This is a genomic window from Mesorhizobium sp. EU05-FHT14A09 (assembly GCF_058790995.1).
Genome location: NZ_JBYTDF010000003.1, coordinates 334,973 through 720,702 on the forward strand (window position 1 = coordinate 334,973; position 385,730 = coordinate 720,702).

Consider the following 385,730-nt stretch of genomic DNA (forward strand, 5'->3'; position numbering starts at 1 on the left):
GTGGTGCTGAAGCGCGTCGACGCCAAGATACTGGCGTCGCGCGACGGCAAGTTCACCACACGCGCGCTGTTTCCTTTCGACGGCGAGCGCAAGGTCGAATTCTATGAGCTCAGGCTTGCCGGCCGGCATGTCGAACACGCCGACGCGCACGCGCCGGGAACGGTCGAGAATGTGGTGATCGCGCAGGGCGCGCTGGAAGTACGGTCGGGGCGGGAGGCGCCGAGGCAGCTTTTCGAAGGCGACGCCATCCTGTTCGAGGCCGACGTGCCGCACAGCTATCGCAACCTGACGGATGAGGAGAGTGTCGCCTATCTCGTCATGACCTATGTCGAGACCGTCGGCTGAAAAAGAAAAGGGCCGGCAAGCCGGCCCTCGATATGCTTGTCTGCGGGCCTTGATCAGGCCATCTGGCACATCATGCCCATGCCGCCGCACATCATCATCATTGGCATGCCGTTGCCCATCATGGTCATCATGCGCTTGCAGCATTCCATGAACATGTCCTTGGACATTTCATCCATCGGCATCATTTCACAGACCATGCCGTTGGCGGTCATCTTGCAGGTCATCTTGGCCATCATCATCGGCATCATCATGCCACCCATCGGCATCATGTTGCCCATCATTGGCATCATCATGCCGTTCATGGGCATACCGCCCATCATCGGGTTCATCATCGGCATCATGCCGTTCATCATCATCGGGTTCATCTGCATTGCGGGGTTCATGTCGAGCTCCATCATCCAGCGGGACATCTGCCAACGAGATGTCTATGCGGCTGCTCTATGCCGGGCTTTTCGCGGCTGCAACGAAGCGTTGCGCGGCGCTGTCGCTTTCCTCTGCTGGCGGCGACGGCTCGTTCAAGACATTGGAAAATCGTGACGGGGAGCGGACGATTCTTGCGCGCGATTTCGATCGTTGAGCATCCGATACTGCGTTCGTGCCTGCATCGGATACGGTTGTTCCAGGATTGCTGCTTTGTTTGGAACGGTCACCAAGAAGCGCCAGCAGCGGTGGTCACGCGATGGCTGCAAGGTAACGGTCCACCGAAAGACGCATCGCCTCGCTGGCGCCGCCGATCACATTGCTTCCCCACCAAGCACCATAGATGTCGTCGTAATCGAAGGGTTCGAGCGCCGATGCAATACGCCTGACGGTCCTTGCATTAAGCGGGATCTGATTGGGATAGCTGTACATGAAGGACAGATGCCGTCGCGTCGGCACCACCTGCAGGATATCGCCGGACAGGATGGCGTTGCTGCCTTTTCGCTTCCAGTGCAGCACCTGTCCGCCGGCGAAATGGCCGCCGCAGCGGATCAGGGTCAGAGATGGGTTGAGGGAAAGCGTTTCACCTTCCCAGAAAGCGACCGACGGGTGCGGCCGCATCACCCATTGGCGGTCGTCGGCGTGGATATGGATCGGTATGCCGCCGAAGGCTTCGCTCCACTCGACCATCACCGAATAATAGTGGCAGTGCGAGATGGCGATCGCCTGCAGGCCGCCCCGGCGTTGGATCTCGGCTATCGCCTCGTCGCTGACCAGGCTGATGCAATCCCACAGCACGTTGCCGTCCGGGGTTTCCGCCAGCAAGGCACGCTGGCCGATGGCAAAGCGGGGCTCGACACCGAAGGCAAGCACACCTGTGTCGTCTTTCGTCACCACTTTGTGGGTTCTGGCGACATCGTCAAAAGTCGTCCAGGCCTGGCCCTCCCAGCGCACATATTGGCGCTCATCCTCGCAGATCGGGCAATGCTCCGGCGGCAGTTCGCTTTCAGCGAATTGCACGCCGCATTGCAGGCACATGAAGCAGGTCATGCTTCTCCTCCGCTTCTACGCCCCTCGTCTCGGCGCAATTCCGTTTCCGGTCATTGCGCCGAAGCGACATAGGTCAATTGGAGGCGATGCGAAAGAGCCAGACGATGCCGCTGCTTCAGGCAGGCTGGAAGGTCAGCGCCACGCCGTTGATGCAATAGCGCAGGCCGGTCGGCGGCGGGCCATCTTCGAAGACATGGCCGAGATGGCTGCCGCAGGTGGCGCAATGCACTTCGGTGCGCACCATGCCGTAGCTGCGGTCGACGGTGGTCTCGACCGAGCCTTCGACCGGGTCGTTGAAGCTTGGCCAGCCGGTGCCGCTTTCGAATTTCAGCTTGGCTTCGAACAGCGGGCTGTCGCAGCCGACGCATTTGAAGGTGCCGGCGCGCTTTTCATAGAGAAGCGCGCAACTCCCCGGCCGCTCCGTACCGTGGTGCCGCATCACCTGATATTGCTCCGGCGTCAGCAGCGCGCGCCATTCGGCGTCGGTGCGGGTGACGGGATAGGTATGGGTGTCCATGAATGATCTCCTTGCCTTTGCGGCTTGTTGTTCGTTGCAGAGGATGTTCGCTCAAACATAGGCATTCGTTACACGCCTGCCCAGCCACTCTCGCCGGCGATTTTGGTCAGGTCGTGCCGTTCGCTTCTTCCTGCTCGTGCCTCAGCGTAGCGATGAAGCGCCGGGTGCGCTGATGCTGCGGATTGCCGAACACTGTTTCGACGGGTCCCTTCTCGACAACGATGCCGGCCTCCAGGAAAACCACTTCGCGCGCCACCTTGGAGGCAAGCCGCAGGTCATGTGTCGCCATGACCATGGTGGTGCCTTCGGAGGCGAGCTGGCCGAGCACGTCAACGACTTCCTGGGCAAGCTCCGGGTCGAGCGCCGAGGTCGGCTCATCGCACAACAGCACGCGGGGTGAAGGGGCCAGCGCCCGGGCGATGGCGACTCGCTGCTGCTGACCGCCGGACAGGGTCGCGGGCCAGGCATCCGCCTTGTGCGCCATGCCGACCTTCTCAAGCAGGGAAAGCGCGCGTTCGTGCGCTTTTTCCTTAGGCCACTTCAACACCGTCACCAGCCCTTCCATGACGTTCTCGATCGCGGTGCGATGTGGAAACAGCTGGAAGTTCTGGAACACCATGCCGGTCTGTCGCCGCAGCCTCAGCACATCGGCGGACGAGACCTTGCCGCCGGGGTGGAAGGTCAGAGCCTCCTCGCCGACCCTCACCGTGCCGTTGGTCGGGATTTCCAGGAGGTTAATACAGCGCAGCAATGTCGACTTGCCGCCGCCTGAAGGGCCGACAAGCGCGGTGACGCTGCCCTCCTGCATGGCGACGTTGATGTCCTTCAGGACGACATTGTCGCCGAAGCGCTTTTCCAGGTTGGAGAGTTCGATCACGAGCGTGCCTCCAGGAAACCGCCATAGCGGCTGAGCCGGGCTTCGAGCCGCACCTGCAAGGCCGACAGGACCGAGCTCATCGCGAGGTAGATCAGCGCCGCCTCGATATAGAGGATCAGCGGCTCATAGGTCACGGCGACGATACGCTGCGCCGACTGGAACAGTTCCGGCAAGGTGATCGCTGCTGCCAGCGACGTATCCTTGACCAGCGAGATGAAGGTGTTGGACAGCGGTGGCACCGCGACCCGGCCGGCTTGCGGCAGAATGGTGCGGCGCATCGTCTGGCTCCAGGTCATGCCGATGGAATAGGCCGCCTCCCATTGGCCTCTCGGCACGGAGCCGATGACCGCACGGATGATTTCCGACGAATAGGCGCCGATGTTGAGCGTGAAGCCGATCAGCGCCGCCGGGAAAGCGTCGAGCACGATGCCGACGCTGGGCAATCCGTAAAAGATGAGGAACAGCTGGACCAGAAGCGGCGTGCCGCGGATGATCCACACATAAAAGCGCACGATCGCAGCCAGCGGCCAAGGCCCGAACAGGCGCAGCAACGCGGCGCCGAGTCCCACCGCCAGCCCGAAGGCGAAGGAGAGAAGGGTAAGCGGTATGGTGAAAATCAATCCGGCCCACAGGAGAGGGCCGAGCGAATCCAGCATCAATTGCAGCCAAGGTGGCACGAACGCATCTCCCTCCGGGGCCTTTCTTCAAGGCCGTCTTAAAGGCCATCATAACCAGTCGCAGAAAACACAAAAGCGGCGCGCCGCCAACGGCACGCCGCTTCGTTTGGCTGAGCCGGGTAAGATTCCCGGCTCATAAACGGATTTTATTTGGAGACGTCCTCGCCGAAATAGGTCTCGGAGATCTTCTTGTAGGTGCCGTCAGCCTTGATCTCGGCCAGCGCCTTGTTGATCGCCGCGACCAGTTCCGGGTCGCCCTTGCGCACGATGACGCCGGAATAGTCGGCGTTGGCTTCCTGCGCGACGATCTTCACCTTGGCGTCAGGCTTGTGTTTCTTGAAATCGAAGAAGGAGAGGCTGTCGTTGATGGTGCCGTCGACGCGGCCGTTGAGCACCAACTGGATCGACTGGTCGAACCCGTCGGTGCCGACCAGTTCGGCACCGTTCTTCTCAGCGATCTTGCCGAAGTTGGAGGTCAGCGACTGCGCCGACTTCTTGCCCTTCAGATCGGCGAAGTCCTTGATTTCGGTATTGTCGTCACGGACGATCAACACAGCCTTCGAGGCGATATACGGGTCGGAGAAATCGTACTTCGCCTTGCGCGCTTCGGTGATACCGACCTGGTTGATGACAGCGTCATAACGCTTGGCATCGATGCCGGCGATCAGACCATCCCATTTGCCTTCAAGGAACTCAGCCTTGACGCCCAGCCGCTTGGCGATCTCGCGGCCGATCTCGACGTCGAAACCGACCAGCGCGCCGGATGTGTCGTGGTAGGTGAAGGGAGCATAGGTGCCTTCGGTGCCGATCTTGAAGACACCTGCCTGCTTGATCTGATCGAAGTCAGCTCCGGCATGGCCTGCGGTGACGGCCAGGACCTGCAGGGTACCGGCCAGGAGCAGCGATTTCAGCCATTTCATCTTTTTGTGATCCCGTAATGTCGGCGGACAGCAAATGTCGGCCTTTGGAGAGGTGCTGGAATGTGACAGAAGCGCGTCGCGCGAATAAGGAATGAAATTTCAAAATGAAACGAAATCAGGAATTTCATTCTTTTGACTCCGCGATTGACGGGTTCACGCGGCGTGGCGCTCGATTTTGGACGCGGATGGTCAGGGAACCATTGTCCGCATGGCACGTTTGGGGAAGTCCTTCGGACGCAGGCCTTTTTGCCGGTCCGATCAGGTTCAACGGGCAGACGGGAAAGTCGCGATGCTTCAGGATAGTGCAGGGCGTATCATGGTCCGTGCGGCGATGGCCGCTCCCTACCTGGAACGCGACCAGGAACATGATCTGGCGATTCGCTGGAAAGATGGCCACGACCAGCACGCGCTGAACCAGATCGTCGTTGCCCATATGCGGCTTGTCATCGCGATGGCCGCCAAGTTCCGCTATTTCGGCCTGCCGGTGTCCGACCTGATCCAGGAAGGGCATATCGGCCTGCTCGAAGCAGCTGCCCGTTTCGACCCGGAGCGCGAGGTCCGCTTTTCCACCTATGCGAGCTGGTGGGTGCGCGCTTCCATGCAGGACTACATCCTGCGCAACTGGTCGATCGTGCGTGGCGGTACGAGTTCGGCGCAGAAAGCCCTGTTCTTCAATCTGAGGCGCCTGCGCGCCCGTCTCGGCACAGGCACGGAATCGCTCTCCAATCAGGCTCTCTATCGGGAGGTTTCGACGGCGCTGGGTGTTTCGGAAACCGATGTCGCGATCATGGATGCGCGGCTGTCCGCGCCGGACAGCTCGCTCAACGCGCCGTTGACCGATGACGGAACGGGAGCGGAGCGGGTGGATTTCCTCGTTTCGGAAGGGCCGCTGCCCGATGAAATCGTCGGCGACACCATCGACGTCGAGCGCCGCTCCGGCTGGCTCAAACAGGCGCTGGCAGCGTTGAACGAGCGCGAACTGCGCATCATCGAGCGGCGCCGGCTGGGCGACGAAAGCGCGACGCTGGAGGAACTCGGCGAGACGCTCGGCATTTCCAAGGAGCGTGTGCGGCAGATCGAGGTGCGCGCGCTGGAGAAGCTGAAGCTCGCGCTGGTCAAGCAGAACCCGGAATTCCTCGCCGCCTGATCGTCGCAGGTCTGTCCCGCGTCAAAGCACCCGCGCGATCGCCATGGTGATGACGGTGACGGCCAGCAATCCCGCAGCCAGACGTTCGCCGCGCACCGCCTGCGCAAGGATGTCGGCGGCGTCATTGCGTGCGCGCCGCGCGCGCCCGACCAGCGCGCCCTGGACGCCGGCGGCAGCAATTGCCGCGACCGCCCCTACAGCCAGAACCTGTTCCTGCGTGCCAAAATAGCCGGTGCCGTGAAACAGATGCCAAAGCAAGGCGCCTGACAGCACAGCCATTGTGGCGGCGCCCATCTGCGGCGCGAACAACGACATGGCCAGCCCGCCGTCGCCGGTGCGCGCCAGCACGAAGGTCGAGCCGGCCCAGAACACTCCCGACATCAGGTGCAGCGCCAATGCGACCATGAAAACATATTGCATGGCGGTGTCTCCATGAAGTTCATTTTCATAAACGATAGATATCTAACTATTAGATGTCAATCTGTTAGACGCCAAGCTATTCTGTGCTAGTGTCCGGCGATGTTCGAACCTCCCGTCAGACCCATCGGCCTCGACCTTGCCCAGACGGCGAAGGTCGTCAGGCGGGCATTGGACGACGCGATGATCGCCAATGGAGGATCGTTGCCGATATGGTCCGTGCTCATCTCGGTGAAGTCGCGACAATTCGGGGATCAGCGCCAGTTGGCTGAATCGGTCGGCATCCAGGGTGCGACGTTGACGCATCACCTGAACGCCATGGAGGCGGACGGACTTCTGACGCGTCGCCGCGATCCTGCCAATCGGCGCAGGCATCTGGTCGAATTGACGCCGGGCGGCGAGGCACTGTTTCTGCGCCTGCGCGAGACGGCGGTCACCTTCGACAGGCAATTGCGGGCTGGTATCGGCCAGGATGAACTCGACCGCGCCCGGGCCCTTTTCGCGCAGCTGCGCGCCAATGTCGGCGAGGAGGCTGCGGAAGCCAGGGACGCGGCCGCAGCCGACCTGTAGGCACGGCTGTTCGCCCCAAGAGCATTTTGTAGCCAAGTGGAATCACTTGGCGTTACAAAAATGCGGCGAAAACAAAAACTTAGAGCGTTTCCGCGAAAAACGGAAACGCTCTAAGAGCAAGCGGAAACGCTCCGGGATCAGCGCTATTTGTCGGTGACGATCTTGACCTTGTCGCCGGCCGAAACCGTTGCGCCGGGTCCCATCGCGTTGAGCACGCGGAACAGATCGAGCTTGCGGTCGACGCCAATCATCTGCGCCGAGAGGGTGCCGATCGTCTCGCCTGGCCGGACGGTGGCGACGCGGATACGCAGGGGCTTCAGAGCAGCCTTTTCGGCAGCGCTCAGGACTCGGAAAGTACTGCTCACCGAGCGCGCGACGGGTTCGAGCGACGAGCCGGCGGCGGGAGCAGCCGTCAGCAGCCGGTAGACCTGGCCGTTGGCGCGAATGACGACAATATCGAACTGCCAGCCATCGGCGCGGGCCTTGGCGACTGCGGCCTCGTTGCCGTTGATCGTCTCCTGACGCACGCTGGCGTCGTCCAGGCCGGCAACCCAGCCGCTGCGGATGTAGTCGGGCAGCGTGATATCCTTGTCGATCGTCACGCCGTCGAAACGCACCGCCATGTCGCCGGGGCCGGTGGCGGTGACTGCAGCCGCCGAATTGTCGATGACGAAACCTTCCGGCACGGCGAAGGAGACGCCCAGCTTGGGATGCAGGAAGGTGTTGCCGCGCACATAACCTTCCTCGGGCGTATCGCCGTAGAGAAGGCCGTCGATGCCGGCGAGATAGGAATCACGGTCGCGTGTGCCGAAGCCAGGCTGGCCGAACATCCGCGCATGGCGCTGCGCCAGATCGATGCGCTGGGGGGTGTTCGGATGGGTAGCGAGGAAGTCGAGGCTGGCGTCCGTCGCGCCACTGACCGAGCGGAAGCCGGCATAGGAGGCCATCGATTGCAGGAAGCGGCCGGCGGCATAGGGGTCGTAACCGGCTTCGCCGACCGACTTGATGCCGATGGCGTCGGCTTCCAGTTCCTGGTTGCGCGAGAACTGGGCGAGCCTCAGCTTGCCGCGGATGAGCGCCGCCTTGGCGTTGGGATTATCGCCGAGCACGTCAGAGACGACCTTGGTGGCGAGGCCTTCCTCGGCTTCCAGTTGCTGGCGCTGCAATCCGTGATTGGCGGTGACGTGGCCCATCTCATGCGCGATCACGGCAGCGATCTCGGAGGAGTCGTTGGCGAGCGCCAGCAGACCCCGCGTGATGTAGAGATATCCGCCCGGCAGTGCGAAGGCGTTGACGTTGGGCGAATTGAGAATGGTGATGCGATAGGTCTGTGTCGGGTTGGCCGACACCACGGTGAGCCGGCCGACGATCTTGGCGACCATGCGTTCCAGCTTCGGATCGGAGTATTCGCCGCCATAGGTTGCGAGGATGCGCGGGTGCTGCGCCTTGGCGAGATCGGCAAGGCGGCCATTGGCCTGTGCATTGTCGACGGTGATCGGCCTATTCGATGGCTGGAAGCCGGATTCTTCAACCGCATTCGGCATCACCGACTGGCAGGACGCGAGCGCAAACATAGCCCCTGCCAGCGCGAGCACGCGCGCCGGGGCTTTCCTGCAGCTCATATCCAGGCCGGTCGACAGGTCGGCTTCCTTTCGTCTCCACGGGGACAATCTGCGATTGTGCCGGTCCATCTGCGGTGGACCTAGCCACACACGAAGCAGATTGGCAAGCAAGGACAATGATGCCCCCAAACCGGTTTGACCGCAAATTATGTCGGCTTCCAGGCAAGACAAATGCCTGAGTCGCAAAATCCGTTCCAGATTTCCACTGGCCAGGACCAGTTAAAATATAGCGCTGGCGCGCGTTTTTCCGACATGCGGCTAAACTGCGTTCAAGGTACCGGTGTAACGCCGGAATGCCGCGGGACCATTGGCGGAAAAGAAGTTACCCGCAACGCCGGTCGCGGCAATGGTGCCGCTTTCGACGAAAGCGACGTAGGCCGCGATGCGGCGCGCGTCTTCGGGCTGATGGGTGACGAAAAGCGTGGTCATCTTCCGCTCGGCCTGAACGGCCGCGACGAGATCCAGCATCTCTTCCCGCAATGCAGGGCCAAGCGATGCGAAGGGCTCGTCGAGCAGCAGGATCGGCCGGTCGCGGACGAGCGCGCGGGCCAGCGCGACGCGCTGACGCTCGCCGCCGGAAAGTTCGCGCGGCAGGCGCTTTTCCTTGCCAGCCAGGCCGGTGCGGGCCAGCGCATCGATGATGGCCGTGTGATCTGCAGGCGCAAGGGCGAGCGAAGGCGAAATGCCAAGGCCGACATTGCGGAACACGTCGAGGTGAGCGAACAGGTTGTTCTCCTGGAAGACCATCGAAACCGGCCGTTCGGACGGCGAAGCGTTGCTGAAATCCCTGCCGTCGATCAGGACGCGGCCGGAAAGAGGCGCTTCGAAACCCGCCACCAGATTGAGCAAGGTCGATTTGCCCGAGCCGCTCGGCCCCATCACCGCGGTGATGTCGCCAGCCGGAAATTCCACGTCGAAGGAAAGGCTGACCTCGCCATAGCTGAAGGTCGTCTTGTCCAGGCGCAGTGACACACCCTGTCGAGCCGGCTTGTCGGCTGTCATGCGGAGCGTTCCTTTCCAAGCCGGTCGGCAAGCAGAACCAGCGCAAAGCAGACCAGACCCAGCAGCAGGGCCAGCCCCGCGGCGTCGATCGTACGATAGCTGCCCATGCGGGCAAGCAGAAGATATGGCAGCGTCTGCAGGGAATCCGAGCCGAACAGCGCGATCACGCCGAGATCGCCGAGCGACAAGGCCATGGCAAAGGCAAACGCCGTGGCGAGCGGACGTCGCAGCACCGGCCAGTCGATCAACCTCAGGCGGGCCCAGCCAGCGATGCCGAGCTGCGCGCAAAGCCGCTCATGCCGTTCACCGGCCGCATCATAGGCCGGACGTATGGCGCGCAGCGCGAATGGCATCGCCATGACAGCATTCACGGCAACGACCATCACCGGGGCAATCGCGAAGGCGCTGCCTATGTGGCGCAAAGCCAGGAACCAGCCGGCACCGATGACGATGGGTGGCACGACCAGCACGAAGCCAGCTCCCGTATCGGCGGCATACTCCAGCAACGATCTGCCGCCATTTCTGCCGCGCCGAGCCGCCAGCCCGTGTCTTGCCATAACCAGGGACAAGGAGAGGACCGTCGCAAGCAGGGCCGACAGGAATGCGAGCACCGCGCTGGTAACGGTGGCCAGATGCACGGCCCGTTCACCGGCGAGGCGGGCAAGATCGGATTGCAGGCCGGCAGCGATGGTCGCCATCATTGGTCCGGCGACGAACAACAGGGCAAGCACGATGAGCATCGCGTTCAGCGCCGTCTCGGCATTGCCGGTCGACAGATACCGGCGCGGCGCGACCGAAAGACCGGCCTCGGCCATGGTGTTGGCGCCGAGGCGGGACAGCAGGACCACGACCACGAAGGTCAGCAGGACCTGCAACAGCGTCAGCGCCACCGCGCGTGCGGGGTCGAAGTCGAAACGCAGTGCCTGGTAGATGGCGACTTCCAGCGTGGTCGCGCGCGGCCCGCCGCCGAGGATCAGCACGATGGTGAACGAGGTGATGCACAGCATGAAAACGAGGCCGGCGACACCAGGCAGTGCCTGCCTGATCGCCGGCCATTCGATCAACCGGAACGCGGCGCGCACGCCCATGCCGAGCTGGCTTGCCAGTCGCCATTGGTCGGCCGGAACGGTCTGCAAGGCTTCCAGGAACAGGCGCACGCAAAGCGGCAGGTTGAAGAAGACATGGGCGACAAGGATGCCGGACAGGCCGTAGATGCCGGGCCAATCCTCGCCTGCGATCTTCGTCAGAAAAGGGGCGAAATAGCCGGCGCGACCGTACAGCGCGAGAACCCCGAGCGCGGCGACGATGGCGGGCAGCGCCAGAGGCACTGCAAACAGTTGCAGAATGAGGCTGCGGCCAAAGAAAACGGGGTGACGCGACAGCGCCCGCGCGACGAACAGTGCGGGGACGACCGACAGGAATGTCGACAGCACAGCCTGCCAAAGGGTGAAGCGGACGATCCGGAAGAGATAGGAATCGAAAGCCGCCGCCGCACCCGAGAAGTCGCCGGCGCTTTCGATGACCAGGCCAAGGAACGCGCCGCCGATCAGGACGGCGACAAAGGCCAATGCGGCCACACCCGCAGCGATGCGTCTGTCGCGCAAGACGACCGGGTGTGCGGCCTGAGACAACGGATTCGCCGTTGTTGCTATTTGCTCATCACGTCGAGCCACTCATCCACCCAGGCTTTGCGGTTCTTCGCGATCTCTTCCGGGCTGAACGCCAGGGTCTTGACCGGCTTCACCAGCCTGTCGAAGGCCGGGTCGAGCGGCTTGTCCATCTTGCCGGCCGGGAACATCCAGTTGGTTTCGGGGATAACGTCCTGGAATTTCGGGCTGGTCATGAAGGCGATGAACTTTGCCGACAGCGGGTTCTTGGCGCCGGTGGTGGTGATGCCTGCGACCTCGACCTGGAGGTAGTGGCCTTCGGAGAAGGACGCAGCCTGGTAGCGGTCGGTCTTTTCGGCGACCATATGGTAGGCAGGCGAGGTGGTGTAGGATAGCACCATGGGCGCCTCGCCCTTGGTGAACAGGCCATAAGCCTCGCTCCAGCCCGGTGTGACGGTGAGCACGCGGTTCTTCAGCTTGGCCCAGGCCTCTGGCGCCTTGTCGCCATAGACCGAGCGCACCCACAGCAGCAGGCCGAGGCCCGGCGTGGACGTGCGTGGATCCTGGATGGCGATCTTCTGCGAGGCGTCACCCTCGACCAGATCCTTGAGGCTGGCCGGCGGCGTCTTCAGCTTCTCGGTGTCATAGACGACGGCGAAATAGCCATAGTCGTAAGGAACGAAAGTGTCGTCGTTCCAGCCGCCGGGCACCTCGGCGGCCGCAGTCGTGCCGTGCGGGGCGAACAGGCCGCTTGCCCTGGCATCCGCGGTCAGATTGGTATCAAGCCCCAGCACGATATCGGCCTTCGTGGCGGTGCCCTCCAGCTTGACCCTGTTGAGCAGGGCGACGCCATCCGCGACGGAGACGAAATCGACGTCGCAGCCGCAGTCCGCCTCGAACGCTTTCTTGACCTGCGGGCCCGGGCCCCACTCGGCGGTGAAGCTTTCATAGGTATAGACAGTGAGCTTGTCTTTCGCGGTAGCCGGAAGCGTCGCGGCGGCGAAAGCGAGAACGGAAATCAGGGCAGGCAGAGTTTTGCGCATCGGCGCCTCCTTCACATCGTGACAAGGGAACTGGCGCTTTGGCTAAGCGTCTAATCCCTCCGCCGGTACAAACCGGATCAGGTTCAGCGGGTTGGCTTTTCGCCTCTCAGCCAGGTCGCGAAGCCGCGATCTGGCACCCCGTTAGAGCGGCCTGAGACATAGAGCGGGCAACGGTGGCGCGCAAGCGTTAGTTTGCCGGGACAGATCCGGTCCGGTGCAGGTTCTCACGCGCACTTCCGTTTCCGCATGGGGGCTGGTAAGGGCGACGCCCATGAGCACATTCACCCTTCTGCTTGGCGGCGAGGTCATCCGGACGCCGCGGCTCGAAGCCCAGGTCGCCGGAACGCGCGTGATTGCCGCCGACTCCGGCATCCGGCATGCGGACATGCTGGGGCTGTTGCCTGAACTGTGGGTCGGCGATTTCGATTCCGCGCCGGCGCACCTGCCGCCGCATCTGGCGCAGGTGCCGCAGGAACGCTTCCCGGCCGAGAAAGATTCCACCGACGGCGAACTTGCGGTCTCGATCGCGCTCTATCTCGGTGCCACGAAGCTGAATCTGGTGGGCGCCTTCGGCGGCGCCAGGGCCGACCATGCCTTCCTGCACCTGGCGCTGGCGCTTAGCCTGGCCGAGCAGGGGATAGACGTGCTTCTGACCAGCGGTGCACAGGAAGGTGTTCCGGTTCTGCCGGGCCACACCAAGGCCTTCGACTATGCGGACGGGACGCTGTTTTCCGTGCTCGGCTTCTCGAAACTCGCCGGGCTCACCATCAAGGGCGCAAAATGGCCGCTTAATGCGGTGGAAATGCCCTTCGGTTCGTCCCTCACCATCTCCAATGCCGTGAAAGGCAGGCTCGAAGTCGCGCTCGGCAGCGGGCGCGCGCTTTTGCTTGCCCACCCTTACCCTCTTCCCGAAAGCTGACATGGCACCGCCACTTCTCAATCTGACCGATATCAAGCTGACCTTCGGCGGAACGCCGTTGCTGGATGGCGCCGAACTCGTGGCGGCTCCCGGCGACAAAATCGCGCTGGTCGGCCGCAACGGTTCAGGCAAGTCGACACTGCTCAAGATCGCTGCCGGCATGATCGAGCCGCAGGATGGCGATGTTTTCCGTCAGCCGACGGCGACCGTGCGCTACCTGCCACAGGTTCCCGACATGGACGGTTTCGCCAATGTGCGCACCTATGTCGAAGCCGGGCTGGGGCCGGCCGACGATCCGTATCGTGCGACCTATCTGATGGAGCATCTGGGTCTCACCGGTGAGGAGCGTCCCGCCGATCTTTCCGGCGGCGAGGCACGCCGCGCTGCACTCGCCCGCGTCATGGCGCCCGAACCCGACATCCTTCTGCTCGACGAACCGACCAACCATCTCGACCTCGCGGTCATCGAATGGCTGGAAGAAGAACTGGCGCGAACTTCCTCAGCCTTGATCGTCATTTCGCACGACCGTCGTTTCCTGCAGCGCATATCGCGTGCCACGGTCTGGCTCGACCGTGGCCAGACACGACGGCTGGAAAAGGGGTTCGGCCATTTCGAGGAATGGCGCGACCAGGTCCTGGAGGAAGAAGAGCGCGAGCAGCACAAGCTTGGCCGGCAGATCGTGCGCGAGGAACATTGGCTGCGTTACGGCGTAACCGCGCGGCGCAAGCGCAACATGCGCCGGCTGGGCGAATTGCAGTCGATGCGCCAGCGTTTCCACAGTCATCGCGGCGCCGAAGGCACAGCGACGCTGGTGGCCAGCGATGCAGCCGAATCCGGCAAGCTGGTGATCGAGGCCAAGAACATCGAGAAGAGCTTCGGCGATCTCACCGTGGTGAAGGATTTTTCGACCCGCATCCAGCGCGGTGACCGCGTCGGCCTGGTCGGCGCCAACGGCGCCGGCAAGACGACGCTGCTGAAGATGCTGACCGGGGAGACGAAGCCCGATGCCGGCACGGTGCGCCTGGGCGTCAATCTCGAGATCGCCGCGCTCGACCAGAAGCGCGAGGCCGCAGATCCGGCTGAGACGTTGTCGCATTACCTGACGGACGGACGCGGCGAGAACCTCGTCATCAATGGCGAGCAGCGCCATGTCGTGTCCTACATGAAGGACTTCCTGTTCAAGCCGGAGCAGGCACGCACGCCGGTGCGCGAGCTTTCCGGCGGCGAACGGGCACGGCTGCTGCTGGCCCGTGTCCTGGCGCGGCCGGCCAATCTCCTCGTGCTGGACGAGCCGACCAACGATCTCGACATGGAGACGCTGGAACTGCTGCAGGAACTGGTCGCCGGTTTTGCCGGCACCGTCATCCTGGTCAGCCACGATCGCGATTTCCTCGACCGGACGGTCACCAGCGTGATCGCGCCTGATGGCGGCGGCCGGTGGGTGGAGTATGCTGGCGGCTATTCCGACATGCTGGCGCAGCGCGGTGGCACCAAGCTCGAAGACCGCAAGGCGCGCAACGGCCAAGCCGCAGAAGCGAAGGCTGAAAAGCCGCGCGCGGAGGCAGCGAAGGAGTCGGCCAGGAAGCTCTCCTTCAAGCAGAAGTTCGCCCTGGAGAACCTGCCGAAGAAGATCGAGGCGGTCACGGCATCGATCGCCAGGCTGGAAAACAACATTGCCGATCCGGCCTTCTATGAGCGCGATGCGGTTGGCTTCCAGAAGACGATCGCGGCCCTGGACAAGGAACGGGCGACACTGGCCGCGCTTGAGGAAGAGTGGCTGGAACTGGAAATGCTGCGCGAGGAGCTGGAAGGCTGAGGCTTAGCTTCGGCCGCACGTCGGTTATTCCCGTGATCGGTAAATCCGGCATTGATCTTGGCGGGGCGGATCGTGCTACCGTTGGCAAGCGTTGATTGGCCGACGGAGGAGGAATTTCCATGGCAGAACCGACCGGATGGCGTCACATGTCGAGCGCGCCGAAGGACGGCAGCCGTGTGCTGGTCACGGTGAGGTCATCCGAACAGGGACCGGCGGAAGTCGATGTCGCCTATTGGGCACGGGCCGACCAGTTCGGCATGGAAGGGTGGCGCGCCAATGATTCCTATCCCGGCCACATGATCGAATATGCCGACCCCGAGCTGAAATGCTGGATGCCGCTGCCGAGCGCGAATGCGAACACAAGCGCCCTGGCGGACATGCCGAGGCCGTGGGAAGGCAGCGAAGAGGAACTGTACGGCTCGGGCATCTAGCCGGTCGACGCTGCATCCGACGCAGGATTTTCCACCAATATGGACTATGCTTAACGCATCGTGTCTGAACCCCGTTTCGCGTGTAACCACATTGTTCGATATATTATGAAGTCCTTTCATAAGACTGTGACGTTGGTATAGCCTGATACCAAGTTGAGAAATCCAGTTTGTATCAAGGCGTTGCAGTCATGCGTATTCTTGGGGCTGGTTGTTGCGGGCGTGGGGAGCGATCTTTCCTCTTCTTCCGCCGTGTCGCGTCAGCGATGCTGATCGCTATCCTTGTCTTCGGAACGCTGGCGACTGTTCCCGCATTTGCTGACGAGTGTTCGTCGCTGGCGCGGCAGATCCGCAGTGGCGGCAGCGGTGGTGTCAGCCCGCAGCAGGCGCAACTGCGGCGACAACTCATCGCCATCCAGGCGCTTGAGCGGCGGCGGCAGTGTTCGGGCAGAAGTTCTGGCGGTTTCTTCGACCCCTGTGGTGATCTTGCGCGCATGCGCGCCGATGTGCTGAGGCAGATCGCGGCCGTGAGCGGAGGACGCGACACATCCGTTCTGCAGGCTCGCTATGTCGCGCTCGGCTGTGCACCGGAGCGACGCGAACGGCAGGAAGCGCGCGATTCTGCCCCGGGCCCAATGTCGATCGGCAGTGCCGCGATGCTTTATTGCGTGCGGCCCTCTGACGGCTATTTCTTCCCCGCGCCGAAATCGCAGTTCGCCAGGGATGCCGACCTCAAGGACACCACCGACCAATGCCGCTTCATCTGCGATGATCCGGGCATGGAGGTGTTCGCGCTGTCCGATCCCAGTCTGGAAACCGAAGAGATGATCTCGGTCGCCGAACGCAAACCGTACAAGGATCTGCCGACGGCGTTTCGCTACCGCGACGCCGAGGCGTTCAAGGGCTGCGACCTGCGACGCTACTACAGCCGTGTCAACGAGATGCGCGCACGCACCGTAACGCCTGGCAACATGGCAAATGCCGTGATTCCGCTTCCGACGGGCAGGCCGGTACAAGACTCTCCGGCGCTGTCAGCGACGAGTGCAATGAATGCGCCAGCGCCGCTGGCTCTGGTGGAAGAGCCTGCATCCAGCCGAGCCGTGCGCGTTGTCGGACCAGCCTTCCTGCCCGATCCCTGACGGAACAGCGTTGCAGCTTGCTGCAATTGCGTCGGGCAAGTCGGTTGCTGGTGCTTGATGTCGCCGTTATTTGGTCCCACATCGGCTAGGATGAGCGGCGAAACGCAAGAGCAAGACAGAGGTCTGATGTGGGGCTTGACCCCATCGCTGATCCTGCACGTGCTCATCATCGCGCTTCTGGTCTACGGCTCGTCGCGGCTGCCGCAGCCGCCGGCGGACGATGAACCGGTCAGTGTCGTCATGGTGCCGCCGCCCGAACAAGCGAAGCCGGTCCCGCCGCCAGAAGAAACCAAGGTCGAAAAACCGCCGGAACCGAAGGTTGAGAAACCGGTCGAGCAGAAGGTCGAAAAGCCGTCCGCGCCGCCATCGTCGATCGAGGAGTTGAAACCCGTTTTCCAATACGGAGCAAAAGACACCGGTCCGAAAAAATCGCTGGACGGGAACAGTGCGCAGGAAAGAGCGGCGTCGACGACGAAGACCGAGGACCCGATGCAGCCCGGTGTCGTGAAGGACAGCGAGAACAAATCCGCGGCCGAGCCGGATCGCCCGAAACAGGAAGACACGGCAAGCAATCGCGAAGCCGAACAGGACAAGGCGGGGGATGCGAGCTCAGCGAAATCTGACCAGCAAGAGCCCAAGGGTGCCGATACACAGGACGTCGTGACCGACGGTTCAAGCGAAATCGAGCTTCCCGTGGCTGCGGCAACGCCGCAACCCAGGCCCGCGAGAGCGCCCAAGCCGGCAAGCGCCGGCACCAGAAAGTCCAACTCGGCGGATGTGGCCATCGCCTCGTCGCCGGGCTACTCCAGCCTTCCGGGTGTCAGGCGGCTTTATTCACAAGGTGCGACGGGCGATCCGTTCGCAGGAACCTCGATGGACGGAGTGCCGCGCGATCAACGGGCCGGCAAACTTTGCGCGAGCGCCTTGCAGCAGCAGCTTGTGGACGAGGGTTATGCCGTCGGATTGCTTCCGTACCGCCGGCTCAAGTCGGGCAATGTCCTGGATGTCCCTGAAGCCACTTTTCGCACGCGAACGGCATGGTACAGGGTCAGCTTCAGATGTGAGGTCGATACCAACGCGATGCGGGTGTTGTCTTTTGTTTCCCGGACCGGAGCTCTTGTTCCACAAGCTGAATGGGCAGCCCTTGATAGGTCTGTCCGCCAATAAGATCTGTGGTGTCGAGGAATCTGGTCGAAACCACCGCGGCTCGTTCCGCGGTGGCAGTTAGGGCGTTTACGTTTTTCGCGGAAACGCTCCGACTCTTGTTTTGCGCAATTCCGGACGGAAAACCGCTACGCACTTTTCCTGGAATTGCTCTAGCCTGAGGTCTTCGCCTGCCAGGCCTTGATCGCCTCGTCGAAGACCTTGTCGCCGGGCAAGCCCTTTTCCATGGTGATCAGCGCGCGCCGTCCCGATTTGTAGACGACGGGAATGTCGATCCATTCCTGGTTGCGCAGCAGGGTGAGGTTGGCGTCCTGATCAGCCTTGGTATCGTTCAGCGCGACCAGGAAATAGCCGTCGGCGATCTTCGCCGGCACGCCGATCAGCGGGCTGCCGGCCTCCTGCTCGGACGTCTTCATGGCGATGCGCAGCACATTGTCGATGCCACCGCCTTCAAAGCCCTGCGGGGTCAGGAAGATCATCTCGATGATGTGGCTGGCCGGCAGGGTCTGGTCGGCGTTGCGGCGGATGGTCATGCGCAGCTGTACGTCCTTGGCCGGCACCGTCACCTCGGCGCGGATCGCCGGCTCAGGAGGCGCATCACCGCCGGGCGATTCCTGGACGACAGACCAGACGATGTTACCGGGCTGGGCCGATCCTTCAGCCGAGCTGGTGCGTTCCTCGTAGTAGATCGCTTTCTGGCCAACCGGAATGGCAGCCGGCTGGTTGCCTGCTTCCGGCGCAGGCGGCGTCGTTCCGGCAGGTGCCGGCGTTTCCGTACCTGCAGCGGGAGGCTGTCCTGCAGCCGGTTGCGCCTGTGCCGGTGGTGTCGCGGGTGGCGGCGTGGTCAGGGCGACGATGGAGGTACCTTCGCCGACGCTGGTGCTGCCTCCGGCGCGACCTGGATCGGTCTCCTTGCCGTCAGGCAGCAGGCGCTGCGTGAGTTTCTGCGGCTCACCATTTTCCGGCGCCGGAGCGGGGGCCGGATTTGACGCGGTGTTCGGTTGTGCCGGCGCCTGTTCCGCGGGTTTTGCCGGCGCTGCCGGCTGGCTGTCGGCGGTCTCGGTCTTGTTCAGGCCGAGCATGTCCTTGAAGGCGTCCCGGTTCAGCCAGACGCCATAGCCGCCGCCGCCGAGGATCGCGAGCGCCACGACAGCCGCAATGATACGGCCGAAGCCGCGCTTCTGTTCCGGCTCTTCGATGTCATCGAAGGTTTCATCGGCGACATCGTCTTCGATCGACGGCCCGCTGAACATGGAGTCCTGGGTCGCGCGTTCGGCTTCGCGGCGGGTGTTGGCCTCGAAGGCTTGCGCCAAAGGACGATCGGTGACCGGCGGGGTCGGTTTGCCCAGGTCGAAATCGGGCTTGGTCTCGGCCTTCGGTTTGGGCCAGACGGGCTCCAGCACCGGCTTCGAGCCGGGCAGTTCCGGTTCAGATAGCGGAGCCGGCTTGGGCTGTGGTTTCGGGTCGGGCTGACGCACCTCCGGTTGCGGCCTCTGCCAGGATGGCTGTGCGGGGCGCTCTTCCACCCGAGAGGGTGCCGGCGAAACGGGCGCGGGTGGCTGCGCGACAGGTGCCGGGGTTTCGGTTCTGGTCGCGGGCCTAGCATGGCTTTGCTGGGTCCGGTTGCGGTCGATGGACGAGAAGATGTTCTCCAGTTCCGCCAGCGGATCGAGCGGCTGCGCGGTCTTGGTGTAGTCTTTCTCGACCGAGGCAATCGCATCCTCGAGCGCCTTGCGCTGACGATCGGCAACCGCCGTGGGCGGCGGCGGATTGATCGCTGCGAGTTTGCTCTCGATGGTGGCGCGCGCCTTGTCATAGACCTTGGCGCGCACGTCCGGCGTCGTCTCGCCGAGGCCGTCGAGCGTCTTTTTCAGAACCGCAACGAAATCTGCCATGCTTCAATCGAACCTGTCGTTCGTTTCCAGGACAGGCCCCGCAAATCAGCAGGCCTGTCAGGTCTTTGACAATTAATCTTCAAACGGATCGGTCACAAGTATGGTGTCGTCCCGCTCGGGGCTGGTGGAAAGCAGCGCTACCGGCGCACCGATCAGTTCTTCGATGTAGCGCACGTATTTCACCGCTTGTGCCGGCAATTCGGCCCAACTTCTCGCCCCTGCAGTTGTTTGCGACCATCCCTCCAGTGTTTCGTAGATCGGCTTAACCGCAGCTTGTGCCCGCATTGAGGCAGGCAAATAGTCAATCCGCTGGCCGTCGAGCTCATAGCCGACGCAGATCTTGATCTCCTTCAGACCATCCAGGACATCGAGCTTGGTCAGCGCGATGCCGGTGATGCCCGACGTCTTGACCGTTTGACGCACCAGCACGGCGTCGAACCAGCCGCAGCGACGCGGGCGACCGGTGTTGACACCGACCTCGCGGCCGACCGTGGCCAGATGACGACCGACCTCATCGTCGAGCTCGCACGGGAATGGTCCCTCGCCGACGCGCGTGGTGTAGGCCTTGGTGATGCCGAGCACATAGCCGATCGCGGTCGGGCCGAGGCCCGAGCCGGCTGCAGCCTGGCCGGCCACCGTGTTGGAGGAGGTGACGAAGGGATAGGTGCCGTGATCGTTGTCCAGCAGCGCACCCTGCGCGCCTTCGAACAGGATACGGGCGCCGGTCCGGCGCTTTTCATCCAGCACGCGCCAGACCTGGTCCATGAAAGGCAGGATCTCGGCGGCGACGGAGGTGAGTTCGTCATGGATCGCCTGGGCATCGATCTCGTTCAGCCCCATGCCGCGCCTGAGCGCGTTGTGGTGGGTCAGCAGACGTTCGATCTTGAGCATCAGCGTTTCCGGCTCGGCCAGGTCGATGAGCCGGATCGAGCGACGCCCGACCTTGTCTTCATAGGCCGGCCCGATGCCGCGACGGGTGGTGCCGATCTTGAGGGCGGAATTCGCGTCTTCGCGAATCGCGTCCAGTTCGCGGTGCAGCGACAGAATCAGCGGGGCATTGTCGGCGATGCGCAGGATTTCCGGGGTGATCGTCACGCCCTGGTCGCGCAGCTTCTGCAGTTCCGTGATGAAGTGATGCGGGTCGACCACGACGCCATTGCCGATGACCGAGAGCTTGCCCTGGACAAGACCCGAAGGCAGCAGCGCCAGCTTGTAGCTGACACCATCGATGACCAGCGTGTGGCCGGCGTTGTGGCCACCATGGAAGCGCACGACCACATCGGCGCGGTCGGCCAGCCAGTCCACGATCTTGCCTTTGCCTTCGTCGCCCCATTGCGAGCCGACGACCACCACATTGGCCATATCACTATCCCTTGCTCAACACCAAAAGCGGGCCTCAAAGCCCGCCACGACAGGCCCATATAGCCTCAAGCCCTTCGTTGCGCGACCCTTTCTTTGCCGTGAAAGCGCGTCCCAGGCACAAGATTTTGGCCTTTTGCATCATTTACTTGCATGCAACGGCGCCATAGGTCGGTTGTCGTCGCGCCCCAGGACGACCCGCGGAGGCTGCCGCATGCATCGCAAGGCCTATCTTCTGCTGCTTCTGACCACGCTGCTGTGGGGTGGCAACGCCGTGGCAGGGAAACTCGCAGTCGGTCATGTCTCGCCGATGACGCTGGTGTTCTTCCGCTGGGCGATGGCCGTCGTCATCCTGCTGCCGATCGGCGGCCGCGCCTTCGTGGAAGACTGGCCAGTCATCCGGCGACATCTGCTCCTGCTGCTCGTTCTCGGCGCCTGCGGTTTTTCGCTTTTCAACGTGATCTTCTATGCGGCGCTGAACTACACGACGGCGATCAATGTTTCGATCGAGCAGGCCAGCATGCCGATCCTCATCATTGTCGCGAATTTCCTGTTCTTTCGTCTCAGGATCGGCTGGCTGCAGGCGCTTGGCGTGCTGCTGACCATCGTCGGCGTCATTCTCACCGCCAGCCACGGCGACCCGACCCAGCTGCTGAAGCTCAACTTGAATTTCGGTGATGCGATCATGCTGATCGCCGTCGTGCTCTACAGCGGCTATTCCGTCGGCCTGCGGCTGAAGCCCGCCCTGCAGTGGCAGAGCCTGATGCTGGCCCTGTCGATCGCCGCCCTTCTGGTCTCGGTGCCGTTCTTCATCTGGGAAGTCGCCAGCGGCACGGCCATCTTCCCCGACACGCAAGGATGGGCAATCACGCTCTATACGGCGCTTGGCGCCTCGGTGATCTCGCAGGTCACCTACATTCGCGGCATTGAGCTGATCGGCGCCAACCGCGCGGGGCTGTTCATCAACCTCGTGCCGATCTTCGGCACCCTGCTGTCGATCCTGATCCTCGGCGAGGACTTCCACCTCTATCACGCCATCGCGCTGGCGCTGGTGTTTGGCGGCATCTGGCTGGCCGAGCACGGCAGCCGGCGTTCGCTCGTCTGATGTCGTCAGCAAGGTGCGCGACTTGCCCTTCGCCGGATATGGCCTAGGTTGATGCGCTGAGATATCTCCCGATCGGGGACGCTTTGCATGCTGGAGGAAGCCGGAGACCGGGTCGGTGCGCCTGTGGCGAAACCGGTTCTGTTTTTTCGAGGGCTGCAAGGCTGGAACCGGCGTGATCTCAGCGGCGACGTGTTTGCAGGCCTGACGCTGGCGGCGATTGCCATTCCCGAACAGATCGCGACGGCACGCCTGGGTGATTTTTCCCCGGAGGTTGGATTTTTCGCCTTCATGGCCGCCGCGCTGGCCTTTGCGCTGTTCGGTGCAAGCCGGCATCTCTCCGTGGGGGCCGACTCCACGATCACACCAATTCTTGCCGGCGGACTTGCCCTGATCGCGACCTCCGGCTCGCCTCACTATGTGGCGATGGCTGCACTGCTTGCGCTTATGGTCGGCGCCATCGTGCTCGTCGGTGGGTTGCTCAGACTGGGATGGATCGCGGATCTCCTTTCCGTGCCGGTGATGGCCGGGTTTCTTGCAGGCATAGCGGTGCACATCCTGGTGTCGCAACTGCCGGAGTTGCTGGGCCTGCCGTCGGGCAGCGGCAATGTTTTTCAGCGTCTCGCAGCGGTCAAAGCCGATCTCGGCCAGGTCAATCTGTGGAGCCTGGCGCTTGGCGCAGCGGTGTTCGCGATTGTCATGGCATGCGAGCGGATAAGCGCGCGTGTTCCAGGGGCGCTGATTGCGCTGGCGCTGACGACCTTGGCGGTGATCGCGCTCGACCTGACAGGTCGCGGTGTCGCGGTTCTGGGTAGCTTGCCAACAGGTTTGCCGGGTCTCGGCCTGCCGCAGGTGAGTTTCGAGGACATGCGCACACTGGTGCCGCTCGCCCTGCTGGTGGCGATCATCGTCATGGTTCAGACGGCGGCCACGACGCGATCCTTTGCCGGCGATTCATCGGGGCCTGCGGATGTGAACCGTGATTTCGTCGGCGTTGGGGCTGCAAGCCTGCTGTCAGGATTGGCGGGCGCCTTTCCAGTCAATGCCAGTCCGCCGCGAACGGCCATCGCGAGCGAGACAGGTGGGCGCTCGCAACTCGCCTGTCTGCTTGCCGCGGTCGTGGTGCTGCTGCTCGTGCTGTTTGGGCAAAGCCTGCTTGCCAACGTGCCGCAGGCCGCGCTTGCCAGCATTCTGTTCTTCGTGGCGATGCGTATCCTGCGCTGGCAGACATTCTTGTGCACATTGCGGCAGGCGCCGTTGGAATTCGCGCTGATCGTGATCACGGCAATTTCCATCGTTGCTCTGCCGATCGAGGTTGGCGTGGCGATCGGCATCGGACTTTCGCTGCTGCACGGTCTTTGGGGCATGACCCAGGCGGCGGCAATCGAATTTGAAAAAGTGCCCGGAACATCGATCTGGTGGCCACCAGGCGCCGAGCCAAACGGCGAACGTGTTCCGGGAGTGCTGGTGGTTGCGTTCCAGGCTCCGCTTTCCTTCGTCAATGCGGAGAGATTCAGCGAAGGCTTCCGGACCATGATTGATGCCAGCCCTGTGAAACATGTCGTCTTCGAGGCGAGCAGTGTCATCGACATCGACTTCACAGCGGCACAAGCCCTGCGCGCTGTGATCGAGCATTGCCGAAAAGCCGGCATCTCGTTTCGGATCGCTCGGCTGGAAGCGGTTCGGGCACAGCGGGCATTGGCGCGTTTCGGCATCGAGGCGATGCTAGGCCCAAACGCCATCTTCCACAGTGTCGACAACGCGATAACGAACATTGTGGCCAGCGAGCAGCTGGCGCCGCAAACCGGGGAAGGGTGAGCCATGCAACGGAACATTGTCCCAGTCCTGCATCCGGTCTCCGTTGTCGAATTGCGTCCGACGCAAATGACAGTCGGTATGCGTGAGGTGGCGCTGAAACGCAGGGAACTGCGCGCGCTGCCGGCAAGCGAGAAGGACAATTTTCTAGGCGTGCATTTCATCCCGGCGGTAATCGGTCCAAAGGAGCGCCCCTTCGTCGTCGACCATCATCATCTTGCCCGCGCCCTGCACGAAGAGGGCATCGGAAAGGTCTTGATCAGCGTGCTCGCGGATCTGTCGCGGCTGCCCAAGGAAGAATTTCTCGTTTTCCTCGACAACCGCGCCTGGATGCACCCTTTCGATGCGTCGGGCCGCCGGCGCGCTTATGAAGATTTGCCGAAATCCGTGGACAAGTTGATCGACGACCCGTACCGCAGCCTGGCCGGTGCGGTACGCCGCACTGGCGGTTTTGCCAAGGACACGGCGCCTTTCGCTGAATTCCTCTGGGCAGATTTCTTCCGCCGGCGTATCGAGCCCGGCCAACTCGCCGACAATTTCGACAAGACTGCCAAGAAGGCCACCACACTGGCGCGGCATAAGTCCGCGAGCCATCTGCCGGGCTGGTGCGGTCCCGACGATTGATCGTTGTTGCCAGGTTGAACAAAAGGGAAAGGCGCGGGCTTCTGTCCCGCGCCTTTCCCTTTCAAGGTCCTACGCAGGAACGGTCAGGCCGGGCCGACGTCGAACTGCAGGCGCTTGGCCGAATCGATCGTCTCATGTGCACGCAGCTTGGCCAGGACTTCCTCGGGGAACGGGGCGTCGAGGTAGAGCAGCGCGATGGCATCGCCACCCGGCCGGTTTCGGCCGAGCTGGAAGTTGGCGATGTTGACGCCGTTCTGGCCGCAGACCGTACCGAGCAGGCCGATGATGCCCGGGGCATCGGCGTTGGTGGTGTAGAGCATGTGCTGGCCCACTTCGGCGTCGAGGTTGATGCCCTTGATCTGGATGAAGCGTGGCTTGCCGTCGGAGAAGCAGGTGCCGGCGATCGAACGGGTCATGTGCTCGGTCTTGACGGTCAGTTTGATGTAGCCGTCGAACACGCCCGACTTGTCGCGCTTGACCTCGGCGACGATAATGCCGCGCTCCTTCACCATGATCGGCGCCGACACCATGTTGACGTCGGCCACCTGGGGCCGGATCAGGCCGGCAAGAGCCGCGCTGATCAATGCCTTGGTGTTCATCTGCGCGGTCGAGCCGTCGAACAGGATCTCCACTTCCTTGATCGGATCCTCGGTGACCTGGCCGACGAAGGCGCCAAGCACCTCGGCCAGCTTGACGAAGGGCTTCAGCCGCGGCGCTTCCTCCGCGGTGATCGAGGGCATGTTGATGGCGTTGGTGACGGCGCCCTTCACCAGATAGTCAGCCATCTGCTCGGCCACTTGCAGCGCGACGTTCTCCTGGGCTTCCGAGGTGGAGGCGCCAAGATGCGGCGTACAGACGACGTTCTCCATGTTGAAGAGCTCGTTCTGCTCCGCAGGCTCAACCTCGAACACGTCGACGCCGGCACCGGCGACCTTGCCGCTCTTCAGGCCGGCGATCAGGTCCTTTTCGACGATGAGGCCGCCACGCGCGCAGTTGATGATGCGTACGCCCGCCTTCATCTTGGCGATCGCCTCGGCGTTGATGATGTTGCGCGTCTTGTCGGTCAGCGGGGTGTGCAGGGTAATGAAGTCGGCGCGGGCGAAAAGTTCGTCCAGTTCCACCTTCTCGACACCCAGTTCTTCGGCGCGTTGTTCGGAGAGGAACGGGTCGAAGGCAACGACATGCATCTTCAGGCCGACGGCGCGGGTGGCGACGATCGAGCCGATGTTGCCGCAGCCGATCAGGCCGAGCGTCTTGCTGGTGATTTCGACGCCCATGAAGCGGTTCTTTTCCCACTTGCCGGCATGGGTGGAGGTGTTGGCTTCCGGGATCTGGCGGGCAACCGCGAACATCAGGGCGATCGCATGTTCGGCCGTGGTGATCGAATTGCCGAAGGGCGTGTTCATCACGATGATACCACGCCGCGACGCGGCCGGGATGTCGACATTGTCGACACCGATACCGGCGCGGCCGACGACCTTGAGGTTGGTCGCAGCCGCGATCAGCTTTTCGGTGACCTTGGTGGCCGAGCGGATTGCGAGACCATCATACTGGCCAATGACTTCGAGCAGCTTCTCCTTGTCCTTGCCGAGATCGGGCAGATAGTCGACTTCGACGCCGCGATCCTTGAAGATCTGGACGGCGGTGGTGGAGAGTTTGTCGGAAACGAGTACGCGGGGCGCCATTGCTGCCTCCTTGAAAGATGATCGTGAGTTCCGGAAAGGGCGGCCACTTGTTGGAGCGATCACGCCCAGGGGCCGCCACAAGTCTGCGTCAGGCAGCGGCCTTGAGCGCCGCTTTCTGGTTCGCAAAGGCCCAGTCGAGCCACGCCGTCAGCGCGACCAGATCCTTTGTCTCGACAGTGGCGCCGGCCCAGATGCGAAGGCCGGGAGGGGCGTCGCGATAGTGGCCGATGTCGAAGGCAACGCCTTCCTTGTCGAGCGCCGAGACGATGCCTTTGGCAAAGGCCGCCTGGCCGTCGGCGTCGAGTGCCGTCACCTCCGGATCGACGATCGAAAGGCAGATCGAGGTGTTCGAGCGCGTCTCAGCAACGACAGCCAGGTTGTCCAGCCATGCCGATTTCTGAACGAAAGCATCGAGCGCCGCGAAATTGGCGTCCGCCCTGGCAACCAGTGCGTCGAGGCCGCCCAGCTTCTTTGCCCAGTTCAGGGCATCGAGATAATCTTCCACGCACAGCATAGACGGCGTGTTGATGGTCTCGCCCTTGAAGACGCCTTCGATCAGCTTGCCGCCTGAGGTCAGGCGGAAAATCTTGGGCAATGGCCATGCCGGCTTGTAGGTTTCAAGCCGTTCGACGGCGCGTGGCGACAGGATCAGCATGCCGTGCGCGCCTTCGCCGCCCAGCGCCTTCTGCCAGGAGAAAGTGACGACGTCGAGCTTGGCGAAATCGAGCCGCTGGGCAAAGGCCGCCGACGTGGCGTCGCAGATGGTCAGGCCCTTGCGGTCGGCTGGAATGAAGTCGCCGTTGGGCACACGCACGCCGGATGTCGTGCCATTCCAGGTGAAGACGACGTCGCGGTCGAAATCGACCTTGGTCAGGTCCGGCAGTTCGCCGTAAGGCGCTTCGAACTTGCGCACGTCATCGAGCTTGAGCTGCTTGACGACGTCGGTAATCCAGCCGGCGCCGAAGCTTTCCCAGGCAACCATGTCGACGCCGCGTTCACCGAGCAGCGACCAGAGCGCCATTTCGACCGCGCCGGTGTCGGAGGCAGGAACGATGCCGATGCGATAGTCGGCCGGTACCTGCAGAATTTCACGGGTGAGGTCGATGGCGTCGGCCAGCTTCACCTTGCCGATCTTGGCGCGGTGCGAGCGACCCAACGCAGCGTTCTTGAGCGCCTCGACCGACCAGCCGGGACGTTTCGCGCAGGGACCTGAAGAAAAATTGGGATTGGCCGGACGCACGTCCGGCTTGGAGGGAGCAGTCATCGTGGTCTATCCTTCCAGATAGTAAGCCCCTCGGTGGGGAGGGGTGGCCCACGGACGGCGATAAGACCTCAGCCTGCCGGCGTCAAGAGCAAAGTTTTTGTCGCTTGCGGGATACCGGCCTGGGGCTGCACGAGCGACCGGCCGCAAAACAAAAAAGCAGGCCGATGGCCTGCTTTTTTAGCGGAATCCGAAGATCGGCTACCAGAGGTCGTAGCGGAAGCCAAGCTTGACCTGGTGATAGTCGAGACCCTTGCGGACGTTGAACGCGCCACCGTCGTAGGCGACATATTTGCCGCCCGGTATCGCGAAATATTCGTAGCCGACGTCGAAGGAGACGTTCTTGCTGACCTGGTAGGCCAAGCCGGCGCCAAGCGAATAGGCAAGATTGAACTTCGATTGCGAGTCGCTCTGGCCATCGTAGCCGACCGGATCGTCGCAGAAGAAGCCGCCGGCGCCGCTGGAGTTGGTGGCAACTTCCCGACAGTCCTTCTTGTTCACCGACTTTGCATAACGCGTGTAAGCGACGCCCACGCCGCCACCGATGTAAGGGGTCAGGCCGACATAGGTTCCGAGATCGACATAGGCGTTGGCCATGACGGTATAGGCCTTGTTCGATCCGAAGCTGCCGACGTTGCAATCCTGTGTGACGGCAACGGGCTGCAAGACGGTAGGATCGACGCCGACAACGACATTGGTGTGGCCGTTGCAGCCGTTTGCGACCAGGACGGTGTCGCTGAATTTGTTGCTCGGGAGGATGCCGAAGTTGAGTTCTGCGCGCAGATAGTCGTTCACATGGTAGCCGGCGCCGACGCTGCCAGTGAACTCGTTCGATTTGTAGTCAAAGTTCGAAAGGCCGCTGAAATCTTCCCGCTTCTTGAACGGATGGGAGAATGCATAGCCGATGTCGCCGCGCAGATACCATCCCGAGCCAACCTCCACGGGCTGATACTCCGGTGCCTGGTCGACATAGATCGGCGGGTCGTAGTCGGCGGCGAGCGATACCTGTGGCAGAAGCACTGCTGCGGCCAGAGCTAACGCGATACCCAATTTGAACTGCATGGATTTAAGCTCCCAAACCCGCGCCGGTCGCCCACGCGATCACGGCCCCATCTGAGAGCATTGTTAACTATAGTGGTTAAGTCACCGTTAAGGATAACGAACCGTTACTCTTTTGATTTTGTTGGGCCGGACTTTCGACCTCAGCGCTCGGTCAGCTTCAACTCGATGCGGCGGTTCTTGGATCGGGCATCGTCGGTGTCGGCGGCGTCCAGCGGCTGATATTCGCCGAAGCCCGCGGCGACCAGCCGGTTGGCGGGAACACCGTTGGCGATCAAAAACTTGACCACCGAAGTAGCGCGCGCGGACGACAATTCCCAGTTGTCCTTGAAACGACCGGTGCCGGAGAGCGGGCGGTTGTCAGTATGTCCATCGACACGAAGCACCCAGTTGATCTCCGGCGGAATTTCCTTCTGCAGTTCGATGATCGCGTCGGCCAGCTTCTTCATCTCGCCCTTGCCGGCGTCATTGATCTCTTCGGAGCCGACAGGAAACAGCACTTCGGACTGGAAGACGAAGCGGTCGCCGACGATGCGGATGTTCTCGCGGTCGGAAAGAATTTCGCGCAGGCGGCCGAAGAAATCCGAACGATAGCGGTTCAGCTCCTGCACGCGCTGGGCGAGCGCGACATTCAGGCGGCGGCCGAGATCGGCGATCTTGGTGTTGGATTCGCGGTCACGTGCCTCGGAGGCGTTCAGCGCGTCCTCGAGTGCGGCGATCTGCTTGCGCAATGCGGAAATCTGCTGATTGAGCAATTCGACCTGGCTCAGCGCGCGTTGGCTTACCTGGCGCTCGCTGTCGAGCTCGCCTTCCAGTTTGGTTGCACGCTGGCTGGCGGCATTGCCGGCGCCGGAGCCCGCATCCAGCAGTTGCTGCAGGCGGCTTTTTTCCGCTTCCATCGCGGAAAGCGATGCCTGCAGGTTGGCCAGCGAATCCTGCGCGTCCTGGCTGCTGCTCTTTTCCAGAGCCAGGAGCTGCGTCAGCTCGTTGATCTGCGCGTTGAGCCGGTTGAGCACCACATCCTTGCCGGAAATCTCGCGGCTGAGCAGGAACTGCGCCAGCACGAACACCGAAAGCAGGAACATGATGGCCAGCAGCAGTGTCGAAAGCGCATCGACGAAGCCTGGCCAGTAGTCGATGTGGCGATAGCTGCGGCGCCCCCTTGCGAGCGCCATCTAGTTGGGCTCCCGGCTTTTCAGGGCTTCGGCGATCTTTTCGAGCGTGGCGCGCATCGCCTTCTGCTCGTCGGATTGCGCTTCCACCCAGTCGCGCATGATCTGCTGTTCGGAGCGCATGTTCTTGACAAGGCCGGAGATGCCGTCGGCCAGATTGGCCATGGCAGTCGCGACGCGTGGGCTGGAGCTGTCGCTTTCGCTCATATGACGGAGGCGCTCCGAAAGCGCGCGCAACTCGTCGGAGGACTCTGAACGTGATGCCTCCGAGGCGCCGAGATCGGAGGAAAGGTCGGTGACCGTCGACAGCCAGTTCTCGAGCTCGGTGTAGAAGCGGTTCTGCGCGCGGCCGGCCTGCAGGTCGAGGAAGCCAAGCACGAGCGAGCCAGCAAGGCCGAACAGCGAGGACGAGAACGCCGTTCCCATGCCGGACAGCGGAGCCGACAGGCCCTGCTTCAGTGCATCGAGCACGGCGGCGGCGTCGCCCGAACCAGGATCGAGCGACTGGATGGTATCGCTGATCGAGCCGATCGTGTGCAGCAGGCCCCAGAAGGTGCCGAGCAGGCCGAGGAAAACCAGCAAGCCGACGAGATAGCGCGATGTATCGCGGGTTTCGTCGAGACGCGTGCCGATCGAATCGAGCATGGTGCGCATCGCACTGGTCGAAAAGGCGAGCGAGGACGAGCGGCCGATCATCGCCTTCATCGGGGCCAGCAGCACGGGTTCGGTCGTTTCGGAACCGGCCCGGAACGAATTCACCCAGCGGACTTCGCGAAACAGCCTGCCGACCTGGACGAAGGCCAGCAAGATGCCGACGACAAGCACGCCGACAATCAGGCCGTTGAGGCCGGGATTGGTGACGAAAGCTGTCTGGATCTGGCGGGAAAGGACGATCGCGATGAACGCAACGATGGCCAGAAACACCATCATTGTCAGCACGAACACCTGCGGGCTGGAAAGCTTGTGCGGGTCGTAGCTCAGCACATCCGAACCCCGGCCCGACGTAATGGATTTCAGAAAAGTCATTCGGGCCCCGTTTGCACTGTCGTCCGCCGAATAGGATTGCCGCGACTCTAAACGGAAATGTGACGAAAATGGAAGGCGCCGAAATGCGCAGTCACAGCCGGTTGATAACCAGGCTGTCCAGCATGGCCGCAAAATGCAGGCCCGCGCCGGTGACCACGAAGCCGTGCCACAGCGCATTGTGGAAGCGCAAACCCTTCCAGACGAAGAAGATGACACCCAGCGAATAGACGATGCCGCCAGCAAGCAGCAGGCCGATGGCCGTTGACGGCAGTGTCCCGACAAGCGGTTCGACCAGAACGATTCCGCTCCAGCCGATGGCTAGATAAAATACAATGGCGAGGCGGTCGAACCGGCCGGGCAGGAAGACCTTGATGGCGATGCCGGCAACCGCCGCCGTCCAGATCAAGCCGAGCATCCAGCTCGCGAGCGCGGCGTCGCCGAGCTGTGCCAGGAAAGGCGTGTAGGTTGCGGCGATCAACAGATAGATCGCGGCGTGGTCGAAGCGGCGCAGCAGCCACTTCACGCGTGATGTCACCGGCCAGAGGTTGTAGGCCATCGATACGGACAGAACCGTGAGCAGCGCCACGACGTAAAACACCGCAGCCACATATTCGCCGGGGCCGACGCGAAAAGCAGCCAGTGTCAACATGGCCGAACCCGCGGCAATCGCCAGCACGATGCCGACCGCGTGGACGATGCCGTCGGCGATCATCTCGGCGCGCGAATAGTGCCATCGCCCGATAAAGGGGGCAAAGGGGATCTCGATAGCCGCCTCGGGCCGGCCTTCGCTCATGGGTTCACCTGCATTCACTCTATCTGGGCAGTGACAGGCGAGTATTTCAAGCTTGTGTAACGGTTTCGTGGCTGCGGTGTACTTCACACATCGCTCGAAAATCGTGATCGATTTCGGGAGGTGTGCTGCCGGAAGGGGTCAGAGCGTACTTCGCGCCGACGCGTGGCGTGTCAGCGTGGGGCGATCGGCTTCTTCAGCGTCGCAAGCAAGGCGCGGTGGATCGCCTCGTTGCCGGCGACGAGGCTGCCGCTTTCCAGCATGCCCTGGCCGCCATCCGGATCGGAGACATAACCGCCCGCTTCGCGCACCATAAGGATACCGGCAGCGATATCCCAGGGCGACAGCTTGTCTTCCCAATAGCCGTCCATACGGCCCGCTGCGACATAGGCGAGATCAAGTGCTGCCGAGCCGAGGCGGCGAATGCCGGAGACCTCGGCCATGACATTGCGCAGCTCGATGAGGAAATTGCCGTGATGCCCGCGGCCGAGATGCGGCACGCCGCAACCGATGACGGTGTCGGACAGCTTGTTGCGCGCAGCGACGCGCAGCCGGCGGTCGTTCATGAAGGCGCCGCCGCCACGCTCCGCCGTGTAAAGTTCGTCCATGGCCGGATTGTAGATGACGCCGGCGACGATCTGTCCCTGGCGTTCGAGCGCGATCGAGACCGAGAAGATCGGAATGCCGTGCAGGAAGTTGGTGGTTCCGTCGAGCGGGTCGACGATCCAGCGGTGCTGGTCGTCATCGCCGCCGACCGTGCCGCGCTCCTCCATCAAGAAAGCGTAGCCCGGCCGCGCCTTGGACAGTTCGGTAAAGATGATGTCCTCGGCCTTGCGGTCGGCCTGGCTGACATAGTCGCCTGGTCCCTTCATTGAGACCTGCAGGTTCTGCACCTCGCCGAAGTCGCGCGACAGCGAGCGGCCCGCCTTCATCGCGGCCTGTACCATGACATTGAGAAGGGCGGAACGCGCCATGCTGGATAGTCCTTGGTGTGCGGGGGCCAACGGGAGCTGGCCTGACCTCAAATGCAAGCAGCCGGCTGGGCTGCCGGCCCTGGATATCAGTCCGCGCGGCGAACGTAGGTGATTTCGTTGGTGTCGACGATGATGCGCTCGCCCGACGAGATGAATGGCGGCACCAAGACGCGGACGCCGTTCTCGAGCACTGCCGGCTTGTAGGACGAAGCCGCCGTCTGGCCCTTCACGACCGGGTCTGCCTCGGTGATGGTCAAGGTGACCTGGTCCGGCAGCGCGATGCCGATCGGCTTTTCTTCGTAGAGTTCCACGGTGACGGTCATGCCGTCCTGCAGGAAGGCCGCGCGGTCGCCGACGAAATCCTTCTGCAGCTCGAGCTGCTCGTAGCTTTCGGTGTCCATGAACACCAGCATTTCGTCCTGTTCGTAGAGGAAGGAGAAGTCCTTCTGCTCCAGACGCACCTTTTCAACCGTCTCGGCGGCACGGAAACGCTCGTTGAGCTTGGTGCCGTTGATGAGGTTCTTGAGTTCGACCTGGTTGTAGGCGCCGCCCTTGCCGGGCTTCACCGCATTGGTCTTCACCGCCACCCAGAGGCCACCGTCGTGCTCGATGACGTTGCCGGGACGGATTTCGTTGCCGTTGATCTTGGCCATGGTTGATTTGATCCGGAAAGAGAGGTGCGCCGAGACGGCGATTTCGGCGCCTCCAAGACCATAATTTGCTGAAAGAGGCAAGAGAGGCGGCAAAATGCCTGCCTGTCTAGCCCGCATTTCTCACACTCGATGCGGCCTGCGCCGGTTCAAGAAACCGACAGGGCAGGAGCCGTGCGCAGCCGCGATGCGGGGCATCGCGCAAGCACGGAGACGCACTCTGTCGGCTTCTTCAACCGGCCTTCCGGGTTGCCTTTCGGCGGGCGTCTGCGGCGTCGAGTGGTTCAACCGTATGTCTCTATACGCTTTTCGCCCCTCGACGCCGTATCCACCTCGTCCAAAGAGCAATGCAGACCGCATGGAGCGTGAGAAATGCGGGCTAGAGCATTTTGTAGCCAAGTGGAATTACTTGACGTCACAAAAATGCGGCGAAAACAGAAACTTAGAACGTTCCGCGTTTCCGTGAAAAACGGAACGCTCTAAGGCAGCCGGTTGGCTTTTTGCAGCGCCTGTTTGGTCTGTTCTTCGTCCAGACCTTGCATGAAGTCGTCCATCTGGGGATCGGCAAGGCCGGCCCGGCGCGCGACGATGAACCATGCCGCGGCGGTGACCAGATCGCCGTCGACGCCGATGCCGCCCTCATAGAGTCTTGCCAGCCTGTTCTGGGCAGCGACGTTACCGCCTTCTGCGGCGCGTTTGGTCCAGTTGAAACCGGATTTGAGGTCGCGCTTGCCGCCGCGTCCGTCGATCAACCACTGGCCGAGATCGAGTTGGGCGGTGTCGTAGTTTTGCTGCGCGGCCAGCACCAGAAGCTTTCTGGCTTCGATGTCGTCCTTGGTCTTGCCGCCAGCACCGTTGGCATAGATCTGCGCCATTGCGTATTGGGCATCGGCCAGGCCGGCTTCGGCCGCCTTCTGATAATAGAGGACGGCGCGCGCCAGACCCGCATCGCCTGGATCCTGCTGTATCAGCAGTTGCGCGAGATTGAACTGCGCCAGCGGATTGCCGGCTTCGGCCGCGGCTTGCAGCAGGACCTGGGCCTTCTTTTCGTCCTTCTTGACCTGGCGTCCATCGATCAGGATCAGCGCGTATTGGAACTGCGCTTCCGGTATGCCCTGTTCCGCGGCGCGCTGGTACCATTTGGCGGCTTCGGCGGCGTTGGCTGGCATGCCCAGCCCTCGCGCCAGGATTTCAGCCACCAGTGTCTGAGCCGGCGCGTCGCCTTTGTTGGCCCGCTCAAGCGCCAGATTGTAGGCCGTCTTGTAGAGACCACGCTGATAGGCGCCGTATGCGGCATCCGGCGCCCTTCCGCCGAAACGGGCAGGGTCGATGTTGGTTGGCTCCGTCGTTGTCGCGGGCTGCGGCAGCGGGTTGGCGATCGGGCGATCGCCTTTCTTCGCGGTCGCCGATGAATCCGGCAAGGAGATCGGCTGTGGCAATTGCGGCGGCGTCGCTTCGGCTGGAACAGCCGCCTCAGGCGCCTTGGGTGTTTCCGCTCCCGGCTGAGCCGGCGTGCCCGCCGATGGTTGTGGCGATGCCGATTGCGCGGGAATGGCGGATGGTTTTTCGGCTGCCGGACCTGCGGGAGCGATTGCTGGCGTAGGAGCAACGGTCGAAGGAGTTCCTGCTTCCGGTTTGGCAACTTCCGGCTTTGACGCCCCGCTCCCCGTCTCCGGTTTGGTCGTTTCCTGCGCGCGAGGCTGCGCCTGCTTTGGCGCCTCGACGGTCTCGGCTTGCACTTGCGAAGCGGCCAGGCCGAAAGCAAAAATGCCGGCAAGGATCAGGCGCAGGCGCATCGTCAATCCTCGAAGCGCGGTGCTGCTGCGTCGAGCAGGGCGTTCGCCTTGGCGATCACGCCGGCGGGGTCGGCGCCTTCTGCGAAAACGGCTGCAGACAAAGCGACGAACTCCGCTCCGGTCGCAGCCACGGCTTCAACCGAGGCGACGTCGGAGCCAGCCATGACGATGCAGGGGATTTCGATCATTTCGGCCCACCATTGGCCGAGGGAGAGGTTGCGCGGGTGCGGCTCCGGCTTGTTGTCGAAGCCGAAGCGGCCGAAGAAGATATAGTCCGGGCGTTCCTCGCCGAGTTCCAGCGCATCGTCGCGTGTCTTGGCGCCACCGACGCCCACCATCATGCGGTTCTGCAGGCGCTCGACAGCATCGGCCAGTTCCGCCTTGCCGGCTTCGATATGAAGGCCATCGGCCTTGACCCGCCCGGCGACGCGGCTATCGCCGGCAATCACGACGGCGATGCCGGCGGCCTGTGCCGCGGGAACGATCTTTTCCGCATAAGCCTGGAAGCTGTCCTCGTCACGATCGTCCTGGGGCAGGATCAGCGACGCAATATCACCGCCGGCGAAAGCGGCGACAACACGTTCTGCGGGGGTGCCGGCTTGCGCTATGAGCACGATGCGGCAACGGTCGGGTGGTGTGGTTTCGGTCATGGCTTATCTGTTTCCGGGTTCGCCTATGCGAGGCGAAGATGGTTGGATTGCGGCATAGACGAATGCGGTGGTCTTGAACAGGCGCAGACAGGCAGCCGTCAAAGGTCGATCTTGTAGCCCAGATGGGTCTGCTTGAAGCCCAGCCGTTCGTAGAAACGATGGGCATCGTGGCGGCTGCGATCGGTGGTGAGCTGCACGATGATGCAGCCGCGCTCACGGCATTGGGCGACAGCCCATTCGATCATCTTCTGGCCAAGGCCTGCGCTCTGCCGATCCCGGATCACACGCACCGCTTCGATCTGGCCCCTCAGCGCGCCCGTGCGGGAAAGCCCGGGGATGAAGGTCAGTTGCAGCGTACCGACCACGCGATCGGCTTCGGTCATGACAGCGAGCAACTGGTTCGGGTCGATGTCGATCGCTTCGAATGCCCTCAGATAGCCTTCGGCCAAGGGTTCGCGCGTATCCTCGCGATTGCTGCCCAGCATGTCGTCGGCGAGCATGGCCACGATGGCTGCAATGTCGTTGCGTTCGGCGCGGTGAAAGGCAATCTCGACCATAAGGGGGTGTCGTCTCCGAAGTTCTGCATGCGATAGCCGCAACCCCTGTGTGCAATTCCCGGAAAGCCTGCCGGTTTTCCGTCCGGAATTGCCTATGGGCAAGCGTATCCGTGTCGACCTTTGTCGTTGGCACAGGCATGCGATGTGCCTAGAGCATTTTGTCGCCAAATGGGATCGCTTGGCGTTACAAAAATGCGCTGAAAACAAAAACCTGGAGCGTTTCCGCGTTTCCGTGAAAAACGGAAACACTCTATGGTCGCCGCGAAAGGCAATCATCATGGCGCAGAATATCTATGACCGGCCGGAGTTCTTCGCCGGATACAGCGACCTCGTCCGCTCCAGGGATGGATTGGCCGGTGCTCCGGAATGGCCGGCATTGCGGGCGATGCTGCCTGAAATTCGAGATCGCCACGTCGTCGATCTTGGCTGCGGTTTCGGCTGGTTCTGCCGCTGGGCGCACGAACAGGGCGCGGCAGGTGTCCTGGGGTTGGATGTTTCGGAGAAGATGCTCGAGCGCGCCGTTGCGACCTCGGACACTACGATCGAATACCGGCGCGCGGATCTTGAAGAACTGGATCTGCCGGCTGCGGCCTATGACGTCGCCTATTCGTCGCTGGCATTGCACTATGTTCAGGATGTCGGCCGGTTGTTCAAAACAGTCCATCGCGCCTTGGCGCCGGGCGGCGCCTTGGTGTTTTCAACGGAACATCCTGTGCTGATGGCGCCGTCGAACCCCGGCTGGTCTTTAAACGCCGAAGGCAGGAAGACGTGGCCTGTCGACCGCTATTTCATCGAAGGGCAGCGCACCACTGACTGGCTCGCCAAAGGTGTCGTCAAATATCATCGCACCATCGGCACAACGCTGAATGCCTTGATCGCCACAGGTTTTGATATCACGCATCTCGAGGAGTTCTGCCCGTCCGCCGAACAGATCGTCGCACGACCGGAATTGGCGGAAGAGCTGGAGCGGCCGATGTTCCTGCTGGTGTCGGCACGTCGCTGACGCGCCGGGTGATCTGAAAAGCGTTTCGATTCCCGGGCCGATGCGCCGGAGCATTTTGTAGCCAAGTGGGATCACTTGGCGTTACAATAATGCGGCGAAAACAAAACTTAGAGCGTTTCCGCGTTTCCGTAAAAACGGAAACGCTCTAGGTAGAGACAGCATATCCTCAGACACTTCCTCCCCGGCATGTCAGCTCTGCTCAACGACCCCTGGTTCTACGCCGTCGCCGTGCCCGCGGTCATCCTGGTGGGGCTCACCAAGGGCGGGGTCGGCGGCTTTGGCCTGATCGGCGTGCCGCTGATGGCGCTGGCGATGTCGCCGGTGCAGGCGGCGGCGATCCTGCTGCCCATTCTGGTGGTGATGGATGTTGTCTCGCTGTGGACCTGGCGTGGCCAGCACGACAGGGCAACCCTCGTCGACATGTTGCCCGGGGCACTCGTCGGCATCGGTATTGGCTGGGCCACGGCGGCATTCGTGACGGCGGATATGGTGCGCTTCATCGTAGGCGCCGTCACCATCGCCTTTGTCGGGCGCTGGCTCTATGTCACTTACCGGCACGGCAGCTCCCACATGTCGAAGCCGAACAGGCCGTTGGCCGCCTTCTGGGGCACGATTGCCGGGTTCACCAGCTTTGTCGCCCATGTCGGCGGGCCGCCGTTCCAGGTCTATACGATGCCGCTGCGGATGGACCCGAAAGTGCTGACGGCGACCGGCGTGGTGTTCTTCGCCATCGTCAATGCCATCAAGCTCATTCCCTATTTCGCGCTTGGCCAGTTCGACTCGGCCAATCTCGCCGCGTCTGCTGTCCTCATGCCGTTCGCACCGCTGTCGACCCTGGCCGGCGCCTGGCTGGTGCGGCGGATGCGGCCGGAGGTGTTCTACCCGTTCACCTACGCCACGATTGCGTTGGTGGCGGCCAAGCTGTTGTGGGACGGCATCGTCAGCCTTGTGTAGAGGATGACGACGCAATCCCACTGTGGTTCTTATTTGCCACGTGATCTTTGTCCGAAAAGTCTGCAACTTTTGCGGGATCATGTTCTAAGCAATTCCAGGAAAAGTGCGTAGCGGTTTTCCGTCCGGAATTGTGTGAAGACAAAAGGTAGAGCGTTTCCGCGTTTCCGTTAAAAACGGGAAACGCTCTACAAGTACCGGTATCGTTTCGGAGGGCGGGATGACGAACCCTTATGCGCTGGATCTCGACAAGAATCCGGCCAATCACCAACCGTTGACCCCGCTGTCTTTCCTGGAGCGGGCGGCCAAGACCTATCCCGACCATGTCGCCATCGTCCATGGCCGCCAGCGCATCACCTACCGGGATTTCTGGCGCCGTTCACTGCAGCTGGCATCCGCTCTGGCCAGAGAGGGTATCGGCAAGGGCGATACCGTGACAGCTATGCTCTCCAACACGCCGCCGATGCTGGAGGCGCATTTCGGCGTGCCGATGGTGAAAGCGGTGCTGCACTCGCTCAACACGCGCCTCGACGCTGCCGTTATCGCCTTCCAGCTCGACCATGCCGAGACCAAGGTGTTGATCGTCGACCGCGAGTTTTCCGGTGTAATGAAGGAGGCACTCGCGCTGGCCAAGGTCAAGCCGCTGGTCATCGACTATGACGATCCGGACTACGCGGCGGATGCGCCTTATCCGAAAGGGGAACGTATCGGTTCGCGGGACTACGATGAATTCGTCGCGAGCGGTGCGCCGGATTTTGCCTGGGCAATGCCCGACGACGAATGGGACGCGATTTCGCTGAACTACACATCCGGTACCACCGGCAATCCCAAGGGTGTCGTCTACCATCATCGTGGAGCCGCCCTGATGGCCTACACCAACACCATCCACGCCGGCATGGGCAAGCACGCCGTCTATCTGTGGACGCTGCCGATGTTCCACTGCAATGGCTGGTGCTTCCCCTGGACGCTGGCGGTGCAGGCGGGAACACATGTCTGCCTGCGCTGGGTGCGGGCGAAAGGCATGTACGATGCCATTGCCGATCATGGCGTCACCCACCTCTGCGGTGCGCCCGTTGTCATGGCGACGCTGATCAACGCTGCCGATGAGGACAAGCGCGAGTTTTCGCAGGCCGTCACCTTCAACACCGCGGCGGCTCCACCACCTGAAGCGGTGCTGTCGGGCATGGCGGACGCGGGTTTCTCCGTCACGCATCTCTACGGCCTGACCGAAACCTATGGACCTGCCGTCGTCAACGAATGGCATGGCGAATGGGATGCGCTGGACAAGGGCAAGCGCACCGCCAAGAAGGCGCGCCAAGGTGTACGTTACGCCGCGCTGGAAGGCCTGACGGTGATGGACCCGGCCACGATGGAAAAGATACCGGCCGACGGCGAGACCATCGGCGAGGTGATGTTCCGCGGCAACATCGTCATGAAGGGATACCTGAAAAACCCTAAAGCGACGGATGAAGCGTTCGCTGGCGGCTGGTTCCATTCGGGTGACCTCGGCGTGATGCATCCCGACGGCTACATCCAGCTCAAGGATCGGTCCAAGGACATCATCATTTCGGGCGGCGAGAATATCTCATCGATCGAGGTGGAGGATGCGCTCTACAAGCACCCGGCTGTGGCGTCCTGCGGCGTGGTCGCGCGTGCCGATGACAAATGGGGTGAAGTGCCGGTGGCCTATGTCGAGCTGAAGCCCGGCAGGTCAGCTACGGAGACCGAAATCATCGAGCATTGCCGCGGGCTGCTCGCCCGCTTCAAGGTACCGAAAGCCATCATCTTCCACGAGATCCCGAAGACTTCGACGGGAAAAATCCAGAAGTTCCGGCTGCGCGAGATGGCCAAGGCTGGCTGATGCCGGCCCTGGCGATGGTGAACGTTCCCGGCACGCTGCACATCTGAATTGCGCAAACCAAGATGTTAGAGCGTCCTTGGCGTGTCCGGAAGGGCGCGGGGTGCTCTAGCATCAGGCCTTGCGCAGGACCGGCAGGGCGATGACAGCAAACAGCAGCATTGCTGCAAAGAACAGGATCGAGCAGATGCCGACCACCGGTTCGATGGCTGTGTTCCCCGCCAGGAAGATATAGAGCGTTACCAGCAGGCCGATGCCGCTGAGGGCCGTCAGCCAGAAATGGATCGTGGCCAGCCAGGTTTCACGAGCTGCCGGAAACAGATGGTAGAAAATGGCGAAGACCGCGGATGTCAGCCAGCCGGCGACCAGCGCGTGCGCATGGACCGGCATTTCGGTGTGATCCTGTGTGATCGCCATATGCAGGCCCAGTGCCATGCCGCACAGCGCGTAGATGATGGCGAGCGCAAAGAAGTTTCGAGATACGCCTTGCATGGATTGTTCCCCCGGTTTGGTTCGCCCTGTCGCGGACGAGAGGACAAACGTTTGCGGCGGCAGCATTCGTCCCGTTCTGCGCGAGAGTGGTGCTCCAGCCGGTTGCCAGGGCAGAATAGCGCAGGAAGAGGAAAAACGAGAGTGAGCCGTTTCACTCTGGTGGGGGTCGGTGACTGTGCTGATACGGCACAACTTGGCCGGGTCGCTTAAAAAATTTCCGCCTCCGTTAAGGGTTCATTAAGCTTTACGAGCGTTTACTATGTGCATCCAGTGATCTGGATTCTTACCGAGTGGTTGGAGCCACTTTGTTTGACGCCTCCCTGTTAAACTCCTGAGAGCCGCCTCATCGCGGCTCTTTTTTTGTCTGGCGCATGCCATACATCGACCGCTTCGAAGTCGCCGTTAACCGTTTGTTAAACATGTGCTTGCCTTGCGCGAAGTCCCGGCGCATTTTCTTAGCCACTGTCTTATAGGCTTGGATACCGAACGGCATGACGTCGATTCGGCCGAAAGAATGCGAATACGGAACGGGAAATGAGCGAGCCTTCCAAGGAAAGCGCGAACACGATCAAGCTGGCCGAGCGAAGGGTTTTTTCGCAGTCGTTCAAGCCGCTCTATGACGAAGGCATGGGGCTGGTTGAACGCACGGCCGAGTATCTGGACGGGAAGGGCCGCCTCGAAGCCAAAAAGCTGTCGCGGTTGGCCGCTACCCTCTATGCCGCAGAATCGATGCGCTTGACGACACGGCTGATGCAGATCGCCTCCTGGCTGCTTCTGCAGCGCGCCGCCAATTCGGGTGAGATGACGCGCGATCAGGTCGCCTCGGAAAAATCCAAGGTGCGGCTGGATACGGCTTCCGCTCACAGCGAGGCAGCCGGCTGGAGCGAGCTGCCGGACGACTTCCTCGATCTCGTCAACCGGTCGCTGCGCCTGCAGTCGCTGGTGCGACGCATGGACGATGAAATCTACGGCAATGGCGGCACGCTTCATGCGCAACCAGCCAACCGCCGTTCGAATCCGGTTTCCGACCAGATCACGCTTCTCAAGACGGCCTTCGCTGGCGGCTGAGCGGACGCTTTCCCACGAAGCATCCATCACCGGATGGTTGTTTCTGGTTTGTTCACATTTTGCTGGCATCGCTGTGCGCGAAAGGTAGACTTCGCGCATGGCGGAAACGATTCGCATCATCGGTATCGATCCCGGGCTCAGGCGCACCGGCTGGGGCATCGTCGAGAGCCTGGGGAATTCGTTGCGCTTCGTCGCGGCCGGTACCGTGCGTTCCGACGACAAGGCGGCGCTGGCGTCGCGCTTGTGCCAGTTGCATGACGGGCTGGCAGACGTGCTGCATCAACTGATGCCGCAGGAAGCCGCCGTGGAGCAGACATTCGTCAACAAGGATGCATCGGCGACGCTCAAACTCGGCCAGGCGCGAGGCATCGCCATGCTGGTGCCGGCCCGAGCCGGCCTGCCGGTGGCCGAATATGCGCCCAACGCCGTCAAGAAGGCCGTGATCGGGGTTGGTCACGGCGACAAGAAACAGATCCATATGATGGTGAAAGTGCTGCTGCCGAAAGCCGCCTTCGACACCGACGATGCCGCCGATGCCCTGGCGATCGCCATCTGTCATGCGCATCATCGGCAGAGCATCGCCTATCGTTTGGCGGTGGCATGACGGGGCAATTTCGATGATCGGCAAGTTGAAAGGCACGGTGGACGAAATCGAAGAGGATCATTGCCTCGTCGACGTGCACGGTGTCGGTTATGTCGCCTATTGCTCCGCGCGCACGCTGTCGGCCTTGCCGGGGCCTGGGGAAGCGGTGGTGCTGCACATCGAAACCTATGTGCGCGAGGATATGATCCGTCTCTACGGTTTCCAGACCGCGCTGGAGCGTGAGTGGTTTCGCCTGTTGATGAACAATGTCCAGGGGGTTGGCGCCAAGGTGGCGCTGGCTATCCTCTCGACATTGTCTCCATCGGACCTGGCCAATGCTATCGCGCTGCGCGACATCGCCATGGTTTCGCGCGCGCCGGGCGTCGGCAAGAAAGTGGCCGAGCGCATCGTCACCGAGTTGAAGGCCAAGGCGCCGGCTTATGCTGGCGAGGCTTCGGGCACGATCGGGCTGAAGCAGGAACTGGGCGAGGGCGTGGCGGCGGCGCCAGTTGCCGATGCGGTTTCCGCGCTGACCAATCTTGGCTACTCGCGTGATATCGCGGCCAATGCCGTGGCTGCAGCCTTGAAGAACGGCGGCGACGGCGCCGATTCCGCCAAGCTGATCCGGCTCGGGCTGAAGGAACTGGCGCGGTGACACGCAGCTTGTTCGCCCCTCTCTGCCGTGCGAGGAGAGGGGCATGAATACCGACCCCCGTCTCATTTCTTCCGAAAAGCGTGGTGAGGACGCAGATCAGACGCTGCGCCCGCAGAATCTGGACGATTTTGTCGGCCAGGCGGCGGCGCGCGCGAACCTGAAGGTCTTCATCGAGGCCGCCAAGGGGCGTGGTGACGCGCTCGACCACGTCCTGTTCGTTGGTCCGCCCGGATTGGGCAAGACCACGCTGGCGCAGATCATGGCGCGCGAGATGGGCGTCAATTTCCGCTCTACTTCGGGCCCGGTCATCGCCAAGGCCGGCGACCTCGCGGCTCTGTTGACCAATCTGGAAGATCGCGACGTCCTCTTCATCGACGAGATCCATCGGCTGAGCCCGGCGGTGGAGGAAATCCTCTACCCGGCGATGGAGGATTTCCAGCTCGACCTGATCATCGGCGAAGGGCCGGCGGCGCGTTCGGTCAAGATCGACCTCGCCCGCTTCACGCTGGTGGCCGCCACGACACGGCTCGGCCTCATCACCAATCCATTGCGCGACCGTTTCGGCATCCCGGTGCGGCTGAATTTCTACACGGTCGAGGAACTGGAGCTGATCGTGCGGCGCGGTGCCCGCATCCTCAGCATGCCAATCGCCGACGACGGCGCGGTGGAGATCGCGCGTCGCGCCCGCGGCACACCGCGTATCGCCGGCCGGTTGCTGCGTCGTGTACGCGACTTCGCGTCCGTCGCCGGCGCCGAGACGGTATCGCGCAAGGTCGCCGACGAAGCGTTGTCGCGGCTGGAAGTCGATGCGCTTGGGCTCGATCAGCTCGACCGGCGCTATCTATCCATGATCGCCATGAATTTCGGCGGCGGGCCAGTCGGCATCGAAACGATCGCGGCGGGCCTTTCGGAACCGCGCGATGCGATCGAGGACATCATCGAGCCTTACCTGATCCAGCAAGGCTTCATCCAGCGCACACCACGCGGGCGCGTGCTGACGGCCAACGCCTGGAAACATCTCGGCCTGGAAATACCGAGGGATCTCGCCCAGCAGCAGATCAATCTCTTCCAGGAAGGGGACTGATCCCATGTCCGGCGCGGATGATCTGCTCGGCGGCATTTCCGGTGCCCTGACCGAATTCGGTCATCGGCTGATGGCGCGCGTGTATTATGCCGACACCGATTTCTCCGGCGTTGTCTATCATGCCCGCTATCTGGAGTTCCTGGAGCGCGGCCGCTCGGATTTCCTGCGGCTGGCCGGCGTCCACCACACCGAACTTGCCGAAGGCAAGCATGGCGAGAAGATCGTCTGGGTGGTTCGCCGCATGGAAATCGACTTCCGTTCTCCGGCCCGCATCGACGACATCCTGACGGTCGATACCCGCGCGGAAGACATTTCCGGCGCCCGCATCTCCATGGTGCAGCAACTCAAGCGCGATGCGGACGTGCTGGTCGACGCCAGGGTGGAGGCGGCGATCATCGGTGAGAACGGCCGTCCGCGCCGTTTTCCGAAGGAATGGGTGGCGGCCTTCATGCCGAAGGGCCGCTAGGCGACATCTTCACTCCATTGTGACCCGATGTTTTTGCGGTTGGCATGCTGCGCCGCACAACGATTGCTGTCCCTAACCTCTCCTTAACCATAACGGTTCATGAAGACATTGGTGAAGTTTGGAGGCGTTCGTGCCTTCGTTTTACCAATATTTGTCGTGAAAAGGCCGCGAAAGGCGCCTTTTGGGCATTTCCGGAAGCTTCGCGCGAACGGACCACAAGGGGTAGAGCGCCAGGGGCTAGCGGCGAGCCGGGCCCGGGAATTCTTAAGGAACGAACCATGGAAAACATCGCACTCGCCGATCCGGGCGCGCAATTGTCGATTTGGGGCTTGTTCATGCAGGCCGGCTGGGTGGTCAAGCTGGTCATGCTGGGTCTCATCGGCGCTTCGATCTGGACCTGGGCCATCGTCGTCGACAAGCTGATTTCCTATGCGCGCCTGCGTGTCGCGCTCAATCGCTTCGAGCAGGTGTTCTGGTCGGGTCAGTCGCTGGAAGAGCTCTACCGCAACCTTGCCGAGCGCAAGACCGTCGGCATGGGCGCCATCTTCGTGGCGGCCATGCGCGAATGGAAGAAGAGCTTCGAGAAGGGCGCCAAGTCGCCGCTCGCGCTGCAGACCCGCATCGACAAGGCGATGGATCTGGCGCTGACGCGCGAAATGGAACGCCTTGAAGGCCGTCTCGGCTTCCTTGCCACCATCGGTTCGGCAGCCCCCTTCATTGGCCTTTTTGGCACCGTGGTCGGCATCATGACCTCGTTCCAGGCTATTGCCGGTTCGAAGTCGACCAACCTTGCCGTTGTGGCGCCCGGTATCGCGGAAGCATTGCTGGCGACCGCCATCGGCCTGCTTGCCGCCATTCCTGCCGTCATCGCCTACAACAAGCTGTCGTCGGACGCCGGCAAGATCGCGGTGCGCATGGAAGGCTTCGCCGACGAGTTCTCCGCCATACTGTCGCGCCAAATCGATGAGAAAGTGGCCCAGAAGGCCGCCTGAGGAACCACGACGATGGGAATGTCAGTCAGTTCAGGCGGTTCGGGACGCGGCAGCCGCGGCCACAGGCGGCGCGGCCGCCATCACGGCCTGATGTCGGAAATCAACGTCACGCCTTTCGTCGACGTCATGCTGGTGCTGCTTATCATCTTCATGGTGGCGGCGCCTCTGATGACGGTCGGCGTGCCGATCGACCTGCCGAAAACCGCCGCCAAGGAGATGAATGCGGAAACCCAGCCGATCACCATTTCGGTGAACCAGGCCGGCGAAATCCATTTGCAGGAAACCGCGATCCCGCTCGAAGAGGTCGTGCCGAAACTCGAGGCCATCGCCAAGACCGGCTATGAGGAGCGCATCTTCATTCGCGGCGACAAGGCCGCCGACTACGGCACGGTCATGAAGGTCATGGCCCGTGTCTCGGCCGCCGGTTACAAGAACCTCGGTCTGGTCACGCTGCAGGAACAGGACAAATAACCTTGAGGGCCGGTCTCACCACATCGGTGATCCTGCATGCTGCCGTGATCGGCTTCGGCCTGTTCACGCTCAGGGCTCCGCCTGCGTTCCAGCCCATGGACGTCGAGTCGTTCCCCGTGGACATCGTCCCGGTGGAAGACGTTGCGCAGTCGGTGCAGGGCGACAAGAAGTCGACCATGCGTGACAAGCCGGCGCCAAAACCGACCGAGCGGCCCGATGTGGTTGCCAATGCTCAGAAGGTCGGTGAAAACAGCGTCGATACCGACAATCCGGTGACACCAACGCCGAAGCCAAAGCCGGTCGAGAACACGGAGTCCGCTCCAAAGGCGCCGACGCCGACCGAAAAGCCCAAGCCAGAGGACACGCCGAAGCCAAAAGAAGAGCCGAAGCCGACGCCGGCTACGGAAGTGGCGCCGGCCGAGCAGCCGAAGCAGGATGTGAAGCCTGATCCGGTCAAGCAGCCGGAACCCAAGCCGGAGCCAGTCAAGGAACCCACACCAGCGCCAAAGCCAGCCGAGCAGAAGCCTGCCGAGGCCAAGCCTGAGCCGGCCAAGCCGGACGCGGTAGCGGAGGCGATTGCATCGGAGCCAACGGAGTCCGTCGCGCTGCCCAATTCGGCACCCGCGCCCGAGGCCAAGCCGCGCCCCGAGCAGGCTCAGGCCGAAACCGCGAAGGCTCCGGATCGCAAGAATTCCGAAAAGCCGGTGAAAGAGGCGTCCTCGCGTCAGAAATCCGAGGATGATGCTTTCAACGACAAGGTTTCTGCTCTCCTCAACAAGCAGAAGCCTTCCGGTGGTGGCGCCAAGCGATCCACGCAGCAGTCGTCGCTCGGCGGCGACAGGACCAACGGCCAGAAGCTGAGCAACAGCGAAATGGGCGCTTTGCGAGATCAGCTCGGCGGCAATTGGACCATTCCGGCGGGCGCGCAGGACGCTGGCGGCCTGGTTGTGGTTATCCGGTTCAACGTGAATCAATCGGGTAAACTGGAAGGTCGTCCGACGGTTGAGACCTCTAGCGGCAACCGTTCGTTTGATGAAAGTGCGGTGCGTGCAATCCAGAAAGCCGATCAGGTGGGGCTGATACTTCCAGCAGGCAAGCAGGACATCTGGTCCGAAATTCAAGTCACTTTCAACCCGAGCGATATGGGCATGTGATGTCCAGCGCTTGGATATGAAACAGGAATTCGTGATGAAGCATCTTTTCAAGACACTCTTTCTGATCGGCGCGATGGCCACCGGCATGAGCGGTTTCGCAACGCTACCGGCGCACGCCGTTCTCGAAATCGACGTGACGAAGGGTAATGTCGAACCCATGCCGATCGCCATCACCGACTTCCAGTCATCAGGCGATCTCGGCAAGGAAATATCCAGCATCGTCGCTGCGGACCTAAAGCGTTCAGGCCTGTTTGCACCGATCGACAAGGGCGCCTTCATCGAGAAGATATCGAACCCTGACCAGACGCCGCGTTTCGAGGACTGGAAAGTCATCAACGCCCAGGCGCTGGTGACCGGCCGCGTCAACAAGGAGGCGGATGGCCGCATTCGTGCCGAGTACCGTCTGTGGGATACGTTCGCCGGCCAGCAACTGGCGGGTGAGCAGTTCTTCGCCAACGCGGCCAACCAGCGCCGTGTCGCCCATATCATCGCTGACGCGATCTATGAGCGCCTGACCGGCGAAAAGGGCTATTTCGACACCCGTGTCGTCTATATCGACGAGACCGGCGCCAAGAACGCACGCAAGAAGCGGCTTGCCATCATGGACCAGGACGGCGCCAATGCGCGCTTCCTGTCCAACGGCGCCGCGATCGTGCTGACGCCGCGTTTCTCGCCTAACCGGCAGGAAATCACCTACATGTCCTATGAAAGCGGCGTGCCGAAGGTGTACCTGCTGCAGCTGGAGACCGGCCAGCGCGAACTGGTCGGCAACTTCCCCGGCATGACGTTTGCGCCGCGCTTCTCGCCGGATGGCCAGAAGGTGATCATGAGTCTGCTGCGTGATGACGGCAATTCCAACATCTATGCACTCGATCTGAGAAGCCGCTCGACGACCCGTCTTACCGACTCGTCTGCGATCGACACCTCGCCGTCCTACTCGCCGGACGGTTCGCAGGTCGTCTTCACCTCGGATCGCGGCGGCGGCAGTGGTCGTTCGCAAATCTATGTCATGGGCGCCGACGGCTCCAACCCGCACCGCATCTCCTTCGGTGACGGCGTCTATTCGACGCCGGTGTGGTCGCCGCGCGGTGACCTGATCGCGTTCACCAAGCAGGGCGGCGGTCAGTTCCAGATCGGTGTGATGAAGACCGACGGTTCGGGCGAACGCATCCTGTCGACCGGCTTCCAGCAGGAGGGCCCGACCTGGGCGCCGAACGGTCGTGTTCTGATGTTCTTCCGCGAAAGCGGCGGCGGTCCGAAGCTCTATTCGATCGATCTGACCGGCCGCAACGAGCAGCCGATCCCGACCTCGGGCTATGGCTCCGATCCAGCCTGGTCGCCGCTTCTGGAGTGACCGATTGATCTTGAAATAGCTTGGAAAGGGGCCTCGCGGCCCCTTTTTCATGCCTCGGTCGCGTTTTGGCCGCATTTCAGGCTAGAGCCTCGACCCGAATGGTTCGAGGATCGGTGTAACCACGGCAAAGCTGGTCACGCTTCCCGGACAAGTAAAGTGCAGCGTCAAGCGTGCCGTGGTGTCGTGGTTCATCGAACCGGAAGCCGTGGCAGTGGTCGCGGACGGCGACCGCAACAGAATATTAACCGTGTTTCTTGAGCGCCGGTTAACCCAAACGTGGTTACTGGCAGATCAAAGAAATCACTTGAATGCGAAGGAGAGGCGGCATGCGCCGTATCGCAAAGCTTACCACGAACCCGGTCATGATCGCTCTGGTCGCCTCGCTGGCGATTGCAGGCTGCGCGTCGAAGAAGACTCCGAACAGCGCGGCTGATCTCGGCCTGGGCGGTGGCGCTGCCACTCCGGGTTCGGCACAGGACTTCACCGTCAATGTCGGCGACCGCATCTTCTTCGATACCGATTCCTCTTCGATCCGTGCCGACGCCCAGCAGACGCTGGGTCGCCAGGCTCAGTGGCTGAACAAATACGGCCAGTACGCCATCGTCGTCGAAGGTCACGCCGACGAGCGCGGCACCCGCGAATACAACCTGGCGCTCGGCGCACGCCGCGCCGCCGCGACCCGCGACTTCCTGATCGGCAAGGGCGTGGCTGGAAACCGCCTGAAGACGATCTCCTACGGCAAGGAACGCCCGGTTGCCGTCTGCGACGATATCTCGTGCTGGTCGCAGAACCGCCGCGCCGTCACCACGCTGTCGGGCGCCGGCTCCTGATCTGTCGCCGGCGCTGGCCGGCGATCCCGTCGATGATGAAAAAGGCGGCCGCGTGGCCGCCTTTTTCATATGTTCAAGGCTAATGGCGCATCGGTTCGGATATCTGATCGATTTTCGCCACTTCGGCGCCACCGTTCTCACCGGAACGGACATTCGGCACTCCAAATATCGGCCTGAAACAAAATTTGGCCGAAGTCTCGCGCCCTGCTAAAAGCGGATGCGTTCGGGTCGGCAATCGTTCCCAAGGCGGTGGCTGATTCCGGGCAATGATCTGTTTTGACCCTGATGGCGAGAGACCAATGCATTTTAGAACAATCCTGAGCGGGACGCTTGCAGTCCTGCTCGCGGCGAGTGTGATTGCACCCGCCAATGCCGCCGGGCCGGTGCGAACCACCGAAGACGGTTTTTCCTTCAATCTGCCGAGCTTCGGACTGCCGGGCGTTTTCGGCGGCAAGGAGAAGAAGAGCGAGCCCGTGCAACTGGCCCAGTCGGGTTCGGTTGGCCTGGAAGACCAGATCCGCCAGATGAATGGCAAGATCGAGGAACTGAACTTCCAGATCCTGCAATTGCAGGAACAGTTGCGCAAGACGCAGGAAGACAACGAATTCCGCTTCCAGCAGATCGAGCAGGGTGGCGGTGCCGCTCCGCAGAAGAAGTCTGACGCCGCCACCAGCGGCAACAGTGTGGCCCAGGCTCCCGCCTCGGCCACGCCTGCAGCGCCGGCTACTGCCGGCGCCAAGCCTTCCACGCCAGGACAATCGGCCAGCCAGACAGCGCAGCCGGGCGGAGAAAACGCGACGGGTGATCAGGTCGGCGATCTCATCATCGATTCCGGCAATGGCGAGCCCGGGACGCTCGTCACCGGCAAGCCGGCAACCTCCTTCGGTACCATCACGGTCGACAAGAACGGCAATGTCATCAGCGCAGTGCCGCCGGCAGATGTTCCGAGCTCGGGCTCAGCCTCGCAGGCTCCCGCCGAGGGCGGTGGCGTCGTCGCTTCGCTGCCGTCGACAAACAGCCCCGATGAACTCTACCGCAATTCCTATCAGTTCGTGCTTTCGGGCGACTACAACACCGCGGAGCAAGGTTTCCGCCAGCATATCCAGCGCTATCCGTCCGACGCCAAGGCAGCCGATGCCCACTACTGGCTGGGCGAATCCCTGCTCGGACAGCAGAAATACCGCGACGCGGCTGAAGTCTTCCTCGCCGCCAGCAAGGACTATTCCAAATCCAAGAAGGCCCCCGACATGCTGCTGAAGCTCGGCATCTCGCTGATCGGCCTGAAGCAGCGCGACGTCGCCTGCGCCACTTTCGCCGAGGTCGGCAAGCGTTATCCCGATGCATCCAGCGCGCTCAAGGAACGCGTCAAGCAGGAGCGGGCGCTCGCCTCGTGCTGATGCAACGAGCGGGCTCCTTGCCCGCAGCCATGATTTTCTCGCGGATCGACTTCGGCCAAGGCGCCGTGGCCGCCATTTCAGGCGGTAGCGACTCGACCGCGCTGCTTGTTCTCCTCAAGAACCATTTCGACCGTTTCCTGCCTTCCGCGCGGCTTATCGCCGTTACGGTGGATCACGCGCTGCGGTCTGCTTCCGCTGCCGAAGCGCAAGCTGTCGCCGGCCTCTGCGGGCAATTGGGTATCGTTCACCGCACCATTGCCTGGGAAGGCGTCAAACCATCGACCGGCATTCCGGCCGCCGCTCGCGAGACGCGTTACAGGCTGCTCGCCGATATCGCCCGCGATGAAGGGCTCGAGATTGTCGTGACCGGCCATACCGCCGACGACCAGGCGGAAACCGTTGCCATGCGGCAGGCGCGGGATGAAGGGCGCGGACTTGCCGGTATGGCGCCTGCGACGCTCTATGACGGGGATGTCTGGATCCTGCGCCCGCTGCTCGCGGAACGGCGTTCGACCCTGCGCGCGCTGCTGACAGCCGAGGGGCTCGGATGGATCGACGATCCGACCAACCTCGACCCGGCATTTGAGCGACCGCGCGTGCGCGCTTTGCTGGCCGAGGATCAAGCTCGCCTGGACGACCTTCTCGCAATCGCAGGCAGAGCCGCGCATGAGCGGGAAGGGCTCAGCCAGCGTGCTGCCGATCTCATCACCCGCCACGCAAGCCAGCTGGCTGGAGGTCTGCTCCGGCTGGATCCTGCATTTGCGCGCGAAGTCGACCGACCGGCTGCACTCCATGCCTTGCGCATCCTCCTTGCCACGACCGGGGGCACGTCCTTTCTGCCGGACAGCGGCCGCACCGCCGGGTTGTTTGCGACGCTGTCTGCTGGTTCGGGTCGCGCTACATTGTCGCGGACCGTCGTCGATGTGCGGCGCGTCGGAACCTTTCTCTACCGTGAAGCGCGTGATCTTCCTGCTCCCTCGATGGCGTCGAACGGAACGTACTGGGATGGACGCTATCGCATCACTTTCAGCGACGGCGCCGATGGTTGCGTGATCGCGCCACTTGGTCGCGGAACGGCGCGGCAAGCCGTTGGCCCGGTTCAAGCGGGAGCCCCGGCAAGCCTGTTTCGCGCCGCGCAAGCTGTTGAGCCCGCGCTTTGGCAAGGCGACGTTTGCCTTGGTTCTCTGAGCGAATCCGGGAGATTGCCGGGGGTGACAGCCCTTCCCGTCGTCGCGCCTTTCGCACGGTTCCTGTCCGGTTTCGACCTCGAGGTCGCGCGTGCCGTCGCGGTGCTGATCGGTGCGGCTCCGCTTCCCGCATCACCGCTGAGAGTGCCTGCCGCTTCCAAAGCGAGCGCTAATGCTTAACCGAGCCATGTTCTTATGCTTGGCAAGGGGGGGCGCTCTCCCTATGTTAGGCCTAACTTCTCAAGTATCCGCGCCCGAAACTGGGCGCCAACGGGACAATCGATGAATCCGAACTATCGTAATCTCGCGCTCTGGGCGATTATAGCGGTCCTGCTGATCGCTCTTTTCAATCTGTTCCAGACGCCGCAGACGCGTGGGGCCTCCACGGACGTTCCCTACTCGCAGTTCCTGCAGGATGTCGCATCGGGACGTGTGAAGGCTGTGACGATCTCCGGTGAGCGCATCTCGGGCACATATGCCGACAACGCCGCCGGCTTCCAGACCTACTCGCCGGGCGATCCTTCGCTGGTTTCGCGGCTCGAGGACAAGAACGTCGTCATCAATGCGCGTCCGGAAACCGATGGTTCCAACACGCTGTTCGGCTACCTGATCTCGTGGCTGCCGATGATCCTGATCCTCGGCGTGTGGATTTTCTTCATGCGCCAGATGCAGTCCGGCTCCGGCCGTGCCATGGGCTTTGGCAAATCCAAGGCGAAGCTGCTCACCGAAGCGCATGGCCGCATTACCTTCCAGGATGTTGCTGGCGTCGACGAAGCCAAGCAGGACCTGGAGGAAATCGTCGAATTCCTGCGCGATCCGCAGAAGTTCCAAAGGTTGGGCGGCAAGATTCCGCGCGGCGTGCTGCTGGTCGGCCCTCCCGGCACCGGCAAGACGCTGCTGGCCCGCTCGGTCGCAGGCGAAGCCAATGTGCCGTTCTTCACCATTTCCGGTTCGGACTTCGTCGAGATGTTCGTCGGTGTCGGCGCCAGCCGCGTCCGCGACATGTTCGAGCAGGCCAAGAAGAACGCCCCTTGCATCATCTTCATCGACGAAATCGACGCGGTCGGCCGTCATCGCGGAGCCGGCCTCGGCGGTGGCAATGACGAGCGCGAGCAGACGCTGAACCAGTTGCTGGTCGAGATGGACGGCTTCGAGGCCAATGAATCGATCATCCTGATCGCGGCCACCAACCGTCCCGACGTGCTGGATCCCGCGCTGCTGCGTCCGGGCCGCTTCGACCGTCAGGTGGTGGTGCCGAATCCGGATATCGTCGGTCGCGAGAAGATCCTCAAGGTGCACGTCCGCAACGTACCGCTGGCGCCGAATGTCGACCTGAAGACGGTCGCGCGCGGCACGCCGGGCTTCTCGGGCGCAGACCTGATGAACCTCGTCAACGAGTCGGCGCTGATGGCGGCACGGCGCAACAAGCGCCTCGTCACCATGCAGGAGTTCGAGGACGCCAAGGACAAGATCATGATGGGCGCGGAGCGCCGCTCGTCGGCCATGACCCAGGCCGAGAAGGAGCTGACCGCCTATCACGAGTCCGGCCACGCCATCCTGGCGCTTAACGTGCCGGCGGCCGATCCGCTGCACAAGGCGACGATCATCCCGCGTGGCCGCGCGCTCGGCATGGTCATGCAGCTCCCCGAGGGCGACCGCTACTCGATGAGCTACAAATACATGATCTCGCGCCTGGCCATCATGATGGGCGGCCGCGTGGCGGAAGAGTTCAAGTTCGGCAAGGAGAACATCACCTCCGGCGCCTCGTCCGACATCGAGCAGGCGACGAAGCTGGCCCGCGCTATGGTCACGCGCTGGGGATTCTCCGACAAGCTCGGTCACGTCGCTTATGGCGAGAACCAGGAAGAAGTGTTCCTCGGTCACTCCGTGGCGCGTACGCAGAATGTCTCGGAAGAGACGGCGCAGATCATCGACGCCGAAGTGCGCCGCCTGATCGATGAGGCCTATTCGACCGCCAAGACGATCCTGACCAAGAAGAAGAAGGACTGGATCGCGTTGGCCGAAGGCCTGCTCGAATACGAGACGCTCTCCGGCGACGAGATCAAGCAGTTGATCGCCGGCCAGAAGCCGTCGCGGGATCTTGGCGACGATACGCCGACCGCGCGCGGATCGGCCGTGCCGAAGGCTGGTACCGGCGGCCGCCGCAAGAAAGGCCCCGAGCCGGAAGGCGGCATGGAGCCACAGCCTTCAAACTAAGGCTGAATTGAATTGAGTGGAAACGCCGCGACCTTGTCGCGGCGTTTTCGCTTTTGGAATCCTGGCACCGGTTGCGGACGCGGCGGCAGAAGACGGCCCCTGCAATCGTGGCTATGTTGCTGGAGGCCTTCATACCGACACGGTTACCCGGCTTGAGGCCTCATGCGGAGAGGGACGCGCCATGCAGACATTCGAATGGATCATTGCCCTCCTGCTCGGCGCCGCGCTGCTTTCAGCACTGGCACGACGGCTTGGCGTGCCTTACCCGACGTTCCTCGCCGTCGGCGGCGTGCTGATCCCGTTCCTGCCAGGCGCTCCGCAATGGACGCTCGATCCGCATCTGGCGCTCGCGCTGTTCGTCGCGCCGGTGTTGGTCGATTCCGCCTATGACACCTCGCTGCGCGATCTTCGCGACAACTGGCTGCCGGTGACCGGCCTGGTGTTGATGGCAGTCGGCCTGACCACGCTCGCCGTGGCCCTTGCCGCGCGCTGGCTGGTGCCGGGCATGGCCTGGCCGGTCGCCATCGCGCTCGGCGCCATCGTCGCGCCACCCGATGCCGCCGCCGCGACTGCCGTCATGCGGCAGGTCAAGCTGCCGCATCGGCTCCTCAAGATCCTCGAAGGCGAAAGCCTGCTCAACGACGCCAGCGCGCTGTTGCTCTACAAGCTGGCCGTCCTGGCGGTGCTGGGGGGCGGGCTTTCGCTGTCGAGCGGGGCGCCGGTTTTCCTGCTGACGGTGTTCGGAAGTGTGGCGGCCGGATATCTCCTGGCGCGCGTGCTGACGCCGGCGATACGTTTCGAGGATTTCCCGACCTCGATCATCGCCCAGTTCACGGTCACCTTTGGTGTCTGGATCGCCGCGGAGGCCATCGGCCTGTCCGGCATCCTGACCATCGTCGTCTATGCAATGACAATCGCCAACACGCGTGGACCGAACATGCCGGCGCGCTTGCGGGTGCCGGTCTATGCTGTCTGGGAAGCTGTCGTCTTCATCCTCAACGCCATGGCCTTCGTGCTGATCGGCATGCAGCTCGGTCCGATCTGGGAGCGGCTGACACCCGACATGCGCGGCAACTACCTGCTGTTTGCAGGCACCATCCTTGCTGTCGTCGTTCTCACGCGCTTTGCCTGGGTCATGAGCTACAACAAGCTGATCCGCTGGCGCATCGAGCGTTATGGCTTCAACCCGCCGCGGCCAATGGCCAGGCCGACACGCGAGGGCGGCATCGTTATTTCCTGGGCCGGCATGCGTGGTATCGTCACCCTGGCCGCAGCCTTCTCGATCCCCGAGTTGCTGCGTGACGGATCGCCTTTCCCCTATCGCGATCTCATCCTGTTCACCGCCTTTGCCGTCGTCTTCGGCACGCTGGTGCTGCAAGGGCTGACATTGCGGCCGCTGATCCAGTGGCTCGGGCTTTCCGACGACGATCCGGTCGGACGAGAAGTGCGACACGGGCGCGTCGAAGCCTACAAGGCGGCAGTCGCCGCCATCGGCCAGGAGGACGGTCTCGCTGCCAAGCTGCTGCGCAAGGAATATGGTGCCATCGTCGAGCTTTGCGAGGTTGGCGGCGAGCCGCCACAGGCGGCCGGCCTGCCTGGCGGCACCTTGCGGCTCCAGGCCATAAACGCCGCGCGCGCCCGCGCGATCGAACTTCGGCGATCTTTTGTTATCGGTGACGATGCGTTTCACCTGCTGGAGGAAGAACTCGACTGGGCAGAACTCAGCGCTGCCGGTCGAAGCGCTCCTGCTTGAGCGTGCCGTCGCCTTGCCGGCCGATTCGTAGCACCATCAGGGCGACATGGGCTTCGATCTCTTCGCGCAGGCGGGCGCGGGCATCATCGTCACTCGTGATGAGATAGAGATCGACCATTGTGCTGACCATCACGCTCAAAAAGTGCAACCGCACCGGCTCGAGATGTTCTGAGCCCGGCACATAACGTGCCAGGAAAGGCACCAGCAGATGGCCGGTGATGCCGCCATGGGCGTTGGCTTGCTGGTCGGCTTCGATGGGCCGGATCGACCGCATGGCAGCGAGCAGGCCGGTGTGAGCGGGAATGGAAACGGCCGCTTCCAGATAGTGCGAGAGCAGCGCACGGGCGGCATCGGCGGCTGTGAAGCCCGCAGGCATCGTCTCCATTGTTTCCAGGCAACGGGCGACGATGCGTGCCACCGTTGCCTCGTAGGCGGCAAGCAGCAGGGCGTCACGGTCGGTAAAGTAACGGTAGATAGTCCCCACGGCGACGCCGGTTTCCGTGGCGATGCGTGTCGTCGTCACAGCTTCATGCCCGTCGGATGAAACCACGGCTTCCACGGCTTCGAGCAATCTGGTGCGTGTCTTCAACGCGCGGCGCTGGCGCGGTTCGACAGGTTTCGAGCGAGCGATCGGGCGATCCATAAGTGAAACAGTTTCATCTTTATTGACAGCTGTCCAGCACGAGCGCATTGTCTGGACAAAACGACGCTGCGCAAGGGAGAGGGCGATGCGTTCAACCAAGGTACGGGCAGCACTGTTCCTGGCATGCGGAATCTCTTGGACCGCCCCCGCTTTCGCCGCCGAAATTGCTGTTGCCGCCGGCGACGGTGCGGCTGAGAAGCTTGTCGAGGCGCTGATCTCGGCGCAGCCGGGCGATACGGTGGCAATTGGTCCCGGTCGCATCGAGTTGACGGAAGGCCTGTCGCTGGACGCCGACGACGTCACCGTCAAAGGCGCCGGCCCCGACCAGACTATTCTTTCGTTGAAAGGTCAGACCGGCTCCGGCGAGGGTCTGCTCGTCACTTCAAATCGCGTCGTCCTCGAAGATTTTGCCGTCGAGGATGCCAAGGGCGACGGCGTCAAATCCAAGGGCTCGGAACAGATCACCTTTCGCAATCTGCGCGTCGAATGGACCAACGGGCCGAACGAGAAAAACGGCTCCTACGGCGTCTATCCCGTTTCATCGAAGCATGTGCTGATCGACAAGGTGACCGTGCGAGGCGCTTCGGATGCCGGCATCTATGTCGGTCAGAGCGAGAATGTCATCGTGCGCAACTCGCGGGCCGAATACAATGTCGCCGGCATCGAGATCGAGAATTCGATGCGCGCCGACGTTTACAAGAACGTCGCGACCCACAACACAGGGGGCATCCTGGTGTTCGACCTGCCCAATCTGCCGGTGCAGGGTGGGCACGATATCCGTGTTTTCGACAATGACGTCGTGGACAATGATACGGCGAATTTCGCACCCAAGGGCAATACGGTCGCCATGGTGCCGAAAGGCACCGGTATCATGGTGATGGCCAACCGCAACGTGCATGTGTTCGGCAATCGCCTGTCCGGCAACGGCACCACCCATGTGCTGATCGGTGCCTATCCCAAGGACTATGACGACAAGAACTACATGTTCGTGCCGCGCGGTGTCTTCGTGCATGGCAACACCTATGGCGAGGGCGGCAACGCGCCCGATGGCGAGGTGGGCAAGATGATCACGGATATATCCGGCACGCCGGTGCCGGATATCGTCTGGGATGGGGTGACGAGGATCCCTGAATATCTCAGCTGGGTCTCCGCCGAGAACCAGATCTATGTCGACGAGGCCGAAGGGACCAGCTTCGTCAATCTGAAGATGCTTTCCCAACTTCTGCTGCCATGGGGCTGGTGGCCGGATACGGATATCACCGCCTACAAGGGCAGCCTGCCTGAACCGGCGGCCGTCAAGCTGCCACAGGATGGCGGGGCGTGACATTCGCCAGGTTCGCGCAATCGGCGATCTTGGTGCTGATCCTGGCGTTGGCGACGATCGCGACGATGGCCATTCCCGCCCGCGCTGTGTCCGACCCGACAATTCTGGCCGCGACGCCACCGAAGCAATTGTCCGAGTTCGGTTTCTTCGAGGACCTGCAGAAACAGACCCCGGCATCCGGCGTCGTACCGTTTCGCCTGGTGACGCCGCTGTTTTCGGATGGCGCGGAGAAGTTCCGCTTCGTCTATGTGCCGCATGGCCAGACGGCCCTGTATGACGCAGTCGAGGCTTTCGATTTTCCGGTCGGGAGCGCGCTGGTCAAGACGTTCGCCTTTCCAGCGGATTACCGGAAGCCGGGCGAGAAGCTACGCCTGGTCGAGACCCGCGTCCTGCTGCGCCGGGCGGGTGGCTGGCTGGCCTGGGCCTATCTATGGAACGATCAGCAGACGGATGCCGTGCTGAAGATTGCGGGCGCGAAAGTCGCGATCTCGACCATCGGAACCGACGGGACGCCGCTGGCCTTCGACTATTCGGTGCCGAACAAGAACCAATGCAAGGCTTGCCATGCCTTCAACGGCAAGATCACGCCGCTGGGTCCGAAGGCGCGCAACCTCAATACCGACTATGTCTATGCCGGTGGGACCGAGAACCAGCTTTCCCATTGGACCTCGGCTGGCCTGCTCTCGGGGGTGCCCGAAATGGCGGACGTTCCGGGCGTGGCAGACTGGCGCGACATGTCCGCCTCCCTTGAGAAACGTGCCCGCACATGGCTCGACGTCAATTGTGCGCACTGCCACCGTGCCGAGGGACCGGCCAGCAATACCGGGCTGTTCCTGACCTATGGCGAGACCGTTCCGGTGCGGTACGGCGTCATGAAGCGGCCGGCGGCGGCAGGTCGAGGTTCAGGCGATCGCGAGTTCGACGTCGTGCCCGGTGCACCGGATCGTTCGATCGTGACCTATCGCGTGGAAAGCACAGCGCCTGGCGTGATGATGCCGGAACTGGGCCGTCATATTGCCGACCCGGACGCGGTCAAGCTGCTATCCGACTGGATCGCATCGCTGAAGTAGTTGCGGCCAGCTCCGACAAAAAAGCACGTCGAACAAAAAATTGGAGCGTTTCCGCGAGAAACGGAAACGCTCCAAATGCTTGCGACCCTGGCATCCAGTGGATCAAGCCGGCTGCGTGCCTTTCAGCCGCTTGCTGCAAATGCTGTAGTAGCCGCCACCCTTCTGGATCCAGCGCAGTCCATTCAATGTGCCGGCCTCCTTGTTGGCGTGATACTGCTTGAGGCAGGAATGCATGCGTGCCTTCGACGGCGTTTCGTCCTTGAAATCGGCAGCAATTTCAGTCGGGAAGCTAACGCCCGCCGGCGCTTCCGCAGGATTTACAGAGGCCGCACTGGCGGATGCCTCTTTCTTGTCCAGCGTGTGGCCGCACTCGGCGGTCCGGTACTCGTCCCATCCGCGACCGTTCAGTTCGTCGTTGCGCTTGGCTTCCTGATAGCGGGCGCCGCATTCCTTGAAGGAAACGAAGGCGACCTTTTCTACGGTGGCCGTGCTTGCCGCAGCGCCGGCATCGGCTGTGTCGTCAGTGCCGCATTCCGCCTTGCGGAAAGCGGTCCAGGTCATTCCGTTGAGTGTGTCGGCGTCCTTTGCGGCCTGATACTTGGCGCTGCACTCTTTCATCGTCAGCGCGCTGGCCGGCATGACGCCGAGTGGAAACAAAATGGTCGCGGCAGTGGCCGCCAGATAAAGAACTCGCATGCAACCTCCCGAGGCGTGATGAATTTACGCGGTTTGTATACTATTTGTTCTTCTTGTGTTCCACAAGAATCTTGCCGTCGGGACAAAAAAGAATCGCGCGAGCAAAACTCACGCGATTCCTTGTACTTACCGCTGACTAGAGCGCCGCGCGTCCTTTTGGACGCGCAAAGGTCGCTCTAGCACTTTGATTTGCGCTGGAGCGCCGATCAGCTCTTCAGGCGGGCGTTGCAGAGGCTGTAGTAGCCGCCGCCCTTCTGGATCCACTTGAGGCCGCCGAGCGAGTTGTTGTCCTTGGCGGTATAGTACTGGTCGAGGCAGGTGTGCATGCGGGCCTTGCCTGGCGACTCGGACGAGTACTTCTTGGCGACTGCGCTTGGGAACCTGACACCGCTCGGAGCCTTGGCGGTCGGTGCTTCCGGCTCATTGGTGTAGGTAGCTTCGTCGGCTGCCGGCACGGAGTCATCGTCATTGGCGCCGGCGCTGCAGTTGGCCTTGCGGAAGTCGTTCCACTTCTGGCCGCCCAGCGTGCCGCCGCTCTTGGCCGCCTGGTACTTGGTCGAGCACTCGGCCATGGTCAAGCCTTTGCCGCCGGCAGCGGCGTCGGCCGCCTTGGTCGCAGCCTTGGCAGGCTTGGCCGGAGCAGTTGTGGTGTCGACCGCGGCAGAGGCGCCGGGACCGCACTGCGCCTTGCGGAAATCGTTCCACTTCAGGCCGTTCAGCGTGCCGGCCGCTTTGGCGGCCTGATACTTGGCCGAGCATTCCTTGGCGGTCAGGCCCTTTGCCGTGTCGTCGCTCGCAGCAGCGGCCTTTTTCGCTGGCTTGCTGGTGTCTTCGGCAGCGGCTTTCGCCTTCTTGGCCGGCTTGGCTTCCTCAGCTGCGCTGGCGTCGGTGCCGCACTGCGCTTTGCGGAACTGGTTCCAGGTCTGGCCAGCCAGCGTGCCGGCATCCTTGGCCGCGTTGTACTTGGTGCTGCACTCGGCCATTGTGAGTGCGCTGGCCGGCTGGGCCAGAAACAGCGTCACGACGGCGAGGCCCGTCAATGTAGCAAGTCGATTGAGCATAGCGTTCTCTCCGTTGTGCCACTCACAATCAATCCCATGCGAGCAATAGCGCGCAAGCCACGCCTGCGCTAGTGCAGTAGCCGCATCTCCTCCCGCACTTCTCCGCGAGCATTGTGACCATTGCGTCGCATTTTTGGCGGGGAAACAAATTTCTAAGATTCATGACATACTATAACACAAAGTGATGGCTTGGCACCGAGCAGTTGTGGCATTAGCAGCCTTCGGGCAAGCAGCCAGGGACCTATAGTAGATGTCGGGACGTTATTTCGGAACGGATGGTATTCGCGGTCGCGCGAACAAGTTCCCAATGACGGCGGAAATCGCCATGAAGGTTGGCATGGCCGCCGGTCTTTCCTTCCAGCGCGGCAGTCACCGTCATCGGGCTGTTCTCGGCAAGGACACCCGGCTTTCGGGCTATATGATCGAGAACGCGCTGGTGGCCGGCCTGTGCGCTTCCGGCATGGATGTGTTCCTGCTCGGCCCGATCCCGACGCCGGGCGTTGCCATGCTGGTGCGCTCGCTGCGCGCCGACATCGGCGTGATGATCTCCGCCTCGCACAATCCTTACTATGACAACGGCATCAAGCTGTTCGGTCCGGATGGTTACAAACTCTCCGACGAGATCGAGGAGCGGATCGAAAGCATGCTCGACGAAGACGTCGAGTTGGCTTTGGCCGACTCCGACAGCCTCGGCCGCGCCAAGCGCGTCGATGGCGTGCACGACCGCTACATCGAATTCGCCAAGCGCACCTTGCCGCGCGCCATGTCGCTGTCGGGCCTGCGTATTGTTGTCGATTGCGCCAACGGCGCCGGCTACAAGGTCGCGCCCTCCGCACTCTGGGAACTCGGAGCCGACGTCGTCGCCATCAATGTCGAGCCGAACGGTTTCAACATCAACAAGGAATGCGGCTCCACCCATCCGGCCGAACTGCAGAAGAAGGTGCATGAAGTCCGCGCCGACATCGGCATTGCGCTGGACGGCGATGCCGATCGCGTCGTTATCGTCGACGAGAACGGCGTTGTCGTCGATGGCGACCAGATCATGGCGCTGATCGCGGAATCCTGGCACCAGAACGGCCGCCTGGCCGGCGGCGGCGTGGTTTCCACCATCATGTCCAATCTCGGCCTCGAGCGCTTCCTGACCGGCATGAAGCTGCAGCTTCATCGCACCAAGGTCGGCGACCGCTACGTCGTAGAACACATGCGCGCGAATGGCCTCAATGTCGGCGGCGAGCAGTCCGGCCACATCGTGCTGTCTGATTTCTCGACCACGGGCGACGGCCTGGTTTCCGCTCTGCAGGTGCTCGCTTGCGTCAAGCGCCAGAACCGTCCGGTCAGCGAACTGCTCAAGAAGTTCGAGCCGGTGCCGCAATTGCTGAAGAATGTCCGTTTTTCGGGCGGCAAGCCGCTTGAGGAAGCACCGGTCAAGGCTGCGATCGAAGAGGCGCAGAACCGCCTTGGCAAGAAAGGTCGCCTAGTCATTCGTCCTTCCGGCACCGAGCCGCTCATCCGCGTCATGGCGGAAGGCGACGATCCGAAGCTCGTCGAAGAAGTCGTCAACGACATTGTCGGCGTGATCTCCGAGACGCGCAGCGCCGCCTGAAGTCAGTCCGCTTTCCATTCATTACTAGGGCGTTCCCGTTTTTCGCGGAAACGCAGAGCTGCCCTAGCTCGCAATTCCGGGCATAAAAGCGTTACTGCTGCAGGTTCGTCCCGCTGAATCACGCCACCCGCTGGGGCGGGTCGTGTGCGTTCTGGTGAAGTCTTTTCAGCGGCATTTCGAGAAAATTCTAAGCGAGTATAGTTAACTGATACGGTTAAACGCCTTTTAACCTTTGCAATTCATTATCCACATCCGAGGTCAATCATGTTCGGGCGCGATCCGTGCTCCGACGTCTCAAGGGTGACAAGGATGTACAATTTCGGAAGGAAGGCAGCCGTTGCCGGCTTGCTGCTGTCCGGCCTCGCCGCGCCGGCATTGGCGGCGGATCTGGCCGAGCCGCCGGTGGTGGAAGCGCCACCGATCGCGCAGCCGGTCTATGAAGAAGCCGATTATGGCGGCTGGTACATCCGTGGCGATCTCGGTTATCGCAAATCCAATATGAGCAGCCCGGAATACGTCCTTCCTTTCGGACAGGTCGGTACTTTCGACACGCACAAGCTGAAGGGCGGCTTCTCGATCGGCGGCGGCGTCGGTTACCAGGTCACCAAATACTTCCGCACGGATCTGACGCTGGATTACTGGTCGAAGAGCAAGTTCAACGGCAGCACGTCGGGCTACTGCGGAACGGGCCTGCCCTGTACCTCGAGCGACACCAGTTCCTATTCGGCGTTGCTTCTGCTGGCCAACGCCTATGTCGACATCGGTACCTGGCACGGCATCACGCCTTATGTCGGCGCCGGTATCGGTGGTGCGAATCTCAAGTGGAATACGCTGGTCAACAAGGATCCGGACGGCGAGTTCGAGCACGAAGGCAAGAAGAGCTGGCGTTTCGCCTATGCGCTCATGGCCGGTGCTTCCTACTGCCTGACCGACACCACCAAGCTCGATGTCGGCTACCGCTACAGCCATATCAATGGCGGCGGCATGTTCGGCTACAAGGTTGGCGGCGGCCCTGGCTTCGACAAGGGCATCAACACGCATGAAGTGCGTGCCGGCCTGCGCTACCAGTTCGGTGGCCGCTCGGACTGCGCGCCGCCTCCGCCCGTTTATGTGCCGGAACCGGAGCCGGTCTACACGAAGTAATCCCTGCCTCGACAATTTGAGAACCCGCCCGGCACAGCCGGGCGGTTTTTCGTTCCAGAGCAATTCCGGGAAAAGTGTGCAACGGTTTTCCCGGAATTGCGTAAACGCTCTGGCGAAGCGATTTGCTTGCCGATCACCACCCCAGCCACAGCGCGATCAGCGCCAGTGCGGCCGGGATGGCCTGGATGTAGAGGATCTTGCGGTTTGCCGTTGCGGCACCGTAGAGACCGGCAACCACGACACAGGCGAGGAAGAAGGTCTTCACCGCGAAGCCCGCCTCTCCAAGGTACAGCCCCCAGGCAAGGCCGGCAGCCAGGAAGCCGTTGTAGAGGCCCTGATTGGCCGCCAACACTTTCGAGGCCGCTGCGAATTCAGGGGTCAGCCCGAAAGCTTTGTGGCCGCGCGGCGTGTCCCACAGCACCATCTCCAGATAGACGATGTAGACGTGGATCAGCGCGACCACGCCGATCAATATGTTTGCGATCATTGTTCCCCCTTTGCCTCTTTATCCAGGTGATGTTCCTGCAAGCGGGCTTATCGCGCAAGCCGCCTGGATGGGGTTGCCATGGCGCGCCGCTTGATGTCTGTTCGCGCCGACCCCTTTCATAATCGCTGGTGAAGCAATGTCGTTCAAGAAACTGGATGAACTCGGCCGCAAGCTCGAGGCGCTGGAGCATGCTCAGGCCATCCTGGGCGCTGACGAAGCCACCCACATGGCTGTTGGTGGAGGCGAGAAACGCGCCGAGGCCATGGCGACGCTGGCCGGCATGTATCATCGCCAGGCCACCGCGCCGGAAGTCGCGGATTGGATTGCTGCCGCCAAGGCCGAGCGCCTCGATGAAGATCAGCAGGTGGCGCTGCGCGAGTTCGAACGCCAGCATATCAACCTGACGTGCCTGCCCGCGGAATTCGTAGAGCGGCAGACGGCGGCACGGCTGCGTTCGGAACAGCTGTGGCGGGAATTGCGCGCCAAAAACGATTGGGCCGGCTTTCGTCCGGCACTCGAAAACATCGTCGCGCTGGTACGCGAGGAGGCTGGATTGCGAGCGGCTGTCCTCAAGCTGTCGCCCTATGACGCGCTGATGGAGCAGTATGATCCCGGCAATCGCGCCGCGGACGTCACTCCGGTTTTTGCCGAACTCAAGACCTTTCTGAAAGATTTCGTGCCGGAGGCCCTGGCAGTCCAGAGTGAAAGACTGGCGGAACGGCCTTTGAAGCCATTGTCGGGAGTCTATCCGATCGACAGGCAGCGCGAACTGGGGCTGGCCATGATGGCTGCCGTCGGGTTCGACCTCAATCATGGCTCGCTTTCGGTATCGCATCATCCGTTCTGTGGCGGTGTGCCGACCGATGTGCGCATCACCACCCGCTACAAGACATCGGATTTCCTGTCGGCGCTGATGGGTGTGCTGCACGAGACCGGTCATGCGCTGTACGAACAGAATCTGCCCAAGGAGTGGTCGAACTGGCCGCTCGGCAAGGCGCGTGGCATGGCCGTGCACGAAAGCCAGAGCCTGTTCGTGGAAAAGCAGCTCGGCCGCAATCCGGCGTTCTGGCGTTGGGCCCTGCCGGTGGTCGAGAAACATCTCGGCGAAGCCTGGACGCTGGAAGATCTTCTGCCGCATGTGCATCGTGTCGAGCGCGGGCTGATCCGCGTCGATGCCGATGAAGTCACCTATCCGCTGCATGTCATTCTGCGCTTCGAACTCGAACAGGATCTGGTTGCGGGCCGGCTCGAAGTCGCGGACCTGCCCGAGGCGTGGGATGCCAAGATGCGTGACTATCTGGGTCTTTCCACCATCGACAATGCCGCCGACGGGCCGATGCAGGACGTTCACTGGCCTTCGGCAGCCTTCGGTTATTTCCCTTCCTATACGCTGGGCGCGATGATGGCCGCGCAGCAATGGGCAGCCTTGACCAAGGAGCATCCGTCTGCCGATGAGGAGATCGCTCGTGGCAATTTCGATGCGGTCAATGCCTGGCGCCGACAGCACATCTGGTCGCAGGCCTCGCGCTATTCAACGCCCGAACTGCTGGAGCGCGCCACCGGTGAAAAGCTGAACGCGGCGCATTTCATCACGCATCTGAAGCGGCGTTACGGCAGGTGACAGATTTCGTGCCGTCAGGAACAATGCTGCGTCAGCGACTTTTCAGGATCGTACTGTAGGTGACCGACCGCGATCTTCTTTCGACCGCCCAGCAGGTCGCTTCGGCCATCACCCAGGCTGTGCGTGGTGGTCATCTCGTGCCCGGCCAGCGCCTTACCGAGACCGAACTCGCGTCGCGGCACGGCGTGTCGCGGTCTTCCGTACGGGAGGCTTTTCAGCGGCTGACGGCGGACGGGCTCCTGGCCTTCGAACCCAACCGAGGGGTGACGGTGCGCCGGTTGTCGCGGAAGGAGGTCGACGACCTGTTTGCCGTTCGTGGTGCCCTGGAAGCCTTGGCCGTCGGCCTTGCTTTGCCGGTGCTGCAGGCTGCACCAGCCAGGCTGCAGGCATTGCAAGCCGAGATGGATGAGGCCGTTTCGGCAAACGACATGGCGAAATTCTCCGACGCCAACACGCGGTTTCACGCGCTGTTTCCGGACGTTGCCGGCAATGCCGTCCTGAGCGAGACGCTGACCAGGCTGGCCAACTCGCTCTATTGGCTGCAGTTCCGCATGCTGGTCGGCCGCGAGGATGTCTTTGCCAGCAATGCGGAACATCGGCGGATCGTCGAGGCCGTTGCGACTGGAGACAGGCAAACTGCGGAAACCGCGATGCGCGAGCATGTCGTCGCATCGGGGCGGCTCATCCAGAGGCTGTCCGACGATCATTTCGCATCAGCCTGAACGGTTTGACCAAGGATCGGCTTGCGCATTTCTCGATTGTCGGACAATATTGTTGGACAATCTGAGGAGTGTTGTGCGATGAAGCCTACCACGAGCTACCAGCCGATCCCGCTGCCGGACTTCCGGGAGCTGCCGGTGGAGGCGATGCGAGCCAATGCGGAAGCCTTCTACGCGGAAATGCGTGCGCGCCATACGGTGCGCGAATTCTCCACCAGGCCAGTGCCGCGCGACATCATCGAAACCTGCATCCTGGCGGCCGGCACGGCACCGAACGGCGCCAACCATCAGCCGTGGCACTTCGCGGTGATCGGTGATCCCTCGATCAAGAAACGCATCCGCGAGGCGGCCGAGATCGAGGAACGCGCCTTCTATGAGGGCAGGGCCGGGGAAGAGTGGCTGGCTGCGCTGGCACCGCTCGGCACCGACGCGGACAAGCCCTTCCTGGAGGAGGCGCCCTGGCTCATCTGCATCTTCGGCGAACGCCGCAGCCGCTCCGCCGATGGCGTCATGCGCAAGAACTACTACGTACCGGAATCGGTCTCGATCGCGACGGGCTTCCTGATCACCGCCATCCATCGCGCCGGCCTCGTCGCGCTGACGCACACGCCGAACCCGATGAGCTTCCTGAACGAGATCTGCGGCCGCGACCCGCACGACAAGCCCTACATCCTGATGGTCGTCGGCTATCCAAAGGAAGGTGCCACCATTCCGCAACATGCGGTCGAGAAGAGACCGTTGGCGGAGATCGCGACCTTTCTCTGATCCGGAGCAAATTCCAGGAAAGAGCAATGAGCGAGAGCGTTTCCAGGAAAGCGGAAACGCCCTCGACCGGCTGGAAGACGATTTTCCGGCAACTGTCTCTTTCGATCCGGCGCGTCAGGCGGCATGCTGTCGGGTCTAGAATAAAGCCGGATGCGGAGGCCGCCTTGTCGCTGACCAATCAGGACCTGATCGAACTCACGGCCTGGCGCCGCCAATTGCATCGGCATCCGGAAATCTCCAACGAAGAAGAGGCGACCGCCAGGGAAGTGGTCGCCTTTCTCGCCGATACCGGGCCTGACAAGGTGCTGACGGGACTTGGCGGGCATGGCGTCGCCATGGTCTATGACAGCGGCAAACCGGGTCCGACAGTGCTGTTCCGCTCCGAGATTGATGCATTGCCTATCGAGGAACTGTCCGGTGCGGAACATTCGTCGCTGGTGCCAGGCAAGTCTCATATGTGCGGTCATGACGGACATACCGCGATCCTGGCCGCGCTTGGCCGTCAGTTCGGACGCAGTCGCTCGCAAAAGGGACGTGTCGTCCTGATGTTCCAGCCCGCAGAAGAGACTGGCGATGGGGCAGTCGGCGTGATCGCCGATCCGCGCTTTGACGAGATCGCTCCGGACTTTTCCTTCTCGCTGCACAACCTGCCGGGCATCCCGTTTGGTGAGGTGCGGTTGAAGCCTGGCGTTGTCAACTGCGCCTCGCGTGGCATGCGTATCGTGCTGGAAGGCAAGACGGCGCATTCCTCGATGCCCGAAACCGGCACGTCGCCCATGCTGGCGATCAGCCAACTGATGCCCGCGCTGGCGAAGCTCGGCGGGGGCGCCTTCAGCGACGATGATTTCGGCATGGTCACCGTCACCCACGCGACGATGGGCGAGGCGGTGTTCGGCGTCGCTCCTGGCCGAGCGGAAGTATGGGCGACCTTGCGCACGCGGCTGGACGATCGCATGGCGGGCCTGTGTGCTTCTGGCGAGGCGCTGGTGGCACAGATCGCCGGCGAAGCCGGGCTGGTCTTCTCAATCGACTATCACGAAATCTTTGTTGCGAGCATGAATGCACCGGTGGCGGTCGAGCACCTGCACACCGCGCTCGAGCAGGAGAATGTCCCCTACAGTGAAGACAGCCTGCCAATGCGGGCATCCGAGGACTTCGGCATCTTTGGGCGCGGCGCGCCCTCGGCGATGTTCTTCCTGGGGGCCGGCGAACGTCATCCGGCCTTGCACAACCCCGACTATGATTTTCCAGACGATCTGATCCCGATCGGGTCGAGGATTTTCATGCGCGCCGCGCGCAACCTGCTGGGATAGGTGGCTATTCCGCCGCACCCACAAAGGCGCTGGCTCCGGTTTCGAACTGCAGTTTCGCGAGCCTGGCGTAGATGCCACCCTTGGCAACGAGGCTCTTGTGTGTGCCTTCCTCGACGATGCGTCCGCCGTCGATGACAAGGATGCGGTCGGCCTTGAGCACAGTCGCCAGCCGGTGCGCGATGACAAGCGTGGTGCGGCCGCGCATCAGGTGCTCGAGCGCCTCCTGCACGAGGGTTTCGCTTTCAGCGTCGAGTGCCGAAGTCGCTTCGTCGAGCAGCAGGATCGGCGCGTCGCGCAGGATGGCACGGGCAATGGCGATGCGCTGGCGCTGTCCACCGGACAGGGTGACGCCACGTTCGCCGACCGGCGTGTCGTAGCCTTTCTGCAGCTTGAGGATGAATTCCTCGGCTAGGGCTGCCTTGGCGGCAGCCTCGATTTCGGCGTTACCGGCACCCGGCCTGCCGAAGGCAATGTTGTCGCGCACGCTGGCGGCAAAGATGGTGACATCCTGCGGCACAATGGCGATGCGCTGGCGCAGCGCCAGCGGATCCGTCTCAGTCAGATCGATGCCGTCCAGCTTCACCGCGCCGGTTTCGGGATCGTAAAAACGCAGGATCAGCGAAAACACCGTACTCTTGCCGGCGCCCGACGGGCCAACGATGGCGACTGTCTCGCCGGGCTTAACCGAAAAGCTCAAGCCGTGCACGGCGGCACGGTCGGGCCTTGCCGGATAGGAGAAGGTAACATCGTCGAACTCGATCGCGCCCTTGGCCTTGGCAGGCAATGGACGCGGCTGTGCCGGAGCTTCAATGCCGGGCTTCTCGGCAAGGATCTCGGTGAGGCGTTCGGCGGCGCCCGCCGCTTGCGACAGTTCGCCCCACACTTCCGAGAGCGCGCCGAGGGCGCCGGCCGCGAAGACCGAATAGAGCAGGAACTGGCCGAGCGTCCCGGGCGACAGCGTGCCGTCGAGCACATCGCGCGAGCCGAACCACAGAACTGCGACCACCGACGAGAACACCATGAAGATGGCGAAGAAGGTGAGCAGCGCGCGGGCGAGCACGGAAGCACGGGCGGCGGCGAAGGCGGCCTCGACCGAGGCGGAAAAACGGCCGGTGACCAGCCCTTCATTGGTGAAGGCCTGCAGCGTACGCACGGCGCCGATCTGTTCGCTGGCATAGGCGGTGGCGTCGGCCAGCGTATCCTGCGCCTGTCTGGACCGACGGCGCACCGAACGGCCGAAGGCAACCAGTGGCAGAACGATGACGGGGATTGCCGCAATGACGAGGCCGGAGAGTTTCGGGCTGGTCACCACCATCATTGCCAGCGCGCCGAGACCGAGAATGACATTGCGCAGCGCCACCGACGCAGTTGCGCCTACCGCCGATTTCACCTGCGTGGTGTCGGCAGCCAGTCGTGAGACGATCTCGCCCGACTGCGAGGTGTCGAAAAAGGCGGGTGACAAAGTGGTGACGTGCGAAAATACGTCGCGGCGAATATCGGCGACGACGCGTTCGCCAAGGGTGATGACGAAATAATAGCGGCCAGCGGAGGCCAGCGCGAGCACCGCCGCCATGACCATCAGCATGCCGAAATAGCTGGCGATGAAGGCGGAATCGGAACTGGAGAAACCGTTGTCGATCATGCGCCGCACGGCAAGCGGCAGCGCCAGTGTGGTGATGGCTGCCAGCACCAGCGAAATACCGGCACCGATCACCAGGCCGCGATAGCGGGTGATATAGGGAAACACGCGCCGAAGCGGTTGGAGCGAGCGTCTACGCTCGTCGGCGCTGATAGTGTCCGCCATCGTCCCGGTTCCTGTCCGAATTGGCTCCGGCGCGGCCTTGTGATTCAATTTCGCCTGTTGTATAGGCACGCCGACCGTTTTTGAAGCCGTGGCTCCTCAATAGCTGCGGCTTCGAGTTTTAAAAAGGGGCGCATCGCCGCAGGGCCGCCGTCCCAGCTAGCCAGGACAAGAGCGATGAAGGCTGACATCCATCCCGATTACCACACCATCAAGGTCGTCATGACCAATGGCACCGAATACCAGACCCGTTCGACCTGGGGCAAGGAAGGCGATACGATGAACCTCGACATCGATCCTTCCACGCATCCGGCATGGACCGGCGGCCAGCAGACGCTGCTCGACCGCGGTGGCCGTCTGTCGAAGTTCAAGAACAAGTTCGCCAATCTCGGCATCTAAGCCGGAACGCGATATGGATACAAAAACCCGCCCTCTGGGCGGGTTTTTTGTTGCACCCCACGTGCGGGTTGCTTCGGAACGTGAACTGGCCGATCCTGCCGTCGGGGGCAGGGAGGTCATGTGACTGATACCGCTCTGCATTTCGATGATGCGCGTCGCCGGATCAAAGCCATCTTCATCGGTTCGATCGGCAATCTGGTCGAATGGTACGATTTCTACGCCTATACGGCGTTTGCGCTTTATTTCGCGCCGGCCTTCTTTCCATCGCATGACCCCGTCGTCCAGCAACTGAACGCCGCGACACTGTTTGCTGCCGGCTTCATCGTGCGGCCGCTTGGTGGATGGCTTTTCGGTCATATCGCTGACCGTTATGGGCGACGGCTTTCGCTCACCATTTCAGTGCTGATGATGTGTTTCGGTTCGCTGATCATCGCGTTTACGCCGACCTATGCGACGATCGGCTTTGCCGCGCCGGTGCTCCTGGCGCTGGCTCGCGTCATAGAAGGTCTCAGCCTCGGCGGCGAATACGGCGCGAGCGCCACCTATCTCAGCGAGGTCGCCGACCCCAACCACCGCGGCTTCTACTCCAGCTTCCAGTACGTCACGCTGATCGGCGGGCAGCTGTGCGCGATCCTGGTCCTGCTGCTCTTGCAGAATGTGTTCCTGACGCACGCGCAACTGGTCGACTGGGGCTGGCGTATTCCCTTTGTCATCGGTGCCCTGCTGGCCATCTTCTCTGCGGTGATGCGCCGGCAACTCCACGAGACCGAGGCCTTCGTGGCGACGACGTCGTCACAGAAGCGCGAAGGCTCGCTGCGTGGGCTGAGGAAGTTCCCGCGCGAAGTGGCGATCGTGGTTGGGCTCACCGCCGGCGGTACGGCCGCTTTCTACACATTCACCACCTATATGCAGACTTTCGTCAAGCAGACGGTCGGCTTTTCGGATCTAACCACGACCTACGTGATTGCCGGGTCGCTGATCTTCGCGGCGATCCTGCAGCCGATCTATGGGCTGATCTCCGACCGCATCGGGCGCAAGCCGTTGCTGATCTTCTTCGGCGTCGCCGGCACCATTTTGACGGTGCCGATCTTGACAATGCTGTCGACGACGACGTCGCCCTTCGTCGCCTTCCTGCTGATCTGCGGTGCCTGGATCTTCACCGCTGGCTACACATCGATCAACGCGGTGGTCAAAGCCGAACTGTTCCCGACTGCGGTGCGTGCCACCGGCGTCGGCGTGCCCTACGCATTGACGGTGTCGATCTTTGGCGGCACTGCACCAGCAATCGCGCTCTGGTTCAAACAGCAGGGCCACGAGCAGTGGTTCTATTATTATCTGGCGGCCGTCATCTTCGTCTCGCTGCTGGTCTATTCGACCATGCGCGACACCAAGCATGTATCCGCAATGGACGAACGCGCGGCGTCAGCTGTGGGCTAACTCGCTCAGCGCCATGCGCTTGTAAGCGGTAACCAGACGGTCGCCCTCGGCACGATCGACCGACACCGCAAGGCGCATGGTCGCTTCGCCGAGTTGCCAGATCAGGAAGGCTGAGGTTTCGAGAGCTGCCGGATCTTCATCCGGGTGCAGGCGCTTGAGAACGGCAAGCAGCATGCCGGCATTCGCGCGGCTGTGGGCGAGTTCGAGCTCGCGCAACGCCTTGTCGGCCTGCGTGCCCGACCAGATGTCCCGCATCACTGGTTCGGCGAGGAAGATGCCGTAGTAGGTATCGACCAGTTCGGAAAAGGCTTTTTCCAGGGCCTTGCCGTCTTTCACGCTGGCCAGGGCTTCGGCGATGCATGCCTCGCTTTCCTTCTGGTAGCGGTCGGCGAGGGCGCGGATGATGGCGCTCTTGTCGGGAAAGAACTGGTAGAGCGAGCCGATCGACACACCAGCCTTCTCCGCCACTTCACCCATACGCAGGGCATCGCTGCCCTTTTCCGCGATCAGCGCCGAAGCGACGGCGAGCATGCGCTCCACCCGTTCGCGGCTACGCTTCTGCGTCGGCTCGCGGCGCGGGCCCGGCGTGTCCTGGGCGATGGTCGATACGCTGTCCATGATCTCTCCTCGAATGCCACCCGGCTCGCGTCCGAAAATTCCTGCTTGACTAATCTAATATGAGGATTTATCACATTTTGCAAACGCGAGGGTTGCTCACGTTTGTGACATGGAGAGAAACATGACCAGCATGACATCAAGGCCTGTCCTGATCCTCGGCGGCACCGGCAAGACCGGCCGCAGGTTGGCCGAACGGCTTGAAGCAAAGAACATTCCGGTCCGCATCGGTTCGCGTTCGGCAAGCCCGGCCTTCGACTGGACGGACAAGGCAAGCTGGGCAGGTGCCCTCGAAGGCATCGGCGCCGTCTACATCAGCTACTATCCCGACATTGCCGTGCCCGGCGCAGCGGAAACCGTCGAGGAATTCGCCAGGCTGGCCGTGAGCCGCGGTGTACGCCGGCTGGTGCTTCTCTCCGGCCGCGGCGAACCGGAGGCGCAGCGCGCGGAAGAGATGGTGAAGGCCACCGGCGCCGACTGGACGATCCTGCGTTGCGCCTGGTTCGCACAGAATTTTTCCGAAGGTGCCTTCCTGGATGGCGTGCTGGCGGGACAGATTTCCATCCCCGCTGCCGAGATCGGGGAGCCCTTTGTCGATGTCGACGATATTGCGGACGTGGCGGCGGAAGTCCTGTCGAACGATGGCCATGTCGGTGAACTGTACGAGCTTACCGGACCGCGGCTTCTGACGTTCCGTGAAGCCGTCGCCGAGATCTCCAATGCCGCTGGCCGCGACGTGCGCTTCAGCCGCGTCTCGCCGGAAGCATTCAGGGCTGAACTCGAGGCCTATGAAACGCCGGCCGATGTCGTGTGGCTGCTCGACGAACTGTTCGGACAGGTGCTCGACGGCCGAAACGAACACGTCACCGACGGTGTCCAGCGGGCTCTTGGCCGTGGACCCAAAGACTTTTCCGACTATGTGCGCGAAACTGCCGCCACCGGCGTGTGGCATGTGAAACTCTGAGAGGGAGAGAAAGATGTTTGCTCAGATCGTAATCGCCATCACTTTCATTGCCGCGCTTGGCAGCGGCCTCATGGCGGGCCTGTTCTTCGCCTATTCCAATTCGGTCATGCCGTCGCTGGCACAAGTGCCGGTCCCGCAGGGCGTGCTGGCCATGAACACCATCAACACGGTGATCCAGAACCCGCTGTTCCTGTCCATCTTCATGGGCACGGCATTGCTGGCACTCTTCCTCGTACTGGCCGCCCTGCTCGGCTGGGGCGTCGCCCGACCAAGCTGGGTGCTGATTGGTGCTGCGCTCTATATCGTCGGCAACATCATCGTCACCATGGTCATCAACGTTCCGATGAACGATGCGCTGGCTGCAACCGCCCCCGACAGCCAGGCTGCCGCGCAGCTGTGGGCCATCCACCTCGATCGCTGGGTGTTCTGGAACCATGTACGCACCTTCGCATGCACCGGTGCGCTGGCGGCTTTCATAGCGGCGTTGATGTAAGTCGGTCACCCTTGCCGAAAAGACCCGCTGTCTCCTGTCGAGGCGGCGGGTCTTGCCGTTTGGCAGCCACGGCGTTCAGTCGGCGCCAGGCTTCTTGCGGTCCGAATGGCCGAGGTCGCGCTCGGGGTCGATCACGTCGCGCACCAGCTGCTTCAATTTGGCAGCGTCCGGGAAACCGCCGTCGCGCTTGCGCTCCCAGATCAGGTCCTCGTTGCAGGTGATGGTGAAGATGCCGCCCGTTCCCGGCACCAGGACCACTTCGCCGAGGTCCGTGGCGAAAGTCGACAGCAGTTCCTGCGCCATCCAGCCGGCCCGCAGCAGCCACTGGCACTGCGTGCAATAGGTGATGACGATGCGGGGACGAGGAGCGTCGGTCATCAAAACCTCGTGGAGCGACGACAAAGGAAAACGCCCCGGCGTGCGGGGCGTTTTTGATTCAGGCTGCGCTGAGCTTGGCCAGCGTGGCGTCGTCGACCTCGAAATTGGCGTAGACGTTCTGGACGTCGTCGTCGTCCTCGAGCGTTGCCACCAGCTTCATCAGCGACTGGGCGCGTTCCTCGTCGACCGGAATGTTGTTCTGGGGCCGCCAGATGGCTTTCACCGATTCCGCTTCGCCGAGTGCCCCTTCCAGGGCCTTGGACACTTCGCCGAGATTTTCGAAGGCGCAGTAGATGGTGTGGCTTTCCTCGTCGGTTTCGACGTCGTCCGCACCGGCTTCGATCGCCGCTTCCATCACCTTGTCGTCGCTGCCGACCTTGGCCGGGTACACGATCTCGCCGATGCGATCCCACATGAACGAGACCGAGCCGGTTTCGCCGAGTGCACCGCCGGCCTTGGTAAAGGCGGCACGCACGTTGGATGCGGAGCGGTTGCGGTTGTCGGTGAGTGCCTCGACGATAAGCGCGATGCCGCCGGGGCCGTAGCCTTCATAGCGCACTTCCTCGTAGTTCTCGGCGTCGCCGCCGGAAGCCTTGGAGATGGCGCGTGCGATGTTGTCCTTCGGCATCGACTCGGCCTTGGCATTCTGGATCGCCAGGCGCAGGCGCGGGTTCATCGCAGGATCGGGCAGTCCCTGCTTGGCGGCGACGGTGATTTCGCGGGCCAGCTTGGAAAAGATCTTCGAGCGGACCGCGTCCTGGCGGCCCTTGCGATGCATGATGTTCTTAAATTGTGAATGGCCTGCCATGGCACCCCTGTGGTCGTTTGCGGCTGTCGAACCGTCATGCGCCGTGATAGCGCGCCAAAAACGATCTGACACATTGATCGGGCAGCGGTTGCGATCCGATGCCGGGATGGCGGGCTTATAAATAAATCGGCTCAAAACGTCCAGATATGCCGGGGCCGCGCAAAGAAGCGTGATCAATACCCCGCCTTGATCTTTTCGAACTCGGCGACCATGCGCTGTTTCAGGTTCGTCGGCAGCGGTTGCTGGAACAGCGTCTTGTCGAGGAAGGCATCGAGATTGTCGAAGCCGCGCTCGCTGAGCACTTTCTTGTCGATTGCCGCCATGCCGGCGGCATTGCCATGGCCATAGCCGAAGGTCGAGACCAGGTGACTGGAAACGTTCGGCGCGTTGACGGCGCTCAGGAAGTCATAGGCTTCGTCGACATGCTGGGCATCCTTCAGGATCGCATAACCGCATACCCAGGTGGATAACCCCTCCTTGGTGTCGCGGTTCATTTCCAGCGGCACGCCCTGGCCTCTCAGCGTGACATAGGTTTCGGCCCAACCCCAGGCGAGGTCGATCTCACCGCCGGTGAAGGCCTGGTTGATCGAGGTGTCGTCGGTCCAATAGAAGCGGACATTCTTGTGCACCTGACGCAGGAAGTCGGAAGCCTCCTTGAACTGCGCATCCGTCATCTGGGTCCAATCTTTCAGGCCGATCACCAACGCGGCCAGCGCATAGGCGTCATCGACATTGTCGCCAATGGTGACGCGGCCAGTGAATTTCGGATCCGCAAAGATGCGCAGGGTCCTGGCGTCTTCGGGCGTGACCTTGTCGGTGCGATAGATCAGGGACGAAGTGCCCCAGTCGAACGGCAGCAGCCATGCCTTGCCGTCGCCGGTGGTGACCAGATCCTTCATCTTCATCAGGCCAGGGTTGATGTCCTTCCAGCCGGTGATCCTCGACGTGTCCAGCGGCTGGAGCAGGCCGGCCTCGCGCCATTTGACCACGCTCTGCGCACAAGGATGAACGACATCGGCCTTGAAGCCGGCGCGCATCTTCTCGAAGGCCTCGTCTTCGTCGCCAAAGAAGGAAAAGCTCGGCTCCGCTCCCTGCTTGGCAGCGTAGTCGGCATGCAGCAGCGGATCCTCATAGCCGGACCAGTCGAAGACGACGAGGTCACCGCCGGCAGCAATTGCCGTGGTTGCGGCAGCGGCCAAGGCCGTTGCCAGGATCATGCGGCGAAAAGTGAAGGCCATGACGCGAGAGCTCCCCGATCGCAAAACGGCACGTCCATCAACGGTAGAGCAGTTTTCGCCGGCTGACGAGGGGCGTCGCTTACCGGAACAGTTCCGGCGGATGTGCGCTGCAGAACCACTTCATGCCAGCGGATCAACGCCTACCGGCGGGTCGAGAGTTTCCAGAACCATTTCCGCGGCGATGCGGCCACTGATGATGGCGCCCTCGACATAGCCTGGGAACGAGGGCGACAGTTCCGAGCAGGCGAAGTGAATAGGCGGCAAGCCGGCACGAAGCACTGCCTCGGCGTCGTGAGCGGAAAAATCGGCGACGATATCGCTGTAGCCACCGCCGCTCCAGGGATCGCCGCTCCAGTCGCGAGCCGAGAAGTCGAGCGTGTCGCGCGCTTCGTCTCCAAGTGCGGCCGCCAGCCTATCCAGCACTTCCGCCTGCAATCCTGCCACGCCCAGTTCGCGCAAGCGCAATGCCAGCGGCCCACCGGCAAAAACCACCAGGGCCGGGTGGTCCTCGTCGGGGCTGGTGTCACAGGCAAACAGCCCGTGGAGGTCGCGCCACAGGACCATGCCGTTGCAGCCGCGATCGCGCCAGAAGGCTCGAGCATAACGAAGACGCATCTTGACGACGGCGCCGCTGCGCCAGGCACCAAGCGCCTTGGCGAGGGTTGCCGGCAGCGGTGGTGAAAAGACGATGTTGTTCGCCATCGCCGGAGGGACGGCAATGACGAGATGCCGTGCCTGCAACAGACCTTGGGGCGTGACCACGGTCACGGCATCGCCACCGTGCCGGACTTCACCTACCGGTGCCGAAAGCCGGATGCGGTCGCCAAGGTCCGCGGCCAGATCCTCGGCCAGCGCATGCATCGTCTCGCCCAGGAAATATTGCAGCTCCGAGACCTCATTGGTGATGCGACGATCGTTGTCGACAAGATACCAGACCGGGATGGCATCGGTTGGCTGACACCAAAGGCCTTCGACCGTCGAACAGAAGGCCGATTTGGCGTGCACGCCGTCTGGTTGCCGTTGCAGCCAGTCCCATACGCTGAGGTTGCGAACCGCCGGGTCAGCCGGATCGATCGCATTCATGCGATCGCGTATTGCAACGTTGGCGTCCCATAGCGCCTGGCCATCGTCTTCCGACATTTCCGGCTGCAGGGTGAAGGCGCCGTCGACCGGCGTCGTCACCAAGGTCTTGCCGTGCCGTTTCGCCAACGCCATCACTTGCGGCATGTCCTCGCACAGGAACTGCCCGCCGCTGTCGGAGTGTTCGCCGGAAGCAGTTGTCTGCATCTCGACGCGCCCGCCGACGCGCTCGCGTGCCTCCAGCACCAGCACGTCCAGTCCATCGTCGCGCAGGGCAAGCGCTGCCGAGAGACCGGCAAAACCGGCGCCGACAACGAGGACGTCGTGAACCATCAGTACCCCGCCTTGATCTTCTCGAACTCGGCGATCATCTTCTGCTTGAGTTCCGTCGGAACGGGCGACTGGAACAGCGTCTTGTCGACGAATTTGCCGACGTCGTCATAGCCTTTGTCCTGCAGCAGTTTTGCATCCACGGCAGCCATGCCCTTGGTGTTGGCCTGACCGTAGCCCCAGTCCTTCACCAGGACGTTGGCGACGTCCGGTTCGTTGATGGCGTTGAGATAATCATAAGCCTGGTCGGCGCTGCCCGGCGCATCCTTCAGGCGGACGTAACCGCAGACCCAGGTCGAAATGCCTTCCTGCGTGTCGCGCTTGGCCTTGATGGGTGAGCCAGCCAACACGGACTGTGCGGTGGCATCGTTCCAGGCCCAGGCCAGATCGATCTCGCCGCCGGTCAGCGCCTGCACGATGTTTGTGGTGTCGGTCCAGTAGAGGCGCACATTCTTGTGCACCTGGCGCAGGAAATCCGATGCCTGCTTGAACTGCTCATCGGTCATCTGGGTCCAGTCCTTGAGCCCAATGACCAGGGAGGCCAGCGCGTAGGCGTCGTCGACATTGTCGGGGATGGAGACACGACCCTGAAACTTCGGATCGGCGAGGGATTTCAGTGACTGGATGTCCTTCTCGTCGACCTTTTCGGAATTGTAGGTGAGTTGTGAATTGCCCCAATCCCAGGGCATGAACCAGGCGGTGCCGTCCTCGGAGGTGGCGAGGTTCTTCATTTTCATGATGCCCGGATTGAGGTCCTTCCAGGCGGTGATCTTCGAGGTGTCGAGCGGCTGCAGCAGGCCGGCGTCGCGCCATTTCACGACGCTTTGCGAGCAGGGATGGGCGAGGTCCGCCTTGAAGCCGGAGCGCATCTTTTCAAAGGCCTCGTCTTCGTCACCGAAGAAGGCGAAGGTCGGAGCGTCGCCATTTTTCTCGGTGTACTTCGGATGGAATTCCGGCAGCTCGTAGCCGGCCCAGTCGAAGACGATGAGATCGCTGCCGGCAGCATGCGTGGCCGCGGGGGTCATCAACGCGCCTGCCAGCGCGAATGCGGTCATCCAATGGCTGATCTTCATCTGCATTTCAGTTCCCCTTGGTTGCGCGGGCCGGTGCCCGTCTGATTGTTGTGTGGGCCGTCATTTGACGAGCAGCCCGGATTTCAAAGTCTCTGGATGCCGCTTGCCCCTCGTTTGTAGTGCCTGGGAAAAGCCGTCAGCAGGAATTCATTGGCTGCCTGCAGGGCAATTTCGCGGCTGACGTCTTCCAGTCCCATCATCAGGCGCAGCCACAGTCCTTCCAGCAGCGCGCTGAGCGTCAATGCAAGAGCCTGCGGCTCGAAGGGATAACCGGCTTCGGCTTTCAGCCGGCTGCAGAGATCAAAGAGGAGGTTCTGGTAGTCAGTGTCGCGGGCACCGGAAAGCGCCTGATAGGTGGGACGCGATTTCGCCTCACCCCAGAAGGCACACCATGCCGCGAGCTTGCGTTTGTTGCAGACGGCGCGGTCGAAATCCGCCGTGACCAGCGCCTTCAACTGATCGGCGGTGTTGTCGCCCGCCTTGTCGTAGGCGTTGCGCCAATGCGTCGAGTATTCGTCGTACATATATTGCAGTGTCGCGACGAGCAGCTTCTCCTTGCTCTCGAAATGGAAATTGACGATGCCGCGTGAGAGTTTCGCACCGTCCGCCACATCCGCCATCGTCGTCTCGGAATAACCACGCTTGGCCAGGGAATCGATCGTCGCTTCGATCAGCTGCTGGCGACGCACTTCCTTGGAGGCCTTGCGGCCACGCCGTTCCGAGACATTTTGTCGTTCCGCCTGCGCAGGTTCGTCTTCGAGATCGATTGTCTTCATCGCTAACGGTCTCCTGCGCGCCAGCCTACACCGGCTTCCGGCCGCGCAGATGAGTGCGGCGAGGCTCGCCTGAGTCAAGCACCTTCTGCATCATCGCCGGGGCGCGGATGTTCTTGTCGACATCGCCGACCGTCCCGGACGCCTGTGCCTTCCTGCCCATCGGATGGACCACCGTGATCACCTGCGATAGATGCAAAATCGTAGCGGTCCGACGTGAAAAAGCAAATGAATTTGCTGAACATTCATTCAATATGGACAAGCCAAATCCGAGCGTGGCATGATCGGCAGCAGGCTGCCAGAAGCTCTGGCGTGTCATGAATGTGGACTGCCGACGATGAGTGAACGGGACGAGACGGAAGCGGCGGAACAATGGGCGTTGGTCAACACGCCGCTCGGGCAGCCGTGGTCGGGCCGCGCGCGTTATGCCGCCGCCATGTACTTCTACAAACATGGCGAGATGAATGCCGAGACGCTCGAAGTCTATCGCATCTGCTCCAGGCTGGATGCGGAAGACCCCTTGCCGATCATTCGCGATCGCGGCGTCGGCAAGGCATGGTTGGAGCGTGTTGGGAGAAAGTAGCTCGGAGAAGGAGCTACCCGATCGATTTTTCCAGCACGCGCACCCAGTTGCGATAGGCGATCTTTTCGATCAGGCCACGGCCATAGCCGTGTTTGGCCAGCGCATCGAGAAGCCTGGGCAGGCCGGCGGCGTCGCCGATCGCAGCCGGGATCATGGCGCCATCGAAATCGGAACCCAGGCCGACGCGGTCTTCGCCGAGCGCCTTCACCAGATAGTCGACGTGGCGCACCATGACGTCCAGCGGCGTGTCGGAATTCATGCGGCCATCGTCGCGCAGGAAGCCGGTGGCGTAGTTGAGGCCGACCATGCCGTCCGTATCGCGGATGGCGCCGAGCTGCCAGTCGGTCAGGTTGCGCGAGTGCGGGCACAGCGCGTGCACGTTGGAGTGGGTGGCAACCAGCGGGGCGTCGGAAAGCTTGGCGACGTCGCGGAATCCCTTCTCGTTGAGATGGGAAAGATCGATCATGATCCCGAGTTGGTTGCAGGCCTTGACCAGCGCCTTGCCGGCATCTGTCAGGCCATCGCCGGTGTCGGGCGAGGATGGGAAGCGGAACGGCACGCCGTGGCCAAAGGCGTTGGGCCGGCTCCAGACGATACCGAGCGAGCGCAGCCCGGCGGCATGAAGCACGTCGAGCATGGCAAGGTCGGTGTCGATCGCCTCGGCGCCTTCGATGTGGAACACCGCCGCCATCGAGTTCTTGTCCATGGCGCCGCGGATATCGGCCGCGCTGCGGCAGACAGTGAGCGCCCCAACCTTTTCCAGTCTCAGCAGGATCGAAGCCATGCCAAGCGTCGTCTCGCGTGCGAATTCGCGCGGCAGTTCCGGCGGCAGCGGCTCGTTGTCGGACGGCATGGCCGGCACGCCGTCGTCCTTGGCCTTGCGCTCTTCCTGTGGCGGCGGAAAGATCGCGAACATGCCTCCGGCCAGCCCGCCCTTCCTGGCGCGTGGCAGGTCGATGTGCCAACTGGCCGGCGACCCCTCGATGAACAGCTTTTCGACATCGGTCTTGCCGGACTGGTAGAGCTTTAGCAGCGTGTCGTTGTGGCCGTCGAAGACGGGAATCAGGTCGGTCTCGGTCATTTGGGGACTTTCGGCTGTCGACGTTGGAAAGCGAGGCGCCTTGTTTACGGCGCGTCGCGGATGCACGCAAATGCCAGAGGGCGGCTTGTGCTTGTCACTGCAAGCAAGCCGTGCTGGAAGAGAGACTGGATTTCGAACCGCCGGAGCCATCCTTGACGAATACGCTATACGACGCGCTGTTTCGGCGGCACGAAGCCAATGAAGACACTTTTCTGACGTTCAAGGACGGCTCCGAGGTTTCTTACGCAGCCTTCCTGAGGCTGTCTGCGCGCATCGCGCATGCCATGGCCGATGCGGGTGTGCGACCTGGAGACCGGGTGGCGCTGCAGGCAAAAAAGTCGCTGGAGGCTCTGGCGGTCTATGCTGCCGCCGTGCGCATGGGCGCGGTGTTCCTGCCGCTCAACACCGCCTATACGGCTGCCGAGGTCGACTATTTCGTCAGCGATGCCGGTGCCAGGCTTCTGGTCTGCGACGGCGCCGGCGCATCCGCGTTGCAGCCGGTGGCTGACAAAGCTGGGGCAGCACTGCTAACCCTCAACGGTGACGGTTCCGGTACGCTCGGCGAGCGAGCCGGCGGGCAACCCGAAACCTATACACCTGCCGAGCGAGGGCCGGACGATCTCGCTGCCTTCCTCTACACGTCCGGCACGACCGGCCGCTCGAAGGGCGCAATGCTGACGCACGACAATCTGCTGTCGAATGCCGCGGCGCTGGTCGAGACCTGGCAGTTCAGCAAACAGGACGTGCTGCTTCACGCCTTGCCGATCTTCCATACGCATGGGCTGTTCGTCGCCACCAACGTCATCCTGCTTGCCGGCGGAGGAATGGTCTTCCTGCCCGGCCTCGACATCGACGACCTGATCGCAAACATGCCGCGCGTGACCACGATGATGGGCGTACCGACCTTCTACACGCGGCTGCTCGCCGATCCCCGGCTGACGCAAGAGCTGGTGCAGCACATGCGCCTGTTCGTTTCCGGCAGCGCGCCGCTTCTGGCCGAAACGCACCGGGATTTCGAGGCGCGCACCGGCAAGCGTATCCTCGAGCGCTACGGCATGACCGAGACCAACATGAACACCTCGAATCCCTACGATGGCGAGCGCCGCGCCGGCACCGTTGGCCAGTCACTGCCCGGCGTCTCGGTGCGCATCGCCGAACCCGATACAGGCGAGCCTGTCGCGGCCGGCGGCATCGGCGTGATCGAGGTGAAAGGCCGCAACGTCTTCAAAGGCTACTGGAACATGCCGGAGAAGACCGCGCAGGAATTCCGCGCTGACGGCTACTTCATCACCGGCGATCTCGCCACGCAGGATGAAGAGGGCTACGTGACCATCGTCGGCCGTGCCAAGGACCTGATCATCGCAGGTGGCTACAACATCTACCCGAAAGAGATAGAGCTTCTGCTCGACGAGATGCCCGGCGTCGAGGAATCGGCGGTGATCGGCGTGGCGCATCCCGATCTCGGCGAAGGCGTGGTCGGCATCGTGACTGCGCGCAAGGGGGCGGTGCTGGACGAGACCAGCCTGCTTGCGGGATTGGCGCCGAAGCTTGCGCGTTTCAAGCAGCCGCGTCGTCTCTTCGTGATCGATGAACTGCCGCGCAACACCATGGGCAAGGTGCAGAAGAACCTCCTGCGCCAGCAGTTCGCCGAGACGTTCACTGCGAAGGGGTAGATACGCAACGTTCCCCCTCCCCAGGAGGAGAAAGGGAAAGACGCGTATCGTTTTACGACAGCTTGTCGAGCTTGCGTTGCATGGCGGCGATCTGATCCTTCAGTTCCTGAAGGTCGTCAGACTTTTCCGCGGGCTCTGCCTTGGCAGGTTCGGGAGCGGCGTTCGCCGCGCCGCCTGCCGCAGCACCCGGGAATGGCGTGAACATGCGCATGGCGTTCTGGAACATTTCCATGTTGCGCCGGGTCTGTTCTTCCAGCGCCTTCATCGGCGTCGGCAGCTTCATCATGTCCATCGGCGTCTTGCCGAGCGCCGACTTCATCTGATCGCGGAAACGCTCCTGCTCCTTGGAGAAGGCGAGCATCGACTGCTCGAGGAAGCTCGGCACGATCATCTGCATCTGGTCGCCATAGAAGGCGATCAGCTGGCGCAGGAAGGGGATGGGCAACATGTTCTGCCCGTCCTTGTTTTCCAGTTCGAAGATGATCTGGGTCAGCACGGGGTGCGTGATGTCGTCGCCGGTCTTGGCATCCTGGACGGTGAACTCCTCACCTTTCTTGACCATTTCGGCGAGGTCTTCGAGGGTCACATAGGTACTGGTGCCCGTGTTGTAGAGCCGGCGGTTGGCGTATTTCTTGATCACCACCGGTTCGTCTTTCGCCGCCATTCAGCATCCTCCCGCGGATACCGGCATGCTGGTAAGCGGCCGGTAACGATTACTCCCTGTGTCGAGGATATGCGCAAAACCGTCACAATTCCAAGCGGTTTGTGCAGTGCGGAAGCAGACGCCGTCTTTTCGGCGCTGCAATATGCTGCGCAGCATGGCGCAATATGCTGCGCGGCACGACTTACGCCACGGCAAGGATGGCGAAACGGGACAGATTTCCAGTTTGACTCGCAGCCTGGAACCGGCAAGAAAAGTCAAACCAACGGTTGCAAACCGCTCAATTCGAGGTCTGGAGAAGAACATGTCCGCATCCAACGCCATCGTCGTCGCAAGTGCCGCGCGCACTGCCGTCGGGTCCTTCAACGGAGCCTTCGCGGCAACGCCCGCGCATGAGCTCGGCGCGGTGGTGATCCGCGAGTTGTTGTCGCGTGCGGGCGTCGAAGCAGCGGAAGTCGACGAGGTTATCCTTGGCCAGGTGCTGACCGCGGCCCAGGGCCAGAACCCGGCCCGGCAGGCATCGATCAATGCCGGCCTGCCGATCGAGACGACCGCATGGGGCCTCAACCAGGTCTGCGGCTCGGGTCTGCGCGCCATCGCCATCGGCATGCAGCAGATCACCAGCGGCGATGCCAAGGTCATCGTGGCCGGCGGCCAGGAATCGATGTCGCTGTCGGCGCATGCGCAGCATCTGCGCGCCGGTGTTAAGATGGGCGACTACAAGATGATCGACACTATGATCAAGGATGGCCTCTGGGATGCCTTCAACGGCTATCACATGGGCATCACTGCCGAGAACGTCGCCAAGCAGTTCCAGATCACCCGCGATGACCAGGACGCTTTCGCCCTTGCCTCGCAGAACAAGGCCGAGGCGGCGCAGAAGGCCGGCCGGTTCAAAGACGAGATCGTCGCCTTCACCATCAAGGGCAAGAAGGGCGACACCATCGTCGACCAGGATGAATACATCCGCCATGGCGCCACACTGGACGCCATGACCAAGCTGAAGCCGGCCTTCGACAAGGACGGCACGGTTACCGCCGCCAACGCCTCCGGTATCAACGATGGCGCCGCCGGTGCCCTGCTGATGACCGAGGCCGAAGCCGTGCGGCGCGGCATCACACCGCTCGTCCGCATCGCCTCCTGGGCCACAGCCGGTGTCGACCCGTCGGTGATGGGTACGGGCCCGATCCCGGCTTCCAAGCTTGCGCTGGAAAAGGCCGGCTGGAAGGTATCGGATCTCGATCTGGTCGAGGCCAACGAAGCCTTCGCCGCACAGGCCTGCGCCGTCAACAAGGGTCTCGGCTGGAACCCCGACATCGTCAACGTCAATGGCGGCGCCATCGCCATCGGCCATCCGATCGGCGCTTCCGGCGCGCGTATCTTCAACACGCTCGTCTTTGAGATGAAGCGCCGCGGCGCGAAGAAGGGGCTGGCCACCCTATGCATCGGCGGCGGCATGGGCGTCGCGATGTGTGTCGAGGCACTCTGATCGAACAAAAAACGGGCGGCCAAGGTGCCGCCCGTTTTGTCTCTGGAGCGTTTCTGGTTTTAACGGAAACGCTGAAACGCTCTAATTCTTTGTTTCTGCGCAATTCCGGACGGAAGACCGTTAGGCACTTTTCCTGGAATTGCTCCGCAGCCAACTCGAACGACAAGGTTCAAAGACTCGTCATAAGAGTCAGGTTCAAAAGATCCGCCATACGGGTCATTCAATGAAGGCGATGTCGAAATCGCCTGAGATGCAGCAAAGGGGAAACGCATGAGTAAAGTCGCACTCGTCACCGGTGGGTCGCGCGGTATCGGTGCCGCCATCTCGATCGGTCTGAAGAATGCCGGTTACAGCGTCGCGGCGAACTATGCCGGCAATGACGAGGCAGCAGCGAAGTTCACGGCGGAAACGGGGATCAAGACCTATAAATGGTCTGTTGCTGACTATGAGGCCTGCGCAGCCGGCGTCAGCAAGGTCGAGGCCGAGCTCGGGCCGGTTTCCGTGCTTGTCAACAACGCCGGCATCACGCGCGATGCAATGTTCCACAAGATGACGCCGCAGCAGTGGAAAGAGGTGATCGACACCAATCTGTCCGGCGTCTTCAACATGTCGCATCCGCTGTGGGGTGGCATGCGCGACCGCAAGTTCGGCCGCATCATCACCATTTCCTCCATCAACGGGCAGAAGGGCCAGGCCGGGCAGGCCAACTATTCGGCTTCGAAGGCCGGTGACATCGGTTTCACCAAGGCGCTTGCACAAGAAGGCGCGCGTGCGGGCATCACCGTCAACGTGATCTGCCCCGGTTACATCGCCACCGAAATGGTGAAGGCGATCGACGAGAAAGTGCTCAACGAACGCATCATCCCGCAGATCCCGGTCGGTCGCCTCGGTGAGCCGGAAGAGATCGCGCGATGCGTCGTGTTCCTCGCTTCCGAAGAAGCAGGTTTCATCACCGGCTCGACCATCTCGGCCAACGGCGGACAATATTTCGCCTGAGCACTCCCGCCTATCAGACGGAACGGGCCGCCTGCGGCCCGTTTTCATTTTCAGTGGGCCATCTGTGATGGCTAGTGGGTCTAAGCGACAGGTGTCGCATCGCGAGGGATCGCCGCCGTCGCAACAGCCGCGATAACCGACGCGGTGCCGGCGATGACGAACGCAGCCGACATCGATTGTGTGATGACCATGCCCGCGATGGCGGATCCGAGTGGGAAACCGGCGAGGTTCAGGCTCATGGAAATCGACATGACGCGACCAAGTTGCTGCGGGTCGGTGCGGCGCTGGCGCAAGGTCAGCAGGGCAACGTCGATTGGACCGGATACGACGCCGGCAATCATCAGGCCGATGGCCAGTCCCCCCAGTCCGAATTCTGCCGCGACCGGCCATGCAGCCAAAGCGGTGACGACCATGCCGATCGCCATGACATGCCGCTCGCGTCCGGTGGTGCGCAGATGACCCGCCATAAGTGCGCCGAGACCGCCGGCGACACCCATTGCAGCCCACAGCGCTCCGGTCACCGAACTGCTTTCCGCCATCGCATAGCGTTCGGCGACGAACACCGGCACCACCACGACGAGCACGCCCCAGGTGATCTGATAGAAAGAATAGGAGATGGCGAGACCGCTCAGGGTCGGCTGCCGCGCCACCAGTTCGATGCCTTCCACCGTCTGGCGTAGCAGAGAGGTATGGCGCGATGCCAGGCCTGGGAGACGCTGGACATAGGACAGGCAGACCGCAGCTCCCGCATAGGCAATGGCGATGATCGAGAGCGCTGTCTCGGGGCCGAACACGGCCACGGTCAAGCCGGCCAGTGCGGGGCCCACGACATCGGAGACGGCGTAGACTGCGGTATCGAGTGCGTTGGCTCGATCGAGCGCGTGCGACGGCACGAGCCGTGGCAACAGTGTCCGTGTACCGGAAGCGCCCAGGGGGCCGGCCAGCGAGAACAGGATCACCAGGACGAAGAGCACAGGCGGGCTCGCCCATCCCGCCCAGCCGGCGACGCTGACAGCGGCGATGAAAACGGCACTGGCGATGAGATCGATCCTGACTGCCGTTGTCGGGCCGACACGATCAAGCAATGCGCCGGCGATAGGGCTGATGAGCAGGCCTGGTGCAATCGCTGCAAATGTCAGCCAGCCGGCCAGCGCGGGGGAGGAGAAGCGCGCCAGCACGAACAGGACAAGGGTGAGGCCGAACATGCGGCCGGCCAGGCGCGACAAGGTCGCGGCGAGGATGAGCGGCGACAGGCCGGGGATCGACATCAAGGCGCGGTACGAATTCTGAGATTCCATGGGACTGTATCCGGATGCTGGCGGCTACCGTATTGGGGGCCCTGCGCTTCTGTAAATGGACCACCAGCCCGGTTTGCGGCAGCACGACGCCCAGAGGTTTGTGGGCGCGCCTCCGGCCAGTGCCTGTGCCGTTTCGGCACGTAAAAGTTAACGCTGGTCCGTGGCGTGACGAACAAGCGCCTGGCCAGCCTGTGATTCATCGGTGGACAAGCTGTGTACAACACCAAATGTTGTGGTGAACAAACCGGGAAACTTTACCGAAAGCCGATTCGTCGTCGATTCGTTCCGGCTTTGGTCGGATCGTTAACAAAAATCGGCGATTGGGTGCTCAATCTGGTTAATACCAGTTAAGAAAATGCTGGTTTTTCAGCGGCTTGAATAGCACTGCTCGTAAGCCGGCAAGCAGGTGGATGCCTCTTGCCGGCAAAAGTTAACGGCAGTCGCTGCCAGCGAAGGATTCGACCGGTTAGCCGATTCAGCATGTGGTGCGACTCGGCAGTATAGGGTCCATATCTAGCCGTGAACGAATCGTGAATCGAGAAGAGTCAGCGATTCGTCGCTGATTCGTTCCAGACTCGTTCTGGGCGTTAATTCAGCGGTGCAAAAGGCTGGATGCGACGATCGGGTGCGACGCTTCCATGAACATTCTGCTTTCGCTCCGGCGCTTGAATGCCTATGTGTGCGCTGTCGCCGCTGGAGCGTTTCCGTTTTTGACGGAAACGTGGAAACGCTCTAACTTTTTGGTTCTTACGTAATTCCGGACGGAAAACCGCTACGCACTTTTCCTGGAATTGCTCCAGGGGCGGCGCCGATCACGGGAAAAGGTCTTCTTTCCGGGCCGATGAACATCCATCCCAAACCCAACGAACCGCTGATCCTCTCAGGCCGCGACGTCACGGCCGTGCTTGGTCCGACCAACACAGGCAAGACGCACCTCGCCATCGAAAGAATGGTCGCGCATGAGAGCGGTGTCATAGGTCTGCCGCTGCGCCTGCTGGCGCGTGAGGTTTATGCGCGGCTGTGCGAGAAGGTCGGCGCCAACAAGGTCGCGCTGGTGACCGGCGAGGAGAAGATCCAGCCCGCCGGTGCGCGATATTCGGTCCATACGGTGGAGGCATTGCCGCGCGAAACCGATGCCGCGTTCGTGGCCATCGATGAAGTGCAACTGGCCGGCGACCTCGAGCGTGGCCACATCTTCACCGACCGCATCCTCAACCTTCGCGGCAGGCAGGAGACGCTGCTTCTGGGCGCCGCCACCATGCACGGCATCCTGCAGAAGCTGCTCCGGGGCGTGTCGGTGGTGACCCGGCCACGCCTGTCCCATCTCGCTTATGCCGGCTCCAAGAAACTCACCCGCTTGCCACGCCGCTCGGCGATCGTCGCCTTCTCGGCTGACGAGGTCTACGGCATCGCCGAGCTGATCCGCCGCCAGCAGGGTGGTGCTGCCGTGGTGCTCGGCGCGCTGTCGCCACGCACTCGCAATGCCCAGGTCGCGCTCTATCAATCCGGCGATGTCGATTATCTGGTTGCGACCGACGCCATCGGCATGGGGTTGAACCTTGATGTCGATCACGTCGCTTTCGCCCAGAACAGGAAGTTCGACGGCTATCAATACCGCAACCTCACCGCAGCGGAGCTCGGCCAGATCGCCGGCCGCGCCGGTCGGCACCTTCGCGACGGGACTTTCGGCGTCACCGGTCAGGTCGACCCGCTCGACGAAGACCTTGTCCAGAAGATCGAAGGCCATGATTTCGAGCCGGTCAAGGTGCTGCAATGGCGCACTCCGTCCTTCGATTTTTCCAACCTGGACGCATTGAAGCGCTCGATCGAGACCAATGCACCGGTGGAAGGCTTGACCCGCGCCCTGCCAGCCGTCGATGCGCAGGCGCTGGAATTCCTGTCGAAGGATGGCGAGATCCGTGCGCTTGCCATCAACCGTGAGCGCGTGGCGCTGTTGTGGGAAGCCTGCGCCTTGCCGGACTACCGCAAGATCGCGCCTGCGCAGCACGCTGACCTTATCGCCTCCATCTATATGGATCTTGCTAGGCGCGGCCATGTCGATGAGAGCTACATGGCTGAACAGGTGCGGCGCGCCGACACGACCGAGGGCGATATCGACACGCTTTCGCACCGTATCGCGCAGATCCGTACGTGGACTTTTGTATCCAATCGTCCAGGTTGGCTTGCCGATCCGACACACTGGCAAGAAAAGACACGGGAAATCGAAGACAGATTGTCCGACGCGCTACATGAGCGGTTGACGAAACGCTTTGTTGATCGCAGGACTTCCGTCCTCATGCGGCGCCTTAGAGAAAATACCATGCCCGAAGCCGAAATCAGCCCTACCGGAACCGTCCTCGTCGAGGGCCATCATGTCGGCGAACTGCAAGGGTTCCGCTTCACAGCCGACCAGGGCGCTGGCGGCGAAGATGCCAAAGCCGTGCGTTCGGCAGCTCAAAAGGCGCTGGCCTCGGAGTTCGAGGCACGCGCGGAACGTTTTGCTGCGTCGGGCAACAACGACATCGCCCTGGGTTCGGATGGCGTGCTGCGCTGGATCGGCGCGCCGATCGGGACGCTGGTGTCCGGCGAAGACGCATTGAAGCCGCGTCTGGTGCTGCTTGCCGACGAACAATTGACTGGCCCGGCTCGCGACAAGGTGGCGGCGCGCGCCGAACGTTTCGTCAACTTCCAGGTCGAGCTGCTGTTGAAGCCACTGGTCGACATGAAGAATGCCGAACAGTTGACCGGCATCGCGCGCGGCATTGCTTTCCAGCTCGTTGAGCATTTCGGGCTCATCAACCGGCGCGACATCGCAGAAGAAATGCGCACGCTTGACCAGGAAGGTCGCGCGGCGCTGCGCCGCCTCGGCGTGCGTTTCGGTGCCTATCACGTGTTCGTACCCTCGTTGATCAAGCCGGCGCCTGCTGGCCTGGTGACGCTTCTTTGGGCGCTGAAGAACGACGGCAAGGACAAGCCGGGCTTTGGCGACGTGGTCCATGCGCTGGCCTCCGGCCGGACCTCGATCGTGATCGATCCGACCTACGACAAGACCTTTTACCGGTTGGCGGGTTATCGCAATCTTGGTCGCCGCGCGGTGCGCGTCGACATTCTCGAGCGTCTCGCCGACCTGATCCGTCCAGCGACCAACTGGAAGCCGGGCCTGGGCGTCCGGCCAGACGGTGCCTATGATGGCCAGGCCTTCATGGTGACGCCGCCGATGATGTCGATCCTCGGTGCGACCGCCGACGACATGGAAGAGATCCTCAAGGGGCTCGGCTACCGCGCCGAGCCGAAGCAGGCGGCAGACGTCAAGGCGAAGCTCGAGCAGCTCGACCAGGTTGTGCGCGAGGCTGCCGAAGCGAAGGCGGCTGCCGATGCCGCCGCAAAGGCAGCGGCACAGACGGTCGAACCCGCTGCGGCCGAAGCCGTTGACGAGGCAGCGGTGGTTGACGCAGAGGCAGTTGTGGAGCCGGTTGCGGAAGCGCCCGAGGCCGAAGCAGCCGCGGAAAGCGTGGCGGATGATGCCGAAGCTGCCGTTGAGGCCGACGAGACGGAAGCGGCCGAGGTCGCTGACGAAGAGGTCGTCGCCGCCGTGGAGACGGCCAGCGAGGACCAGGCGAGCGAGCCGACGGTGAACGAAGCCGAGCCGCAGGTTGAGGCTGTCACAAGCGAAGGTGACGCGCCTGGTGGCGAAGCGAGCAAGGCGGAAGGCGAAGAGCCGAAGCCGGTCCTGCTGTGGCGGCAGGCACGTTTCGATCATCGCCGCGACAATCGCCACCACCGCGGCGGCCGCAACGCACAGGCGGTCGGCGAAAACAATCGCCAGCGTTCCGACCGCGAGGGCGCCGACCAGGGCAACAACCGCGAACGCTTCTCGCGCGATCGTTCCAAGGGGCGCGCCAATAGCGAAGGCGGACGACAGGAGCGTCCTGCCGGCAAACCGCATGGCGAGCGCCAGGATCGGCGCGACGGTCGTCCCGAGTGGAAAGGGAAGCAGGATGGTCGCCGGCCGGAAGGCAAGGGCGGCAAGCCCGCCTTCCAGGCGAAGCCGCGCGAGGAACGCCCCGTGCGCTTCGATCCGGACTCGCCCTTCGCCAAGCTGGCCGCGCTGCGCGACCAGTTGAAGAAGTAGATGGAAAGCCCGTGTCCCTCGGCTGGCGGCCTCGGTCTTTGACCCGATGGTTGCCGAGGGTCGCCAGCGCATCGACAAATGGCTGTTTTTCGCGCGTGCCGTGAAATCGCGATCGTTGGCGGCGAAGCTGGCGGTCGCTGGTCGTGTGCGCATCAACCGCGACAAAGCAGCGCAGGCATCCGATCTGGTCAAGGTCGGCGATGTTTTGACCATCACGCTCGACGGCAGGATCCTGGTCTGGAAAGTGCTGGCGCCGGGTGCCAGACGCGGCCCGGCGGAAGAAGCGCGTACGCTTTACGAGGACATGTCGCCGGCGCCGACGGCCAGCAAGGAGGCGCTGCCGGATGCCATCGTACCGTTGCGCGACACCGGCAGCGGTCGTCCGACCAAGAAGGAGAGGCGGCAAACCGATCGCCTGCGCGATGGGGATTGAGGAGCATAAAGGCCCGCTGCGGCACGGCGGTTGGAATGCAAAACCCGCCTGGGCCAATTCGTTGGAATGCACCGGTCTTGCAAGCGCTGGCCAAAGACGTTACCTGACCGGCAACAATAGATAGAAGAACGGGACTTTCCCGGAGCCGGCCATGACCTACCTCGTCACCGACAACTGCATCAAATGCAAGTACATGGATTGTGTCGAGGTCTGTCCGGTCGACTGTTTCTACGAAGGCGAGAACATGCTCGTCATCCATCCGGACGAGTGCATCGACTGCGGCGTGTGCGAGCCGGAATGCCCCGCCGACGCCATCAAGCCGGACACCGAACCGGGTCTCGACAAGTGGCTGCAGATCAACACCGAATACGCCGAGAAATGGCCCAACATCACCACCAAGAAGGATGCTCCGGCTGACGCCAAGCAGTTCGACGGTGAGACCGAGAAGTTCGAGAAATACTTCTCCGCGGAGCCGGGCGGCGGCGACTGACGGTCCAGGGCAATCCCCAGCTTTAACAGCAGGATTGTGCTAACCGTCTTGACGAGCGGGGTAGTGCTTGTCCTTCGCGAATGCAGCAAAATCTTGATTCTTGCGAGTTTTTGTGTTACACGGAAAAAACATGCCGGTGACACAACGTCGATTTATGGCGAACACGCCCCTAATCATCGAAAGGTGACTTCCTATTTCCGGACCAGAGCTCTCTGGGCCAGGCGAACGCAATTTTGCGATTGGCCGGCACAGGCTTTTTCCGGAGGATTTCGCTTGTTGTGTGGCATTCCAGGCCGGACCTGATCCGGCAGCCCCAGTTCTGCCGGCAGAGGCCTGCCGGCGTCACAACAAGGAGTTCAGGGCGTAATGGCAACGACAACCCCGCAGAAGAAGTCCGCATCCGCAGCCCGTCACGGTTTCAAGACCGGTGAGTTCATCGTGTATCCGGCGCATGGCGTCGGTCAGATCGTCTCGATCGACGAGCAAGAGGTGGCGGGCCACAAGCTGGAGCTGTTCGTCATTGACTTCCAGAAGGACAAGATGCGCCTGAAGGTGCCGGTCGCCAAGGCGACGTCGATTGGCATGCGCAAGCTTTCCGAGACCGACTATGTCGATCGCGCGCTCAAGGTCGTGCAGGGCCGTGCCCGCGTGAAGCGCACCATGTGGTCGCGCCGCGCTCAGGAATATGATGCGAAGATCAATTCCGGCGACCTGATCTCGATCTCGGAAGTCGTGCGCGACCTCTACCGCGCCGAGAACCAGCCGGAGCAGTCCTATTCCGAACGTCAGCTGTATGAAGCTGCGCTCGACCGCATGGCCCGCGAGATCGCGGCTGTGAACCGTATGTCGGAAACCGAAGCTGTCCGCCTGATCGAGGTCAACCTCAACAAGGGCCCTAAGCGGGGTGCCAAGGCTGACAACGAAGAAACCGAACAGGAAGAAGCTGCCTGATCACTTCTCTTCTCGAATTTACGAAAACCCGGCCATTCGGCCGGGTTTTTTGTTGGCCTGGTATCCAGCAAGAAACGGGTTCAGTGTTTCCGCGACAGTTGTTTTGTCGCGGTCTCCAAGCCGATCAGTGTCAGCGGGTACATGCGGCCGCCGAAGACGTCGTGGATCATGCCGATGGAGTGCGTGTAACTCCAGTGCTGCTCGCGGGTCGGGTTCAACCAGACCGCGTTCGGCCATTGGTTGAGCACACGTTGCAGCCAGGCAATGCCGGCTTCCTTGTTCCAGTGCTCGACCGCGCCACCTGGTGAGACGATTTCATAAGGGCTCATCGAGGCATCGCCGACGAAGATGACCTTGTAGTCGTGGCCGTATTTGTGGAGCACGTCGAAGGTCGGGATCTTCTCGGTGTAGCGACGACGATTGTCCTTCCAGACGTCTTCATAGACGCAGTTGTGGAAGTAGAAATATTCAAGCTGCCGGAATTCCGCACGGGCCGCCGAGAACAGCTCCTCCACCACCTTGATGTGATCGTCCATCGAGCCGCCGACATCGAAGAACATCAGCAGCTTCACCGCGTTACGCCGTTCCGGCCGGGTCTGCACGTCGAGATAGCCATGTTCGGCGGTGGCGTGAATGGTGCCCGGAAGATCGAGCTCTTCATCAGCCCCCTCGCGCACCCAGCGGCGCAGGCGTTTCAGCGCCACCTTGATGTTGCGGGTGCCGAGCTCGACAGAGTCGTCGAAATTCCTGAACTCGCGCTTGTCCCACACCTTCACGGCGCGGCGGTTGCGGCTTTCTGCCTGGCCGATGCGCACGCCCTCGGGGTTGTAGCCATAAGCACCGAAAGGCGAGGTGCCGGCGGTGCCGATCCATTTCGAACCGCCCTGGTGGCGGCCTTTCTGTTCTTCGAGCCGCTGTCTTAGCGTCTCCATCAGCTTGTCGAAGCCGCCGAGCGCTTCCACCAGCTTCTTCTCCTCCTCGGTCAGCGTCTTTTCCGCCAGCCGGCGCAACCACTCTTCAGGGAGTGCCGCAACATCGACGCCGTCTTCGCCTGATAGGGCCTCCACGCCCTTGAAGTAGTGCGAGAAGACCTGGTCGAAACGGTCGATATGGCGCTCGTCCTTCACCAGGGTGGCACGGGCGAGATAATAGAAACCCTCCACGTCATAGCTGACGAGATCCGCTTCCAGACTCTCGAGCAAAGTCAGGTACTCCCGCAGCGAGACGGGCACCTTGGCGGCCTTCAGTTCGAGGAAGAACGGGATGAACATGGCGTCACTGTGCGTCGCTGCGCGCGCGGAGGCAAGGGTGGCGGAGGCTGTCGCACGGCCACACTCATGGTAAAAATAAGATTCAGCCTTTTTTGGTAATTTCCCGTTAGCAATTGCCTTGGCGGGAGTTTTGTATCGGCACCCGTCTCCGATTCTTGTTCTTGCGTACGGGTTCTCATGCGTTTCACCACGGTGTCGGCAATTCTGCTTGCCTGCGCGGCGCTCGCCAGCTGCGCTTCCAGCTCCGGCATGGACGAAGTCCTGTCACCGGGGCCGTCCTCCGAGACGACCAGCTCGATCACCCGGCCGAACAGCCCGGTGCCGAGCGCCAGCATCAAGTCCGAATTGCGCGAGGCTCCCGCCCCGCAGATGGCGATGACAACGCCTGTCCCCGAGGTGCCAGAGGTCGAATCCTTCGCCGGGTCGCAGCCGAACATGCCGTCCATGCCACTGCCCGCCATGAAGCCGGCAATCCTGACGCCGGCGGAAAAGCCGGTGATCCGCAAGGCGGCGATCGTGCGCGCCGACGTTTATGCGCGCCGTTTCCGCGACGCCAAGCCGATCAACTTCGGCCGTGCCACCTCGCCGAGGCAGCTGGCGGTGCACGGCGTCGACGTCTCGCGCTGGCAGGGCGATATCGACTGGGCGAGGCTGCGCTCGCAGGGCGCCAACTTCGCCTACATCAAGGCGACCGACGGCGGCGACCATCTCGATCCGATGTTCAAAAAGAACTGGCGTGAGGCAAACGAAGCCGGCCTGCGGCGCGGCGCCTATCACTTCTTCTACTGGTGCCGCACTGCCGGCGAGCAGGCCGACTGGTTCATCCGCAACGTGCCCAAGGTCGCCGGTGCTCTGCCTCCGGTCATCGATGTCGAATACAACGGCGAATCCAGCTGCAAGCGGCGTCTCTCGCGCGAGAAGGTGCAGGAGAAGATGCAGGTGTTCATGGACAAGCTGGAACGGCACTATGGCCAGCGTCCGATCATCTACACTGCGCCCGATTTCTACCGCGACAATCTGCGGGGTGCATTCCTGGATTATCCGTTCTGGCTGCGCGCGGTGGCGCAGCACCCCTCCAAGGTCTATCCCGGCCGCAAGTGGGTGTTCTGGCAGTATTCGGGTTCAGGACTGTCGCATGGCGTCGCCGGCAAGATCGACCTCAACGCCTTCCATGGTTCGGAAGACGACTGGCACGATTGGGTCGCTGACAAATCCAGCTAAGGAAAGGCGGGACCCGAATGGTCCCGCCGGCTGCCAAGCTTACATCAGGTCGTATTCGATGAAACCGGTGCGCCGCGCCACGCGGTCATAGAGCTTGCGCGCGGTGGCATTGGTTTCGTGCGTCATCCAATAGACGTTGACGACGCCGACCGCCTTGGCGGCCTGCCTGACTGCGTCGATCAAAGCAGTGCCGACGCCCTTGCCACGGATTTCCGGATCGGCAAACAAATCCTGCAGATAGCAGTTGTTCGCCTCGGCCCAGCAGGAGCGGTGGTACATATAGTGAGTGAGGCCGACCGGCTTGCCGTCGACAAGAGCGATGAAACCGCGCGGTTCATAGTCGCCAGGTGTGAACAACCGCTTCCAGGTGAGCTGATAGGTCTCTTCCGGCAGCACGGTGTTGTAGAATTTGAGGTAGGCAGTCCACAGCCGATGCCATTCGGCGTGATCTGATTGTTCAAGCGGACGGACGGTGACGGTCATGGCTCGGATCCCCTTTGGTGCCCGGCCGTTTTACGTGTCGCGCTGTGCCAAAGCGATGGCACAGCGCGCGCCTTTTCGTTGTTAATCACGCCGAGCCGAGCTGTTGTGAGCCAGTCATCGTTCCGTTACCCGGCCTCGCTCCGCGAGGTTGGGTAGTCGTCACACCATCATTGTTGGATGGTCGGCATGCGAGGCTCATTCAAGTCGGCAATGAGATGCGCGGGCGTCAATGTGGGAAGCGTGCTCGCGTGATCGGACTTAGGCAGTTGCGACATCGTATAGGTCGGAATTGTGCGTTCGCGTGTTGCTGGTTCCAGCGTGGGCAGGTCGGCGGCCACAGCATAGACACTTGAACTCATCACCAGAGTGGCGATCAAGACCATCTTGTTCATCGAACTTCCTTCCACCAGTTGTTGCATCGGGAAATGACATGTCCGCTTCGCGCGGCATCTCATCCTGGAAGCCGAGTGGGGTCGATTTGGGGCCAGTTCGCGCCCTCATCGTGTCCGAGCGCTCGCCAGGCGGTCGCGTTTCTCACCCCTGGCGTCTGGCCATGAAGGCCAGGCGTTCGAACAGATGCACATCCTGCTCGTTCTTGAGCAGCGCACCGTGCAGCTTGGGCAGAGCGTTTTTCGGGTCGGCGCGCAGATCCTCCGGTGAGACATCGTCGGCAACCAGCAGGCGGATCCAGTCGAGCGCTTCGGACGTCGACGGCTTCTTCTTCAGGCCCGCCACTTCACGGATTTCGTAGAACTGCGTCAGCGCGGCGCGCACCAGGTTCTGCTTGATGCCCGGATAATGCACATCGACGATGCGATGCAGCGTGTCGACATCAGGGAAGCGGATATAGTGGAAGAAGCAGCGCCGCAGGAAGGCGTCCGGCAGTTCCTTCTCGTTGTTGGAGGTGATGATGACGATCGGGCGCACCGCGGCGCGGATGGTCTCGCCGGTTTCGTAGACGAAGAACTCCATGCGGTCGAGTTCCTGCAGCAGGTCGTTGGGGAACTCGATGTCGGCCTTGTCGATCTCATCGATCAGCAGCACGATCTTCTTGCCGGCCGCGAAGGCGTCCCACAGCTTGCCGCGCTTGATGTAGTTGTGGATGTCGTTGAAACGCGCATCGCCGAGCTGGCTGTCTCGCAGGCGCGAGACGGCATCGTATTCATAGAGGCCCTGCTGCGCCTTGGTGGTGGATTTCACGTTCCATTCGATGAGATCGAGACCAAGGCCGGCCGCGACCTGGCGGGCGAGTTCGGTCTTGCCGGTGCCCGGTTCGCCCTTGACCAGCAGCGGCCGCTCCAGCGCTATCGCGGCATTCACCGCCACCATCAGGTCCTTGTCGGCAACATAGGCCGATGTTCCTTCAAAACGCATCGAAAACTCCAATTCCATTGCCGAGACCCTAGAGCAATTCCAGCAAAAACGCGTAGCGGTTTTGCGTCCGGAATTGCGCAAAAAAGAAAGCCGGAGCATTTCCGGGTTTCCGTGGAGAGCGGAAACGCTCCGGATACGGTCGCTGACAGGGCAAATCACAGGATTGGGCTTCGTCAAAAGGCGGTATTGTAACGATATCCACTGGCAAGCCGGTCGGTGGCGCTCTATATTCGCCAGTGACGGTCTGCGTCTCGCGGCAGGAGAGACATTTCCCCGGGGCCTTATCGATCTCGAAGGGAGCTGTCCCTGACCGGACCCGTGGGTTCGGACATATGGCGCCCACCTACTTTGTAGGTTCCCGGGATCGACTTCTCCACCGGTTGCGTGGATCGTCACCTCTTTCTCCATCCCCTTCTGGCGAGCAAGGCTGCGCAAAGGTCGCCGTTGCGACAACGCGTCATGTCGTGCCATGGCATAGCCGTTGCGACCGACAGGAGCGCCTTCCCACCATGCATAAGGAACGCAAGAAACAGCTACGCAGGGACGCGCTGGCCCGCCGTGACGCCCTTGACCCGTTCTGGCGCATCGAAGCGTCGCTCGAGATGGCGGAAACCGCGCGTGACAACATTTCCTTTGAGCCCGGCGCGATCGTTTCCGGTTTCTGGCCGATGCGCTCTGAGGTCGATGTACGGCCGATGATGTTCGCGCTACGCGAACATGGCGCGCGGCTGTGCCTGCCGGCGATCCTCGACAAGACCACGATTGCCTTTCGCGAGCTGGTGCGCGGCGCGGCGCTGGTCGAAATGGGCTTCGGTACGCATGGTCCCGGCGAGGACGCTGAGGTGCTCGACCCGGATATCATGCTGATTCCGCTGGCCGCATTCGATGCCCGCGGTCATCGCATCGGTTATGGCGCCGGCTACTATGACAGGGCGATCAGCAGGCTGCATGACGCCGGCAAACAACCACGCCTGATCGGCATCGCCTTCGATTGCCAGGAAGTGAGTGAAGTGCCGGACGAGCCGCATGATGTGGTCATCCCCGAAATCCTGACAGAGGGCGGGTTGCGGCGGTTCGCGCAGCCGTTATAGATGGCGGCATGAGGCTGCTTTTTCTGGGCGATATGGTGGGCAAGACGGGCCGCACGGCAGTGTGGGAACAGCTGCCCGGACTGATCTCTGATCTCAAACTGGATTTCGTCATCGTCAATGGCGAGAATGCTGCCGGTGGCTTCGGCATTACCGAAGAGATTTTCCGCGACACGATCGCCGCCGGCGCCGATGTGGTGACAACCGGCAACCATGTCTGGGACCAGCGCGATGCCCTCAACTTCGCGCCGCGCGAAGAGCGGTTCCTGAGGCCGGCCAATTTCCCGAAAGGCACGCCTGGGCGCGGCTCGGGCGTCTACATCGCGCGTAACGGCGCACGCGTCCTGGTGGCGAACATCATGGGGCGGGTGTTCATGCATCCCGAACTCGATGACCCGTTCCAGGCCGGCGAGCGCGAACTCGCCGCCTGTCCGCTTGGCGAGCAGGCCGATGCCGTGGTGATCGATTTCCATGCCGAGGCGACCAGCGAGAAGATCTGCTTCGCGCATTTCGTCGATGGCCGTGCCTCGCTGGTTGTCGGTACCCACACGCACCAGCCGACCGCCGACCATCAGATCCTCAACGGCGGAACCGCTTATCTGACCGATGCCGGCATGTGCGGCGACTATGACTCCTCGCTCGGCATGGACAAAGAGGAGCCGCTGAACCGGTTTCTCTCGAAAGTACCGAAAGGCCGTTTCGAGGCAGCCAACGGACCTGCTACGATCTGCGGCGTCGGTGTCGACATCTCCGACCGTACGGGCCTGGCGGAACGTGTTGCGCCGTTTCGCCGCGGACCGAGACTGGAAGAAACGGTCCCGTCCTTCTGGCTGTGACATTGAAGACGGGAGCCACCGTACCTAACTGCCGCCGAACGTAGAGCGTTTCCGTTTGCTCCAGCTGCTTCAGATCGTTCAAGGGGAAGACGACCTCCATGCAGATCATCGAGTTCCTTGCGCCGTATTTCGCCTTCGTCAATGATCCGACTGCCTGGGTGGCCCTGCTGACCCTGATCGCGCTCGAGATCGTTCTCGGCATCGACAACCTGATCTTCATCTCGATCCTGACCAACAAGCTGCCGGAAGCCCAACGAGCCCGGGCGCGGCGGCTGGGTATCGGTGCCGCACTCATCATGCGGCTGCTGCTGCTTGCCACCATCTCCATCATTGTCGGGCTGACCGCGCCGGTTTTCAGCGCCTTCGGCCATGACTTCTCCTGGCGCGACCTGATCCTGATCGCCGGCGGCCTGTTCCTGGTGTGGAAGGCGACCAAGGAAATCCATCACACCGTCGACCCGCAGGATCATCAGGATTCGATGATCGGCGAGACGCTGCAGATCAGTCTCGGCGGCGCGATCGTGCAAATCCTGCTGCTCGACCTGGTTTTCTCGGTCGATTCCATCATCACGGCCGTCGGCATGACCGACGAGATCGCCATCATGTACATAGCGGTCATCGTCACGGTCCTGGTCATGCTGCTGGCGGCGGCACCGCTCGCCAACTTCATCGCCAAGAACCCGACCATCGTCATGCTGGCGCTCGGCTTCCTGCTGATGATCGGCATGACGCTGATTGCCGACGGCATGGGCTACCATGTGCCGAAGGGCTACATCTATGCCGCCATGGGTTTCTCGGCACTGGTCGAGGCGCTCAACATGCTGGCGCGGCGCAGGAAGACGAAGAAGAGCGACGGGCATTGAAGGGACATTGTCCGTCTCCAATGAGACGGACAATCTTCAGGCCGTGCCGAACATGACCTTGCGGCCGTCGGGATCCTCGACGGTGACGACGACATCGTCGATCGCAAAAGGCTCGATGGCGAGCTCCCTCAATCTGGCAACAAAGCCTTCGCGGTCATCGATCTTGAAATATAAATGGGTCAGGTTCGAGCCGGCCAGAGGGGGATGCGTGTAGGTGGCGAAGGCCGTCGCGTCATGGATCGCCAGCTGAACGCCGTCGCGGTCGATGCGCCAGTAGATGTAGCTGCCCGGCGAACCAACCTGTTCGAGCGCCAGGCCGGCGACACGTCGATAGAAATCGGCGGTTTTTGCGGGGGTCGCCGACGTCAGGAAGATTCCGCGAAAAGTCGTTTGCATGATCGCACCTATGCAGACGGCACGCCGGTCGGATGCCGGTCGCCGATCAACCCAAGCGTGATGCTCTGTTCGAGCCAGGCCTTGGCGCCCGCGAGGACAAGCGCAAAGCCGTCCGTCGAGTCCACCGCCGTCTTGACCTGCTGCTCGGCATCACCCTGGAAGTCGAAATTGCGAATGGCGACGAAAGTGGCTGTCCCGTCCAGCATCGGTTTGAAGGTCCATTCCACCGTGGTCCCCGGTTCGCCCCAGCCGACGACGATCTTCTCGTTCTTGACCAGCTGCCTGACGGCAACGGGCGATTTGAAGTCATACATGCGCCATTCCCATTCGATGGGCTCGCCTGAATCGAGCCGGGCGCTGCCGTGGGTAAACCAGAACTTCGAGGTGACGGCCGGGTCGATGAAGGCTTCATAGACTTCGGCCACCGGTTTGCGGATGAGCATTCCGGTGTTGGCGGCAGGGGCTTCACGCAGTTCCATTCGATCCTCCGTTTCAATTCGGCTCAAGCCGAGGGGTGAGGCGGTGCGGCTGGTTGGTTGTCACCAGGCGTCGGGCTCGCGCACCATGTGCACGATATTGGCCGGGTTCATGATCCAGCCGCCGCGAAACGCATCGCCGAGCGGTTCGATCGGGTCGCAGCGCACCACACCGGCTTCCGCCAGTTGTTTCAAAGCGCCGCCGGAATCGGGCGTGAACAGCTCCAGCCAGACTTCCGCCTGGCTCATCGTTGCGTCCTCGTCGATCCAGAGCTGGTTGGGGCCGAGCTTGAAACCGATTGCCGGCGCCTTCTCGGAGATTGGCGCCAGGCCAACCGTGTCGCGATAGAAGGCGATGGTCGCCTCATATTGATGGCTCGGCACTTTCATGGCGATGTTGATGCCGCCTTCGATCCTGGTTGTCATCGGGGAGTCCTTGCAGAGGGGTTCAGATTCGGTGAGACGGCGATCAGGGCAGATTGATTTGCCAGGAAACGCCGAAACGATCGTTCAGCCAGGCAAAACGCCGGCTGAAGCCATAGTTGTCGAGCGGCATCAGCATTCCGCCACCCTCGCCAAGCGCCTGCACGATGCGGGATTGCTCGTCCTCGCTGGCGCAGGTGACAAACAGCGACACTGATGGTGTGAACGTGAAAGCGTGCTGGACATAGCTGTCGCTGAACATGACCTTGAGGCCGGCGATTTCGGCGCGAGCCAGCTTGATCGAGCCCTCAGGTCCGGCCTGGCCCGCGCCGTAGCGGTCGATCTCGATGATGCGGCTGCCGGGAATGGTCTTGCAGTAAAGGGCCAGGGCTTCCTCGGCCCGACCTTCGAACATCAGGAACGGCGCTGCTGTCGCCATGGCCTGTTCTCCTCGTCCGGTGGATCAGATATTGTCGGGGTTGGCCGGCTCGCCTCTCATTTCCGAGCGATAGTAACCGTCGCGCAGATTGATGCCGTGTTCGACATAGGCCTTCATGCAGGCCAGCATCTGCGACCAGCCTTCGCAATTGATGTAGGAGCGCTTGCGGCCAGCCTCGTCTTCGCGCCAGCCTTCCTCGGCGATGGTCACGAAGGTACCGCCGTCGTCGAGCTGTTCGAAATTCATCTCGATGCGGGTTTTGTAGGCCGGTATCTCGTTCGGTCCGCTGCCGTCCCAGCGCAGCACGATGCGCTGCGGCGGCACAACCTCGTCGACCTCAACGGGGATTTCGCCCCACCAGGTCACCGTGGTGCCCGCGACCAGCGGCGCGGAAGCGCCGCGAATGGTGGTGAAATAGCCGCTGAGCTTGGTTGGATTGACGACGGCGTCGAAGACCTCGGCGACAGGTTTTCCGATGCGTCCCGAAACCCTGATTGCAATAGACATGTCCACAGCCTTCTGCTTGAAATCTTCCCTATCATGTTATAAAAACATAACATGTCAAGTGAAGCGAAAGACGATCATGTTTTCAAGGCGTTGGCGCATCCACGCCGCCGTCTTTTGCTCGACGAACTCAAAGACGGGCCGAAAACGACGGGCACCTTGTGCGAGATCTTCGCCGACATGGATCGCTGCACGGTGATGATGCACCTGAAGGTGCTGGAGGATGCCGGCCTGGTCGTCGCCCGTCGTGAAGGCCGCGAGCGCTGGAACCATCTGGATGCGCTACCGATCAAGCGCATCCACGATCGCTGGATCAGCGAATACGCCACCCATGCCGTGTCGATTCTCGACCGGCTGAAGGCTGACCTGGGGTGATTTACTCTGCCATCGCGACCAGCGCGTCGCGATCGTAAGCGAGGCGAATGGGCGCGCCGACCGGAATGTCATCAGCGCCGAAGTCGTTGGTCTCGGTTACCGACAGCGGCTTTTCCAGACCAGGGATCTCGACGATGAGATGCGTGATCTCGCCGAAATAGTGGCGCTCGACCACGGTGCCGGACACTTCATGCTTGGCGGTTGCGCTGTCCCACAACACACGCAACCGCTCCGGCCGGATGCCGAGCGTGGCGCCGTTGCCGGTGAAAGCCTTCGGCTTTTCCGTGGTGATGCGGCCGAAGCCCAGAGTGTCGACGGTGATGGAAGAGCCATTCTCCTCGACGATCTCCGCCTTCACGAAATTCATGCCGCCAAGGAAGTCGGCGACCTGGCGGTTGACCGGCCGCTGATAGATTTCCTTCGGCGAAGCGATCTGGGCGATGCGGCCCCCGAACATCACGGCGATGCGATCAGACATGGCAAGCGCTTCATACTGGTCGTGGGTGACCAGGATGAAGGTGATGCCGACCGCCTGTTGCAGGCGGCGCAGCTCCACCTGCATCTGTTCGCGCAGTTTCTTGTCCAGCGCCGACAGCGGTTCGTCGAGCAGCAATACTTTCGGCCGCATCACCAATGCGCGCGCCAGCGCCACGCGTTGCCGCTGGCCACCGGAGAGTTCGTGCGCGCCGCGTTTGCCGAGCCCATTCAGCGAAACCATGGCGAGCACTTCGTCGACGCGCCGTTTCTCTTCAGTGGGATCGAGTTTCAGCCGCTTCAGCCCGTAGGCGACGTTCTGTTCGACATTGAGATGCGGAAAGATGGCGTAGCTCTGGAACACCATGTTGGTGGGACGTCGATTGGCCGGCACGCCGACCATTTCCTGTCCGTCGACGACGATGGTGCCGCTGGTCGGATTGTCGAAGCCGGCGATCATCCTGAGCAGCGTGGTCTTGCCGCAGCCGGAGGGACCAAGCAAGGAAAAGAACTCGCCCTCGCGAATGGTGAGGCTGCAGTCGTCCAGCGCCTTGAAGGCACCGTAGCTGCGGGTGACGCTCCTGATCACGATCATCGGCCGCTCTGTGGGGTTGCGGTCGGGCATTGGCCGGTCAGGCATGCTGAAGTCCCTCGGATTGGGTGCGCCGCGCGGCACGCCGGCGCAGGATTTCGGCAATCGACAGAAGCACGAAGGAGCCGATGAGCAGCAGCGTTCCAAGCGCCAGCACGCCCGGCAGTTTGGCGGCGAAACGCAACTGACCCCAGATGTAGATCGGCAGCGTTGCATCGGTTCCAGTGAGGAAAAATGCGATGATGAAATCGTCGAGCGAGATGGTGAAGGACACCAGCAGGCTGGAAATGATGGCAGGCATGACCATCGGCAAAGTTACGCGCCGGAATGTACCGAAGGCGCTCTCGCCGAGGTCGGCCGAGGCTTCTTCCAGGCTGCGGTCGAACCCTTCGAAGCCTGAGGTCAGCACTGACATCGAATAGGGAATGCAGATCAGGACGTGGCCGAGAACGACGGTGAAAAGCGAGAGGCTCAGGCCCAGCTGCAGCATCACCAGCAGCATGGAGATGGCGACGATGACTTCCGGCAGCACCAGCGGCGCCATGATCAGGCCGTGTATCGGCCGCCGGCCGGGGAAGCGGTAGCGCGTGATGGCGCGGGCGGCAAGAATGCCGAAAGTGGTGGCGAGCACGGCGGCAGAGACGCCGACGATCAGGCTGTTCCAGGCCGCATCGATGAGCGCCGGCGTTTTTGGCAGGTCGCGGTACCATTGCAGCGTGGTGCCGGCGAGCGGGAATTTCGGCGAGGCCGAAGTGTTGATCGAGAAGATCGGCAGGAACACCACGGGCAGATAGAGGAAGCCGATATAGAGAAAGGCATAGGCGGTGAGCCAGGAAGTGCCGGTGGGCAGGAAGCGCCTGAAACCCGTCATCGCGCCAGCCTCGCGGCGGTGCGGATGAGGAAGACGGCGGCGCCAGCCATCAGGCTGACCACGACCATGGTCGTGACGGAGAGCGCTGCGCCCAGCGGCCAGTTTGCCGCCTTGCCGAACTGCGCCTGGATGGCATTGGCGATCATGACGCCATCCTTGCCGCCGACCAGCTTCGGGGTGACATAGTCGCCGACCGTCGGGATCATCACGATGAGCAGTGCCGAGATGATGCCGGGTGCCGACAGCGGCAGCGTGACGCGCAGGAAGGAACGCAAGGGGCCGTCGCCGAGATCCTTGGCTGCCTCGATCAGCGTGCGATCGACCTTCTCCAGCGATACAAAGATGGGCAGGATGGCGAAGGCCGCCCATGCATGGGTGAGCGTGATGATGACGGCGCTGGTGTTGTAGAGCAGGGCGGTCGAAGGCTCGCTGATCAGGCCGAGCCCCATCAGGCCGGAATTGAGCACGCCGTTGTAGCCAAGAATGACTTTCCACGACATCACGCGCAGCAGATAGCTGGTCCAGAAGGGGATGGTGATGAGGAAGAGCCACAGTCCCTTGTGACGGCCGCCGTGAAAGGAAATGAAATAGGCGATCGGGTAGGCCAGCACCACCGTGAGCAGTGACACGAGAAGCGACACGAACAGCGAGCGCCACAGCAGGTCGAGATAGATCGGCTCGGTCAGCGCGGTGCGGTAGTTCTGCAGTGTGAAGGTGTGGTCGATGGTGAGGTAATTCTGCGTCCAGAACGAATGGGCAAACACCACCAGGATCGGCAGCAGAAGCAGGATGAGGGCGTAAAGGAGGGTCGGGCTGATCAGGGCTAGGCCCTGAAAAGATTCGGACTGCAGAAAGGATGGCCTTCGCCTGATGCCGTCCGCGGCCAGCGGCGGCGACCCTTCCGCGGCTGCCGTCATTGCAACACTCCGGGCAGCGCTCGGGCTGTGTGAATGGTTGCAGGCCTGGATTGTCCCGCCATGCTGCCTCCCTGCCGGGCGTTCCCGCATTTTCTTGTCGAGATCCAGCCGCCCTGTGCTTGTGCACCGTCGGCGACTGTCCTCTTGCCGGCTTCCATCATCATGCGCATCCGGCGGTTGAAATCAAGCAGTATTTCTGCGATGTTGATTGAACGGCCATTCAAAATATGTGTTGGAAACCCACGTTATGCAAAGGTTTGAGTGGCACATCGAAACGGAACAGGCACGAGGCTGTGATGGCGGCGATGCGAGAGACGATAAGCAGCAAGCCGGGTGCGGAGATGCCGGACGACGCCGTCGAGTTGGCTCGGCGTCATCTCGTGCAGCCTTGGCCGGTGGCGGGCAACGTCGGTGCCGAGGCGCGGGCGCTGATCGGTGACGGCGACGGCATCTACATCACGGACAGCGACGGCAAGCGACTGATCGACGGTCCGGCCGGCATGTGGTGCACCAATGTCGGCCATCGCCGCGAGGAGCTGGCGCGCGTGATGTATGAGCAGGCGATGCAGCTCTCCTACAACACGCCCTGGTACACGATGAATGCGCCTTCGGCGGAGCTGGCGCGGCGCATCGCGGCGGCGGCGCCCGGCGACCTCAGCCATGTGTTCTTCACCACCGGGGGGTCGTCCGCGGTGGAGACGGCACTGCGTTTCATGCAGTTCTACAACAATGTGCGCGGTAGGCCGGATAAGAAGCTGATCCTGTCGCGCGGCGGAGCGTATCACGGCTCAACCTATCTGGCGGCATCTCTCAACGGCCGCCCGCGCGACCGCGACTGGATGGACGGCGCCGACGAGTTGGTGATCAAGCTGTCCTCGCCCGATCCGTTCCGCCGGCCGGCGGAAATGAATGTTGGCGATTTTGCCGATCGGCTGGTCGACGAGTTCCGCGACCGGGTGGCAACGATCGGCGCCGACAGGATCGGCGCCTTTGTCGGCGAACCCGTGCAGGCCTCCGGCGGTGTCATCGTGCCGCCGGATGGCTATCTGAGACGTATTCGTGAAATCTGCCGCGAGAACGATATCCTGTACGTCTCCGACGAGGTGGTGACGGCCTTCGGCCGGCTCGGCCATGTCTTCGCATCCGGCGATGTGTTCGGGCTTGACCCCGACATGATCACCTTCGCCAAGGGTGTCACTTCCGGCTACTTCCCGCTGGGCGGCGTCATCATGTCGGGACGGCTGCTGGAGGAACTGCGCCGCTCCAACCATCCGGATGCGATGTTCGCGCATGGGCTGACCTATACCAGCCATCCGGTCGGTTGCGCGCTGGCGTTGAAGAACCTCGACATCTTGGAAAACGAGGTGCTGGCGCACGCGCGCGCCATTGCCCCTTATTTCCAGGCGCAGTTGAGGACGCTCGAGGATCTGCCGTTGGTCGGGGAGGTGCGCGGTCTGGGGCTGATGGCCTGCGTGGACTGCGTGGCGGATCGTGAAAGCAGGAATCCGCTGCAATTGGACAAGGCGGTCGGGGCACGCATCGATGCGCATTGCCATGAGCTCGGGCTGCTGGTGCGGCCGCTGATCAATATGTGCGTGATGTCGCCACCGCTGATCATCACGCGCGAGCAGATCGACACGATAGTGGCTATCCTGCGGGAAGGCATTTCCCGGACGATGGAGGATCTGCGCCGCGAAAGGCTGTGGCAGGGCTGACGTTGGAGCGTCGCTACGCACTTTTGCCGGGATTGCTTTAGGCCGCCGGCTCGTCGACGCTGGCCGTCTTGCTCTGCCAGAGCAAGATCAGGCCGGCGAAGACGATGAGGGCCGCACCGCCGATCGTAGCCGGGCCCGGGACCTCATTGAAGGCGAGGTAGCCGATGACGGCGGCGCCCACGAGCTCGAGATAGACCAGTGGTGCCAGCACAGACGTCTCGGCGAGCCGGAAGGCGAGGATCAGCATGAAGTGGCCGATCAGCGAGAAGATGCCGAGCCCGGCGAAGAAGATGAGGTCGCTGGGAGCTGGCGTCGACCATGTGAACAGTGCCTGTGGCAGCAGGATCAGCGCACCGAAGGCGCACTGGAAAGCGAGCGTCTTCAGCGGGTCGCTTTCCACTGCGGCCTTGCGGGTGACGATCATGTAAAACGCGAAACAGAGGCCGGAGGCCAGCGCCAGCAGGATGCCCGGGTCGATCGCACTGCCCGGCTGCAGGATCACCATGGCGCCGGCGAAACCGAGCACCAGGCTGATGCCCTTCACCGGTGTCATGCGCTCCTTGAGAATGAGCACCGACAGCACCATGCCGATGATGGGGGCGATGAAGTAAGCGCTGATGGCCGTGGCCAGCGGGATGAACGTGATGGCGACGAAGTAGAGCGACATCGCCGTTACCAGCAGAATGGTGCGCAGCATGTGCGCGCCAATGCGCTCCGAGGGAAACACCTGCCGGCCATGGCGGGCGAAGGCGTAAGGCAGCACGATGATCGTCGCCACCGCATAACGGGCCCAGCCGATGAAGAGTGGCGAATAGTCAGCACTCAGATATTTCGCCAACCCGTCGACGATCTGTATCGCAAAGGCCACCGCAGCCATCAGCAAGATGCCTCGGGTCTGCGGGGATAGGCCGGGGGATGCGCTCATGCGCGGCTTCTAGCGCGAAGCCTCATGGCGTTACAGTTCAAGACATTGATCCAGAGAGGCTGAATTCACTCCCTTCCTCAGCGTGAGCGAAGAAGGGAGTGGTGGTGTCGTCTCGGCCGATGGTCCTACCAGCGTGCCTGGCCGAGCAGTTTCTCACCGAGCGGGGTCAGGTTTGCGGTCTTGGCGTTATGCTTTTCCCAATCGCGCGGGTCGCCCGGGAATGCGTCACGCTGTGGGTGGTCGAGTTCGCGCCACAGGCGGATGCGTTCCTGGCGTTCCGCCTCATTGTCCCATTCCGCCGGATGCATGGAGATGTATTGCGCCATGCGCACGCGGTTGTCGGAATGGTTGGGGCGCACGCCGTGGGCTAGCAGCGAGTTGAAGATCATCAGGTCGCCGGCTTCCATCTCGATGTTGACGGCCGACTGGCCCGTCATGTCGGGATGCATCGGGTCGCGGTCCGCAGGTTGGGTCTTCTCCCAGGCCTCGAAGTCGGAGAACAGCTTCGGCACGCATTGGAAGCCGCCGACATTGCCGTCCTGCTTCTGCAGGCTGAGTACGCCCTGCACGCCGATCGGCAGTGGACGGATCGAGGTATCCACATCCCAGTGGATGAAGCCGTTGGGATTGCCCTTGACCTTCTTCGGCGGATTCAGGTTGGCGCGGTCGATCGTCACCCAAAGATCCTCGCGGTCCCAGATATCGACAAAGGCGTCGTAGATGCGCCGCTCCATGCGATTGTCCCAGAGGTACTGGTGATTGTAGATCTCCAGCATGCCGGTGTTGTTGAGCTCCTTCATCTTGTGCTCGCGCCGTTGTGGCGCGTACCAGGTGGAAGGATCGGTCGGGTCCTTCTCGTCGAAGCGCCACAACAGATCCACCAGCCTTTTGACGTTCTCTGCCGGCACGGCCTGACGCACGATGACGTAGCCATTGGTGATCCAGTGTTGCCAATCGTCTTCCGACAGCACGCGCAGCGGCAATGTCTTGTCGATGTCCTTCAACTGGGTCGCCATCGTCGTGGTCGGGTGGTGATCCTTTACGGCTGCTGCTTGCATGGCGGTCTCTCTCCCTGGCTGGCCCCCAATGACGAGGCATAGGCAGAAGAATAGGGTCGCCAGCGAGACAGTGTTGTCCTGCACCGGCAAATTCCGATACTATTCTGGCGTCTTGAAGTATGGTGACGCTGCATGAGGCCTTATCTTGAACGCGTGCCGGCAAGCCCTGATGCCTCCTGGAGCATGCTGAACCGGCGGCTCGACGACGGCATCCCGTTCCAGTGGCATCACCACCCGGAACTCGAGCTGACCTTGACGCTGAATTCGCGCGGACACCGCTTCATCGGCGATCATGTCGGTGCCTTCGACGGCATCGATCTGGTCCTGGTCGGTTCGAACTTGCCGCACACATGGTCGTCTTCCGAAAAACTCGATCCGGCCTTGCCGCATATCGCATTGGTGGTGTGGTTCCGGCAGGAATGGATCGAAGCGCTCGCCAATGCCTCGATAGAACTTGGCGCCGTCGCGGCTCTCGTCGCCAAGGCCGGCACCGGGCTGCGCTTTTCGACGGCGTCGGCGATCGCGCTTGCCGACGACTTCAAGCAGTTGTTCGATCTGCCTGCGCCGGAGCGGCTGCTTGCCATGCTGGCCATTCTCAGCAAGCTGACGGAGGATGACCAGACAGAGCCGCTTTCCAGTGAAGCTCTGGTGCCGATGGAACGGGACGCAGGCGGAGAACGCATCGACCGGGTGCTGACCCACATCCATCAATTCTATGCGCGGGAGATCCGGCTGGAGGAACTCGCCGGCATCGCCGCGCTCAGCGTTTCGGGAACGCATAGGCTGTTTCGCCGCCACATGCGCGCGACGATTTCGGACTACATCATTCGCCTGCGCATCGGCGATGCCTGTGCTCGGCTGTCGGGGACCAGCCAGCCGATCCAGCACATTGCGAGCGCCGTCGGTTACGGCTCGCTCGCGAACTTCAACCGGCATTTCCGTCGCCTGCGCGGCATGTCGCCACGCGACTACCGCGCGCGCTTCAGGCTGTGCGGGTAGAGCTGTCACACAACTTCATCACCGCTTACCGGTCGGAGGCGGCCAGGTCCGTCACACCCGGCTGAGCAGTGCGGCGTTGAGCGCTTCCATGTCCTTTTCGGCCGGCTGGGCTTCCAGCGACAAAACCGGCAGCCGCTGGCGCAGATGGTCGTGATGCGTGCGCACGCCATATTCGAGATCGGACAGATAAAAACCGGCGAAGGCTTCCGACAGCATCGACTCGTTCGACCAGACCGAAAGCTGCACGTCCTCGGCCATGGTGTCGCGATCGATGCGGAAGGCAAGGTAGCGCGCTGCGGCCTGCTCGCGGCTTTCGTCGGCGTAGCGGTAGATGGCGCCCCGCAGCAGCGTCTCGCCTGTCGACAGTGGGAACTCCTGGTAGAACTGCACCGATTCCGGCGTCACCGAGATCACCGAATTGGGAAACAGGCTGTAGTAGATCCAGGCCTTCTTCTGTGCGTCGGGCAGGTGCTGCGGTTCCGGAGCGATGCGCACGTAGTTCTTCACGCTCCAGCGCCGGCCGGCATGCGGATTGTAGGTGGCGAAGGAGCGCGACAGGCCGTTGACGAAGGGTTCGTCGTAATAGGTCGAGCCATAGAGGTCCTGCAGCGCCGGATGCGCCATGGCGACGTGGTAGCCTTCATTGTCGACGTCGCGTACCGACTTCCAGTTGACCGGGCTTTTCTGGGTCCAGATGCCCCAGGATGGCACCATCTCGGCAGCGCGATACGGCGCAAACTCGGCCTCGATCGGCTTCAACAATTCGGCCACCGTCGGCTGGGGGGCGCCGTCGCGGAAGCGGATGAAGACGAAGCCCATCCAGATTTCCAGGTCGAGCGGCTTCAGGCCGAATTCGGTCTTGTCCAGTTCGGGGAACGAGCGGGGGCGTGCGGCGCCGCGCAGCGTGCCGTCGAGATTGTACACCCAACCGTGGAAGGGGCAGACCAATGCGTTGGCGCAATGCCCCTGGTTGTCAGCCACCACCCGGCTGCCGCGATGCCGGCACAGATTGTGGAAGCCCCGCACAACGCCGTCCTTGCCGCGCACGATCAGGGCGCGTTCACCGACCACATCCATGGTCAGATAGTCGCCGGGATTGGGTACGTCGGAGACATGGCCGGCGATCTGCCAGTGGGTTCGGAACAGGTGCTCCTTCTCCAGTTCCAGCAGCGCGTCGGAGTGGTAGGCCCAACCCGGCAAGCCGCTGCGGTCCCAATCATTGGGGATCGCCACATCGCGAAAATGTGGGTTCATCACAAGTGCTTTCTTATTGAATGTCCATTCAATAAGAGCATATTTATCATTGAAATGCAATGGTTTGTGAATTTTGATTGTTCGCAGATGCGAAGACGCGGCAGCGGTTGGACGGGAATTTTCCCGTCTTTCCCGCTACTTAATCGCTGTCCAGCGCAGGCTGTCCTGGGTGCGAAAACGGGACGGAGGTCAGGCCGCTTTCAGGGCGGCGTTCACCACTTCCCGCCTGCCAAAAAGCACAAATAGACATGTTCCCGAGGGGCCTTTGCGGTCCCCGGGACGCCTTCCTCAAGCGGCACTGATGGCGTTGGTTCTATCCTGCCTTGGCAGGCGCTTTAGGCTTCGCGGCTTTCTTGGCGGTTGGTTTCGCCTCGGCGGTCTTTGCTGCGGGTTTTGCAGCCTTGGCGGGCGCTTTCGTCACAGCAGCGACAGCCTTTGCGGAGGCTGCTGCCTTGGCGGGCGCTTTTGCTGGTTTCACCGCAGCCTTGGGCTTGGCCACCTTTTCGGGAGCCGCGACCTTGGCGGATTTCGTGCTGGCAGCACGTGCGGGCTTTCCGCCTTTGCTTTCCTCGGACTCGATCTCGCCGGCGGCCTGATGCCAATGGCGCTCATGTGCGCCATGGGGCCGACCTTCGCGCTCCCAGATCTCGTGGGCGCGCTGACGGATGCGTTCTTGCCTGTCGTCTGCCATGGACATCTCTCCTGATGTTCGACGCATACCCGCGCGACGCAGCGAACCATGCGCAGCCGCAGGTTGAACGTCTGCATATTTCCGCAAGGCGGAGGCGGTGGCAAGTGCTTGAGATCGACGGCATTTCCCGGGGCGGCAATGCAAGGCAGCTTCGCCGCCTGTCCGAGATGCATCGGCAGCCATGACAACCCCGGCCGAAGCCGGGGGTTGTCCAGCCGAGACTAGCTGTTTTTCCTGGTGATCAGCGTCAAGGTGCCGTCCTGGCCCATGCTGGTAGCGACAACCTGCGCCGATGTCGAACCCTTGGCCTTGAGGGCGGCCTTGGCTTCTGGAACGGCGTCGATGTTGCTGCGCAGCTGCTTGAGGCTGTCGTCTGTGCCTTGCGCAACCACCTGCTCGACCTCTTTCTGCGTTGCCTGGGGCAATTCGCTGACGTCGACCACATTGATGCGCTGGATCTTTGGAGCTTCGCTTGGCGCCGCCGCCGGCGGATTGGCCGGTGTTGGTGGCGTTGCCGACGATTGAGCATTCGCCGCTACGACGCCGATGAAAGAAATGCTTGCCACAAGCATCAGAGCCTTGTGCATGGGTTTCCCTTTCCGGTTGGCCCCCGCTGCCGACCAGCAGAATGCGACAATGAGTCCTGAAGCCGCCGCTCAGCGGGTCATTTCGTGACCAATTGGTGTCCTCAATAGGGTCACTCTCAAGAGTGGGACCGAATGACGAGGGAACATAAATAAAATTCGCGTGTTAACGAGCGCCGCGCCATCAAAAAGCGCCTGGGCCGTTTTACTTCGGTTTACCAATTGGGTTCACCAAACGGCAGGCGAAAGTCGCTAAACCTTACCCAGACAGGCTCACCCCCAGACGTTTCTTGATGACAGACACTGCTCGACAACAGACACAGACGGCAACGCCCAGCGTGGTGACGGCGACTATTGGCCAGAGCGGGGAAGGCGTCGGTGCGTTTTTCAGCGCACTGCGCTCACGTCTGAGGACGCGGGATCAAAGCCTCTATCCCAAGCTCTCGTTCAGCATCGGCCTGGCCATCCTGTGTGCGGCCGTGCTGGCGGCGATGATCTTGTCGCGCGCCTGGAACGATTTCGCCGAGGCGCGACAGAACCATTACGATATCCAATATTTCCGCCAGGTTCTCGATATTGCGAACGCCATCTCGGCGGAACGTGGCCCGGCCAATGATGTGATGTCAGGTGCCGGTGACGAGGCCTTGAAGCGGCTTGCCGATTTCCGCGCCCGCAGCGATGCTGCGTTGGCCGGCCTCGCGGCGGCGCCCGACGTCCCGATCCTGGTTCACGATCATCCCGTTCCGCCGGAACTGCTCGATGCTGTCACCGCAAGCCTTGCCGTGGCCAGGGCCAAGGTCGACCGGGCGGCAACCGTCCGGGGCGGGGAAGCCAGGCTCAAGGCGATGCAGGATGCCATCGAGGCGATGTTCGAGGTCTCCGACCAGTTTCGTGCGGTGACGGCATGGCGAGTGAACGAACTGATCGGCCACGACAGCGGCCTGTCTGAACCGGTGCTTATCGGCCAGATGCTGGCGGATTTGCGTGAGTATGGCGGCCGCATCGCCTCGGAAGTGATTGCGCCGATGGCGTCACGCCAACGCATTCCGCTTGAGAACATCATCGACGCGCGCCGGGATCAGGGCCGCATCTATCAGATCTGGCAGATGCTGCGCGGCCAGACCGTCCTCAATGCCATGCCGGAGCTCGCCAGGAACCAGGCTGCCATCGATACGCTGTTTTTCGGCACCGGCATGGATATGGTCGACGCCATCATCAAGCAAGGCAAGGATTCCAGCGACTATCCGATGACGGCTGTCCAGCTGACCCGATCCTTCGTGCCGACCATGAAGTCGGTGGAGGACTATCGCACGGCTTTCCTGGACAACACCGTATTGCGGGTCGCCTCGCAGCGCGATGCCGCCCTGCGGCTTCTGGTCATTGTTTCACTGGCTACGGCGATCGTGCTCGCCGTGCTGATCGGCGTGCTTCTGTCGGTGCGGCGGGATGTTTTCCGTCCACTGCTGCAGGCGCATGAAGAGGTGATCGGTCTGGCGGAGGATCGTCCGCTCGCAGCAAGGCGCGATGCCGGTGGTGCCGGTGAAATGACACGTCTTTTCGATGCAATCGACGTGCTGCAGGACCGTCTGCGCGAGCGTGCCTCGCTCACCAGCGAATTGCGGCAGCAGGCGGAAACCGATGGTTTGACCGGGGCATTGAACCGGCGCACGCTCGACTACATCGCTCAGAACGGCGGCGACGGCTCGCCGACAGACGATGCGCTTGCCCTGATCATGATCGACATAGATCATTTCAAGAGCATCAATGACAGCCATGGCCATCTCGCCGGCGACCGGGTGCTGATCGACACGGCCAGGCTGCTGAAACGCGAGGTGCCGATCGATTGTGTCGTGGCGCGTTTTGGCGGTGAAGAGTTCGCCTTGCTGCTGTCCCGTGCGGACCTTGCCCAGGCCGGCCGTCTTGCCGAGACAATCCGCGCAAAGCTGCAGAACCACCGTTTCGCGCTTTCCGATGGGCAGCAGATCGCCGTCACTGCCAGTTTCGGTGTCGCCTGCGGCCGGCGCGGGCCGCGCGACTGGCGTCACCTGGTCGAGCGCGCGGACAAGGCGCTCTACCGGGCGAAGTCGGATGGCCGCAATCGCGTGTCGATCGCGCCCACTGTGCTGAGCCGTCGATCCGGCAGCAAGGACAGCCAGCGCCTGCGGGCCTAGACTGGGTGCTGCAGTTTAGCGTCAACAATTCTAGTAAGGTTTCAAGTTCCACTGTCGAAACATAGAACTTCTTGTTCTAAAGCGTATTTATTCGAAGATTGGAATCATGAATCCTTACGTATCCATCCATTGGCTCGAGGTTGTCTTCCCGCTCTTAATGGCGATCGGTGCCATTATCGGGATATGGCGAAAGCGTCCTACGCCAGCAGATCGAATGTATATGTTTGGTTGGTTCATGCTCATGTTGGCGTTTGCAGGAGCCGTGGGCGCAAACCTTTTCTATCAGAACCTTCTGCACGCGCGGGCATGGCCGCCAGTACGTATCCATGATCAGGTAGCGGTGACGGAAAAGGGAGATGTTTTCGTCAAGATCAGGGATCCGATAATCGGTCGCGCAGATCGAGTTCAACTCTATGATTGCAATGGCCAATTCAAGGCCGCATTCCAACCTGACAACGCCGGCGGCATTTTCAAATTCGCAGTGAGTCTAGGTCAAGAGTTGAATATCTACAGTGTTCGAACCGATACGGTTGACACTTTTGCCTTGGATGGAACCTTCATTCGGAGACGGGATATCGACTACAGGGATATGCCTTTTGATTTTTTAAAATCGGGACCTTCCGTGAAAAAGGCAGGTTCGTGTGAATTTGGAATCGATCCGGCTTCATCCCGGTTCTATGTAAAAAACGGCGCCGGCATGGCGTCGCTCCAACCAGGCGATTGGATACTGGAGAGTGTCTTAAACTACTGGAATATTGGAGGTATCGCTGTCTTGGGTTTTAGTGTGATCCTGTTTTCCTTCTTTAGAAAGAGGTGCCTGAGACTTGAAGCCACTCGGTGATCTCGGGGCATAGGTCACCCAGAATGATTGCGCGATGACCCTTGACTGATGAAGCTGCCTTCTAGCTAGGCAGGCTTTCTCGACCGTTGGATGCAAGAAGGGGCAGTCGCATCCGCTTTTAGGATGTCGCGTGGCGGCGACTTGCCGCCCTGTTCTCCCACAGACCGGCCGCCAGCATGACGATGGTCGTGAGCCAGCCCATGGTCAGAAGATCGACGCCGAATGCGACCGGGAACAATGCGGCCAGTGCAACGATGGCGGCGATATGGGAAACCGGGACCGTGCCATATACGAGCTTCTTGTAGATGGCGCTGCCGGCCAGGTAGATCATCGGGCCCCCGCTCAAGATCAGGGCATAGGCTGTCTTCAGGCCATCATGCGGATGAGCAAGGACAAGGTCGTTGCCGACAGCCGTGGCGATGATCCCGCCGATCAGAACGGCATGGATGTAGTGGAAGTAGGCGCCGAGCCGGCCGGGATCTTTGGAATGGGTGATGGTTTCGGTGGCATCCTTGCTCGACGTGCCGAAATACAGCCACCACATCGCCAGCGTGCCGAGAAACGTGGCGAGCAGGGCCGACAGCACGGCGGGCTCCCACACCTCCGCGCGCCCCAGCGTCGCACCCGTCGCCAGCAGCGTTTCGCCAAGCGCCACGATGACGAACAGCTGACAACGTTCTGCCAGATGCCCGCCTTCGATCGTCCAGTCGCTCGTTCTCGAACGACCAAGCCCCGGCAGCGCGAAACCGAACATCGGCGACAGATATTCGCAGGCGATCGCGATGGTCCACAGAGCCGCGCGGGTCCAGTGTTCGGCGAGGGCGCCGGCGATCCAGAACACCGCCGCGATCAGAAGCCAGCCCAGCATGCGCCGGTAGTTGGCGGAAAGCGGGTGGTTCGCTCCGAGCTCCCAGGCGACGTAGGCCGTGCGACCGACCTGTATCGCGACATAGGCGAGCGCAAAGACCAACCCCCTGTCGCCAAAGGCTCCAGGGATGGCCGAGGCCATCACCAGCGCCGCAAGCATCACCCCAAACAGCGCCCCGCGAATGCGCGGAGTCTCGGGATCGAACCAGTTGGTGAACCAGCACGTGTACTGCCAGCCAAGCCAGACCGCGAACCAAAGGATCAGGGTCTCGACAACGCCGGTCGGTGTCAGGTTGGTCAACAGCTCATGGCTGAGCTGGGTGACGGCGAAGACATAGACCAGATCGAAGAACAGTTCCTCGAAGGTGACGCGGGCATGGTGGCCGTCACGGCGGCGCAGCAGCGGGTGATGGGCGGCAGGCAGGGTGCTGCTATCGGTCATCGAGCCAACCTCCAGATAGCAATGCCTGCGAGAATTGCCGGCACGGCAAAGACCACGAACAGGACCGGCAGTTCCTCACGGATGGAATAGCCGGCCTTTGCCACCCCAACCCACATATTGATCAGCGACATGGCCAGCCAGACCGGCAGGAAGGCCTTCGCGGCGATCGACAGGTCAGCGTCGCCAACGCTCCACAACTTGCCGAACAGCAGAAACAAGCAGAGCAGCACGATCCCGCCGCCGACAACCATAATAAGATGCAACGTCAGATCCTCTTGGTCGAGACCAGGTTTTGGTATCGTGGAGCAGGCGCCTCAGCCTTGAAGACAGCTTTTCCCCGAAAATCCGCTCGAAGCGGTTGGGCGTCAATCCAGTCCGATCGGATGTCATGGCTCAGTCGCTGGTGATCCGCATGTCGCGGATCTTTCCGTCCGCGATGGTAAAGACAAAAAGGCTGTCGCCGCTATAGGCCTTGCTTGTCCAACCTGCAGCGACGCTGACCGAACCATCGGCCTGCTGGACATTCTTGAACGTCAGCGTGCCTTTGGCGCCGATGAATTCCCGGTCGCTCCAGGCGCGGATGGCCTGCTGGCCGACAAAGCGACGACCCCAATCGTCAACGACACCATCGGGTGTGAAGAAGGACAGGAACAGCTCTGTCTCTCCGTCATTCACCGCCTTGACCAGGGCATCGATGGGGGCAGGGAGCACGGATGTGGCCATTGCCTGGACCTCCTCTTTGTTTGATTGCCGTTGCACGGGCAGGAAATGGCTGGCGGCCGGTGCCAAGACGCCTTCGGGGACCGGATGGTGAGAGGCCGCAAATGCAGCCAGTACCAATGCGATATGCATTTGCCGTCTCCCGAATTGGCCCGTCCCGACGCTGCAGGATGTGTAGGCCGGCCCCACGGCGCTACCACTATTTGGTGGTATAGCCGCCATTGACCAGGATGGTCTGGCCGGTCATCCACCAGCCCTCCGAGACCAGCATGCGGATCCATGGCACGATGTCCTGGATGTCGGTGAGGCCGGTCTTGGAGAAGTTAGACAGCGCCGCTGCCGTCTTGTGATAGGCGACCGCATCCGCACCTTCGGCCGGATAGAAGAAGGGTGTGTCCATCGGGCCCGGTCCGATCGCGGTCACCGAAATGCCGCGCTCGCCGAACTCCTTGGAAGCCGCGCGCGTGAAATGTTCCACCGGCGCCTTGGTGCCGGCATAGCTGGAATAGAAAGGCGTGAAGGCGCCGAGCAGCGAGGTCACCAGCGTGCAGATCTTGCCGTTGTCGTTGACCGTCCCGCCTGCCTCCTTGAGGAAGAAGAAGGCGGTCTTGGCATTCACCGCGCTCATCTCGTCATATTCGGCTTCCGAAATCTCGGCCATTGGCTTCTTCAGCACCTTGCCGACGGTGTTGATGGCGATATCGGGCCTGCCGACCGCCGCAACCGTATCGGCAAACAGCTTCTCAACGGCGCCTGCCGTGGTGAGGTCCGCCTGGAAGGCCACTGCCTTGGCACCTGCCGCCTTCACCGCGGCAACCGTGGCGTCGGCGTCGGCCTTGGTGGCCGCGCTGTTGTAGTGGATCGCGACGGCCCTGGCGCCATGCGCGGCAAGATCGCGCGCGATCAACCCACCCAAATTCTTCGCGCCGCCGGCGATGAGAACGGTTTTGCCGTTGATGCTGTGATCGGTCATGCGGTGGCCTCCTTGCCTCTGCGGCCGCTGTTCGCAGCCGGTTCCATGGCGAGAAGATATCGTCTAGGATTTTCCGATAAAGGTGATGAAACTGACATCATCTGTCAGAAACTCATACCAATGGCGGAGCGATCGGTGGATCGAATAGATCTGTTTCGTGTCTTCACACGTGTCGTTGAATGCTCCAGCTTCACGCGCGCGGCAGCAACACTGGGTGTACCGCGTTCGTCTGTCTCAGCCGCCATTCTCGAACTCGAAGGCCGTCTCGGCGCGCGTTTGCTTCACCGTACAACGCGGCAGGTCTCGCCCACGCAGGATGGTGCTGCCTTCTACACACGCTGCCTGCAACTGATTGCCGATGTCGAGGAAGCCGAGGGGGTGTTCAGGCACTCCGCGTCAAAACCATCGGGCAGGCTCAAGGTCGATGTACCGGGGCGGATCGGGCGGCTTATCATTGCGCCTGCCTTGCCCGAGTTCCTGGAAAGATACCCCCAGATAGATATCGACCTCGGTGTCACCGATCGTGCCGTCAATCTGATCGAGGACAGCGTCGATTGCGTGCTGCGGGTCGGTCCGCTCGCGGATTCGGGGCTCATTGCCCGCTCCATCGGCCAATTGCCGTTGATCAATGTTGCCAGTCCCGCCTATCTCGAACGTCATGGCGTGCCAGCTAGTCCCGACGATCTCAAGGATCATCTGGCGGTCAACTACACGTCTCCTTCAACCGGGCGCACCGAAGAATGGGAATGGCTGGAAAAAGGCGTCTTGCGGTCTTTGCCGATGTCCGGCCGTGTGACTGCCAACAGCGCGGAGGCCTATATCGCCTGCTGCGTCGCTGGCCTGGGATTGATCCAGATTCCTGCCTATGACGTCCGTTCTCATCTTGACGCCGGCGATCTCGTGGAGGTCTTGCAGGATTTCCCGGCCGAGCCGATGGCCATGACGATCCTGTATCCAACCCGACAGCATCTCTCCCATCGTCTTCATGTCTTTGCCGACTGGCTGGAAGAGCTGTTGCGGGATGTCGTGAGGTAGACGATCTCTCGGTGGAGATCATCTTGAATCGGCTAATTGTCGGGTCGCAGGCAAAAGTCGGCTCGCGGCGTTGCGGCCGTTCGCACATAACCGCGAGTTGGCCGAAGCGGGGCTGGGTTTCCCGAGACCCGGTCCTCGGTGATGTTGCGCATGCTGCGTCGCCAGAACGGTTTCAACCCAGAAAAAGTCTCGAGCAGTGAATGCCGGTTCAAGCATATTACTCGAGAGCCTTCATATCAACTATATGATAAATATACATTATTTTCTGCGCACGGTGCTGTCGCGTAACCTCGCGGCAACCATCAAGCAGTCGTCTGTCTGTCAAACAGCATCCCTATAAGCGCGGTCATCAAAGACCAATGGTGGTCCCCGAGGGAAATTGGAATGACGTATATTAGCCGACGTAATTTTCTGTGGACGGGAGCTGCGACGACAGCAGCCTTCGCACTTGCCGCACCATTCGTATCGCGCACCGGCTTTGCCGCGGGTTCCTCGGGCACGCTGAACATCTTTGCATGGGCTGGCTATATTTCAGACGACATGCTCGCTGCCTTCGAAAAGGCGACCGGTATCAAGCCGGTCTACACGCCTTACGGCACAAACGACGAGCTTCTCAATCAGATGCGCGCCAGCAATGGCAAGGGATATGACGTGATCTGGCCCGGCGTCGATCGTGTTCCCAATTATGTCGAACTCGGTCTCGTCCAGCCGATCGATGAGAGCAAGGTATTGTGGGACCGCGCGCTCGTGAGTGCGGTCAAGGGTTCGGAAACGCTTGGCGCGGTGGTCAAGGGCAAGCGCTACCAGGTTCCGACAGACTGGGGCACGGAAGCGATCACTTTCGACAAGAAAACCTCGCCGCTGGAATACGGCACGGCCTCTTACGGTGACATCTGGAAACCCGAAATGGCTGGCAAAGCCACGGTCCGTGGCCATTCGGGTCTCGTCGGCTTGGGCCTGTGGATGGAGTCACAAGGCAAGCTGCCGAAACCGATGCGCGACAGCTTCAAGGATGAGGCCACCATGCGCGCCAACTATGATGCCATCATGGTGGAAGCCATCGCTCGCAAGGGCAATATCGCGCAGTTCTGGTCGAACGAGAATGAAGCCCAGGGTGCGTTTCGCGCCAATGGCGTAACGATCGGCCAGACCTGGGATTCCTCGGCCGCAGGCCTTTCCAAGGAAGGTCTGCCGGTCGGTTTCGTCGCGCCTAAGGAAGGCGCGCTCACATGGATGGAGGGCGTTTCCATTCCTGTCGGCGCCGCCAATGTCGAACAGGCCTACACCTTCCTGAACTGGATCCTGACGCCGGAAGCCGGCGCTCTCTATGCCAACCACACCTCGATCAACACGACCGCGGTCGGCGCCGAAAAGTTTCTTTCGGAAGCCTCGCGGGCGTTCTTCAAGGCTGCCTATCCAGGCGACGCGCTTGAGAAATTGTGGTGGTGGCCGGTGCAGGACAATTGGTTCGTCGCGCTGCGCAACGAATACCAGGACAAGTTCCTGTCGGCCTGATCAGTCCTTTCTCATCAATCAGCGGCGGGGCGACGACTCCGCCGTTGCGTTTTAAGGATCACGCAATCATGTCCCGCTCGGTCGAATTGATCGACGTTGAAATGGCCTTCGGTGTCACCCGCACGGTCAAAAATCTTTCCATGTTTGTCGAGAGCGGCGAGTTCTTCTCCATTCTCGGCCCGTCGGGCTGCGGCAAGACGACGATCCTGCGCTTGATTGCCGGCTTCATGCAGCCGACGGCGGGGCGCATCCTGATCGGTGGCCGCGACATGGATGGGATCGGCGCCAACCAGCGGCCGACGGCCATGATTTTCCAGTCACTTGCCCTGTTTCCGCTGATGCCGGTGTGGAAGAACATCGCCTTCGGACTGGAGGTTCGTGGCATGCCCAGGGGACAGCGGCGCCGGCGTGCCGAAGAACTGCTCGAGCTGATCGCCCTCCCGGGCTATGCCGACCGCATGGTGCATGAGCTTTCGGGCGGACAGAGACAACGCGTCGCGATTGCACGGGCGCTGGCCGTAGAGCCGCAGGTCCTGCTGCTCGACGAACCGCTTTCGGCGCTCGACCTGAAATTACGCCAGCACATGCGCTCGGAATTGCGCGCGCTGCAGAAGCGCACCGGCGTAACCTTCATCTACATCACCCATGACCAGTCGGAAGCGCTCGCAATGTCGGACCGTATCGCGGTCATGAGCGATGGCGTCCTGCAGCAGGTTGCGGAACCGCGCGAACTTTATGCCAATCCGCGCACGCCGTTCGTTGCCAAATTCGTCGGCGAAGCCAATGAATTCTCCGGCACGGTCGGGCGCATTGCCGATGGATTGGCGATCGTCGAGACCGAACATGGCCTCTTTCTGGGGCGCAACAGCTCAGGGCTGAAGGCTGGTGATGCCGCGCTGGTCTATGTCCGGCCCGAGGCAATATCGCTTGGTATGGAAGCCAGCGACAACCATCTCGACGCGCTCGCCGAGCAACTGGAGTTCGAGGGGGCGACGGCCATGCTGCATGCCCGGACCGATGGCGGCAAGCGGGTCGTCGCGGCTCTGCCGCACCACCGCCTTTCAGAGATGCCGGCGGCCGGAGCGCGGGTCCGGCTCGCTTTCGGGGCCTCGCAGGCGCTGGTGCTCGCCCATGCGTGACCTTTTCCAGCGTTTCGGCCCAGGTCTTGGCAGCCTCATCGTGCTCAGCGTTGCCGTCTGGCTGCTGGGCATGGTGCTGGCACCCAACCTGATGATGCTCGACTTCTCGCTTCGCCCGAACCTGACACCGGCGCAGATCGGCGGTCCGGACGATCACTATACACTGGTGAATTTCAGTGCGCTGTTTGCCGATCCCGTGCACCGGGCCATCTTCTTCAAGACGATCTGGGCGAGTGGGCTGGTCATGCTGACGACGCTTGTCGTCACCTATCCCATGGCGTTCTGGCTCGCCAAGATCGCGACGAAGCGTTCCGTCGCCTGGGTGACCGTGGTGCTGATTGTTCCGTTCTGGATCAACGAAGTGCTGCGGGTGCTTGCCTGGTATATACTGCTTGCCTTCAACGGGCCGCTCAATGCCGTGCTCGTCGGGCTCGGTGTTCTCGATCAGCCGGTGCGCTGGTTCGGAGATACGGGCGTGCTGGCAGGCATGGTCTATGCCTACATTCTGTTCATGCTGTTTCCTGTCTACAATTCCATTTCGACACTGGATTCGGCGCAAATCGAAGCGGCGCGCAATCTTGGCGCCTCGACGATCCAGATCCATCGTCGCATCGTCGTTCCCCACGCCAAGGCCGGCATCGCGACCGGCTGCGTCTTCACCTTCATGCTGGCGTCGGGCAGCTATGTGGCTCCGGCGCTGCTTGGCGCTCCGGGAAGCCGCTGGTTCACCGAGATCATCTACAACTGGTTTTTCGAGGGCGGGAACTGGAACCGCGGTGCGGCCTACGCGCTTGTGTTGCTTGCCTTGTGCATGGCGGTCGTGATGGCCGCGCTGCGGTTGTTCAAGGTCAATCTCGCGGATGTAGCGAAATGACGGTCGCGCTCGAAAGCCGCACAGCGAAGCCGCGCAACAATTCATGGTTTCCGAAGGCGCTGGCCGCACTGCCGCGCATCGTCTTTGCCATCTACATGGCGCTTTTCTTCCTCTATCTGTTCCTGCCGCTGGCGGTGATGGGTATCGCCACGTTCAACGCGAGCAAATTTCCGACGGTCACTCCCTGGCTCGGCCTGACGTTCGACTGGTTTGCTGTCCTGTGGGCAGATCAGGCCATGTGGAAAGCACTTCGCCTGTCGCTTTTCATTGGCGTCGGCGTCATCGCGATATCGCTACCGATTGGGACGGCTGCTGCGCTGCTCCTCAACAGTCTTCAGCACTCGTCGCGCAACTTTCTCTACGCGCTCATGGTTTCGCCGCTGCTGACGCCGGGCGTGGCAATCGGCATCGCGACGCTTGTGCTGTGGCGACAGGCCGGCGTCGGCGGCGGCACGCTGCTGATCATCCTTGCTCAGGCGAGCTTCATCACGGCCTATGTCATGCTGATGGTGCTGGCCCGGCTGCAGATATTCGACAGGACCCTGGAGGAAGCTGCGATCGACCTTGGCGCTTCGCGCTTCATGGTGTTTCGCCGCATCCTGCTCCCCTACCTCAAACCGTCGCTTCTTGCTGCGACGTTCATTGCTTTCCTGCAATCCTTCGAGAACTACAACACCACCCTGTTCGTCCGCGGCACGGAAACTCCGTTGACCGTCTATATCGCGACGAAGGTCCGCACCGGTTTGACGCCGGCCGTCAACGCGCTTGGGCTTGTTCTCATCGCCCTTACGGTTGTCGCCGCGATTGCCCTCGAACTGAGCCGTCGTTCGTCAACACGGCGCCAGGAGACTTGAAACCACCCTGGAAGTGAGGAGCAATGGAGCTGCCGGGTTCCTTACGCTGCGGGCCCATCTAGCCTGAGCTCCCGTGCCACTGCCCAAGTGTCGGATGCCTTATGGCTCGAGATAAGCAGGATGCGGTCTTGCAGATGGGCGACCAGCCGCCCGACGATGCGGCGAGCCTGCTCGGCGTCGAGGTGTTCGCCAGGTTCGTCGAGGAGAATAATGGGAAGCGGGCTCAGCAAGGCGCGGGCGAGGTTGAGCCGGTGCGCTTCGCCCAGCGAAAGCATGTCCTGGGTGATCCAGCCTTCCATCCCGCCGGCGAGCCGAATGCGCTCGCCGAGTTCGACGGCGTCGAGTGCTGCCCAGCATTCGGCGTCGGTGGCGTCCGGCGCAAACAGATTCTCGCGAACCGAGTCCGACAGCACCGCGGCGTCGTGCAGCCCGAGGAAGGTGAGTTGCCTGCGCGAGAGAGCAACAAGCTCGACCCCGTCGCCAACAAGCTTGCCGCTACCATCTGCTTCCAGCCACCCGGCGACCTGTTTCAACAAAGACGTCTTGCCGCTGCCACTTGGTCCGGAAAGCACCGTCGGCCGTCCGGCTTCCAGGACGAAATCCACCGTGCCGCCGAGTGGCCTGTCGTCCGGCGCGCAGCGGGGCAGCGCCATGATCTGCAGTTTGCCCAGGCGCGGGGACGCGCTGTAGGCTGGTGTACCACCATGCTGAACGCCTGCGGACCAGGCACTCAGCGTTCCCTTCGCGGCGGCTTCCTTGACCCGGGCAAGCAGACTGCGTGAGGCGCCCTGCATGGCCTCGCCGAGAGCCAGCCAGGAGAAGGCGACAAATGCCGCGGCAAGCAAGCCATTTCCACGCTGCCCATCCAGCCATGCAGCCCCCAGGACAACCATGCTGGCGAGCGGGCCGGCCAGGCCGAGAACCGCATCTGCAATCGCCATGCCGCGCCGCGTCCGCAGCAATCGGGCGTCGGCTCGCGAAAGGGCGGCGAACGAAGTGGCCAACGTCTCCGACCAGGCGTGCTCCGCCTGAAGCGGAGCGACCGCGCCAAGTGCTGCGCCAAGCCGCCTGCCCGCCGCGCGCTTGTGGAGGCGGGCGGTATGCCAGTTCTTGGCCAGGCTCGGCAGAAGCCAATAAGCGCAGGAGGCGATGCTGAGCACAGCCGGGAAAATGATGATCAAAGCCATCGGGATCACGAAAAGCGTGGCGACGCAGGCAAAGGCAAGGCCGGCGAGAATTGCCAGCAGCGGCAGTTGGACCCTGAGCTTGGCGAAATCCAGGTTTTCGACATCGTCGATAAAGTCGGCCAGTTTGTCCCGGTCGCCGAGTTGCCAGCCCGCGCTGCGTACTTCCGACGCGGCAGCCATCGCCGAGAACAGCAGGGTGCGGCGGGATATCTGATCGAGCAGGGCTGCCTTGTGACCGACGAGACGCTCGCCATATTTGGCTGCCGTGCGCGCCATGGCGAACATGCGGATCAAGGCTGCTGGGATGTGGAAGTTGAAGGTGTAGGCCGCGCCACCCGCACCGGCCAACGCAACCGCGCCAAGGAACCAGACCGAGACACCGGTCAGAAGGACACCGGCGAACAGCGCTGTCAGTGCAAGCAGTCCGGCGAGACGCCACCACAGATGAGAATGACGCGGAATTTCATTCTTGCCCTCGGTTCGGGATGTCCTGGAACGGCTCATACCGCGGCTTCCTGCCGATGATGCTCCGGCTGATCGAGGTCGATGACCAGCGCCGCCAGCGCCTTCAATTCCGGATCATGGGTCGCCACGACCACCAGCCTGTCGGCGGCAGAATCGGTCAGTGCGGCTCGCACGAGGGCTGCGTTGTCGGTATCGAGCTTGGCGGTTGGTTCGTCGGCAAAGATCGGGCGGTCGGACAGCAGGGCGCGCGCAACGCCAATTCTCAGGCGTTGCCCACCGGAGAGGTTCTCGCCGCCAGCCCCTACTCGCGCGTTCAGCCCGCCCGGCAACAGCGTGTCGTCCAGCAGCCCGACACGCTCTGCTGCGGACAGCAGCCTCGCCGGATGGCGTTCGGCCCGATTCCAGGAAAGCGCATCGGCGAGTGTGCCTGCCGGCACGGCAATGTCGGTCGAGATCCAGTCGACGCCAGTGGCGAATGCGGGATCCGATCCACCAGGGGTTTCGACGCCCGCAAGCCGGCGCAGCAATGTCGATTTGCCAGCGCCGCTCTCGCCGACGACGGCCACCAGACCGCTCGCAGGCAGGTGGTCGAGGCGATTGCAGGCGAATTTGCTCGCCTGCTCAAGAGTACGCTGTTCGGCCAGGAAGCCGTCCATCGCCACGGCCGCCGCGTTGCCCTCTGCCTTGGCGTGATACTGTTCCGCATAGCGGCGGAACGGAGCGAAGAATTCCGGTGCCAGCATGAGGATGAAAAGGCTCTGCCACAGCTGCATGCCGGAGAAACCGGGGATCTCGGCCAGCTTCAGATGGCCGAGGCCAAGGAAGACCGCCAGAATGGCGATCGACAACGATGAAAAGAAATCGATGACGCCGGCATTGAGGAAAGCCACTTTCAGCATGTTCATGGTGCTGTCAGCGTAGGCTGCCATCCGGGTTTCGAGCTTTCCGCGTTCGCGATCCACGCCATGCGCGGAAAGGATGGTCGGCAAAGTGCGGATACGATCGTCGAATTGTGTCGCGAGCTGTCCGAACGCGCGTTCCTGTTTTTCCGCCCTGGCGTGAATGGTGTCGCCGATCAGGACGAAGAAAACGATCATGAGCGGCGTGGCAAAAAGCAGCGCCAGCGCCGCCTGCCAGGACACCGCGACGATTGCGCACACCACCAGAACCGGAACGATGCCCAACATGAGCGCCGCGGCACGATGGCCGACGACAAGGGCCGCCAGCGCTTCCGGATAGCGCTGGAGCCCCGCGATCAGTGCGCCCGCGGGCAGGGCCTGCACAGTTCGGGCCGGCATCACGGCGAGCTTCTCCCGGGCAGTTTCGCGCAAGCCGTCCGCCACGAGAAACTCCGCGATCGCCTGCCGGCGATCGGCAAGAAAACCGACCAGTGCGGCAAGAAGCAGCACGCTCAAGCCAATAGCGACCGCCGGGACAGAGACCGATCCTGCTTCGATCATGACGCCGGCAAAGACCGCCAGCGCACCTGCGAAACCCAGGCGCAGCACGGTGCGCAGGATTTGCAGCAAAAGCGTGATACGCAGCCCGCCAACGGCCAGCGAACGCGCCCGAGCCAGCATGCCGGCTGTCTGGCCATTGAAGCGGACGCGGTTCGAGGCTGGGCTCATCTGCCTTGCTGCGGTCTGAGTGGCGTTTATCGGTGCTTGCGTCGAAGAGGCACAAGGCAAGCTATTGTAATCAGCATTTTATGCTCGTCTTATAGTGGGAGTCGTGACGCCTATAGGGGACGCCTGATGACCGATCCGCTACTCGTCGAATTGTCGCGCCTGCAGTTCGCGCTGACCGCGATGTATCACTTCCTGTTCGTGCCGCTGACCCTCGGTCTTTCCATCATGATCGCAATGATGGAGACGGTCTATGTCATGACCGAGCGCACCATCTGGCGTGACATGACCAAGTTCTGGGGCGTGCTGTTCGGCATCAACTTCGCCCTCGGCGTGGCGACAGGCATCACGATGGAGTTCCAGTTTGGAATGAACTGGGCCTTCTATTCGCATTATGTCGGCGATGTGTTCGGAGCGCCGCTCGCCATCGAAGGGCTGATGGCGTTTTTCCTTGAAGCAACATTCGTCGGCTTGTTCTTCTTCGGCTGGGACAGGCTTTCCGCGCGCGCGCATCTTGCCGTTACCTGGCTCGTCGCCCTTGCCACCAATTTCTCCGCGCTGTGGATCCTGATCGCCAATGCGTGGATGCAAAACCCGGTCGGAGCCGCTTTCAATCCCGATACCATGCGCATGGAAGTCACCGACTTCATCGCGGTGCTGTTCAATCCGGTCGCGCAGGCCAAGTTCGTCCATACGGTTTCGGCCGGTTACGTTTGCGGCGCGACCTTCGTGCTTGGCATTTCGGCCTTCTACATGCTGCGCGGACGCCATATCGAACTGGCCAAGCGTTCGTTCGTGATTGCCGCCGCTTTCGGCACGGCGTCGGCTCTTTCCGTGATCGTGCTCGGCGACGAGAGCGGCTATGAAATCACCGACAACCAGAAGATGAAGCTGGCCGCCATGGAGGCGATGTGGGAAACCGAGCCGGCGCCGGCTTCCTTCACGGCCATCGGCATTCCCGACATGCAGGACAAGACCACGCATTTCGCGATCCGGATTCCGTGGGTGATGGGACTGATCGGCACGCGTTCGATCGACAAGCAGATTCCCGGCATATTCGAACTGGTCGGACGCGCCGAAAAGCGCATCCGCGACGGCATTCCCGCCTATGATGCGCTGGAGCAGTTGAAGGCTGATCACGGCAACGCCGCTGCCCGTGCGCGCTTCGACGAAACCAAGGCCGACCTCGGTTATGCGCTGCTCCTGAAGCGCTATGTCGCCGATCCGCGCCAGGCGAGCGAGGAGCAGATCAAGCAGGCGGCGTGGGACACAGTGCCCACCGTGCCGGCGATCTTCTTCACTTTCCGCATCATGGTGGCGTGTGGTTTCCTGCTGCTCGCCGTGTTCCTCACCTCGCTCTGGTACACGATGCGCGAGGCGCCGGCGCCGCGCTGGTTGTTCCGCATGGCGCTCTTTGCCATGCCGCTTCCCTGGATCGCCGTCGAGGTTGGTTGGTTCGTGGCTGAATTCGGCCGCCAGCCCTGGGTCATCGAAGGTGTGTTGCCGACGTTCCTTGCAACTTCCCAGCTCGGCATCAGCGACCTCATCATCACCATCCTCGGCTTCACGCTCGTCTACGGCACGCTCGCCGTCATCGAAGTCCGGCTCATGCTGGCCGCGATCGCCAAGGGGCCGGCAACCGAACATGTCGAGACCTCCGGCAGCGCCACACTTGTGGCCGCGAATTAGGTCCAGGAAGGAACACGGATATGATCGAGTTTCTTTTCGACTACACCACACTTCGCCTGATCTGGTGGGTTCTGCTGGGTGTCCTGCTGATCGGCTTCGCGGTGACCGATGGTTTCGACATGGGGGTTGGCATCCTGCTGCCTTTCGTGGCCAAGACCGATATCGAGCGCCGGGTTGCCATCAACACCGTCGGGCCGGTCTGGGAAGGCAACCAGGTCTGGTTCATCCTCGGCGGCGGCGCGATCTTCGCGGCGTGGCCCGCGCTCTACGCGATGAGCTTCTCGGGTTTCTACCTGGCGATGTTCCTTGTGCTGTTCGCGCTGATCCTGCGGCCGGTCGGCTTCAAGTACCGCTCCAAGCGCGACAGCCAGCGCTGGCGCAACAATTGGGACTGGGCGCTGTTCATCGGCGGCGCCGTGCCTGCCCTGATCTTCGGCGTCGCGGTCGGCAATGTCCTGCAAGGGGTGCCTTTCCATTTCACGGACGACCTGCGCCCGATCTATGAAGGCAACCTGTTTGGCCTGCTCAATCCGCTGGCGATCTTCTGCGGGCTGGTGTCGGTGGCGATGCTGGTCATGCACGGCGCCGCGTGGCTCGCCTTCAAGGCTGACGGCGTGGTTGCCGAGCGAGCCGCAGCCGTCGGGCCAAAGGCGGCATTGGTGGCGGCGATCCTGTTCGCACTGGGTGGCGTCTTCATCTCGCTGGGCTGGTTCGGCGGCTATGAGGTGACCAGTCCGATCGTGTGGGACGGACCGTCCAATCCGCTGCGCAAGACGGTTGCCGAAAATGCCGGCGCATGGCTGCACAATTTCCAGGGTATGCCGCTGCTGTGGCTGGTGCCGCTGCTCGGGGTGCTGTTGCCGCTGGCAGCAGCAGCCGGCTTCCGCGCACGCAAGGCCGGCCTGACCTTCTTCACCTCGCAGCTTTCGATCGTCTGCATCATCGCAACGGTTGGTCTGGCGATGTTCCCGATCATCCTGCCGTCGAGCACCAATCCCGGCCATTCGCTCGCCGTGTTCGACGCCTCGTCCAGCCGTGCGACGCTGCGCAACATGCTGTTCGCCACCGCGATCTTCCTGCCGCTTATCCTGATCTACACGGCCTGGGTTTACCGGGTGCTGTGGGGCAAGGTCAGCGAGAAGGATATCCACGACGCGGATCACGCCTACTGAGGAGAGAAAGCCATGTGGTACTTTGCCTGGATACTCGGCCTCGGCCTGGCCGCCACGGTCGGCATTCTGAATGCCCTGTGGTACGAGCTGCGCGTCCTGCGCGACCAGCCGCAGGAGAGGACGCAGAAGCAGCCCACGCCTTAGTGGGTGTGAGCAGAGTGCAGGATTGCGGCGCTATGCGGCGAGGTGGCTTGCTGCGGATTTGAAGCTATCACCAACCAACTATATGATTTTGTTGGTGATCCCGACAGGAATCGAACCTGTGACCTACAGATTAGGAATCTGCCGCTCTATCCTACTGAGCTACGGGACCACGCGGGCGCACACATAGCCGTTTCACGCCGCTTCGCCAAGTGCCGAGCGGGTCAAATCGAAAGGTGTGCGCTTCAGGATGGGATAGGGCCGACGGTGATGGCAGCCGTGCTCAGTCGATTTCGTGCGCGATATTCCTCGCTGCCTTCTTAGGCGCCGCGCCTCTCCCTCCTTGCGAAGGGAGAGGAAGACGCGGGCCGTCAGGCCGCCAGCGCCTTTTCGGCGAGTTTCACCCAGTAGCTGACGCCGTGCGGAATGACCTCGTCGTTGAAGTCATAGGCAGGGTGGTGCAGGCCGGCGCTGTCGCCATTTCCGATGAAGATGAAGGCGCCGGGACGGGCTTCCAGCATGTAGGAGAAATCCTCGCCGCCCATCACCGGCTGGATCGCGCGCTGCACCTGAGCGTCGCCGGCAACGTCGGCGGCGATATCGCCGGAAAAGACGGTTTCGTCGGGATGGTTGAAGGTGACCGGGTAATTGGCGTCGTAGTCGACCTCGATGGTCGTGTCGTGGGCGGCGGCAAGGCCGGTGCAGAGCTGCCGGATGCGCTGCTCGGCCTTCTTGGCGACGTCCTTTTTCAGCGAACGCACCGTTCCGGCGATCTCGGCGGTTTCCGGGATGACGTTATAGGCATCGCCGGCATGGAACTTGGTGACCGAGACGACGACCGATTCGACCGGGTCGGTGTTGCGCGAGGCGATGGTCTGCAAGGCGCCGACCAACTGGCTGGCGATGACGATGGGGTCGATGGTGCCGTGCGGCATCGCCGCATGGCCGCCACGGCCCTTGATGGTGATGGTGAACTCGGCGGTCGCCGCCATGATCGGACCCGGACGGATGGCGAACTGGCCAACGGGAAGGCCGGGCATGTTGTGCATGCCGAACACCTTGGCGATGCCGAAACGATCCATCATGCCATCCTTGACCATTTCGTTGCCACCGCCGCCGCCTTCCTCTGCGGGCTGGAAGATCACGGCGACAGAGCCTGCGAAATTGCGCGTCTCTGCGAGGTATTTGGCCGCGCCCAGCAGCATGGCGGTGTGGCCGTCATGGCCGCAGGCGTGCATCTTGCCCGGTGTCTGCGAGGCATAAGGCTTGCCGGTGACCTCGGTGATGGGCAAAGCGTCCATGTCGGCGCGCAGGCCGACGGTGGAGCCGTTGCCCTTGCTGCCGCGAATGACGCCGACCACGCCGGTCTTGCCGATGCCGGTCACGACCTCGTCACAGCCGAACTCTTTCAGCTTCTCGGTGACGAAAGCCGCGGTTTCGAACACGTCGAAATTCAGTTCCGGCTTCTGGTGGATGTGACGACGCCAGCCGGCGACCTCTTCCTGCAGTTCGGCGGCGCGGTTCAGAATGGGCATAGGTCTCAAACTCGCTGTTGGTCCGGTCTTAACCCGGCGTGGACAGAATTGTGATCGCGCTATGCTTTGCCTTGGTGATGTCACATAGGCTAGATAGCAGCGCGGCATTGCGGCCAGGAGGTGGCCGAATGACGAAACCTGGCGATCCGTGGGCAAATCTTACGGAGACCAGGGTGATGACGGCAAGAGCGATTTCGGAACGGATGATGAGGCCAAGGCATTTGCTCAAGATTCTGGCGGCAGGCGCGGTGTTTGGCGGCGTCATCGCGGTGCAGCAGGCTGAGGCCAATCCGGCCGTGCTGTTCGACCTCGACAATGGCCGCATCCTGGAGCACCAGGACGCCTTCAAGCGCTGGTATCCGGCCTCGCTGACCAAGCTGATGACCGCCTATGTCGCCTTCCAGGCGATCGCCGAGGGCGAAGCGGCACTCAATTCACCGATCCGCATGACCAAGCTGGCCAGCAGCCAGCCGCCGTCGAAAATGGGTTTCAAGCCCGGTTCGGTGCTGCGGCTCGATACCGCCGTCAAGATCATGATCACCAAGTCGGCCAATGACGTCGCCATGGCGATCGGCGAAAACATCGGCGGCTCGCAGGAGGACTTTGCCGAGCGCATGAATGCCACCGCGGCCCGTCTCGGCATGACCGGCACGCATTTCGTCAATCCCAATGGTCTGTTCTCGCCCGATCAGTACACGACCGCACGCGACATCGCCTTGCTGGTGACGGCGCTGCGTCGCGATTTCCCGCAGTACCAGCCGTGGTTCTCGATCGAGGGACTGTCGCTCGGCAAGAAGAAGATCCCCAATTATAACCTGCTGGTCGGCCGTTATGCGGGTGCTACCGGTATGAAGACCGGTTTCGTCTGCCCGTCTGGCTTCAACATGGTGGGCACGGCAACGCGTAATGGCCGTACGCTGGCTGCCGTGGTGCTGGGCGAGAAATCGGCGATCGCGCGCGCCGATGCGGCCGCGAAGCTGCTCGACCAGGGTTTCGGCACGTCGATGACGACGTCCTTCAGCCTCGCTTCCCTGCAGCCCTATGGCGATACGCTGGCGGTCAACGACATGCAGGAAGAGGTTTGCAAGAAGCAGCCGAAGGAAGCACAGTCCGAAGCCGCCCCGGCCCCCGACGAAAAGGCGCCGAAATCGCCCTGGCGCGAAAAGCTCGTCAATCCCAAGCTGGTAGCGGTCAGCCTCGGCGGTGCGACGGGACCGGTGCCGCGGGCGATGATCGGGCGTGTCGAAATCGCCGATACGGCACCCGAAGCCGGTAAGGCAGCCAATGTGCCAGTGCCAGTGCCAGCCTGGCGGCCGGACCGGCCTGCTCCGGCTTTCGTGGCTCCGGTCGCGGCCGGCATGCAGGGCGATCAGCTGGTCAAGACTGCCAACTAGCGCAATTCCAGCAGAAGCGCGCTGCGGTGTTGCGTCTGTGCGCAAAACAAAGAGCCAGAATGTTCCCGCGAGGACGTTTCGGACGGGATCGAGTGCTGAAACAAGGAGTTAGGGCGGTCCGCATGTTCCATATGCGGAAGGTCCCAGCAGCGAGGCAGATGTCATGAGCGGCGCGAATTTTCCCATTCCCGTTACGGTGGTTACGGGGTTTCTGGGCGCTGGCAAGACCACGCTGCTCAATCGCCTGCTGAAAGACCCTGCGCTCACCGATACCGCCGTCATCATCAACGAATATGGTGAGGTGGCCATCGACCACCTCCTGGTCGAACAGGCCTCGGACGGCATCATCCAGCTTTCCGACGGCTGCCTGTGCTGCACGGTGCGTGGCGAACTGGTCGACACGCTGGCCGACCTCGTCGATCGCCTGCAGACAGGCCGTATCGAAAAACTGGCACGCGTGGTCATCGAAACGACGGGCCTGGCTGACCCGGCGCCTGTGCTGCAGTCGATCATGGCGCATCCGGCGTTGGTGCAGGCCTTTCGTCTCGACGGCGTCGTTGCGCTGGTCGATGTGGTCAATGGCGACAAGACACTCGATGCCCATGTCGAGGCGCTGAAGCAGGTGGCGATGGCCGACCGCCTCGTGCTTACCAAAGCCGATCTCGCCGATGCCGCTCAGGTCGCGCTGCTGACGGCGCGATTGAAGGACATCAATCCGGGTGCCCGGCTTGTCGACGTCCAGAAAGCCGATGCTGCGGCACTGTTGGATTGCGGCCTCTATGATCCGGCCACCAAGGGCGCCGATGTTGCGCGTTGGCTGGGCGAGGCGGCCGACGATCACCACCATCACCATGATGACCACGAGCATCACCACCATCATCATGATCACGACCACCATCACCACGGGCATCGCCACGATTCGCGGGTGAAGACCTTTTCGCTGGTGCATGACGGCCCGGTGGCTTTTGCGGCCATCGACATGTTTTTCGACCTGCTGCGTTCCACGCATGGCGAACAGCTGTTGCGCATGAAGGGCGTGATCGAGCTGAAAGAGGATCCGGAGCGCCCGCTGGTCGTGCATGGCGTGCAGAAGTTGCTGCATCCGCCGTCCCGGTTGCCGGCATGGCCGGATGGCCAGCGCGGCACGCGGCTGGTGCTGATCACGCTCGATATGCCTGAAGACTATGTGCGACGGCTGTTTTCGGCCTTGACCGATCGTCCGGCCATCGACACGCCGGATCGCGACGCCCTGACGAACAATCCGCTGGCGATTGCCGGGCTTTGATATTTGGGAGGTCCTGGATGGTTACACATCCAGGACGCCTCAAGCGCCGGCGCAGCCCGTCCGGGCCACTTGGCTCGCGCGCCAACGGGCGCGGCGCGCAGTCGCGCACTCCGGTCATTCAGAATGACCGTTGGCACAGAGCCGTTCCTTTGGCGCTCAAAGCGGTGGAATGTCAGGCGCCGCGTTCGACCAGGAAACGGTGCCCGCCCGGCATGGCGGCGGTCTCGACCAGGCGGTGACCACTGTCGGTGCAGAAGGCCGGGATGTCGATGACAGCGAGCGGATCCGTGGTCTCCAGCCATAACATGCCGCCGGGCTGCATATCGGCCAGCCGCTTGCGTGCCTTCAGCACCGGCAAGGGGCAGTTCAGTCCCTTGAGATCGTAGATTGCGGCTGTCTCGGTGGCGATTTCCTGCGACATGACCGGCTCAGCCGCCGAACATGCCGAGCAGTTTCTTCTTCATCTGCGCCAGGCGGCCTTCTTCCTCGACTGGAACAGGCTGAACCTGAGCCGTCAACGTCTCCGCCGGCTCGGAAGCCTTCTTCTTGGCGGCTTCCTTGGCGGCCAAGGCTTCAGCCTTGACACGTTCCTTTTCCGCCTTGGCGAAAGCGATCGCCGCCTTCTTTTCTTCCTCGGCCTTTTTCTTGGCGGCCTGTTCGGCTTCAAGGGCCGCCATCTTGCGGCCGGCCGGGGAATCGATGCGGCCCATGCGGGTGCTGTTTTCGGTCACCGAGCCGTCGTGGTTCATTGACGGCGGTTCGATGGTGATGCGTTCGCCGCGGGCGCGGCGCTTGGTCCAGTCGGAGACCAGATTGGCTTCCTTGATGCCGGCGATCGAGGCCTTGGGTGCCGGCGTCGAGCTGCTCATGGCGCTGGCGAAGGCTGTGTCATAGGTCTTCTGATAGGCGCCATAGGCGACCTTCAGCGGGTCCGGCGTGGTGCTGATCGGGCAGGCGCCGGTCGGATTGAACTTCTGGCCGTCAGGCGCAACCTGGTTGAAGACATAGCGCTTCTCACAGACGTCGACCTTCGGCGGCACCTTGGCGATCTCGAAATTGTCGTAGCCCACCTTCAGCATCTTCCAGAACTCGTAGTTCGGGTCGTTGCGGTAGCGCGCCATGTTGGCCGCGGTCATGCGGAACGGGTAAGCCTGGATCTGGAATTCGGTCTGGCCGCCCTTGAAGGCGTCGCGGGCGAAAGCGTAGATTTCTTCGATCTGCGGATCGTTCATCGAATAGCAGCCCGACGACGAACAGGCGCCGTGCACCATCAGGTTGGAGCCGGTGCGGCCGTTGGCACGATCATAGGTGTTCGGATAGCCGATGTTGAAGGAGAGATGATAACCCGACTTCGGGTTCATCTGGCCGGGACGCACGGTATAGAAACCTTCCGGTGCCTGGCGGTCACCCTCGGTGTATTTCGGTCCGAGCTTGCCGGAATAACGGCAGATCGGATAGCTGGCGATGATTTCGTAACGGCCGTTGGTTTTCTGCTTCCAGACCTCGACGACGTTCTCTTCCTTGAAGATACGCCCGACGATCGGTGACTCGCGGTTCATGCCTTTGGCGCGCATGTCGGCGAGGATCTTTTCCGGGAGCTGCTTGTTGGCGCCCTGCGGTACGAAGTCGGCAACCGACTTTTCGTTGCAGCCGGCCACTGCAAGAACGCTGATCATGAAGCCTGTGCGTGCAAGTTTCGCGAACATGGATGCGCTGTCGTCTTCCAATTGTACGCCACGGGCCTCAAGGCCCAGGCGCTACTCTGAACATCGATGGACCCTAAGCCCGTTAACCTTGAAATTTCCTTACTGCAAGCCGTGCCGTCAGTCTTCCCGACAAAGTGACTGAACCGAAAGCGACGGCAATTTTGTGGCGGAAAACAGGTTCCTCGCCACATTTTAGAGCCTCAACGCAGCCGCAACGTCGGGGGCAATGGCTGCCGTTCTGGTCAGCCCGTCAGAGCGAACGTCCCATGGCGAGGTATTTTTCGCGGCGCTGTTCGCGGAAATCGACGTTGGAGCTGGCGAAATCCTGCATCGTCTTGGCGATCAGGTCGCCGGTGGCACCAATCACCTTCTCCGGCTCACGATGGGCGCCGCCAAGCGGCTCGGGAATGATGGCGTCGATGATCTTGAGTTCGAGCAGGTCCTGCGCGGTGATCTTCATATTCGTCGCCGCATCCTTGGAGCGTGTGGTGTCGCGCCACAGGATGGAGGCTGCACCTTCCGGCGAAATCACCGAATAGATCGCGTGTTCGAGCATGTAGACACGGTTTGCCGTCGCGATCGCGATGGCGCCGCCCGAACCGCCTTCGCCGATGACAACCGAGATCGACGGCACTTTCAGCGCCAGGCCGGCAGACGTGGACCGAGCGATCGCCTCGGCCTGGCCGCGTTCCTCTGCGTCGACGCCCGGGAAGGCGCCGGCCGTGTCGACCAGGGTGACCAGCGGTATCTTGAACCGATCGGCCATCTCCATCACGCGCACCGCCTTGCGATAGCCTTCGGGGCGGGCCGAACCGAAATTGTGCTTCAGGCGGCTGGCGGTGTCGGAGCCTTTTTCCTGACCGATGACAGCGACCGATTCTCCGCGGAATCGGGCGAAACCGCAAACGATGGCCTGATCTTCGCCGAAAGCGCGATCGCCGGCCAGCGGCGTGAAGTCGGTGAACAGGCCGCTGATGTAGCTGAGGCAGTGCGGGCGGTCGGGATGGCGCGCGACCTGCACCTTCTGCCAGGGTGTCAACGCCTTGTAGGCGTCGCGCAACGCTTCGCGCGCCCGCTTTTCCAGCCGCGTGATCTCGTCGGCGACATCGACGGCCTCGCCGCTCTCCGCAAGCTTTTTCAGTTCGAGGATCTTGCCCTCAAGGTCCTGAACCGGTTTTTCGAAGTCGAGATAATTGTACATTCGTGAGGGGACCGCTGCGCCGGAAAACAGAAAGACAGGAAGCCGTAACGGCAGTGCCGAGCTATGAAACGTCGCCCTCACATAGCGACACCGGGCCTAGTCGGCAAGCGGATGGTGATCGTTGACCAGCCGAACGAGCCTTTCCTCCAGCACATGCGTGTAGATCTGCGTGGTCGAAATGTCGGCATGGCCGAGCAACTGCTGCACGGCGCGCAGGTCCGCGCCATTCTGCAGGAGATGACTGGCGAAGGCATGGCGCAGGACGTGCGGCGATATTTTCGAAGTGGCGATGCCGGCGCGGGCCGCGAGGCCCTTCAGGTCACGTGCAAAGACTTGGCGGGGCAGGTGGCCGCTGTCGGACGAGGATGGAAACAGGAACGCGCTTTCGGCAAAGGTGGGCACCTTGGCACGCGCTGCCAGCCAGACCGTCATGGCGGTGCGCGCCTTGGCAGAAAGCGGCACCATGCGCTCCTTGTTGCCTTTGCCGCGCACCATGAAGAAGCGGTCGTCGCGCTGCGCCACCGTCACTGGAAGGCCGACCAGTTCCGAGACGCGCAACCCCGTCGCGTAGAGCACCTCCACCAGCGCATGCAGCCTGAGCGCAGCGAGAGGATCGCTGCCTGCCGGTGGTTCGCCCGCTTCGGCAGCAGCGCGGTCGAGCAGGCGGCCGGCTTCGGCCTCTCCCATCGTCTTTGGCAGCGGGCGGCCTTTTTTCGGGCTGTCCAGCGTGCCGGTGGGGTCGTCCTGGCGCAGGCCCTCGGCATAGAGGAACTTGAAGAATTGGCGCAGCGCCGAGAGCTTGCGCGCCTGCGAGGTCGGCGCGAAGCCTTGCGCGGCAATGCCGTCTAGATAGCCGCGGATGTCGCCCGAGGCGGCATTGGCCAGGCCTCCCTTGACCGCTGCGGCAGCGTCCTCCAGATCGCGGCGATAGCTGGCCAACGTGTTTTCGGCAGCACCCCGTTCGGCGCTCATCATCTCCAGGAAAGCTTCGATGCGGGCGGCACTGCTCATGGCGCAGGCTCTTTTGCTGACCAAAGCATGTCGCGCAAAAGTGTGGAGCGGTTTTGCGATAACGACATGCGTGAAACAAAGGACCTAACGCGCAAGGAACGGATCTGGAAGATCGCGACGCGCATTAGTTTTTCTTCGGGTTGAGCTTTTCGGCCGGAATGCGCACCGAAAGCTCTGACTGCTTGGGCGAAACGAACATCACCAGCGCGAACATCGCGCCATAGGTGAGGCCGGCCAAGATCGCCAGGGTCACGACGAGGCGGAGCAGGGTCGGCATGGGTTCGGTTGGCGCCTTGATTCTATGATGTTGCCGGAGACGTCCCGTTATGGGACGGCGATTCCGCCATTTCAAGGGCGGTTCGCGACCTGCGCCGCTTGACGCAAAGGGGCTTTTCATGTCGATACGCCGGCAATGAACCCGCAAGCCGCCAATCCGCAGGACGAAAGCCGTGTCGCGCTGATCGAGCGGCTCGGCATCCGTTCCATCGTGTTCGTCGGATTGATGGGCGCCGGCAAGACGGCAATCGGCCGCAAGACGGCAGGCGCACTCGGGCTCACCTTCATCGATAGCGATCAGGAGATCGAGGATGTGTCGCGCATGACCATCCCGGAACTGTTCGAACGTTATGGCGAGACGGAGTTTCGCGCGCTCGAGCAGCGGGTCATTCTTCGCCTGCTGGAACAGGGGCCACAGGTGCTCTCCACCGGCGGTGGCGCTTTCATGAACGAGCAGACGCGCGAGGCGATCGCGGCGCATGGCATTTCGGTATGGCTGAAGGCCGATCTCGACCTTTTGATGGAGCGGGTTTCCAAGAAGCAGAACCGCCCGCTCCTGAAGACCGCCAACCCGCGCGCGACGCTGCAGAAATTGATGGATGACCGTTATCCGACTTACGCGCTGGCCGATATTACCGTGCCGACGCGCGACGAACGCAAGGAAGTGATCGCCGAGGAAGTGATCGCGGCGCTGTGCGGTCATTTCGGCATCCAGAAGACGGTTGCCGCCGACGAGGGACAAGCATGAGCAAGACCGTCACCGTCGAAGTCGGGTTGGGTGACCGTGCATATGAGATCCTGATTGGTCCTGGCCTGCTCGCGCGTGCCGGAGAAACCGTGTCAGCGCGCCTGCCGGGCACGCGTGTGGCGATCATCACCGATGAGAATGTCGCGGCAAGCCATCTCGAGGCGCTGAAGAGCGGGTTGGAGAGCGGTGGCGTTGCCGTTGCTGCCACCGTTACGCTGCCCGCTGGCGAAAAGACCAAGAGCTTCGACCATCTGCAGGAGGTCGTCGACGCAGTGCTTGGCGCCAGGCTGGAACGCCGCGATGCGGTGCTGGCGTTTGGCGGTGGCGTCATTGGGGATCTGGCTGGTTTCGCTGCGGGCATCACAAGGCGTGGCATGGATTTCGTGCAGGTTCCGACCTCGTTGCTGGCCCAGGTCGATTCCTCGGTCGGTGGCAAGACCGGCATCAACAGCGCGCGTGGCAAGAATCTGATCGGCGTCTTCCATCAACCGAAGCTGGTTCTGGCCGACAGCGATGTGCTCGACACGCTGCCGATCCGCGAATTCCGCGCCGGCTACGCCGAACTCGCAAAATATGGTCTGATCGACCGACCCGCCTTCTTCGCATGGCTGGAAAAGAACTGGCGGGAGGTCTTTGACGGCGGCGACGCCCGCATCGAGGCGATTGCCGAAGCCTGCCGCGCCAAGGCCGATGTCGTGGCGCGCGACGAGTTCGAGACGGGCGATCGCGCGCTGCTCAATCTGGGCCATACCTTCGGCCATGCGCTGGAGGCTGCAACGGCTTATGATGGCGCCAGGCTGGTGCATGGCGAAGGCGTGTCGATCGGCATGGTGCTGGCGCATCGTTTCTCCGCTCGCCTGAACCTGGCGAGCCCGGACGATGCCGCGCGCGTCGAGACGCATCTGAAGGCTGTCGGCCTGCCGACGCGCGTCGCCGACATCCCCGGCGACCTGCCGAGACCGGAAAAACTGTTCGATTACATAACCCAGGACAAGAAAGTGTCGCGCGGCGCGCTGACTTTCATCCTGACGCGTGGCATCGGGCAATCCTTCATAGCCAAGGATGTGCCTGCCTCGGAAGTCGTGGCGTTCCTGCGGGACAGCCTTGAATGACCGAGTTGGCGGGATGGATCATTGCCGGCGGGCTGGTCGTCCTCGCGCTGCTGGCCGTTCTTTTCCGAAAGCCGCTGCTCGGCTCCTTCGGCCTGCAACTGATCAGCCGGAAGCGGCGCCGCCTGACACAGCAGGAGGCCCGCGCCGTGATCTCACGGCTGCGCAGCGAGGCGAAAGCCATGAAAGAGGACCGCACCCGCGTCGAGGCGCTTCTGGCGTTGCGCGAGCTGGAAGTCTCGGACGTCATGGTTCACCGCACCAACATGCGCTCCGTCAATGCCGACAATGCGCCCGAAGCGATCGTGCGCGAAGTGCTGCAGAGCCCGCACACCAGGCTGCCGCTTTGGAAGAGTTCGCTCGACAACATCGTCGGCATCCTGCACGCCAAGGACCTGCTGCGCGCACTCAACGAGGTGGACAACGACTTCTCCAGGATCGACATCCTGAAGATCGCGGCGAAGCCGTGGTTCGTGCCGGACACCACCAGTCTCGAGGAGCAGCTCAACGCCTTCCTGCGCCGAAGGGCTCATATCGCCATCGTCGTCGACGAATATGGCGAGGTTGAAGGTTTGCTGACGCTGGAGGACATCATCGAGGAAATCGTTGGTGAAATATCCGACGAGCATGACATCGATGTCCAGGGTGTGAAGCAGGAGGCCGACGGCTCGGTGGTCGTGGAAGGCACGGTGTCGATCCGCGATCTCAATCGCGCGCTGGGCTGGGCGTTGCCGGACGAGGAGGCTACGACGATCGCTGGCCTCATCATTCACGAGGCGCAGTCGATTCCGGTGGAGAAGCAGGCCTTCACGTTCCACGGCAAGCGCTTCCTGGTCATGAAGCGCGACAAGAACCGCATCGCCAGGATCAGGATCAGGCCGGCGTCCGTGGAGATCCAGCAGCAAGAGGTCCAGAAGCTGCCGTAACGCTTGGCCAGAACAGGCGGGCGACAACGTATGCAGCCAGGGCACCGAGGCACTGTGCCACGATCCAGCCCGCGACATCTGCCAGCCGGATGCCCGCCGCCGTTGCCGTGAAAGCGCGTGCCAGTGTCATCGCTGGATTGGCGAAGGACGAGGACGCGGTGAACCAGTAGGCGGCGGCGATGTAAAGGCCGACCGCTGCAGCAGTGGCGCCGGGCTTGCGCGCTGCGCATGCGAACACGACCAGCAACAGGCCGAAGGTCGCCACGGCTTCAGAGAGCCACATGCCGAAGCTGTCGCGTGCCGTCGAAGAAAGCTGCAACACCGGCTGTTCGAACATGGCATGCGCCAGCCAGATGCCGATGACCGCGCCGATGATCTGGGCGAGGATGTAGGGGGCGCACTCCCGCCAAGCGAAATCTCCGGCAGCGGCAAGTCCCAGGCTGACGACGGGATTGATATGTGCGCCCGATACGGGTCCGAAAGCGGAGATCAGCACGAAGAGCATGCCGCCGGTCGAGGTCGAGGTGACAAAGAGGGCAAAGGCCGGATTGTCGGGCGCCAGTGTCGTGCCCATGATGGTCGAGCCGATAACCGTTGCGAGCAGCAGGGCCGTTGCCAGCGCCTCCGCTACCAATCGCGTATGAAGTGGCATGTTGCTGATCTCCCCCAGCCTGGGAATTTCCCAAGCCGAGGAGAAGACGTCTAGTCCCGGCGGACGAAGAAGTGTTTCAAAGTTTTGGATTACCAGCGCGTCTTTTCGCCAGGTGCAGCTGGCTCGATCGCCAGCGCGTGCAGGCCGGCTTTCATCTCGTCGGCAAGCAGGGCGTTGACGGCACGGTGGCGTTCGATGCGGCTCAGGCCGGAAAAAGCAGGCGAAACGATGCGGATGCGGAAATGCGTTTCGCCGGTGCCGTCGAAGGTGGCGTGGTGGTCGCTCTCGACATGGTGGTGACCGGCGTGAAGGTGGCTTTCGTTGACGACGGCCAGTCTTTCAGGCGCAAAAGCATCGGTCAGCTTTTTTTCCATCGCCGTTTGCATGGACATTGTCGTTCTCCTTCACCACATAGCCACGATCACCAGCAATTTTCGTCGCCGGCCGGCTGTCGTTTGCCCCGCTTAAGCCGCGATTCAGCGGTTAGGGCGATGATCGCCGAAATGTCAATTCTTGTATCGTCGGGCGAACAGCCCATAAATGGGGTCAGATGAAGCCCTATCCAAAATATTTCGAAAAACTCCGCATTCGTCCCGAGAAAGACGCGGAGCTGAAGTCGCGCGCCCCGACATGCCAATGGGATGGCTGCAAGGAGCCCGGTACGCATCGCGCACCGGTCGGGCGCATGGCCGAGGGGCAGTATTTCAAGTTCTGCTTCGACCATGTGCGCGAGTACAACAAGGGCTTCAATTATTTTTCGGGTGTCCCCGATTCCGAAATCGCGCGTTTCCAGAAAGAAGCGGCGACTGGGCATCGCCCGACCTGGACCATGGGCACCAATGGCGGCACCCATACCGCACCGGATTTCGCCAAGCAGCGTTCCGGCCGTGCCGGCTACCACAACCGCATGCGCGATCCCTACAACCTGTTCAACGAGCCGCGAGACCACGGCGCTCCGCGCGAACGCAAGGCAAAGCCGCTTGAGGCCAAGGCGCTGGAAACGCTTGGCCTTGACACAAAGGCGACTGGCCAAGAGATCAAGGCGCGGTATAAGGAACTCGTGAAACGCCACCATCCGGATGCGAATGGTGGCGACAGAGGTTCGGAAGACCGGTTCCGCGATGTGCTGCAAGCCTATCGCGTGCTCAAGCAGGCAGGCCTGTGTTGAGCTCAAGCTGAGCTGAGGTCGTGCCTTTTTCCAACTATCCTCGAGTTGGAAAAGGTTTTATGACCGCCCCGAACAATTTGGGTTGCCGGCGAAGCGCAACGCTTCGCCCGTGGAGACGTTGAGACGCATGAACAAGGTCGATCGCGATATCGCCAACCTGCCCGACACGACGGTGTCGGTGAAGGAAAAATTCGGCTTCGAATCCAAGATGGTCGTGCCAGCCTATTCGGTGGCCACCGAGCATGTGCCGGACATCGATCCGGACTATCTGTTCGACCAGCACACCACGATGGCGATCCTCGCCGGCTTTGCCTACAACCGACGCGTCATGGTGTCCGGCTATCACGGCACCGGCAAGTCGACGCATATCGAGCAGGTTGCAGCCCGCCTCAACTGGCCCTGCGTGCGTGTCAACCTCGACAGCCATGTCAGCCGTATCGACCTCGTCGGCAAGGACGCGATCGTCGTCAAGGAAGGCATGCAGGTCACGGAATTCCGGGACGGCATCCTGCCTTGGGCCTACCAGCACAATGTCGCGCTCTGCTTCGACGAATACGATGCCGGCCGTCCGGACGTGATGTTCGTGATCCAGCGCGTTCTGGAAAGCTCGGGCCGCCTGACCCTGCTCGACCAAAGCCGTGTCATCCGGCCGCACCCAGCCTTCCGCTTGTTTGCCACCGCCAACACGGTCGGTCTCGGCGACACCACCGGCCTCTACCACGGCACGCAGCAGATCAACCAGGCGCAGATGGACCGCTGGTCGATCGTGACCACGCTGAACTACCTGCCGCATGACAATGAAGTCGCGATCGTGCTGGCCAAGGCCAAGCACTACAAGAACGACAAGGGCAAGGACATCGTCAACAAGATGGTCCGCGTCGCCGACATGACGCGTTCAGCCTTCATCAATGGCGACCTGTCTACCGTCATGAGCCCGCGTACCGTCATCACCTGGGCCGAAAACGCCGAGATCTTCGGTAATGTCGGCATGGCGTTCCGCTTGACCTTCCTGAACAAGTGCGACGAGCTGGAGCGTTCGGTGGTGGCCGAGTTCTATCAGCGTGCTTTCGGCGAAGACCTGCCGGAGAGCTCCGCCAACGTGGTGCTTGGCTAAACAGGACGTTCCATGGCCGGCCCCGGCGACAATACGCGCAACAAGCCGAAGAACGGCTCGGACACGGATGCCTTCAAACGCGCCGTGACTGTGTGCATGCGAGCCATCTCCGGCGACAAGGATATGGAAGTCGGCTTCGCCAAAGAGCGCCCGGCGCTGGCCGGCAGTCGCGCCCGCCTGCCGGAATTGCCGAAGAAGGCATCAGCGGTCGACATCGCGGTGACGCGCGGCCTCGGCGATTCCATGGCGCTGAAACGCGCCTGCCATGATGTCCGCATCCACACCAAGCTGGCGCCAGAAGGCAAGCAGGCGCGCGCCATCTTCGATGCCGTCGAGCAGGCTCGCGTCGAGGCGATCGGCTCGCGCATGATGGCCGGCGTTGCCGACAATATCGGCACGATGCTGGAAGACAAATATGCCAAGGCCAATCTGGCCGATGTGCGCGACCGCGCCGACGCACCGCTTGAGGAAGCGTTGGCGCTGATGGTGCGCGAAAAATTGACCGGTCGCGCGGTGCCGAAGAGCGGCGAGCGTTTGGTCGATCTCTGGCGGCCGTGGGTCGAGGACAAGGCCGGCGCCGATCTCGACGGGCTGGCTGGAAAGCTGGAAGACCAGCAGGCATTCGCTCGCGTTGTCCGTGAGATGCTCGTTTCCATGGAAATGGCCGAGGAACTCGGCGACGACCAGGAAACCGAAGACACCGAGGACGACAACGAAAACCAGCCGCAGGGCGAAGAGCAGAGCGAGGAAGGCGGCGAGGACGATTCCGGCTCCGACCAGTCGCAGGCCGAAGACGCCGACGCCTCCGACGATGACGAGGATTCCGCCGAAGCCGAGGCGACGGACGCCACTTCGCAGGATCTGTCCGACGAAGAAGAGGCCGATGCCGAGACCCCCGGAGAGGCCAAGCGCAACGACAATCCGTTCGCCACGATTTCCAAGGACGTCGATTACAAGGTCTTCACCACTGCCTTCGACGAGACGGTAGGGGCGGAGGAACTGTGCGACGAGGAGGAACTCGACCGCCTGCGCGCGTTTCTGGACAAGCAGCTCGCCAATCTCCAGGGCGTGGTCGGCCGGTTGGCCAACAGGCTGCAGCGCCGTTTGATGGCGCAGCAGAACCGTTCCTGGGATTTCGATCTGGAGGAAGGCTATCTCGACCCGGCGCGTCTGGTGCGCGTCGTCATCGATCCGATGCAGCCTTTGTCCTTCAAGCAGGAACGCGACACCAAGTTCCGCGATACGGTAGTGTCGCTGGTGCTCGATAATTCAGGCTCGATGCGTGGCCGGCCGATCACCGTGGCGGCGACTTGTGCCGACATCCTGGCGCGCACGCTGGAGCGTTGTGGCGTTTCGGTGGAGATCCTTGGCTTCACGACCCGGGCCTGGAAGGGCGGGCAGGCGCGCGAGAAGTGGCTGAAGGACGGCAAGCCGCCGGCACCTGGCCGCCTCAACGACCTGCGCCACATCGTCTACAAGTCGGCTGATGCCCCCTGGCGTCGCGCGCGGCGTAACCTCGGCCTGATGATGCGCGAGGGCCTGCTCAAGGAGAATATCGACGGCGAAGCGCTGCTGTGGGCGCACAACCGGCTTATCGCCCGGCCCGAGCAGCGCAAGATCCTGATGATGATCTCCGACGGCGCGCCGGTCGACGATTCCACGCTTTCGGTCAATCCGGGCAATTATCTGGAGCGGCACCTGCGCGCGGTTATCGAGCTGATCGAAGATCGGTCGCCGGTGGAACTGCTTGCCATCGGCATCGGTCATGACGTGACGCGATATTATCGCCGCGCCGTCACCATCGTCGATGCCGAAGAACTGGCCGGCGCGATGACCGAACAGCTCGCTTCGCTGTTCGGCGAGGAGACCGCGCGCGACATGCGCCGCGGTGGTTTCAGGCGCGCTTCGTGAGCCGGAGTGCTTTTCGCGCAATAGCGCGGCTTGCGAATATGGCGTTTGCATCTGTGCTGGTTGCTACGGTTTCAGCCGTTGCCGCCGCCCGCGAACCCGTCGAGCCGGTTGAAATCAGCGTGCGGCAGATCACGCAGTTCCATATCGGCCGTGACGAAAGGAAATTCGGCCCGCTGGAATTCGTCGGCGGGCTTGAGATGACGGGCTCGTCGCGCGATTTCGGTGCACTGTCGGCGTTCCGTTTTCTCACTCCGGGCAGCGATTTCATCGGCGTGACCGATACCGGCTTCTGGTATTTCGGCTCGATCGCCCGCATGGCGCAAGGTCAGCCCTTTGCCATCTTCAACTTCACCATGCAGCAGATGGTGGATGCGGCAGGGCGACCGATCGACAAGAAATGGGAAGTCGACGCCGAAGGCCTGAACGTCACGGACGGTATCGCCACGGTCGGGTTTGAGCGCAACCATCGCGTCGCGCAATTCAAGATCGACCCCACCGGCATGAAGGCACCGTTCAAGCTGCTCGACTTCGTCGTGCCCGAGAACGAGTTGCGCAGGAATCGCGGCTTCGAGACCGTGACGCGTGCACCGGCCGAGGGCCCGCTGAAAGGCGCGCTTGTGGTGGTGTCTGAAAAGAGCCTCGACAAAAGCGGCAACATCTACGCTGCGATCATCGAAGGACCGGGCAAAGGTATCTTCACGGTCAAGCGCAATGGCGAGTTCGACATCACCGACGGCGCGTTCCTTCCCGGTGGCGATCTGCTGCTGCTGGAGCGTTCGTTCTCGATGGCCGGTGGCGTCAAGATGCGCCTGCGTCGCATCGCTGGTGCCGAGATCGCCAAGGGCAAGGTCGCCGATGGCGCCGTGCTGCTGGAGGCCGATATGGCTTACCAGATCGACAACATGGAAGGATTGGATGTCTGGCGCCGCGACGATGGCAAGTTGATCGTATCGCTTGTGTCCGACGACAATCACTCCATCCTGCAGCGCAACCTGTACTTGGAATTCATCCTCAGCGAGGAGTGAGAGGTTCTGCTGCCCGCGCCTCGGCTACGGCCTTGATGCCTTCGAGCCAGGATTTGATGCGCGCGGCAAGCTCCAGGTCGTCAATTTGCGGAGCAATCTTCTGCGCATCGAGCGTCTCGTCGCAACTCAGATGCGTGCCTGCCTCCTTCGGCGCGAACCGATAGACATGCGTCATGATCAGCCCTGGCAGGCTGGTCGTCCACGTCAGCAGACGATCTGGCGCGATCGGTCCGAATTTGGATGCCAGCTTGATTCCGCCCGTCGCCCAAATGAAGGTCTCCTCTGGGGCGGCCGGTCCGGGGATCTCGACATCGTGGATATCGCCGCGAATGCGAGGCCAGTTGGCGACATCGGCAAGCACTGACCAGACTGTATGCACTGGCGCGCCAATGTCGATGGCGCCGCTGGCCCGGACGGGTGCGTTTGGGTCGGTGCGCCCTTGCCTCGTGTAGGCAGCGTGGACTTCCTCCATCCTATCGTCGACAGGGGTTCGCGTCATTGTGAGCTCCTCCAGCTTGCAACGGACAAATGTGTCTGATCGTCACCGGTTTCCAGAGGCTGGCTCGTCGGTTCCAGTGCCAGGACGCAGAGGTATCCAAGAGGCCGGACTCGCCGTATGATCGCTCGGTGTTCGGGGAGCTCGAATGCCAGCCGACGTTACCGACCTGATCGATCGTTATTGCGCTGTCTGGAACGAAGCCGACGATGCGCGGAGGGCAACACTCCTGCACGCGGTCTGGGCCAAGGATGCGACCTATACCGATCCGCGCGCGGACACGACAGGCGCCGAAGAATTGCTGGCCCATATCGTCAGGGTGAGGGCCAGCCGGCCCGGCGCGCGGATCGAACGCACCACCGCTGTCGACATGCATCACGGCATCGCACGTTTCGGCTGGCGCGTCGTCGAGGCCGACGGCACCGAGCTGCCCGAAGGGCTCGACATTGCCGTTATCAGCCCGGACGGCAGCCATATCGACAGCATCATCGGATTCTTCGGGCCGCTGCAGGCTTCGAAGTGATAGCCGTGTCCGCCGTTAGAGCATGATCCCTAGAGCGTTTCCGTTTTTTCACGGAAACGCTCTAGGCGCGGCTGGGCGCGACGGAACCCAAGCGTTCGGGTTTCTCGAGTTCAAGGCACATGACGGTTTCGTCACCGAGGATCTGGCCTGTCTCCCGAAAGCCTTCCTGCCGATAGAATGCAGCCGCGGCGCGGTTTTCCTGAACGACGCCGAGATAAATGGCGTCGCAGCCGGGAATGGCGGACATACGTTCGACCACGGCTCGCAGGCCGGCACGACCATAGCCGCGCTTCTGGAAGCGCTGGTCGATCATCAGGCGATAGATCCACCAGTTTCCGTCGTCGGCGTCCAGCGTGTACATGGCGAAGCCGACCAGGTCGCCATCGGCGGCTGGGTCGTGCTGGTTGCCCGTAAAGATGCCGAGCGGCACGCAGGCGGGGTTCTCGTCGGCTTCTTCCAGGGATTCGGCGTTGGTCGCGACGAAATCGTTTTGGTCATCGGCAACACTGAGGGCAACAGCGGCCTGGCGCTCGGCTGCGCCGAGCGGCCTCACAACTACAGTCATTTGCTCTGATCCCGTCAGCTAGAGCGTCTCCGTTTTTCACGGAAACGCTCCAATTCATTGTTTCGACGCAATTCCGGACGCAAAACCGCTACGCACTTTTGCTAAAATTGCTCTAAAGCTTCGTCATTCGAAGACCGGGCGGAAGAAGGAACGTTCATAGCTCAGGAAACACTGGGTTTCCTCATAGTAGCGCATCGCGGCCTGGCACTCCGGATCCGTCGCAGCCTTTGTCCGGTATTCTTCATAGGCCGCCAGGCTGGGGAAGGTGAACAGGGCAAGCGCGACGTTGCTCGCACCTTCCGACGGCAGGAAATAGCCGTGGTGGTTGCCGCCGAATTTCTCGACAAGTGGAATCCACAGTCGGCCGTAGTGCTCGAATTCCTTCAGTCGTGCGGGGTTGAGGATATAGCGGAGGTAACAGGTGACCATGATTTTCCCGGCAATCTGTTGAGCGCGGAGAAAAACAGCATCGCCGATCGCCCGATAGAGCCAGCGACTTCTTTGCGATAGCCGTAGTTCGAGTGTCTCCGCTTTTTACCGAAACGCGGAAACGCTCAAAGTTTTGTTTTCGCTGCATTTTTGTAAAACCAAGTGATCCCACTTGGCTTTACAAAATGCCTTATCGCGGTTTGACGGCGAGCCAGATGGTGTGCTTGGCGCCGCGCTTGCCGTGGGCGCGTACGGTCAATGCCTCGGCCGAGAAGCCGCTCTGTTGCAGGCGGCGGGTGAAGCCGCGGTCCGGACCGGAAGACCAGACGGCCAGCACACCACCTGGCTTCAGTGCGGTGCGCGCGGCCTTGAGACCGGCGAAGCCGTAGAGCGTGTCGTTGCTGTCCTGGGTCAGCCCTTCGGGTCCGTTATCGACATCGAGCAGGATGGCATCGAATTCCAGGCGGGCAGCGTCGATCAGACGGCCGACATCGCTTTGCCTGACGATGACGCGCGCATCGTCGAGGCAGCCGTTGAAGATGTCGGACATCGGGCCCTGTGCCCAGGCAATCACCGCCGGCACAAGTTCGGCGACGGTGACCTTCGCGTCGCTGCCGATTTCAGCAAGCGCGGCACGCAGGGTGAACCCCATGCCGAGGCCGCCAACCAGGACATGGATGTGGTCGCGCTTGCCGAGTTTCTCCAGCGAGAGCCGGGCGAGCGCCTGCTCGGAGCCACTGAGACGGCTGTTCATCAGCTCGTTGGAGCCAAGCATGATGGAGAATTCGCTGCCGCGCCGTTTCAGCCGCAGTTCCTGTTTGCCGTCAGGCGTCCTGGCGGCGTCGAGTTGTTCCCACGGTATCAAGGCTGGACCGTGACCGGCTGGCTCCAGCGTGCCGCGATCAGTCGGTAGGGAATCAGCGCGACGACGGCGATGATCAGCTTCACCGACAGGTCACCCAATGCCCAGGACAGCCAGCGCATGGTTTCCACCGAGAACAGCCCGAGCAGCGGTGCATTCTCTAGCGCGAAGGCGTCGTCGGGGCCAATGAAGGCGAAGGCCGCGGAAAAGGCGATCGAGAAGAAGATCAGCGTGTCGAACACCGAGCCGACGAGAGTGCCAAAGATCGGCGCGCGCCACCAGCTCTGGCGGCGCAGCCAGTTGAACACAGTGACATCCAGAAGCTGTGCGGTCAGGAAGGCGGCTCCGGAAGCGCAGGCGATGCGCACCAGACGGGCAGCTGCCGTGTCGAACTCGATCAGGCCGGCACGGAACAGGAGCGGCGGCGCCACGATGGAGCAGGCGACGGCAGCCATGAAGCCGACAAAGACGATGCGGCGGGCCACAGCCGGGCCATAGCGGCGGTTGGCGAGATCGGTGACGAGGAAGGCAAACGGATAGGTGAAGGCGCCCCAGGTGAGGATGTCGGCGAGCGACAATACCCCGATCTGTCCCTGCATCGGAAACTGAACGAGGATGTTGGAAGCCACGACGACAATCGCCATGGCAATCACGAAAGGCAGATACTGCGAAAGGAAACGCATTTTTTTATCCTGGGTAATGGAACCAGCGGAGCGCCCGGCCGGGACGGGCGGCGCATCCTGCATTCGAGCATCGGATGGATCAGGCTAGGCCAGGGCCAGTCCGATGCTCAGGCGGTCGTCCCCCGCCCGAGCAGAAATCAGGCGGCTTCCTGGCCTGCAGTCTTCTTGGCGATCTGCTTCTTCAGCAGGCGAGCGCGCTGCGACAGTTCCTTCACATCGGCCTTGGCCAGGAAAGCGTCGAGGCCACCGCGATGCTCAACCGAACGCAGGGCGTTGGCCGAAATGCGCAGGCGAACGTTCTGGTTCAGCGCTTCAGAGATCAGCGTGACATTGACCAGGTTCGGCAGGAAGCGGCGCCGGGTCTTGTTGTTGGCGTGGCTCACATTGTTGCCGGTCTGGACGGCTTTGCCGGTGAGTTCGCAAGCGCGGGACATTTTTGCTACCTTCAGTTCATACCGGCCAAACCTTCGAGCCACGCCAGATGGCGCGCGATGCTCTCGGCGGCCTTAAGGAAAAAGTTGGCGTTCCATAGTGCCATTTCGTGTGGGCGTCAAGCGTTGTTCGGCTTAGGAACCGGCCTGTCACCAGTGGCGGCGCAGCTTACGAGCCCCGCTCCGCGGCACGCCTGCGTGACCTATCACCTGTCGAACGGTCTTTCGAGGCTTGGAGGGCGGTCCGCATCGCCATGAGGAACAAGACGATAGCGCCTAGCCCGAAGACAACATTGCCGGTCAATGCGACGGTGACGGGGATATCGAGGGATTGGGCATGCAGGAAACCGACCCAGACATAGTTCATGAGAGCGCCGCCGGCGAGGGCGGTCCTTTGAACAGGGCCCCATTGCGGAGAACGGGACCACTGTAAGATCAGCAGCAAACCGGCCAAGACGGGAACGAACCAGAGCCCGACTGCGAACCAGTTGGATGTCAATTCGGCAATGAAGTCTCGTGCTATGAGCAGGCTGGTGAGGAAAAAACTCAACAGGCCGACTGTTCGCGGCGCGGGTATCTCCGTTGCTGTGCGGACTGACGGCGCTGGCACGGCGAAGGCCGTGGCCATGAGAACGACAATGACGAGGCCTGCTGCGGCGAACTGGGGCGGTGTGGCGATGAATTTTTCCGATTCGATCTGGCTATAAGTCAGGAAGGCTGAGCCGGCGATGAAAATTCCCGCCGCGATGGCAAGGCCGAGCCGCCCGAGCCACGGACGCTCCGGTTCCGGGTCGAATGCCTCGATCAGGGCGATCGGCACGGCTATACTCCAGACGGTATGGAGCGTCAGGACATCCTGGATGAGGCTGATGCTGGTGCCGAGCGCGTCGACGCGGGTATCGCCGTAGGCAGCGGCCATGTCGATGCCGCCATAATGCGGGTTCCAGAACATCTGGTCGATCGGACCTTCCTCCAGCACCGCGTACGCGGCAGCGAGGAGGAGGATCATTGGCCAGCCTCGGCCAAGATGGCGGGAGACGTCTCGGATCAGAAGCGCGCCACATCCGTACAAAGGCGCAAGCAGAACGATGCCGCCGAGGCCTGTTATGGACTGGTTGCCAAGAAGCCACTCGCCGACGAGCGGTGCAAGCAGCACGAGCGATATGGCCAGGATGATGGGGCGACGCTTTGCGGACGGCATTTGATGAACCGAGCCTTCGAAGAGGAGGGAGCGCAGTTCTTAATAATAGAGTACGTACTCTATTATTCAAGCATGCGGAACAGGGCGGCGGCACGAACGTCCCGTTCTTCCGTAGGAGGCACCTTGAGCGGAGCGGCTACGCGGATGCTTGCTCGCGGTTGAGCCGCACATTGCCAAAGCCGGAATCGGCAACAGTGCTGCACAGATCGAACCATTCGCAGCCATGGCAGGCCTGGCGCGTCGTGCCGGCATGAAAGGCCTCGCGCATCTGTTTGATCGTCGATGCATCGAGCGAAAAGCGCTCGCCTTCGCGAATCGGGCGGCCAATCAAAGCCTCGACCGCATGGGCGGCGAGACGATCGCGTTCGGGCACGGTGTCGCGGAAACAATGGGCGTCGGTATCGCCCAGCAGCGGCCGGCAGATGTCATCCGGGCCGGCGACGAGGACCATGTCCTCGCCGCTGTTCAGTCGTTGCACCACCTGGTCGTAGCCTTTGGTGAAGGCCACGCTGTAACCCTTGCCGACATAGGTCAGCATGCACAGCAGGTGGTGAGCGCGGATGCGGACGGTCACGTCAGCTCCGCAGAAGAAGGTCTCAGAGCGAGATCTTGCCGCGGCGCACGGCTTCGATGGTCGCGGTGGCCAGAACGGCCTTCAGGATGCCGCCCAGCACGAACGGGGCGAAACCGAAGGTATAGGCCTTTTCCGCGCCGATCATGCCGGCCAGGACCAACGTGCCGAACACCAGGATGAAGGCGTTGCCGGCCAGCATGGCGACGACGTTGCGAACGAGGCGGCCTTCGGCAGTCCAGCCGCGCTCGGCCAGCCAGCCGACGAAGGCAGCGGCGATCGGGAAAGCGGCGAGATAGCCTGCGGTCGGGCCGGCGAAGTAGGCGAGACCACCAGCGCCACCAGCGAGAACCGGGAAGCCGATCGCGGCTTCACCGAGCCAGGCCAGAACGGTGACGAGGCCAAGCCGCCAGCCAAAAAGCGCGCCGACCAGCGTGACGGCGAAAGTCTGCATTGTCATCGGCACCGGGAACATCGGCACCTCGATCCAGGAGGAGGCGGCGAGGAACAGTGTGCCCAGGAAGACCGCGACCGCCTGGACGGTGAGCGAACGGCCAGCAAGGCGCAAGGGGACGAAAGTGGTGGAAGCTGCGGCGGGAGCGTTCATCGGGCCTCTCCGGGTCAAATTTTGGTTCGCCGGCTCTCCGGCGTTTTGCAGGATGCATATTTCACAGGCTGATGGTGCAACGCAACAGCATTTGCGGCGTTGAGGGATATGCCATGCATCATGCCGTCAGATGGCTGGGCTGTGCCCCATAGATTCGCCGGATTTGCCCGCTTGAGAAGCCATCAAGCAATTCCAGGAAAAATGGAAACGCTCAAGGGACATCCTGGCTGTTTCCAGAGCCGATCGTGAAAGGACCGACGTTTCGATGCCGCGCCCGACCCTTATCCTTGCTATCCTGCTTGCCGGCACCACCATGGCCACCCCCGCGGCTCATGCGCAGGAAGCCTTTCATGGCGAATACACGATTTCCTTTCTTGGCATCACAGTGGCGCGATCGAGCTTCGACAGCCGCTACGAAGGTGACAAATACACGATCGACGGCAGCGCCTCGGCAGCCGGCCTGGCACTGCTTTTCGACGACACGACCGGTACGCTGACGGCGACTGGCCGCTTTTCACGCTCGAGCATCCAGCCGCAGGCATTCCGTGCGGACTATACATCGGGCAAGAAGGTCTCGATGGTCGACATCCGCTTCTCCGGCGGGGCGGTTTCTTCCTCCAAGGTCCTGCCGCCGCCAAAACCGCGCGGCGATGACTGGCTGCCGCTCGATGCCGGGGATTTGAAAGGCGTTGCCGACCCGATCGGCGCGACGGTCATCCGTGCCGGCAGCCTGGACGAGGTCTGCGGACGCACGGTGAAGATGTATGACGGTGAGATGCGCGCCAATCTGGTGTTGACCCCGGTCGGCAAGGGCAAGATGGCGGTGAAAGGCTATCAGGGGCCGACCGTGACCTGCCGGATGACATTCCAGCCGGTGTCCGGCTATGCACAGCGGCGCAAGGCGTTGAAGTTCCTGCGCGACCGCTCCAAGATCATGGTGACGTTTGCGCCGCTCGGCCAAACCGGGATATATGCGCCTATCCATGCCACGGTCGGCACGGAGATTGGCACGATCACCGTCAAGGCGCGACGGTTCGAGGCGAAAAGCTAGGCGCGCTAAGATGCGCCACCGGAGGGGGCATGGCGCGCGCGACACTGCTTGGCTTCTCGGCCGTTGCGATGTGGGCATTGCTGGCCCTGCTCACGGACGCTTCCGGCACGATGCCGCCTTTCCAGCTTTCGGCGATCACGTTTGCCATCGGGACCTGCGTCGGCCTGGTGGCCAGGCTGTTCATGCCGGCGGCCAAGCCGGCACCGATCCCGCCGATCGTTTGGTTGATCGGCATTGCCGGGCTGTTCGGCTATCATTTCTTCTACTTCACCGCACTGCGCAACGCGCCCGCCGTCGAGGCGAGCCTGATCGCCTATCTGTGGCCACTGCTCATCGTGCTGGGCTCAGCGCTGATGCCCGGTGAAAAACTGGCCTGGAACCATGTTGCCGGCGCGCTGCTTGGTCTTGCAGGCACCTTCCTGATCGTCACCAAAGGCGGTGGGCTGGCTTTCGATCCGCGTTACGGCTTCGGCTACGCCATGGCGGCGGTCTGCGCGGTGCTGTGGTCGTCCTATTCGCTGTTGTCCCGGCGCTTTCCGTCCGTGCCGACCACCATCGTCACCTGGTTCTGCCTGGCGACGTCGGCGCTGTCGCTGGTTTGCCATCTGCTGCTTGAACAGACCGTGTGGCCCGCGAATGCCGGCCAGTGGCTGGCCGTGCTCGGCCTTGGCCTGATGCCGGTGGGAGCGGCCTTCTATGCATGGGACATCGGCGTGAAGCGCGGCAACATCCAGGTGCTGGGGGCCGCGAGTTATGCGGCCCCGCTTTTGTCCACGCTGGTGTTGATCGTTGCCGGTTTCGCGGAACCCAGTCTGCGCATCCTTGCCGCCTGCGTACTCATCACCGGCGGCGCCGTACTGGCGGCGAAGTCATTGCTTTTCAGCAGGCGCCGGGCTGTCGAGAACGGAGCTGGCGCATGATGCCCTTTCCCGGCGGTATCGAAGCAACGCCGAACGGTACGCTGATCTTTTCGATCGTGGCTGCCATGCTTTATGGCTTTACCATCGACAGGCCGTCGTCATGGAAGCGTTCAGTGGCCAAGACGCTGGCCGTGGCATTGCTGGCCGCGCTTGCCTGGCTGCAAGGAGGGCCGCTGCTGCTCGTCGTCGCGCTGGCGCTGAGTGCACTGGGCGATGCATTCCTGTCGCAGGATGGCGACAAGGCGTTTCTCGGTGGACTGGGCAGTTTCCTTGCCGCCCATATTGCTTACGTCGCCCTGTTCACCATGGCAGGCGGCGGGTTGCCTGCGCTGACGGGAACGCCCTGGCACGTCGTGGCGGCCGTCATCATGGCCGTTTTCGCGGTCGGCATGCTGCGCCTTCTGTGGCCGCACATCGGTTCGGACCTGAAGGCGCCAGTCGCCATCTATGTCGCCGCGATTTTCGCCATGGGCGTGAGCGCCCTGACCACAAACAGCATGCTGGTGATCGCCGGCGCTGTGCTGTTCATGGCATCGGATGCGCTTCTGGCCATCGATAAATTCCTGGCCGAGGCGGTAGGGCGCTATCGGCTCTGGATGCGTTATGCGGTGTGGGCGCTCTACTATCTGGCACAACTGGCGATCACGCTCGGCTTCATGCTGTCGGCCTAGAGCATGTCACGCAAAAGTGTGCGCGGCTTTGCGATAGCGACATGCGCAAAATCAAAGACTTGATGTGCAAGGAGCGAATCTGAAGATCGCGACGCGCACTAAGAGGGCTGCCAGTCCGGCGCGGCCATCTCGAACACGGCAAAATTGAAGCCCGGCGCCACGGTGCACCCAACCAGCGTCCAGTCGCCAAGGCTCGTCGCCGTCTGCCACCAGCCCGCCGGCACCACGATCTGTGGTCGCTGGCTGGCGAGAAGATCGGCACCCAGCACATGCCGGGTCACACCATGGCCTTCGCGATGCAGAGAGAGCTCCAAGGGAGCGCCGGCGTGATAGTGCCAGATTTCGGAAGCATCCTTGACCCGGTGCCAGGCCGAAACCTGGCCGCGTTCGAGCAGGAAGTAGATTGCCGTCGAATAGCCACGTCCGCCGCGCGGCGCATCGCGGAAGGTTTCGACATACCAGCCACCTTCGGGATGCGGTTGCATATCGAGAGCAGCGACGATTTCCGCCGGGGTCATGATCAGAACACGTCCTTTCGCTTGCGGATTTCGGCGAAGACCTCGGCCTCGCTGGCCTTCTCCATGCCGAGATGACGGCGGATCGCCGGATCGTGCCAGCGCAGGAACGGGTTGGTCGACAACTCTTCGCCGATCGTCGTGGGCAGGGTCGGTTTGTCGGCGGCGCGCAGCTTTTCGATCTTCGCGGCGCGCTCCTTCAGGGCCGAGTTCGTCGGGTCCACCGTCAGCGCGAAGCGCGCGTTGGACAAGGTGTATTCGTGGCCGCAATAGACTTTTGTTTCAGCTGGCAGCGCGGCAAGCTTTTTCAGCGATTCGAACATCACCGCAGGCGGTGCTTCGAAAAGGCGGCCGCAGCCGAGCGCGAACAGCGTGTCGGCGGTAAAGACAACGCCCGATTGCGGGAAATAATAGGAAACGTGGCCAGCGGTATGGCCTGGCGTGAAGATCACCTCGACGGTCTCTTCACCGAGCTTGAAGCTGTCGCCACCTTTTACGGTACGATCGATGCCGGGGATCTTGGACTTCTCGGCTTCCGGGCCGATGATTTCAAGGTTCAAACGCTGCTTCAGCGTCAGGTTGGCTTCGACATGGTCGGTGTGATGGTGGGTGGTGAGGATCGTCTTCGGAGCCCAGCCGGTACGTTTTATCGCCGCCGTGATCGAGGCTTCCTCTGGTGCGTCGACAAGGGCTACCGCGCCGCTTTTCGGTTCGCGCAACAGCACGCCGAAATTGTCCTGGCGGCACATGAACTGTTCGATTTCGATCGCCATCGCCGGTCTCCTTTGTCGTCCGCACAGATAGGGTGATCGGCCGTTCCTGTCACCCTTTAAAGATACCGACGCGACCCTACTTGTCGGAAGATAAGCTCATCGGCACCGCCGTTTGTTGACACCAGCCTCTCCGCAGATACGGTCCAGCCCATGCATTCGGATATTGTCGACCTGCGCTCCTTCTATGCCTCGCCGCTCGGACAATTGGCCGAGCGCTCGATCACCATGGCGCTCTCGTCGATCTGGGCCTCCGTGCCCAACGAAAGGCTGGTCGGGCTGGGCTATGCGCTGCCCTGGCTAGAGCGTTTCGGTGCCGACACGGAACGGGCTCTCGCCTTCATGCCAGCCACGCAAGGCGCGGTGATCTGGCCGTCCGCTGGGCCGTCGGCGACGGCATTGGTCTTCGATGAGGAGCTGCCGCTGGTCGATTCTTCCGTCGACCGCATGTTGCTGATCCATTCGCTGGAGCATACGGAAAATCCGCGCGAGACGCTGAATGAAGTCTGGCGGGTGCTGGCACCGGCCGGTCACGTCGTTGTCGTCGTGCCGAACCGGCGCGGCGTGTGGGCGCGTTTCGAACACACGCCGTTCGGCACCGGGAGGCCCTATTCGCGCGGGCAGATCGCCGAGCTTCTGCGCGAGGCGAACTTCACCCCGGCCGCATGGTCGGACGGACTTTATTTCCCGCCCTCGCAGCGCCGTTTCATGATGCGCTTCCAGTCACTTTTCGAGAGCGCCGGGCGGCGGATGTGGCCGATCTTTTCCGGGGTCATCGCCGTATCGGCACAAAAGCGACTCTACCAGGGCGTGCCAGTGGCGCAGCGTGCATCGCGCCGGGTTTTCATGCCGGTGTTTTCACCGCAAGGGGCGACTCGGCTGGGGCGGCAAATAAAAGAACCGGACGGCCTCGGGGCGCCTGGAGCACAACGGCGATGAGCGATACGTCCGGCACCGTCCAGGCCGAAATGAGCAGCCTTCGGGATCAACTGGCAACGGTGCGACAGGGACTAAGCCTTTCGCCGGGGCGCCGCGCGCTGCTGATCTTCGCTGGCGGGATTCTGGCGGTGATCCTTGCCACCGCCTATGGCCAGATCCTGCTCAACCGCTGGAACCAGCCCTTTTATGATTCGCTGCAGCGGCGCGACCTGACCGCCTTTCTCGATCAGCTGGGCGTTTTCGCGATGATCGCCGGCGGGCTGCTCGTGCTCAACATCGGCCAGCAATGGCTCAACCAGCGTTTCCGGCTGAAGCTGCGCGAAGCCATGACCACCGATCTGGTCGAGGAGTGGCTGAAGCCGAACCGTGCCTTCCGCGTCGCCAATGCGGGCGCGATCGGCGTCAATCCCGACCAGCGCATGCAGCAGGATGTCGGGCATCTTTCTGATCTGTCGACCGACCTCGGTGTCGGGCTTGTGCAGTCCTTCATCCTGTTGGTGTCGTTCGTGGGAGTGCTCTGGGCACTCTCCTCGGGGTTCGTCTTCAACGTCGGCGGACACGCCATCGCCATTCCAGGCTACATGGTCTGGGCGGCGTTTCTCTATGCCGGGATCGCGTCTTGGCTGAGCTGGCTGGTCGGGCGACCGCTGATCGGGCTGAACAGTGACCGTTACGCGCGCGAGGCGGACCTGCGCTTTTCCATGGTGCGGGTGAACGAAAACATCGATGCCATCGCGCTTTCGCATGGTGAAGCAAGCGAGAAACGGCGGCTGGCGGCGGATCTCGCAGCACTGGTCGCTTCGATCATGCGGATCTTCCGCGCGCAGATCAATCTCGGCTGGGTCACCGACACCTATGGCTGGATCACGGTGGTTGCACCGATCCTGGTGGCGGCACCGGTCTACTTCGCCGGCGACATCACCTTCGGCGGGCTGATGATGGCGGTCGGCGCTTTCAACCAGGTTCATTCCTCGCTGCGCTGGTTCGTCAACAACATCGGCGCCATCGCCGACTGGCGCGCCACGCTGATGCGTGTCGCTGATTTCCGCATGGCGCTGAAGGAGACCGACCAGCTGCACGGCAGCGAACGGCATATCCAGGTGTTCGAGACCAAGGACGGCACCATGGTGTTCGAGGACCTGATCGTCGGGGCGACATCGGGATGCTCGAGACTGGCGGAAAAATCGGTGACGATTAAACCGGGCGAACATGTTCTCGTCACGGGCGATCCGAGTGCCGGCAAGACGCTGTTCTTCCGTGCGGTGGCGGGGCTATGGCCCTGGGGAGCGGGTCGTATCGGCATGCCGGCAAATGCCGATCTCGCCTTCGTTCCGCGAACACCGTATTTTGCACCCGGAACGCTGCGGGAGGTGCTTGTCGATGGGGTGACGGGCATCGATGACGAAAGCGTCAAAAGTGTTTTGGCCGAAGCCGGCCTTGACCATCTCGCACCGTCACTCGACCGGTACGCGCGCTGGGACAGGGAACTCAGTGAGGAGGAGCAGAGGTTGGTGGCCTTTGCCCGGCTCGCCCTGCAGAAACCGGACTGGGTGGTGATCGACGAGGCGATGGATACGTTCAGCGGCACGATCGCCAAGCGCATCTTGGCCATGCTGGGCAAACATCTGCCCAACGCGGGCATCGTCAACATCGGCCGGGGCCAGCACAACTACAACTTCTTCCCACGGGCGCTCGAGATCATCAAATGCGCGGACCTGCCGGCGCTGAAACCGCCGCGGATACGGGCCGGGGCGCTTGAGCCGCCGCCGGTGATCCGCGTGCGCAAGCGCAACGGTAACGGCACCAAACGCAACGGCGTCGGGCATGATCGCGACGCCGAGAAGGCCGAGCGCGTGACTTAGAGCATGATCCCGAAACGTGGGAACCGGTTTTCGGGATCATGCTCCGACAAAAGAGATAGAGCGGGATGCCGATTCAAAGCAGTCGCATCCAGATCTAGACGAAAACCGTTCCGTGGTTGACGGGACGGTTTTCGAACAGACTACTCTGTACGGTCAGAGGCCATGCGATTGCGCGTGCGCTTCCGCGGCAACCGGTCCTGCCTTGCTTGAACCGAAAATGGCGAAAGACAGCACCGCCAGAACCCATACGCCGAGGCCGCCATAGAGCATTACCCAGCCGAAACCTTCGACCAGTGCCGAGTGGACGACGTCTGCCGGTACCGTCAGGCCAGGCTGGCTGGCATCGCTCAATGCGGTGGTGTTGCCGGCAGCGATCTTTTCGGCGATCGCACGAAGGTTGATCCCGTCGAACGTGTTCGGCAGGCCCCTCTTCAGGCCGTGGAGGATGCCTTCGACAAGGACGAAACCCATCACGGCGATGTTGATGGCGAGCGCGATCAGGCGGGCGCTGGTGTCGATGCCCGAAGCCATGCCGGCACGGCTTGCAGGCACCGAGCCGGTCGTCATGTTGGTGGCGGGCGTCGTGGTGAGGCCGAGGCCGATGCCGGCAACGAGCGCGCCGGGGAGCACGGTAAGGCCGCTCGCCGCGTCGGACGCTGAACCCAGCCACATCAGGATGAAGCCGAGGCCGATGGTGAACAGGCCGAGCGGAATGACGATGCGCGCGTTGAAGCGTGCCAGCAAATACTGGGCGATGGGCGGCATCACCAGGAAAGGCACCGTATAGGCCAGCACGGCAAGGCCGGTGCGGGTGCTGTCATAACCCAGCCCGACCGAAAAATAGATCGGCAGATAGATCATGAACGGCCAATAGCTGAAGTTCATGCCGACACAGCCGACGATCGCGCCGGAGAAGTCGCGGATCTTGAACACCGAGAAATCGAACATCGGGTGGGAATGATAATTTTCCACCAGGACGAAGGCGACGAAGCCGATGATCGTGGCGGCAGCGATCCCCAGTGCGACCGGGCTCAGGAAACCACCGAAATCGGGGGCTTGGGTGATGTAATAGGCGAGGCCGAAGACGGCGGCGCTGAGGGTCACGATACCCAGGACGTCGAGCTTCTTCGCATGCGGGTCGCGCGATTCGGTGACGCCGACATAAGTGAGGATCAGGCAGAGCACCGCCAGCGGCGCATGGACGAGGAAAACCCATTCCCAGGTGGATAAGGCAACGATGCCGCCACCGATGATTGGTCCGAAGCCGAGGCCGATGCCGGCGATCACGCCCCAGATGGCGAAGGCCTTGCCGCGTTCCTTACCATCCTGGAACTGGTGCGAAAGGATGGCGATGGAACAGATGAACATGGCGCCACCTGCCATGCCTTGCAGGAAACGCGCTGCGATGAGCAGCGAGGTGTTGGGCGCCAGGCCGCACATCAGCGAAGTCAGCCCAAAGGCCACGACCGTGATGGCAAAGACCCGCTTTCTGCCGAAGCGATCGGCGAAGGTGCCGGTTGCCATCAGCACGGTGGTGCAGGCGATGGTATAGGCGTTCATGATCCACTGCATGGCCTTGAAGTCGGCCTGCAGCACGTGCTCCAGCGTCGGCAGGATCACCGGCACGCTGGAAATCTCCAGGCCGAACATCAGGGCGGACAGACATACGGCTGCCAGGACGAGGCCGTTTCTACTGGCGGTGTGCATCAAAACCTCCGACGTCGGCGGAGGCGATATCCACGCCCGCGCCGCTCAATTGCGTTGCGAAATCCGAGTTCCAGATAGTTCCAGCTTGAACATAAGAAAATGCGATGTAAATCTATTTCAGAGATAACAAATTGGTATGCTGACAATGTTGTCACTAGACGTCGAAGCCGTGCAGGCTTTTGTCATGGTTGCCGACCTTCAGAGCTTCACCCGTGCCGCCGACGCATTGGGCACGACCCAGGCCGCGATCAGCGTGAAACTCAAGCGCCTCGAAGATAAGGTCGGCCGCAAGCTGATCGAGCGCACCCCGCGCCACGTAAGGCTTTCAGCGGAGGGGGCGGTGTTCATCCAGCCGGCGCGCGACTTTCTCGTTGCGCATGATCGCGCCGTTGCCGGCCTCTCCTCCTGTGCACGTCGTTTCGCGCTGGGCATTGCCGCTCATGTCGCGGGTCCGGAAGTCACGACATTGCTGGCGCGCCTCAACGAACATGATCCGGCGCTGACCATCGAGGTGCAGGTCGACAATTCGCGCAATCTGCTCGACGCCTTCGACCGCGGTGAGCTGGATGCCGCGATCGTCCGGCGCGAGGATGATCGGCGCGACGGCGAGGTGCTGGGACCGGAGCATTTCGGCTGGTTCGCCGCTCCCAATTTCCGTTGCCGTCCAGACGAGCCGATCCGGCTTGCCGCCTTGTCTCCGGCATGTGGCGTGCGCGACATCGGCACACATGCGCTGGACGATGCCGGCATTGCGTGGACGGAAGTGTTCCTGGGCGGCGGCTCGTCGGTGGTCATGGCGGCGGTGTCGGCAGGGCTTGCGATGGCGGTGTTCTCGGAGCGGCTTGCGCCAGTCGGCACCGTCGAAGTCAGCCGCAGGTTCAACCTGCCGCCGCTGCCGTCCTCGGAAATCGTGCTTCATTCGACGCTGACCGACCAGCGCTCGCGCGACGCGCTGCGCACCATCGCCTGCGCCTACCGCGAGCATCGTCCCGCGGCGGCGTAGGCCGCGCAGTGACCCCGATCCCCACTAGAGCGGTTCCGTTTTTAACGGAACGCTGAAATGATATAAGCTATTGTTTTCGCAGCATTCTTGTAGCCAAGTGATCCCACTTGGCTACAAAATGCGTTAGCGATCCTTGCCGATGTTTTTCAGATCGTAGGCTGTGGTCTGATAGACACGGTTGATCCAGTTGCCGAACAACAGGTGGGCGTGCGAGCGCCAGCGGTTGAGCGGCGGGCGCTTGGGATCATCATCCGGATAATATTCGTGCGGCACCGCGATCGAGACCCCCGCATTGACGTCGCGGTCGTACTCTTCCTTCAGCGATGTCGAATCATATTCGATGTGATTGAACATATAGAGCCGGTTGCAGGCTTGCTCCGAGAGCAAGCTGAGACCCGTCTCGTCCGAATCCATCAGGATTTCCAGGCCGGAATCCGCAGGAATGTCGGCCTTGCGCACTTCCGTCCAGCGCGACACCGGAATCGCAAAATCGTCAGAGAAACCGGCCAGATAGGGTGATGCAGGCGCATTGTTGCTATGCCTGAAAACGCCGAACGCCTTTTCTTCCAGCGTGTGTTTCGGAACCCGATGGAAATGCCAGGCCGCCGCCATCGCTCCCCAGCAGATGAAGAACGAGGAATGGACGTTCGTCTTCGTCCAGTCGAGGATGCGCTCGAGCTCATCCCAGTAGGTGACGTCCTCGAACGGCAGGAGTTCTATCGGCGCGCCGGTGATGATGAAGCCATCGAACTTGCGATCCTTCACCTCCTCCCAGGTCTGGTAGAAGGTGATGAGATGGTCTTCGGAGGTGTTCTTGGCCTTGTGGTTGCCGATGCGCACCAGGGTCAGTTCGACCTGCAGCGGTGTGGCGCCGATCAATCGGGCGAACTGCGTCTCCGTCCTGATCTTGTTGGGCATCAGGTTGAGCAGGCCGATCTGTAGCGGGCGGATGTCCTGGCGCAGGGCGGTCTGCTCGTCCATGATGGACACGCCCTCTTTGACCAGAACTTCGAGGGCGGGCAACTGATCGGGGATCTTGATCGGCACGTTGCGAACTCCAAAAAACAAAACCGGCATTGCAGTCGCAAAGCCGGTTTACGGATCGCAAACGGCCCTTTAGCGACTTATTTAACGTGGCTGCAAGCCGACCGGCCAAATCACCACGGATCAATATCCTGCTAATACGCCGACCAAGCGATGGCGTCAATCGATGCCCATTCGGCAGGCCAGCCTCGGTTTTCCTCGACAATCGCCGGTACGGGCGGTATTTCCGCCCTGGAGCATTTTTTGTAGCCAGGCGGAATCACGTGGCGTTGCAAAAATGCGCCCAAAACAAAAACTTAGAGCGTTTTCGCGTTTCCGCGAAAAACGGAAACGCTCGGGCCTTCGGCTCGGAGGCGCCAATCACGGACTTTTGACATGACCAAGGCAACCGATCTGCTTCGTCCGCAACCCCGCGCCGGTATCATGGATATCGAGGCTTATGTGCCGGGCAAGGGCGCGGCACACGGTGTGGCCAAGGTCCATAAACTCTCGGCCAACGAAAACCCGCTCGGACCGTCGCCGAAAGCGGTCGAAGCCGCGCAGGAGGCAGCCGCGGGCCTGGAGCGCTATCCGGACGGCCAGGCAACCAGGCTGCGTCAGGCGATTGCCGACACGCATGGGCTCAACATCGCCAACATCCAGTGCTTCAACGGTTCCGATGAGGCACTCGGCCTGCTGGCGCGGATCTACCTCGGTGACGGCGACGAGGCGATCTACACCGAGCACGGGTTTCTGGCCTATCGCATCTTCATCCTGGCAGCCGGTGCAACACCGGTGGTGGCGAAGGAAGCTGGCGAAAGCGTCGACGTCGATGCCATCCTGGCCGCCGTGACGCCGCGCACGAAGATGGTGTTCCTGGCCAATCCGAACAATCCGACCGGCACCTACATTCCTTTCGAGGAGGTACGGCGCCTGCATGCCGGCCTGCCCAGGAACGTGCTTCTGGTGCTGGATGCCGCCTATGCCGAATTCGTGCGCCGCAACGACTACGAAGCGGGCGTCGAGCTGGTCGCAGGCAATGAGAATGTCGTCATGACCCGTACCTTCTCCAAGGTGCATGGACTTGGCGGCGCACGCATTGGCTGGTCCTATGCACCGGCGCATGTCGTCGACGCGCTCGAACGCGTGCGTGATCCCTTCAATGTCAGCGCCACCGCGATCGCCGCCGGCGAAGCCGCGATCCGCGACCGAGGCCACGTCGAGCGTTCGGTGCAGCATGTCGAAACCTGGGTGTCGTGGTTGACAGAGGAATTGACCAGGCTCGGCCTGCGGGTGACCCCAAGCGTCGGCAACTTCATCCTGATCCATTTCCCGGATGACCGGAAGCACACGGCGCCGGAGGCGGATGGGTATTTGAGTGAGCGAGGCTATATTCTGCGGCGCGTTGCCGGCTACGGTTTTCCCAACGCGCTGCGGATGACGGTCGGAACCGAAGAAGCCAATCGCGGCGTGGTCGCCGCACTCGCCGAATTCCTGAAAAGCTGAAGAAATGTCCGAACCCCTGTTTGAAAAGATCGCCCTCATCGGCATCGGCCTGATCGGTTCTTCGCTGGCGCGTGTCGTGCGCCGCGAAGGTCTTGCCCGCCATATCGCCATCTCCACGCGCCGCCCGGAGACGCTGAAACGCGCCGAGGAACTGAAATTAGGCGACAGCTACACGACCGATGCGAAGGAGGCGGTACGCGACGCCGATCTCGTCATCGTTTCGGTGCCGGTGGGTGCTTCCGGAGCGGTGGCCGAGGAGATCGCGCCGGCGCTGAAGAAGGGCGCCATCCTCACCGATGTCGGTTCGACCAAGCAGTCGGTGGTGGCGCAGATGGCGCCTTTCGTGCCGGAGGGCGTGCATTTCATTCCCGGGCATCCGCTGGCCGGTACCGAGAATTCAGGTCCGGACGCCGGCTTTCCCGACCTGTTCGACAATCGCTGGTGCATCTTCACGCCGCTGCCGGACACTGATCCGCAAGCGCTGGAGAAACTGTCGGAGTTCTGGCGCCGCTGCGGCTCGAACATCGATACAATGACGCCCGAGCATCACGACATGACGCTCGCCATCGTTTCGCACCTGCCGCACATCATTGCCTACAACATCGTCGGCACCGCCGACGACCTGGCCAATGTGACGAAGTCCGAGGTCATCAAATACTCAGCCTCGGGTTTCCGCGACTTCACCCGCCTTGCCGCCTCGGACCCGACCATGTGGCGGGACGTGTGTCTGCACAACAAGGACGCCATCCTGGAGATGTTGGCGCGCTTCTCGGAAGACCTGTCGTCGTTGCAGAGGGCGATCCGCTGGGGCGACGGCGACAAGCTGTTCGACCTGTTCACCCGCACCCGCGCCATCCGTCGCTCGATCATCCAGGCCGGCCAGGACATCGATGTTCCGGACTTCGGGCGCCAGGTGGTGGAGCATCCGGGCAAGTGAGGCAGTAGGGGCAGCCAGTCGGCAATAAGACGATAATTTCTACTGCCTACTGCCTACTGCCTACAGCCTATTCTATTCCGCAGGCTTGATCATCCCCAACGGGATGAAGCCCAGTGAGGCACGGCCTTTCACCACTTTGAGCGGCATCGTCGGTTCGCTGCCGAGCATGGAGAGAGCGGCGAAGCCTTGCTGGATCTGGTTTGCCTGTTCAGGGATCGCCGTGGCAAGGATCGCTGCCACGGCCTTCGGGTTCTGCAGTTTGATGTTGAGCGTGGCATCGATCAGGCCGTCGCTGTCAACCGCGATGGGGCCCGCAAGAACGATGCGCGCTTCACCGGAGGACAGTTCAAGGTTCCTGATCTCGGCGGACTGGCCGCGCAGGCTCTTGGGTGGTGCGCTGAGCATGGCGATGCCGTTTTTCACCGTGACATCGCCCTTGCCGCTGAAGGGCGGCAGCACACGACCGCCGATGGTGTGGGCGTCGATCTCCAGATCGGTGAAGTCGTGGGTGAGAACCAGGTCCTGCCCGGTTGGGCTGGCTGCAGCGGTCAGCTGGCCGACACTGAACAGCTGGATGGGATCGGTCTCGTCGGTCGGATCGGTCTGGCCGTTGAAGCCTTCCGCTGTCAGCGAAACACGGCTGGGCAGCGGCCACCATAGCCGCCCGCTGATGTCGAGCTGATCCCAGTCGATCCACAGCGGCGGCATGTCTGGCGCAGAGGTACGCAGCGGTCCGTCGAGATTGACGTTCGGCGTCAGCGGCTGGGCAAGGCTCGCCGTGGCAATCATGCCGCCCGCGGCGGCGGCAACGTTCCTGGCGTCATCCTGGTAGGCGAGCCCATCGCAGCTGACGACGAAACGTAAGGGATAGCCGTTGACGGTCAGATTGGCGCAGTCGGCGTTGATGCCCTTGGCTGCAAGAGCGGCAACCGTGTTGACAGCGTCGCTTCTGACGCGCCCTGCCAGCCAGTACCAACCGGCGCTGTACAGGCCGAACAGCACGAGCAGGGCCAGGATCAGCCTGGGCAGCCAGCGCCGACGTTTTGGCTTGGTCTGGTCACTTGACGTCATGCTGTGGCCCTCGATAACGCAGGAAGAACCGGAATGGCGACCATTCCGGTCGAAATGATTTGGTGCGGACGGCTGTTCCGCGTAGGGCAGGAATGCGAAGAAAATGAAACGGCATTCCGCCCTGTCTCTTTGCTTGTCGCATGATCTTTATCCAAAAAGTCTGCGACGGTTTGGGATCATGCTTTAGGCTTGGCGATATGGGCGATTTTTGGGTTTTTGGCTACGGCTCGCTGATTTGGCGCCCCGGTTTCGCGCATGTCGAGACGCAAAGGGCCCGCCTGCATGGCTATCGCCGCTCGCTTTGCGTCTATTCCTTCGTGCACCGGGGCACCCGCGAACGGCCAGGCCTGGTGCTTGGCCTCGATCGTGGTGGTTCCTGTATCGGACTGGCCTTCCGGGTGCCCGGTGAATTGCGCGACGAGGTTATCGGTTACCTGCGCGAGCGTGAGCTTGTCACCAATGTCTATCTCGAACGCTGGGTGAAGGTGACGCTGGAAGACGGGCGCATGGCCGATGCGGTGACCTATGTCGCGGACCGCGGCCACGAGCAATATGCGGGCGCGCTCGAGGAAGCGGAGGCCGCCGCCGTCGTGCGTGGTGCTGTCGGCCAGTCCGGGGTCAACGAGGACTACGTCCTCAACACCCTTCAGCATCTCGAGGCTCTCGGCATTCGCGACCGTTGGCTGGAAGAGGTGGCGCGACTGATCGTCCCGTCTGAAAACGCTTCTGGCCCATTGAACCCTGCGCGCTAGTCCCTAGCTTCCTGCTGGGACCGGCGCCCCCGCCGGGCATCAGGGAGAACCCTATCTTGGATAGACGTCTGCTCGGTCGTACCGACCTCGAAATCGCGCCGCTCGTGCTGGGCGGCAACGTGTTTGGCTGGACAGTCGACGAAAAGACGTCCTTCGACCTGCTGGACCGTTTCGTCGACGGCGGGCTCAACACCATCGATACCGCGAATGTCTATTCGCGCTGGGCGCCGGGCAACAAGGGCGGCGAGTCGGAAACGATCATCGGCAAATGGATGAAGGCGCGGGGCAATCGCGGCAAGGTCATCGTCATCACCAAGGTCGGCGCGGACATGGGGCAGGGCAAGAGGGATCTCTCCGCCGTTCATATCGAACAGGCAGTTGAGGCCTCGTTGAAGCGCCTGCAGACCGATGCCATCGATCTCTATCTCTCGCACTGGCCGGACCCGACCACGCCCTATGAAGAGACGCTCGGCGCCTATCAGAAGCTTCTTGCCAAGGGCAAGGTTCGCCATATCGGCTGCTCCAACCTGGATGCCGGCCAGCTCAGGGCGGCGCTCGATGTCGCCAAGCTGCGCAGTCTGCCGCGCTATGAGGTGCTGCAGCCGGAATACAACCTCTATGACCGTGCTTCCTATGACGGTCCGCTGCGCGACCTCTGCATGGCGGAGGGGCTTGGCGTCATCACCTATTTCAGCCTCGCCAAGGGGTTCCTGTCCGGCAAGTACCGCGGCAAGGCCGATCTCGGCAAAAGCGCGGCGCGCGGCGAGGACGTGGAAGCATATCTCAACAAGCGCGGCATGCGCATCCTGACGGCGCTTGATGCTGTCGCCGAACGGCGCGCAGCCAAGCCAGCGGAAGTGGCTCTTGCCTGGGTCATTGCGCGGCCAGGGGTGACGGCGCCGATTGCCAGCGCGACCACGCCCGAGCAGATGGCAAGCCTGGTGCGTGCCGCTTCGCTGAAGCTCACGCATGCCGATATCGAGGATCTGGACAAGGCCAGCGCCTAGCCTCGAAAAGTCGCGGACTTTCCGATTGAATGCCGTCAGGCCGCCAGCGCGCGGCCGACCCTGTCGCGGATTTCAGCGAGGGTAAAAGGCTTCTGTACGACATCCAGGATGATGCCGTTCAACTCATCGGCGCGTTCACGCTGATCGGCATAACCGGTCACCAGCATGATCTTGAGCGCCGGGAAGGCTGCCGCAGCGGCCTTGGCCATTTCGATGCCGTCCATCTCCGGCATGCGAATATCCGAGACGATCAGGTCGTAATTGCCATTGGCGGCGTGGATGCTCTCCAGCCCCTGCGCTCCGTCGGCGGCAACGTCGATGTTGTAGCCTGCGCGCTCCAGCGCGCGGGCGGCGAGGGTGCGGACGGATTCATCGTCTTCGACGATCAGGAGCTTTGTCATGCGCAGAGATTTGCCCTGCAAATGTTGACGTTTCCTGAAAGTCGAGCGGCCGATACGCTCTTTTCCGAAGAGCGTATCAGGAACTCAGACGTCGCCTTTCACAACCCCGACAAAGGGCAGTTCGCGGAAGGCGTGGCCGACATCCATGCCGTAGCCGACGACGAAATAATCCGGGCAGTCGAAGCCGACATAGTCGGCGTTGAGGTCGGTCTGGCGCCGCATGCGCTTGTCCAGCAGTACGGCGACGGAACAGCTCCTGGCGCTACGCGACAGCATCAGCTCGCGGGTGAACTTGAGCGTCTTGCCGGATTCCAGGATGTCGTCGATCAGCAGCACGTCGCGACCGGCGACTTCATTGTCGATGTCGCGCAGCACGCGCACCTGGCCGCTTTCGGTTCCGGCGCCGTAGCTGGAAATGAAAATGAACTCGACCTCCGGCGACAGGCCGGCGTCGTGCATGGCACGGATCAGATCGGCGGCGAAAATGAAGGAGCCCTTCAGCACCGAGATGACGAGAAGATCGTGATAATCGTGGGCTGCGATTTCCTTGGCGAGTTCCAGATTGCGACGCGCGATTGCCGACGCCGAAAACAGAACCTCGATATCCTTGCCGCGCACAACTGGCATGAAAATCCTTTCTGGAATGCGCGGGACAGCCGCAGCCGTCGCTTATCGCGCGAAGGTGACCGAGACGGCCGTTACGCCGTTTCTAGGCACGTCGAGCCGGCTGGAAAAGGCAAATCTTTCGCCAGGCGGCAGGGTGCGGCCGGATGTCCCCAGTCCATAGCGGGTTATGCGACCGTCATTGCCGGTAACGCGGATCTCCAGCGGTGGCAATATGGCCGCCTCGGCGCCATCATTGCCGGCTTCGCCGTCGACCAGCAAAACGGGCCTGTGGCCGCTGCTGTCGACGCGCGAACTCACGCCGGAGATGCTGAGGGCGGTGGCGGTCTTGTCGTCGGAAGCGAAGAAGACGCCTTCATGAAACAGGGTGTGGCCGCCCGTGACCCAGAACGCCAGCAGGGCGATGGCAATGCCGCCGCTCCAGAACAGCGGTCCGCCGCGAGAGGTGTCGGGTCGATCAGCCGTCGCCTCACCCTTGCGCAACATGCCCATGCCGTTCAGCAATGGCGCAGGCTCAGCAGCTTCCACCGCGGCTTGCGGCGGCGTTCGATCGAACTGGAACGCAGAATCAGGGCCAAGGACGATGAAATCCGCATCGACCACGTCGGCAGCCACAGAGATGCCCTCGCGCGCCGCTGAGGCCGCGGTCATGATTTCGCCGGAAACCGGGCGTGCCGTGCCGCGATCGGCCATGCCTTTATCCTGATCGCCTCTGTTCGCCGTCTGTTTCCATTCCGTAGACAAAAATGGTTAATGCTTCCCAACCGGAAACGATTTACAGCAGCTGCCGGAGGCGAAAATTAACCGGCGGTTAACCATGCCGGTCGATGGTCGTTTGTTAGAAACGGGCGGACTGCCGCCAAACGCAATTCCAGGTCGCCGCACGTGATCCGCTTCGAAAATGTCGGCCTCCGCTACGGCATGGGTCCGGAGATTCTCCGCGACATCACCCTGCATGTTCCGGAGCGCTCCTTCCAGTTCCTCAGCGGGCCCTCCGGCGCCGGCAAGACCACCTTGCTGCGCCTGCTGTTCCTTTCGCTGAAACCGACCAGGGGGTTGATCACGGTGTTCGGCAAGGATCGCGCGCGCATCACGCGTGAGGAACTGCCGCATCTGCGCCGTCGTATCGGCGTGGTGTTCCAGGATTTCCGACTGCTGGATCACATGACGACCTACGAGAACGTGGCGCTGCCGCTGCGTGTTCGCGGCCGCGAGGAAGCGAGCTACCGCACCGACGTCGTCGAACTGCTGAAATGGGTCGGTCTCGGCGATCGTATGCATGTTCTGCCGCCGGTTCTCTCGGGCGGTGAGAAGCAGCGCGCGGCGATCGCGCGCGCGCTGATCGAGCAGCCGCAAATCCTGCTTGCCGACGAACCGACGGGCAACGTCGATCCGCAGCTGGCGCGGCGGCTGCTGCGGTTGTTCATCGAACTGAACCGTCTCGGCACCGCCGTCGTCATCGCCACCCACGATCTTGGCCTTATGGAACAGGTCGACGCTCGGCGGCTGATCCTGTCGGGAGGAAGGCTGGACATCTATGATTGAGATGGCTGCCGATCACGAAGAGGAAGAGGGCGAGATCCGTCGCGCCGAGGCGCCTCAGCGCGCACAGCGCAAGATGGCGCCGATCGTGCCGGCGCAGAACATTGCCGGCCGCGCGCTGGTGTTCGTCATTGCCATCATGACCTTCCTGTCCTGCCTCACCTTCGGGGCGGTCACGCTGGTGCGAGGCACAGCAGCGGTCTGGGAGAACCAGATTTCGCGCGAGGCGACGATCCAGATCAAACCGGTCGATGGCCTCGACATGGAAGCGACGCTTGCCAGCGCCGCCGAGATCGCCGCCAAGTTCCCGGGCGTCGAAGGGACCAGTGTCGTCGATCGCGATGCCACCGCACGCTTGCTGGCGCCATGGCTGGGCAGCGGGCTCAACATCGACGAATTGCCGGTGCCGCGTCTTGTCGTTGTCACCATCGACGAGAACAACCCACCCAATTTCACCGCCATGCGCGAGGCACTGACCAACACCATCGCCAGCGCCTCACTGGACGATCACCGCACCTGGGTGGACCGACTGGTTGCCATGGCGCGCACCACCGTGACCATCGGCATGCTCGTCCTGGTGTTGATGCTGTCGGCAACCGTGCTGACCGTGGTGTTCGCCACGCGCGGCGCCATGGCGGGCAACGGCCATATCATCGAGGTGCTGCATTTCGTCGGCGCCGAGGCGCAGTTCATCGCCCGACAGTTTCGGCAGCAGTTCCTCGTCACCGGTATGAAAGGCGCCGCAGCCGGCGGCGTGGCAGCGATCGTCGTGTTCCTGATCTTCTCCTTCTGGGCCTCGCGAAACATGGCTACGCCGCAGGCCGATCAGGCAGTCGCGCTGTTCGGCAGCTTTGCCATCGGCTGGGCGGGATATCTCGGTGTCGTCCTGATGGTGGTGGTGATCGGGGCGCTGACGGCAGCGACCTCCCACGCCACGGTGATCGCCTATCTCAGCGATCTCGACACGCGCCAGACCGACGGTGGCTGAGGGAGCGCGGCAATGACGCAGTGCGGCCCTGAAATCAGTTCGCGGGAAGGAGCTTTCTCCTACCAAAGGCCGCAATTCCGCACTAATCATGACCGGATGAAAAGCCGCGATTCCGCCGACATGGCCGAAGCCGCGCCGGACACCTTCAACGTGTCGCGCGGCCCATCCCGGCTGCGGCGCATCGTGCGCAACATCGGCTTCCTGGTCTTGTTCAGCGCCGCCTTCTATCTTCTGGGTTTCGGCTGGTTCGCCAGCCATGTCAGCCGGCTTGTGACGCCGGCCGATCCTGAGCCGGCCGACGCCATCATCGTGCTGACCGGTGGCCAGTCGCGGCTTGATGCGGCCATCGGCCTGCTGGAATCCGGCAAGGGTGCCCGGCTCCTGATCAGCGGGGTGCATCCGACGGCCAGCCGCAAACAGCTGCAGCGGGCGACGCAGGGCGACACCCAGCTGTTCTCATGCTGCATCGACATCGACCGGGCGGCGCTCGATACGATCGGCAACGCCGAAGAGAGCGCCAAATGGGTCGAAACCCATGGCTACAGCCGCATCATCCTGGTGACCAACAACTATCACATGCCGCGCAGCCTGCTGGAGATGGGCCGGCTGCTTCGCGGCGCAAAGCTGGTGCCCTATCCGGTGGTCAACAGCAATCTCGACAATGGCGGCTGGCTGATCAAGCCGGGGGCCTTCCGCGTGCTGTTTACCGAATACAACAAATATCTGCTGGCGCTCGGCCGGGTCGTGCTGCCGATCCGCCCGGCCTTCGCCAGCCACGCGGGTGACTGACGCCAAGCGCAGGTCGCCGAAAGATCATGGGTTCGGAGCAGCGCGCAATCTGCTGATTTCCGCTTCCAGGGCAGCGATGCGTTTGTCGCGCTCGCCCAGGATAGCCGCCACATCGGCTGCATCGAAACGCTGCGGGATGTGCTGGGGGCAATTCGCATCCCAGGTCGACACGGTGAACAGGATGACCTGCTCGGGGCGAGCCTTGTAGTCGGACGGCATCAGCCGGGTAAGAAGCTCGGGATCATTTTCGACGACACGCGCTTCTCCCCAGATCTTGATGCGCTGCCGCATCATGTAGTCGATGAGGAACAGGAACGCCTTGCCGTTGTCGGCGAGGTTGCCTTGGGAAATGAATTGCCGGTTGCCCGAGAAGTCGGCGAATCCGATGGTGCGATGGTCGAGCACATGCAGGAAGCCCGCCGGCCCGCCGCGATGCTGGATGTAAGGCTGGCCCTCGGCATTGGCGGTCGCGAAGAAGATGCTGGTCTGTGCCGCTATGAAGGCAGCGAGATCGGGCGTGATGTCCTGGTTCCAGCCGCGTTCTTCCGAGCGGGCATAGGCCTGCCGCGATCCCTTGCGCGCCTGGATCGCCTTCACGGTCGGGGTGAACGCGACATCGCTTGCATATGTGTTCGAGCCGGTCATCGCGCTCTCCTTGTTTTTGCTCCTGCCGAAGCCAAGCGGCGTCAACCGCGCGGGGCTGCCGGCGGCCAGTCTTCCCAAGGTGGTGTCTTTCGCTTTTCAGAAGTAGATGGTGTTATTGGAAGGCATTGTTCCGTATTTCGGGAGAATCATGGATCGACTGGATTCGATGGCGTTGTTCGTGGCCGTGGCCGAGGCCGGCAGTCTCTCGGCGGCCGGCCGCAGCCTTGGCATGCCCCTGGCGACGGTCAGCCGCAGGCTGTCCGATCTCGAAAAGCACCTTCGGACACGGCTGCTCAATCGCTCCACCCGCCGGCTCGAACTCACGGATGCGGGACGCTCCTATCTCTCTGCCTGCCGTCGCATCCTCGAGGAGATCGAAGAGGCCGAGCAGGCGGCGGCCGGAGAATACAGCCAGGCACGGGGCGAACTGGTGGTGACCGCGCCCATCGTCTTCGGTCGTCTTCACGTGCTGCCGGTGGTGGTGGATTTCCTGGCTGCTTATCCGGAGGTGGATGTCAGGCTGACGCAGTCCGACACGTTGCGTCGCCTTGTCGAGGAACATATCGACCTTGCCGTGCGCATCGGACGCCTGTCGGATTCCAGCATGATCGCCGTGAGGGTTGGCGCGATCCGGCGTGTGGCCTGCGCCAGCCCGGCCTATCTCCAGGCCCATGGCGAACCCAGGACGCTCCAGGATCTCAGCGCCCATGATTGCGTGACCGTGGAGCGCTTGGCGCTGCCGGCAGCCTGGACATTTTCCGAAGGGCAACGGGAGGTCGCCGTGCCGGTGCGATCAAGGTTGACGATCAACACGGCAGAGGCCGCCATCGATGCGGCGACCGCCGGCGTCGGCATCGCCAGGGTACTGTCCTATCAGGTCGCGGATGCCGTGCGCTCCGGCGCGTTGAGGCTGGTCCTGGAGGATTTCGAACCCGAGCCCTGGCCGGTCAGTCTCGTCCACGCCGGACGCGGCCTGCTGCCACTCAAGCTGCGCGCTTTCCTGGATTTCGCCGCACCGAGGCTGAAGGCCCGTCTGGCCGGGCTTGGCATTTAAGCAACGGCAACCCTGGCAACGCCAGCTGTTTTTCGCCAAAGCGTGCTGTCATTCCTTTTTGCCTGTTCATGGTGTAACGAACACGCGCTTTCTCATCAGGCTTTCCGAATGCTCTACATCCGCTCCCTGGCGTTCAATTTTGTGTTCTACCTCAGCCTCATCGTCCAGATGATCCTGTGGACGCCCTATTACTTCCTGTCGCCGCGTGATCGTGCCTGGTTCGTGCCGAAGTTCTGGTCACGCACCAGCATGTGGCTCCACAAGGTTATCGGTGGCACCGACAGCGAGATCACCGGCACGGAAAACCTGCCCGAGGGCTCTTTCATCCTGGCGCCGAAGCACCAGTCCTTCTGGGATACCATCGCCTTCTTTCCGTATCTCAAGGACCCGCTCTACATCCTCAAGCGGGAGCTGACCTGGATACCCTTCTTCGGCTGGTACATCATGAAAATGCGCATGATTCCGGTCGATCGCGGCAGCCGCTCGAAGGCGCTGAAGGCGGTGATCGCCGCCACCAAGGCGGAGCTGGCGCGCAATCCCCGCCAGCTCATCATCTATCCCGAAGGCACCCGCCGCGCGCCGGGCGATGAGCCGGCCTACAAATACGGCATCGTCGAACTCTACTCGCAACTCGGCGTGCCGGTCGTTCCGGTAGCCCATGTCGCCGGCCTCTACTGGCCGCGCCGCAAGTTCCTGCGCTTTCCCGGCACCATCAAGGCGCGTTTCCTGCCACCGATTCCGCCGGGCCTCGACCGGGAAGAGTTCATGCGCCGGCTGATCGGCGAGACGGAAGCGGCCTGCGACGAATTCCTGATCGAAGCAGCAAAGTCGGACAACCCGCCGCAACTGCCGCCGACCGCCGTCAAGCGGTTGGCTGAACTGGGTGTCACCGCCAAGGGCTGAAACCCGGCATTCTGCCAAGAGCGGAATGGGATTTAACCGGCATTCACTCTATCGCTTTGTCGGAGCATGATCCGAAAACGGTTCCCACTTTTCGGGATCATGCTCTTGGGGGGGCGCTTACTTGAGGTTGAGCAGGCGCTCGAGATAGCCGCGCTCGATTTCCGGGCTCAAGGCGTTGCCGAGGCGCTTGCGGATGGCTTCCAGGATTTCGCGGGCCCGCTGAGTATCGACCTTGTCGATGTTCTCGTTCGTGCTGTCTGGAGGAGCACCCTGCTCCCCAAATGGCCTGTTGAGCGGGTCCCGGCTGGCGCCGCGGGAACGCGTCCCTTGTGCGTCGCCGTCGTCACCCTGCTTCGCCTGCAACTGTTGCATCATGTCCTTGGCGCCGCGCCGCAGCGCTTCCAGGGCCTTGCCTTGCTGTTCGACCGCCGAGCCGCTTTGACCGCCGCCGAGAGACTGTTCCGCGTCGCCCATGGATCGACCGGCCTCGCCGAAGCCCTCGTTCGGCTCCAGGCCCATGCCCTCCAGGCCTTTTTTCAGCTTCTCGAGATCATTCTTGAGCTTGCCTTGGCCTTCCTGCAACTGCTTCAGCGCATCGGCGAATTCTTCCGGCGTCATCGGCTTGTCGCCACCGGCACCGTTCTGCTGGCCTTCATTGCTGTCGGGGCGCTGCTGGCCCTGCTGGCCGGGCATGTCCTGGTCGGATCCTTCCTCGCCGTTCTGCCGCCGCTGCTGGCGGTCGGTGCGGTAGGTCTCGTTCATCATCTCCTGCTGGCGACGCATGATCTCGCCGAGCTTGTCCATCTGCTGGCGCATTTCGCTGTTCTGCTGGCCCTGGTTCTGGCGGCGGGCCGTGCGCAGATTGTTCATCATGTCCTGCAGTTCGGACAGCAGTTGCTGCGCCTTGTCGCGATCGCCGGACTTCGCCAGATCCTCGATCTGGTCCATCATGCGTTTGAGGTCGTTTTCACTGAGAACGCGTGCGTCGTCGGGCAGCGGCTGCTCCTTGCCCTGCGGATTGCGCTGCGCCAGCTCGCGCGTGAAATCGGCCATCGCCTGGCGCAGCTCTTTCATGAGCTTGTCGATTTCTTCGTCGCTGGCACCGTTCTGCAGTGCGTCCTGCAAGGCTTGCTGCGCCTGGCGCAGCCGCTTCTCGGCGTTGGACAGGCTGCCATTTTCGATGCCGAGCGCCAGGTCCCACAGATAGGCGACGACGCCGCGCAACTGATCGTCGCTGTCGGCGAGCTTCAGGCGGCTGCGGGCGCTCATCAGACCCAGGTAGTTCGACATCGAATCGAACGTATCCTCGGGGCGGAGCGTGATTGCGTCCATCAGGTCGAGCACGCGCGCTTTGGCATTGGCGTCGAGTGCCAGCAACCGACGCTGTTCGATGACGGCCCGTGCCAGCGGATTGGCGAAGGGCCGCTCCGGCAAGGTCCAGGTCTTGGTTTCGCTGCGAGCGGTCTGGCCGGCGCCATCTTCTGCTTCCAGCGTTACCTTCACACTGGCGCCGGCCCAGACATGGTCGGTCAGATCCTTGGTGGTGCGTGCGCCATTGTTCTTGGCGCCGCGCCGCGGCAGCGCCAGCGGCATCTCGGGCGGACCATAGAGCGGGCGGGCGTCAGGCGCCTGCTGTTCGGCCAGCTTGAATTCCGCAAACGCCTTCGCCGGACCATAATCGTCGTCGATCTGGTAGTTGATCTCGGCAGTGCCGTTCGCGGCGCGTCGCGGCTCGCCGGCGAAGCGGATCTGCGGCGCGGTGTCCGGTGTCACGGCAAATGCCCAGCGCCCCAGTTCGTCATTGCCGGATTTCAGGACAAGTGCGCCATCCGTGATGAGCTTGCCATTGAACTGATGCGCCGCGTTCGCGGGCGTCGAATTACCCGCGGCAGCGCCTTCCGTCTTGGGTGGCGCGTCGGGTTTGATTTCGCGGCTGTTGCCGCTCGCCTCGGCGTAAACGACCGTTTCGGTGTTCGTGCCGCCGGTGATGCGCACCGTTACATCGCTGCCTTGCGGCACCGTGAAGACGCCGTCCTTGCGTGTGGCGTCGGTGCTCAGGAATATCGGTGGCTTACCGGTGTAGCCGGGTGGTGTCACCCAGGCGTCTATGCGCGGCGGAATGGCATCGCGCGTCCCGGCTGCAATGAAGGCGTCACCGATGCGACCGCCTTGCGGACCATAAGAGAAGGCCAACGCGACCACCAGCAGCAGAGCCACGACCGCGCGGACAGCCCATGGATCGAGGCGAGCCACGCCAGTTGAAGGAAGGTCGGTGCCCAGCGAACCGAGCCGGGCGGCCATGCGTTTCTGATGCTCACGCCACAGCGCCTGCGCGAAATCACCGGCCTCGCCGCCTGGCCGGTCGGTCTGCGCGCGCAGTGGATTGTGCAGCAGGGCGTTGGCTGCCTCGATACGGGTGTCGATCTCGGATGCCGTCGGCGACTTGAAAAAACGCAACGGATAAAGTGCGGCCAGCGCTGCGATCCCGAACAGGGCGACAATGCCGAAACGGATCGCGTCGGGCAGGCGCGTGAAGACCCCGAACCAGGCCGCCGAAAAAAACAGCGCGACAACAAGCAGAAACGGCAGCAGCAGCGGCCAGGCTCGTTCCACCATGATGACGACGCGCGTCGCCAGCCTGCTGGTGGCCAGCCGCGCCGCCAGGCTACGATCGGTGCCGGATGTGGGTCGCTCTGTCATCGGCTCTCCGGAAAGCCGGCCGGAATGGCGCGGCCTCACGATTCAAAATCATAGCAGCAAACACGGCAAAGGCGAGGCGGCATCACGAAAAGCCCGTTCACGTTGTCGTCGCCTCCGCCATCGGTCGTGGCCTTATCGCAACACGATGAAACTGCGATCGCAAAATTCGCCAATCATACTTGACTCAAATAGTCATATTTGTGAGGCGAGGCTGCACTCGAAAAATGGAGATAAGCATGGGGTCGCAGTCACTGGTTCGCCGGCTTGAGATTCTGGCGCTCGGAAGCGCGCTCGGGCTGCTGCCGATGTCGGTTGCAAAAGCCCAGGACGGCAACGCCACCGTGCTCGAAAAAATCACTCTCGAATCTGAGAGCGGCGACACGCTGAAACAGAATGGCTATGTCGCCAAACAGGATCGCGACGGCACCAAGGTCGACACGCCGATCGTGCAGATCCCGCAAGCGATCACCGTCATCACGCAGGACCAGATCGAGGACCAGAAACCGCGTTCATTGAACGAAGCGCTCAATTACACCGCCAGCGCCAACCCCAATGCCTATGGCTCCGACAGCCGCTACGACGCCTTTTTTCTGCGTGGCTTCCAAGCCTACTACAACGGCATGTTCCGCGATGGGCTGCGCCAATATAACGGCCCGTCGGCCTGGCTCAAAACCGAGCCCTACGGCATCGAGGGTGTCACCATCCTGAAGGGGCCTGCCTCGTCACTCTACGGCGTCAGCGGCCCGGGTGGCATCGTCAACGTCATCACCAAACGCCCCAAGGACGAGAACTTCCGCGAGATCGAAGTGCTCGGCGGCGAATACAACCGCTACCAGGGCGCATTCGACATCACCGGTCCGGCGAATGAAGACAAAAGCCTGCTCTACCGCTTCACCGGCCTTGCCCGCAAAAGCGAGACGGAACTGCCGGGCTATCCCGACGACAAGGCCTATTTCGCGCCGGCCTTCACCTTCAAGCCGGACGAGGACACCAAACTCACCATCCTTGGCGAACTGTCGCGCTCGGTGACCGGGGGAACGGCTTCCTTCTACAATCCGTCCTATGGCGTGCGTTCCGATCTCTATGAAGGCGATCCGGCCTGGAATGACTTCAGGCAGAATCAGGGGCGCATCGGCTACGAATTCGAACACCGGTTCAACGACCTGCTGACGGTGCGGCAGAACCTTCGCTACAACGCCGTCGACACCGACATGGAGTACAGCCTCCACTATGCGCCGGCGCCGAACCAGCCGCTGAAGCGCTACTGGGGTCACTATCGTGAGGACATGAAGAACTTCGTCGTCGACAACATGGCGCAGTTCACGTTCGACACGGGGCCAGTCAAACACACCGCAGTTGCGGGTCTCGACTACAGCTGGGCGCAATATGGCTCCCACAGTGCGATCTCTTATGTTTCGGCTGCGGACATCGCCGCGCAACCGGTTCCCTTCACGCGTGGCCAGGAGCTCAACCAGACCGGCGCCTATCTGCACGACCAGATGGAGTGGAACAATTTCACGCTGTTTGCATCGGGCCGCTATGACTGGGTCGACACCGCCTCGACCGATGCCGAATACAACAAGAGCAAGCAGCGCGACCGCGACTTCTCCTGGCGGCTCGGTCTGTCCTACCGCACGGACTGGGGGATCATTCCCTACGCGAACTACTCGACCTCTTTCTCGCCCAACATCGGTTACGTCTATGACCCTGTGAGCAACATCCGCCGCGTGGCGCGTGCGACCACCGCAGAGCAGATGGAGGTCGGCGTCAAATACGAGATCCCCGATACCAATGCCGTGCTCAGCGCCGCCTATTTCGACATCAGCCAGAAGGACGGCCTGGTTTATGACGGCACCTTCGACGACCAGGGCAATCAGCGCCAGCGGCAGCTGGATCTCAATTCACGCGGCATCGAGCTGGAGGCGAATGCGTCCTTCGACAACGGTTTCGGCCTGATTGCGTCCTACACGCATCTGCGCATGAAGATCGAAAAGGGCGCTGCCGGCACGATCGGCAAGGAACTGTCGGCCACGCCGAACGACGTGCTGGCGCTCTGGGGCCACTACAAGTTCGAGGCCGATGCCTTGGCCGGGCTCGGTCTCGGCGCAGGTGTCCGTTACTCCAGCGAGAGCTACGGTGACGACACCAACAGTTTCAGGAATGCCGCACGAACCTATGTCGACGCCGCATTGTCCTATGACTTCGGCCATCGCAATCCCGACATGCAGGGCCTGACGCTGCAGGTGAACGCCAAGAACCTGTTCAACAAGCAGGGCACCGTCTGCCAGGCCGGCAACTGCTATCGCGACGAGGGCCGTTCCGTGTTCGGCAGCCTGAGGTACCGGTTCTGATGCACGGTCACGTCTCAAGGAAAGCGGCGTCACCTTTCGCCGTGCTGATGGCGGTTGGCGGGCTCTATGTCGCCCAGAGCGTCATCGGCGGTGTCACCTGGATCGGTCTTCCAGCCATCATGCGCAGCGAAGGCGTGCCGCTCGACCGTATTGGTCTGGTATCGCTGATCGTGCTGCCCTGGGCATTGAAATTCCTGTGGTCGCCGGCAGTGGAGCGTTTTCGTCTGCCGGCGAACGGTCGCAATCGCACCGCCACAATCGTGTTCGCCGGGGGCCTAACGTCCGCGGCCGGCCTGTTCTCAGTCGGCGCGATCGGCCCTGCCGCTGTCCTGGCGGCGCTTGCCTTGCTGACGATCGTCGCCTTCGCGGCTTCCACGGTCGATATCGCCTGCGACGGCTATGCAGTGCAGAGCCTCGCCAAGGAGTATCATGGCTGGGGTAACGCCGCGCAGGTCGGCGGCGCCTATCTGGGGTCGGCGCTTGGCGGCGGGTTGTTTTTGATGCTCGTCGATGTGTCCGGCTGGCAGATCGGCATCTGGGTGATGGCGGCGCTGCTGCTGTTGCTCGGCCTGCCGTTCCTGTTCGCGCCGATGCCGATCCTGCCGGAGGAAGCGCGCGGACATGTCCCGTCGCTGCTTACGGCGCTCAAGCGCCCGGAAATCCGGCGCGGCCTCGCGGCGGCGGCGATCTATGTGATCGCCCAGAAGGTGGCTCTCGGCATGCTGGGACCGTTCCTGATCGACGCAGGGCTCGACCTGACCGCCGTGGGGTTGATCAATGGCATCGGCTCGATGTTTGTCGGTGTCGCGGCGGCACTTCTCGGCGGTGCTCTGGTGAAGTCCTGGGGCATGCGCAACGTGCTCGTGCTGGCACTGGTGCTGCAGGCGGCCGGCCTGTTCTTCTTTGCCTGCTACGCGCTCATCGGCGGCATCCCGCAGCCGGCGTTGATCGTCGTGGCTGTCCTCGCTTCATCGGGGGTCATGGCGCTTGGTTTCGTGGCGCTCTATGCGCAGTTCATGCGGTGGTCGGATCCGAAACAGGCTGGCGTCGATTTCACGCTGTTCCAGTGCATGGATGCGCTGGTCGGCATGGCCGGCGGCGTGATTGCCGGCTATGCCGCGCAGCATTTTGGCTACGGCATCTTCTTTGCCGCAGCGGGCGTCATCGCGCTGGCTGCCATTCCGGCGATTTCGCTGGTTTCCGACCGGCGTTGAAGCGAGGCGGAGCGATTCCAGCAAAAAGTAGGCGTTTCCGCGAAAGCGGCAACGCCTCAGTCCTCGCTTCGCACGCCTTCCTCGCCTGACGTCCCGCGGCGCCAGTAGGCGACAACCAGCTGGCGATCTTTCTTCAGGCCCCACTCCTTGCGCACGATCCGGCGCAGTTCGCGAAAATCGCCGAACTCGCAGCCAGCCCAGACAAAGACGTCTTCGCCCAGGGACGCCTGGTCGATGTTGCCGAGTGCCTTTGAGAGCAGGTTGGTGGTGCCGGGCTCGCGGCCGTGCCGGTAAAGCCAGTTGATCTTGATGTTGTCGCCTTCGGCCAGCGGCAGGATGTCGGCGGGGCTGTCGACTTCGATGAAGACGTCAGCGCGGCTTTCCGCGGCAAGGCTGTCCAGCATGCGCCCGATGGCCGGGAGTGCCGTATCGTCGCCGAAGAGGAGAAGGTTGCGCTGGTCCGATGCGTCTCCGCCGCCAGGGCCGATCAGTCCGATGACCTCGCCGAGCCGGGCATTGGCGGCGAAGGTCGCCGCAGGCGTGTTCTCGCCCTCATGCAGGACAAAGTCGACGTCGAACCAGCCGGCAACAGGGTCGATGGCGCGGATCGTGTAGACCCGCACGGTCAGCGCATCGTCTCCCGACGGCCAGACCATCAAGCCGTCGGCGCCCAGCGTCGGCCACACCGGCTTGCGGCCCTTGGGCGGCAGAAGCAGGCGCATGTGCAATCCGCCGCTGGCGAAGCGCGCGAGGTTGTCGCCGGTGAAGCGCACCCGCTGCATGTGCGTCGATATGCGGGTGGAGGACTGCACGGTGATTTCGCGGAAGAACACCGGCGTGCCGGCTTCAGCGCCGTCGCCGTTCCAGCGCAGGCCGCGCGTGCTGCCGAGATACTCGGCAATATGACCGGCTACGACCATCTTCATATAGGAGAGGCAGGTCTCGTCCTCGGCGGAGACGCGGATCGACACGCTGCGATCCGCCAGAACGGCGCTCAACGAGCCATAGTGAGTCTGGAATTCCCATTGATGCTCGACACCGGTGTCGACTGCATACTCCTCATGCTCGGCGTGGAATTTCTCCATCGCCGTGCGGATGTTGTCGTCCTCGACGAGGGTTTCTGCGGTCAGTTGGCTCATGGGTCCGTCCATTCGAATGCAGCATGTATGCCGGGCTGCAGCGATGCGCTTCAGTCCGGCATCTGTCCCAATGCCACAGTCGAGGACGGGTTTCCAGTAAACTTGATATTTTAAATCATGTTTATGATGTCGGCCGGCGTCGACAGCTGATACAGCTAGAGTTGTACCGCGGTCGTGTTGGCGCCACAGACGAGCACCGCAACCCGCTCGCCAGGGGCCGGCTGGTACTTGCCGGAGAGCATGGCGCCAAAGGCCGCTGCCCCACCTGGTTCAGCAGCGACCCGCACCGCACCCCACAGCGCCTTCTGCGCCGCCACGATGTCGTCGTCGCTGACCAGGATCGAGCGTTCGATGTGGCTCTGCGCGATCGGGAACATCAGCGAGCCGACCCGCTTCGGCGCAAGCGAGTCCGCCGCCACGCCTTCGGTCGGGGCATCGACAGGTTCGCCCGCGGCAAAGGCATTGTGCAGGGTCGGAGACCCCTCCGGCTCGATCGCGACGATGCGGACACGGCCGGCAAGCCAGGCGGCGACACCGCCGATCAGTCCACCGCCGCCGACCGCGACCAGCAGCGTGTCGATGTCCGGCAGGTCCTGTTCGATTTCGAGGCCAAGCGTGCCTTGGCCGAGCAGCGTCTCGACCTGCTCGAAAGCATGCACGGGCAGCGCACCGGTCTTGGCAACATGCGCCTCGCTGGCGGCAAGTGCGTCGGCATAGCGGTCGCCGGCGATCACCAGCTCGGCGCCGTAACTGCGAATGCGATCGGTCTTTGCCTTCGGCGACACGCTCGGCACGAAGATGGTTGCGGGAATGCCGAGGCGCATGGCGGCATAGGCAACGGCCGCACCATGATTGCCGCCCGAGGCCGCAACTACGCCGGCCTTTGGAATGTCGCGTTGCAACAGGTTGGAAAAGGCGCCGCGCGCCTTGAAGGAGCCGGAATGCTGCAGGCATTCGAGTTTTAACTGCAGCGGAAAGCCGCTGCGGCCGAAATCGACCATGTCGACCGACAACACCGGCGTGTGTCGGATATGCGGCCTGATCAGCGCCTCGGTCTGGCTGATGCGTTCGGGCGTTATCTGCGTTTCGGCTGGCATGGAGGGCTCCGACATTCTGCTGTTGACATCAATTAGTAACTTGGCAAAATGCCTAAATGCAAGAGGCTGAAGTTTTCAAGGCAATCGCCAACCCGCGCCGGCTGCAGATCCTCGACTGGCTCAAGGATCCTGTGGCCCATTTCCCGCCGCAGGTGGACGGCGATCTGGTTGAGGATGGCGTCTGTGCGCTGCTGATCGCCGACAAGCTCGGCATCACGCCGGCCACGCTCAGCGAGCATATGCGTGTGCTCTCCCAGGCGGGGCTGGTGCGCTCCAAGCGCATCAAGCAATGGATCTTCTACCAGCGTGACGAAGGCAGGATCGGCGCAGTCAAGGCCATGGTGCTGGAGAGTCTGTGAGGTTGGCTGGCGCGGCGGCGAACGATGGCGAAACCCGGACCAACGACATAAACCAGCCCCGGTTTTTATCCGCATCTCCTCCGGGCCAGTTCTCAGTCGAATCAGCGGCACACGGTCATGTGGTCGGCTTTCGAGGGAATGAATCTTGAATATCGCGGGCCAGGAGTTCGGGTTGTTCAAGCGCGGCGAAATGCCCGCCCTTCGGCATATCTGTCCATCGACGCACATTGAATACACGCTCGACCCATGAACGCGGTGGAGTCGGCAGCTCTTTCGGGAAATGTGCGAACGACATCGGCACGCTTACGTTTGAAACGCCCGGAAACGAAAAAGGCTGCAGCCGATTTTCCTTGTACATTCTAAGGGACGAGTCGACGGTGTTTCCAAACCAGTAGATCGATACATTCGTCAGCAACGCATCTGCAGATATCACCGTCTCAAGATCGCCGTCACAGTCGGACCAGCTCGCAAATTTTTCGGCTATCCAGCCCAGCAGGCCGACGGGGCTATCGGACAAGGCGAACGAAAGCGTCTGTGGCTTGGTCGCCTGCAGCAGCGAATAGCCACCCTCCACGCTTGCGAAGGTTGTGGCCCGATCCAGGAACTGCTGTTCCTCACTTGTGATGGCGGGATAATCCGCCCCCAATGGCGGTCGAAAACTTCCGGGAATGTAATTCAGGTGAATCCCTTCGACGGAGCCCGGATAGAGAGCACCAAGCCAGGCTGATACTCCCGCACCGATGTCGCCACCCTGCGCAAAATATAGCTCATAGCCAAGTTGGAGCATCAGCTTGTGCCAAAGCCCGGCAACCCGTCGGGCACTAAATCCAGTTTGCCTTGGCGCTGCTGAGAAGCCGAAGCCGGGAAGCGATGGCACCACAACGTCAAATGCATTGCACGGGTCACCTCCGTGTGAGCCCGGGTCCGTCAACAGTGGTATCACTCTTTCGAACTCTACGAAGGAGCCCGGCCAGCCGTGCGTCAATATAAGGGGCCGTGCATTCGGTCCCGCGCCCTTTTTGTGAATGAAATGGATGTCTTGCCCATCGATGTCGACTGTGAATTGGGGCAGATCGTTTAGTTGCGCTTCCCTTGCGCGCCAATCAAACGCGTCCGACCAACGTGTTGCGAGCTTTTGAACGAGTGCGAGGCTCACCCCATCCTCGTTTCCGCTCTGAAATATCGAGCCAGGCCAGCGCGCTTGGCGCACGCGTTTTTTTAGGTCATCGATCTGTTCATCGGCGATACTGATCCGGAAGGGCTTCATGCAGCAATTCCTTCAATAATGTGCCGTGGTACTTGCATCTGATAAGCCGGCTTATGAATGCGCGGCCATTATTGCATATTCGGCGATACCAAGATGACTTAGTCGCCGCTGCTGCGAAATGCCAATTTCACTGGACCGGAGCTGCTCACAAGGACAGCAGCACGCTTTTCTCCTTCTCAAGCACGCGACGAGCTGCGGGCCGTTCAATCAAACGATCTTTCAGGCCCATGAGATTGGCCAGGTCTCTGATCGGCAGCCCGAGATCGCGTCCCCAGGAGAAGAACACCAGCGCGTACGGGTCAGCGACGGTGAAATGATCGCCCATCATCCACGTACGACCTTCCATGATGCGATCCATTTCCTGAAGGTGGTTCCAATAGTTCTCCTTGCTTTTCGCCTTTACGGCCGCAAACAGGCTTGGGTCCGAAACCACCTGTTCGGGATGGTAGAACTTTGTAAACGTGGGATGGACGGCGCCGGAGAGCCAGGCGCAGGTCGCAATTGTCTGCGCTCGTTCAAGCGGATCTCTGCCGAGCAGTGCTTGATCAGGAAAAGCACTCCCGATCCAGCCGAGAATGGCGGTGGATTCCAACAGAACCTCACATGGTCGAAGCGAAGTGCCGGCACCTTTGCGCGTGGGTTGATCTCCCGGTACTCGGGCTTGAACTGTTCGCCCGTCAGGATGTTTACCTTCTTCAATTCGAAGTCAGCTCCTGCCTCCTCCAGTGCGACGTGGGAAGCCATCGAGCAGGCGTGTGGGAAGTAGTAAAGCGTCAACATGTAGGGTCGTCCTTGCTTGCATCGCATGCGGCAATCGTTGTTCGGCGCGGATCCGCCACGCTAGGCTTGGTTCGCCCTGTGATCCGCCGAGGTTCTTGCTGCATGCACAATTGCCGTGGTGACGGTTTCGGGTTGAGTCATGTAGATCGCATGACTCCCGGAGACTTCGAGCACGCGTGCGCCGGCTAACTCTGCCATCCGGCGCTGAAGACTGGGATGGACGAGCCTGTCGTCTGTGGCGACCACATACCAGCTAGGCTTCTTACGCCAGGCGGCAGCCGTGACCTTGCCCGTCATCGACGCTATGGCCCAGGGCTTGAGCGCTGCTGCCATGAAGTGGCTCGTTGCTGGAGGAAGGTCCTGGCCGAAAACTTCAGGGAATTTGGTGGTGTCAAACAGAACGTAGCCATCGCCGGTCGTCAGGAAGGGTGGTTTCGACCCGCCTGGCACATGATTGGCTGTCAATGTCTGGACTGACTCTCCCACGTCGGCGATAAAGGCTGCGACATACACCAGGCCAACGACCTTTGGGTCGTTGCCCGCCTCTGAGATGACGACACCACCGTAGGAGTGACCCACAAGGATAACGTCACCTGGTGCTGCATCGATCGCGCGCCGCGTGTTGGCGACATCATCTTCAAGCGATCGAATGGCATTCTGCACGATGACGACGCGATAACCTTCGCGGGTCAGTCGATCGTGAATTGCTCGCCAGCCTGAACCATCCACAAACGCCCCGTGCACCAGAACGATGGTTGTGCGGGGCGTGGGCTTGTCGACGTCTCTCTGCACGGACGTCATGTCGTCTTGTGAAAACTCTTTCGTAGCCACCATTCTGCTTCCTTCGCGATACAGGCGGGGTTGCGAGGCTACAGAGCACTCACCACGCCATTGCCTGCCGAAGGTTTGTCTAGCCGCCACGCCAGGTGCGCGGAACTACGCAAGTCGACAACACATTATTTCACGAATTGGAATGATCGCGCTCGCTCGGCGGTTCGCGTTGTCCTTGAGGCTATCACAAAGCCGCAATGCCGTTGCGAAGCCGCGGTGCTGCAAAGTCCAGGAACCGGCGGAGTTTGAGCGGCAACGGCGCCTTTGATGTATGGAGCAGATGGACCGGAGATGGGGCCGGTTCCATGTCTTCCAAAACGATCCGCAGCGTTCCGGCTCTTACAGCATCAGCGACGTGGTAATGCAGGAGTTGAGTCAGCCCGACCCCCTGGACAGCTGCCGCTGCCGCTGCTTCCGGCGTTGTTGTCGCCAGACGAGACGAGAGTGGCGGAATGCGTGCATCCACCGAGCCAGGAACACCAAAGTGCCACTGCGCGTACGGAATAGGCATGTTCAAGGTAATTGAGGGAAAGTGCGCCAAATCATTCAGTGTGCGCGGCTCATCCCTGTCGACAAACAAGCGGGGACTGCCACACAGGACAGTTCGAATCGATCCCACACGACTGGCGGTCATGGCGCTATCTTGAAGCTGGCCAATCCGGATTGCCACATCAACGTTCTCTTCGACCAGCGCGAGATTGGTGTCGATCAGCACCAGTCGTACATGAATTCCGGAGTAATGTTCCAGAAACTCGCTGATGATCGGCAAGACATGAAGGCGTCCGAACATCGTGGGAGCCGTTACGACCAATTCGCCGATTGGCTCAATGAACTCACCTGCTGCTTCACGCTCCGCTTGTCTCACCCTATCGAGAATCTCCCGCGCCGCGGCGACATAGACGGCGCCAGCATCAGTAAGCATGACCTTGCGGGTCGTGCGCGTGAGCAGGCGGGCGCCAAGCAGGTCTTCCAGTTCGGAAATCCGCCGGCTCAACGTTGGCAGCGATACCCGCATCGCTCGCCCGGCAGCAGAGAAGCTGCCATGTTCGACAACTTCCAGCAGCATCGACATGGCCTCAAAGCGATCCATCCGATTCTCTCAATGATTGGAATAGTCATTTCTCGCCACAACACATAGTGCGCACGTGGTCGGAACGCTAATCAAAGCCCGCGAAGCTGCTGTGGGGAGAAGATCTGGTGCCCTACGGCTTCATGGAGATAGCCCGAGCTCCCGGCGTGGAAAAGGCTCAGGCAGAGCTGGGCATGGATCACCTGTGGCAGGATAGAGGTCGTCCAGTTGGTCTGGACAGTCCCGATCCTCAGGCCGTTCAGGCCAGCCAATCCGGGATCGTATCCAGGCCGATCAGTTCTTCATAGGTCCGACGCGGCCGCACGACGGCGAAACGATCGCCGTCGACCAGCACTTCGGGCACCAGCAGGCGGGTGTTGTAGGTGCTGGACTGGGTCGCGCCATAGGCGCCGGCTGTGCCGATGGCGATGAGGTCACCGCTCGTCGGCTTTGGCAGGTCGCGATCGTGACCCAGATAGTCGCCGGTCTCGCAGACGGGGCCGACCACATCGGCGCGGATACGTGGCCCGTCGGCCGGGCCCAATCGCACCGGGCGAATGTCGTGATAGGCATCGTAGAGCGTCGGGCGGATCAGGTCGTTCATCGCCGCATCGATGATGACGAAGTTCTTGGCTTCGCCTTCCTTGAGATAGATCACCTCGGCAACCAGGATGCCGGCGTTGCCGACGATCAGGCGGCCGGGCTCGAAGATCACCTTGAGGCCCAGTCCGCCGACATGCTTCTTCACGATGCCTGCATAGGCATCCGGCAATGGCGGCGGGTTGTTGTCCGTCTTGTATGGAATGCCCAGGCCGCCACCGAGGTCGATGTGTTCGATGGCATGGCCATCGGCGCGCAGCGTCATGGCGAGCTCGGCGAGCAGCCGATAGGCATCGTCGAAAGGCTGCAGTTCGGTGATCTGGCTGCCGATATGGGTATCGATGCCGATCGCCTTGATACCCGGCAGTTCGGCCATGCGCCTGTAGACTTCACGGGCCCGCTGCCACGGTACGCCGAACTTGTTCTCGGCCTTGCCGGTCGAGATCTTCTTGTGCGTCTTGGCGTCGACGTCCGGATTGACGCGCAGCGACACCGGCGCTGTCTTTCCTGCCGCCACCGCCCGCGCCGACAGCAATTCGAGCTCCGGCTCGGATTCGACGTTGAAGCAGTGAATGCCGGCCGCAAGCGCGAAGTCCATTTCGCGCGCCGTCTTGCCGACGCCGGAAAAGACTATTTTGTCGGCCGGAATGCCGGCCGCGAGCGCCCGGCGCAGTTCGCCTTCTGAAACCACGTCGGCGCCGGCGCCGAGTTTTGCCAGCGTGCGCAGAACCGCCTGGTTGGAATTCGCCTTTGGCGAATAGCAGACCAGCGCGTCGAGTTCGGCGAAGGCTTCTGTGAAGACCCGGAAATGGCGGGTCAGCGTGGCAGTGGAATAGCAATAGAACGGCGTACCGACGCTCGCCGCGATCGCGGGTATTGCTACGTCCTCGGCATGCAGGATGCCGTCGCGATATTCGAAATGGTTCACAGGAAATTCGTCCGGAAGGCTACTGGATCAGCTTGTCGAGAATGAACGGCTTGTCCGTTTCCGGTTTCGTCGGCTCCGGCGGCAAGGGTTGCTTGGCCTTGGCGGCGTCCTTGCGTGCCTGCACGGCGGCTTCGTAGGGTGTATCGAGACCGGCGCGACGTCCGCAGGCCGTCACTGCCGTCACCGCCGCCAGAACCGTCAGCGTCACCAGTATCCTGCCTGCCGTCATCGTTGTTTCCGTCCGTGCGTTTCAAGCAGTCGCTTGTAGCGGAGTTTTTTAGGCATTGCATCCGGCATCAAGCCTTGGGGAGGCGCTTTTTCCAGTAACGGATCTGTTTGCGCACCTCTGATGGCGCGGTGCCGCCGAAGGAGGTCCGGCTCTTGACCGAGTTCTGCACGGACAGGACCGAGAAGATGTCCTGAGTGATGCCGTCGTGGATCGACCGCAGCTCTTCCAGCGTCAGTTTTTCCAGGCCGACCTTGTTGGCTTCGGCAAGCGCCACTGCTCGGCCGGTGACGTGATGTGCTTCGCGGAACGGCAGGCCGAGCGTGCGCACCAGCCAGTCGGCGAGGTCGGTGGCCGTTGCATAGCCGGAGCCGGCAGCTTTCTTCATCGCGGTCACGTTGATGGTCATGTCGCCGACCATGCCGGTCATGGCGGCAATCATCAGGTCGAGCGTCTCGGCCGCGTCGAAGACGGCTTCCTTGTCCTCCTGCATGTCCTTGGAATAGGTCAGCGGCAGGCCTTTCATGACGGTGAGCAAGCCGATGAGATGGCCGTTGACGCGACCGGTCTTGGCGCGCACGAGTTCGGCCGCATCGGGGTTCTTCTTCTGCGGCATGATCGAGGAGCCGGTGGAGAAGGAATCCGACAGGCGCACGAAGCCGAATTGCGGCGTCGACCAGATGACGATCTCCTCCGCCAGGCGCGACAGATGGGTGGCCGAGATCGCCGCCACGGACAGGAATTCCAGCGCGTAGTCGCGGTCAGAGACGCTGTCGAGCGAATTGCGGGTCGGCTCGCGGAAGCCGAGCGCCCTGGCCGTCTGATGACGGTCGATAGGGAAGCCTGTGCCGGCAAGGGCGGCCGCGCCAAGCGGACTTTCGTCCATGCGCTGGATCGCGTCGCGCACGCGCGACAGGTCACGGGCGAACATTTCGACATAGGCCAGGCAATGATGGCCGAAGGTCACCGGCTGCGCGGTCTGCAGATGTGTGAAGCCCGGCATGACCGTGGCGGCATGTTCCTCGGCCCGCACGAGGAAGGCAGCGATCAGGCCCTTCAGAGCTTCGGCCACGCGATGGAATTCATCCTTTACCCAGAGCCGGAAGTCGACGCCCACCTGGTCGTTGCGCGAGCGCGCCGTGTGCAGGCGCCCTGCGGCAGGCCCGATCAGCTCGGCCAGGCGAGCTTCGACATTCATGTGGATGTCTTCCAGCCGGGTCGAGAATTCGAACTTTCCGGCCTCGATCTCTTTCAAAATCGTGTTCAGGCCGTGAGCGATCTTCTGTTGATCGTCAGCCGAAATAATGCCTGTTTCAGCCAGCATCTCGCTGTGGGCGAGCGAACCGCGGATGTCCTGCGCGTAGAGTTTGCGGTCGAATGAGATGGAGGCGTTGATCGCTTCCATGACCGCGGCCGGGCCCGAGGCAAATCGTCCGCCCCACATCTGGTTGCTGGCCTTCTTGTCGCTCATCGCTATAACCCGTTCCCCGGAGACATTTTAGATATGGCAGACGGCAAGAAACTCTTTCCCGCCCCGCGGTTGATCCTTGCCGCGATTGTCGCCGGCGTGCTCGCCGGTGCGGTCGCGGTATATGTCAGGGAGAGCCGGTCTGGCAACAATGAGCCGGGATCGGTGGCAACCGCGTCGGCCGGCAAGGATGACACGGTCTGCACCGCCAAGGCCGAACGCGCCAAGAAGGTCGCGGCCGCAGCAACAGGCCAGGTTGCCGCGTTGTTGCCGGCCGACCCGCCGCAGTCCCTGAAGACGCTCGCCTTCAACGGCCCCGACGGTAAACCGATGACGCTGGCCGATCGCGCCGGCAAGACGGTCCTGGTCAATCTCTGGGCAACCTGGTGTGCGCCGTGCCGTGCAGAAATGCCGGCACTCGACGCGCTGCAGAAGGAGAAGGGCTCGGACAGGTTCGAGGTGATGACCATCAATGTCGACACCGGCGACGACACCAAGCCGAAGGCCTTCCTCGACGAGATCGGCGTGAAGTCGCTGGCGCATTATCGCGACGCTTCGATGGGTGTGTTCAACGACCTGAAGAAGCGTGGCCTGGCACTCGGTCTGCCGGTGACGTTGCTGGTCGACGGCGAGGGCTGTCTGATCGGTCATATGAACGGTCCCGCCGAATGGGCCGGCGACGATGCCAAGCGGTTGATGGATACAGCGCTGGCTAAATAAGCGGGCGATAAAGGAACTGATCCCAGTCAAATCAGCATCAAGCGAGAATGCGCGACATTTTCGGGTTCCGGTCAGAAGCCGAGGCGGAGATGTCGGCTAATGAATTTCGCGCAATTCGAAAGCCAGTCGCAAGCGAAACGATACTACGATAGTCGCACTCGAAACAAAAACGTTGTCGGCTCATCGTATTCGACCCATACTCCCGCCCGCGGACGTTTGCGTTCGCCAATGGATTAGGGAGAGAAACATGACGTTTCGCGGTCTTGCGGCCGGGGTCGCCGCAACTTTCGTCCTCTGCACCACCACCTCGGCCTTTGCCGTGACGCAGATCAGCTGGTGGCATGCGATGACCGGTGCCAACGCTGAAGTCGTCGACAAGATCGCCAAGGACTTCAATGCCAGCCAGAAGGACTACGAGATCGTCCCGGTGTTCAAGGGCACCTATCCGGAAGCGCTGAATGCCGGCATTGCCGCGTTCCGCGCGAAGCAGGCTCCCGATATCCTGCAGGTATTCGATGTCGGCACGGGCGTGATGATGGCCGCCGAAGGCGCGGTGAAGCCGGTGGCGGATGTGCTGACCGAGTCAGGCGTGCAGTTCGACAAGGCCCAGTATCTGCCAGGCATTGTTGCCTATTATTCGAAGCCGGACGGCACGATGCTGTCCTTCCCCTACAATTCCTCCTCGCCGATCCTGTATTACAACAAGGACATTTTCCAGAAGGCGGGGCTGGACGTGAGCAAGCCGCCGAAGACCTGGAACGAGGTCTGGGAGGCCGCAAGGAAGATCAAGTCGAGCGGTGCCGCCGCATGCGGCTATACCTCGACCTGGCTGACCTGGATCCATACCGAGAATTTCGCGGCCTGGAACAACGTCTCCTGGGCGACTCAGCAGAACGGACTTGCCGGCGGTGACGTCGAACTGAAGATCAATGCGCCGATCTACGTCAACCATTTCCAGGCGCTGGCCGATCTCGCCAAGGATGGCACCTTCAAATATGGCGGCCGCACCTCTGAAGCCAAGCAGCTCTTCCTCGCCGGTGAATGCGGCATTCTCACCGAGTCCTCCGGAGGACTCGGCGATATCGTCAAGTCGGGCATGAATTATGGCATCGGCCAATTGCCCTATGACAGCGACGCGGCCGGCGCGCCACAGAACACCACGCCGGGCGGTGCCAGCCTCTGGGTTTTCGGCGGCAAGTCCGAGGAGCAATACAAGGGCGTGGCGACCTTCTTCAGCTATCTGTCGAAGACGGAAGTGCAGGAGTTCCTGCATCAGAAATCCGGCTATCTGCCGGTGACGCTCGCCGCCTATGAGGCGACCAAGAAGTCCGGCTTCTACGAAAAGAATCCCGGCCGCGAGACGCCGATCCTGCAGATGATGGGCAAGGCACCGACCGACAATTCCAAGGGTGTACGCCTGCCCAACCTGCCGCAGGTGCGTGACATCCAGAACGAGGAATACGAGAAGATGCTGGCCGGTCAGCAGACCGCGCAGCAGGCGCTCGACAATGCGGTGTCACGGGGCAACGCCGCCATCAAGGAAGCGCTTGGGAATTAGCGTTCATTGCGAATGCTCACGCACATGATCGGCAGGCCGGAGGGAGGTGTGCCACATTGACCCCCCGTGTCGTTTTCCCGAACAGGGTGCTGCCCTACCTTTTGGTGGCACCGCAGCTCGCGATCACACTGGTGTTCTTCTATTGGCCGGCGGCACAGGCGCTCTACCAGTCTATGCTGAAGGAGGATCCTTTCGGCCTGAAATCGAAATTCGTCTGGTTCGACAATTTCAAGAGGGTGCTGGCCGATCCGAACTATCTGTATTCGATCAAGGTCACGGTGGTCTTCTCCGTGGCCACAGCAGCGGTCGCCATGACCGTGGCTCTTCTCCTTGCGGTCATGGCGGAGAAGGTGGTGCGCAGCAAAGGTTTCTATCGCACGCTTTTGATCTGGCCCTATGCAGTGGCTCCGGCCATTGCCGGTATGCTGTTTCTCTTCCTGTTCAACCCGTCGATCGGTTCGCTCGCGATCCTGCTGCGCAAGATTGGCATTGCCTGGGATCCGGTGCTCAACGGCACTGACGCGATGATCTTGCTGGTGGCCGCAGCCGCCTGGAAGCAGATCAGCTACAATTTCCTCTTCTTCGTTGCCGGGCTGCAGGCGATTCCCAAAACGCTGATCGAGGCGGCCGCGATCGACGGCGCCAGGGAGACGAAACGTTTCTGGACGATCGTCTTCCCGCTGCTGGCGCCGACCACCTTCTTCCTGTTGGTCATCAACACGACATATGCCTTTTTCGACACGTTCGGCATCGTGCACGCCGTCACCGGCGGCGGACCGGGCAAGGCAACGGAGACACTGGTCTACAAGGTCTACAATGACGGCTTCGTCAACCTGATCCTCGGATCGTCCGCCGCACAGTCGGTTATCCTGATGGTCATCGTCATCGCACTGACCGCCATTCAGTTCCGCTATGTGGAAAGGAAGGTGCATTATGGCTGAGCCGAAGGCACCCGGCAGCGGGCATGACAAGCTGATGATCGGCCAGTCGGCGAAGGGCATCTATGTCGCCCATGCCATCCTGATCTTCGGCCTGGTGATCGTTGCCTTCCCGATCTACTACACCTTCGTTGCGTCTACACACACGCTCCAGACGATCCTCAGGCCGCCGCTGCCGCTGGTGCCTGGCGGCGAGTTCTGGAACAACTACGGGGAAGCCCTGTTCGGCGGCGCCGGACGCCTGGGCGGTGTGGGCGCCGGCACGCTTCTGCTCAACACGACCGTCATGGCGCTGGGCATCGCGATCGGCAAGATCGCGATCTCGATCCTCTCTGCCTATGCCATCGTGTTCTTCCGGTTTCCGTTCCGGATGACGATCTTCTGGCTGATCTTCATCACCCTGATGCTGCCGGTCGAGGTCCGCATCCTGCCAACCTACAAGGTCATGGTCGATCTCGGTCTGATCGATACCTATGCAGGCCTGATCATTCCGCTGATCGCTTCGGCTACGGCGACGCTGCTGTTTCGCCAGTTCTTCATGACCATTCCGGGCGAGCTCGTCGAGGCCGCCCGGGTCGACGGCGCAGGCCCCTGGCGCTTCTTCTTCGATATCCTCCTGCCGCTGTCGCGTACCAACATAGCGGCGCTGTTCGTCATCCTCTTCATTTATGGCTGGACGCAATATCTGTGGCCATTGCTGGTCACCAACCGCACCGACATGACCACCATCGTCATTGCGCTGAAGAAAATGGTGTCCTTCGCCGATGCCGACACGCAGTGGCACCTGGTGATGGTGACGGCGATCCTTGCCATCGTGCCGCCGATCCTGGTCGTGGTGCTGATGCAGCGCTGGTTCGTGCGCGGTCTCGTCGATACGGAGAAATAAGAAGAGATGGCGACAGTTGACCTGAAGGACGTACGCAAGGTCTATCCCGGCGGGGTGGAGGCGGTGAAAGGCGTGTCGATCGCCATACCCGACAAGGAGCTTTGCGTGCTGGTCGGCCCGTCCGGCTGCGGCAAGTCCACGCTGCTGCGCATGATCGCCGGCCTGGAGACGATCTCTTCTGGCTCCTGTGCCATCGACGGCAAGGTGGTCAATGCGATCGGGCCAACCGAACGCGACATCGCCATGGTGTTTCAGAATTATGCGCTCTACCCGCATATGAAGGTCTACGACAACATGGCCTACGGCCTGCGCAACCGCGGCACGCCGAAGGACGAGATCGATTCGCGTGTTCGCTCGACCGCCAAGGTGCTGGAATTATCGCACCTGCTCGACCGGCGCCCGCGCGAGCTTTCCGGCGGCCAGCGCCAGCGTGTCGCCATGGGTCGCGCCATCGTGCGCAATCCGAAAGTGTTCCTGTTCGATGAGCCGCTTTCCAATCTCGACGCCAAGCTGCGCGGACAGATGCGCGTCGAGATCAAGAACCTGCAGCGGTCGCTGGGCGTCACCTCGGTCTATGTCACGCATGACCAGCTCGAGGCGATGACGCTGGCCGACATCCTGGTGGTCATGAATGCCGGGCTTGTCGAACAGATGGGCGCACCGCTCGACATCTACGAGAAACCCGCCTCGACCTTCGTTGCTTCCTTCATCGGCGCGCCGCCGATGAACCTGCTCGCCGTCACGGCCAAGCCGGACAGTGCGGCCGACACGCAGGAGAAATTCTTCGCCAATGGCGCAGGGCTGGACATTACCGCGCCGGCGCATGCCGCAACGCTCGGCTTCCGTCCGGAAGATGCCGATGTCCTTGGCGAGGGAGCGAAGACATCCGGTTCCCTCAAGCTGTCGGCCACCGTGGAGGCCGTCGAGCCGGTGGGTGCCGAAAGCTTCTTATACTGTGCGGCCGCCGGCGGCCGTATCGTGGTCAGGGTGGCGGGGCGTGCCGTCGCGAGGCCTGGCGACAGGCTCGAAGTTCTGGTCCCGACCGGGAAGCTGCATTGGTTCGACAGCGCGGGAAAGCGCGTCTAGGCAATCCCAGCAAGGATGGGCCACATTTTGCGCCAGGAGACGCTAGCGCATTTCCGAAGTAACGAAGCGCTGGGACCACATCTCCGAATGTGCACGGCGCCCGTGCGGAACTGCCGCCAAATGATAGTTTTGGCGATCTCGGCAAGCGTCATAATCCGACGCGCTGGATGCGGATCAGTCCTGCGCTGTCCTGTCCAGAGGATCAAGCAACTGTCCCGCAGACGCTATGAGTTCGCACGAGAAAGCTTTGGCTGACGCGCTCGGCAGGATGGTGTTGATGCACCGCGCCATGCTGGAAGATACTGAAATCGAACATTCGACCTATAGGGCGACGACGCTGATGGAAATGAGCGAGGCTCCAATGCAGGCCTTGGCGGCACTCCAGGCCGTCGGCTATTGATCCGCTCAGCTCAATAGCGAATGATCTCTTTCCGGCATGCTTCCGTGAAATCATACAGGATATCGAAGCGTTGAATTTTACCTCCATCGAGTTTCGATGGATCCACCTTGGGCGCTGAGTATCTGTTGATGACGAGTTCGAGCACGCCATCGGCGCTGGCGATGACCTCGCGCCCGGAAAAAAGCTTCATCTTGTTCTTTATCGAGTACAGTTTGACGAGCTTTCCGACGTCGTTGAGGCTGTTCTCCATGGCGTCACTATACGCCTTCGAGACTTCGTCAATGAACTCGCCGAAGATCCGCTCGCGGCGGGACATCTCGTTGGCTCTTCGCTGTATGCGGTTCTGGTAGCTTTGGTTGAGCCATGTTGTTGCCAGCGATGCAAAGGCACCGATGCTGGACCCGGCCAGGGCAGCCAATGCTGACAAGTAGGCGCTGTCCATCGTCTATCCTCCTGCCGGCACAACCGTTCGAGCTTGGTCGCGGCCGAAGCGGTTTTGGTACCAGCAGGCATTCTTGGTCGATGCCCCCAAATGGTAATTGTCCGCGCGGATCCCGCGCCGAAGGCGCGTCGCCTGTCCTGACGGCACGAGACGGCGCGCCGGCACCTGGACGATGCCGGCAGGCTTGTCGTTTCGGTGCTGCCTTGGCGGCGGCCCTGTTTTCAGCTGAACACGTGCGCTTTCCCAACGACGCTGATGCGCACGATGTCGCCCACGGATGGTGCATCGGCCCCAGGCTTTCTCAGGACAAGCGGCGTCGAGCCGATGGCTGCTGCCTCGGGTGGGTCAGGGCTGTTGAGCAGCTTTATCGCGACAGCGCAGGCCGCGCCGCCGAATTCGGATTCCGTTACCTCACCGAACAGCACGCCCGGCTTGGCTGCGGCAAGTTCGGCGCGCGTGGCGGCGGCGAGCTGAACCTGCTCCGGCCTCAGCATGATGCGGGCAACCTCGCGCCGCTCCTTGCCGTCAACGGCGATGCGGCCCAGCGTGGATTCGGCATAGCCATTGGCGATCTTCGCCGACAGCACGATGGCGTCGCCGAGGAATTCGGCGATCATGCGGTCCTTGGGTCGCAGATAAAGGTCGCGCGGTGTGCCGATCTGCGAGAACCGGCCTTCGCGCATGACGGCAACCTGGTCGGCAAAGGACAGCGCTTCGGCCTGGTCGTGCGTCACCAGGATGGTGGTGATGCCGGCGCTTTCCAGCATCTCCGCCACCGCCTTGCGCATCGAGGCGCGCAGGCCGGTGTCCAGCGCGGAAAAGGGCTCGTCGAGCAGCATCAGGCGAGGCTTCATCGCCATGGCGCGAGCCAGCGCCACGCGCTGCTGCTGGCCGCCGGAAAGCTGGTGCGGCCGGCGCGCGAGAACGCTTTTGTCCAGTCCGACGATGTAGGCCAGCTCGGCGATACGCTCATCGCGCCGCGTTTCCTTGCGGTCCAGACCGAAGCCGATGTTGCCGGAGATGGTCAAATGCGGAAACAGCGCGCCGTCCTGCGCCACCAGGCCGATCCCGCGCAGATGCGCGGGCACGCTGGTGCCGCCATTGGCAAGCAGCTTGCCGTCAAGCGTGATGTGACCACCGTCGGGCGCTTCGAAACCGGCGATGAGGCGCAGCAGCGTGGTCTTGCCGCAACCCGAGGGGCCAACGATGGCGGTGCGACTGCCGGCTGTGACAGCAAGGTCGATGCCGGCAACGGCGGCAACCGGGCCGTAATTCTTCGACAGCGAGGCGATTTCCAGGAAACTCATTGGCCGGCCATTCGCTTCGACTGCACATAGAGCAGCCAGGTGAGGGGCAGAGACATCAGCACCATGATCGCTGCATAGGGAGCGGCCGCGGCATAGTCGATCTCGCCACTGTAATTCCAAAAGGCCATCGCCAGTGTGCGTGTGCCGTTGGGGGCCAGCATCTGGGTCGCGGTCAGCTCGTTCATGATGCCGAGCGCAACCAGCGCCATGCCCGCCGCGGCACCCGGTGCCGACAGGCGGATGGTCGTTGCCCAGAGCGCTTTCAGCGGTGAACGGCCGAGACTGCCGGCGGCGCGTTCCAGCTCGACCGGCGCCTGCGCGATCGAGGCGCGCAGCGAGACCAGCGCGCGCGGCAGGAACATCAGCACATAGGCAAACAGGATGGTGGCGAGTGTCTGGTAAAGCGGCTGCACGACGCGCACCGCGATGGTGACGAGCGCCAGCGCAACCACAACGCCGGGCAGTGCTCCGACCACATAGTTGCAGCCCTCCAGAATGCGCTGCAGGCGCCCAGGCGCGCGGATCGACAGCCAGGCCATCGGGGTCGCTGCGATGGTGGCCAGGATGCCCCCGGCGATGGCGAGGAAGAGGGTCTGGCCAAGCGCCAGGCCGATCTCATCCAGGCGCCAGACGTCGCTGCCGCCAGCAATCAGCCAGCGGCCGATGGTCAGGAAAGGTACGCCGATCGCCAGCAGCGTGACGACGACCGGCAAGGCGAGACAAGGCAAGGTGGCGCGGCCGAGGGGCGTGCGCGGCTTCAGGCGAGCGGCACCGGAACCGACGCGGGCATAGCGCTCTTCGCCCCGCACCAGCACTTCGAGTGTCAGCAGCACCAGGCAGCAAGCGACCAGGACGCCGGCCAGCATGTTGGCGGCGGGACCGTTGAAGGTCGATTGGAACTGGTCGACGATCGCGGTGGTGAAGGTGTCGAAACGCACAAAGACATAGAGGCCGTATTCGGCAAGCAGGTGCAAGCCGACCAGCAGAGCGCCGCCGCAGAGGGCGAGGCGCAGTTGCGGCAGCACCACCCGGAAGAAAACGCGCCAGGGGCTTAAGCCCAGCGATGCGGCTGCGTCTTCCAGAGCGGGATCGAGTCGACGGAAGGCAGCCGAAACCGGCAGGTAGAGGAAGGGGAAATAGGCAATCACCGAAACCCAGACTCCGGCGAAAAGGCCGTCGAGATCCGGCCAGAAGGTGATCCAGGCATAGGAATGCACGAAGGCCGGCACTGCCAGAGGCGCCACTGCAAGCCAGGACCACAGACGTGCGCCGGGCAGGTCGCTGCGTTCGGTCAACCAGGCCAGTGCCACCGAGAGCACCGCGCAGATCGGCACGGCCAGCACGACAAGAAGGACGGTGTTGACGAGCAGTTCGCCGACGCGTGGCCGAAACACCAGTTGCGCGACGGTCGTCCAGCCGGTCTGGATGGCGATGAAGATGACGAAGGCGAGCGGCAACAATGCCAGGATGGAAATCAGGATCGCGGTCAGCGTGATCAACGGAAAGGAGCGGGCAGGGCGGCGCCGACCGGGCATGCGAGCCGCTGCGTCGCTCTGCACGATTTCGCCCGACGCCATCAAGTCACCCGTTCTGTCCCGCCGTTCGGCAGGTCTGGATGAGAGAAAGGGTGAAGGGCGGCTTGGCCATCAGGGGAGTTGGTCTCTGAAACGAAATGCTCCCGCGGGGACCGCGGGAGCGTGTTCATGCGGTCCTTATTAGGATGAATGCCGGCTAAAGCAAGCCGGCTGCCGTCATCAAATCGGTCACCTTCTTCGAGTTGAGCTTCTGCGGATCGATCTTGGGCGCCTGCAGGTCGGCCAGGGGCACGAGCTTGGCGTTGGATTCCGCGCCGTTGCCGATAGCATATTCGAAGGAAGTTCCGGTCTTGAGGATCTCCTGGCCACCCTTGCCGGCGAGCCACTTCACGAAGGCCTGGGCGTCCTTGGCGTGTTTGGATGATGCGAGCACGCCGGCTCCCGAAACCGAGACGAACGCGCCCGGATCCTGGTTCTTGAAATAGTACTGCACAACGTTCTTGCTGTTTTCGCCGGTCTTATTCTGATCGCCGAAATAGTAGTAGTGATAGATCACGCCGCCATCGACCTGGCCGGCGTTGACCGCCTTCAGCACCGTGCTGTTGCCCTTGAACGGCTTGAAGTTCTCCTTCATGGCCTTGAGCCAGGTTGCGGTCGCCTCCTCGCCCTTGAGTTCGAGCAGGGCCGAAACGATCGCCTGGAAATCAGCGCCGGATGGCGACGCACCCCAGCGGCCTTTCCAGCCTGCGTCCGCAAGATCGAGCAGCGACTTCGGCAGCTGATCTTCCTTCAGCTTGTCCTTGTTGTAGACGAAGACGGTGCTGCGCGCGGCGATACCGACCCACTTGCCGTCGGACGGGCGATACTGTTCCGGCACCAGTGCCAGCGTGTCGGCGTCGATCGGTGCAAACAGGCCGGCAGTATCGACGAGCGCCATGGCCGGCGAGTTTTCGGTCAGGAAGACGTCGGCCGGCGAGGCTGCGCCTTCCGCCACGATCTGGTTGGAGAACTCGCTGTCGCCGCCGTTGCGCAGCGTCACCTTGATGCCGGTCTCCTTGGTGAAGGCTTCCGCCCATTCCTTGGCCAGGCTTTCATGCTGGGCGTTATAGACGACAATGCCGTCGCCATCCGCAGCCATGGCCGGCAGAACGGCAACGCCTATCGATAGTGCAGCAGCACCCGCCAGCATTGAAAGAATGGACTTCATCAAGGTCTCCCTGGTTGCCTGATCCGATGTCGGAAACAGCTATCGATACATGATCGGCCTAGTCAACATTTTGTCAAATGAAACGGCTGCGGCATGTCGCCCGGCGCCTCCCGGTGTCGGAAATCGTATCGGCTAGCTCCATCATCCTGACACTTGCTGCCACGGTTCCTAAGTATTCCGCTCCCCCACGGACGGCGACAGCATCGGATTTTGGGTAGCAGAACTGCCGGTCGCCGTGGGCCGTGCCTGCCCGCCAACCCTGTCCCGCCTGCTGCTGCTCGGATCGCCAGACATTATCGTCGAACGCGAGAAAGAGACAGCCGGAAATTTCGCGCGAAGCGAATTTCACTTGAATTACAAAGAGATACTGATGGCGCGGTGATGCGTAAACCTGGCTTGGCGAAGGCTCTCGGAGGGCTTTTCCTTCCTTAGGGCGCGCTTTCGGTCAGGCAAGGCTCCAATGTGAAACGATCGTTTGTCGTGACTGCCCGTCCGCCATCGCCGTCGCTTTGGCAGGTGCCGAAAAATTCTTTTCGGTTCGCAGTAAAACGCCAGCTGATTTTCGCGAAAACCAGGATCTGATCGAGCGGAAACGACCTTGAAGTGTCGATCTTCCGTATTTTTACCACTGTCTAATAAGAGCGATTCATGTAGAAAGCGCGCTCCGCCGATCACGGTAAATTGAAGATCGCCGCGCGCATTCCCATATCGAACACGCGCCGACCGGAAACGCGGCGGGGGTTCACGTTTTACCGGATGGACGACGATGCCGAAGATGAGGTTTCACAAAGTCGCAGCCATTGTGGTGCTTGTTGGCTTTGCGGCGTGGATGGGGACTGGACACTTTTCGTCTGTGGGCAGCGCCGCTGCAGAGCAGCCCAAAGCCGAGGTCAAGCCTGAACAGGCGGAGCAGAAAGCTTCGCTGCGTATCGTCAAGGTTGTGACGCCGCCGCGCAGCGAGCATGCGCGGGCAATTCGCATTTCCGGCGTAACCGAAGCCGACAAGCGCGCCGTGCTTGCCACGCGTGTGGCCGGCATCATCAGCGAATTGCCGGTCAAGCAGGGCGATCATGTCAAGATCGGCGACATCGTGCTGATGCTCGACGCCGAAGAAAAGATCTCCGCGGTTGAGAACGCCCGCCAGTTGAAAGGTCAGCGTCAGGCCGAGCTCGATGCGGCCGAACGCCTCGCCAAGACCGGTAATCTTGCCAAGCTCCAGCTCGACAGTGCGCGTTCGGCGCTGGCGCTGGCGACATCGCAGCTCTCCGCCGCCGAGTCCGAACTCACCCGCAAGGAAGTGAAGGCGCCGTTCGATGGCGTCATCGACCGTGTCCCGGTCGAACTCGGCAGTGCTGTGCCATTGGGCGGTGAAGTGGCGACCATCCTCAGCCTCGATCCGGTGATCGCGCGCGGCGAGGTCAGCGAACGAGACCTCGGCTATCTGAAAATCGGTGACAAGGCCAATGTGCGGTTGGTCAGCGGCCAGGTTGCCGAAGGCACGGTACGCTATATCAGCCGTGATGCTTCGGCAGCGACGCGCACCTTCCGTGTCGAGATCGCCATTCCAAATGCCGATGGCGGCATCCCCGCCGGCATGACGGCCGAAATCACGCTGTCGGCCAAACCGACCGATGCGGTAATGCTGCCGCGCTCGGTGGTGACACTGGGCAAGAAGGGCGACCTGGGCATTCGAGCCGTCGACAAAGATAACAAGGTCATGTTCTTCCCGATCGATCTCGTCGATGACATGCCGGGCGGTCTCGTGCTTGGCGGTATTCCAGCGGATGCGCGCATCATCGTCGCCGGTCAGGAATTGGTGACGGAAGGCGATGTCGTGCAGCCGGTCGCGGCTGATCCGCAGGAAATCAAGAAGCTGGTTGGCGACAACGCCATCGGCGGAACGCTCTAGCTCTTTGTTTTTACGCAGTTCCGGACGGAAAACCGTCACACACTTTTTCCTGGAATTGCTCTAGCCGTCTTATCGAATCCAAATTCGGAATCTGCCCCATGGATATCGTCAAGCTTGCCATCCAGAATGCGCGGCTGACCATTTCGGTGCTGCTGTTTCTGCTGCTTGCAGGCGCCATCGCATATATGTCGGTGCCCAAGGAAGCCGAGCCCGACGTGCCGATCCCGATGATGTACGTCTCCCTGGTCTATCAGGGAATTTCGCCCGAGGATTCGGAGCGGTTGCTGCTCAGGCCGGTCGAGACCAAACTCAAAAGCCTGAAGGGGCTGAAGGAGATGCGCTCGGCCGCCTATCAGGGCGGTGGCTATGTGCTGGTCGAATTCGACCCGTCGACCAATCTCGCGCAGGCGCTGCAGGACACCCGCTCCAAGGTGCAGGATGCCAAGGCGGACCTGCCGCAGGCCGCCGAAGAGCCGACCGTCAACGAAGTCAACATTTCCGAGTTTCCGGTGCTTGTCGTCACCCTGTCCGGCAATGTGCCGGAGCGAGTGCTGGCCAAGGCCGCGCGCGAATTGCGTGACCGCATCGAGGAAGTCCCCGGCGTGCTGGAAGGCACGCTGCAAGGCTCCCGCGACGACCTCGTCGAAGTGGTCGTCGATCCGGTCAAGCTCTCTTCCTACGGACTACAGCTCGATCAGCTGATGCAGGGCGTCGGCCAGTCGAACAGTCTGGTTGCCGCCGGCAACATCGAAGGGTCGGAAGGCAAATATGCCGTCAAGGTGCCGTCGCTGATCGAAACGCCGGAAGATGTCGCCAACCTGCCGGTGGTCGCGCGCCCGAATGCGGTGGTGCAGGCCAAGGACGTCGCTTCCATCCGCTCGACCTTCAAGGATGCCGAGACCATCACGCGCCTCGACGGCAAGCCGGCGATCGCCATCGAAGTGAAGAAACGCATCGGCGCCAACATCGTCGAGACGATCGAGGGCGCCAAGAGGGTCGCCAACGAGTTCGTCAAGATCGCGCCGGCTGGCATGGAAGTCACCTATACGCAGGACAAGTCGGTTTTCGTGAAGCAGTTGCTGAACGATCTGCAGAACCATGTGCTGATTGCCGTCATCCTTGTCTTCATCGTCATCCTCTACGCACTCTCCGGTCGCGCCTCGTTGCTCATCGGCCTGGCGATTCCGTCATCCTTCCTGATCGGCATCCTGCTGCTGGCTCTGATGGGCTACACGATCAACATGATCGTGCTGTTCAGCCTGATCCTCGCGGTCGGTATGCTGGTGGACGATGCCATCATCGTCACCGAATTCGCCGAAAGGCGCATGACGGAAGGCATGCCGAAGGAAGAGGCCTTCGCGCTGGCCGCCAAGCGCATGGCCGGTCCGGTCATCGCCGCCACCATGACGCGCATCGCCGCCTTCTCGCCGCTGTTGTTCTGGCCAGGTATCATCGGCGACTTCATGAAGTACCTGCCGATCGCGCTGATCGTCACGCTGGCTGCGTCGATGCTCTATGCCCTGGTGTTCACGCCGACGCTTGGCGCGATCTTCGCCAAGGCGGAGGTCCACAGCGAGGAGGAGCGCAAGGACGGCGCCTACATGGCGGTCGTGCGTAGGGCCGTGCAGTTTCCGAAGACTGTTCTGCTGCTGACCGTACTGTTGCTGGTCGGCATTCAGGTCGGCTATTCCAAATATGGTGCCGGCGTCGAGTTCTTCCCGAATGTCGAACCGGATTACGGCCTGCTTTACGTGCATGCGCGCGGCAATCTCTCGCTCGCCGAGATGGACGCTGCAACGCGTACAGCCGAGCAAAAACTGCTTGGCTGGCCGGGCATCAAGTCGGTCTATACCCGCGTTGGCAAGACACGCGGTGGTGGTGCTGACGTTCCCGAGGATGTCGTCGGCGTCATCCAGTATGAATTCGTCGACTGGCGCGAGCGCAAGGCCGCCAACCAGATCCTCGACGACCTGCGCAAGGCAACCGCCGGCATTCCAGGTGTCGATGTTGAAGTGCGCGTGCCCGAGGCTGGCCCGCCAACCGGCAAGCCGATCCAGGTGCGTATTTCGGCTGTTGACCCGGCCGGTATCGACAAGGTGGCACGCGACGTCGCCGCGCACATCGCCAAGGTACCCAATGTCATCGATGTTACAGACGGCCTGCCGCCGCCTGGCATCGACTGGGCACTTGAGGTCGACCGCAGCAAGGCAGCGCAGTACGGCGTCAATCCAACCTCTGTCGGTACCGTCGTGCAGCTTGTTACCAACGGGCTGAAACTCAGCGAATACCGCCCTGCGGGCGCCGACAAGGCCGTCGACATCCGTCTGCGTCTGCCGGAAGACCGCCGTACGCTGTCGACGCTGGACGAATTGCGTGTTCAGACCAGCCAGGGTTCAGTGCCGATCGCCAACTTCGTCATCCGCAAGCCGGAACCAAGCGTTGGCACCCTGAACCGCATCGATGGCGCGCGCACCGTCGTGGTGCAGGCAAACGCCGCGGCGGGAGCGCAGGTCGCGGCCGTGCAGGCCGAAGTGACCAAGGTCATCGCCGACATGGGCCTGCCCGACAACTTCCGCTGGAAGCTGGCTGGTTCCAACGAAGACAGCGCGGAAGCGAGCGCCTTCCTGTCGAAAGCGTTCGGCGCCGCGATCTTCCTGATCTTCCTGGTGTTGCTGGCACAGTTCAACAAGTTCACGTCGGTCTGGCTGGTGCTGTCCTGCGTGGTCATGGCGACGATCGGCGTGTTCCTGGGGCTGATGCTGACCGGGCAACCCTTCGGCATCGTCATGTCCGGCATCGGCGTCATCGCGCTGGCAGGCGTGGTGGTGAACAACAACATCGTGCTGATCGACACCTACGACCGGCTGCGCGATGAGGGCTGGGACAAGACCGAAGCCGTGCTGCAGACCTGCCGTGAACGCGCCCGTCCGGTGGTGCTGACGGCGGTGTCGGCGATCCTCGGCGTTCTGCCGATCGCCTTCGGCCTGGGCCTCGAGATCTTCCACCACGAGACGACGATCAATGCGCCGTCGACGCAATGGTGGATCTCGCTGTCGTCGGCGATCGTGTTCGGCCTGTCCTTCGCAACGCTGCTGACGCTGGTGGTGACGCCGGCCATGCTGATGGTGTTCACCCGCGCCAAGCGTAAGCCGGGACAGCGCAGCTGGCTTGCGCGGCTGTTCCGCCGGGGCAAGGTGGTTTCGGTTGAGTATGAGTTGGGTTCAGGGGAGACCGACGCGTTGCCCAAGGCCGCCGAATAGCTCTCGGCTAGAATGAAGAAAGGCCGCCGGCGAAACCCGGCGGCCTTTTCTTTGCGCTTCGAGGGAACGGCGTCAGGCAGCTTCCTTCTCTGCCGCAAGGCTGGCGACCGGAATGCCGAGATCGGTCAGTGCCTCGGCAACAGCGCGGTCGAGCAGCGTGTGCGGGATTGGCCCGATGACATCTTCCAGGCGTTCGGACACCAGCCGGTGCGGTTCGAAGCGCAGGTATGACATCTGCAACATCGCCTTCCACATCGGCACGAAGGGTGCGCCGATCTTGAACACCCACCAGGGCAGCAAGGACGTCGTGAGCTTGCGACCCACGGCCTTTTCCATGGCAGCCTTCATCTGCAGGTCGGTGATGGCGTGGCCCGGGAAATGGAAGGCCTCATAGTAACCCAACTGATCCTGCTGGTCCGCCAGAGCGACAAAGGCAGCGGCGAGATCGGGCAGATAAGCCCATTCATGGACAATGTCGGTCGGACCGGCGGCGGTGTAGATGCCTTTTTCGATCTTCGAGGCCATGCCGAGGTCGAACCATGAGCCGGTGCCGGTGCCGCCGAAGAAATCGCCCGCTCGCAGCAGGATGGTGCGCAGGCGACCGGCTTCCGCTTCCGTGCACAACATGGTTTCCAGCGCCACCCGAATGCGCCCCTTTTCAGTCGTCGGGTTGAACGGCGTGTCCTCGGTGATGACTTCCGGCAGCGGCGAGCCGTAATTGTAGATGGTGCCGGGGAAGAGCAGGACAGCGCCGTTGGCTTCGCAGGCGGCGACCACATTCTCGGCCATTGGCAGGACACTGCTCCAGTCGGAATAGACCGGGCTCAGGCCGTGGAAGACCATATCGACGCCTGCGGTGGCGCGCACCAGTGCCTCGCGGTCGAGAGCGTTGGCGGCGATGCCGGTCGCACCGGCGAGATCGGCCGGCAGTTTGCCGCTGCGGGTGATGCCGCGAACGTGGTAGCCGGCCTGGATGAATGCCTTGCCGACAGCGCGGCCGAGCCGTCCGTTGGCGCCGAGGATTGCGATGCTGGTCATGTCAGGTCTCCTTGTCGGTGTTGCGATGTCCCTATTTTGTCCTTTCATCGACGAATGGAAATTGACTGTTTTCAGCTTTCTGATATTCATTTTTGAATGAAAGACATCGACTGGAACCTGATCAAGAGTTTCGTGGCGGTTGCCGAAACCGGCAGTCTTTCGGCCGCCGCCAGAAAGCTCTCTTCAAGCCAGCCCACGCTTGGGCGTCACATCTCAGAGCTGGAGCAGGCGCTTGATGTCACGCTGTTTCGGCGTGGCCGGCAGGGCCATGAACTGACCGAGGCGGGCGCGCTTCTGTATGAGCGCGGCCAGGCGGTTGCCGCGGAGGCCACGGCCTTTTCGCTGCTGGCCCTTGGGTCCGTCGAGGCCATCGAAGGAACGGTGCGGATCGCGGCCAGCGAGATGGTGGCGGCTTTCGTGTTGCCGGAAATGCTCGCCGCGCTTGGCCAGGAAGAACCTGGCATCGAAATCGAGGTGGCGGCTTCCAACCAGGTCGAGAACCTGCTGCGTCGCGACGCCGATATTGCCATCAGGATGGTGCGGCCGGCGCAAAACGAGCTGGTCGCGCGCAAGGTCACAGACATTGCGTTGTGCGCCTGTGCCTCAACCGCTTATCTCGAACGGCGTGGCCGGCCCGAATCCGTGGCGGACATCGTCAACCATGACATTGTCGGTTTCGATCGCGACGACGGCATCGTCCGGGGCTTTGCTGCCGCAGGCATCCAGTTGGACCGCAGCGCCTTCCGATTTCGGTGCGACAACCAGATCGTGCACTGGCAAGCGGTGCGCGCCGGCAATGGCATTGGTTTCACGCAACGTCCCCTGGTCGATCGCGACCCGGATGTGGAACCGCTGCTGCCCGATCTCGGACTGCCGTCACTGCCGGTCTGGCTTGCCATGCACCGCGACATTCGCGGGTCGCTGCGCATCCGTCGCGTCGTGGATTTCCTGCATGAGGCGCTGAAGCGCTATTCGGCCGGCTGAGGGACGAAATCGGCGGCGTGGGCGAGGTTGGACATCAGGAAAACCACCGCAAGGAAGCCGGACAGCACCACGAAGACGGCGGTAAAGCCGACATGCTCGGCAACAAAGCCGATCAGTGATGGCGCCAGCAGGATGCCGGAATAGCCCATGGTGGTAACCACGCTCATGCCCGTGCCGGATGCCATGCCGGGTTGGTTACCGCCGGCGGAGAAGGCGATCGGCACCATGTTGGCGATGCCCAGGCCGGCAAAAGCGAAGGCAGCGATGGCCAGCCATGGCCAGGGCGACAGCGCTGCCACCAAGATGCCTGAGGCGGCAATAAGCGAGCAGACACGGAGAGTCGTCACCGCGCCGAACCGATTGCGCACGCCGTCGCCGGCAAAGCGCATGGTGGCCATGGCGCCCGAGAACAACGCATAGGCAAGACCCGCGGTGGCGAGATCGGCGCCGAGTTCCTGATTCAGATAAAGTGCGGCCCAATCCAGCACCGCGCCTTCCGGCACCATGGTGATTAGCGCCATCAGGCCGATCAGATAGATGCCGGGGCTCTTTGGAAAACTGAATTTGTGGTGTTCCTCATGCGCCAGCTTCTTGGGATCACTGACCAGATAGCGGGTAGCCACGGCAAGCAGCACGATGGCAATGATGGTGACGCCGACCGCATGTGTCAGGTGGCCATAATTCTGGATGACGAGGCCGCCGACGCCACCGCCGGCGAAGCCGCCGAGGCTCCAGAAACCGTGCGAGGAAGACATGACCGCGCGCGAAAGACGCCGTTCGACCGAGACCGCATTCGCGTTCATGGCCACATCCATGCCGCCGATCAATCCACCGAACAGGAACAGCGCGACAGCCGCCAATGGCAGGCTGGGCGCCAGCGCGACCAGCAGCAGGCCGAACACGGCAACGCTTGCAAAGCCGCGGACGGCGGCACGCGAGCCATGTTTCGACATCAGGTAGCCGGACAGCGGCATGAACACCAATGCGCCGAGGCCGAACAACAGGATGAGGACACCGAGCGTGAACTTGCTGATGTCGAGCCGGGTCAGGAAAACCGGGATTTGCGGCGCCCAGCTGCCGGTCAGGAAGCCGTTGATGAAGAACATCGCCGCCACAGCCCAGCGTCCTCGCACGGCGTCTTGCAGGGAGGAAACTGCGGTCATGGCAACGGCTCAAGCAAAATTGGAACGATTCAATCGTTAGATCGATTCAAGATCGTCGTCAAGCGATTATGAGGAGGAGACGAACTCTCGGATGTGTATGCGGGTCGCGGCGGCGCCTGACGCTGCGCTTCAATGATCCTTCGGGCGATTGCTCTCGAAGGCGGCTTTCTGTGCGTCCGACGCATCGGTCTGGTGGCGTGCCTGCCATTCGCCATAGGGCATGCCGTAGACGATCTCGCGTGACTGATCTTTTGACAGGGGAACACCTTCCGCCTCAGCCGCCTCGCGGTACCAGTTGGACAGGCAGTTGCGGCAGAAGCCCGCGAGGTTCATCAGGTCGATGTTCTGCACGTCGCTGCGGTCGCGCAGGTGCTCGACCAGCCGGCGGAACGCCGCTGCCTCGAAATCGCGCTTCTGTTCGTCGCTCAGATCGGTCATGGCGGTGTCCTTGGCTTTAGAATGGCCCGGTGCGCGAGCCGAACATCTTCACCGCCTGTATATCGGGACGGCGGTTGATCGCGTCAACGATGGGGGCCAGTCGTTCGGCCCAGGCGAACGCGCCCCGGGCGTCGGCGATCAGATCCTGGCGGATCTCGATCAAGGCATGCGCGAAGCCGTTGACGATGGCGTGGCGAAACATGGTGTCGCCGCGCAACGCACCGTCATAGGGTTCGTTGTCGCCGACCACGAGATCCTCGTCCGCCGCCAGCGCGTCGATGAGCGCGCGCGGCGCGCGATCGTCGAGATCCCACAGCACACCGACATGCCAGGGTCGCGCGCGGCCTTGCATGACAGGGGTGAAGGAGTGGACCGAGAAGATGAACGGCGCGCGCCCGGATTGCCTGGCCACCGAAGCGACCACGGCGGCGACCGCATCATGGTAGGGGCGGTAGAAACGCTCGAGCCGCTTTTCGCGCTCCTCGGCCGACATCGGATAATTGCCCGGCACGACGGTGCCGTCATAGAGCTGGCGGATCAGCGTCGGGTCATCTTCGCCGCGGTTGGGATCGATCAGCAGGCGCGAGAAATTGGCGAGTACCGCCGGTACGCCAAGCAGGGAGGCAAGCTCGCGCGTCACGGCCTCGACGCCGATGTCGTAAGCGATGTGGCGCTCGAATTCTGCAGCGGGCAGCCCAAGCGCGCCATATTCCTCCGGCAGTTCGCGCCGGGCATGGTCGGCCACCAGCACGATGCCGCGGCTGCGATCGCCCTCGATCAGATCAAACGGCGCAAAAACTGTGGATCGGGTCATGGCACGGGGAAAATCAAGCGGTGGCGTGTCGGAGCGGGATGGTAACGTGATCCCATGAAGCGGAAGTCCGCGCAATGCCGTTGTTTGGTCAAGGTTTTTGCGAAAAACTTTCATCCTCCGGCATAGCATGCGCCGGCTTGCCAATTAAATCGATTGGATTCACAGTGAGGGGCGCGTTGACATGCGCCCGGACATCTTCGAAAAGGGCGCCTGATCATGCAAGTTTCACTCAGCGAGGGGTCTCGAATGGCATCCGCCAGCCGGCAGCGTAAGCGAAAGGGCTTCGCCCTCTTGCTGCCGCTGCTTGCCCTGTTCGCGGCGCCCCTGGTGATGGCTTCTCCGGCCAGGGCCGATTTCCGTGTCTGTAACGCCACCCAGAACCTGGTCGGCGTCGGCATCGGCTATCGCGCCAAGACAGGCTGGATCACCGAAGGCTGGTGGCACATCGAAGGTTCGACCTGCAAGACGCTGATCGAGGGTCCGCTGTCATCGAGGTTTTATTATCTCTATGCAGAAGATGCCGAGCGCGGCGGTCGCTGGGACGGTCCGATCTCGATGTGCGTGGCCGAAAAGGAATTCAAGATTGCCGGCGTAACCGATTGCGTCGCCCGGGGCTTTCAGCGCGCCGGATTCCAGGAATACGACACAGGCGAGCAGGCGAGCTGGATGGTCCAGCTGACCGAGCAGCCCACTGCGGATGGCGCCCCGGCCGCTCCGCCAAGCAATGGTCAGAACAATCAATGAGACGTAGCCGCAAGGTCAAGATCCTAGCCACCATCGGTCCTGCTTCCTCCGATGAAGCGATGCTGAAGAAGCTCTTCGAGGCGGGTGCGGATGTGTTCCGCATCAATATGAGCCATTCCGATCATGACCTCATGCGCACGCTTGTCGGTCGCATCCGTTCCGTCGAGGCCGCCGTCGGCCGTCCGATCGGCATCCTGGCCGATCTGCAGGGACCGAAGCTGCGCGTCGGCAAATTCGCCAATGGCAAGGAAGATCTGACCGTCGGGCAGACATTCACGCTCGACGACAATCCGGAACTCGGCGATTCCAACCGTGTTCACCTGCCGCATCCTGAAATCCTGCGCTCTGTCGCCGTCGGCGATCGGCTGCTGATCGATGACGGCAAGGTCGAGCTGAAGGCCGTGAAGGTCGATGGCCACGCCATCGTGGCAACCGTGGTGGTCGGCACCAGGATCTCCGACAAGAAGGGCGTTTCGCTGCCCGATACCGAACTGCCGGTCGGCGCCCTGACCGAAAAGGACCGCGCCGATCTCGATGCGGTGCTGGCGGCTGGTGTCGACTGGGTTGCGCTTTCCTTCATCCAGCGCCCTGAGGACCTTGCCGAGGCGCGCAAGATCGCACGCGGCCGGGCCCTGCTGCTTTCCAAGATCGAGAAGCCGCAGGCCGTGGCACGACTGGCCGAGATCATCGAACTGTCGGACGCGCTGATGGTGGCCCGCGGCGACCTCGGCGTCGAACTGCCGCTGGAAGCGGTGCCCGGTATACAGAAGCAGATCACCCGTGCGGCGCGCCGTGCCGGCAAGCCGGTGGTGGTGGCGACGCAGATGCTGGAATCGATGATCTCCTCACCGGTGCCGACCCGCGCCGAGGTATCGGACGTGGCGACCGCTGTGTTCGAAGGTGCCGATGCCATCATGCTCTCGGCCGAATCGGCCGCCGGTTCCTATCCGTGCGAAGCAGTGGCGACCATGAATCGCATCGCCGAGCGCGTCGAACGCGATCCGACCTATGCCGGTATCATCAACGCGCAGCGCTCCGAGCCGGAGGCGACCGGCGCCGACGCCATCTCGCTGGCGGCGCGCGAGATTGCCGAAACGCTGAAGCTGTCGGCGATCGTCACCTACACGGCTTCCGGCACGACGGGCCTGCGCGCGGCGCGCGAACGGCCGCAGGTGCCGATCATCGCGCTGTCGCCGATCCTGGCCACGGCGCGCCGCCTCTCGCTGCTGTGGGGCACGCATTGCGTGGTTTCGGAGGATGCGACCGATCTCGACGACATGGTCGATCGCGCCTGCCGCATTGCTTCGGAGCAGGGCTTCGGCAAGGCGGGCGACCGCATCATCATCACCGCGGGCGTGCCGCTCAGGACACCGGGCTCCACCAACATGCTGCGGATCGCCTATCTGGGTGCCGATGCCAAGCGGTGAAGTTCAGGGAGCAGGGGAATAAGGCAGTATCGAATGCGTTGCCATGCACGGTGGCCAGAATAATTCTGCTGCCCTGCTGCCCTGCTGCCCTGCTGCCCTGCTGCCCTGCTGCCCTGCTGCCCTGCTGCCCTAGATCGCTTCTCCCGCCAGCTCTTCCGACAGCTTCGAGACCTGGTCCTGCGCGTTGCGCAGCATCGGATAGAGGTCGAGCACCTTCTGCCAGGCATCCAGCGCGGCCTGCTTGCGGTCGGTCTCGGTCATGATCTGGGCGATGCCGGACAGGGCGCCGAAATGGCGCGGCTCCAGTTCCAGCGTCTGCTCGATATCGGCCATCGACTTGGCGTAGTTCTTCATCAGGAAATGCACAGTGGCGCGCCGGTTCCAACCCTCGGCATATTTGGGCTGCAGCGTCACCACCTGATCGAGGAAGTCGAGCGCGACGTCGAACTTCTTGTCCTCGATCGCTTTCTGCGACCACTGCATCATCAGGTCGACCGATGCGCTGCCGGATCTGTTCCATTCATTCCAGATACGGCCAGCGACAAGCTCGGCCGATCTGGGGCTGCGCGCGTGCTTGAGGTCCGAGAAAAGCTGGTCGACGCGCTGTTCGCGCGTCTGCGCCACCGCAGGCTTGATGGAATTGTCGGCCGCGATGGCCGACACCAGCGAGAAGGAGAGGGAGAGCGCCGTACAAACGGCAAAAAACGTCCGCATGCCCGGATTCTATCTCCGGGATGCCGGACGTTCAAACTGAATCTGAGTTCAGCATCATCACATGGCGCTTATCGACAAGCGCCACAGCAGGATCAGCCCTGACGTGCCTTGTAGCGCGGGGCGGTCTTGTTGATGATGTAGATGCGGCCCTTGCGGCGAACCAGCTGGTTGTCACGGTGACGCGCCTTGAGCGCCTTGAGCGAATTCTTGATCTTCATGGTCTTGCCCGTCGGTCTTTGTATCTCTTCGCATGACCTTGTCCGAGACGTCCCCGGGATCATGCTCTGCCCGGTTTCGGGCTGAATTTTAAAGGCGCGCCCGAAGACGCGCCCTGTTGCGATCGGCTCATACCGGGGTGCCCGGTGCATGTCAACCTCGCAGGCGGCCTTGATAGCGCTTTCAGCCGGCAAATGGGCGGATGCGGGTGAAGTGCCCCATCTTGCGTCCGGGCCTGGCTTCGGCCTTGCCATAGAGATGCAGCATCAGGTCAGGTTCTGCCAGCAGTGCCGGTACCTGATCGATGTCGTCTCCGATCAGATTCTGCATGACGCAATCCGAGTGCCTGCCGGCGTCGCCCAGCGGCAGGCCGGCGACGGCGCGGATATGCTGTTCGAACTGCGAAACGGTACAGGCGGCCTCGGTCCAATGCCCGGAATTGTGCACGCGCGGGGCCATCTCATTGGCAAGCAGGCTGCCGTCGGGAAGCACGAAGAACTCGATGCCGACCACGCCGACATAGTCGAGCGCGGTGATGATCGCCATCGCGGCCTGTTTGGCGGCATCCGCCGTCGCCATCGAGATGCCCGAGGGCACTGTCGAGGTGTGCAGAATGCCGTCGCGATGCACATTGCGAGCCGGATCGTAGACGGCGAGGGCGCCATCGGCGCCGCGCGCAGCGATGATGGAGATTTCATAGTCGAAGGGAATGAGTGCTTCCAGGATCAAGGGAACGTCGCCCATAGCCCGATAGGTCCCGTCGACGTCCTTGACGCCGCGCAGCACGCGCTGGCCCTTGCCGTCGTAGCCGAGGCGCCGGGTCTTCAGCACGCCGTTGCCATCGAAAGCATTGAGCGCGGCGGCAAGATCGCCATCATTGTCGATGGCGCGGAAGGAGGCGGTGGCGACGCCCACATCGTTCAGGAACTGTTTTTCGGTCACGCGATCCTGGGCCACCTGCAGCGCGCGCGCCGAGGGCCGCACAGGACGTGTTGCCGAGAGCGCTTCAGCGGCGGCGACCGGGACATTCTCGAACTCGTAGGTCACAACGGCGCAGGCGGCGGCAAGTTCGGCCAGCGCCGCAGGATCGTCATAGGCGGCTACGATCTGCGTGTTGGCGACCTGGGCTGCCGGGCAATCCGCTTGTGGCTCGAGGACGATGGTCCGATAGCCGAGTTTCGCGGCAGCCATTGCCAGCATGCGGCCAAGCTGGCCGCCGCCGATGATGCCGATGACGGAACCTGCGGGAAGCGGTGCGGTCACGGCTGGTCCACCGGCTCCACGGCGACCCTGGCGGTCTGGCCGGCCCGCCAGCCATCAAGCCGTTCGGCCAAAGCCTTGTCGCTGAGGGCGAGCACGGCGGCGGCAAGCAGAGCGGCGTTCGCCGCGCCGGCCTTGCCGATGGCCAGTGTGCCGACCGGGATGCCCGCTGGCATCTGCACGATGGAAAGCAGCGAATCCTGCCCCGACAGTGCTTTCGATTCCACCGGAACGCCGAACACCGGCAGCGAGGTCATCGCCGCCGTCATTCCAGGCAGATGCGCTGCGCCGCCGGCGCCGGCGATGATCACCTTGTAACCCGCCGCCTTGGCGCCGTGGGCGAATTGGTAGAGCCGGTCGGGGGTGCGGTGCGCCGAGACGATCAGCGCCTTGTGCGGGATCTCCAGCACTTCCAGCAATTCCGCGGCGTGGCGCATGGTTGCCCAGTCGGACTGGCTACCCATGATGATGGCGACATCAGCTTTGTGCTCGGCCAAGTTGCTCTCCCCGGAGGCAAAGTGGCGAGGTAGCGGAATTTGCCTTGTGGAGCAAGGATTGCGGCGGTATGTCGCGCGTTAAGTGCGTGTGTTGTGAACGGCACCTCATCCGCGAACGTAACACGGGTACTCTTTGCGTTGCTGGATGCTGCGCTCGGGGTCGATCTCGACGATACACAACGGATTGGCGGCATCGGTCGTGGCCAGAAGCTCGCCATCCGGCGCGAAGGCGAAGCCGGCGCCGCCAAATACGAGACCATCGCGCCTGCCGCTTCGGTTGGAGCTCACCACATAGCAGCCTGAAACGATCGCGGCCATCTTGCCGGCGGTCAGCCAGTTGCCAGTGGCAGTGCCTGTTGCGCGCGGGATTGCGATAAGCGTCGCGCCCTGGTGCCCGTAGCCGCGCGCATGTTCAGTGAACATCGCATCCGTGCACAGCATCACCCCGACGCCGAGGCCGGCAGCCATTGCCGCGATGAAGCCGTTCTTTCCTGGAACGTACCAGCTCTCCTCATACCAGCCGGGTTCCTGCGGGAAGTACCGTTTGCGGTGGATCGGGCGCGCCGCGCTGTTTACGATCACGACCGCCTAGCGCATGACCCCGAAAATCGGAATCGATTTTCGGAAAGGATCATGCGCCAATCAAAGTGCTAGAGCGACCTTTGCGCGTCCAAAAGGACGCGCGGCGCTCTAGTTGGCCAGCCGGCCTTCCGCGGGCACGGGTATCGAGGAAAGGATGGCCGGAATGCCGAGCGCCACGAGCGCATCGCATCCTCCGGAGTGAGCCGCGATGCTGTCCTGGGCGACCCCTGCGTCGAATTCCGGCTGGTCTGCAATCCAGCCCCCGAACGGCAGTTCGTTGGTGATCAGGAGGTCCGGCCGCGCATCGGTGACCTGGCTGGCGATCCGGCGCCATTCAGAACTTCCGAGTTCCAGGCCTTCCGGCCATTCGACGAAACCAATGCGCATCCTGCCCTCACAATGTCAGCATCGGAATCAGCGAGGTTCCCGGATTGTGGTCAAATGACCACGGTCGCTCAGGCGATGATATCGGGAATGATGCGGTCTTCGAGAGCGCTCAGCCGGTCCTTCAGCGCCAGCTTCTTTTTCTTCATGCGCTGTATCTGCAAGGGATCGCAACCCGTGGCGATCATCGCATTGATGGCCGCGTCGAAATCGGCATGTTCCTGCTTCAAGCGTGCAAACTCGAGACGAATCTCGGCCTGTTCCTGTTCCGACATATCCACCGTTCTGCTGGCTCCGGCGCCCATGCGCGCCTGATGGGCGGGGTCCGCCAGCATTCGCCAGCGGCGCGCACGCATTATCACATTTACCGACGCGGTGGAATGCTACCACATGCCATTCGACAAGGCGAAGCAATGGTGGCACACTGTCATCTGGCCGTCACGCGGGCGCCCGCGGTGGACGTCGTGCGTCGGTCGCTGGCAGGAATATGAAAGGGAGAACCATTCATGTCTCTAGCGTCCCATCTTGAAGAGCTTCAGCGGAAACACAGCGATATCGAACGCGAGATCGATGACGCGCTGTTGCATCCGTCGGTGGACGATCTTGAAATCGTGTGCCTCAAGCGACGCAAGCTGGCCATTAAGGACGAAATGGAAAAACTGAGGGGCAGACCCTCGACTCACTAAATCAGTCCCCAATCGCGCAAATGCTCCCGGCGGCGTTGAGCCGCCGGCCAGGGACCTTTTAAGTATTCTCACCTGGCATTGCTTGGGGAGATACGGGGTTTCACCCGGATCTTTCTCGCTCGCTGCCGCGTCGTGAGTGCCGGAATCTGTCTCTGCGCGTCGATTTGACAGGCCGAGATCCAGCTTGCCATTGACAAGGCTGTGTTGCTCCTCCACCTCATGCCCGGACGCATTTCTCATGAGGCGACCGGCATGACCGGGTATTTTTCCTCTCCATTTCCGCGCCGGCAGTCGGTCGGCGTCGACGTCGGCGGCGTGATCGTCGGCGGGAGTGCGCCTGTCGTCGTGCAGTCGATGACCAACACCGACACTGCTGATATCGACCAGACCGTGGCTCAGGTCGCGGCGCTTCATCGCGCCGGCTCGGAAATCGTGCGCATCACCGTCGACCGCGACGAAAGTGCCGCGGCGGTGCCGAAGATCCGCGAACGGCTGGAGCGGCTGGGCGTCAACGTGCCGCTGGTCGGCGACTTCCACTACATTGGCCACAAGCTCCTGGCCGATCATCCTGCCTGCGCCGAGGCGCTGGCGAAATACCGCATCAATCCCGGCAATGTCGGTTTCAAGGACAAGAAGGACAAGCAGTTCGCCGAGATCGTCGAGACGGCGATCCGCTACGACAAGCCGGTGCGCATCGGCGTCAACTGGGGGTCGCTCGACCAGGAATTGCTGACCCGCCTGATGGACGAGAACCAGGAAAACGGTTCGCCGCTGACTGCCAACCAGGTCATGCGCGAGGCGATCGTGCAGTCGGCTATCCTGTCGGCGGAGCTCGCCGAAGAGATCGGACTGGGCCGCGAAAAGATCATCCTGTCGGCCAAGGTCAGTGGCGTGCAGGATCTGATCGCCGTCTACACCATGCTTGCGACCCGCTCCGATCACGCGCTGCATCTCGGGCTCACCGAGGCCGGCATGGGGTCGAAAGGCATCGTCGCCTCGTCGGCGGCCATGGGCATCCTGCTGCAGCAGGGCATCGGCGATACGATCCGTATTTCGCTGACCCCGGAACCCGGCGGCGATCGCACGCGCGAGGTGCAGGTGTCGCAGGAACTGCTGCAGACCATGGGCTTCCGTCAGTTCGTGCCGATCGTGGCGGCCTGTCCCGGCTGCGGTCGAACGACGTCGACCGTTTTCCAGGAACTCGCACAGTCGATCCAGGAAGACCTTCGCAAGAACATGCCGGTCTGGCGCGAGAGATATCCCGGCGTCGAGGAACTGAAGGTCGCGGTGATGGGCTGCATCGTCAACGGGCCGGGTGAATCCAAGCACGCCGATATCGGAATTTCGTTGCCGGGTACCGGAGAGACGCCGAGTGCGCCGGTGTTCATCGACGGACGCAAGGCCGCGACCCTGCGCGGGCCCAACATCGCTGCCGATTTCGAGAAGATGGTCGCCGACTACATCGAGCAGCGCTTTGGTAGGCACGGCCAGGCGGCGGCAGAATAACAGCGATGCGGCATGCTGCCGGTCTCGCCTTTGTCCTTCTGTCGCTGTTGCTGGCGTTGTCTCCGGCAAGGGCTGATCCCCCGCACACGCATTCGGCGCAGAAACGGCTGATCGGACGTGTCTGTGACCTCATCGAAGTCCATGCGGACGAGCAGGGGCTGCCGAAGGATTTCTTCGCGCGGCTGATCTGGAAGGAAAGCCGTTTCGACCCGAACGCCGTGAGCCCGGTTGGTGCCGAAGGAATTGCCCAGTTCATGCCGGGCACCGCCAAGATGCGCGGCCTCGCCAATTCCTTCGACATCGAGCAGGCCATACCCGCGTCCGCCAAATACCTGTCGGAGCTCAAATCCGGCTTCGGCAATCTCGGACTGGCCGCGGCGGCATACAATGCCGGCGAGAACCGGGTGGCGCGCTGGCTGGGCTCGGGTGGCTTCCTGCCTCTGGAAACGGAAGAATATGTGCTCGACGTCATGGGCGAGCCGGCCGACAAGTTTTCCGACAAGACCTATGCCGGCGTGGTGCTGCCGCTCGATGCCAGGCAGCAGAATTTTTCCATTGCCTGCCGAAGGCTGCCCGTCAGCAAAGCGACGACCGTGCCGATGGCGGCGGTGCATGTGAAGCCGTGGGGCGTGCAGGTGGCGGGTAATTTCCGGCGTTCCGCTGCCGTGCGGCAATGGCAAAGGGTGCAGGCCCGCTTTCCAGCTGTGCTCGGCGCCCTCGAACCCGTCGTCAGCCGCGTGCGCACGCCGATGGGGCGGCGTGGTGTCTATGCCGTGCGCATCGGTGCTGACGATCGCAAGGCGGCCAATGCGATCTGCGATAAACTGCACAGCGTCGGCGGCTCGTGCGTGGTAATCAGGAACAGGTAGTGGCCTGCGGGCTGCCTAACCATGCGGGGCTGGGATGACCGCCAGGATCGTGCTTCTCAACGGCGTGGGCAGCGCAGGCAAGAGTTCCATTGCGAAGTCTCTGCAGACGTTGACGCGCACGCCGTTCCTGCATGTCCAGATGGACACGTTTCTGGAGATGATGCCGGAAACGCTGCAGGAACATCCCGATGGAATTTCCTACGATGTTGGCGACGACGGCGGCGAACCCGCCGTGGGCATTGCAGTCGGGCCCGTTGGCGAGCGCGTCCTTCACGGCATGCGGCACGCCGTTGCGGCGATGGCCGCTGCAGGCAACGACCTGATCGTCGACGATGTCGTGTTCGCGGATGGTGTGCATCGGCAACTGCTGTCCCGTTTCGATCTGCGTTGTGTCTGTGTTTTCGCGCCCCTGGACGTCCTTGAGCGGCGAGAGGCGGAAAGAGGCGATCGCAGGATCGGACTGGCGCGCTGGCAGTTCGGACGTGTGCATCGAGGCGTAGCCTACGATCTGAGAATAGACACCAGCACAGGGTCGCCAACGGAATGTGCTGCGCAGATCCAGGCGGCTTTCAGCCTGTGAGTTCCGCATGACCGTCGATCTTCTCTACAGCGATTCGGCCCTGGTCGACTTCTATGATCTGGTCAACACCCGCGATGTCGAACCCAAGCGTTGCCTTGCATTGGCTGGAGAGGCGCGCTCGGTGCTCGACCTCGCGTGAGATCACCCCGTTCGGCCGGCTTCGCTAGGCGGTCTTGGCCACCGTTTCGCTGAGCCAGGTGCCGATCTTGGCACCGAGCCGATCCGGCGACACCGGCTTGGCCAGGTAGTCGTCCATGCCGGCTTCGATGCATTTGTCGCGGTCGCCTTTCAAGGCATGCGCGGTCACGCCGATGATCGGCGTGCGTGTGCCGTTGGCTGCCTCGATGGTACGAATGGCCCGCGTCGCTTCATAGCCGTTCAGTTCCGGCATTGAGACATCCATCAGGATCAGCTTGGGGTTCAATGTCTTGTACATCTCCACCGCGGTGCGGCCGTTGGCGGCGATGCGGTAGCTGAGGCCAAGGCCGTTCAGGATCTGCACGAACACCATCTGGTTCACCTCATTGTCCTCGGCGATCAGGATATCGAGCGGACGGCCGGGATTGGCGATCGCTTCCGGCTTGGGCGCCGGCGCGGGCGTGCCGCGGATGACCGTGAAGGGTGGTTGCGCCGGTGCCGTGGCATGCACCGGCTCGCGGACGAAATGCGCCTTGCCTGCCTGGTTGCGCGCCTTCTGGATGACGGAGATGACGTTTCCGAGCAGCACGGCCGAGCGCGAGGGCTTGGTCAGGTGCGCCGCGATGCCGAAGTCGAGAATCAGCTTGGCGAAATCGATCTGGTCGACCGAAGTGAGCAGGATGACAGGGATCGAGGACAGCCGGCTGTCCGCGGCGATCGCCTTGGCAACGTCGGCGCCGTTCATGCCGGGCATCTGGTAGTCGAGGATGACGCAATCCACCGATGCGCCGAGCTGATGGGCGCGATCGAGGAAGGCGAGGCCGACCGCGCCGCTCTCCGCCGCCGCGCAGTCGAAACTCCAGCTGCGCAACTGCTCCAGCAGAATCTCGCGATTGACCGGATTGTCGTCGATGACCAGCACGCGCGCTCCGGTGACGTCGACCGGCACGATGTCTTCGTTGCCTGTCGCCTGATGCGCGGGAAGCGGAATGGCGAACCAGAACACCGAGCCGCGGCCGATCTCGCTTTCGACACCGATCTGGCCGCCCATCAGGTCGACCAGCCGGGCGGCGATGGCCAAGCCCAGCCCGGTGCCTTCGTGGCGCCGGGTCGAGGATGAATCCACCTGAGCGAATTTCTCGAACACGTTCTGCAGCTTGTCTGCAGGGATGCCGATGCCGGTGTCCTCGACGCGGACCTTCATCTGGACGCGATCGTCGACGACCTCGCCGGACACGTCGACCAGGACATGGCCCTTCTCGGTGAACTTCACCGCATTGCCGAGCAGGTTGGTGATGATCTGGCGGAAGCGGCCGACGTCGCCGACGACATGGTGCGGCAGACGCGGGTCGACGCGTACAATCAGCTCCAGGTTCTTTTCGGCGACACGGGCCGAAACCAGCGTGGCGACATCTTCGACCGCTTCGGCGAGGCGGAAGGGCGCCGGGTCAAGCGTCAGCTGGCCGGCATTGATCTTGGAGAAGTCGAGAATGTCGTTGATGATGGTGAGCAGGGCATTGCCCGACTTCACGATGACGTCGGTGAAGGTTTTCTGGCGCGGGTTGAGCTCGGTCTTGGCGAGCAGTTCGGCCATACCGAGCACGCCGTTCATCGGCGTGCGGATCTCGTGGCTCATATTGGCCAGGAATTCCGACTTGGCGCGGTCGGCGGCTTCTGCCTTGAACAGCGATTCCGCCGTCTCGGAAAAGGCGCGGCGAATGGCCTTTTCCATCGGCCGGAAGATCCATACGGCAACCGCGAGCAGTGCGGCGCAGAGCGACAGGCTGACCCACAAAAGCAACCGCTCGCTGCGTGTTTCCGCCATGCGGCGCTCGACGTCCATCGCGGTCCTGGCGCGCGCCAGCATGGGTTGCGCGAACAGGTCGTTCTGGTTGCGGATCTCGCGATAGTTCCAGTCACTGGCGCGTGTCGCGGCGATCATCAGGTCGAAGTTGCGCAGGATGTCGCGCGCCGACCACAGCAGATAGCCGTTCACCGAAGCGGCGTTCAGTTCGTCATGCGTCGGCTTGGACAGCTTCGGCGTGATGGAGGCAAGCTCGGCATTGAGGGCTTCCATGCCAGTCTTGAGTCGTTGCGCGTGATCCTTGGCGGATCTGGCGAGCTCGAGACGCGTCGCCGGGCTCCAGGTGCTGACGGCTGTCTCGGCAAAGCCGGTGGCGTTGTTGAGATCGCGGGCGAAGGTCACGATGTGACCACTCAGCGCGTCGATCTCGGCGCGATAGGAGCCGGCGTGATTCAGCGTGAGGATGGTGCCGGTGACGGCGACCGCCAGTATCAACAGTCCGGAAAGATAACGAATCCGGATCGACCGGATGAAGGACGAATATTCAGGCATGCGTAACCCCAACCCATACGCATTTTAACGGCCGGGATTACGCTCTATTACCATTAAGATTTCGTTCCGGGGCTGGAGCGTTTCCGTTTTTCACGGAAACGCGGAAACGCCAAGTGATTCCACTTGGCGACAAAATGCTCCAAGAGCGGTCAGTTGCTGCGGTTCGCCACGAATGCAGCGGCCGCTTTCAGCATAGAAGCCCGCTCGCCATAGGGCTCCAGCAGGGCGTGGGCCTGCTCGACCAGTCCGTTCAGCTGGTTGCGTGCCCAGGCCTGGCCATGCAGGGCAACCAGCGTGCCCTTGCCGGCGGCGGCATCCTTGCCGGTCGCCTTGCCCATGGTGCCGGCATCGGCCGTCAGGTCGAGCAGATCGTCGGCCAGCTGGAAGGCAAGACCGATGGCCGAGCCGAACTCTGCCAGCCGTTCGCGGTCGGTCGCGGAAGCTCCGGTCAGGATTGCGCCGGCCTCGCAGGCGAAACGGATCAGCGCGCCGGTTTTCATGGCCTGAAGACGAATGATGCCGGCTTCGTCCGGAGCGGATTTCTCAGCCTCGATATCGAGCATCTGGCCACCCACCATGCCGCCGGTGCCGGCGGCACGGGCCAGTGCCAGAACCAGGGCGGCGCAGCGATCGGCAGGCAGGCCGAGCGCTTCGTCCGCCAACGTATCGAAAGCCAGCGTCAGCAAGGCATCGCCGGCCAGGATCGCCGTGGCCTCATCGAAAGCCTTGTGCACGGTCGGCTGACCACGGCGCAGGTCGTCATCATCCATGGCCGGCAGGTCGTCGTGGATCAGGGAATAGCAGTGCACGCATTCGAGTGCCGCGGCCACGGCCAGCGCCGGCGCCTCGTCATGATCGGGGGCGAGCAGGGCAGCACTTTCCAGGACGAGAAAAGGCCGCAGGCGTTTGCCGCCGTTCAGGACACCATGGCGCATCGCGGCGACCAGCCGCTGCGGGCGAACGATCTCTCCGGATTGCGGCCGGCTGTCGAGCAGCGCGCGCAAGCGCGCCTCTACCTGTTCGGCACGCACAAGCAGGGCTGCTTCGAAAGGAATATCGGTGTCCATTGCCATGGCGGCGAGCGGTAGCCGACAGTCAGACGTTGCGCAAGAAGCCAAGCGCCTTTATGCGGAGGAGAGCTGTGACAGGATTGGGCGGGTGGCAGAGCCGATCATCGATCACGAGACCGAAGGGTTGGACATGGCGTCGCGACCGAGGGGCAGACGCGGTGATTACCGGCGCTGGCTTCGGCGAGCGCTGCGCATTGCCGTGGTGCTCGCCATCATCCCGGTCATTCTGACGTTCCTTTACATGCCGTCCTTCGTCCATCCGGTGTCGACGCTGATGCTGAAGGATCTCGTCACCTTCTCAGGGTACGATCGGCGCTGGGTGTCGATCGACGATGTGGCGCCGGTGCTCGCCAATTCCGTCATCATGTCGGAGGACGGGCAATTCTGCTTCCATCGGGGTGTCGATCTCGGCGAACTCAAGGGTGTCGTCGACGATGCCATGGCGGGAGAGATCACGCGTGGCGCTTCCACCATCACCATGCAGACGGTCAAGAACCTGTTCCTGTGGTCACGCCCGCTGGGCACCGTGCGCAAGGTGATCGAGCTGCCGCTCGCTGTTTATTTCGACGCGCTGATGTCGAAGCGGCGCATCATGGAAATCTATCTCAACATCGCCGAATGGGGCCCCGGCATCTACGGCATCGAGGCGGCGGCGCGGTATCATTTCGGGGTGTCGGCCAAGAATCTGTCGCGCCGGCAGGCTGCATTGCTGGCGGTTGCCTTGCCCAATCCGATCACCCGCGATCCCGGCAAGCCGGGGCCGGGTTTGAGGCGGCTGGCCTCGTTGATCGAGCGTCGCGCCTCGCGTTCCGGCGCATATGTCGGTTGTCTTGATTGAGGCGATTGCGGATAACGATCGTATCGGTTTCGGACCAGGTTCTCGCTGAACGGACGGTTGGCCACCGGCAGATGGATGAGATGGTTCTTCGAAATCACCTGAGCCGGTTCAAAAAAAGTCGCGGCGACACTGGCCAAAAGGCGATCAGCCGTGTATAGGCACGCCACTTTCTTCTAGAACTCGGCTGTACGCGGCCCTTTCACGAGGGCGTTGCGGGCCATTGACCGATCGAATGGAGCATATCCATGGCTGTGCCGAAACGAAAAACCTCCCCGTCCAAGCGCGGCATGCGCCGTTCTGCTGACGCTCTGAAGACCCCGACCTATGTCGAGGACAAGAATTCCGGCGAAATGCGCCGTCCGCACCATGTTGACCTGAAGACCGGCATGTATCGTGGCCGCCAGGTCCTGGAGCCGAAGGAAAGCTAAGCAGCTCTCCTCTACGGGACAAACAAAAAGACCGGCCTGTGGCCGGTCTTTTTGTGTTTGTGCCGTGGCGCTGGAGGGTTTCCGTATGTGTCGGAAGCGCTGCTCCCCTATTTTCACGAACTTCCGGCCAGCCGCTACGCGTTTTTCCCGGACTTGCGCGAAGGCTGCTCAGCCTGCGTCGGCGGTGAGGCCTGCCGTTTCGATGCCGGCGATGGCGGCAAGTTCGTCATTGTCGGACGTGTCGCCGGAGATGCCGACAGCACCGATCAGCGTACCCGCGCTATCGCGGATCAGGACGCCGCCGACCACAGGCAGGATCTTGCCGCCTGACAGATCCGAAACGCCTGCCGTCAGATGCGGCCGTTCCCTGGCAATCGCCTCGACACGGCGCCCGCCCATGCCGACAGAGAGTGCCGCGTAGGCTTTGCCGGAGGACATCTGCGGGCGCAGGAAGGAAGCGCCATCCTGGCGCTGGAAGGCGACGAGATGGCCGCCGGCGTCGAGGACGGATATCCCGAGCGGCTTCAGCTGCAACGCAGCTGCCTTGGCGAAGGCGCCGGCGATGATCTGGTTGGCCGTGTCGATCGGAAAACTGGTCATGATTGCGGCTCCTTCGGTCAACGGAATGGTCGGCATGACGATCGCCGATCCCGCGATCTTCCGTTTCGGGGATTTTGCGGGCAAGCCACCATCCGATTGAAACTGCTTCGCGCTGCTTCGCTGTCCCGCAATCGTCCCGCCAGGCTCAGGAGGCCTCATTGGCCTGTGCATCGACAACGGCTTGATAGGCAGCACGCAGCCTGGCGCGCACCGTGGTTTCGGCCGGTTTGGCTGCGCCGATGCCAAGATGTTCGAACCGCAGCTCGTCCATGAAATCCTGCCACAGCGACGGCCCGCCTTCCTCGAGAAGCTTCGCGCGGATGGACAAATCCTCGGTGACCGGCAGCCAGACGCGCCCCCAGGCACCCAGTTGCGCCATGATCGGCACCAGTGTGATCGACATCACGGTCAGGCTGTAGATCGCCTTCTGCTTGTGACTCGGATCATCAGCCTTGGTCAGCATACCGAGCTCGACCAACCGCTTCAGCCGGTCGGCGAGAATGTTGGAGGCGATCCCTTCCATCGAGTGGTTCAGCAATTCTCGAAAATGCCGCCTGCCGCCGAAGATCATGTCGCGCAGGATGATCAGGCTCCAGCGATCGCCGAAGACCTCCAGCGAAAGATTGATCGGGCAACCGGAACGGCGGTCGAGTGTCATGATTGCATCCTGCAGAAAAACCAGTTGCATTATAGGATCAGTCTTATTATGGTTCAACCAATTGCAAAATGCAATCAGTTGGAGGGTGCCATGCAGTCAGAGATTGTCCGCCCGGGCGGAGTGCGGATCGCAACGCAGACATTTGGTGAAGCACGCAACCCGTCCGTGCTGCTGATCATGGGGGCCATGGCCTCCATGCTGTGGTGGCCAGACGATTTCTGCGAGGCCTTGTCGCGACAAGGGCTGCATGTCGTCCGCTATGACAATCGCGACACCGGGCTTTCCACCAAGTATGAGCCGGGCAAGCCCGACTACACCTTCGCCGATATGGTCGATGACGCCGTTGCTGTGCTCGATGGTCATCGGATCGACAAGGCGCATGTCGTCGGCATGTCGATGGGTGGCATGCTCGCGCAGGTTCTGGCGCTGCGCTATCCCGCGCGCGTCGCAACGCTTTCCGTACTCAGCACCTCGCCGGTCGGTATCGACACGTCGGCGCTGCCGGGGATGAGCTCGGAATACCAGGCGCATTCAGTCAAGGGGAGCAAGGTGGATTGGTCGGACAGAGACCAGGTGATCGATTTCATGGTTGAGGACAGCCGGATGCTGGCCAGCACCGCGCATCCCTTCGACAGCGTGCGGCTGCGCGAATTCATCAGCAGCGACTACGATCGAGCCGAAGGTCTGTTGAGTGCGACCAATCATTTTATGGTGGTGGATGGAGCCGCCAACGAGAGCGTCCGGGATCTTTCAGTGCCGCTTGTCGTCATTCATGGAACGACAGATCCGGTCTTTCCGATCGAGCACGGCCGGGCTTTGGCGGCAGCCGTGGCTGGGACCCGATTGGTCGAGGTGCCGGGCGGCGGACATGAATTGCACCGCAATGACTGGCTGATCATGATCGATGCCATTGCCGCGCGCATCCGGGCAGGTTGAGCTGCTCCAAAGCAATTCCAGGAAAAGTGTGAAACGGCTTTCCGTCCGGAATTGCGTAACGGAAACGCTCTAAAGCAAAGAGCCAGAGACAACTGCGCCCCGGGTAATGCCGGCCGCAAACTTCTTGGATTGGGGTGTTTTCAATTCGACTTCACTCTTCCCAGAACTGGTCGAGCCAAAGGTTCAGTCGGAAGAAGCCACCATTGTCGACAGCATAGACCCGCCTGGTGCCTTCAGGCTTGGCGCTGACCAGGCCTGCCTCGAGCAAAACCTTGAGATGCTGGGAAACCGCAGGCCTGGAAACAGGCAGGCCCGAGGCCAATTCGTTGACTGTTTTGGGGCCTCGTCTCAATTCTTCCAGAAGATAACGCCGGTTCGGATCAGCAATGGCGACGAAAGCATCGGAAAGCATCATGCCCCATTTGTGAGGCAAGTTGCAGTAAATCTCAACAGGAAACGTTTAGGTTGTTTCAGGTTTCGTGCGGGGGTCCAATCGTACCGCTTCCGGCGTCACGGCACGGTCCGCCGGCTGGGTCTTGAAGGCCTCGCGCGCCTCGACCGGAACGGGTGCCCGGCGGCTGATGCGAAGAGCCGTATAGCCGGCAAGCGCGATATGCGCGAAGGCAGTTGCCAGGAACAGTCCCTCCGGGCGAACCGAGCCCATCAGGGCGGCCGCGAGCAACGGCCCGATCATGGTGCCGAAGCCGTAGAGCAGCAGCAGACCGCCGGAAACCTTGACGAATTCCTCGGGAGAAGCGTGGTCGTTGGCGTGGGCGACCGCGATCGAATAGAGCGTATAGGCGAAGGCGCCATAGGCTGCGGTGAAGGTGATCACCAGCGTGCTGGAGCGGAATTCGAACAGGAACATGATGAGGGCGCAGAGCGCTGCTCCGACAGCCGCCGCCGCCAGCACATAGCGGCGGTCGGTACGGTCGGAGATGCGCCCGGCGGGAATCTGCATGGCAGCGCCTGCTACCACGACAAGGCTCATCATCAGCGCGATCTGCGCCGTCGAAATGCCGATGCGCGCGCCATAGACCGCGCCGAGTGTGCCCCAGGCACCATTGGCGACGCCGATGAGAACGCAGGCAACCGCTGATACCGGCGAGTTGGAATAGAGGCCTTTCAGGTCGAGCTTCACATCTTGCAGCGGCTTGGGGTGCGAGGCGCTGGAGACAGCGGTCGGGATCAGCGAGAGGCAGAAGAAGATGCCAGTGATCATGAACAGCGAGGCGGACTTCACGTCGCCGCCGGCGACGATCATCTGCCCGCCCATGATCGAGGCGTAGGTGACCATCATGTAGAGACCAAAGACGGTACCGCGGTTTTCATTCGTCGCCTTCTCGTTAAGCCAGCTCTCGATGACCATGAAGGCACCGGCCATGGTGAAGCCGGTAAAGGCACGCAGCGCGATCCAGATGTATTCGTCGATGAGAAGGCCGGTCAGAAGGGCGATGATGGCGCCGACCGCGGCAAAGGTGCTGAAGGCGCGGACATGGCCGGCGCGGCGCACCAGGCGCGGCGCGAAGAAACAGCCGGCGACAAACCCGCCCGCCCAGGCCGTGCCCATCAGGCCGAGGGAGGCGGTCGAAAAACCTTCCACCTGGCCACGCAGCGGCAGCAGCAGGCCATGCAGGCCGGATGCGGCGAGCAGGAATGCGGTGCCGCGAAGCAGGGAGAGGATCGGACGGTAGGTTGCGAACATCAGGTCGGTCCAGTGCGCGAATCAGGCGAAGCCAGTGGAGACGATGTTTTCAGGCATTTCGGCGGCACATTGCCGCTGTTGCGACGATCAGCGGCGAAACAGCGCCTCGGCTGCGGACTTCGTCGCGCCTTTCTGCTGAAGCTCCGTCTCAAGCCTGGTGATTTCGGCGCGCAAAAGGTCGATACGCTCGGTCAGTTCGCCAACCGACAGCAAGGCAAGGTCTTGCCCTACCTCATGCTTGAGGGCCTTCTTTACGGGCTCGTCGTCGAAGATCGCCATCGTCGCTCCTCCGTTGTTTTAGCGGTTTGCCTGACCCGCCTATCCGCATACATAGGAAAAGCATACATGGGGCAGGGGGTAAAATCATCCCGCCGCAAGAGCGGAGCAGATTGGTAAGGAACATGGTGAACGCACAGAAAATCCCGGCGAAGATGACAGCGGTGGCGATATCGGCCCCTGGCGGCCCGATGGTGCTCAAGCCGGAGAAGCGCGATGTGCCGACGCCGGAAGCCGGCGAGATATTGATCCGCGTTCACGCCGCCGGCGTGAACCGGCCGGATGTGATGCAGCGCAAGGGCGCCTATCCGCCGCCGCCCGGCGCTTCCGACCTGCCGGGCCTGGAAGTGGCAGGCGAGGTGGCCGCGCTCGGTGAAGGTGCAACACGCTGGCGCATCGGCGACCAGGTCTGCGCGCTGACGCCAGGCGGTGGCTATGCCGAATATGTAAGGGTGCACGCTTCCAATGCGCTGCCTCTGCCGGCGGGCTTTACCTACACCGAGGCTGCTGCCGTTCCGGAAACCTATTTTACGGTCTGGCACAACGTGTTCGAACGCGGCGCGCTGAAACCAGGTGAAACCGTGCTCATCCATGGCGGCTCGTCTGGTATCGGCACCACGGCAATCCAGCTTGCCTCGGCGCTGGGCTCTTATGTGATCGCGACGGCCGGCAGCGCCGAGAAATGTGAAGCCTGTCTCAAACTCGGCGCCGACCGGGCCGTGAATTACCGCGAGGAGGATTACGTCAAGGCGGTCAAGGACGCGACCGGCGGCAAGGGCGCTGACGTCATCCTCGATATGGTCGGCGGCGAATATGTCGGCCGCAACTACGACGCGGCCGCTGTTGAAGGACGCATCGTGCAGATCGCCACGCAGGGCGGCGCGATCGCTTCCGCGGACTTCTCGAAGCTGATGGTGAAACGGCTTGTCCATACCGGCTCGACGCTCAGGCCGCGTACCGTCGAATTCAAGGGTGCTGTCGCAGCCGCGCTGGAAACGCAGGTCTGGCCCTTGCTGGCATCCCGTCGCGTGGCGCCGGTGATGGACATGATCTTCCCGCTCAAGGAAGCCTGGCGTGCGCATGAGCGCATGGAAGAAGGTGACAACATCGGCAAGATCGTGCTCGACGTCGGATAACAAGACTTCTCGTCTGAGATTCTCCTTGCATGAAGAAGGCAAATCGTTCGCTCGCGCCGTACCATGGTGCATCCACTGGCGCCTTGGCGGCCGTGCGGCAGATGTTTTTGTCGGTCATGGTCTTTCTGTTCGGCCTGTCCGCCTCGGTTTCATCCGCCGATACCGGGCGCGGCAAGTGGATCGATTGCGATCCGGGCAGCATCGAGACCCTGCCCGTGCCGGATCCAGGTTCAGGGCGATCCTACGACGTCGAGATCAGTCTTCCAGCCGGCTATGACCGGGATGCCTCAACCAGCTATCCTGTACTCTATCTGGCTGATGGAGGCCGGGGCACGCGCCCGGTAACCTGTCAGATCAAGGCGCTTCGCGAAAAGGGAAGCCTCGCGGAGGAGCCCATCATCGTGGGGCTGTCCTACGCCAAGGGTGAGAGCCTGGAAACAAGCCGCAACCGGGACTACACGCCGGTCGCTCGCAGCCCCGGCGATACCGCGTATGGCGGTGCCGAGGCTTATCAGCGCTATCTGCGTGAAACCGTGCTGCCTTATGTCGAGGGCCGCTTTCGCGCCGATCCCAAGCGGCGCATCTATCTCGGACATTCCTATGGCGGGCTGCTTGGCGTCCGCATCCTGTTTACCGAACCCGACCTGTTCAGGACCTACATAATCGGCAGTCCGTCACTCTGGTTTGCGGAGCACGCCATCCTGGAGCTTGAGACTGGCTATGCCAAAGCCAACAGCGATCTGAAGGCCAATGTCCTGCTTTTTGTCGGCGGGGATGAGGTCCGCCGCTACGATCCCGGGCGAAGCGGGTACACCCAGGACATGGTTGGTGACATGAGGGCGTTCGCGTCGGGGCTCGGGCAGTACGGCTTCCCGAGCCTGACAGTCCGCTCCCTGGTCGCTCCTGGCAAGGACCACCGCAAGGTCTTTCGGCCAGGTTTGATCTGGGCCATAACCGCCGTGCTTGGCGGCGGCGGTTAGTCGTTTCATAGCGAGACACACCTGCGACGAGACGATGCCGGTACGTCGGCACCTGCCGGACGCGAGCGCTGCGCGGACGGATAACGCTTCAGGCTTGCGCGGCCTTTGGTACGACCCTGTAGGCGCAGCGGCGGGCGCCCGCGAGGATATGGTCCTGCCGCTCGATCGCGGCATCCGGACCGATCACGTCTTGGAAGACAGCCAGTTCCGATCGGCAGAAATTCTGGCAGGCGAGGGCGGCGGCGCAGATCGGGCAATGGTTCTCGATCAGCGTGAAAGCGCCGTCCTCCTCGCGCCATTCGGCCATGTAGCCTTCGCGTGAGCGGATCTCAGCCAGCTTCGAAACGCGTTCCTTGAGGGTGATGATGCCTTCCATCTCGCGTCGATAGTTTGCCAGTGTTTCGCTTTCGCGGGCATCGATCAGCTTTTCAAGACCTGCCGGCCCGAAGGTGCTTTTCACGGCGCGCAGCAATTGCACAGTCAATTCGGCATGAGCGTCCGGGAAGCGGGCGTTGCCGGCTTCGGTGAGCTGCCACAACTGAACCGGCCGGCCGACACCGCGCGTTTCGGCATGCGCCTCGGCCAGGCCTTCCGCCGCCAGCCTGGCAAGTTGCTGGCGCGCGTTTTCTCCCGTCGTGCCGAGTGCTGCGCCGAGATCCGAGGCGGTCTGCGGGCCCCGTGTTTTCAACAATGTCAGCAGGCGGTCAGCAGCCGAGCGGAGCGGTCGGTTTTTTTCCAAGTCATCGCTTGACATATTCGCGGTGTGCTCAATATTTACCCAAGTCTTCTCTTTGAAAATAGTCAACGTCGAAGGCCTGCGCAAGGTCGCTTCGCTAGAGCGTTTCCGTTTGGAAACGCGGAAACACTCTAACTCTTTGTTTTTGCGCAATTCCGGAAGAAAAACCGTTGCGCGCTTTTGCTGGAATTGCTCTGGAGGATCCACTCATGTCCCAAGAACAGGAAACAGGCTGGGGTGCTTTGCTCTCCGGCCCCAATGCCGTTCGGTCGCTGGCGCTTGCCGGCGGCGTCGCGCTTCATGCCATCAACGTCTATGTCGCCACGACCATTCTGCCGTCGGTCGTGAAGGATATCGGCGGCATCGACTACTATGCCTGGAACACGACGATCTTCGTCGCCACTTCCATCCTCGGTTCCGCCCTCTCTGCCAAGCTGCTGGGTGCCGCCGGACCGCGCGGCGCTTATCTGGTCGCCGCTCTCATCTTCGCTGCCGGCACTCTGTTCTGCGGTTTCGCTCCGTCGATGCCGGCATTGCTCGCCGGCCGGGCGGTGCAGGGTTTCGGCGGCGGCTTCCTGTTCGCGTTGTCTTACGCGATGATCCGCATCGTGTTCCCGGAAACGCTGTGGCCACGCGCCATGGGCCTCATATCGGGCATGTGGGGGGTCGCGACGTTGGTCGGTCCGGCCATCGGCGGCATTTTCGCCGAATATGGCGTGTGGCGAGCGGCCTTCTGGTCGCTGGCGCCGATCGCCATCCTGTTTGCCGTGCTGGCGGTGGCCATCCTGCCGGGCCAGAACCCCGACAGGAATGAGCACACGACCGTGCCGATCCTGCAGCTGGCATTGCTGCTTGCCGCGGTGCTGGCGGTGTCGGCAGGCAGCGTGTCACCCGATCCCGTCTACAATCTCTACGGGCTGGGCGCGGCGGTCGTGCTGATTGCCTTGCTGATCGGCGTCGAAAGCCGTGCCAGCAACCGGCTCCTGCCACGTGGTTCGTTTCGCCCCTCGACGGCGCTCGGCGCGCTTTTCGCCACCATGGCCCTGCTCGGCGTCACCGTGACGGGGTCAGAGATCTTCATCCCGCTGTTCCTGCAGGTGCTCTACGAACAGACGCCGCTGATCGCCGGCTATCTCGCCGCCATCATGTCGGCGGGCTGGACGCTCGGCTCGATCTGGAGCTCGGGCGCCGAGGGCAAGGGCATCGACCGTGCCATATTCGCGGCTCCCTTGTTCAGCTTCGTCGGGATGGCGGCGCTGGCCTTGCTGTTCCCGCTCGGCAGCGGGCATGACTGGCTGTTGCTGGCGCCGATCTGCGTTGCCTTCGCTGCCATCGGCCTCGGCGTCGGCATCGCCTGGCCGCATATCCTGACGCGCATCTTCAAGGCTGCGCCGGCGGACGAGCAGGACATCACGTCGGCCTCGATCTCCACCGTCACGCTGTTTGCAACGGCGTTCGGTGCGGCGCTGGCCGGCATGGTGGCCAATCTCGGCGGCCTGCTGGACCCGGGTGGCCTGGCCGGTACGGCGAGCGCGTCGCGCTGGCTGTTCGGCCTGTTTGCGCTGGCGCCGCTCACCTGCTTCATCACCGTGCGGCAGGTGGCGCGTACATGCCCGGCGAAGGGCAATCCGGCCGCGGCGGTCGTGGAGCCGGAAGCCGCCTGAGCCTCTCCTCGATGAACTGGTTAACGCCTGGGCAGGAAACGGCCCGGGCGTTTTCTTTTCAGTAATGTTGCAATGCAGCAAAGCATTGCTGCCATGCAAAAGCGTCTGTTCAACAAATGGGCAGGAATGCCTATTTGAGCATCATACAGATGATTGTGAAACTTAGGAGGGACAGATGAACCTGATCCGCAGCTACAAGAATTGGCGCCGTTACACCCAGACCGTTCGCGAACTGAGCCGTCTCAACAACCGTGAACTGGACGATCTCGGCATCAGCCGCTCTGACATCGAAAAGGTCGCTCGCGCGGCCGTCTAAGAGCAATTCCAGGAAAAGTGCGTGGCAGTTTTCCGTCCGGAGTTGCGTAAGGACAAAGAGTTAGAGGTCGCTCACGCGGCTATCTAAGCAGAGCCGATGCCTGGCGCGATACGTTCGCGCCGCCGGTTCCGAGCCCGCTGGACCCCGTCCGGCGGGTTTTGTTTTGGCGGGATGCCTCTGTGGCCTCCACCGGCTGATTGCAATAAAAATGGCCACGGCAGCGATGCCGTGGCCATTTTTATTGCTCGGGCGTGAGATCACCCGGGGCAGGGAACTCAGGCAGCTCATCGTTTCACGCAACGATGAGCCGCTCCGTTTCAGAGCTCAATTGGTCTTGACGTTGTTGCCGAGGCTCAGGAAGAGGGTCTCGCCGGAGGAGTCGTCGACGCCGTCATTGTCGGTCACGACATAGGCGTTGCCCTGCTTGTCAATGGTGAAGCCTTCGACCTTGTCGACGACATAACCGTTGGTGGCCGACTTCAGATCGGGCAGCAGGTCGCGCACCAGCGTCTTTTCGACGACCGGCAGTTCGCCGCCGAGCTTCGCCGGCTTGAAGCCGTCGAGCGCCACGCTGTAGATCCGCTTTACCTTGGCTTCCGAGCCGATCAGGTTGTCACGCTCGATGACGTAGAGCTTGCCGTCGTGAGCCGTGATCTCCGAAAGGCCCATCCAGCCCTTTTCGGCCTTCTCCAGCGGATAGCGCACCGCGGACCATTCCTTGGCCTTCGGCTTGTAGGCGAGCAGCTTCACCTGGCCCTTCGGATCGTCCTTCCATTCGCGCTGCACGGCTGCGACCAGGGTAAGGTCGTCGCCTTCGCCAATGGTGGTGATGCCTTCGAGACCGAAGCGCGTTTCATTGGGCAGCAGCTCGGCAGGGAAAGCGATCTCCTGCTTGATTTCGCCCTTCTCGTCGACGCGGTAGATGGCGTGCGGCACCAGCTTCTCGCTGTTGCCTTCGGAGGCCAACCAGAAACCGCCCTTGCCATCCGGCGTGATGCCTTCGAGGTCGAGCTTCTGCGCTGGGTTGCCGTTGCGGGTGACGACGATCTTGCCGGTGATCTTCGCAGGCGTCTGGGTGGCGTCGATCGTGTAGATCGCCGGCTGGTTGCCATAAACGGAGTCCGAAACCGCGTAGAGCTTGCCGGCCGTTTCCGGATCCGCGGCAAGACCGGACAATGCGCCCCAGCCGAGCGGCACGCCCTTGTCGGTCAGGCCGGCACTGATCGTCGGATAGGCAGGCTTGCCTTCGGCCCGTTCGAAAACCATGACATGCGAGCGGGCGAGGCCGTCTTCGCCGAGGTCGGTTTCATTGGCCGTGACGAAAAGGTTGCGCGCCGGGATGGCGAGCAGGCCTTCCGGGCCAATGCCGGAAGGCAGGGCCTGCAGGAATTTCGGCTCGGCACCGGTGTCCTGATAGACGCCGACGAGAGAGGCGCGCTCGGCGCCGACGAACAGCAGCTTGCTGTCGCCATAGGTGCCGACTTCAACGCCTTCCGGCTCGATGCCCTTCTTGTTGCGATGCTCCGGATAGTGACCGAGATTGGCGGCCTCATATTCGAAGCTCGCGCCGGATTCGTAGAGCACCTCGCCCTTCTTCGAGAAGATGGTGAAACCGCGCGAGCCGCCTTTCCAGTCACCTTCATTGGCGGTGACGAGACGATCATTGTCCAGCCACTTCACCGCATCGGGCTCACGCTTCTGGTTTTCGACCTTGCCGGAGAAATTGAAGGCGCCATCCTTCTTGGTGTCGACGTTTTCGAGCGTCACTGCACCCGCCGAGAAATGCGAGACGACCTTGGCAGTCTTTGCGTCGACGATGACGATGTGATTGTTTTCCTGCAGCGTCAGCGCGATCTCGCCGGCCTCGTTGAAGGCGACGAATTCCGGCTCGGCGTCTTCCGGCGCGATTTCGGACAGGCCGGTGACCTCCACGGTCTTGATGCCGGCGCAATCCGGCACGCCGGCGGCAACCGGCACGATCTTGAGGTTGCCGGACGGCAGCTGTGGCAGCGCGCCTTCGTTGATTTCCTCGTCGCGTTCATTTTCGATGGCGACAGCGAGGAATTTGCCATCCTTGCTCAGTGCCACGGAATCGGGCTGGCCGCCGAGGTCGCAGCTCGCCTCGACCTTCTTCGAGGCGATGTCGATGACGGTCAGTTTGCCGGAAGGCTCGGCCTTGCTCTTGGACGTGTTGATGCCGGCCAGGACCTTGCCGCCGGCAACGGTGACGGAAGTCGGCTCGCCGTCAACCTTGACGAGGCCGCCGGCCTTTGGCGCCTTGGGATCGGTGATGTCGACAAAACCGACCGCGCCATAAGGGCTGTCGGAGTAGACCAGTGTCTTGCCGTCTTCGCTGGCACTGATGATTTCGGCCGAGGTCTTGGCTTTCTTGTCGGCATCGGCGGGCAGGTTGTCGGCAACCGCAAAAGTGGCAATGCGGTTGAAGACCTGGTCGGCATGTGCGGGCAGGGCGGCCGAGGCGGCAAGCGTCGCGGTCAACGCCAGAAGGATGGAAGAACGGGGCATCGTTGATCTCTCGCAGAGCATGGGAACCACCCTCCCATGAGCGAGCCACATTTCAGCGGCATGACGAAAACATGAAGCTTCCATGACATTCGGGGTGGATGGCGTGCCGGCGCTGTGGGGCGATTTGCAGACGATCCGTAAAAACGTTGCGATCGGGCCCGTTAACCGCTATATACGGCGCGATTTCCCTTACTGGTGGCCTCAAACCACCGCCCGCGCGGGAACGCGGGCGAACGAGAAGGATATTCTAAAATGGCCAACACGCTTCTGATGCCCAAGGCGACCGCTGTCTGGCTGGTCGACAACACCGCGCTTTCGTTCGACCAGATCGCGCAGTTCTGCTCGCTGCACCCGCTCGAGGTGAAAGCGATCGCCGATGGCGAATCCGCGCAGGGCATCAAGGGCATGGATCCGATCATGACCGGCCAGCTTTCGCGCGAAGAGATCGCGCGTGGCGAGAAGGATTCCATGCATCGCCTCAAGCTGTCGGACCCCAAGGTCCGCGTGCCGGAATCCAAGCGCAAAGGCCCGCGCTACACGCCGCTGTCCAAGCGCCAGGATCGTCCGAATGCCATTCTGTGGCTGGTCCGCAACCATCCGGAACTGAAGGACGCGCAGATTTCGCGTCTCGTCGGCACCACCAAGTCGACCATCGAGCAGATCCGTGAACGCAAGCACTGGAACTCGGCCAACCTGGCGCCGATGGACCCGGTGACGCTCGGTCTCTGCTCGCAGATCGACCTCGACCTCGAAGTGCAGCGCGCCTCGCGTGGTCGTGAGCAGATTCAGCCTGTCGGCGATACCCTGCTGCCGGCTGCGCTCACCGAGCGCCTGGTGCCTGAGATGGACAAGCCGAAGGGCGAGGACGAGGAACTCGACGCCAATGCGGTCTTCGCCAAGCTCTCCGCGTTGAAGGGCAAGACCGAAGACGAAGACGAAGAATAAGCAAAGCCCGCTGTCCATCTCCTGTTTGGGGAGATGGACGAAGCCTAGCCGGAGCGCTGCGCAGTTCGGCGCAACAACACTCCGGCACGAGGCTGAAAGTCGTTTCCGATTTTCGAATGGGCGCGATTTCAGAAAGGGGCTAGGCGCCCCTTGCGGTTGGCCCCATGCCATAGGCTTCGCTGCGCTCGACCGCGCGGTAGAAATCGGCGAGCTGCTTGCCGCGTTCCGGCTTGAAGATGCGGCCGGCAATGTCGAGCGATGCGATGCGGTCGATACGGAAGGCGCGGAAGTCATCGCGCATCTCGCACCAGGCAACCAGTGTCCAGACCTTGCCCCAGAACCACAATCCCAGCGGGCGCACATCGCGTGCGGTGCTGCGACCGGCCTCGTCATTGTAGTCGATGGTCAGCACCTGGCGCTTCTCGATCGAGCGTTCGATCAGGTCGATCGCCTCGCGGGCAGCGTCGCTCACCACCCACATCGGCGTATGGATCTCGGTGCGGGCAATGCGGTCCTTCTCCGTGTCGGGCAGGACGGCGCCGATCTTGACCAGGGCCTCGTCGGCGGCACGGGCCATGGTGGCGCCGCCAAAGGCGCGCACCATGCGGGCGCCTGCCACCAGCGCCACGATCTCGTCGCGGGTGAACATCAGCGGCGGAAGGTCGAACCCTTCCCGCATCATGTAGCCGACACCGGCCTCGCCATCGATCGGCACCCCGGTCGACTGCAGATCGGCAATGTCGCGGTAGATGGTGCGCTCGGAAACTTCGAGCCATGTGCCGAGCTTCTGCGCCGTGACGAGACGGCCGCCACGCAAATGCTGGACGATCTGGAAAAGCCTGTCGGCACGTCGCATCGTCTTGATCCTTTAAGGTTCCAGCCCCTCGCGGCTGCGCTGCTCTTCGATGAACCCCGCGTCGAAGGACAATCGCTTCGTCGTTGGTGTCTTCGAACTCAGCACCCGCCAGAAGGGTGTGATATCGGCGAGCGCGGCGCCGCGCTCGAGGTCTTCAGCTGCGGCCTCTGCCACCGTGCGCAGATGATAGCCGATGGTGACCGGGCACGTGACTTCGGCGCCGTGTTCGATTGCCAATGCCGTCCGCAACGCCCTCACATCCATCTCGACTCCTTGCGGGATCGAGCGGATGAAGTTGTCCACTTGCCTTGGCGTCGGCACGAGCATCGGCTGGCCTTCGATCACGTCACTCATCGTGCGTGGCGTTGGCTTGATGCCGTTTATACCGGGCGTGTTCAGCCTGTCGGTCCAGCTCTTGACCATCGTCCCATCCGTTCGAACGAAGGACATTCGTTCCATTCTGTCAGTATGGCATTCTGCTCCTGACAGCATATTGTCAGGAGCTTGCACCGTACTCCCGTGCAAACAGCGCGCGCATCTCGATCAGCTCGGATTGTTTGTCAGGATACAGCGCGCCGATGAATTCCTTGGCGAAGGTGCCTGGCGCCGATCCGGGAGCCGAGACGACCGTTCGGTCGGCCACTGCATGCGGCACGTCGCTGTAGCGCTCCGCGCCCGCATAGGTCGGCAGATGTTCCAAGATCCAGTCACGGCCGTTGCTGGTGTGGGCATGGTCCCTGAACAGGCCAGCGCGCGCCAGCGCCAGCGTGCCGGCACAGATGCCGCCGACGACACCGCCGCGCGCAGCCACTGCGTTGACGAGGCCGGAGACATCCGGTGCGCCGTCGCCGGTCCACACATCCGAGCCGATGACCGCGACCGCATCGAGGTCGCTGTTCTCCGTGCTGTCGATCGACCGCTGCGGCGTCAGCTGAAACCCGCTCGTCGAAGTGACAGGCTGGCCGCTCGGGGTGAGGGATATGGCTTCAGCGCCAAACCATTCGACGGCTGAGGCTGCCAAAAGCCCGTATTCCCAATCCGCAAAGCGATCGATGAAAACGAAACCGATCTTCTTGGTGTCTGGCACGTCCATCCCTCCTCAGTGCCGTCCCACGGCTTGCGCACGTCGCTCTCTCAATATGACTGGCACATACTTCCCAGTCTGTATTCCAAGTGGATCGCGCGGTGGCCGTGGTTCCTTACTTGGGTGTGACAATCTGTCAATCCAAGAGCTTGCTAAAAAAAGTCGTTAGAGCCAGGAAAAGTGCAGAACGGTTTTTTGGTCCGGAATTGCGCAACACAGGATGTCAGAGCGTTTCCGCGTTTCTGTGAAAGCGGAGCGCTCTAGTCCTCGCGGCGACGCAGGCCGCTATACATATCCGGCCAGCCGATGTCGGAGCGGATGTCGGCCGACAGGCTGTTCAACAGACGCTCGGTGCGGATCTCGTTGCGGATCGTGCGGATCTTGCCGACATAGCGATGCAGCGAATCGATGATGGCGAAACGGTTCATGACAGCCTCCTTCATTTGATGGAGACACTATCGCATACCCCTGCTGACAGCAGTCTGTCAGGAGTGCGGAGGTGGTTCAGCGGCCTATTCCGCGCGCCTTCAGCGCCTGTGCGATCTCGTCCAGAATGGCAGGATCATCGATGGTCGCCGGCATTTTCCACTCTTCTTTATCGGCGATCTTCTGCATGGTGCCGCGCAGGATTTTTCCCGAGCGCGTCTTGGGCAGCCGCTTGATGGTCACCACCGTCTTGAAGGCGGCGACCGGGCCGATACGGTCGCGCACCAGCGCCACGGCTTCCTTCTCGACCGCGCCATCCTCGCGCGCCGCGCCGGCATTGAGCACCACAAGGCCGAGCGGCACCTGGCCTTTCATCGCATCGGCTATGCCGATGACGGCGCATTCCGCGACATCGGGGTGCTCGGCCAGGACTTCCTCCATGGCGCCCGTCGACAGGCGATGGCCGGCGACGTTGATGATATCGTCGGTGCGGGCCATCACGAAAAGATAGCCGTCTTCGTCGATCAGGCCGGCGTCGGCGGTCTTGTAGTAACCAGGGAACTCGTCGAGATAGGACTGACGGAAGCGTTTGTCCGCTTGCCAGAGCGTCGGCAGACAGCCGGGCGGCAGCGGCAGCTTCAACACGACATTGCCCAGCGTGCCCGTCGACAGTTCGTGGCCGGCATCGTCGAGCACACGGATGTCGTAGCCGGGCATCGGCACGCCAGGCGAACCGTATTTCACCGGCAGCATGCCGAGGCCGACCGGGTTCTGGGTGATCGGCGCGCCGGTTTCGGTCTGCCACCAATGGTCGATGACCGGCACTTTCAGATGGCGCTCCGCCCATTTGATGGTCTCGGGATCGGCTCGTTCGCCGGCCAGGAACAGGGTGCGGAACTTCGAAAGGTCATAGCCCGGGATCAGCGCGCCTTGCGGGTCCTGGCCCTTGATGGCGCGAAAGGCGGTCGGGGCGGTGAACAGTGCCGAAACGCCGTGATCGGCGATGACACGCCAGAAGGTCCCGGCATCCGGGGTGCCGACCGGCTTGCCTTCAAACATCACCGTTGTGCAGCCGGCAAGCAGCGGAGCGTAGACGATGTAGGAATGGCCGACCACCCAGCCGACGTCGGAGGCGGCCCAGAAGACCTCGCCCGGCTTGACGCCGAACTCGTTTTCCATGGTCCATCGCAACATCACCATATGGCCGCCATTGTCGCGCACCACGCCCTTGGGCTGCCCGGTGGTGCCGGATGTATAGAGCACATAGAGCGGGTCGGTTGCGGCGACACGGACGCAGTCGACCCAGGCGCCGGCAGCGCGCTCGCGCGCGACCTGGTCGGCAAGGTCGAAATCGCGGCCGGGAGTGAGGTCGCAGCGCAGTTCCTCGCGCTGCAGCACGAGGCAGGCATCCGGCTTGTGCCGGGCCAGGTCGATGGCGCCGTCGAGCAGCGGCTTGTAGGGCACGACACGCCCGGGCTCGATGCCGCAGGACGCGGACATGATGACCTTCGGTGTCGCATCGTCGATGCGGGTGGCCAGCTCGCGTGCGGCAAAGCCGCCGAAGACCACCGAATGGATGGCGCCGAGACGGGCACAGGCGAGCATAGCGATCGCCGCCTCCGGCACCATCGGCATGTAGATGATGACGCGGTCGCCCTTGCGCACGCCGCGGTTCCAAAGCGCCGAAGCAGTCGCCACCACCTCGCGCATCAGTTCGGCATAGGTATAGCGGGTGACCTTGCCGCTGTAGGCGCTGTCATGGATCAGCGCCGGTTGATCGGCGCGGCCGCCGGTCACATGGCGGTCGACGGCATTGTAGCAGGTGTTGCAGACCGCTCCGGCGAACCAGCGGCCGTAGACGTCCTCGCGCGCATCGAAGACGCGGTCCCAGCGGCGATACCAGTCGATTGCCTCCGCCGCCTTTGCCCAGAAGGCGTCGGGATCACGTTTCCAGTCGGCATAGACCTCGTGGTAGCGGCTGGTCATGCTGTTTCCTCCCTGCCTTTCGCCCTCGCTGGAAATCTAGCGTCTGCGCAACGTCGACGTCTATCTGACTAAGGGCGGTGATGGGGTTCGCGCGGCCTTTGACAGCAGGCCTGCGTCCTGCTCAAAAAGCGGCCATGTCGAAACTGCTCGCGCTTATCATCCTCGCCATGATGGCCATCCAGGTCATCAAGCCGCTCGGCTTGCCCGGGCTGAAGCGCCGGCGTGACTGCTGGAAACTCGCGGTCGCCGCTCTCGCCGCCATTTCACTGACGGCGTTGCTCGGTCACCAGTGGTAGGTGGCAGCCGTCAGGCGCCTTCGTCGTTTCCAACCACAAAGCGCAACAGATGTTCAGCCCAGGCGCGATAACCGGCCGCCGAGGCGTGGAAGCCGTCGCTGGCGAATCCCGCCTGCGGATCGGTGATCGGCAATCTTGATGCGGGTACAGCGCCGCGCTCGTAACACAGCCGCATGCCCATGCGGTTCACTTCCTGCGCGCGGATTTCCAGGATCTTACCGAGCAGGGAGGGCATTGCCGGGGCACGCGTGAACTCCAGCACCGGCGACCACACCACGCGCGCTTCCGGCCATTTGGCGCGCAAGGCGTAAAGCAGCCCGCCGAACTCCTTCTTGAAGCGCGACACCGAGTGGAAATTCTTGGTGTCGTTGGTGCCGATGCAAAGCACGATATGGGTCCAGGCATCGGCCGAGAGATTGGGCAGCACGTGATCGCGGATCTGGCCCGACGTCGCTGAATTGAAGCCGGCGGCGCGCCAGCGCACGGCTTGCCCGGTCTGCTCGGAGATCAGCGTGGCCAGTTGCGCCGCCAGACCATCTTCGGAACGGCCGATGCCGACAGAGGCGGCGGAAGAGTCGCCCAATACCAGAAGCGAGAGGGGAGGCTTTCTGCCGGTTATCTCATGCATGACCGGACCCGAGGCCGGCAACATGCGCGTGGTTCTGCGGCGCACGCCAATGCCCTGCCAGACATAGACGGGCAGGGCAAACCAGGTAAGCAGGGCGGTGATGCGGGACATGGCAGGCTCGATGCTAGAGCAATTCCAGGAAAAGTGCGTAGCGGTTTTCCGTCCCGGAATTGCGTAAAACAAAGAGTTAAAGCGTTTCCGCGTTTCCGTGAAAAACGGAAACGCTCTAGGACACGCAAAGCCTTAGCGCAGGACAGGCGACAGATGAATAGGGACCCTGCGTGTCGTTTGTTACCGCTGCGTCAGGGCGTTGGCAGAAGATCGATCACCTGCGCGCGTCCGAATCGACGGCGTTCTAGTGGCAGCAACTGTCGTCGGCCATTTCGGTCGCTTCGTATTCGTCGTGCAGGCGAACCCAGTCGATCATGCCGTAATAGGGACCGTTTTCGTTGCGGCCCTTCGGCGTCATGTCGAGATAGTCGTAGGCCGTGATCAGCGGTTCGCCGCCGCGTGCCCGTGACGTGAAAGTCAGGAAGATGTTGCCGGCCTCGTCCTTGAAGAAAACGCTGATGCCCGGCAAGTCGCGGATGGTGATGGCACGGGTCTCGAAATTGTAGACGGTCTCGCCGGCGGCGATCTGCCTGTCGGTGAACGAGACCTGCATGTCGAAGTTGAAGTCGCTGGCGTAGGACGACACCATGTCGAACTTCCAGCCCATGCGTTTCCTGAACGGCAGCAAGTCGGCCAGCGGGGCCCGTGCCACCACCACAAGCGACACGTCGTGGTGGCGCAGGTGCTGGTTGGCGCCGTCGATGTGGTCGCACAGGAACGAGCAGCCTTCGCAGTAGTGGTTGTCGCCCGGTCCCAGCATGAAGTGATAGACGATGAGCTGGCTGTTGTTGCCGAACATGTCGGCGAGGTCTCTCGGCCCGGTCCCGGTCTCGAAGACATAGTCCTTCCGGATCCTCAGCCACGGCAGTTCGCGCCTTTCGGCGGCGATCCTGTCGCGCAGGCGTGTCAGTTCCTTCTCGCGTTTCAGATGTTCGCTGTGGGCTCGAAACCATTCGTCCTGCGGGACGATCTTGCGCTTGGACATGGATCTTCTCCTTTCCCAATAGCCCGAAGCGTTTCCATTTTCACGGAAACGCTCTAACTCCTGTTCTCACGCAATTCCGGACGGAAAACCGCTGCGCACTTTTCCTGGAATTGCTCCAAGGACGTGTGGGGACTGTCCATTTCGACATCCGCGACGAAATATTTTCAGTCGATCCGACTGTGCCACTCCGCAAAACAAAAACCCGGGCGCGAGGCCCGGGTTTCGAAACGATGTGTATCGTGCTGGAGTTGCTCAGGCTGCCTTCTTGGCGCGCGATGCTTCAAAGATGCTGTCGATCGCTGAGCCCAGCGCGGCGTTGAACTCGCTGTCGCTCTGGCCTGCCGACAGACCTTCGGTCAGGGCACGCGAGAAGCTGGCGATGATGCCGTCATTCTGCTTCAGCTTGGCGTTGGCATCGTCGCGGGAATAGCCGCCGGACAGGGCAACGACGCGCATGACGCGCGGATCGTCGACCAGGGGCTTGTAGAGATTCGGCTTGGTCGGCAGCGTCAGCTTCAGCATGACCTGCTTGCCGGCCGGCACTTCGTCGAGATGCTTGCGGATTTCCGCCAACAGGATGTCCTCGGCCTCCGCCTTGTCCGGGATCGAGATGGTGACTTCCGGCTCGATGATCGGGACGAGGCCATGTGCCAGCACCTGCTTGCCGATCTCGAACTGCTGGTCGACGACGGCGGCGATGCCCTTCGCGTTGGCCGCGTCGATCACCGACCGTTCCTTGGTGCCGAAAATGCCCTTGGCAACCGCACGCTTGAGCAGCGCGTCGAGGGTCGGCATCGGCTTCATTAGCTTGACGCCATCCTGAGCCTCGGCCAGGCCCTGGTCGATCTTCAGGAAGGGCACGACATGGCGCTTTTCCCAGAGGTACTGCGCGGTCGGCGTGCCGTCGATGTCGCGGTCCATGGTCTGTTCGAACAGGATCGCGCCCATGACCTTGTCACCGGTGAAGGCGGGCGACTTGATGATGCGCGCGCGCATCTGATGAACGAGGTCGAACATCTCGGCGTCGTTCGACCAGGCGCTTTCGTCGACGCCGTAGAGCTTGAGCGCTTTTGGCGTGGAACCACCCGACTGATCGAGCGCTGCAATGAAGCCGTCCTTGTGTGCGGCCTGCGCAGCCATGTCCTTGTTCATCTCACCACTCATCGATTGCCTCCTGATTGTCTGCCCGGGCGAATATCAGAAGAGTTTTTGCGATGGAATGCCAGCAAAAACCTTGAATCGATTGAAAGATATCACTTGCGATGTGGAAGTGTTTCAGCCCGCAAGGGGCAAGAGGAGCGCAAACGATAGAGCGGAATGCAATCGCGAGGGATCGCAACTCCGCTCTATGTCCTTGTTTTGCCGCAAGGCCTTCATCTGAAAGGTCTGTCGACTGGTTCGCCGGCTTTCAGTCCGGGATCCGTTGCTAGGCCTTGAGGACCTCGACGCCCGGCAGCGGCTTGCCTTCCATCCATTCCAGGAAAGCGCCGCCAGCGGTCGAGACATAGGTGAAGTCGTCGGCAACACCGGCATGGTTGAGCGCGGCAACCGTATCGCCGCCACCGGCCACCGAAACCAGCTTGCCGGCCTTGGTGCGGGCGGCTGCGTGCCGGGCGGCGGCAACGGTTGCCTTGTCGAAGGGCGCGATCTCGAAGGCGCCGAGCGGGCCGTTCCACACCAGCGTTGCGGCGCGATCGATCCACTGGTTGACCGCCTCGACGGTCTTTTCACCGACATCCAGGATCATGGCATCCGCCGGCACGTTGTCGATGGCCACCGTCTCGTTGGCGGCACCTGCCTTGAATTCACGCGCCACAACGCCGTCCACCGGCAGGATGATGGCGCAGCCGGCGGTGGCCGCCTCGATCATGATCTGCTTGGCGGTGCTGGCGAGATCGTGTTCGCACAGCGACTTGCCGACATCGGTGCCGCGTGCGGCCAGGAAGGTGTTGGCCATGCCGCCGCCGATGACGAGGGCATCGACTTTCTTCACCAGGTTCATGAGGAGGTCGATCTTGGTCGAGACCTTGGCGCCGCCGACGATGGCGATGACCGGCTTGACCGGCGCGCCGAGACCTTTCTCGAGAGCTTCCAGCTCGGCCTGCATGGTGCGGCCGGCATAGGCCGGCAACGCGCGGGCGAGACCTTCGGTCGAGCAATGGGCGCGATGCGCGGCCGAAAACGCGTCGTTGACATAGATGTCGCCGAGCGCGGCGAATTGTTCGGTGAGTGCCGGGTCGTTCTTTTCCTCGCCCTTGTAGAAGCGGGTGTTTTCCAGAAGCAACACGTCGCCATTCTTGAGTTCAGCCACCGCCTGCTCGGCCTTTTCGCCGACGCAGTCGGTGGCGAAGGCGACCGGGCGGCCAAGCACCTGAGCGGTTGCGGCAGCGATCGGGCGCAGCGACAGATCCGGCGACGGACCATCCTTCGGGCGGCCGAAATGGGCGAGCAGGACGACCTTTGCACCCTTGTCCGACAGTTCCTTGATGGTCGGCACGACGCGCTCGATGCGGGTGAGGTCGCCGACCTTGCCGTCGGCGACCGGTACGTTGAGGTCGACGCGCACCAGGACGCGCTTGCCGCTGACGTTGCTGAGGTTGTCGAGTGTCTTGAAGCCAGCCATGTGGTTCCCTTTGGAGCCGTTCCAGGAAAACTGTGTACCGGTTTTCCGTCCGGAATCGCATAAAAACGAGGTGTCAGAGCGTTATCGCGTCACGGTGAAAAACGGAAATGCTCTCGTGAAAAGATGCCGGACCTTACCGGCCAAAATGGGGGATGCAAGACCGCATCACGGCACGGCGGAAAATATCCCGCCAGACGCTGACGTCAGGCCGGCTGCTTGGCATCGTCGTCCTTGTGAAGGGGCGCGTCGGTGCCGGTTGCTGGTCCTCCGTTTTCTGCGACAGGTTCCGATTTCGCGGGTCTGCGCAGGCTGCGGATGAAGCCGGCTATGCGGTCGAAAAGCTCGCCGCCGCTGAGGAACACGGGCACGCGGGCCACCGGCGCGGTCGGCTCGAAGGAAAGGCCGAGGCTGGTGATGCGCCCCTTGTCGTCAACGTCGCGCACGATCAGTTCGATCGAACCCAGCGAGACACGATCGGCATATTCGACATGGCCATCCAGTCGTTCCGTTACCAGCGCTCCGATGGTCAGCTTGCGTTCTTCGTCGGTCAGTCCGGGGCCATAAGCCAGTTCGAGTTCTTCGGCCGACCGGGCGGGGTCGACGGCAAAGGCGCCGAAGAAATCCGCATCCTCGGGATCGACCACAGCGCGGCTGGCGAACAGCTTGTCGATCAGGCGCGGATAACGATCCGGCACGAAGATGTAGACGTTGTCGCCGGCCTGCAGGCGACCCATGTCCTGGAAGCGCATCGAGCGGCCGTCGCGCACCACCAGCGAGGGGCGTGCCCAGCGCGGGATACGCTCGCCGCGCGCCACCGGGCTGCCGGCGACGACGCGATAGGCGAGCAGTTCGTGATGGGCGGAACCGGGCAGTTCGAGCTCGACCTTGTCGAGCGGGCCGATGCGCGCCGGCACGATCAGGCCGAGGCGGCGTGCCAGGGGGCCAACGGTCCAGCCCTGCACCACCAGCGAGACCAGCACGATGATGAAGGCGACGTTGAAGATCATGCGGCCATGCTCAAGCCCGCCGAGCAGCGGGGTGATGGCGAGCAGGATGGAAACGGCGCCGCGCAAGCCAACCCAGGAGACGAAGGCGACCTCTGGGCGCGGCAGCCGGAAAGGCAAGAGACAGAGCCACACCGCCAGGGGGCGGGCAATGAAGATCAGGAACAGGCCAAGCAGAATGGCCGGCAGCAGGATCACGGGAAACTGCGATGGTGTCGCAAACAGGCCGAGCACCAGGAACATGATGATCTGCGCCAGCCATGACATGCCGTCCTGGAAACGCTTCAGGATGGTGACGGCGCGGATGTCGGAATTGCCAGCGACGAGGCCGGCCAGATAGACGGCAAGGAAGCCGGAGCCACCGATGGCACCCGCAGCAGCAAAGACCATCAGCGACAGGGTCAGCACGAAGATCGGCAGCAGGCCGTGGTCGAGGTTCAGCCGGTCGACGAGGCGTACGATGGCCATGCCGCCGACGATGCCGACGGCTGCCCCCAGGCCCATGTTCAGCACGAATCCCAGAGCGAGATCTGCGATCAGCACCGGCGCCTCTGGATTGGCACCTGCAGCGATGACCTCGACAAGCGTGATGGTGAGAAAGATGGCGATCGGGTCGTTGGTGCCGGATTCCACTTCGAGCGTGGAACGGACACGCTCGCGCAGATTGATTTCGCCAGCGCGCAGCAGGAAGAAGACGGCGGCCGCGTCAGTGGAGGCGACGGAGGCACCCAGGAGGAAAGATTCCAGCCAGCTCAGGTTGAGCAGGTAGAAAGCGGCGATGCCGAAGACGCCGGTGGTCAGCACGACGCCGATCGTCGCCAGGGACAACGCAGGGCCTGCCGCCTGACGCAGTATCTTGAGCGGCGTGCCGAAGCCGGAATCGAACAGGATAACGGCAAGCGCCAGCGAGCCGATGAAATAGGCAACGCTGGCGTTGTCGAAGGCGATGCCCAGGCCATCGACACCCGTGGCGAGGCCGATGCCGAGGAAGAGCAGGAGCAGGGGAGCGCCGAAACGGAAGGCGATCAAGCTCGAAAACGCGGCGGCGACCACCAGTCCGGTGCCGATCAACGTCGCGAGATAGATCGCATGCTCCATCCGGTCTTTGTCCCTCACCCTTCACTGATTTCCGCTTTACGGGAGAGTGGGGCGAAGACATGGCCGGTGCAAGGCGCGGAGGTGATTTTTTGACCTGCGCAGCGATCTTTCAGAGTCGCTCCTTGTGCATTAGGTCTTTGTTTTTACGGATGTCGTCATCGTGAAACCGCTGCGCGGCATGCCCTAACACGCTCAGACCAGTGCATTTTTCTCCGAGCGCGCATCGGCCTGGAAATCGCGGTCGATCGCTGGATTGATACGCAAGTTCAAAGTGCCGGTGCGCTCTCTGGCGCCTGATGAGCTTGCGGCGCTCCAACGAAAAACGCCCGGCAGAGCCGGGCGTTTTGGAAAAGGAAACGAAGCTCCGATCAGGCGATCGTCTTGGCCATGGCGACAGCGGTGTCGGCCATGCGGTTGGAGAAGCCCCATTCGTTGTCGTACCAGGACATGACACGCACCAGGTTGCCTTCGATGACCTTGGTCTGGTCGAGCGCGAAGGTCGAGGAGTGCGGGTCGTGGTTGAGGTCGACCGAGACGAGCGGATCCTTGGTGTAGGCGAGGATGCCTTTGAGCGAACCGTCGGCGGCTGCAACCAGGGCGGCATTGACCTCTTCGACGGTGACCGGCTTCTTGGCCACGAACTTGAAGTCGATGACCGAGACGTTCGGGGTCGGCACGCGGATCGAGACGCCGTCGAGCTTGCCCTTGAGCTCCGGCAGCACCAGGCCGACGGCCTTGGCCGCACCCGTCGAGGTCGGGATCATCGACATCGCCGCGGCGCGGGCGCGATAGAGATCCTTGTGCATGGTGTCCAGCGTCGGCTGGTCGCCGGTATAGGCGTGGATCGTCGTCATGAAGCCCTTTTCGATGCCGAAGGCGTCGTTGAGCACCTTGGCCACCGGCGCCAGGCAGTTGGTGGTGCAGGAGGCGTTGGAGATGACGATGTGATCCTTGGTGATCTTGTCGTGGTTGACGCCGTAGACAACGGTGAGGTCGGCGCCGTCGGCCGGAGCCGAGACGATCACGCGCTTGGCGCCGGCGGTCAGATGCGCCGAGGCCTTGTCCTTCGACGTGAAGATGCCGGTGCATTCGAGCGCGATGTCGACATTGAGTTCCTTCCAGGGCAGCTGGGCAGGATCCTTGACCGCGGTGACCTTGATCTTGTCGTTGCCGATGATGATCTGGTCGCCGTCGACTTTCACCTCATGCGGGAAACGGCCATGCACGCTGTCGTAGCGCAGCAGGTGGGCGTTGGTCTCGACCGGGCCGAGGTCGTTGACGGCAACGACGACGATGTCCTTGCGGCCGGACTCGTAGATGGCGCGCAAAATGTTGCGGCCGATACGGCCAAACCCATTGATGGCAACTCTGACGGTCATGTGTTTCTCCCGGGGAGCGTGAAAAGGCGGATGAAAGGTCCGCCGCCTCAATAAAGGCGGGCAGCCAAAATATCCAGCCGCCCGGCCTGTAGGCTAATCGTTTCAGTCATCTGGTGCGACGAAACGGCCCGGCGGATGGCCGCCGGGGAAGGCATTATTTGGCGTGCAGGCGGGCTTCCGCTGCCTTGGCCGCGTCCTCGGCGGTGATGCCGAAATGCTTGTAGAGCTGTTCGATCGTGCCCGAAGCGCCGAAGCCGGTCATGCCGACGAAGATGCCGTCGGTGCCGATGATCGGATCCCAGCCCTGGCGGATGCCGGCCTCGATGGCGACCTTCACCTTGGCCTTGCCGATGATCTTTGCGCGATAGGCTTCGTCCTGCTGGAAGAACAGTTCGAAGCAAGGCACCGAGACGACGCGGGTCGGATGACCGTGACCCTGCAGCAGGGCACGGGCGCCGAGCGCGATCTCGATTTCGGAACCGGTGGCGAAGATGGTGACGGCGGCTTCGCCGCCTTCTGCTGCGGCCAGCTCATAGGCGCCCTTGCCGCACAGGTTCTCCGCGACATAGTCCGTGCGCACCGCCGGCAGGTTCTGGCGGGTCAGCGCCAGGGTCGACGGCGTCTTCTCCGATTCCAGCGCCAGCTGCCAGCATTCGGCGGCTTCGGTGGCGTCGGCCGGGCGGAAGACGAGGTGGTTCGGAATGGCGCGCAGGGCCGCCAGATGCTCGACCGGCTGATGGGTCGGGCCGTCTTCGCCGAGGCCGATCGAGTCATGCGTCATAACGAAGATCGAGCGGATGCCCATCAGCGAGGCAAGGCGCATGGCCGGGCGGGCGTAGTCGGTGAAGCACATGAAGGTGCCGCCGTAGGGAATGATGCCGCCATGCAGCGTCATGCCGTTCATGGCAGCGGCCATGCCGTGTTCGCGGACACCGTAGTGCACATAGCGCTGGCCGTAGTCCGTGGCGGTGATCGCCTTGGTCTGGCTGGTCTTGGTGTTGTTGGAACCGGTCAGGTCGGCCGAGCCGCCGATGGTCTCCGGCACCGCGCCATTGATGACTTCCAGCGCCATTTCCGACGACTTGCGGGTCGCGACCTTCGGCTTGTCGACGGCCAGCTTCTTCTTGTAGTCGGCGATGACGGCGTCGAAATCCTGCGGCAGCTTGCCGGCGTTGCGGCGCTCGAATTCGGCACGCTGCTTGGCGTCGGCCTTGGCCAGGCGGCCTTCCCAATCTTCCCGCTTCTTGGCTCCGGCTTCGCCGGCGGCGCGCCAGGCGCTCAGGATGTCAGCCGGAATTTCGAAGGCCGGCGATTCCCAATTGAAGAACTTGCGTGCGCCGGCGATCTCTTCAGCGCCGAGCGGCGAGCCGTGCACCTTGTTGGTGCCTGCCTTGGTCGGTGCGCCGAAGCCGATGGTGGTCTTGGCGGCGATCAGCGTCGGCTTGTCGGAATGGCGGGCGGCTTCGACGGCGTAGGCGATCGCTTCCGGATCATGGCCGTCGACATGCACGGCGTTCCAGCCAGAGGCCTGGAACCGCGCGACCTGGTCGGTCGAGTCGGCCAGCGTGACCGGGCCGTCGATGGAGATGTTGTTGTTGTCCCAGAACACGATGAGCTTGTTCAGCTTCAGGTGGCCGGCGAGCGAGATCGCTTCCTGGGAAATGCCTTCCATGAGGCAGCCGTCGCCGGCCAGCACATAGGTGTAGTGGTCGACGAGGTCGTTGCCGAAGGCGGCATTCAGGATGCGTTCGCCGAGCGCGAAGCCGACCGAATTGGAGATACCCTGGCCGAGCGGGCCGGTGGTGGTCTCGATGCCGGTGGCATGGCCGTATTCCGGGTGGCCGGCGGTGCGGGCGCCGAGCTGGCGGAAATTCTTGATCTCTTCGATGGTCATGTCCTCGTAGCCCGTCAGATAGAGCAGCGAGTAGAGCAGCATCGAGCCGTGGCCGGCCGACAGGATGAAACGGTCGCGGTCGGGCCAGTGCGGGTTCTTGGCGTCGAACTTCAGGAAGCGTGTGAACAGCACGGTTGCAATGTCTGCAGCGCCCATCGGCAGGCCGGGATGGCCGGAATTGGCCTTCTCGACGGCATCCATGGACAGAAAGCGGATCGCATTGGCCATCCGGTCATGTTGTTCGCGCGAAACCATGGTTCCTCCAGCCGTTCAGGTTCGGAAAAGATGCCGGGACACATAGCAGGCCAGCCGATTGAGTCAATAAAACCTAAATCGATTTAATAGGCTTCTCGTCAAGGAAAATGTCGCTGTGGCCTCATCAATTCGGCGTTAGCGGGGGACAGGAGAGCCGGCTTTATTGACGCGGCCTTCACCCGCCGCCTAATGTTTCACGAATAACGCGTTCTGAACGCGAGCGATTCGGTGATGGGCACGGGCTGAGGACGAAGGCCATGACCGGGGAAACGACCCTTAGAGAAGTGATAGCGAGGCTGGGCAAGGCCATGGAAGGGCTGGAGGATGCAGTCGCCGCGAAGCTTGAAAGCGAGCGCGACTATTCCGAAGCCGAGGCTGAGGTCCAGCGCATGAACGCCGACCGTTCACGTCTGGCACAGGAACTCGACAATTCCGAAGCGCGGGCCGAACGGCTCGAGGACGCCAACAAGGAAGTGTCGCGCCGGCTGGTGACCGCGATGGAAACCATCCGCGCAGTGCTTGATAGATAGCGCAGGAGGTCCGGCATGGCGCAGGTCACTGTCACCATCGACAACAAGCAATACCGCATGGCCTGCGACGAGGGCCAGGAAGAACACCTGATCGATCTGGCGGAACGTTTCGATCGCTACGTCGCGCATCTGAAGGATTCCTTCGGCGAGATCGGCGACCAGCGGCTCACCGTCATGGCCGGCATCATGGTCATGGATGAACTGTCCGAGATACAGAAGCGCATCAAGGGCATGGAGAGCGAGGTCCTGACCTTGCGCAAGACCCGCGACGATGCGCTGACCAAGGCGGACAAGAACGACCAGGCGCTGACCGGTGCCCTTGGCTCGCTGGCGCAGCGCATGGAAGACCTCGCGGCATCGCTTGCACCGCGCAAGGCGACGGAAACCCCTTCCTAGAGCAATCTTGGGAAAAGGGCGTAGCGGTTTTGCGTCCGCGATTGCCTTGAAACAATGGGGGAGAGCGTTTCCGCTTTCGGTGACGCGGACACAGCTCCAGCTTCAGCACATTCCAAGCGGCCGGCGTATTCTCTTCCAGCGTTCCGGAATGGGGGCAAGAGGCTTCCGTCAAAAAACCGAAACGCGGAATTCTCCAACTCTCTATCCAGCGCAATTCCAGACGCAGAAAACCGCCGCACGCTGTTGCCGAAACGGCTCTGGGGCCTCGCCGGGGAAACTTTTTTCCAACTTATCCGGCGGGGTGCGGCAAAAATCACCTCCCTAACGTCATCTTTTTGGAGGAAGATGCAGCGATTGCCGGTTCGTCGCCGGCAGCCGTCATTCAACGCGTTTCAAGGGGTAGGTACGCCATGAGCCTTCGTATCAACAGCACCGCGCCGGATTTCGAAGCCGAAACCACGCAGGGTTCGATCCATTTCCATGACTGGATCGGCGACGGCTGGGCCGTGCTTTTCAGCCATCCGAAGAACTTCACGCCGGTCTGCACGACCGAACTCGGCACCATGGCCGGCCTCGAAGGCGAGTTCAGGAAACGCAACGTCAAGATCATCGGCATCTCCGTCGATCCTGTCGAAAGCCATGGCAAATGGCAGGACGACATCAAGACCGCCACCGGCCACGTCGTCGCTTATCCGCTGATCGGTGACAAGGATCTCAAGGTGGCCAAGCTCTATGAGATGCTGCCCGAAGAAGCGGGCGACAGCTCCGATGGCCGCACGCCTGCCGACAACGCCACGGTGCGCTCCGTTTACGTGATCGGGCCGGACAAGAAGGTCAAGCTGATCCTGACTTACCCGATGACCACCGGGCGCAATTTCGACGAGATCCTGCGCGTCATCGATTCCATCCAGCTCACCGCCAAGCACCAGGTGGCGACGCCGGCCAACTGGAAGCAGGGCGACGACGTCATCATCACTGCTGCCGTCTCCAACGAAGATGCGATCAAGCGTTTCGGCGCCTTCGACACCATTCTGCCTTACCTCAGGAAGACCAAGCAGCCAGGCGCTTGAAACGGTCCTGAGCCGACCGCACGCATTTTCGCGATCGGGCATTTTGCGAGACGTCTGTGCTTGACGGTTCTAGTTTCGCAGATGACCATACTCCTCATCGGTCCCGGGTTGGAAAACCATTCCGGGCAAGTGATGCGGGAAGTGCGATTTGGATGCATCCTTGGCCAGGCCGCAGGTGACTGGCTTCTATGACAAGCCGACCGGGTCCATCCAGTATGTGGTGGCGGACAGTGCGACACGGCGCTGCGCCATCATCGACCCCGTCCTCGACTTCGACGAGAAGTCGGGAGCGACCTCCACCGGCAATGCGGACAGGCTGCTCGCCTTCATCGGCGAAAGCGGGCTCGAGCTGGAATGGATCCTCGATACCCATCCGCATGCCGATCATTTTTCTGCCGCTCATTATCTGAAAGAAAAGACCGGGGCGCCGACCGCGATCGGCGAAAGGATCGTCGACGTCCAGGCCCTGTGGAAGGCGATCTACAACTGGCCGGAGTTTCGCGCCGACGGCTCGCAGTGGGACAGACTGTTCGCCGACGGTGAAATCTTCCACATCGGCTCGCTGCCGGTGCGGGTGTTGTTTTCACCTGGCCATACGCTGGCATCGATCACCTATGTCGCCGGGGATGCCGCTTTCATCCACGACACCATGTTCATGCCGGACAGCGGCACCGCCCGCGCCGATTTTCCCGGCGGCAGCGCCGTGCGGTTGTGGGGTTCGATCCAGCGCATCCTGGCGCTGCCTGACGCAACACGGCTGTTCGTCGGTCATGACTATCAGCCGGGTGGGCGCGACGCGGCCTGGGAAACGACGGTCGCCGAGCAGAAACGCGGCAACGCCCATGTCCGTGTCCCGACGACAGAGGCCGAGTTCGTGGCCTTGCGCGAGGCGCGCGACAAGACCTTGCCGATGCCACGGCTGATCCTGCATGCGCTGCAGGTCAACATCAACGGCGGCCGGCTGCCCGAGCCGGAAGCAAACGGCAAGAGATACCTGAAATTCCCGCTGGATGGGCTGTAGGGAGCCTTCGGGCAATTCCGGGAACGTGCGCAGCGGTTTTCCGCCCGAAATTGCTCTGGATCAGCGTTCGGGAATGGATCCCGACACTCTCCGTTCGCTTCGCTCCCTCCGAGGTTGAGGATGACGACCTTCATGAACCGCCGGCGCTCATTGTCATCGCTGGCGTCACCATGAATGTCGCCAACAACATCTTTGTCACCATCGACGCTGGAGATTGGCCGGGCGCTCCCCACCTCCCGTCATCCTCGACCTCGCCAGCGACCGTAAGGGAGCAGCGAGTGTCGGGGATCCATTCCAGAACGCTGGTGGAGACCCGCGCCAGCCGCACCCAGGGACGCAGGCTCGTGTCGTGTACTATGCACGGCAACCCGGAAGCGGCTCAACTCTTTGTTCTTGCACGATTCCGGACGGAAAACCGCTGCGCACCAATCGCCCCAGCCGCCCGGCGCACACTGGACAAACAAAAACGGCGCCGGTTTCCCGGCGCCGTTTTTCATCCAACTGTCCAAACCGTCAGGCAGCCGGCTGCGCGTCGATGGTGCGCAGCGCCTGGGCCTGGCGCTTGGCGGCGGCCTTGACCGCATCCTGCACCTTTTCGAAAGCGCGCACTTCGATCTGGCGCACGCGCTCGCGGGAGATGTCGAACTCGGCCGACAGTTCTTCCAGCGTCAACGGCTCCTCGGCGAGGCGGCGGGCCTCGAAGATGCGGCGTTCGCGATCGTTGAGGACCGACATGGCGCCGGCCAGCATCTGGCGGCGATTGTCCAGTTCGTCCTGCTCGATCAGCATGTCTTCCTGGCTGTCATGGTCGTCGACCAGCCAGTCCTGCCATTCGCCGCTCTCGCCCTCGGTCGCGCGGATCGGCGCGTTGAGCGAGGCATCGCCCGACAGGCGACGGTTCATCGAAACCACTTCTTCCTCGGAAACATTGAGGCGGGTGGCGATCTCGGTGATCTGGTCTGGCTTCAGGTCGCCGTCATCCAGCGCCTGGATCTTGCCCTTCACCTTGCGCAGGTTGAAGAACAGGCGCTTCTGGTTGGCGGTCGTGCCCATCTTGACCAGGCTCCACGAGCGCAGGATGTACTCCTGGATCGAAGCCTTGATCCACCACATGGCATAGGTGGCCAGCCGGAAACCACGTTCCGGCTCGAACTTCTTGACGGCCTGCATCAGGCCGACATTGCCTTCCGAGATGACTTCGCCGATCGGCAGGCCATAGCCACGATAGCCCATGGCGATCTTGGCCACGAGCCTGAGATGGCTGGTGACGAGCTTGTGGGCAGCGCCGGTGTCTTCATGCTCCTGGTACCGCTTGGCGAGCATGTACTCTTCCTGCGGCTGAAGCATCGGAAAGCGACGGATTTCTTCCAGGTAGCGGCTGAGGCCGCCTTCACCGGAAACGATACTGGGTAGTGACTGGGCCATGAATAGCGCCCTCCTCTCTTTTACGAATGTCCCCGAAACGCGGCGGACATGTGACGCGCCTGCCTGACGGCACGATCGCGTTAGACGATTTATACCGGAACAAACCCGGAAAATCCACGTATTTGTTCAAGGTGGAACAGTGTGTCACCGCTAAGTGAACAATACGAGTCAGGTTTTTTGGTGGCAGGTTCAGAGAATTCGAAAGCCGCCGATCAGATCCTCCATGTCCCCTGGCATCGGCGCCTCGAACCTCATCGTCAGATGGGTATCGGGATGGCTGAATTCAAGGAGGCGGGCATGCAATGCCTGCCGGGGGAAGGCGGTCACCTTGCCCTTCAGCGGTTCCGGCAGCCGGTTGGCCTTGGTGCGAAAGGCCTGGCCGTAGTCGGGGTCGCCGACCAGCGGGTGGCCGATATGCGCCATGTGCACACGGATCTGGTGCGTGCGGCCGGTTTCAAGGCGGCATTCGACAAGGCTGGCGGTCGCGAACTTGTCCTGCCCCTCGCCGAAGCGTTCCTCCACCGTGTAGTGGGTGACGGCATGGCGCGCATCCTCGCGATGGTCTGGCACCACGGCGCGCCGGATGCGGTCGGCGGCGCGGCCGAGCGCGGCGTCGATCGTGCCGGCCGGGCGTGGCGGGATCCCCCACACCAGCGCGACATAGGCGCGTTGCAGGTCGCCGGTGCGGCCGTGGTCGGCGAAGGCTTCCGACAGGGCGCGATGGGCATGGTCGGTCTTGGCCACCACCATGACGCCGCTGGTGTCCTTGTCGAGGCGGTGCACGATGCCTGGCCGCCGGACGCCGCCGATGCCGGACAGGCTTGCGCCGCAATGATGGATCAGCGCGTTGACCAGCGTGCCGGTCCAGTTGCCGGCGCCGGGGTGGACGACCAGGCCCGCCGGCTTGTTGATGACGATGAGCGCGTTGTCTTCATAGAGAACGTCGAGCGGAATGTTCTCGCCCAGCGGTTCCGCCGGCTCGGGTTCCGGCATCTCCACGGAGATGATGTCGCCTGCGGCCAGCTTGCGCTTGACCTCGTCGATCTGCTGGCCGGCGATGCGGACGGCCCCCTGCTTGATCAGCGCCTGGATGCGGCTGCGCGAAAGCTCCGGCGCCAGTTGTGCGGCGAGCCATTGGTCGAGGCGGTGGCCGGCGGCATCTTCGCCGGCTTCCAGCGCGATCGGCGCCGCCCCTATCATTTCTTCGGTGTCTTCGTTATCAGGTGCGGCCATCGAAACAGTTCCGGAATAGATCGCCCATGGCCCGGCCCCTTGCCGATGACGAGGAAGACAAGCCGCTCGATCCGAATGTGGACAAGCTGCGCAGGAAGCTGATCCGCTTCATGGTCGTCAATCTTGGCCTGTTGTTCTTCGCCCTTATGGTCGTGGTGGCGGCGCTTGTCTACAAATCCTACACCGCCAAGCCGACGGCGCCGATTGCCGGCGATATCCAGACGCCCGCTGGCGAGCCGCAGAGCGGGGATATTGTCCTGCCTGTTGGCGCCAGGGTGCTGTCGCAGTCGCTCTCGGGCGACCGCCTGTCGCTCGAGGCGGAACTGGCTGACGGCAGCCGCGCGATCTTCGTCTACGACATCGCCGAACGGCGCATGGTCGGCCGCTACACCTTGCGGCTGCAGTAAGCATCATGAGCGGCTTCGCCACGGAGCGCCGGGTCGCCACGGTCACGCTGGTCGTCGCCGACTATGACGAGGCGATCCGCTGGTATGTCGACCGCGCCGGGTTCACGCTGACATCCGATGTCGACCTCGGTGGCGGCAAGCGCTGGGTGACGGTCGAACCGGCCGATGGCGGCGGGGCGCGGCTGTTGCTCGCCAAGGCCGATGGGGCAGGGCAGGCGGCCAGCATCGGCAACCAGACCGGCGGTCGTGTCGCTTTTTTCCTGGAGACCGACGACTTCGCACGTGACCATGCCGCGATGCTGGCGCGCGGCGTCGAATTCCGCGAAGCACCGCGCCATGAGCCCTATGGCACGGTTGCCGTGTTTGCCGATCTCTATGGCAATCTCTGGGATCTGCTCCAGCCAAAGCGGTAGGCTGCTGCCGAAGCAGCTATCCGGAGCTCCACTGCTCCGAAACGATGCCGGCCAGACCGGGAAGGGCGTCAAAACTTGCCGTTTCAGCCTGTTGCTTTTTCAGACAGGCCAGCCTATATCGCCGGTTCTCGGCTGCGCCCATCGTCTAGCGGTCAGGACGGCGCCCTCTCACGGCGCAAACAGGGGTTCGATTCCCCTTGGGCGTACCAACCTCTTCAAAGGGTTGGCTATCCAGTATCCGTTGCAAGAACGGATGCACATTTTCCATTGATGTTGCGGCAGCTGAAGAAACCAATTTAGATCGCTGATCGGATCTGCCTGATCTCGGAGGCGTGTTTGCACAATCTGGATTTCAGTTCGTGGCACAGCGTCCTGGTGACATTCATTGGCCTGGCGCTGTTCACGCTCATCAGCATGGGCATCCGCCTTGTGATGATGATGACGATCCAGCAGCGCCGCGAACGCATGAACCGGCAGATCAACGAGCGCCTGCGCGTCCTTATCGCGGCTTACAAGACGCTGGGCGGATCCTTTACCGGCGATCTCTCCGTCGACCCGACGCACCTGCGTGATCTGAAACGACGTTCCCAATCCGCTGAAGACGCTGGAGGCGGGCTGGAGCTGACGGGCCGTGGCACAGGGTCCGAGCGGACGAGACGCATCCGCGATGCTGTCGAGGCGGCCCTGTCGGACATCTTGCTGCTTGGAACCGAAACTCAGGTTCGACTGGCCGAGCGCGCCATACGAGAGCTCATTGCCGGGCGTCCGGTAAACACCCACGATCTCGTTGTCTCGCTGCGTGACTTCATTCGCGAGGCGCTGAGCCTCGACCCTATTCCGGCCGATGTCCAGATTCCGATGCAGGGGCCGACCCGGCCTTCATCAGGCGCCAGCCGAGGCAAGGGTGATCGGGAGGGCGGAGCGGGCCGTAGTGGTGGCGGTGGAATGGGCGCGGGCGGTATGGGCGGCGGAATGGGTATGGGGGGCAGTTCACTCGACCCCGACGATCCTCATCGCCCGACCTGACCAAGAAAGAGTTCGACAGGAAGCGATTCGGCGGGATTCCTCGGCCGGACCTCAAATCCGATGTCAGGCTGTCGTCGTCCGTATCTCAAAGCCATTGTGATGGCGTGCTCAAAATTCAACCCCGCCAATGACGCCTCGGTGTCGAGTCGGTGCAGTACAATCTATACCAGAGCGAGCGCATGATTGGCGGAGCGGATAGGATATATTCAACCTTTAGTTTTGTGATGCTGCTGATGCAACCGGAATTTGATTTATTGCCGGGATTGTTGAAAGCTTAGACTTTTATATTTCTTCGCAGAAATGCAGGATGCGTGCGCTTTTTTACTTGCCGTCGGACAAAATCCATCGCAAACTTTAGAAGTTCATTATATTAGCATAAACTAAAAGGAGATGGCATGTTTCGTCGCTTTGCTGCGGCCGCTATGGCTGCGCTTCTTTCGCCTATGCTTTGTGCGCCGTCGTTCGCGAATGACACGATTACTGTGAATTGGTATAATGGGACTGGCAAGACCATCAATCTTACGTCGTTTTCGTGCCAGCCTACCGGCGCTTGTAGCTTTCCAACTCTCTATAACGGGTCGACCGGCCAGTTGAAGATCACGACATCTCCAACTGAGTTCGTTCGCAGCATGATCGCTCGTTACCGCTATTGGGACGCTAGCGGCGGTCCTGGCGGTTCTGGCATTTGGAAATCGTGCCAAGTGCAAGTGAGTGCCTATGGCCCTTCTAGCTCAAACCCTGGTCCCGGCTGCGAAGCTAACTCCTTCAGTCACTACTTCATCAAAGGAGACGGAACAGGTTCAAGCCCCACTTGTAGCTCCGGCAGCGTAACCGAGGACTACAAGACGTGCACATTCGTTTACAACGTTAATATGTACAACTGATCCGCTTCGGAACGTGAGGGGTTGGGGAATCTCGGCCTCTCACCACTCCGACCATCGCGGGACCTTGCCGTGCCCAAATCTGTCGAACCGTCCCCGTCTATAACAACCTTGCTTTCGGCGCCCGGAATTCTCCGTGCTCCTAATTGACAGCGTCAGCAAAACGTACGGAGGGCGAAGCAAGAGTGTCGCACTGAGGAATGTGACGCTTTCCATCGATCGCGGCGATTGTTGTGCTCTCACAGGCCCCTCGGGTTCGGGGAAAACAACACTTCTCAATCTTGCTGGACTTCTCGACCGTCCGACGTCTGGGTACGTCAGGATCAATGGCAAAGAGACATCAAGCCTCTCAGTCGATCAGGCTGCAATATTCCGGAATCGCACGATCGGGTATGTGTTCCAGTCCTTTCATCTGCTGCCGCACTATTCCGCACTCGACAATGTCGCGCTTCCACTCATTTATCGTGGCCTGACGAAGCGCTGCCGCAAAGACTTGGCTTCAGCGGCTCTTCAGAAGGTCGGCTTGAGCGACAGAATGATGCACCGACCTGACGAGCTGTCAGGAGGACAGCGCCAGCGGGTGGCGATCGCGCGCGCGCTTGTCAGCAATCCTTCGCTGTTGTTGGCTGATGAACCTACGGGAAGTCTCGATTCCAGTTCAGCCGATGCAATCGTCTCCCTGTTTCTGGAATTGAACGTAAAACTTGGTCTGACGATCATCATCGTAACTCATGATCCGACTGTTGCAGCACGTTGTCCGCGCCGGATCGTTATGCGCGACGGAACAGTGCTCAATGACAATTCGATCAGCTTGAAGAGCATTGGGTAGGCCTATGCCGCGCGCGAGCACCCCGGCAATTGAAATCGTTCAGGAGACGATTTGCGACTTCCGGATGGGGAAGGGGCGCGGTCTTTTGGCGCTGATTGGCATTGTGATCGGCACTGCAGCAGTAATTGCCATGCTGCACATTAGCCACAGTGCCCGCAAGGCTGCCTTGAGCCAGTTCGAGACACTGGGCACAGATCTTGTTACGGTCCAGCCATTGGCCTCAAGGGTGTTTTCCCGGCCCGAAATTGCCGTTTCAGATGTTCTTGATCTGCCAAAGCATGATTTGGGGATATCGAATGCTGCGGCAACGATCCAGACGGCAGGCACCATACGCGTCGGCCGTACGGAAGTGCAAGCGATGGTAGTTGCGGCAACCGATGATATTTATGCCTTAAGCAAAGCTGGTCTTGTCCTCGGGCGCAAGACCTCCGATCTGGATGGATTTGCGCCTTTTGCCGTGCTGGGAGCACGTCTCGCTACAGACATCGAGGTCAATAGCGGAAAGGCAATATCTGTAGGAGACCCCATCAATTTCAACGGCCGACCTTTAATTGTCATTGGAATCCTTAGAGAAATGCCCACCAACATTATGCTGGGCATTGAGTTCGACCGATCGATAATCGTACCCATCGCTGCTGCACGGCGACTTATCGGAAACCCGACTGTCACCAGCATTGTTGGGCGCCTGTCCCCGGGCGCGAGCGACGTCCACACGGCGGTTGCGGTTAAAGACTATTTTGACAGCAGATTGGTTGGCAGTTCCGTCCAAGTGACGACTGCGCGCGAAATGATCGCCAGCCTCGAGGCTCAAATGCGGATTTATGGCGTTCTGATCCTCGGCATCGGTGCAGTATCTCTGGTCGTTGGTGGGATCGGTATCATGAATGTGATGCTGATGAGCGTCATGGAGCGGAGGCAGGAAATCGGGTTGCGCCTGGCTGTGGGTGCGCGGCGGAGGGACATCATGCTGATGTTTCTTTCGGAAGCATTGATCCTCTCCGTTATCGGTAGCGCGATTGGCACGGCGTTTGGCTATCTTGCCGGTCGCATCTTTGCAGGCGGTGCCGGCTGGGTATTTGAAGCAGCGCCTCCTGCCATCCCATTGGGCGCCGGAATGGGGTTGGTGGTTGGGCTATTCTTCGGCCTTTATCCGGCAAACCGAGCGGCGCGCCTCGATCCGGTCGCTGCCCTGAGGGGCCAATGATGGGGAGGCAATGCGGCGCCTTGAGTTTGGCGCTCTGCGCCGTCCTTCTGGCGCTCGTTCCGGTGGCATTCGCCAGTTCGAAAATTCCGATTCCGACACCGCGCCCTGATCCGGATATTGCACGGACTGTTGAGAAACAGCCCACGTTGCGCCGTACAGAATTGGTTGGCACGAAGCTGACTCTCGCGGACGCCGTTTTTATCGGACTGCGCGGAAATCGTGCGATCAAAAGTGCTTACATTGATCGGGTTGCCCAGAAATTCGATCTGCGTGTCGCGGAAGACCGCTTCGTTCCCCAATTCTCAATAGAGGGCGAGATTGCTCGTCAGAGAATTGGTAACGTAACCAGCACGACGATCGACGCATCTCCAGGCGTGACGGTGCGCACAAGGACAGGCGCAATATTCGATTTCGCGTGGAACAATTCAGCGTTTCTCGGTGACGGCAACCGGACGTTCACATCGACGGCGCAGGTGGCTTTCGAACAACCCCTGCTGCGGGGGGCTGGCGCCGAGGTCAACACTGCTCCGGTAGAGCAGGCTCGACTCGGTGAACGGGTAAACAGACTTCGCCTGCGGGCAACCATATCGGAAGTGATCGGCAACATCATCTTCGCCCACAGGGATCTTCTCCTGTCGCAAGAGGAGCTGCAATTGGCCGAGGATGCCGTCGAACGGGGCGAAGAACTCCTTGCCATAAATCAGGCGTTGATTGCGGCAGGCCGTTTAGCGGTCGTCGATGCCGTGCAAACGGAAGCCGATCTCGAAAATCAGAAATTGCGTATCCTTCAGGTAAGGCGGCGGCTCGAAACCGCACAGCTTGCATTGCTCAACGTCCTTGATCTGGACCTTGGCTCGAAAGTCATCGCGATCGAATCGCTTACGCCGCGCAAAATTGACACGAACATCAGCCGGCTAATTGGCTTGGCGATCTCCGAACGCCAAGATTACCAAGGTCAGCTTTATGTCATCCAGCAGAAACGACTTGGCATCACCATCGCGCAGAACGAGCAGCTCTGGGATATCGCACTCTTTGCCAGGGGGCGTTTAGGAGGAGAGTTTGCTGGAGATGAGCGACAAAAGAACATAGCTGACGTTAAGGGAGGCCTGCGCTTCAGCTTTCCGATCAACGATTTAGCCAGGCAGCAACAACTCGTGCAGGCTGACACGGGTTACCGCCAGGCCGAGTTGCAACTCGCGGATATTCGCGCAGGCATCGAAATGCAAATTCGATCCAGCACGACCGAGGTCAATCTGCTCTGGCAACAGATCGCTGTCGCTGAGCGTTCCCATGATCTGGCTGCCCGCGCCGTCGAAATTGAAAAGCTGAAGCTGAACGCCGGCCGGTCAACCACGTTTCAGATAAGGCTGCTGGAGGACAGTTTGCGCTCCGCGGAAAACGGGCTCCTCGCTGCCCGGATGGGATATCTGAATGCCTTGACCCGACTTGACCTGCAATTGGGTACAACATTGGATACTTGGAAGATCGCCCTCAAAGACTGATGTCATGACAAACCTAGATGACTGGGAGAGCAGAAAAGGGGTGAGTCGATTCTCATCGGATAAGGCAGCGGAGGCGATGTTGTCGCCAGCCTCGGGAGGCTATTTGCGATGGCCGCGGATTTGGGCGTCTCTGGCGGCTGGAATGGTGATTATCGCCTTGTGCATTGGCATTTGGACTTGGTCGTCCTGGGACGCTCCAGCGATCGCCGATACAATTTCAAGGGAAAAAACTTTCGTGGTCCGGCCGCAATCGGTCTCGCAGCAGTTGCACGTCACCGGGACGATCGTAGCTGGTAAATCGTTTGCTATCGTTGCGCCGTTCGATGGCGTCATACGGGAAAAACGAGTCCAATTGGGCGATCACGTCACTGCGGGCGACGTGCTGGCAGTGATGGACACAAGTGACATAGCAAGCCGCTATCGTGATGCCCAATCTGCCTATCTGAAGGCTGCAATGGCGGTCGAGGCGCTGGAAAAATGGCAAGGTAGCGCCGACATGCAACGCGCGCGACGTTCGCTTGAAACGGCGCAGTCTTCGCTCAATTTGGCCGAGCGAGAAGTCGCAAAATCGAAGGCGCTGTTGGATCAGGGGATCGTATCTCGCAACGAATATGACGGATTGGCGCAGCAGCGGGATACCCAAGTCAGTGCGGTGGCGAGCGCCAGAGATGAACTCGCGGCAACGGAAGCGCGGGGCGACAATGCAAATCGACAGCTTGTGATGCTTGAGTTGGAGAATGCGGAAAGCAGGCTCAACGATCTCAAACAGCAAATGGCCGGAGCAAAGATAGCGACGGCAGTTGCTGGCATCGTGACGCGGTTGCCCCTGAACAGGGCGGGGCAATCTCAAACAGCAGTGGAGCCTGGCGCAAGCATCACACGTGGAACCGCGATGTTTGCGATCGCCGATACCGATAGATTTGTGTTCACGGGCGCCGTCGATGAGGTCGATGTCAATAGCGTGAAGATTGGTCAGGCTGTGTCGATTGCCAGTGATGCGTTTCCTTCGAAAATGATTGATGGCCGGATTGTTGGAGTCAGCGCCGAGGCCGGCGGCTTGGACGCGGGCCGAAGTGCTCCGACGTTTGATGTCCGTGCCACCTTCTCAGTAGATGATCCCTCTCTGAAGCAGGCTATTCGCATTGGAATGTCGGCTCGCATGACGGTCCAGCTCTATTCCAATCCACTTGCATTGGTCGTGCCGCCGTCCGCGATCCTCAACACGGAAACAGGTTCACAGATCCGAATACTCAAAGGAAAAGAAACCGCCTTGGTTCCAGTGTCGGTCGGCGCGACCTTCCCGCAAGGTATTGAGATCAAATCGGGACTACAGGTTGGAGATTTGATCCTGGATGCGGACTTAGGCGGATAGTGTTGTCCATCCATTTCAAGGTCGCCGTACGGGCAGCCGGCTGCTGGAAGATGCTCGGATCGCTGTCCATCGCTTCGCTGGAACTGCGATGGCGCGAGGGCGGACATCTCCAGCCTGTCAGAAACCGGCGTGGCAGGACAGATGGCCGATCACTCTTCGCGCTGCACCAGGTTTTTGAGTATTCTGGATTGACAGCTGGTGAGTGGGGCCTCGACGACAAGCAACAGTCACGACGGGCCTTCAACTATACATGCCTGAAGCATTTCACATCTGATCTGGTTGCAGCGAAGTCGAAAGTTCTTGGGTGGCAAATCCGGCTTCAATTGAAACAGATGCCGTTGGTAACGTCGTTGACAGTTCGATCGAAATGCCGCTGGCGAGGCTGAGCGGCTATTGGCTTCCGACAGGCGGCAAATCCGTAGTCGACTACCGGGACTAGAAATGCTTCGGCCTCACGGGAGCGAGCGCCCTTGAAGCCGCCACAAAAATCGGTGACTTCGTAACGCTCATCCGTCGCAATTCTCGAAACTCGCTGTGCGGGAATTTGCTCACTGTGCGGTGAAGAAGGTCAACAGCACCTTGCCCTTTTCGCCTAGAAGGCAGACGAAGCGATCAGGTGCTCCGGTTTTGCCACTACGAGCAATATAGGCTTCGCCGAGGATGACGGTTTTGACCGGCACATCTTCAACTTTGGTGTCAGCCTTGCTGACCGCGACGCTCTCCATATCGATCACGAGATCGGTGATGTCCTTGGACTTCTCTTGCAACGCCAACAAGCCGGTCGATTTGCAGGCGGTTACGGCAGGCCCGTCGGGAGTTTGAGCCTGGACGCTTCCCGCCAGCAGCGCGAAGACAACCGGTACTGCAGCCAATATCTTGATCCGCATTTCGTTCTCCAAAGGAAAAGCCCGCGTCGCCGCGGGCTCGTTGATGGGGGCGTATTTTACGATCAGGCCTTGTCGACGAGGTTCTTCACAGCGTCTTTTACCTGGCCCTTGGCAACTTGCGCCTTACCCTTGGTTTCCTGGATTTTGCCCTTGGCCTGTTCTTCGTGGTTGCCCACGGCCTTGCCGATGGCCTGGCGTGCCTTCCCGGCAACCTCGTTGGCTTTGCCTTTGACCTTGTCCGATGTGCTTCCCATAGCCGGGCTCCTTGTTGAATTCAGGCACTCGCTCAGCAAGAAAATCTGCTCACCAACAATTGGTTCCACTTTTTTCAAAGGCCGACACCTGCCACGGAGGCAGGCAAACCAACCGTTGCCTTCAGGCCGCCCGATCTCGACCGACCCAAAATCAGGTAGCCACCATAGAGCTCAGCGAGTTCGCGCGTGATGGAAAGGCCAAATCCATTGCCCGGTATGGTCTCATCGAGCCTGCGTCCGGCCTTCATCACCTCATCGAGCTTCTCAGAAGCGATCCCGGGGCCATCGTCCTCGATCTCGAGCACAACGTGCTGGTCTTGGAAGCGACCTGTCACCGCGATAGCACTGCGTGCCCATTTGAAGGCGTTGTCGAGGATATTGCCCAGCATCTCGTCCAGATCCTGCAGTTCACAGGCCACAGCGAGCGTCTCCGGTATGTCGGTGGTGACCACCAGCCGCCGATCCGCATGGACTTTCAAAAGGACGTCCTTGATGTCCTGAACATGCGGACCGACGCTGGTGCTGACATGAGATGCGCCATGCAAGGCCGCCGCCCGCGCTCTTCCCAGATGATGACGGATGCGTTCCTGCATCTCGCTCACCAGCGCGAAACGATCCCGATCCCCAGACTTGTCGCTATTGCTGAAGGACAGCGCCAGCGCCGCCAGAGGCGTATTGAGCGCGTGACCGAGGTTTGACACATGACCACGCGCCCGTTTGATGCCCTCCGCATTCTGGGCGATCAATGAATTCAGCTCACCGACCAGCCCGCGCAATTCGCGCGGCTGATATCCACCAATGGACTCGGCTCGGCCGGCGCGAACATTTTCGAGATCTTTGGTCATACGCGCCAGCGGGCGAAGTCCAACGCGCAACTGTAGGACGGTCGCGCCCCCGAGCAGCAGCCCGAGCGCCAGCATGGACAACACGATCGGAACCATTGCATCCCGCAATGGCTTGACCAGAGCGTGCGCCGGCGCTGAAGCCGTGATCGTCACCCAGACCCCATCCATCGGCACGATTTGTGTTCGCAGGTACAAGGGCTCACCGCGCGGTCCGGCGCCTTTGAAAGGCCGCGGTCGCGCGTCGTCGTCAGATGGGCCTCGATGCCAAGCATCCCACCAGCGCTCTGAACCCTGATTGACGATATCCCCGCCCTCCAGTGATTTGGAGCGATAGCGATGCCCGTCCGCAGTCGCCATCCAGTACCAGCCGTCGTTTGGCCGGTCGAATGGCGGCGCATCGCCGAGCGACAATCCCTGAGGCAATGTGCTTTGCGCTGACAAGGCCGCTGCAACCGCGCCGATCTGCGTGTCGAGCCGCTGGTCGACGCGTTCGACAAGGCTGGAGCGGTCGACGGTCATATCCTTGCGCAGCATCAGGCACTGCAGGACACGCCATTCGAGGGCGGTCAGCTTGAGCGGCAATCCATTCTTTTCGAAGGTGCCGAGCTGGGCGTCGAAGCTCAACGGCCCGCTGGTTATCAACGGCGCGGCATAGCCGGCAGCACGCCGGACCAGCGCACGAAGCCTGATGACCAACTCCTCGATGCGGAATGGTTTGGTCATGTAATCGTCGGCGCCGGCCTTGAACCCTTCTACCTTCTGCGACCAGCCGTCCCGGGCGGTCAGGATCAGCACCGGCATCACGCGCCCTGCCTTGCGCCAGGAGGTCAGCACTCCGATCCCGTCGACCTTGGGCAGGCCCAGGTCCAGCACCGCGACATCGTAAGTCTCGGTGTCGCCGAGATGCACGCCGTCCTCGCCATTGCGCGCGACGTCGACGGCAAAATTTTCCGAACGCAGCGCCTTCGAGATGCCTTCAGCCAGCACAATGTCATCTTCGACGAGGAGAACACGCATGGGTCACTTTCAACTTGCAGCACGTTCGGGGATAGGCCCCGCAACTTAACTCAACCTGAACGGCGCGGTTCAGTTTCGGTTCGACACGGCTTGCTAGAAAGCGCCATCGACAACCCAAGAAAGGAACCGCAAATGTCGAACCAAGACAATATCGACCCGGCCGGCAATGCTGACGCTAACACCTCTTCGAAGCAGCCTTCCAGGCGCCGATTGCGCAGTAAGGTGCTTGGCGGGTCGGCTTTGGTGGGCATGCTTCTGGTCGGAGCCGTTGCCGGCGCCGTTGCCATGAAACTCTCGCACCGAGATGAGCGCCAGGCCCTCCTGCCCCCTGTTGCAGTAAGCGCGATGGCCGATGATACGCTGGTCGCGGTCAAGGGTAACGTGGCGGAAATCTTCGGCAACAAGTTCATCATCGCTGACAGCTCCGGCCGCGCGCTCGTCGATGTCGGCCCAGACGGTGCCAACTCGCCGCTCGTCGCCCAGAATGAAGAGGTTACCGTCCAGGGTCGTTTCGACGACGGCTTTGTCCATGCCGGCATGGTGATCCACAAGGATGGCCGCGTCGACGAACTGCGCGCGCCGCATCCGCATGGACCCCGCCACGGCTGGAAGGATTTTGGACCGGATAGAGGCGGTCCGGAGCGGCCCGATGACGGCAAACCGCCCTTGCCAAAAGAATGACCTGAAACAAGCGCGAACCCGGTCTTCGAGCAAGTCGGGGACCGGGTTTGCCATGTTGAAGCCCGTTCGAATGCCCGTCAGCGATCGGACAGGCATGAGAACTGCTTCAACGTCCAGTTTTTTGGACGCGCAACGCTGCCGTGAGGAGCGTAAAGATTGCAGTCAGATCGAATTCGTTCGGATTCTTGCTACGCTTGCGTTCAAATGACCGGGCTAACCGTCCGACTGACCGAACAGCATCGGGGAAAGCCAGGATATCGACGCTGCTCGGTTTCCAATGGAACTGGCATGTGAAACCCGCAATCGAAGCACTATTTCCCCGGAAGCTGCATCGCTTATAAGCGTAGCGGGAGATACAATGGCATTTCGCTTCGTTCACACCGCTGACATCCATCTCGACTCGCCGCTGCGCTCTCTCGCTTTGCGCAACGCCGATCTGGCCGAGCTTGTCGGCGATGCCAGCCGCCAGGCTTTCGTCAGCACAATCGACCTCTGCCTTGCCGAGCAGGTGGATGCGCTGGTGATCGCCGGCGATCTCTACGATGGCGATCAGACGTCGATGAAAACCGCGCGCTTCCTGGCCACTCAAATGGCGCGCCTGCACGAGGCGGGCATCAGGGTGTACAAGATCCGCGGCAATCATGACGCCTTGTCGCGCATCTCGAAACAACTGGTGTTCTCTGATCTGGTCACCATTTTCGGCGGACGCGCGCAATCGGTACTGCAGACCGCCGGTGGCCTCGATGTCGTCTTTCACGGCCTGAGTTTCGCCAGCGCCAAGGCACCTGAAAGTCTGCTGCCCAAGTATCTAGCCCCACGCGAGGGCGCGATCAATGTCGGCATCATGCACACCAGCCTGGCCGGCGCGCTCGGCCACGACGTCTACGCGCCTTGCAGCGTGGCTGACCTGCACGGCCATGGTTTCGACTATTGGGCGCTTGGCCACATCCACGCACGCTCCATTCATCGCGGAGCGAGCACAATCGTGATGCCGGGCATTCCGCAAGGCAGGGACATCAACGAAGCAGGCGAAAAGTCCGCCACGCTGGTGACGATCCGCGACGACCGCTCGATCGAAATCGAGGAGAGGCTGACCAGTGTCGCTCAATTCGAGCGGTTGAGCGTGGATTTGTCGGGCGTCGTGGAATGGGCGGAAGCCGTCGCACTGATCCGCGCCGAGCTTCAACAGAAGCGCGTAGCGGTACGTTCGCACCATGCCGTGATCCGTCTCGAGCTGACCGGGGCAACGCCCTTGTCCTGGTCGCTGATCAGGGACAAGGACCTGTTGCTGGCCGAAGCCGAACAGGCTGCGGAACAGATCGGCGACACCTGGGTGGAAAAGCTGCAGTTCGATGTCGCGCTCCCCGTCCCCGAGACCCAGGAAACCTCCGCCGACCCGATCCTCGAACTGGCCGTTTCGATGCGAGCTGAAGCTGGCTCAGAGACCTTTCGCGCGGAGGCAAGATCTCTGGTTCAGAAATTGATCGCCGACCTCCCGGCCGAAAGCCGCGATTTTGCCGGCAGCGACGAAGCCGGGCTGGAACGGTTTCTGGATCGGGCGCTGGCAAGCGGAAGTGGGCTGGTAACAGCGCGCCTCAAGGGTGGTAGCCTGTCATGAGGCTTCGGCGCCTTGATCTGATCCGTTACGGCAAATTCACGGACAAGACGATCGACTTCGGCCCCAAGCCCGGTTCGGAGGCTGATCTTCACATCGTGTTCGGCCTCAACGAGGCCGGCAAATCAACCGCGCTTTCGGCCTATCTCGACCTGCTGTTCGGCATCGAGGAGCGCAGCCGCTACAACTTCCTGCACGAATACAGCGCCATGCGTGTCGGCGCGGTGCTGGAATTCGCTGGCACCGAACACGGCTTCACACGCACAAAGCAGCGCAACAACTCGCTGCTCGATGCCAGCCATCAGCCGGTGAGCGAAGTGGCGATCTCGGCGCATCTGGCTGGCCTGTCGCGCGAGGCTTACACGACGATGTTCTCGCTCGATGACGAGACATTGGAACTTGGCGGCAAGTCCATCCTGGAATCGCGCGGAGATCTCGGCAAACTGCTGTTCACGGCCAGTGCTGGCCTTGGCCATGCAAGCGACGTTCTCAACAAGCTCGAAACCGAGGCCGATGGTCTCTATCGCAAGCATGCGCAAGTCACCGAGCTGGCGTTGCTGAAGAAGCGGCTCGCCGATCTCAAGTCCAGCAAGGATGCCATCGACACCCTGGCGTCGACCTATGAGGGCCTGGAGACGGAACGTGTCGACGCCACGCAGCAATATGACCGCATCGTCCACGATCGGGCAGTGATCACAGCCCGGCTCGACGTCATCGACCGGTACAATCGCGCGCATCCGATGCTGGCAGACAGACAACGCAAGGTCGCACGCCTTGATGAACTGCCAGACATCGCTTCCCCGGTCCGCACCTGGACTGCCAGCATAACCGCGCTGATCAATGACGATGCCAGCCTGAGGACAAAGCTTGCAGCACAGGTCGAGGAACAGGAGCGGCTGACCGCAAGAATTGATGCGATCAATGTCGACGATGTCGTCTTGAACATTTCCGAGCGCATCCGCGCACTGGCCGAGAGCAAGGTGCGCTTTGCTTCGGCCGGCCTGGACCTGCCAAGCCGCAGGACGGATCTGCAGATTGTCGACAACGCGGTGGCGAGCCGCCTCGCTGCGCTGGGTCGAACATCAGACCCGGATCCGAGCGCGCTGATCTTGCCAGCCGCCACGGTTGGGGTGGTGCGCGGCATGGTCGAGCAGCGCTCGGGCATCGCTACAGCCGTTCGCTCAGCCCGTGATGAGGTCGCCGGTGCGCTCGAAGCGCTCGAGAGTGCGAGACAACGCGTCAGCGAAGAAAGAGCCGTACCGCAATCCGCCCAGGCGCGGGTGGCGACGGCCTTGTCGAAGGCTCGGGAGAGCACGCATTGGGCCGATATCCGCATCGCCGGCGAAGTGGAAGACGCCGAAACGATCCGATGGCAGACCGCGTCCGCGCAGCTGGCTCCATGGTCTGGGGATGCCATGTCACTCGCCGCTGTCGCGGTGCCCGGCTCCGAGCAGATTGCCGACTGGAAGAAGCAGGCGACCGACCTGAGCAACACCCGTGCCGTCATAACCGAGCGCCTTGCCGAGCATGAGGAAAATCACGCCTCGCTGGCAGCTCGGCTGGATAGCCTTCGTACCTCGATCGACATTGCCGACGACGCCCAGGCAAATGCGATCCGGCGTGCTCGCGACGAGGCCTGGGCCACTCACCGCGCGAAGCTCAGCGCCGAAACAGCCGACGAATTCGCCGAGGCTCTTGCGCGCGACGACAGCGCCGGTGCAGGCCGGCTGGCGAATGCGTCCGACCTCGCCGATATTCGCGCAACGATACGCGCCTTGGCGCAGGCTGAGGTGGGACTGTCGAACACGCGCCGCCAACGCGAACAGGCCGACAGCGACGCTGAGGGTCTTCTCACGGCAATCAGGGCAGCCGGCAGCGACCTGCTTGGCGGTAGCATCGATCTGGCGTCGCGGCAGTTGATCGAACGGATCGAACAGCAGACTTCGGCACGAACGGAAGCGCTCGAGGCCTCGGCTCAGATTAGGCTGGCGACCCGCAAAGCCGCGCGCGCCACCGAAATGAGCCAGCTATTGTGCCGGGAGTTGACCGCTACGCTGAACAGCGTCGGCATAGTTTCGTCGGCGCACGACACGCTTGAGACCATCATGGCCATCGCCGAGCTGTTCCTGGATCGGCAACGCAGCCTCGATGCTGGACATGCCGAAGCCCAAAAAACGGTTGCGGCCCGGGAAGAGGAGCTCGCCGGCAGGCAGCGTGCGCTGGCCTCGGCCGAGCGCCGGGAAGAGGAATGGCTTGCAGACATCACCGAAGCGCTCCAGGGGACCTGGCTCGCCAACGGGCTTGCCGCTTCCGCGGTCGGTGCGGTGCTCGATCAGTTGGCCGAACTTTCAAAGAGCCTGCAGGAGCGCGACGCACTGCAACTGCGGATAGACAAGATGGAGGCCGACAGGGCGCGTTTCCTGGCCGAGGCGACCGCTGTCGCATCTGATGTGAAGCAGCCGGAAAAGGATGATGCGGAACAGCTGGCGCTCGACCTTGCCAATCGCCTTGACCGTGCCGAGCGAGCGCGCGAGACAAAAGCCGACCTTGTCGCCGATTTGACACAACTTCAGGATCTGCGCGCCAGCCTGGATCTGGAAATCTCTGCGCATGATCGCCTGAAGAACGAGGTGCTGGCGGCGTTTGGTGTTGCCACTCTGGCTCAGGTGCTCGATCGCGACGAACAGTTGCGCGAGCGCGATGGCTTGCGCACTGCCGTGGCGGAAATCGAGGCGCGGATAATGACCGAGCTTTCGGTAGAGACGTTCGAACGGGCGCAGTCCCTGCTGAATGACATCGATTTTGATGCCCTTGCGGTCGAGAAGGCCGAATGCGAGCAACGGCGTCTCCAGCTTGAGCCAGCCCTTGAGCAGCAACTGATCCGGCAGACGCGGGCAACGGACAAGCTGAACGAGATCGGTGGCGACAGTGCGGTTGCGCGACTGGATGCGCAACGGCGCACAACGCTGTTGGAAATCGAAGACCGGGCCGTGCGCTATGTCGAGCTGAAGCTCGGCATCATGGCAGCGGGGCACGCTTTGCGCAGCTATCGTGAACGCCATCGCTCCGGGATGATGATCAGGGCCTCGGAGGCATTTTCGCTGATGACGCGCGGCCAGTATTCGAGCCTGACCACGCAGCCCACCAAAGGTGGCGGCGAGGTCCTGCTCGCCATACAGCGGGACGGGCAGTCCAAGCTCGCCGACGCCCTGTCGAAGGGAGCGCGTTTCCAGCTCTATCTGGCCCTGAGGCTCGCCGGCTATTACGAATTCGCCCAGTTCCGCCCGTCGGTTCCCTTCATTGCCGACGACATTATGGAAACCTTCGACCATGTTAGGTCTGAGGAGGTGTTCAAGCTGTTTGGAGAGATGGCGAAGGTGGGCCAAGTCATCTATCTCACGCACCACCAACATCTGTGCGATATCGCCAAAAAGATGGTGCCCGGCGCGACGGTGCATGAACTCTAGTCGTTGGGTCGGCGTCCCAAAGCAGCTGGGTAGACCGCGCGCAATCAGTACGGAGCTTCCATGCGCTCGATAACGCGACTCAACCGTCAGCTTTTGATTTGGATGGCAGCCGTCACCGGATTTGCACTCGCGCTGACGATTGCCGGGATGGTTCTTTTTTATGCGTTCGTCGAACACATCGATCCGCTGTTTTGGGAAAACGATTGGAATTCATCCTGGCCACAGCCCCTGGAATGGGCGGCCTTCATCACCCTTTGGGTGCTGGGCATGGTCTGCGCAACTGTGGCTGCGGCAAAGTTTACGCGCCGTCTGATTGGGCCTCTGGAGGCGGTCGGCTCAGCTGCACAATCCATCGCCCGCGGCGACCTGACGGCCCAAGCGGTTTTTCATGGCGCGATGTTTGATGAAACGCGGCAGCTCGTACACGATTTCAACGCGATGGCCGATCGATTGAGGCTGTCGGATGCCGAGATGCGCGCCTGGAATTCGGCAATCGCCCACGAACTCAGAACACCACTAACGATCTTGCGGGGGCGACTCCAGGGAATCTCCGATGGCGCTTTCGCGCCGGAGACAGCGGGAGGCCTCATTGCCCAGGTCGATAGCCTCACACGTATTGTCGGGGACCTCAGGGTTTTCACTCTAGCGCGCGGTGGCCGGCTGGAGCTTCAACTCGAAAATATCGACCTCGCAACTGAGGTCGCAACGGTGACCTCAGTTGTTGCATCAGAACTCAAAGATGCCGGCATCGATGTCTTGTTCGATTTGGGCAGCAGCGTACAGGTCGTGGCCGACAGTGCTCGGGTGAGACAGGCAATTCTTGCCATCCTCGACAATGCGCGGAGATATGCCTCCCCTGGTATTTTGCGGATCGAAACCCATGTGACACCAGGTGCCGGGGTAGTTCGCATCTCTGACGAAGGGCCCGGCTTGCCCCCTGGCAGCGAACGACTGGTATTCGAGCCCTTTTGGCGGGCAGATGAATCGCGTTCGCGTGCAAGAGGCGGCAGCGGCCTCGGCCTTGCGGTGGTACAGGCCATAGCGCAAGCGCATGGCGGTGAGGCGCTGGCGCGCGCAGCGACACCCAAAGGTGCTACTTTCGAGATTCATTTGCCTCGCGCTCAATCTGACCGAGCCCAGGAAAAGGTCTCTTCTGGTCCGGTTGATGTCGGGCATTGAAGAGCCCGGCCCCGTTCAACCTGGCGTTGGGCGAAGGAGGTCCGCTCTCCACAAGGTCATTGCTTTTTCAGGATGCCGGTCAAGATACAGCCTTCGATCCAAAGGGTGCTCACGCCTTTTTCAATGGTGATCTGGTAATTGCACTTCTCCAGGCTGCTGCACAGAATGCCATCCAGCGTCAGCTCGACCTCACTTGAGTATCGGTTCTTCCAGTTGTCTTTCCACCTACCGGAATGGGTGCGGCCATCCGTTTCGGTCAGTGTCAGCTTGCCGTCTTTGCGAAAGGTCAGGACGCCTCCGCGTTCATGACGCCAGCTGCCCTCGAGCGAAGAGCTGCCGCTACACCCCGTCAACATGACCGTAAGTGCGATGGGCACGATGCACTTTTTCATATCAGTGGGAACCTCGACCGAGATAGCGAATGCTCATCTGGTCAGCATCAGTCACTGCGCTGGAGTAGTTCGTCGGGAGTAAAAACCAGCTTCCGCTGGTCCCCCGCGAAACACTCGGCCTTGGTTGGGCCGCAGCTGCGATGATGGGGCGACAAGCCACCCCGCGACACTCTTCAATGCACGCGATGGTTGGCCGGGGGTGGACATTAAGTTGAGGAATGGTGGAGTTTGCTTAAAAACACCTGCGGAGCCGAGCCTCCGTGATGCTCCAGCGGCGTGTGATGCAGATACGCATCGACTGGCTGTGCCCAATCCAGTGGCAGGCCGCCCTGGGGGGCGCCGGAGCTCCCGAATTGCACCAAAACAGAAACGCCCCACATCACCATCTGCTTTCGATGCCGGGATATGCCGAGCAGCCCGACGCCGCGAACCTCCTGCCGCATCGAAAAAGATATTGACTAAATAGTTAGTAATAATAATCTGGCGGCGGGAACAAGATCGGCCAGCCGCCCGGCGAAGGACCGACTCCCAAGGGAACACATCAGGAGACCGTCCTGGCCATTCGGTTGGCCGGAAGGGCGAAATGGATCCGCCGGCTGCCGGCAGGACCTCAAAAGGAGGAATGCGCATGAACCTGAAAATGGCGGCTGCGGCGCTTGGTCTGTCGTTTCTGGCCGCAACCGGTGTCGCTCGCGCAGAAGGCGTGCTCAACATCTACAATTGGGGCAACTACACCAGTCCCGAACTGATCAAGAAGTTCGAGAAACAATACGACATCAAGGTCACCGTCACCGACTACGATTCCAACGACACCGCGCTCGCCAAGGTGCGCCAGGGCGCATCCGGCTACGACATCGTCGTCCCGTCGGCCAGTGTGATCCCGATCTGGATCAGCGAAGGGCTGCTGCTCGAAACGCGCCCCGACCAGATGGAGAACTTCAAGAATGTCGATCCGCGCTGGGTCGACGTGCCGTTCGACCCCGGCCGCAAATACACCGTGCCGTGGCAGTGGGGCAGCACCGGCATATCGGTCAACAAATCCGTCTATTCCGGCGACATCAACACCTCGGCGATCTTCCTCGACCCGCCGCCCGAGCTCGCCGGCAAGATCAATGTCGTGCCCGAGATGGGCGACATCATGTATTTCGCCATCACTTATTTCGGCGGCAAGTTCTGCACCGAAGACAAGGTGCGCGACAAGCTGGTCGAGGCCAAAGCGAAGTGGCTGTCACTGGACTACGCCGCCGTAGACGGTCTCGGTCGCGGCGACATTGCGGCCGGCGTGAACTGGAACGGCATCTCGCTGCGCCAGCGATTGCAGAACAAGGACATTATCTACGGCTACCCCAAGGAAGGCTATCCGATCTTCATGGACAATGTCGCCGTGCTGAAGGACGCCAAGAATGTCGACAACGCCAAGCTGTTCCAGAACTTCATCATGGATCCGGAAAACGCCGCGATGATCTCGGCTTTCGCCCGCTATGCCAATGGCATCAAAGGGTCCGAGAAGTTCATGCCGGCCGACATGAAGGACGCGCCGGAGGTCAACATCCCGGCCGAGTTCCTGGCGAAGGGCGAAGTGATGCCGATCTGCCCGCAGCCGGTGCTGCAGCTCTACACCAAGATCTGGACCGACATCCAGAAATAGCGCCCCCACCAGCCAGTTCCGGGCGCCGCCCGGACAGCCATCCCTGGAGCGTTTCTCACGGAAACGCGGAAACGCTCCAACTCCTTGTCTTCACGCAATTCCGGACGGAAACCGCAAACAGTTTTGCTGGAATTGCTCCCTGACCACAATCGCGATCGCCCGATCGCCGGAGACCACGCATGTCCGATCTCGACCTTTGCTACATGCCGGCCAGCAAGGCGCTGCAGCTGTTCAAGACGAAGAAACTTTCCCCGGTTGAACTGATGGAAGCCACCATCAGGCGCGCCGAGGCGACGAAATCCTCGATCAACTGCCTCACCTTCACCTATTTCGACGAAGCGCTGGACCTGGCCCGCAAGGCCGAGGCCAGATACGCCAAGGGCGCCAGGACCGGGGTCCTCGAAGGCCTGCCGATCGGCATCAAGGACGAGAGCTACATCAAGGGCAAGCCGACCTCGCATGGCTCACTGCTGACCCAGGGCGCGATCAGCGACCATACGTCCACGATCAACGAGCGCATCATCAAGGCGGGCGGCATCGTGCATGCGCGCACCGCGACGCCCGAATTCAGCTGCGCCGGCTACACTTGGTCCAGGCGCTGGGGCGTCACGCGCAATCCGTGGAACCCCGACTTCACGCCCGGCGGTTCTTCCGGCGGTTCGGGTGCGACGCTTGCCGCGGGCACATCGGCGATCGCAACCGGCTCCGACATCGCCGGGTCCATCCGCATTCCCGCTTCGGCATGTGGGCTTGTCGGCTTCAAGCCGCCCTATGGCCGCAATCCGGACGAGCCGCCCTTCAACCTCGATTTCTACTGTCACACCGGGCCGCTGGCGCGCAACGTCACCGACGCGATCCTGTTGCAGAACGTCATGACCGGGCCGAGCCCGCTCGACATCTCCACATTGCGCCCGAAGCTCAGGCTGCCGCTCGACTACAAGCCGATCAAGGGCTGGCGGATTGCCTTCTCGATGGATCTCGGCTCCTTCGAGGTGAGCCCGGACGTGCGCAAGAACACGCTGGAAGCCTGCGAGGTGTTCCGTTCGCTGGGCGCGACGGTGGAAGAGGTCGATCTCGGCTGGGGCGACGAGGTGCTGAAATCCGGCATGGCCTATCTCGAGCATATCTTCGGCGCATCGCTTGCCGGTCTGCTCAAGGAGCATGGCAACGACATGACGAGTTATGCGCGGCAATTCGCCGAGGATGGGCAGAAATCGAAGGCGACCGACTTCGTCGCAACGCTGGAGGTGGCGGGGCGGATGTACCAGTCGCTCGGGCCGCTGCTCGAAAAATATGATGTGCTGGTGTGCCCGACCAATGCGCTGCCGGCGGTGGCGGCGGAGTTCGACCACTCCAGGGACACGGTGCAGATCAACGGCAAGACGGTGAACCCGTCGCTCGGCTGGGTGATGACCACCCCGTTCAACATGCTGAGCCGGTGCCCGGTGGTTTCCATGCCCTCCGGCCGCGCGACGAACGGCGTGCCGACCGGCATCCAGATTGTCGGCCGAACCTATAGCGACGCCGATGTATTCCGTGCGGCAATGGCCTATGAAACGGCACGGGGCCAATGGTACGACGACGCTGCGGCGCGCCCGTCGCTGTGACGGCGGCCGGCCGCGAAGGGAATGAGCCGGCGTCGGGCATGGTCGCCCATCGCCGGTGCAAGGGACTGAAGCAAGATGGCACAAGGCAAAGCAGCCACGGCTGGCAGACAGGCAAACGCCGTGGTCGAGCGCCCGGCGGGCACGGGGGATCGTCGGCGTCAACGCGGCGAGGCCAGCATCCAGCGCATCATCGACGCAGCCATCGACCTGATCGCCGAGGAGGGCTTGTCCAGCCTGACCATGCAAGCCATCGCCAAACAGGCAGGGGCCTCCAATGCGCTGGTGGTCTTCCACTTCGGCAACAAGGAGAACCTGCTGCGGGCGGTGCTGCAATATCTCAGCGATCAGTATGACGCGCTGTGGACCAGCATGGTGCGCGGGCCCGGCCTGTCAGCCGTGCAGCGCGTGACGGGCGCGGTCGAATGCGGACGGCGCTTCGCGCGCCAGCATCCGAAATGGGTTTCGGTCTTCGTCATCTTCGGCAGCGACCGCAAGAGCATGCAGATCTACAAGGAGATCGGGCTGCCTGGAGACCTCGCCTATAATGCGGAAGCCAGCGAGCTGCTGGCCGAGATCGTGCGGCTCGGCAACTATGACAATGTCGACCCGAGATCGATGTCCGAAAGCCTAAACTACCTGGTCCAGGGAGCGTGGTACTGGGGTCACCTCAACCCGCCCGACCTGCAGTCCGATGTCCCGGCCAGGACGATCGCGACACTGCTACACCATGCCTTCCCGCGACATTTCGATCTGGCCTGATCGAGAGAGCGGTGGCCTGTCGTTAGGGCTATCGCATTTTGATGCAAAGGCCCCCTCTCCGTCACCGCTTCTCCGGCGGCTGAGCCGCCGTAGGCGCCACCTCTCCCCGCCTTCGGCAGGGCGAGGAACCGCAGTTCCAACGCCGGCGCTTTTCCAGCTTGGGTTCCTCGCCCCCGCAACGCGGGGGAGAGGTGGATCGGCGAAGCCGAGACGGAGAGGGGGATTCTTAAATGCGACAACCCTGGCCCGTCGTGAAGCCGATTTCGACAGGCTTCGGGCACAGGCTTGAGATTTATGCCGCGGCGGCGGTCCGCACGAAACGGGCCTTGTTTGCAAGCTGCCTGGTGGCGTCGACCGTATCCTGGGCAGCGTACCAGTAGCGGTCCTTCAGCTCGATGTTGAACAGCACGCCGTCCGGGAACTCGCATTCGCTCATCAGCCTGTCCCAGGGAATGTCGCCCCAGCCGACCGGCAGGTGGAGATCGCCGTGGCCATAGGCGACGCGCTCGCCATCGGTGAACATCCAGATGTCGTCCTGGCGGCCGAAGCTGTCATGGACATGCAGGTGGCGTGCATATGGCGACAGCGCCTTCACCTGGTCGACGAACGCGTCACGATGGCCGTCGAAATCGAGTTGCAGATAGGCATGGCTGAAGTCGAGCGTGGCCATGACGTTGGGATGGTTGATCGCGCCGAGTTCCCTGGCGAGCCGCGACGGTGAAGCGGCGAGCGCCTTGCCGTCATATCCTGCAAACAGGGTTTCGACGCAAAGGATCAAACCGTGCTGGCGGGCGATGTCGCCACTCTTGGCCAGCCATTCGCGCTGGCGCTGATAGCCGGCCTCGACGCCGTCGGCCTGCTGCATCGGCATCAGGCCGGAATGGATCACATAATGCTCGGCGCCGACCTCGGCCGCCACTTCCAGGGACGCCTGCAGTACCTCGAAATGGCGCGGCAGCCGGTAGGCTTCGTCCATGAAGTTGATGGCGAGCGGGCCGTGCACGGAGTAGACGACGTCGCGGCCGGCGCAGGCGCGCTTCAGGGCGGCGAGCTGCGGCTTCCTGATCTTGCCGCCGACGACGATGTCCATATCGTAGGTCGGCAGTTCGATTGCCTCGACACCGAGTTCCTCGATCATGTCGAGTTCTTCGGCGAAATCCGAGAGATCGTTGGCGCGTTTGTGGGCAGAGATTCCGGTGCCGGTGACGGCTGACATGGGCTTGGTCCTTCAACTGATAGGCTGGCAAGTATTGGGCTGGGTTTCGGCCGAGCGCTGCTCGACAGGCCGCTCGCGACCATGGCGTGTTTTCATGTCCGGCATCTGACCGGGACATGACACTTCCCTGACGCTGCCTGGGGAAAACCGGATATGGCCCGCTGCAATCTAGCCCACATCGAGTGTGAAAAATGCGGGCTAGGCTCGACAGAAGCCGGCAAATGTCATTGAATCGTCACCTGATCGTCATCGATGGGGATTCGGACGTTGCGTCGCATGGCTTTGCATTCGGCAGTCCTGGTCGCTTCGACGCTTCTCGCCGGCGCAGCCGGTGCGGGCGATCTCACTTCAATCGAGTTGAAGAACGAGCTGGTGGGACACGCCATCGCCTGGTGGGAGGATGGCGGCTGGCGCGGCGGTTCGCTGATCCTGGCGCCCGACGGCTCCGCCGAGATCACGATTGACAATTCGGGCGGCAATTCGGTCCAGCAAGGCGACAAGGGCCGCTGGGCACTCCGCGATGGTGAGTTGTGCACCGTGTGGAGCGAGATCCGCGACGGCGGCGAGAAGTGCTACAGCGTGCGTCGTGGCGAGCGCGGGCGCTTCGTCACCAGCGGCGGCAATGTCTTTGAAATCCGCGACGCGGGTGTCTGAATAAGCCGAGCGGGTTCGGCCGCGCTCTGTTGTGCAAATCCGGCCGCAAATCGCTGAATCCGTTTGCCGGGATGCTCTGGTGAGCTCTCCGCTTAGAAAGCGAATATGATCGCTGCCATCCCGCCCTGGTGGGGATTGTCGTCATATCATCACGAAACCACAACGAGGCTGTCATGTGATCTCTCTAGGGGAGGCGCCGTAGCGGGCGTTGCGCTCGCGCAGCAACCTTCCTGTCTGGAGAGGACGAATGAAACGATTAATCCTGCTTGCGACGACGGCCGTCGTCCTTGCCACCGGCGCCAATGCCGCCGAACGCACCAAATTCGAATTCTGGTATGGGCTCACCGGCGACCTCGGCGAAGTGGTGGCCAAGCACTGCCAGCTGTTCAACCAGTCGCAGGATAAATACGAAGCCGTCTGCACCGGGCAGGGTGGCTACGACAAGGCCGAGCAGAACACCATCGCGGCCTTCCGTTCCAAGCAGCATCCGACGATCGTGCAGATTTATGACGCCGGCACTGTGAACTTCATGCTGTCGGGCGCCATCTATCCGGCCACCAAGTTCGCCAAGGACTACAAGCTCGACATCGACTGGAAGTCCTACTTCCCCGGCATCGCCAACTACTACGCCACCTCCAGCGGCGAAATGTGGTCGTTCCCCTACAACTCCTCGACCGCCGTGTTCTACTGGAACAAGGAAGCTTTCGCGAAAATCGGCAAGACCGAAGCGCCGAAGACCTGGGCCGAATTCGGCGAAGACCTGAAGGCGATGAAGGCTGCCGGCGTTCCTTGCGGCTTTGCCTTCGACTTCGATTCCTGGATGGATCTCGAGCAGTTCTCGGCGACCAACTCCATTCCGCTGGCCACGCTGGACAACGGCTATGGCGGCCTTGGCGCCGAACTCGCCTTCAACAAGACCGCTTTCGTCGGCCACATGAAGGACTTCAAGTCCTGGCTCGACGCCGGCTATGCCAAGATCCAGACCAAGCAGATGGGCAAGGACGTCGTCCAGGCGTTTGCCGACGGCACCTGCGCCGCCACGATCACGTCGATCGCCAACCACGGCACCGTGCACAACACCCAGGCCAAGGACCTGAAGTGGGACGTTGCCATGATGCCGGTCATCGATGCTGCCAAGCGCACCAACTCGATGGTCGGCGGTGCTTCGCTGTGGGTGATGGAAGGCAAGTCGCCGGCAGAATACGAAGCTGCAGCCGCTTTCCTGAAATACGTCACCGCTCCGGACACCGGCGAGAAGTACATCGCTGAAAACACCGGCTACATTCCGGTCACCACCAAGGGCTATGAGCTCCTGAAGTCCGAAGGCTTCTACAAGGATCCGAAGCGCGTCAACCGCGACATCGCGATTGCCTCGCTGACCGCCTCCGATGTCACGCCGCTCTCGCGCGGCATCCGCCTCGGCAACTTCACCTCGATCCGCGCCGAGCTGCGCTCCGAGCTGGAAGCTGCCTTCACCGGCCAGAAGGACATGCAGACTGCCATCGATGCCGTCGTCGAGCGCGGCAACCAGATCCTGCGCCGCTACGAGCAGACCTACAAGGGCGTGGCCCTGCCGTAAGCAGCCACGGCATATCCCGGGCGCCGCACTTGCTGCGGCGCCCTTTTCATAAAAACGACTAGAGCGTTTCCGTTTTTAACGGAACCGCGGAAGCGCTCTAAGTTTTTGTTTCACTGCATTTTTGTAACGCCAAGTGATTCCATGTGGCTACAAAAATGCTCTAGGCAAGGAGCGTCCGCATGGAAAAGCGTGCCACCTTCTCCAACCTGTGGCTGGCGGCGGCCTTCATTGCTCCGCAGATGCTTCTGATCTTCGTCTTCTTCTATTGGCCGTCCGGGGAAGCACTTTACTGGTCGCTGACGCTGGAGCCGCCTTTCGGCGGCAGCAACCAGTGGGTCGGCCTGCAGAACTTCATCACCGTGTTCGAGGATGCGAAATACTGGAACTCGGTGCGTGTCTCGCTGACCTTCGCTTTCTCGGCGACCGTGCTGTCGCTGGCCATTGCCACGCTGCTCGCGCTTTTTGTCGACCGCCGGCTGCCCGGGCACCAGGTCTACAAGTTTACCTTCTTCCTGCCTTACGCGCTGGCAGCGCCTGCCGTCGGCCTGGCGTTCCGCTTCATCTTCTCGCCCGATGCCGGTTTCGTCTCGGCGATCAACCACGCCTTTCCCGGTCTCTGGAACCCGGCGCTCAACGGCTATGACGCCTTCACGCTGATCGTGCTGGCGCAAAGCTGGAAGATGGTGGGTTACAACTTCATCTTCTTCCTGGCGGCGCTGCAGTCAATCCCGCGGCCGATCTCGGAAGCCGGTGCCATGGACGGCGCCGGCGTACTGCGGCGCATGTGGGACATCCAGCTGCCGCTGATCACGCCGACGTTGTTCTTCCTGATCGTGATCAACATCACCGACAGCTTCGTCGACAGTTTCGGCATCGTCGACATCACCACGTCCGGCGGGCCGGCAAGGGCGACCGAGCTGATGGTCTACAAGATCTACACCGACGGTTTCCAGGGCAAGGACTACTCGCTCGCCGCCGCGCAATCGATCGTGCTGATGGCGCTGGTGATCGCGCTGACCTTCATCCAGTTCCGCTTCGTCGAGCGGCGCGTCCACTATCGCTGAACGGAGGTCTGGCCGTGATCGAACGTACCCCCGTTCTCGACTTCATCACCCACGCGTTGCTGATCGGCAGCCTCGTGGCGCTGCTGATCCCGTTCTGGATCATCTTCGTGGCGGCAAGCCATGACTTCCACACCGTCAACCAGGTGCCGATGCCGCTGTGGCCCGGCAGCCATTTCTTCGAGAACATGGCGACCGCCTGGGAGCGCGGCAATTTCGGCCGCGTCATGCTGAACTCGATTATCGTTGCCGGCGGCGTCACCATCGGCAAGATCGTGATCGCGGCGCTGTCGGCATTCTCGATCGTCTATTTCCGCTACAAGCTCAGGATGGTGATGTTCTGGTTGATCTTCATCACCCTGATGCTGCCGCTGGAAGTGCGCATCGTGCCCACCTACGCGGTCGCGGCCGACGCGCTGCGGCCATTCAAGGCGATCTTCGGCCTGTTCGGCATCTCGGTCGGATTGCCCGAGTGGAACCTGCTCAATTCTTATTCCGGCCTGATCCTGCCGCTGATCGCCACGGCGACCGGAACCTTCCTCTACCGTCAGTTCTTCCTTACCGTTCCTGACGAATTGACCGAAGCCGCCAAGATGGACGGGTCGGGGCCGGTCCGCTTCTTCCTCGAAGTGCTGATGCCGCTGTCCAAGACCAATATGGCCGCACTCGCCACCATCATGTTCGTCTGGTCGTGGAACCAGTATCTGTGGCCGCTTCTGGTTGTAACCGACCAGCAGAACTTCGCCACCGCCACCATGCAGCTGCAGAAGATCGTGCCGGGGCCGGTGTTCGGCGAGCCGCCGATCTGGAACGTCGCCATGGCCGCCAACCTGATCGTGCTGACCCCGCCGGTTCTGGTCACCATCTTCCTGCAGCGCTGGTTCGTGCGCGGCCTCATCTCCACCGAAAAATAAGGGACAATCTCCCATGGCCGAAATCACTCTGCGCGACGTGCGCAAATCCTACGCCAAGAACGAGGTCGTGCATGGCGTGAACCTCGATGTTGCCAGCGGCGAGCTGATCGTCATCCTCGGCCCATCCGGCTGCGGCAAGTCCACGCTGCTGCGCATGGTGGCCGGCCTGGAATCGATCACCTCCGGCGAGGTTTCCATTGCAGGGCGCCTGGTCAACAAACTGGAGCCGCGCGAGCGCGGCTGCGCCATGGTGTTCCAGAACTATGCGCTCTACCCGCACATGTCGGTGGCCAAGAACATTGGTTATTCGCTGAAGATCGCCGGGCTTCCGAAAGCCGAACGCACCGAGCGCGTCAACAAGGTGGCGGCGACGCTCGGTCTGAGCGAATTTCTCGAGCGCAAGCCGGGACAGCTTTCCGGCGGCCAGCGTCAGCGCGTGGCCATGGGCCGCGCCATGATCCGCGAACCGAAAGTGTTCCTCTATGACGAGCCGCTGTCCAATCTGGACGCGACCCTGCGCGTCGCCATGCGCGTCGAAATCCGCAAGCTGCACCAGCGGCTCGGCGCGACCACGCTTTTCGTGACGCACGATCAGGTCGAGGCGATGACCCTGGCCGACCGCATCGTGGTGATGAACAAGGGCGGCATCGAGCAGGTCGGCACGCCGAGCGAGGTCTATGGCCGGCCCGAGACCACCTATGTCGCCAATTTCATCGGCTCGCCCGGGCTCAACCTGCTGAAGGGCGCCGCGCACCCGGACGAAGGCATCATCAAACTGCCGGATGGCCAGCAGCTTGCCTATGATCGCAACCAGTGGCCGGAGATCGGCCATGGGCCGGTGATCGCCGGTTTCCGCGCGGAGGCGGTGAAGTTCGGTTCAGGACCACTGTCTGCCCGCTTCGATTTCGCCGAGGAACTCGGCATCGCCAAGCTGCTGCATGGCTCGTTCGGCGGGCAGCCCATGATCGTCCATGTCGCCACCCATGACGAACTGCAGACAGGCCAGCCTTTCTTTTTCTCGGTCGATCCGGGCGCCATTCATCTGTTCGACGCCGACAGCGGCCGACGCCTGGAAGAGGTGAGGGCACCGGCAACCCAGGCAAGGCAGGCCGCGCCGGTTCAGGTCAAAGCCTGACGAAACCGGCTTCGGCTTACCCGAGGTTTACGACATGACGCCAGAGCAATTCCGGGAAAGTGCGGATCGGTTTTCCGTCCGGAATTGCGTAAGAACAAAGAGTTAGAGTGTTTCCGCGTTTCCGTGAAAAACGGAAACGCTCTAACCTTGCTCCGATCCGATTCGCCGGAAGGAGCACTATGAGCAAGATCGTCACTTCATTTGCGCTGGTCGCCGTCTTCTCGGCCTTGCTGATGGCCCTCAGCCTTGCCGTCGCGCAACATGGCTACCCGCTCGGTGCCATCGGGGTGAAGCGGCTGGATGACATTGCCGATGCAATGACTTTCCTGCCGCTCGCCGCACTCTACTTTTTCTGCGCCATGCTGATGATGGTCCTGCCGCTACGCGCGGCGAGCATCGTCCTGCTCAATGCCGCCGACATCATCGTCTGGGCCGTGGTGGTGCTGTTCGCCAGCATCGTCGGCTCGCTGGCAGCGCGCTGGGCCTTCGGTCAAAGCAGTGCGCTGTGGGCGCTGTGGAACTGGCGCTTCCTGTTCGTCGCGGCAGTGGTGGGTTGCCATCTCGTCACGAACGAACTGAGACGCAACGTTCTCCTGCGCAGCCTGTTCCTGGTTGTCTTTGCGGCTGCAACACTTGCCTGTCTGTTCTGGTCCTTCACACTTTAGGGCAGGATCCGGTACCGCAGGACACGCAAAGGATACTCCAGTGCTTGAACGCACGCGGCGTGGTTGTCGAAATGGATTTCCCTTCCCGGGCCGATGCGCTAGCGTGAAGGCGCGGGTTTACAGGCTATTATCCATTCACGTTCATGCGATCTTATTTCGGCTAATCTAGAGAGGGCACGAGGACGGCGCGTTCCTTGTAGGGCATGGTGACTGTTGTGAGTGATGTGAAATCGAAAATTCGTGAAATTCTGGCCGCGCGCGGCGGTTTGCCCGGTGGGGTCGAGTCGCTCGGTGACCAGTCCGACCTCTACGCGGCGGGATTGTCTTCCTTCGCCTCGGTTCAGATCATGCTGGCCCTCGAAGAGGCGTTCGATCTCGAATTCCCGGATTCGCTGCTCAACCGAAAGACGTTCCAGAGCGTCGATGCGATCGCTGCCGCCGTGCAAAGCATCCTCAGCGGAGTTCCGGCGGCACAATGAACGCACCGGCCAGCACCAGTCTCGCTGAACGCGCCGGTCGCGTAGCGGCGGTTGCCGCCGCTCATGCCGACGACGTAGACATCAAGAGCCGCTTTCCACGCGAGGCTGTCGATGCCATGCGGATCGAGCGGCTGCTTTCCATTCAGATCGGCAATGAACTCGGCGGGGAGAACGCGACGATACCGGACGTCGCCGAAATCTGCTCCCTGATCGGACAATCCTGTGCTTCGGCGGCGATGGTCTTCGCCATGCACCATATCAAGCTTTCCAGCCTGGTCTCGCACGGCTCGGAAAGCGAATGGCACCGCGCCTTCATGCGCCGCGTCGCCAATGAACAATTGCTGCTGGCATCCGCCACCACTGAAGGCGGCATCGGCGGTAATCTGCGCAACAGCATCTGTGCCATCGAGGTCAAAGGGGCCGACTGCCACCTGGAGAAGGACGCCACCGTCATCTCCTACGGTGAATATGCCGACGCCATCCTGATCACTTCGCGCGCCAATGCCGAAGCCGCTTCAACCGACCAGGTGATGACGGTGTTCGCCAAGGACCAGTATACGCTGGAGCGCACCCAGGTGTGGGACACGCTCGGCATGCGCGGCACCTGCTCGGACGGTTATCTGTTCAAGGGCGATGCGCCGGCAGCGCAGATCCTGCCGAAGCCATTTGCCGAGATCGCGGCGCAATCGATGCTGGCGACTTCGCATCTGTTGTGGAGCGCGGTCTGGTACGGCATCGCCGTCAATGCGATGACGCGAGCGCAGAGCTTCGTGCGCGCGGCCGCCCGCAAGAGCCCCGGCGCACCGCCGCCTGGCGCGTTGCGGCTGGCTGAGGCATCCAGCCTGCTGCAACTTCTGAAATCGAATATCATCGCTGGCCTGCGCGAATTTGAGGCAGCAAAGGTTGATCAGGACCGGCTTTCTTCCATCGGCTTTGCGGTGGCGATGAACAACGTCAAGATCGGCTCTTCCGAGACGATCCTCACCATCATCAATCATGCCATGCTGGTGTGCGGTATCCTTGGCTACAAGAACGGGACACCCTTCAGCCTCGGCCGTCACCTGCGCGATGCGCATTCGGCGCAATTGATGATTTCCAACGACCGTATTCTCGGCAACACGTCGAACCTCCTGCTTGTGCACAAGCAGGATACGAGCCTGATGGGGTAAGCCATGGACCAGCAAAGCTCGCTTCTGGATAGGCTGTTCGAAACCGGCCTGCTGATTGAAACCGGTGTCGAAGGACTTTATGGCCGCAGTGGCCGCTTCGAGGACGTCATAACCCGCTTCGAAGCGCTGATCGACAGTATCGGCGGCGGTGACGGCGCCGAGGCGATCCGTTTTCCCCCTGGCATGAACCGTGCGTATTTCGAAGGCAGCGGTTACATGAAGAGCTTCCCGCAGCTTGCCGGCACGGTGCACTCTTTTTGCGGCAATGAACTCGACCACATGAACCTCCTGCAGTGCATGGAGGCGGGTGAAGACTGGACCAAGACCCAGGAAAGCACCGATATCGTGCTGACGCCGGCGGCCTGCTATCCGCTCTACCCGACAGTGGCCAAGCGTGGTGCGCTTCCGGAAGGCGGTGGCCTGTTCGACCTGCAGTCTTACTGTTTCCGCCACGAGCCTTCCAACGACCCGGCCCGCATGCAGCTTTTCCGCATGCGCGAATATGTGCGCATGGGCACTCCGGATCAGGTGATGGCATTCCGCAACGACTGGATGGAGCGGGGCAAGGCCCTGATGGCTTCGGTCGGCCTGCCGGTCGAGATCGATGTCGCGAACGATCCCTTCTTCGGGCGCGCCGGGCGCATGATGAAGAACAACCAGCGCGACCAGAACCTCAAGTTCGAACTGCTGATCCCGATCACCTCGACCACCAAGCCGACCGCGTGCATGAGCTTCAACTATCATCAGGATCACTTCGGCAAAGGCTGGGAAATCAACACGGCCGATGGCGAAGTCGCCCACACCGCGTGCGTCGGTTTCGGGCTGGAGCGCATCGCGCTGGCGCTGCTTCATCATCATGGCCTGGATATCGGCGATTGGCCGGCGCCAGTTCGCAAGACACTCGGGTTCTGATCTTGGCGCTGCCGACAGTCTTTGCCGGGCTCGACCCCGCCGGCTACAAACCACATGCGCTCCATCATGCGGAACGCATGTGGCCGGAAACCAATTGCTATGTCGATCTGTGGATCGAGACATTGCATGCCTTCGGCAGCGAGCCGGCGGCGATGCTGGGTTTCACGCTGACGCAGGATTTCGAGGGCGACCAGTTCACTTTCTTCAAGGTGCCATTGGAAGATCTGGAAGCGCTGTACGGTATCCGCTGCACCGAACTCGCCATCTACGACCGGGTCGAGACGCATGTCGCCGAACAACTGGCGCGCGGCCGGCTCTGCCTGGTCGAGATGGATAGTTTCTATATGCCCGACACGCATGGAGTCGGCTACCAGAACGAGCATGGCAAAACGACGGTGGCGATCAATCGTCTCGACCTTGCCAACCGCACCGTCGACTATTTCCACAACGCCGGTTTCTTCCAACTGGCAGGCGACGATTTCGACGGCTTGTTCCACATGAAGGACGAGCCAGAGGAATTGCCATTCCTGCCCTATACGGAATTCGCCAAGTTCCCTGCGCAACGGCCCGCGCACGGCCACCTGCATGCGCATGCCGAGCAACTGGCAAAACAGCACTTTGCGCGCCGGCCCGCGGACAATCCGGTGGCGGCCTTTGCCAAGGAATTTCCCGGTCAGGTCGAAAGGCTGGCCGATCGACCCTTCGATTTCTTCCACAAATATGCGTTCAATACGCTCCGGCAGCTCGGCGCGAATTTTGAGCTGGCCGCGAGCCATCTCGACTGGTTGCGTCCGGATGGATCGCTCGCTGAAGCCGCGGATAGCGCCCGGCGCATTTCCGAGGTTGCCAAAGCCGTCCAGTTCCAGGTGGCGCGTGCGGTGGCGCGACGCAAGTTCGAACCGCTGGCGGTCGCTCTCGATCCGGCTGTCGATGCCTGGGACGCGCTGATGCGTGGCCTGGCCGGCAGGCTCGGCTAGCAGCGCGCTGTGGGCGCGGATATTCCAGCGTATGGTGGCCAGGGGCGCCGTCTGGAACAGGGCTGGCGAATGGTGATCACCGCTGCGGGCGCTTGGGAAGGGCCGCCCCCGGGCGCAGGATCTCTCGAGACGATAGCAGCGCCCGTACCTGGCACCGTCGCGGGTGCGCTGGAACGAGCCGGCCAGTTTGATCGCACGCTGCCACGATCGTTGAACACGGCCGATGCCTGGTATTTTCTCGATCTGCCGGGCGAGGCGCCTGGGTCGGCTACGCTGCATTTCGACGGGCTGGCCACCATCGCGGAAATCTACTGGAACGGCGATCTGGTCCAGACTTCAAGCTCGATGTTTGTCGGGCACAAACTGGCCGTCACCTTGACCGGAAACGACAGGCTGGCGATCTGTTTTCGGGCGCTTGCGCCACATCTGGAAAAGCGAGGCCCGCGTGCGCGCTGGCGGCCGCAGATGATTACACCACCCGGCTTGCGCTTGGTGCGAACCACCGTGCTTGGCTACATGCCTGGCTGGTGCCCGGAGATCCAGGCCGCAGGGCCCTATCGCGCCATCCGGTTGGTCCGGCAGGAAACGGGCGCGCCGCAAGATGTCCGTGTCGCCGCGATATTGGATGAGGACGGGACTGGCCAGCTCGCTGTGCGTTTCAGGGCGCCCGGATTGACAGGCTCCGTCTTGCTTTGTTGCGCGGGCAGTGAAGTCGAGCTTTCGAACAAGGATGGCCATTTCGAAGGTCACCTTTCAGTTCCCAACGTTGCCGCCTGGTGGCCGCACACGCATGGCGAGCCGGTTCTGCACGATGTCGAAATCCTGTCCGGAGGCGAGCGTCGAACCATTGGCCGTACCGGTTTCCGACGCATTGCCGTCGATCGAGGATCGGATCAGCGGGACTTCGCCCTTCTCGTCAATGGCGTGCGCGTTTTCTGCCGCGGAGCGGTCTGGACCAGCGCCGACATTGTCGACCTGCCCGGCGAACGGGATCGCTACGCGCCGCTTCTCGCACTTGCGGCCGACGCGGACATGAACATGATCCGGGTTGGCGGAACCATGGTCTACGAGACGCCGGAGTTCTTCGCGCTGTGTGATGAACTTGGCATCATGGTCTGGCAGGACTTCATGTTCGCCAACTTCGACTACCCGATCGGCGATCCGGATTTCGCGACATCGGTACGCATGGAAGCCGAACAGTTCCTACATGGCATTTCGGCTTCGCCGTCGCTGGCGGTGCTGTGCGGAGGCAGCGAAATGGCGCAACAGGCGGCCATGCTCGGTCTGCCGCTGACATCGTGGTCGGGTCCTCTGACGGATGAACTGCTGCCGGCGGTTGCCGCCGCGATCAGGTCGGACGTGCCTTACGTCTCAAATAGCCCAAGTGGCGGAGTGATGCCGTTTTCCCCCAATGAAGGTGTCACCCACTATTACGGCGTCGGTGCCTACTGCCGTCCGCTCGACGATGCGCGGCGCGCCAACGTCCGCTTTGCCGCCGAAAGCCTGGCGTTCGCAAATGTGCCGGAGCAAGCCCTGCTCGACATTGCGTTGCCTGTTCCGGCGCTCCACGATCCGCGCTGGAAAGCACGGGTGCCGCGCGACCGCGGCGCATCGTGGGATTTTGAAGATATTCGCGAACACTACCTCGCGCTGCTCTATGGCGTTGATCCGGCGCGGCTGCGCCGCGAAGATCCGGCTCGTTATCTCGACCTGTCGCGTGCAGTGACAGGCGAGGTGATGGAGGCGACCTTCGCCGAATGGCGGCGGCCCGATTCCGGCTGCAACGGCGCGCTGGTCTGGACCTACCAGGACCTGCTGCCCGGCGCCGGTTGGGGCGTGGTCGATGCCAGGGGGATGCCAAAGCCGGCCTGGTACGCGTTGAAGCGCACCTTCCGGCCGACGCAGATCATGCTGACGGACGAAGGGACCAACGGCGTCGACGTGCATGTCGTCAACGATGGTGGCATGGACTGCGAGTTCACCGTCGAAGTGGCCTGTCTGCGCGACGGGGTGCAGCCTGTGGTGCGCGGCTCGCAGGCAATCTTGGTGCCTGCCCGCCAGGGTATCACTGTGCCCGCGACGCGCCTGTTCGGCGCTTTTTTTGACACGGCCTATGCTTTTCGTTTCGGCCCACCCGCGCATAATGTGACGGTTGCCCGATTGAAGGACGTCGGCGATCAAAGCCTCGTTGCGGAGGCGTTTCATTTTCCGCTCGGTCGGGCGGAGGCCCTGGCGGAAACCACCATCACAGCGGAGCTTTCCAAAGAGGGTGGACATTGGCAGCTGGCGCTGACCGCTGCTCGTCTGGCCCAATCAGTCCATATCGACGTCCCCGGCTTCATACCTTCGGACAACTGGTTCCATCTGGCGCCGGGAGAAGAGAAGCTGGTGCGGTTCTTTCCGCTTGAGAACGTGGAAAAGCCGAATGGCGAAGTCCGCGCCCTGAATGCGAGGGCTGTCGTACAGTTCTGACAGCATGCGCAGCGACCACCGCCGTGGTCGTTTTCGTGAATCCACGCTTCTTCCTGTCAATGCCGGAGCATACTTTTGCCGGACTGGCTATGAACGGGATTCGTCTGCTTTCAATGCGGCTGCCAGGATATGCTCGTACACCACCGCCTTGGCAGCTGGTGGCGAGATGTTGTGGTCGGCATCGGCAATGATCTCGAGCGAAACATTGTCATAGCGTTTCAGCCCTTCGCCATTCCTGCCGAGATAGAGGCGAAAGCGGTCGAGGCCGATGTCGGCTGCGCTGTAGATCAAGGTCAATGGCATATGTCGCTGGGCAAGGCGCTTGAACGCGGCGTGGGTGGCTTCCCTCAAGCGAGCATTTTTCGACAGCGGTGCCAGCAGCGCTGGCATCATGCCGCCGATACGCAGGGCGAGCTGCTTGCCGATACTGATCAACGCATGGCGGACATCGACCCGACCGGCGAAGAGACGTCGCACCGTGTCGATGCTGACCATGCGCCGGCCATAGTCTTCGAGCGAGCGGACGTTGTTGCGCACGGCGTCATCCACCCCTTCATCCTTGTCCCAGATGAACGTGAACGGGTTGATCGCGACGGCGGCCTTGCAGCGATCATCGGCAACAGCGCTGCGGAAGGCGAGATAGGCGCCGCTGCAGCGCCCGGCGAGCACCGCCACGCCAAGCGCCAGGCCATCGAGGAGGTCGAAAGCGGCGACGACGTCGTCGATCTGGTAGTCGGTGTACAGCATCTGTCGGGGGGCTCCGATCGCCGGCGGACTGTCGCCGACATTGGCGGCGTCGAAACGCAGGGAAGCCACGCCCTTGGCTGCCAGAAAGCGGGCCGTTTCAACGGTCGAGCGGGCCCAGCCGGCCTGGCGGTCGTAGCCGCTTCCGAGATAGATGACGGTGGCGCCTCGCCTTGGACCAAGAGGTTCGCAAAGGATACCGTAAAGGCGATCGGCGGTACCGAACCGCAGCGGAGTCTCGATGAAATCGGGACCTTCCAGACGGGCTATCGCCTGCGCGTCCGATACTTGCGCCTTTTTTGCCTTCGACCGTGCGACCGATGCGGAAACCCAGCCCACGACCTGATTGATGACCGCAGTTGGCTGCCTGGCGAGCGTCGGATTGGAAACCAGATCATCGTAGCCAAGATAGGGCAGGCGGGTGACTTCGGCACCTAGCGTTGACAGATGCGCCGAAAGCGCGACGTCCTTGTCCCGTGCCGGCCGTTCGAGCATCAATACGCGGCCGGCAGGCAGAGCGGGCAACGCTTCGAGGTTAAGTTTCTTGATCTCGGCCGCGATCTCGTCGGGCATGACAAGTCCCGCCACGGCGACGTGGCCGGCAATGCGTTGGTCCTTTCGCAAACCCAGGCCGTCGTCCACCATCTGCGACCACGCGGCCAACTCACGCAGATAGAACCGGCCGCTGACCACCGGCGCCATCAGAACGACGGCATCGACGTTTTCGAGCTTCGGAGCGACAGTGGCGGCCAGCATCGCGCCAAGGCCGTGACCGATGAGGATCAGGCGGGTGGCGCCAGAGAGGCGGTGCAATTCTTCGACGGCAGCGAGAACCGCCCCTTCCCAGACCGCGAGGCCATCAGCGAAATCCGTCCGGTCGAGCGCGTCGCCGGTACCCGGATAGTCGAAACGCAAGCTGGCGATGCCGGACAGCGCCAGTCGCTCGGCGAGATCGCGCCAGAGCTTGCGCGTGCACATCTCCTCGAAACCCCAGGGGCTCAGAAAAAGCACCGCGCTGTCGTGCTGCTTGGAGGTGGTGGCCGCTTCGGCATAGAGCCCGACAGTGCCGCAGAACGTGACCGGCCATGCCGCCGCAAGCTGCTTTTCGGCCGGGCTTGATGAGCTCGTTGAAACGGGAGCAGAAGGTGCATTCATTTCGAGGCCTGCGAGGTGTAGGTCAACAGCACGATCAGACTGAGCGACAACCGCGAGACCCACCCGATGCCCGAGAAAAGATGCGATTGCATGTGATCGATAGCGGCAACATCTTCGAACAATGCTGCTGCCAGCAGACGCTCTGCAAACGCATGGACAATCACCCCACCGGCAATGGCTATAGCCAAGCCAGGCACGGCTTGCAATGCTTGGGTGGCTAGAGATGCGGCGGAGCAGCTGGCAACAGCAGCGAAGAACAATTGGATCATGACTGGACCCGCGGCTGCCTTGCCCGCTCGTCTTGATGCGGGCCTGTGCTCTTCGGGGTGTTAGATTGCCGTGAATACCAGCCTGAAAGACAATTTCAGCGTTATGGACCCTTCACGAGGGACGGCGCAGCAGACGGCCGACCAACGTGATCACAGCGATGCCGAAGAGCCCGGCGGCGGCTTTGACGATCATGTCTTCGATGCGCCCGTGACGGCCGGGATCGATCAACTGGAGTGACTCCAACACGGCGGCGATACCCACGACGAAGAAGGCCGCGCGCGTCGTATGACGGGGAAAGCTCAGCGCCAAAGCGCTACCCAGCAACAAATAGGCCAGTGCCCGCTCCACATTGGCATCGCCGAAATGCGGCCTAAGCCCGATCGGCGAGAGGGTGGCAAAGACGATCAAGGCCAGGAGGAAGATCGACGTAAGGCGGGAAAGTAGAATCATCAGGTGTAATTAGTGTTGGCTTTCGAAAGTTTAAAGCACACCTTTTGTCGCTACCCAAGGGATGCTGCTGTTCAATAGAACTTTACCTGCCGGATGGGAATGAAGGTTCGGGCCGCCAACCTACCCTTTCCTTTCAAGCGCCGGGCAGGACCCCTTCGCGGCCGGAATGGCTCCTGCTGCCTCCAGTGCCTTCAGTTGTGGTCGATCGCCCGCTTTGGTCGGCTGGATGTTCAGGTCTTCGTTTTCTGGCCACCAGTCGCCACCGGCCCAGTAAGTCCATCCGGTCCAGCTTTCAGGGTTCCTGTCGATAAAATCGACCATGGCGGTGATGCCGTCGATACAGGTCTTGTCCGGGCCGCCGCCGAACTCTCCAAGGAAACCACGCTTGCTGTTCTTCTGCAGCCAGCCGGTGACGTCCTTGAGCGCTGTCAGTGCTTCCGCCGCGGACGAGCACGTTTTGTGCGTGCCGGAAAAGTCGCTGTCGAGATACTGGTGGACTTCATAGGCATAGTTGTCTGCTGCGTCTTCCACACCCAGCATGACCTTGCTGTTCGCTTGCTCCGGGTCATCGCCCAGCCAGCTGTGCGCGCCGGTCCAGTTGGTACCTGGCACGAGGATCAGGTTGCTGGCACCCGCCTGGCGTATCGCGGCTATGGCGGCATTGGCAGCCGAGAGCCATTGTGTGGTTGCAATGTCATATGGTTCGTTCATCAGGCCGAATTGGACCGCCGGGTCGTTGCGGTATTCGCTGGCAAGCCGTTTCCAAAAATCCGCAAAAGCGCTGTTCGGTACCGATCCCGAGCCGACGAGCTCGCCGCGGTAACGGGCGTAATTGTGGACGTCGAGGATTACGACAAGACCGGCACGCTTGAGCCTGCCGACTGCATTGGTGAGACGCGTGTGTTCTTCAGTGTCAAAGTCCTTGTTCAGTTCCGGCTGCAGATGTTCCCACCGAAACGGCAGTCTTACGGCGTTGAAGCCCTTCTGGGCGAAATAGCTGATCGTGGCGTCACTGGGATAGATGTAGTCCTTGCCGTAGACGCCGGTAACGTCTCCGAATTCGGCGCCGGCGAGGTTGACCCCTCTCAGGCAACCGGCCGAAGCCGCATTCGAAGCCAGGATCGTGGATGCGATCATGGTGGTCACAGTCTTCCAGAAGCGGGAACGGGATCGAACCATGCGGTGTCTTAGCCTGCTTTCGGCGTGATCACCACGGCTGCGCGTGGCGCTTGGCAATCGACAAGCATCCGGCTGCCTCGTGCAATGCAAAACGCGGCGTCGCGGGTCAAGTCGCTCTCAACGCCATGGCTGCCCTTTATGGAGAGAGCAGGCCCTTGCCGATGTCGGTCAGCCTAGTTGCAGGTTACGTGCACGCGTCCGTCCGCCTGCTTGGCTTCGCCACAGGCAATTGGGGACGCTGTTTGTGGCGCGGATTGGGTGTTGGGCCGGGAGACACCTGCCGTGCGCGCCAGCCGACGCTGTTTCTTCCGATGAGCAACCGGTCTCTGTGGCGCAATGGGTTCTGCGGTTGGACCGACAGGGAAGACTTCAGTGCCGCTTTCGACGGGTGGCGTCTGCACGGAGGGGTCATCGCGCAGCCAGGCGCGGCGCATATCCATGGATGGGGGAATGACGACCGTTCCGTCGTCGGTGCGCGCACAGCCACCTGCCAGCATAGGCAGGCATAGGATCATTCCAAAAACGTAAGGCCGCATCCGCATCATTTCGAGGACATCCATTACTCGTAAGGCGCATCCATCGCAACCGTCTGTCGGACAGAACCGCCTGGTCCGCGCGTCGGTTCCGATTTGTTAAGGTTAATTGCCCATTAAACCTTCTCGGGCAGATTTGGCCGCCGGCTTGGGGAAGGCGGCAAGGCTATTGGGGTGAGGGGATGGCTATGGCAGGCGCTACGATCGGAACAGGCTTGCCTCCGGCGGCAAACGGACATGACATGGTCAGCTTGGCGCACACCGATGAGGCGATTTCCCGCGAAGTCCTGCTGGAGGTGATCGAAGCCGAATCCGGTTGGTTGTGGGAGACGGATGCGGACCTGCGGTTCTCGTGGCTTTCCGAAAGCTACAAGGCCGCGACAGGCAACGAGCCCGGCACCGTCATCGGACATTTTCGCTTCGACTTCCTCGACCAGGTACAAAAAGGCAGCGAGAATGCAACTGCCCACCTGGAGAATCTACAGGCGCGCCGTCCGTTCCAGGATTTCCTCTATCAGCCCAAGGACCACAATCAGGGCTTCCGCTGGGTCTCGACCTCGGGATTTCCAAAGTTCGATGCCGATGGCCATTTCACCGGTTATCGCGGGATCGCGCGCAACGTCACCGCGATGGTCGAGGCGCTGGAAGGCACGCAAAGCCTGTCGAACCAGCATGACCAACTGCGCGAGACCCATGTCGACCACATGATGGCAGCGCTCAACGCGATGAGCGATGCGGTCTGTTATTACGATGTCGAAGACCGGCTTGTGCTCTTCAATGACGCACTGCCGACGATGTATAACGGCATCGCCGACGTCATCCACAAAGGCATCACCTTTCGCGACATCATCAATGCCGGCCTGGAGCGCGATTTCTGGGACACTGAAGACCAGGGGCACGATGAATGGCGTGACACGGTGCTGGACAAGCGCCGCAATGCGCAGGCATCGTCGTCAATCCTGCGCTTTGCCGACGGTCGCATCATCATGCATCGCGAAATGCATGGAGCTGAAGGCGGCACCATCTCGATTTGCACCGATGTAACCGAATTCGAGGCGAGCCGATCCGAAGCCGCTGCCGCTGGCGAACGTGGCCGTGAGCTCCAGTCCGATTTGCAGCGAACCATCGATTCGATGACCATGGGCGTCATCATTCTCGACGCGTCGATGAATGCCGAGATCATCAATCGCGCGTTCTATGACATCTGGAAGGTAACGCCGGAGCAAGTCTCCGTAGGGTGCCCGTTCCGGGCGCTGATGGATGTCAATCGATACAACGGGGTCTATGACATCGCTGACGAGCATTGGGAGGACTATGTCGCTTCCCGTGTCGCGGAAATCAAAATCGGCGATGTCGCTCCGCGTGAGTTTCGCCGTGCCGACGGCCACACCATGATCTATTCTGTGACGAGGCTATCCGGCGGAAAACGCCTGATCTCCTATGTCGACGTCTCGGAAGTGAAGAAGCGGGAAGCTGAAGCCGAAGAGGCACGCCGCTATCTTGAAAATGTTCTGGAGTCTCTTCCCGCCGGCGTTCTGATCTATGATCGCGACGATCATTTTGTGTTTGCCAACAGGAAGCTTCTGGATTCAATCCCGATTCTGCAGCCGGCCTGGCAAGCGGGCAAGACATTCCGGGATTCGTTGGAACTCGGACATGCCAATGGCTGCTTCCGTCTCAGCGGCGACCCAGCCATCGACGAACTTTACGAGGTCGATCCTCAGTCATGGCTGGAGGCGATGCTGGTTCGCTGCCGGCAACGCTACTCAAGTTTTGAACGCCAGAACCCGGACGGACACTGGTACCAGGCTTTCGACATGCGTGCCGAGGACGGCACCTTCATAGGCGTGCGCGTCGACATTTCCGAATTGAAGGACCGCGAACGGGCGTTGCAGGAATCGATGAGCGAGAACGAGGTGTTCCGCTCGTTGATCGACAACGTGCCGGTGTCGATCTACGCCAAGCGCTCGGACCTCAGGCTGTTCTACGTCAACGAGGGCTGGTGCGAGCTGACGGGCATCGCTCGCGCGGATGCGATCGGCCGTACCGATGTCGAGATCTTCGGCGAAGAGGGCCAGGTTTTTGTCGAAGGCGATCTGGCAGTCCTGCGCACAGGCAAGACCTACGAGGTCGAGGAAGAAATCACTGCGGCCGATGGCTCGACGCGCCATCAGTTTGCGCGCAAGAGCGCGATGATTGCATCGGATGGGTCGCTTTATCTGATCGGATCGACCACCGACATTACCGACCTGAAGGAGCGCGAGGCTGAACTGCAGGATGCTCGCCAGCGTGCCGTGTTGGCCGATCGTGCCAAGTCGGAATTCCTCGCGAACATGAGCCACGAGATTCGGACCCCGATGAATGGCGTGCTCGGTATGGCGGAGTTGCTAGCCAAGTCCGATCTTGACGCCAAGCAGAAGACCTTCACCGATATCATCGTGAAGTCAGGCAACGCGCTGCTTACCATCATCAACGACATTCTCGATTTTTCGAAAATCGACGCCGGACAGTTGGTGCTTGACCCGGCGCCGTTCAACCTGGCGGAAGCCATCGAAGATGTGGCGACACTGGTCTCCACTCGCGCCAAGGAAAAAGATCTCGAATTGATCGTGCGCGTTCAGCCCGGCCTTGACGGGCTGTTCGTCGGCGATGTCGGGCGCATCCGTCAGATCGTCACCAATCTGCTCGGCAATGCAGTGAAGTTCACCGACCATGGCCATGTCCTGATCGACGTCACAGGTGACAGGACCGCATCCGGCGCCAGATTGACCTTGTCCGTGACCGATACCGGCATCGGTATTCCGCAGGACAAACTCGCACAGGTCTTCGAAAAGTTCAGCCAGGTGGACACATCGTCGACGCGGCGCCATGAGGGAACCGGCCTTGGGTTGGCCATCACTTCGAGGCTCGTCGAACTGATGGATGGAGAAATCGGTGTCCGGAGCGTGGAAGGCAAGGGTTCAACCTTCTGGTTCACGGTAACTCTAGCGAGCGCCGAGCAGACCGAGACGCAGCGCATATTGCCGATTGATGTGACTGGCGCACGCGTGCTCGTTGTCGACGACAATGCGGTGAACCGCTCGATCCTGAGCGAACAGATGGCATCGTGGTCGTTCGACTCCTGCGCTGCCGCGAGCGGGCCAGAGGGGTTGCAGGTTCTGGCTGCTGCGGCGGCTTACGGCGTACCTGTCGATTGCGTGGTGCTCGACTACCAGATGCCCGAAATGACCGGTGCGGAAGTCGCGCGCGTCATCCGCAACACCGAGAGCCTTTCCGGCACGCCTATCATCATGCTGACTTCGGTGGATCAGACGCTGTCCAACGCCAGCTACCGCGATCTCGGCATCGCGGCACATCTCATCAAGCCTGCTCGTTCATCGATATTGCTTGAGGCCTTGGTTTCGACGATCCAGAAACACAGGGGCGGGTTGCACACGCGCACGCTGACGACGAGCGACGGTGTCGAAGGCGTGGCGGCGAGCTTGCGCACGACCAGGATCGAAACCTCGGTTCAGGCTGTTCCGGCTGCATCGCGGGTTGCCAGCAGCGACAGCGGGCTCGATATTCTCGTTGCCGAGGACAATGAGGTGAACCAACTGGTCTTCACCCAGATTCTCGCCGACACCGGCTATAGTTTTGAGATCGTCGGCAATGGCCGGCTGGCGCTTGAGGCATCGGGCCAGTTGAAACCGCGCATGATCCTGATGGACGTTTCCATGCCGGAGATGAACGGCCTTGAGGCGACCGGCGAGATTCGCAAGCGCGAAGCGGGAGACGGAACGCATATACCGATCGTCGGCGTGACGGCGCATGCGCTGAAGGGCGATCGCGAGCGTTGTCTGGAAGCGGGCATGGATGACTACCTGCCCAAACCGATCAGTCCGAAGGCCCTGCTTGAAAAGCTCGATCGCTGGCTTGGCGGTCAAACCGGAGCCCATCGCAACGTCGGATAGAAAGCCGGCGTCACGATCCCGGACAGTTTTCAGAAATTTGACGGAAAAGTCGTTTGCCGGCTCGCATGCATGGTGAGTCCATGCAAGCCTCTGATTTGCACCAGGAATCCAAGCTTTCACTAAAATGGACTCAGTGGCGCTTTGCCAGCCTGCGCCGAGCGCGTTACCGGGGTGACACGAAACTGTCATGCGACTGTAATAAACGAGCGCTATGGCCTCACCCGGCGCCGCAGGAAAGGCGTCTAGAGACCACCTTCCCTAACAGGAGCAGGCCCAATGAAAAAAGCTCTTCTAACCGCGTCGGCTGCGGCCTTCGCGCTCGCTGCATCGGCTGGCTACGCCGCCGCGCGCGACCAGATTCAGGTTGCCGGTTCGTCGACCGTGCTTCCTTATGCCAAGATCGTTGCCGAGCAGTTCGGTGAAACCTTCTCGAAGTTCAAGACCCCAGTCGTCGAATCCGGCGGTTCGGGCGCCGGCATCAAGGAATTCTGCAAGGGCGTCGGCGAAAACACCATCGACATCGCCAACTCCTCGCGCCCGATCAAGAAGGACGAACTGAAGTCCTGCCAGGACGCTGGCGTCAAGGACATCCAGGAAGTCAAGATTGGCTATGACGGCATCGTCTTCGCCACCGACGTCAAGGGTCCGGATTGGGCGCTGACCGCGGAGGACGTCTACAAGGCGCTCGCCGCCAAGGTCGTGGTCGACGGCAAGCTGGTTGCGAATCCGAACACCAAGTGGAGCCAGGTCAATCCGAAGCTCCCCGAGTGGGACATCGCTGCTTACATCCCGGGCGAAAAGCATGGCACCCGTGAAGTCTTCGAAGAGAAGCTTCTCGTTGCCGGCTGCAAGAAGCTCGGCGGCGTGGAAGCGGGCAAGGCCGGCGGCCTCGATGACAAGGCTGCGGAAGCGGCCTGCAAGGCCGTGCGCAAGGACGGCAAGGCTGTCGACATCGACGGCGACTACACCGAGACGCTCGCCCGCATCGACAGCAACAAGACCGGCGTTGGCGTGTTCGGCCTCGCTTTCTACGAAAACAACGCCGACAAGCTGAAGGTTGCTACGGTTTCCGGTATCACGCCGTCGACCGAAACCATCGCAAAGGGCGAGTATCCGGTGTCGCGTCCGCTGTTCTTCTATGTGAAGAAGGCGCATCTCGGTGTCGTTCCGGGCCTCAAGGAATATGTCGACTTCTTCCTCGCCGACCAGATGGTTGGTCCGGAAGGCCCGCTCGCCGAGTACGGCCTGGTTGCCGCTCCGGAAGCCGAGCGCAAGGCTCAGCGCGAAGCTTTCGACGCCGGCAAGTCGCTGTAATCCTCCCAGGTGTCCGGGGTGCAGGTTCGACCTGCGCCCCGGTCGCCGCTGCCGGTCGCAGACCGGTGGCCCATGTGACCTTTCAGAGGCCGCTCCATGTCATCCATGCTCGTGCTGGCAATCGTCATTGTCATCGGCATAGTCGCCTTCGTTATCGCAAGACAGCGCGCGACAGCGCAGGATGACGGCAAGATCAAGCCGCATTCCAGGGCTCACTACCATGGCTGGTGGGCGTTGCTGCTGGGTGTTCTGCCGGCGGTTCTTTTCCTCGCTGTATGGAGCATAGGCTCCTCCGTCTATCTCAACAGCCGCCTGCATGGGCAGATGCCGGCTGAAACCGGTGTGGCCAGTGAGCCACTTGCGGTGAGCCTGACCAAGAGCCTGGCCAACGGCCTGCGCAAGCTTGATGCCCAACAGGTGGCTGCTTTGCCGGCGACCTTCGCCGAATTGCAGCCGCTTCTCGGTGCCAAGGGTGTGGCGCTCGCCACCGATACGCAGGACTATATGATCCCGATCGCGGCCGAGGCCAACCGGACGACCGACTTGCTCGGCCTCATCGGCGCGGTTGTCACGATCGGTTTGGCTCTGGCCGGCTCGTTCTACGGAATCTCGCAGGTGCAACTGCGCGCTCGTGCCCGCAACAACGTCGAAAAGTTGATGCTTTGGGGCCTGCTCGGCGCCTCGACCATCGCCATTCTGACGACCATCGGCATCGTGTTGTCGATGCTGTTCCAGACCCTGAATTTCTTCAATCGTGTGCCGCCGCTGGACTTTTTCTTTGGTACTGTCTGGGATCCACGTTTCGCCGCTGCCGGCGCCGGCGCCTCCGAAGGCCAGTTCGGCCTGATCCCGCTGCTCGCAGGTACGCTCTACATCGCTTTTGTCGCATTGCTGGTTGCGGTGCCGATCGGTCTGATGTCGGCGGTCTACATGGCCGAATACGCGGCACCGAAAGTGCGCGCTGCGGTAAAGCCCGCACTTGAGCTGCTTGCCGGCATCCCGACCATCGTCTACGGCATCTTCGCACTCGTCACGCTCGGACCTTTCCTGCGCGACCTCAGCGCAGCCCTTGCCGGCGGTACCTCCTTCATCCAGGCGCAGTCGATCCTGACCGCCGGCCTGGTGATGGGCGTGATGCTGATCCCCGTGGTGTCTTCATTGTCGGACGACATTATCACTGCGGTGCCGCGCGCCATGCGCGACGGTTCGCTTGGCCTCGGCGCGACGCGTTCTGAGACCATCAAGCGCGTGATCCTGCCTGCCGCGCTGCCCGGCATTGTCGGTGCCATCCTGCTTACAGCCTCGCGCGCAATCGGCGAGACCATGATCGTGGTGCTGGCAGCGGGTGTTGCCGCCAATCTGACGCTCAATCCGTTCGAGGCAATGACCACCATCACCGTCAAGATCGTCAACCAGCTGACCGGCGATCTGGAATTCAATTCGCCGCAGACACTGGTCGCCTTCGCGCTCGGCATCACGCTGTTCGTGCTGACGCTGGTGATGAATATCGTCGCCCTCTACATCGTGCGCAAATACCGGGAGCAGTACGAATGACCGACGTCACTCTGGATACGGTCGCGACAGCCACGGCTCCTGCGCGCCGCGACATCGGCCTCAAGCGCCGCTATGCCGCCGAACGCCGCTTCCGCCTCTATGGCGTGCTTGCGATCCTTGTCGGCCTGGCTTTCCTCGTCGTCATGCTCGTGTCGATCCTGGGCAAGGGCTACACATCCTTCTGGCAGACGACGGTGTCGCTGCCGATCACCTTCGACGAGAAGGTGATCGATCCGGACAACAAGCGGGCAACGGACCCTGAAGTCCTGCTGACCGCCAACTATCCGGTGCTGGCGCAGAAGGCACTTGCCGAGAAACTCGGCATCGACGCGAAGAACAAGCCGATGATGACGAAGCTGAAGGGCTTCCTGTCCGATGGCTCTCGCGTGCAGTTGCGCGATGTGGTGGTCTCGGATCCCAAGGTCATCGGTACCACGCGCACCGTCGATATTCTTGCTGGTGCCAACCTCGATTCCGCCTTCAAGGGCCAGATCGACCTCTCGGTGCCGGAGGATCGCCGCAAGGTGTCCGACCAGCAGGTCGAGTGGATGAACAAGCTGAAGGCCGAAGGCGCCATGGCCGAGCATTTCAACACCGGCCTGTTCACCTTCGGCGCGTCCAGCCGTCCGGAAACATCGGGCCTCGGTGTCGCCATCATCGGTTCGTTCTACATGATGGTGATCGTGCTGCTGCTGGCGCTTCCGATCGGTGTTGCCGCCTCGATCTATCTTGAGGAATTCGCCAAGAAGGGCCGCTTCACCGACCTGATCGAAGTGAACATCAACAACCTGGCCGCGGTGCCCTCGATCGTGTTCGGTCTGCTCGGCCTCGCCGTCTTCGTCAATTTCCTCGGCATGCCGCGCTCCGCTGCTTTCGTCGGTGGCCTGGTGCTGACGCTGATGACGTTGCCGACCATCATCATCGCGACACGTGCCGCGCTCGCAGCCGTCCCGCCTTCGATCCGGTCGGCCGCGCTCGGCCTCGGCGCCTCGAAGATGCAGATGGTGTTCCAGCATATCCTGCCGCTGGCAGCGCCCGGCATCCTGACCGGCACGATCATCGGCCTGGCACGCGCGCTCGGTGAAACGGCGCCGCTGCTGCTGATCGGCATGGTGGCCTTCGTCGCCAATTATCCCGCAACCCCGTTCGATCCAGCGACGGCACTTCCGGTGCAGATCTACATGTGGGCCAACGAAGCCGAACGCGCGTTCGTGGAACGCATGTCCGGTGCAATCATCATCCTTCTGGTCTTCCTGATGGCCATGAACATCACAGCGATCGTGCTCAGGCGCCGCTTCGAACGGCGCTGGTAGAAAGGGAGCCTGATATGAATATCATGACGGAAAAGACCCTCGAACAGGCAGTGAGCAGCCAGATGAGCGCCCAGACCAACGAAGTCATCAAGATGCGCGGCGACAAGGTCACCGTGCACTACGGCGATAAGCAGGCGCTCTTCGACGTCAATCTCGACATCCGCCTCAACCAGGTGACGGCGCTGATCGGCCCCTCGGGCTGCGGCAAGTCAACTTTCCTGCGCTGCCTCAACCGCATGAACGATACGATCGACGCGGCCAAGGTTGGTGGCAAGATCACGCTCGACAGCGAAGACATCTACGATCCGAAAATCGATGTGGTGGAGCTGCGTGCCCGCGTCGGCATGGTGTTCCAGAAGCCCAATCCATTCCCGAAGTCGATCTATGAGAACGTCGCCTACGGGCCGCGTATCCATGGCCTTGCCAAGAACAAGGCGGATATGGATCGCATCGTGGAGTCCAGCCTGCAGAAAGCGGCGATCTGGAACGAGGTGAAGGATCGCCTCGCTGAGCCCGGCACCGGCCTTTCCGGTGGCCAGCAGCAGCGCCTATGCATCGCGCGTGCCATCGCAGTGTCGCCGGAAGTCATCCTGATGGACGAGCCGTGCTCGGCGCTCGATCCGATCGCGACCGCGAAGGTCGAGGAACTGATCGACGAACTGCGCCAGAACTATACGATCGTCATCGTGACGCACTCGATGCAGCAGGCCGCTCGCGTCTCGCAGCGCACGGCGATGTTCCATCTCGGCTATCTGGTCGAAGAGGGCGCTACCGACAAGATGTTCACCAACCCCGACGACAAGCGCACGCAGGACTACATCACCGGCCGCTTCGGCTGAGTGAGCGATTGCTGCCGAGGAAAAAAGGACACAAGATATGGGCGAACATACCGTTGCGTCGTTCGACGAAGAGCTCGGACAGATCAGCAGGCTCATCAGCGACATGGGTGAATTGGCCAGTTCGATGGTTGAAAGCTCCACCAAGGCGCTGCTCAAGTCAGACAATGGACTTGCCCAACGTGTCGTCTCGGACGACGCGATCATGGACGCGCGCCAGCGTGAGCTGGACAGCAAGGCGATCACGCTGATCGCCAAGCGCCAGCCCATGGCACAGGATCTGCGCGCCGTGGTCGGCGCCATCCGCATGGCAGGGGACCTGGAGCGCATCGGCGATCTGGCCAAGAACATTGCCAAACGTGTCGGAGCGGTCGGGCAGGGCGCCACGCCGCGCGATCTTTCGCATTCGATCGATTCCATGGCGCATCTGGTGCTCAACCAGGTAGACGGCGTCGTGGAGAAATATGCGGCGAAAGACGCAGAGGGTCTCGCCCAGCTGAGAGCAGACGATGAGAAGATCGATGTCAAATATACGTCGGTCTTTCGCGAACTGCTGACCTATATGATGGAAGATCCCCGCAACATCACGGCCTGCACGCATCTGCTGTTTTGCGCCAAGAACCTCGAGCGTATCGGCGACCACGTCACCAATATCGCCGAAAACGCCTTCTACGTGCTGACGGGCGAGCAGTTGCCGCCCAATAGGCCGAAGCTCGACGAGACGGCTGCCGCCGTTCCGGCGGCCTGATCACAGGACGGACGGCAAGATGATCGCGCCGCGCGTCATGGTGGTAGAGGACGAGGAGCCGCTGGGCGTTCTCCTCCGCTACAATCTGGAATCCGAGGGCTACCAGGTCGAAGTGGTCGCCAGAGGTGACGAAGCCGAAATCCGGCTTCAGGAAAACGTACCGGATCTGCTGGTGCTCGACTGGATGGTGCCGGCGGTCTCCGGCATCGAACTCTGTCGTCGGCTGCGCATGCGGCCGGAAACCGAGCGTCTGCCGGTCATCATGCTGACGGCGCGCGGCGAGGAGAGTGACCGTGTGCGCGGCCTCTCCACCGGTGCGGACGACTATCTGGTCAAGCCGTTCTCGATGCCGGAGTTCATGGCACGCGTGAAGGCGCTGCTGCGCCGGGCGAAGCCGGAGGTGCTGTCTTCCGTGCTCAAGGTCGGCGACATCGTGCTCGACCGCGAGTCGCACCGGGTGTATCGCAAGAAGAGCGAGATCCGCCTCGGGCCGACGGAGTTCCGGCTGCTGGAATTCATGATGCGTCACCCCGGCCGGGTCTTCTCGCGCAGCCAGCTGCTCGACAATGTCTGGGGCGAGACGATCTACATCGATGAACGCACGGTGGACGTACATGTCGGTCGCCTGCGCAAGGCGGTCAACAACGGCCGCATGCCGGATGTGATCCGTACCATCCGCGGCTCGGGCTATGCCATCCGCGAGGATTAGCGCATGACCCCGAAAGTCGGAATCGATTTTCGGAAAGGCAGGGTGGCATGCGCCGGCCGTCATGCGCCGGACAAAAGAGTTGGAGCGTCCTTTGTGCGTCCACTAGGACGCGCGGCGCTTTAGAGCGTTTCTGTTTTTACGGAAGCGCTGAAACGCTCTAATTCTTTGTTTTTGCGCAATTCCGGACGGAAAACCGCTACACACTTTTCCTGGAATTGCTTTAACCGGCGGGCTCAGGCTTCCACAAGCTGAGGCGCCGAAGCTGTCGGGCCACCAAGCGCGAAGATCTCCTGATCAATGAAGGTCAACGCGCGCATGGCGCAGCCTTCGCGGATCAGCATCTGCTCGTTCGGCTCGATGTTGAACACGATCGAATTCGAATGCTGTCCGCCGGCAGTCTGAGCAATTGCGCGCCGCAGGGCCGGCTCAATCAGGTCGAAAGCTGTCGCCCCGATACCGACAAAGGTCACAGGTGCCGGATCGATGACGGCGAAAAGCGAACCGAGGCTATAGCCGAGAGCCGTGCCTGCCCGTTCATAGGCTTCGCGTTCCGGACCATCGCCCGCCCGCGCTTTTTCAGCCAGCATCCGCATTTCGTCGTCGGGAATATCCGCGGCAGGTTCGGTGTTCTCGTCCAGTCCCCGGGCGTTTCGCCAGATCGCGTAGTTGCCGGCATAGGCTTCGACGCAGCCATGGCGACCGCAGCGACACAATGCGCCATTCGGCCGGTGGATCATGTGTCCGAACTCGCCGCCGGACGACTGGGTGCCGATGAACAATTCGCCATTGAGCACGATGCCCATGCCGATACCGTGCGAAAGCACAACGGCAATGAAGTCGTCGCGGTAACGGTCCGTGCCGCGCCAGCGAAGAGCGACAGCCATCATGTTGCAGTCATTCTCGACGATAACAGGAATGCCGAAAGCGTTTTCCAGGATATCGGCGAAAGGAATCTCTCCATGTGGGGTGATCGGCGTCCACAACATGGTGCGCGCGTGTGAATCCGCCGTACCTTGAACGGCAAAGGCGATGCGCAGCACCTGATGGTTCTTAAGACTCTGGTCGTCGAGCCGCCGCCTGACGATTTCGACGCACTCGCCGATCAGCGCCTCTCGCGGCAGAGACAGAGTGTCCAGACGGCGTGTTTCCTCGGCCAGCACCTTGCCGGAATAGTCGACGGCTGCCGCCGTCACCAGGTTAAGCGACAGAACGACCGTCAGGACGGCCGCAGCGTTTGGGTCGAGTTGCAGTCCCACCTGTGGACGGCCACGTTTCGATGCCGTCGGTTCGCTGCGGCCTTCGCGCAGGATGCCTTCCGCTATGAGGTCGGATGAAATCGTCGAGATGGTCGAATGGCTGAGGCCAGTGATGGCGGTGATTTCGGTGCGGGAAGGCTCGCCGGAGCGACGCACGGCGGCAATCACCATTGCGCGGTTCCTGCGGCGCAAATCGTCGTGACGGATCCCGACAGTCATGTTCTTGCCGTTCCTCCCCCGCCGGCTTCGCGAGCGTTGAAGCCGTTGCGTCCGGTGGCTGTTCCGGATGCGCATCCATCGTGCATAGGTCGATGCGGGAACGAATGCAAAACCCGTTTCGCTTTCATTGTTTCGACGGAGCGCTCCTCCACAGATAGTGGCAGAACATGCAGCTCTCGTCATCATTATTTCGTGCTTCGAAAAAAATACTGTCAACGGCTTGAATCCCGTTGACAGAAAGCCATACCTGCGCGATTATTTTTTCGAAGCTCGAAAAAAAGCTTCTCCAACGGCCAACGCACACAAAAAGCGCGCCTTTGGGCGCGGGGAGGAAAAAATGAGGAAATTCACGGCCGCCATTCTGGCGGGTGCCGCCATGACGCTCGCGCTTTCGGCTGTCGCCGAGGCGAAAGACAAGGTCATTGGCGTGTCCTGGTCCAATTTCCAGGAAGAGCGCTGGAAGACCGACGAAGCCGCCATGAAGAAGGCGATCGAGGCCGCCGGCGACAAGTATATTTCCGCCGACGCGCAATCGAATCCGGGCAAGCAGCTCACCGACGTCGAAAGCCTGATCTCGCAGGGCGCCAACGCGCTCGTCATCCTGGCGCAGGACACCTCCGCCATTGGTCCGGCAGTGCAGAAGGCCGTCGACGAAGGCATTCCCGTCATCGCCTACGACCGTCTTATCGAAAACAAGGACGTCTTCTACCTGACCTTCGACAACAAGGAGGTCGGTCGCCTGCAGGCGAAGGGCGTGTTCGATGTGAAGCCGGAAGGCAATTACGTCTTCATCAAAGGTTCCAGCACAGATCCGAACGCCGATTTCTTGTTTTCGGGCGCAATGGAAGTGCTGAAGGCTGCCATCGATGCCGGCAAGATCAAGAATGTCGGCGAGGCCTACACCGATGGCTGGCTGCCGGCGAATGCCCAGAAGAACATGGAGCAGTTCCTGACCGCCAACGACAACAAGGTCGATGCCGTGGTGGCCGCGAATGACGGCACTGCCGGTGGTGCGATCGCTGCTTTGGCGGCGCAAGGTCTTGCCGGTTCGGTTCCGGTCTCCGGCCAGGATGGCGACCATGCCGCGCTGAACCGCATCGCGCTCGGCACGCAGACTGTTTCGGTGTTCAAGGATGCCCGCGACCTCGGCAAGAATGCCGCTGAAATCGCGGCGCAGCTCGCCGATGGCAAGAAGACGACCGACATCGCCAAGGTCACCGACTTCACCACTCCCGGCGGCAACAGCGTCAAGTCGGTGTTCCTGACACCGGTCGCGATCACCAAGGACAATCTCAACGTCGTCATCGACGCCGGCTGGGTCTCCAAGGATGTCGTCTGCCAGGGCGTGAAGGCCGGTTCCGTCAAGGCCTGCGACTAAGCACGTCTGCTGTAACGAAGGAGACCACGGCCTGAGTGCCGTGGTCTTTTGCAACGGCTCCCACCCCGGAGCCGACAAGTCCCTGTTAAATGGCATGCCAAAGGCGCCAAAGCGGCGCATGGTTAGAGCGTTTCGGCTCTTCGCGGAAACGCTCTAACTCTTTGTTTTTACGCAATTCCGAACGCAAGACCGCCGCGCACTTTTGCTGGAATTGTTCTAGGGAGGAATATCATGACTGATACGACCTCGAATGCGCCGGTCGATCGCGCCCGCGCAGCCGAACTGACATCACTCGGACGCTTCCTCAAGGCGACCGAACTCGACACCCGCATGCTTGGCATGGTTGCAGCCCTGCTGATCATCTGGGTCGGGTTGCACCTGCTTTCCGGCGGCCTGTTCCTGACGCCGCGCAATCTCTGGAACCTGTCGGTACAGACATCTTCCGTCGCCATCATGGCGACCGGCATGGTGCTGGTCATCGTCATGCGCAACATCGACCTGTCGGTCGGTTCTGTCGAAGGCGTGATCGGCATGGTAATGGGCGTTGCCCAGGCCGAGTTCCTGATCCGGGTGATGGGCATGCAGCTCGGCAATCCGTGGCTCTGGATCATCGCACTGGCCACCGGCATCGTGGTCGGCCTGGCAATCGGCGCGCTGCAGGGCTTCATCATCGCCTATCTGGAGGTGCCTGCCTTCATCGTCACGCTTGGCGGCCTGCTGATCTGGCGTGGCGTAGCCTGGTGGATCACCAGCGGCCGAACGGTGGCGCCGATGGATGCAACTTTTCAGCTCATGGGTGGTGGGCCGGCTGGCTCGATCGGATCGACATGGAGTTGGGTGCTCGGTCTTGTGGCATGCGCCGGGGTGGTCGCGATGCTGCTCAACGGCCGCGTGCAGCGCAAGCGCTTCAAGTTTCCCCTGCGCCCGGTCTGGGCGGAAGTCTTCCTGGCTGTCGTCTCCTGCGGGATCATCCTCGGTGCTGTGAAGATCGCCAATTCTTATCCCTGGCCCGTCGGGGTGGTGAACAAATATGCCGCCGCCAACAACATCACGGTTCCCGAGGGTGGTCTTTTCATTGCGCACGGAATCGCCATCCCAGTGCTGATGGCGATTGCAGTCGGGCTCATCATGACCTTCGTCACCAATCGTACGCGTTTCGGACGCTACGTCTTCGCCATCGGCGGCAATCCGGAAGCAGCCAATCTGGCCGGTATCAACACGCGCTGGGTGACCATGAAGGTGTTCATGATCATGGGCGTGCTGGCCGCGATCGCCGCGGCCATTTCATCGGCTCGCCTGAACGCTTCGACCAACTCGCTGGGCACGCTGGATGAATTGCTGGTGATTGCCGCAGCGGTCATCGGCGGAACCTCGCTCGCCGGCGGTTCGGGAACCATCATCGGCGCGATGCTGGGTGCCTTGCTGATGCAATCGCTGCAATCGGGCATGGTTCTGCTCGGCCTCGATACGCCGTTGCAGAACATCGTCGTGGGGCTGGTGCTGGTCGTCGCCGTCTGGCTCGACACCATGTACCGCAAGCGCGTCTAGAGCAATTCCCGCAAAAGAGTCAGAGTTTTTCGCGTTTCCGAAAAACCGGAAACGCTCCAGAAAAGGGCAGGACCATGGAACAGACCCAAACTCCGCTCGTGGAAATGAAGGACATCTCCATCGCTTTCGGCGGCATTCGCGCCGTGGATGGGGCCAGTTGCGATCTCTATCCTGGTGAAGTCGTGGCGCTGCTAGGTCACAACGGCGCCGGCAAATCGACGTTCATCAAGATCCTCTCGGGCGCTTACAAGCGCGATGCCGGCCAGATCTTCATCAACGGCCAAGAGGTTGCAATTTCCAATCCCCGCGAAGCCAAGAAATATGGCATCGAGACGATCTACCAGACGCTCGCTTTGGCCGACAATGTCGATGCCGCCGCCAATCTGTTCCTTGGCCGGGAAGTGATGACCAAATACGGCACGCTTGACGATGCGGCCATGGAGGCTGAGGCCCGCAAGGTGATGGGCCGCCTCAATCCACGCTTCCAGCGCTTCAAGGAGCCCGTGGTCAAACTGTCCGGCGGTCAGCGTCAGTCGGTGGCGATTGCCCGTGCCATCCTCTTCAATGCGCGGATCCTGATCATGGACGAACCGACGGCCGCCCTTGGCCCGCAGGAAACGGCACAGGTCGGCGAACTGGTCAAACAACTCAAGGCGGAAGGACTCGGCATCTTCCTGATCAGCCACGACATCCATGATGTGTTCGACCTGGCGGATCGTGTCTGCGTGATGAAGAACGGCCAGGTTGTCGGCACTGCCCGAACCCAGGATGTCACGAAGGATGAGGTGCTGGGCATGATCATTCTGGGCAAATGCCCGCCAGGTGCCATTCCGGGGCCCGGCGCACTCAAGGAAGCGGCTTGAACGTCCGGCCAGTCCGGGACGCTTCTGCGCCATTTGTCAGCAATGCCAGCCTGGGGGCTTGTCGCTACCAGGCTAACAAAGCATACCGCTTTCGGTTTGTTTCTCCGTAGTCTAAAAGACCACGGGGGCTCGTGCGGGCTAGCGGCTGATTTTGAAAAAGTATTTCCCGACGATTGCGTTTGTTGCCGTCGCCCTGGCCAGCCTTGTCCTGGCCGGATTCGCTTATTTTGCGTCGCGCGACGCAGCCCGAATCAAATTCGAGGCTGCGGCAGACGATGCTGTCAGCCGCATGGAAAGCCGACTCGACCTGCACATGTCGTTGCTGCGGGCGACGGAGGCATTCTTCAGCGCGCGTTCCGGTGAGGTATCGCGGGCGGAATTCGAAAATTTCTACAAGACGCTCGATGTCGACGGGAATCTCGCAGGTCTGCTTGGCCTGGGTTATCTCAAGCTGGTCAGGCCGGGTGAGGAGGCCGCCGCCGAGCAGGAGATACAGCGCAACTACGGGCTCAGCCGAACGATCGCTCCGGCCGCGGGCGTTCCCTGGCATGCGCCGGTGATGCTGCTCGAGCCGGCCGAAGAGGAAAGCAAGCGCTATCTCGGTTTCGATGTCGCTGCCGATCCAGCCTCGCGAACGGCCATGGAGCAGACCATGGCCGACAACAAGCTGCACACGAGCGGCCGGCGCATGCTCGACCCGCTGTCCAGTTGGAAAGACCAGGCGCCGGCGATGGTGACCGGGTTCGTGATATTCGCCAGGCTTGGCTCGCAGGATGCGGCGCATAGCGGGGATCCCGTGGCGGGCACGAGGGGGTTCCTCTATGCGATCTTCCGAGCGCGCGACTTGTTCGACGTCATTCTCGGCAAGGCGCCGCGACTGCCCGTCAACATCGAGGCCTACGACCAGTCGATCGATGCGAACAACCTGCTGTTTCGGTCGGAAGAACCGCCGGTGCATGGCTTCGGTCTCAAGACCGTGCGCATGATCGAGGTCGCTGGCCGGCCGTGGGCTATCGTGCTGCGGCCGACTGCCGAATTCACCGAACCGTCATCCCCTTTCGTTCCGGTGGTGCTCGGACTGTTCGGCCTGCTGCTTGCGGGCACGATCGCGATGATTGCGCGCTATCAGGAGCGGGCATTCGATGCGGCGTCGCAACTTCATGAGGCCACCGAAAAGAGCCTTCTGGAGAAGGATCTGATGCTGCAGGAGATGCGGCACCGGATCAAGAATTCCATAGCCCGGGTCCTGGCTATTTCGCGCCAGACGGCGGCGCATTCGGCCGACCTCAAGGATTTCTCCAATTCGTTCTCGGCAAGGCTTCAGTCGATGGCTGCCTCGCAGGACATGCTGACACGCTCGCGTCGCCAGCAGGCCGATCTTGGCGATCTCCTGCGTGTCGAACTCAGCCAGGTGTTTGGCAAGGACCTGCCCGACGACCTGCTTTCCGGTCCGCAGGTCATGCTGGATGAGACCATGACACAGGCTCTCGGGCTTACTTTCCATGAGCTCGCCACCAACGCGTTGAAATATGGCGAAGCCGGCAATTCGGTCGGTGCGCTGAAGGTGGATTGGAGACTGGAAGGCAAGGGACGCGAGCGGACCTTGGCATTCAACTGGATTGAAACAGGAAAGACCAAGCTGGAGGCTCCGTCCAAGACCGGTTTTGGCACGCGCCTGATCGACATGAACATCACGCGCGAGTTGCGCGGGACGATCGAGCGCGAGTTCCGCGAAGACGGTTTGCGGGTAAGGGTCCGGCTTCCCTATTCAAACTGAGATGGCCGCGGGGCGGCCTTGGCCAGACAAAAAAGAGGCCGGCAAAACCGGCCTCTTTCGTCTGAGCATTTTGTAACCACCTGGCGAGCGTTTCCGTGAAAAACGGAACCGCTCCAGTACCGCGCTGATCAGTTACAGCGACGGGTGTAGATACGACCGGTGTCCGGATCGCGATACTGGCAGTAGCCATTGCGAAGGTTGCGGACCAGCAGGCCCGAACCGGCGCCGATAGCCGCGCCGATCGCTGCGCCCTTCCAGCCGCCAACGGCGCCGCCAATGAGCGCTCCGGCCCCGGTACCTACGGAAACGTCCTGTTCGGTGGTCGTGCAAGCGCTGAGGGCAAGTACACCCACCAGAGCCAAAATAGTCTTACGCATCAATTCACTCCTCTCGCTTGAAGTCCCTCGCATTGCAGCGCGGCGTCCACTTCCAAGCGGTTCTTTAGCATGGCTAGATGGATTTTGTCTGCCCCCTCAGTCGCTTGGCTCGCAAGGTGGTCTTTTTCGAGGCAGGCGCGGGTGCGAATGGGAGCTTCAGCGAGGAGTCAAGCCAACAGGATCAAGGTCACGATCAGCGCCATCGCGCCGGCGATGACAAGCAAGACAGGTGCTGGTGTCAGGTTTCGGGATTTCGTTTCCGAGGTCGCGACCTCTTCGAAGTTGCCCAGCGAAAGGCGCGCTGCGCGCTCCAAACCCTGCATGTCGCTGGTCACCGCGATATCTCCCACTCCGAATCTGCGCGCCAGTCTATTCAGACGCCGGCAAAGTATCGGAAATCATGGTGAATATCGGGTTAAGGTTTGGATCAGTCCGCGGCGAAGTTGCCGGCGGGCACCACCAGATGGTACTCGACGCGGTCATCGGAGATTTCGAACGTGGCCATTCCATCGAGCGCGGCGGGTACCACCCGCTCCAGCGCCACCGAGCCGAAACGCTTCTGTTCCGGACCGCTGCAGGAAGGGAACCGTTCGTTCCAGCGCAGCCACAAAGCCGGCGGGTTCGCATCGAGATCCGCGAGCCCGGCGGTGACGTCGACTACAGCGTCCGATTGCGAGAGCGCGCCATAGCTCATTGAGTTGACGACGAGCTCGTGCACGGCAAGGCCGATATGGAGCGCCGCGTTCGGGTTGAGGAACGGGTCGACGCCTTCGAAACGCAGGCTGCGGGAAGGATCGGCACCGTAGCGTTCCATCTGGCCTTCGATCAATTCGCGCAGCCGCGCGCCGCGCCAGTTGGAAGACGTCACCAGATCTTGTGAGGAGGAAAGCGATTGCAGCCGGCCCCGGAAGCGGGTCAGAAAATCACCGATATCGCTCGAATAGCGGCCGGTTTGGCTGGCAATGCCCTGGATGATGGCCAGCAGGTTCTTGGAGCGGTGGCTGACCTCACGCAGCAGCGTCTTGAGCGTCTGCTCACGGCGCTTCTGCTCGGTCACTTCGATCCAGGTCGACACGATGCCCTGGATGGTGCCGTCGTCGTCCAGGTCGGCGTCGAGCCAGATGTCAAACCAGCGCACACCGTCTTCATGCGGCATGCTGACCTCGATACGCCCGGATTCCCCGGTTTCCAGCACATGGCGCTGGGCGGCTTCGATCCTCTCCAACTGCGCCGGAGGCAAGCCGCCGCCTTTTTTCTTCGGTACCAGCGGAGCCAGGATGTTGCGCGTCCAGACCTTGGTCAGCGACCGATCATGGTAAGCGACATAGATGCCGGTATGGCGCAGCGCGATGTTGAAGGCGCGTCGAATCTGCGCATCGCAACCGGGAGGCAGGTCATCCTGCGCGAGTCTCTCGGTCTGGTCGACTCGTGCCGCTGTCGCGGCCTCGGCAACCACCGTCTGAATGTTTTCGTTGGCCGGCAGGCTCATAGCGCGCTTTCCGCGATATTGGCTGCGGAGCCGTTCATGCCCGTTTGAAGATACCGGCGAGCAGAGAGATCACCAGGAACGCCAGGAAGATGAAGAACAGAATCTTGGCCAGACCCGCCGATGCTCCGGCTATGCCGCCGAATCCGAGAGCGCCGGCCACGATCGCCACGACCAGAAACACCAGCGCCCAGTAAAGCATGAACCGACTCCTTTGTTAGATGCGGCAGAACGTGCTGCCGCCCTTGTTTGTTCCGCTCTGGTGCGAAAAACACGATTGGAGCCGTCTTCGTCAAGCTGCAGCCTTAGCCTGGCGGTCAAAGAAGAGCGCCTGGCTGATTAGCGCCTTGACCATATCGGGGTTGAACGGCTTGGTGACGAGGAACGTCGGTTCCGGCCTTTCCCCGGTGAGCAAGCGCTCGGGGAAGGCGGTGATGAAGATGACCGGCACGGATGCCGTCCTCAAAATGTCGTTGACGGCATCGATGCCGGAACTGCCGTCGGCGAGCTGGATGTCCGCCAGCACCATCTTCGGCCGTGCCTTGGCGAAAAGGGCCACGGCTTCGGTCTGGGTGCGGGCGATGCCGACGACGCGATGGCCGAGGCTTTCCACCATCTCCTCGATGTCCATGGCGATCAACGGCTCGTCCTCGATGATGAGGATGTCGGTAGCGACCTGGCGGGAAATCTCGTTGCTCGCCTCGACGAGCAGCTCGGTGAAGCGATCTTCGGCGATGCCGAGGACTTCGGCGCCCTCAGCCTCGCTGAAACCTTCTACAGCCACCAGCAGGAAGGCCTGGCGCGGCAGTGGTGCGAGGGCATCGAGATTGGCGACCGCGCGTTCTTCCCAGCCGGTCGGCTCCTCGCCCTTGGGAACGCGGATTGCAACGGATGTGAAGAGTTTGGCGAAAATCTTGTAGAGCGCGATGCGATCCGAGGAGCTTTCCGGGAAGATGGATGTGTCTGCGATGATCGCCTCAAGCATCGTCGCCACCATGGCATCGCCGCTGTGTTGAGAACCGGAGACAGCGCGGGCGAACCTGCGCAGATAAGGAAGATGCGGCGCGATAGTGGCGGACAAACCCATGACAAACGGCTCCCTCGGATGGCGTCTCTGTGTTGTAACAGATAGAAGTATACATATACCCGGGACAACGAACGTTTCCGCCATGAAAAAGTTCCACCATGGCGGAACCATTGTCCAGGGGAGACGTTACGAGCCAACCAAGCGAATGGATAAATGGTAGCTTGTTGGATCAAGCCGAAAACAGCTCGGGGGACTGGACAAAAGGCGAATGAAGGACACCACCAAGACTGGCGCCGGCGTGCGCCAGGCCGGTTCTGCCGACACGCTCGGCGCCAATTCTGAAATCGGCCGCAAGCTCAAACAATATTATGATGGACTCGTCTCGGACGAAGTTCCGGATCGATTTGCCCAGTTGCTCGCGCAACTGGAACAGGTCGAACCAGGGCGCAAGAAGGACTGACGCATGTCCGCATCCGAGGGCTTTCGGACCGACCTGCTCGGCGCGATTCCAAGTCTGCGCGCCTTTGCGGTGTCGCTGACGCAGAATGCCGACCGCGCCGACGACCTTGTTCAGGAAACCCTGGTCAAGGCGTGGGACAAGCAGGACAGCTTCCAACTGGGCACCAATCTCAAGGCGTGGCTTTTCACCATCCTGCGCAACGAGTTCTATTCGCAGATGCGCAAGCGTGGCCGTGAGGTCCAGGACAGCGACGGCATCATGACGGCGCGGCTGGCCATTCATCCATCCCAGCACGGGCAGCTCGATCTCAAGGACTTCCGTGCTGCGCTCGAGCAACTGCCGGAAGATCAGCGCGAAGCGATCATCCTGATCGGCGCTTCCGGCTTTTCCTACGAGGAAGCAGCGGAAATCTGCGGCTGCGCGGTCGGCACCATCAAGAGCCGCGTCAGCCGGGCTCGCACCCGGCTTCAGGAAATCCTCCAGATTTCCGGCGATGAGGATTTCGGCCCGGATGCGATCTCTTCCCAGGTGACAGGATCATCCGTCCTCTAGACCTGCCGTCTTTGTGGCTGGACGGAGGTGTCAAAACCAACTTCAATGGAACCGGCCGTTTGCGAACGGGTTGAGGTGGTGCCGGGCACGCAGGCGCGGCAAGATGCAGGGAGTTCAGCATGGCCAAGACCACGGACAAGATCAGCGCAACCGCCCGGTCCGCAGAGGACCTCGAGGCCGACATCCGCCAGTTGCAGGCCGATATCGCGACCTTGACCAAGCAACTGGCCGAAACCGGCGAGTTGGGCTTCGGCGCCGCACGCCGGGCTGCCGCCCAGGGCGCGGAACATCTGCGTGAGCGAGGCGAGGCTGCGATGGAAAAGTTGCGCGGCAACGCGCATGACATCGAGGATCAAATCGCGGCCACGGTTCGTGAAAAGCCGATGACGGCCTTGGCCGTCGCCGCCGGCGTCGGTTTCCTTTTCGCGCTTCTGTCGCGGCGCTGAGTTCCGGCGGCTCGTGAAACCGCTGGCTTCACTCCTGATAAGCCTCGTCACCGGCGAAGCGGGTACTGCCGTCAGGCATGTTCGCGGCGCGGCGGTCGCGTATGGTCTGGCTCTGCTTGCCGCATTGACCGGGGTGGGTTTCCTGCTCCTTGCAGCTTATCTCTGGGCTGCAACGCGCTTCGGCGCGATCAACGCGGCGCTTGGCTTCGGGGCAGGGTTCTTGATGCTAGCCGGTCTCGTGCTGCTGGTCTACCGCATGGCTGCCAGAAAGCGCGCGCGCCGTCGTGCCGAGCGCCGCAAGAGTGACCTGACCGCACTTGCCATCGCCGCCGGGTTTGCTGCGTTGCCGGAGCTGCTTCGCAGCAAAGAGGGGCTCGGTGTGCTGCTCGGGCCGCTTGCGGCGTTTCTCGCCTATGCCGTCTACAGGGAGAATTCCGGCAAGCCCGACCCTACGGAAGGGGACGAGAAACCCAATCCGGACTCTTCGATGCAATCCTGATACCTATCTGTGAACGGTGATGATTTCATCGTTCACAATCAGAGCACAGTCCATTCTGTCTTCGCTGTCTTTGCCCGCACCGGCCGTACGCTCATATTGGCGTCGACAGTGGCCAAGGGGCCGCGCCGGAGAGAAAGGGCAAAATCATGCTCAATCAGATCAAAGGCCTGCATCACGTCACCTCGATGGCCGCCGATGCACGCCAGAACAATGATTTCTTCACGCACAAGCTTGGCCTGCGCAGGGTCAAGAAGACGGTCAATTTCGACGCGCCGGACGTCTATCATCTCTACTATGCAGACGAGTTCGGCACGCCGGGCTCGGTGATGACCTATTTCCCGTTCCCCAATATCGGCAAAGGTCGCCAGGGTGTGGGAGAAGTCGGAACCACAGTGTTCTCCGTGCCCGAAAACACGCTGCCTTACTGGCAGCAGCGTTTTGCGGAGCAGGGTGTCACCGATGTCGCGGCCGAAGAGACGTTTGGAGAAAAACGGCTGCAATTTTCAGGGCCGGACGGCGACGGTTTTGCGCTGGTCGAAGACAAGGCCGACAGGCGCGCTCCCTGGCTCAGCGGCGGGGTTTCCAGCGATGAGGCGATCCGCGGCTTCCATTCGGTGTCGATGCGGCTGAAGGACGGCGGTGCCACGGAAGAGCTGCTCAAGTTCATGGGCTATGAAGAAATCGACCGTGCCGGCAATGTCGCCAGGCTGGCGCTGAAAAATGGCAATGGTGCCAATGTGATCGACCTCGAAACCCTGCCGGCGGCTTCGTTTGCAGGGCTGGGAGCAGGGTCGGTGCATCATGTCGCCTTCGCAGTCGACGATCGCGCCGCGCAACTCGAAGTCCGCAAGGCACTGATGGACACCGGCTATCAGGTGACGCCGGTGATCGACCGGGATTATTTCTGGGCGATCTATTTCCGCACGCCTGGCGGGGTGCTGTTCGAAGTCGCGACCAATGAACCAGGTTTCGATCGGGACGAAGACACCGCACATCTTGGCGAAGCGTTGAAGCTGCCCGCGCAGCATCAGCATCTTCGACCTTATCTCGAAAAGCACCTGCAGCCGCTGGAAGGCTGAATCCGATACCCGTCGCCAGTTGTGTGGCGGGTATCATCTAGAAAATGGACAGGAGGGTAGAATGTCGAGCAATTCCTACATCCATGAGATTCTGCCGGGCATTTCCGGCGGCTCGATGTTGTTCGTGTTCCACGGCACAGGTGGAGATGAGCGCCAATTCCTGGCGCTCGGGCGGGATCTGGTGCCTACTGCAACGATCGTATCGCCGCGCGGCGACGTGTCGGAATTCGGAGCGGCACGGTTTTTTCGCCGCACCGGCGAAGGGGTCTACGATATGGACGACCTCGCCCGAGCGACCGCCAAGATGGCCGATTTCGTTCAGGCGCATGTCGAAGCGGCACAGCCGTCGGCGGTGCTGGGACTGGGCTACTCCAATGGCGCCAATATCCTGGCGTCCTTGATGTTCGAACAGCCTGAGCTGTTCGATGCGACCGTGCTGATGCATCCGCTGATCCCGTTTGCGCCGCAGATAAGAGGCAGTCTTGCCGATCATCGCGTGCTCATCAGCGCCGGCAGGCGCGATCCGATCTGCCCTCCGAACCTCACCAGCCGGCTCGATACCTATTTGCGTGCCGCGGGTGCCGATGTCACAGTGGAATGGCACGAGGGTGGCCACGAGGTGCGGCCGAACGAAATCGAAGCAGCAAGGCGGCTCTTCTCCGCCGAACCGGTGAAGGGAGCCTAGTCATGGCCGATGAGTTGCCTCAGATCGAACTTGAGGACCACGGCTCCAAAGGCCGCTACGTGTTGCGTGGCGCCGGCGGAGCGGAAGCCGAAATGACGTTCACCAAGATTGGTGAACACAAGATCATCATCGATCATACCGAAGTCCCCGACGCCTTTCGCGGGCAAGGTGCTGGCCTGAGGCTGGTGACGCGCGCGGTCGAAGATGCACGCGCGGCGCAAAAGAAGATCATCCCGCTTTGCCCATTTGCGGCAGCGCAGTTCCGGCGGCATGCCGAATGGGCCGATGTTCTTGCCACATGAATACCTTCGCCCGGCCGTCTCAACGATTTTTGACGTGGATTTGAGGTCTCCTTCGCGTAACAACTCGTCGTGTCGATGCGAATAACGTTGGAGCGGTGCCTGTGGCGGGCATGAATGAAGCCGAGCTTGCCCGATTGATGCGGGCGGCGACCGCAGGTGACGAGAAAGCCTATGCCGAGTTCCTGCGCGGAACCGCAGCGATCGTTCGCGGCTTTGCGCGGCGCAAGATCGTGCAAGGCGGCGTTGATCCCGAGGATGTCGTGCAGGAGACTTTGCTGGCCATTCATCTCAAGCGGCATACCTGGCGTCAGGATGCGCCGATCCTGCCGTGGATCTACGCCATTGCCCGCTTCAAGCTGATCGATGCGTTCCGCCGCCGCGGTCGCCGCATTGAGGTGGCTGTCGACGATTTTGCCGAAACGCTGGCCGAGCCGCAGCAGGAGACGGTCAGCGAACGCGACATCGGCCGTGCTCTCGATGGCTTGCCTGCGGGCCAGCGTTCGGTGGTTGCCTCGATTTCAGTCGATGGCAATTCAATCGGTGAGACGGCGCAAAAACTCGGCATGAACGAAACAGCAGTGCGGGTCGCGCTGCATCGTGGACTGGCGGCCATCGCCAAGCGGTTCGGGCGAGACTGAGATGAAGACGGACGAACTGATCAAGACACTGGGCGCGGATGCGAAGACGACGGCCATGCCACTTGGCAGGATGTGGCTTGCGGTGCTGGCATTTGCTGTGGTTGTGGCCGCTGCCATGTTTTTCATGACTATCGGCATGCGCCCCGATTTCATGCAGGCCGTACGGACGATCCGCTTCCTCTTCAAATTCGTCTTCACGCTCACCCTGGCTATCACTGCTTTCCTGATGTTGCGGATGCTGGCCATGCCGGGGGCGCCGGCGAGCCGATATGGGCGCTGGCTACTTGCTGCCCCGCTCCTCATGGCAATCGCCGTCGTGCTCGAACTGCTGGTGATGCCAGCGAGCGACTGGGGCAAGCGTCTCATCGGCAACAACATGATGGTTTGCCTGGGGTTCATCCCCTTGATCGGGCTCATCCCCCTTGCGGCGATCCTGATCGCATTGAAGCAGGCAGCGCCGACAAGGCCGGCATTGTCCGGAGCTGTCGCGGGAGTGTTGGCAGGCGCGCTGGCTGCAACGTTTTACGCGGCGCACTGCAGCGACGATTCACCGCTGTTCGTCGCGACATGGTACAGTCTGGGCATTGCCGCACTGGGAGCGGCCGGAGCGTTGACGGGTCGCTTCTTCCTGCGTTGGTAAAGCGGCAGATAAAACAGAAAAATCTTATAGATGCAGGTTTTTGCGAGTTTATCTCGCTGTGGCTCCAAAGGGAGGACGGGCCCTCTATGCAATCATTGCTTAAATGAGATACTTCATAGTGGTGGTGAAGGGATGCGCCTAACTAGGTAGATAACGTTGTGACGTTTCACCAGTACGAGGGACGTGGTCCGGGCAAGTATCTTTCGGCGATTGCGCTGGGCTTGGGTTTCTGGTTGGCGGCTGCGGTGTCGATCCTGCTGTCGCGAGTGGGCGATGGTGTTGCCACTGTCTGGCTAGCTTCCGCGCTCGCCTTCGTGATGCTGGCCAGGCGCCGGTTTGCTGCCAGCTGGATCGACTACGCAGCGATCGCGCTCGCCACCATGGCCTCCAACGTCGCCTTCGGTTCATCCTGGAAAATGGGCGTCCTGTTCGCGGTGATCAACGGCGGTCACACGGCACTGTCACTCTGGTTGGTTGAGCGCTTCGCCGGTGGCCTGCCCGTGAAATCCGATCCGCCGGCGCGCATATTCTCGCTCATCCTTTTTCTGACTGCCGTGGTCACCGATGCGATCACCGGCGTGGCTTTTGCCGGGGTCACATTTTTTCTGCATGGCTGGCCGGTTGTCCCTACCGCCTGGACGTTCCTGTCCGGGAATGCGTTGGGATTCGCGCTGCTTTTGCCATTCCTGATGTATGTGTCGCGGCGCGAAAGTGCGGCCGTGATCGAACCGCGCGCCCTGTTGCGGGTCGTCCTGATGGCTGCAATCTGCGCCGGCCTGGCTTATCTGGCACTCAGCCACAGCCGCTTCCCCTTCGCGCTGGCAATGCTGCCCCTGATGGTCATCGCGCCAAGATTGGCCCATCTCGAATTGGCGCTTGTTTGCTGCTTAACCGGCGCGACATGCGTTGCCGCGGCGATGGGCGGCTTCATGCCAGGGGTCAATGGCGGCGTTGAAATGTTAAGCGACGGCTTCCAGGTCTCGGTCGCCATCATCGTTTCCACACCGTTCCTGGTCGGCCTGTTCATCAAGCAGATCAGCGAAGACCACGCACGCATCGCCGATGCCGAGACGCGCTGGAATTTTGCGCTTGCCAGTGCCGGCCAGGGCGTCTGGGACGCCGACATGCGCAACAACACCGTTCAATATTCGAGCACCTGGAAACATATGCTCGGTTATGAAGAGCACGAACTGGGCAACGATCCAGATCTATGGCTCGAGCTTGCGCATCCGGACGATGTCCCTCGCATGGTTGCCGCTGATCGCGAACATATGGCAGGGCGCACGCTCGAATATAAACTCGAGTACCGCATGCGTCACAAAAGCGGCCGCTGGATCTGGATATCGGATCACGGCAAGGCGATCGAACGCGAACCTGATGGGCGTGTGGCCCGAGCGATCGGATCCGTAACAGACATCACGGAACGCAAGGAGGCCGAGGAGCGGTTGATCGTGTCGGCGGCGCTGCTTGCCGACGAGAAGGAACGGCTGCGTGTCATGCTGCAGTCGATCGGCGATGCCGTCATCGGCACCGACGCTGAAAACCGCGTCACTTTCATGAACCCAGTCGCGGAAAAGCTGACCGGCGCCACCAGCATGGCTGCCCTCGGCAAACCGCTGGGTTTCGTCTACCGCGCTGTCGACGAGGAAACCGGGCGGCGGCTCGATGAACCGCATCTGGCTGACAACAGGCTCGAACGGTCGGAGCAGAACAACCGGGCACTGCTTGCTCGAAGCGACGGTACGCGCTTCAGCATTCGCCAGGTGGTGTCGCCGATCCTGAACGAGCTGAATGAATTCAGCGGCTCGGTCATTGTCTTCCAGGACTTTACGGATGCGCGAACATTGCAGCGGCAACTTGCCCATGCAGCGACCCACGACGCACTGACTGGTCTCGCCAACCGGCCGAGTTTCATACGCACCGTCGAGGACCTTCTCGACAAGGCGAGGCAAGATTCCTCTCGCTACCAGTTGATGTTCATCGACCTGGATCATTTCAAGCCGGTCAACGACACCAGCGGGCATGCCGCCGGTGATGCGTTGTTGCGGCAGGTGGCCTCGACGATCAAGGCGGCTCTTGCGCCGACCGATATCGTTGCCAGGTTTGGTGGCGACGAATTTTCGGTGGCCCTGATGTCGCCGTTGCTCGCCGACGCGGAAAGATCGGTTCAGGCAGTGCTCGACGCAGTGAGTGCGCTGGAATTTTCGTGGGATGGCCAGACGCACCGCGTCTCTTCCAGCATTGGCCTGACGTCGATCGCAGCGGATTCCGGAGAGGCCAACGAGATCATCGCGAGAGCCGACGCAGCCTGTTACGCCGCCAAAGCGGCTGGACGCAATTGCGCGTTCGTGGCGCTGCCTGGTTCCGCGCCGGGGGCCGCCACTCCGATGGCACGGGTGGCGACGGGAACCTGAAATTTCGAAAGCGCAATCATGCCTGCGCGCCGCGATGGACGCACAAGGCCTGCTTGTTTCGCTTTAGCGTGTAGGCACGGGATGTTCGCCGCGATAGTCGTAAAAGCCGCGGCCGGATTTCCGGCCGAGCCAACCGGCCTCGACATATTTCACCAGCAGCGGGCAGGGGCGATATTTGGAGTCCGACAGGCCGTCGTGCAGCACCTGCATGATCGACAGGCAGGTGTCGAGGCCGATGAAGTCCGCGAGCTGCAGCGGCCCCATCGGGTGGTTGGCGCCGAGTTTCATGGCGGTGTCGATGGCCTCGACGGAGCCAACGCCCTCATAGAGCGTGTAGATGGCCTCGTTGATCATCGGCAACAGGATACGATTGACGATGAAGGCCGGGAAATCCTCGGAGACGGTGATCGTCTTGTCGAGCTGTTTCACATAGGCCTTGGCCAGTTCGAAGGTGTGGTCCTCGGTCGCGATGCCGCGCACCAGTTCGACCAGTTTCATGACCGGCACGGGATTCATGAAATGAATGCCGATGAACCGCTCCGGCCGATCAGTCTGGGCGGCAAGGCGGGTGATCGAGATCGAAGACGTGTTGGTAGCGAGCACGGCTGTCGGATTGAGCTGCGGGCAAAGCTGCGCGTAGATCTTGCGCTTGACCGTTTCATCTTCGGTGGCGGCTTCGATCACAAGGTCTGCAGCGGCGAGATCCGCCATGGCAGCAGCCGAGCCGATACGTGAGACGGCGTCCTTGCGCTCTTTCTCGTCCAGCTTGCCGGAAGCGACCTGGCGGGCGAGGTTGCCGCTGATCGTGGCAATGCCCTTTTCGATACGGTCGACGGAGACATCGTAGAGCAGGACGTTGTAGCCGGCCAATGCCGAGACATGGGCGATGCCGCCCCCCATCTGGCCCGCGCCGATAATGCCGATCGTTTCGATCTTGCCGGTCATTCTTTTTATCCCGCCAACGCTTCTTCTTGATTTTGTGCAATGCAAACTAAATGGCCGGGGTAGGTTTCGTCTACCCCGGCCATCATATTTAATACCGATCCAGAAAGAGCGTCAAAGCGCCTTTTGGAGTTCCGGCAGCACCTGGAAGAGGTCGCCGACGATACCATAATCGGCCACCTGGAAGATCGGCGCTTCCTCGTCCTTGTTGATGGCGACGATGACCTTGGAGTCCTTCATGCCCGCGAGGTGCTGGATGGCACCGGAAATGCCGCAGGCGATGTAGAGGTCCGGCGCCACCACCTTGCCGGTCTGGCCAACCTGCCAGTCGTTGGGGGCGTAGCCGGCATCGACCGCAGCACGGCTGGCGCCGACGGCGGCGCCGAGCTTGTCAGCCACGGGAAGGATGACTTCCTGGAACTTCTCCGCCGAACCGAGTGCGCGGCCGCCCGAAATGATGATCTTGGCCGAAGTCAGTTCCGGACGGTCACTCTCCGACAGTTTGTTCTCGACAAAGGTCGAAAGGCCGGGATTGGCGGCGGCAGACACTGTCTCGACCGAAGCCGAGCCACCTTCCGGCGTTGCCTGGAAAGAGGCGGTACGCACAGTGATGACCTTCTTGCTGTCAGTTGCCTGCACCGTCTGGATGGCGTTGCCGGCGTAGATCGGGCGCTTGAAGGTGTCGGCCGAAACCACTTCGATGATTTCCGAGACCTGAGCAACATCGAGCAGTGCAGCGACGCGCGGCGCGACGTTCTTGCCCGACGAGGTCGCTGCAGCGACGATGGTGTCGTAATTGCCGGCCAAGGAAACGACCAGCGCGGCGGTCGGCTCGGCGAGGCGTTCGGCCAACTCTTCGGCTTCAGCCAGCAGCACCTTGCGCACGCCCTTAAGCTTGGCTGCGGCGTCGGCTGCTGCCTTGGCGCCCTTGCCGGCAACCAGGACGTCGACATCGGAGCCGATCTTGAGGGCAGCCGAGAGCGCCTTGGCGGTCTGGTCGGAAAGCGAGGTGTTGTCGTGTTCGGCGATGAGGAGGATTGCCATGTTCTTGATCCCTTTCCGCTTCGCTTAAAGCACGCCGGCTTCGTTCTTGAGCTTGTCGACAAGCTCGGCCACCGTCTTGACCTTGACACCGGCCTTGCGGCCGCCCGGTTCCTCGGTCTTGATCACCTTGAGGCGCGGCTTGATGTCGGCGCCGAAATCGGCGGCAGTCTTTTCATCCAGCGGCTTCTTCTTTGCCTTCATGATGTTGGGCAGCGAAGCATAACGCGGCTGGTTGAGGCGCAGATCCACCGTCACGATGGTCGGCATTTTCAGTTCGACCGTCTGCAGGCCGCCGTCAACTTCACGGGTGATCCTGGCCTTGTCGCCAGCCAGTTCCACCTTCGAGGCGAAAGTGCCCTGCGACCAGCCGAGAAGGGCTGCCAGCATCTGGCCGGTCTGGTTGGAATCGTCGTCGATCGCCTGCTTGCCGAGAATGACCAGGCCAGGCTGTTCGGCGTCGACGACACCTTTCAGCACCTTGGCGACACCCAGCGGCTCGACGGCTTCGTCGGCCTTGACGAGGATGGCGCGGTCGGCGCCCATGGCGAGAGCGGTGCGGAGCGTCTCCTGCGCCTGCGCGGCGCCGATCGAGACCACGACGATCTCTTCGACCTTGCCCGCTTCCTTCAGGCGGATCGCCTCTTCGACCGCGATCTCGTCAAACGGGTTCATAGCCATCTTCACATTGGCGAGTTCCACGCCCGAACCGTCCGCTTTCACACGAACCTTCACATTCGCATCGACGACCCGCTTCACGGGCACCAGGACTTTCATCTGTCTCTCACCTCTCAAAGATGCATTCGGGGCGCTATAACAGTACCGGCCCGCTCAGGGTTGTCGAATGCCGACATTTCGGACGCAAATTCTGTAGTTCGCCCGCCAGCTTCGGCCGCCTGCACGGTGGCTGACAGGGCTGCCGCAGGCGCGCGGACCGTAGTTGCGGGCGCTATCCGCGTCAATATCGGCAAAAGGTCCAAATCGGTTGAAAACCGCACTGGCGTAACCGGAAAGGCAAGGCCCTATTGTCTGCCCCAGCGTGATGCCGGCTTCACTTCCGTTGGGGTAGGCAGGGGAGGCTGTACCGTCTCCGCCGACGTTGCGGTCGGAGCGGTTTCCTCCTCGTTCTCGAGCAGTGGGACGCCGCGACTGCGCAGCACCAGCACGAGGATGGCACCGGTGACGATGCCGCCAATATGGCAGGCCCAGGAGATCTGCTGGTCGCCGCCCATCCCAAACATGACGAACTGCAAAAGCACCCACAAGATCAGCACGATGTAGGCCGGTAATCTGAGTGGAATACGGGCAAAGGCCAGAACCCATACTTTCACACGCGGATAGAGGATCAGATAGGCTGCGACGACACCGGCTATTGCCCCAGAGGCGCCGATCAGCGGCTGTTCGGAGCCTGGTGCGACAAAGCCGTGGAAGAAGGCGCCGCCGGCCGCGCAGGCGAGATAGAAGATCAGATAGCGGACGTGACCGAGCGCGTCCTCGACATTGTCACCGAAAACCCAAAGGAACAGCATGTTGCCGCCAAGGTGCCAGATATCGGCATGGAGGAAAGAGTAGCTCAGATAGCTGAGCTGTTCGGGAATGACGACGAATTGCGGCGACAGTTCCGCGATGTCATGGACCACGGAAGGGATGAAACCATAGCTGAGCGTGGCGCCCGCCGCATAGTCGTCTCCGCCGACACGCGTCACCAGATAGATCGCGACGTTGAACAGGATCAGCGCGATATTGACGTAGGCGTAGCGGATGCGGCGCAGGTGATTGGAATCGTAAAGCGGAATGAACATGCGGCCGGTTTCCGCCCCTCTTCCACTGATGCCAAATCAGCGGTTCTTGCCGGGCACCCATAGCACGTCGGCGTTTCCGTTGTCATTGACCGTGCGCGCGGCCACGAACAGGAAGTCCGACAGGCGGTTGACGTATTTGAGTGCCTCGGCGCCAACCTTTTCATCCGGGTTTTGCGCCAGAGCCACCATGACGCGTTCGGCGCGGCGGGTGATCGCCCGGGCGAGATGCAGTGCAGCCGCCGCCGGAGTGCCGCCGTTAAGGATGAAGGATTTCAGTGGCTGCAGGTCCCTGTTGAGCAGATCGATGTCCGTCTCGACACGTTCGACCTGCGAGGCAATGATGCGCAGCGGTTCGTATTCCAGCGGCTTGCCATCGTCCGGCACGGAAAGGTCGGCGCCGAGATCGAACAGATCGTTTTGAACCCGGCCAAGCATCACGTCGATCGCAGGGTGGGCAACTGCAGTGTGCAGACGTGCCAAGCCGATGCAGGCATTGGCTTCGTCGACTGTGCCGCACGCCTCTATGCGCAGATCGGATTTCAGCCGCCTTGCCCCGGTCCCGAGCCCGGTGGTGCCGGCATCGCCGGTGCGGGTGTAGATCTTGTTGAGTTTGACCATGCGTGTCCTCCCGCCCGACCGCAGGTTTATTTGCGCGTGAAGTAGACCGCGAGCATGATGAAGACCAGTGCCAGGAACTGCAGCAAAACGCGCGCCTGCATGAGTTTGTTCGATGTGACCCCGGAGCCGCCGCGCAGCATGTTGATGAGGCCGCGGATCAGCACAGCGACCACGGCCACCATGACGACGATGGCGAGGGTTTTGAAAACAGTATCCATGGCGTGTTCCGTTCAAGCGCGCTTGGCAAGGATGCGGTAGAGCATGGAGGCCGGCAACAGGCGTTTCAGCGCGACCCCGATTCTGGCCAGCATCGTTACCACATAGTGCGGCCGGGGGCGTTGCGACAGAAGCGCATGGGTCAGCACTTTGTAGACGGCTTCCGGTCCAAGTTTGTAGGGCGAACGGATTCCGCCCTGCTCAAGGCGCCGCAATTGTGCCCGATAGGCGGTGCGATGCACCGAATTCTCATGATCGATATGTTTCAGGAACCAGGGCAGGCCATTGCTTGCGAACTTCGAGGCAATTGGCCCGGGTTCGATCAATGAGACATGGACGCCGCTGCCTTCCAGTTCCTGGCGCAGGCACAGCATCAATCCTTCCAGCGCGTGTTTGGACGCGGCATAGGCACCACGAAACGGCACTGGTGTAAGGCCTAGAATCGACGAGCAATGAACGATGCGGCCATGTCCCTGGGCACGCATCACAGGCACTATGCGGCGGGTAAGATCGTGCCAGCCGAACAGATTGGCTTCGAACTGTTCACGCAAGGCTTCGACCGGCAAGTCCTCGACGGCGCCGGGTTGGGCATAGGCACCGTTGTTGTAGAGCGCGTCGAGCCGGCCGCCGCTGCGTTCGAGCACAGTCTCAACCAGGCTTCTGATCGCTTCCGGCTCGCGATAGTCGAGATAGAACGCCTCGATGCCGTCGGCTTCCAGCGTCGCAATGTCCTGCGATTTGCGGGCCGTTGCGAAGACCCGCCAGCCGTCTGCCTTCAAGGCGCGTGCGCAATGGGCGCCAATGCCTGACGAGGCGCCGGTGACGATGATCGTACGGGGCGCCTGGGATGATGTACTGGAGGATGCGGCGAGGCTTGCCATTTGCCGCAATCACTTCCCATATTCGCCGCCTGGAAACAACTGGAGGAACAGTATCGTTGCTACGCACCATCGTCGCCTTTCGCCGCGTGCTCTACGATGCGGCCGGCCATTTCAACAATGACGACGGCTGGGCGATGGCCAGCCATCTGGCGATCACCTCGCTGATGGCGCTGTTTCCGTTCCTCATCTTTGCCACCTCGCTGGCAAGTTTCCTTGGCGCGCAAGCTTTCGTAGAGACGATCGTACCACTGCTGTTCGACACCTGGCCGGAGCAGATTGCGAAGCCGATTGCGCAGGAGGTTATCAACGTACTCACGGTCCGGAGAACGGACCTTCTGACCTACGGCGTGCTGCTTGCCGGTTTCTTCGCCTCCAATGGTATCGAGGCGGTGCGCACTTCCTTGAACAGGGCCTATCGCATGACGGAGACGCGCTCGATCTTCTTTCGTCGCACGCAGAGCATCATCTTCGTGCTGATCGCTGCCGTAGGCTTCCTGGCGATCAGTCTTCTGCTGGTTTTCGCGCCGCTGATCGCACGTCTGGCGGAGGCGCATTTCCATTGGATCGGCCCCTATATGGGCACGATCACGCTATGGCGCTTCGTCATCGCCTCGGCGGTCATCGTGTTCGCGCTTTTCGCCGTGCACATCTGGCTGCCGATGGGGCGGCGCAGCATCGTGTCGATCCTCCCAGGGATTGGCTTCACGCTGGTCGGCTGGCTGGTGGGGTCGACGATCTTCGCCTCCTACCTCGACCATTTCTCGTCCTATGTGACGACCTATGCCGGCCTTGCCTCGATCATGATCGCGGTGGTCTTCCTCTACATCGTCTCCGTGATCTTCATCCTGGGCGGAGAACTCAACGCCGCCATCAGCCGCTATGCTGAAGCACGCGCCCGCGTCGGCTGAGCCGTGGCCAGCCCGACGCCGAAGGTGGTGATGGCCATGCCGACGATCTGGACCAGGTTCAGATGTTCGTCGAACAGGATCCAGGCCATGACTGCGGTCACAGCCGGAACCAGGTAGAACAGCGAGGCGACCTTCGACATCGCGCCGTCACGGATCATCACCATCAACAGGAAGATGGCACCGACCGAAAGCACCAGCACGAGCCATGCCATGGCGAAGATGAAGTCGCCATTGACGGTGAAGACGCGGGTCTCAAGGGCAAAGCTGGCAATCGCCATGACGGCCGTGCCGCCGACATATTGCCAGAAGGTCGAGGCGACGAGGTTGCCGGATGATCCGAAACGTTTCTGCCAGACGGTGCCCGCGCTCATGGCTATGACCGAAATGATGGAGGCGGTGAGGGTAGCGGCTGTGACGCCGCCGCCCAAGGCACCGATCTTCGGCCACAAGACGGTTACGACGCCGATAAAGCCGATGGCCAGGCCCGCCCAATGTCGAGGCTGGATGTCCTCGCCAAGAAGCTTGCCCGCCATGACCGCGGTGATCAGCGGCTGCAGGCCGACGATCAGAGCCGAGATGCCGGCAGGCAGGCCACGATGGATCGCCCAGAACACAGCGCCGAGATAGATGCCGTGCATCAGAATTCCAGCGATGACGGCGTGCTGGGCCTGTGTGCGGTTTGGCCAGGGCGCCCTGAGGAGCACGACCAGGACGGCGAACAGAATAGCGGCGATGGCGAAGCGGATAGCCAGAAAGGTGAACGGCTCGGCCCACGGCATCGCATAGCGGGCACCGATGAAACCCGTCGCCCACAGCACGACGAATGTGGCGGGAATGAACCGCTTGAGCTCGTGCATGGATGACCAACCGCTTTCCGATGGAGAATGTGCCGCTCTAACCCTGTAGTTGGGCCGCGCAAAGCAAAAACCGCTTACTTTTAAAGTAACGCGAATTGAAGCTGCTGTTGGAGCGTGCCTATAGGCCAAGCATGTGGCGAATGCTCTCGGGCGTCGCGCCGGCGGCCCGCAATGTGGTCAGTCCGGTATCCTTGAGGCTCTTTGAGAGCTTGCGACCGTCCGGACCAACGATCAGTCGATGGTGGAAGTAGGCTGGTTGCGGCACGTCGAGCAGTTCCTGCAGCAATCTCTGCACCGCTGTGGCCTGGAACAGATCCTTACCACGCACGACATGGGAGATGCCTTGCAAGGCATCGTCCAGCACGACGGACAGATGGTAGCTGGTCGGAGTATCGCGACGCGCCAGGATAACGTCCCCCCAGTCCTGCGGTCTTGCCGGTACATCTCGCTTTGTCGACAGGCTCGTATCTTCGAATTCCGTCCAGGACAGATCAGCACCAACCCGCAACAATGCCGCTGCGACATCGAGCCGCCAGGCGAAAGGCGTCCCCTCGGCCATGCGTGCTTTACGCTCCCTCCGGGACAGGGCCTTGTCGACCGCCGGATAGAGCGGCGCACCATCCGGGTCGCGTGGCCAGTCGCGCCCGCGCCGTTCGCGTTCGCTGATGAAAGCGCGGATGTCGCCGCGGCTCATGAAAGCGGGATAGACGAGTTCGTCGGCGATCAGTCCCTCGAGCGCCGCCCGGTATTCGTCGAAATGCTCGGACTGGCGCCGTACCTGTTCTGTCCAGCCTATGCCAAGCCATTCGAGATCGCGGTAGATGCCGGCTTCGAATTCCGGTGTGCAGCGCGTGGTGTCGATGTCCTCGATGCGCAGCAGAAGTCGCGCACCGGTATTTTCCGCCAGTTTCTGGTTGAGCAGCGCCGAATAGGCGTGGCCAAGGTGCAGGTCGCCGTTCGGACTGGGGGCGAAACGAAATGTCAGGAGTGTCATCGACCGGCAGCAATCGGGTTTTGCAAGCGTTAGCCGGATTGCTACCTTGCCGGCCTTTCCGGGACAAGGAACATGCAGCGGATCACCTCTCTCAATGACATCGGCATGGGCTTGGATGCCTTGTGTGGCATCGATCCGCGCCTGGAAACGGTGCGTGCCTTTGCCGGCGACGTGCCTTTGCGTCTTTCGGAGCCGGGCTTTGCCAGCCTTGCTTCCATCATCGTCTCGCAACAGGTGTCGCGCGCCAGCGCCGATGCCATATTCGGCCGCTTGACCAGGCTGCTGGATCCGTTGACGCCCGAGGCTATTCTTGGTGCCGGCGAGGACGTCTTTCGCGAGGCTGGACTGTCACGACCCAAGCAGCGCGGACTGCTCGCCGTCGCGGCGGCGGTCGCGAATGGACTTGACCTGCATCATCTCTGCTCACTGGAAGCTGGCGAAGCAATTGCCGAGCTCACCGCTGTTCCGGGCATCGGTCCCTGGACGGCGGAATGCTACCTGCTGTTCGCAGCAGGTCATCCCGACGTGTTCCCGGCACGCGACGTCGCGCTGCAGAGCGCGGTCGGTCACGCGCTGTCGATCGACCCTCGTCCGCCTGAGAAAAAGCTCATCGTACTGGCCGAATCATGGGCGCCCTGGAGGGGCATCGCGGCGCGACTTTTCTGGTCCTACTACAGGGAATTGAAGGGCAGGGACGCCGCTCCACCCGTTTGAGCCGTAAAAAAGCTTAAAAATCATGCTCTTTTGAGGGGTGCCCGATACGGCTTTCCGCTTCACATCCCTGTCATGTCGGGCTTACAGTATCCGCGCCGTTCGGTTCGAGAACCAAGGAGGCAAACAACGTGACGGTTGCCGTATCTCCGGATGGGCTTCCCGCACTGGTGCTGAATGCGGATTATCGTCCGCTCAGCTATTACCCGCTGTCGCTCTGGTCCTGGCAGGACGCGATCAAGGCGGTGTTCCTCGATCGCGTCAACATCGTCGCCGAATACGAACACGCAGTCTCGTCGCCGAATTTCTCCATGAAACTGCCGTCGGTCGTCAGCCTCAAGGCCTATGTGAAACCGTCGCGATACCCGGCCTTCACGCGTTTCAACGTGTTCCTGCGCGATCGCTTCCAGTGCCAGTATTGCGGGACGCCAGAGGATCTCACCTTCGACCACGTCGTCCCGCGTCATCGCGGCGGTGCGACGACGTGGGAAAATGTGGTCGCCGCCTGCTCGCCCTGCAATCTGCGCAAGGGCGGCATGATGCCCTCCCAGGCCAAGATGTGGCCGCTGCAGAAACCCTATCAGCCGACCGTGCACGATCTGCACAACAACGGCCGTCTCTTCCCACCCAACCATCTGCATGAAAGCTGGATGGACTATCTCTACTGGGATGTGGAACTGGAGCCCTGAGGCTTTCTCCGTTTACGCGCGCTTAAAAGCTCCGCGGAAGGCGACCGCCGCCAGGATCAGGCTCGCAATGGCGTTCCAGCCGGCCAGCGACAGCCCGAGGATGCGCAAGGCGGCCTTGTCGCAGGACGGCGGTACGAACTTGTCAAGCGCATCGAGCACGCCATTGCCACCGGTGTCGACCGGAGCCGCGACGTTGGTGCAATCGGTCGGGCCGGGCCACCAGCCCCATTCGACGCCGGAATGGAATACGCCGAGATAGAGGCCGTAGACCATGAGCAGGCCGCCGACGATCAGCAGGGCGCGAGTGATCCATACAGGGAATTTGAAGACAGCTGCGAGGACCGCAAGCAGCATCAGCGGTGCGCCGATATAATAGGGGATGCGCTGTTCATAGCAGAGCTTGCAGGGGATGTAGCCACCTATGTACTGGAAGGCGAGCGCAGAACCGACGGTGGCGGCCATGGCCACGGTCAGGAACGCCGCGGTAAGCATCGGAGCGCGCTGGGTGGGCGTCGTCGCTTGGGACATCTGGTTTGCTCCTGGTGTCGGCGGTTTACAGACCGTTGTTGCTACGCAATTCCGGACGGAAAACCGCCCCACACTTTTCCTGGAATTGCTCTAGAGGGCGTATTTGGCGGCGAAATACAGCAGAATGAGGATAATTGCGGCGGCCCCGGCCAACAGACCGAGACGCTTTTCGATGAAGTCGCGGATCGGTTCGCCATAACGCCGCAAGAGCCAGGCCAGCAACAGGAAGCGGCCACCGCGAGCCACGATGGCGAGCACGATGAACAGCAGAAGGTTGACGCCGATGACACCGGACAGGATCGTCACCACTTTGATCGGCGGCAGATGCGCGGCTCCCGACGTGATCAGCATCAGGATGATGAAGCCGATGCCGGACGAGGTGCGAAGGGCCTCGAACTCATCGTATTTGCCGTAGAATTCGAGCACGGGCTTGGCGACGGCTTCATAGGCGTAGTGGCCGATGAACCAGCCGGCGACGCCGCCAAGGACGGAGGCGACGGTAGCGATAAGCGCGTAGCGGTAGGCGCGATCCGGGCGCGAGAGCGCCATAGGCAGGTAGAGCACGTCGGCCGGCACGAGGAAGACCGAGCTTTCGACGAACGCAATGAAGGCGAGCCACCACTCGGCCGATTTCCGCGCCGCCAGTGACAGCGTCCAGTCGTAAAGTCCGCGAAGCATGCAGCCCCCTTCTTGGTGAGCGTCATGCTCTAGAAAGAATTTCTTGGCCACACAATGGCGAGGCCTTCACGAAAGCGAAAGGTCGCACCGCCGTGGGCTCAAGTTTCTTGCGATTTCCGTCCGCCGCTGTGCTGCGCCAGTTGACGAACCGGTGCGCGACCGTATAGTCCGCGCCCATCTGGACCGCCCGGTCCGGGGCCCCTATGGCGGAATTGGTAGACGCGCTCGACTCAAAATCGAGTTCCGCAAGGAGTGCTGGTTCGATCCCGGCTAGGGGCACCATTTTTCTATCTCACGCCAGTTCGCTTCGCTCACGGCTCCGATGGGGCGGCCTGACGGCCGACGGACTGTCGTCCTTGCGAACCCTACGGGTTCGGCGCGCCTCCTTGAGAAACGCGGCGTGCCCATCTCACGCCAGTTCGCTTCGCTCACGGCTCTGATGGAGTGACTTGACGACCGGTGGCGGGGCGTTCTTGCGAACCCCTTGGGTTCGAAGCTGCGCTGGAGGACTGCAGAATATCAATCGGGCTGATTTTCCACCCCAACGAGCCCGCTTGCCTGGGTGGGGGTTGGGGGGTGTGGCAAGCGGGCTACGGTAACACGACGTGCCTTCGCCCTACCGTAGCGCCAATGTAACCTACTCAATTGGTCTTTAGAAATGAAAAGTTTAAAAACACATATATATCAATATGTTAGATAGAACTAAAGTGCGCATGAGGCGATAGACGGCGCCTTCGGGAGAGGTCGATGCTCAGGTCCGCGTTCAACCTCGGCTGAACAAGCTCCTCACCCTGTTGCGCAGCAGCCGGGCGAAGTTGCGGGTCTCGCGGTAAAGATGCAACTGTGAGGCGGCTTGCCTTGTCGCCTTGTCGGTGTCGGGCGCCAGGCCGATCACGAAGGTGCCGACCGGTCTCCGCTCCATCCACAGACGGCTCATCACCGGATGATCATGCACCGCGCACGAATCGGTCATCACGATGTTGGGATCATCGAGGTGCTGCTTGGTCACTTCGATCATCAGCAGCGTGCCCGGCGAAAACGAGCCCAGCGTCTCGTCATAGGCGGTCTTCCACGTATAGGCGTGCCCGGCCTCCACAAAGACGATGAGGCTGGCGATGGTACGGCCATCCAGTGTCAGCGAATGGATGCGGCACATGTCCTGTTCGGCCAGGCGGTGTACCGCCTCTCGCGCGAAAGCGGCACGGAAACGATCGATGGCCATGGCGGTGCGCTCGCGTCCCTTCCAGCCGGATGCTTCCAGTGTCAGGAAATTCTCGATCGCCTGCCGGATTTCTTCCGGCCCACGTGCCACTTCGTGCTGCAGGTTGCCGGTCTCGCCAAGCCGGCGTTTGAGGCGGCGAAACTCGCGGTAGTGATGCGAGCGCAGGGATTGCTTGAGATATGCCTCGCCATCGAGCCTGCTTTGCAGGAACGGACGCTGTGTTTCGCCCGTGATCACCAATGGCAGGTTGCGCGCTTCGGCAAGCGCCCGCAGCAGGCTGGCCATCGGCCCATCGAGGCGCATATCGGGAAAAGCAAAGACCTTAGGCAGCTTCAGATGCGGCCGGGACAGCATCGAGAAGAAGTCCTCGATGACGCCGATGGGATCGTCCCGATCGACCAGGGGAGTGCCGACGGGGCCGAACGGGCTCGCCCAGGTGCGCATGATGGGTGCCGCGAGCGGGATGCCCGGCCGTTCAACCGAAAAGGGCACAAGCAGGCGCAGGCGGCTGCGATGTTCGTTGCCGTCGCGGATCACGGCCAATCGCACTTCCTTGTCTTCCAGGCGGGGCATCGCAGGCGCCAGGAAGCGCGGATTGAAGAAAACATTGGGCTCGACAGTGCGATTGCAGAGATAGTCGAGCTCTTCGACCAGGTCGAAGCCGGCTGACGCCGGATAGACGGCAAGCGTCCGCTCCGGCCGGCTTGAAGCCAGCAGCTCGATCTCGGCGAGTTCGATGGCACTGGGCGCGACGCCGGCCAGGCCGGTCATCAGCGTTCCGGCTGGACCGCCGCTTGTTTCCTCGATCAGTGGGACGGCGGCCATCAGGCGGCTCCTCTGGCGGGGATGAAGATTACCATTGTGATGCCGAGTTTTCGCCAAACCGTAAACGACAGGGCAGCAGCCTCGAATACCATGGCAAGTGCTGTGGCCAGCGCAGCACCCCAGAGATGAAAGGTCGGGATCAGCATCACATTGAGCGCAACGTTAATGGCCAGCGTCAAGGCAAAAACGGCAGCACAGATGTTCTGGTGGCCGCTCATGGTGAGCAGGCTTTCGCAGGGGCCGACGGCGGCACGCGCAACGACACCGAAGACCAGGAGGAACAACAGCGGGTAGCCGCTGGTGAATTCGGGGCCGAACAGGACCAGCATCGGCTTGCCCAAAACAAGGACCACAAGCGCCATCAGCAGCGATGGCCAGAAGGTCCAGGAAACCGTTTCTCGCGCAAAGGTGGCGAGTTTTTCCCTGTCACCATGAGTGTAGTGGGCATAGCGCTGTGCGACGCCTGCCTTGACGGCGAAATAGACGAAATGCACCAGCGCCAGCGTCTTCACCGTGGCGAAGTAGACGGCGACGTCGTCCGGTTGCAGATAGAAACCGACCATCAGCACATCGGCATTGGTCAGCAGGAAAAAGAAGCTTTCCACCAGGAAGATCGGCAGTGACACGACGATCCAGTCGCGCAGATGGATGGCTGTAGGGCCGGAAGGTACGCGGGCGTCGGTGCGTGCGGTGATCTCGACCAACTGGAAGATGGTAGTGGCATAGGTGGCCACGATCGATGCAATCAACGCGGTACTGGCATCCGCCGGCATGCCAATCAACAGCGCTATCCCCATGCAGGACAGGATCGCGAGTGGGCGGACGATGTAGACGAGAGAGAGAGCTGAAATCGTCCAGGAGTGAGCGCGGGCGATGCCCTGCAGCAGATCCGACATCGCGATCATCGGCAGGCAAAAGATGCCGAGGATGAACGGCACCACATAGTAATTCTCGAGCCATCCCGAAAAAAGCCAGACCCCTGCGATGCCGACCAGCGCGATAATGGTCGAGGCGATCAATACGAAGAGCCGGCTGGCCAGCAGAATACCGCGCAGTTCGGCGAGTTTGCCGTGTTCGCGGAACTCAGGGATGAAGCGGATGACGGAGGTGTGGAAGCCAAGGCAGGACAGGTTGCCGACGATGACCATGGTGGTCCAGACCAGCACGAGAATGCCGTATTCGAAGGAACCCATCCAGCGGGCCATCAGCACCTGGCTGACAAAGGCGATGACCGCACTGATGACACGGATGACGAAGGCAATCAGCGAGATACGCCCTGCCTGCCCGCGTTCGTCAGATGAGAAGAGGACCGCGTCGATCTTGCCGAGCAAGGGCCGCGCGCGCAGCGCCAAGCGCTGCGGCAGAAGCCGCTCGGCTGTCGTGGCTGCAGAAAAGCGCACGCGATACTCCCGGTCCTCGCCTTGACCTTACTAGGTCTCGGCATGGCAGACTGTCTATGACGGACAGCTTAAAAAACGGTTCGGGAGGCTCGATGATCCATGAAGCCGAACGCAGGGCGATGCGCAAGGCGCATTCGATCGGGCCGAAGATGATCGCCTGACTGGAAGAAATCGGCATCGAGCGGCTGGCTGATCTGAAGGGGGCGGACGCTCGCGAGATTGCCATGCGCATCGACATCGTGCTCGGGCGCAGACAGCTGAACCGGCTCGGTATCGAGGCACTGCAAAACCTTATCGCCCTGGCAGAACGCACAGCCGGAATAGTCGCCGATTGTCGAGATTTGCATCGAATTGGCAGGCATCGTCAGGAGAATGATGCCGGTAAGGCGCTTAACGGCTGCCTGGGTTCCAATAACGTCGTTTCCACACTATTTTGCCGCGCGGGTGGCAGGCGCAAGATTCGGAAGGCTTCATGTTCGGCAGCGCCCGTTCAAAGCTCAAAGCCTGGATAGTTGGTGGGATCGGCACATTCGCGGCACTCGCCGTGGGTAGCGCCCTTGGCGTGTTCGATGCGCTTGAAAAGCCCGTCGTCGTACTCGCTCCGGGCCAGCCGGTCGAGACCGGCCCATGGGAGGTCAGGCCGTTGCGTGCCTACACGGTCGACAAAGGTGTCTACGGCCTGCCGCTGAAAGCCGGCGAAAAAGCCCTGGTCTTCGAGGCTGAGATGACCAACCGGACGGCGCTTTCGAGCAAGGACTATTTCACGACGTTCCAGTCGACGGGTGGTGCCGACGATAAACCTTATGTCGTGCTGGTGCGCGACTCGACGATGTCTCCGGCGCTGCAGCCCGGACTGTCGGAGCGCATGGCCTATGTCTGGGGATTGCCGGCGGATGCAACGTTGCCCGAGCGTTTCGTGATCCGCGTAAACGGCGAAATCTACAAGCGGCAAGACAATCTCTACGGCGCGCCTGGCTGGTACAACGAACATCTCATCGGCACCGTGGTAATGCCCGTCGGTGCCGGTCCCGATACGCCGGATGCCAAGCCATGAGGCGACGTATAGCCAATATCGGGGCGCTGCTGGTCGCCGCATTGTTTTGCTACGGCATGCAGACGACCATGCCGCACTACATTGATCTGGTCGGGCCGATTCCCGTCTACGGCAAGACCCTGCAGACGGTTTCGACGCGCACATTCGACGTTACGGTCGACAAGGTGGTCTTTGCCCGCACGGTGATGTTCAATCGGTTCGGCCAGAAAAAGCTGCTCACGACCGGTGGCGTATGGGCCATTGTGACGGCAAAGCTCGATGCAAGAGATCGTTCGGCCGTGGTCGCGGCCGCGACCTGGCGAGGGCCGGATGGTCTCAATTATCGGACGAGCGAACGCGCCTCGCTTGCAGCCGGTGCCTTGCCTGTCGCCCTGGATCCCGGCGTGGCGGGCAAGACACGGCTGGTGTTCGAGCTATTGCCCTCGCAGGTCTCCAGCGCGGTGTTGCTCATTTCCGGCAAATTGGGGGGGCCTTTGGATTCTGAGGCGCGTATCGCACTTGGAACCGTTACGGCCCAGATCAACGGTTTACCGGAAGGCACGATCGAAACCTATGAACTCGGCGACACTTTCTGAGGGTTGAAGCTTGAGCACCGCGGAGCAGCAAATTGAGCAGACAGGGGATTCGCGTACGCCGGCCGAAAGGCGCTGGTGGTTGCGCAGCCTGCTGGCGCTGATCGTGCTGGTCCCCGCAGCGCTTGCGGTGATGTCGTATGACAACATCAAGGAACTGCTGCACAACAAGGATCTTTTCGCCGAGGATGTTGCCTGGGGCAGCAAAGTGCGTTTCGGTGGCAGCGATTGGCAATTGACAGATTTGCGTGCAGCGCTCGGACGCGCCGATATTCCGCCGGAAGTGGTTCCGGTGCTGGTAGACTTCACGGTGACCGTCGGGCAGACCGATCTGCAGAATTTATGGCTGAGCTGCAGGATCATGCTCATCGACAGCGCAGACCGCCGCTGGCTGCCGACGGCTGCGGTATCGTTCAGGCAGACCGACGATGCCAAGACCTGCAACTCGGCGATCTTTTCCAACGCAAAGAACGGCGATGTGCTGAAGATCCGTGAAACCTTCCTGGTGCCGAAGGACGCGACCGCTACTATCCGTCCGGCGTTGGGCGTAGCCAGCGAGCGTCCGAACTTCCTGCTGTTCCAGCGGCCACAGTAAAATGTGCCGCCTGGCTTAGCCCGGCTGGCTGGCCGCTGCCGTCGATGCCCGCTTTGGCAGGGCGAAAGCACACTCCAGTACAGCAGCGAGCAGACATATGCGCAGCGGTTCAACCAGTATGCCCGTGGAGCTGTCCTGGAACGGACTGCCGAACAGGAACGTCACGCCGTTGGCGAACACTTGCCAGCTGTCGAGCTCATGCGGACCAATCAGCCGTGTCGTGCCCAGCCAGGCCCAGGCGGCGCCCCATTCGATCAGGCGGTAGCCGACGATCAGGACGATGATCAACAGCACGCCGGAACTCAAGGTCAGGCGGACGCCGTTGGCAACCGGCAGATAGCGTGAGCGGTAGCCGCTGATGAAATGTTCGACGAAGTCGCGCAGGAATTTCGGGATCGCCTTGTAGCGTTCACCGAGACGTTCGACTCGCTGGTGGGTGCGCATCAGTTCCTTGTCGTCTCGCACATCGTAACCATAGATAAGCGCTGCCATCGCCAGCCAGATAACCGGAACCAGCATATAGAAGAACAGGCTGACCAGCGTGGCTGAGGCGCCGGCAGGAGCCATTTCGACAGGCACCGTCGGCGTTGCCATGGCGTTGCCAACTGGCGTGACGATCCCGTCGATAGCGGCCTGAAAAAAGGAGCCGAGGTTGCGGCTCATCACCCAGGAGAGAATACTGTCCTTCCAGCGGCTGATGACGTAGATACCGATGAAGATCCAGTTGGTCTCGCAGATGACCACGATGATCTGCCAGGCCGAGGATGCACCACCGCGTTTCTGCATTTCCTTGGCGAGGCGCCGGATCAGCCAGGAAATGGCGACCGAAAACAACAACCAACGCGAATCCAGCACATCCAGCACGTTTCCGGACTCGCCAAATGGCGCCAGATCAAGGGCCGCTCGCGAATATCGCCGCACCGTGTCGCCAAGAAAACCCCAGGCGGCGTAATAGGCGAAGAACGGCAGCAGTGCGACGGTGACCATTTTGGCAAGGCGGGCACTGCCGCTTCCTTCGATCTCTCCTACCGCTCCGCCGCCGGCGGCGGCCTGAGCTGCGCGTACAGCAGGCAGGGCAGGCCGCAATGTCTGGAACATGGCGACCGTAACAACCAGTTGCGTAAGAGCAACCAGCGTCAGAAGCGCCAGCCCGGCCATGTGGTTTGCAATTGCCACATGGGTTGCCAGCCGCATGAACAGGCCACTGGCAACAATTCCAAGCAGCACCAATGCGACAAGCTGTGGCCAGAAACGCCAGAGCAGGCGCAGCGTCAGCCCGACCGGCCTTGCGATTTCAGCAAGCATATCAACCTCACGGCGCCCCAGCCGCGTTTTAGCAAAGTTTCAGAGAATGTCTTCCCTGTGCAGCTGTTGCTACGGCCGCCTGCTGACAGTCCTGTGGAGAGGCTGACCCTCTCAGAGCTATGCATCCGATCCGATCTCGAAAAGCTGATTGGACCAGGGGAACAAAAGCCGGCCGATCGCCATTGAAAATACGTCGGAAGCGAAGGGAACCAGCGCGGAGGAGCCACCATGAGAATCGCATTTGGAATTGCGCTGGCCGCCCTGGCAATCGGGCAGTCGGTTGGAAAATTATCGGCCGAACCCTTGAACACGATGGCTGACGTCGGCTTGGCGTTGCAGCATTGCTGGGAGCCGCCCTCCGGCGCGGCAAAGGGGGCGGTCACGCTGCAATTCAGCTTCAAGCGCGACGGCAGCTTGATTGGTCCCCCCAAGGCGACCAGCATCCGCGTGGACGGCGATGCCGACCAGCGCAAGCAACTGGTGCAGGCAGCAACAGACGCCGTTCAGAAATGCATGCCGCTGACCTTCACGCCGAAACTGGCGGACGGCATGGCAGGGACACTCTTCACCCTGCAACTGGCATCGCCAAAGCAGCAGTAGCGCTTGAGAATCGTGCGGCGGCGCCGGCGATCAGCCGAAGGCGCCGTGGCAGTGCTTGAACTTCTTGCCTGAGCCGCAGGGGCAGGCTTCGTTCCGGCCGACCTTGCCCCAGCTTGCCGGGTTCTGCGGGTCACGCTCTTCGGCGGGAACAACGCGCGCGTCTTCGAGGACGGCGACATCTGTGCCTTCGCCGAAGTCGTTCTCGCCGGTGCTGGCGTCGATATGCTGGCCAAACATCTCCGGAGCATCCGGCAACGGGGCATCAGCTGCCTCGCGCACCAGTTCCACGCGCATCAGCTGTGCGGTAACAGCCTGGCGGAGATTGCCGAGCATGGCCTGGAACAGCTCGAAGGCCTCGCCCTTGTATTCGTTGAGCGGGTCACGCTGGGCGTAACCGCGGAAGCCGACGACCGAGCGCAGATGGTCGAGGTTGACGATGTGTTCGCGCCACAGATGGTCGAGCGTCTGCAGGACGACGGACCGCTCGACATAGTTCATCACGTCCGGGCCGAAGCGGCCGGCGCGCTCGCTGGCGGCTTCGTCCGCGGCCTTGGTGATGCGTTCGCGGATATCGTCTTCGGCGATGCCCTCTTCCTTGACCCATTCCTCGATCGGCAGGTCGAGATTGAGATACTGCTGCACCTCCGCCTTGAGACCGGCGATATTCCACTGCTCGGCATAGGCATTTTCGGGAATGGCCTTGGCAACGATCTCGTCGATGACATCGTTACGCATCTCGGCGACCGTCTCGGAAAGGCTTCCGCCGTCCATCAGATCGATGCGCTGCTCGAACACCACCTTGCGCTGGTCGTTGGAGACGTCGTCATATTTGAGGAGGTTCTTGCGGATGTCGAAGTTGCGCGCCTCGACTTTCTTCTGCGCCTTCTCCAAAGCCTTGTTGATCCAGGGATGGATAATGGCCTCGTCCTCCTTGAGGCCGAGTTTCTGCAGCATGCCGTCCATGCGCTCGGAGCCGAAGATGCGCATGAGGTCGTCCTGCAGCGACAGGAAGAACTTCGAGCGGCCAGGATCGCCCTGACGGCCGGAGCGGCCGCGCAACTGATTGTCGATGCGGCGGCTTTCATGGCGTTCGGTGGCCAGCACATAGAGCCCGCCGGCAGCGAGTGCCTTCTCCTTGAGCTGCTTGACGTCCTCGCGAATGGCGTTTTCCCGCGCTTCGCGTTCCGGACCTGCAGGCATGTCGGCCAACTCCTCGGCAATGCGCATATCTGCGTTGCCGCCAAGCTGAATATCGGTGCCACGACCTGCCATGTTGGTGGCGATGGTGATGGCGCCAGGCTTGCCGGCCTGGGCGACGATCGAAGCTTCGCGCTCGTGGTGGCGGGCGTTGAGGACTTCGAAATCCTTGAAGCCGTCCTGGCGCAGGCGTTCTGCCAGTTGCTCGGATTTCTCGATCGAGGTCGTGCCAACCAGGGTCGGCTGCCCCTTGGCGTTCGCTTCGCGGATCTCCCTGACGATCGCCTTGTATTTTTCCTCGACCGTCCGGTAGACCTCGTCATCTTCATCGATGCGGCTGACCGGCAGGTTGGTCGGAATCTCGGTGACTTCGAGATTGTAGATGTTGCCGAACTCCTCCGCCTCGGTCAGCGCTGTGCCGGTCATGCCGGCGAGCTTCCCGTACATGCGGAAGTAGTTCTGGAAGGTAACGGAAGCCAGCGTCTGGTTCTCAGGCTGGATCTGCACGTGTTCCTTGGCTTCAAGCGCCTGGTGCAGGCCTTCCGAGTAGCGACGGCCAGGCATCATGCGTCCGGTGAATTCGTCGATGATGACGATCTCGCCGTTGCGGACGATGTAATCCTTGTCGCGCTGGAACAGGCGATGCGCCTTCAATGCATTGTTGACGTGGTGGACCATGGCGACGTTCTCGACGTCGTACAGCGACTCACCCTTCAGCAGGTCAGCGCTGCGCAGCATGTTCTCGACCTTTTCGGTGCCTTCCTCGGTGAAGATCGCCGTCTTCTGCTTCTCGTCGACCTCATAGTCGGCAGGCTGCAACTGCACGATGAAGGTATCGACGGTGTTGTACATATCCGAGCGGTCCTCGAGCGGACCGGAGATGATGAGCGGGGTGCGCGCCTCGTCGACGAGGATCGAATCGACTTCGTCGACGATCGCATAGTTGTGGCCGCGCTGAACCATCTGCGCGCGCTCATACTTCATGTTGTCGCGCAGATAGTCGAAACCGAGCTCATTGTTGGTGGCATAGGTGACGTCGCAGGCATAGGCAGCGCGACGCTCCTCGTCGGACAGGCCGTGTACGATGATGCCGACGCTGAGGCCGAGGAATTTATAGACGCGGCCCATCCATTCGGCGTCGCGCGATGCGAGGTAGTCATTGACGGTAACGACATGCACGCCGTTTCCGGAAAGAGCATTGAGATAGACGGGCAAGGTGCCAACCAGCGTCTTGCCTTCGCCCGTGCGCATTTCGGCGATGCCGCCATTGTGCAGGACCATGCCGCCGATCAACTGCACGTCGAAGGGCCGCATGCCCAGCACCCTTCGGGCCGCCTCGCGGGCGGTGGCGAAGGCGGGGATCAGCAGATCGTCCAGCGATGCGCCGTTGGCGATATCCTGCCGGAATTTTTCGGTACGGGCAGTGAGCTCCGCATCGGAGAGCGCGCGCATCTCGTTTTCCATGGCATTGATCGCTTCGACCCGGGGTCGGGTCGACTTGACTCGGCGGTCGTTGGAAGAGCCGAAAATCTTACGGGCGAGACCGCCGAGACTGACCATTCAATGGTCCTTTCGCTTGCAATCCAGGGCACGAGAGCGAACGCCGAGGCGTCCTACAATCCCGCTTGAACGGAAAAACACCAAAAAGCGCCCGGAAAACGGTTCTGGACGCCAAGTGGTTGGACAGATAAGAGGGGGCACAATCGATGTCAACGCTGCGTTACTGACCCGCGGAACGCCTAATTCTGCCACATTCCGGCTGATCAAAAGACCCAATCATCCTCATCGGAGCTCTTTCGCATGACCTTGTTGTTTCGCCGCGCGTCGCTAGCCAGCCTGGGTCTGGCCATCGGCCTGTCGGCTTTAGCCGTTTCGCCGCTCGCCGCCCAGGAAACCAAACCGGCGGATGCTGCCGCGGCTCCGGCGCCCGCGCCGGTCGATCCGAACGCGGTCATCGCGACCGTTGACGGCAAGCCGATTACCGAAGCGGATCTGACGCTTGCGGAGGGCGAACTGTCGCGTCAGTTCGCACAGCTTCCCGCCGAGCAGCGCCGCGCCGCGGCGCTTTCGGCCGCCATCGAGATCAAGGTTCTCTCGGCCAAGGCCATCGCCGATGGACTCGACAAGGATCCAGAATTCCAGCGTCGTGTCGCCTTCCTCCAGCAGCGTGCCCTGCACGGCGAGCTTGTCGAGAAGGAAGTGGTCGGCAAGATCACCGACGCGGAAATCCGTGCCCGCTACGACAAGGAAATCGCCGCGCAGCCACCAGTCAACGAAGTGCATGCCCGTCACATTCTCGTGAAGACCAAGGAAGAAGCGGACGCCATCGTCAAGAAACTCGACGCCGGCGAAGACTTCCAGAAGCTCGCCAACGAGAACACCAAGGACCCGAGCGGCAAGACCAATGGCGGCGATCTCGGTTTCTTCGGCCCGGGCCAGATGGTGCCTGAGTTCGAGAAGGCGGCCATGGCGCTGGAAGTCGGCAAATACACCAAGGAGCCGGTGCAGACGCAGTTCGGCTGGCATATCATCAAGCTTGAGGACAAGCGCCAGCAGCAGCCGCCGGCTTTCGATCAGGTCAAGGACCAGGCCAAGTCGGCTGTGATCCGCGACAAGTATTTCGAGGCCGTCAAGGAAGCACGCAAGGCTGCCAAGGTCGAGATCCCTGATGAGAATCTGCGCAAGGCCGTCGAAGCGGCTGAAGGCAGTGCCGCTAAATAACTCTCGCTGATCCGGCGAAACGGTTTTCAAGGAGCGGCGCCCGCAGGGGCGCCGCTCTTTTTGTTCCTGGGGCGGAGGCAGCTCCGCTGCCTATTGATGAAAACTACCGCTTGATGCCATGGACGATGATACGGACCGCGGCGCGGATCTTCTCCTCATCTTCGTCCAGGCGTCCGGTCAAAAGACGGACCCAGGCGTAAGACGACACCATATCCGCCACCTGCAGTGGGTCGACGTCGTCGCCGACCTCGCCGCGCACCTTGGCGCGCACCGTTATCTTGCCCTGTTCGACGCGTCGACTGGCTGCATAGGCCGAGAGCGCTTTTGCGGCATCCTCATCCGACTGCGCCTCGGCAATGATGGAACGGAAAATCGAACCTGAAGGGGTGTCGCGCCAGTGCGCGAGCAGACCCGTGAGGAATGCCACCAGGTCGCCTTCCAGGCCACCCGTATCCGGGTAGTCGAGATGTTTCTGGCGCTGATACACGTCGATCAGCAGTGCCGCCTTGCTTGGCCACCAGCGATATATGGTCGGCTTGCCGGCGCGGGCACGGCGTGCCACGGCCTCGATGGAAAAGCCGGCATAGCCGTCTTCTTCGAGCACGGCTTCGGCGGCGGCGAGGATGGCTTCTGCGCTGGCGGGGTTGCGTCGGGCGCCGATCGAACGGCGGGCTTTTCCTTCGCTTGCGGTCAACGCGTCACTCCTCGGAACTTTGCCGGCGATCATATAGCAACTCTTGACGAAACGAAACGGACCGTTCTATATATGCAACGAAACGTATCGTTCTTATAGGGGTTGTCATGATGTCCGCCACTTCACCTACCGTCACTCCATCCCGGTTTTCCCGCCATCGTTTCGCATTGCTCGTGCTCGCCGGCGTCTACCCGCTCATCACCGCGATCCTCTATTTGCTGGCACCGCTGACGGAAGAGTGGGAGATCTGGCAGCGCACGCTGGTCATCGCGCCAACCATGGTGTCGACCATGATCTGGGGGCTGATACCGACTGTTCACCGTGTGTTCGGCCGCTTCATCAATCCAGTCGTACGCTGAAACCGGCGCAGCAACGCGCGTCAGAAAACGCCTTGCGAAGCCTCGCGCTATCGGGCAAACGGAGCGGGCCCTTCCCGTTTCCCCGAACCGCCGAGGTTCCCTGATGTCTGCTACGATTTCCCCGCTCGCCCCGAAGAAATACCCCAAGATGCCGGCGATCGAGGGCGTGCGCATCGCGACCGCCGAAGCAGGCATCAAATACAAGAACCGCACCGACCTTCTGGCGATGGTGTTCGATCCGGGAACTGCCGTGGCCGGCGTGTTCACCCGCTCGAAATGCCCCTCGGCGCCGGTCGACCTGTGTCGGGAGAACCTCGGCCAGGGCAAGGCTCGTGTTCTGGTGGTCAATTCCGGCAACGCCAACGCCTTTACCGGAAAGAAAGGTCGCGAGACGACATCGATGACCGCGGCTGCCGCCGCCAAGGCTGTCGGCTGCGGCGCGGACGAGGTTTTCCTGGCTTCGACCGGCGTAATCGGTGAGCCGCTCGATCCCGGCAAGTACAGCCATCTCCTGGCTGGAATGGCCAAGGACGCGCGGCCGGATCAGTGGACTGAAGCCGCCAAAGCGATCATGACCACCGACACCTATCCGAAGGTGGTGACGGCTACGGTCAAGCTGGGCGACGTCGACGTGACCCTTAACGGCATAGCCAAGGGTGCCGGCATGATCGCGCCTGACATGGCGACCATGCTGTCATTCGTGGCGACCGATGCGCCGATCGCAGCCCAGGTGCTGCAGGATCTGCTCTCCAAGGGGACAGCCAAGACCTTCAACGCGGTAACAGTCGACAGCGATACCTCCACCAGCGATACGCTGCTTTTATTCGCGACCGGAGCTGCAGCCAAGCGTGGCGCGGCGGTGGTTACCGATGCCAAGGATGCGCGTCTCGGCGCCTTCCGCCGCGCCCTGAACAAGATGCTGAAAGCGCTCGCCATCCAGGTGGTGCGAGACGGCGAGGGGGCCCGCAAGCAGATCGAAGTGACGGTGACGGGCGCGAAGTCGGCGCGATCGGCCAAGCGCATCGCGCTGTCGATCGCCAATTCGCCGCTGGTGAAAACCGCGGTCGCCGGGGAGGATGCGAACTGGGGCAGGGTCGTCATGGCGGTCGGCAAGGCCGGCGAACCGGCCGATCGCGATCGACTGGCGATCTGGTTCGGCGACAATCGGCTCGCCGTCGATGGCGAGCGCGACACAGCCTATTCGGAAGTGGCGACCTCCGCCTATATGAAGCGCGACAGCATCGTCATTCGCGCGGACATCGGCATAGGCCGTGGCAAGGCGACCGTGTGGACCTGTGATCTCACCAAGGAATATGTTGCCATCAACGGCGACTACCGGAGCTGATTTGTCCAATCCGCAGCATCCTGCCACCGTTCTGGCGAAGGTCCGCCGCTACGAAGCGGCCGGTTTTCGCGCGTGGCCCGCGGCGGCGGCACATTATGACGGCACCTGGGTGGTGCGGCTGACGGCCGGCCATCCGGCCAAGCGGCTGAATTCGATCAATCCGCTCGACCCCAACGATGTCCATCAATTGCCTGAGCGTATTGCGCGCGCAGGCCGCCGCTTCGAAGCTTATGGGCGGCCGCTCACCTTCCGCGTCTCGCCGTTGGCCGGAGCAGCCCTGTCGCGGCATCTCGATGCCGAAGGGTGGTCGCGCTTCGGCGAATCGCTGGTCATGCGCATGCCGCTCGCGAAGGCGCCTGTCGACGATGTTCTCGACCAGATTCCGCTCAAGGACATCAGCCGTTTCGTTTCCGCCACGCTGAAAGTGCATGGTGCCGATGCTTCATTAAGGCCCGGCCTGTCGGAGATCATCGGTGCGATCCAGCCGGAGGCCGGACTGTTCGCGCTGGAGCGCGGCGACGAGGCAATGGCGACGCTGATCTGCGTGCATGACGGCGACCTTGCCGGGCTGTTCGAAATTGCCACCGACAAGACTGTGCGCAGGCAGGGATATGGTCGACAGCTGGTGTTGTCAGCCTTGAAATGGGCGCGGCTGCGTGGCGCTCGCGAAGCCTGGCTGCAGGTCGAAGCTGACAACGCGCCGGCGCTGGCGCTCTACCATGGGCTCGGCTTCGAGGAAGTCTATCGTTATCACTACAGGCAGCCGGCTTCCGCATGAACCCAGAACCGTCCAAGCCGAAGCGGCTGCTTCTGGTCGTTGCCTGCGCCCTGGTCGATGCCGACGGTCGTGTGCTGATTGCGCAGCGCCCGGAAGGCAAGCAACTCGCCGGCATGTGGGAATTCCCTGGCGGCAAGGTCGAGCCGGGCGAAACGCCGGAGGATTGCTTGGTGCGCGAACTCCACGAAGAACTCGGCATCGAGACGAAGACGGCTTGCCTGGCGCCACTGACTTTCGCCAGCCACAGCTACGATGATTTTCACCTGCTGATGCCGCTCTATGTCTGCCGCCGCTTCTGGGGCACTCCGGAGCCGAAGGAAGCGCAGGCGTTGAAGTGGGTCCGCCCCAAACAGATGCGCGACTATCCGATGCCGCCGGCGGATGCGCCACTCATCCCTTTCCTCATCGATCTACTCTGACCGCCACAATTAGCGTTAACAGAGGTTTAATCCACCCGTGAAAGAGTGGTCTCCGGGCTGCGGCGAAGGTGTCGCCTTGGGGTATGGGCATGAGCATTGATCGGGACTGGGCGGATATCCGCCCGCAACGTTCGCTGGGCATGATCGGCATGGGCGTGTTGAGGGTTACGCTGCTGTTTGGATCGGCAGCGGTGGCGCTTTCCATCCTGGGGGCTTCGTTTCTCGACAGTCGGCTGGGGCAACGGTTCGCGAGTGCTACTCCCCAGGCAGGGCTCGATATGATGAGCACCGGGTCGATCAGCCGGGTGAATACCTACACGGTGCGACGCAGCGTCCTGCAGCCGAGCCCCGATGCGGTCTGCATCATTCACAACAACGGGGTCCGCTCGGGCGCCTGCTAACACTTGCCCAGCCCAGACGAATTGGCTGAGCTGCTGTCCTGATCCGTTTTTTTGCTGCGGCCTAATCTTTTCCGAAAACCGTTCATTTTTGGAATTATTGTGCGTGATCGGATTCACAGTACTTTAAGGCTGGCGCGTTAATCTTTGTAAACCGGTCAACGCTAAAGGTAGCCCAAGTGAGGAAGGCGATCATGTCACGGCTACGGCTATTCTTGTCAGATAGGAACGGCGCAACAGCGATCGAGTATGCGCTGATTGCCAGTCTGATCGCGATGGCGGTTTTCGGAGGCGTCAGCAGCACTGGGGGACAAGTGGGCGTGAAGTGGGGTAACATCGCCACCAAGGTCGTCGACGCACTGTCCCTGAACGATTGACCTGCCCACGGCGCTTCACCGTCAGGGAAATGGCAGCCTGTTCTGTTTTGTCGGATTGACGCAATTCTAAAAGGAAGCTGCGGCTTTTAGGCCGCAGCTTTACTTGCCGTCCGGGTTCTCCAGGATCTTCGCCAGAGAAACGGTCGCCGATCCAGGTTTCAAAGGCTTCTGCTGCGAGCCATCGGGTGCCCAGCCGGAAAGCCAGATGATCGAGAAGCTCGCCCTCACGCGTCCATCCGGATCGGAAAAGCGCTCCGCATAAATTTCGGCCGATCGGGCAAGCAAGATGCGGCTCATCGGACGTCGGCTGCGGTCGATCAAGCTGTTGGTCTCGCCCATCGCCTTGAGATCGTTCATGAGACCGAATGGCGTGCTGTAACGCACCGTCACCGTCTCGACATCGGCCACAGGCAACGCCAGCCCTGCTCGCTGCAACAGGGCGCCTGCATCGCGAACGTCGGCAAAAGGGATCACACGCGGGCTCGCGCCGCCATGCAGTTCGGTCTCCGCCGCCAGCAGGCTTTCGCGCAGTTCACTCAGTGTGCCGGCACCGGCCATGGCGCCGAGGAAGAGGCCGTCGGGCTTCAGAGCGCGGCGGATCTGAGCGAACATGCCCGGAATGTCGTTCATCGACTGGAGGGCAAGGAGCGAGACGATGAGGTCGACGCTGCCGGGTTCACACGGGACCGTCTCGGGAGGGGCAATCACTCCCTTGCCTCCGGCAAGAAAGGCCGAATCGGCTTCGATGCGGACGATCTCGTCCGCCTTGTCGCTCGCCGTGAGGACACCGGCTGCCTGTCCGGTCTGACAGAACAGGGTCACGGCACGGTTGAACCGGCGCTCGACCGCGGCCAGCCGGTCGGCCAGATCATCGGCTGCGCGCTGCATCAGGAAATCCGCACCAGGCGTCAGCCGGGCAAGTGCCCGGCGCTTTCGCGTCAACGAGAGGGTGGTGTCGAACAAGGGCTGCAAAGACCGGGCCTGCTTCTGCTATGCTGGTAAATCTGTGGGCATCACGTGGCCGATCCGATGGCTGATATCAAGGGGCTAGCGCAGACAGCGTTGCAATGGCCGGCGCGGATGCTGTTTCCGCCGGTTTGTGCCGGCTGCCGCCGTCACGTGTCCCAGCCCGGTGTCTTATGCGGGGATTGCTGGCCAAAGCTCCGGTTGCTTGAGCGTCCCTGGTGCCCAGTGATGGGGACGCCGTTCACGCATGACATGGGAGAGGGTTTCCTGTCTGCGGAGGCGATCGCCGATCCGCCTCCCTTCGAGCGGGCACGCGCGGCGGCTGCTTATTCGGGCGTCGCCAGGCGGATGGTGCAGGCACTGAAATACAGCGATCGCACCGACCTCGCGCCATGGATGGCGAACTGGATGGCGCGCGCCGGTGCCGAATTGCTCAATGAGGCCGACGTGATCGTGCCGGTGCCGCTGCACTGGAGGCGGTTCTTTCGACGCAAATTCAACCAGTCTGCCGAACTCGGGCGCGCTCTTGCCGCCCGATCGGAACTGCGTTTCCTGCCGCAAGCCGTGCAAAGGGTAAAGATGACCCGCCAACAGGTGGGGCTGGAGCGCGCCGACAGAGAAGAAAATGTGCGGGCGGCGTTCCAGGTGCCGCAGAAGGCCGAGATCGACATCGCAGGCCGGCGGATCCTGGTGGTCGACGACGTCTATACCACCGGCGCCACCGTGAGGGCCGTCGCCAAAGCGTTGAAAAGAAAAGGCGCCAGTGCCGTCGACGTGCTCACTTTCGCGCGGGTCCTGCCGGGGGACTTTCGGGCAGACGAGTCCGAGACTATATAGGTTTCATGACAAGCTATGGTTTTGGGCAGGATTGTTGACCCATGGTCGACGTGACGATTTATACACGCATGATGTGCGGCTACTGCGCGGCCGCAAAGCGCCTTCTCGACAGAAAAGGCGTGACTTACATCGAGCACGACGCATCTTTCTCCCCGGAGTTGCGCCAGGAGATGATCCAGCGCGCCAATGGCCGCGCCACTTTCCCGCAGATTTTCGTCGGGGATGTCCATGTCGGCGGATGTGACGATCTGCACGCGCTGGACGCCGCCGGGCGATTCGATGCGTTGCTTGACGGTGCCGTGGCGCGCTGAACGTACGGACGATCGAGAGCGAGGACGAGACGATGGGTGTTTTCAAGGCGGCCGCCATTCAGATGCGCTCCGGCATTGATCCGGAGCGCAACGCGTCCGATATGGAGCGCCTCGTGCGCGAGGCCTCGGCGAAGGGCGCCACCTATGTGCAGACGCCTGAGATGACCGGCGCGCTGGTGCGCGACAAGGATGCCAAGCAGGCAATATTCACCAGCGAGGACAAGGACGTCGTCGTCGCCAGGGCGCGGCAGCTGGCCCGCGAGCTTGGCATCTATTTCCATATCGGCTCGACCGCCATTCTGCGGCCCGACGGCAAGCTGGCCAACCGCGCCCTGCTGATCGCGCCGGACGGCCAGACGCTCGCCTCCTACGACAAGATCCACATGTTCGACGTCGATCTCGACAATGGCGAAAGCTGGCGGGAATCATCCGCCTATGAAGCCGGCACCGAGGCCGGTGTCGTCGATCTCGCCGGGACAAAGCTTGGCTTCGCCATCTGCTACGATCTGCGTTTCCCGCAGCTCTTCCGCACCGAAGCGCTGGGAGGAGCCGCCGTGTTGTCGGTGCCTGCCGCCTTCACCCGCCAGACCGGCGAAGCGCATTGGCATGTGCTGCTCAGGGCACGCGCCATCGAAAATGGCGCCTTCGTCATCGCTGCAGCGCAGGGCGGCCTTCATGAAGACGGCCGTGAAACCTATGGCCATTCGCTGATCATCGACCCGTGGGGACGTATCCTTGCCGAGGCCGATCACAACGAGCCGGCGGTGATCGTGGCGGAAATCGATCCGGCACAGTCGGCTGCGGCGCGCGCCAAGATCCCCAACCTGAAGAACGCACGCGACTTTTCGTTGCGGCAGTTCGATGCCGAGCCGGCATCGCTCAGGGGAGCCGCATCTTGATCCGCTTTTCACTGGTGTGCGAGCGGGAACACGATTTCGAGGGCTGGTTCCGCTCCAATGACGATTTCGACAAACAGAAAAAGCGCGGTTTCGTCGAATGCCCGGCCTGTGGTTCGCACAAGGTGGAAAAGGCGTTGATGGCGCCAGCGGTTTCGACCAGCCGCAAGCAGGAAAAGATGGCACTGGCCATGGGCGAGCAGCAGCGCCAGGCGATGACGCAGCTGAAGGCGCTGGCCGACAAAATGCGCGAGAACTCGGACTATGTCGGCGATAAGTTTGCCGAGGAAGCGCGCAAGATCCATTTCGGAGAGGCTGACGCGCGCGGCATCTACGGCGAGGCGACGCTCGACGAGGCCCAGAGCCTGGCCGAGGACGGGGTCGAATTCATGCCGATCCCGTCCTTCCCGGACGATCGCAACTGATCGATCACAATTTCGATAGAGCGTTGGCGGCAGATGCCGCTGATGCTCAATCGTTTGCGTCCAGCCCTTTGATCAGTTTTTCGAGCAGATCGGCCAACTGATCCTGCTCTTTCTGCGTCAACGCGGAAAGAACCCGGTGCTCGTTGGCGACGTGGGCGGTCACCGCTTCATCGATGAGGGCGCGACCTTTCTCCGTCAGCTGTACGATGACACCGCGGCGATCCTGCGGATGTGGCGTGCGCGCGATCAACTCCGCTTTCTCCAGCCGGTCGAGCCGGTTGGTCATGGCGCCCGACGTCACCATCGTCGCTTCATAGAGCGCTGTCGGCGTCAGTGCAAAAGGCGGACCTGAGCGCCGTAGCGTCGCCAGGACATCGAACTCGCCATTCTGCAAGCCAAATTGAGCAAACAGCGGATTGAGCTTGTCGCGCGCCACCACGTGGGCGGCGTAACTGAGGCGACCGAACACCGCCATAGGGCGAACATCGAGATCCGGCCTTTCCTTCCGCCATTGCGCCACGGCATTCGCTGCACGATCCATCTATCTCACCATAAAGTATCTTGACACTAAGATTCTTTCTATTAAATGGTATGCCATCGATCAACAATCGCCAAGTGGCCTTGTCCACCAGGAGATCACAATGACCCAAGTCGCCGTTCTCGTCGGCAGCCTGCGCCAGGAGTCTTTCAGCCGTAAGGTTGCGAAGGCGGTGGCGGAACTCACACCGGCACTGTCCCTCGATTTCCTCGATATCGGTGCCGTGTCCTTCTTCAACGAAGATCTGGAAGCAAACCCACCTGCCGACTGGCAGGCGCTACGGCACCGCGTATCCTCTGCCGACGCAGTGCTCTTCGTCACGGCCGAATATGTGCGTTCGGTTCCAGGGGTCCTGAAGAACGCCATCGACATCTGTGCCCGTCCGCAGGGGCAGGGCGCCCTGGGCGGCAAGCCCGCCGCGGTCATCTCGACATCGCTCGGCGCGATAGGTGGTTTCGGCGCCAATCATCATCTCAGGCAATCGCTGACCTCGCTCGACATGAAGGTGCTTGGTCAGCCTGAGGCCTACATCGGCAACACGGGTGCACTCTTTGATACCGAAGGAAGGCTGGTCGACGAGCGGGCGCGGGCCTTCCTCGCGGCCTTCGGCGAAGCGTTCGAGACGTTCATTCACCGCCTGGCCCCGCAAGCCGAACAGCGACGGGTCGCCTGAGTCCGTAAAGGATATCGTCATCATGACAACGCTAACTGAAGAAAACCGCGCGGGCGCCTCGATGAAATCGATCTGGGACTCGGCCTTTGGCCTGCTTCTGATCACCGGCACCTTGCTGGGGCTGACATTGCCTCTCGGCAAGCTGGCGACGGCCAATGCCGTGCCCGCGATGTTGTGGGCGTTCATGACCTCGTTCGGGATCGGTGCCGTGCTGCTGCTTGTCCTGTTCTACCGGCGTCATCGCCTGGTGATGACGGGCCACAAACTGCGCTACTACATCGTTGCCGCGGCCATCTCTTTCGCCATCCCGAACTTCCTGATCTTCTCGGCGATTCCGCATCTTGGTGCCGGCTACACCGGTATCATGTTCACACTTTCGCCAGTGGTCACACTCACCCTGTCCATCCTTTTCCGCGTGCGTCGTCCCAACCTGCTCGGCGTGGTCGGCATCGTGGTCGGCTTTGCCGGAGCGCTCATGGTCGCATTGACCCGCGGCGAAGCGGGCCAGCCTGCGGACATATTCTGGGTGCTGATCGGCCTGCTGATCCCGGTCTTCCTCGCCGCCGGCAACATCTACCGCACCATAGACTGGCCGGCAGGCACCGATGCGATCGAACTGGCCGTCGGCAGCCACCTTGCGGCCGCGGCGATGTTGCTTGGCGGACTGCTCGTTTCCGGTCAGGCAGGATCGTTCGGCACACTGGTCGACATACCCTGGCTGGTGCTGGCGCAAGTGGTGACGGGAGCGGCAATGTTTGCCTTCTACTTCCGGCTTCAGGCTGTTGGCGGCCCCGTCTATCTCAGCCAGATCGGATATGTCGGCGCGGCCATCGCGCTGGTCTCGGGCACGCTATTCCTTGGTGAGCACTATCAGTGGCTGACCTGGGCTGGCGCAGCCATTATCGTGGCCGGCGTGTTCGTCACGACCAAGGCGCAGCGGCAAGCGGGCTGATCTGTCAGCGAGCGTTTCCGCTTCTGCGGAAACGCTCATATTCTTTGTTTCTGAACAATTTAGGACGAAAGCCGCAGTGCATTTCTGGCGGCTCTAGCCTTTGTCGTCCTCGCCGTTGCCGATCACCTCAGCCTGTGGGTGGCGCCTGCGGTGCGTGGCTGCAGCCCGGGCTGACTGCTCATAGATGCCCGTCATCAACTCCAGCGTGCGTGCCGCGTCCTCCAGCCTGTCTGCGAGGTCGGGCACGCGCGTTACCGCATCGATCAGCAGTGCTGAGCGGATGTCGGCGTAACGCTCCGTCACGCGGTGCCCCAAGGGCGTGACTTCATAGGTGACCCCGGCACGGCCGCTGCCCTGGCGCTTGACGAGTTCGGCCTTCACCAGCTTGCGCAGACTGTACTGGATGTTGGGGATGTCATCGCGATTGGTCATCTGGGCGAGGTCGCGAATGCTCTTGGGCCGGTCGTTCATGCGGATGATGTGCAGCAGCGCGTTCTCGGGACCGCTTGCCGAGAATTCGATCACCGTCTCGAGACATTCCGCCTGCCAGCGGCCGAAAGCCTCGTAGGAGCGCATCAGCGCATATTCGATTTCGGCGACGTCGATCTCCAGCGGGGTGCGGGCCAGGTGCCAGCCACGGTCGAGAAGGTCTCTCTGCTGATTCGATGTCTTGCTTTTCATCCACGTCTCCTCGCGTTGCGACCATGCACCAGCAACATGGTTGCGTCCACGAGGTTTTATGATGGACTTTCTATTATAAAATATAACAAATGGTGAGGATACAGACATGAACATGCTCAATGGCGGCGCGGCCGCTCAGCCATTCTTTCTCGGGACCTTCGCTTCCAATTGCTCGGGTGGCATGACCGTCAGCAAAGTGCCGGAACGATGGGTCAATTCCTGGGACAACAATCTTCGGCTGGCCCGGCTACTCGACGACGCAGGCATTGACTTCATGCTGCCGATCGCGCGCTGGATCGGGTATGGCGGCGAGACCAATTTCCACGGAAACGTGCTGGAGACGATCACCTGGGCGACCGGACTGCTGGCCCTGACTCGCAACATCACCCTCTTTGCCACGACGCATACGACGGCGAACCATCCCGTGGTCGTTGCCAAGCAGCTCGCGACCATCGACCAGATCGGTGCCGGCCGCATCGGGCTCAACATCGTCGCCGGCTGGAACAAGCCGGAATACGAAGCGCTGGGCCTGACGCTGCCCGATGATCACACCACGCGCTACGGCTACGCGCAGGACTGGTTCGATATTGTCCAGGCGCTGTGGAGCCGGACCGAGGCCTTCGACTGGGACGGGGCGTATTTCAAGCTGAAGAACGTGCTTGGCGATCCCCGGCCATCGTCGCCGCTGCCGATCCTCAACGCTGCCGGTTCGGATGAGGGACGCCGTTTCGCTGTTCGCAATGCCAACTTCCTGTTCACGCCGGCGATCGACCTGGCGCGCTCGAAGGACGAGATCCAGTCGCTCAAAGGCCTGGCTCTGCAGGTCGGCCGCAAGGTCGACGTGCTGACTTTCTCGCACGTGGTGTGCCGGCCGACTGAAAAGGAGGCCATGGACTATCTCGAGCATTTCGGTCGGACCAATGCCGATTGGGCTGCGGTCGACAATCTCGTGCGTCTGCAGTTCGCGCATGCACAATCATTTCCGCATGACCTCCTCGCTCTGATCCGGGACCGCATGGCGGCCGGTCATGGCGGCTTTCCGCTTACGGGCACGCCAGAGCAGGTCGCTGACGGCATCACCGCCCTGTACGAGGCCGGCTTCCGTGGCACGACACTGTCTTTCGTCGACTATGCGGATGAGTTTCCCTACTTCCGCGACAGCGTGCTTCCTATTCTTGAACAGCGCGGTATCCGTTTGGCGCCGACCGTCGCACGTTCAGCAGCATGAGCGATGCCATGACAATGTCCCTGGAGCCGGTCGATGCCGGTGCTTTCCGTTCGGCAATGCGGCTCATCGTCGGCAATGCCAGCATCATCACCGCCGGCGTCGGCGAGGACAGATCCGGCCTCGTTGTGATTTCGGTGGTTTCACTCTCGGCCGAGCCACCCAAGATCATTGCCTGCGTGAATCGCTCCTCCTCGACCTGGCCCGTCATCGAGCGACACGGCCATTTCGCGGTCAATTCGCTGGGGCCGCAGCATCAGAAGGTTGCCGAACGCTTTTCCGGCTTCGGTGGCGCGAAGGGTGTGGACCGTTATGCCGGTGCAGAATGGACGACGCTGAAAACCGGTGCTTCGGTTCTGGTCGACGCCGTAGCGTCGTTCGATTGCAGCGTTGATGAAATGATCGATCGTGGCACGCATTCGATCATCATCGGTTCCGTCGAAGCCGTGAGCACTCAGGATGCCGGTGAAGCGCTGGTCTATTGGCGCGGCGCCTACCGGTCGCTTCGAGCTGAGATCTGACAAAGACCGAATGCGATGGTCGGTGCCAAGCGGCTCCGGCCATCGGTGCATCAGGCGGCCTTTTCGGCGAGCACCATATAGTTGACGTCCATATCCTTGGATCGCTGCCAGCGATCGGCGAGTGGATTGTATATGACACCGGAACGGTCGGTTATCGCCAGGCCCGCGCCGCTCAAAGCGCGTTCGAGCTCTTCCGGTCGCACCAGCTTGCCGAATTTGTGCGTGCCGCGCGGCAACCAGCGCAGGACATATTCGGCGCCGATGATGGCGAGGCCGAGCGCCTTGAGTGTACGGTTGATCGTGGCGACGAACATGATGCCGCCGGGCTTCACCATCTCGCCGCATTTGCCGACGAACAGGTTGATGTCGGCGACATGCTCGACCACTTCCATGTTGAGCACGACATCGAACTTCTCGCCGGCATCGGCCAAATCCTCGGCCGTGGTGGCGCGATAGTCGACAGCCACACCGGCTTCCGCCGCATGCAGCTTGGCCACTTCGATGTTGGTGGTGGAAGCGTCCGCCCCGACCACTTCGGCGCCCAAGCGTGCCATCGGCTCGCACAACAGCCCGCCACCACAACCGATGTCCAGGATGCGCAAGCCTTCGAAGGGTTTGGCCGCACGCGCGTCACGGCCGAAACGGGTGGCGATCTGGTCGCGGATATAGGCCAGCCGCACAGGATTGAACTTGTGCAGAGGTCGGAATTTTCCGTTGGGGTTCCACCATTCGGCGGCAAGAGCTGAAAAGCGCTCGACTTCTCCGGCGTCGATGGTCGACCGTCGGGGCTCTGGCATGACTTTGTCTCCTTCGGGGAGAAGGAAGTCAGCAGAAGGGGACCGAATGTCAAGGCGCGTTTTTTCGGGCGCGTCACCACATCGCGGGGGGCGCTGGCCCGGAAGCTGTTGTTTTTCAAAGCCCAGCTTCGCTCAAAGCGTTTCGGCAAGAGCCTGCAAATTTCCCATGTACTTGCCCCAGCCGGCAGCAAGGAGACGCAACGTCGGCTCCGGCACCGTCCCGTCATGGGTCACGACGAGGCGGATGAAGCCGTCATGCTCGCGCAAGGAGAAAACAACCCGGCCAGCCGGTGCCTGTGTGGTGCAATCGAATGACCACACCATGCGATGCGGAGGTGTGACCTCCAGCACCTCAACCTCCGTCCAGCCCCGCCACCCGGCAACCGCCTCGCCAGTGATGCGGAAGCGATGGCCGGCGACCGGCCTGAAATCAACGGCGAAAAACCATCGTGCAATCAGCTCCGGTTCGACAAGGCAGGCCCATACAGTTGCAAGCGAAGCGCGGATATCGCGCTCAAAGGTCAGATCGATCGGCTTCAGCATCGAGTTTCTCCGCCAGTTCGACGAGACCGTCGAGCCTATCGCTCCAGAATGCCGAAAGCTGCGCAGCCCAGTCGGTGACAGTGGCAAGCGGGGCCGGGTTCAACCGGTAGAGACGCTGCCGCCCTGCGACGCGCCGCTGCACCAGGCCAGCGCGGTTCAACACTTGCAGATGCAACGAGACATTCGCGAGCGTCGCGCCGATTTCGGCCGTGAGGTCGGCGACGGAACGCTCGCGATTTCCGATACGCTCCAACAGGCGCCGGCGTGTCGGGTCGGCTATGGCTGCAAAGACGTCACCCTGGGTCGAGGTTCGTGCCATCGATTTCTCATTCAAGTATAAACTTGAATTTCAATCTGCATCGGCGATACGATGGCCGTCAAGCCATCTCTGGCTGTCGGTGCGGGGTAGGGATCAATCAGGAGATCGTGATGATTGCCTTGAACGGAGTAGTTCCTTGTCTGACCATAGATGGCGCAAAAGACGCCATCGCGTTCTACAAAACAGCCTTTGGCGCCGAGGAGGTGAGCCGCCAGGATGCCGAGGACGGCGAGCGGCTGATGCATGCACATATCCGGGTCAATGGTTCGGATGTCATGATGTGGGACCTTTTCCCCGAATTCGGCATGTCGACCGACAAACCGCATGGCGTGACGGTGCATCTCGAAGTCGATGACGCGGACCGTTGGTGGTCACGCGCTGTCGATGCGGGCGCCACCGTAACGATGCCGCTTGACAACGTGTTCTGGGGCAGCCGCTACGGTCAGCTGCGCGACCCGTTCGGGCACAGCTGGGCAATCGGCGGACCGCTGAAGGAGTAGTTTCCGCCTGGTCTTTCGAGGCAAGGGGAACGAGCCGAAGCGCAAGAGACTTGCGCCACGCTGCCACATCGGCCGCGTGCGCCTTGCGGAGGCCTTGTGTTTTGGCTAAGGAAGCCGCGCATTTTTGCGTCCCGGCCAGCCGGGACTTTCCTGTCCATCCCTGGCCATCAGGCCTGCATTCAAAGGCTTTCCGCTCCCATGGCGCGCATCGTGATGAAGTTCGGCGGGACCTCCGTCGCCGACCTCGACCGCATCCACAATGTGGCGCGTCACGTCAAACGCGAGGTCGAGGCGGGGCATGAAGTGGCGGTCGTCGTCTCGGCGATGTCGGGCAAGACCAATGAGCTTGTCGGCTGGGTGCAAGGCATGCCTAAAACCACCGGTGCCAACAGCCCGTTCTTCGATGCGCGCGAATATGATGCCATCGTCGCTTCCGGCGAGCAGGTTACGTCCGGCCTGCTGGCGATCGCACTGCAGTCGATGGGCATCAACGCGCGATCCTGGCATGGCTGGCAGATTCCGATCAAGACCGACGGGGCGCACGGCGCGGCGCGCATCACCGACATCGACGGCTCCTTCCTGATCCAGCGTTTCAAGGAAGGCCAGGTCGCGGTGATCGCGGGCTTCCAGGGCATCGCGCCCGACAACCGCATCTCGACGCTGGGCCGTGGTGGCTCCGACACCAGCGCCGTCGCGATTGCGGCTGCCGTGAAGGCCGACCGTTGCGACATCTACACCGATGTCGACGGCGTCTACACCACCGACCCGCGCATGGAACCCAAGGCCAGGCGGCTGGATCGCATTTCCTTCGAGGAAATGCTGGAGATGGCCTCGCTTGGCTCGAAGGTCCTTCAGGTGCGCTCGGTGGAGCTCGCCATGGTACACAAGGTGCGCACTTTCGTGCGATCGTCCTTCGACGATCCCGATGCGCCCGGCATGGGGGATTTGATCAATCCGCCCGGAACGCTCATTTGCGACGAGGATGAAATCGTGGAACAGCAGGTCGTCACCGGAATTGCCTACGCCAAGGACGAAGCGCAGATCTCGCTGCGGCGCGTCGCCGACCGGCCGGGTGTGGCCGGTGGCATTTTCGGCCCGCTGGCCGAAGCCAACATCAATGTCGACATGATCGTCCAGAACATCTCGGAAGACGGCAAGTCGACCGATATGACCTTCACCGTGCCGTCCGGCGATGTCGCCAAGGCACTTGCCGTGCTGGACAAGGTCAGGCAGACCGTCGGCTTCGATGCGCTCCAGCATGACGAAGGCATGTCCAAAGTTTCCGTCATCGGTATCGGCATGCGCAGCCATGCCGGCGTCGCGGCGACTGCTTTCCGGGCACTTGCCGAAAAAAGCATCAATATCCGCGCGATCACCACTTCCGAGATCAAGATTTCGATCCTGATCGACGGTCCTTACACGGAACTGGCTGTTCGCACTTTGCATTCCGTCTACGGTCTCGATAAGCAATAAGAGACCCGAGTCGGTTTTTGCGTCGGGCCGGTGCGCTGGGAACCGCACCGGCCCAAACGCCTTTGGAGAAGCCGCGATGCGTGAGACGGCCATCGGCCCGCGCGTTTTGTTGAAACGGCTCCGCGAGCTCATGCAGGAGCCGCTGGAGCCGCAGGATCGGCTTGACCGAATCGTGCGCGACATCGCCTCCAACATGGTGGCGGAAGTCTGCTCGCTCTACGTGCTGCGTGCCGACTCCGTGCTTGAACTCTATGCCACCGAAGGTCTCAACAAGAACGCCGTCCATCTGGCGCAATTGCGCCTCGGCCAGGGCCTCGTCGGCACGATCGCGGCGAGCGCGCGCCCGCTCAATCTTTCCAACGCGCAGGAACATCCCGCCTTCGCCTATCTGCCGGAGACCGGTGAAGAGATCTACCACGCCTTCCTGGGCGTGCCGGTGCTGAGGGCTGGCCGTACGCTTGGCGTGCTCGTCGTGCAGAACCGCACCAAGCGCGTCTATCGCGAAGATGAGGTCGAGGCGCTCGAAACCACTGCCATGGTGATCGCGGAGATGGTCGCCACTGGCGATCTTGCCCGGCTGTCCCGTCCCGGCATGGAGCTCGATCTCAGCCGGCCGGTTTCGTTCACCGGCGTATCGTTCAACGAGGGTGTCGGGCTCGGTCACGTCGTGCTGCATGAGCCGCGCATCGTCGTCACCAACCTGTTCAACGAAGACAGCGAGGAAGAAGTGCGGCGGCTCGAGGAGTCGCTCGGTTCGCTCAGACTTTCCATCGACGACATGCTGGAGCGGCGCGACGTCGCTTTCGAGGGCGAGCACCGCGAGGTGCTGGAAGCCTATCGCATGTTTGCCAATGACCGCGGCTGGGTGCGCCGCCTGGAGGAGGCGATCCGCAACGGCCTGACGGCGGAAGCTGCGGTCGAGAAGGTGCAGTCGGATATGCGTGCGCGCATGATCCACATGACCGATCCTTATCTGCGCGAACGGATGAGCGACTTCGACGACCTTGCCAACAGGCTGCTGCGCCAATTGATGGGGCGTGGGCCGGAAGACGTCGCCGCTTCGCTGCCGAAGGACGCCATTATCGTCGCCCGCTCCATGGGAGCGGCTGAACTGCTCGACTATCCACGCGACAAGACGCGCGGCCTCGTGCTGGAAGAGGGCGCCGCGACCAGCCACGTTGTCATCGTCGCGCGTGCCATGGGTATTCCGGTTGCCGGCCAGGTCAAGGGCGCGGTGTCGATGTCTGAGAACGGCGATGCGATCATCGTCGACGGCGACGAGGGTGCCATTCACCTGCGCCCGCAAGCGGATCTCGAAGCGGCTTACGCCGAGAAGGTGCGGTTTCGCGCCCGCCGCCAGGAGCTCTATCGGGAGCTACGCAAGCAGCCGTCGGTGACCCGGGATGGTGTCCAGGTCGATCTTTTGATGAACGCCGGCCTTGCCGTCGACCTGCCGCAGCTGACTGAGTCAGGGGCCGCAGGCATCGGCCTGTTCCGTACCGAGTTGCAGTTCATGGTGGCGGCAACTTTCCCGCGCGCCGAAGCGCAGGAAAAACTCTACCGAGATGTGCTGGAGGCAGCACGCGGCAAGCCTGTCACCTTCCGCACCATCGACATCGGCGGCGACAAGGTGTTGCCCTATTTCAAGAACGCGACCCAGGAAGAGAACCCTGCGCTCGGCTGGCGGGCGATCCGCCTGACGCTGGATCGGCCAGGCTTGTTGCGCACGCAGATCCGCGCGCTGCTCAAGGCTGCCGGCGGACGTGAACTCAAGCTGATGCTGCCGATGGTAACGGAACTCGGCGAGATTGCGCAGACACGCGAGATCATCGAACGCGAAGTGAGGCACCTGTCGCGCTTCGCCCACCATTTGCCGACCAGCCTGAAGCTGGGCGCGATGCTGGAAGTGCCATCGCTGCTGTTCCAGCTGGACGAGCTCATGAAAGCCGTCGATTTCGTCTCGGTCGGCTCCAACGACCTGTTCCAATTCGTGATGGCGGTTGACCGTGGCAACACGCAGTTGGCCGATCGCTTCGACCCGGTCTCGATCCCGTTCCTGCGCGTGCTGAAGCAGATCGCCGATGCCGGACACCGCAACAACACGCCGGTGACGCTTTGCGGCGAACTTGCCGGCAAGCCGATCTCGGCCATGGCCCTGATCGGCCTCGGATTCCGTTCCATCTCGATGTCGCCGGCGGCGATCGGCCCGGTCAAGGCGATGCTGACCGACCTGCCGCTGGAAGAACTGGAAGCCTTCTTCGCCGACAACCTCAACCAGCCTGCCACCGGTATGCCGATCCGGGCGTTGTTGCAGGCCTTCGCGGATGACCGCGGCATCCCTCTGTAAAAAGTCTTCGATACCTCATGATCAACCTACCCCGCGACCGCATGGACCAAGTCGTCAAGCGTTTCGATATGCTCGAAGCGCAGATGGCGGCTGGGCCCGCGCCGGACGCCTATGTGAAGATGGCGGCCGAGTATTCCGACATGCAGGAGCTGGTCGCCAAGATCCGGGCGCTGCGCACGGCCGAACGCGAGCAGGACGATCTCGAGGCGATGCTCGGCGACAAGGGCACCGACAGCGAAATGCGTGCGCTGGCCGAAGCCGACCTGCCAGAGGTGGAAAGCCGCATCGAATCCCTGCAGCAGGAAATCCAGATACTGCTGTTGCCCAAGGATGCCGCAGACGAACGCAACGCCATCCTGGAAATCCGGGCCGGCACCGGCGGCGACGAGGCTGCCCTGTTCGCAGGTGACCTGTTTCGCATGTATGAGCGCTATTCCGCGTCTAAGGGCTGGCGTTTCGAAGTCGTTTCAGCCAGCGATGGCGAAGTCGGGGGATTCAAGGAAATCATCGCTTCGGTTTCCGGCAGAGGCGTGTTCGCGCATATGAAGTTCGAGTCCGGCGTGCACCGTGTGCAGCGCGTGCCGGCGACGGAAGCGCAGGGACGCATCCACACTTCGGCGGCAACGGTAGCCGTGCTGCCGGAAGCCGAGGAAGTCGACATCGAGATCAAGGCGGAAGACATCCGCATCGATACGATGCGCGCGTCCGGTTCCGGCGGCCAGCACGTCAACACCACCGATTCGGCGGTGCGTATCACGCACCTGCCCACCGGCATCATGGTGGTGCAGGCGGAGAAGTCGCAGCATCAGAACAGGGCGCGTGCCATGCAGATCCTGCGGGCGCGGCTTTACGACCTCGAGCGCGGCCGCGCCGACGAGGAGCGTTCGGAATCGCGCAAGTCGCAGGTCGGCTCCGGCGACCGTTCCGAGCGCATCCGTACCTATAACTTCCCGCAGGGACGCCTGACCGATCATCGCATCAATCTCACCCTCTACAAGCTCGACAGGGTGATGGAGGGCGAACTGGATGAGGTCGTCAACGCACTGATCGCCGACCATCAGTCGAGGCTTCTGGCGGAGATGAAGGAAGGGTGAAGCCGTGACAGGCACGACCCTCACGGAACTCTTGGTTTCAGCGCGCAAGCGGCTGGCCGATGCCGGCATAGACAGTGCAGCGTTCGACGCACGGCTTCTGGTCGAGGATATTACCGGTACGACGCGCACCGAGGCGATCACGGATCCCAACCGCATCGTCAGCAGCGGCATACAGACGGCAGTCGATACGGCGCTGGTTCGCCGAATTGCTGGCGAACCGGTGCATCGCATCCTTGGCTACCGCGAATTTCACGGGCTGCGGCTTGGCCTTTCCGCCGAAACCCTGGAGCCACGTCCCGACACCGAGACGCTGGTAGACGCGATGTTGCCGCTGCTTGCCGAGATTGTCGAACGCAAGGGCGCATGCCGTGTCATCGACCTGGGCACCGGCACCGGCGCCATCGCGCTGGCGCTACTCGCGGCGGTTCCGCAGGCTCAGGCCATCGGCGTGGACATTTCCGAAGATGCATTGGCCACCGCGGCTCGCAACGCGCGCGATCTCGGTCTTTCCGAACGTTTCGTGACCATCAGATCAGATTGGTTCGAAGCAATTTCGGGTCGATTTGATGTAATCGTCTCCAACCCTCCCTATATATCAAGCGCAGAGATCGAAACGCTGCAGAAGGAGGTGCGCAGTTTCGATCCGTTGCGGGCGCTGGATGGCGGTGTCGATGGGCTCGACGCCTATCGGGTCATTGCCAGGGAAAGCGCCGGGCATCTGGAAGCCGGCGGCATGGTCGCCGTCGAAATCGGTAGCAGCCAGAAGGCAGAGGTTACCGGTATTTTCCTGGATGCGGGATTCCTCATGAAAACAGCGTTGCGCGATCTTGCTGGAAACGATCGCGTTCTACTGTTCACAGGCAGCGGAAAAGCTTGAAGGCGCGGCGAAAAACCGCTTGGCAAGGCTAAGGAATGCAGCTAGGGTCGATTTACCGGATGAGACGAAGCAGGCAGTGCTCTTAGCGATTCGGTTCCTTCGAAATAGCTGCCTTCTTGCGAAACGACGCCCAAGCTTCGTGCGGGAATCGTCCGGTAAGTGATGTAACCGGAACAGGATGATACGTGGCGCCAACGCAATCGATGCGGGCGAGCACCGGTGAAACAGCGAAACGGCAGGCTGCATGAGCGCCGCCGTATGCGAAGATTTTCAAGTTTTTGAAGCGAAGAGACCCTTATGAGGCCACAACAGCAGAATAGACGCATGCGCGGTCGCAACAATGGCGGCGGCGGCGGCAACAACAATAACAACAACAATAACCGCAAGGGGCCAAACCCGCTCAACCGCAATTACGAGAGCAACGGTCCGGATGTGAAGATCCGCGGTTCCGCCCAGCAGATCGCCGAGAAATATGCGACTCTCGCCCGTGATGCGATGAGCTCGGGCGATCGTGTGATGGCTGAGAATTATCTCCAGCATGCCGAACACTACAACCGCATCATTGCCGCCGCTCAGGCGCAGATGCCGATCCAGAATTTCCAGCAGAACCGTGACGATTTCGACGACGAGCTCGACGAAGAGCGCGATGAGTTCGACAACAGCGGAAATGCAGGCGAGGGACAGCAGCCAGCGGGCCACGGTTCCGGTCCGCAGCCGGTGATCGAAGGTACTCCCGCCGAGGTGGCGCTGAATTCCGAGAACGGCCGCGACAACAATGGCCGTGAAAACGGTTATCGCGACAACCGTGACAACAATGGCAGCCGCCATCGTCGGGATCGCCGTGACAACAACGGCTACGGCCAGAATGCGCAGCGTGGCGACCGTGGTCCGCGCGGTGAAAACGGTAACAGGCGTGAAGAGACACCCCAGGCCGCTGCCCCGGTGGATGTAGCCCCGGTCGTCGTGGCTGAAGAACCGGCACCGGTGACTGTTGCCGAACCGGCACCGCAGTTTGAAAGCTTCAATCCGGCTCAGCTCGCCGCTCACGCCGAGGCCCGCGAAGCGGAGACCGAAGTGGCGGCGCCGCGCAAGACCACCCGGCGCCCACGCAAGCCCAAGGCCGAGGCGGTTGAAGCCGCGGCTGCGGATAAGACGGAAGCGGCCGGCGCCGACAGCTGAGCATAGCTCCTTTTGAGATCATGGACGGCGGAGAGAAATCTCCGCCGTTTTTGTTTGGCTGGGTTATAGTCGCCTGGCAGACGGCAATGGATAAATTTCTGCCTCGATCGGCATCAATGCGTCTTGAGAGACAAGGGCTTGCGTCCCATATCACGGCTGAACAGGATCCGGCTCAGACGAGCGGGTCCGTCACCAAAGCTGATCCGGTGCCGCAAAGCGGGCCGGTGACGGAAGGAGACAATGATGAACCTTGAGAAGTATTCCGAGCGCGTACGCGGCTTTATCCAGTCCGCACAGCAATATGCGCTGAACCGCAATCACCAGCAGTTCACCCCAGAACATATCCTGAAGGCGCTGATCGATGACGACGAGGGTTTTGCCGCGTCGTTGATCGAGCGTGCCGGCGGACGCCCGCGCGATGTCGAAGTTGCCGTCGATGCGGCACTCAATGCGCAGCCGAAGGTCGAGGGCGGCAATGGCCAGCTCTATATGGCGCAGCCGCTGGCGAAGGTGTTCTCGACCGCCGAGGACCTTGCCAAGAAAGCCGGCGACAGCTTCGTGACGGTTGAGCGGCTGCTGCAGGCGCTGGCCATGGAGAAGTCGGCCAAGACCGCCGAGATTCTGTCCAAGGCCGGGGTCACGGCGCAGGCGCTCAATGCAACGATCAATGATATCCGCAAGGGCCGTACCGCGGACTCTGCGTCTGCCGAACAGGGCTATGACGCACTGAAGAAGTATGCTCGCGATCTCACCGCCGACGCGCGCGCCGGCAAGCTCGATCCGGTGATCGGTCGTGACGACGAGATCCGCCGCACCATCCAGGTGCTGTCGCGCCGCACCAAGAACAATCCGGTGCTGATCGGCGAGCCCGGCGTTGGCAAGACGGCGATCGCCGAGGGACTTGCGCTGCGTATCGTCAACGGCGACGTGCCGGAAAGCCTGAAGGACAAGCAACTGATGGCGCTCGACATGGGTGCGCTGATCGCCGGTGCGAAGTATCGCGGAGAGTTCGAGGAGCGGCTGAAGGCCGTGCTCAACGAAGTCACCTCGGCGGCCGGTGGCATCATCCTGTTCATCGACGAAATGCACACGCTGGTCGGCGCCGGCAAGGCGGATGGAGCGATGGACGCCTCCAATCTGCTGAAGCCCGCGCTGGCGCGTGGTGAATTGCACTGCGTCGGCGCAACGACGCTCGACGAGTACCGCAAGTACATCGAAAAGGACGCCGCCCTCGCGCGTCGTTTCCAGCCGGTCTTTGTCGAGGAACCGACGGTCGAGGACACGATTTCGATCCTGCGCGGCCTGAAGGAAAAATACGAGCAGCACCACAAGGTGCGCATCTCGGACTCTGCGCTGGTTTCTGCGGCCTCGCTGAGCAATCGCTACATCGCGGACCGCTTCTTGCCGGACAAGGCGATCGACCTTGTCGACGAAGCAGCCTCGCGTCTCCGGATGCAGGTCGATTCCAAACCGGAAGCGCTGGACGAGATCGACCGCCGCATCATGCAGCTGAAGATCGAGCGCGAAGCGCTGAAGGTCGAGAAGGACGAAGCGTCCAAGGATCGCCTGGTCCGGCTCGAAAAGGAGCTGACCGGGCTCGAGGAAGAGTCTGACGCTTTGACCGCGAAGTGGCAGGCCGAGAAGCAGAAGCTCGGGTTGGCGGCTGATCTGAAGAAGGATCTCGACGACGCCCGCAACGAATTGGCGATCGCGCAGCGCAAGGGCGAGTTCCAGCGCGCCGGCGAACTTGCCTATGGCAGGATCCCGGAGCTCGAAAAGCAGCTTGCCGAAGCCGAGGCTCGCGACGGCCAGGGCGGTGGCATGGTCGAGGAGGTGGTTACGCCGGATCATGTCGCCCAGATCGTCTCGCGCTGGACCGGCATTCCGGTCGACAAGATGCTGGCAGGCGAGCGCGAGAAGCTGCTGCGCATGGAAGACGAGATCGCAAAGCGCGTCGTCGGTCAGGGCGAGGCCGTGCAGGCTGTGTCCAAGGCCGTGCGGCGTGCCCGCGCCGGGCTGCAGGATCCGAACCGGCCGATAGGCTCGTTCATGTTCCTGGGGCCGACCGGCGTCGGCAAGACCGAACTCACCAAGGCACTTGCCTCGTTCCTGTTCGACGACGAGACAGCGATGGTGCGCATCGACATGTCGGAGTTCATGGAGAAGCATTCGGTTGCCCGTCTCATCGGCGCGCCTCCCGGCTATGTCGGCTATGAGGAGGGGGGTGCCTTGACCGAAGCCGTTCGGCGCCGGCCTTACCAAGTCGTGCTGTTCGACGAGATCGAGAAGGCGCACCCGGATGTCTTCAATGTGCTGTTGCAGGTGCTGGACGATGGGCGGCTGACCGATGGGCAGGGCCGTACGGTCGACTTCCGCAACACGCTGATCATCATGACGTCGAACCTCGGTGCGGAGTATCTGGTCGGGCTTGGCGAAGACCAGGATGTCGATGCCGTGCGCGATGAGGTGATGGCGGTGGTGAAGGCCTCGTTCCGTCCGGAGTTCCTCAACCGCGTCGATGAGGTGATCCTGTTCCACCGCCTGCGCCGCAAGGATATGGGCCAGATCGTCGAGATCCAGCTCAAGCGGCTGGAGAAGCTTCTGGTCGATCGCAAGATCACGCTCACCCTCGACAAGGATGCTGTCGAATGGTTGGCGGACAAGGGTTACGACCCGGCCTATGGCGCGCGGCCGCTGAAGCGAGTGATGCAGAAGGAATTGCAGGATCCGCTGGCGGAAAAGATCCTGATGGGCGATATCCTCGATGGCTCTACCGTCAAGGTGACCGCGGGATCGGACAGGTTGAATTTTCGTTCGAAGCCGACTGTGGTGGCCGAACAAGCCGCCTGACAATGGTTCTTTGGCCTGTTGTCGTTGAAAGGCGCGCCTCCGACAAGGAGGCGCGCCTTTTCGTATCGCGAGTAGGGTCTACTTCGCGAACCGTTTGGCGCCAGCCACACACAACACCACGCCGAGGGTTACGACCACCATGGCAGCGCTGACCTGCTCGTGCAGCAGGAAGGCCGCCAGGGCGAGACCGAAGAAGGGTTGCAGCAGTTGCAGTTGCCCGACGGCGGCGATACCGCCCTGCGCCAGCCCACGATACCAGAACACGAAGCCGACCAGCATGCTGAACAGAGACACATAGGCGAGGCTGACCCAGGCTGGCATGCCGACGCCGGCGAGGGAGGCCGGGAAGGTGGCGAAGGTCAGCACCAGCATCAGGGGCAGTGAAATCACCAGCGCCCAGCAAATCACCTGCCAGCCGCCCAGCCGACGCGACAGTTTTCCACCCTCCGCGTAACCCAGCCCGCAGACGACGATCGCCGCCAGCATCAAGGCGTCGCCGACCGGTGAGGCGGAAAGACCTCGCGAGAACGCAAATCCAGCAACCAGTGCGCTGCCGAGGCAGGAGAACACCCAGAAGGCGAGGCGGGGACGCTCGCCGCCGCGCAGCACGCCGAAGATCGCTGTTGCCAGCGGCAACAGGCCGATGAAAACGATCGAGTGCGCGGAAGTGACGTGCTCGAGCGCCAGTGCAGTCAGGAGCGGAAAGCCGACCACGACGCCGACCGCGACGATGGTGAGCGAGATCAAATCATCCCTGCTTGGTCGCTTCTCACGAAAGGCCAGCAAAAGGGCGAGACCGAGCAGTCCGGCGAGGGTGGCGCGAGTCACGGTCAGGAAGACCGGGCTGAAATCCATCACGGCCACGCGGGTTGCCGGCAGCGAGCCGCTGAAGATCAGCACCCCCAGAAAACCGTTGAACCATCCACTCGTCGTCTTGTCCACACGCAAACTCCTAGAGCAATTCCAGGAAAAGCGCGTAGCGGTTTTCCATCCGGAATTGCGTAAAAACAAAAAGTTAGAGCGTTTCCGCGTTTCCGAAAAACCGGAAACGCTCTAGCAATCAGGGCGTTCTTATCGACGGGAATTGGCTGGCTTCGCCAGATACACTGGGGTACAGTTCGATCAAACTGTTCTGGATACGGTGGCAATACAGATGGAAGGGCTCGCGGCCCCCCCGGGCAAAGACGCAACATTGATCGAGACGGTGATGGCGACAGTGCGGCAGCGCATCGGGGCTCGGCAACTGACGCCTGGCGCCAAGTTGCCCTCCGTGCGAGCCTTTGCCAGGACCATGCAGGTCTCCACCTCTACCGTGGTGGAAGCCTATGAACGCCTAGCGGCAGAAGGGGCGATCCGCTCACGGCCGGGCTCTGGTTTCTATGTATGCGGTCCGCTGGCACCGCTTTCGCTTGCCGAAGTCGGGCCGCGGCTTGACCGCGAGATCGACCCGCTTTGGATATCGCGGCAATCCCTGGAGGCTGGCGAAAGGGTCTTGAAACCCGGTTGCGGCTGGCTGCCTGCCGACTGGATGCCGCAGCAGGCTTTGCGTCGTGCATTGCGCGGCCTTGCGCATGCCAAGGATACGGTACTGGCTGACTACGGCACGCCGCTCGGGCTGGCGCCGTTGCGGCAACTGCTCGCACGCCGCATGGGCGAGCACGGCATCGAAGCTTCGCCGGACCAGATCGTGCTGACGGAATCTGGCACGCAATCGATCGACCTCTTGTGCCGCTTTCTCATCGAGCCCGGCGACACGGTATTTGTCGATGACCCTTGCTATTTCAACTTCCACGCGCTGTTGCGCGCGCACCGGGCCAACATCGTCAGCGTGCCCTACACGCCGACCGGGCCGGATCTCGATCTGTTTGGACAGGCGCTCGCCGAGCATCGGCCGCGCCTCTACATCACCAATTCCGCATTGCACAACCCAACCGGCGCGACGCTGTCGCCAGTCACAGCGCATCGCCTGCTCAAACTCGCCGACCAGTTCGACGTGACCATTGTCGAGGACGATATTTTTGCCGATTTCGAAACCGAGCCGGCGCCACGCCTGGCTGCCTTCGACGGGCTTTCGCGCGTGGTCCAAATCGGCAGTTTTTCCAAGACACTGTCGGCATCGGTGCGATGCGGTTTCATCGCAGCCCCACGCGATTGGGTCGAGCGCCTGACGGATCTCAAGATCTCGACCACTTTCGGCGGTGGCCACCTTTCGGCGGAGCTCGTGCTTTCGCAACTCAAGGACGGCAGCTACCGCAAACATGTCGAGGCGCTGCGGCAGCGCCTGTCAGTCTCCATGGCCGAAACATCGCGGCGGCTCGAGCCGTTGGGCATCAGACCCTGGATCGAGCCGCGTGCGGGCATGTTCCTGTGGTGCAGTCTGCCGGACGGGCTGGATGCTGCCGACGTCGCCCGGCGTGCGCTGGCCAACGGGGTGGTGCTGGCGCCAGGCAACGCCTTCAGCCTGTCCCGCACCGCGAATGGGTTCCTGCGCTTCAACGTTGCCCAGTCGCAGGACCCGAGGGTGTTCGAAGTGCTGGCCAGGGCCATGCGCCACGATGGGCTGTAGCTCGGATTCCAACTCGCCTCAGAGCGTTTCCGTTTTTCACGGAAACGCGGAAACGCTCCAAGTTTTGTTTCGGCCGCATTGTTGTAACGCCAAGTGATTCCACTTGGCTACAAAATGCTCAAGGCTGCGGCAGTCGCTGGCGATTTCCGATAAGCATCGAGACTCCATGGACCCGGGCCAGCGGCAAAAAGGTACAGAAACACAAAACAATAGACGATGGCGAGATTGCCGCCGTTGAGGATCGGGAAGATCGAATTCGGCGCGTGGCCGATCCAGTAGGCGAATGCCATCAGGCCGGAAATGACGAAGGCGACTGGCCGGGTAAACAAGCCGAGCAGGAGTAAGGCGCCGCCGATCAGTTCCAGGGTACCGGCAAACCACGGCAGGGAAAACATTGCAGGGACGCGCTCGAGTGCCGGGAAACCCAGCAACTTTCCTGTGCCGTACTGCAACAGGGTGAGGGCGCTGACGATCCGCAGGATACTGAGAAAGTGCGGTCGCAGTGCATCGACGTCGATCATGGGCTTCTCTCGTGTTCAACCCGGTACTGATAGCGGCAGCACCTGATAACAGGGCAATAAACTGTTCGAGATGTTAGCTCTTGCTGATCAGCAGTGACCCGCTCGGTCAGGACAAACGAAACGTGCCGCTGCGCAGGGCTTCAATCACGGTGGCAAGCGTCTGTTCGGGAGACTGGTCGCCAATGTTGATCGCGTGCGGTTCCAGTTCTCCCAATTCGGAAAGTTGCTGGTGCAAGGCGGCGATCGGTTCCGGATCCGTCAGAGTGTCGCCGCCGCGGTCGCGGCAACGGCGGATGGCCACGTCGAGCGGCGGGCGCAACACCACATAATGCAGAGGGATTTCGGGTGCTGTGAACGGCTGCAGGAACCAGGGGCCGACAATGCCGTCGACGATGACGAAGAAACCGCCTTTGGCGTAGCCTTGGGCTGCCTTGGCCAGGACATCGATCACCACAGCGTTCTGCCGGTGGGCTTCCGGCAGGTAGGGAGCGATGGCGCCATTCTTGATGAAATGCCAGAAATCGTCGGAATGAAGATGGACCTTTGCCGATCCGCCTTGGGCTGCCAGCGCCTTGGCGGTGGTGGTTTTTCCCGATCCCGGCGTGCCGGTCAGGACCAGAATCTCGCCTGCGAATTCCATCATGGCCGCCTCTAGCATGATGCGGGCGGCCGTCCAAGCTGGCCGCTGCCGGTATGCTCAATCCTGGATGTCGCCGCGGTGGACGATGTGCACCTTGTTGCCGTCGGGGTCGCGCAGATAGGCGCCGAAGTAGCCCTCGCCATAGTGCGGGCGAGGACCCGGTTTGCCCTCGTCCGTTCCTCCCGCCGCGACACCTGCCGCATAGGCTGTCGTGACGGCCTCCGGACCAGAGGCAAGGAACGCTACCATGGTGCCGTTACCGGCGTTCGCCGGCCTGCCATCGAGGGGAATGTAGGCATAGAAACGTGGCAAGGCACGATCCCGTCCGACCCAGCACGCGGACGCCGGGCCACCATCGGGAGTGACCGGGCGCCGGCGAAGGCCCAGCGGCAAAAGCACGGCGTCATAGAAGCGCGCTGCGCGATCGAGATCGCTGACGCCGACAGTCACATGACTGAACATGGATGTGTCCCTTGGTTGATCCGGTGTGCTCTTGTAGGTCGGACCGCCAGCCTCCGCCTGCACCAAGCCCCAGGTCCGCGAGATGCCAAAGATCCTGTGAACGGCGCGGCGCTCGATCGTTGTCGGCAATCAAGATCCTGTTCCTTACACGCCGTGGACGCGATAAAGCGCTGAGGGCACCGCCAATCGAACGGAGGCTGGTTTGACGCTCGACGAATATAACGGCTTCTGTGCTTCGCTGCCGGCGACCCATCACGTGGTGCAGTGGGGCGGTGCCCATGTCTGGAAGGTCGGCAGCAAGGTCTTTGCTATTGGTGGCTGGAGCCAACAGGCCGAGATACCTTTCTTCACCTTCAAATGCTCGGAGATGGCGTACGATATCCTGAAGGAACAGCCCGGCTGCCGGCCTGCGCCCTATCTCGCCTCACGTGGAATGAAGTGGATCCAGCGCGTGACTGCCGAGAGCTTGGATGACGCCGCACTGAGGGATTACCTGAGGGACAGCCATCGTCTTGCTGCACGCAATCTGACCAGGCGAGAGCGGCGGGAGCTCGGATTGGAACAATAACGCGATAGCGCTTTCGGCATCCCGCTCTTGCGAATCCGCCATGTTCATGCCCAGTTCATGGTTGAATCGTTAGGCGGATCATGGCCTCGCCGGAGACACGCTGCTCCCGGCCGATGGACCAGGTCGGTGACGGAACGCGCCGGAGAATTCTGACTATATGCTGCGCACGATGCTTTCGCTTTCAGCCCTGACACTTGGCGTGATGCTGGCTTTCGGCGCCCAGGCCGCATCTTCGCGGCAGCCGGCTGTGGACGGTGGCGTTCCTAGCAAGGCCGAGGGGGTCCAGGTCGCCCAGAACAGCGACTATCAGGTATTCTATGACGGCAAGGGCAATCGCGTCATCGTCGACCCCTACACCGGCAAGGTTATCGCGATCCAGCCGCCGCAGACGCGTTTCGACCGCCGCGCCCTGCGCCTCGAAAACCGGCAGCGGCAGGTCGAGCGTGCGCCTGACGACGACCGTTATTACCTGGACGACCCGGAGGACATGGCTCGCTTTCGCCGCCGCCAGATGGAGGACCGGCGCGCCTCCCAGTATCCGGAGGATGATGGCGGGTACTACGACAACCTGCCTCCTGAGGGCGGTATGGTCGAGGCCTTTCCTCCGGCGCCGGGACCGCGCGATCGGTATGGCGATCCCCTGCCAGCCAATCGTGACGGCATTCCCGCACCACAGCCGGTCGAGCGCCAGCCGTTGAAGGAAGCCTCGATCGACCCGGCGCAACCAACGTCGCCTGACAGTGCGATCGCGCCGACCGAACCGGCGACCGGAGGCAAGTCGACGATCAATCCTTCGCTGTCGCTCGGCGCACGTGAAGATATCGCCGCGTTGCAGGTGCTGCTCGACCGCGCCGGCTCTTCGCCAGGCGCCATCGACGGTCGCTTCGGCTCCAACATGGACAAGGCGCTGGCCGCTTATCGCGAGATCACCGGCACCAATCTGAAGTCGACCGATGTCGCAGCTATCAAGGCCGAACTCGAGAAAACCGGTGGTCCGGCTTTCGCTTCCTATTCGATAACCGCCGAAGATGCGGCTGGGCCCTATGTCGCGTCCATTCCGGAAGACTACAGCCAGAAGGCGACGCTGGAGCGCATGAGTTTCACGTCGGTGACCGAGGCACTCGCCGAGCGGTTCCACATGGATGAGGCCTATCTCAAGGCGATAAACCCGGGCGTCAATTTCAATCGGCCCGGCACGCTGGTGAAAGTGGTCAATTTCGGCAGGCTGGCGCAGACACCGGTCACGCACATCATCGCCGACAAGGGCCGCAAGCAGGTCCGGGCCTATGACGCCGCAGGCAAGCTGGTCGCTGCCTATCCGGCAACGATCGGCTCGTCCGATACGCCGTCACCCACCGGTACCCATGCCGTGTCGCGTGTGGCTTTCGATCCGAACTACACCTACAATCCCAAGATCAATTTCAAGCAGGGAGCCAACGACAAGGTGCTGACCATCCCGCCTGGGCCGAACGGCCCGGTCGGATCGATCTGGATCGCGCTCGACAAACCGACTTACGGTATCCACGGCACACCGGAGCCATCGAAGATCGGCAAGACCGAAAGCCATGGCTGCGTGCGTTTGACCAACTGGGATGCCGCGGAACTCGCCAGGCTGGTCAAGCCCGGCGTGCCGGTCGACTTCGTCGAGTAGCTCCTTGGCCGGGAATGCCCTGTTTTTGATTTGACGCAGCATTCCGTCCGAAAATCGATACCGAACGCAATCACACTGCGCTAAGCAAAGCCATGCAGGCGAGTGGTGATACAGGCATGGATGCCAGCGTTCTCGGCGGATTGGCTTCGAAGGAAACCTTCTGTCCGCAGCGCAGCCGACGTTATGTGCTGACCGCCGCCATTCTCGCTTCCGCACTGGGTTTCATTGACGGTTCCGTGCTTTCAATCGCCATGCCGGTGCTGCGCGCCAATCTTGGCGCGAGTCTTGTCGAGGCGCAGTGGATTTCCAATGCCTATGCGCTGACGCTGTCGGCGCTGATCCTGGCCGGCGGCGCTGCCGGAGACCGCTTTGGTCTGCGCCGCGCCTTCGTGGCGGGCATAGCGCTGTTCATTGCGGCGTCGATCGCCTGCGCACTCGCGCCGACTGCGCCGCTGCTCATCCTGTTTCGCGCGGTCCAGGGGATCGGCGCTGCTGTCATGGTGCCCGGCAGCCTTGCCATCATCGCCAAGGCCTATCCGAAGGCCGAGCGGGGCCGCGCCATCGGCATCTGGGCGGCCGCCTCGGCTCTGACCACCGCACTCGGCCCCGTCCTCGGCGGCATGGTCCTGTCCAGCTTCGGTGCAGGTGTCTGGCGCGCGATCTTCGCCATCAATCTGCCGCTCGGCGCGATCGCGATCTGGCTGCTGCTTGCCAAGGTGCCTGCCGATTCACCTGCCCAGCAAAAGGGATTGGATCTCGGGGGGGCGGCGCTGGCGACGCTGGCTTTTGGCGGCATGGCTTACGGCCTGACCGCGATGAGCGCGGAAGGCCGCGAGGGTTCGGCGATCGTCAACGGTCTGGTCATTCTGCTCGGCCTTGTTGCGCTGTCGGTCTTTCTGTTGTGGGAGAGCCGCCATCGCGAACCGATGGTCAATCTCAGGCTGTTTCGGATCGCTGCCTTCTCCGGCGCCAATGCGGCAACGTTCTTCCTGTATTTCGCGCTGTCGGCGGTGCTGTTCTACCTCCCCATGCTGCTGATCGCCGGCTGGGGTCTCAGCACGGCGGAGGCCGGCTTCATCTTCTTGCCACTGTCGGCGGCAATCGCACTGTTGTCCGGCCCGGTCGGTCGATGGTCCGATCGGACAGGCGCGCGCCTGCCGATAGCCCTCGGCAGTGTTGTGGTGGGGGTCGCGTTCGCAGGATTGGCCGTGTTGGCGGGAACGGATTTCCATGGCTTCTGGAGCGGGGTTTTCCCGCTCGCGACGCTGATGGGCTTGGGGATGGCGCTGGTCGTATCGCCCTTGTCGACCGCAATCATGACTTCGGTGGATGACAGGGATACCGGCGCGGCGTCCGGCATCAACAACGCGGTTGCGCGGATAGCCGGCCTGATGGCTGTTGCCGCGCTCGGCGCGGTGGTAGGTTTGGTCTACGCCGTCGCCGGCGGCGCCGAAAGTGGTGTCGAATTCGGCGTGTTGCCGCAAGCCGCGATCGATCCGGCGGCCGAAGCTGTGCGAGCCGCCGCGACAGGCCGCGCTTTCCAGGCCGTCGCGGCAATTTCGGCGGTCATGTGCTTCGTTGCCGCCATCACGGCGTGGCTGACGCAGCCGGCACGTCAGCCCGATGAAGCTATGGCAGGCCCGACAGACCATTAAATTTTTGGCAGTTACGGTAAGGATTGACTCATCGTCAGGCCAGGGTCGTGGTGATCGTCGATTAAAAAGGCGGCGCGCTTCTATTGATCGATATTTGCCAACGCTAGTGTGTTAAGATGCCGGCACACACACGGCGTGATCCTGTCGTCGAGTGGGGGGCGTGCATGTCGAAGAATGATCCGCGCTGGCCGGTGGATTCTTCCGAGATCGCAGCTGGCGACCAGCGATGGTTCGATCGGCGCACGCTGGTGCTTGCAGCCTTGTGGTTGTTGGTTGTGGCGGGGCTTTTTGTCTTCGCCGTGAAAGTCGATCTTTTCGACTGGCTCTATAAGATCACGCGCGCTCATGAGGACTGGCAACTGGACGAAATCCTTGCCTTGCTTCTGTGCGTCGGCGTCGGCTCGCTGGTTTTCCTGGCCATTCGGACACGGCAGCTCGGCCATGAGATCAAACGCCGCGAGGCCGCTGAACGGCTTGCCCATGATTCAGCCCGGCACGACCCGCTGACCGGCCTCGCGAACGGAAGGCGCTTTCGCGAAGCCCTGGCCCTGGCGATCGAAAATGCCAGGCGGTCGCAATCGAGCTGCGCGGTGCTGTTCATCGATCTCGATCGTTTCAAGCCGGTCAATGACACGCACGGGCATGCGGTCGGCGATGAAGTGCTGATCGATGTCGCGCAACAGATCGCCCAAGCCGTGCCGGCTGGAGCGACGGCAGCGCGGCTCGGCGGCGACGAATTCGGCGTCATAGTGCCGACTGTGCCCGGTCGCGAGGCCATGCTTTTCCTGTCGCAACGTCTGTCACGTGACATCAGCAAAGTTCGACAGGTCGGAGCCGCGCTGCTGGAAGTTGGAGCCACCGTCGGCATCGCGGTTTTCCCGGAAGATGGCTCCGACAGCAACGCGCTCATCAACGCCGCAGATCAGGCCATGTATGCGGCCAAGCCGTCGCGGCGCGGCATGCTCGGGCGCGGTGACGTCCAAAACGGCGCCATCGCCAACTGAACCGCTTACCGGTGTGTCGTTATTTACTGGTGGCGGCGCCGGCGCTGGCGACCTTGAGGCCCGTGCCGTTCTGTTGCTTCAGAAGGTCGTCAATACGTTCGCGCTCGCGCTTGAAGGCGACAAGGTCGTCGCCTTGGAGAACCTTGCCGGTGGGCAGACGCACACGCATCGGATCCACCTTGGTGCCGTTGACCATGAGTTCGTAGTGAAGGTGTGCGCCGGTCGAAAGACCGGTGGTGCCGACGTAACCGATCACCTGGCCCTGCCGGACGCGGGCACCGGGCTGGACGCCACGCGCGAAGGCGCTTTGATGGTTGTAGGATGTCTCGTAGCCGTTGGCATGACGGATGATCGTCTGCTTGCCATAGCCGGCAGCCCAGCCGGCTTTCTCGACAAGGCCGTTGCCGGCCGCGATGATCGGCGTGCCGGTGGGGGCGGCCCAATCGACGCCGGTATGCATCCTGACATAACCGAGGATCGGATGGCGGCGTGCGCCGAAGCCGGAACGGAAGGTGCCGTTGGGTACAGTCTTGCGCAGCAGGAACTGCTCGGCGCTGCGGCCATTCTCGTCGAAATAGTCGGTGCTGCCATCCTGCAGCTGGAAGCGGTAGAGCGTGCGTGCCATGCCGCCAATGGCGGCAGATACGTAAAGAAGTTCCGAATCCTCGGACGCCTGGTCGTCGCTGTCGGGCTGGGAGAACAGCACTTCGAGGCGATCGCTCGACGTCAACCGCGCCTGATAGTCGACATCGGAAGCCAGGATCTTGATGACCTGCTGGGCCATCTTGGTGGACAAGCCATAAGAATAGGCCGCGCGGTAGATGCCGTCATAGATGCTTGGCAGGTTGCCACGCACCACCACCGGCGGAGAATCGTCGAAGGCGGTCTGCAGTTCGGGATTGGGGTCGGGTTCCTCGGCCGGTACGAACTGGCCTCGGTCATCGAGTGCGATAGTGACGATATGGCGGGTCCGGTCATAGACGCCGGTACGCACCACCTTGGCGGCATCGCCGCGGACTTCGAGGCCGACGCGCAGCACGGTGCCCGCCTTCAGCGCCGTGGTGTTGAGCAGCTTGCCGATCGCCTCGGCCATGCCGAAGGCGTCGGAATTGGTATAGCCGGACTCGGAAAAGGCTTCCGCAATGTCGCGGTCCTTGGTGAAGGGGATGATGTCTTCGGCAAAGGTCAATGCCTCGGTCTCGGTTTCGGCACGGGGTGCCACCGAGACGTTCTCCGGCACGATCTTGACGTCGTAGGAGCCGGCGATCGACTGGGTGAGCTGGTCGCCGAAACGCTGCGGGTCGACATAATGAAGAGCCGCGACCTGGACCGCGCCGTCGCCGAGGCCGGCGCTGGCGCTGCGGACTACCTTCTCGACCTCGTCGGCCGAGAGATCGCTCTTTTCATCGAAGGCTGCGGTGGCGATCGGAAAGTCGATCGTCTTCAGGCTCATCTCGCTTTCGACCTTGGCGCCGTAGATCTGGCCGGCCGGCGCAGGGGCGGGATTGGACGAGTCTGAGCCATCGTCGCGGAAAACCTGGAGCGGATCGAAGGGCGGATAGGACTTGTTGGTGGTGTGGTTGGCGGCGAGCGCCATCTTCACCTGTACGAACGGCATGGTGTTGATGACGTCACGGTCGCCGACCTTGGTGACCATCGACACTTCCATGCGCCGCCGATCCTTGGCCTTGGCAATCTGGCGCGGCGCGACAAGACGCGTGGTCTTTGCTTCTTCGCCGGAGTCGCCGCCATCGGCCAGGCTGGCGAGTTCGGCGATTTCAGGCGGTGTCGCCAATTGCTGGCGTCCGTCGAGGGCCGCGACCAGGGCGACGCCCATCAGCACTGAAGAGGTGATGCCAGTGAGGAATGTACCGGACAGCCAGCGCGCCGACACCTCGCGGCGATCCGGCGGACCGCTGCGACCGTCCGCGATCAGCGGCGGTTCGTTGCCGAGTTCGGCTATGACCTCGTCCGTATCCTGCATTCAAAAAGGCGGTTTCTTCCCCAGGCGGGCTCTTCTCTGTTCTCTTGCAAGGCCATGACATTTGCCTGCCGCAGCCGACGAAGTCAACGAAAGCCCCGTACGTGTGCGGGAACTCCAGCCGTGCCCCGGCCTTCCGACGGGCCGCTTCTTACAAGAGGCGAATGAATGCCATGCGACACGGCTGCCTTCACCTCAACTGCTGTCTTCTTCCAATAAGGCGGCAATAGGGCTTTGGCCGTCCGAAGCGGATGACGGGGCAGGTGTTCCACCGGATTGTCGGGAGAAAGGCGAGCTCGGGCAAGAGTTCCGTGTGTACAGGGCGCCGCGCCGACGGAGGCATCACATCGGTTAGTCTGCGAACATTTGCCGGCATTTGACGAAGCGCGTCGTCAGGCTGACATGAGGAGAAGAACGAGGGCTGGGCCGATTGAAAAAAAATGCCAGAATTATTTGTCGCAAAAAATTCAAAAAAGCTCAGAATCATTGTTGACACTTCGAGCGCCACCCGACTATATACGCCTCATCAACGAGGGCGGTGCGCCGCTGGCGACAGCGAAGTTCGCTTCCGAAAGACCTCGAAGAGAAATTCAAGAGAGCCGCGTGAGCGACACTCTGGTGGCCTGGGAGCTGAGAAGCGAAGCAGGCCGTGACGCTGCGTTTG

At 61.9% G+C, this 385,730-nt stretch carries 386 protein-coding genes, 3 tRNA genes, 1 other RNA gene, 3 pseudogenes and 2 riboswitches (1 of these 395 cut by a window edge); of the genes and pseudogenes, 208 read left to right on the forward strand and 185 right to left on the reverse strand.

Annotated elements, in window-relative coordinates:
- Positions 1 to 345: the 3' portion of a helix-turn-helix domain-containing protein gene (locus AC3WTO_RS13190; protein ID WP_492461185.1), read on the forward strand. It extends 273 nt beyond the left edge of the window; 345 of the gene's 618 nt are visible here — the last part of the coding sequence; its start codon lies off the left edge, out of view; the stop codon is at positions 343 to 345.
- A 53-nt stretch (positions 346 to 398) separates the two neighbouring features.
- Here the strand turns inward: AC3WTO_RS13190 and AC3WTO_RS13195 are convergent, their stop codons facing one another.
- Positions 399 to 728: a hypothetical protein gene (locus AC3WTO_RS13195; protein ID WP_492461186.1), complete on the reverse strand. Its 330-nt coding sequence runs from the start codon at positions 726 to 728 to the stop codon at positions 399 to 401.
- Between the two features lie 44 nt (positions 729 to 772).
- Between AC3WTO_RS13195 and AC3WTO_RS13200 the strand changes: the two genes are divergently transcribed.
- Positions 773 to 922: a hypothetical protein gene (locus AC3WTO_RS13200; RefSeq protein ID WP_492461187.1), complete on the forward strand. Its 150-nt coding sequence runs from the start codon at positions 773 to 775 to the stop codon at positions 920 to 922.
- Positions 923 to 1,017: 95 nt separating this feature from the next.
- On the opposite strand, the gene AC3WTO_RS13205 is transcribed toward AC3WTO_RS13200, so the two are convergent.
- The 5 genes from AC3WTO_RS13205 to AC3WTO_RS13225 form a co-directional block, all read right to left on the reverse strand.
- Positions 1,018 to 1,815, reverse strand: coding sequence for an MBL fold metallo-hydrolase (locus tag AC3WTO_RS13205; RefSeq protein ID WP_492461188.1), 798 nt, complete (start codon positions 1,813 to 1,815; stop codon positions 1,018 to 1,020).
- Positions 1,816 to 1,930: 115 nt separating this feature from the next.
- Complete coding sequence (gene msrB, locus AC3WTO_RS13210; RefSeq protein ID WP_492461189.1) at positions 1,931 to 2,332, reverse strand: peptide-methionine (R)-S-oxide reductase MsrB; 402 nt, start codon at positions 2,330 to 2,332, stop codon at positions 1,931 to 1,933.
- A gap of 106 nt (positions 2,333 to 2,438) precedes the next feature.
- The gene (locus AC3WTO_RS13215; protein ID WP_492461190.1) at positions 2,439 to 3,209 is read right to left on the reverse strand and encodes an amino acid ABC transporter ATP-binding protein; all 771 of its coding nucleotides are present in this window, start codon (positions 3,207 to 3,209) and stop codon (positions 2,439 to 2,441) included.
- Positions 3,206 to 3,886, reverse strand: a complete 681-nt coding sequence (locus AC3WTO_RS13220) for an ABC transporter permease subunit (RefSeq protein ID WP_492461191.1) — start codon at positions 3,884 to 3,886, stop codon at positions 3,206 to 3,208. Before AC3WTO_RS13220 ends, AC3WTO_RS13215 begins: the two co-directional genes overlap by 4 nt.
- A gap of 146 nt (positions 3,887 to 4,032) precedes the next feature.
- On the reverse strand, positions 4,033 to 4,806 hold the full coding sequence (locus tag AC3WTO_RS13225) for an amino acid ABC transporter substrate-binding protein (protein WP_129412679.1): 774 nt from the start codon (positions 4,804 to 4,806) through the stop codon (positions 4,033 to 4,035).
- 289 nt (positions 4,807 to 5,095) lie between these two features.
- Here AC3WTO_RS13225 and AC3WTO_RS13230 point away from each other — a divergent pair, with 289 nt between their 5' ends.
- Complete coding sequence (locus AC3WTO_RS13230) at positions 5,096 to 5,953, forward strand: RNA polymerase factor sigma-32 (protein ID WP_492461192.1); 858 nt, start codon at positions 5,096 to 5,098, stop codon at positions 5,951 to 5,953.
- A 21-nt stretch (positions 5,954 to 5,974) separates the two neighbouring features.
- Here AC3WTO_RS13230 and AC3WTO_RS13235 read toward each other — a convergent pair whose 3' ends face one another.
- Positions 5,975 to 6,373, reverse strand: a complete 399-nt coding sequence (locus AC3WTO_RS13235) for a hypothetical protein (protein WP_492461193.1) — start codon at positions 6,371 to 6,373, stop codon at positions 5,975 to 5,977.
- Positions 6,374 to 6,472: 99 nt separating this feature from the next.
- Here AC3WTO_RS13235 and AC3WTO_RS13240 point away from each other — a divergent pair, with 99 nt between their 5' ends.
- Positions 6,473 to 6,940 (forward strand): MarR family winged helix-turn-helix transcriptional regulator, encoded by a 468-nt coding sequence (locus AC3WTO_RS13240; RefSeq protein WP_492461194.1) that lies wholly within the window; start codon positions 6,473 to 6,475, stop codon positions 6,938 to 6,940.
- 143 nt (positions 6,941 to 7,083) lie between these two features.
- Here AC3WTO_RS13240 and AC3WTO_RS13245 read toward each other — a convergent pair whose 3' ends face one another.
- The 4 genes from AC3WTO_RS13245 to thiB form a co-directional block, all read right to left on the reverse strand.
- A complete protein-coding gene (locus AC3WTO_RS13245) occupies positions 7,084 to 8,562 on the reverse strand; it encodes a M48 family metalloprotease (RefSeq protein WP_492461195.1) in 1,479 nt (492 codons plus the stop codon).
- A 258-nt stretch (positions 8,563 to 8,820) separates the two neighbouring features.
- On the reverse strand, positions 8,821 to 9,564 hold the full coding sequence (thiQ, locus tag AC3WTO_RS13250) for a thiamine ABC transporter ATP-binding protein (RefSeq protein WP_492461196.1): 744 nt from the start codon (positions 9,562 to 9,564) through the stop codon (positions 8,821 to 8,823).
- Positions 9,561 to 11,195 carry a thiamine/thiamine pyrophosphate ABC transporter permease gene (gene thiP, locus AC3WTO_RS13255; protein WP_492461197.1) on the reverse strand — a complete coding sequence of 545 codons (1,635 nt, stop codon included), beginning with the start codon at positions 11,193 to 11,195 and terminating at the stop codon, positions 9,561 to 9,563. The genes thiQ and thiP overlap by 4 nt, the downstream gene beginning before the upstream one ends.
- Before the next feature lie 17 nt (positions 11,196 to 11,212).
- On the reverse strand, positions 11,213 to 12,214 hold the full coding sequence (thiB, locus tag AC3WTO_RS13260) for a thiamine ABC transporter substrate binding subunit (protein WP_492461198.1): 1,002 nt from the start codon (positions 12,212 to 12,214) through the stop codon (positions 11,213 to 11,215).
- A 37-nt stretch (positions 12,215 to 12,251) separates the two neighbouring features.
- A riboswitch (TPP riboswitch) is annotated at positions 12,252 to 12,365 on the reverse strand.
- 120 nt (positions 12,366 to 12,485) lie between these two features.
- On the opposite strand from thiB, the gene AC3WTO_RS13265 reads away from it, so the two are divergent.
- From AC3WTO_RS13265 to AC3WTO_RS13285, 5 genes are all read left to right on the forward strand, one after another.
- Positions 12,486 to 13,133 carry a thiamine diphosphokinase gene (locus tag AC3WTO_RS13265; protein WP_492461199.1) on the forward strand — a complete coding sequence of 216 codons (648 nt, stop codon included), beginning with the start codon at positions 12,486 to 12,488 and terminating at the stop codon, positions 13,131 to 13,133.
- A gap of 1 nt (position 13,134) precedes the next feature.
- On the forward strand, positions 13,135 to 14,949 hold the full coding sequence (locus tag AC3WTO_RS13270) for an ABC-F family ATP-binding cassette domain-containing protein (RefSeq protein ID WP_492461200.1): 1,815 nt from the start codon (positions 13,135 to 13,137) through the stop codon (positions 14,947 to 14,949).
- 119 nt (positions 14,950 to 15,068) lie between these two features.
- Positions 15,069 to 15,380, forward strand: a complete 312-nt coding sequence (locus tag AC3WTO_RS13275; RefSeq protein WP_129412689.1) for a hypothetical protein — start codon at positions 15,069 to 15,071, stop codon at positions 15,378 to 15,380.
- A gap of 263 nt (positions 15,381 to 15,643) precedes the next feature.
- Complete coding sequence (locus AC3WTO_RS13280; RefSeq protein ID WP_492461201.1) at positions 15,644 to 16,516, forward strand: DUF2865 domain-containing protein; 873 nt, start codon at positions 15,644 to 15,646, stop codon at positions 16,514 to 16,516.
- Between the two features lie 126 nt (positions 16,517 to 16,642).
- On the forward strand, positions 16,643 to 17,683 hold the full coding sequence (locus AC3WTO_RS13285) for a DUF930 domain-containing protein (RefSeq protein ID WP_492461539.1): 1,041 nt from the start codon (positions 16,643 to 16,645) through the stop codon (positions 17,681 to 17,683).
- A 149-nt stretch (positions 17,684 to 17,832) separates the two neighbouring features.
- Here AC3WTO_RS13285 and AC3WTO_RS13290 read toward each other — a convergent pair whose 3' ends face one another.
- Entirely contained in the window at positions 17,833 to 19,575 is a 1,743-nt protein-coding gene (locus tag AC3WTO_RS13290) for a hypothetical protein (protein ID WP_492461202.1), read from the reverse strand.
- 72 nt (positions 19,576 to 19,647) lie between these two features.
- A complete protein-coding gene (locus AC3WTO_RS13295) occupies positions 19,648 to 20,937 on the reverse strand; it encodes an adenylosuccinate synthase (protein WP_492461203.1) in 1,290 nt (429 codons plus the stop codon).
- A 211-nt stretch (positions 20,938 to 21,148) separates the two neighbouring features.
- Between AC3WTO_RS13295 and AC3WTO_RS13300 the strand changes: the two genes are divergently transcribed.
- From AC3WTO_RS13300 to AC3WTO_RS13310, 3 genes are all read left to right on the forward strand, one after another.
- Positions 21,149 to 22,039 carry a DMT family transporter gene (locus AC3WTO_RS13300; protein ID WP_492461204.1) on the forward strand — a complete coding sequence of 297 codons (891 nt, stop codon included), beginning with the start codon at positions 21,149 to 21,151 and terminating at the stop codon, positions 22,037 to 22,039.
- A gap of 87 nt (positions 22,040 to 22,126) precedes the next feature.
- Positions 22,127 to 23,854 (forward strand): SulP family inorganic anion transporter, encoded by a 1,728-nt coding sequence (locus AC3WTO_RS13305; RefSeq protein WP_492461205.1) that lies wholly within the window; start codon positions 22,127 to 22,129, stop codon positions 23,852 to 23,854.
- 3 nt (positions 23,855 to 23,857) lie between these two features.
- The gene (locus AC3WTO_RS13310) at positions 23,858 to 24,475 is read left to right on the forward strand and encodes a ParB-like protein (protein WP_492461206.1); all 618 of its coding nucleotides are present in this window, start codon (positions 23,858 to 23,860) and stop codon (positions 24,473 to 24,475) included.
- Positions 24,476 to 24,558: 83 nt separating this feature from the next.
- Here AC3WTO_RS13310 and serA read toward each other — a convergent pair whose 3' ends face one another.
- From serA to AC3WTO_RS13365, 11 genes are all read right to left on the reverse strand, one after another.
- Entirely contained in the window at positions 24,559 to 26,160 is a 1,602-nt protein-coding gene (gene serA, locus AC3WTO_RS13315; RefSeq protein ID WP_492461207.1) for a phosphoglycerate dehydrogenase, read from the reverse strand.
- Positions 26,161 to 26,248: 88 nt separating this feature from the next.
- Positions 26,249 to 27,424, reverse strand: a complete 1,176-nt coding sequence (locus tag AC3WTO_RS13320; RefSeq protein ID WP_492461208.1) for a phosphoserine transaminase — start codon at positions 27,422 to 27,424, stop codon at positions 26,249 to 26,251.
- Between the two features lie 198 nt (positions 27,425 to 27,622).
- Positions 27,623 to 28,483, reverse strand: coding sequence for an outer membrane protein (locus tag AC3WTO_RS13325; RefSeq protein ID WP_492461209.1), 861 nt, complete (start codon positions 28,481 to 28,483; stop codon positions 27,623 to 27,625).
- 140 nt (positions 28,484 to 28,623) lie between these two features.
- Complete coding sequence (locus AC3WTO_RS13330; RefSeq protein WP_492461210.1) at positions 28,624 to 29,655, reverse strand: peptidoglycan -binding protein; 1,032 nt, start codon at positions 29,653 to 29,655, stop codon at positions 28,624 to 28,626.
- Entirely contained in the window at positions 29,656 to 30,678 is a 1,023-nt protein-coding gene (locus tag AC3WTO_RS13335) for a MotA/TolQ/ExbB proton channel family protein (protein WP_492461211.1), read from the reverse strand. It lies immediately after the preceding gene.
- Between the two features lie 91 nt (positions 30,679 to 30,769).
- Positions 30,770 to 31,471 (reverse strand): PAQR family membrane homeostasis protein TrhA, encoded by a 702-nt coding sequence (gene trhA, locus AC3WTO_RS13340; protein ID WP_492461212.1) that lies wholly within the window; start codon positions 31,469 to 31,471, stop codon positions 30,770 to 30,772.
- A gap of 170 nt (positions 31,472 to 31,641) precedes the next feature.
- Entirely contained in the window at positions 31,642 to 32,442 is an 801-nt protein-coding gene (locus AC3WTO_RS13345) for an inositol monophosphatase family protein (protein ID WP_492461213.1), read from the reverse strand.
- An 86-nt stretch (positions 32,443 to 32,528) separates the two neighbouring features.
- Positions 32,529 to 33,095, reverse strand: coding sequence for an elongation factor P (efp, locus tag AC3WTO_RS13350; protein ID WP_101935774.1), 567 nt, complete (start codon positions 33,093 to 33,095; stop codon positions 32,529 to 32,531).
- A 476-nt stretch (positions 33,096 to 33,571) separates the two neighbouring features.
- Positions 33,572 to 34,684 carry a tetratricopeptide repeat protein gene (locus AC3WTO_RS13355; protein ID WP_492461540.1) on the reverse strand — a complete coding sequence of 371 codons (1,113 nt, stop codon included), beginning with the start codon at positions 34,682 to 34,684 and terminating at the stop codon, positions 33,572 to 33,574.
- 206 nt (positions 34,685 to 34,890) lie between these two features.
- The gene (locus AC3WTO_RS13360) at positions 34,891 to 35,538 is read right to left on the reverse strand and encodes a thiamine phosphate synthase (RefSeq protein ID WP_492461214.1); all 648 of its coding nucleotides are present in this window, start codon (positions 35,536 to 35,538) and stop codon (positions 34,891 to 34,893) included.
- Positions 35,539 to 35,636: 98 nt separating this feature from the next.
- Positions 35,637 to 36,095: a GNAT family N-acetyltransferase gene (locus AC3WTO_RS13365; protein WP_492461215.1), complete on the reverse strand. Its 459-nt coding sequence runs from the start codon at positions 36,093 to 36,095 to the stop codon at positions 35,637 to 35,639.
- A 277-nt stretch (positions 36,096 to 36,372) separates the two neighbouring features.
- Between AC3WTO_RS13365 and AC3WTO_RS13370 the strand changes: the two genes are divergently transcribed.
- From AC3WTO_RS13370 to AC3WTO_RS13380, 3 genes are all read left to right on the forward strand, one after another.
- Positions 36,373 to 37,098 (forward strand): class I SAM-dependent methyltransferase, encoded by a 726-nt coding sequence (locus AC3WTO_RS13370; RefSeq protein ID WP_492461216.1) that lies wholly within the window; start codon positions 36,373 to 36,375, stop codon positions 37,096 to 37,098.
- A 186-nt stretch (positions 37,099 to 37,284) separates the two neighbouring features.
- On the forward strand, positions 37,285 to 38,052 hold the full coding sequence (locus AC3WTO_RS13375; protein ID WP_492461217.1) for a sulfite exporter TauE/SafE family protein: 768 nt from the start codon (positions 37,285 to 37,287) through the stop codon (positions 38,050 to 38,052).
- A gap of 217 nt (positions 38,053 to 38,269) precedes the next feature.
- Complete coding sequence (locus AC3WTO_RS13380; protein ID WP_492461218.1) at positions 38,270 to 39,910, forward strand: acyl-CoA synthetase; 1,641 nt, start codon at positions 38,270 to 38,272, stop codon at positions 39,908 to 39,910.
- A gap of 111 nt (positions 39,911 to 40,021) precedes the next feature.
- Here AC3WTO_RS13380 and AC3WTO_RS13385 read toward each other — a convergent pair whose 3' ends face one another.
- On the reverse strand, positions 40,022 to 40,399 hold the full coding sequence (locus tag AC3WTO_RS13385; RefSeq protein ID WP_492461219.1) for a hypothetical protein: 378 nt from the start codon (positions 40,397 to 40,399) through the stop codon (positions 40,022 to 40,024).
- A gap of 534 nt (positions 40,400 to 40,933) precedes the next feature.
- Between AC3WTO_RS13385 and rcdA the strand changes: the two genes are divergently transcribed.
- The 14 genes from rcdA to AC3WTO_RS13455 all read left to right on the forward strand — a co-directional run bounded on the left by rcdA (position 40,934) and on the right by AC3WTO_RS13455 (position 55,610).
- Positions 40,934 to 41,467, forward strand: a complete 534-nt coding sequence (rcdA, locus tag AC3WTO_RS13390; RefSeq protein WP_492461220.1) for a protease adaptor protein RcdA — start codon at positions 40,934 to 40,936, stop codon at positions 41,465 to 41,467.
- 97 nt (positions 41,468 to 41,564) lie between these two features.
- Entirely contained in the window at positions 41,565 to 42,071 is a 507-nt protein-coding gene (gene ruvC, locus AC3WTO_RS13395) for a crossover junction endodeoxyribonuclease RuvC (RefSeq protein ID WP_492461221.1), read from the forward strand.
- 13 nt (positions 42,072 to 42,084) lie between these two features.
- Positions 42,085 to 42,705, forward strand: a complete 621-nt coding sequence (gene ruvA, locus AC3WTO_RS13400) for a Holliday junction branch migration protein RuvA (RefSeq protein WP_492461222.1) — start codon at positions 42,085 to 42,087, stop codon at positions 42,703 to 42,705.
- 43 nt (positions 42,706 to 42,748) lie between these two features.
- On the forward strand, positions 42,749 to 43,789 hold the full coding sequence (gene ruvB, locus AC3WTO_RS13405) for a Holliday junction branch migration DNA helicase RuvB (protein ID WP_492461223.1): 1,041 nt from the start codon (positions 42,749 to 42,751) through the stop codon (positions 43,787 to 43,789).
- Between the two features lie 4 nt (positions 43,790 to 43,793).
- Positions 43,794 to 44,255, forward strand: a complete 462-nt coding sequence (gene ybgC, locus AC3WTO_RS13410; RefSeq protein ID WP_492461224.1) for a tol-pal system-associated acyl-CoA thioesterase — start codon at positions 43,794 to 43,796, stop codon at positions 44,253 to 44,255.
- A 278-nt stretch (positions 44,256 to 44,533) separates the two neighbouring features.
- A complete protein-coding gene (gene tolQ, locus AC3WTO_RS13415) occupies positions 44,534 to 45,247 on the forward strand; it encodes a protein TolQ (protein WP_492461225.1) in 714 nt (237 codons plus the stop codon).
- Positions 45,248 to 45,259: 12 nt separating this feature from the next.
- Positions 45,260 to 45,718 carry a protein TolR gene (tolR, locus tag AC3WTO_RS13420; RefSeq protein ID WP_492461226.1) on the forward strand — a complete coding sequence of 153 codons (459 nt, stop codon included), beginning with the start codon at positions 45,260 to 45,262 and terminating at the stop codon, positions 45,716 to 45,718.
- Positions 45,719 to 45,720: 2 nt separating this feature from the next.
- A complete protein-coding gene (locus tag AC3WTO_RS13425) occupies positions 45,721 to 46,872 on the forward strand; it encodes a cell envelope integrity TolA family protein (protein WP_492461227.1) in 1,152 nt (383 codons plus the stop codon).
- A gap of 73 nt (positions 46,873 to 46,945) precedes the next feature.
- Entirely contained in the window at positions 46,946 to 48,226 is a 1,281-nt protein-coding gene (gene tolB / locus AC3WTO_RS13430) for a Tol-Pal system beta propeller repeat protein TolB (protein ID WP_492461541.1), read from the forward strand.
- 326 nt (positions 48,227 to 48,552) lie between these two features.
- Complete coding sequence (gene pal, locus AC3WTO_RS13435; RefSeq protein WP_129412719.1) at positions 48,553 to 49,056, forward strand: peptidoglycan-associated lipoprotein Pal; 504 nt, start codon at positions 48,553 to 48,555, stop codon at positions 49,054 to 49,056.
- Positions 49,057 to 49,355: 299 nt separating this feature from the next.
- Complete coding sequence (gene ybgF, locus AC3WTO_RS13440) at positions 49,356 to 50,453, forward strand: tol-pal system protein YbgF (protein WP_492461228.1); 1,098 nt, start codon at positions 49,356 to 49,358, stop codon at positions 50,451 to 50,453.
- A 17-nt stretch (positions 50,454 to 50,470) separates the two neighbouring features.
- Entirely contained in the window at positions 50,471 to 51,820 is a 1,350-nt protein-coding gene (gene tilS / locus AC3WTO_RS13445) for a tRNA lysidine(34) synthetase TilS (RefSeq protein WP_492461229.1), read from the forward strand.
- A gap of 102 nt (positions 51,821 to 51,922) precedes the next feature.
- The gene (ftsH, locus tag AC3WTO_RS13450) at positions 51,923 to 53,857 is read left to right on the forward strand and encodes an ATP-dependent zinc metalloprotease FtsH (protein ID WP_492461230.1); all 1,935 of its coding nucleotides are present in this window, start codon (positions 51,923 to 51,925) and stop codon (positions 53,855 to 53,857) included.
- 181 nt (positions 53,858 to 54,038) lie between these two features.
- Positions 54,039 to 55,610: a cation:proton antiporter gene (locus AC3WTO_RS13455; RefSeq protein ID WP_492461231.1), complete on the forward strand. Its 1,572-nt coding sequence runs from the start codon at positions 54,039 to 54,041 to the stop codon at positions 55,608 to 55,610.
- Here the strand turns inward: AC3WTO_RS13455 and AC3WTO_RS13460 are convergent.
- The gene (locus tag AC3WTO_RS13460) at positions 55,579 to 56,253 is read right to left on the reverse strand and encodes a TetR/AcrR family transcriptional regulator (protein WP_492461232.1); all 675 of its coding nucleotides are present in this window, start codon (positions 56,251 to 56,253) and stop codon (positions 55,579 to 55,581) included. The genes AC3WTO_RS13455 and AC3WTO_RS13460 overlap by 32 nt on opposite strands.
- 85 nt (positions 56,254 to 56,338) lie before the next feature.
- On the opposite strand from AC3WTO_RS13460, the gene AC3WTO_RS13465 reads away from it, so the two are divergent.
- Positions 56,339 to 57,577 carry a parallel beta-helix domain-containing protein gene (locus AC3WTO_RS13465; protein ID WP_492461233.1) on the forward strand — a complete coding sequence of 413 codons (1,239 nt, stop codon included), beginning with the start codon at positions 56,339 to 56,341 and terminating at the stop codon, positions 57,575 to 57,577.
- A complete protein-coding gene (locus AC3WTO_RS13470) occupies positions 57,574 to 58,647 on the forward strand; it encodes an SO2930 family diheme c-type cytochrome (protein WP_492461234.1) in 1,074 nt (357 codons plus the stop codon). Before AC3WTO_RS13465 ends, AC3WTO_RS13470 begins: the two co-directional genes overlap by 4 nt.
- 102 nt (positions 58,648 to 58,749) lie before the next feature.
- On the opposite strand, the gene AC3WTO_RS13475 is transcribed toward AC3WTO_RS13470, so the two are convergent.
- Positions 58,750 to 59,343 carry an antifreeze protein gene (locus AC3WTO_RS13475; protein WP_492461235.1) on the reverse strand — a complete coding sequence of 198 codons (594 nt, stop codon included), beginning with the start codon at positions 59,341 to 59,343 and terminating at the stop codon, positions 58,750 to 58,752.
- Positions 59,344 to 59,549: 206 nt separating this feature from the next.
- Positions 59,550 to 60,404, reverse strand: coding sequence for a hypothetical protein (locus tag AC3WTO_RS13480; protein ID WP_492461236.1), 855 nt, complete (start codon positions 60,402 to 60,404; stop codon positions 59,550 to 59,552).
- 250 nt (positions 60,405 to 60,654) lie between these two features.
- Between AC3WTO_RS13480 and glmM the strand changes: the two genes are divergently transcribed.
- Together glmM and AC3WTO_RS13490 are read left to right on the forward strand one after the other, a co-directional pair.
- Positions 60,655 to 62,007: a phosphoglucosamine mutase gene (gene glmM, locus AC3WTO_RS13485; protein WP_492461237.1), complete on the forward strand. Its 1,353-nt coding sequence runs from the start codon at positions 60,655 to 60,657 to the stop codon at positions 62,005 to 62,007.
- Between the two features lie 309 nt (positions 62,008 to 62,316).
- On the forward strand, positions 62,317 to 63,150 hold the full coding sequence (locus AC3WTO_RS13490; RefSeq protein ID WP_492461238.1) for an outer membrane protein: 834 nt from the start codon (positions 62,317 to 62,319) through the stop codon (positions 63,148 to 63,150).
- Between the two features lie 133 nt (positions 63,151 to 63,283).
- Here AC3WTO_RS13490 and AC3WTO_RS13495 read toward each other — a convergent pair whose 3' ends face one another.
- Positions 63,284 to 63,637, reverse strand: coding sequence for a DUF1304 domain-containing protein (locus AC3WTO_RS13495; protein ID WP_492461239.1), 354 nt, complete (start codon positions 63,635 to 63,637; stop codon positions 63,284 to 63,286).
- 136 nt (positions 63,638 to 63,773) lie between these two features.
- Here AC3WTO_RS13495 and AC3WTO_RS13500 point away from each other — a divergent pair, with 136 nt between their 5' ends.
- The 4 genes from AC3WTO_RS13500 to AC3WTO_RS13515 all read left to right on the forward strand — a co-directional run bounded on the left by AC3WTO_RS13500 (position 63,774) and on the right by AC3WTO_RS13515 (position 68,055).
- Complete coding sequence (locus AC3WTO_RS13500) at positions 63,774 to 65,258, forward strand: carboxypeptidase M32 (protein WP_492461240.1); 1,485 nt, start codon at positions 63,774 to 63,776, stop codon at positions 65,256 to 65,258.
- Between the two features lie 59 nt (positions 65,259 to 65,317).
- Positions 65,318 to 65,980, forward strand: coding sequence for a GntR family transcriptional regulator (locus AC3WTO_RS13505; protein ID WP_492461241.1), 663 nt, complete (start codon positions 65,318 to 65,320; stop codon positions 65,978 to 65,980).
- Between the two features lie 78 nt (positions 65,981 to 66,058).
- A complete protein-coding gene (locus AC3WTO_RS13510; protein ID WP_492461242.1) occupies positions 66,059 to 66,742 on the forward strand; it encodes a nitroreductase family protein in 684 nt (227 codons plus the stop codon).
- 164 nt (positions 66,743 to 66,906) lie between these two features.
- The gene (locus AC3WTO_RS13515; RefSeq protein WP_492461542.1) at positions 66,907 to 68,055 is read left to right on the forward strand and encodes an amidohydrolase; all 1,149 of its coding nucleotides are present in this window, start codon (positions 66,907 to 66,909) and stop codon (positions 68,053 to 68,055) included.
- Between the two features lie 4 nt (positions 68,056 to 68,059).
- Here the strand turns inward: AC3WTO_RS13515 and AC3WTO_RS13520 are convergent, their stop codons facing one another.
- Positions 68,060 to 69,859 (reverse strand): ABC transporter transmembrane domain-containing protein, encoded by a 1,800-nt coding sequence (locus tag AC3WTO_RS13520; protein ID WP_492461243.1) that lies wholly within the window; start codon positions 69,857 to 69,859, stop codon positions 68,060 to 68,062.
- A 174-nt stretch (positions 69,860 to 70,033) separates the two neighbouring features.
- Here AC3WTO_RS13520 and rpmE point away from each other — a divergent pair, with 174 nt between their 5' ends.
- Positions 70,034 to 70,255, forward strand: a complete 222-nt coding sequence (gene rpmE, locus AC3WTO_RS13525; RefSeq protein WP_024922908.1) for a 50S ribosomal protein L31 — start codon at positions 70,034 to 70,036, stop codon at positions 70,253 to 70,255.
- A gap of 120 nt (positions 70,256 to 70,375) precedes the next feature.
- Entirely contained in the window at positions 70,376 to 71,692 is a 1,317-nt protein-coding gene (locus AC3WTO_RS13530) for an MFS transporter (RefSeq protein WP_492461244.1), read from the forward strand.
- Here AC3WTO_RS13530 and AC3WTO_RS13535 read toward each other — a convergent pair.
- Positions 71,678 to 72,310: a TetR/AcrR family transcriptional regulator gene (locus AC3WTO_RS13535; protein ID WP_492461245.1), complete on the reverse strand. Its 633-nt coding sequence runs from the start codon at positions 72,308 to 72,310 to the stop codon at positions 71,678 to 71,680. The two genes, AC3WTO_RS13530 and AC3WTO_RS13535, sit on opposite strands and share 15 nt — an antisense overlap.
- Positions 72,311 to 72,431: 121 nt before the next feature.
- Between AC3WTO_RS13535 and AC3WTO_RS13540 the strand changes: the two genes are divergently transcribed.
- Entirely contained in the window at positions 72,432 to 73,271 is an 840-nt protein-coding gene (locus tag AC3WTO_RS13540; protein ID WP_492461246.1) for an NAD(P)H-binding protein, read from the forward strand.
- Positions 73,272 to 73,284: 13 nt separating this feature from the next.
- A complete protein-coding gene (locus AC3WTO_RS13545; RefSeq protein ID WP_326894747.1) occupies positions 73,285 to 73,764 on the forward strand; it encodes an anthrone oxygenase family protein in 480 nt (159 codons plus the stop codon).
- A 75-nt stretch (positions 73,765 to 73,839) separates the two neighbouring features.
- On the opposite strand, the gene AC3WTO_RS13550 is transcribed toward AC3WTO_RS13545, so the two are convergent.
- The 7 genes from AC3WTO_RS13550 to AC3WTO_RS13580 form a co-directional block, all read right to left on the reverse strand.
- On the reverse strand, positions 73,840 to 74,142 hold the full coding sequence (locus AC3WTO_RS13550) for an Rdx family protein (protein WP_492461247.1): 303 nt from the start codon (positions 74,140 to 74,142) through the stop codon (positions 73,840 to 73,842).
- Positions 74,143 to 74,200: 58 nt separating this feature from the next.
- Positions 74,201 to 74,950, reverse strand: a complete 750-nt coding sequence (locus AC3WTO_RS13555) for a YebC/PmpR family DNA-binding transcriptional regulator (protein ID WP_054313835.1) — start codon at positions 74,948 to 74,950, stop codon at positions 74,201 to 74,203.
- A 173-nt stretch (positions 74,951 to 75,123) separates the two neighbouring features.
- Positions 75,124 to 76,188: an extracellular solute-binding protein gene (locus tag AC3WTO_RS13560; protein ID WP_492461248.1), complete on the reverse strand. Its 1,065-nt coding sequence runs from the start codon at positions 76,186 to 76,188 to the stop codon at positions 75,124 to 75,126.
- A 120-nt stretch (positions 76,189 to 76,308) separates the two neighbouring features.
- Positions 76,309 to 77,601 carry a flavin monoamine oxidase family protein gene (locus AC3WTO_RS13565; protein WP_492461249.1) on the reverse strand — a complete coding sequence of 431 codons (1,293 nt, stop codon included), beginning with the start codon at positions 77,599 to 77,601 and terminating at the stop codon, positions 76,309 to 76,311.
- Complete coding sequence (locus AC3WTO_RS13570) at positions 77,601 to 78,671, reverse strand: ABC transporter substrate-binding protein (RefSeq protein WP_492461543.1); 1,071 nt, start codon at positions 78,669 to 78,671, stop codon at positions 77,601 to 77,603. The genes AC3WTO_RS13565 and AC3WTO_RS13570 overlap by 1 nt, the downstream gene beginning before the upstream one ends.
- A gap of 83 nt (positions 78,672 to 78,754) precedes the next feature.
- On the reverse strand, positions 78,755 to 79,447 hold the full coding sequence (gene betI, locus AC3WTO_RS13575) for a transcriptional regulator BetI (RefSeq protein WP_492461250.1): 693 nt from the start codon (positions 79,445 to 79,447) through the stop codon (positions 78,755 to 78,757).
- A gap of 25 nt (positions 79,448 to 79,472) precedes the next feature.
- Positions 79,473 to 79,763 (reverse strand): hypothetical protein, encoded by a 291-nt coding sequence (locus tag AC3WTO_RS13580; protein WP_492461251.1) that lies wholly within the window; start codon positions 79,761 to 79,763, stop codon positions 79,473 to 79,475.
- Positions 79,764 to 79,781: 18 nt separating this feature from the next.
- Between AC3WTO_RS13580 and AC3WTO_RS13585 the strand changes: the two genes are divergently transcribed.
- Positions 79,782 to 80,027: a hypothetical protein gene (locus AC3WTO_RS13585; RefSeq protein ID WP_492461252.1), complete on the forward strand. Its 246-nt coding sequence runs from the start codon at positions 79,782 to 79,784 to the stop codon at positions 80,025 to 80,027.
- Positions 80,028 to 80,040: 13 nt separating this feature from the next.
- Here AC3WTO_RS13585 and AC3WTO_RS13590 read toward each other — a convergent pair whose 3' ends face one another.
- A complete protein-coding gene (locus tag AC3WTO_RS13590) occupies positions 80,041 to 81,108 on the reverse strand; it encodes a dipeptidase (protein ID WP_492461253.1) in 1,068 nt (355 codons plus the stop codon).
- A 152-nt stretch (positions 81,109 to 81,260) separates the two neighbouring features.
- On the opposite strand from AC3WTO_RS13590, the gene AC3WTO_RS13595 reads away from it, so the two are divergent.
- Positions 81,261 to 82,781: a malonate--CoA ligase gene (locus AC3WTO_RS13595; protein ID WP_492461254.1), complete on the forward strand. Its 1,521-nt coding sequence runs from the start codon at positions 81,261 to 81,263 to the stop codon at positions 82,779 to 82,781.
- A gap of 52 nt (positions 82,782 to 82,833) precedes the next feature.
- Here the strand turns inward: AC3WTO_RS13595 and phaR are convergent, their stop codons facing one another.
- On the reverse strand, positions 82,834 to 83,445 hold the full coding sequence (gene phaR / locus AC3WTO_RS13600) for a polyhydroxyalkanoate synthesis repressor PhaR (RefSeq protein WP_492461255.1): 612 nt from the start codon (positions 83,443 to 83,445) through the stop codon (positions 82,834 to 82,836).
- 301 nt (positions 83,446 to 83,746) lie between these two features.
- On the opposite strand from phaR, the gene AC3WTO_RS13605 reads away from it, so the two are divergent.
- Positions 83,747 to 84,931: an acetyl-CoA C-acetyltransferase gene (locus tag AC3WTO_RS13605; protein WP_492461256.1), complete on the forward strand. Its 1,185-nt coding sequence runs from the start codon at positions 83,747 to 83,749 to the stop codon at positions 84,929 to 84,931.
- Between the two features lie 270 nt (positions 84,932 to 85,201).
- Positions 85,202 to 85,927, forward strand: coding sequence for an acetoacetyl-CoA reductase (gene phbB / locus AC3WTO_RS13610; protein ID WP_492461257.1), 726 nt, complete (start codon positions 85,202 to 85,204; stop codon positions 85,925 to 85,927).
- A gap of 80 nt (positions 85,928 to 86,007) precedes the next feature.
- On the opposite strand, the gene AC3WTO_RS13615 is transcribed toward phbB, so the two are convergent.
- Entirely contained in the window at positions 86,008 to 87,225 is a 1,218-nt protein-coding gene (locus AC3WTO_RS13615; RefSeq protein WP_492461258.1) for an MFS transporter, read from the reverse strand.
- Between the two features lie 841 nt (positions 87,226 to 88,066).
- On the opposite strand from AC3WTO_RS13615, the gene AC3WTO_RS13620 reads away from it, so the two are divergent.
- From AC3WTO_RS13620 to AC3WTO_RS13635, 4 genes are all read left to right on the forward strand, one after another.
- On the forward strand, positions 88,067 to 91,357 hold the full coding sequence (locus tag AC3WTO_RS13620; RefSeq protein ID WP_492461259.1) for a helicase-related protein: 3,291 nt from the start codon (positions 88,067 to 88,069) through the stop codon (positions 91,355 to 91,357).
- Between the two features lie 46 nt (positions 91,358 to 91,403).
- Positions 91,404 to 91,790, forward strand: a complete 387-nt coding sequence (locus AC3WTO_RS13625) for an RNA-binding S4 domain-containing protein (protein ID WP_492461260.1) — start codon at positions 91,404 to 91,406, stop codon at positions 91,788 to 91,790.
- Between the two features lie 151 nt (positions 91,791 to 91,941).
- Entirely contained in the window at positions 91,942 to 92,280 is a 339-nt protein-coding gene (gene fdxA, locus AC3WTO_RS13630; RefSeq protein ID WP_024922886.1) for a ferredoxin FdxA, read from the forward strand.
- A gap of 366 nt (positions 92,281 to 92,646) precedes the next feature.
- Positions 92,647 to 93,231, forward strand: a complete 585-nt coding sequence (locus AC3WTO_RS13635; RefSeq protein WP_054313823.1) for a CarD family transcriptional regulator — start codon at positions 92,647 to 92,649, stop codon at positions 93,229 to 93,231.
- Between the two features lie 80 nt (positions 93,232 to 93,311).
- Here the strand turns inward: AC3WTO_RS13635 and AC3WTO_RS13640 are convergent, their stop codons facing one another.
- Positions 93,312 to 94,502 (reverse strand): vWA domain-containing protein, encoded by a 1,191-nt coding sequence (locus tag AC3WTO_RS13640; RefSeq protein WP_492461261.1) that lies wholly within the window; start codon positions 94,500 to 94,502, stop codon positions 93,312 to 93,314.
- A 177-nt stretch (positions 94,503 to 94,679) separates the two neighbouring features.
- Here AC3WTO_RS13640 and AC3WTO_RS13645 point away from each other — a divergent pair, with 177 nt between their 5' ends.
- Positions 94,680 to 95,723, forward strand: a complete 1,044-nt coding sequence (locus tag AC3WTO_RS13645) for a glycoside hydrolase family 25 protein (RefSeq protein ID WP_492461262.1) — start codon at positions 94,680 to 94,682, stop codon at positions 95,721 to 95,723.
- 39 nt (positions 95,724 to 95,762) lie between these two features.
- On the opposite strand, the gene AC3WTO_RS13650 is transcribed toward AC3WTO_RS13645, so the two are convergent.
- The 3 genes from AC3WTO_RS13650 to AC3WTO_RS13660 all read right to left on the reverse strand — a co-directional run bounded on the left by AC3WTO_RS13650 (position 95,763) and on the right by AC3WTO_RS13660 (position 97,580).
- Positions 95,763 to 96,206, reverse strand: coding sequence for a GNAT family N-acetyltransferase (locus AC3WTO_RS13650; RefSeq protein WP_492461263.1), 444 nt, complete (start codon positions 96,204 to 96,206; stop codon positions 95,763 to 95,765).
- 167 nt (positions 96,207 to 96,373) lie between these two features.
- A complete protein-coding gene (locus AC3WTO_RS13655) occupies positions 96,374 to 96,598 on the reverse strand; it encodes a hypothetical protein (protein ID WP_492461264.1) in 225 nt (74 codons plus the stop codon).
- 142 nt (positions 96,599 to 96,740) lie between these two features.
- On the reverse strand, positions 96,741 to 97,580 hold the full coding sequence (locus AC3WTO_RS13660; protein WP_492461265.1) for an AAA family ATPase: 840 nt from the start codon (positions 97,578 to 97,580) through the stop codon (positions 96,741 to 96,743).
- 238 nt (positions 97,581 to 97,818) lie between these two features.
- On the opposite strand from AC3WTO_RS13660, the gene ssrS reads away from it, so the two are divergent.
- The 4 genes from ssrS (at position 97,819) to AC3WTO_RS13680 (ending at position 100,367) form a co-directional block, all read left to right on the forward strand.
- A non-coding RNA gene (gene ssrS, locus AC3WTO_RS13665) (6S RNA) lies at positions 97,819 to 97,975 on the forward strand.
- 114 nt (positions 97,976 to 98,089) lie between these two features.
- Positions 98,090 to 98,671 carry a 5-formyltetrahydrofolate cyclo-ligase gene (locus AC3WTO_RS13670; protein WP_492461266.1) on the forward strand — a complete coding sequence of 194 codons (582 nt, stop codon included), beginning with the start codon at positions 98,090 to 98,092 and terminating at the stop codon, positions 98,669 to 98,671.
- A gap of 8 nt (positions 98,672 to 98,679) precedes the next feature.
- Positions 98,680 to 99,504 carry a TIGR00282 family metallophosphoesterase gene (locus AC3WTO_RS13675; RefSeq protein ID WP_492461267.1) on the forward strand — a complete coding sequence of 275 codons (825 nt, stop codon included), beginning with the start codon at positions 98,680 to 98,682 and terminating at the stop codon, positions 99,502 to 99,504.
- 98 nt (positions 99,505 to 99,602) lie between these two features.
- The gene (locus AC3WTO_RS13680; RefSeq protein ID WP_492461268.1) at positions 99,603 to 100,367 is read left to right on the forward strand and encodes a TerC family protein; all 765 of its coding nucleotides are present in this window, start codon (positions 99,603 to 99,605) and stop codon (positions 100,365 to 100,367) included.
- A gap of 36 nt (positions 100,368 to 100,403) precedes the next feature.
- On the opposite strand, the gene AC3WTO_RS13685 is transcribed toward AC3WTO_RS13680, so the two are convergent.
- Genes AC3WTO_RS13685 through AC3WTO_RS13705 form a run of 5 tightly spaced genes read right to left on the reverse strand, consistent with a single transcriptional unit; the run spans position 100,404 to position 102,608 of the window.
- Entirely contained in the window at positions 100,404 to 100,763 is a 360-nt protein-coding gene (locus AC3WTO_RS13685) for a VOC family protein (RefSeq protein ID WP_492461269.1), read from the reverse strand.
- Between the two features lie 8 nt (positions 100,764 to 100,771).
- Positions 100,772 to 101,242: an SRPBCC family protein gene (locus AC3WTO_RS13690; RefSeq protein ID WP_492461270.1), complete on the reverse strand. Its 471-nt coding sequence runs from the start codon at positions 101,240 to 101,242 to the stop codon at positions 100,772 to 100,774.
- Positions 101,243 to 101,302: 60 nt separating this feature from the next.
- Positions 101,303 to 101,665, reverse strand: coding sequence for a hypothetical protein (locus AC3WTO_RS13695; protein ID WP_492461271.1), 363 nt, complete (start codon positions 101,663 to 101,665; stop codon positions 101,303 to 101,305).
- A gap of 43 nt (positions 101,666 to 101,708) precedes the next feature.
- Entirely contained in the window at positions 101,709 to 102,101 is a 393-nt protein-coding gene (locus tag AC3WTO_RS13700; protein WP_492461272.1) for a VOC family protein, read from the reverse strand.
- 24 nt (positions 102,102 to 102,125) lie between these two features.
- Positions 102,126 to 102,608: an SRPBCC domain-containing protein gene (locus AC3WTO_RS13705; protein WP_492461273.1), complete on the reverse strand. Its 483-nt coding sequence runs from the start codon at positions 102,606 to 102,608 to the stop codon at positions 102,126 to 102,128.
- A 51-nt stretch (positions 102,609 to 102,659) separates the two neighbouring features.
- Here AC3WTO_RS13705 and AC3WTO_RS13710 point away from each other — a divergent pair, with 51 nt between their 5' ends.
- On the forward strand, positions 102,660 to 102,980 hold the full coding sequence (locus tag AC3WTO_RS13710) for an ArsR/SmtB family transcription factor (protein WP_379122629.1): 321 nt from the start codon (positions 102,660 to 102,662) through the stop codon (positions 102,978 to 102,980).
- Between the two features lies 1 nt (position 102,981).
- On the opposite strand, the gene AC3WTO_RS13715 is transcribed toward AC3WTO_RS13710, so the two are convergent.
- The 3 genes from AC3WTO_RS13715 to AC3WTO_RS13725 are packed head-to-tail and all read right to left on the reverse strand — an operon-like array spanning position 102,982 to position 105,834.
- Positions 102,982 to 104,049: an ABC transporter ATP-binding protein gene (locus AC3WTO_RS13715; protein ID WP_492461544.1), complete on the reverse strand. Its 1,068-nt coding sequence runs from the start codon at positions 104,047 to 104,049 to the stop codon at positions 102,982 to 102,984.
- A gap of 37 nt (positions 104,050 to 104,086) precedes the next feature.
- Entirely contained in the window at positions 104,087 to 104,917 is an 831-nt protein-coding gene (locus AC3WTO_RS13720; protein ID WP_492461274.1) for an ABC transporter permease, read from the reverse strand.
- Positions 104,914 to 105,834 (reverse strand): ABC transporter permease, encoded by a 921-nt coding sequence (locus tag AC3WTO_RS13725; RefSeq protein WP_492461275.1) that lies wholly within the window; start codon positions 105,832 to 105,834, stop codon positions 104,914 to 104,916. The genes AC3WTO_RS13720 and AC3WTO_RS13725 overlap by 4 nt, the downstream gene beginning before the upstream one ends.
- 296 nt (positions 105,835 to 106,130) lie before the next feature.
- Here AC3WTO_RS13725 and AC3WTO_RS13730 point away from each other — a divergent pair, with 296 nt between their 5' ends.
- Entirely contained in the window at positions 106,131 to 107,549 is a 1,419-nt protein-coding gene (locus tag AC3WTO_RS13730) for an aminotransferase (protein ID WP_492461276.1), read from the forward strand.
- Between the two features lie 37 nt (positions 107,550 to 107,586).
- On the opposite strand, the gene AC3WTO_RS13735 is transcribed toward AC3WTO_RS13730, so the two are convergent.
- Both AC3WTO_RS13735 and AC3WTO_RS13740 read right to left on the reverse strand, forming a co-directional pair.
- A complete protein-coding gene (locus tag AC3WTO_RS13735; RefSeq protein WP_492461277.1) occupies positions 107,587 to 108,474 on the reverse strand; it encodes a DMT family transporter in 888 nt (295 codons plus the stop codon).
- A gap of 125 nt (positions 108,475 to 108,599) precedes the next feature.
- On the reverse strand, positions 108,600 to 109,532 hold the full coding sequence (locus AC3WTO_RS13740) for a phytanoyl-CoA dioxygenase family protein (RefSeq protein WP_492461278.1): 933 nt from the start codon (positions 109,530 to 109,532) through the stop codon (positions 108,600 to 108,602).
- 132 nt (positions 109,533 to 109,664) lie between these two features.
- Between AC3WTO_RS13740 and AC3WTO_RS13745 the strand changes: the two genes are divergently transcribed.
- Entirely contained in the window at positions 109,665 to 110,531 is an 867-nt protein-coding gene (locus AC3WTO_RS13745; RefSeq protein ID WP_492461279.1) for a helix-turn-helix domain-containing protein, read from the forward strand.
- Positions 110,532 to 110,582: 51 nt separating this feature from the next.
- On the opposite strand, the gene AC3WTO_RS13750 is transcribed toward AC3WTO_RS13745, so the two are convergent.
- The 3 genes from AC3WTO_RS13750 to AC3WTO_RS13760 form a co-directional block, all read right to left on the reverse strand.
- Entirely contained in the window at positions 110,583 to 111,785 is a 1,203-nt protein-coding gene (locus AC3WTO_RS13750) for an aromatic ring-hydroxylating oxygenase subunit alpha (protein ID WP_492461280.1), read from the reverse strand.
- A 313-nt stretch (positions 111,786 to 112,098) separates the two neighbouring features.
- Positions 112,099 to 112,476: a DUF2934 domain-containing protein gene (locus tag AC3WTO_RS13755; RefSeq protein ID WP_492461281.1), complete on the reverse strand. Its 378-nt coding sequence runs from the start codon at positions 112,474 to 112,476 to the stop codon at positions 112,099 to 112,101.
- Positions 112,477 to 112,697: 221 nt separating this feature from the next.
- Positions 112,698 to 113,063, reverse strand: a complete 366-nt coding sequence (locus AC3WTO_RS13760; protein ID WP_492461282.1) for a hypothetical protein — start codon at positions 113,061 to 113,063, stop codon at positions 112,698 to 112,700.
- Positions 113,064 to 113,353: 290 nt separating this feature from the next.
- Here AC3WTO_RS13760 and AC3WTO_RS13765 point away from each other — a divergent pair, with 290 nt between their 5' ends.
- A complete protein-coding gene (locus AC3WTO_RS13765; RefSeq protein ID WP_492461283.1) occupies positions 113,354 to 115,231 on the forward strand; it encodes a GGDEF domain-containing protein in 1,878 nt (625 codons plus the stop codon).
- A gap of 106 nt (positions 115,232 to 115,337) precedes the next feature.
- The gene (locus AC3WTO_RS13770; RefSeq protein WP_492461284.1) at positions 115,338 to 116,072 is read left to right on the forward strand and encodes a hypothetical protein; all 735 of its coding nucleotides are present in this window, start codon (positions 115,338 to 115,340) and stop codon (positions 116,070 to 116,072) included.
- A 118-nt stretch (positions 116,073 to 116,190) separates the two neighbouring features.
- On the opposite strand, the gene AC3WTO_RS13775 is transcribed toward AC3WTO_RS13770, so the two are convergent.
- The 4 genes from AC3WTO_RS13775 to AC3WTO_RS13790 all read right to left on the reverse strand — a co-directional run bounded on the left by AC3WTO_RS13775 (position 116,191) and on the right by AC3WTO_RS13790 (position 119,074).
- Positions 116,191 to 117,381 (reverse strand): low temperature requirement protein A, encoded by a 1,191-nt coding sequence (locus AC3WTO_RS13775; RefSeq protein ID WP_492461285.1) that lies wholly within the window; start codon positions 117,379 to 117,381, stop codon positions 116,191 to 116,193.
- Entirely contained in the window at positions 117,378 to 117,632 is a 255-nt protein-coding gene (locus AC3WTO_RS13780; RefSeq protein WP_492461286.1) for a hypothetical protein, read from the reverse strand. The genes AC3WTO_RS13775 and AC3WTO_RS13780 overlap by 4 nt, the downstream gene beginning before the upstream one ends.
- 142 nt (positions 117,633 to 117,774) lie before the next feature.
- A complete protein-coding gene (locus AC3WTO_RS13785; RefSeq protein ID WP_492461287.1) occupies positions 117,775 to 118,104 on the reverse strand; it encodes a nuclear transport factor 2 family protein in 330 nt (109 codons plus the stop codon).
- 196 nt (positions 118,105 to 118,300) lie between these two features.
- Positions 118,301 to 119,074 (reverse strand): SDR family oxidoreductase, encoded by a 774-nt coding sequence (locus AC3WTO_RS13790; protein ID WP_492461288.1) that lies wholly within the window; start codon positions 119,072 to 119,074, stop codon positions 118,301 to 118,303.
- 135 nt (positions 119,075 to 119,209) lie between these two features.
- On the opposite strand from AC3WTO_RS13790, the gene AC3WTO_RS13795 reads away from it, so the two are divergent.
- From AC3WTO_RS13795 to AC3WTO_RS13815, 5 genes are all read left to right on the forward strand, one after another.
- Positions 119,210 to 120,109 carry a LysR family transcriptional regulator gene (locus tag AC3WTO_RS13795; protein WP_492461545.1) on the forward strand — a complete coding sequence of 300 codons (900 nt, stop codon included), beginning with the start codon at positions 119,210 to 119,212 and terminating at the stop codon, positions 120,107 to 120,109.
- Positions 120,110 to 120,493: 384 nt separating this feature from the next.
- Positions 120,494 to 121,624, forward strand: a complete 1,131-nt coding sequence (locus AC3WTO_RS13800) for an extracellular solute-binding protein (RefSeq protein WP_492461289.1) — start codon at positions 120,494 to 120,496, stop codon at positions 121,622 to 121,624.
- A gap of 68 nt (positions 121,625 to 121,692) precedes the next feature.
- The gene (locus AC3WTO_RS13805; RefSeq protein WP_492461290.1) at positions 121,693 to 122,763 is read left to right on the forward strand and encodes an ABC transporter ATP-binding protein; all 1,071 of its coding nucleotides are present in this window, start codon (positions 121,693 to 121,695) and stop codon (positions 122,761 to 122,763) included.
- Positions 122,756 to 123,637, forward strand: a complete 882-nt coding sequence (locus AC3WTO_RS13810) for an ABC transporter permease (RefSeq protein ID WP_492461291.1) — start codon at positions 122,756 to 122,758, stop codon at positions 123,635 to 123,637. Before AC3WTO_RS13805 ends, AC3WTO_RS13810 begins: the two co-directional genes overlap by 8 nt.
- A complete protein-coding gene (locus AC3WTO_RS13815; RefSeq protein ID WP_492461292.1) occupies positions 123,634 to 124,491 on the forward strand; it encodes an ABC transporter permease in 858 nt (285 codons plus the stop codon). The genes AC3WTO_RS13810 and AC3WTO_RS13815 overlap by 4 nt, the downstream gene beginning before the upstream one ends.
- 41 nt (positions 124,492 to 124,532) lie before the next feature.
- Here the strand turns inward: AC3WTO_RS13815 and AC3WTO_RS13820 are convergent, their stop codons facing one another.
- Together AC3WTO_RS13820 and AC3WTO_RS13825 are read right to left on the reverse strand one after the other, a co-directional pair.
- On the reverse strand, positions 124,533 to 126,182 hold the full coding sequence (locus tag AC3WTO_RS13820) for an ATP-binding cassette domain-containing protein (RefSeq protein WP_492461293.1): 1,650 nt from the start codon (positions 126,180 to 126,182) through the stop codon (positions 124,533 to 124,535).
- Positions 126,179 to 127,771, reverse strand: coding sequence for an ATP-binding cassette domain-containing protein (locus tag AC3WTO_RS13825; protein ID WP_492461294.1), 1,593 nt, complete (start codon positions 127,769 to 127,771; stop codon positions 126,179 to 126,181). The genes AC3WTO_RS13820 and AC3WTO_RS13825 overlap by 4 nt, the downstream gene beginning before the upstream one ends.
- A 126-nt stretch (positions 127,772 to 127,897) precedes the next feature.
- Here AC3WTO_RS13825 and AC3WTO_RS13830 point away from each other — a divergent pair, with 126 nt between their 5' ends.
- Genes AC3WTO_RS13830 through cydX form a run of 3 tightly spaced genes read left to right on the forward strand, consistent with a single transcriptional unit; the run spans position 127,898 to position 130,773 of the window.
- On the forward strand, positions 127,898 to 129,457 hold the full coding sequence (locus AC3WTO_RS13830; protein ID WP_492461295.1) for a cytochrome ubiquinol oxidase subunit I: 1,560 nt from the start codon (positions 127,898 to 127,900) through the stop codon (positions 129,455 to 129,457).
- Positions 129,458 to 129,477: 20 nt separating this feature from the next.
- Positions 129,478 to 130,629 carry a cytochrome d ubiquinol oxidase subunit II gene (gene cydB, locus AC3WTO_RS13835; protein WP_492461296.1) on the forward strand — a complete coding sequence of 384 codons (1,152 nt, stop codon included), beginning with the start codon at positions 129,478 to 129,480 and terminating at the stop codon, positions 130,627 to 130,629.
- A gap of 12 nt (positions 130,630 to 130,641) precedes the next feature.
- The gene (cydX, locus tag AC3WTO_RS13840; protein ID WP_492461297.1) at positions 130,642 to 130,773 is read left to right on the forward strand and encodes a cytochrome bd-I oxidase subunit CydX; all 132 of its coding nucleotides are present in this window, start codon (positions 130,642 to 130,644) and stop codon (positions 130,771 to 130,773) included.
- A gap of 92 nt (positions 130,774 to 130,865) precedes the next feature.
- Here the strand turns inward: cydX and AC3WTO_RS13845 are convergent.
- Positions 130,866 to 130,942 (reverse strand) — tRNA-Arg (locus tag AC3WTO_RS13845).
- 199 nt (positions 130,943 to 131,141) lie between these two features.
- On the reverse strand, positions 131,142 to 132,305 hold the full coding sequence (locus AC3WTO_RS13850) for a M20 aminoacylase family protein (protein WP_492461298.1): 1,164 nt from the start codon (positions 132,303 to 132,305) through the stop codon (positions 131,142 to 131,144).
- Between the two features lie 206 nt (positions 132,306 to 132,511).
- On the opposite strand from AC3WTO_RS13850, the gene AC3WTO_RS13855 reads away from it, so the two are divergent.
- A complete protein-coding gene (locus tag AC3WTO_RS13855; protein WP_492461546.1) occupies positions 132,512 to 133,699 on the forward strand; it encodes a D-alanyl-D-alanine carboxypeptidase family protein in 1,188 nt (395 codons plus the stop codon).
- Between the two features lie 163 nt (positions 133,700 to 133,862).
- Entirely contained in the window at positions 133,863 to 134,984 is a 1,122-nt protein-coding gene (locus tag AC3WTO_RS13860) for a CobW family GTP-binding protein (protein WP_492461299.1), read from the forward strand.
- Positions 134,985 to 135,156: 172 nt separating this feature from the next.
- Here the strand turns inward: AC3WTO_RS13860 and AC3WTO_RS13865 are convergent, their stop codons facing one another.
- From AC3WTO_RS13865 to AC3WTO_RS13885, 5 genes are all read right to left on the reverse strand, one after another.
- Positions 135,157 to 135,405, reverse strand: coding sequence for a sulfurtransferase TusA family protein (locus AC3WTO_RS13865; protein WP_492461300.1), 249 nt, complete (start codon positions 135,403 to 135,405; stop codon positions 135,157 to 135,159).
- Between the two features lie 7 nt (positions 135,406 to 135,412).
- Positions 135,413 to 136,690, reverse strand: a complete 1,278-nt coding sequence (locus AC3WTO_RS13870) for a L,D-transpeptidase family protein (RefSeq protein WP_492461301.1) — start codon at positions 136,688 to 136,690, stop codon at positions 135,413 to 135,415.
- Between the two features lie 250 nt (positions 136,691 to 136,940).
- A complete protein-coding gene (locus AC3WTO_RS13875) occupies positions 136,941 to 137,891 on the reverse strand; it encodes an acetyl-CoA carboxylase carboxyltransferase subunit alpha (RefSeq protein WP_492461302.1) in 951 nt (316 codons plus the stop codon).
- Positions 137,892 to 137,987: 96 nt separating this feature from the next.
- Positions 137,988 to 138,902, reverse strand: coding sequence for a site-specific tyrosine recombinase XerD (locus tag AC3WTO_RS13880; RefSeq protein ID WP_492461303.1), 915 nt, complete (start codon positions 138,900 to 138,902; stop codon positions 137,988 to 137,990).
- Positions 138,903 to 139,026: 124 nt separating this feature from the next.
- The gene (locus AC3WTO_RS13885) at positions 139,027 to 139,179 is read right to left on the reverse strand and encodes a histidine kinase (RefSeq protein ID WP_492461304.1); all 153 of its coding nucleotides are present in this window, start codon (positions 139,177 to 139,179) and stop codon (positions 139,027 to 139,029) included.
- A gap of 135 nt (positions 139,180 to 139,314) precedes the next feature.
- Between AC3WTO_RS13885 and AC3WTO_RS13890 the strand changes: the two genes are divergently transcribed.
- The 3 genes from AC3WTO_RS13890 to AC3WTO_RS13900 are packed head-to-tail and all read left to right on the forward strand — an operon-like array spanning position 139,315 to position 141,961.
- Positions 139,315 to 139,926, forward strand: a complete 612-nt coding sequence (locus AC3WTO_RS13890) for a shikimate kinase (RefSeq protein WP_492461305.1) — start codon at positions 139,315 to 139,317, stop codon at positions 139,924 to 139,926.
- Positions 139,923 to 141,038, forward strand: a complete 1,116-nt coding sequence (gene aroB, locus AC3WTO_RS13895; protein ID WP_492461306.1) for a 3-dehydroquinate synthase — start codon at positions 139,923 to 139,925, stop codon at positions 141,036 to 141,038. Before AC3WTO_RS13890 ends, aroB begins: the two co-directional genes overlap by 4 nt.
- Positions 141,035 to 141,961 (forward strand): transporter associated domain-containing protein, encoded by a 927-nt coding sequence (locus AC3WTO_RS13900; protein WP_492461307.1) that lies wholly within the window; start codon positions 141,035 to 141,037, stop codon positions 141,959 to 141,961. Before aroB ends, AC3WTO_RS13900 begins: the two co-directional genes overlap by 4 nt.
- Here AC3WTO_RS13900 and AC3WTO_RS13905 read toward each other — a convergent pair.
- Both AC3WTO_RS13905 and AC3WTO_RS13910 read right to left on the reverse strand, forming a co-directional pair.
- The gene (locus AC3WTO_RS13905; RefSeq protein ID WP_492461308.1) at positions 141,909 to 142,613 is read right to left on the reverse strand and encodes an aquaporin; all 705 of its coding nucleotides are present in this window, start codon (positions 142,611 to 142,613) and stop codon (positions 141,909 to 141,911) included. The genes AC3WTO_RS13900 and AC3WTO_RS13905 overlap by 53 nt on opposite strands.
- 89 nt (positions 142,614 to 142,702) lie before the next feature.
- Complete coding sequence (locus AC3WTO_RS13910; RefSeq protein WP_492461309.1) at positions 142,703 to 143,005, reverse strand: BolA family protein; 303 nt, start codon at positions 143,003 to 143,005, stop codon at positions 142,703 to 142,705.
- Between the two features lie 158 nt (positions 143,006 to 143,163).
- On the opposite strand from AC3WTO_RS13910, the gene AC3WTO_RS13915 reads away from it, so the two are divergent.
- The 4 genes from AC3WTO_RS13915 to AC3WTO_RS13930 all read left to right on the forward strand — a co-directional run bounded on the left by AC3WTO_RS13915 (position 143,164) and on the right by AC3WTO_RS13930 (position 147,831).
- The gene (locus tag AC3WTO_RS13915; RefSeq protein ID WP_492461310.1) at positions 143,164 to 143,781 is read left to right on the forward strand and encodes a J domain-containing protein; all 618 of its coding nucleotides are present in this window, start codon (positions 143,164 to 143,166) and stop codon (positions 143,779 to 143,781) included.
- Between the two features lie 127 nt (positions 143,782 to 143,908).
- Entirely contained in the window at positions 143,909 to 144,895 is a 987-nt protein-coding gene (cobS, locus tag AC3WTO_RS13920) for a cobaltochelatase subunit CobS (protein WP_239362605.1), read from the forward strand.
- 12 nt (positions 144,896 to 144,907) lie between these two features.
- Positions 144,908 to 146,806, forward strand: a complete 1,899-nt coding sequence (cobT, locus tag AC3WTO_RS13925) for a cobaltochelatase subunit CobT (RefSeq protein ID WP_492461311.1) — start codon at positions 144,908 to 144,910, stop codon at positions 146,804 to 146,806.
- A gap of 38 nt (positions 146,807 to 146,844) precedes the next feature.
- Positions 146,845 to 147,831 (forward strand): esterase-like activity of phytase family protein, encoded by a 987-nt coding sequence (locus tag AC3WTO_RS13930; RefSeq protein WP_492461312.1) that lies wholly within the window; start codon positions 146,845 to 146,847, stop codon positions 147,829 to 147,831.
- Here the strand turns inward: AC3WTO_RS13930 and AC3WTO_RS13935 are convergent.
- Entirely contained in the window at positions 147,818 to 148,330 is a 513-nt protein-coding gene (locus AC3WTO_RS13935; protein ID WP_492461313.1) for an SRPBCC family protein, read from the reverse strand. The two genes, AC3WTO_RS13930 and AC3WTO_RS13935, sit on opposite strands and share 14 nt — an antisense overlap.
- Before the next feature lie 145 nt (positions 148,331 to 148,475).
- Between AC3WTO_RS13935 and AC3WTO_RS13940 the strand changes: the two genes are divergently transcribed.
- Positions 148,476 to 148,850, forward strand: coding sequence for a nuclear transport factor 2 family protein (locus AC3WTO_RS13940; RefSeq protein WP_492461314.1), 375 nt, complete (start codon positions 148,476 to 148,478; stop codon positions 148,848 to 148,850).
- Positions 148,851 to 148,911: 61 nt separating this feature from the next.
- Here the strand turns inward: AC3WTO_RS13940 and AC3WTO_RS13945 are convergent, their stop codons facing one another.
- From AC3WTO_RS13945 to AC3WTO_RS13980, 8 genes are all read right to left on the reverse strand, one after another.
- Entirely contained in the window at positions 148,912 to 149,415 is a 504-nt protein-coding gene (locus tag AC3WTO_RS13945) for a GNAT family N-acetyltransferase (protein ID WP_492461315.1), read from the reverse strand.
- 123 nt (positions 149,416 to 149,538) lie between these two features.
- Complete coding sequence (locus tag AC3WTO_RS13950; RefSeq protein ID WP_492461316.1) at positions 149,539 to 149,844, reverse strand: NIPSNAP family protein; 306 nt, start codon at positions 149,842 to 149,844, stop codon at positions 149,539 to 149,541.
- A gap of 190 nt (positions 149,845 to 150,034) precedes the next feature.
- Entirely contained in the window at positions 150,035 to 150,709 is a 675-nt protein-coding gene (locus tag AC3WTO_RS13955; protein WP_492461317.1) for a polyamine aminopropyltransferase, read from the reverse strand.
- Positions 150,706 to 151,389, reverse strand: a complete 684-nt coding sequence (locus tag AC3WTO_RS13960; RefSeq protein WP_492461318.1) for a queuosine precursor transporter — start codon at positions 151,387 to 151,389, stop codon at positions 150,706 to 150,708. The genes AC3WTO_RS13955 and AC3WTO_RS13960 overlap by 4 nt, the downstream gene beginning before the upstream one ends.
- 137 nt (positions 151,390 to 151,526) lie before the next feature.
- Positions 151,527 to 151,823, reverse strand: a complete 297-nt coding sequence (gene rpmB / locus AC3WTO_RS13965; RefSeq protein WP_326894662.1) for a 50S ribosomal protein L28 — start codon at positions 151,821 to 151,823, stop codon at positions 151,527 to 151,529.
- A 166-nt stretch (positions 151,824 to 151,989) separates the two neighbouring features.
- A complete protein-coding gene (locus AC3WTO_RS13970; protein ID WP_492461319.1) occupies positions 151,990 to 153,021 on the reverse strand; it encodes a hypothetical protein in 1,032 nt (343 codons plus the stop codon).
- Between the two features lie 136 nt (positions 153,022 to 153,157).
- Positions 153,158 to 153,595: a DUF1284 domain-containing protein gene (locus tag AC3WTO_RS13975; RefSeq protein ID WP_492558416.1), complete on the reverse strand. Its 438-nt coding sequence runs from the start codon at positions 153,593 to 153,595 to the stop codon at positions 153,158 to 153,160.
- 22 nt (positions 153,596 to 153,617) lie between these two features.
- Positions 153,618 to 154,199 (reverse strand): biotin transporter BioY, encoded by a 582-nt coding sequence (locus AC3WTO_RS13980; protein WP_054313771.1) that lies wholly within the window; start codon positions 154,197 to 154,199, stop codon positions 153,618 to 153,620.
- A gap of 265 nt (positions 154,200 to 154,464) precedes the next feature.
- Between AC3WTO_RS13980 and AC3WTO_RS13985 the strand changes: the two genes are divergently transcribed.
- From AC3WTO_RS13985 to AC3WTO_RS13995, 3 genes are read left to right on the forward strand one after another with little or no spacing between them, the layout of a single operon-like run.
- A complete protein-coding gene (locus AC3WTO_RS13985) occupies positions 154,465 to 155,250 on the forward strand; it encodes a DUF3108 domain-containing protein (RefSeq protein WP_492461321.1) in 786 nt (261 codons plus the stop codon).
- A 29-nt stretch (positions 155,251 to 155,279) separates the two neighbouring features.
- On the forward strand, positions 155,280 to 156,170 hold the full coding sequence (yddG, locus tag AC3WTO_RS13990) for an aromatic amino acid exporter YddG (RefSeq protein ID WP_492461322.1): 891 nt from the start codon (positions 155,280 to 155,282) through the stop codon (positions 156,168 to 156,170).
- Positions 156,167 to 156,841, forward strand: coding sequence for a lysoplasmalogenase (locus AC3WTO_RS13995; RefSeq protein WP_492461323.1), 675 nt, complete (start codon positions 156,167 to 156,169; stop codon positions 156,839 to 156,841). The genes yddG and AC3WTO_RS13995 overlap by 4 nt, the downstream gene beginning before the upstream one ends.
- A gap of 98 nt (positions 156,842 to 156,939) precedes the next feature.
- Here the strand turns inward: AC3WTO_RS13995 and AC3WTO_RS14000 are convergent, their stop codons facing one another.
- The gene (locus tag AC3WTO_RS14000) at positions 156,940 to 157,362 is read right to left on the reverse strand and encodes a cupin domain-containing protein (RefSeq protein ID WP_492461547.1); all 423 of its coding nucleotides are present in this window, start codon (positions 157,360 to 157,362) and stop codon (positions 156,940 to 156,942) included.
- Positions 157,362 to 158,129 carry a hydroxyacylglutathione hydrolase gene (gene gloB / locus AC3WTO_RS14005; protein ID WP_492461324.1) on the reverse strand — a complete coding sequence of 256 codons (768 nt, stop codon included), beginning with the start codon at positions 158,127 to 158,129 and terminating at the stop codon, positions 157,362 to 157,364. The genes AC3WTO_RS14000 and gloB overlap by 1 nt, the downstream gene beginning before the upstream one ends.
- A gap of 150 nt (positions 158,130 to 158,279) precedes the next feature.
- On the opposite strand from gloB, the gene AC3WTO_RS14010 reads away from it, so the two are divergent.
- The gene (locus AC3WTO_RS14010) at positions 158,280 to 159,065 is read left to right on the forward strand and encodes a class I SAM-dependent methyltransferase (RefSeq protein WP_492461325.1); all 786 of its coding nucleotides are present in this window, start codon (positions 158,280 to 158,282) and stop codon (positions 159,063 to 159,065) included.
- The gene (locus AC3WTO_RS14015) at positions 159,062 to 160,927 is read left to right on the forward strand and encodes an ABC transporter ATP-binding protein/permease (protein WP_492461326.1); all 1,866 of its coding nucleotides are present in this window, start codon (positions 159,062 to 159,064) and stop codon (positions 160,925 to 160,927) included. Before AC3WTO_RS14010 ends, AC3WTO_RS14015 begins: the two co-directional genes overlap by 4 nt.
- Positions 160,928 to 161,080: 153 nt before the next feature.
- On the opposite strand, the gene AC3WTO_RS14020 is transcribed toward AC3WTO_RS14015, so the two are convergent.
- Positions 161,081 to 162,634, reverse strand: coding sequence for an MFS transporter (locus tag AC3WTO_RS14020; RefSeq protein WP_492461327.1), 1,554 nt, complete (start codon positions 162,632 to 162,634; stop codon positions 161,081 to 161,083).
- 145 nt (positions 162,635 to 162,779) lie between these two features.
- Between AC3WTO_RS14020 and AC3WTO_RS14025 the strand changes: the two genes are divergently transcribed.
- A complete protein-coding gene (locus AC3WTO_RS14025; protein WP_492461328.1) occupies positions 162,780 to 163,637 on the forward strand; it encodes a LysR family transcriptional regulator in 858 nt (285 codons plus the stop codon).
- Positions 163,638 to 163,760: 123 nt separating this feature from the next.
- Here AC3WTO_RS14025 and metA read toward each other — a convergent pair whose 3' ends face one another.
- Positions 163,761 to 164,684, reverse strand: a complete 924-nt coding sequence (metA, locus tag AC3WTO_RS14030) for a homoserine O-acetyltransferase MetA (protein ID WP_492461329.1) — start codon at positions 164,682 to 164,684, stop codon at positions 163,761 to 163,763.
- A 49-nt stretch (positions 164,685 to 164,733) separates the two neighbouring features.
- Positions 164,734 to 164,811, reverse strand: a riboswitch (SAM riboswitch).
- A 245-nt stretch (positions 164,812 to 165,056) separates the two neighbouring features.
- On the opposite strand from metA, the gene hisC reads away from it, so the two are divergent.
- Positions 165,057 to 166,166 (forward strand): histidinol-phosphate transaminase, encoded by a 1,110-nt coding sequence (gene hisC / locus AC3WTO_RS14035; protein ID WP_492461330.1) that lies wholly within the window; start codon positions 165,057 to 165,059, stop codon positions 166,164 to 166,166.
- 4 nt (positions 166,167 to 166,170) lie between these two features.
- Positions 166,171 to 167,103: a prephenate/arogenate dehydrogenase family protein gene (locus tag AC3WTO_RS14040; protein ID WP_492461331.1), complete on the forward strand. Its 933-nt coding sequence runs from the start codon at positions 166,171 to 166,173 to the stop codon at positions 167,101 to 167,103.
- A 72-nt stretch (positions 167,104 to 167,175) separates the two neighbouring features.
- Here AC3WTO_RS14040 and AC3WTO_RS14045 read toward each other — a convergent pair whose 3' ends face one another.
- A complete protein-coding gene (locus tag AC3WTO_RS14045; RefSeq protein WP_492461332.1) occupies positions 167,176 to 168,174 on the reverse strand; it encodes a DUF2125 domain-containing protein in 999 nt (332 codons plus the stop codon).
- A gap of 197 nt (positions 168,175 to 168,371) precedes the next feature.
- On the opposite strand from AC3WTO_RS14045, the gene AC3WTO_RS14050 reads away from it, so the two are divergent.
- Both AC3WTO_RS14050 and AC3WTO_RS14055 read left to right on the forward strand, forming a co-directional pair.
- Complete coding sequence (locus tag AC3WTO_RS14050) at positions 168,372 to 168,926, forward strand: gamma-glutamylcyclotransferase (RefSeq protein ID WP_492461333.1); 555 nt, start codon at positions 168,372 to 168,374, stop codon at positions 168,924 to 168,926.
- 56 nt (positions 168,927 to 168,982) lie between these two features.
- Positions 168,983 to 169,933: an aldo/keto reductase gene (locus tag AC3WTO_RS14055; protein ID WP_492461334.1), complete on the forward strand. Its 951-nt coding sequence runs from the start codon at positions 168,983 to 168,985 to the stop codon at positions 169,931 to 169,933.
- 35 nt (positions 169,934 to 169,968) lie between these two features.
- On the opposite strand, the gene AC3WTO_RS14060 is transcribed toward AC3WTO_RS14055, so the two are convergent.
- The 3 genes from AC3WTO_RS14060 to AC3WTO_RS14070 form a co-directional block, all read right to left on the reverse strand.
- On the reverse strand, positions 169,969 to 170,334 hold the full coding sequence (locus AC3WTO_RS14060; RefSeq protein WP_379066005.1) for a response regulator: 366 nt from the start codon (positions 170,332 to 170,334) through the stop codon (positions 169,969 to 169,971).
- Between the two features lie 84 nt (positions 170,335 to 170,418).
- On the reverse strand, positions 170,419 to 170,961 hold the full coding sequence (hpt, locus tag AC3WTO_RS14065; protein WP_492461335.1) for a hypoxanthine phosphoribosyltransferase: 543 nt from the start codon (positions 170,959 to 170,961) through the stop codon (positions 170,419 to 170,421).
- A 42-nt stretch (positions 170,962 to 171,003) separates the two neighbouring features.
- Positions 171,004 to 171,651 (reverse strand): hypothetical protein, encoded by a 648-nt coding sequence (locus AC3WTO_RS14070; protein WP_492461336.1) that lies wholly within the window; start codon positions 171,649 to 171,651, stop codon positions 171,004 to 171,006.
- A gap of 192 nt (positions 171,652 to 171,843) precedes the next feature.
- Between AC3WTO_RS14070 and ftsE the strand changes: the two genes are divergently transcribed.
- The 3 genes from ftsE (at position 171,844) to AC3WTO_RS14085 (ending at position 174,277) form a co-directional block, all read left to right on the forward strand.
- Positions 171,844 to 172,503, forward strand: coding sequence for a cell division ATP-binding protein FtsE (gene ftsE / locus AC3WTO_RS14075; protein ID WP_054313757.1), 660 nt, complete (start codon positions 171,844 to 171,846; stop codon positions 172,501 to 172,503).
- Positions 172,496 to 173,488, forward strand: a complete 993-nt coding sequence (locus AC3WTO_RS14080; protein ID WP_492461337.1) for a cell division protein FtsX — start codon at positions 172,496 to 172,498, stop codon at positions 173,486 to 173,488. Before ftsE ends, AC3WTO_RS14080 begins: the two co-directional genes overlap by 8 nt.
- A 120-nt stretch (positions 173,489 to 173,608) precedes the next feature.
- A complete protein-coding gene (locus AC3WTO_RS14085; RefSeq protein WP_492461548.1) occupies positions 173,609 to 174,277 on the forward strand; it encodes a YdcF family protein in 669 nt (222 codons plus the stop codon).
- A 24-nt stretch (positions 174,278 to 174,301) separates the two neighbouring features.
- Here AC3WTO_RS14085 and AC3WTO_RS14090 read toward each other — a convergent pair whose 3' ends face one another.
- Positions 174,302 to 174,922 (reverse strand): pyridoxamine 5'-phosphate oxidase family protein, encoded by a 621-nt coding sequence (locus AC3WTO_RS14090; RefSeq protein WP_492461338.1) that lies wholly within the window; start codon positions 174,920 to 174,922, stop codon positions 174,302 to 174,304.
- 148 nt (positions 174,923 to 175,070) lie between these two features.
- Between AC3WTO_RS14090 and AC3WTO_RS14095 the strand changes: the two genes are divergently transcribed.
- Complete coding sequence (locus tag AC3WTO_RS14095) at positions 175,071 to 175,976, forward strand: LysR family transcriptional regulator (protein ID WP_492461339.1); 906 nt, start codon at positions 175,071 to 175,073, stop codon at positions 175,974 to 175,976.
- A gap of 108 nt (positions 175,977 to 176,084) precedes the next feature.
- The gene (locus tag AC3WTO_RS14100; protein WP_492461340.1) at positions 176,085 to 176,879 is read left to right on the forward strand and encodes a lysophospholipid acyltransferase family protein; all 795 of its coding nucleotides are present in this window, start codon (positions 176,085 to 176,087) and stop codon (positions 176,877 to 176,879) included.
- 117 nt (positions 176,880 to 176,996) lie between these two features.
- Here AC3WTO_RS14100 and AC3WTO_RS14105 read toward each other — a convergent pair whose 3' ends face one another.
- Positions 176,997 to 179,579, reverse strand: coding sequence for a TIGR02302 family protein (locus tag AC3WTO_RS14105; protein ID WP_492461341.1), 2,583 nt, complete (start codon positions 179,577 to 179,579; stop codon positions 176,997 to 176,999).
- 236 nt (positions 179,580 to 179,815) lie between these two features.
- Between AC3WTO_RS14105 and AC3WTO_RS14110 the strand changes: the two genes are divergently transcribed.
- Complete coding sequence (locus AC3WTO_RS14110; protein ID WP_492461342.1) at positions 179,816 to 181,930, forward strand: TonB-dependent siderophore receptor; 2,115 nt, start codon at positions 179,816 to 179,818, stop codon at positions 181,928 to 181,930.
- Positions 181,930 to 183,144 carry an MFS transporter gene (locus AC3WTO_RS14115; RefSeq protein WP_492461343.1) on the forward strand — a complete coding sequence of 405 codons (1,215 nt, stop codon included), beginning with the start codon at positions 181,930 to 181,932 and terminating at the stop codon, positions 183,142 to 183,144. Before AC3WTO_RS14110 ends, AC3WTO_RS14115 begins: the two co-directional genes overlap by 1 nt.
- A 56-nt stretch (positions 183,145 to 183,200) precedes the next feature.
- Here AC3WTO_RS14115 and AC3WTO_RS14120 read toward each other — a convergent pair whose 3' ends face one another.
- Together AC3WTO_RS14120 and AC3WTO_RS14125 are read right to left on the reverse strand one after the other, a co-directional pair.
- A complete protein-coding gene (locus AC3WTO_RS14120) occupies positions 183,201 to 184,283 on the reverse strand; it encodes an SIP domain-containing protein (RefSeq protein WP_492461344.1) in 1,083 nt (360 codons plus the stop codon).
- A gap of 155 nt (positions 184,284 to 184,438) precedes the next feature.
- A complete protein-coding gene (locus AC3WTO_RS14125) occupies positions 184,439 to 185,380 on the reverse strand; it encodes a threonine/serine dehydratase (protein ID WP_492461345.1) in 942 nt (313 codons plus the stop codon).
- Between the two features lie 56 nt (positions 185,381 to 185,436).
- Between AC3WTO_RS14125 and AC3WTO_RS14130 the strand changes: the two genes are divergently transcribed.
- Positions 185,437 to 185,739, forward strand: coding sequence for an ArsR/SmtB family transcription factor (locus AC3WTO_RS14130; RefSeq protein WP_492461346.1), 303 nt, complete (start codon positions 185,437 to 185,439; stop codon positions 185,737 to 185,739).
- A 115-nt stretch (positions 185,740 to 185,854) separates the two neighbouring features.
- Here the strand turns inward: AC3WTO_RS14130 and AC3WTO_RS14135 are convergent, their stop codons facing one another.
- From AC3WTO_RS14135 to argH, 8 genes and pseudogenes are all read right to left on the reverse strand, one after another.
- Positions 185,855 to 187,006, reverse strand: a complete 1,152-nt coding sequence (locus AC3WTO_RS14135; protein ID WP_492461347.1) for an epoxide hydrolase family protein — start codon at positions 187,004 to 187,006, stop codon at positions 185,855 to 185,857.
- 145 nt (positions 187,007 to 187,151) lie between these two features.
- On the reverse strand, positions 187,152 to 187,598 hold the full coding sequence (locus tag AC3WTO_RS14140; protein WP_492461348.1) for a glutathione S-transferase family protein: 447 nt from the start codon (positions 187,596 to 187,598) through the stop codon (positions 187,152 to 187,154).
- Between the two features lie 26 nt (positions 187,599 to 187,624).
- Positions 187,625 to 187,813: pseudogene (locus tag AC3WTO_RS14145) on the reverse strand (hypothetical protein); the annotation flags it as partial.
- A gap of 33 nt (positions 187,814 to 187,846) precedes the next feature.
- Positions 187,847 to 188,620, reverse strand: coding sequence for an alpha/beta fold hydrolase (locus AC3WTO_RS14150; protein ID WP_492461349.1), 774 nt, complete (start codon positions 188,618 to 188,620; stop codon positions 187,847 to 187,849).
- A 181-nt stretch (positions 188,621 to 188,801) separates the two neighbouring features.
- Positions 188,802 to 189,707, reverse strand: a complete 906-nt coding sequence (locus AC3WTO_RS14155; protein WP_492461350.1) for a LysR family transcriptional regulator — start codon at positions 189,705 to 189,707, stop codon at positions 188,802 to 188,804.
- A 238-nt stretch (positions 189,708 to 189,945) separates the two neighbouring features.
- Positions 189,946 to 191,214 carry a diaminopimelate decarboxylase gene (gene lysA / locus AC3WTO_RS14160; RefSeq protein WP_492461351.1) on the reverse strand — a complete coding sequence of 423 codons (1,269 nt, stop codon included), beginning with the start codon at positions 191,212 to 191,214 and terminating at the stop codon, positions 189,946 to 189,948.
- 19 nt (positions 191,215 to 191,233) lie between these two features.
- Complete coding sequence (locus AC3WTO_RS14165) at positions 191,234 to 191,443, reverse strand: hypothetical protein (protein ID WP_054313747.1); 210 nt, start codon at positions 191,441 to 191,443, stop codon at positions 191,234 to 191,236.
- A gap of 67 nt (positions 191,444 to 191,510) precedes the next feature.
- Positions 191,511 to 192,911: an argininosuccinate lyase gene (argH, locus tag AC3WTO_RS14170; RefSeq protein WP_492461352.1), complete on the reverse strand. Its 1,401-nt coding sequence runs from the start codon at positions 192,909 to 192,911 to the stop codon at positions 191,511 to 191,513.
- Between the two features lie 33 nt (positions 192,912 to 192,944).
- Between argH and tlpA the strand changes: the two genes are divergently transcribed.
- The 6 genes from tlpA (at position 192,945) to AC3WTO_RS14200 (ending at position 198,496) form a co-directional block, all read left to right on the forward strand.
- On the forward strand, positions 192,945 to 193,628 hold the full coding sequence (gene tlpA / locus AC3WTO_RS14175) for a thiol:disulfide interchange protein TlpA (RefSeq protein WP_492461353.1): 684 nt from the start codon (positions 192,945 to 192,947) through the stop codon (positions 193,626 to 193,628).
- A gap of 247 nt (positions 193,629 to 193,875) precedes the next feature.
- Positions 193,876 to 195,186, forward strand: coding sequence for a sn-glycerol-3-phosphate ABC transporter substrate-binding protein UgpB (gene ugpB / locus AC3WTO_RS14180; protein ID WP_492461354.1), 1,311 nt, complete (start codon positions 193,876 to 193,878; stop codon positions 195,184 to 195,186).
- Positions 195,187 to 195,242: 56 nt separating this feature from the next.
- Positions 195,243 to 196,127, forward strand: a complete 885-nt coding sequence (ugpA, locus tag AC3WTO_RS14185) for a sn-glycerol-3-phosphate ABC transporter permease UgpA (RefSeq protein WP_492461355.1) — start codon at positions 195,243 to 195,245, stop codon at positions 196,125 to 196,127.
- A 34-nt stretch (positions 196,128 to 196,161) separates the two neighbouring features.
- Positions 196,162 to 197,010 carry a sn-glycerol-3-phosphate ABC transporter permease UgpE gene (ugpE, locus tag AC3WTO_RS14190; RefSeq protein WP_492461549.1) on the forward strand — a complete coding sequence of 283 codons (849 nt, stop codon included), beginning with the start codon at positions 196,162 to 196,164 and terminating at the stop codon, positions 197,008 to 197,010.
- 6 nt (positions 197,011 to 197,016) lie between these two features.
- Entirely contained in the window at positions 197,017 to 198,096 is a 1,080-nt protein-coding gene (locus AC3WTO_RS14195) for a sn-glycerol-3-phosphate import ATP-binding protein UgpC (RefSeq protein WP_492461356.1), read from the forward strand.
- A 247-nt stretch (positions 198,097 to 198,343) separates the two neighbouring features.
- Positions 198,344 to 198,496, forward strand: a complete 153-nt coding sequence (locus tag AC3WTO_RS14200) for a hypothetical protein (RefSeq protein WP_492461357.1) — start codon at positions 198,344 to 198,346, stop codon at positions 198,494 to 198,496.
- A gap of 10 nt (positions 198,497 to 198,506) precedes the next feature.
- Here AC3WTO_RS14200 and AC3WTO_RS14205 read toward each other — a convergent pair whose 3' ends face one another.
- The 4 genes from AC3WTO_RS14205 to AC3WTO_RS14220 all read right to left on the reverse strand — a co-directional run bounded on the left by AC3WTO_RS14205 (position 198,507) and on the right by AC3WTO_RS14220 (position 202,987).
- Entirely contained in the window at positions 198,507 to 198,938 is a 432-nt protein-coding gene (locus AC3WTO_RS14205) for a hypothetical protein (protein ID WP_492461358.1), read from the reverse strand.
- Positions 198,939 to 199,159: 221 nt separating this feature from the next.
- Entirely contained in the window at positions 199,160 to 200,245 is a 1,086-nt protein-coding gene (locus AC3WTO_RS14210) for an ABC transporter ATP-binding protein (protein ID WP_492461359.1), read from the reverse strand.
- Positions 200,242 to 201,822 (reverse strand): ABC transporter permease, encoded by a 1,581-nt coding sequence (locus AC3WTO_RS14215; protein WP_492461360.1) that lies wholly within the window; start codon positions 201,820 to 201,822, stop codon positions 200,242 to 200,244. The genes AC3WTO_RS14210 and AC3WTO_RS14215 overlap by 4 nt, the downstream gene beginning before the upstream one ends.
- 154 nt (positions 201,823 to 201,976) lie before the next feature.
- Positions 201,977 to 202,987, reverse strand: coding sequence for an iron ABC transporter substrate-binding protein (locus AC3WTO_RS14220; protein ID WP_492461361.1), 1,011 nt, complete (start codon positions 202,985 to 202,987; stop codon positions 201,977 to 201,979).
- Positions 202,988 to 203,753: 766 nt separating this feature from the next.
- Between AC3WTO_RS14220 and AC3WTO_RS14225 the strand changes: the two genes are divergently transcribed.
- Positions 203,754 to 204,896 (forward strand): efflux RND transporter periplasmic adaptor subunit, encoded by a 1,143-nt coding sequence (locus AC3WTO_RS14225; RefSeq protein WP_492461362.1) that lies wholly within the window; start codon positions 203,754 to 203,756, stop codon positions 204,894 to 204,896.
- A 98-nt stretch (positions 204,897 to 204,994) separates the two neighbouring features.
- Positions 204,995 to 208,156, forward strand: coding sequence for an efflux RND transporter permease subunit (locus tag AC3WTO_RS14230; protein WP_492461363.1), 3,162 nt, complete (start codon positions 204,995 to 204,997; stop codon positions 208,154 to 208,156).
- Between the two features lie 72 nt (positions 208,157 to 208,228).
- Here the strand turns inward: AC3WTO_RS14230 and AC3WTO_RS14235 are convergent, their stop codons facing one another.
- On the reverse strand, positions 208,229 to 209,194 hold the full coding sequence (locus AC3WTO_RS14235) for an NAD-dependent epimerase/dehydratase family protein (protein ID WP_492461364.1): 966 nt from the start codon (positions 209,192 to 209,194) through the stop codon (positions 208,229 to 208,231).
- 96 nt (positions 209,195 to 209,290) lie between these two features.
- On the opposite strand from AC3WTO_RS14235, the gene AC3WTO_RS14240 reads away from it, so the two are divergent.
- Positions 209,291 to 210,178: a LysR family transcriptional regulator gene (locus AC3WTO_RS14240; protein ID WP_492461365.1), complete on the forward strand. Its 888-nt coding sequence runs from the start codon at positions 209,291 to 209,293 to the stop codon at positions 210,176 to 210,178.
- Here the strand turns inward: AC3WTO_RS14240 and AC3WTO_RS14245 are convergent.
- From AC3WTO_RS14245 to AC3WTO_RS14255, 3 genes are all read right to left on the reverse strand, one after another.
- On the reverse strand, positions 210,163 to 211,341 hold the full coding sequence (locus tag AC3WTO_RS14245) for an MFS transporter (RefSeq protein ID WP_492461366.1): 1,179 nt from the start codon (positions 211,339 to 211,341) through the stop codon (positions 210,163 to 210,165). The genes AC3WTO_RS14240 and AC3WTO_RS14245 overlap by 16 nt on opposite strands.
- A gap of 129 nt (positions 211,342 to 211,470) precedes the next feature.
- A complete protein-coding gene (locus tag AC3WTO_RS14250) occupies positions 211,471 to 211,779 on the reverse strand; it encodes a DUF1244 domain-containing protein (protein WP_492461367.1) in 309 nt (102 codons plus the stop codon).
- Positions 211,780 to 211,795: 16 nt separating this feature from the next.
- Positions 211,796 to 212,593, reverse strand: a complete 798-nt coding sequence (locus AC3WTO_RS14255) for an N-formylglutamate amidohydrolase (protein ID WP_492461368.1) — start codon at positions 212,591 to 212,593, stop codon at positions 211,796 to 211,798.
- A 246-nt stretch (positions 212,594 to 212,839) separates the two neighbouring features.
- Between AC3WTO_RS14255 and AC3WTO_RS14260 the strand changes: the two genes are divergently transcribed.
- Positions 212,840 to 213,337: a DUF1036 domain-containing protein gene (locus tag AC3WTO_RS14260; protein WP_492461369.1), complete on the forward strand. Its 498-nt coding sequence runs from the start codon at positions 212,840 to 212,842 to the stop codon at positions 213,335 to 213,337.
- The gene (pyk, locus tag AC3WTO_RS14265; RefSeq protein ID WP_492461370.1) at positions 213,334 to 214,764 is read left to right on the forward strand and encodes a pyruvate kinase; all 1,431 of its coding nucleotides are present in this window, start codon (positions 213,334 to 213,336) and stop codon (positions 214,762 to 214,764) included. The genes AC3WTO_RS14260 and pyk overlap by 4 nt, the downstream gene beginning before the upstream one ends.
- A 129-nt stretch (positions 214,765 to 214,893) precedes the next feature.
- On the opposite strand, the gene AC3WTO_RS14270 is transcribed toward pyk, so the two are convergent.
- The 7 genes from AC3WTO_RS14270 to AC3WTO_RS14300 form a co-directional block, all read right to left on the reverse strand.
- Complete coding sequence (locus tag AC3WTO_RS14270) at positions 214,894 to 215,478, reverse strand: tetratricopeptide repeat protein (protein ID WP_492461371.1); 585 nt, start codon at positions 215,476 to 215,478, stop codon at positions 214,894 to 214,896.
- A 92-nt stretch (positions 215,479 to 215,570) separates the two neighbouring features.
- Positions 215,571 to 215,696, reverse strand: coding sequence for a type B 50S ribosomal protein L36 (ykgO, locus tag AC3WTO_RS14275; protein WP_006203764.1), 126 nt, complete (start codon positions 215,694 to 215,696; stop codon positions 215,571 to 215,573).
- A 181-nt stretch (positions 215,697 to 215,877) separates the two neighbouring features.
- Positions 215,878 to 216,957 carry a 5-(carboxyamino)imidazole ribonucleotide synthase gene (locus AC3WTO_RS14280; RefSeq protein ID WP_492461372.1) on the reverse strand — a complete coding sequence of 360 codons (1,080 nt, stop codon included), beginning with the start codon at positions 216,955 to 216,957 and terminating at the stop codon, positions 215,878 to 215,880.
- The gene (purE, locus tag AC3WTO_RS14285) at positions 216,954 to 217,418 is read right to left on the reverse strand and encodes a 5-(carboxyamino)imidazole ribonucleotide mutase (protein ID WP_492461550.1); all 465 of its coding nucleotides are present in this window, start codon (positions 217,416 to 217,418) and stop codon (positions 216,954 to 216,956) included. Before purE ends, AC3WTO_RS14280 begins: the two co-directional genes overlap by 4 nt.
- Before the next feature lie 138 nt (positions 217,419 to 217,556).
- Positions 217,557 to 218,033 (reverse strand): carbon-nitrogen hydrolase family protein, encoded by a 477-nt coding sequence (locus AC3WTO_RS14290; RefSeq protein ID WP_492461373.1) that lies wholly within the window; start codon positions 218,031 to 218,033, stop codon positions 217,557 to 217,559.
- A gap of 108 nt (positions 218,034 to 218,141) precedes the next feature.
- Positions 218,142 to 218,420: a hypothetical protein gene (locus tag AC3WTO_RS14295; protein ID WP_492461374.1), complete on the reverse strand. Its 279-nt coding sequence runs from the start codon at positions 218,418 to 218,420 to the stop codon at positions 218,142 to 218,144.
- Between the two features lie 68 nt (positions 218,421 to 218,488).
- Complete coding sequence (locus AC3WTO_RS14300; RefSeq protein WP_239362677.1) at positions 218,489 to 218,692, reverse strand: YdcH family protein; 204 nt, start codon at positions 218,690 to 218,692, stop codon at positions 218,489 to 218,491.
- A gap of 231 nt (positions 218,693 to 218,923) precedes the next feature.
- Here AC3WTO_RS14300 and AC3WTO_RS14305 point away from each other — a divergent pair, with 231 nt between their 5' ends.
- The 5 genes from AC3WTO_RS14305 (at position 218,924) to AC3WTO_RS14325 (ending at position 222,197) form a co-directional block, all read left to right on the forward strand.
- Positions 218,924 to 219,103, forward strand: coding sequence for a YdcH family protein (locus tag AC3WTO_RS14305; RefSeq protein ID WP_129412865.1), 180 nt, complete (start codon positions 218,924 to 218,926; stop codon positions 219,101 to 219,103).
- 252 nt (positions 219,104 to 219,355) lie between these two features.
- Complete coding sequence (ispG, locus tag AC3WTO_RS14310; protein ID WP_492461375.1) at positions 219,356 to 220,609, forward strand: flavodoxin-dependent (E)-4-hydroxy-3-methylbut-2-enyl-diphosphate synthase; 1,254 nt, start codon at positions 219,356 to 219,358, stop codon at positions 220,607 to 220,609.
- A 5-nt stretch (positions 220,610 to 220,614) separates the two neighbouring features.
- Positions 220,615 to 221,478, forward strand: coding sequence for a transglycosylase SLT domain-containing protein (locus tag AC3WTO_RS14315; RefSeq protein WP_492461376.1), 864 nt, complete (start codon positions 220,615 to 220,617; stop codon positions 221,476 to 221,478).
- A 34-nt stretch (positions 221,479 to 221,512) separates the two neighbouring features.
- Positions 221,513 to 222,058, forward strand: coding sequence for a chloramphenicol phosphotransferase CPT family protein (locus AC3WTO_RS14320; protein WP_492461377.1), 546 nt, complete (start codon positions 221,513 to 221,515; stop codon positions 222,056 to 222,058).
- A gap of 7 nt (positions 222,059 to 222,065) precedes the next feature.
- Positions 222,066 to 222,197, forward strand: a complete 132-nt coding sequence (locus AC3WTO_RS14325; RefSeq protein ID WP_492461378.1) for a hypothetical protein — start codon at positions 222,066 to 222,068, stop codon at positions 222,195 to 222,197.
- A gap of 24 nt (positions 222,198 to 222,221) precedes the next feature.
- On the opposite strand, the gene AC3WTO_RS14330 is transcribed toward AC3WTO_RS14325, so the two are convergent.
- Entirely contained in the window at positions 222,222 to 224,552 is a 2,331-nt protein-coding gene (locus AC3WTO_RS14330) for a response regulator (RefSeq protein WP_492461379.1), read from the reverse strand.
- Positions 224,553 to 224,701: 149 nt separating this feature from the next.
- Entirely contained in the window at positions 224,702 to 225,619 is a 918-nt protein-coding gene (locus tag AC3WTO_RS14335; RefSeq protein WP_492461551.1) for a polyprenyl synthetase family protein, read from the reverse strand.
- Between the two features lie 82 nt (positions 225,620 to 225,701).
- Between AC3WTO_RS14335 and AC3WTO_RS14340 the strand changes: the two genes are divergently transcribed.
- Together AC3WTO_RS14340 and rpmF are read left to right on the forward strand one after the other, a co-directional pair.
- A complete protein-coding gene (locus AC3WTO_RS14340) occupies positions 225,702 to 226,460 on the forward strand; it encodes a biosynthetic peptidoglycan transglycosylase (RefSeq protein ID WP_492461552.1) in 759 nt (252 codons plus the stop codon).
- A gap of 245 nt (positions 226,461 to 226,705) precedes the next feature.
- Entirely contained in the window at positions 226,706 to 226,888 is a 183-nt protein-coding gene (gene rpmF, locus AC3WTO_RS14345; RefSeq protein ID WP_129412871.1) for a 50S ribosomal protein L32, read from the forward strand.
- Between the two features lie 168 nt (positions 226,889 to 227,056).
- Here rpmF and AC3WTO_RS14350 read toward each other — a convergent pair whose 3' ends face one another.
- Both AC3WTO_RS14350 and AC3WTO_RS14355 read right to left on the reverse strand, forming a co-directional pair.
- Positions 227,057 to 227,488: a GlcG/HbpS family heme-binding protein gene (locus AC3WTO_RS14350; protein WP_492461380.1), complete on the reverse strand. Its 432-nt coding sequence runs from the start codon at positions 227,486 to 227,488 to the stop codon at positions 227,057 to 227,059.
- 145 nt (positions 227,489 to 227,633) lie between these two features.
- Complete coding sequence (locus tag AC3WTO_RS14355; protein ID WP_492461381.1) at positions 227,634 to 228,146, reverse strand: winged helix-turn-helix transcriptional regulator; 513 nt, start codon at positions 228,144 to 228,146, stop codon at positions 227,634 to 227,636.
- 90 nt (positions 228,147 to 228,236) lie between these two features.
- Here AC3WTO_RS14355 and AC3WTO_RS14360 point away from each other — a divergent pair, with 90 nt between their 5' ends.
- Positions 228,237 to 229,082, forward strand: a complete 846-nt coding sequence (locus AC3WTO_RS14360) for an alpha/beta fold hydrolase (protein ID WP_492461382.1) — start codon at positions 228,237 to 228,239, stop codon at positions 229,080 to 229,082.
- 151 nt (positions 229,083 to 229,233) lie between these two features.
- Here the strand turns inward: AC3WTO_RS14360 and AC3WTO_RS14365 are convergent, their stop codons facing one another.
- The 3 genes from AC3WTO_RS14365 to AC3WTO_RS14375 form a co-directional block, all read right to left on the reverse strand.
- Complete coding sequence (locus AC3WTO_RS14365; RefSeq protein WP_492461383.1) at positions 229,234 to 229,497, reverse strand: ArsR/SmtB family transcription factor; 264 nt, start codon at positions 229,495 to 229,497, stop codon at positions 229,234 to 229,236.
- Between the two features lie 45 nt (positions 229,498 to 229,542).
- Positions 229,543 to 230,787: an MFS transporter gene (locus AC3WTO_RS14370; protein ID WP_492461384.1), complete on the reverse strand. Its 1,245-nt coding sequence runs from the start codon at positions 230,785 to 230,787 to the stop codon at positions 229,543 to 229,545.
- Between the two features lie 87 nt (positions 230,788 to 230,874).
- Positions 230,875 to 231,066, reverse strand: coding sequence for a DUF1192 domain-containing protein (locus AC3WTO_RS14375; protein ID WP_492461385.1), 192 nt, complete (start codon positions 231,064 to 231,066; stop codon positions 230,875 to 230,877).
- 122 nt (positions 231,067 to 231,188) lie between these two features.
- Here AC3WTO_RS14375 and AC3WTO_RS14380 point away from each other — a divergent pair, with 122 nt between their 5' ends.
- Positions 231,189 to 232,199: an NAD(P)H-quinone oxidoreductase gene (locus AC3WTO_RS14380; RefSeq protein ID WP_492461386.1), complete on the forward strand. Its 1,011-nt coding sequence runs from the start codon at positions 231,189 to 231,191 to the stop codon at positions 232,197 to 232,199.
- A 29-nt stretch (positions 232,200 to 232,228) separates the two neighbouring features.
- Positions 232,229 to 233,179, forward strand: a complete 951-nt coding sequence (locus AC3WTO_RS14385; RefSeq protein ID WP_492461387.1) for an alpha/beta hydrolase — start codon at positions 232,229 to 232,231, stop codon at positions 233,177 to 233,179.
- An 88-nt stretch (positions 233,180 to 233,267) separates the two neighbouring features.
- Here AC3WTO_RS14385 and AC3WTO_RS14390 read toward each other — a convergent pair whose 3' ends face one another.
- The gene (locus AC3WTO_RS14390; protein WP_492461553.1) at positions 233,268 to 233,933 is read right to left on the reverse strand and encodes a helix-turn-helix transcriptional regulator; all 666 of its coding nucleotides are present in this window, start codon (positions 233,931 to 233,933) and stop codon (positions 233,268 to 233,270) included.
- A gap of 191 nt (positions 233,934 to 234,124) precedes the next feature.
- Here AC3WTO_RS14390 and AC3WTO_RS14395 point away from each other — a divergent pair, with 191 nt between their 5' ends.
- Positions 234,125 to 235,579, forward strand: coding sequence for an MFS transporter (locus AC3WTO_RS14395; protein ID WP_492461388.1), 1,455 nt, complete (start codon positions 234,125 to 234,127; stop codon positions 235,577 to 235,579).
- A 175-nt stretch (positions 235,580 to 235,754) separates the two neighbouring features.
- Entirely contained in the window at positions 235,755 to 235,895 is a 141-nt protein-coding gene (locus tag AC3WTO_RS14400; protein WP_448116728.1) for a DUF1127 domain-containing protein, read from the forward strand.
- A 324-nt stretch (positions 235,896 to 236,219) separates the two neighbouring features.
- On the opposite strand, the gene AC3WTO_RS14405 is transcribed toward AC3WTO_RS14400, so the two are convergent.
- Positions 236,220 to 238,421, reverse strand: coding sequence for an esterase-like activity of phytase family protein (locus tag AC3WTO_RS14405; RefSeq protein ID WP_492461389.1), 2,202 nt, complete (start codon positions 238,419 to 238,421; stop codon positions 236,220 to 236,222).
- Between the two features lie 82 nt (positions 238,422 to 238,503).
- Here AC3WTO_RS14405 and AC3WTO_RS14410 point away from each other — a divergent pair, with 82 nt between their 5' ends.
- Both AC3WTO_RS14410 and AC3WTO_RS14415 read left to right on the forward strand, forming a co-directional pair.
- Entirely contained in the window at positions 238,504 to 238,692 is a 189-nt protein-coding gene (locus AC3WTO_RS14410) for a hypothetical protein (RefSeq protein WP_492461390.1), read from the forward strand.
- Positions 238,674 to 239,366 carry a DUF1013 domain-containing protein gene (locus tag AC3WTO_RS14415; RefSeq protein WP_492461391.1) on the forward strand — a complete coding sequence of 231 codons (693 nt, stop codon included), beginning with the start codon at positions 238,674 to 238,676 and terminating at the stop codon, positions 239,364 to 239,366. Before AC3WTO_RS14410 ends, AC3WTO_RS14415 begins: the two co-directional genes overlap by 19 nt.
- A gap of 139 nt (positions 239,367 to 239,505) precedes the next feature.
- On the opposite strand, the gene AC3WTO_RS14420 is transcribed toward AC3WTO_RS14415, so the two are convergent.
- The 5 genes from AC3WTO_RS14420 to AC3WTO_RS14440 form a co-directional block, all read right to left on the reverse strand.
- Complete coding sequence (locus AC3WTO_RS14420; protein WP_129412885.1) at positions 239,506 to 240,222, reverse strand: helix-turn-helix transcriptional regulator; 717 nt, start codon at positions 240,220 to 240,222, stop codon at positions 239,506 to 239,508.
- Positions 240,223 to 240,234: 12 nt separating this feature from the next.
- Positions 240,235 to 240,645, reverse strand: a complete 411-nt coding sequence (locus tag AC3WTO_RS14425; protein ID WP_492461392.1) for a hypothetical protein — start codon at positions 240,643 to 240,645, stop codon at positions 240,235 to 240,237.
- A gap of 73 nt (positions 240,646 to 240,718) precedes the next feature.
- Complete coding sequence (locus tag AC3WTO_RS14430) at positions 240,719 to 241,309, reverse strand: DJ-1/PfpI family protein (protein WP_492461393.1); 591 nt, start codon at positions 241,307 to 241,309, stop codon at positions 240,719 to 240,721.
- Positions 241,310 to 241,566: 257 nt separating this feature from the next.
- Complete coding sequence (locus AC3WTO_RS14435) at positions 241,567 to 241,734, reverse strand: hypothetical protein (RefSeq protein ID WP_165358141.1); 168 nt, start codon at positions 241,732 to 241,734, stop codon at positions 241,567 to 241,569.
- 76 nt (positions 241,735 to 241,810) lie between these two features.
- Positions 241,811 to 243,718 carry a propionyl-CoA synthetase gene (locus AC3WTO_RS14440; RefSeq protein ID WP_492461394.1) on the reverse strand — a complete coding sequence of 636 codons (1,908 nt, stop codon included), beginning with the start codon at positions 243,716 to 243,718 and terminating at the stop codon, positions 241,811 to 241,813.
- A 134-nt stretch (positions 243,719 to 243,852) separates the two neighbouring features.
- Between AC3WTO_RS14440 and AC3WTO_RS14445 the strand changes: the two genes are divergently transcribed.
- Complete coding sequence (locus tag AC3WTO_RS14445) at positions 243,853 to 244,014, forward strand: hypothetical protein (protein ID WP_186306934.1); 162 nt, start codon at positions 243,853 to 243,855, stop codon at positions 244,012 to 244,014.
- A gap of 10 nt (positions 244,015 to 244,024) precedes the next feature.
- Here AC3WTO_RS14445 and AC3WTO_RS14450 read toward each other — a convergent pair whose 3' ends face one another.
- From AC3WTO_RS14450 to tkt, 7 genes are all read right to left on the reverse strand, one after another.
- Positions 244,025 to 244,753 (reverse strand): SGNH/GDSL hydrolase family protein, encoded by a 729-nt coding sequence (locus AC3WTO_RS14450; RefSeq protein WP_492461395.1) that lies wholly within the window; start codon positions 244,751 to 244,753, stop codon positions 244,025 to 244,027.
- A 244-nt stretch (positions 244,754 to 244,997) separates the two neighbouring features.
- On the reverse strand, positions 244,998 to 245,738 hold the full coding sequence (locus AC3WTO_RS14455; RefSeq protein ID WP_492461396.1) for a DUF899 domain-containing protein: 741 nt from the start codon (positions 245,736 to 245,738) through the stop codon (positions 244,998 to 245,000).
- A 252-nt stretch (positions 245,739 to 245,990) separates the two neighbouring features.
- Entirely contained in the window at positions 245,991 to 246,902 is a 912-nt protein-coding gene (locus tag AC3WTO_RS14460; protein ID WP_492461397.1) for a fructose bisphosphate aldolase, read from the reverse strand.
- Between the two features lie 262 nt (positions 246,903 to 247,164).
- On the reverse strand, positions 247,165 to 248,361 hold the full coding sequence (locus AC3WTO_RS14465) for a phosphoglycerate kinase (RefSeq protein ID WP_492461398.1): 1,197 nt from the start codon (positions 248,359 to 248,361) through the stop codon (positions 247,165 to 247,167).
- 203 nt (positions 248,362 to 248,564) lie between these two features.
- Positions 248,565 to 250,463, reverse strand: a complete 1,899-nt coding sequence (locus AC3WTO_RS14470; protein ID WP_492461399.1) for a potassium/proton antiporter — start codon at positions 250,461 to 250,463, stop codon at positions 248,565 to 248,567.
- Between the two features lie 368 nt (positions 250,464 to 250,831).
- Positions 250,832 to 251,842, reverse strand: coding sequence for a type I glyceraldehyde-3-phosphate dehydrogenase (gap, locus tag AC3WTO_RS14475; protein ID WP_492461400.1), 1,011 nt, complete (start codon positions 251,840 to 251,842; stop codon positions 250,832 to 250,834).
- A gap of 154 nt (positions 251,843 to 251,996) precedes the next feature.
- A complete protein-coding gene (tkt, locus tag AC3WTO_RS14480; protein ID WP_492461401.1) occupies positions 251,997 to 253,991 on the reverse strand; it encodes a transketolase in 1,995 nt (664 codons plus the stop codon).
- A 257-nt stretch (positions 253,992 to 254,248) separates the two neighbouring features.
- Between tkt and AC3WTO_RS14485 the strand changes: the two genes are divergently transcribed.
- From AC3WTO_RS14485 to AC3WTO_RS14500, 4 genes are all read left to right on the forward strand, one after another.
- Positions 254,249 to 254,521, forward strand: a complete 273-nt coding sequence (locus AC3WTO_RS14485; protein WP_492461402.1) for a DUF4164 domain-containing protein — start codon at positions 254,249 to 254,251, stop codon at positions 254,519 to 254,521.
- A gap of 15 nt (positions 254,522 to 254,536) precedes the next feature.
- Positions 254,537 to 254,917 carry a cell division protein ZapA gene (locus tag AC3WTO_RS14490; protein WP_492461403.1) on the forward strand — a complete coding sequence of 127 codons (381 nt, stop codon included), beginning with the start codon at positions 254,537 to 254,539 and terminating at the stop codon, positions 254,915 to 254,917.
- 410 nt (positions 254,918 to 255,327) lie between these two features.
- On the forward strand, positions 255,328 to 255,987 hold the full coding sequence (locus tag AC3WTO_RS14495) for a peroxiredoxin (RefSeq protein WP_492461404.1): 660 nt from the start codon (positions 255,328 to 255,330) through the stop codon (positions 255,985 to 255,987).
- Positions 255,988 to 256,147: 160 nt separating this feature from the next.
- The gene (locus AC3WTO_RS14500) at positions 256,148 to 257,008 is read left to right on the forward strand and encodes an MBL fold metallo-hydrolase (RefSeq protein WP_492461405.1); all 861 of its coding nucleotides are present in this window, start codon (positions 256,148 to 256,150) and stop codon (positions 257,006 to 257,008) included.
- 513 nt (positions 257,009 to 257,521) lie between these two features.
- Here AC3WTO_RS14500 and rpoH read toward each other — a convergent pair.
- On the reverse strand, positions 257,522 to 258,433 hold the full coding sequence (rpoH, locus tag AC3WTO_RS14505) for an RNA polymerase sigma factor RpoH (RefSeq protein ID WP_129412898.1): 912 nt from the start codon (positions 258,431 to 258,433) through the stop codon (positions 257,522 to 257,524).
- 189 nt (positions 258,434 to 258,622) lie between these two features.
- On the reverse strand, positions 258,623 to 259,666 hold the full coding sequence (locus AC3WTO_RS14510) for an RluA family pseudouridine synthase (protein ID WP_492461406.1): 1,044 nt from the start codon (positions 259,664 to 259,666) through the stop codon (positions 258,623 to 258,625).
- Positions 259,667 to 259,692: 26 nt separating this feature from the next.
- Here AC3WTO_RS14510 and AC3WTO_RS14515 point away from each other — a divergent pair, with 26 nt between their 5' ends.
- The 8 genes from AC3WTO_RS14515 (at position 259,693) to AC3WTO_RS14550 (ending at position 267,300) form a co-directional block, all read left to right on the forward strand.
- Positions 259,693 to 260,073, forward strand: a complete 381-nt coding sequence (locus tag AC3WTO_RS14515; RefSeq protein WP_492461407.1) for a fimbrial protein — start codon at positions 259,693 to 259,695, stop codon at positions 260,071 to 260,073.
- A 5-nt stretch (positions 260,074 to 260,078) separates the two neighbouring features.
- Positions 260,079 to 260,486: a VOC family protein gene (locus AC3WTO_RS14520; RefSeq protein ID WP_492461408.1), complete on the forward strand. Its 408-nt coding sequence runs from the start codon at positions 260,079 to 260,081 to the stop codon at positions 260,484 to 260,486.
- Positions 260,487 to 260,620: 134 nt separating this feature from the next.
- A tRNA-Glu gene (locus AC3WTO_RS14525) sits at positions 260,621 to 260,695 on the forward strand.
- 127 nt (positions 260,696 to 260,822) lie between these two features.
- On the forward strand, positions 260,823 to 261,512 hold the full coding sequence (locus AC3WTO_RS14530) for a hypothetical protein (RefSeq protein ID WP_492461409.1): 690 nt from the start codon (positions 260,823 to 260,825) through the stop codon (positions 261,510 to 261,512).
- Between the two features lie 1,083 nt (positions 261,513 to 262,595).
- Positions 262,596 to 263,222, forward strand: coding sequence for an ABC transporter ATP-binding protein (locus AC3WTO_RS14535; protein WP_492461410.1), 627 nt, complete (start codon positions 262,596 to 262,598; stop codon positions 263,220 to 263,222).
- A 4-nt stretch (positions 263,223 to 263,226) separates the two neighbouring features.
- Entirely contained in the window at positions 263,227 to 264,426 is a 1,200-nt protein-coding gene (locus AC3WTO_RS14540) for an ABC transporter permease (protein WP_492461411.1), read from the forward strand.
- Positions 264,427 to 264,446: 20 nt separating this feature from the next.
- On the forward strand, positions 264,447 to 265,928 hold the full coding sequence (locus tag AC3WTO_RS14545; protein ID WP_492461412.1) for a TolC family protein: 1,482 nt from the start codon (positions 264,447 to 264,449) through the stop codon (positions 265,926 to 265,928).
- Between the two features lie 142 nt (positions 265,929 to 266,070).
- Positions 266,071 to 267,300 (forward strand): efflux RND transporter periplasmic adaptor subunit, encoded by a 1,230-nt coding sequence (locus tag AC3WTO_RS14550; protein ID WP_492461413.1) that lies wholly within the window; start codon positions 266,071 to 266,073, stop codon positions 267,298 to 267,300.
- 548 nt (positions 267,301 to 267,848) lie between these two features.
- On the opposite strand, the gene AC3WTO_RS14555 is transcribed toward AC3WTO_RS14550, so the two are convergent.
- The 4 genes and pseudogenes from AC3WTO_RS14555 to AC3WTO_RS14570 form a co-directional block, all read right to left on the reverse strand.
- Positions 267,849 to 268,187: a hypothetical protein gene (locus tag AC3WTO_RS14555; RefSeq protein ID WP_492461414.1), complete on the reverse strand. Its 339-nt coding sequence runs from the start codon at positions 268,185 to 268,187 to the stop codon at positions 267,849 to 267,851.
- A gap of 62 nt (positions 268,188 to 268,249) precedes the next feature.
- Positions 268,250 to 268,441: a CsbD family protein gene (locus AC3WTO_RS14560; RefSeq protein WP_129413064.1), complete on the reverse strand. Its 192-nt coding sequence runs from the start codon at positions 268,439 to 268,441 to the stop codon at positions 268,250 to 268,252.
- Between the two features lie 74 nt (positions 268,442 to 268,515).
- The gene (locus tag AC3WTO_RS14565; RefSeq protein ID WP_492461555.1) at positions 268,516 to 269,643 is read right to left on the reverse strand and encodes a sensor histidine kinase; all 1,128 of its coding nucleotides are present in this window, start codon (positions 269,641 to 269,643) and stop codon (positions 268,516 to 268,518) included.
- Positions 269,644 to 269,769: 126 nt separating this feature from the next.
- A pseudogene (locus tag AC3WTO_RS14570) lies at positions 269,770 to 270,303 on the reverse strand (response regulator); the annotation flags it as partial.
- A gap of 132 nt (positions 270,304 to 270,435) precedes the next feature.
- On the opposite strand from AC3WTO_RS14570, the gene AC3WTO_RS14575 reads away from it, so the two are divergent.
- From AC3WTO_RS14575 to AC3WTO_RS14590, 4 genes are all read left to right on the forward strand, one after another.
- Positions 270,436 to 270,984, forward strand: coding sequence for a hypothetical protein (locus AC3WTO_RS14575; protein ID WP_492461415.1), 549 nt, complete (start codon positions 270,436 to 270,438; stop codon positions 270,982 to 270,984).
- 358 nt (positions 270,985 to 271,342) lie between these two features.
- A complete protein-coding gene (locus AC3WTO_RS14580) occupies positions 271,343 to 272,602 on the forward strand; it encodes a metallophosphoesterase family protein (RefSeq protein ID WP_492461416.1) in 1,260 nt (419 codons plus the stop codon).
- Positions 272,599 to 276,066, forward strand: coding sequence for an ATP-binding protein (locus AC3WTO_RS14585; RefSeq protein WP_492461417.1), 3,468 nt, complete (start codon positions 272,599 to 272,601; stop codon positions 276,064 to 276,066). The genes AC3WTO_RS14580 and AC3WTO_RS14585 overlap by 4 nt, the downstream gene beginning before the upstream one ends.
- 60 nt (positions 276,067 to 276,126) lie before the next feature.
- On the forward strand, positions 276,127 to 277,245 hold the full coding sequence (locus AC3WTO_RS14590; protein ID WP_492461418.1) for an ATP-binding protein: 1,119 nt from the start codon (positions 276,127 to 276,129) through the stop codon (positions 277,243 to 277,245).
- Between the two features lie 56 nt (positions 277,246 to 277,301).
- On the opposite strand, the gene AC3WTO_RS14595 is transcribed toward AC3WTO_RS14590, so the two are convergent.
- Positions 277,302 to 277,622: a hypothetical protein gene (locus AC3WTO_RS14595; RefSeq protein WP_492558417.1), complete on the reverse strand. Its 321-nt coding sequence runs from the start codon at positions 277,620 to 277,622 to the stop codon at positions 277,302 to 277,304.
- 643 nt (positions 277,623 to 278,265) lie between these two features.
- On the opposite strand from AC3WTO_RS14595, the gene AC3WTO_RS14600 reads away from it, so the two are divergent.
- The 3 genes from AC3WTO_RS14600 (at position 278,266) to AC3WTO_RS14610 (ending at position 281,651) form a co-directional block, all read left to right on the forward strand.
- A complete protein-coding gene (locus AC3WTO_RS14600; protein ID WP_492461420.1) occupies positions 278,266 to 279,285 on the forward strand; it encodes an extracellular solute-binding protein in 1,020 nt (339 codons plus the stop codon).
- 179 nt (positions 279,286 to 279,464) lie between these two features.
- Entirely contained in the window at positions 279,465 to 280,892 is a 1,428-nt protein-coding gene (locus AC3WTO_RS14605; RefSeq protein ID WP_492461421.1) for an amidase, read from the forward strand.
- 75 nt (positions 280,893 to 280,967) lie between these two features.
- Complete coding sequence (locus AC3WTO_RS14610) at positions 280,968 to 281,651, forward strand: TetR/AcrR family transcriptional regulator (RefSeq protein WP_492461422.1); 684 nt, start codon at positions 280,968 to 280,970, stop codon at positions 281,649 to 281,651.
- 292 nt (positions 281,652 to 281,943) lie between these two features.
- Here the strand turns inward: AC3WTO_RS14610 and AC3WTO_RS14615 are convergent, their stop codons facing one another.
- Positions 281,944 to 282,867 carry a sugar phosphate isomerase/epimerase family protein gene (locus tag AC3WTO_RS14615; protein ID WP_492461423.1) on the reverse strand — a complete coding sequence of 308 codons (924 nt, stop codon included), beginning with the start codon at positions 282,865 to 282,867 and terminating at the stop codon, positions 281,944 to 281,946.
- A 276-nt stretch (positions 282,868 to 283,143) separates the two neighbouring features.
- Here AC3WTO_RS14615 and AC3WTO_RS14620 point away from each other — a divergent pair, with 276 nt between their 5' ends.
- From AC3WTO_RS14620 to AC3WTO_RS14670, 11 genes are all read left to right on the forward strand, one after another.
- Positions 283,144 to 283,521 (forward strand): hypothetical protein, encoded by a 378-nt coding sequence (locus tag AC3WTO_RS14620; protein WP_492461424.1) that lies wholly within the window; start codon positions 283,144 to 283,146, stop codon positions 283,519 to 283,521.
- Between the two features lie 247 nt (positions 283,522 to 283,768).
- Positions 283,769 to 285,100, forward strand: coding sequence for an extracellular solute-binding protein (locus tag AC3WTO_RS14625; protein ID WP_492461425.1), 1,332 nt, complete (start codon positions 283,769 to 283,771; stop codon positions 285,098 to 285,100).
- Positions 285,101 to 285,279: 179 nt separating this feature from the next.
- Entirely contained in the window at positions 285,280 to 286,164 is an 885-nt protein-coding gene (locus AC3WTO_RS14630; RefSeq protein ID WP_492461426.1) for a carbohydrate ABC transporter permease, read from the forward strand.
- Between the two features lie 14 nt (positions 286,165 to 286,178).
- Positions 286,179 to 287,075: an ABC transporter permease subunit gene (locus AC3WTO_RS14635; RefSeq protein ID WP_492461427.1), complete on the forward strand. Its 897-nt coding sequence runs from the start codon at positions 286,179 to 286,181 to the stop codon at positions 287,073 to 287,075.
- 13 nt (positions 287,076 to 287,088) lie between these two features.
- On the forward strand, positions 287,089 to 288,210 hold the full coding sequence (gene ugpC, locus AC3WTO_RS14640; RefSeq protein WP_492461428.1) for a sn-glycerol-3-phosphate ABC transporter ATP-binding protein UgpC: 1,122 nt from the start codon (positions 287,089 to 287,091) through the stop codon (positions 288,208 to 288,210).
- Positions 288,211 to 288,389: 179 nt separating this feature from the next.
- Positions 288,390 to 288,875 (forward strand): hypothetical protein, encoded by a 486-nt coding sequence (locus AC3WTO_RS14645; protein ID WP_492461429.1) that lies wholly within the window; start codon positions 288,390 to 288,392, stop codon positions 288,873 to 288,875.
- Positions 288,876 to 289,099: 224 nt separating this feature from the next.
- Positions 289,100 to 289,354: an acyl carrier protein gene (locus AC3WTO_RS14650; RefSeq protein ID WP_492461556.1), complete on the forward strand. Its 255-nt coding sequence runs from the start codon at positions 289,100 to 289,102 to the stop codon at positions 289,352 to 289,354.
- Positions 289,351 to 290,523, forward strand: coding sequence for an acyl-CoA dehydrogenase family protein (locus AC3WTO_RS14655; RefSeq protein ID WP_492461430.1), 1,173 nt, complete (start codon positions 289,351 to 289,353; stop codon positions 290,521 to 290,523). Before AC3WTO_RS14650 ends, AC3WTO_RS14655 begins: the two co-directional genes overlap by 4 nt.
- A gap of 3 nt (positions 290,524 to 290,526) precedes the next feature.
- Positions 290,527 to 291,435 carry an amino acid--[acyl-carrier-protein] ligase gene (locus AC3WTO_RS14660; protein WP_492461431.1) on the forward strand — a complete coding sequence of 303 codons (909 nt, stop codon included), beginning with the start codon at positions 290,527 to 290,529 and terminating at the stop codon, positions 291,433 to 291,435.
- An 8-nt stretch (positions 291,436 to 291,443) separates the two neighbouring features.
- The gene (locus AC3WTO_RS14665) at positions 291,444 to 292,412 is read left to right on the forward strand and encodes a DUF1839 family protein (protein ID WP_492461557.1); all 969 of its coding nucleotides are present in this window, start codon (positions 291,444 to 291,446) and stop codon (positions 292,410 to 292,412) included.
- A 9-nt stretch (positions 292,413 to 292,421) separates the two neighbouring features.
- Complete coding sequence (locus AC3WTO_RS14670; RefSeq protein WP_492461432.1) at positions 292,422 to 294,884, forward strand: glycoside hydrolase family 2 protein; 2,463 nt, start codon at positions 292,422 to 292,424, stop codon at positions 294,882 to 294,884.
- A gap of 87 nt (positions 294,885 to 294,971) precedes the next feature.
- On the opposite strand, the gene AC3WTO_RS14675 is transcribed toward AC3WTO_RS14670, so the two are convergent.
- From AC3WTO_RS14675 to AC3WTO_RS14690, 4 genes are all read right to left on the reverse strand, one after another.
- On the reverse strand, positions 294,972 to 296,783 hold the full coding sequence (locus AC3WTO_RS14675) for an alpha/beta fold hydrolase (RefSeq protein ID WP_492461433.1): 1,812 nt from the start codon (positions 296,781 to 296,783) through the stop codon (positions 294,972 to 294,974).
- Positions 296,780 to 297,052 carry a hypothetical protein gene (locus tag AC3WTO_RS14680; RefSeq protein ID WP_492461434.1) on the reverse strand — a complete coding sequence of 91 codons (273 nt, stop codon included), beginning with the start codon at positions 297,050 to 297,052 and terminating at the stop codon, positions 296,780 to 296,782. The genes AC3WTO_RS14675 and AC3WTO_RS14680 overlap by 4 nt, the downstream gene beginning before the upstream one ends.
- Positions 297,053 to 297,164: 112 nt before the next feature.
- On the reverse strand, positions 297,165 to 297,503 hold the full coding sequence (locus AC3WTO_RS14685) for a VanZ family protein (protein WP_492461435.1): 339 nt from the start codon (positions 297,501 to 297,503) through the stop codon (positions 297,165 to 297,167).
- A 120-nt stretch (positions 297,504 to 297,623) separates the two neighbouring features.
- Positions 297,624 to 298,640 carry a glycoside hydrolase family 5 protein gene (locus AC3WTO_RS14690; protein WP_492461436.1) on the reverse strand — a complete coding sequence of 339 codons (1,017 nt, stop codon included), beginning with the start codon at positions 298,638 to 298,640 and terminating at the stop codon, positions 297,624 to 297,626.
- Positions 298,641 to 299,457: 817 nt separating this feature from the next.
- On the opposite strand from AC3WTO_RS14690, the gene AC3WTO_RS14695 reads away from it, so the two are divergent.
- From AC3WTO_RS14695 to phoB, 7 genes are all read left to right on the forward strand, one after another.
- Entirely contained in the window at positions 299,458 to 303,168 is a 3,711-nt protein-coding gene (locus AC3WTO_RS14695) for a response regulator (RefSeq protein WP_492461437.1), read from the forward strand.
- 276 nt (positions 303,169 to 303,444) lie between these two features.
- The gene (locus tag AC3WTO_RS14700) at positions 303,445 to 304,482 is read left to right on the forward strand and encodes a substrate-binding domain-containing protein (protein WP_492461438.1); all 1,038 of its coding nucleotides are present in this window, start codon (positions 303,445 to 303,447) and stop codon (positions 304,480 to 304,482) included.
- A 96-nt stretch (positions 304,483 to 304,578) separates the two neighbouring features.
- Positions 304,579 to 306,036 (forward strand): phosphate ABC transporter permease subunit PstC, encoded by a 1,458-nt coding sequence (gene pstC / locus AC3WTO_RS14705; RefSeq protein ID WP_492461439.1) that lies wholly within the window; start codon positions 304,579 to 304,581, stop codon positions 306,034 to 306,036.
- A complete protein-coding gene (gene pstA / locus AC3WTO_RS14710) occupies positions 306,033 to 307,349 on the forward strand; it encodes a phosphate ABC transporter permease PstA (protein WP_492461440.1) in 1,317 nt (438 codons plus the stop codon). Before pstC ends, pstA begins: the two co-directional genes overlap by 4 nt.
- Positions 307,350 to 307,363: 14 nt before the next feature.
- The gene (pstB, locus tag AC3WTO_RS14715; protein WP_492461441.1) at positions 307,364 to 308,188 is read left to right on the forward strand and encodes a phosphate ABC transporter ATP-binding protein PstB; all 825 of its coding nucleotides are present in this window, start codon (positions 307,364 to 307,366) and stop codon (positions 308,186 to 308,188) included.
- A gap of 37 nt (positions 308,189 to 308,225) precedes the next feature.
- A complete protein-coding gene (gene phoU, locus AC3WTO_RS14720; protein WP_492461443.1) occupies positions 308,226 to 308,933 on the forward strand; it encodes a phosphate signaling complex protein PhoU in 708 nt (235 codons plus the stop codon).
- A 19-nt stretch (positions 308,934 to 308,952) separates the two neighbouring features.
- Positions 308,953 to 309,642 (forward strand): phosphate regulon transcriptional regulator PhoB, encoded by a 690-nt coding sequence (gene phoB / locus AC3WTO_RS14725; protein ID WP_054313665.1) that lies wholly within the window; start codon positions 308,953 to 308,955, stop codon positions 309,640 to 309,642.
- A gap of 233 nt (positions 309,643 to 309,875) precedes the next feature.
- Here the strand turns inward: phoB and AC3WTO_RS14730 are convergent, their stop codons facing one another.
- Positions 309,876 to 311,117 carry an ROK family protein gene (locus tag AC3WTO_RS14730; protein ID WP_492461444.1) on the reverse strand — a complete coding sequence of 414 codons (1,242 nt, stop codon included), beginning with the start codon at positions 311,115 to 311,117 and terminating at the stop codon, positions 309,876 to 309,878.
- Positions 311,118 to 311,454: 337 nt separating this feature from the next.
- Between AC3WTO_RS14730 and xylF the strand changes: the two genes are divergently transcribed.
- The 4 genes from xylF (at position 311,455) to AC3WTO_RS14750 (ending at position 316,683) form a co-directional block, all read left to right on the forward strand.
- Complete coding sequence (gene xylF / locus AC3WTO_RS14735) at positions 311,455 to 312,495, forward strand: D-xylose ABC transporter substrate-binding protein (protein ID WP_492461445.1); 1,041 nt, start codon at positions 311,455 to 311,457, stop codon at positions 312,493 to 312,495.
- 231 nt (positions 312,496 to 312,726) lie between these two features.
- The gene (locus tag AC3WTO_RS14740; RefSeq protein ID WP_492461446.1) at positions 312,727 to 314,043 is read left to right on the forward strand and encodes a sugar ABC transporter permease; all 1,317 of its coding nucleotides are present in this window, start codon (positions 312,727 to 312,729) and stop codon (positions 314,041 to 314,043) included.
- 74 nt (positions 314,044 to 314,117) lie between these two features.
- Positions 314,118 to 314,906, forward strand: a complete 789-nt coding sequence (locus AC3WTO_RS14745; protein WP_492461447.1) for an ATP-binding cassette domain-containing protein — start codon at positions 314,118 to 314,120, stop codon at positions 314,904 to 314,906.
- A 151-nt stretch (positions 314,907 to 315,057) separates the two neighbouring features.
- Complete coding sequence (locus tag AC3WTO_RS14750) at positions 315,058 to 316,683, forward strand: CHASE domain-containing protein (protein ID WP_492461448.1); 1,626 nt, start codon at positions 315,058 to 315,060, stop codon at positions 316,681 to 316,683.
- A 128-nt stretch (positions 316,684 to 316,811) separates the two neighbouring features.
- Here the strand turns inward: AC3WTO_RS14750 and AC3WTO_RS14755 are convergent, their stop codons facing one another.
- From AC3WTO_RS14755 to AC3WTO_RS14775, 5 genes are all read right to left on the reverse strand, one after another.
- Complete coding sequence (locus AC3WTO_RS14755) at positions 316,812 to 317,060, reverse strand: YMGG-like glycine zipper-containing protein (RefSeq protein WP_492461449.1); 249 nt, start codon at positions 317,058 to 317,060, stop codon at positions 316,812 to 316,814.
- A 167-nt stretch (positions 317,061 to 317,227) separates the two neighbouring features.
- Positions 317,228 to 317,395 (reverse strand): hypothetical protein, encoded by a 168-nt coding sequence (locus tag AC3WTO_RS14760; protein WP_492461450.1) that lies wholly within the window; start codon positions 317,393 to 317,395, stop codon positions 317,228 to 317,230.
- Between the two features lie 92 nt (positions 317,396 to 317,487).
- Complete coding sequence (locus AC3WTO_RS14765; protein ID WP_492461451.1) at positions 317,488 to 318,549, reverse strand: sensor histidine kinase; 1,062 nt, start codon at positions 318,547 to 318,549, stop codon at positions 317,488 to 317,490.
- A gap of 34 nt (positions 318,550 to 318,583) precedes the next feature.
- Complete coding sequence (locus AC3WTO_RS14770) at positions 318,584 to 318,748, reverse strand: DUF1328 domain-containing protein (RefSeq protein ID WP_024922700.1); 165 nt, start codon at positions 318,746 to 318,748, stop codon at positions 318,584 to 318,586.
- 90 nt (positions 318,749 to 318,838) lie between these two features.
- A complete protein-coding gene (locus AC3WTO_RS14775; protein WP_492461452.1) occupies positions 318,839 to 319,633 on the reverse strand; it encodes a response regulator in 795 nt (264 codons plus the stop codon).
- Between the two features lie 208 nt (positions 319,634 to 319,841).
- Between AC3WTO_RS14775 and AC3WTO_RS14780 the strand changes: the two genes are divergently transcribed.
- The 10 genes from AC3WTO_RS14780 to AC3WTO_RS14825 all read left to right on the forward strand — a co-directional run bounded on the left by AC3WTO_RS14780 (position 319,842) and on the right by AC3WTO_RS14825 (position 327,288).
- Positions 319,842 to 320,033, forward strand: a complete 192-nt coding sequence (locus tag AC3WTO_RS14780) for a NepR family anti-sigma factor (RefSeq protein WP_492461453.1) — start codon at positions 319,842 to 319,844, stop codon at positions 320,031 to 320,033.
- A gap of 3 nt (positions 320,034 to 320,036) precedes the next feature.
- The gene (locus tag AC3WTO_RS14785; protein WP_492461454.1) at positions 320,037 to 320,585 is read left to right on the forward strand and encodes an RNA polymerase sigma factor; all 549 of its coding nucleotides are present in this window, start codon (positions 320,037 to 320,039) and stop codon (positions 320,583 to 320,585) included.
- A 119-nt stretch (positions 320,586 to 320,704) separates the two neighbouring features.
- Positions 320,705 to 321,031, forward strand: coding sequence for an ElaB/YgaM/YqjD family protein (locus AC3WTO_RS14790; RefSeq protein ID WP_492461455.1), 327 nt, complete (start codon positions 320,705 to 320,707; stop codon positions 321,029 to 321,031).
- Between the two features lie 13 nt (positions 321,032 to 321,044).
- On the forward strand, positions 321,045 to 321,530 hold the full coding sequence (locus AC3WTO_RS14795; RefSeq protein WP_492461456.1) for a hypothetical protein: 486 nt from the start codon (positions 321,045 to 321,047) through the stop codon (positions 321,528 to 321,530).
- A gap of 146 nt (positions 321,531 to 321,676) precedes the next feature.
- Positions 321,677 to 322,609, forward strand: coding sequence for a VOC family protein (locus tag AC3WTO_RS14800; protein WP_492461457.1), 933 nt, complete (start codon positions 321,677 to 321,679; stop codon positions 322,607 to 322,609).
- Positions 322,610 to 322,670: 61 nt separating this feature from the next.
- Entirely contained in the window at positions 322,671 to 323,294 is a 624-nt protein-coding gene (locus tag AC3WTO_RS14805; protein ID WP_492461458.1) for an alpha/beta hydrolase, read from the forward strand.
- Between the two features lie 2 nt (positions 323,295 to 323,296).
- Positions 323,297 to 323,596: a GNAT family N-acetyltransferase gene (locus tag AC3WTO_RS14810; protein ID WP_492461459.1), complete on the forward strand. Its 300-nt coding sequence runs from the start codon at positions 323,297 to 323,299 to the stop codon at positions 323,594 to 323,596.
- A gap of 101 nt (positions 323,597 to 323,697) precedes the next feature.
- Positions 323,698 to 324,234: a sigma-70 family RNA polymerase sigma factor gene (locus tag AC3WTO_RS14815; protein ID WP_492461460.1), complete on the forward strand. Its 537-nt coding sequence runs from the start codon at positions 323,698 to 323,700 to the stop codon at positions 324,232 to 324,234.
- A 1-nt stretch (position 324,235) separates the two neighbouring features.
- Positions 324,236 to 324,874 (forward strand): NrsF family protein, encoded by a 639-nt coding sequence (locus AC3WTO_RS14820; RefSeq protein WP_492461461.1) that lies wholly within the window; start codon positions 324,236 to 324,238, stop codon positions 324,872 to 324,874.
- 158 nt (positions 324,875 to 325,032) lie between these two features.
- The gene (locus AC3WTO_RS14825) at positions 325,033 to 327,288 is read left to right on the forward strand and encodes a diguanylate cyclase (RefSeq protein ID WP_492461462.1); all 2,256 of its coding nucleotides are present in this window, start codon (positions 325,033 to 325,035) and stop codon (positions 327,286 to 327,288) included.
- A 63-nt stretch (positions 327,289 to 327,351) separates the two neighbouring features.
- Here the strand turns inward: AC3WTO_RS14825 and AC3WTO_RS14830 are convergent, their stop codons facing one another.
- The 7 genes from AC3WTO_RS14830 to AC3WTO_RS14860 form a co-directional block, all read right to left on the reverse strand.
- Positions 327,352 to 328,233: a 3-hydroxybutyryl-CoA dehydrogenase gene (locus tag AC3WTO_RS14830; protein WP_492461463.1), complete on the reverse strand. Its 882-nt coding sequence runs from the start codon at positions 328,231 to 328,233 to the stop codon at positions 327,352 to 327,354.
- Between the two features lie 111 nt (positions 328,234 to 328,344).
- Positions 328,345 to 329,274, reverse strand: a complete 930-nt coding sequence (locus AC3WTO_RS14835) for an electron transfer flavoprotein subunit alpha/FixB family protein (RefSeq protein ID WP_492461464.1) — start codon at positions 329,272 to 329,274, stop codon at positions 328,345 to 328,347.
- A gap of 24 nt (positions 329,275 to 329,298) precedes the next feature.
- Complete coding sequence (locus AC3WTO_RS14840; RefSeq protein ID WP_492461465.1) at positions 329,299 to 330,048, reverse strand: electron transfer flavoprotein subunit beta/FixA family protein; 750 nt, start codon at positions 330,046 to 330,048, stop codon at positions 329,299 to 329,301.
- Between the two features lie 245 nt (positions 330,049 to 330,293).
- Entirely contained in the window at positions 330,294 to 331,073 is a 780-nt protein-coding gene (locus AC3WTO_RS14845) for a rhomboid family intramembrane serine protease (protein ID WP_492461466.1), read from the reverse strand.
- 36 nt (positions 331,074 to 331,109) lie between these two features.
- Positions 331,110 to 331,691: a cob(I)yrinic acid a,c-diamide adenosyltransferase gene (locus tag AC3WTO_RS14850; RefSeq protein ID WP_492461467.1), complete on the reverse strand. Its 582-nt coding sequence runs from the start codon at positions 331,689 to 331,691 to the stop codon at positions 331,110 to 331,112.
- Positions 331,692 to 331,717: 26 nt separating this feature from the next.
- The gene (locus tag AC3WTO_RS14855) at positions 331,718 to 331,909 is read right to left on the reverse strand and encodes a twin transmembrane helix small protein (protein WP_492461468.1); all 192 of its coding nucleotides are present in this window, start codon (positions 331,907 to 331,909) and stop codon (positions 331,718 to 331,720) included.
- Between the two features lie 12 nt (positions 331,910 to 331,921).
- On the reverse strand, positions 331,922 to 332,788 hold the full coding sequence (locus AC3WTO_RS14860; protein WP_492461469.1) for an SDR family oxidoreductase: 867 nt from the start codon (positions 332,786 to 332,788) through the stop codon (positions 331,922 to 331,924).
- A 56-nt stretch (positions 332,789 to 332,844) separates the two neighbouring features.
- Between AC3WTO_RS14860 and AC3WTO_RS14865 the strand changes: the two genes are divergently transcribed.
- Positions 332,845 to 333,696: a YihY/virulence factor BrkB family protein gene (locus AC3WTO_RS14865; protein WP_492461470.1), complete on the forward strand. Its 852-nt coding sequence runs from the start codon at positions 332,845 to 332,847 to the stop codon at positions 333,694 to 333,696.
- Here the strand turns inward: AC3WTO_RS14865 and AC3WTO_RS14870 are convergent.
- A complete protein-coding gene (locus tag AC3WTO_RS14870) occupies positions 333,666 to 334,553 on the reverse strand; it encodes a DMT family transporter (RefSeq protein ID WP_492461471.1) in 888 nt (295 codons plus the stop codon). The two genes, AC3WTO_RS14865 and AC3WTO_RS14870, sit on opposite strands and share 31 nt — an antisense overlap.
- A gap of 118 nt (positions 334,554 to 334,671) precedes the next feature.
- On the reverse strand, positions 334,672 to 335,547 hold the full coding sequence (gene gluQRS / locus AC3WTO_RS14875; protein WP_492461472.1) for a tRNA glutamyl-Q(34) synthetase GluQRS: 876 nt from the start codon (positions 335,545 to 335,547) through the stop codon (positions 334,672 to 334,674).
- 72 nt (positions 335,548 to 335,619) lie between these two features.
- On the opposite strand from gluQRS, the gene AC3WTO_RS14880 reads away from it, so the two are divergent.
- Together AC3WTO_RS14880 and AC3WTO_RS14885 are read left to right on the forward strand one after the other, a co-directional pair.
- Positions 335,620 to 336,261, forward strand: a complete 642-nt coding sequence (locus AC3WTO_RS14880; RefSeq protein WP_492461473.1) for a DNA-3-methyladenine glycosylase family protein — start codon at positions 335,620 to 335,622, stop codon at positions 336,259 to 336,261.
- A gap of 128 nt (positions 336,262 to 336,389) precedes the next feature.
- Positions 336,390 to 336,947 (forward strand): HNH endonuclease, encoded by a 558-nt coding sequence (locus AC3WTO_RS14885; protein WP_129412956.1) that lies wholly within the window; start codon positions 336,390 to 336,392, stop codon positions 336,945 to 336,947.
- 12 nt (positions 336,948 to 336,959) lie between these two features.
- On the opposite strand, the gene AC3WTO_RS14890 is transcribed toward AC3WTO_RS14885, so the two are convergent.
- Both AC3WTO_RS14890 and AC3WTO_RS14895 read right to left on the reverse strand, forming a co-directional pair.
- On the reverse strand, positions 336,960 to 337,475 hold the full coding sequence (locus AC3WTO_RS14890) for a disulfide bond formation protein B (RefSeq protein ID WP_492461474.1): 516 nt from the start codon (positions 337,473 to 337,475) through the stop codon (positions 336,960 to 336,962).
- A 90-nt stretch (positions 337,476 to 337,565) separates the two neighbouring features.
- A complete protein-coding gene (locus tag AC3WTO_RS14895; RefSeq protein ID WP_492461475.1) occupies positions 337,566 to 338,153 on the reverse strand; it encodes a YqaA family protein in 588 nt (195 codons plus the stop codon).
- 197 nt (positions 338,154 to 338,350) lie between these two features.
- Here AC3WTO_RS14895 and AC3WTO_RS14900 point away from each other — a divergent pair.
- Positions 338,351 to 338,435, forward strand: a tRNA-Leu gene (locus tag AC3WTO_RS14900).
- A 481-nt stretch (positions 338,436 to 338,916) separates the two neighbouring features.
- Here the strand turns inward: AC3WTO_RS14900 and AC3WTO_RS14905 are convergent.
- From AC3WTO_RS14905 to AC3WTO_RS14915, 3 genes are all read right to left on the reverse strand, one after another.
- The gene (locus AC3WTO_RS14905; RefSeq protein ID WP_492461476.1) at positions 338,917 to 340,200 is read right to left on the reverse strand and encodes a GNAT family N-acetyltransferase; all 1,284 of its coding nucleotides are present in this window, start codon (positions 340,198 to 340,200) and stop codon (positions 338,917 to 338,919) included.
- The gene (locus AC3WTO_RS14910) at positions 340,200 to 341,600 is read right to left on the reverse strand and encodes a lipopolysaccharide biosynthesis protein (RefSeq protein WP_492461477.1); all 1,401 of its coding nucleotides are present in this window, start codon (positions 341,598 to 341,600) and stop codon (positions 340,200 to 340,202) included. The genes AC3WTO_RS14905 and AC3WTO_RS14910 overlap by 1 nt, the downstream gene beginning before the upstream one ends.
- Positions 341,601 to 341,668: 68 nt before the next feature.
- Positions 341,669 to 341,962 carry a hypothetical protein gene (locus AC3WTO_RS14915; RefSeq protein WP_492461478.1) on the reverse strand — a complete coding sequence of 98 codons (294 nt, stop codon included), beginning with the start codon at positions 341,960 to 341,962 and terminating at the stop codon, positions 341,669 to 341,671.
- A gap of 110 nt (positions 341,963 to 342,072) precedes the next feature.
- On the opposite strand from AC3WTO_RS14915, the gene AC3WTO_RS14920 reads away from it, so the two are divergent.
- The 3 genes from AC3WTO_RS14920 to AC3WTO_RS14930 are packed head-to-tail and all read left to right on the forward strand — an operon-like array spanning position 342,073 to position 343,821.
- On the forward strand, positions 342,073 to 342,654 hold the full coding sequence (locus AC3WTO_RS14920) for a hypothetical protein (protein ID WP_492461479.1): 582 nt from the start codon (positions 342,073 to 342,075) through the stop codon (positions 342,652 to 342,654).
- A complete protein-coding gene (locus AC3WTO_RS14925) occupies positions 342,651 to 343,229 on the forward strand; it encodes a hypothetical protein (protein WP_492461480.1) in 579 nt (192 codons plus the stop codon). Before AC3WTO_RS14920 ends, AC3WTO_RS14925 begins: the two co-directional genes overlap by 4 nt.
- Before the next feature lie 10 nt (positions 343,230 to 343,239).
- On the forward strand, positions 343,240 to 343,821 hold the full coding sequence (locus AC3WTO_RS14930) for a hypothetical protein (RefSeq protein ID WP_492461481.1): 582 nt from the start codon (positions 343,240 to 343,242) through the stop codon (positions 343,819 to 343,821).
- 15 nt (positions 343,822 to 343,836) lie between these two features.
- Here AC3WTO_RS14930 and AC3WTO_RS14935 read toward each other — a convergent pair whose 3' ends face one another.
- Positions 343,837 to 345,126, reverse strand: coding sequence for a hypothetical protein (locus tag AC3WTO_RS14935; protein ID WP_492461482.1), 1,290 nt, complete (start codon positions 345,124 to 345,126; stop codon positions 343,837 to 343,839).
- Between the two features lie 228 nt (positions 345,127 to 345,354).
- Here AC3WTO_RS14935 and AC3WTO_RS14940 point away from each other — a divergent pair, with 228 nt between their 5' ends.
- Positions 345,355 to 345,726 carry a UCP034077 family protein gene (locus tag AC3WTO_RS14940; RefSeq protein ID WP_492461483.1) on the forward strand — a complete coding sequence of 124 codons (372 nt, stop codon included), beginning with the start codon at positions 345,355 to 345,357 and terminating at the stop codon, positions 345,724 to 345,726.
- Between the two features lie 30 nt (positions 345,727 to 345,756).
- Here AC3WTO_RS14940 and secA read toward each other — a convergent pair whose 3' ends face one another.
- A complete protein-coding gene (gene secA / locus AC3WTO_RS14945) occupies positions 345,757 to 348,483 on the reverse strand; it encodes a preprotein translocase subunit SecA (protein ID WP_492461484.1) in 2,727 nt (908 codons plus the stop codon).
- A gap of 240 nt (positions 348,484 to 348,723) precedes the next feature.
- Between secA and AC3WTO_RS14950 the strand changes: the two genes are divergently transcribed.
- Positions 348,724 to 349,644: a peptidylprolyl isomerase gene (locus AC3WTO_RS14950; protein WP_492461485.1), complete on the forward strand. Its 921-nt coding sequence runs from the start codon at positions 348,724 to 348,726 to the stop codon at positions 349,642 to 349,644.
- A gap of 103 nt (positions 349,645 to 349,747) precedes the next feature.
- On the opposite strand, the gene AC3WTO_RS14955 is transcribed toward AC3WTO_RS14950, so the two are convergent.
- On the reverse strand, positions 349,748 to 350,338 hold the full coding sequence (locus AC3WTO_RS14955; RefSeq protein WP_492461486.1) for a TetR/AcrR family transcriptional regulator: 591 nt from the start codon (positions 350,336 to 350,338) through the stop codon (positions 349,748 to 349,750).
- A 110-nt stretch (positions 350,339 to 350,448) separates the two neighbouring features.
- Here AC3WTO_RS14955 and AC3WTO_RS14960 point away from each other — a divergent pair, with 110 nt between their 5' ends.
- From AC3WTO_RS14960 to AC3WTO_RS14985, 6 genes are all read left to right on the forward strand, one after another.
- Positions 350,449 to 350,697: a putative antibiotic biosynthesis monooxygenase gene (locus AC3WTO_RS14960; RefSeq protein ID WP_492461487.1), complete on the forward strand. Its 249-nt coding sequence runs from the start codon at positions 350,449 to 350,451 to the stop codon at positions 350,695 to 350,697.
- A 103-nt stretch (positions 350,698 to 350,800) separates the two neighbouring features.
- Positions 350,801 to 352,042, forward strand: coding sequence for a bifunctional glutamate N-acetyltransferase/amino-acid acetyltransferase ArgJ (gene argJ, locus AC3WTO_RS14965; RefSeq protein WP_492461488.1), 1,242 nt, complete (start codon positions 350,801 to 350,803; stop codon positions 352,040 to 352,042).
- The gene (locus tag AC3WTO_RS14970; RefSeq protein ID WP_492461489.1) at positions 352,011 to 352,820 is read left to right on the forward strand and encodes a GNAT family N-acetyltransferase; all 810 of its coding nucleotides are present in this window, start codon (positions 352,011 to 352,013) and stop codon (positions 352,818 to 352,820) included. The genes argJ and AC3WTO_RS14970 overlap by 32 nt, the downstream gene beginning before the upstream one ends.
- On the forward strand, positions 352,817 to 353,239 hold the full coding sequence (locus tag AC3WTO_RS14975) for a (deoxy)nucleoside triphosphate pyrophosphohydrolase (RefSeq protein ID WP_101935512.1): 423 nt from the start codon (positions 352,817 to 352,819) through the stop codon (positions 353,237 to 353,239). The genes AC3WTO_RS14970 and AC3WTO_RS14975 overlap by 4 nt, the downstream gene beginning before the upstream one ends.
- 89 nt (positions 353,240 to 353,328) lie before the next feature.
- Positions 353,329 to 353,640: a hypothetical protein gene (locus AC3WTO_RS14980; RefSeq protein WP_492461490.1), complete on the forward strand. Its 312-nt coding sequence runs from the start codon at positions 353,329 to 353,331 to the stop codon at positions 353,638 to 353,640.
- A gap of 212 nt (positions 353,641 to 353,852) precedes the next feature.
- Positions 353,853 to 354,014: a Flp family type IVb pilin gene (locus AC3WTO_RS14985; RefSeq protein WP_492461491.1), complete on the forward strand. Its 162-nt coding sequence runs from the start codon at positions 353,853 to 353,855 to the stop codon at positions 354,012 to 354,014.
- A gap of 99 nt (positions 354,015 to 354,113) precedes the next feature.
- Here the strand turns inward: AC3WTO_RS14985 and AC3WTO_RS14990 are convergent, their stop codons facing one another.
- Complete coding sequence (locus AC3WTO_RS14990; RefSeq protein WP_492461492.1) at positions 354,114 to 354,986, reverse strand: methyltransferase domain-containing protein; 873 nt, start codon at positions 354,984 to 354,986, stop codon at positions 354,114 to 354,116.
- Positions 354,987 to 355,031: 45 nt separating this feature from the next.
- Between AC3WTO_RS14990 and AC3WTO_RS14995 the strand changes: the two genes are divergently transcribed.
- The 4 genes from AC3WTO_RS14995 to AC3WTO_RS15010 are packed head-to-tail and all read left to right on the forward strand — an operon-like array spanning position 355,032 to position 357,449.
- Positions 355,032 to 355,817 carry a ComF family protein gene (locus tag AC3WTO_RS14995; RefSeq protein WP_492461493.1) on the forward strand — a complete coding sequence of 262 codons (786 nt, stop codon included), beginning with the start codon at positions 355,032 to 355,034 and terminating at the stop codon, positions 355,815 to 355,817.
- A 41-nt stretch (positions 355,818 to 355,858) separates the two neighbouring features.
- The gene (grxC, locus tag AC3WTO_RS15000; protein ID WP_492461494.1) at positions 355,859 to 356,128 is read left to right on the forward strand and encodes a glutaredoxin 3; all 270 of its coding nucleotides are present in this window, start codon (positions 355,859 to 355,861) and stop codon (positions 356,126 to 356,128) included.
- Positions 356,129 to 356,160: 32 nt separating this feature from the next.
- Positions 356,161 to 357,027: a carbon-nitrogen hydrolase family protein gene (locus AC3WTO_RS15005; RefSeq protein WP_492461495.1), complete on the forward strand. Its 867-nt coding sequence runs from the start codon at positions 356,161 to 356,163 to the stop codon at positions 357,025 to 357,027.
- On the forward strand, positions 357,024 to 357,449 hold the full coding sequence (locus tag AC3WTO_RS15010; protein ID WP_492461496.1) for a DUF1178 family protein: 426 nt from the start codon (positions 357,024 to 357,026) through the stop codon (positions 357,447 to 357,449). The genes AC3WTO_RS15005 and AC3WTO_RS15010 overlap by 4 nt, the downstream gene beginning before the upstream one ends.
- A 46-nt stretch (positions 357,450 to 357,495) precedes the next feature.
- Here the strand turns inward: AC3WTO_RS15010 and AC3WTO_RS15015 are convergent, their stop codons facing one another.
- Positions 357,496 to 357,990, reverse strand: a complete 495-nt coding sequence (locus tag AC3WTO_RS15015; RefSeq protein ID WP_492461497.1) for a MarR family winged helix-turn-helix transcriptional regulator — start codon at positions 357,988 to 357,990, stop codon at positions 357,496 to 357,498.
- A 100-nt stretch (positions 357,991 to 358,090) separates the two neighbouring features.
- Between AC3WTO_RS15015 and AC3WTO_RS15020 the strand changes: the two genes are divergently transcribed.
- Positions 358,091 to 358,660 (forward strand): NADPH-dependent FMN reductase, encoded by a 570-nt coding sequence (locus AC3WTO_RS15020; RefSeq protein WP_492461499.1) that lies wholly within the window; start codon positions 358,091 to 358,093, stop codon positions 358,658 to 358,660.
- A gap of 61 nt (positions 358,661 to 358,721) precedes the next feature.
- Entirely contained in the window at positions 358,722 to 359,612 is an 891-nt protein-coding gene (locus tag AC3WTO_RS15025) for a DMT family transporter (protein ID WP_492461558.1), read from the forward strand.
- 93 nt (positions 359,613 to 359,705) lie between these two features.
- Here the strand turns inward: AC3WTO_RS15025 and AC3WTO_RS15030 are convergent, their stop codons facing one another.
- A complete protein-coding gene (locus AC3WTO_RS15030) occupies positions 359,706 to 360,293 on the reverse strand; it encodes a winged helix DNA-binding protein (RefSeq protein ID WP_492461500.1) in 588 nt (195 codons plus the stop codon).
- Positions 360,294 to 360,399: 106 nt separating this feature from the next.
- Here AC3WTO_RS15030 and AC3WTO_RS15035 point away from each other — a divergent pair, with 106 nt between their 5' ends.
- Positions 360,400 to 361,521: an LLM class flavin-dependent oxidoreductase gene (locus AC3WTO_RS15035; protein WP_492461501.1), complete on the forward strand. Its 1,122-nt coding sequence runs from the start codon at positions 360,400 to 360,402 to the stop codon at positions 361,519 to 361,521.
- Between the two features lie 8 nt (positions 361,522 to 361,529).
- Positions 361,530 to 362,039 (forward strand): flavin reductase family protein, encoded by a 510-nt coding sequence (locus tag AC3WTO_RS15040; RefSeq protein ID WP_492461502.1) that lies wholly within the window; start codon positions 361,530 to 361,532, stop codon positions 362,037 to 362,039.
- A gap of 50 nt (positions 362,040 to 362,089) precedes the next feature.
- On the opposite strand, the gene ubiG is transcribed toward AC3WTO_RS15040, so the two are convergent.
- The 4 genes from ubiG to AC3WTO_RS15060 all read right to left on the reverse strand — a co-directional run bounded on the left by ubiG (position 362,090) and on the right by AC3WTO_RS15060 (position 363,943).
- Positions 362,090 to 362,836 carry a bifunctional 2-polyprenyl-6-hydroxyphenol methylase/3-demethylubiquinol 3-O-methyltransferase UbiG gene (gene ubiG / locus AC3WTO_RS15045; protein WP_492461503.1) on the reverse strand — a complete coding sequence of 249 codons (747 nt, stop codon included), beginning with the start codon at positions 362,834 to 362,836 and terminating at the stop codon, positions 362,090 to 362,092.
- Between the two features lie 132 nt (positions 362,837 to 362,968).
- Positions 362,969 to 363,379, reverse strand: coding sequence for an SRPBCC family protein (locus AC3WTO_RS15050; RefSeq protein WP_492461504.1), 411 nt, complete (start codon positions 363,377 to 363,379; stop codon positions 362,969 to 362,971).
- On the reverse strand, positions 363,351 to 363,698 hold the full coding sequence (locus AC3WTO_RS15055; RefSeq protein WP_492461506.1) for an ArsR/SmtB family transcription factor: 348 nt from the start codon (positions 363,696 to 363,698) through the stop codon (positions 363,351 to 363,353). The genes AC3WTO_RS15050 and AC3WTO_RS15055 overlap by 29 nt, the downstream gene beginning before the upstream one ends.
- An 11-nt stretch (positions 363,699 to 363,709) precedes the next feature.
- Positions 363,710 to 363,943 (reverse strand): hypothetical protein, encoded by a 234-nt coding sequence (locus AC3WTO_RS15060; RefSeq protein WP_492461563.1) that lies wholly within the window; start codon positions 363,941 to 363,943, stop codon positions 363,710 to 363,712.
- Between AC3WTO_RS15060 and AC3WTO_RS15065 the strand changes: the two genes are divergently transcribed.
- The 7 genes from AC3WTO_RS15065 (at position 363,866) to clpB (ending at position 374,018) form a co-directional block, all read left to right on the forward strand.
- Positions 363,866 to 364,198 (forward strand): VOC family protein, encoded by a 333-nt coding sequence (locus AC3WTO_RS15065; protein WP_492461559.1) that lies wholly within the window; start codon positions 363,866 to 363,868, stop codon positions 364,196 to 364,198. The two genes, AC3WTO_RS15060 and AC3WTO_RS15065, sit on opposite strands and share 78 nt — an antisense overlap.
- A gap of 198 nt (positions 364,199 to 364,396) precedes the next feature.
- Entirely contained in the window at positions 364,397 to 365,671 is a 1,275-nt protein-coding gene (locus tag AC3WTO_RS15070; protein WP_492461507.1) for an aspartate kinase, read from the forward strand.
- A 76-nt stretch (positions 365,672 to 365,747) separates the two neighbouring features.
- Positions 365,748 to 368,018 carry a phosphoenolpyruvate--protein phosphotransferase gene (gene ptsP, locus AC3WTO_RS15075; protein WP_492461508.1) on the forward strand — a complete coding sequence of 757 codons (2,271 nt, stop codon included), beginning with the start codon at positions 365,748 to 365,750 and terminating at the stop codon, positions 368,016 to 368,018.
- A 17-nt stretch (positions 368,019 to 368,035) separates the two neighbouring features.
- Positions 368,036 to 369,112, forward strand: coding sequence for a peptide chain release factor 1 (gene prfA, locus AC3WTO_RS15080; protein WP_492461509.1), 1,077 nt, complete (start codon positions 368,036 to 368,038; stop codon positions 369,110 to 369,112).
- A 4-nt stretch (positions 369,113 to 369,116) separates the two neighbouring features.
- On the forward strand, positions 369,117 to 369,989 hold the full coding sequence (prmC, locus tag AC3WTO_RS15085) for a peptide chain release factor N(5)-glutamine methyltransferase (protein ID WP_492461510.1): 873 nt from the start codon (positions 369,117 to 369,119) through the stop codon (positions 369,987 to 369,989).
- Between the two features lie 324 nt (positions 369,990 to 370,313).
- Positions 370,314 to 371,168 carry a DUF4167 domain-containing protein gene (locus AC3WTO_RS15090; protein ID WP_492461511.1) on the forward strand — a complete coding sequence of 285 codons (855 nt, stop codon included), beginning with the start codon at positions 370,314 to 370,316 and terminating at the stop codon, positions 371,166 to 371,168.
- Positions 371,169 to 371,411: 243 nt separating this feature from the next.
- Complete coding sequence (gene clpB, locus AC3WTO_RS15095; protein WP_492461512.1) at positions 371,412 to 374,018, forward strand: ATP-dependent chaperone ClpB; 2,607 nt, start codon at positions 371,412 to 371,414, stop codon at positions 374,016 to 374,018.
- Positions 374,019 to 374,096: 78 nt separating this feature from the next.
- Here clpB and AC3WTO_RS15100 read toward each other — a convergent pair whose 3' ends face one another.
- On the reverse strand, positions 374,097 to 374,960 hold the full coding sequence (locus AC3WTO_RS15100; RefSeq protein WP_492461513.1) for a DMT family transporter: 864 nt from the start codon (positions 374,958 to 374,960) through the stop codon (positions 374,097 to 374,099).
- A 211-nt stretch (positions 374,961 to 375,171) separates the two neighbouring features.
- On the opposite strand from AC3WTO_RS15100, the gene AC3WTO_RS15105 reads away from it, so the two are divergent.
- Positions 375,172 to 376,584, forward strand: coding sequence for an aminotransferase-like domain-containing protein (locus AC3WTO_RS15105; RefSeq protein ID WP_492461514.1), 1,413 nt, complete (start codon positions 375,172 to 375,174; stop codon positions 376,582 to 376,584).
- Between the two features lie 107 nt (positions 376,585 to 376,691).
- On the opposite strand, the gene AC3WTO_RS15110 is transcribed toward AC3WTO_RS15105, so the two are convergent.
- The 3 genes from AC3WTO_RS15110 to AC3WTO_RS15120 all read right to left on the reverse strand — a co-directional run bounded on the left by AC3WTO_RS15110 (position 376,692) and on the right by AC3WTO_RS15120 (position 378,207).
- On the reverse strand, positions 376,692 to 377,105 hold the full coding sequence (locus tag AC3WTO_RS15110; RefSeq protein WP_492461515.1) for a DoxX family protein: 414 nt from the start codon (positions 377,103 to 377,105) through the stop codon (positions 376,692 to 376,694).
- Positions 377,106 to 377,211: 106 nt separating this feature from the next.
- Complete coding sequence (locus AC3WTO_RS15115; RefSeq protein WP_492461560.1) at positions 377,212 to 377,745, reverse strand: ATP-binding protein; 534 nt, start codon at positions 377,743 to 377,745, stop codon at positions 377,212 to 377,214.
- 57 nt (positions 377,746 to 377,802) lie between these two features.
- Positions 377,803 to 378,207 carry a VOC family protein gene (locus AC3WTO_RS15120; RefSeq protein ID WP_492461561.1) on the reverse strand — a complete coding sequence of 135 codons (405 nt, stop codon included), beginning with the start codon at positions 378,205 to 378,207 and terminating at the stop codon, positions 377,803 to 377,805.
- 202 nt (positions 378,208 to 378,409) lie between these two features.
- Between AC3WTO_RS15120 and AC3WTO_RS15125 the strand changes: the two genes are divergently transcribed.
- The 4 genes from AC3WTO_RS15125 (at position 378,410) to AC3WTO_RS15140 (ending at position 383,085) form a co-directional block, all read left to right on the forward strand.
- The gene (locus tag AC3WTO_RS15125) at positions 378,410 to 378,775 is read left to right on the forward strand and encodes an MmcQ/YjbR family DNA-binding protein (RefSeq protein ID WP_492461516.1); all 366 of its coding nucleotides are present in this window, start codon (positions 378,410 to 378,412) and stop codon (positions 378,773 to 378,775) included.
- A gap of 157 nt (positions 378,776 to 378,932) precedes the next feature.
- A complete protein-coding gene (locus AC3WTO_RS15130; RefSeq protein ID WP_492461517.1) occupies positions 378,933 to 380,426 on the forward strand; it encodes a L,D-transpeptidase family protein in 1,494 nt (497 codons plus the stop codon).
- Between the two features lie 116 nt (positions 380,427 to 380,542).
- Positions 380,543 to 382,081, forward strand: coding sequence for an MFS transporter (locus tag AC3WTO_RS15135; RefSeq protein ID WP_492461518.1), 1,539 nt, complete (start codon positions 380,543 to 380,545; stop codon positions 382,079 to 382,081).
- Between the two features lie 164 nt (positions 382,082 to 382,245).
- Complete coding sequence (locus AC3WTO_RS15140; protein WP_492461519.1) at positions 382,246 to 383,085, forward strand: diguanylate cyclase domain-containing protein; 840 nt, start codon at positions 382,246 to 382,248, stop codon at positions 383,083 to 383,085.
- Between the two features lie 19 nt (positions 383,086 to 383,104).
- Here the strand turns inward: AC3WTO_RS15140 and AC3WTO_RS15145 are convergent, their stop codons facing one another.
- Positions 383,105 to 385,069, reverse strand: coding sequence for a M23 family metallopeptidase (locus tag AC3WTO_RS15145; RefSeq protein ID WP_492461520.1), 1,965 nt, complete (start codon positions 385,067 to 385,069; stop codon positions 383,105 to 383,107).
- 363 nt (positions 385,070 to 385,432) lie between these two features.
- Between AC3WTO_RS15145 and AC3WTO_RS15150 the strand changes: the two are divergent.
- Positions 385,433 to 385,730 (forward strand): annotated as a pseudogene (locus AC3WTO_RS15150) (hypothetical protein); the annotation flags it as partial.

Coding starts and splice junctions, on each gene's coding strand:
- AC3WTO_RS13195 (WP_492461186.1), bottom strand. CDS start 728: ATGAACCCCGCAATGCAGATGAACCCGATGATGATGAACGGCATGATG.
- AC3WTO_RS13200 (WP_492461187.1), top strand. CDS start 773: ATGCGGCTGCTCTATGCCGGGCTTTTCGCGGCTGCAACGAAGCGTTGC.
- AC3WTO_RS13205 (WP_492461188.1), bottom strand. CDS start 1,815: ATGACCTGCTTCATGTGCCTGCAATGCGGCGTGCAATTCGCTGAAAGC.
- msrB (WP_492461189.1), bottom strand. CDS start 2,332: ATGGACACCCATACCTATCCCGTCACCCGCACCGACGCCGAATGGCGC.
- AC3WTO_RS13225 (WP_129412679.1), bottom strand. CDS start 4,806: ATGAAATGGCTGAAATCGCTGCTCCTGGCCGGTACCCTGCAGGTCCTG.
- AC3WTO_RS13230 (WP_492461192.1), top strand. CDS start 5,096: ATGCTTCAGGATAGTGCAGGGCGTATCATGGTCCGTGCGGCGATGGCC.
- AC3WTO_RS13235 (WP_492461193.1), bottom strand. CDS start 6,373: ATGCAATATGTTTTCATGGTCGCATTGGCGCTGCACCTGATGTCGGGA.
- AC3WTO_RS13240 (WP_492461194.1), top strand. CDS start 6,473: ATGTTCGAACCTCCCGTCAGACCCATCGGCCTCGACCTTGCCCAGACG.
- AC3WTO_RS13245 (WP_492461195.1), bottom strand. CDS start 8,562: ATGAGCTGCAGGAAAGCCCCGGCGCGCGTGCTCGCGCTGGCAGGGGCT.
- thiQ (WP_492461196.1), bottom strand. CDS start 9,564: ATGACAGCCGACAAGCCGGCTCGACAGGGTGTGTCACTGCGCCTGGAC.
- thiB (WP_492461198.1), bottom strand. CDS start 12,214: ATGCGCAAAACTCTGCCTGCCCTGATTTCCGTTCTCGCTTTCGCCGCC.
- AC3WTO_RS13265 (WP_492461199.1), top strand. CDS start 12,486: ATGAGCACATTCACCCTTCTGCTTGGCGGCGAGGTCATCCGGACGCCG.
- AC3WTO_RS13270 (WP_492461200.1), top strand. CDS start 13,135: ATGGCACCGCCACTTCTCAATCTGACCGATATCAAGCTGACCTTCGGC.
- AC3WTO_RS13275 (WP_129412689.1), top strand. CDS start 15,069: ATGGCAGAACCGACCGGATGGCGTCACATGTCGAGCGCGCCGAAGGAC.
- AC3WTO_RS13280 (WP_492461201.1), top strand. CDS start 15,644: ATGCTGATCGCTATCCTTGTCTTCGGAACGCTGGCGACTGTTCCCGCA.
- AC3WTO_RS13285 (WP_492461539.1), top strand. CDS start 16,643: ATGTGGGGCTTGACCCCATCGCTGATCCTGCACGTGCTCATCATCGCG.
- AC3WTO_RS13290 (WP_492461202.1), bottom strand. CDS start 19,575: ATGGCAGATTTCGTTGCGGTTCTGAAAAAGACGCTCGACGGCCTCGGC.
- AC3WTO_RS13295 (WP_492461203.1), bottom strand. CDS start 20,937: ATGGCCAATGTGGTGGTCGTCGGCTCGCAATGGGGCGACGAAGGCAAA.
- AC3WTO_RS13300 (WP_492461204.1), top strand. CDS start 21,149: ATGCATCGCAAGGCCTATCTTCTGCTGCTTCTGACCACGCTGCTGTGG.
- AC3WTO_RS13305 (WP_492461205.1), top strand. CDS start 22,127: ATGCTGGAGGAAGCCGGAGACCGGGTCGGTGCGCCTGTGGCGAAACCG.
- AC3WTO_RS13310 (WP_492461206.1), top strand. CDS start 23,858: ATGCAACGGAACATTGTCCCAGTCCTGCATCCGGTCTCCGTTGTCGAA.
- serA (WP_492461207.1), bottom strand. CDS start 26,160: ATGGCGCCCCGCGTACTCGTTTCCGACAAACTCTCCACCACCGCCGTC.
- AC3WTO_RS13320 (WP_492461208.1), bottom strand. CDS start 27,424: ATGACTGCTCCCTCCAAGCCGGACGTGCGTCCGGCCAATCCCAATTTT.
- AC3WTO_RS13325 (WP_492461209.1), bottom strand. CDS start 28,483: ATGCAGTTCAAATTGGGTATCGCGTTAGCTCTGGCCGCAGCAGTGCTT.
- AC3WTO_RS13330 (WP_492461210.1), bottom strand. CDS start 29,655: ATGGCGCTCGCAAGGGGGCGCCGCAGCTATCGCCACATCGACTACTGG.
- AC3WTO_RS13335 (WP_492461211.1), bottom strand. CDS start 30,678: ATGACTTTTCTGAAATCCATTACGTCGGGCCGGGGTTCGGATGTGCTG.
- trhA (WP_492461212.1), bottom strand. CDS start 31,471: ATGAGCGAAGGCCGGCCCGAGGCGGCTATCGAGATCCCCTTTGCCCCC.
- AC3WTO_RS13345 (WP_492461213.1), bottom strand. CDS start 32,442: ATGGCGCGTTCCGCCCTTCTCAATGTCATGGTACAGGCCGCGATGAAG.
- efp (WP_101935774.1), bottom strand. CDS start 33,095: ATGGCCAAGATCAACGGCAACGAAATCCGTCCCGGCAACGTCATCGAG.
- AC3WTO_RS13360 (WP_492461214.1), bottom strand. CDS start 35,538: ATGACCGAAACCACACCACCCGACCGTTGCCGCATCGTGCTCATAGCG.
- AC3WTO_RS13365 (WP_492461215.1), bottom strand. CDS start 36,095: ATGGTCGAGATTGCCTTTCACCGCGCCGAACGCAACGACATTGCAGCC.
- AC3WTO_RS13370 (WP_492461216.1), top strand. CDS start 36,373: ATGGCGCAGAATATCTATGACCGGCCGGAGTTCTTCGCCGGATACAGC.
- AC3WTO_RS13375 (WP_492461217.1), top strand. CDS start 37,285: ATGTCAGCTCTGCTCAACGACCCCTGGTTCTACGCCGTCGCCGTGCCC.
- AC3WTO_RS13380 (WP_492461218.1), top strand. CDS start 38,270: ATGACGAACCCTTATGCGCTGGATCTCGACAAGAATCCGGCCAATCAC.
- AC3WTO_RS13385 (WP_492461219.1), bottom strand. CDS start 40,399: ATGCAAGGCGTATCTCGAAACTTCTTTGCGCTCGCCATCATCTACGCG.
- rcdA (WP_492461220.1), top strand. CDS start 40,934: ATGAGCGAGCCTTCCAAGGAAAGCGCGAACACGATCAAGCTGGCCGAG.
- ruvC (WP_492461221.1), top strand. CDS start 41,565: ATGGCGGAAACGATTCGCATCATCGGTATCGATCCCGGGCTCAGGCGC.
- ruvA (WP_492461222.1), top strand. CDS start 42,085: ATGATCGGCAAGTTGAAAGGCACGGTGGACGAAATCGAAGAGGATCAT.
- ruvB (WP_492461223.1), top strand. CDS start 42,749: ATGAATACCGACCCCCGTCTCATTTCTTCCGAAAAGCGTGGTGAGGAC.
- ybgC (WP_492461224.1), top strand. CDS start 43,794: ATGTCCGGCGCGGATGATCTGCTCGGCGGCATTTCCGGTGCCCTGACC.
- tolQ (WP_492461225.1), top strand. CDS start 44,534: ATGGAAAACATCGCACTCGCCGATCCGGGCGCGCAATTGTCGATTTGG.
- tolR (WP_492461226.1), top strand. CDS start 45,260: ATGGGAATGTCAGTCAGTTCAGGCGGTTCGGGACGCGGCAGCCGCGGC.
- tolB (WP_492461541.1), top strand. CDS start 46,946: ATGGCCACCGGCATGAGCGGTTTCGCAACGCTACCGGCGCACGCCGTT.
- pal (WP_129412719.1), top strand. CDS start 48,553: ATGCGCCGTATCGCAAAGCTTACCACGAACCCGGTCATGATCGCTCTG.
- ybgF (WP_492461228.1), top strand. CDS start 49,356: ATGCATTTTAGAACAATCCTGAGCGGGACGCTTGCAGTCCTGCTCGCG.
- ftsH (WP_492461230.1), top strand. CDS start 51,923: ATGAATCCGAACTATCGTAATCTCGCGCTCTGGGCGATTATAGCGGTC.
- AC3WTO_RS13455 (WP_492461231.1), top strand. CDS start 54,039: ATGCAGACATTCGAATGGATCATTGCCCTCCTGCTCGGCGCCGCGCTG.
- AC3WTO_RS13460 (WP_492461232.1), bottom strand. CDS start 56,253: ATGGATCGCCCGATCGCTCGCTCGAAACCTGTCGAACCGCGCCAGCGC.
- AC3WTO_RS13465 (WP_492461233.1), top strand. CDS start 56,339: ATGCGTTCAACCAAGGTACGGGCAGCACTGTTCCTGGCATGCGGAATC.
- AC3WTO_RS13475 (WP_492461235.1), bottom strand. CDS start 59,343: ATGCGAGTTCTTTATCTGGCGGCCACTGCCGCGACCATTTTGTTTCCA.
- AC3WTO_RS13480 (WP_492461236.1), bottom strand. CDS start 60,404: ATGCTCAATCGACTTGCTACATTGACGGGCCTCGCCGTCGTGACGCTG.
- glmM (WP_492461237.1), top strand. CDS start 60,655: ATGTCGGGACGTTATTTCGGAACGGATGGTATTCGCGGTCGCGCGAAC.
- AC3WTO_RS13490 (WP_492461238.1), top strand. CDS start 62,317: ATGTACAATTTCGGAAGGAAGGCAGCCGTTGCCGGCTTGCTGCTGTCC.
- AC3WTO_RS13495 (WP_492461239.1), bottom strand. CDS start 63,637: ATGATCGCAAACATATTGATCGGCGTGGTCGCGCTGATCCACGTCTAC.
- AC3WTO_RS13500 (WP_492461240.1), top strand. CDS start 63,774: ATGTCGTTCAAGAAACTGGATGAACTCGGCCGCAAGCTCGAGGCGCTG.
- AC3WTO_RS13510 (WP_492461242.1), top strand. CDS start 66,059: ATGAAGCCTACCACGAGCTACCAGCCGATCCCGCTGCCGGACTTCCGG.
- AC3WTO_RS13520 (WP_492461243.1), bottom strand. CDS start 69,859: ATGGCGGACACTATCAGCGCCGACGAGCGTAGACGCTCGCTCCAACCG.
- rpmE (WP_024922908.1), top strand. CDS start 70,034: ATGAAGGCTGACATCCATCCCGATTACCACACCATCAAGGTCGTCATG.
- AC3WTO_RS13535 (WP_492461245.1), bottom strand. CDS start 72,310: ATGGACAGCGTATCGACCATCGCCCAGGACACGCCGGGCCCGCGCCGC.
- AC3WTO_RS13540 (WP_492461246.1), top strand. CDS start 72,432: ATGACCAGCATGACATCAAGGCCTGTCCTGATCCTCGGCGGCACCGGC.
- AC3WTO_RS13545 (WP_326894747.1), top strand. CDS start 73,285: ATGTTTGCTCAGATCGTAATCGCCATCACTTTCATTGCCGCGCTTGGC.
- AC3WTO_RS13550 (WP_492461247.1), bottom strand. CDS start 74,142: ATGACCGACGCTCCTCGTCCCCGCATCGTCATCACCTATTGCACGCAG.
- AC3WTO_RS13555 (WP_054313835.1), bottom strand. CDS start 74,950: ATGGCAGGCCATTCACAATTTAAGAACATCATGCATCGCAAGGGCCGC.
- AC3WTO_RS13560 (WP_492461248.1), bottom strand. CDS start 76,188: ATGGCCTTCACTTTTCGCCGCATGATCCTGGCAACGGCCTTGGCCGCT.
- AC3WTO_RS13565 (WP_492461249.1), bottom strand. CDS start 77,601: ATGGTTCACGACGTCCTCGTTGTCGGCGCCGGTTTTGCCGGTCTCTCG.
- AC3WTO_RS13570 (WP_492461543.1), bottom strand. CDS start 78,671: ATGAAGATCAGCCATTGGATGACCGCATTCGCGCTGGCAGGCGCGTTG.
- betI (WP_492461250.1), bottom strand. CDS start 79,447: ATGAAGACAATCGATCTCGAAGACGAACCTGCGCAGGCGGAACGACAA.
- AC3WTO_RS13580 (WP_492461251.1), bottom strand. CDS start 79,763: ATGACACGCCAGAGCTTCTGGCAGCCTGCTGCCGATCATGCCACGCTC.
- AC3WTO_RS13585 (WP_492461252.1), top strand. CDS start 79,782: ATGAGTGAACGGGACGAGACGGAAGCGGCGGAACAATGGGCGTTGGTC.
- AC3WTO_RS13590 (WP_492461253.1), bottom strand. CDS start 81,108: ATGACCGAGACCGACCTGATTCCCGTCTTCGACGGCCACAACGACACG.
- phaR (WP_492461255.1), bottom strand. CDS start 83,445: ATGGCGGCGAAAGACGAACCGGTGGTGATCAAGAAATACGCCAACCGC.
- AC3WTO_RS13605 (WP_492461256.1), top strand. CDS start 83,747: ATGTCCGCATCCAACGCCATCGTCGTCGCAAGTGCCGCGCGCACTGCC.
- phbB (WP_492461257.1), top strand. CDS start 85,202: ATGAGTAAAGTCGCACTCGTCACCGGTGGGTCGCGCGGTATCGGTGCC.
- AC3WTO_RS13615 (WP_492461258.1), bottom strand. CDS start 87,225: ATGGAATCTCAGAATTCGTACCGCGCCTTGATGTCGATCCCCGGCCTG.
- AC3WTO_RS13620 (WP_492461259.1), top strand. CDS start 88,067: ATGAACATCCATCCCAAACCCAACGAACCGCTGATCCTCTCAGGCCGC.
- AC3WTO_RS13625 (WP_492461260.1), top strand. CDS start 91,404: ATGGTTGCCGAGGGTCGCCAGCGCATCGACAAATGGCTGTTTTTCGCG.
- fdxA (WP_024922886.1), top strand. CDS start 91,942: ATGACCTACCTCGTCACCGACAACTGCATCAAATGCAAGTACATGGAT.
- AC3WTO_RS13635 (WP_054313823.1), top strand. CDS start 92,647: ATGGCAACGACAACCCCGCAGAAGAAGTCCGCATCCGCAGCCCGTCAC.
- AC3WTO_RS13640 (WP_492461261.1), bottom strand. CDS start 94,502: ATGTTCATCCCGTTCTTCCTCGAACTGAAGGCCGCCAAGGTGCCCGTC.
- AC3WTO_RS13645 (WP_492461262.1), top strand. CDS start 94,680: ATGCGTTTCACCACGGTGTCGGCAATTCTGCTTGCCTGCGCGGCGCTC.
- AC3WTO_RS13650 (WP_492461263.1), bottom strand. CDS start 96,206: ATGACCGTCACCGTCCGTCCGCTTGAACAATCAGATCACGCCGAATGG.
- AC3WTO_RS13655 (WP_492461264.1), bottom strand. CDS start 96,598: ATGAACAAGATGGTCTTGATCGCCACTCTGGTGATGAGTTCAAGTGTC.
- AC3WTO_RS13660 (WP_492461265.1), bottom strand. CDS start 97,580: ATGCGTTTTGAAGGAACATCGGCCTATGTTGCCGACAAGGACCTGATG.
- AC3WTO_RS13670 (WP_492461266.1), top strand. CDS start 98,090: ATGCATAAGGAACGCAAGAAACAGCTACGCAGGGACGCGCTGGCCCGC.
- AC3WTO_RS13675 (WP_492461267.1), top strand. CDS start 98,680: ATGAGGCTGCTTTTTCTGGGCGATATGGTGGGCAAGACGGGCCGCACG.
- AC3WTO_RS13680 (WP_492461268.1), top strand. CDS start 99,603: ATGCAGATCATCGAGTTCCTTGCGCCGTATTTCGCCTTCGTCAATGAT.
- AC3WTO_RS13685 (WP_492461269.1), bottom strand. CDS start 100,763: ATGCAAACGACTTTTCGCGGAATCTTCCTGACGTCGGCGACCCCCGCA.
- AC3WTO_RS13690 (WP_492461270.1), bottom strand. CDS start 101,242: ATGGAACTGCGTGAAGCCCCTGCCGCCAACACCGGAATGCTCATCCGC.
- AC3WTO_RS13695 (WP_492461271.1), bottom strand. CDS start 101,665: ATGACAACCAGGATCGAAGGCGGCATCAACATCGCCATGAAAGTGCCG.
- AC3WTO_RS13700 (WP_492461272.1), bottom strand. CDS start 102,101: ATGGCGACAGCAGCGCCGTTCCTGATGTTCGAAGGTCGGGCCGAGGAA.
- AC3WTO_RS13705 (WP_492461273.1), bottom strand. CDS start 102,608: ATGTCTATTGCAATCAGGGTTTCGGGACGCATCGGAAAACCTGTCGCC.
- AC3WTO_RS13710 (WP_379122629.1), top strand. CDS start 102,660: ATGTCAAGTGAAGCGAAAGACGATCATGTTTTCAAGGCGTTGGCGCAT.
- AC3WTO_RS13715 (WP_492461544.1), bottom strand. CDS start 104,049: ATGATCGTGATCAGGAGCGTCACCCGCAGCTACGGTGCCTTCAAGGCG.
- AC3WTO_RS13720 (WP_492461274.1), bottom strand. CDS start 104,917: ATGACGGGTTTCAGGCGCTTCCTGCCCACCGGCACTTCCTGGCTCACC.
- AC3WTO_RS13725 (WP_492461275.1), bottom strand. CDS start 105,834: ATGACGGCAGCCGCGGAAGGGTCGCCGCCGCTGGCCGCGGACGGCATC.
- AC3WTO_RS13730 (WP_492461276.1), top strand. CDS start 106,131: ATGGCGGCGATGCGAGAGACGATAAGCAGCAAGCCGGGTGCGGAGATG.
- AC3WTO_RS13735 (WP_492461277.1), bottom strand. CDS start 108,474: ATGAGCGCATCCCCCGGCCTATCCCCGCAGACCCGAGGCATCTTGCTG.
- AC3WTO_RS13740 (WP_492461278.1), bottom strand. CDS start 109,532: ATGCAAGCAGCAGCCGTAAAGGATCACCACCCGACCACGACGATGGCG.
- AC3WTO_RS13745 (WP_492461279.1), top strand. CDS start 109,665: ATGAGGCCTTATCTTGAACGCGTGCCGGCAAGCCCTGATGCCTCCTGG.
- AC3WTO_RS13750 (WP_492461280.1), bottom strand. CDS start 111,785: ATGAACCCACATTTTCGCGATGTGGCGATCCCCAATGATTGGGACCGC.
- AC3WTO_RS13755 (WP_492461281.1), bottom strand. CDS start 112,476: ATGGCAGACGACAGGCAAGAACGCATCCGTCAGCGCGCCCACGAGATC.
- AC3WTO_RS13760 (WP_492461282.1), bottom strand. CDS start 113,063: ATGCACAAGGCTCTGATGCTTGTGGCAAGCATTTCTTTCATCGGCGTC.
- AC3WTO_RS13765 (WP_492461283.1), top strand. CDS start 113,354: ATGACAGACACTGCTCGACAACAGACACAGACGGCAACGCCCAGCGTG.
- AC3WTO_RS13770 (WP_492461284.1), top strand. CDS start 115,338: ATGAATCCTTACGTATCCATCCATTGGCTCGAGGTTGTCTTCCCGCTC.
- AC3WTO_RS13775 (WP_492461285.1), bottom strand. CDS start 117,381: ATGACCGATAGCAGCACCCTGCCTGCCGCCCATCACCCGCTGCTGCGC.
- AC3WTO_RS13780 (WP_492461286.1), bottom strand. CDS start 117,632: ATGGTTGTCGGCGGCGGGATCGTGCTGCTCTGCTTGTTTCTGCTGTTC.
- AC3WTO_RS13785 (WP_492461287.1), bottom strand. CDS start 118,104: ATGGCCACATCCGTGCTCCCTGCCCCCATCGATGCCCTGGTCAAGGCG.
- AC3WTO_RS13790 (WP_492461288.1), bottom strand. CDS start 119,074: ATGACCGATCACAGCATCAACGGCAAAACCGTTCTCATCGCCGGCGGC.
- AC3WTO_RS13800 (WP_492461289.1), top strand. CDS start 120,494: ATGACGTATATTAGCCGACGTAATTTTCTGTGGACGGGAGCTGCGACG.
- AC3WTO_RS13805 (WP_492461290.1), top strand. CDS start 121,693: ATGTCCCGCTCGGTCGAATTGATCGACGTTGAAATGGCCTTCGGTGTC.
- AC3WTO_RS13810 (WP_492461291.1), top strand. CDS start 122,756: ATGCGTGACCTTTTCCAGCGTTTCGGCCCAGGTCTTGGCAGCCTCATC.
- AC3WTO_RS13815 (WP_492461292.1), top strand. CDS start 123,634: ATGACGGTCGCGCTCGAAAGCCGCACAGCGAAGCCGCGCAACAATTCA.
- AC3WTO_RS13820 (WP_492461293.1), bottom strand. CDS start 126,182: ATGAGCCGTTCCAGGACATCCCGAACCGAGGGCAAGAATGAAATTCCG.
- AC3WTO_RS13825 (WP_492461294.1), bottom strand. CDS start 127,771: ATGAGCCCAGCCTCGAACCGCGTCCGCTTCAATGGCCAGACAGCCGGC.
- AC3WTO_RS13830 (WP_492461295.1), top strand. CDS start 127,898: ATGACCGATCCGCTACTCGTCGAATTGTCGCGCCTGCAGTTCGCGCTG.
- cydB (WP_492461296.1), top strand. CDS start 129,478: ATGATCGAGTTTCTTTTCGACTACACCACACTTCGCCTGATCTGGTGG.
- cydX (WP_492461297.1), top strand. CDS start 130,642: ATGTGGTACTTTGCCTGGATACTCGGCCTCGGCCTGGCCGCCACGGTC.
- AC3WTO_RS13850 (WP_492461298.1), bottom strand. CDS start 132,305: ATGCCCATTCTGAACCGCGCCGCCGAACTGCAGGAAGAGGTCGCCGGC.
- AC3WTO_RS13855 (WP_492461546.1), top strand. CDS start 132,512: ATGAGGCCAAGGCATTTGCTCAAGATTCTGGCGGCAGGCGCGGTGTTT.
- AC3WTO_RS13860 (WP_492461299.1), top strand. CDS start 133,863: ATGAGCGGCGCGAATTTTCCCATTCCCGTTACGGTGGTTACGGGGTTT.
- AC3WTO_RS13865 (WP_492461300.1), bottom strand. CDS start 135,405: ATGTCGCAGGAAATCGCCACCGAGACAGCCGCAATCTACGATCTCAAG.
- AC3WTO_RS13870 (WP_492461301.1), bottom strand. CDS start 136,690: ATGTTCGCGAAACTTGCACGCACAGGCTTCATGATCAGCGTTCTTGCA.
- AC3WTO_RS13875 (WP_492461302.1), bottom strand. CDS start 137,891: ATGTACAATTATCTCGACTTCGAAAAACCGGTTCAGGACCTTGAGGGC.
- AC3WTO_RS13880 (WP_492461303.1), bottom strand. CDS start 138,902: ATGAGCAGTGCCGCCCGCATCGAAGCTTTCCTGGAGATGATGAGCGCC.
- AC3WTO_RS13885 (WP_492461304.1), bottom strand. CDS start 139,179: ATGCCGACCCTGCTCCGCCTCGTCGTGACCCTGGCGATCTTGGCCGGC.
- AC3WTO_RS13890 (WP_492461305.1), top strand. CDS start 139,315: ATGAACCCGCAAGCCGCCAATCCGCAGGACGAAAGCCGTGTCGCGCTG.
- aroB (WP_492461306.1), top strand. CDS start 139,923: ATGAGCAAGACCGTCACCGTCGAAGTCGGGTTGGGTGACCGTGCATAT.
- AC3WTO_RS13900 (WP_492461307.1), top strand. CDS start 141,035: ATGACCGAGTTGGCGGGATGGATCATTGCCGGCGGGCTGGTCGTCCTC.
- AC3WTO_RS13905 (WP_492461308.1), bottom strand. CDS start 142,613: ATGCCACTTCATACGCGATTGGTAGCGGAGGCGCTGGCAACGGCCCTG.
- AC3WTO_RS13910 (WP_492461309.1), bottom strand. CDS start 143,005: ATGTCCATGCAAACGGCGATGGAAAAAAAGCTGACCGATGCTTTTGCG.
- AC3WTO_RS13915 (WP_492461310.1), top strand. CDS start 143,164: ATGAAGCCCTATCCAAAATATTTCGAAAAACTCCGCATTCGTCCCGAG.
- cobS (WP_239362605.1), top strand. CDS start 143,909: ATGAACAAGGTCGATCGCGATATCGCCAACCTGCCCGACACGACGGTG.
- cobT (WP_492461311.1), top strand. CDS start 144,908: ATGGCCGGCCCCGGCGACAATACGCGCAACAAGCCGAAGAACGGCTCG.
- AC3WTO_RS13930 (WP_492461312.1), top strand. CDS start 146,845: ATGGCGTTTGCATCTGTGCTGGTTGCTACGGTTTCAGCCGTTGCCGCC.
- AC3WTO_RS13935 (WP_492461313.1), bottom strand. CDS start 148,330: ATGACGCGAACCCCTGTCGACGATAGGATGGAGGAAGTCCACGCTGCC.
- AC3WTO_RS13940 (WP_492461314.1), top strand. CDS start 148,476: ATGCCAGCCGACGTTACCGACCTGATCGATCGTTATTGCGCTGTCTGG.
- AC3WTO_RS13945 (WP_492461315.1), bottom strand. CDS start 149,415: ATGACTGTAGTTGTGAGGCCGCTCGGCGCAGCCGAGCGCCAGGCCGCT.
- AC3WTO_RS13950 (WP_492461316.1), bottom strand. CDS start 149,844: ATGGTCACCTGTTACCTCCGCTATATCCTCAACCCCGCACGACTGAAG.
- AC3WTO_RS13960 (WP_492461318.1), bottom strand. CDS start 151,389: ATGCGTTTCCTTTCGCAGTATCTGCCTTTCGTGATTGCCATGGCGATT.
- rpmB (WP_326894662.1), bottom strand. CDS start 151,823: ATGTCCCGCGCTTGCGAACTCACCGGCAAAGCCGTCCAGACCGGCAAC.
- AC3WTO_RS13970 (WP_492461319.1), bottom strand. CDS start 153,021: ATGCCGTCCGCAAAGCGTCGCCCCATCATCCTGGCCATATCGCTCGTG.
- AC3WTO_RS13980 (WP_054313771.1), bottom strand. CDS start 154,199: ATGAACGCTCCCGCCGCAGCTTCCACCACTTTCGTCCCCTTGCGCCTT.
- AC3WTO_RS13985 (WP_492461321.1), top strand. CDS start 154,465: ATGCCGCGCCCGACCCTTATCCTTGCTATCCTGCTTGCCGGCACCACC.
- yddG (WP_492461322.1), top strand. CDS start 155,280: ATGGCGCGCGCGACACTGCTTGGCTTCTCGGCCGTTGCGATGTGGGCA.
- AC3WTO_RS13995 (WP_492461323.1), top strand. CDS start 156,167: ATGATGCCCTTTCCCGGCGGTATCGAAGCAACGCCGAACGGTACGCTG.
- gloB (WP_492461324.1), bottom strand. CDS start 158,129: ATGGCGATCGAAATCGAACAGTTCATGTGCCGCCAGGACAATTTCGGC.
- AC3WTO_RS14010 (WP_492461325.1), top strand. CDS start 158,280: ATGCATTCGGATATTGTCGACCTGCGCTCCTTCTATGCCTCGCCGCTC.
- AC3WTO_RS14015 (WP_492461326.1), top strand. CDS start 159,062: ATGAGCGATACGTCCGGCACCGTCCAGGCCGAAATGAGCAGCCTTCGG.
- AC3WTO_RS14020 (WP_492461327.1), bottom strand. CDS start 162,634: ATGCACACCGCCAGTAGAAACGGCCTCGTCCTGGCAGCCGTATGTCTG.
- AC3WTO_RS14025 (WP_492461328.1), top strand. CDS start 162,780: ATGTTGTCACTAGACGTCGAAGCCGTGCAGGCTTTTGTCATGGTTGCC.
- hisC (WP_492461330.1), top strand. CDS start 165,057: ATGACCAAGGCAACCGATCTGCTTCGTCCGCAACCCCGCGCCGGTATC.
- AC3WTO_RS14040 (WP_492461331.1), top strand. CDS start 166,171: ATGTCCGAACCCCTGTTTGAAAAGATCGCCCTCATCGGCATCGGCCTG.
- AC3WTO_RS14045 (WP_492461332.1), bottom strand. CDS start 168,174: ATGACGTCAAGTGACCAGACCAAGCCAAAACGTCGGCGCTGGCTGCCC.
- AC3WTO_RS14050 (WP_492461333.1), top strand. CDS start 168,372: ATGGGCGATTTTTGGGTTTTTGGCTACGGCTCGCTGATTTGGCGCCCC.
- AC3WTO_RS14060 (WP_379066005.1), bottom strand. CDS start 170,334: ATGACAAAGCTCCTGATCGTCGAAGACGATGAATCCGTCCGCACCCTC.
- hpt (WP_492461335.1), bottom strand. CDS start 170,961: ATGCCAGTTGTGCGCGGCAAGGATATCGAGGTTCTGTTTTCGGCGTCG.
- AC3WTO_RS14070 (WP_492461336.1), bottom strand. CDS start 171,651: ATGGCCGATCGCGGCACGGCACGCCCGGTTTCCGGCGAAATCATGACC.
- AC3WTO_RS14080 (WP_492461337.1), top strand. CDS start 172,496: ATGATTGAGATGGCTGCCGATCACGAAGAGGAAGAGGGCGAGATCCGT.
- AC3WTO_RS14085 (WP_492461548.1), top strand. CDS start 173,609: ATGGCCGAAGCCGCGCCGGACACCTTCAACGTGTCGCGCGGCCCATCC.
- AC3WTO_RS14090 (WP_492461338.1), bottom strand. CDS start 174,922: ATGACCGGCTCGAACACATATGCAAGCGATGTCGCGTTCACCCCGACC.
- AC3WTO_RS14095 (WP_492461339.1), top strand. CDS start 175,071: ATGGATCGACTGGATTCGATGGCGTTGTTCGTGGCCGTGGCCGAGGCC.
- AC3WTO_RS14100 (WP_492461340.1), top strand. CDS start 176,085: ATGCTCTACATCCGCTCCCTGGCGTTCAATTTTGTGTTCTACCTCAGC.
- AC3WTO_RS14105 (WP_492461341.1), bottom strand. CDS start 179,579: ATGACAGAGCGACCCACATCCGGCACCGATCGTAGCCTGGCGGCGCGG.
- AC3WTO_RS14110 (WP_492461342.1), top strand. CDS start 179,816: ATGGGGTCGCAGTCACTGGTTCGCCGGCTTGAGATTCTGGCGCTCGGA.
- AC3WTO_RS14115 (WP_492461343.1), top strand. CDS start 181,930: ATGCACGGTCACGTCTCAAGGAAAGCGGCGTCACCTTTCGCCGTGCTG.
- AC3WTO_RS14120 (WP_492461344.1), bottom strand. CDS start 184,283: ATGAGCCAACTGACCGCAGAAACCCTCGTCGAGGACGACAACATCCGC.
- AC3WTO_RS14125 (WP_492461345.1), bottom strand. CDS start 185,380: ATGCCAGCCGAAACGCAGATAACGCCCGAACGCATCAGCCAGACCGAG.
- AC3WTO_RS14130 (WP_492461346.1), top strand. CDS start 185,437: ATGCAAGAGGCTGAAGTTTTCAAGGCAATCGCCAACCCGCGCCGGCTG.
- AC3WTO_RS14135 (WP_492461347.1), bottom strand. CDS start 187,006: ATGAAGCCCTTCCGGATCAGTATCGCCGATGAACAGATCGATGACCTA.
- AC3WTO_RS14150 (WP_492461349.1), bottom strand. CDS start 188,620: ATGGTGGCTACGAAAGAGTTTTCACAAGACGACATGACGTCCGTGCAG.
- AC3WTO_RS14155 (WP_492461350.1), bottom strand. CDS start 189,707: ATGGATCGCTTTGAGGCCATGTCGATGCTGCTGGAAGTTGTCGAACAT.
- AC3WTO_RS14165 (WP_054313747.1), bottom strand. CDS start 191,443: ATGACGGCAGGCAGGATACTGGTGACGCTGACGGTTCTGGCGGCGGTG.
- argH (WP_492461352.1), bottom strand. CDS start 192,911: ATGAGCGACAAGAAGGCCAGCAACCAGATGTGGGGCGGACGATTTGCC.
- tlpA (WP_492461353.1), top strand. CDS start 192,945: ATGGCAGACGGCAAGAAACTCTTTCCCGCCCCGCGGTTGATCCTTGCC.
- ugpB (WP_492461354.1), top strand. CDS start 193,876: ATGACGTTTCGCGGTCTTGCGGCCGGGGTCGCCGCAACTTTCGTCCTC.
- ugpE (WP_492461549.1), top strand. CDS start 196,162: ATGATCGGCCAGTCGGCGAAGGGCATCTATGTCGCCCATGCCATCCTG.
- AC3WTO_RS14195 (WP_492461356.1), top strand. CDS start 197,017: ATGGCGACAGTTGACCTGAAGGACGTACGCAAGGTCTATCCCGGCGGG.
- AC3WTO_RS14205 (WP_492461358.1), bottom strand. CDS start 198,938: ATGGACAGCGCCTACTTGTCAGCATTGGCTGCCCTGGCCGGGTCCAGC.
- AC3WTO_RS14210 (WP_492461359.1), bottom strand. CDS start 200,245: ATGAGTTTCCTGGAAATCGCCTCGCTGTCGAAGAATTACGGCCCGGTT.
- AC3WTO_RS14215 (WP_492461360.1), bottom strand. CDS start 201,822: ATGGCGTCGGGCGAAATCGTGCAGAGCGACGCAGCGGCTCGCATGCCC.
- AC3WTO_RS14220 (WP_492461361.1), bottom strand. CDS start 202,987: ATGAAGTCCATTCTTTCAATGCTGGCGGGTGCTGCTGCACTATCGATA.
- AC3WTO_RS14225 (WP_492461362.1), top strand. CDS start 203,754: ATGCCGAAGATGAGGTTTCACAAAGTCGCAGCCATTGTGGTGCTTGTT.
- AC3WTO_RS14230 (WP_492461363.1), top strand. CDS start 204,995: ATGGATATCGTCAAGCTTGCCATCCAGAATGCGCGGCTGACCATTTCG.
- AC3WTO_RS14235 (WP_492461364.1), bottom strand. CDS start 209,194: ATGACCAGCATCGCAATCCTCGGCGCCAACGGACGGCTCGGCCGCGCT.
- AC3WTO_RS14240 (WP_492461365.1), top strand. CDS start 209,291: ATGAAAGACATCGACTGGAACCTGATCAAGAGTTTCGTGGCGGTTGCC.
- AC3WTO_RS14245 (WP_492461366.1), bottom strand. CDS start 211,341: ATGACCGCAGTTTCCTCCCTGCAAGACGCCGTGCGAGGACGCTGGGCT.
- AC3WTO_RS14250 (WP_492461367.1), bottom strand. CDS start 211,779: ATGACCGATCTGAGCGACGAACAGAAGCGCGATTTCGAGGCAGCGGCG.
- AC3WTO_RS14255 (WP_492461368.1), bottom strand. CDS start 212,593: ATGACCCGATCCACAGTTTTTGCGCCGTTTGATCTGATCGAGGGCGAT.
- AC3WTO_RS14260 (WP_492461369.1), top strand. CDS start 212,840: ATGGCATCCGCCAGCCGGCAGCGTAAGCGAAAGGGCTTCGCCCTCTTG.
- pyk (WP_492461370.1), top strand. CDS start 213,334: ATGAGACGTAGCCGCAAGGTCAAGATCCTAGCCACCATCGGTCCTGCT.
- AC3WTO_RS14270 (WP_492461371.1), bottom strand. CDS start 215,478: ATGCGGACGTTTTTTGCCGTTTGTACGGCGCTCTCCCTCTCCTTCTCG.
- ykgO (WP_006203764.1), bottom strand. CDS start 215,696: ATGAAGATCAAGAATTCGCTCAAGGCGCTCAAGGCGCGTCACCGTGAC.
- purE (WP_492461550.1), bottom strand. CDS start 217,418: ATGGGTAGCCAGTCCGACTGGGCAACCATGCGCCACGCCGCGGAATTG.
- AC3WTO_RS14295 (WP_492461374.1), bottom strand. CDS start 218,420: ATGCGCATTGGTTTCGTCGAATGGCCGGAAGGCCTGGAACTCGGAAGT.
- AC3WTO_RS14300 (WP_239362677.1), bottom strand. CDS start 218,692: ATGTCGGAACAGGAACAGGCCGAGATTCGTCTCGAGTTTGCACGCTTG.
- AC3WTO_RS14305 (WP_129412865.1), top strand. CDS start 218,924: ATGTCTCTAGCGTCCCATCTTGAAGAGCTTCAGCGGAAACACAGCGAT.
- ispG (WP_492461375.1), top strand. CDS start 219,356: ATGACCGGGTATTTTTCCTCTCCATTTCCGCGCCGGCAGTCGGTCGGC.
- AC3WTO_RS14315 (WP_492461376.1), top strand. CDS start 220,615: ATGCGGCATGCTGCCGGTCTCGCCTTTGTCCTTCTGTCGCTGTTGCTG.
- AC3WTO_RS14320 (WP_492461377.1), top strand. CDS start 221,513: ATGACCGCCAGGATCGTGCTTCTCAACGGCGTGGGCAGCGCAGGCAAG.
- AC3WTO_RS14325 (WP_492461378.1), top strand. CDS start 222,066: ATGACCGTCGATCTTCTCTACAGCGATTCGGCCCTGGTCGACTTCTAT.
- AC3WTO_RS14330 (WP_492461379.1), bottom strand. CDS start 224,552: ATGCCTGAATATTCGTCCTTCATCCGGTCGATCCGGATTCGTTATCTT.
- AC3WTO_RS14335 (WP_492461551.1), bottom strand. CDS start 225,619: ATGGACACCGATATTCCTTTCGAAGCAGCCCTGCTTGTGCGTGCCGAA.
- rpmF (WP_129412871.1), top strand. CDS start 226,706: ATGGCTGTGCCGAAACGAAAAACCTCCCCGTCCAAGCGCGGCATGCGC.
- AC3WTO_RS14350 (WP_492461380.1), bottom strand. CDS start 227,488: ATGACCAGTTTTCCGATCGACACGGCCAACCAGATCATCGCCGGCGCC.
- AC3WTO_RS14355 (WP_492461381.1), bottom strand. CDS start 228,146: ATGACACTCGACCGCCGTTCCGGTTGCCCGATCAATCTTTCGCTGGAG.
- AC3WTO_RS14360 (WP_492461382.1), top strand. CDS start 228,237: ATGCAGTCAGAGATTGTCCGCCCGGGCGGAGTGCGGATCGCAACGCAG.
- AC3WTO_RS14365 (WP_492461383.1), bottom strand. CDS start 229,497: ATGATGCTTTCCGATGCTTTCGTCGCCATTGCTGATCCGAACCGGCGT.
- AC3WTO_RS14370 (WP_492461384.1), bottom strand. CDS start 230,787: ATGTTCGCAACCTACCGTCCGATCCTCTCCCTGCTTCGCGGCACCGCA.
- AC3WTO_RS14375 (WP_492461385.1), bottom strand. CDS start 231,066: ATGGCGATCTTCGACGACGAGCCCGTAAAGAAGGCCCTCAAGCATGAG.
- AC3WTO_RS14380 (WP_492461386.1), top strand. CDS start 231,189: ATGGTGAACGCACAGAAAATCCCGGCGAAGATGACAGCGGTGGCGATA.
- AC3WTO_RS14385 (WP_492461387.1), top strand. CDS start 232,229: ATGAAGAAGGCAAATCGTTCGCTCGCGCCGTACCATGGTGCATCCACT.
- AC3WTO_RS14390 (WP_492461553.1), bottom strand. CDS start 233,933: ATGTCAAGCGATGACTTGGAAAAAAACCGACCGCTCCGCTCGGCTGCT.
- AC3WTO_RS14395 (WP_492461388.1), top strand. CDS start 234,125: ATGTCCCAAGAACAGGAAACAGGCTGGGGTGCTTTGCTCTCCGGCCCC.
- AC3WTO_RS14400 (WP_448116728.1), top strand. CDS start 235,755: ATGAACCTGATCCGCAGCTACAAGAATTGGCGCCGTTACACCCAGACC.
- AC3WTO_RS14405 (WP_492461389.1), bottom strand. CDS start 238,421: ATGCCCCGTTCTTCCATCCTTCTGGCGTTGACCGCGACGCTTGCCGCC.
- AC3WTO_RS14410 (WP_492461390.1), top strand. CDS start 238,504: ATGACATTCGGGGTGGATGGCGTGCCGGCGCTGTGGGGCGATTTGCAG.
- AC3WTO_RS14415 (WP_492461391.1), top strand. CDS start 238,674: ATGGCCAACACGCTTCTGATGCCCAAGGCGACCGCTGTCTGGCTGGTC.
- AC3WTO_RS14420 (WP_129412885.1), bottom strand. CDS start 240,222: ATGCGACGTGCCGACAGGCTTTTCCAGATCGTCCAGCATTTGCGTGGC.
- AC3WTO_RS14425 (WP_492461392.1), bottom strand. CDS start 240,645: ATGGTCAAGAGCTGGACCGACAGGCTGAACACGCCCGGTATAAACGGC.
- AC3WTO_RS14435 (WP_165358141.1), bottom strand. CDS start 241,734: ATGAACCGTTTCGCCATCATCGATTCGCTGCATCGCTATGTCGGCAAG.
- AC3WTO_RS14440 (WP_492461394.1), bottom strand. CDS start 243,718: ATGACCAGCCGCTACCACGAGGTCTATGCCGACTGGAAACGTGATCCC.
- AC3WTO_RS14445 (WP_186306934.1), top strand. CDS start 243,853: ATGTCGAAACTGCTCGCGCTTATCATCCTCGCCATGATGGCCATCCAG.
- AC3WTO_RS14450 (WP_492461395.1), bottom strand. CDS start 244,753: ATGTCCCGCATCACCGCCCTGCTTACCTGGTTTGCCCTGCCCGTCTAT.
- AC3WTO_RS14455 (WP_492461396.1), bottom strand. CDS start 245,738: ATGTCCAAGCGCAAGATCGTCCCGCAGGACGAATGGTTTCGAGCCCAC.
- AC3WTO_RS14460 (WP_492461397.1), bottom strand. CDS start 246,902: ATGAGTGGTGAGATGAACAAGGACATGGCTGCGCAGGCCGCACACAAG.
- AC3WTO_RS14465 (WP_492461398.1), bottom strand. CDS start 248,361: ATGGCTGGCTTCAAGACACTCGACAACCTCAGCAACGTCAGCGGCAAG.
- AC3WTO_RS14470 (WP_492461399.1), bottom strand. CDS start 250,463: ATGGAGCATGCGATCTATCTCGCGACGTTGATCGGCACCGGACTGGTG.
- gap (WP_492461400.1), bottom strand. CDS start 251,842: ATGACCGTCAGAGTTGCCATCAATGGGTTTGGCCGTATCGGCCGCAAC.
- tkt (WP_492461401.1), bottom strand. CDS start 253,991: ATGGTTTCGCGCGAACAACATGACCGGATGGCCAATGCGATCCGCTTT.
- AC3WTO_RS14485 (WP_492461402.1), top strand. CDS start 254,249: ATGACCGGGGAAACGACCCTTAGAGAAGTGATAGCGAGGCTGGGCAAG.
- AC3WTO_RS14490 (WP_492461403.1), top strand. CDS start 254,537: ATGGCGCAGGTCACTGTCACCATCGACAACAAGCAATACCGCATGGCC.
- AC3WTO_RS14495 (WP_492461404.1), top strand. CDS start 255,328: ATGAGCCTTCGTATCAACAGCACCGCGCCGGATTTCGAAGCCGAAACC.
- rpoH (WP_129412898.1), bottom strand. CDS start 258,433: ATGGCCCAGTCACTACCCAGTATCGTTTCCGGTGAAGGCGGCCTCAGC.
- AC3WTO_RS14510 (WP_492461406.1), bottom strand. CDS start 259,666: ATGGCCGCACCTGATAACGAAGACACCGAAGAAATGATAGGGGCGGCG.
- AC3WTO_RS14515 (WP_492461407.1), top strand. CDS start 259,693: ATGGCCCGGCCCCTTGCCGATGACGAGGAAGACAAGCCGCTCGATCCG.
- AC3WTO_RS14520 (WP_492461408.1), top strand. CDS start 260,079: ATGAGCGGCTTCGCCACGGAGCGCCGGGTCGCCACGGTCACGCTGGTC.
- AC3WTO_RS14540 (WP_492461411.1), top strand. CDS start 263,227: ATGCCGCGCGCGAGCACCCCGGCAATTGAAATCGTTCAGGAGACGATT.
- AC3WTO_RS14550 (WP_492461413.1), top strand. CDS start 266,071: ATGGTGATTATCGCCTTGTGCATTGGCATTTGGACTTGGTCGTCCTGG.
- AC3WTO_RS14555 (WP_492461414.1), bottom strand. CDS start 268,187: ATGCGGATCAAGATATTGGCTGCAGTACCGGTTGTCTTCGCGCTGCTG.
- AC3WTO_RS14560 (WP_129413064.1), bottom strand. CDS start 268,441: ATGGGAAGCACATCGGACAAGGTCAAAGGCAAAGCCAACGAGGTTGCC.
- AC3WTO_RS14565 (WP_492461555.1), bottom strand. CDS start 269,643: ATGGCGACTGCGGACGGGCATCGCTATCGCTCCAAATCACTGGAGGGC.
- AC3WTO_RS14575 (WP_492461415.1), top strand. CDS start 270,436: ATGTCGAACCAAGACAATATCGACCCGGCCGGCAATGCTGACGCTAAC.
- AC3WTO_RS14580 (WP_492461416.1), top strand. CDS start 271,343: ATGGCATTTCGCTTCGTTCACACCGCTGACATCCATCTCGACTCGCCG.
- AC3WTO_RS14585 (WP_492461417.1), top strand. CDS start 272,599: ATGAGGCTTCGGCGCCTTGATCTGATCCGTTACGGCAAATTCACGGAC.
- AC3WTO_RS14590 (WP_492461418.1), top strand. CDS start 276,127: ATGCGCTCGATAACGCGACTCAACCGTCAGCTTTTGATTTGGATGGCA.
- AC3WTO_RS14600 (WP_492461420.1), top strand. CDS start 278,266: ATGAACCTGAAAATGGCGGCTGCGGCGCTTGGTCTGTCGTTTCTGGCC.
- AC3WTO_RS14605 (WP_492461421.1), top strand. CDS start 279,465: ATGTCCGATCTCGACCTTTGCTACATGCCGGCCAGCAAGGCGCTGCAG.
- AC3WTO_RS14610 (WP_492461422.1), top strand. CDS start 280,968: ATGGCACAAGGCAAAGCAGCCACGGCTGGCAGACAGGCAAACGCCGTG.
- AC3WTO_RS14615 (WP_492461423.1), bottom strand. CDS start 282,867: ATGTCAGCCGTCACCGGCACCGGAATCTCTGCCCACAAACGCGCCAAC.
- AC3WTO_RS14620 (WP_492461424.1), top strand. CDS start 283,144: ATGGCTTTGCATTCGGCAGTCCTGGTCGCTTCGACGCTTCTCGCCGGC.
- AC3WTO_RS14625 (WP_492461425.1), top strand. CDS start 283,769: ATGAAACGATTAATCCTGCTTGCGACGACGGCCGTCGTCCTTGCCACC.
- AC3WTO_RS14630 (WP_492461426.1), top strand. CDS start 285,280: ATGGAAAAGCGTGCCACCTTCTCCAACCTGTGGCTGGCGGCGGCCTTC.
- ugpC (WP_492461428.1), top strand. CDS start 287,089: ATGGCCGAAATCACTCTGCGCGACGTGCGCAAATCCTACGCCAAGAAC.
- AC3WTO_RS14645 (WP_492461429.1), top strand. CDS start 288,390: ATGAGCAAGATCGTCACTTCATTTGCGCTGGTCGCCGTCTTCTCGGCC.
- AC3WTO_RS14655 (WP_492461430.1), top strand. CDS start 289,351: ATGAACGCACCGGCCAGCACCAGTCTCGCTGAACGCGCCGGTCGCGTA.
- AC3WTO_RS14660 (WP_492461431.1), top strand. CDS start 290,527: ATGGACCAGCAAAGCTCGCTTCTGGATAGGCTGTTCGAAACCGGCCTG.
- AC3WTO_RS14675 (WP_492461433.1), bottom strand. CDS start 296,783: ATGAATGCACCTTCTGCTCCCGTTTCAACGAGCTCATCAAGCCCGGCC.
- AC3WTO_RS14680 (WP_492461434.1), bottom strand. CDS start 297,052: ATGATCCAATTGTTCTTCGCTGCTGTTGCCAGCTGCTCCGCCGCATCT.
- AC3WTO_RS14685 (WP_492461435.1), bottom strand. CDS start 297,503: ATGATTCTACTTTCCCGCCTTACGTCGATCTTCCTCCTGGCCTTGATC.
- AC3WTO_RS14690 (WP_492461436.1), bottom strand. CDS start 298,640: ATGATCGCATCCACGATCCTGGCTTCGAATGCGGCTTCGGCCGGTTGC.
- AC3WTO_RS14695 (WP_492461437.1), top strand. CDS start 299,458: ATGGTCAGCTTGGCGCACACCGATGAGGCGATTTCCCGCGAAGTCCTG.
- AC3WTO_RS14700 (WP_492461438.1), top strand. CDS start 303,445: ATGAAAAAAGCTCTTCTAACCGCGTCGGCTGCGGCCTTCGCGCTCGCT.
- pstC (WP_492461439.1), top strand. CDS start 304,579: ATGTCATCCATGCTCGTGCTGGCAATCGTCATTGTCATCGGCATAGTC.
- pstA (WP_492461440.1), top strand. CDS start 306,033: ATGACCGACGTCACTCTGGATACGGTCGCGACAGCCACGGCTCCTGCG.
- pstB (WP_492461441.1), top strand. CDS start 307,364: ATGAATATCATGACGGAAAAGACCCTCGAACAGGCAGTGAGCAGCCAG.
- phoU (WP_492461443.1), top strand. CDS start 308,226: ATGGGCGAACATACCGTTGCGTCGTTCGACGAAGAGCTCGGACAGATC.
- phoB (WP_054313665.1), top strand. CDS start 308,953: ATGATCGCGCCGCGCGTCATGGTGGTAGAGGACGAGGAGCCGCTGGGC.
- AC3WTO_RS14730 (WP_492461444.1), bottom strand. CDS start 311,117: ATGACTGTCGGGATCCGTCACGACGATTTGCGCCGCAGGAACCGCGCA.
- xylF (WP_492461445.1), top strand. CDS start 311,455: ATGAGGAAATTCACGGCCGCCATTCTGGCGGGTGCCGCCATGACGCTC.
- AC3WTO_RS14740 (WP_492461446.1), top strand. CDS start 312,727: ATGACTGATACGACCTCGAATGCGCCGGTCGATCGCGCCCGCGCAGCC.
- AC3WTO_RS14745 (WP_492461447.1), top strand. CDS start 314,118: ATGGAACAGACCCAAACTCCGCTCGTGGAAATGAAGGACATCTCCATC.
- AC3WTO_RS14755 (WP_492461449.1), bottom strand. CDS start 317,060: ATGCGTAAGACTATTTTGGCTCTGGTGGGTGTACTTGCCCTCAGCGCT.
- AC3WTO_RS14765 (WP_492461451.1), bottom strand. CDS start 318,549: ATGAGCCTGCCGGCCAACGAAAACATTCAGACGGTGGTTGCCGAGGCC.
- AC3WTO_RS14770 (WP_024922700.1), bottom strand. CDS start 318,748: ATGCTTTACTGGGCGCTGGTGTTTCTGGTCGTGGCGATCGTGGCCGGC.
- AC3WTO_RS14775 (WP_492461452.1), bottom strand. CDS start 319,633: ATGGGTTTGTCCGCCACTATCGCGCCGCATCTTCCTTATCTGCGCAGG.
- AC3WTO_RS14780 (WP_492461453.1), top strand. CDS start 319,842: ATGAAGGACACCACCAAGACTGGCGCCGGCGTGCGCCAGGCCGGTTCT.
- AC3WTO_RS14785 (WP_492461454.1), top strand. CDS start 320,037: ATGTCCGCATCCGAGGGCTTTCGGACCGACCTGCTCGGCGCGATTCCA.
- AC3WTO_RS14790 (WP_492461455.1), top strand. CDS start 320,705: ATGGCCAAGACCACGGACAAGATCAGCGCAACCGCCCGGTCCGCAGAG.
- AC3WTO_RS14800 (WP_492461457.1), top strand. CDS start 321,677: ATGCTCAATCAGATCAAAGGCCTGCATCACGTCACCTCGATGGCCGCC.
- AC3WTO_RS14805 (WP_492461458.1), top strand. CDS start 322,671: ATGTCGAGCAATTCCTACATCCATGAGATTCTGCCGGGCATTTCCGGC.
- AC3WTO_RS14810 (WP_492461459.1), top strand. CDS start 323,297: ATGGCCGATGAGTTGCCTCAGATCGAACTTGAGGACCACGGCTCCAAA.
- AC3WTO_RS14820 (WP_492461461.1), top strand. CDS start 324,236: ATGAAGACGGACGAACTGATCAAGACACTGGGCGCGGATGCGAAGACG.
- AC3WTO_RS14830 (WP_492461463.1), bottom strand. CDS start 328,233: ATGACCGGCAAGATCGAAACGATCGGCATTATCGGCGCGGGCCAGATG.
- AC3WTO_RS14835 (WP_492461464.1), bottom strand. CDS start 329,274: ATGGCAATCCTCCTCATCGCCGAACACGACAACACCTCGCTTTCCGAC.
- AC3WTO_RS14840 (WP_492461465.1), bottom strand. CDS start 330,048: ATGAAAGTCCTGGTGCCCGTGAAGCGGGTCGTCGATGCGAATGTGAAG.
- AC3WTO_RS14845 (WP_492461466.1), bottom strand. CDS start 331,073: ATGTTCATTCCGCTTTACGATTCCAATCACCTGCGCCGCATCCGCTAC.
- AC3WTO_RS14850 (WP_492461467.1), bottom strand. CDS start 331,691: ATGGTCAAACTCAACAAGATCTACACCCGCACCGGCGATGCCGGCACC.
- AC3WTO_RS14855 (WP_492461468.1), bottom strand. CDS start 331,909: ATGGATACTGTTTTCAAAACCCTCGCCATCGTCGTCATGGTGGCCGTG.
- AC3WTO_RS14860 (WP_492461469.1), bottom strand. CDS start 332,788: ATGGCAAGCCTCGCCGCATCCTCCAGTACATCATCCCAGGCGCCCCGT.
- AC3WTO_RS14870 (WP_492461471.1), bottom strand. CDS start 334,553: ATGCACGAGCTCAAGCGGTTCATTCCCGCCACATTCGTCGTGCTGTGG.
- gluQRS (WP_492461472.1), bottom strand. CDS start 335,547: ATGACACTCCTGACATTTCGTTTCGCCCCCAGTCCGAACGGCGACCTG.
- AC3WTO_RS14880 (WP_492461473.1), top strand. CDS start 335,620: ATGCAGCGGATCACCTCTCTCAATGACATCGGCATGGGCTTGGATGCC.
- AC3WTO_RS14890 (WP_492461474.1), bottom strand. CDS start 337,475: ATGTCCCAAGCGACGACGCCCACCCAGCGCGCTCCGATGCTTACCGCG.
- AC3WTO_RS14895 (WP_492461475.1), bottom strand. CDS start 338,153: ATGCTTCGCGGACTTTACGACTGGACGCTGTCACTGGCGGCGCGGAAA.
- AC3WTO_RS14905 (WP_492461476.1), bottom strand. CDS start 340,200: ATGGCCGCCGTCCCACTGATCGAGGAAACAAGCGGCGGTCCAGCCGGA.
- AC3WTO_RS14915 (WP_492461478.1), bottom strand. CDS start 341,962: ATGCCTGCCAATTCGATGCAAATCTCGACAATCGGCGACTATTCCGGC.
- AC3WTO_RS14920 (WP_492461479.1), top strand. CDS start 342,073: ATGTTCGGCAGCGCCCGTTCAAAGCTCAAAGCCTGGATAGTTGGTGGG.
- AC3WTO_RS14925 (WP_492461480.1), top strand. CDS start 342,651: ATGAGGCGACGTATAGCCAATATCGGGGCGCTGCTGGTCGCCGCATTG.
- AC3WTO_RS14935 (WP_492461482.1), bottom strand. CDS start 345,126: ATGCTTGCTGAAATCGCAAGGCCGGTCGGGCTGACGCTGCGCCTGCTC.
- AC3WTO_RS14940 (WP_492461483.1), top strand. CDS start 345,355: ATGAGAATCGCATTTGGAATTGCGCTGGCCGCCCTGGCAATCGGGCAG.
- secA (WP_492461484.1), bottom strand. CDS start 348,483: ATGGTCAGTCTCGGCGGTCTCGCCCGTAAGATTTTCGGCTCTTCCAAC.
- AC3WTO_RS14950 (WP_492461485.1), top strand. CDS start 348,724: ATGACCTTGTTGTTTCGCCGCGCGTCGCTAGCCAGCCTGGGTCTGGCC.
- AC3WTO_RS14960 (WP_492461487.1), top strand. CDS start 350,449: ATGTCCGCCACTTCACCTACCGTCACTCCATCCCGGTTTTCCCGCCAT.
- argJ (WP_492461488.1), top strand. CDS start 350,801: ATGTCTGCTACGATTTCCCCGCTCGCCCCGAAGAAATACCCCAAGATG.
- AC3WTO_RS14970 (WP_492461489.1), top strand. CDS start 352,011: ATGTTGCCATCAACGGCGACTACCGGAGCTGATTTGTCCAATCCGCAG.
- AC3WTO_RS14975 (WP_101935512.1), top strand. CDS start 352,817: ATGAACCCAGAACCGTCCAAGCCGAAGCGGCTGCTTCTGGTCGTTGCC.
- AC3WTO_RS14980 (WP_492461490.1), top strand. CDS start 353,329: ATGAGCATTGATCGGGACTGGGCGGATATCCGCCCGCAACGTTCGCTG.
- grxC (WP_492461494.1), top strand. CDS start 355,859: ATGGTCGACGTGACGATTTATACACGCATGATGTGCGGCTACTGCGCG.
- AC3WTO_RS15005 (WP_492461495.1), top strand. CDS start 356,161: ATGGGTGTTTTCAAGGCGGCCGCCATTCAGATGCGCTCCGGCATTGAT.
- AC3WTO_RS15015 (WP_492461497.1), bottom strand. CDS start 357,990: ATGGATCGTGCAGCGAATGCCGTGGCGCAATGGCGGAAGGAAAGGCCG.
- AC3WTO_RS15020 (WP_492461499.1), top strand. CDS start 358,091: ATGACCCAAGTCGCCGTTCTCGTCGGCAGCCTGCGCCAGGAGTCTTTC.
- AC3WTO_RS15025 (WP_492461558.1), top strand. CDS start 358,722: ATGAAATCGATCTGGGACTCGGCCTTTGGCCTGCTTCTGATCACCGGC.
- AC3WTO_RS15030 (WP_492461500.1), bottom strand. CDS start 360,293: ATGAAAAGCAAGACATCGAATCAGCAGAGAGACCTTCTCGACCGTGGC.
- AC3WTO_RS15035 (WP_492461501.1), top strand. CDS start 360,400: ATGAACATGCTCAATGGCGGCGCGGCCGCTCAGCCATTCTTTCTCGGG.
- AC3WTO_RS15040 (WP_492461502.1), top strand. CDS start 361,530: ATGACAATGTCCCTGGAGCCGGTCGATGCCGGTGCTTTCCGTTCGGCA.
- ubiG (WP_492461503.1), bottom strand. CDS start 362,836: ATGCCAGAGCCCCGACGGTCGACCATCGACGCCGGAGAAGTCGAGCGC.
- AC3WTO_RS15050 (WP_492461504.1), bottom strand. CDS start 363,379: ATGCTGAAGCCGATCGATCTGACCTTTGAGCGCGATATCCGCGCTTCG.
- AC3WTO_RS15055 (WP_492461506.1), bottom strand. CDS start 363,698: ATGGCACGAACCTCGACCCAGGGTGACGTCTTTGCAGCCATAGCCGAC.
- AC3WTO_RS15060 (WP_492461563.1), bottom strand. CDS start 363,943: ATGCATCAGCCGCTCGCCGTCCTCGGCATCCTGGCGGCTCACCTCCTC.
- AC3WTO_RS15070 (WP_492461507.1), top strand. CDS start 364,397: ATGGCGCGCATCGTGATGAAGTTCGGCGGGACCTCCGTCGCCGACCTC.
- ptsP (WP_492461508.1), top strand. CDS start 365,748: ATGCGTGAGACGGCCATCGGCCCGCGCGTTTTGTTGAAACGGCTCCGC.
- prfA (WP_492461509.1), top strand. CDS start 368,036: ATGATCAACCTACCCCGCGACCGCATGGACCAAGTCGTCAAGCGTTTC.
- AC3WTO_RS15090 (WP_492461511.1), top strand. CDS start 370,314: ATGCGCGGTCGCAACAATGGCGGCGGCGGCGGCAACAACAATAACAAC.
- clpB (WP_492461512.1), top strand. CDS start 371,412: ATGAACCTTGAGAAGTATTCCGAGCGCGTACGCGGCTTTATCCAGTCC.
- AC3WTO_RS15105 (WP_492461514.1), top strand. CDS start 375,172: ATGGAAGGGCTCGCGGCCCCCCCGGGCAAAGACGCAACATTGATCGAG.
- AC3WTO_RS15110 (WP_492461515.1), bottom strand. CDS start 377,105: ATGATCGACGTCGATGCACTGCGACCGCACTTTCTCAGTATCCTGCGG.
- AC3WTO_RS15115 (WP_492461560.1), bottom strand. CDS start 377,745: ATGGAATTCGCAGGCGAGATTCTGGTCCTGACCGGCACGCCGGGATCG.
- AC3WTO_RS15120 (WP_492461561.1), bottom strand. CDS start 378,207: ATGTTCAGTCATGTGACTGTCGGCGTCAGCGATCTCGATCGCGCAGCG.
- AC3WTO_RS15130 (WP_492461517.1), top strand. CDS start 378,933: ATGCTGCGCACGATGCTTTCGCTTTCAGCCCTGACACTTGGCGTGATG.
- AC3WTO_RS15135 (WP_492461518.1), top strand. CDS start 380,543: ATGGATGCCAGCGTTCTCGGCGGATTGGCTTCGAAGGAAACCTTCTGT.
- AC3WTO_RS15140 (WP_492461519.1), top strand. CDS start 382,246: ATGTCGAAGAATGATCCGCGCTGGCCGGTGGATTCTTCCGAGATCGCA.
- AC3WTO_RS15145 (WP_492461520.1), bottom strand. CDS start 385,069: ATGCAGGATACGGACGAGGTCATAGCCGAACTCGGCAACGAACCGCCG.